This is a genomic window from Rhizobium sp. NXC14 (assembly GCF_002117485.1).
Classification (GTDB): domain Bacteria; phylum Pseudomonadota; class Alphaproteobacteria; order Rhizobiales; family Rhizobiaceae; genus Rhizobium.
This window is the reverse complement of record NZ_CP021030.1, coordinates 65,001-521,284: the sequence shown is the minus strand read 5'-3', so window position 1 is coordinate 521,284 and position 456,284 is coordinate 65,001. Positions and strand designations below refer to the sequence as shown.

The window sequence follows — 456,284 nt, the reverse complement described above, 5'->3', positions numbered from 1 at the left end:
TAACGATCGAAAACCATACGATGATCACCATTTGACCGCTGATCAACGTTCCGTTTCTTGACGGACGGGGCCTCTTTATAAGATACGGGTAACATATCTTGACTATGGTGCAAGGCATGTATCGCGCCCTCACAAGAGATATCGAAGTCGTGGTCGAACCGTTCTATCTGGAGGAGCAATCCGATCCGGAAGACGATCGCTATGTCTGGGGTTACCGGATCGTCATCAGCAACAATTCCGGCGTCGCCGTTCGCCTCATCAATCGCTACTGGAACATCACCGACCAGAACGGGGTGGTGGACGAGGTGACCGGACCCGGCGTCGTCGGCGAACAGCCGCGGCTCAGCCCGGGCGACACCTACGAATATTCCTCCGGCTGCCCGCTTGACACGCCCTCAGGCCTGATGTTCGGCCATTACCAGATGGAAACGGATGAAGGCGAGCTATTCGACGTCGACATCCCCGCCTTCTCGCTGGATTCACCGGGGCTACTGCGCGTGCTGAACTGAGCGCAGGCCCCAAAGTGGATATGCCCGATTCACCCCCAGATGACATGCATCAGAGATCAAAAGGATCCGAGGCCGTCCGGGTGTCCGGCTTTGCTTCGAACGGATCCTTTGATTGGGGCGTGGCTGGCCGCTGAGCGACTGCAGCGTTTACCGCCTTCTGGCAGGTGAGCATCTCATCCGTTGCCCTGACGGAATTTTTTAAACTCAGCGCAACAATCTGCTTTCCGTTGAAGGTGGCGCGAAAACCCAGTTTACGAGCGAACTCGGCAATCAGACTGGAATCCTTAAAATCGATCCATAATCCCTTGAAGCCATCAAGATCGAGAGCGCTCGCATTCGCCGTCCATTGAGAACGATCTAACGACAGTTCGATGGGATATTGCTTTCCCACTTCCAAGGATTTCCAGTTCGGATTTGCGATCACAATGTAAAAAGGGCTCTCCTTTTTTGTAAAATTAAAGCCCAGACGAAAAACGGTGCCGTCATCAAATGAAGTGAGAACAAAACAGCCGTTGCCCAAGGTCGGGTCGACAGCCACGGTCCAGCCGCCAACCTCTTTCCATTTGATTGTTTCGTCATCAGCCAGGACAATCCGTGGCATCGCAGCAATGAATGCGAATACAAAATACAAAAGCCGCATTGACGTCCCGCCCCCAGAACCAGTTGGGATAATAGGTGCACAGTGACTACTAAAAGTCGAGTCACTGTGCCGCTGCAATGCGTATCTTTTTCGCGCCAAGCGCGACTAATGTTATTCCGCCGGCTGAAGCTCGGCTGCTTCGAAGCGGTATGTGGTCGAGCAGAATTCACAGGTGACGGATATCTCGCCGTTTTCCTGGCTGGCCTCGATCTCCTCGGCGGTGAAGCCCTTCAGCACGTTGCCTATTTTTTCCCGCGAGCAGCTGCAGCGGTCGAAGACGGCGCGGGGCTCGAAGACGCGCACGCCGCGCTCGTGGAACAGGCGGAACAAGAGACGTTCGGTGCCGACCTGCGGATCGGTCAGCTCGTCGGCATCGATGGTCTCGACCAGCGAGCGCGCTTCGGTCCAGGCGTCATCCTCGCCATGCGGACGGTCGCCGTTATCGCCGTCGCCGCCGTGGAGATCAGGCTGGCGCATGCGCTCCGGTGCCTCCGGCAGGAACTGGGCGACGAGGCCGCCTGCCCGCCAACGATGGCGCGGCTTGCCGGCATCGTCACGGTCGAAAAGTTCGGCCGCAGCCAGGCGCACCCGCGTCGGGATCTGCTCCGACTGGCGGAAATAGACGCCGGCGATCTCCTCGAGCGACGTGCCGTCGAGGGCGACAATGCCCTGGTAAGGCTGCGCGAACTTGCCCTGATCGATGGTGAAGGCGAGCACGCCCTTGCCGAGCAGTTGCTCCGGCTCGGTCTCGCCTGAGGCAATCGCCTGGTCGAGCAGCGCCCGGTCGAAACGGGCATAGGCACGCACGTTCTCCGGCGTCGAGAAATCGGCGACGAGCAGATCGACCGGGCCGTCGCCCTTGGTCTGCACGGTGAACTTGCCGTCGAACTTCAGCGAGGTGCCGAGCAGCACCGTCAGTACGACGACTTCGGCGAGCAGCCGGGCGACGGGCGCGGGATAATGATGGCGCTCGAGGATCGCATCGAGCATGGGGCCGAGCTGGACGGCGCGGCCGCGCACATCCAGACCCTCCACCTGAAAGGGGACGACATGATCATCGCCGGCGAAATCGAACTGGCCGAGGGCGGCTGCAGCTTCTGCCATGGCTTTACTCCTAGTTTCTGGAGCGGCGGCCAAAGTGTCCGGCGCTCGCGCAGTCGGGCCGCAAGCTTATGACTCGCAACATCCGATTATGGTTCAGATCGCGCCCAGGCACCAAGCAAGAATCGACTTCTGCGCATGAAGACGGTTTTCCGCTTCATCGAAGACCACGGATTGCGGGCCGTCGATCACCTCGTCCGTCACTTCCTCACCGCGATGAGCAGGCAAGCAATGCATGAACAATGCATCGCTGCCGGCCTTGGCCATCAAGGCCGCATTGACCTGATAAGGCTGGAAGACGTTGTGACCCCGGGCCCGATGTTCCTGATTCATGGAGACCCAGGTATCGGTCACCACGCAATCGGCGCCTTCGACCGCACGGTCGGCATCATGGCAGAGCATGACTTCGGCGCCCTCATTGCGGGCCCAGTTCAGATAGTGATCCTTAGGCTCCGAGCCAAGAGGCACGGCCATGTTCATGCGGTAGCCGAAGCGCGCAGCCCCTTCCACCAGCGAATGCAGCACATTGTTGCCGTCGCCGGTCCATGCGATCGTCTTGCCCTTGATCGGGCCGCGATGCTCCTCGAAGGTCATGATATCGGCCATGATCTGGCAGGGGTGGGTGTCGTCCGTCAGCGCATTGATCACAGGCACGGTCGCGTGCTCGGCGAGCTCCAAAAGCCTGGAATGCTCGGTGGTGCGGATCATGATCGCATCGACATAGCGCGACAGCACCTTGGCGGTGTCGCCGATCGTCTCGGCGCGGCCGAGCTGCATTTCAGTACCGGAGAGAAACAGCGTTTCGCCGCCGAGCTGGCGCATGCCGACGTCGAAGGAAACGCGGGTGCGCGTCGACGGCTTTTCGAAGATCATCGCCAGCATCTTGCCGGCGAGCGGCTTGTCGCCCTTGCCGGATTTGAAGGCCTGCTTGCGGGCGAGCGCGTCGTTCATGATAGTTCTGAGGTCGGCCGAGGTGACGGCCGAAAGATCGAGGAAATGTTTAGGAGCCATGTTCTTACCTGTCGTGCGCCCGAAGGCGGCGATCCCTTCAAGCCGTCTTCTTGATCTTGGCGGCGCGGATGCTCTCGGCGGCGCGCTCGAGGCGCACGAGCCCCTCGCGGGCTTCTTCGGCAGTGACCACCAGCGGCGGAAGAAGGCGGATGACGTTGTCGCCGGCCGGCACGCCGAGCAGATGCGCGGCGCGGATCGCCTGCAGCAATTCGGCCGAGGGAACCGCAGCCTTGACGCCGAGCAGAAGCCCCTCGCCTCGGATATCCTCGATAACATCGGGATACCGATCCTTGAGCGAGGCCAGCCCCTGGCGGAAGACGAGCGCGACGTCGCGCACATGCTCAAGGAAGCCATCGGCGAGGATGACGTCGAGTACGGCACTGCCGACCGCCATGGCCAGCGGATTGCCGCCATAGGTCGAACCATGCGTGCCGGCCTTCATGCCGGAGGCAGCCTCGGCCGTGGCAAGGCAGGCGCCGAGCGGGAAACCGCCGCCGATGCCCTTGGCAACGGCCATGATATCGGGCGTGATGCCGGACCATTCATGGGCGAAGAGCTTGCCGGTGCGGCCGACGCCGGTCTGGACCTCGTCGAGGATCAGCAGCAGGCCGTTTTCGTCGCAGATCCGGCGAAGCGCCTTCATGAATTCGCCGGTGGCGGGACGCACGCCGCCCTCGCCTTGCACCGGCTCGATCAGGATTGCGGCCGTCGCATCGGTAATGGCGGCGCGGACGGCCTCGATGTCGCCGAACGGCACCTGATCGAAACCCGGAGCCTTGGGGCCGAAACCTTCGAGATATTTCTCCTGACCGCCGGCGGCAATCGTCGCGAGCGTGCGCCCATGGAAGGCACCCTCGAAGGTGATGATATGGAACCGCTCGGGATGCCCCTTGGAAAACTGGTAGCGGCGCGCGGTCTTGATGGCGCATTCGAGCGCCTCGGCGCCAGAATTGGTGAAGAACACCTTATCGGCGAAGGTAGCGTCCGTCAGGCGCTTGGCGAGGCGCTCCTGGCCGGGGATCTCATAGATGTTGGAGAGGTGCCAGACCTTGTCGGCCTGCTCCTTCAGCGCCGCGACCACATGCGGGTTGCCATGGCCGACGGAGGTGACGGCGACACCGGCGCCGAAATCGAGATAGCGCTCGCCGCTCTCGGTGATCAGCCATACGCCCTCGCCTCGCTCGAACCGCAGCGGGGCGCGAGAATAGGTGTCATAAAGCGGCGCGGCTTCAGCCATGGCGCGGGTCTCCCGTTCAATGTTGTCTTGCACGGACTCCGGCTAACAAAACCAGGTCCAAAAAATCAAAAATGCCGCCTTTCGGCGGCGAGCGGTACTATTTCCTTTTCGCGCTGCAATGTCAACAAAACTGGCGCCTTAGCCTATGCAGCAAGCTTGTGCAGCGGCACTTTCGGCCTTCAACAGGCATTATTGCAGAAATGCCACGCAGAGGCAGCAAGTTGGGGAAAACTTGAAATTCGATTCATCCGGATTCCCGCGACTCTTGTCACGGAGTCAGCCTCACACTAGGTTAAAGTTCAATTACTAGACTGCATGCGGCGGAACTAGTCACCAAAATTGATCAAGCGTTTCTTGTTTCGGAGGCTTCCGGGACAACGGTGAGGGATTCTGCCATCACCAACGCAAAAGGTGGAGACAGGGCATGAACTGGACAGACGAGCGGGTCGAGAAACTCAAGAAGCTTTGGGCCGAAGGACTGAGCGCCAGCCAGATTGCTGCGCAGCTTGGCGGCGTCAGCCGAAATGCCGTTATCGGCAAGGTGCACAGGCTCAGCCTTCCCGGCCGCGCCAAGGCCGGCGGCACGGCCACCGCGGCGCGCACGCCGAAGCGCCAGACAGCCGCGCCGCGCGCGCCGAACTACGCCTCCCGGATCACCACCCGCACCGTGACCCGTCAACAGGGCGCAACGATGCTGAAGGAAGAGATCGAGGTCGATGCCGTCGAGGAAATGGAATATGTGCCGGCCGGCAATGTGGTCGTGCCGATTTCTCGCCGCCTCGGCCTGACGGAGCTCACCGAACGCACCTGCAAATGGCCGGTCGGCGACCCGCTCAAGGAAGATTTCCATTTCTGCGGCTGCGAGTCCCCCGACAATTCGCCCTATTGCAGCTATCATCAGAAGCTTGCCTATCAGCCGATCAACGAAAGGCGCCGGGCCGCGGCACGGGTCAGCTGAGCGGACAGGTATTGCCGAGAACGAGAAACGGGCCGAGTGGCCCGTTTTTTTATTCGATTGGGGAAGTGACCTTTGCGTTTAGCAACCAAGCCAACCCCACACTCCGTCATCCCGGGGCTTGGAGGAGAAGTGGTGCCTGGACAGATAAGCCACGCCAGTGCGATGAAGCTGGTTCTGCAGCGGCGATGGATCGGCGGCAAAAACGGGTGCTACAGGTTGCACCACCGGCGCGTTTGGCGAGAGCGCCAACCACACGCTCCGTCATCCCGGGGCTTGACCCGGCTTGACCCTGGGATCGACAACCAAGCACTCGGCTTCGATAATTTCCCTGCAGTTGGATGCATCCCTGTTCCCGCAGCGCCGGCCCGATGGATCCCAGGGTCAAGCCCTGGGATGACGGAGGAGAGGTGATGCCGGGACAAGTCGGCTCTGCAGGCGCGATGGAAAGGTGGTGCCGAGACGCATAAGCCTCGCCGGCGCAATGACGCTGGCGAAGAAGCGGCTGCGATCGACGACGGCAAGGGGGGCCTCACAAGCCGTACTGCCGTGCGTTTGGCGGGAACGCCCATCTCACACACTCCCTCAGCCTCAGGCTTCCATAGAATAGCCGGCGCCGCGGACGGTGCGGATGACGTCCTGCATGTTGGAGAAGTTCAGCGCCTTGCGCAGGCGTCCGACATGGACGTCGACGGTTCGTTCGTCGACATAGATGTCGTGACCCCAGACGCCGTCGAGCAGCTGCGAGCGGGAAAAGACCCGGCCCGGCGACGACATCAGGAATTCCAGCAGGCGAAATTCGGTCGGGCCGAGGCGGACTTCGCGGCTCTTGCGGTGGACGCGATGGGTTTCGCGGTCGAGCTCGATATCGCCGCATTTCAGCACCGAGGACAGCACCTCGGGGCGGGCACGGCGCAGCATCGCCTTGACGCGGGCGACGAGTTCGGGGGTCGAGAAGGGCTTGACGACATAATCGTCGGCGCCGGTGGACAGTCCGCGCACACGCTCGCTCTCCTCGCCGCGCGCCGTCAGCATGATGATCGGCAGTCGCTCGGTTTCCGGCCGCATGCGCAGGCGCCGGCAGAGTTCGATGCCGGAGACGCCGGGCAGCATCCAGTCGAGGATGAGCAGGTCGGGCGTGCGCTCCTGAAGCCTGATTTCGGCCTCGTCGCCGCGCAGGATGGTATCGACCTCGAAGCCTTCGGCTTCGAGATTATAGCGAAGGAGCACGCTGAGCGCTTCCTCGTCTTCAACAACTGCGACTCTCGGGATCATGCGTGTCCGTCTCCTCGCGCACAAGCCTTAAACTCGGGGTCTAAGCAGGCGTCCTGCGCAAATTCAGAAATTGGCTGCGACCTCTTTGCGCGCCCCGAACGGGCGCGCACGCAATCTTGGAAGGATTATTCCGTCGCGGCGCCGACGGTGTTGGCGCTGTCATCCTTCGGGCGATCACCTTCCGGCTGGGCGCCTGTTGCCATGTAGTAGATCGTCTCGGCGATGTTGGTGGCATGGTCGCCGATGCGTTCGATGTTCTTGGCGCAGAAGAGCAGATGCGTGCAGCTCGTGATGTTGCGCGGATCTTCCATCATGTAGGTCAAGAGCTCGCGGAACAGCGAGGTGTACATGGCGTCGATCTCGTTGTCGCGTTCGCGGATGGCGGTCGCCTTGTCGGCAGCGCGTGTCGTATAGACGTCGAGCACTTCCTTGAGCTGGACAAGCGCCAGCTCGGAGAGATGCTCGAGACCGCGGGCGAGCTTGCGGGGCACGCCGGTGCTCTGCACGGCGATGACGCGCTTGGCGGTGTTCTTGCCGAGGTCGCCGACGCGTTCGAGATCGGCGGCGATGCGGATCGAACCCATGATTTCGCGCAGGTCCGCCGCCATCGGCTGACGGCGGGCGATGGTGACGATCGCCTTGTCGCCGATTTCGCGCTCGGTATGATCGAGGATCACGTCGTCGGAGATGACCTTCTGCGCCAGCGCGGTATCGCCGTTGACCAGCGCCCGGACCGATTCGGCGACCATCTGTTCGGCCAGGCCGCCCATTTCGGAAATCCGCCTGGAAAGGAACTTCAGATCATCATCATAGGCAGAATAAATATGTGTCGATGCCATGGGGCTTTGTCCTCGAATAAGGGGAAGGCTTCGGATGGCCGTGATCAGCCGAAGCGACCCATGATGTAGTCCTGGGTACGGGGATCGTCCGGATTGGTGAACATCTTGTCGGTGTCGTTCTCCTCGACAAGATTGCCGAGGTGGAACATGGCGGTGCGCTGCGAGACGCGCGCGGCCTGCTGCATGGAGTGGGTGACGATGACGATCGTATAGTTTTCGCGGAGCTCGTGGATCAGCTCCTCGACCTTGGCGGTGGCGATCGGGTCAAGGGCCGAGCAGGGCTCGTCCATCAGGATGACTTCCGGGCTGACGGCAACGGCGCGGGCAATGCACAGGCGCTGCTGCTGACCGCCGGAGAGGCCCGTGCCGGATTCGTGCACGCGGTCCTTGACCTCGTTCCAGAGGCCGGCGCGCTGCAGGCTGCTCTCGACGATCTGGTCGAGATCGGCCTTCGACTTGGCGAGACCGTGGATGCGGGGGCCGTAGGAGACGTTTTCATAGATCGACTTGGGGAATGGGTTCGGCTTCTGGAAAACCATGCCGACGCGGGCGCGAAGTTCGACGACGTCGATATCCGGATCATAGATATCGTCGCTGTCGAGCGTGATCTTGCCGGTAACGCGGCACCCCTCGATCGTGTCGTTCATGCGGTTCAGGCTTCGCAGGAAGGTCGACTTGCCGCAGCCCGAGGGGCCGATCAGGGCGGTTACGGTGTTTTCGCGGATGTTCAGGTTCACGTCGAAAAGCGCGCGCTTCTCGCCGTAGTATACGGAGACATCCTGTCCGATCATTTTATACGGGACGTTGCTCATCTTCTGATCCAGCGCCTTTTCAACTGCAGCTTCCGTCAGCATGTTCATGATGTTTAACTCCGTTTACCAGCGGCGCTCGAAGCGACGACGCAAGAGGATGGCGCCCATGTTCATGACGACCAGGAACAGGAGCAGGACGATGATGGCACCCGAAGTACGCTCCACGAAGGCACGTTCGGCCTCGTTCGCCCACATATAGACCTGCACGGGCAAGGCCGTCGAGGGCTCGAGCGGTGTCGCGGGCGCATTGGCGACGAAGGCGACCATGCCGATCAAGAGCAGCGGCGCGGTTTCGCCGAGCGCGTGCGCCAGGCCGATGATCGTGCCGGTGAGGATGCCGGGCATGGCAAGCGGCAGGACGTGGTGGAACACCATCTGCATCTTCGAGGCGCCGAGGCCGAGAGCTGCGGCGCGGATCGAAGGCGGCACGGCGCGCAGGGCCGCGCGGGTGGCGATGATGATCGTCGGCAGGGTCATCAGCGTCAGCACCAGGCCGCCTACCAGAGAAGCCGAGCGCGGCAGGCCGATGAAGTTGATGAAGACGGAAAGGCCGAGCAGACCGTAGACGATCGACGGGACGGCTGCGAGGTTGTTGATGTTGACCTCGATCAGGTCCGTCAGCCTGTTCTTCGGCGCAAACTCCTCGAGATAGATCGAAGCGGCGACGCCGATCGGCAGCGACAGAACCAGCACGATCAGCATCAGGTAGAGCGAGCCGATGAGGGCGACGCCGAGACCGGCGGCCTCCGGACGGCTGGAATTGCCGTTGACGAAGAGGCCGGTGTTGAACTGCTTCTGAAGAGCGCCGCTCGCCTTCAGCTGGTTCATCCAGTTGACCTGCTTGTCGTTGACCTTGCGGTTCTTCTCATCGACGGAAAGATCGATCTGGCCCTTGTTGGCGCTATCGATATTGGCATCGGCGAGCAGGGTGACGTTGACGGTCTTGCCGATGATCGAGGGATCGGCGACGACCAGATCGCGCAGCTGGATCGGCGCGCTCTTGGAGAGCATGGCGGTTGCATCGCGCACATCCGGACGGCTCGATGCATTGATGTTCAGCTGCTTGACGATCGCGTCGCGCAGCAGAACCGGATAGTTGGCGGCAATCAGCACCGAAGGATCGGTCGCCCGCTTGCTGTTCGGATCGATCGTCTTTTCGGCGAATTCGACCGGCAGGGTGATCGTCGTCTGTTGGAAGGCGGTGTAGCCTTTGCCGATCACCGTCCACAGCAGGACGAAGAGGAAGATAAGGCCGAAGGCGATGGCGGCGATACCGTAGGCCTGGAACCGGCGCTCGGCGGCATAGCGGCGCTTGATGCCGATATCACGGCGGGCCGGCACTTTGGAAACGGTGGCACCGATGGCGGGAGAAACAATATTCGTCATTCGTACTGCTCCCGGTATTTGCGCACGATGTAGAGCGCATAGATGTTGAGGCAAAGCGTGATGCAGAACAGCGTGATGCCAAGCGCGAAGGCAACCAGCGTCTGCGGCGAGGTGAACTCAAGGTCGCCCGTCAGCTGGTTGACGATCTTGACGGTCACCGTGGTCATCGGCTCGAAAGGGTTGATCTGAATGCGGGCGGCGACACCCGCGGCCAACACGACGATCATGGTCTCGCCGATGGCGCGCGAGGCGGTCATCAGCAGCGCGCCGACGATGCCGGGAAGCGCGGCCGGCAGGACCACCTTCTTGATGGTTTCGGAGCGTGTGGCGCCGAGACCGAGCGAACCATCACGCAGTGCCCGCGGCACGGCGGTGATGATGTCGTCCGACAGCGAGGAGACGTAGGGGATCAACATGATGCCCATGACGATACCAGCCGTCAGAACGCTCTGCGCCTGGATGAAATTGGTGTAGCTGCCGGAGAGCAGGCCACTGATCTGGGCGGAGAAATCGCGCAGGAACGGACCGACGGTGACGAGCGCGAAGAAGCCGTAGACGATCGTCGGGATGCCGGCCAGCACTTCGAGAAGAGGCTTGGAGACGGAACGCAGCTTCGGCGAGGCGTATTCGGCCATATAGATGGCGGCGAAGAGGCCGACCGGAACGGCGACGAGCATGGCGACGAGGCCGATATATAGCGTGCCGAGCAGGAGCGGGATCAGGCCGAACTGGCCGAAGGAGGAGCTGCCGGCGCCGGCAAAGCGCGGATCCCAGACGGTGCCGAAGAAGAATTCGCCGGCGGGAACGACGGCAAAGAAGCGGGCGGCTTCCGACAGCATGGACAACACGATGCCGACCGTCGTCAGGATGGCGATCGAGGAGGCGAGCAGCAGGCCCCAGAGCATGACGCGCTCGACGCGGTTGCGGGCGCGGAAGCGCGGCGCGATGGCGCGCAGCGCATAAAGGGCGCCGGCAACGGCCAGAATGAAGACGATCGCCGTCATGGCGAGGCGGCTCGTCATGCTCATGGAATTCAGCGTCTTGGCGGCCGCGACCATGTAAGGCTGCGGCTGGCCGGCGAGCGGCACGCCCTTTTCGCTGAGCTTGGCCTGCAGGGCGGCCGGATCGTTTGCCACCGCGGCGGCTTCGTCCGATGTCAGCATCGTCAACCCGCGCGCGACCGTCGCCACCATCGAATAGCTCAGATCCTGTTCGACTGCGGCCTGAGCCTTGACGTCAGCAGGGAAAGCTCCCCGAACCGAGGACTGGATGATGCCGGGGCTGACGGAGAGCCAGACGCAGAGGACGATGAGGGCGGGAAGAACCGTCCAGATCGCGGCATAGGCGCCGTAATAGGCCGGCCGGGAATGCAGTGCGGAGGACCTGCCTCCGGCAAGGGCCGTGGCACGGCTGCGCGCGACCAGATAGGCGGCGGCACCGATCACCACAAGGCACAGAAGTATGACGGATGTGCTCATTCGTTACGTCCCCAGGCCCCGTGGCCCCCAAAAAAGCGCGGCGGCTTCATCAGCCTGCCTTCGGCTTCCAATCATGGAGAAGGAATTCAACCCTGCAGCGGAAAGACCGCCACGCAGGGACATTAACGATGCCGGCGCGGGCTTTGAAGCACCGCGCCGGCAAAGTCATTTACATGGACTTACCGGCTTCGACGTCTTTGCGGATCGCATCACGCTCGGCATCCGGAGCGGCAACGAGGCCGTATTCAGCCAGCGGGCCGTCGGGGCCGATCATCTGGTCGGATACGAAGAAGTTGACATATTCCTTCAGGCCCGGAACGGCGCCGAGATGTGCCTTCTTGACATAGAAGAACAGCGGGCGGGAAACCGGATAGGTGCCGTTGGCGATCGTTTCGGTGGACGGAACGATACCGTTCACGCTGGCGACCTTGAGCTTGTCGGCGTTGTTTTCATAGAAGGAAAGGCCAAATACGCCGACGCCGGTCTTGTTGGCGGCGATGCGTGCGAGGGTTTCCGGATAGTCGCCGTCGATGTCGACTGCAGCGCCGTCCTTGCGGACTGCGACGCAGGCCTTGGTCTGAGCAGCCTTGTCGGAGATTTCCTTGGCGATAACGTCGAGAGCGCCCGAAGCCTTGCAGCCGGCGGCAAGAACGTTCTGTTCGAAGACTTCGCGCGTGCCGTGCTTTTCGCCCGGGATATAGGCGGCGATATCAACGGCAGGGAGCTTCGGGTTGACTTCCGACCACTTCTTGTAGGGGTTGGCGACGAGCTTGCCGTCGACGACGACCTGGGCAGCGAGGGCCTTGTAGATGTCGGCCGGAACGTAAGCGACATCCGGGTTGGACGAGTCGGTTGCGAAGACGATCCCGTCATAACCGATCTTGACTTCCTGGATGTCGGTTACGCCGGCGGCCTTGCAAGCTTCGGCTTCATTCTTGTTGATCGGACGCGAAGCGTTGGCGATGTCGATGGTGTCTTCACCAACGCCCTTGCAGAATTCCTTCAAACCAGCGCCCGTGCCGCCGGATTCGACGACCGGCGTCTTGAAGTTGGTGAAGGTCTCGCCGAAGGACTCGGCAACGATCTTGGCGTAAGGCAGGACGGTGGACGAACCAGCGATCTGGATCTGGTCGCGAGCGACGGCTGCGCCAGCGAAAGCGGCAGTTGCAGCGAGCGCGGCAACGGTGAGCTTGAAGGTGTTCATTAGAAATCTCCCGCATTGGGCTTGTGTGAGTGCGGCCTATAGAGAGGCCCTCGCATGCCTTTTTTCATCGGCGGGACTCTCTTAACGCTGTAAGCACCGTCCTTTTATGTCAAATCCGTGAAACATTTGTGACAGGTTAAGCGTCTGTTTTATGACAACAAATTTTATGGATGCCGCCCGAAAGTGTCGACTGTCGGGAAAATTTGGATCGGCGCTCTACCTTGCATTGCAAGTTTATCACACGTGTCCGGTGGTTGTGGAAAGGCACCCTGGCCCTTCCCGCCTGCATTCTTTCATTCAGGTCCGCCCGTGGGATCTGCCCCTCATCCGCCTGCCGGCACCTTCTCCCCGTTTTGACGGGGAGAAGGGGATATGCCGCGACCTGTCCGTCCCACCCAAAAACTCTCGACAGGGCACGTCCCCTCTCCCCGTCAGTACGGGGAGAGGGTTAGGGTGAGGGGCAATCGCACGGCACGCCATCGTTATTCACGCATGGCTGGAAAGAACCGCAAATCCATTGCCTCGACGCGTTCGACCAGCAGCCCGTCGCAGATCGCAACGATCGTCTCCAGCACGGATGGCAGCGCGCTCAGCACATCTACATTCCAAAAACGAACCACCGACCAGCCATTGTTGGTCATGAAGGAATCCCGGATTCCATCCCGTCGGTTGTCCGCATGCTGGCTCCCGTCGATCTCGACGACAAGCCGCAATTCACGACAGGCGAAGTCTGCAAAATAACGACCGATCGGCAATTGCCGGACGAACTTGTGTCCGTTGAAGCGCCGGTCGCGCAACTCCTGCCACAATTTACCTTCTGCGTCGTTATCCGACTGGCGCAGGGAACGTGCTCGGGCGATGGTTTTGGGTTTGGAACCTCTCATTGACGTTTTTCCTTGTGACTTGCCCCTCATCCGGCTGCCGCCACCTTCTCCCCGTAAACGGGGCGAAGGGGATATGCCGCAACCTCTCGGCTCCCCGCGAGCCTCTCGCATGGCACGTCCCCTCGCCCCCGTTTACGGGGAGAGGGTTAGGGTGAGGGGCAGCGTCCGGGTACAGCCCGGGCTGATACCTGACAGAATGAACCGGGTTGATGGTCGACAAGTCATAGTGTGTCGGAGGGAGGGCTTCCGATGCCATTTGTGGAGACTTGTCGCATGGAAGAACGTGTTCGGATGCTGTCGGACTATGCTTTGGGGCACTGGAGTGTGAGAGATCTTTGCCGACGCTACGGTGTGAGCCGGGATACATTTTACGCCTGGCGCAAACGGCAGATGAGCGGAGCGCCGGATTGGTTTGTCGATCGGTCGCATGGCACGGTTTCGTGCCCGCATCGCACGCCGTCAGCCCTTGCCGATGAGGTGATTGCGCTACGCCGGCGGTTTCCGCATATGGGGCCGCGCAAGCTGCTGGCGCTGTTGCAGCGCCAGTCTGCGCAGACCGCTTGGCCGGCGGCCTCGACGATCGGCGACATCCTCAAACGGGCAGGCCTTGTGGACACTGCCAAGCGGCGACGCAGGGCACTGGACCAAAGCCGGCCGTTCACCGAGGCAACAAAAGCCAATGACGAATGGAGCGTGGACTTTAAGGGCTGGTTCCGCACCCGCGACCAACAACGCATCGATCCACTGACGATCAGCGACAGCTATAGCCGTTTTCTGATCGATGTCCAAATTGCTCCACAGACCATCGACGGCGTGCGGCCTGTCTTCGAACGAGCCTTTCGCACCCATGGGCTACCGTTTGCGATCCGCTGCGACAATGGTTCGCCTTTCGGCAGCCATGGGGCCGGCGGCCTGACCCGATTATCGACTTGGTGGATCAAGCTCGGCATCGAGGCGCACTTCATCTCGCCGGCATCGCCCCAGGAGAACGGCAGGCACGAGCGCATGCATCGTACTCTCAAGGCCCAGACATCCAAGCCACCGGCCGATAATGCCGGCCAACAGCAGGCCCGTTTCGATGCCTTTCGCCGGCACTACAATGAGGAGCGCCCGCATGAAGCGCTGGGTCAACGACCACCGGCCGATCTCTATCGACCCTGCCAGCCGCGTGTGATGCCCGAGCGTCTCGACGATCCCTGGTATGATGCCGATCATCAAGTGCGTCGCGTGCGAGACAACGGTGAGATCAAATGGAAGGGAGGCCGACTCTTTGTCAGCGAAGCCCTTGCCGGCGAACTCGTCGGCCTGAGCGAGCTCGAAAACGGTGACCACGTCGTGCGCTTCTGCAACCGCGACATAGGCCTCATCGGCCCGGACGGACGCTTTCGTCGCTTCGCTCCGCCGCGACCGCCCGGGCCGATGAGGCCTAAAGCAGCACATACGACAGAATGAAAACTGTCAGGTATCATCCCGGTCCAAAATGTCGATCATCAACCCGGTCGTTCATCCGTGGTACGCATCGCTTATCGCTCGCGTCGCGTACCACGCTAGAACCGCACCGTAAAATCGGTGCCCTTGCCTACCTCGGACTTGACGATCAGCCGGGCGCGGTGGCGGGTGAGGATATGTTTGACGATGGCAAGGCCGAGGCCGGTGCCTTTCTTCGAGCGGCTGTCCTCGATGCTGACGCGGTAGAAGCGCTCCGTCAGACGCGGCACGTGCTCGGCCGGAATGCCCGGACCCTTGTCGATGATGCTGACCTCCACCGGGGCGCCGGCGCCGTTCTTCAGCCAGACGTCGACGATCTTGCCTTCATGGCCATATTTGCAGGCATTCTCGATCAGGTTCTCGAAGACCTGGACAAGCTCGTCGCGATCCCCCAGCACCTCTACCTTGCCATCGGGCAGATGCAGGTTGATTTCGACGCCGACATCCCTGGCGAGCGGCACCAGCGAGTCGCGGACATGGCCGAGCAGCGGCACCAGATCGACCTTCTCGTCCGGCGCAATGTGCGATTTCAACTCCAGGCGGGAGAGCGACAACAGATCATCGACCAGCCTGCTCATGCGCGTCGCTTGATCGAGCATGATGCCCAGAAACTGTGCCTGCGCCTTCTGATCGTTCTTCGCCGGCCCCTGGATGGTTTCGATGAAGCCGCGCAATGAAGCAAGCGGCGTGCGCAGCTCATGGCTGGCATTGGCGACGAAATCCGACCGCATGCGGTCGATGCGGCGGACCTCCGATATATCGCGGAAGGACAGGATGAAAAACCGCTCCCGCTGGCCCTCGGCCTGGAATTCGACAGGCGCGCTGCGGACGATATAGACGCGCTCGGACGGCAGCCGCTCGGCATGCTCGATCTGGTTCGGCGCGTTGGTGGCGATGGTTTCGCGCACCATGTCGAGCACGCCGGGCGAGCGCAGCCGGGCCGATATATGGGCGCCGAGCGCCACCTCACCGAAGGCCTTTTCGGCGGCAGGGTTCTGGAACAGCACCGAGGCGTCGTCCGACAGCACCATGGCGGGAATATCGAGCCCGGCAAGCGTGGCAGAAACGTCAGGCAGGCGGCTTGGCGGTGCTTGCGGCTCCGCTGCCGCCGGCTCGACGGGTTGCGCCTCGACGACAGGCGCCTCCTTGAACAGCGCGGTCAAGATCATGACGAGCAGGAGAACGAGCACCACCCACTTGTTCATCCCGGCGGCAAGGGCGGCAAGCGCGCTGAGGATGGCCGCAAGCAGCACCGGACGTTCGCGCCGGATGCGCGCCAGCAGGCTTTTTCTCCAGGGGGTTTCGTCTTGCAAGTGGGCCTCGAGGCGTCGATTCGTTTTCTCTATATTGAACTCTGCCTGATAGCGGCAATTCATGACAGAAGTTTTCGGCTGGCGCCGGTCAAGCGAAAGACTTCAGCGCACGCTCGGGAAAAATCACCGGCCAAAAGCGAAAGATTTGATTTTCAACGTCAAATATGTTCGCCTACGGCAAGAGGACCACCAGCGCAGGAGGAGCATATGGGCGAGACTGTCGAAAGCAGGGCGGTGGAGCTCGACATCCGCGGCAAGAAACGCATCTTCGACGTCGATGATCCGGTCCTGCCGGACTGGGTGGAGGAAAACGCCCTCGAGTCCGGCGGGTTTCCCTACAAGAAGAAACTCAACGAGGAGGACTATCTGGAGCAGCTGGAAAAACTGCAGGTGGAACTCGTCAAGGTGCAGTTCTGGCTTCAGGCGACCGGCAAGCGGGTGATGGCGCTGTTCGAGGGGCGGGACGCGGCCGGCAAGGGCGGCGCCATTTCGGCCTCGTCGGCGCATATGAACCCGCGCCTTGCGCGCGTCGTCGCGCTCGCCAAGCCGACCGAGCGCGAGCAGGGGCAATGGTATTTCCAGCGTTATGTCGCGCAATTCCCGACCGCGGGCGAATTCGTGCTGTTCGACCGCTCCTGGTACAACCGCGCCGGCGTCGAACCGGTCATGGGTTTCTGCACGCCGCAGCAATATGAAGGCTTCCTCAAGCAGGCGCCGCAGCTCGAAAAGATCATTGCCCATGAGGGTATCTTCTTCTTCAAGTTCTATCTCGATATCGGCCGCGAGATGCAGCTCAAGCGTTTTCACGACCGCAGGCACGATCCGCTGAAAGTCTGGAAGCTGTCATCGATGGATGTCGCGGCGCTGACGAAGTGGGGCGATTACAGCGAAAAGCGCGATCGCATGCTCAAGGAAACCCATAGCGATTTCGCGCCATGGACCGTCATCCGCGCCAATGATAAGCGGCGTGCGCGTCTGCAGCTCATCCGTCACATGCTCGACAGGATCGACTATGACGGCAAGGACAAAGCGGCACTCGGCGAGATCGACGAGGAGATCATCGGCTCCGGTCCCGGATTCCTGAAATAGGTCACCGGCCGCTGGAAAAGAGGCGTCACCGCCCCGGCAGGATGCGGATCGCGAAAAGGTTGATGCCACGCGCCTTGCCATCGAGATCGCTGTTGACGACAAGCGTGCCGGGCGAATTCGGGGCGAGGGAGCGGTCGAAGCTCACTTGCAGCAGCGCATCCGACTTTTCGCGGGTGACGCTGAAGCGATGGCGGGCGCAATTGCCGAGTGATTGAAAATTGCATTCGACCGTCACCTGGGTCGGCTCGTCGGTGGTCGATTGCAGCGTCAGCGCGATGGTTGAGGATTTGCCGGCGAGCTGCTGCAGTACAGAGGCGGGAACACTGACCGAAATATTGCCGTCAGCCGCACCGCTTTCGGAAATCAGGCGCACGGCCGGCCCGTCATTCTCAGTGATCTTTTCGGTGCGCGCCCGCGGGCCGCTTTTGATCTTGTCGGCCTCGTCCGGCTTGAACACCGGGATCCAATCGGCCGAAAAACTATTCTGCGGATCGATGGTCACCGGCTGATCGGTGTGGGCGGCCGCATTATCGTCGCTGTCGTCATTGCCGGTGAAATCCTCCGGCTGGGTGCTGGCCGGCGGATTGGCGACGCTGGTGTCGCGCTCGGCCGCCGTCAAGAGCAGGCCCGACGTATAGGCCCACCAGGCGCCGATGCCGATGAAGGCGAGCAGGACGCACCAGACGAGAAGCCTCGAGAAGAACTTGCGCGGCTTGCGGCGGCCGGCCGCCCGCTCCGGACGGAAATCCATGTTGGCGGCGCGCTGACCGCGCGCGAGCCGCTCGTCGCCGACCGGGGCGGCTGCGAGATGATCGGCATTGCTCGCATGCACGTCGTCGAGGCGCGACTCGTCGCTGCTGCGGTGCATCATGACTTCGGGCGCGCGGGTCTCGCCTGCCGCCACCGGGCTGTCGATCAGGCTGTCGATATCGGCCACATCGCCACGGCGAGCCGGCGGCATTTCGACGACGGGCGGCACCGGCACTTCAGGCGGTCTCTGGCGCGGGTGAAGCCGGTCGCGCTCCTCGCTTTCGATGGCGTGGATGGTGGTTTCCAGGCGATGGCGGTGATGGGCGACGGCATCGGCATCGGTGATATCCTGCTTGCGCAGGCCGGCTTCCAGCGCCTGGCGGGCCGATTGGTAGATCCTCGCTCGAACCTCCGGATTGTCGCGATCGGCATTTTCGAGCGCTGTTCTGATGGCCGTTTCTAATCCGCTCACGTCAAGTCCTTCACTTCGAACCCGGCATCGGACTGTCGTCCCCGCCGTTCTCCATCAAAATTCGGTAGCGGCAAGCGCGGCAAACCGCAAGCCTTGCAGCCCGCCCGCCGCTGATCGGCGGCGATAATCGCCAGCTTTCGCGGCTCGCGGGGCTTACCTTGCCCGCCATCTCCGCCTGATATATCGGCGTGAAATCGACGAAGACGTGGCGGCCGCTCTTTTATCGGCATTTCTTCTCTGTTATCAGTTTGACGTTTTCGTAAACGTCAATGCGAGCGGTAAACCATGGCCCTGCCCCCGATCCTCAAGGATAAACTCAGATTGCCGGTGATCGGCTCGCCCCTCTTCATCATCTCGCATCCGGCACTGACCCTGGCGCAATGCAAGGCGGGCGTCGTCGGCGCCTTTCCGGCACTGAACGCCCGGCCGGAAAGCCAGCTCGACGAATGGCTGGCCGAGATCACCGAGGAGCTCGCCCGCCACGATGCCGCCCATCCGCAACGGCCGGCCGCACCCTTTGCCGTCAACCAGATCGTCCACATGTCGAACAAGCGGCTGGAGCACGACCTCTCGCTCTGCGTCAAATACAAGGTGCCGATCGTCATCTCCTCGCTCGGCGCCGTGCCCGAGGTCAACGCCGCCGTGCATTCCTATGGCGGCATCGTGCTGCACGACATTATCAACAACCGCCACGCCCATTCGGCGATCCGCAAGGGCGCGGACGGGCTGATCGCGGTGGCTTCAGGCGCCGGCGGCCATGCCGGCACGCTGTCGCCCTTCGCGCTCGTCCAGGAAATCCGCGAATGGTTCGACGGGCCACTGCTGCTTGCCGGCGCAATCGCGACCGGCGGCGCCATTCTGGCCGCAGAAGCGATGGGGGCCGACATGGCCTATATCGGCTCGCCCTTCATCGCAACGCAAGAGGCACGCGCCGAGCCCGCCTACAAGCAGGCGATCGTCGACGGGGCAGCCGCCGACATCGTCTATTCCAACTATTTCACCGGCGTGCACGGCAACTATCTCAAACCCTCGATCATCGCCGCCGGCATGGACCCGGACAACCTGCCCCTCGCCGACCCCTCCAAGATGGATTTCGAGCAGGCGACCGGCGGCGCCAAGGCCTGGAAGGACATATGGGGCAGCGGCCAGGGCATCGGCGCGGTCAAGGCCGTGGAGCCGGTGGCCAAGCTCGTCGACCGGCTGGAGGCCGAATACAGGGCCGCCCGCGCCCGCCTCTCGCTCTGAGGGTCTTCCACACCCCGCCCTCTTTTTTGCCAAAGGCGTGACAGGGTGCTTGAAATTTTCAGACAATGCTTGTATCAGCGCCATGCAAATCGCAGGCCGCACTCTTCGGCCGCCAAATGCCGCTTTAGCTCAGTCGGTAGAGCACATCATTCGTAATGATGGGGTCACGTGTTCGAGTCACGTAAGCGGCACCATTTTTCCTTAAAATCACAGACTTGAATGCCGGGTTTCGCAGGTTGGACATACCGGTCAGACATTTCTTTATGCAGCCCGTCCTAGATTCCCAAGTCCGGCACCAAATATTCTAGTTCCGCTGGCTTGCCGAGGAAGGATATTCCGGAGCTTCTGGATAAGAGTTAAAGTTACGCTTGTCGATCCACCGACGGACAGGCACAAAAAGCAGGCGACCTTCGGCCATTATATTCATACGCCCGTTCTACTTACCAATAACTCCGCTGTAAAAGATAAATACTTCACGGCTCCACTTTTCTATGCTTAGATCGCACGATGAGGGGAGCTAGCAAGGCGGTCGCTTTACTACAAACAGAACTCGGGGACTGGTGGCAGGACGATCGTCGCCACTGGTGTGCCTATTGCGGGATCCCCATGCGGCAGAAGTTCGGGTTAGGTCGCCCGATTCCCGACACCAAGGCGACGCGCGATCATCTCGTGCCGAAGGCGCACGGAGGCAGCGGGCTCACGAATCCGGCCTGCCAAGGATGCAACCACTCGAAAGGTGTTTTGTCACTCGCGGAGTTTCTTTGCAGCCCGCACTTCGCCGAAGTGCGTCGGCGAAAACACCGCAACAAATGGTCTGTCCGCGATCTGTGGTTGGCATCTGCGCTGGCATCTCTCCAGCAGGCTGAAAAATTGCTGAAGCCGCGTGTGCCGGACGACTTAGCAAACTGCGATGGGTCACCGATCAAGGGTGACGCGGCCGTGCGCCAAGGCGACTCGCGAAGAAACTGACCAACCGAAGGCGAATATGGTAGGTAGCAACCACGCAGCAAGCCGCCTTAGGAAACGGTTTGAGCAGTCCCGCCTTTCGGTAAAAGCCTGACAGCACATCTCAGCCTTTCCGTCATGCTGCTCGCGCTGTCTGATTGGCACTTCGCCGTCTGCAGGTGGATATCCGGTTTGAGCACCGACGCGTTGTTTACGCCCGCCTAGTGCCCCGCATCAGTCGTTGATATTGAAAGCTGGTTCATAAACGAGAGACATCGCGCATTATACGAAAAATATCTCTTTATTTTTGCGCAATTTCCGGATGCACAACCGTTCCACACTTTGCTCCAGGAGGACCTATGCGGACAGCAGTTGCCAGTGCCATGCTTTTCACCTTTACGTTGCCCATTGCGCAGGCAGCAGACTTCCCTCTCGCCTCATGTGCTGGATGGAACGGAACGCTTGTCAGCATGACCGGCACTGACTCAAGCACTGCAGTCATGGAAGGAAAAGTCAAGCAGGCCGATTTCCGGGAATACTGCGAGCGCGACCCCGGCGGTGAAACAATAGCGCATGGCGGCAAACTTACCGTAAAGCAGTGCGTGGCGGCTTACACAAAAACGAATGGGAAAGACACTTACCGTTCCACCGCCAATTGCCGCAAGGGCACCCTGTCCTTCTTTCCTCCTGGCGGAGAACCGCTGCGCGTCACTTTTCCATTACCGGAGGATGCGTCGTGCGCCTCAGGCATGCCGCCGCTGATTGAGCAGTTCTCGATGCTCTGCCCTCAGGCGGCACGAAAGTTTAAAATGATCGATGGCGAGTGACCGGATGGCCGCTTCGGCACTGCCGACGGATTCGCATTTGCTCCTCGACCCGTTGGCCGGTATAGCGGCGCAGCCGCTGGAGGCGCGGTGGAGCAACCCATCCGTTGATGATCGCGCCGGCGGCTCTAGACCGCCACCCGCCTCTGTTGCGTCAGGCGCCGGCCAACCGACTGGCCGGGCAGCTCAATGAACTTGTAGCCTATGAAGGACAAGACATAGACGGCGGGGATGGTGACGACCAGCGTTACCAGCCAGCGAGCGGGATTGCTGAGGTCGGTATTGCCGATCAGCCAGGCGATGACCGGTTGCATGATGAGCAGGTGAATCAGATAGGCCCCGAAGGAAAGTTCTCCGAGGTTTCGGAAGAAACTGTTGCCGAGCACCGAATTGACCGAGCGGGAATAATGACCGGCGGAACCCGGAAAACGATCGGCGTGCACCAGGACAAAGAACAGCACCACGATGCCCACGCGCACAGTTTCGTGCAGCACAGTCACATCGCCGCCCAGAGGGATAAGGACCAGCAAAGCCGAAATCGCAAAGGCGAGGTAAGCTCTTCCCTGCGACATCCACAATGCGCCCGCGAGAAGCATGCCGGCGGCGAAGATGTGCATCTTCAGCGGCAGGAATGACGGCATTGGAAAGCGAAAACCAAGACGATGCACGGCCAGGGCGGCAATGACCGCCAGGCCCACGGTGACGAGCATGCCCTTCAGCCAGCCCAGCCGCCCGAGAACGATCATGATGAAGGGCAAAGCCGCATAAAACTGCATTTCCAGGCCGATGCTCCAATCCGGCAGCGCCGTGCGGAAGGCATGGGCCGGCGACAAGCCGAACAGGAAGGAGAGATGCATCAGGTAGTTGGTCAGGCTGTCGTCCAGATAGCGCGATGCGGCTTGCGGCGGATTGCCGTTGAACGCATCGATGACCATCCTCGCCTGATAGATCTCGGACCCGGCGATGAGAGCAATTACCAGCATGAAGTAATAGAGCGGTGCGATGCGGAAGAAGCGACGGGCCCAGAAGACCGCCCATGTTTGCGGGCTCTCCCATGGCTCTCTGGCTTTCCGTCTCTGATAGTGAAACACCATCAGGAAGCCCGAGAGCATGATGAACAGGTCGACCCCCAGCTCGGGATCTCCGATAACAGGCACCTTGAAGCCCGTCAGGATGTGGGCATGGCCGATCAGCACCCATAGCGCTGCCAAACCACGCAAGCCATCCAGACATTCAATGCGTCTGCCGCCCTTCATCGCGTCCATGAGATACCTCTATCCATTCGTATCCGCGGGCAGGGTTAGCATCTTCGACGGCAACCGGATAGTGTTGAGTAAATTTTTATGGGCTTCAGCACAACTTGTGCGGGTTGACAGTCGATGAAGGGCTGGCGGCATCAGGCTGCCGTTGCGTCCATTCGACTGCGAAATTTCGGAAGGAACATGCCGCTGCCGAACAGGTTTCCCCCTTGAGACAACAAGGATGGAGAACATCATGTCCTGCAAGTTCATCGCAATATCCCTCCTTTGGATCGGCCTTGCCGGCTCGGCCCTGGCGCAGACGAGCGGTGGCGCGAGTTCCAGCGGGCGGCTTTCGGTGGCGCCTGTCATCGGCGGATCGGGCAGTTCGGGCACGGGATCGGCCGGCACCGGTTCCGTCGGCACAGGGTCGGCGGGCACGGGGTCCGTCGGCACCGATCCGGGCACAACGGGCAGCACGACCGGCAATGGCGGCCTCGATCTCAACAGCGGCCGCAGCACGATCAATCCGGGCGGCGTCAATCCGGATCTGCAGCAGGTGCCGGGCTGCACCGCAGGGGCCGGTTCGCTCAGCGAAGCCTGCCAGCAGTGAGGACGGGCGACCGTTTGCCTCCCGACGGAGTGAAGGAACGGCGCCGGGCCTTCGGCTGCCGCCCTGATGGCACGCAAAAACGATGGCTGCGGCGAGAACTGCTTTACCGGCCCCGCGTGAGGTCGTAAAAGAACAGCATCCCTCCGCAAACGGCGCGTCGTCCCACATCCAGCCAGCCTGCCGATTTTTCCGGCCCTGCGGAGCACCCGAAGAGGATCGTCATGTCGAATGCAGCGCATCGCTCGAACCGCGTGCTTGTCGTCGCGACCATCATGGTGGCGACATTCATGGTTGCCATCGAGGCGACGATCGTGGCGACGGCAATGCCGCGCATCGTCGGCCAGCTCGGCGGCTTTTCCTATACAGCTGGGTATTTTCGGCCTTCCTGCTGGCGCAGTCGACGACGACGGTCATCTACGGCAAGCTTTCCGATATTTTCGGACGCAAGCCGGTGCTGATCGGCGGCATCCTGATCTTCCTCGCCGGTTCTCTGCTCTGCGGCTTTGCCTGGTCGATGATGTCGCTGGTGCTGTTCCGGCTGCTGCAGGGGCTCGGCGCCGGAGCGATCCAGCCGGTGACGATGACCATCATCGGCGACCTCTTCAAGCTTGAGGAACGCGGCCGCGTGCAGGGCGCGATGGCGACGGTCTGGGCGACGTCGGCCGTCGTCGGGCCGCTTGCCGGCGGCATCATCGTCGATACCTTCTCCTGGGCCTGGATCTTCTGGATCAACCTGCCGATCGGCATCGTCTCGATCATCGCCTTCATGATCTTCCTGAAGGAGGACGTCGCGCACAAGAAGGCGAGGATCGATTATCTCGGATCGGTGCTGTTCTCGATTTCGATCGTCGCCCTGCTCGTCATGCTGACGGAAACCGAAGCGAGCGCCTGGATCCTGCTGTCGCTCTTCGCCGTCTTCGTCGTCGCGGGGCTCTTCTTCCTCGCCCAGGAGAGGCGGGCGCCGGAGCCGATCATTTCGATCGCGCTCTGGAGCCGCCGGCTGATCGCGACCAGCAATGCCGCCACGCTGCTTGCCGGCATGGCGCTGATCGGCCTTTCCACCATCCTGCCGATCTATGTGCAGGGCGTGCTCGGCCGTTCGCCTGTTGTCGCCGGCTTCACGCTTACCATGCTCATCGTCGGCTGGCCGCTGGCGGTAATGCTCTCCAGCCGCTTCTACAGGGCCTTCGGCATTCGCCGCACACTGCGCGTCGGCAGCCTGCTGTTTCCGTTCGGCGCCTGCTTCCTGTTGTTCCTGACGCCCGAAAGCTCGCCGGTTCTTGCCGGCGCCGGCTCCTTCTTCATGGGCTTCGGCATGGGCCTGATCAGCCTGACGAGCATCGTGCTGGTGCAGGACAGCGTCGAATGGTCGATGCGCGGCAGCGCCACGGCTTCGATCATCTTCGCCCGCAGCCTCGGTAATACGCTCGGAGCCACGGTACTCGGCGCCATTCTCAATGCCGGCATCAGCCATTATGCGAGCGGCGAAACGGCGGCCGCCCTTCATAAGGCGCTGAACCAGCCGACCGGACTTTCGGCGCTCGCCGCCGATCCGGCGATCCGCAGCATCTTCGACGCGGCCTTGCACTGGAGCTTCTGGGGCGTGGTCGTCGTCGCGGTGCTGACCTTCTTCACCACCTGGCTGATCCCCGTCGGCCACCGCAAGACGCGTGAAGAGCCGGCAGTGGCAGGCGAGGCAGCCTCGCATTGACACGGTTGCTCCTGACGGGGAGCGCCTGGTAATTTGCTGACAACGTTTCCTCCGTCATGCCCGGCCTTGTGCAGCACAAGGCCGGGCATGAAGTCGCGGGTATCCCCGCAAGTGCGGAACACCGCTTCGCAGTCTTCCTGGAATTACCTTATCGGCGGTTGTCCAAAACGCGCAGGATCAAGTTTCGTCTTCCCTTGCGCTGGGCGAGATCGATATCGCTGACGAGCTTGGCGCCGCCCTCGCGCCGCTCCAAGGTGATCTTGCGGCTGTGGAAGGTTTCAAGTTCGGCCCGATGTGCCACGCTGATGATCGTCGCCGCCGGCAGTTCGTCGATCACCATCTCCATCATCCTGTCCTGGCTCTTCTCGTCGAGTGCCGAGGTCGCTTCGTCGAGAACGATGATATCGGGGGTGTGCAGCAGCAGCCGCGCGAAGGCGAGCCGTTGCTTTTCGCCGCCCGACAGGGTCTGATCCCATGGCGCGTCTTCCTCGAGCTTTTCGCTCAGATAATCCAGGCCCACTTTGGCAAGGGCGGTCTTGATTTCCTCCGGTGTCCAGCTGTCGGCGGCGCGGGGATAGGCCACCGCGCGGCGAAGCGTTCCGGACGGGATATAGGGCCGCTGCGGCAACATGAACAAGCGTCGGTCGCCGTGGAAATCGACGCTGCCGTGACCCCAGGGCCAAAGACCGGAGATGGCGCGCACCAGCGTGCTTTTGCCGGAGCCCGATTCGCCGGCCACGAGCACCCGCTCGCCTGGTGCGATCTCCACCTGGGTTTCCTTGACCACCGCGGTACCGTCGTCGAGAGTCACCGAGAGATCGTTTAAATTCAGGATTGCATTGCCCTCTGTTTCACCGTGCTTGATGCGTCCCAAGGCATCGCTTTGTTCGGCCCGCTCAAGGCCGTCGAGCGACATCATCAGCGAGGCGACGCGTCGCGCACAGGCGTTCCAGTCGGCGAGACGCGGGTAGTTGTCGACCAGCCAACCGAAGGCCGTCTGAACGATGGCGAAGGCGGAGGCAGCCTGCATGACCTCGCCAAGCGTCATGCCGCCTGCGAGAAATTTCGGCGCGCAGAGCAGGAGCGGGACAACAGGCGCAATCAGCATCGATCCGTGCGAGACGAAGGTCGTGCGCATGTGCTGGCGCGCAAGCAGCGCCCATTGCCTGAGCACATTGGAAAATGTCTTGTCTAGGTCGCTACGCTCCTCTTCCTCGCCACCGAGCAGGGCGATGCTCTCGCCGTTTTCGCGCACACGGGTCAAGGTGTATCGAAGCTCGGCCTCCACCTGGTTCTTGACCTCCGAGACCTGGACGAAATGGCGGCCGATGACCGCAATCACGGTTGAGGTGATCACGGCATAGAGAACCGCAGTGACGACGAGAAAACCGGGGATGGTGATGGTCGACCCGGCGAGGGGCAGCGTGAGCGCTCCACCGATCGTCCACAGCACGACGATGAAGGTCGAGGCCGATAGAAAGGCTGATATGACGCCGGCGATGAAATCGACCGGCGCTTCGGTGGCAATCCGCAAATCCTCCGAGATGCGCGCCTCAGGATTCTTGTGGTCGCCGCCGATGAGGTTCAGCTGATAATAACGACCGTTGGCCAGCCAGCGCGTGATCACCGTCTTCGTCAGCCAGGAGCGCCAGCGGCGCTGGATCATCATGCGAACATAGACTTGTGCGGTCACGAGAGCGACGCTTCCGAGCACGAGCGGCACGAAGACGGCGCTGAGATGATAGACGGTGCCGGCGTCGTGCCGCTCTATCGCGTCGAAGATCCCGCGGTTCCAGCGGTTGATCCCATATTGGAAGCCGACATTCATGCAGATCATCGTCAACAGACCGATCGAGCATGGCCAGGCGAGCCTGTCGCCACCGCGGCCCCAGTAACGGCGGGCGCTGATCCAGAAACGCCTGAGCAAATATCGCTTGCGCGCCTGCTCTGCCTCCTCGGGCGTGAGCTGCGGACTGGGTTCGATGACATCCGGCGGCGCGATCTCGACAGTCGGTGCCTTCTGCTGGTGCGACTTCTCGGCACCGTCCTGCTCGGTGCCGTCGACCGATTTCGGGTTGAGTGTAACGTCGGTCATAAGCACGATAACGGCTTACAAATCAGAAGGTTTCATGGCGCCGCGCCGACGTGGCGCTCGCATCAAGCTGACGTCTGCCGAGAGAGGCCCCTCAGGCGTTGTCGCTCATGGTCTGCGGCAGAGATTGCAGCAGGGTCTGACGGGCGGAGCGCAGGTGGACGCGGCAGGCTTTTCCGATCGCTGCCTGATCGCCGGATTCCAATGCGGCGATATAGTCCAGATGTTCGTGGATGGCGCGCTCGTTGCGCTCGCGGGCGGCGGTCTTGTTCCACTGGTAGTGATAGTGGAAGATGATGGCGATCGCATCGTAGAAATCGGCGATGAAGCGGTTCTTCGAGGCGCGGTGGATCAACAAGTGGAAGCGCTCGTCGAGGACGGAGAAATCCTTGAAACGCTGGTTGATGTCGGCAAGCATGGCGAGATGCTCCTCGCGCATGGCGGCAAGATCGATCCACGCTTGATTGTCTTTGGGAAGCCGGCCGAACTCGGCAGCCGAATGCAGCTCGAACATTTCGCGGACATCGGCAAGTTCGAGCGCGAATTCGCGGGTAAAACCCTTCAGCGTCCAATGACTGTTCGGCCGCTTTTCGATCAGGCCGAAGCGGGAGAAGCGGATCAGGAATTCGCGCACGCTGGTCGTGCCGGTGCCGATCTCGCGGGCAAGCTCCAATTCGTTGATCTGCATTCCGGGCGCGGCATCGTCGGCAAGGATGCGCCGCATGAAACTACGCTCGATGATGTCATGCAGCGAATCCGTTTCTTCGGAGGGAAAAAGATCGCGGTCGGTGGGCTCGCGCAGCACGATCTTCTGACGCTTGTTCCAGCGGATGATGCCTTCATCGCTGAGGCGGGTGAGGATGGCCCGCGCGGTGGAACGGCTGACGCCGAGCTGGGCGGCGATCTCCGGCTCCGACGGCAGCGCCGTATCCGTGCGCAGGGCCGCGGCATACCTGTTGTATGCTTCCTTGAAGACCGTGTTCTGCCTTGCCATCAGATCCCCCGCTTTCCGCCCGCGTGCCGGGATTTCCTTCCCGCCTCAAAAAGCGAAAAGGCGACCGACCGGAGCTTGTTCAAAATCCATTAGCGTATTTCCGATCGTCTGCGGCGCATTGCCTCCCTCGTCCACAGGATCAATATTCCCGTTGACTTGAAAATGTTTATTGTAGATAAAAAACAAAATCAATCGCATTCGCCGATGCAGCGAGCGTTTCCTTCAGGGAGAAGAGATTGGACAAACAGCCTTGGATCATCCTGTCGGCCGGCGACAATGTCGCGGTCGCAACGTCCGCCATCGCTGAGGGCTCGACGGTTGCCGGCGTCGAGGCCCGCCAGAAGATCGAGCCGGGCCACAAGGTGGCGATTGCCGATATTCCGCTCGGTTCGGCCGTGGTGAAATACGGACAGGCGATCGGCCGCACCACCGCCGAGGTCAAGGCCGGCGACCATGTGCACAGCCATAATCTGCATTTCGAAAACGACCGGCTCGCCGTCACCGCCAATTCGGCACCGGAAGAAGCAACCGCCGAGGACAAGGCGCGCACCTTCATGGGCTACCGCCGCGCCGATGGACGGGCGGCGACACGCAATTATATCGGCATCATCGCCAGCGTGAACTGTTCCACCACCGTCTGCCGGGCGATCGCCGACGAGGCGAACCGGACGATCCTGCCGCATTATGACGGCATCGACGGTTTCGTGCCGATCGTGCATGACCAGGGCTGCGGCATGAGCTCGACCGGCGACGGCATGAATGTGCTGCACCGGACGCTTGCCGGCTATACCAGGCATGTCAATTTCGGCGGCGTGCTGATGATCGGCCTCGGCTGCGAGGTCAACCAGCTGACGCTTTACGGCCAGAGCGGCGCTGGCGCCTCCAAGCGCCATTTCAACATTCAGGATGCCGGCGGTTCTCGCCGTGCGGTCGAACGCGCCATGGGCGTGCTCCGCGAGATCGCCGCCGATGTCGGCAAGGAGAAGCGGGTTCCGATCTCGATCGGCGAGATCATCATTGGCCTGCAATGCGGCGGCTCGGACGGCTTTTCCGGCATCACCGCCAATCCGGCGCTCGGCGTCGCCGCCGATCTGCTGGCGGCGGCCGGCGGCACGGCGATCCTGTCGGAGACCTCGGAGATTTACGGCGCTGAACATCTGCTGCGCAGCCGCGCCGTCAGCGACGAGGTGGCGAGAAAGCTCGACGAGAAAATCGCCTGGTGGGAAGACTATGTCGCCCTGCATGGCGCCTCGCTCGACAACAACCCGTCGCCCGGCAACAAGCGCGGCGGTCTCACAACCATCCTGGAAAAGTCGCTCGGTGCGGTAGCCAAGGGTGGCCGCTCGCCGCTGACGGCGGTCTATGGTTATGCCGAGCGGGTGACAGCCCCCGGCCTCGTCTTCATGGACACGCCCGGCTACGATCCCGTCTCGGCAACCGGCCAGGTGGCCGGCGGGGCGAACATGATCGCGTTCACCACAGGCCGCGGCAGCTGCTTCGGCTGTCGGCCCGCGCCGTCCTTGAAGCTGTCGAGCAATTCGGCGCTCTATGCCTCCATGGAAGAGGACATGGACATCGATTGCGGCACCATCGCAACCGGTGACGCGACGATCAGCGGCAAGGGCCGCGAGATCTTCGACCTGATCGTCGATACGGCCTCCGGCAAGAAGACAAAGAGCGAGATCTTCGGTTACGGCGATAACGAATTCGTGCCTTGGCATCTCGGCGCAACGCTCTAGATGCGATGCTAAGCGTTTGTTTTTATACAATTCCCAGGGGGCATGATGAAGACGAGACGGATCGGCAAGACCGGCCTTGAGGTGACGGAGATCAGCTACGGCGCAGCGCCCCTCGGCGGTCTCTACCGCGCCTGCCCGCGTGAGCAGGCGATGGAAACTCTACAAGCGGCCTGGGAGAGCGGCATCCGCTATTTCGACGTCGCCCCCTGGTATGGCCTCGGCCTTGCCGAACGGCGCGTCGGTGATTTCCTGCGTGACCAGGCGGACGGTGCCTACGTGCTTTCCACCAAGGTCGGCCGGCTGCTTCGGCCGGTGCCGACCGGAACGGTGCCGGATTACAGCTATGTCGATCCGCTGTCCTTCGATGCCGATTACGACTATTCCTATGACGGCATCATGCGCTCGGTCGAGTTCAGCTATGCGCGTCTCGGCCTCAACCGCATCGACATCCTCTATGTGCACGATATCGGCGTCTACACGCATGGCGCGGCGAAGAACGCGATCTACCAGAAGCAGCTGCTCGATTCCGGCGTGAAGGCGCTGGAAGAGCTGAAATCATCCGGCGCGATTTCCGCCTTCGGCCTCGGCGTCAACGAAGTGCCCGTCTGCCTCGACGTCATGCGCCATGCCGATCTCGACTGCATCCTGCTTGCCGGCCGCTATACGCTGCTCGACCGTTCGGCGGTCGACGAACTCCTGCCGCTCTGCCGGCAGAAGGGCACGTCGCTCGTCGTCGGCGGCGTCTTCAACTCCGGCATCCTCGCCACCGGCCCGGTGCCGGGCTCGCATTTCGATTATATGCCGGCAGACGAGGCCGTGCTCGCCAAGGTCGGCGCGATGGAGGCGATTTCCAAGCGCCACGGCGTGCCGCTCGCGGCCGCCGCCATGCAGTTTCCGCTGCGCGATCCGATCGTCGCCTCGGTGCTGATCGGCACGGCCAAGCCCTCGAGCCTGACGCGCAACATGGAAACGGTCGCGACGCCGCTTGCCGACGGCATCTTTGCCGAATTCGAACCCTATACGCTCACCGCGCCGCCGCTCGGCACCGAAGCCGTCCGAGTCTGAGGAGATATTATGCTTAGAGGTATTCATCCGCTGCTCGGGCCCGACCTGCTCCATGCGCTGAAGACGATGGGACATGGCGACGACATCGTCATCGCAGACGCCAATTTTCCCGCCGGCTCGATGGGCCCGCCGGTCATCCGCGCCGATGGCGTCAGCGCCACCGACATGGCCGCAGCAATCCTGGCGCATATGCCGCTCGACACTTTCGTGCCGGAAACCGCATGGAGGATGGAGGTCGTCGGCGACCCCGGCGCCGTGCCCGAAGTGTGCGCGGAGTTCCAGCAGATCGTCTGGAAGCGCGCCGGCGATTTTGCCATCGTGCCGGTGGAGCGCTTCGCCTTCTACGCGATGGCCCGCAAGGCCGCCTATATCGTCGCGACAACGGAGTTCCGGCTATACGGCAACCTGATTTTGAAAAAGGGCGTCGTGCACCCGCACGAGGTCGATCTGACCTGATAGCTATTTTAGGCTATCGTAGTAATGAAATAAAATCAGGTGCTTGGAGGGAGTCTTCCGGAGTAAAAAAGCGCATTCGACGCCCTTGCAATTTGAATGCGCCTCGGCTAGCTTCTCACTGCAAATGTTTTTTATCGATAAAAACCTTCCGCCAGCGTTCAGCGGTCCGGTTTATTTGGAGGAGAACGCATCCTGAGAGGAGAACCTTTATGAGCATCGTGAAATCCCTTCTGTCCCGCCGCGCCTTTACCGCGCTGGCAGGTGCAGCCGTCATCGCCACGGCAATGCCGGTCACGTCCTTTGCCGCAGACGTGACGATCCCGATCATCGTCAAGGACACGACGTCCTTCTACTGGCAGATCGTTCTGGCCGGCGCCCGCAAGGCCGGCAAGGATCTCGGCGTCAACGTGCCGGAACTCGGTGCCCAGGCCGAATCCGACATCAACGGCCAGATCAGCATTCTGGAAAACGCCGTCGCCGGCAAACCCGCCGCCATCGTCATCTCGCCGACCGAGTTCAAGGCGCTCGGTAAGCCGATCGACGAAGCCGCCAAGTCGGTTCCGATTATCGGCATCGACTCCGGTGCCGACTCCAAGGCATTCAAGTCGTTCCTGACGACCGACAACGTCCAGGGCGGCCGCATCGCCGCCGACGGTCTTGCCGCCGCGATCAAGGAAATGACAGGCAAGGAAGAAGGCGACATCGTCATCCTCACCAATCTTCCCGGCGTCGGCTCGCTCGAACAGCGCCGCGAAGGCTTCCTCGATCAGATCAAGACCAAGCATCCCGGTCTCAAAGTCATTGCCGACAAGTACGGCGATGGCCAGGCAACCACCGGCCTCAACATGATGACCGACCTGATCACGGCAAACCCGAAGCTCGTCGGCGTCTTCGCCTCGAACCTGATCCTGGCGCAGGGCGTCGGCCAGGCGATCGCCGAAAACAAGCTCGGCGACAAAATCAAGGTCATCGGCTTCGACAGCGACGACAAGACGGTCGGCTTCCTCAAGGACGGCGCCATTGCCGGCCTCGTCGTTCAGGACCCCTATCGCATGGGTTATGACGGCATCAAGACCGCGCTTGCCGTCTCCAAGGGCGAGAAGGTTCCGGAAAATGTCGACACCGGCGCCAATCTCGTCACCAAGGCGAACATGTCCGACCCGAAGATCGACGCGCTCTTGAACCCGAAGATCAAGTAAGACGACAGACGGCCGCGCCGGCTTCCAAAAACCGGCGCGGCCTTTTCCATCCATGGTATGGTTCACCAGGGTTGGAGCAGACGCGACAAGAGGAGGAAAGGTCCATGATCGGACTGGAAGAGGTCAGTCATCGCCATGATGATAGCGCCACGCTGAAAGAAGCCAATCGCATCGCCGCCGGATCGCCCATCCTCGAACTCAAAGGCCTGCAGAAGAATTACGGTCACGTGCAGGCGCTGAAGCCGGCGACGCTGACCTTCCTGGCCGGCGAAATCCACGCCATCGTCGGCGAAAACGGCGCCGGCAAATCAACCCTGATCAAATTGCTCACCGGCGTCATCACCCGCACGGCCGGCGAGGTACTGTGGTGCGGCCATCCGGTGGGGCTGTCGACGCCGAACGAGGCGATCGCCCGCGGCATCAACGCCGTCCACCAGGAAGTGGTGCTCTGCCGGCACCTGACGGTCGCCGCCAACCTCTTCCTCGGCGACGAGGTCAACCGCTACGGCCTGATGCGCAAGAAGCAGATGGAGAAGATGGCGCAGGCCGTGCTCGACGATCTCGGCTTCGGCCTGCCGGCCGGCGCGCTTCTAAGCTCGCTGACGATCGGCCAGCAGCAGCTGGTGGCAACGGCACGCGCGGCGATGCGCGGCACGCAGTTCCTGATCTTCGACGAACCGACCGCCTATCTCACCCGGCAGGAATCGGCGCAGCTGTTCAAGCTGATCCGCCGCCTGCAGGGCGAAGGCGTCACCATCGTCTATATCAGCCACCGCATGGAGGAAGTCTTTGAGCTCGCCGACCGTGTCTCGGTGCTGCGCGACGGCACGCATGTCGGCACCCGCCTGATCGGCGAGACCAACGATGCCGAGCTGATCGCGTTGATGATCAATCGTTCGATCGAACAGATCTATCACAAGGAAGAGATTGCCATCGGCGAGACGATCGTCGAGGTCCGCGGCCTCTCCGGCCCGGGCTTCGAAGACGTGTCGCTCAGCGTCAAAGCCGGGCAGATCGTCGGACTCTACGGTCTGATCGGTGCCGGACGCAGCGAATTTGCGCTCGGCCTCTACGGGCGCCAGCCGATCAGCGCCGGTGATATCCAGTGGATGGGCAAGCCTGTCGATATCCGCAATGAACGCACGGCGATGGAGCTCGGCATTGCTCTGGCGCCCGAAAGCCGGCGTGACCAGGGGCTCTGCCTCAACCTGCCGATCGGCCTCAACATCAACCTGCCGGTGTTCGGGCGGTTGAGCCACGGGCCTGTGATCAATCACGCACGCGAATCGGCCAATGCCGACAAGCAGATCCGCGATCTCAGCATCAAGACGCCGAGCCGGCGGGTTCCCGCCTCCAGCATGTCGGGCGGCAACCAGCAGAAGATCGTCATCGGCAAATGGCTGAGCCATGGCGCGCGGCTGTTCATCTTTGACGAGCCGACCGTCGGCGTCGACGTCGGCACCAAGGCTGAGATCTACCGGCTGTTCGCCAAGCTTCTGAAGGAAGGAGCGGGCATCATCCTGATCTCCTCCTATCTGCCGGAGGTCTACGAGCTGGCCGACCGGCTGCACGTCTTCCGCGGCGGCAGGCTGGTCGCGAGCCATGATTTTCACGCGGCGACGCATGAACAAGTGCTCAGCGAAGCGATCGGCGTCTGAGCCAGAAGACTGGAGCAATTCCAACAAAAAGTGTGAAGCGGTTTTGCGTCCGGAATTGCGTAAAAACACATTGATAGAGCATTTCTGCGGTTCGGAGAAAACGGAAGTGCTCTAAGAGGGAGAAAATTCATGACTGTCACCCCCACCGAAATCGTCGCGCCGCCGCCGCGCCGGAAAATGAACATCCTGTTCGGCCTCACACTGATCGGCCTGCTGGTCTTCCTCTGGATCGTGCTCGGCTTCGTCACCGCCAGCTTCTGGACGCCGCTCAATATCTCCAACCTGCTGCGCCAAGGCGCAATGACGGCGATCCTGGCGCTCGGCCAGACCTTCGTCATCATCACCGCCGGCATCGACCTGTCGGTTGGCGCAATCGTCGGCTTCTGCACCGTCATCATCGCCTGGCTGCTGCAGGCGGGCGTGCCGCTCTGGGGAGCGATCGCGCTGACGCTCGCCATCGGTGTTGCGATCGGCGCCTTCCATGGCTTCGGCATCGTGCATATGGGCCTACCGCCCTTCATCATCACGCTGGCGACGCTGACCTCGCTGCGCGGCATCGGCCTCCTGATCACCAACGGTTCGACGATCAGCATCACCGACGAGAGCTTCAGCAATTTCGCCCGCGCCGATTTTCTCGGCATTCCCAGTCTGTTCTGGATGGTCATCCTGGTGGCGGTGCCCTCCTTCGTCTTCCTGCATCTGAGCCGCTGGGGCCGCTATCTCTTCGCGGTCGGTTCGAATGCGGAAGCCGCGCGGCTTTCCGGCGTCAACGTCAAGGGCATGATCTATCTCGCCTATATCCTCTCGGCCGGCTTTGCGGCCTTCGTCGGCGTGCTGCTCGCCTCGCGCATCGCGATCGGCAATGCGACACAGGCCGACGGCTGGGAACTGCAGGCAATCGCCTCGTCGGTCATCGGCGGCACCAGCCTGTTCGGCGCCGTCGGTTCCGTGCACGGCCCGCTGATCGGCGCCTTCATTCTCGCCACCATCAACAACGGCGCGAACCTTCTGAACGTCAACTCCTTCTGGCAGCGCATCATCACCGGTCTGCTGATCATCGTGATCGTCTTCTTTGACCAGCTGCGCCGCCGCAAGAGCAGCTGAGCGGCGGGCAGGAAATCGTCCGCCTGCCGCCCCTCATCCGCCTGCCAGCACCTTCTCCCCGTAAACGGGGCGAAGGGGGATAGCCGAAACCTCTCGGTCCCGCCAACGCCTCGTTTGGCACGTCCCCTCGCCCCGTTTACGGGGGTCCGCAGGACGGGTCGAGACGAGTGGCTCGACCCCGATAAGGTGGGGGTGAGGGGCAAGTTTTCCGCACGAACCGAACAGCAGTGGCCGACACAGAGTAAAGAACGAAGAATGCGAGACCTGTCATGAAAGCAGTTGTTTGCCGGGAACCCGGCGTGCTCGACATCATCGACCGCCCATCACCCGCCGCGCCGGCGCCCGGTTGGGTGCGGCTGGCCGTCAGCCATGTCGGCATCTGCGGCACCGATTATCATATCTTCGAGGGCAAGCACCCTTTCCTCGAATATCCCCGGGTCATGGGGCACGAGATCTCGGCAACGGTGATCGAGGCGGGCGACGGTGTCGCGCTTGCGGCCGGCACATCGGTCATCGTCAACCCCTATCTCTCCTGCGGCCAATGTGTCGCCTGCATCAAGGGCAAGCCGAATTGCTGCACCAACATCAAGGTGCTCGGCGTTCATACCGACGGCGCCTTCTGCGAGGAGATCTCCGTTCCCGCCGATAATCTCTATCCCGCCAAGGGCCTGAGCCTCGAGGCGGCGGCGACGACAGAGTTTCTGGCGATCGGCGCTCATGCGGTGCGCCGCTCGCTGGCCGGCGACGGCGCGCGCTCGCTCGTCATCGGCGCCGGGCCGATCGGGCTCGGCGCGGCGATCTTCTCGCGCATCGCCGGCCATGAGGTAACGCTGCTCGATACCAGCGCCGAGCGGCTGCAGATGGCCGCCGAGCGCTTCGGCTTCACCTCCGGCATCGTCGCCGATGAAGGAACCGCGAATGCCGTGCGGGAAAAAACCAATGGCGACGGTTTCGATGTGGTCTTCGATGCCACAGGTTACGGCCCGTCGATGGAAAAAGCCTTCTCCTTCGTCGCCCATGGCGGCGCGCTGGTGCTGGTCAGCGTCGTCAAGGACGATATCCGCTTCTCCGACCCCGAATTTCACAAGCGCGAAATGATGCTGATCGGCAGCCGCAATGCCACGCGTGCCGACTTCGAGCATGTGGCGGATTCGATCGCCAAGGGGCTTGTGCCGGTGGACAAGCTCATCACCCATCGCACGACGCTCGATAATGCGCCGCGCGATCTCGCCCGCTGGGCGCATGAGAAGAGCGGGCTGATCAAGGCGGTGGTTCGGGTTGGGGGGTAGGTAATTCCCGCCGGGGCGTGACCGTTTTTACAAGGGGACTTGGGGAACGGAGACGGTGCGGCATATCCTCTTCTCCCCAGCGGGGAGAAGGTGACCCGAAGGGTCGGATGAGGGGGCCACACGGAACACCCCCACGTTCAAAACTATCCCGCACGCAGGGCACACGATCGAAGGACGCCGTCGCCGTCGGAGGCCGGTAACCTTATCGGAAAAACCGGCGTTGGCGGCCCCCTCATCCGCCCTACGGGCACCTTCTCCCCGCTGGGGAGAAGAGGGAATCGAGAGGATGCGGCTTGTCCTTCGCGCGTTTACGGGATCAAGGGCGAACTTAGCCCGCTCCCTCGATCGCCCTACACATCTGCCTGACCGCAGCGACATCCGTCCGGTTCGTACTCTTCGCCTCGAAACCAAACGTCACCGCGCGCGGATCGGCGCTTTCGACCGGCGAGCTGCAGGATCCATGCACCTCTCGGGCGCCGGTCGCACGGAGAATTTCTCCGACATTGGCGGGGCGGATGCCGCTGCCGGGCATGATCGAGATGCGGCCGGCCGCTTTCTCTGAAAGACGCTTCAGCGTGTCGATCCCATCGGCGGCCTTGACCGCGCAGCCGGAGGTGAGGATGCGTTCGCAGCCGAGTTCGATTGCCTGTTCCAGCGCCTGATCGGCGTCCGGCACCAGGTCGAAAGCGCGGTGCAGCGTCGAACCGAGGCCGACGGCATGCGCTTTCAGCCGGCGGATCAGCGGCAGGTCGAGCGTGCCGTCCGGGCGGTTGGCGCCGATGACGACGCCGGCGAGGCCGGCGGCGCGCACCGCCTCGATGTCGAGCATCATCGCCTCCTCATCGACGCTGTCGAAAAAGAAGGGGCCGGCATGCGGGCGGATCATGGCATAGATCGGAACGGGCGCCCGGGCAGCGATCCGCATCAGGCTCGGCAGTGGCGTCAGGCCGCCGAGCTCCAGCGCCGAGCAGAGCTCGATGCGGCCGGCGCCGCCTTCGATCGCGGCAGCGAGACCCGCGGCGCTGTCGACGCATACTTCGAGCAAAATCGTCATGCAGTCTCCCTGGCTCCGTCGACCTGTCTTGTGATGTGCGCGGCCGTTTCCGACGTCATTCTGGCAGCCGCAGCGATGATCATCTCGCAGGCATCGGCAGCGGCTTTTCGATGGTTGAAGGCGACGTGATAGGACATCGGCAGACGCTCGTCGAGATCGACGATGCGCACCTTGTCGGCGATCGGCATGGCGCTGACGCGGCCGAGGAAGGAGACGTAGCCGTGATTGGCGACGAGGTCGACGATGACAGGCAGCGAATCCGCCGCGGTGATATCCCGGCTGCGCAAGCGCCGGTCGGGTGCGCGCTCGTCGCTGAAGGCCATGGCCGCGTGGCCGAGGCCGGTGCGCGGGCTCGGCGTGCAGATCGCATGCGCGGCGACGAGTTCGGCGACCGAGGTTTGCGTGCTTTGCGGCGGCGCGATCACCACCATGTCGGTCTGCAGCAGTTCGCGATGCCGGAAGTGCTCGAGGCCGAAGACCGAATCCAGGATGGCGACATCGATGCGGCCGCTTTTCAGCGCCTCGCGCAGGTCGTCGGCGGTCATCGAGACCAGCGAGATCGCATTGTTGCTGCGGTGCGCATTCCACTCGGAAACGAGCAAGCCCAAGCAGCGCGCCACCCAGCTTTCCGATCCGGTCGGGATGATCGAGCCGATGCGCAGCGATCGGGCGGTGCGCCGGTAGCGCTCGTCTGCAGCCTGTTTCAGATCGTTCCACGCCTGGCTGATCGCCATGAAGATCTGGTAGGCGTGCCGGCCCTCCTCCGTCAGCACCGAACCCTGTGCCTGCCGCTCGAACAGGCGGCGACCAAGGAACTTCTCGAGATTGGCAAGCTGCAGCGAAAGCTGCGGTTGCCCCAAGCGAAGGCGGCGGGCGGCGCGGTTGATGCTGCCCTGGTCAGCCACCTCGAGAAAACGCTCGATCGCGACGACCTTGACGGGAATACGCGACGCCCAGGATTCGTAAGCCCCGGCGCTCGCGCACTCATGGCCCACGAGTTGATGAAGCTGTCCGATCGCAGCAGTGATCGGCTCCAGCCCTTCCTGCACCCTGTCGCTTGCGAGCAGCGTCGCCAGCTCGCCCGACGAACGTTCCGTCAACTTCATCGCCAATTCGGTTTCAAGCTGGCGGATCGCAGTCGAGGCGGTGGAGGGCGACAGCTGGAAGCGGCGCGCGGTCTCGCGGACCGAGCCGGAACTCAGGACATGGCCGGCAATGAAAAGGGCACCCAGATGCAAAGATCTCGCTCCGAAAGCGCTGGAAAAACCGGACGATATGATGTGTTCGGCAAAAAAGATATCCCCGCCTGAGGATCGGCGTTCTATCGTCTGCGCATAAAAATCCGGGCGGCGATGTTTTCGCAAGAAGAGCACCGGAACACCGTGGAAACACGCAAGGGGACAAAAACAAATCGCGCCGGCCCTGGAAAAGGGAATGCGTTTCCGCGCAGGGAGATGCGTTCGCCGCCATAATCGTCAGCGCGACCGCAAATACTGGAGGGGGCTTGCATCGATTTTTCGGGTGGGCACGCTATTTCCATGACGCACGCAATTCGGATGATGGCGGCCTCGCCGCCCTCGCCGACGGATTTCCTGCGCGCAAGCTCCCGGGCTTGAGCCTTATCAACGGTGTTTAAAAGGGGATATTCCATGCTGAAGAAACTCGCACTTGCCGTTTCACTCTCCGCCTTCGCGGCGGGTGCGGTTCAGGCCGCAGACGTCGTCGTCTCGTCGAAGATCGATACCGAGGGCACGCTGCTCGGCAATGTCATCGCGCTGGCACTCGAAGCGAACGGCATCAAGACGCAGGACCGTATCGCGCTTGGCGCCACACCCGTGGTGCGCAAGGCGATCACCGCAGGTGAAATCGATATCTATCCCGAATATACCGGCAATGCCGGCTTCTTCTTCAACAAGGCCGACGACGCCGCCTGGAAGAACAACGAGCAGGGTTACGAGCTGGCGAAGAGGCTCGATTACGACGCCAACAAGATCGTCTGGCTGACGCCGTCGCCGGCCAACAACACCTGGGCGCTTGCCGTGCGCAACGACGTCGCCGAGCCGAACAAGCTGAAGACCATGTCGGACTTCGGCAAATGGGTCGCCGGCGGCGGCGCCGTCAAACTTGCGGCTTCGGCCGAGTTCGTCAATTCCGCCGGCGCGCTGCCCGCCTTCCAGACGACCTACGGCTTCCAGCTGAAGCCCGACCAGACGGTCGTGCTCTCGGGCGGCGATACCGCGGCGACGATCAAGGCGGCCGCCGACCAGACGAACGGCGTCAACACCGCCATGGTCTATGGCACCGACGGCGCGATCGAGGCGGCCGAGCTCACCGTTCTCGAAGACGACAAGGGCGTGCAGCAGGTCTATGCGCCGACTCCGATCATCCGCGAGGAGGTGCTGAAGGCCAATCCGAAGATCGAGGAAATCCTCTCGCCGATCTTCAAGAGCCTGAGCGCCGACGAATTGCGCAAGCTGAACGCCAAGATCCAGGTCGACGGCGAGCCGGCAAAGTCCGTCGCCGAAGCCTATCTGAAGGAAAAAGGCTTCCTGAAGTAATCATCGCCCGCTCCGCCCCTCGCGGGCGGAGCCTCCCTTTGCCGACAGGCCAGACAGGGTTGGATTGATGGAAGAAACCTCAGCGGTCCGCAGGCTGGACCGGCTTGGCGTGGTTCTGGTGGCCGGCGGCATTGCGGCGACGGCGCTGATGCCCTTCATCTATGTCAAGGCGAACCGCATCGCCGCCGGCAAGCCGATGCTGCTGACGCAGCTTCTTCCCCAGACCTCCGTCATTGTCCTTGTCGCCCTTCTCGTCCTGACCGCCTTCGCCACCTTGTTCCTCGCCAACGCAGTGGCGCGGCTTGTGGTCGCCACGTTTTGCCTGGCGGCGCTGGTCGCGGCGATCGGCCTCGTCTCGACCGCGGCGACGCCGCCCGGCAGCACGGTGGCGCGCATGACGCCCGGCGGCGGTTTCTGGCTGCTGTTTGCGGTGATCGGGCTGATCATCTCGGACGCGCTGGTCAAAATCCGGCTGGCACCCTGGATGCGGGTGGCAGCGCTGGCAGCTTACACGGCGCTGCTCTTCACCTTCCTCGCCTCCGGCCTGCTCGACAGCCTGTCGATCATGAAGGAATTTTCCACGAGGGCGGCGCAGTTCCGGACGGAGGCATTTTCGCATCTGCTGCTGGCGCTGGGCTCGCTCGTTATCGCCATCGTTCTCGGCCTGCCGCTCGGGATCCTCTGCTTCTGGGTGCCGAAGCTGAGGGCCGTCGTGCTGCAGGGCCTGAGCCTCATCCAGACGATCCCCAGCCTGGCGCTCTTCGGCCTGCTGATGCTGCCGCTCGGCTATCTCGCCACCCATGTGCCGCTGGCGGCCGCTGTCGGCATCCGCGGCATCGGTACGGCGCCGGCGTTGATCGCGCTGGTGCTCTATTCGCTGCTGCCGATCGTCGCCAATACCGTCGTCGGCCTGCAGGGCGTCGATCCCTCGGTGCGCGATGCGGCGGCCGGCATGGGGCTGACCCGCCGGCAGATCCTTACCGGCATCGACATGCCGCTCGCCTTTCCGGTCATCCTCACCGGCATCCGCATCGTGCTGGTGCAGGCGATCGGCATGGTGACGATCGCCGCGCTGATCGGCGGCGGCGGTTTCGGCATCTTCATCTTTCAGGGGCTCGGCCAGACCGCGATGGACCTCGTCCTGCTCGGCGCCGTGCCGACCGTCTTCTTCGCCTTCTCATCGGCCGTCATCCTTGATGCGGCCATCGACAGCATCCGGGGGCCTGCCGCATGAGCATGATCGAGATCAGCAACGTCACCAAGCGCTATGGTCCGGCGACCGTCGTCGACAAGGTCTCGATGCGTGTCGAGAAGGGCGAGATCACCGTCATCGTCGGCACGTCCGGCTCCGGCAAATCGACGCTGATGCGGATGATCAACCGGCTGGTGCCGATCACCGAAGGCGAGATCTTCGTCGGTGGTCAGAATGTGATGGACGTCGAGGTCACCGAACTTCGCCGCAAGATCGGTTATGCCATCCAAGGCCACGGCCTGTTTCCGCATCGGACCGTGGCGCAGAATATCGCCACCGTGCCGCAGCTGCTCGAATGGGATTCCAAACGCATCGCCGCCCGCGTCGAGGAGCTGCTCGGGCTTTTCAACCTCGATCCGGCTGAGTTCGCCGACAAATATCCACATCAGCTTTCCGGTGGCCAGCAGCAGCGTGTCGGCGTCGCGCGGGCGCTGGCCGCCGAGCCGGAACTGCTGTTGATGGACGAGCCCTTCGGCGCGCTCGATCCCGTCATCCGCGGCAAGGCGCAGGACGACCTGCTGGCGATCCAGAAGCAGTTCGGCACAACCATCATCCTCGTCACCCACGATATGGACGAGGCCTTCCATCTCGGCAACCAGATCGCGGTGATGAGCAAGGGCCGATTGCTGCAATGCTCGACGCCGGAAAAGATCCTCACCGAACCCGCCGATCCCTTCGTGCAGCAGCTGACCGGAACCTCCGACCGCGCGCTGAAGCTGATGTCTCTGCTGCCGCTGAAGGAGAGCATGGCGCCGGCCAAGAGCGGCCTCGCCTATGCCCTGCCGCAATCCTTGAGCCTGCGCGATGCGCTGGCCGAAATGATCTGGCAGGGGGTCGACGAGGCGGCCGTGCAGGACGGTGAAAAGGCGCCTGTGGGATCAATCTCGATGGCGCGGCTGCTCGAACTGGGCCGCAAGGCATGAAGCTCATCGTCGCCAATCTCTTCCGCTTGGTGGCGCTCGCCCTGCTGCTCATCCTTCTGTTCAGAACGGAGTGGCTTTCCTTCCTGCTCGTCCCGCTGACAAACAATAATGCGCCAGCCGTCTATACGCAGAACAGCCTTGCCTCGCTCGCGCTCGGACATCTGCAGCTCGTCGTCGGCTCGATCGCCTGCAGCGCCGTGCTTGCCGTTCTCGGCGGCATCTTCGTGACGCGGCAAAGCGGCGCCGATTTCCTGCCGCTGTCGCGCGCCATCGCCAATGCCGGGCAGACCTTCCCCCCTGTCGCGGTGCTGGCGCTCGCCGTGCCCGCCACCGGCTTCGGCGCCATGCCGACGCTGATTGCGCTCTTCCTCTACGGCCTGCTGCCGATCTTCGAAAACACCGTCGCCGGCCTGAAACAGGTGTCGCCGCAGGTGCTCGACGCCGCGGACGGCATGGGCATGAACGGCACGCAACGTCTATTCCGCGTCGAGCTGCCGCTTGCCCTGCCGCTGATCCTCGAAGGGCTGAAGGTCGCGACGGTGATCAATATCGGCACGGCAACGATCGGCTCGACGGTTGCGGCCAAGGGCCTCGGCGAGGTGATCATCGCCGGGCTGATATCGGACAATACCGCCTTCATCCTGCAGGGCGGGCTGATCGTCGGCCTGATGGCAGTGTTGATCTATGACGCCATGGGCCTCGTCGAAGCCGCGATCACGCAAAGAATCGGCTTGCGCGCGGCTTAAGATGACCGCTACCAAGGCTGCCGTGATCGACGCAATGGGAGGCAGAATTGGCGAAGATGATCCACTCCATGATCCGTGTTCTCGACGAGGCGCGCTCGGTCGACTTCTACAGCAAGGCGTTCGGTCTTACGGTCGCCGACCGCGTCGACTTCGACACCTTCACGCTGATCTATCTGAGCATTGCCGAGACCGGATTCGAGCTGGAGCTGACCGTCAACAAGGGCCGCACCGAACCCTATGATCTCGGCAAAGGCTATGGCCATCTCGCCGTTTCGGTCGAAGAAGTTGCCATTGAGCGCGAACGCATGGTGAAACTGGGGCTTAAACCCGGCGAGCTGGTGGAGCTCAACCGCGACGGCAAGTTGTTCGGCCTGTTCTTCTTCGTCAGCGATCCCGACGGCTACAAGATCGAGGTGCTGCAGCGCCACGGGCGGTTTCTCTAGGACATAAGATGATTGCGAAAACTGCGCTCGATTCCGGCTGGACGCTTCACTGCAACGATACAGGAAGGCCGGGACTGCCGGATGCGATACCGGCGACGGTGCCGGGCTGCGTCCATACCGACCTTCTCGCCAACCGGCTGATCGCCGATCCCTATATCGACGTCAACGAGATCACCAATGACTGGATCGGCAAGACCGACTGGACCTATCGCTGCCGGTTCGAGGCCGCGCCGGATGAGGGCAGAGTGCATGAGCTCGTCTTCGACGGGCTTGATACGATCGCCGTCATCCGCCTCAACGGCGAAGAGATCGGCCGCACTTTCAACATGCACCGCACCTACCGTTTCGATGTTTCCGGGCTGCTGAAGGCCGGCGTCAACGAACTCTCCGTCACCTTCCGCTCCGCCTATGCTTATGGCGCGGAGATGGAGAAACATTACGGCTACCGCCCCAACAACTATCCGGGGCCGGGCAATCTGATGCGCAAGATGGCCTGCAATTTCGGCTGGGACTGGGGGCCAACGCTGGTGACGGCGGGCGTCTGGAAGCCGGTGCGTCTGGAAAGCTGGGACCGGGCGCGGCTTGCCGAGACGCGGGTGTCTGCAAGCCTTGCCGGCGGCGACGGACTGGTGATGGTGCATGCGAGACTGGCGCGGCATGGCGATCACGGGCCGTGCAGGCTGGCCGCCGAAATCGGCGGCGTGACCAAGACAGTAGCAATTGGCCCCGGCGAAGACGCGGTTTCCTTCGAACTCCGCCTCCCCTCGCCGCAGCTCTGGTGGCCGCACCATCTCGGTGCGCAGCCGCTCTATCCGCTGATGCTCACGCTGATCGACGAGGCCAGCGGCGATCTGCTCGACAGCTTCGAGCGCGAGCTCGGCTTCCGTTCGCTCAGGCTCGATACCTCGGCCGACGAGCACGGCTCGGCCTTCACCTTCGTCATCAACGACGTGCCGCTCTTCATCGCCGGCGCCAACTGGATTCCCGACGATTGTTTCCCCTCGCGGGTGACGGCCGACCGTTACGCCGACCGGATCGAGGAGGCGAAGGCCGCCAATATCCATATGCTGCGCGTCTGGGGCGGCGGCATCTTCGAGCGTGATGAGTTCTACGCTGCCTGCGACCGGGCCGGCATGCTGGTCTGGCAGGATTTCCTCTTTGCCTGCGCCGCCTATCCGGAGGAGGAGCCGCTTCGAAGCGAGGTCGAGGCGGAGGTGCGCGACAATGTCGCGCGGCTGATGCCGCATGCCTCATTGATCCTCTGGAACGGCAACAACGAAAATATCTGGGGCTTCGACGAATGGGGCTGGCGGCCGGTCATCAAGGCCGGCGAGAGCTGGGGGCTCGGCTATTATCTCGACCTGCTGCCGAAGCTCTGCCGCGAGCTCGATCCCGACCGGCCCTATTATCCCGGCAGCCCCTATTCCGGCTCGATGGAGATCGAACCCAATGCCGACGGACATGGCTGCAAACATATCTGGGACGTGTGGAACGATGTCGGCTACGAGATCTACCGCAACTATATCCCGCGCTTCTGCTCCGAATTCGGCTGGCAGGCGCCAGCAAATTGGGCGACGATCGAACAGAGCGTGCACGATCAGCCGCTGACGCCGCAGTCGAACGGCGTTTTCCATCATCAGAAGGCGACGCAGGGCAATGACAAGCTGATCCGCGGTCTTGCCGGCCATCTGCCGGAACCAAAGACGGTGGAGGACTGGCACTTCGCCACCCAGCTCAACCAGGCGCGCGCCATCCGTTTCGGCATCGAGCACATGCGCTCGCATCGGGCCATCTGCAAGGGCGCGGTGGTCTGGCAGTTCAACGACTGCTGGCCGGTGACCTCCTGGGCCGCGCTCGATTCGGCTGGACGCCGCAAGCCGCTCTGGTATGCGCTGAAATCAGCCTATGATCCGCGCCTGCTGACGATCCAGCCACGCGAGGGCGGACTGGCTGCGGTCGCCGTCAACGAGAGAACGCTGTTCTGGCGGGCGAAGATTGCCGGCAAGCGTTTGACGCTCGATGGAACCGTGCTCGCCGAATTCGAATTCTGGCGGCTGCTCTGCGACCGTTTCGAAGCGAAAGAGTTTCCGCTGCCGAGCAATATCGTCACTCCGAACTTACCGAAGGACGAAGTCGTTGTCGTCGAGATGCTGGACCGGCGGGCGTTTCACTATTTCGTCGAGGATATCGACCTCGCCCTGCCAGCGCCGCGGCTGAGCGTCGATGTCACCGGGATCGACGGGGGCTTCGCCATCACGGTGACGGCGGAGAATTTTCTCAAGGACCTCTGCCTGATGGCGGATCGGCTGGATCCGGAGGCGGTTGTGGATTCCATGCTGGTGACGTTGTTGCCGGGCGAGAGCCATGTGTTTGCGGTGAAGACGGTAAAGGCGATCAAGGCAGAAGAGATGACCGTCGGCACCGTGCTGCGATCGGCCAATGATCTTGTTGCCGGTTCGCGCCAGTGACTGCCCCTTACCCTAGCCCTCTCCCCCGCTTGCGGGGAGAGGGGACGTGCCCTGCGAGAGTTTGGTGGGAACGGAGAGCTTGCGGCATGGTCCCTTCGCCCCGTTTACGGGGAGAACGTGGCGGCAGCCGGTTGAGGGACCGCCAAGCTCACGACATCACCAACACCAAAAGGCCCCGCTGCTAACGGGGCCCTTCCAGCTCGGTCCATCGGACGAGATTACATCCAGTAGGGCGGCACGCCGTAATAATCATACACCCGGCGGCCATTATCGTTGTACCAGGTGTCGTCATCGTCCGAATAGCTGGGTGCGCCTTCGATCTGCTCCTTGGTCAGGTCGATTCGATAACCGTCCAGCTGGGTGTCGTAGTTCAGCTTTTCCCAGGGCAGCGGATAGTGGTCGTGACCGATGCCCAGGAAGCCGCCGAAGCTCAGCACGGCATAGGCGACGCGGCCATCACGCTTGCCGATGATCAGGCGTTCGATCGAGCCGATATGCCGGCCATCAGGGCCATAGACTCGGGTGCCTTCGACGCGGTCGCTGGCGATCAGCGAATGCGTTTCCTTGGTGTTCGGGTCACGGCGGCTGGCGTCGGTGTCCTGATTCAACATTTGAACCTCCTTTGGGTGTTTCCTCATGGTTGGTAAGGGTCAACGCCATTGCCGACTCAAAGTTCCCACCCTTTCGACGACGCGATGGGCTATTGTTGACGTTTACGTCAAGGTTAGTATAGCTTCATACGGCTTGAACCATACAGGCAATGGCATAAGCTGCGGGACTGGAAGATGGAGGATGCTTCCGGTCAATTGCGGACCGGTCGACCACGATTCGATCGGCGCGGCGGCCGCAAGGGAGAGAGAGACACGATGAGCAGCATTTCCGTCCATCCGAACGGAGCAAAAGCGGACAAGCCCTGGCTTGCCACCTATCCCGATATGGTTCCGGCCGAACTGCCGCCGCTGGAACATGCCTCGCTCGCCGAACTTCTGGAAAAATCCTGCGCCCGTTACGCCGACCGGACGGTTTTTTCCAGCATGGGCAAGGCGATGAGCTATCGCGAGCTCGAAAGCCAGACGCGCAAGGTCGCCGCCTGGCTGCAGAGCATCGGCCTCGAGAAAGGCGACCGCGTCGCGGTGATGATGCCGAATGTGCTGCAGAACCCCGTCGCCACCTATGCGATCCTGCGGGCCGGCCTGGTGGTCGTCAATGTCAATCCGCTCTATACGCCGCGCGAACTCGAACACCAGTTGCGTGATTCCGGCGCCAAGGCGATCTTCGTGCTGGAGAATTTCGCCCGCACCGTCGAGCAGGTCCTCAACAAGACCGACCTGCGCCATGTCGTCGTCACCTCGCTCGGCGAAATGCTGGGGCCGAAGGGGCTGATGGTCAATTTCGTCGTGCGCAAGGTCAAAAAGCTTGTTCCCTCCTGGTCGATCCCGCAGCATAAGAGCTTCAGTCAGGTGCTCAGCGAAGGCGCAAGGAAAAGTCTCCAGCCGGTCGCGCTGACGGGTGGAGACATCGCCTTCCTGCAATATACCGGCGGCACAACGGGCGTTGCCAAGGGCGCGGTGCTGACACATCAGAACCTGCTTGCCAACAAGCTGCAGCTGTCGCTGTGGCTGCGGTCGGCTTTCCAGCGCAAGAAGCAGCCGGAGGTGCTGAATTTCCTCTGCGCGCTGCCGCTCTACCACATCTTCGCGCTGACGGTGAATTCGTTGATGGGCATGTCGCTCGGCGCCCACAATATCCTGATCGCCAATCCGCGCGACATTCCCGGCCTCGTCAAGGAGTTCGGAAAGTCCAACATTCACATCTTCCCCGGTCTCAACACGCTGTTCAACGCGCTGATGAACAATGCCGAATTCGCCAAGCTCGATTTCTCCTCGCTTGTCATGTCGCTTGGCGGCGGCATGGCCGTCCAGCGCCCGGTCGCCGAGCGCTGGCTTGCTATGACCGGCACTTCGATAACGGAAGGCTACGGTCTTTCCGAGACCTCGCCCGTTGCCACCGCCAACCGCTTCGATTCGGTCGAGTTCACCGGCTCGATCGGCCTGCCGCTGCCCTCCACCGAACTCGACATTCGCGACGAGGACGGCCGTTCGCTGCCAGCAGGCGAAATCGGCGAGATCTGCATCCGCGGGCCGCAGGTGATGGCCGGCTACTGGCAGAAGCCGGAGGAAACGGCGCGGGTGATGACATCAGACGGCTATTTCCGCTCGGGCGACATGGGCTTCATGGACGAGCGCGGTTACGCCAAGATCGTCGACCGCAAGAAGGACATGATCCTCGTCTCCGGCTTCAACGTCTATCCGAACGAGATCGAGGAAGTCGCCGCCATGCATGCCGGCATCCTCGAAGCCGCGGCGATCGGCGTGCCGGACGGGCACTCCGGCGAGGCGGTCAAGCTCTTCGTGGTCAGAAAGGATCCGAACCTGACGGAAGCGGAGGTAAAGGCCCATTGCATCGCCAACCTCACCAATTACAAGCGCCCGCGCTTCATCGAATTCCGCACCGAACTGCCGAAATCGCCTGTCGGCAAGATCCTGCGCAAGGACTTGCGCGGCTGAATTTGACAAGCGGGTGAAATTAGCAGCCATCCGCTTCCCGCGGGTGGCTTTTTTCATATTGGAGCGACGGCTGAACTTGATTTGCGCCTGAGAAAGCGAATAGTTTCCGCAACCTTTCCGCCTCAAAAGGAGCCTCCCATGAACGCCATCGTCGAACAGCTGAAGAGCACTGCTGATGCCACCAAGGCGACCGATCTCCGCGCCGCCTTCGCCGCCGATCCGCAGCGCTTTTCGCGCTTTTCCGTCTCGCTCGACGATCTGCTGATGGACTATTCCAAGACGGCGGTGAATGACGAGATCCTCAAGCTCTTGGTCAAGCTTGCCGAAGAGGGCGGCGTCGAAAAGAAGCGCGAGGAGATGTTCTCCGGCAAGGCCATCAACTTCACCGAAGACCGCGCCGTCCTGCATACCGCGCTGCGCAACCGGTCCAACACGCCTGTCCTCATCGACGGCAAGGACGTCATGCCCGACGTCAACGCCGTGCTTGCCGCCATGGGCAAGTTTGCCGACGAGATCCGCTCCGGCACGCTGAAGGGTGCCACCGGCAAGGCGATCACCGATGTCATCAATATCGGCATCGGCGGCTCGGATCTCGGCCCCGTTATGGCGACTCTGGCGCTTGCCCCCTTCCATGACGGCCCGCGCGCCCATTTCGTCTCCAATATCGACGGCGCTCATATCGCCGATATCCTGAAGCTGGTGCAGCCGGAGACGACGCTCTTCATCGTCGCCTCTAAGACATTCACGACAGTCGAGACGATGACCAATGCGCAGACGGCGCGCAATTTTATTGCCAAGGCGCTCGGCGAAGCAGCCGTGCAGCACCATTTCGCCGCCGTCTCGACGGCGCTCGACAAGGTCGCCGCCTTCGGCATCGACAGCGCCCGCGTCTTCGGTTTCTGGGACTGGGTCGGCGGCCGCTATTCGATCTGGTCGGCGATCGGCTTGCCGCTGATGATCGCCATCGGCCCGGAGAATTTCGGCAAGTTTCTCGACGGCGCGCACGCGGTCGACAATCATTTCCGTAAGGCGCCGGTTACCGAGAACCTGCCGATGCTGCTCGGCCTGATCGGATTCTACCATCGCAATGTGCTCGGCTACCCGACCCGCGCCATCCTGCCCTACGACCAGCGCCTGTCGCGTTTCCCGGCCTATCTGCAACAGCTCGACATGGAATCCAACGGCAAGGGCGTGACCGTCGACGGTACGCCGGTCGAGGGCAATTCCGGCCCGGTCGTCTGGGGCGAACCCGGCACCAATGGCCAGCACGCCTTCTATCAGCTCATTCACCAGGGCACGAGCATCATCCCGGCCGAGTTCATGATCGCCGCCAATGCCTTCGAGCCGGAACTGCGCCACCAGCACCAGCTGTTGATCTCCAACGTGCTTGCCCAGTCCGAGGCGCTGATGAAGGGTCGCACCTTCGCGGAAGCCAAGAAGCAGCTGACCGACAAAGGCATGGACGACAAGAAGGCCGATTTCATCGCGCCGCACCGCGTATTTGCCGGCAACCGGCCGTCGATCACCTTCGTCTACGACAAGCTGACCCCTTACGCCCTCGGCCGCCTGATCGCGCTCTACGAACATCGCGTCTTCGTCGAAGGCGTGCTCTTCCGCATCAACTCCTTCGACCAGTGGGGCGTCGAGCTCGGCAAGGAACTGGCGACGGGCCTGCTGCCCGTCGTCGAGGGCAAGCAGAGCGCGGCGAGCCATGATTCCTCCACCCAGGGCCTGGTCGCGGCGCTGGCGAAGCTTGCGAAGTAAATATGGAGAGGTTTTTGCCCTGAACGACCGGGTTGATGATCGACATTTTGGACCGGGATGATACCTGACAGTTTTCATTCTGTCGTATGTGCTGCTTTAGGCCTCATCGGCCCGGGCGGTCGCGGCGGAGCGAAGCGACGAAAGCGTCCGTCCGGGCCGATGAGGCCTATGTCGCGGTTGCAGAAGCGCACGACGTGGTCACCGTTTTCGAGCTCGCTCAGGCCGACGAGTTCGCCGGCAAGGGCTTCGCTGACAAAGAGTCGGCCTCCCTTCCATTTGATCTCACCGTTGTCTCGCACGCGACGCACTTGATGATCGGCATCATACCAGGGATCGTCGAGACGCTCGGGCATCACACGCGGCTGGCAGGGTCGATAGAGATCGGCCGGTGGTCGTTGACCCAGCGCTTCATGCGGGCGCTCCTCATTGTAGTGCCGGCGAAAGGCATCGAAACGGGCCTGCTGTTGGCCGGCATTATCGGCCGGTGGCTTGGATGTCTGGGCCTTGAGAGTACGATGCATGCGCTCGTGCCTGCCGTTCTCCTGGGGCGATGCCGGCGAGATGAAGTGCGCCTCGATGCCGAGCTTGATCCACCAAGTCGATAATCGGGTCAGGCCGCCGGCCCCATGGCTGCCGAAAGGCGAACCATTGTCGCAGCGGATCGCAAACGGTAGCCCATGGGTGCGAAAGGCTCGTTCGAAGACAGGCCGCACGCCGTCGATGGTCTGTGGAGCAATTTGGACATCGATCAGAAAACGGCTATAGCTGTCGCTGATCGTCAGTGGATCGATGCGTTGTTGGTCGCGGGTGCGGAACCAGCCCTTAAAGTCCACGCTCCATTCGTCATTGGCTTTTGTTGCCTCGGTGAACGGCCGGCTTTGGTCCAGTGCCCTGCGTCGCCGCTTGGCAGTGTCCACAAGGCCTGCCCGTTTGAGGATGTCGCCGATCGTCGAGGCCGCCGGCCAAGCGGTCTGCGCAGACTGGCGCTGCAACAGCGCCAGCAGCTTGCGCGGCCCCATATGCGGAAACCGCCGGCGTAGCGCAATCACCTCATCGGCAAGGGCTGACGGCGTGCGATGCGGGCACGAAACCGTGCCATGCGACCGATCGACAAACCAATCCGGCGCTCCGCTCATCTGCCGTTTGCGCCAGGCGTAAAATGTATCCCGGCTCACACCGTAGCGTCGGCAAAGATCTCTCACACTCCAGTGCCCCAAAGCATAGTCCGACAGCATCCGAACACGTTCTTCCATGCGACAAGTCTCCACAAATGGCATCGGAAGCCCTCCCTCCGACACACTATGACTTGTCGACCATCAACCCGGTTCATTCTGTCAGGTATCAGCCCGGGCTGTACCCAAGCCCGGCCCCTCACCCTAACCCTCTCCCCGCTCGCGGGGCGAGGGGACGTGCCCTTTTGAGAGGTCGGAGAGGACGGAGAGCTCGCGGCATGTTCCCTTCTCCCCGCGGGCGGGCAGAAGGTGCCGGCAGGCGGATAAGGGGCGGCCGCCAGATCGTCATAATGGCCGCAAATGATTAGGTTGATTTCGGCGGGCTTGCGCCGCTGCCCTGCAAAACCGGATTGAACGTTCTACTAATAGAAAATTGTAGAAAGAATTCTTTCAATTCGCCGCCATCGCCCTAGATTCAAGCAAAATCTGTGCGCATGGTACTTCCGACGACATGACCTATCAAACCGGGGACGATACCCCGTTCCACTGTTTCCGCTGGTCTATATACCGGGCAATTCGCATCCGGATCTGCTCTTTTGATGGCGGCGCATGCCCTGCATTACCCTTGCCCCGCCCCGGAGGCTCCCCGGCACCCTGGCACAGAGCGTTTTCCCGATCCATTTTCGCTAAAGGAAGCTCATGAGCCGTCTTATCGTCGTTTCCAATCGTGTTCCCATGCCGGCCAAGGATGGAAGTGCTGCGGCCGGTGGCCTCGCCGTCGCGCTGCAGGCAGCCCTGCAGGCGCGCGGCGGCATCTGGATGGGATGGTCGGGAGAGTCGAGCGGAGACAGGGAGCCCAGCGCGCTGTCGCTGCTGCAGAAGGGCAACATTACCTATGCGCTGACCGATCTCACTGACACCGACGTGGAGGAATATTACCGCGGCTTTGCAAACCGCGTTCTCTGGCCGATCTGTCATTACCGCCTCGACCTCGCCGAATATGGCCGAAAGGAAATGGCCGGCTATTTCCGCGTCAACCGCTTTTTCGCGCGTCGGCTGGCGCCGATGATCCAGCCGGACGACATCATCTGGGTTCATGATTACCACCTCATCCCGCTGGCGGCCGAACTGCGGCAAATGGGGCTGAAGAACCGGATCGGCTTCTTCCTGCACATTCCCTGGCCGCCCGCCGACATTCTCGTCACCATGCCGGTCCATGAAGAAATCATGCGCGGCCTTTCCCATTACGACCTCGTCGGCTTCCAGACCGACTACGACCTGCAGAACTTCGCCGGCTACCTGAGACGGGAGGGCATCGGCGACGACCTCGGAAACGGATTGTTCGATTCTCACGGGCGGATCTTCAAGGCCGGCGCCTATCCGATCGGCATCGAGACCGCAGCCTTCGCCGAATTCGCAGAGCGAGCCGCAGACAATGTCATGGTGCAGAAGACCCGGCGCAGCATCGAAGGCCGCGACATGATCATCGGGGTCGATCGCCTCGATTATTCGAAGGGCATCATTCAGCGTCTGGAAGCGTACGAACGCTTCCTCACCAGCAATCCGGCCTATCAGAACAAGGTCACCTATCTGCAGGTCACGCCGAAATCGCGATCGGAAGTGCCCGAATACGAGCATATGCAGAAGATGGTCGCCGAACAGGCGGGCCGCGTGAACGGCGCCATCGGAACGGTCGACTGGGTGCCGATCCGCTATGTCAACCGATCGATTAGCCGCACCGTGCTCGCCGGTCTCTACCGCCTGGCGACGATCGGGCTCGTCACGCCGTTGCGCGACGGCATGAACCTCGTCGCCAAGGAATATGTCGCCGCCCAGGATCCGGATCGCCCGGGCGTCCTGGTGTTATCGCGCTTTGCCGGCGCGGCACGGGAGCTGAAGGGGGCGCTGCTGGTCAATCCCTACGATGTCGAGGGCACGGCCAATGCGCTTGCCAGGGGCCTTGCCATGTCGCTCGAGGAGCGCCGCGACCGCTGGAGCATGATGATGGAACATCTGCTCTCTCACGACGTCTCGCTCTGGTGCGAAACCTTCCTGCGGGACCTGGTGACTGCTCCAGAGCTCGGCCGTAGCGTGGCTCCCCAGGCAGCCTCCTGATCGATCCGCATCCGCATGAAGGCCTCGACGCAAGGGCTGGCTGCGGCGCTGGCGAAGCGTTAAAAATGCCCCTCACCCTAACCCTCTCCCCGTAAACGGGGCGAGGGGACGTGCCACACGCAATGTCGGCGGCGGAACGGAGAGGTCGCGACTATCCCCCTTCGCCCCGCAAGCGGGGGTCCGAAGGACGGGTCGAGACCCGTGGCTCGACCTCGGTCGGTGCCGGCAGGCGGATGAGGGGCTGATGCTCGCTTAAGCCTTAAAGCCCGATCTCATGCGCCCATGGCGGATTGGCGCCGGCGCGGGAGACGGTGACGGCGGCGGCCTTGGCGCCGAGCGTCAGGGCGTTGCGCACCGCCTGTTCATCGAGCGAGGCGACCTGCTCTTTGGTCAGCAGATTATCCATCTTCAGCGAGGCAAGCACGCCGGCGTCGAAGGTATCACCGGCGCCGACCGTGTCCACGACTGCAACGCGCTCGCTCGGCACCGTCACCTTACGCTCCCTGGTGTAACCGGAGGCGCCTTCCGCGCCCTTGGTGATGACGATGAGTTTAGCACCCGCCGCGAGCCAATGGGCGGCGAGCGTATCATGGTCGCCTTCGAGCCCGAACCAGTCGAGGTCCTCGTCTGAGAATTTGACGATGTCGGACTTTGCCGCCATGCGCCGGATGCGGGCCATATGAGCCTGCTTGTCCTTGATGAAGCCCGGGCGGATGTTGGGGTCGAGCGAAATGACGCGGCGGGCCGCTTCGCGGTCGAGCAGTGCTTCGTAGGTTTCGCCGCAAGGGCTCGGGATCAGGCTGATCGCGCCGAAATGCAAGGCTTCGCAATCATCGCCGAGAACAGGCAGGTCGGCCTCGGTGATCATCCGGCCGGCTGTGCCCTCATCGTAGAAGGCATAGGTCGCCTGGCCGCTGACGAGCTTGACGAATGCGATCGTCGAAGGGCGCGGGGTGATGGCGCATGGGCTGTAATCCACATTGCTCGCCTTCAGCGTCGCCAGCAGGATTTCGCCCATCATGTCTTCGGCAATGCCGGTGAAGAAGGCGGTGGGAATGCCGAGGCGGCCGAGCGCGATGGCGGTATTGAAGATCGCGCCGCCGGCATAGGGCGCAAAGCCCTTTTCACCAAGGGTGGTGTCCCTCGGCAGCATGTCGATCAGGGCTTCGCCGCAGCACAAAATCATCGGATTCCTCCCAACAGCATTTCTATCTTCATCAAGCGCTTAAGTGAGCTTTTGTCAACCGATTAGAGCGAAAGCTCACTCACTCCACCATTCCTCGCCGACCACGCCAATGGCGCATCGAGAAAGGCCTCGACCTCTGCAAGCGTCTTGTCGTCGAAAAGCTTCTCTGCCCTGGCAACCGCAAGGACGCTGCGCCAGGTGGCGATGTGATGCAGCCTGACCTTGCCATCGGCAAAACGCTGGTCACCGAAAATGCCGTAGAAGAACAGCGCGATACCGTGATCGACGATGCCGCCGGCGGCGCGGATGGCGTCGATGAACTTGAACATGCTGCCGCCGGCCGTCGTCAGGTCCTCGATAACGAGCACGCGCGAACCTTCGGGCATATTGCCTTCGATCTGGGCGTTGCGGCCGTGGCCCTTCGGCTGCTTGCGGACGTAGATCATCGGCAGGCCGAGGCGATCTGCGAGCAGGGCAGCGAAGGGAATGCCGGCGGTCTCGCCGCCGGCGATGCAATCGAACTGCTCGAAACCGGCATCGCGCAGCAGAGTGCTGGCGGCAAAATCCATCACCGTCGAACGGATGCGCGGATAGGACAGGAGCTTACGGCAATCGATATAGACCGGGCTCGCCATGCCGGAGGAGAGCTTGTAAGGCTGAGCCGCATTGAAATGCACCGCTTTGATCTCCCAGAGCATCTTGGCCACCAGTTCGGCCATCAGGGCGCGGTCGGGAAATGCGGTCTGGATCATCGGGCTCTCCTTCGGTTTTGCGTCTCCGGCAATAGCAGCAAGCGCCCACCGTTTCCAGACGCAGGCGATCTATTCCAGCAAGAGACGGCCGATATCGGGTCCCTGCATCTTCTTGAACAAGGCGATCGTCCGGTCGCCCTCCTCTGCATCCAGCGAGACGGCATACCGCACGGCGGCGGCAAGCAGCTGCATCGTCAGCCGGGCGATCGCCAGAAGTTCGCTGCGGTCCCGATCCGGCCAGAGGCGCACGAGCACGGCGAGAAATGCCTGGGTCTGGAATTCCATGTCTTCGGCATCGACCTGCTGCAGCTGCTTGTCGGTGTAGGTCGCATGCCAGATATCGCGCATCACGGGCTCGCGGCGGAAGAAGGCATAATATTCGTCGACGATGTTGGCGAGCGCCCCCGGCAGGGCGGCGGCGTCAACGACCTTCGCCAGTTCCGCCTCGACACAGCGCCTGCCCTCTTCGTTGAAGCGCTCGGCCAACGTACGGATGATCGCGCTCTTGTCGGGGAAATACTGGTAGAGGGCGCCGAAGGAAAGTCCTGCCTTTTCAACGATCTCGCTCATCTTCAGGCCGTCGCTGCCATGGCTTTCGATCAGTTCGGCGGCGACGGCGAGGATTTTTTCGAAACGCTCGCGGCCGCGCTGCTGGCGCGGGATGCGGCGCGGCTGGCCGCCACGGTCCTGCTGGCGTCTGCGCGTTGCGCGTTTCTGCTCCGACATCGGCTCTCCTTCACGTTGACAATTAAAATAAGAGAGTTTATCTGATTTTACAAATAAGAGAGTTTCTCTTATTTATCCCGAAAGGAGTTTCGACATGCAGATCGTCCTCATCCTTTCCCTCGTCGCCGCGGCCATCGGCAGCGGCCTCGTCGCCGGCATCTTCTTCGCCTTCTCGACCTTCATCATGAGCGCCTTCTCACGCATCCCGGCCGAACAGGGCATTGCGGCGATGAACTCGATCAATGTGACGATCGTCCGCTCGCCCTTCATGGGTCTCTTCGTGCCGACGGCGATCCTCTGCCTCGTCATCGCCGTCCTCGCGGTGATCGACTGGCGCGGCGGCGCGTCCGCGCTGATGCTGGCGGGTGCAGCCATTTATGTGTTTGCCTCCTTCCTCTCGACGATCATCTTCAACGTGCCGATGAACGACGCGCTGGAAAAGGTCAGCGGCAGCGGGGCGGAGGCGGTGGCGCTCTGGACCTCCTATGTCAGGGATTGGACGTGGTGGAATCATGTGCGAACCGTGGCCTCGCTGCTCGCCTCGGCCGCTTTCGTGCGGGCGCTGATGATGGTTTGAGCAGCAGGCGCCCACACTCAAGAGAGCCTCATCCTCGTACGTTGCCGTTGGTGTATAAACGGCAACGTACAAGGATGAGGAGCGTTGGAGGATGCCGCGGCTTGGGATGAGGGCCGCGGGAGAGTGTTGTGGCTCGGGTTCCGTCTCCAGCTTCCGCCTTGATCCGCGTCGTTCGGCGCCTTGAGCGACAAGCGCGCAACGTCCAAGAGAGCCCCTGAGGTGCCCCGCAGGGGCATCGAAGGACGAGGCGGCATGCCGGCGTCTGCCGAGCAGTTGGGAATCAAGACGCGGTGCGCGACACCTCGGCCGGAACTGCAGTGAGATAGCCGGCAAGCTCGACCCGATTGCGGCCGCCGCGCTTGGCGGCGTAGAGCGCCTTGTCGGCGGCGCTCAGCATGGCGTCGAAATCGAGCGGCGTCGACCGGCCGGGCGCAACGCCGACGCTCACTGTGCATCTCAACACCTCACCGTCGATTGGAATCTCTCGCGCCTCGAAGGCCCTGCGGATCCGCTCAGCCGTCAGCTCTGCCCGGCCGGGCATGATCTCCTTCAGCACTAGCGCGAATTCCTCACCGCCGAGCCTCGCGGCGGTATCGCCTGAGCGGCAATGGGCGGTCAGTTCCTCGGCGAAGACGGTGATCACGCGGTCGCCGCTCGCATGGCCATAGCGGTCGTTGACCGATTTGAAATGATCGATATCGAAGACGATGACGGCGGCGGTGGTGCCCATCGGGCGCGTGCCATACTGATCGAAGACAGCGCGGCGGTTGAGTAGGCCTGTCAGCGGATCGGTGATCGCCTCGAGACGATGGCGGGCCGCGAGCCGCCATTGATGCAGCGCCAGCGACAGCGCGCCGATCCCGGTCATGCCGGCGATGCAGACGGCGAGGCTCAGATCCTCCGCCCAGTTGCTCGGCGCCTTGCCGAGCACCAGCTTTCCATCGGCGATCAACACGGCGGCGCAGAGAACGAAGGAGATTGCCGTCAGCGTATAGAGTGCCGCAATGCCGAGGAGCGGCGCCGGCGCTTCGGCGCGGGCGAGCCAATATTGCCGAGCGGTGGTAAACAGCAGCAGGGCGATGGCGAGATTGTCGGCGATGAAGGCGAGGCCGTCATAGCCGGCAACCATCGGGACGATCGAGAAGGCCATCGCCGCCAGCGCCCGGCTGGCAATGGCAAGGATCGAAAGGCGACCTGACAGGAACTGTTTGCCCGCGCCCCAGATGGTGGCAAAGCCGGCATGGAACAGCACGAAACTGCCAAGGGCGAAGCCTATATCAGGCCTGTTCACATAGGCGCTGTAGATAAAAATGCCGCTGACAACGAGGACGAGACCGATGGTGGCGGTGAGCAGCACGGTTTCGGTCCGGCGCACAAGCCAACTGCCCATCAGGGTTACGGCCAGGCAGGCCGCGGAGACGCCGAGCGCCAACAGAAGGGAGTTGTAGTCAAGCATCATGCTTCTCTCCGCAGCGGTGTCGCGCCGGACGATCGGCAGCTATGGGGTCCGCGAAGAGGAATGTCTTATGCATCCGTTAACAAATGATGCACCGCACAATGAAAATGTTACGCGCCTAACGTCACCGTAGCACTTAAAATGAATATTCTATTTAAAATAGAAAACGCAGCAGGCGAGTCCCTAGACCAACACCTGCCAATGAAGAGGAAACATAGGATCGAAAACCGTCACCGGACCGGCGCCGGTTTCTATCTTAGCGGGAAATAGAACCGGCTCTGCCTGCTTGGAAAGCGTGATGCGTTCCTCGTTCGGCGACAGCCCATACCATGCCGGTCCGTTCAGCGAGGCGAAAGCTTCAAGCCTGTCGAGAGCGCCTTCCTCCTCGAAGACATGCGCAAGGCAGCTCATCGTATTGATCGAGGTGTAGATGCCGGCGCAGCCGCAGGCGCATTCCTTCAGCGGATCGACATGCGGGGCAGAATCGGTGCCGAGGAAGAAGCGGGCATCGCCGCTTACGGCGGCTGCGCGCAGCGCCAGTCGGTGGTTCTCGCGCTTGGCGACCGGCAGGCAGTAATAATGCGGGCGGATGCCGCCGACTAGGATGGCGTTGCGGTTGATGATCAGGTGGTGGGTGGTGATCGAGCCGGCGAGATTTGATTTGGCCGCCTTGATGTAATCGATGCCATCCGATGTCGTCACATGCTCCATCGTCACCTTCAGCTCCGGCAGGCGCCGGCGCAGCGGATCGAGCACGGTGTCGATGAAGGCGGCCTCGCGATCGAAAATATCGACGTCGGGCGTCGTCACCTCGCCATGGACGCAGAGCGGCAGACCGATCTCAGCCATGCGCTCGAGTACCGGCATCGCCTTCTCCATGTCGCGCACACCGCCATGCGAATTGGTGGTGGCGCCGGCAGGATAAAGCTTGACGGCGGTGATGAGGCCGTTCTTTGCACCCTCCGCCACATCGTCGGGGCTGGTATGTTCGGTGAGATAAAGCGTCATCAGCGGCTGGAAACGGTGGCCGTCCGGCAGCGCCTTGAGGATGCGCTCGCGATAGGCCTTCGCATCCGCTGGCGTGACGACCGGCGGCACCAGATTGGGCATGATGATGGCGCGGGCGAAGGTGCGGCTCGTATCGGCGATCACGCCTTCCAGCATGGCGCCGTCGCGCAGATGCAGGTGCCAGTCGTCGGGACGGCGGATGGTGATCGATTGCATGGCAGGCCTCCGAAGCGATGCGTCTGCCGCCTCGATAGCACTAAAGCGCGGCGGGTCAAACCGGCTTCATGCGACGCCGTTTCGCCCTTTATGCAAATCCTGATCCCGGAGCCGTTCAATACGTCCGGGCGGCATGCATCATACATCAAATGAACAATCGCGTCGGCGTCACGCCAGCGCAATCTCCAGCGTCACGTCGGCTGGGCGACGGTTTTCGAGGATCAGCCGGCCGTTCGGCAGGTCGTTGCCGTAGACTTTGGCGCTGGCGGCTTCTTCGCTGAGATTGTAACCGCGCCAGCGCGCCCAGAGCCGCTCTTCGAGAACCTCGATCGGCGGCGCCAGCATGATCGAAAAATCGAAGATGCCGTCGAGTTCGGCCCATTTACCCTGTGTGAAGAGCAGATAATTGCCCTCTACGATGATGAAGCGGTCCTCGGGATCGATTGGTCTGGCGGAAGCGATGGCGAGTTCGCGGGAGCGGTCGAAGACCGGCGCCAGAACCTCCTGGTCGGCCAGGCGCACGGCGCGGATGATATCGAGGAAGCCTCTGACATCGAAAGTTTCCGGAATGCCCTTGCGCGCCAAGAGGCCGCGTTCGATCAGGATGGCATTGTCCATGTGGAAGCCGTCCATCGGCAGGACTGCGGCGCTTTCGCCTTTGGCTTTCAGCGCCGCCGCCAGATTGTCGGCCATGGTCGACTTGCCCGCTCCCGGCGGCCCGGCGACGGCAATCAGGAAACGTTTGGCATCGCCGGCGCGGGAAAGCACCTCGCCGGCGATGTCGTCGATGCGCAGGCTCATGCCGCAACGGGCTCCGTCGGCACCGCCTTGGCGCCGGTCATGAAGGCGACGGCGTCGGACATGGTGTATTCCTTCGGATTGATCACCGTCAGCCGACGGCCGAGACGGTGGATATGGATCCGGTCGGCGACCTCGAAGACATGCGGCATGTTGTGCGAGATCAGCACAATCGGCAGGCCGCGGGCGCGCACGTCGAGGATCAGTTCCAGCACGCGCCGGCTTTCCTTGACGCCGAGGGCGGCCGTCGGTTCGTCCATGATGATGACCTTCGAGCCGAAGGCTGCGGCGCGGGCGACGGCGACACCCTGGCGCTGGCCGCCGGACAGCGTTTCCACCGCCTGGTTGATGTTCTGGATGGTCATCAGCCCGAGTTCCGACAGCTTGTTGCGCGCCAGCTTTTCCATGGCCGGACGGTCGAGCATGCGGAAGAGCGAGCCGAGCGGGCCTTTTTTGCGGATCTCGCGGCCGAGGAACATGTTGTCGGCGATCGATAGCGCCGGCGACAGAGCAAGGTTCTGGTAGACGGTTTCGATGCCGGCTTCGCGCGCCTCCATCGGCGAGCGGAAATGCACCTGCCGCCCTTCGAGCGTGATCACGCCCTCGTCGGGGGTGACCGCGCCTGAAATCGCCTTGATCAGCGACGACTTGCCGGCGCCGTTATCGCCGATGACGGCAAGGATTTCACCCGGGTAGAGGTCGAAATCGGCATTGTCGAGCGCGGTCACGCGTCCGTAACGCTTGACGAGGCCGCGGGCGGTGAGAATGGGTTCGACAGCCATGGTCATACCGAAACCTTTCTGATCCACTGATCGATGGCGACGGCGGCAATGATCAGCACGCCGGTCAGGAGGACTTTCCATTGCGGATCGGCGCCGAGCATGTTCAGGCCCATCGACACAACGCCGACGATCATCGCCCCGAACAGCGTGCCGAGAATGGAACCGCGGCCGCCGAAGAGCGAGATGCCGCCGATCACGGTCGCGGTGATCGCCTGCAGGTTATAGTCGGTCACCGCCGAGGACGGGGAGATTGAGCCGTTGCGGCCGATCGACACCCAGGCGGCGAAGGCGGCGATGACGCCCGACAGCGTATAGACGGTGAGCAGCACCCTCTTCGTCTGGATACCGGAGAGCTTCGCCGCTTCCGGATCGTCGCCGACCGCATAGACATGCCGGCCCCAGGCGGTGTGATTGAGGATGTACCAGAACAGGAGGACGAGCAGCACCATGGCGATAACGCCAAGGGTGAGCACGGCGCTGCCGACCTTGAAGCTCGCGGCGAAAAGATGCAGCAGCGGCGCCTGTTCGTCGACATCGGTGTCGCGGATCGTCTCATTGGCGGAATAGATGAAATTCGTCGCCATGACGATATTCCAGGTGCCGAGCGTGACGATAAAGGGCGGCAGCTTCATGAAGGCGACGAGGAAGCCGTTCAGCAGTCCGCACAGGCCGCCGACCAGCAGGCCTCCAATCACCGCGATCGGCGTCGGGATGCCGTAGGTGATGGCCACATTGCCCATGATGACGGCCGAGATCACCATGATGACGCCGATCGACAGATCGATGCCGGCGGTCAGGATGACCAGCGTCTGGGCGGCGCCGAGAATGCCGACGATGGCGATCTGCTGCAGGATCAGCGTCAATGTGTATGACGAGAAGAAACGCCCGCCGAGCGCTATTCCGAAGATGATGATCGCCAGTACGAGTACGATCAGCGGCACGGCGGCCGGTGTCGAGTGCAGAAAGTGCTGGGCGCGCTTGATCAGCGGGACGCCCTGGTGCTCGAAGGAGGCGACGTTCTTGTCGCTGCCGTCGAGGACGCGTTCGAATTCCTGTGCTCCGGTCATGGTTCCTCCTCCGCATCCGCGCGCCGAACCCGCGCGGAGGCCGTCACCCCTGTTGATCCGTTCGTTGCTTAGCCGGTGGGCGACGGCACATCGTCCGTCTAAAACGGCCGGGGATCAAGCCCCGGCCGGTGCGCTTTCAATCAAGCGGGGCTCAGCCCCAGCACTTGTCCGTGCCTTCTTTGGTGTCGATCGACTTGAGGCCGGGAACCGGCTTGTCGGTGACGAGCGAGACGCCGGTATCGAAGAAGGACTTGCCTTCGGTCGGCTTCGGCTTTTCACCCGAGTCGGCGAACTTCTTGATCGCCTCGATGCCGAGCGACGCCATCAGCAGCGGATATTGCTGCGAGGTGGCGCCGATGACGCCTTCCTTGACCGACTTGACGCCCGGGCAGCCGCCGTCGACCGAGACGATCAGCACGTTCTTTTCCATGCCGACGGCCTTCAGCGCCTGATAGGCGCCGACAGCGGCCGGCTCGTTGATCGTGTGGATGACGTTGATGCTCGGATCCTTCTGCAGAAGGTTTTCCATGGCCTTGCGGCCGCCTTCTTCATTGCCGTTCGTCACGTCATGGCCGACAATGCGCTTGTCGTCTTCGTCGCCGATCTTGTCCGGGTTCTTCGGGTCGATGCCGAAGCCCATCATGAAGCCCTGGTCGCGCAGAACGTCGACCGTCGGCTGCGACGGCGTCAGGTCGAGGAAACCGACCTTGGCGTCCTTGGCCTTGTCGCCGAGCGTTTCCTTGGCCCACTGACCGATCAGTTTGCCGGCGAGCAGGTTGTCGGTGGCGAAGGTGGCGTCGGCTGCATCGGCTGGCTCGAGCGGCGTGTCGAGCGCGATCACCAGCAGGCCGGCGTCGCGGGCCTTCTTGACAGCCGGCACGATGCCCTTGGTATCGGAGGCCGTCAGCAGAATACCCTTTGCGCCGTCGGCGATGCAGCTTTCGATCGCTGCGACCTGGCTTTCGCTGTCACCGTCGATCTTGCCGGCATAGGACTTCAGCGAGACGCCGAGTTCCTTGGCCTTGGCCGTCGCACCTTCCTTCATCTTGACGAAGAAGGGGTTGGTGTCGGTCTTGGTGATGAGGCAGGCGGAAACGTCAGCCGCCATCGCCGGAGCAGAAAAAGCGACACCGAGCGCGAGCGCGCCAAAAGCGAGAACTGATTTCTTCATGAACTCCTCCCAGAGTTTGCCGGCGCCGCCCCTGCGGGCCGGAATTTTCAAAATATGACACTTCGCTCAGTTGCTGTCGCTCCAAAGCCGTCGGTGTCCTTGACGATGGCAATTAAGAGCGAAAGAAATCCCCTTGTCAATAAATAAATCCAATTGAATTATTAATTCGATGTGGCATGCTCGATGGAATTAGGGTGTCCAGCGCCGTGTCTCCGGCGCGCAGGGGAACGCCCTACCGCTTTGAGCCGCTGCAGGTTTCTGAAATCGTCTCTGATGGGGAAAATGCAGGAGGCGAACGCTCGGGAGGAGCGGCCATGTCGTCTTTGGAAGGACCGGAACACACGCCGGTCCCGCCGCCAATTCTAAATCCGGCCGGCGGTGCGAACCAGGTCAGGGTGCGAGCCTATAACGAGCGGCTCGTGCTGTCGCTGGTGCGCCTCTACGGTGCGTTGTCGAAGGCCGATATCGCGCGCCGCAGCGGGCTTTCGGCCCAGACCGTCTCGGTCATCATGCGGGTGCTGGAAAAGGAAGGGCTGCTGTCGCGCGGCGCGCCTGTGCGCGGCCGGGTCGGCCAGCCATCGATCCCGATGCATCTCAATCCCGACGCCGTCTATTCCTTCGGCCTGAAGATCGGCCGGCGCAGCGCCGATCTGGTGCTGATGGATTTCGTCGGCCGCATCCGGATGCAGCTGCACCGGACCTATGCCTATCCGCTGCCGCATGAAATCCTTGCCTTCGTCACCTCGGGCATCCGCGAGATCGAAGACAAGCTCGACGAAAGGCAGCGCGGCCGCGTCGCCGGCCTCGGCATCGCCGCGCCTTTCGAACTCTGGAACTGGGCCGATGAGGTGGGAGCGCCGCCGGGCGCCATGGAGGTCTGGCGGGATGTCGACCTGCAGTCCGACATCGCCGCGCGCGTCTCCCATCCCGTTTTCCTGCAGAACGATGCGACCAGCGCCTGCGGCGCCGAACTCGTCTTCGGCGTCGGCCCCTCCTATCCTGATTTCGTCTATTTCTTCATCGGTTCCTTCATCGGCGGCGGCATCGTCCTGAATTCGTCGATCTTTTCCGGCCGTACCGGCACGGCGGGCGCCATCGGGCCGCTGCCCGTGCGCGACCGGAACGGCGAGACCAAGCAGCTGCTCGAAATCGCCTCGATCTTCGTCTTGGAAAATATGCTGCGCGAGCGCGGCATCGATCCCGAACCGCTGTGGTATTCCGCCGACGACTGGGTGGATTTCGGCGAGCCGATGGAGGCGTGGATCCAGGACAGCGCCAAGGCGCTCGCCCAGGCGATCGTCGCCGCCGCCTCGATCGTCGATTTCAGCGCGGCCGTCATCGACGGCGGCTTTCCCCATTGGGTGCGCAGCCGCATCGTGCAGGCGACGATCGACGAAGCCGCCAAGCTCGACCTGCAGGGCGTTGTCATGCCCGAAATCATCGAGGGCGCGGTCGGCGCGCAGGCACGCGCCATCGGCGGCGCCAGCCTACCGATCTTTGCGCGCTATCTCACCGACCAGAACGTACTCTTCAAGGAGGTAGACCATGCTGAAGGGACTTGATCCGCTCTTGAGCCCGGAATTGCTCGCAACACTCCGGGCCATGGGCCATGGCGACGAAATCGCCATCGTCGACGGCAATTATCCCGGCGTCGAAGATGCGCGCCGGCTGATCAGGCTCGACGGCCACCATCTCATCCCGGTGCTCAACGCCGTGCTCAGCGTGATGCCGATCGACGATTTCGTGCCGGAAGCAATCTTCCGCTCGACCGTCAAGGCCGAGCGCGACAAGCTCGATCCGGTGCATGAGGAGATGATCGACTGCTGCGCCCGCCACGAGCCGCATCGCCAGGTGGTGCCGCTGGTCGGGCAGGATTTCTACGGCCGGGTGCGGGCCGCCCATGCGCTGATTCAGACCAGCGAGCCCAGGCTCTATGCCAATATCATCCTGCGCAAGGGCGTGATCTATCCGAAGGAGGCGGGTGCGCAGCCGGGCGACGTCGATCCGTTCGTCTACTAAAGGGTCGGTGCGTTCCGGTTACCCGTCGATTTCGACTTCGGCTTCGCAGTTCACCGGCGCATTCAAGGGGATGGCCATACCGATGGACGAGCGGGCATGGGCGCCGACATCAGGCCCGTACAGCGCCAGGATCAGATCGGAATAACCGTTGGTGACCAGCGGCGTCTCATTGAAGCCCGGCGCAACGTTCACCATGGCGAAGACCCGCAGCCATGCCGTGACCCGATCGAGGTCTCCGACGGCCCGCTTGAGGCTGGCGAGATGGGCAAGCGCAACGAGCCGCGCCGACGCGTAACCCTCCTCCGGCGAAACCTCGCCACCCACCTTGCCAAGGGGATTTGCCAGTGTTCCATCGCGGTTGCAGGCGACGTGACCGGAAATATAAGCACGGTTGCCGCGCAGGCGAACCCAGGCGAAGGGCAAGCGCAGCCCCTCGCGAACCCTCAAAGGCTCGGGCAATTCCAGACCCATTTCGGCCAGACGTTGTTCGATGATAGCCATAATGCACCTCCCGGTGTGGTTGGAGCATGCCGCGCAAAAAGCCTGCGCTGGTGTTGCGCCCCGGAGTCGTTGCACGGTTCCGGGCGACATGCATCAGGGTACGATCGCGTCGAGCTCCGGCATGAGAACGACGCTCTCATTGGCTGCGGGGTCGTTGCGAGCGCCGAGGAATTCGGCATCCTCGCTGCTGCGGTTGACGGCGACATGCGGAACGCCGGCCGGGATGAACAGGTAATCGCCGGGGCGAACCGTTTCGCACCGTTCTAGCGCTGCTCCCGACCAGATCTCGATCTCCCGACCGGCGATCATCAAAAGCGCCGTCTCGTGTCCCTCATGGCGGTGGGCGCCGGTTCGCCGCCCCGCGGGCAGCGAAATCGTCCCGAGCCACAGCATGGTTGATCCGGCGCTTTCGGCCGAGACACCGGAGCGATAGACCGATCCCTGCCTGGCGACATGGCTGCCGCCGGCGCGGACGACGCTCGCAAGGAATGGTTCGAATTTCTTCGGTTGCGTTGCCTGGTTCGTCATCGCTCTCACCATTTTTACCGCTGCAATGGAACCACTCTGCGCGCCGAGCCGGCGCAAGTCCTGAAGCGGGGCCGAAAAATTCCGAAAAACTGCGAAATCGGCGTATTATTGCGGCCATGAAGACGCAGCCCCTTGCATTCGGCCACCTCAGGTTCATTGCCGAGAACGGATGTCTGCTCCGCGACAACAGGCCTGTCGCCATCGGCGCCCGCGGCGCTTCGCTGCTCGCGGCACTGCTTTCGGCACAGGGAGGTGTGGTCTCGAAATCCGCCCTGATGGACGCCGTTTGGCCGGGATTGGCCGTCGAGGAAAGCAATCTTTCCGTTCAGATTGCCGCCCTTCGCAAGCTGCTCGGACCCGCATCGGACGGCAGCGAATGGATCGTCACGGTCCCACGGGTCGGCTACAGATTTTCCGGTGAGGTGGAGAGCCGCACCGACGAAGCCGATAGCGGCCGGCATGCCGAGAGCAGCCCGATCCCGGGGATTGCCGTGCTGCCGTTCGAAAATCTCGGCGGCGATGCCGAAAGACAATATCTCGCCGACGGGGTCGCCGACGACCTGATCATGGCGCTTGCCCGGTTCAGATGGTTCCGCGTCGCTTCACGGGGGGCGAGTTTCAGCAGGAGGAATGACTCGAAGGATCCGCAGGCTATCGCGCGCGACCTCGGCGTCGATTTCCTGGTCGATGGGGCCATCCGCCAGAGCGGCAATCGGATCCGGATATCGGTGCACCTCGCCGAGACCGCGAAAGGCGCCACGATCTGGTCCGAACATTACGATCTTCAGCTGGCCGAACTCTTTGCGGTGCAGGACGCCATCGCCGAGCGGATTGCAGCGGCGATCGAACCCGAGCTGCTGCTGCGCCATGGGCTTCCGGTTGCGCCCCACACCGGCAACATCACGGCCTGGGATCTGGTGCGGCAAGGCACGTTTTATTTTCACAAGGTTACGCAGCCCACCCACCTTCTCGCACGCCGTTTCTTCCGCGACGCGGCGGGGCTCGACCCGATGCTTCCAGAAGCGCAGATCTGGCGGGCGCGGGTGAATGCCGGCCTGATCGCCTACGGCTGGACTGATAACCCCGCGGAAGATGCCAAAGAAGGATTGGATGCGGCGCTAAGGGCCATCTATCTCGACGCGCGAAATCCATACTCGCACTATGCGCTGGCGATCGTCTCTGCTTACACGGCTCGCCCCGAGCAGGCGATCCTGGCGGCGGAACGGGCGATCGAACTCGGTTCGAGCTTCGCCCTGGGGCATCTCGTCCTCGGCATGGCCCGACTGTTTTGCGGCGATGCGGCCGGCGCACTGAAGCCCCTGGCGCACGGCCTCGAACTCAACCCGCACGATCCGCAGAACGGCGTCTGGTTCAGCCTGCTGATGCTCGCACGGTTCCGGCGACGTCGAAGGCGCGCTCGAGACCGGGCGCACGGCGCTGAAGGCACGGCCCGACTGGCCGGCGCTGCTGCGCATTCAGGCGTGCTGCCACCGGGCTGCGGGCGATCACCAGCGGGCGCACCGCTTTGCCGCCGCGGCAAGCGATCTTCCCGAACCAGCCGGCGATGCACTCGGTCCGTTCAGAGATGGCAACAGGGAATGGGCAGTCCGCCTGAACGAGCTGCTGCGCGAGGCGGAGCTTTGAAACCGGTTGACCCGCCCAAAGCAAAATGACGGAGATGGTTTGTCGAGCGAGGCTCGAAACTCAACCCTGCACGTCGGCAAGGAGAGAGCAATGGACGATGTGAAAATTCTCCAACACATCTACGAGCGCTTCAACGAACGCGACATAGACGCAGTGCTGGCAGCGCTTGCTGAAGATGTCGTCTGGGCCAACGGCATGGATGGCGGCCACGTCCATGGGCGCGAGGCAGTGCGGGAATATTGGACGCGTCAGTGGTCGATGATCGATCCCCACGTCCAGCCGGTCGGTTTTCACCGGACAGCGGACGGCGCAATCATTGCCGAGGTCCGGCAGTCGGTCCGTGACCTGCAAGGCCAACCGCTCGAAGGAGAGAAGACGATCGGGCACGTGTTCCGTTTTCGGGACGGCAAGGTGGTCCGCTTCGACATTCGGGATGCCGCCTGAATTCGGCGAGCCGGGTCACCTCCACTTCCCGGCGGCCTTTGAGAGTCAAGATGTAGCACGTCGATCTCGGCGTCGAGCGCACTGAGCTGAATCCAATTTGCGACGAAGATATCCGTTGCGCGCAGCGAAACGCCCAAACCTTCGCCGCGGAAACGCACCATTAATCTTCGAAGATCAAATTGAAATTCGGATTTACGAATGCTCGCAGTCTGGCCAGTGATCGAATTGCCGATGCCCTTGGCTCCACCCTATGAGTCGTGGCAGTCTTCGGCGCCGTCGATGCCGGCATTCGGCGACAGGTCGTCGATCGGAATAAGGTCGGGGACGATGCGGTCTTCCGAGCTGGCCATGATGGCTCTTCACACACCAGGAGCCTGTTCTTATGCCTCGCGTCCGACCCACCAGACCGCAGATGGAGATCCTGGCCTGGCTCTCGTGCTTCCTGCTTCTCTTCTGCCTGTCCTGGCGCTTCCAATGGCATGAGGGGCTGGATGAGTTCATCGAAAAGCATCATGACTTTCCACTGGACCACGCGCTGCTTGCCCTCAATATGTCCGGCTTTCTCGGGCTGATCTACTCGGTGCTGAGAATCCGGGATCTCTCGATAGAGGTTGACCGCAGGCTGCAGGCCGAAAACAACGTGGACTGGATTGCCTGTCACGACACGCTAACCGAACTGCCTAACCGCAGATTTCTGGAATCCGTCTGCGCGAAGTCGATGATCGATCAACGGGCGCAGGAAAGCTATGCCGTGTTCAGCATCGATCTCGACGGCTTCAAGAAGATCAACGACCTCCTCGGGCACGATCACGGCGATGCGGTGTTGAAGGCCGTCGCTCAGCGGCTTTCTTCCCTCTTTCCGCGTGATCACATTTTCCGCCTTGGCGGCGACGAGTTCGTCGTTCTGGCGCGGCGCACCGGAAATGCCGATCTCGTCGCTTTGGGAAACCGCATCGTGAGCGCGATCAGCAAGCCCTTCACATTCAATGGCGTCGCCGTCGATCTTGGCGCCAGTGTCGGCCTCGCGCTCCACCCTGAAAACGGCGACGATCTAAGCCAGGTCATTCGCCATTCGGACTGTGCGATGTATGTGGCGAAAAAGCAGGGGCGCAATCTGGTGAAGTCCTTTGTCCCTTCGATGCAGGAGGAGCTGGCGAAGCGGATCCGGGTGGAAGCGGATCTGCGAGCCGCCATCAAGAATGCTGAGATCGTCCCGTATTACCAACCTCTCGTCGACCTGAAGACGAAGGAGATTATCGGTTTCGAAGCACTGGCGCGCTGGAAGACGGCATCCGGCGAATTCATCCCGCCGAACGAGTTCATCCCCGTGGCGGAAGAGGCCGGTCTGATCGTCGACCTGACGGACCAACTGCTGCGCCACGCCTGTGGCGATGCGCTTTCCTGGCCAAATCATCTGGTCCTGTCGTTCAACCTGTCTCCGATCCAGCTGAGCGACCGATTGCTGGGCCTCAGGATTCTGAAGATATTGGGCGATGTCGGTCTGCCCGCGCATAGGATCGAGCTGGAGGTGACGGAGAGCGCCATTATCCAGGATGCCGCCACCGCCCGGATCGTCCTAGACGATCTGGTGAACGCCGGCGTCCGGATTGCTCTCGACGACTTCGGTACGGGCTATTCCAGCCTCTCACAGCTCTCCAACTACCGGTTCGACAAGATCAAGATCGACCGGAGTTTCGTCGCTTCGTTCGAAACCAACGACAAGCAGGACAAGGTGATCAAGGCTATTATCGCGCTCGGCGCGGGCCTCGGCGTGACGATAACGGCAGAAGGCATCGAAGAGGAAAGCCAACTTCAACGGCTCCAGGATCTCGGCTGCGACATCGGCCAAGGCTACCTGCTTGGCAGGCCGGCACCGGCCGAGAGCCTTGCCGCAGACCAGATCAGCGCCAGGATAGCCCAACGTCGCTGATGGGCGGCAAAGAGGGTTCTCTTCCGGTGGCAAGTTGAGACAAGAAGTTCTCGCTTGCCAACGGCTCCTTCGGGACATCGGTGATGGAGGGTGGCATGCGGCTCCGCCAGACCCGCTCCGTATCGCTGGTACGGGCTAGACCCTGGCGCAAACCGTTTGGAGCCACCGCACATTCGGCACCGCTCGAACGGTCAAATCTCCCCTGCCGACGGCCCCCAGACGTCCGTCAGGGCGAAGCCGCCGGGATGGGGGTCGAAGGGATCGAGCGCGACCTGGGTGAGGCCGAAGGTGAAGCCGCGGCCGGTGATGGTGGGGATGACCGCCGGGCGGCCGGCGACTTCGGTAACTGCCTGCAGGCCGACTTCGAATTCCGAGCCGATGATCGACTTCGAGGTGAAGGTGTCACCGACCTTGGCCTTGCCGCGGGCATGAAGGGTGGCGAGATTGGCGGAATTGCCGGTGCCGCAGGGCGAGCGGTCGGCGCGGCCCGGCCACATGGTGGTGCAGGTGCGAACCGTGCCATCGGCCTCGGTGTGGCGGAACATCACATAGGCGACGCCCGAGATTGCCGGAATTTCGGGGTGGACGACCTTGATGTCGCGATTGATCAGCTCTTTCAGGATCATGCCGGCCTGAACGAGGCCGGCGGCATTGGCCTTCTCGATCGTAAGATTGATCTGGCCGACATCGACGAGGGCATAGAAGATGCCGCCATAGCAAAGATCGGCTTTGATCTTTCCCCAATGCGGCGTGTCAATTTCGACGTCGAGCTCATGCACGAAGGAGGGCACCATGGTGAGCTTCACCTTCTCGCAGCGCCCGTCATGGCAGGTCGCCGTCGCCTTGACGAGGCCGGCGGCGGTCTCCAGCGTCACGATCGTCTCAGGCTCCTTCATCTCGACGATGCCGGATTCGAGAAGCGCCGTCGTCACGCAGATCGAATTCGAACCGGAGCTAGCATGTGCCTGATCGGGCTGCAGGATGATGAAGGCGGCGGCGGCGTCGGGGTGCCTTGCCGGCAGCAGCAGGTTGACCGAGCCGATCGGGGCACCGCGCGGCTCCAGGCAGAGAAAGCGGCGGAGCTCGTCGCCTTTCGGATCGGTGTTCAGCCAGTGCAGCTGCGCAGCGATGGTTTCGCCGGGAATCTTCGGAACGCCGCCGATCGCGACGCGGCCGATCTCGCCCTCGGCATGAACGTCCAGCAGCTGTATCGTGCGCTTCCATCTCATCTCGAAACTCCAGTTCGGACGTCACGGCTGACGCCGCCGACGCGGTTTCAACTTTTGTTTTAACGCAATTCCCGGCAAAATCGCGTCGCGCTTTGCCTGGGGAAACCGCTTCACACTTTTCCTGGAATTGCTCTCAATCAGTATCGGTCTATGCGGAACGGGGTTATATCGACCGACGGTTTTGCTCGGCTCACCATATCGCCGATCAACCGCGCTGTCGTTGCGGCATATGTCAAGCCGAGATGGCCATGACCGGTCGCATAGAAAACCCCCGGCATTTTCGAGGACGGCGAAATGATGGGGATCGTATCGGGCAAGGCCGGGCGATGGCCCATCCACTCCGTCGCCTCCTCGACCTTCAGACCCGGCAGCGCCCGCTGGGCGTGCCGCACCAGCACGCGCGGACGGCGGAAATCGGGCGCGGCGTCGAGGCCGGCGAGTTCGACATTGCCGCCGACGCGGATGCCGCCGGCCGTCGGGGTCACCATGAAGGCGCGATGAGGCCAGATCACTGAATAGCGCATTGAAATGCCCGGTTTCATGATCTGCGTGTGATAGCCGCGCTCGGTCTCGAGCGGAATCGGTTCGCCGAGTTTTGCGGCGAGGAAACGGGTGTGGACGCCGGCGGCGAGCACCACGAAAGCGGCCTCGATCCGACGTCCGTCATCGAGGACGACGACGACCGTGCCATCGCCCTTGCGCTCGATGTTGCTCACAGCGCCGGGGGCGAAGGCTGCGCCCGCGGCGATGGCTGCGTCAGTCAGCCTGACGACCAGCCTATAGGGATCGCGGACCGACTTGTTGTCGGGGAGCAGCACGGCCTTGGCGATGACAGGCGAAAGGGCCGGCTCATGATATTGGATGGCGCCATTGCTCAAGACCTCGAATTCGAGGCCGTAGCGCTGCATCATGGCAAGATGGCCACGGTCAGCGGCAAATTCCGCCTCGGTCTCGTAAATGGCGAGACAGCCCTCCTCCGTCATCAGCTCGGACGCGCCGATCGCCTGCAGCATCTCCCTGAAATCGCCGAGCGCCCGCAGCGACAGGCTCATGCCGGCATCCTCGATTTCCCGGAGCCGCGAAGGCCGGCCGGCCGCGAGGAAGCGCAGGAACCAGGGCAGCATCCGCGCGGCATAGGACGGCCGCAGCCAGACCGGGCCTTCGGGATCGAGCAGCCAGCCGGGAATCTTCTTCCAGGTCGACGGGCCGGAGCCGGCGGCGAAATCGAGCGCGATGCTCGCCATATTGCCGAAAGAGGTGCCGCGCCCGGGCTCACCCTTATCGATCAGCGTGACCTGAAATCCGCGCCGCTGCAAATCGAAAGCGATCGAGGCGCCGATCACGCCCGCGCCCGCGACGACCACCTTCTTCTTCGTCTCATCCGTCATGCGATCAACCCACCTGCACGGCAGACAGCATTGCCGTTCGCCAACCTGATATATCAGATCGGCGGTGCTGCCTAGAGCGGTTCAGCTTTTCACGGAAAACGCGGAACCGCTCTAAGCTTTTGGATTTACGCAATTCCGAAACGCAAAACCGCCGTGCACTTTTTGCTGGAATTGCTCCGCGGAATTTTTACGGGCTTTCGGGCAGGCCGGCGCCGACGCTGTCGCCGACCGAACCGACGGTGTTGTCCATCGACTGGCCGAGCCGCTTCAGTTGCGCATCGTAGTTGCGCCGGGTGCGCGGATCGAAGATCGCGATCGGCGTGCTGACGGCGACGCTGACCGCACTTCCGGCGGTCTGGGCCGCCCCCATCGCCACTGCGCCGACCGCCTCGCCGAGGCCGACATTGGAATCGGTGATCGTCTGGCCGGCAATCAGGCGGTCGCCGATCAGCTTCACCACCTCGGGGCTTTCGGCGAATTTGCCGTGGTTCAGCCTGTCGCCGCCCTTGAGCTTGGTGAGGTCGAGCACGGTGATGCCGGCCGCCTCCAGCTTGCTGCGATAGGGCTCGGCGGAAGGATCGATCTGGCCGAGGCGATCGACATTGCCGGAGATGCGCCGCGACAGCGCCAGCGCACGATCATCCCTGGAGACGAAGATGGTGAAATGCGGCTTGTCCTTGCCGAGGCTCATGAACTGACGGCCGAAGACGTCGACATCGAGATCCGGCGAGGCAAGGATGACATTGTTGATCTTCGACGCGACCTTACCGTTGCGGATCGCCATCTGCCGGAGCGCTTCGACCGTCAGCCAGGTGCCCATCGAGTGAGCCATGACGGTGACGTCGCCAACGGCCGGATTGGCGGCGGTACGGGTCAGCAACTCCTCCAGCGCATCGCGGGAATAGTTGGTGCTTTCCTTGTCGTAATTGTAATCGAAGATGCTGGCGCGCGACGGCCAGGTGAAGACGACGGGGGCGACGTCGGCACGCGAATCGTGGACAATCTGCGCGAAACGATAGACCGCGTCTTCGTAACGGTTGTTGAAGCCGTGCACGAAGACGAGCACGCGGCGGCTCTTCGGCATATGGCTCTTCAACCAGCTCTCGCCTGCCCGCTCGCCCTCGAGCGGATCGACGGAAACGGTGACGAAGTCACGGAGCGGATCGGCCGGCAGCCGCTTCGGCCATTGCACCTGGCCGACCTTGCGATTGGCTTCCGGCGGGATCGAGACATCGACAGCGTTGACGGCAAGCCCGGTGCCGCGTTCGCCGGAGAAAAGCACGGCCGGATTGTCGTCGGCAGCGCGCGTCGTCGCCACCAGGAGATCGACTTTCGACGTGCCCGGCGGCACGGTGCCGGCCGCCTGCATCACCCCGACCGGCCTGCCACCGCAGCCGGCGAGCACCATCGTTGCAATCAGAAGCCCTGCCAGAGCCGCACGCGAGCCGCGCCATTTGCCGATCATGACCAAACTCCAACCGGTTCACGCGCCGGACGGACGGCACATGTTCAAATAGTCCGGCGAAGCCTGTCGAGTCAAACCGCACGCGGAAAGCAGGCCCGTCCGAAATGGTATTGGGGAAAAAGAAAAGAGCCTGGCGCGGGAGGAGGTGCGCCAGGCTCTTGATCCTGACCGACAACTGGGAGGAGGAGTGCTGTCGGTCCGATGTAAGAGCGCTTGGGAGGAGGAGTGCGCTGCTTACGAAGATAGTGATACCCCATTCATTTGATCGGGAATAGCGAAATTACCGCAATGCAGCAATGCATTGGGCGCAATGCTTGCCCAGAAAATGACAGGCGGACGCCTCATTTTGCAGCATGTTTGACCGGCTGGTCAAACTTTTGACTAAAGATCCGTCAGCGGCGGCAGCCCCTCATCCGGCTGCCGCCACATTCTCCCCGCAGGCAAAGGGAATAGGCCGCAACCTCTCCGTCCGTCGCCAACCTCTTGCAGGGCACGTCCCCTCGCCCCGTTTACGGGGTCCGCAGGACGGGCCGAGACCAGTGGCTCGACCCAGGTAAGGGTTAGGGTGAGGGGCGGCCATGCGGCGCAAACGCACCCGCCGCCGCAAGCTTGCATTGCCCCTCAAGCGGCCTTGAAGACCTTCCGGCCCTCGGCGTCCAGCGCCGCGAACTCCTCATCCGACAGCGTGATCTCCACCGCCGCGACGTTTTCTTCCAGGTGCTTGACCTTTGACGTGCCGGGGATCGGCAGCATCACCGGGCTGCGCTTCAGCACCCAGGCGAGTGCGATCTGGCTGGGGGCGGCATTGTGCTTCCTGGCGATCGTATCAAGCAGCGAGCCTGATTGGGCGAGATCGCCGGCGGCGAGCGGATACCAAGGGATGAAGCCCATATTGTGCTTGGTGCAATAATCGAGCACGTCTTCGCTGGTGCGATCGACAAGGTTGTAGCGGTTCTGGACGGTGGCGACCTTGAAGTGCTTCGAGGCCGCCTCGATCTCGGCGACGGAGACTTCGCTCAGACCCGCATGGCGGATCAGGCCGGCATCGAGTAGCGATCTGATCGCGTCGAACTGCTCCTTGGCCGGCACCTTCGGATCGATGCGATGAAGCTGCCACAGGTCGATCTGCTCGACGCCGAGATTGCGCAGGCTCTTATGCGCCTGCTGGATGAGATATTCCGGGCGGCCGACGGGCAGCCAGATGTCGGGACCGTGGCGGGTCAGGCCGCCCTTGGTGGCGATGACGGATCCGGCGCCATAGGGATGCAGCGCCTCCTTGATCAGCCATTCGGAGACATCAGGGCCGTAGGAATCGGCCGTATCGATGAAATTGACGCCAAGCTCCGGCAGGCGCTTCAGCGTCCGGATGGACTCGGCGTGGTCGTCGGGCTCACCCCAGATTCCTTTGCCGGTAACGCGCATGGCGCCGAAACCGAGACGATTGACCTCGATCTCGCCGCCGATCCTGAAGGTGCCTGACTTGGCTGCGTTGTGACTGGACATGATCTTTCCTCTCTTGGTCAATAAAATCGTTCAATGTCGTTGAGTTGGCCGAAGCCGCTCGTTTCACCGGCGCGGGGATGCCGGGTTGGCGAGGATGGATTCGGTTCTGAATGCCTGCGGTGTCTGGTGATGCCCGGCATGGTGATGACCCGGCCGCCGCGGCGATATCGGACATGCGGCCGCTGCGACGCTTGCAGATATAGGACGGGTCCGCGGGGATAAGAGGGAGAGGCCGAAACATCGTCCCTCGACCGGCTGCAGCATGCGGGGATATATCGGCCGGGCTGCGTCGAAGCCTGTCGCTTCCGCTCAGCCGGTGCCGCGTTCAGCCGGCCGATTCGCCGGAAAACGCGGCGACTTCGATGTCCGCCTCACGGTATCTCAGGCGCTCGCGCGAGAGTTCCAATGGCTTGCGGCGTGAGATCCGGTAGACGGACGCAGGCGGCAGGTTGCGAACCGTGCCGCCGATGCGCACCGCCTTCAGGCCGAGGCGGTCGAGGATCGGCCGCGGCACCGGACAGCGCGGACCATAGGTAAATTGATAGACCGCCCCGCCCGGGCGCATATAGGTGAAGACGCCGGCAAGGATCGAGGCGATCTTGCGCGGCGACATGGACAGAAGCGGCAGGCCGCTAATGACGGCGCCGACCGGTTCGCCCTCGAAAATATCGGCCTGGGCAAGGTGGGCTGCGTCCATTTGCAATATCCGCGCCGCCGGGAACCGCGTCTGCAGCGCATCGATGAATTCCGGGCCGTATTCGATCAGCGTCAGATCCGCCTCGCTGATGCCGCGGGCGAGCAACGCCCGGGTGAAGACGCCCGTGCCCGGGCCGAGCTCGATGATCGGACCGTCGAGCTCCGCAATTTCGCTGGTCATGATCCTGGCCAATGAATCCCCCGATGGCGCGATGGCGGCCACCCGAAGCGGATTACTGATCCAGGAGCGGAAAAAATGCAGGAAATCCGAGCATGCAGCCTTTGCGGTCATGACTGTCCCACCTGTCTGAAATTCAATTGATTATGAATGTGACCATCGCGGCCAGCATGGCAATTCCAAGGCAGTGACGTCAATCGCCCTTGTGAGCCGGCATTTCCCACCTCTTTTCCTACCGGCGTCCGGCATTTTTGCATCTGCGGCGGCTTTGACATAGCGAGCGCCGTCGTCTGTGGTGAAAAAGGGCGGCCGGGAAGCCGCCCCTCACCGCGGCGGCCTGGTCGCCACCGCCCAAAGCGCCCGGTTAATAGTTGCAGCCGGAGCTGCTCGTCGGGTTGAAGCCGAGCTTGCAATCCATGTTCAGCGGCTTCTTCGGGTTCATCATGTAGGGCGAGGCCATGCCCTTCGGGCTGCCTTCACCAATCGAACCAGTCGTGCTCCTGTCGTGCTGCACGCGGGTCTCATCCTGGACAACCTGCTGCTTGGCCGGGCCCTGCTGCGTCGCGCTCGACTGGAGAGGAGCCGCTTGCGCCGCCACGCAGGAAAGGCCGAGCATCGCACCGAGGGCTGCGGCCGCCAGGCCGCTCTTGAACGTCGTGATCATTGTCATCTCCTTGGGAGGATCAGCTGAATTTGCGCCGAGGAGGTAGGAAGCGGATCTGTCACAATCTACCGCAACGCAATAGAGGTCACGAACATGTGAGCGGCGCCCGAAACAGGAAAAAGGCGGCTCGCGCTGCCGCTTTCATTTGCCGGCTCAATAGCCGTTATCGCAGGGCATGCTGCCGGGACCGATCGATCCTGAGAACGTAGGGTTGCACATCGTCGGAGCCGCCGGTCTGTTCACCGGCTGGCGGATGATGGAGCCGGTAGCGCCGGCCTCGACACCGAAAGCGGCAAGCGGATACCAGTAGCCATCGGAGTGACGGCGGGTGCCGGGGCGCTCCGTTCGGAAGCCGCGATAGCCATGCCAAAGACCGGGATGCGACTTATGTTGCACGGTTTTTACGTACGAAATATCGGGCGGCCGCACCGTTTGAACGGGAGCGGCTTCAGCTTGGCCGATCGGCGCGAGGACGAGAGGCACGCTGAGCGCGACGGCGGAACGGACAAGATTGCACATCTTCATGATAAACCCTCCTTCGTGGATTTATCCCCGGAAAATGCCTGTCCGAAGTGCGCAGTTCCGCGCGCACGCACAGTTTCCAAAACTCGTGATTGCAGGCGATCCCGCGTGAGTTTTTCGCGAGAAAACGTGAAAGTCGCGACAGCAAGAATGGCGCGAGGGGCGCTGGCTAAGAATGCGAATTCTCTGTTCTCAATTCGCGTACAAAGCCCTGTAACCCTGGGCGGACAGGCAGGCGACATATTGGCGATGGGCAGCGGCGCGCGCCGTCGTTTCCTCTTCCAGCGCATCGGCCTCAGCATAGCCGGTCAGTTGGGCGCGCAGATGATACTGCTTCTTCGCCTCGTGATACATCGCATTGCCGTCGGTCACGCAGATGCCTTGGGCGACGGCAGGCGGATTGACCGGCACGCCGATGGGCAAAAGCACCGGCGCGTTCGCATGATCGACGCAGCCGGCAAGGGCGGCCATCGTCGCGAGAACCGCCAGAGCCCGAAAAATTCCCACCGTCATGCGTTCCTCCGAGATCATCAGGCATGCGGATACATCAGGAAGGTTGCGCGAAGCTAGGCATGCGGGAAAACCAATGCCGCTTCCGACCGAGGACGGTCATCACGCGCCATGCCGGGAACCCCCACCAAAATCTATATAGCACTTCGGAATCCCGAAATAGGCTGCGGCATTGAAATCATTGCGTTTCCACTCAGCCGAAAAGCTCACGAAGCGCGGCGAATTTCGGAATCCCGAAGCGGGCGGATTTCGGGATCCCGAAGCGAGGTTTTTTTCTTCCGGCCGAGGCGACCGCGTTTTTCGGCAGCGATCTTGCGGTCGGTCTCGGACCATTTCCGACCTCTTTCCGCCGTGCACCGCTTCCACTCGTCGGTCGGCGGCGCGCCCTCATGGTCGCCGACAAAGGTGAGCGTGAACAGGTTGGGATGCGCGACCCCGCTTCCCGCCCGACCGCGGCGGACCTTAACCAGCCCCTTATATTCCAGTTCGTCGAGCGCATCGGCCACATATTCACCGGTAACGCCGTAGGAGACGAACTGGGGATGCGTCACGACAAGCCTGCCATTTTGCAACCCGGCATGCGAGACGTGCTCGATGACGATGCGGAAGAAGGCGCGGCAGGCATTCGCACTCAAGGTGGTAAAGGCCGCCGATTCCAGGAGCTGGATCGTCAACCATTGCCACCGCAGGCTGCCGTCATCGCTGGCGCTCGGCGGCGCGGTGTGCTTGCGCACCAGCGCTCGCGTCTTGCCGGAACTGGTGCGGCTCTTGTCACGAGAGTTGAATTCCGCCATCAGCCCCTCGCCTCAGCTCCGAGCACGTCCTTCAGGCGACCAACAGAAGAACTCGTTTTTTCCCGCATGCAGAGGGAAACACTGGGCCAAGCGCCCACAGCGCCAATCACTACAAAATTCTTTGACATTCAACATTCCATGGTTGCAACGGCGAGCAATCTAGCGTAAGAACGTTTCGGGAACTAGGAAAATAATCTTAGGAATTTGGTGTTAGACCTGATCCCCGTCATGGAGACAGGCAGTTGCTGGGCGTGGAGGACAGGATGCGAATGATCTGCATGAGGGAAAAGAGCATGGTGGGTTACAGCAAGCGATTGCTGGCATTGATTTCGCTCTCGCTGGGAAGCGCCGTCCAAGCTTTCCCCTGTGATCAACCGATCACCATATCGAATTGGTCGTTCTGTGCGACCGGCAATGTGAGCGCTGAGGGCGGCGCCGCTGATTGGAAAGTCGTTCCTGCATGGACTCGCGAGAAAGCCATAAGCGCGTATTTCGGAAACGATCCGCGGCTTCTGGCAAACCACGGGCTTTGCAATGCCAAATTCCATCGCGTCGTCCTCTGCCAGCCGGGATGGCAAACGGGCAACCCGGATGAGTGCTCATATCTGGTTTGCAGCGGCTTTTACTCCGCCGTGTTCGGGAAGAAAGAAAGGGAAGACTATGAGAGAGAGCATCCGAACGCTCAATAGCTTTTGCCTTGCTGCTTTGCGGCAAAGACGGCAGCGGCCGACGAGAAGCGGCGGCCGGAAATAAATATGCCGGCCTTTCAGTAAAGCAGCTCACCGCTTCAGAAAACGTCTCGTTCAGACGGCATCTCGACACGCCGGAACAATTGCCCTAGGCGAGCAGGTGACTGAGAAGACGCAGCGGAGATCCTGCATTATGCAAACCCTATGGAAGAAGCCGGTGACGCTTGCGCTTGAGGGGCCGGATCAATGGGTCGTCATCCAGACGACCCAAGCAGCCACATGGGCGCTGATTGAAGACTGGCCGACCGAAGAGGGGCCTGCGCTCGACAGAGCGTGTGCGGTTTGCGCCGATGTCATATCCGGGAAACGGAGCCGGGAAGAGGCGCGGCAGGCGTTCGTCGAGGCGGCGATCGAAGCCGGGATCGCCATCAAGGAATGAGGCGACGTGCCCCGTTCCAGCGCACCGTCGTCAAATATTCCGGCGGCCAACCGTCCCGCCGCTTCGAGTGCATTCCCGGAAAAACCGCCGAAGCGCCCGCGCGACAAATGGCCAATGTCCACTAGCTGCAGCGCGCCAATGAACTGTGACGGGATCAGGCCAGCAGAGCAATTCCTCGGCTTGGCCGGGTCGTGAAAAGCTCGCAGGTGCGATAGGCTGGAAATGATTTAGGCCTGCCTGAGGCGGGAAACGCCTTTGATATTCGGAACCGATTTTCCAAAACAGGAGGTATCAAATGAAGTGAAAGAATGGCGCACCCGAAGAGATTCGAACTCCTGACCCCCAGATTCGTAGTCTGGTGCTCTATCCAGCTGAGCTACGGGTGCGTGGCAGAAGCGGCGGCGCCGCTTGCGTGGGCGATCCTCTAAAGGGTCCTTTCGGACATTGCAAGAGCATTTCTGAAAAAATCGCGCGTTTGTCTGCAACGGCCGCGCTCCGGCGAAATGCCGTCACTTCTCACCCTGGGTCCGATTGCGGTAATCGTCCAGCGAAACCGGGCGATCGGGAATCTCGATGCGGAACTGAGTGCCGACCGTCGGCTTTTCCACCAGCGCGATCGTGCCGCCATGGGCGAGCACCAGTTCGCGGGCGATGGTCAGGCCGAGGCCGGTGCCGCCGGAGCGGGCCGAGCCGCGGAAGGCGGCAAACAGGTTCTGGCGCGCCTTCAGCGGCATGCCGGGTCCGGTATCGTCCACCGTGATGCTGACGACGCTGCCGACGCGCTGGGCGGAGACGGTGATGCGCCGGACGGTCCCAGGGCCACCCTCGCCCGGCGAAGTCAGCGCCTGCAGGGCGTTGCGGCAGAGATTGTGAATGACCCGGAACAGTTGCTCGCCGTCGGCATCGACCTCGAGATCGGCAGCGAACTGTTCGACAAACTCGATGCCGCTTTGCGGATCGATCGCCAGCATATCCTTGACGTCCTGTGTCAGTCCCAGCAGCCGAACATGGCGGCGGCGCGGCGCCGATTCGCTCGCCTTGCCGTAGGACAGCACCTCCGTCGTATAACCGACCGCACGGTCGATGGTGCGCAGCAGCTTCGGCGCGAAGCTCTTGACCATCGGATCATCGACATCGACGAGCCGGTCCGACATCAGCTGCGCGGAAGCCAGGATATTGCGCATATCGTGATTGATCTTTGAAACGGCGAGGCCAAGAGCGGCAAGGTTCTTCTGCTGCTTCAGCGTCTTCTGCAGCTCCATCTGCATCGAAGTGAGATTGCGGCCGGCCACCGCCAGCTCGTCCCGGCCGCCGTCGCCGATATAGATATGGGCCGGATTCTCGGGATCGGAGGAGAATTGCTGCATGCTGCCGGTCAGCCGGCGAATCGGGCCGATCAGAATGCGGTTGATCGCAAAGAAGATCAGCGTCGCGGTGAAAAGCGAGATCAGCACCGACAGCAGCAGCACGTTGCGGGAATAGGCGAACATCGCCGTGCGCAGCGGCCGATCCTTCATGACAACCTCGACGCCGATCTTGTTTTCACCAACCGGGCCATAGACGCGGATCATCCTGCTGCCGCCGAAAACCAGGGTATCGAGCGCGTCGCGGATCGCCGTCAGCGGCGGCACGTCGGTGAGGTCGTAGGATTCGTCGACGGAGGTCGGCATGTCAGTCGTTGCCAGCAGCCGCGAAGTGCCTTCCTTGCGCAGTACGATCGCCTTGGTGCCGGTCGCCTCCAGCGTTTCCTTCTGCAGAGCGCGCGGCAGCTCGATCGGCTGCAGCCCGTCGATGACGATGGCGGCGGCGGCGGCCGTGTTCAGCCTGTCCTGCAGCCAGCGCATCCGCATGCTGGCGACAGAGGGAAAGAAAATCAGGATCTCGGCGAGCATGATGAAGACGACGGTGAGCCAGAGCAGCTTGCCCGAAAGCCCGCCGAAGAAGCCGGACGGGCACCGCCCCTTGGCAGCCTCGGTGGCTGCTGGGGGTTCTGCCGAAGGATTGTCGCCCTGGTTTCGCACCGGCATTCTTGTCTCGCCCGATCGGCAGCGCTTTGGCCACCCTTACCGTTGGAGCTTTATATTAGACCAATAGGTTCCGCTTTCAAATCTTTGCGAGCAGCGTCACGTCGCCACAAAGAAATGCTGCCGGAGGCGGCGTCGTGATTCGTTAGGTTGGCGCAATTGCTCTCTGGTTGGCGTGACGGGGCGGCCCCTCATCCGCCTGCCGGCACCTTTTCCCCGTAAACGGGGCGAAGGGACATGCCGCACCGGCCTCCTCCATCTCAACGTCGCGCCTGGCACGTCCCCTCGCCCCGATTTACGGGGCGAGGGTTAGGATGAGGGGCAGCTACTGGGCGTTGGAAGAGTCTCAGAACTCTTCCCAGCTCTGCTCGGCTGCAGCCGCACTGCCGCCGAAGGCGCGGGCGACTTTGGCGATCGCGCGGCGGGCGGGTGAGGCGACCGGCTGCCTGTGCGGCTCGTTGCGCACAAGCGCCACGGGCTCCACCGCATCCGAAAGCTTGAAGCGGGCAATGAGGTGCACCAGCCCGTTGGCTTCGGCTGAAAGCCGGTGCGTGGCGGCAGAGGTTTCTTCCACCATTGCAGCATTCTGCTGGGTCACCTGATCCATCTGGTTGACGGCGGTGTTGACCTCCTTGAGGCCGGTCGACTGTTCGACCGCGGCTGTCGCGATCGAATGGATATGGTCGTTGATCGCTATGATGCGGGTGCCGATCTCGGACAGCGCCTCGCCGGTCGCCTGGACGAGTTTGACGCCGACCTGCACCTCATCGCCCGATTTGGTGATCAGTGCCTTGATGTCCTTGGCGGCGGTCGCCGAACGCTGGGCGAGTTCACGCACTTCCTGCGCGACCACCGCGAAGCCCTTGCCGGCCTCGCCGGCGCGGGCCGCCTCGACCCCGGCGTTCAGCGCCAGGAGGTTGGTCTGGAAGGCGATCTCATCGATAACGTTGATAATCTGGCTGATTTCGCGCGAGGCCTGCTCGATGCGGCCCATGGCCTCGACGGCGTTGCGGACGACGACGCCGGAGCGGCCGGCATTTTCTTTGGCTTCTGAGACCATGACGGTCGCTTCATGCGCCCGCTCGGTGGAGTTCTGGACGACGGCTGTGATCTCGTCGAGCGCCGCGGAGGTCTGTTCGAGGGCCGCCGCCTGCTGCTCAGTGCGCTTCGACAGGTCGTCGCTGGCATTGCGCAGCTCGGATGTGTTGCCGTTCATCGCTTCGGTCGTCTCGCGCACTTCGCGCATCGTCGCCTGCAGCGTTACGAAGCTGTTGTTGACGTTCTGCTGCAGCTCGGCGAAGGCGCCCTGGAAATTGCCGTTCATCGTCTGGGTCAGATCGCCTTCGGCAAGGCTTGCGATGACGCGGCGGGTCTCGCCGATCCCGGCATCGACGCTCGACAGCAGCATGTTGATATTGCCGGCGAACCGGTTGAGGTTCTCGTCCTGATAGTCCTTGTCGATGCGATGGCTGAAATCGCCGGCCGCAGCCGCGGCCACGACGACCGACATGCTCGACTGCAGATCGTCGCTCTTGGCGCGCATCGCCGCCTCCTGAGCGTTCAGGCGCTTGACGGCAAGGCCGTTCTCCTTGAAGACCGCGACAGCGGCGGCCATCTCGCCGATTTCGTCCTTGCGGCCGGCAAAGGGAACCTCGGCGTCGAAATTGCCGTTGGCGACCTCCTTGATCGCGTGGGTGACACGCTTGATCGGGCGGCTCAGATGGCTGGTGCCGATATAAAAGCCCATGCCGATGCCGACCGCGATGCCGATGCCGGTAATGCTGAGCACGAGCATCAGGACCCAGGAGCGGAAACTTTCGATATCGGCGTTGACGGCGTCGAGAGCTGCCTTGTCGGTAGCGACGACCGCGTCGATTTCAGCCTGGAAGGCCTTGCGATTGGCGCGATTGGCCTCGTTGTTGCCCTGCTGGCTGGCGGCCTCGGGCCCGACTTCGGTGCCGAGGCGGGCCGTTTCCGTGCGGAAGGTGCGGAATTCGGCGGCGCGAGAGACGAGCTTGGCGAAGTTGGCCTTCTCGCTTTCGGGAACGAGCGGCGCCCAGCCGGCGATGACCTTGTCGATCTCATCGAGAGCGGCCGTGATGCCCTTGGCGAAGTTCGGCGTATCCTGGATCGTCTTCGCCGCATAGATGCCGCGCGACTCCATGACGACAGCGGTGACGAAACGGTTGAGGCGCTCGCCGGCATAGGCGCGGGCGGCGGCCTGCTCGTAAGCAGTGAGGTTGCGGCTGTATTCGCGCATGGCGGACAATGCCGTTGCGCCGATCAGAAGGGCGACGGCGCCCATTACGCAAACCAGCAGATTAATCTTGCCGCGGATCTTCAATGCAATGCCTCCTAGCTCCCATCACTGCCTGGAAAGCTAGTTCCCGGCTGATGGTGCGAATATCCGCGAAATTCCTTAAAGTTACATTTCTAATGTTTACGATTATGGCCCCTGAATATTAGCCATACTGGCGTCCGCCCCAGGCGCAAGTCGCTGAAAAGCATGACTTTCCGTCGCGGCGGCGACCAAGCACAACCTTCTGGAGTAAAACAAACTTATTAACACTTACATGCGAAAACCACGCGCAGGCCAGCATTAGCGGTGAAATGATCAGTTATAATTGACTTTGGCAGGCTTCATCCGTATAAGCCGCCGCACGTCCGGTCACCTAAGGCCTTCATGGCTCGCCCGTTCGAAAAACAACGCTCCTTGCATCATGCAAATTCAAGAAGGGCCGCACTCCGCGGTGTTTAAATAAATGAAGCGTACTTACCAACCATCCAAGCTTGTTCGCAAGCGTCGCCACGGCTTCCGTGCGCGCATGTCCACGAAGGGTGGCCGCAAGGTCATCGCTGCCCGCCGCGCGCAGGGCCGCAAGCGTCTCTCGGCTTAAGGCCGGGTTGCCCGATAAGAGATGGCGGGCGAATTGACGACCAGTGAGAAAAAACACGCTGTCGGGCGGCTGAAGAGCCGCCCGCAGTTTCTTGCCGTGCGCGAGGGCGAAAAACGCCGGGGAGGACTCTTCCTTCTCGAAGTGCTCGACCGGAAGGAACCCGACAGCCAGGCGCGTGTCGGTTTTACAGTCACCAAAAAACATGGCAATGCCGTAGAGCGAAACCGCATGCGCCGCCGCCTGAAAGAGGCGGTGCGGCTTCATGCGGGGTTTGCAATGAAGCCCGGACACGACTATGTGGTTGTCGCGCGCAGGGACGTGCTCGACGCGTCCTTCCAGGAATTGGCCGCGGAATTGAAATCCCGCGTGGAAACCAGGCCGAAACACCGGCGCCCCGGAGACGGACGCCCCAGGAACCTATGATGGAAAACAACCGCAATTATTTCATTGCGATCGCTCTCTCGGTGCTGATCGTCCTCGGCTGGCAGTTTCTCTATATGAATCCGCGCATCGAGGCCCAGCGCAAGACGCAGGAAGCCCAGAAGGCGCAACAGCAGACCGAGCAGACGCAGCAGCCGGCTGCTGCCGGCGGAGGACCGGCACAAACGACCGGCGCGGCCCCGACCGGCCAGGCAGCCGCGACGGCGACGCGCGAGCAGGCGCTCGAAAAGACCCCGCGCATCGTCATCGACACCCCTGCCCTTTCCGGCTCGATCAACCTTGCCGGCGCCCGGCTAGACGACCTGAAGCTCAAGGGCTATCACGAGACCGTCGACGACTCGAGCCCGACCATCACGCTGTTCAGCCCGGCCGAAACCAAGGATGGTTACTTCACCGAGCTCGGCTATATCGGCAGCGACGCAACGGGTGCGGTCCCCGGTCCCTCGACGCTGTGGACGGCGCCTGAAGGCGCCAAGCTCACCGAGAAGACACCGGTGACGCTCTCCTATACCAATGACAAGGGCCTGACCTTCACTCGCACGATTTCCGTCGACGAGCGCTACATGTTCACCGTCGCCGACAAGGTTCAGAATTCGAGCCAGGCTCCTGCCTCGCTTTCCTCCTACGGCCGCGTGACGCGTTACAACAAGCCGACGACCCCCTCCGTCTACGTGCTGCACGAAGGGTTTATCGGCGTCATCGGCGACGACGGCCTGATCGAAAGCAAATATAGCGCGGTGGAGAAGGAAGCCGTGGCCCCGGCGAAATCCACCGGCGGCTGGCTCGGCATTACCGACAAATACTGGGCGGCGACGATCGTACCGCCGCAGACGTCAGCCTATGAGGCACACTTCTCGTATTTTTCCGACGGTCAGCCGCGCTATCAGGCCGACTATAAGGACGATGCCTTCACCGTTGCGCCGGGCCAGTCGGTCGAGCTCAAGAACCTCGTCTTTGCCGGCGCCAAGGAAGTGCCCGTCATCGACGGCTACGAGGCCTCCTATTCGATCCCGAAGTTCGACCGGCTCATCGACTGGGGCTGGTTCTATTTCATCACCAAGCCGATGTTCAAGCTGATGGACTTCTTCTATCGCTTCTTCGGCAATTTCGGCGTGGCGATCCTCTGCACCACGATCGTCGTCAAGGCGCTGTTCTTTCCGCTCGCCAGCAAGCAGTACGCCTCCATGGCGAACATGAAGCGCATGCAGCCGAAGATGGAGGAGCTGAAGGCGAAATTCGGCGATGACCGCATGGCGCTGCAGCAGGCGACGATGCAGCTCTACAAGGACGAGAAGATCAACCCGATCGCCGGCTGCTGGCCAGTGGCGCTGCAGATCCCGATCTTCTTCTCGCTCTACAAGGTGATCTACATCACCATCGAGATGCGGCACGCGCCGTTCTTCGGCTGGATCAAGGACCTTTCGGCGCCCGATCCGACGACGATCGTCAACCTGTTCGGCCTGCTGCCCTTCGAGGCGCCGACCTTCCTGCATCTCGGCGTCTGGCCGCTGATCATGGGCGTCACCATGTTCCTGCAGATGCGCATGAACCCGACGCCGCCCGACCCGACGCAGGCGATGATCTTCAACTGGATGCCGCTGGTGTTCATGTTCATGCTGGCGAGCTTCCCGGCAGGCCTCGTCATCTACTGGGCCTGGAACAACACGCTCTCGGTGATCCAGCAGTCGGTGATCATGAAGCGCCACGGCGTCAAGGTCGAACTCTTCGACAATCTGAAGGGCCTGTTCCGACGAAAGACGGCACCGTCGAAATGATGCTTTCAAGCCCCGCTTCGGCGGGGCTTTTCATTTCCGGCCAGCTTGTGAAGCAAGACGCTGCCCGTCTGAAAGCTTGACATCCGCCGCCAAAACCACGAAGCCGACAGAAGACTGAACCCGGAGATTGCCGAGCCCGCATGCCCGAACACGAAAAGCCACTCTTCGGCCACCCATGGATTTTTATCCGCGGCGTCCCGTCGCTCAACTTCCTGCCGCCGGAAGGACCGCCGGAAGTGGCCTTCGCCGGGCGTTCGAACGTCGGAAAATCGTCCCTCATCAATGCGCTGGTCGGTCAGAAAGGTCTGGCGCGCACCTCGAACACACCGGGGCGCACGCAGGAACTCAACTACTTCGTACCGGACGGATATTCCGGCGAAGCGGGCGACCTGCCGCCGACGGCGATCGTCGACATGCCGGGTTATGGCTATGCGCAGGCGCCGAAGGAACAGGTCGACAAGTGGACGAAGCTCGTCTTCGATTACCTGCGCGGCCGCGCGACGCTGAAGCGCGTCTACGTGCTGATCGACAGCCGCCATGGCATCAAGAAGAACGACGAGGAGGTTCTGACCCTGCTCGACAAGGCGGCCGTCTCGTACCAGGTGGTGCTGACCAAGACCGACAAGATCAAGGCGCCGGCCGTGCCGAAGCTTCTGGCCGACACGGCGGAAAAGATCCGCAAGCGCCCGGCCGCCTATCCCTACGTGCTGTCCACCTCGTCCGAAAAAGGCGACGGGCTCGATGACCTGCGCCAGGCGATCGCCGAAACCGTCGGCATTGCAGGTTGGAAATAAAAGCGGCGCTGCGCAGAGCCCCCGATGCCTCTGCCGGTACGGATAGTTTTACATCGTCGGCAACAGCACCTTATCGACGTGGACGACGCCCTCGTCTTTGTCCTTGTCCTTCCTTGTCCCTGATTATCTTGGCGACCGTCCTGGCCACCGCATCGCGCGAGGCATCGTTATGGCCGGTGCACCTTGCCGCTCGCAATGACCGGACCGGTCACCTGTCCGCTGGGGGAGCCGCCGAAAGGCTCTAGGCTGACGGCAAGGGTTGCGCCATCGGCGACATTATTGCGCAGATCGGCGGGAATGACGAGTTCGCCGCTTTCGCCGGGCTGGAAGATGCCGAGCGATTTCGACGCGCCGCTGCCCGGCACCAGCCAGAGTTCGAGCGATTTCTCCTCCGGCTTGCCGCCGGCGACAGGCACGATCTTCAGCCGGCCGCTGTGGATCTCATAGGAGGCGCGGAGATTGATCGCGTTGTTTTGGCCCGAAAGTTCGGCTGCCAGCGGTGCCGGCCCCTGCGGCTGCGGCACAAGGCCGGAGGCGAAGATGACGGCACTGACGGCGACGACGATGCAGGCGAACGCCAATGAGCGCCAGAAGATCGCCGAATTCCACAGCCCCTGCGAAAAGGATGCGGGTTTTCCGGCCTCGCCGAACAGCCGGGACTCGATCTGCTTGAAGGTTTCCCGGCTCGGCGCGACGCCGTCATATTCGTCGTTGAAGGCGGAAAGGTTGGTTTCCCAACGGCTGACGATCGCCGCAAATATCCGATCGCGGCGCATGCGCTCTTCCACCACCCGGCGATCCTGCTGCGATAGGACGCCCAAGACATATTCACCGGCGAGGACCTCGTCGCGGGAGCGGTTTCCCTTGCTTTTGTCGGGCGATGTCATCGTTCCATGCACTCTCTCAGTTTCAAGAGGCTGCGCCTGAGCCAGGTCCGCATCGTGTTCAGCGGAACGCCGAACTGATCCGCCAGTTCCTGATAGCTCCAGCCCTTCGACATAAGCCCGTTTCATGGCGACCGCACGATCAGCTTCCAACTCTTCCATGCAGGTGTCAATCCGCCTTCCTTCATCCTTCGTCACCATCTGTCTTTCCGGGTCGGGCTCGGAAGCGGCAAGATCGTAAACGCTCTCGAGTTCGTCGGTGACGGGCTTGCGCGCACGCCGCAGATCGATCGACCGGTTGCGGGCAATTGCGGCCAGCCACGCCGAGGGCGATCCCGCGGCTGCCTGGAAGCTTCGAACGCGTTGCCAGATGCTGATATAGGCTTCCTGCAGGCATCCTCGGCCTCCGTGCGGTCCTTCAAGATGCGCAGGCAGATTGCGAAAAGTTTCGGTGCAGTCTGGTTGTGGAGGGCAGCGAATGCCAGGCGATCGAGCGCGATGCGGCCGATCAGGTCCTTGATCTCATCGCCTTGCATGAGTTCCCCATATCGTGCCTCGCTCAGCCGGCGGGTCCAACTCCTTTGGCTCCGTGCCACATACGAAAAACTATTGCGGTCTGGATTATTCCCTCTGTCAGAAACTTGCGATAAAAGGCCCGCGATCAACTCCTGCGGGGTCCCCATGAACGAGTCCGAAAGCGAAATCCAGGCACGTCTTCTCGCCCAGGCGCTGCCTTTCATGCAGCGTTATGAAAACAAGACGATCGTGGTGAAGTACGGCGGCCATGCGATGGGCAATCCCGAGCTCGGCAAGGCCTTTGCCAGCGATATCGCGCTTCTGAAGCAGTCGGGCGTCAACCCGATCGTCGTCCACGGCGGCGGCCCGCAGATCGGCGCGATGCTGACCAAGATGGGCATCGAATCGAAATTCGAAGGCGGGCTTCGCGTCACCGACCAGAAGACGGTCGAGATCGTCGAGATGGTGCTCGCCGGCTCGATCAACAAGGAGATCGTCGCTCTGATCAATCAGACCGGCGAATGGGCGATCGGCCTTTGCGGCAAGGACGGCAACATGGTGTTCGCCGAAAAGGCGCGCAAGACCATCAAGGACCCGGATTCCAACATCGAGCGGGTGCTCGATCTCGGCTTCGTCGGCGAAGTGGTCGAAGTCGATCGCACGCTGCTCGATCTGCTCGCCCGCTCCGAGATGATCCCGGTCATCGCGCCGGTGGCGCCGGGCCGTGACGGCGCGACCTACAATATCAACGCCGACACTTTCGCCGGCGCCATAGCCGGCGCGCTCAACGCCACCCGCCTGCTGTTTTTGACCGACGTCCCCGGCGTGCTCGACAAGAAGGGTCAGCTCATCAAGGAACTTTCCGTCGCCGAAGCGCATGCGCTGATCGCCGACGGCACGATCTCGGGCGGCATGATCCCCAAGGTCGAGACCTGCATCGATGCGATCAAGGCCGGCGTGCAGGGCGTCGTCATCCTGAACGGCAAGACCGCCCATTCCGTCCTGCTCGAGATCTTCACCGAGCACGGCATCGGAACGCTGATCGTGCCCTAATCGAACAGGGCGCCTGCAGGCGCCCCTTTCTCATGCTTCGGCAAAATCCGTCGAAAGCGTGAGGTTTTCCCAGGCGTCGATTTCCGCGCTCAAGCTTTTCAGCTTGTCGCGGATGAGCGAAAGGGCATCGGCTCCAAGCACCAAATGGACAGGTGGTTTTTCTGCCTCGACCAGCGCCATCACGGCTGCGGCTGCCTTACGAGGATCGCCCGGCTGTTTGCCGTTCTTTTCCTCACGTGCCCTGCGGATCGGATCGAATAGCGCATCGTAATCGGCAATGTTCCTGCCGCTGCGCACCATGGAGCGGCCCGCCCAATCGGTTCGGAACGAGCCAGGAGCCACCGCTGTGACCGAGATGCCGAAGTCTTTCACTTCTTTTGCAAGAACCTCGCTCACGCCTTCCAGCGCAAATTTGCTGCCGCAATAATATGCGATGCCCGGCATGGTGATGAAACCGCCCATGGAGGTGATGTTGATGATATGGCCTGCCCGTCGCCGGCGCATAAACGGCAGGACGGCCTTCATCATTCCGACAGCCCCGAAGACATTAACTTCGAATTGCCGGCGCATCTCCTCGATGGGCGATTCCTCCAATGTTCCCTCATGTCCGTAGCCGGCATTGTTGATGAGAACGTCCACGGGACCGAGTGATTTCTCGATATGCATAACAACCGGTTCAATCGCCTCGACATCGGCGACGTCGAGCTGAACGGCGATGGCACGACCGGGCGCCAGATTTTCGAACCGTCTCGCGGCTTCGATGTTGCGCACCGTGCCAACGACTCTGTACCCCTTTGCGATTGCGGCTTCCGCGAAGGCTCGGCCAAGGCCCGAGCTAACACCGGTAATCAGCCACTGCTTTCCAATTGCACGCATGTTGAACTCCTGAATCGCTATAATCGCGCACCGGCAAGGCGAGTGCGCTGCGGTTATGTGGACAGGCGAAAGGAGTATTTCCAATATATTGCACAGGCGATGTTGATATCTTAAAGGTATGACATGGAGCTGCGTCACCTTCGTTATTTCATTGCCGTCGCTGAAGAACTGAACTTTACGCGGGCGGCGCGCAGGGTTGGCATCGGACAGCCCCCACTGAGCAACCAGATTCGCGATCTTGAAAATGAGGTTGGCACGTCGCTTTTCCGGCGCCTTCCGAGCGGCGCCGAACTGACTGAGGCGGGTAAGGCTTTTCTGCCTGAAGTTCGCGCCATCCTGTTGCAGGCGGAACAAGCAAAGCAAAGCGCTCTGCGGGCAGCGCACGGCCAGCAGGGTCGGCTGCGGGTGGGGTTTACCAGTTCAGCGGTTTTCAATCCGATCGTGCCTGCCGCGATCAACGTCTTTCGCGCGAAATATGCAGCGGTCGGGTTCAGCCTGGAGGAAGCGCCCACTGCGCGATTGCTGGAACGGCTGAATGCGGCCGAACTCGACGCCGTCTTCATCCGTCCGGGCAGTGGCGACCCGGCGCAAGCCCGGTCTCAGCTTCTGGCCGAAGAGCCGATGGTCATCGCCCTGCCGTCCGGACATGCCAAGTCAAAAGCGCAGGCATTGCGGCTCGACGAACTTGCGGAAGAAAGCTTCGTCCTCTTTCCGCGCGAGGCAGGCGCCGGTTTTTTCGACGACATTCTCGCCGCCTGCCGACGAGCGGGATTTGAACCGGTTCTTGGCCAGCCGGCACCACAAATCACGGCGATTCCCAGCTTGATCGCCGTCGGCCTCGGCATCTCGATCGTACCGGCGGAGATGACCAAGATCAATGTCCCCGGCGTTCGTTACATTGCGATCGCCGGCGACGCGCCAAAGGCACGATTGGCCCTCTCGACCCGGCGTGACGAGCGCTCGCCCGTCGTTCGAAATTTCGTCGCACAAGCCATCAGCATGCAGCGGAGCTTCGCCTAGCAAAAGCCAGCTGCGGCGCAAGTTCGCCGCCGTCAACGACCTCAGGCCGCACGATCCGAAGGTCAGTCAAGGCCGGCGTGCAGGGCGTCTTCATCCTGAACGGCAAGACCGCCCATTCCGTCCTGCTCGAGATCTTCACCGCGCACGGCATCGGGACGCTGATGGTTCCCTGATCGAGGCTGCGCCCCTTGCCGCACGAGAGGCGCATCTTTCTACACGGGCAAAGCGCCTGCCGAGCTGGTCCCTCCTGTCGCGCTTTTATCCGGCGATCAGACCGGCATGGGATCCCCGCCTATCAAGGCGACTCTTTCGCGCGGGCGAGCGCCTGGCTTTCCCTTTTAATCGGCCGACCGACCGGGCAGACCTCCTGAACGAAGCCGTTGAGCGTATTGACCAGATTGTTCTTGATGAGCACAGGGAGTAGCGCTGCGGCGTGTCCTTCGAGGCTCCGCCCTGTGGGCTGCGCGCCTCAGCAGGATGAGGGACGTCGGTGGATGCCGCGCCGAAGCATAGAGGAGCGCGGTGGCACAGCATGAGCCGCCTCAAAGGATAAGCGCAAAACCCCAAGAGAGCCTCACCCTCAGGTGCCCCGCAGGGGCCTCGAAGGGCGGGGCGGGTGCGCTGCCAATCGATGAATGCAGGAGCAGCGCTGGCGCATGTCCTTCGAGGGCTCCGGCCTTCGGCACTGCGCGCCTCAGAGGACCGTTGAAGGATGCCCGCGCCGAAGCAAAGAGGTGTTGAAGGATCGCATCCCATGCAATAACTGGCATTGAAGCGCGGCAAGGCAGAGCCAATGCGGGTGCGCCCTCAGCAGAGGATATGGATCATGCGCCTCAATCGGGTGACCGTTACGATGCCTGACCTCGATGCGGGCTGGCATTTCTACTGCGTCCTCGGTCTTCGCCCCGTTGTCGATGCGCGTCCCCGGTATGCGCGTTTTGTCTGCCCCGATGGGGACAGCACTTTTTCGCTTCACCAGGGCGAGAAAGGCGGCGGCGGGACGACGGTCTATTTCGAGCGCGAGGATCTGGACGAAACGGTCGCCAAGCTTAGCGCAGCCGGACTTCGCTTGGCAAGCGGGCCGGAGGACAAGAGCTGGCTGTGGCGTGAGGCGGAGCTGTTCGATCCCGGCGGCAACCGCGTCGTTCTCTATTTCGCCGGATCCAACCGCGTCGATCCGCCATGGCGGGTGGGTGAGCGGCCAATCTTCGCGCCGAGAGATCGCAAATCGTACAATGAAGCCTTGGCAAGATTTCGAATCGTGCTTTAGGTTGCGCCCCGAAAATCAAACGGCTCGAGCAAAAAGATGCGCCTTACAGACTGCTATAACTTCCACGATTTCCGGCGCATGGCCAAGCGGCGTCTTCCAGGGCCGATCTTCGACTATATCGACGGCGCCGCCGATGACGAGGTGACGTATCGGCGCAATACCGCAGCCTTCGACAATTGTGATCTGGTGCCCGATGTTCTCAAAGGGGTGGCCGATGTCGATATGTCGGTGACGGTCATGGGGCAGAAGCTCGCCATGCCGGTCTATTGCTCGCCGACGGCGTTGCAGCGGCTGTTTCACCACCAGGGGGAACGGGCGGTCGCGGCGGCAGCGGCGAAATACGGCACGATGTTCGGCGTCTCCTCACTCGGCACGATCAGCCTGGAGGAGGCCAGGCAGATCAGCGACGGACCTCAGGTCTACCAGTTCTATTTCCATAAGGACCGCGGGCTGAACCACGAAATGATGGCGCGGGCGAAAACGGCGGGCGTGCAGGCGATGATGCTGACGGTCGACAGCATCACCGGCGGCAACCGCGAGCGCGACAAGCGCACGGGTTTTTCCATTCCCTTCAAGCTCAATCTCGCCGGCATGATGCAGTTTGCAATCAAGCCCTCCTGGGCGATCGGCTGGCTGACGCATGAGGGTTTCCGGCTGCCGCAGCTCGAAAACCATGTCAAGATGGATGGCGGCGCGCTGTCGATCAGTCGCTATTTCACCGAAATGCTCGATCCCTCCATGTCGTGGAACGACGTGGCCGACATGGTACAGGCCTGGGGTGGGCAATTCTGCCTGAAGGGCATTATGTCGGTGGAGGACGCCAAGCGCGCGGTCGAGATCGGCTGCACCGGCATCGTGCTGTCCAACCATGGCGGCCGCCAGCTCGACGGCTCGCGCAGCGCCTTCGACCAGCTGGCCGAGATCGTCGACGCGGTCGGCGACCGGATCGACGTCATGATGGATGGCGGCGTGCAGCGGGGTACGCATGTTCTGAAGGCGCTGTCGCTGGGGGCCAAGGCCGTCGGGCTCGGCCGTTACTACCTCTTCCCGCTTGCTGCCGCCGGCCAGCCGGGCGTGGAGCGGGCGCTGGAGACGATGCGCACCGAGCTCGAGCGTGACATGAAGCTGATGGGCTGCACCTCGGTCGACCAGCTGACGCGGCGCAATCTGCGCTTCCGTTCCTGAGCGGCGCAGCATGTGATTGCGGGCCGCAGCCTTTCATGCGGATGCGGCCCCCGCAGCAGCCCGCTCAGAGTAGGCTGTAGATCGCCGCGGCCTCCTGCTTCAGCTTTTCCATCATCGACCGGTATGGTCCCGGGCCGTAGCTGATGCGGCCGACGCCGAGCTTTGCCAATGTTTTCACGTCAGGCGCGCCCGTCCGCATCATGATGTTGACCGGCAGCGACGAGGCTGCGCAGATCTTTTCGATCAAGGCGGGATCGATCAGGCCGGGAACGAAGAAGCCACTGCCGCCAGCCGCGGCATAGGCCCTGCCCCGCTCGATCGCCTCGTCGACGAGACCGGCATGTTTCGAAAGGTCCCTCTCGGCCAGGAACAGGTCGGTGCGGGCGTTGATGAAGAAAGGCATGCCTTTGCTGTCGGCCATGGCGCGAATGGCGCGGATGCGGGCCGCCTGGCTTTCGATGGGATAAAGCCCCTCGCCCGCAACCACCCGATCCTCGAAATTGATGCCGATGACGCCGACCTCCATCAGCTTGGCGACATTGGCGGCCGCACCCTGAGGGTCTGCCGAATAAGCCCCTTCGAAATCGACCGAAAGCGGCAGGTCGACGGCATCGGTGATGGATTTCGCCGTCTCCACAAGCACCGACATCGGCAGTTTCTCGCCGTCGGCAAAGCCATGAGCTGCGGCAACCGACCAGCTTCCGGTGGCAAGCGCCTTGGCGCCGGCATCGGCGACGGCCTTCGCCGTCCCCGCATCCCAGATATTGTAGAGGACGATCGGGTCGCCCTTCTTATGAAGCGCGCCGAATGCCTTGGCCTTTTCAGTCCGGTTCATGCTGTCTCCTCCATCCTTGTCTCTATGCTGATCTTCTCTTCGTGGCGCAGCAGCCATTGCTTGCGCCAGAGGCCGCCGCCATAACCGGTCAGAGAACCATCGGCGCCGAGGATGCGATGACAGGGCACGATGATGGCAAGCTGGTTGGCGCCATTGGCGCGGCCGACCGCACGCACGACCTCCGGCCTTTCCATCTCCCTGGCGAGATCGCCATAGGCGCGCGTCTGCCCGACCGGGATCTCCATCAGCTTTGCCCAGACATGCTTTTCGAAGGGCGTGCCACCCAGCGCCAGAGGGGTCCTGAAGACGGTCAGCCGGCCTTCGAAATAATCGCGGATTTCCGCCTCGATCTGATCTATCGCGGGGGTGCGGCCGATTGCGACGGAGGAGCGAACGCGCTTCTGCAGCGCTTCGAGTTCGCTCAGCAGCGCCTTGCGATCGTGAAATTCGAGAAGATGCAGACGCGTCTTGTCGGCGACCGCGATCATCGGCCCGAGCGGCGTATCGAACCAGTCGGCAAAAAGCAGTTCGCGATTCTGCGAGAGTGCCGGCGCCTTGCCGACGAGCCGCTGGAACGCCGCCCGGAAACCGCTCGGAGATTCGTACCCGGCGTCGAGCTGGGCATCGATGACGCGCGCCCCGTCGGCGAGCTGCCGGGCCGCTTCTCCGAGCCTGATATGACGGACGATGTCATGGAAGGTCATGCCGAGCGCCCGCTTGAAGGCGCGCCGCACGGTCGAGGGATCATGGCCGCGGCGCACGAGCTCATCCTCGCTCCAGCGAACCTCCGGCTCGTCGTCGAGCGCGGCAAGCAACAGATCGACGACCGGCTCCCTGCCCGGCTGCTCCAGCGGCCTGCAGCGCCGGCAGGGGCGGAAGCCGGAATGCACGCAGGCGGCGATCGTCTCGAAGAACAGCGTATTTTCCCGCTTCGGCTTGCGCGCCGGACAGGTCAGACGGCAGAAGATGCCTGTCGTCTTGACGCAGACATAGGCCTGGCCCTCATACTCGGCGCTGCGCGCGATCAGGGCATCATAGAGCGTGTCGTCGTCGGGGCGTTCGAAAAGCATGACCTCTTTCTAACATCCCAGGCCTGCCGCGTCCGCCGAAAATCGGGCGTCTATTTTTTCTCTGTCGATTTCCTTGGGCGACCAGCCGTGCCATAAGGGCGGCCATGACCAAGATCGACCGTACGCCTGAAAAAGCCGATTTCGAACACGTGACAGACTGGGTGTTCGATCTCGACAACACGCTCTATCCCCATCACATCAATCTCTTCGCGCAGATCGACAAGAACATGACCGCCTATGTCGCGGCGCTGTTGCAGATGGAGCGGGAAGAAGCGCGCAAGCTGCAGAAGCAGTATTATCTCGACCACGGCACGACGCTGCAGGGCCTGATGATCCATCACGGCATCGATCCGAACGACTTCCTCGAAAAGGCGCATGCGATCGATTATTCGGCGCTGACGCCGCAGCCGGAACTCGGCGAAGCGATCAAGGCGCTGCCGGGGCGCAAGTTCATCTTTACCAACGGCAGCGTCAAACATGCAGAGATGACCGCCGGAGCGCTCGGTATCCTCGAGCATTTCGACGATATTTTCGACATCGTCGCCGCCGAGTACGTGCCGAAGCCGGCGCAGGCGACCTATGACAAGTTTGCGGCGCTGAAGCGGGTCGAAACGAACAAGGCGGCGATGTTCGAGGATCTGCCGCGCAATCTGACGGTACCGAAGGCGCTCGGCATGCAAACCGTGTTGCTTGTGCCGCGCAACCTGGAAGAGACCGTCGTCGAATGGTGGGAAAAGACCAGCGGCGACGAGGATCACATCGATTTCGTCACCGACGACCTCGTCGCGTTTCTCGGCAAGGTGACCAGATCCGGCGGCTGACCGCCAGGTTACGAAAGTTTCACCCAGCTTACCGATGTTTAACTGGGTCTTTCAGGCCCGCTGCCATAGCTTCTTTCGTGAGGGGACACCTTACGAAAGGGAAATACGATGTACCGCAACAAGCTGATACTGGCAGCGCTCTCCTCCGTCCTAATCTTCGGCGCTGCAGCCGGGGCAAGCTTTGCCGCGCCGGGCGACGGGCCGCGCCCGCATCATACCGGCATGGACCGCCCGGGCCGCGACGCCTTCCTCGAAATCACCTATGTCCGCATGCTCAAGCAGTTCGACGCAAACAAGGATGGAAAGGTCTCCAAGGAGGAGGCGACGAGCGGCCTCGACAAGATTTTCGCGGCGATCGACACCAACAATGACGGGTCGCTGACGCCCGGCGAAATCCGGCAGTACCGGCAGACGCAGCTGCAGGCGATGAGAGATCAGCACAAACAGGACGCCGGCGACGAGAAGGACGCGAATGCCGCGCCCGACATGCCGGACAGCGACTCCGGGCAGCCGCCGCGCGACGGCCATGACGGTCATCGCTGGATGCGCCATGGCGGCAACATCATGCGCGCTTCGATGATCATGCATCGGATCGACACCGACGAGAACGGGCAGATTTCCAAACAGGAGGCCGTGGCCGCGTTCGACAAGCTGTTCACGCGCATGGACCGCAACAAGGATGGCGTCATCTCGATCGACGACATGCCGGATCGGCCGCTGCTGTAAGCGCGGACTTACCGTTGCCCCCGCTCTTTCCCCGTCCGACGGGGAAAGAGCATATCTCAGAGACTCTGGCCCGGTTCGCGGTGTTCGTAGAAATCCTGGACGATCTTCCACGCGGCGTCGGCCGTGTCGACGAAGCTGATCAGCTTGACGTCATCGGGTGCGATCGTGCCGAATTCGGCCAGGGCTTCGAAATTGATGATGCGGCGCCAGAAAGCCTCGCCGAACAGGATCAGCGGTAGACGTTCCATGCGGCCGGTCTGGATCAACGTCAGGCATTCGAAGAATTCATCGAGCGTTCCGAAGCCGCCGGGGAAGACCGCGATCGCCTTGGCGCGCACCATGAAATGCATCTTGCGAATGGCGAAATAGTGGAAGTTGAAGCTGAGCTCCGGCGTGACATAGACATTCGGGGCCTGCTCGTGCGGCAGCACGATGTTGAGACCGATTGACGGCGCGCCTTCGTCGGCCGCACCGCGATTGCCGGCCTCCATGACGCCGGGGCCGCCGCCGGTCACGATGACATATTCCTGAAAGTCGAAGCCAGCCGAATATTTCGAGCAGAGACGGGCAAATTTGCGCGCCTCGTCATAATAGACGGAGGCCGCCTCCAGATTGGCGCGCTGGATCTCGTTGCGCGCCGCCCAGGCACTCTGGCCGGGGGCGGGAATGCGGGCGCCGCCGAACATGACGACGGTCGACCGGATGCCGCGCTCAGTCAGCATCATCTCCGTCTTCAGCAGTTCCAATTGCAGGCGGATCGGCCGCAACTCCTCACGGCAGAGGAAATCCTCGTCGACATAGGCTAGGCGATAGGCCGGCGACAGCGTCTGCGGCGTCTTCGGCACGGCCTCGGCGCGCTGCCTGTCGGTCGAGCTGCTCTTCAACGGGTCCCATACGCCGTCCTTGCGCCTAGAACCGCCGTTTCGTCCCTTTGCCATGTCGAAATGCCTTTCAGTATTGCCGGCCGTGAAACCGGATATGTCGCTATAACGCCTTGAATCCAGGTATGATCTTGTTCGAAAAATCATTCCGTTCTACGCGTTCATGCTGTAGAGCAGGACAAACCCACGCCGATCGCATGTCCGGAGACTCCGCCGTCTCCACGATAAAGATCGAAGTTTAAGGAATTCTCATGAGCGCCACCGACCTCGCATCCCTGGAAAAGACCATCGAAGCCGCCTTCGACAATCGCGATAATGTGAACGTGTCGACGAAGGGCGAGGTCCGTGATGCGGTCGAAGCGGCGCTCGATCTGCTCGATTCCGGCAAGGCCCGCGTGGCGACCCGCGGCGCCGACGGCGCCTGGACGGTCAATCAGTGGCTGAAGAAGGCGGTGCTCTTGTCCTTCCGCCTCAACGACATGGAAGTGGTCAAGGGCGGCTCGGGCAATTCCACCTGGTGGGACAAGGTCCCCTCGAAGTTCGAGAACTGGGGCGAAAATCAGTTTCGCGCCGCGGGCTTCCGCGCCGTTCCGAACTGCGTCGTGCGCCGCTCGGCTTATATCGCCCCGAATGCGATCCTGATGCCCTCCTTCGTCAATCTCGGCGCCTATGTCGGCGAAGGCACGATGGTCGACACCTGGGCAACAGTCGGCTCCTGCGCGCAGATCGGCAAACATGTGCATCTCTCCGGCGGCGTCGGCATCGGCGGCGTGCTCGAACCGATGCAGGCCGGCCCGACCATCATCGAAGACAATTGCTTCATCGGCGCCCGTTCCGAAGTGGTCGAAGGCTGCATCATCCGCGAAGGCTCGGTGCTCGGCATGGGCGTCTATATCGGCAAGTCGACCAAAATTGTCGACCGCGCCACCGGCGAGGTGATGTACGGCGAAGTGCCGCCGTATTCCGTCGTCGTCGCCGGCTCGATGGCCTCAGCCAACGCGACGATGGCAAACGGCCAGCCGGCGCCGCATCTTTACTGCGCCGTCATCGTCAAGCGCGTCGACGAACAGACCCGCTCCAAGACTGGTATCAACGAGCTGCTTCGCGATTGATGACATCAGGAGATTGATCCGGTAAACAGACGGCGTCTTTTTGCGCGAGGCGGCCCCGCCTTGCCATGTCTTTGCCATTGCCGCTGGATAATTCGACCGCCATGACCGTTACCGATCCCGTCGCCAATCTGCAGACGCTGATTCGCTGCCCCTCCGTCACACCATCCGAAGGCGGCGCGCTGACGGCCCTCGCGGCGATGCTTGCGCCGCTTGGCTTCAAAGTCGACAAAGTGAGAGCGAGCGAAGAGGGAACGCCCGATATCGAGAACCTTTATGCCCGCCTCGGCAGCGGCGGCCCGCACTTGATGTTTGCCGGCCATACCGATGTCGTGCCCGTTGGCGATGAAGCCGCCTGGACGCACCCGCCTTTTGCCGCGGAGATATCAAAGGGCGAACTCTTCGGCCGCGGCGCCGTCGACATGAAGGGCGGCATCGCCTGTTTCGTCGCCGCCGTTGCCCGCCACATCGAAAAGAACGGGCCGCCTGCCGGCTCACTCTCTTTCCTGATTACCGGCGACGAAGAGGGCCCGGCGATCAACGGCACCATCAAACTGCTGCAATGGGCGGCGGAGCGCGGCGAACGCTGGGACGCCTGCCTTGTGGGAGAACCGACCAATCCTGACCGGCTCGGTGACATGATCAAGATCGGCCGGCGCGGCTCGCTGTCGGGCAGGATCATCGTACACGGCGTTCAGGGCCATGCCGCTTACCCGCACCTCGCCGACAATCCGGTGCGTGGTATACTGCAGCTGACGCAGGCGCTGATGGATCCGCCTTTCGACGGCGGCACCGACGATTTCCAGCCGTCGAACCTCGAGGTGACGACGGTTGATGTCGGCAATCCTGCGACGAACGTCATTCCGGCCAAGGCATCGGCAAGCTTCAACATCCGCTTCAACGACAGCTGGACCGTGGAAACGCTGCGCGCCGAAATCCTGCGCCGGCTCGAAGCCGCCGCCGGCAATGGCCAGCTGCGTCCGGGCGGCGAGCCAGTCAAATACGATATCGTCTGGGCGGACCGGCCGAGCCATGTCTTCCTGACCCGCAACAACGCCCTGATTGCTTCGCTATCGTCTGCCATCGAAAGCGTGGCCGGCCGGTCTCCGGCGCTTTCGACGACCGGCGGCACGTCGGATGCGCGCTTCATCAAGGACTATTGCCCGGTCGTCGAGTTCGGCCTGGTCGGCCAGACGATGCATATGGTCGACGAGCGCGTTACTCTTGCCGATCTGGAGACGCTGACGGCGATCTACGAGACCTTCATCGACCGCTGGTTCGCCCATGCCGGGTCTTAGGGAAGTCCAGTATTACCTGGCCGGCCTCTGGCTGCTGATCCGGATGGATCCGCGCGGCTTCCGCTTCCTCGATCTGTCGGAGCGCGGCGTCAACCGGTCGTTTTGGGCGATGGCCTGGTGCCTGCCGCCGATGGGCATTTCCTGGCTCTGGTGGCGACAGGCCTTCCTGCGGTCGATGCCGCCGGAGGCCGATGTCGATCTTGCCTTCTACATCAGGCTCGGCCTTGTCGAGGTCGCCAACTGGTTCGTGCCGCTGGTCTTTGCCGGGCTGCTGCTGCTTGCCTTCCGCATGGGCGAGCGCTTCGCTCCCGTCGTCGTCAGCGTCAACTGGCTCGGCGTGCCGCTCTCCTATATCAACGGTCTGCTGCTGGCGCTGGTGTTCTTCCTGCCCGGCACGGTCGGCCTCGTCTCGCTGCTACTGCTCGCCTTCATGCTGGCGCAGGTCTTCGCTTTGGCGCGCATTCTCAGAATGATCTGCCACGATCACGCGCTGATGGTCGGGGCGCTGACGCTGGTGCTGCTGGTGCCATCGATGATCCTTTCGGAATATCTGCAGCACTTTCTCGGCATCTACCCCGCCTGACCAGCCACCGCGGCGGCGGCTTTACGACGGATCGTCGTTTTCGTCGCGCGGCCTTCGCCGGTCGGTGATCACCTCGGGATAATCCACCTGCATGAAATAGAGGCCTTCCGGCGGCGCCACCGGGCCGCAAGCCTTGCGATCCTGCGCCTCCAGCGCAGCCTGCACATCTTCAGGCGTCCATTTGCCTTCACCGGCGAGCTTCAGCGTGCCGGCGAAGGAACGGATCTGGTTGTGGAGGAAGCTCTGCGCCGTGGCGCGGATCTCGATCAATTCGCCATTTCGCGTCACGTCAAGCCGGTCGAGCGTGCGCACAGGGCTGTTCGCCTGACAATGGGCGGAGCGAAAAGTGGAGAAATCGTGCCTGCCGACCAGCCGCTGAGCGGCGGCGTGCATGACCTCGTGATCAAGTGCCTTCGGCACCCACCAGGCCTTGCCGGCTTCTAGCGCCAGCGGCGCCCGGCGGCTGACGATGCGGTAGAGGTAATGGCGCCGCAGTGCCGAAAAGCGGGCGTCGAAGAAGTCGGGAGCAGCCTCGACGTCGAGAATGGAGACACGCTCGCCGGCAAGCCGCAGATGCGCGTTCAAGGCATTTTGCAGCTTGTAGGGCGACCAACTCTTGGAAAGATCGGCATGGATCACCTGTCCCATGGCGTGGACGCCGGAATCGGTGCGGCCGGCGCCGCGGATCGACAGGGTCTCGCCGGTCAGCGACAATACCGCCGCCTCGATCGCGCCCTGCACCGAGGGTCCGTTCTCCTGCCGCTGCCAGCCGACATAGGGGCCGCCGTCATATTCGACAGTCATGCGGAAACGCGGCATCAGGAAAGCCTCGTGCCGGCCGCAAGCGGCGTGCCTCGGAGGAAATCCGCCGCGGCCATCGGCTTGCCGCCGGCCTTCTGCAGCCGTGTCAACCGCACGGCGCCGGAAGCGCAGGCGACGACGAGATCGTCGGTCAGCAGCTCTCCGGCAGCGCCCTGCCCGTCGGCCAGTTCGGATCCCAGCACCTTGACCCGCTCCGGCCTGCCGCCGATCTCTAGCTCGAACCAGGCGCCGGGAAACGGCGCCAGGCCGCGGATATGGTTGTGCACATCACGGGCGTTTCTTGCAAAATCGATGCGCGTCTCAGCCTTGTCGATCTTGGCGGCGTACAGCACGCCCTCCTCCCGCTGCGGCGTCAGCGGCAGGTCGTTCATCTCCAGCTTCACCATGGCTTCCGCTATAGCCTTGGCGCCAACGAGCATCAGCCGGTCGTGCAATTCGCCCGCCGTCATGTCCGGACCAATCTCGACTTCGCGGGTCATTGCGACCGCGCCGGTGTCGAGCCCCTTGTCCATCTTCATCACCATCATGCCGGTCTTGTCGTCGCCGGCCATGATCGCCCGCTGGATTGGCGCAGCACCGCGCCAGCGCGGCAGCAGCGAAGCATGACCGTTGTAACAGCCCTCGCGGGTGCCGTTCAAAACGGCCTCCGGCAACAGCAGTCCGTAGGCGACGACGACGCCGACATCGGCCTTGAAGGCGGCAAACCGCTCGCGCTCCTCGGCATCTTTGAAATTGACCGGCGTGAAGACGGGAAGACCGAGCAGTTCGGCCGCCTGATGCACCGGCGATTTCTGCAGATCGAGCCCGCGGCGTCCGCCCGGCCGCGGCGGCTGTGTGTAGACGGCGACGATTTTGTGGCCGGCGTCGACGAGCAAGCGCAAGGTCGGAACCGAGAACTCAGGCGTTCCCATAAAGATGATGCGAAGAGACATTTTATCTCGCCAGTTGAGGATCAGCCGTCTTCAAACGGGTTTATGAGCTTGAGATCAAGCCCCTCGAAATCTCTGGTGTTGCGGGTGGCAAGCGTCGCACCGTTTACAAGGCAAATGGCGGCAATCATGGCATCCTGAACCGAAAGTGGCCGTCCCACGCTTTCGCGTCTTGCGCGCAGACGGCCCGTTGCCATTGCCGCTTCCAAATCCCAACCGACGATACGGTCACGAAATTGGCCCTTCACCAAATTCTCTATGGCACGGAAGAAGCGGTCCGATCCTGTCTTCAACAGAACCCTTTCAGCGCCATAAATCTGCTCCATCAACCCGACGGCGCAAAGCCAGATCCGCGAACCATCCTGCCGCTGCAACCAGGTCTTCACTTTTTCATCTGGCAATAACTTTGCGAATTCTGATACTACATTCGTATCCAGAACGATCATTCGATATCCTCGAACGGCCGACCGAAATCCTTTTTCCGCGCGGCCTCGACTTCTTTCATGACCGCGACAAATTCGTCGTCCACCGCGTTTTCGCTTACGAACGCGGCGCGTATCGCTTCATATGCCGACATAGGCTCAGGCTTGGCCTCGGCTTTTCTTTGAAGCGCTTCCCGCAAAAGCTCCTTGGCCTCATCAGAAAGGCTGTTCCCACTCCGTTGGGCCGCTTCCGCGATGTCTCGCTTCATTGCGTCGGAAATATTTCGGATCAGAAGGTCGCCCACTCAAAAGCCTCCATTATGATATCAATGATATCATAATGCCGTTGAAGCCCATTTTCAATCGTCGTCAGAGGGCCTTGGACTTTGCCGCCTTGGTGAACTTCTTGATCACCATCTCCCGCTTCAGCCGTGAGATATGGTCGATGAAGAGCACGCCGTTCAAGTGATCGATCTCGTGCTGCAGGCAGGTGGCAAGCAGCCCGTCGGCTTCCACCATCTGTTCCCTGCCGTCGCGGTCGAGGTATTTGACCGAGACGACAGCCGGGCGCTCGACCTCGGCATAATAGTCCGGAATCGACAAGCAGCCTTCCTCATAGACCGAGCGCTCGTCGGACGATTTGACGATCTCCGGATTGATGAAGACCTGCGGCTGCTTTTCCTCGCCCTCGCGGGAGACGTCAATGACCAGCATGCGGCGTGGCACGCCGATCTGGATTGCGGCGAGGCCGATGCCCGGCGCGTCGTACATGGTTTCCAGCATGTCGTCGGCAAGGCGCTGCAGGTCGGCATCCACACGCTCGATCGGCTTGGAGAGCTGACGGAGAACGGGGTCGGGAAGAATGATAAGTGGCTTGATGGTCATGGCGTTCCCATAACCCATCTTTTCCCGCTATGGAATTATCCGGCGGGCGGGGAAGACGCTTTTTTGCATACCCGCCCGGAATTTCGCCATATTTGAGTCAGGCCGCCCGGCGGGCACCGACGACGGCGTGGCCTTCCGAACGGACGCGGAAGCGGCGCAACAGCTCGATCAGCTGGTCCACCTCGTCCTTGAGGCGGCGGGTTTCCGCCGACGTGCGCTCGACCATGCCGGAATTCTGCTGGGTGATTTCGCCCATGCTGCGGATCGCCACGCTGACCTCGTTGACGCCAATCGCCTGATCGCGGGCGGCGGCGGCGATATCGGCGACGAAGCGGTTGATGATATCGATGCGGCTGATCATATCGTTCAGCGCCTCGCCGGTGCTCGAGACGATGCCGACACCCTCGTTAACCTGACTCGAACTCTGCGAGATCAGGTTCTTGATCTCCTTGGCCGCATCGGCCGTGCGCTGGGCGAGCTGGCGGACTTCCTGCGCGACGACCGCAAAACCCTTGCCGGCATCACCGGCGCGCGCCGCCTCAACGCCGGCGTTCAGCGCCAGAAGATTGGTCTGGAAGGCGATTTCGTCGATGACGCCGATAATTTTGGAAATCTCCGTCGAGGATTTCTCGATACCGGCCATCGCCGACACGGCGCTGGTGACGAGTTCGCCCGAATTCTTCGCCTTCTGCTGCGTCTCGCGTACGGCGTCCGAAGCCTTCTCGGCATTGGCGGCGGTCTGGCCGACGCTGACGGAAAGCTGCTGCAGGGCAGCCGAACTCTCCTCGACGCCGGCCGCCTGCTGGGCAGTGCGCAATGCGAGATCGTTGGTCGCATTGGAGATGACGTCGGCGCCATTCATGATATGGCCCGACGTGTCGCGCACCGATGCGAAGGAATGGCGCAGCGCCTTGACGGCACGGTTGTAATCCTCGGCCATCTGCCGAAAATTACCGGGCAGGTCGGATGGCAGAGTGGCCTCGAGATCGCCGCTCGACAGCGCCTCCAGACCGCGGCGCAGCTGCTCCAGCGCCATCGCCTGATCGGCCTCGGCCTGGGCACGCTGCTGTTCCAGAGCCTGGCGCTTGGCTTCAAGCGTCTCGAGGTAGACCGAGATCGAATAATCCATGTCGAGCATGCCGGCCTTGATGACCGCCGACAGCTTCTCGGCGAGCAATTTGCCCTGCTGGCGCGCAAAGACCGACGGCCACTGCTTCTCCATGATGCCCTTGACGAGCTCGGACAGAACCAGGGCATAGCCGCCCACATACCAGCGCGGCTCCAGCCCGATGCGGGCGGGCGTGCGCCCGACCGCGGTCACGCCGTCGACGTAGGTTTCGTCGAAGGCGCCGCCTGCAAGCTTGCCCCAATGATCCTGCTGCCGCTTCTTGGCATGGGCGACATGGTTCTTGTCGGCGAAAAAGCCTGAGACGGCGGGGGTCTTGGCGATCTTGGCATAGAACTTGTCGAGGGCGCCGCCGATTAGCTCTGATATGACGGGGCTGAGATCCCGTATCGACCGGCGCGCCGCCTCGTCCAGTTCGATGAAATCGAGGCGCTGCCTGAGTGCACTGTCGGTCTGCTGGGATGTCATGGAAATCTCTGTACTTGGCGCAACGGCGCTGGAGGGAATTCTGCGGCACAGATTTTGGCGAATATGGTTGAGCAATGGTTAAATCGGCGGCGATTTTCTGCATCGGTGAGGAAAAAGGCGACAGAGGATTTCGTTCACGTTTTGATCTATGTATTGCCGCAGCTTCTGTTATGGTTGCGGCATGACCGTTCATTCCGAATCGCTTGCCCTCTCCAACGCCTCGCTGAGCCCGGCCATGCTGGCGCTTGCCGGCGGCGTTTTTGTCGCCTTCGTGCTTATGGTGATCATCCTTCTCTTGCGCAGCGCCAGCCTCCGCCGCGAGCAGGCGGAGGAGGCGAGCCTCCGGGCTGGCGAAAGCGAGGCGCGCATGGCCGAGCTTTTGAAGATCCAGGCGGAGATGCAGGGCCGCATCACGGCCATGGCCGAGGTTTTTGGCGCGCGTCAGAGCGAGCTCAACCAGGCAATCAGCCAGCGTCTCGACGGCATGTCGCAGCGCGTCAGCTCGACGATCACCGAGCAGACGAAATCGACGCATGAGAACCTGCAGCGCCTGCAGGAGCGGCTGGCGGTCATCGATGCCGCGCAGAACAATATCCAGACGCTCGCCAAGGACGTGGTCGGACTGCAGGCGATTCTCTCGAACAAGCAGACGCGCGGCGCCTTCGGCCAGTCACGGATGGAGACGATCGTCGCGGACGGCCTGCCGATGGGCGCCTATGCATTCCAGCAGACGCTCTCGAACGGTTCGCGGCCGGACTGCACGATCCGCATGCCAAACGGCGCGCCGCCGCTCGTTATCGATGCGAAGTTCCCGCTCGAAGCCTGGAACGCCATCCGCGACGCAGCCAGCCCCGAGGCCGGCAAGATCGCCAGCCAGCAGTTCCGCCGCGACATGGAGATTCATATCCGGGATATTTCAGAGAAATATCTGATTCAGGGGGAAACCCAGGAGACGGCTTTTCTCTTCGTGCCGTCGGAATCGATCTTCGCGGAGATCCATGAGAACTTCGAGGCCCTGGTGCAGAAGGCACACCGCGCGCGCATCGTTATCGTCTCGCCATCGCTGCTGATGCTGTCGATCCAGGTCATCCAGGCGGTGCTGAAAGACCAGCGCATGCGGGCGCAGGCGCATCTGATCCAGGGCGAGGTGGCGCTCCTGATGGACGATCTCGGCCGCCTCGACGAGCGGGTGCGCAAGCTGCAGGGCCATTTCGCCATGGCGCAGAAAGATATCGACATGGTGGTCACGTCAGCCGACAAGCTCACCAAACGCGGCGCCAAGATCGAGGCGCTGGAATTCGAGGCAGGCGGCGACGCAAAGCCTGCCCGCGACGGCGAGGTCCCGGCCAAATCCGTGGAAAGCCGTACCGGCCTTCTCAAGCTTCGGGTGGTTGACGAGGAGTGATCGCTTCGGCAGTGTCTCGCCCCATGAAATAGCAGGAGCATGATGTCATTGGCATGCTCCAAAAGACGGGACAGCCTGATGATCACAGTTTTCGGATCCATCAACATGGATCTCATCGCCACGACCGAGCGCCTGCCGAAGCCCGGCGAAACAGTGGCCGGCAACGGTTTTGCCACGGCCGCCGGCGGCAAGGGCGCCAACCAGGCGCTGGCAGCCCGCCGCGCCGGTCGCTATGTGCATATGGCCGGCGCCGTCGGCAAGGATGCTTTTGCTGCCGATGCTCTTTCTCTGCTCGATGAGGCAGGAACCGATCTCTCCCTCGTCAAGCATATCGACGGTCCCACAGGAACGGCGCTGATTCTGGTCGGCGGCGACGGCGAGAACATGATTGCCGTGGTGCCGGGCGCCAACGGGCTGGTCGCGCCCGCCGATGCGGAAACCGCGATCGGCCGCATGCACGAAGGCGACATACTGATGTTGCAGCTTGAGGTGCCGGTCGCGGCCGTCGAACGCGCGCTCTCGGCCGCACGCGCCAAGGGCATCACCAGCATCCTCAACCTCGCCCCACTGATTCCCGATGCGCCGCGTCTCGGACGCCTCGCCGATATCGTCATTGCCAATGAGACTGAGTTCGAGCGACTTGCCGGACAGGACGGCATGGACGCAGGAGCGCGCGAGGCAGCGCTTGTCCGCCTGCATCATGAAACCGGCCAGACCCTGATCGTGACGCTCGGCGGCGATGGCGTCATCGCCATTCGTGACGGGGTCCTCTCAAGAGCGCAGGGGCTGGCGATCGATCCTGTCGACACGGTCGGAGCGGGAGACACCTTCTGCGGCTATTTCGCCGCCAGCCTCGATGACGGGCTTGATTTTCCGACAGCGCTGCGCCGCGCGGCGGTCGCCGGTTCGCTCGCATGCCTCAAATCAGGCGCGCAACCGTCGATTCCTTTGAGTGGGGAAGTCGCAGACAGAATATAGCCTGGCCTGCCTGCGAAACGTCGGCAGATGTCCTTCAATTTTAAAGGAGATTTCTGCGGTTTTGCTCATATAACCACTTAAGTTTCATTTAAATTTAACAGGTCTCCGGCGATCTTCCCAGCGATCGCCGGATCGTCGCATATGCGGATCCGCGGCTGATGCGGCTGCTCCATGACGGAGCCATGCCTTCGCTCCTGCGCCGAAGAATGCCCGTTCGGCGCATCCTTGCCTGAGGAACCCATGTTCATTTTTCGCATGAAATCGCTTGCGGCGAAACTTATCGCCATCACCGGCATTGCCATCGCGCTTGTTCTCATCGCTTCGAACTTTTTCCTCATCGGCCAGACCAGGGATCGCGTTCAGATGCTGACGATGGATCAAGCCAATCTCGAGGCAAAGTCGATCGCCAATGAGATCGCCGCCAATGTCGGCGAACTCGCCAGCGCTGCCCGCAGCATGTCAGGCGTCATCGGCCGAGCCCATGATGGAAAGTCGCTCGATCGCAAGGGCATGATCAACGTGCTGAAAGCCAATCTGGAACAGAATGCCTTCGCCTTCGGCAGCTGGTTCTGCGAGCAGCTTGGTGCGCTGGACGGAAAGACGACCGAGATTGCCAACAACAATGACGAAGGCACCAACAAGAACGGCGCCTTCACGCCCTATTGGTCGAAAACCAAGGATGGCGGCATCCAGTATTCGACCTTCGACAATGATTATACCGCTGAGTGGTGGAAGCTTGCTGCCGACAGCGGCAAGGGCGCGATCACCACGCCTTACATGGCCGAGGGAACCGACGTACCGACGCTGCTGACTTCCATTGCCTATCCTGTCATGTCGGGCGGCAAGATGATCGGCGTCGGCGGCGTCGACATCTCGCTGAAGTCGCTGACCGATAAGCTTCAGGCGCTGCACCCCTTCGGCTCCGGCCGCGTGACGCTGCTCTCGCAGGCCGGCAACTGGATCGTCGCGCCGGTCCCCGACCTGATGACCAAGCAATATGACGGCGAAGGCGCCGACGTCGTCAAGGCGGCGCTGTCGAACAAGCAGCCCGGCCTCGTCCGAAACCTCACCTATGACGGCCTCGATCCTTTCGACCGCGTCGTCTATCCATTCGACGTCCCCGGCGTCAACGCCATCTGGGTCGTGCTTGTCGACGTCCCGCACACCGCGATCAACGCGCCGGTGCAGGATCAGACCTACATGATGATCGCCACCGGCCTGATCGTGCTCGGCGCGGTGATGCTGGCGCTCTATTTCGCCGTCCGCTCGCTCGTGCAGAGGCCGCTCGGCAGCCTTGTCGCCAGCGTCAAAACGCTCAGCGACGGCGAATATGCCGAACCCGTCGCGGCCCAGGACCGTACCGACGAAGTCGGTTCGGTCGCAAAGGCACTCGAAGGGTTCCGCTTCAAGCTCGCCGACTCCAGGCGCCTCGAAGACGAGGCCACCCACCAGCGACAGGCCGCAGAGGCCGAGCGCGGCCGTTCGGAATCGGAACGGCAGCAATCGGTGTCGCTGCAGCGTCGCATCGTCTCGGTCGTCGGCGCCGGCCTCTCGGAATTGTCTCAGGGCAATCTGGGTTACCGCATCACCGAAGATTTCCCCGGCGAATACGGCAAACTGAAGCAGGATTTCAATGCCGCGCTTGCAAGCCTCGAAGAGACCATCAACACGATGAATCTCAGCGTCGTCAATATCGGCGCCGGCACCGGCGAGATCAGCAACAGCGCTTCCGATCTCGCCAAACGTACCGAGCAGCAGGCAGCAAGCCTGGAAGAGACAGCGGCAGCGCTCAACGAGCTCACCGCCCAGGTCGATTCCAGTGCCGAGAATGCCCGCACGGCTGCCGACAACGTCAATCTCGCCTGCCAGGATGCCGAGAAATCAGGCGAAGTGGTGCAGAAGGCCATCGCCTCCATGCAAGGGATCGAGCAGTCTTCGACGGAGGTATCGCGGATCATCGGCGTCATCGATGAGATCGCCTTCCAGACGAACCTGCTGGCGCTGAACGCCGGCGTCGAAGCGGCTCGCGCCGGCGAAGCCGGCAAGGGTTTTGCCGTCGTCGCCCAGGAAGTGCGTGAACTCGCGCAGCGTTCGGCCACTGCCGCCAAGGAGATCAAGACTCTGATCAACACCTCGGCCGTCCAGGTCAAGGAAGGCGTCGATCTCGTCGGGCGCGCCGGCGGGACGCTGCACAAGATCGCAGAACAGGTGATGGGCATCAACAGCCTCATCCGGCAGATCTCGGCATCGGCCAGCGAACAGGCGGTGGGGCTGAAGGAAATCAACCAGGCCATGAACCAGATGGATCAGGTGACGCAGCAAAATGCGGCGATGGTGGAGGAAGCGACCGCCGCCAGCGTGGCGCTCAACGACGAGGCGCAGACGCTGAAGACGCTCGCCACGCGCTTCAGGGTGTCCGGCTCCGCCAACGCGACCGCGCTCGCCTCCGTGGCGAGGCAGATGCGTGCGCCGGCTGCGGCCCCCTCGCACTTGGCAACCGCTCCTGTGGTCCGCCACGCGCCGGCGACCCACCGCACCACACCTCAATCGCATGGCTCGGCCGCCGTGGCTCGGGATAACTGGGAAGAGTTCTGACCGTTCAGCCCTGGGTAAATAAAAAATGCGCCTGCGAAATCAGGCGCCTTTTTTCATTTAGGGATTATGCAGCTCAAGCAGCGTTCGACGTCTGCTCTTCGTTGAGGAAGGCGTAGATCGCCGAGGCGGAATCGGTGGCCCGCAGCTTTGCAACCAGGTCTTGATCGCGCAGGACGCGGGCGATGCGCGACAGGGCTTTGAGATGGTCGGCGCCGGCGCCCTCCGGCGCAAGCAGCAGGAAAACGAGGTCGACGGGCTGGTCGTCCAGCGCTTCAAAATCGACAGGCTGCTCCAGCCGGGCAAAGATGCCGACGATGGAATGAATGTTCACCAGCTTGCCGTGGGGAATGGCGATACCGTTGCCGACGCCGGTCGAACCCAGGCGTTCGCGCTGCAGGATGACGTCGAAGATCTCCCGTTCGGAGAGCCCGGTGATCCTCGCGGCTCTTGCCGCCAATTCCTGAAGCAACTGTTTCTTGGAATTTACTCTGAGGGCGGGAATGATCGCATCCTGATGGAGCAAATCTGCCAATGCCATTTCTTTTTCCTTCTGTCGCCGGGATCAGTTGATGCGAGGAGCGGCGGCGATACCGCCGCTCACCACTCTGATCTCAGCCTTTGATATTGGCCGAATCGATCCAGCCAATATTTCCGTCGTGCCGACGATAAACGATGTTCAGATGTTCCTTGCCGGGACTGCGGAACAGGAGAAGCGGCTCGTCGGTCATGTCGAGCGCCATCACGGCGGTGGCGACGGACATGGTCTTCAACTGCTTCGTGCTTTCAGCGACGATTGCCGGGGCGAAATCGTCGGGAATTTCATCCTCGTGATCAGGAACGGAGTCCATGACCGTATAGGAGACTTCTGCAAAGCCATTCAGGTGGTTTCCGGCATGGTGGTCCTTCAGCTTGCGCTTGTAGCGACGCAGGCGTTTCTCGATGCGTTCGGAAGCGGCGTCGAAAGCAAGCTGCGGATCCGTCGCTTCGCCGGCGGCATGAAGCACCACCCCGCTGTCGAGATGAAGCTTGCAGTCTGCCGAGAAACGAGAACTCGCCTTTTCGACGGTCACCTGGCCGGAATACCCCCCATCGAAGTATTTCGTGATGGCCGTTCCAATTTGGTCCTCGATCTTTTGGCGGAAGGATTCACCAATTTCCATATGTTTCCCGGATACACGCACACTCATGGAGTTTCCCTTCTTATGGTCGTTTGCGGGTATCAGTTTACGCCAAGCCTCGGGTTCATCCAAGCACTTCGCGCAATCTCAAGCAAGATCGGCGTAGGCCTGCGGTCCTCGGTGCCCTTGGGATGATGGGGATAACTTCAAACGCCGTTCACGGCGACGATTGCGGCGGGCTTCTAGCCAGAGGTTGCCGGAAAGTCAATAGGGCGCCGAATCAGCTCCGGGCGTGCTCGCAGAAGGTGTAGCAAATCTCCTACGGAAGGAGCCTTCCGGCGACTTTCCCTTCATCAGCTCCCGCGCTTCGTGCCTGCGTTGCGCGCGGCATCGTCATGGCGATGACACCGAGAATGACGCAGACCAGTCCGATCCACGCCGTCGGGCTCAGCCTCTCGCCGAGAAAGACGATACCGATCGCCACACCGATCGGCACACGGAGATAGGCTTGCGACGTGGTTCCGACCGAACCCAGCGTCTGAACGAGGCGGAAATAGATCGTAAAGGCAAGTGCCGTCGAAAAGGCAGAAAGGGCAAGCAGCGCCAGCACCGATGCGGCCGAGGGATCGAGCCCCCAGGGCCGGTCGACGAGCAGGCTTACAGGCATCAGAATGACCGCGCCCGAGATCAGCGAACCGGCCGCCGGCACGGCAGGGTGGAGGCCTCTAAAGTTCTTGCTGAAAATCGCGGCCCCTGCGTAACAGATGGTTGCCAGGATGATGGCGAGTTGCGCCATCAGGCTTTCGCCTAGACCGCCGAGCGCTTCGACGCCGATGACGAGGCAGATGCCGGCAAGCCCGGAGACGACGCCGAAAAGCTTTCGCGCCGTCGCCGGCTCATGGCGGGTTATCGACACTGTCAGCAGGAAGGTGAAAATAGGCGTCGCCGAATTCAGGATCACCGCCAGTCCGGCATCGACGGACTGCTCCGCCCAGGCGATCAGCGTGAAAGGAAAGACGCTGTTCAGGCAGGCCTGAACGACGAACAGGCGCCATGTCGCGCGATCGCGCGGCAGGCGGACATGCCGATGGCGAAGCACGGCCAGCAGAATGGCGCCGGCGATCAGTGTGCGCACCGCGATCAAGGTCACCGGCGGGATCGTTTCGACCCCGATCTTGATAAAGGTGTACGAAGAACCCCAGAGGGTCGCAAGCACCAAAAGCAGGACAAGTTCTCTGGTAAGGTTCGGCTTTTGCGGCGTCATAGGCACATCGATCTTCGTTCAAGACGCGGGAGAAATAGGCCAATTTGGAAGGTGGATGCTTCGATCCAGATCGAAGCGTGCTGCTGCGTCAGAAGCCCGCGACTTTGGCGAGCGCCCGCTTCTCGCGGCGGCGCTGCACCGAGGAAGCGATGTTCATCGCTTCCCGGTATTTCGCGACCGTGCGGCGGGCGAGATCGACACCGCCCTTCTTCAGCATGTCGACGATATCGTCATCGGAGAGCACCGCGTCGGGACTCTCCTGCATGATCAGCGCGCGGATTTTGTGACGCACGGCCTCGGCCGAATGGCTGTCGCCGCCCTCGACCGCGCCGATCGACACGGTGAAGAAATATTTGAGTTCGAAGAGGCCGCGCGGCGTCAGCATATATTTGTTCGAGGTGACGCGGCTGACGGTGGATTCATGCATCTTGATCGCCTCGGCCACCGTCTTCAGGTTCAGCGGCCGCAAGTGGTCGACACCGTGCAGCAGGAAGGCATCCTGCTGGCGAACGATCTCGCTTGCCACCTTCATGATGGTCTTTGCCCGCTGGTCGAGGCTGCGGGTCAGCCAGTTGGCGCTCTGCAGGCACTCGGAAAGGAAGGCATGATCTTCGCCATTCCGGGTCACGCGGGAAAAATAGGACTGATTGACGAGCACGCGCGGCAGCGTATCCGGGTTGAGCTCGACCAGCCATCCACCCTCAGCGGAGGGCCTGACGACGACATCGGGCATGATCGCTTCGGAAACGCCCGTCTCGAAACCGCTGCCGGGTTTCGGATTGAGCTGGCGGATCTCGCCGAGCATGTCGAGAAGATCTTCCTCATCGACGCCGCAGAGCCGCTTCAGCGTGGCGAAGTCGCGCCGCGCCAGGAGTTCGAGATTTTCAACCAGCGCCTGCATGGCAGGGTCGTAACGGTCTTTATGCCGGAGCTGGATCGCCAGGCATTCGGCGAGGCTGCGGGCGAAAACACCCGGAGGATCGAGCGTCTGTAGGGCGGCGAGCACGTGTTCGACCTGCGTGAGGTTCGTGCCGAGCCGCTCGCCGGTTTCGACGAGATCGACCTGAATGTAACCGGCATCGTCGAGTTGATCGATGAAATTCTGCGCGATCAGCCGATCGCTCATATCAGGCAGGACGAAGGGGATCTGCTGCGCGAGATGATCGCGCAGGGACACCTGACCGGCGACAAAATCGTCAAGATCGTAATCGGCGGCGTCGGCGCTGCCCGGCATCGACTTCCACTGACCGACGAGTTCCGGTGCGTCGAGGCGCTGCGGACCACCATCATCGGGAAAGACATTGGTGTAATTGGCGTCGAGCTCGTCGTTCAGCCGGCCGGTGCTTTCGCTGCCGCCGTTGTCGTACCAGTCACTGGAAAGCGCCTCGGCGCGATTGTCGGCGCCGTCGTCCGCGCCGGCGTCCTCCGGCGAATGAGCGAACTGCTCGTCCTCGCCTGCCGCCCGTTCGTCGCCCGCCTCGCCATCATTCGACGGAAATTCGAGCAGCGGGTTCTTCTCCACTTCCTGAGCGATGAACTGGGCGAGCTCAAAATGGGTCATCTGCAGCAACTGGATGGATTGCATCAGTTGCGGCGTCATGACCAGGGACTGGCTCTGGCGCAGAAATAGATTGGCGGACAGTGCCATGACGGACGCGAAACTCCCTCAACTCCTCCGGGAAACCACGGCCGATCCACGCTTCAGGCCACGGAAATCCGAGTTGGCCCAAAAATTGCTTTTTTATCTCATTTGGTCAAGCGGAACTACGCGGCAAGGTGAATCAGCGTGGGATCAAAGGCTGAAATTGTCGCCGAGATAGAGCCGGCGTACTTCCGGATTGTTGACAATGTCATTCGCACGGCCGTGGGTCAGCACTTCGCCGGCATGGATGATATAGGCGCGGTCGATGAGGCCGAGCGTCTCACGCACATTGTGGTCGGTAATGAGAACGCCGATGCCGCGGGCCGTCAGATGGTGGACGAGGTTCTGGATGTCGGCGACCGAAATCGGGTCGACACCGGCGAAGGGCTCGTCGAGCAGCATGAAGGTCGGGTCGGTTGCAAGCGCTCGGGCGATTTCGAGACGGCGGCGTTCGCCGCCGGAAAGGGCGACGGCGGCACTCTTACGCAGCTTCTGGATATGAAATTCCTCCAGCAGCTCGTTCAGCTTCTGCTCGCGCTCGGCCTTGTCCTTCACATGCACTTCGAGGACGGCACGGATATTTTCTTCCACCGTCAGTCCGCGAAAGATCGAGGCTTCCTGCGGCAGGTAACCGACGCCGAGGCGCGAGCGGCGGTACATCGGCATGGTGGTGACATCGTTTCCATCGATCTCGATCGTGCCTTCATCGACCGGCACCAGACCGGTGATCATGTAAAAGCAGGTCGTCTTGCCGGCGCCGTTCGGGCCGAGCAAGCCGACGGCTTCGCCGCGACGCACCACAAGGGAGACGCCGTTGACGACACGCCGCGTCGCATAGGTCTTCGTCAGACCACGGGCGATCAGCGTTCCCTGATAGCGGCTCTTGTCGGCGGCACCTGCAGCTTGCGGCTCAGGCCGGCCGAACATGGTGGATAGCGATGATAATTTCACAGGGGAGGCCGGTTCAGTTCTGCTTCTGCGCGTTCGGCTGCGATTTCGGATCGAGCTGAATCTGGACACGACCGCCGCAGCTTTCAAGCTCCGCCTGGCCGGTTTGCATGTGAACGGTCAGCTTGCAGCCGGTGAAGACGTTCGGTCCGTCCGACAGAATGACCTTGTTTCCCTGATCCGCGGTCAGGATGAATGTCTGCGAGGCCATGTCGAAATTGCCGTCGTCGGCAGTCGCCGTCTGCGTGCCTGAAACCAGGTAGACCTTGTCCGTCACCAGGATCTTGTCGATATCCGCACTTCCCGATGCCAGCGAGGCCGACTGCTCGGGCTTCGCCTCCGGTTGAGCCGGCGCGCCGGCGCCCGGCTTTGCCGCCTTGTCCTTGTAATAGACGGTCATCTTGCCGGACTGCATCGTCGTCGTGCCCTGGACGACCTTGACGTTGCCGGTGAAGAGCGCCGTGTGCTCCTGATCATGGATCTCCAGCTTGTCGCTTTCGATCTGGATCGGCTGATCGTTTGAAAGCTTCATGCCCGACATGGTGGTCGACTGCGCCCCCGCGCCCGAGACCGTCAGAATAAGGGCAAATGCGCCGGCAACGAATGCGATGCCTGTCTTGCAAGCTGAAATGCGACAATCTTTTGTCATGAGTGACCCGGCTGGTTAAGTGCCCTGTTTATGAATGGTGGATGGATCGACATTCATGCGAACATTCCCCTCGAATGTGATCACGCGCCCCTTATCGGTTATCTCCAGCGTCTTCGCAACAATGGAAGCATTGTCCTTTGTGATGGTGACGGGATCGTCGCTGCGCATGTTGCCGCCCTTGATGTCGAGCCGGGCGGACTGGAATTGCGCGTTGAGGCCGCTGCTCAGCACCAGGGTGAAGGGAGCTGTCATATGCAGGTTGTCGGTGGCGCGATTATAATCGGCAGTCGAAGCGATGACGCGGGCAATCAGCCCGTCATTCATCGGCACGGCGGCCTTGATGGTCTCGAGGGTGATGAGATCAGGATTGCGGATATCCTGCAGCGCCCTTTCCGCAAGCATGGAATAATTGACGCCGTCGGAGTTGCGTCCGGCAATTGCCGGCTTTTCCATCACGACCTTGCCGTTCTCGATCTTGGCGCCTTCCATCTTGATATTCTCGGGCAGATATATCTTGACCAGCGCAACCGCCGTGAGGCTGGCCGCGATGACGAGGGCGGCCAACGGCAGCAAGATCTTCAGCCGCCGCACGCGGGCGGAATGGAACAACGCATCGCCATAGGGGCTCCGACCGGAGCCCGCATAAGCGGCATTTCCGTTGTTCTTCAGGGTATCGAGCATAGGTCTCGTTCCATGTGCGATGATTGCCCCGCCTGCGTAACAAAGCGGCCGGCAATCACAGTTCGTTTCGCATTATTACATTGGCTTGCCAATATGGAATTTTTTCTGCAACAAGCAACAAAACGGAAAAACATACAAAAGTGGCATTCGTACGCGCCGCTGCGATCAATTTCACCGGACCCATCGGCGCCGTGCCGACCCCGGGCCAGCGCTGGAGGTTTCTATGGACAGTTCGATCATCGCGGATCGCCGGCGGCTGCGCCGCAAACTCGGCTTCTGGCGCATCGTCGCGGTCGCCCTCATCGTGGCGCTTGGTTTTGCCTTTTACCGCTTCGCCCTCGGCGGAGCCGGCACGGCAAGCCCGCATATCGCCCATGTGACGATATCGGGGCTGATCGTCGATGACGACGAGCTGCTGGAGCGGCTGAAGAAGGTCGAGACCAGCGATCAGGTGAAGGCTGCGGTGATTTCGATCTCCTCGCCCGGCGGCACGACCTATGGCGGCGAAAAAATCTTCAATGCGATCCGGGCGATATCAGCCAAGAAGCCTGTTGTCTCGGACGTGCGCACGCTGGCCGCCTCCGCGGGCTATATGATCGCCACCGCGGGCGACACGATCATTGCCGGCGACAGCTCGATCACCGGCTCGATCGGCGTCATCTTCCAGTATCCGCAGATCCAGCCGCTGCTCGACAAGATCGGCGTATCGCTGCAGGAGATCAAATCCTCGCCCCTGAAGGCCGAGCCCTCGCCCTTCCACGAGGCGAGCGAGGAAGCCAAGGCGATGATCCGCAACATGGTGGTCGACAGCTATAACTGGTTCGTCGACCTGGTCGCCGACCGGCGCAAGCTGCCGCGCGACGAGGTGTTGAAACTCGCCGACGGCACGATCTATACCGGCCGGCAGGCGCTGAAGGCGAAGCTCGTCGATACGATCGGCGGCGAGGCGGAAATCCGCGCCTATCTCAAGTCGCGCGGCGTCGACACCGATCTGCCGATGGTGGATTGGGACAAGAAGAGCAACACGCCTTTTCTGCTCGCAGGAGCTGTTTCGCGGCTGATTACTATCTTGGGTTATGATGATCTGGTCAAAGGCCAGGATATCAATGGAATCCTGCCCCCAAAGTTGCTTCTTGACGGGCTGCTTTCAGTTTGGCAGGTTGGCCGGGACTGATAAGAAATCAATAATTTAAGGGGGCGACTGTGATCAAGTCCGAATTGGTGCAGATTGTTGCGGCACGCAACCCGCATCTCTATCATCGCGACGTCGAAAATATCGTCAACGCGGTTCTCGACGAGATCACCGATGCACTGGCTGCGGGCAACCGCGTCGAATTGCGCGGCTTCGGCGCGTTTTCGGTCAAGAACCGCCCTTCCCGCTCCGGCCGTAACCCGCGCACCGGCGATACCGTCTTCGTCGAGGAGAAGTGGGTTCCCTTCTTCAAGACGGGCAAGGAACTGCGCGAGCGGCTCAATCCCGGCCAGGCCGACGAAGAGGATTGAGCGGCGCGAGCCGCCTGCGGCGAAACCGCACTTGAACTTGAACACCGTTTTCCTATTCTGCTAGAGCATCGGCCCGAAAGTCGGAATCGATTTTCGGGCCGATGCATATAAGACGGATGGAGAGCTCAAATGGCCAAGAAGATCGTCAACCTGTTGATTCTGCTGCCGCTCGGAGTCATCCTCATCGTCTTCTGCGTCGCCAACCGGCAGAGCGTCACGCTGGCCTTCAATCCCTTCAGGCCCGAAGACCAGGTGCTTGCGGTTTCCGCACCTTTCTTCGTCTTCCTGTTCATCGCATTGATAGCAGGCATGCTGATCGGATCGGCCGCCACCTGGTTCAGCCAGGGCAAACACCGCAAGCGCGCCCGCACCGAGGCCAAGGAAGCCATTCGCTGGCAGGGCGAGGCCGATCGTCACAGGTCCCGCGCGGAGGAGATCGCCGGCCAGCTGCCGTCGCGATAAGATCGGCTCTCGCCCCGAGTCAAACCGGAGAAAAGCTCAGCTCCTCGTAGTCGCCTTCCGGCGACGCGCCGTTGCCGGTCACCGCGAAACCGTGGGAAAGGTAGAAGGCCTTCGCCCGCCGGTTGTTCACCAGGCATTTCAGCCGGTACTTATGTCGCGGCCATTCCGGTAGCGCCCTGAGCAGCGCCGTGCCGGCGCCGAGCCCCTGGAACTCGGGCCTTATATAAAGCATGTGAATGAAATCGTCCTCCGGCCAGAGCGACAGGAAGCCGGCGACGCTCCGGTCGGCATGCTCGCAGACGAAGATCGTCTCGCCATTGGTATGGGCGGAGAAATCCTCGCGGTGAAACTTGCCGGGATCGACCCAGACGAATGTCTGGCGGCGCACGGAAAGATAGATGTCCGCAAGTAATTCCTGGTCTTCCGCCCGTGGCGGCCTGATGGTCCATGTCATCATGTCGCAATAGCTCAGGCGCAGGTCCGCGCCAAGCGGCAGCGAAAACTTCGGCGCTCAATCCGCAGTCATTTTTGCAACGATCGCAGCATTGAAATCCGAGAAGAAACCTTCGGCCAGCCGCTGCGAGGTCGAATCGAGCAGGCGTGCGCCGAGCTGGGCGAGCCTGCCGCCGAGTTCGGCTCTCGCCCGGTAGTGCAGGATCGTCTCCTCGCCCGTCGCCTCGAGCACGACATCGGCGCTGCCCCTGGCGAAGCCGGCAAGGCCGCCCTTGCCTTCGGCCGTCAACGTATAGCTTCTCGGCGCATCGACATTGGAAAGCGTCAGCAACCCATGGAAGGTGGCGGAGAACAGGCTGAACTTCACCTTGATCGTCGCCTCGAAAGCGCTTGGCGACAGCCGCTCGATGTTCTGACACCCCGGAATGCAGCCGCGCATGATCTCCGGATCGTTGAGCGCTGCCCAGACCATGTCCCGCGGCGCGGCGATGCGTTCTTCGCCGGTGAAATCCATTCGACAGCCCCATCTGCGATTCGCCCCATCTTATCCCAGCAGCAAAGCCCTTTGCCACGGCGGATGGGAATGTTATCTGGTGGCTTCTATCGGAAAGAATTACGATGAGCGACGAATTGAAACCCTGGAGCGTGACGGCGAGCCGGATCACCTACGAGGATCGCTGGATCCGGCTTCGCAGCGACGATTGCGTTACCGCCGAGGGGATCGTCGTCGCTCCGTTCCATGTGCTCGATTATCCCGATTGGATCAACGTCATCCCGCTGATGCCCGACGGACGCGTGCTGTTGACGCGGGAGTACCGGCATGGCCGGGCCGAAATCGTCCTCGGTCTAGTCGCCGGCGGCGTCGAACCCGCTGACATCGAAGCCGGCGATGCGGCGATGGCGGCAGCGCGGCGCGAACTGCGGGAAGAGACCGGCTATGACGCCTCGACCTTCGTCAAGCTGCTCACCTCCTATCCGAATGCCGCCAACCACAGCAATATAGTCACGAGCTGGCTGGCGTTTGGCTTGAACAGATCGGGCGAACCCTCTTTCGACCCTGGTGAGAAAGTCGACATGTTGTTTGCAGATCTTGGCGATATCCTTGCCGACCTGCGGTCCGGCGCCGTTATCATGCAATCGATGCATGTCGCGGCCCTCTATGCGGCGGAAAGCTGGCTTCGCACGCACGCATCCGAGGGCTTGAAATGAACGCCGCCACAAGAGAACCTGTCCAGGCGTGGTCGGCGCCCAGTTGATCCGCTGCAGTCTTCTAGGCTAGAGGACGAAAAAACCGACAGAGACGCGGAAGAGCACGTGAAACAAAGAGAACGCCGGCCGGGCCAGAAGAAGACATCAGGTCCCGCCGGTGAAAGCCGCAGGGACGATCGGGCCGGCCGAGCACCAAAGCCCGTGGCACGTCCCGCGGCCACACGCGATACGGTTCGCGAGAGTGCGACGCCGGCTGCGGTTTTGCGCCCGCTCATGACGCGCAGCGGCGATCGGCCGGCGGAGCGCGTGCCGGTCATTCTCGAATCGCTCGGCGCCGGCGATTTCCACCTGATCGACAGCGGCGATGGCCAGAAGCTGGAGCAATATGGCCCCTACCGCATCATCCGCCCGGAAGCTCAGGCGCTGTGGCGGCCTTCGCTGGCGCCGCAGATCTGGGAGAAGGTGGATGCCGTGTTCACCGGCGATACCGACGAGGAAGGCACCGGCCGCTGGCGCTTCCCGAGGGAGGCGCTCGGCGAGACCTGGCCGCTCAACCTGCTCGGCGTCGATTTCCTCGGCCGCTTCACCTCGTTCCGTCACGTCGGTGTCTTTCCCGAGCAGATCGTCCATTGGAGCTGGATGAAGGAGGCTGTCGAAAAGGCCGGCCGACCGCTGAAAGTGCTGAACCTCTTCGGTTATACCGGTGTCGCGTCGCTGGTCGCCGCCGCTGCCGGCGCCGAGGTCACCCATGTCGACGCGTCGAAGAAGGCGATCGGCTGGGCGCGCGAGAACCAGGCGCTCGGGCGCATGGAGAAGCTGCCGATCCGCTGGATCTGCGAGGATGCGATGAAATTCATCCTGCGCGAGGAACGCCGCGGCAGCCAATACGACATCATCCTCACCGATCCGCCGAAATTCGGCCGCGGCCCCAACGGCGAAATCTGGCATCTCTTCGAGCATCTGCCGCTGATGCTCGATGTCTGCCGCGAAATCCTCTCCCCGAGGGCAGTCGGCCTGGTGCTGACGGCCTATTCGATCCGCGCCAGCTTCTATTCGATCCACGAGTTGATGCGCGAGACGATGCGCGGCGCCGGCGGTGCGGTCGAATCCGGCGAACTGGTCATTCGCGAGGCCGGCACGGATGGCCGGACTGCGGGCCGGGCGCTTTCCACCTCCCTCTTTTCGCGCTGGGTGCCGCAATGAGCAAGGACTTCCACGATCACGGGCCACGCAGGGTCGGGCAGGTGAAGGAAGTCACCTCGCTCGCCAATCCGATCATCAAGGACATCAAGGCGCTGACCAACAAGAAGTCGCGGGAGGAAAGCGGGACTTTCCTCGCCGAAGGGCTGAAGCTCGTCATCGATGCAATCGAGCTCGGCTGGACGATCCGCACGATGGTCTATGCCAAGGCCGCCAAGGGTAAGCCGCTGGTCGAGCAGATGGCGGCAAGGACCGTCGCCTCGGGCGGGCTGGTGCTCGAAGTCAGCGAAAAGGTGATTGCCGCGATCACCCGGCGCGACAACCCGCAAATGGTCGTCGGCATCTTCGAGCAGCGCTGGACGCCGCTCAAGGGCATCCGGCCGCAGGAGGGTGAGACGTGGGTGGCGCTCGACCGCGTGCGCGATCCGGGCAATCTCGGCACCATCATCCGGACGGCCGATGCGGCCGGCGCGGCCGGCATCATTCTCATCGGCGAGACGACCGATCCCTTCTCGCTGGAGACCGTGCGGGCAACCATGGGCTCGGTCTTCGCCGTTCCAGTCGCGCGGGCGACGCCGGAGGAGTTCCTGGCCTGGCGGAAATCGGCCGGCGTTTCCATCGTCGCCACCCATCTGGCCGGCGCGGTCGACTATCGCACGATCGACTACCGCAAGAAGCCCACGGTCCTCCTGATGGGCAACGAACAATCCGGCCTGCCGGACCAGCTCGCCAGGGAGGCCGATGCGCTCGCGCGGATCCCACAGCAGGGCCGCGCCGACTCCCTGAACCTCGCCGTCGCCACTGCCGTCATGCTTTTCGAGGCGCGCCGCCATCTCCTTTCACTTGCCGAGGGCAAATGACCGAACCGACGCATGCACGCCCCGCGCTGTTTTCGCGCCCGGCGCCGATCCTGATTTTCATCCTTCTCGCCGTTCTCATCGACCAGGTCGTCAAGATCGCCGTCGATCATACCCTGCCGCTGCAGGAAGCCGTTCCCGTCATCCCGATGCTGGCGCTCTACCGCACCTATAATCTCGGCGTCGCCTTTTCGATGCTGGAGGGCATGGACGGCTGGATCATCGTCGGCATGCGGCTCGTCATCGTCGCCTTCGTCATCTGGCTGTGGTACCGCACGGCAAAAGACCGCTGGCTCGCGCATCTCGGCTATGCGCTGATCATTGCCGGTGCGATCGGCAATCTTGTCGATCGCTTCGCCTACGGACATGTGATCGACTACATCCTCTTCTACACCGAAAGCTGGTCTTTCGCCGTGTTCAATCTCGCCGACAGTTTCATCACCATCGGCGCCGGCTGCGTCATCCTCGAGGAGCTGCTGCTGCCGAAAAAGGCCGGCCGCTAAAATCTTATCGAATTCCTGAAGGCATTCGGAATAAGCCTCATGTTATCCAGATACCATGCAGAGTCTGGGACAGTTGCAGGAAAGATTGTCCGCCGCCTTCGGCGGAACCGCCGTCAAGCCGCATCAGGAGCGGACGGAGGAAACCTCTTCGCGTCCCGGAGCATCGACAGCGCGCACGGGGGCTGCTGCCCTATCAGGGCCTGCAGCGACGCGGCGCCTGCTGTTCTACTGGCTGAGCGGCGCCGGCTTTCTGGCCGCGATGGTCCTGACGCTGCTCGCCCATGCCGGCGAGCCGTTGCTCCTTTCGGGCGGTCTCGTCGCTCTCGGCCTTGCCGTCATCGCCTGTTACGCCGTGCTGATGGTACGCCGGCAGAGAAGCAGGCAGCCCGCCGGTCGATCCGCTCCGAACGGCGATGATGGCGCGAAGCTCTTCGCCGAGGTGCATGACGTGCTCGGCGATATCACCCTCACCCGTGCCATGGACCGTCGCATCATCTCGGCCAACGACACCTTTCGCCGTCTGACCGGCCGGCTGCGCCCGGAAGGGCGGACCTGCGAAGAGATCGGGATTGCCTTCCGTCCCGGCCCGATCCCGCACTGCTACGACGTCGAGATATCGACGCCGGAAGGCCAGCGTATTTTCCTGTGGCGCGACGTGGTCACCCGCGATCCGGGCAGCGGCCACCTGCTGCTGCAGAGTGTTGCCCGTGATGTGACGGAGGAGCGGCTCGTCGCGCAGAGCCGCGAGTCGGCCCGCCAGAAAGCCGAGTATAACAGCGCCGCGAAATCCCGACTGCTTGCAACCGTCAGCCACGAGGTGCGCACGCCGCTTTCGGGCATTCTCGGCATGACGCACCTGCTCGCGGAAACGCGGCTGACGCAGGAACAGCAGAATTATCTCGCCAACATCCGCCAATCCGGCCACGCCTTGACGCAGCTTGTCGAGGATCTGCTCGATTTTTCCACCATCGAAGTCGGCCGTTTCGAGCTTCACCCGCGCTCGGAATCGCTGCGGAAGCTTCTGGAAAGCGTCGTCGAAATGCTCGCCCACCGGGCGCATGAAAAGGGGATCGAGATCGGCGCCACCGTGTCGTCAGACGTTCCGGAGAAAATGAGCTTCGATGCGGCGCGGCTGCGCCAGGTTCTGTTCAACGTCATCGGCAATGCTGTCAAATTCACGCAGGCCGGCGGCGTGTTCATCCGCGTATCGCTCGATGCCGGCAACCTGCTGATTACCGTCACCGACACGGGTCCGGGCATGACGGCGGAGGAGCTGGCGCGCGTCTTCGGCGAGTTCGAACAAGGTGGAAACGTTGCCGACAAGAGCGGCGGCACCGGGCTCGGCCTTGCCATCTCCGCCCGCATCATGCGCGAATTCGACGGCGCCTTGACGGTCACCAGCGAAAAGGGCAAAGGCAGCACATTCACCATACGCTTCCCCATTGAACTCGACAGCGAGCGCTCCGAACGGCGAAACACGCTGCTTGCCGGCAACAGCGTCGTGCTGCTGGCGCCGGCAGGGGCGGCCCGCTCCGCCATTGCCGAAACGATCACCGCGCTCGGCGGCACCTGCCATCTTGTCGACAGCGGCGAGGCTGCGCGCGCGAAGCTGCTCGGAATGGCAAGCGGCAGCCGCCGGCCAACCGATATTATCGTCGATCATCGCATGTCGGCGGAATTTTCAGCGCATCTCGCCGATCGCGCCGAAATCGCTGCCCTTGGCCTGCGCAAGGTCCTGCTCGTCAATCCCGAAGAGCGCAGCGCCCATCCGCTCGACCTGTTCGATGCCTGGCTCATCCGGCCTCTGCGCGAACAGTCGCTGATCGATGTGCTGCGCGGGCGCATGCGCGGCATGGAGAAGCGCGACGCGCTGAACGACAACCAGCCGGGTTTCGGCCCGCCGATGGCCGAAACCATGGTGGCCGCACACGGCCTGCGCATCCTGCTCGGCGAGGACGATCCGATCAATGCGATGCTGGTGCGCGTCGTCCTGGAAAAGGGCGGACACAAGGTGCACCATGTCGAGGATTTCGACACACTCCTCGATTGCGCGCTCGGCGAGGCGAGCGCGCGGCCAGACATCATCATCAGCGATCTGTCGATGCCGGGCGGCAACGGCATCGACATGCTGGGGCGGCTGCGCGGCCACGAAAGGCGGCTCGATCTTGACCCGGTGCCGGTGATCGTGCTCACCGCCGACAAGAGCGACGAGTCGCGCCGCCAGGTCTTGCTCAATGGCGCCAACCGCGTCATGGTAAAGCCGGTCGATCCGGTGCGGCTGCTGACGGAAGTTCAGGCGGTCGCCGCCCTTTCCGCCCGACGGGCAGAAGCGCGGTAGGTCGCTGAATTGACTGCGCAGGCTGCTTGCGCCGGGAAATTCAATATGTCACTTTCCTGTCGCACAGAAGTGTTTTATGGCGTCGATAAGCCGGCAACGGGAGAATCGCCATGTCCTCCATCGACATCCTGAATTGTGACGTTACCGCGGAGGCCGCGCGGCCGTCGACGGCTGCGCAGCAAGACGGCGACATCCTCGGCCGGATCGGCAATCTCGAAACCCGCCTTGCCCGCACGGCACGCGAGATCGATGCGGCCCAGGCCGTGCGCTACCGCGTCTTCGTCAAAGAAATGAAGGCGCAGCTGCCGCCGGAAGCCATGCGGCGCGAACGCGATTTCGATGCCTATGACGCTGTCTGCGACCATCTTCTCGTTCTCGACCGCTCGCTCGAAGGTGATCCGGAAGATCAGATCGTCGGCACCTACCGGCTGCTGCGCCAGGATGTCGCGATCGCCAATGGCGGTTTTTATTCGGCTTCCGAATTCGAAATCGAGAGCCTCCTCGCCAGGCACCCGGACAAGCGCTTCATGGAGCTCGGGCGTTCCTGCGTGCTGCCGGAATACCGCACCAAACGCACCGTTGAGCTTCTCTGGCAGGGCAACTGGGCTTATGCATTGAAGCACGGCGTGAGCGCCATGTTCGGCTGCGCCTCGTTCCCCGGCGTCTATCTCGAAAGCCACGCACTGGCGCTGTCCTTCCTCTACCACAATGTGCTGGCGAAAGACGAATGGGCCATCGGCGCACTGCCGCATCTCGCCCGCAACATGGATCTGATGCCGGCCGAGGCCGTCAACCCGAAGCGGGCGCTGATGGCCCTGCCGCCGCTGATCAAGGGCTACCTCAGACTCGGCGCAATGGTCGGCTCCAGCGCCGTCATCGATCATGCCTTCAACACGACCGACGTGCTGATCGTGCTGCCGATCTCCAGCATTTCCGACCGCTACCTGAACTACTACGGCGCCGACGCCGGTCGCTTCGCAAGCTGATTGCAGTCAGGCGAAGCAGAGATTGCCAGTGCTGCCCCTCACCCTAACCCTCTCCCCGTTCTGACGGGGAGAGGGGACTTGCCGCACGAGCCGTGGATGGGGCGGAGAGATCGCGGCATATCCCCTTCGCCCCGCAAACGGGGAGAAGGTGCCGACAGGCGGATGAGGGGCTGATCTCGCCGATCTCCCTGGTCACTGAATATCTCGCTGTGCGGGCAGATGGCCTTATGACCCGCCATAGGCGGCGATCGCCGCCATGTTGACGATATCGCTGTCCTTGGCGCCCATCGAGGTGATCTGCACCGGCTTGTCGAGGCCGACGAGGATCGGGCCGATGACCGTGGAGCCGCCGAGTTCCTGCAGCATCTTGGTCGAGATAGAGGCCGAGTGGAAGGCCGGCATGACGAGGACGTTGGCGGGGCCGGAGAGCCGGCAGAAGGGATATTGCTCCATCACCTTGCGGTTCAGCGCCACATCGGCAGCCATCTCGCCGTCATATTCGAAATCGACGCGGCGCCGGTCGAGGATCTTGACCGCTTCGCGCACCCGCTCGGAGCGTTCGCCGGAGGGATGGCCGAAGGTGGAATAGGCAAGCATGGCGACGCGCGGCTGATACCCCATGCGCCGTGCGAGACCGGCCGCTTCTTCGGCGATATCGGCAAGTTCTTCGGCCGTCGGCATGTCATGCACTGCCGTATCGGCGACGAAGACCGTGCGGCCGCGGCAGAGCGCCAGCGACACGCCGATGACGCGGTGGCCGGGCTTCTCGTCGATGCAGCGGCGCACATCCTCGAGTGCGGTGGAATAGTTGCGTGTGATGCCCGTCACCATGCCGTCGGCGTCGCCGAGCGCCACCATGGTGGCAGCGAAGTGGTTACGGTCATTGTGGATCAGGCGCTGGGCATCGCGGTGGAGGTAACCGCGCCGCTGCAATCTGGCATAGAGGTAATCGATATAGGCTTCGACCCGGGTGGAGATGCGGGCATTGACGATATCGAAGCCGGGCCGGTTGAGGTCGATGCCGGCGCGCTCCGCCGTCGCCCGGATCAGATCCTCGCGGCCGAGCAGGATGGCGGTGCCGAGCTGCTGGTTGGCGTAGGACATGGCGGCGCGCAGCACCTGTTCTTCCTCGGCCTCGGCAAAGACGATCCGCTTCGGGCGGCGGCGGACACGTTCGTAGAGGCTGGCAAGCGTCGAAGCGATGGGATCGCGGCGCGCCGAAAGCTCGCGTGCGTACCCGGCCATGTCGGTAATGACCTTGCGGGCGACGCCGCTTTCGATCGCGGCTTCTGCGACAGCCACCGGGATGGCCGAGATCAGCCGCGGATCGAAGGGAACGGGAATAATATATTGCGGCCCGAAACGCGGCCGGTTGCCCTGGTAGGCGGCGACCACGTCATCCGGCACGTCCTCACGGGCAAGGTTTGCCAGCGCCTTGACGGCGGCGATCTTCATCGCGTCGTTGATCGTGGAGGCGCGCACATCGAGGGCGCCGCGGAAGATATAGGGAAAGCCGAGAACGTTGTTGACCTGGTTGGGGTAGTCCGAGCGGCCCGTTGCCATGATGGCGTCGTCGCGGATGCGGGCGACCTCCTCGGGGGTTATCTCGGGATCGGGATTGGCCATGGCGAAGATGATCGGCCGGTCGGCCATCGAACGGATCATCTCGGCCGAGAAGGCGCCTTTCTGCGACAGGCCGAAAATCACATCGGCGCCGTTCATCGCATCTTCCAGCGTGCGCGCATCGGTCTTTGCCGCATGCGCAGATTTCCACTGATTCATGCCCTCGGTGCGGCCCTGGTAGATGACGCCCTTGGTATCGCAGAGGATGATGTTTTCGGGCGCAAAGCCCATCGCCTTGATGAGTTCGACGCAGGCAATCGCCGCAGCGCCGGCGCCATTGCAGACAAGCTTCGTCGTCTTCAGGTCGCGGCCGGTCAGTTCCAGCGCGTTGATCAGGCCGGCGGCGGCGATGATCGCCGTGCCGTGCTGGTCGTCATGGAAGACGGGAATGTCCATCAGCTCACGTAGCCGGCTCTCGATCACAAAGCAGTCCGGCGCCTTGATATCTTCGAGATTGATGCCGCCGAAGGAGGGGCCGAGGAAGCGGACGCAGTTGATGAACTCGTCGACGTTTTCCGTGTCGATTTCGAGGTCGATGGAATCGACGTCGGCGAAGCGCTTGAAGAGCACCGACTTGCCCTCCATGACCGGCTTGGAGGCAAGCGCACCGAGATTGCCGAGACCGAGGATCGCCGTGCCGTTTGATATGACGGCGACCATGTTGCCGCGCGCCGTATAGTCGTAGGCGGTCTGCGGATCGGCGGCGATCGCCTTGACCGGAACGGCGACACCCGGGGAATAGGCAAGCGAGAGGTCGCGCTGCGTCGCCATCGGCTTGGTCGGGTTGATCTCCAGCTTGCCGGGGCGGCCCATGGCGTGAAAATCGAGCGCCTCCTGATCGGTCACCGAGGTCACCGGCCGGTCCTTCTTATTAATATCGGGCATAAATCCTCCAACGTCCTGTGGGCGACGCTTCGCTCTTCCTCAAATGCAGTTGTCATCTATAGCGGCGCGCGGATAGGGTTGGCACCTGTTTTTTTGGGAAAAACTGCACCTCCGTGAACGCACGAATAGACATTGGGAATGAAGCCTTTTCGGCTGCCGAGCTCGCCACGGCGGAAAGCCGCGCCTCCGCGACGCCGATGATGGAGCAATATATCGAGATCAAGGCGAACAATGCGGGTTCGCTGCTGTTCTATCGCATGGGCGACTTCTACGAGCTCTTCTTCGAGGATGCGCTGGAAGCCTCCCGCGCGCTCGGCATCACGCTGACGAAGCGCGGCCAGCACATGGGCCAGGATATCCCGATGTGCGGCGTGCCCGTGCATGCGGCCGACGACTATCTGCAGAAGCTGATTTCGCTCGGCTTCCGTGTGGCCGTCTGCGAACAGATCGAGGATCCGGCCGAAGCGAAAAAACGCGGTGGCAAATCGGTCGTCAAGCGTGACGTGATCCGCCTCGTCACGCCCGGCACGATCACCGAGGAGAAGCTGCTTTCACCCTCGGAATCCAACTATCTGATGGCGCTTGCCCGCATCCGCGGCGGCGCCGAGCCGCAGCTGGCGCTCGCCTGGATCGATATTTCCACAGGCGTCTTCCGGCTTGCCGAGACGGAAGCCTCGCGGCTGCTTGCCGATATCCTGCGCATCGATCCGCGCGAATTGATCCTGCCCGACACGATCTTCCACGATGCCGAGCTCAAGCCGGTCTTCGATGTGCTTGGCCGCACGGCGGTGCCACAGCCTTCCGTCCTCTTCGACAGCGCCAGCGCCGAAGGCCGGATCGCACGCTATTTCGGCGTCTCGACGCTTGACGGCTTCGGCAGCTTCTCGCGCGCCGAGCTGGCGGCGGCCGCAGCCGCCGTCGCCTATGTCGAGAAGACGCAGATCGCCGAGCGGCCGCCACTTGGCAAGCCGGAACGGGAAAGCGCCGCTTCAACGCTGTTCATCGACCCGGCCACCCGCGCCAATCTGGAGCTTGCCCGCACGCTGTCGGGAGATCGCAACGGTTCGCTCCTGAAGGCGATCGACCGCACCGTCACCGGCGGCGGCGCACGGCTTCTGGCCGAGCGGCTGATGTCGCCGCTCACCGATCCTGCCCGCATCAATGCGCGACTCGATTCGATCGGCTTCCTGATCGAGGAGCCCTCGCTCTGCGGCAGGCTGCGCGACACGCTGAAACATGTGCCCGATATGCCGCGCGCGCTCTCCCGCCTGGCGCTCGACCGCGGCGGGCCACGCGATCTCGCTGCGATCCGCCAGGGGCTGCAATCCGCCAAGGGTGTTGCGGAGATGCTCGCAACCGCCATGCTGCCTGATGAGCTCGGCGAGGCGCTGTCCGGCCTGAAAGCGCTTCCCGCGCCGCTGTACGAACTGCTCGCCGATACGCTCGCCGATGAATTGCCGCTGTTGAAACGAGACGGCGGTTTCCTGCGCGATGGCGCGAGCGCCGAGCTTGACGAGGTTCGGGCGCTGCGCGACCAGTCACGCCGCGTCATCGCCGGACTGCAACTGCAATATGCCGAGGAAACCGGCATCCGGTCGCTGAAGATCAAGCACAACAATATCCTCGGCTATTTCATCGAGGTGACCGCCGGCAATGCCGCCCCGATGACGGAGACGGCGGAGGCGAAGGCCCGCTTCATCCATCGCCAGACGATGGCGAGCGCCATGCGCTTCACCACCACCGAGCTTGCCGATCTCGAAAGCCGTATCGCCAACGCCGCAGACCGAGCGCTGACGATCGAACTCGACGCCTTCGACAGGATGACGACGGCCGTGGTCGCTGAAGCCGAAGCGATCAAATCCGGTGCGCGGGCGCTTGCCGTGATCGACGTCGCCGCAGGCCTGGCGCTGCTTGCCGAAGAGCAGGCCTATTGCCGACCGCAGGTCGACGGCTCGAAAATGTTTGCGATCGAAGGCGGGCGCCATCCGGTCGTCGAACAGGCGCTGCGCCGGCAGGCGGGCGGCCCCTTCGTCGCCAACAATTGCGATCTGTCGCCGAAGACCGGCGACAAGGATGGGGCGATCTGGCTGCTGACCGGCCCGAATATGGGCGGCAAATCGACCTTCCTGCGCCAGAACGCCTTGATCGCGATCCTGGCGCAGATGGGCTCCTTCGTGCCGGCGACATCGGCCCATATCGGCGTCGTCGACCGTCTGTTCTCGCGCGTCGGCGCCTCCGACGATCTGGCGCGCGGACGCTCCACCTTCATGGTCGAGATGGTGGAAACGGCTGCCATTCTCAACCAGGCGAGCGACCGCTCCCTCGTCATCCTCGACGAAATCGGCCGCGGCACCGCCACCTTCGACGGTCTGTCGATTGCCTGGGCCGCCGTCGAGCACCTGCATGAGGCCAATCGCTGCCGCGGCCTCTTCGCTACGCATTTTCATGAGTTGACCGTGTTGTCGGAAAAGCTTGGCCGGTTATCGAACGCCACGATGCGCGTCAAGGAATGGGACGGCGACGTGATCTTCCTGCACGAGGTCGGGCCGGGTGCGGCCGACCGTTCCTACGGCATCCAGGTCGCCCGCCTCGCCGGGCTTCCGGCCTCGGTCGTGGCACGGTCCCGCGACGTGCTCACCCGCCTCGAAGATGCCGACCGCAAGAACCCGGCGAGCCAGTTGATCGACGATCTGCCGCTCTTCCAGGTGGCGGTGAGGCGAGAAGACACTTCTCGCGGCCCATCGAAGGTCGAGGAGGCGCTGAAGGCGATGAGCCTCGACGACATGACGCCGCGCGAGGCGCTGGATGCGCTTTACGATCTCAAGAAAAAGCTGAAATAGGAGCGCAGTCCATGTTCATGGAGAAGCTGGTTCGCGAAACCGAGCGCCTCTCGCTCATCTGCTCCATGCTCGACACGATGCGGCGCGCCGACAAAGATCGCAACGCGCGCGGCTGGACATCGCCGATCGGCCTGCTGAAAATCACCCGCTCCTGCGCTATGATATCCGAACTCGGAACGTCGATTGCCAAGGCGGGCTACCGCGAGTGCGACAGGGCGACGCTCGAGGAGATCCAGCGCGAGACCCGGCAGGTGCTGTATTCGCTGCATGCGCAGGCCGCAGACTGAGACTTTACGGAAGGTTTGCGGCAGAGCGTCCCGCATCGCGGCATTGGCAACACCATTTCGCCAAATTTAAAGGTTCTTGCAGTATGAAGGCCCGTGTCAATCGCCGGGCAAAGAGGTTATAGCGCATGCAGACGAAACGTGAGGCGAGCCCCAATCAGGCAGCCCGGCATGAACAGGAAACCGCCCCTGCGAGCGCGACGCGCAACCTCGATTTCTCGGAGATCCTCGACGCCGAACTCCTGCAGAAGCAGTGTGAAGCCGTTGCCGAAGCCAATCGAAACCGGCCCGACATCATGCGCGCCGATCTTCTCGCGGCGCTGAAAAGGGCGAGCACGGACGGCCGGCAGAAGGCGCGCGCGGCCCTTGCCGCCGACGGAAGCGGTCTCAATTGCGCCTATCGGATTTCCTGGCTGCAGGACCAGATCATCACCGTCCTCTATAATTTCGCCACCACCCATATCTTCCCGCTGCAGAAGGACAAATTCGCGGTCACCGCCGTCGGCGGCTATGGCCGCGACACGCTGGCGCCGGGCTCCGATATCGACCTGCTCTTCCTCTTCCCGCCGCGGCCGGCGGAGGAGACGCACAAGGCAGTCGAATTCATGCTCTACGTGCTCTGGGACATGGGCTTCAAGGTCGGCCACGCCACCCGCACGGTGGAGGAATGCATCGCGCTTTCCAGGTCGGACATGACGATCCGCACCGCGATCCTCGAGATGCGTTATATTTGCGGCCTGCAGCGGCTGGAAACCGAGCTCGAAGCCCGTTTCGACAAGGAGATCGTCACTGGAACCGGGCCTGAATTCATCGCCGCCAAACTAGCAGAACGCGACGAGCGCCACCGCAAGGCGGGCGACACGCGTTACCTCGTCGAGCCGAACGTCAAGGAAGGCAAGGGCGGGCTTCGCGACCTGCACACGCTGTTCTGGATCTCGAAATATTACTACCACGTGCGCGACCAGGCGGAGCTGATCAAGCTCGGCGTTCTGTCGAAACACGAATATCGCCTTCTGCAGAAGGCGGATGATTTTCTCTGGGCCGTGCGCTGCCATATGCACTTCCTGACGGGCAAGGCCGAGGAACGTCTGTCCTTCGACATCCAGCGCGAGATCGCCGAGGCATTCGGCTATCACACCCGCCCCGGCCTTTCGGCGGTCGAGCGCTTCATGAAACACTATTTCCTCGTGGCCAAGGATGTCGGCGATCTCACGCGCATTCTGTGCGCCGCACTCGAAGACCAGCAGGCGAAGTCGATCCCGGGTCTCACCGGCGTCATCAGTCGCTTTACCCATCGCACCCGCAAGATTGCCGGCAGCGTCGAATTCGTCGAAGACCGCGGCCGCATCGCTCTTGCCGACGCCGATGTCTTCAAGCGCGATCCGGTCAGCATCCTCAGGCTCTTCCACGTCGCCGACATCACCGGGCTGGAATTCCATCCGGATGCGCTGAAACGCGTCACCCGCTCACTCGCCCTGATCGACAACAGCTTAAGGGAAAACGACGAGGCGAACCGTCTCTTCATGTCGATCCTGACGTCGAAACGTGACCCTGCGCTGATCCTGCGCCGGATGAACGAGGCCGGCGTGCTTGGCCGTTTCATCCCCGATTTCGGCAAGATCGTCGCGATGATGCAGTTCAATATGTATCATCATTATACGGTCGATGAGCATCTGATCCGCACCGTCGAAGTTCTCTCGGAGATCGACAATTCACGAGCGGAGGACCTGCATCCGCTCGCCAACAAGCTGATCTCGGGAATCGAGGACCGCGAGGCGCTCTATCTCGCCGTTCTCCTCCATGACATCGCTAAGGGCCGCCAGGAGGATCATTCAATTGCCGGCGCCCGCGTCGCCCGCAAGCTCTGCGCCCGCTTCGGCCTCTCGCAGAAGCAGACGGAACTCGTGGTCTGGCTGATCGAGGAACATCTGACGATGTCGATGGTGGCGCAGACCCGCGACCTCACCGATCGCAAGACCATTATCGATTTTGCCGACCGCGTACAGTCGCTCGACCGGCTGAAGATGCTTCTGATCCTGACGATCTGCGACATTCGCGCCGTGGGCCCGGGCGTCTGGAACGGCTGGAAGGGCCAGCTTCTGCGCACGCTCTATTACGAGACCGAGCTGCTGCTGGCCGGCGGCTTTTCGGAGGTGTCCCGCAAGGAGCGGGCCCATGCCGCCGCCGAGGCGTTGCGCGGCGCCCTATCCGACTGGAGCCAGAAGGACCGCAACACCTATACCAAGCTGCATTACCAGCCATATCTGCTCTCGGTGCCGTTGGAAGACCAGCTCCGCCACGCCGATTTCATCCGCCAGGCCGACAAGGCGGGCCAAGCGCTAGCCACGATGGTGCGCACCGACAGTTTCCACGCCATCACTGAGATCACCGTGCTGTCGCCCGACCACCCCCGGCTGCTCGCCGTCATTGCCGGCGCCTGTGCTGCGGCCGGCGCCAACATCGTCGACGCGCAGATCTTCACGACCTCGGACGGACGGGCGCTCGATACGATCCATGTCAGCCGCGAATTTGCCGATGATGCCGACGAACTGCGCCGCGCCGGCACAATCGGGCGGATGATCGAGAACGTGCTGTCCGGCCGCAAGCGCCTGCCCGAGGTTATCGCCACGCGCACGCGTAACCGCAAGAAAAGCAAGGCCTTCGACATTCCGCCTTCGGTCAACATTACCAACAGCCTGTCGAACAAGTTCACGGTCATCGAGGTCGAATGCCTCGACCGGCCGGGCCTGCTGTCGGAGATCACTGCCGTGCTCTCCGATCTGTCGCTCGATATCCAGTCGGCGCGCATCACCACCTTCGGCGAGAAGGTAATCGACACCTTCTACGTCACCGACCTCGTGGGTCAGAAGATATCGGGCGACAGCAAGCGCGCCAATATCACCGCCCGCATGAAGGCCGTGATGGCGGAGGAGCAGGACGAGCTGCGCGAGCGCATGCCCTCCGGCATCATCGCGCCCGCCGCCACCCGAACATCGCCCGCAGCCGAAAAGAAAGCCGATTCCCCCGCATGAGCCCCAAAGCATGAGCCTCGTCAAGAAATTCGCGACCGTCGGCGGCGCCACTCTCGGCAGCCGCATCTTCGGCTTCGCCCGTGAAACGCTGATGGCAGCGGCGCTCGGCACCGGGCCGATGGCCGACGTCTTCTACGCCGCCTTCCGTTTTCCGAACCTCTTCCGCCGGCTGTTTGCCGAAGGCGCCTTCAACGCCGCCTTCGTGCCGCTCTTTGCCAAGGAGATTGAGGCGAACGGCACGGATGGCGCCAAGCGCTTTTCGGAAGAAGTCTTCGGCGTGTTGTTTTCGGTGCTGCTCCTCATCACCATCGTGATGGAGCTTGCCATGCCGCTCTTGGTGCGCTTCATCATCGCGCCGGGCTTTGCCGACGATGCCGAGAAATTCTCGATCACGATCCGCATGGCGGCCGTGATGTTTCCCTATCTGATGTGCATGTCGCTGACGGCGATGATGAGCGGCATGCTGAATTCGCTGCATCATTTCTTCGCCGCCGCCATCGCCCCCGTCTTCCTCAACGTGGTGATGATCGGAGCGCTGTTTTATTCGCTCTATACCGGCGCCGATCCGCTCGCGACGGCCTGGTATCTCTCCTGGGGCGTTCTTGCCGCCGGCGTGCTGCAACTCGCCGTCGTCTATGTCGGCGTGCTGACAGCCGGCATGAGCATCGGCCTGCGCTTCCCGAAGATGACTGCGAATGTCAAGCGGCTGCTGATCCTTGCGGTGCCCGCCGCCGTGACAGGCGGCATCACTCAGATCAACCAGCTGATCGGCCAGGCGATCGCCTCCTCCCGCGACGGCGCGATTGCGGCGCTACAGTATGCCGACCGCATCTATCAGCTGCCGCTCGGCGTCGTCGGCGTCGCCGTCGGCGTGGTGCTGCTGCCGGAGCTTGCCCGGGCGCTGAAGGGCGGGGCGCTGCGCGAAGCGGCAAACCTGCAGAACCGCTCGATCGAATTCGTGCTGTTCCTGACCATCCCCGCCGCTTTCGCGCTCTGGATCCTCTCCGACGAAATCATCCGCGTGCTCTACGAACGCGGCGCCTTTCATCAGGAAAACACCGCCGTCGTCGGCTCGATCCTGGCGATCTACGGCATTGGCCTGCCCGCGTTTGTGCTCATCAAGGCGCTGCAGCCGGGCTTTTACGCCCGCGAGGACACCAAGACGCCGATGCGCTTCTCGGCGATCGCAGTGGGGACCAACTGCGCGACGGCGCTGACCCTGTTCCCCTTTATGGGCGCGCCCGGCATCGCCGTCGCCGAAGCCACCGCCGGCTGGATCAGCACGCTTTTGCTGTTCACCACGCTTTTGCGCCGCGGCCATCTGACCTGGGAATGGGCGCTGGCAAAACGCGCCGCCCTGCTGATCGTCGCCTCGGCCGTCATGGGCGCGGCAATCGTCTTCCTCAAGCAATATTGGGCGCCGTGGCTCGCCTCCGGCGCGCCGCTTCTGACCAAGGTCGGTACGCTGGGGCTGCTGATCGCAATCGCAATGCTCATCTATTTCGCCGCCGCCTTCCTGATCGGCGGAGCCGACCTCGGCATGATTCGGCGCAACCTGAACCGCAAGCCGGTGCCGGCGAAGGATGCACAAAGCTAGTTGATTGCCGAGAAAGCCCCTCATCCGGCTGCCGCCACCTTCTCCCCGTTCTGACGGGAGAAGGGACTTGCCGCGCCGCCGCGCCTCTCTCAGGCCTCTCGTAGGCACGTCCCCTCGCCCCGTTTACGGGGAGGGTTAGGGTGAGGGGCAAAAGTAGCCGGCGCAAACCTGACCGCCGTGGCACAAAACCCCTGCACACTTTTCTCGCTCGCCTAACAATCGACCCATCGTCTCTGCGGGCCGACATCGACATGAATGATGCCGTTGCAATAGCTGCCGATGCCGCCGATGCCTGGAGCTGTCTTGGCGGCAGCAATGATGGTTCGTTCCGAGAGGCCCGGCACCCGGATATCGGCCGCCAGGCATTTTCCATGCAGGGAGCCATGACGGCGGGGATGTGGCCGGAGGCCGGAGGTAACGATCGGGCGACGTCCGGTCTTTGCGGCGATATGCGAGAGGATCGCTCGCAGGCGCTCTGGAAAACAGCCGGCGCGCACGCTGACGGTCTGAACCGCATAGGCGAGTCGCGTCTCATGCTTGGGAAGATGAACGGCCGGTCTCTTGCTGTCTTGACCGACGGCGTCGGTTGCGGATTGTAGGGCGAAAAGGCCTGCCATGACGAGCAAACGGGTGTTCTGCATGGTCCCCTCCGGGCGGTTGGCCTGGCGACTGACGGGCCGCCAGTGTGCGGAGAGGATTTTCAGTTCAATAAAAGCTTTTCTGTGAAATTTTATACTCAATTTGAACTAAGGACGCTGATCAATTCGGCTTAAAAATGAGCATCCTTCGCGTTCTAGATGGAATAAACATCCAAACATGGGAGATCACATGACTGTCCAGTCTCTTTTTCTCGTCACGCTCGTCGTTGACGATTACGACCGCGCCAAAGGCTTCTATTGCGGCACCCTCGGTTTCGATTGCCTTCAGGACGAGCCCCAGCCGGAGGGCAAACGCTGGGTGGTCGTGAAGCCGAAAGGCGGGGATGGCGCAGCCTTTCTGCTGGCGCAGGCGGCAAACCAGACGCAGCGCGCGGCGATCGGCAACCAGACGGGTGGCCGCGTCGGCTTCTTCCTGAAGACCGACGATTTCGCCCGCGATTATGCCGCGATGCTCGGCGCCGGAGTGCGCTTTCTGGAGGAGCCCAGGCATGAGGTCTACGGCACGGTCGCCGTCTTTACGGATCCTTACGGCAACACCTTCGACCTGATCCAGCATGCCGCAGCCCGAACCACTTGATTGGGACGGGTTGCCCGTGCATAAGCCGCGGCGTTAGCAACATGGGCGAACAGCCCTGGGGCCCTCCACCAGCCTATTGAGGACGACATGAGCGAATTCCAAAAACTCGTATTCTCCGGCGTGCAGCCGACCGGCAATCTGCATCTCGGCAACTATCTCGGTGCGATCCGCCGCTTCGTGGCGCTGCAGGAAGGCAATGACTGCATCTACTGCGTCGTCGACATGCATGCACTCACCGCCCAGCTGGTGCACGAGGACATGCCGAGCCAGACGCGCTCGATCGCCGCTGCCTTCATCGCCGCCGGCATCGATCCGGAAAAGCACATCGTCTTCAATCAGTCAGCCGTGCCGCAGCATGCGGAACTTGCCTGGATCTTCAACTGTGTCGCGCGCATCGGCTGGATGAACCGCATGACGCAGTTCAAGGACAAGGCCGGCAAGGACCGCGAGCAGGCTTCGCTCGGCCTCTACGCCTATCCAAGCCTGATGGCCGCCGACATTCTCGTCTACCGCGCCACCCATGTGCCAGTCGGCGAGGACCAGAAGCAGCATCTGGAGCTTGCCCGCGACATCGCGATGAAGTTCAACCTCGATTATGCCGAGCATATACGCAAGAGCGGCTACGGCGTCGACATCACCGTCGGCGACGAGCCAGTGCATGCCTATTTTCCGATGGTCGAACCCTTGATCGGCGGACCGGCGCCGCGCGTCATGTCGCTTCGCGACGGCACCAAGAAAATGTCGAAATCCGATCCTTCCGACCTCTCGCGCATCAATCTGATGGACGACGAAGAGGCGATCTCGAAGAAGATCCGCAAGGCCAAGACCGATCCGGACGGTTTGCCGAGCGAGGTCGACGGGCTCCAGGGCCGTCCGGAAGCCGACAATCTGGTGGCGATCTATGCCGCGCTGGCCGACAAATCGAAGGCCGAGGTGCTTACCGAATTCGGCGGCCAGCAATTCTCGGTCTTCAAGCCGGCGCTGGTCGATCTCGCCATCCATGTGCTGGCGCCGATCACCGGCGAGATGCGCCGGCTGATGGACGATACCAGCCATATCGACGCGATCCTGCGCAAGGGCGGCGAACGCGCCAGGGAGCGTGCCGAAGTGACGATGAAGCAGGTGCGCGACGTTATCGGCTTCCTGTACTGAGACAACGCCCCTGTCCTTCGGGGAACAAGGGAATCCCCAGAGGCAGAGGTGCTAAAAACTGCGCTTGCAATTTTTCCGCTTCGGGTGTCAGAGTCCGCCCCATGGTATCGAAGCGACTCTCACGGCTCGAAGGTCACCGCCGCAAATTCATGGCGGTGATCGACGGGACACCCGAATGCCAGCGCGCCGTTCATTATGCCGGCCGGCGCGCGAAGAATTCCAATGGCGGCCTGGTGCTGCTCTATGTGATCCCCAACGGCGATTTCCAGCAATGGCTCGGCGTCGAGGAGATCATGCGGGCCGAGGCGCGCGAGGAAGCCGAGGCAACGGTTGCCAAGATCGCCCAGATCGTGCGCGAGACGATCGGCATTGAGCCTGAGGTCGTCATCCGGGAAGGCAGTGCCGCCGAGCAGATCAACGCCGTGATCGAAGAAGACCGCGATGTGGCGATCCTCGTTCTTGCCGCCGGTTCGGCAAAGGAAGGTCCCGGACCACTGGTTTCGTCGGTCGCTGGACGCGCGGCGGCGTTTCCGATCCCGGTCACTGTCCTGCCGGATACGCTGACCAATGAGGAAATCGACGCCCTCTGCTGAGCCTATTTCTTGAGTACAAGTCTCTTGATTAGGTCAGGCAATGGGCTTATCTTCTTTGGAAGAATTCTAAAGACGGCCGAGGTCTCGAGCCTGTCACATGGAGAGCCAGATGTTCATTCAGACCGAAGCCACGCCGAACCCCGCCACACAGAAGTTCCTGCCGGGCAAGGTTGTCATGGAAAACGGCACCGCCGAATTCCGCAGCGCCGAAGAGGCTGAAGCCTCGCCGCTCGCCGCCCGCCTGTTCGAAATTCCTGGCGTCACGGGAGTCTATTTCGGCTATGATTTCATTTCCGTCTCCAAGGACAACGCCGAATGGCAGCATCTTAAGCCGGCTATCCTTGGCTCGATCATGGAGCATTTCATGTCCGGCAAGCCGGTCATGAGTGATGCTTCCATCCTTTCCGAAGATGCCGATGCCGGCGACGAGTTCTTTGATGAAGGCGACGAGTCGATCGTGCTGACCATCAAGGAGCTTTTGGAGACCCGCGTGCGTCCGGCCGTCGCCCAGGACGGCGGCGACATCACCTTCCGCGGCTTCAAGGACGGCAAGGTCTATCTGAACATGAAAGGCTCCTGCTCCGGCTGCCCGTCTTCGACGGCGACGCTGAAGCACGGCGTCCAGAACCTGCTGCGCCATTTCGTTCCCGAAGTGCAGGAAGTGATTGCCGCTTAGGAATTTCAAATTCGCTCCGGCCGTTCATCTCAGGTTCGGCCGGAGGGTCTATGGTTAGGCGACAAACGGTTTATTCGGAAATTGATGGCATGATCGTTCTGGCGCTCGACACGGCAGGTGTGGATTGCGCTGCCGCCGTTTATGACAGCGGCAGGAATACGGTGCTGGGGGAGGCATCGGACATGATCGGCAAGGGGCATGCTGAACATCTGATCGGGATCGTCGATCGCGCGCTGGATCAGGCGGGTGTCACGCTTTCTGACGTCGACCGCCTTGCCGTCACCATCGGCCCCGGCTCGTTTACCGGCATCCGCGTCGGCGTTGCCGCAGCCCGGGGTTTTGCGCTTTCCCTCAATGTGCCCGTCGTCGGCGTCACCACGCTCGAGGTGATGGCATCAGCCCAGCGTGCGAGGACGCCGGGCCGTGCCGTGCTGGCGGCGATGGACGCCAAGCGGGACGAAATCTATCTCCAGTCCTTCGCCGCCGATGGTTCCCCGCTGGATCAGCCGCGGGCGGCAAGCGTTGCCGAGGCTCAGGCTTTCGCCGCCGGCTTCGATGGTGAAATCACCGGTTCGGCAACGCCGCTCCTGAAGGCCGGCGCCGGTGGCGACCACCCCAACGTTTTTCCGATTTCGATTGTCGCGCGTCTGGGGGCTGCGGCCCCTGCCGACGCCGGAAAGCCCAAGCCCCTTTATCTGCGCGGACCGGATGCCAAGCCGCAGGCCGGATATGCGATTGCGCGACGAGTGTGACATGCTGGAAGCCTATCTGACGCTGAAGCCGGAATTCGAAATCATCGCCATGGAGCGCGAGGATTGCCGCGACGTCGCCGTCCTGCATGGCGAGCGTTTCGCCCAGCCCTGGGGCGACGGCGAATTCCACAGCCTGCTGTCGCAGGAGACTGTTTTCGGCTTCGTCGCGCGCCAGACCAACGCCATCCTGAAAAAGCCGCTTCCCGGCTTTATCCTTGCCCGCCAAGTCGCCGGCGAAGCCGAGATCCTGACGATTGCCGTGCAGGCGAAAGCCGCCCGTGCCGGACTGGGCTGGCGGCTGATGCAGGCGGCGATGCGCGAGGCGCGGGCGCGTGGCGGCGAGAGCATGTTTCTTGAGGTCGACAGCGGCAATACGGCAGCACTCGGCCTCTACCGCAAGCTCGGTTTTGAAAAGGTCGGCGAGCGCCAGGGCTACTACAAGCAGGAAAATGGCGCCCCTTCCACGGCGCTTGTCATGAAGCGCGTTCTTCGATAGTTCCCTGGCAGAGCAGGACATGCGGACCGGCGCAAACGCCGTGCAGGCATTGTGGAAACGCGATTACTTTTGAAGGCGGGCCATGACCGACGTAGCCAAGACCCTCGAGGAGCTTTGCGCCGAACGCGGCATGCGCATGACCGAGCAGCGCCGCGTGATCGCGCGCATCCTCGAAGAATCCGAAGACCATCCCGACGTCGAAGAGCTTTACCGCCGTTCTGTGAAGGTCGACGCGAAAATCTCGATCTCCACGGTCTATCGCACCGTCAAGCTGTTCGAGGATGCCGGCATCATCGCCCGCCACGATTTCCGCGACGGGCGCTCGCGCTACGAAACGGTGCCGGAAGAGCATCATGACCATCTCATCGACCTGAAGACCGGCACGGTCATCGAATTCCGTTCACCTGAGATCGAGGCGCTGCAGGAGCGCATCGCCCGCGAGCACGGCTTCCAGCTGGTCGACCACCGCCTGGAGCTCTACGGCATTCCGTTGAAGAAGGAAGATCTCTGAAGCGATGGCCGCCCGGGAGTGCCGCATTTGATCGCCTGGCTGCGCATTGCCTTCGCTGCGGTCGTCATCCTTGCCGTCAGCATCGTGCTCATGCCGCTGCAGCTGTTGGCCCTGCGTTTCGACTGGCGGCTGCGCCGCAGACTTCCGCGCGTCTGGCACCGTATCATCTGTTATTGTCTCGGCATCCGCGTCCGGGTGACGGGCAGGCTGGAAGACCGCCGACCGCTGATGCTCTGCTCCAACCATTCGTCCTGGCTTGACATCATGGTGATGTCGTCCGTCGCCGACGTCGCTTTCATCGCCAAGATCGAGGTCAGAGACTGGCCGATCTTCGGCACGCTCGCCAAGCTGCAGAAGAGCGTGTTCGTCGTGCGCGAGGAAAGGCGCAAGACCGGCCATCAGGCAAATGAGATCGCCGGGCGCATGGCCGATGGGGAAATCGTCGTGCTCTTTCCGGAGGGCACGACCTCGGACGGCAACCGGTTGCTTGAGGTCAAGTCGTCGCTGTTCGGCGCTGCCGCGATGGCGGTGCCTTATTCGCCGACGGGAACCGTCGTGGTGCAGCCGGTGGCCGTCGCCTATACCAGGGTGCATGGCATTCCGATGGGGCGCTACCACCGGCCGCTCGCCGCCTGGCCGGGGGATATCGAGCTCCTGCCGCATCTGATCGACATCCTCAGATGCGGCGCCATCGACGCGGAAGTTTCCTTCGGCGAGGCGGTGGAATACCGCGCCGAGAGCAATCGCAAAGAGGTGAGCGCGACGATCGCCTCGCGCATCCGCAGCCTTCTCAACACAAGCCTGCGCGGGCACAATGTCGGGTGAGCCGAGAGTCTCTTTTCTCGGACGTCAAAAACCACTAAATAGCGCGCCATGACACAGGATAACGCCCTTCTTCAGGCCCCGGAGGTTTCTCTCCGTGACGGCAGCAACAGCCGCAAGGTCTTCATCAAGACCTATGGCTGCCAGATGAACGTCTATGATTCCATGCGCATGAGCGATGCGCTTGCCCGCGACGGCTACGAACCGACCGAAGACATGGAACAGGCGGATCTCGTTCTGCTCAACACCTGTCATATCAGGGAGAAGGCGGCCGAGAAGGTCTATTCGGCGCTCGGACGGCTGCGCGAGATGAAAAAGAAGAAGGCAGCCGACGGCCGCGATATGATGATCGGCGTAACCGGCTGCGTCGCCCAGGCCGAAGGTGAGGAGATCCTGCGCCGGGCGCCGGCTGTCGACGTCGTCATTGGGCCGCAGACTTATCACCGCCTGCCGGAGGCGCTGCGCCGGGCCAAAGAGGGCCAGCGCGTCGTCGATACGGAATATGCGATCGAGGACAAGTTCGAGCATCTGCCGATTGCCGAGAGCCGCAAGATCCGCGCCCGCGGCGTCACCGCCTTCCTGACGGTGCAGGAGGGCTGCGACAAGTTCTGCACATTCTGCGTCGTGCCTTATACGCGCGGCTCGGAAGTGTCGCGGCCGGTCTCGCAGATCGTCGAGGAGGCCGAAAAGCTCGTCGAAGCCGGAGTGCGCGAAATCACCCTGCTCGGCCAGAACGTCAATGCCTGGCATGGCGCCGGACCGCGTGGCGAGGCATGGAGCCTCGGCGACCTGCTCTACCGGCTTGCCGAGATCCCCGGCCTGGCGCGGCTGCGTTATACCACAAGCCATCCCCGCGACATGGACGACCGGCTGATCGAGGCGCATCGCGACCTCCGGGCGCTGATGCCCTACCTGCACCTGCCGGTGCAATCGGGCTCCGACCGAATCCTGAAGGCGATGAACCGCCGTCATACGGCGGCCGAATATCTCAGTCTGATCGAGCGCATCCGCGCCGTGCGTCAGGACATCGCGCTATCGGGCGATTTCATCACCGGTTTTCCGGGGGAGACAGACAAGGATTTTGAGGATACACTCAGACTTGTGGAGGAGGTGCGCTATGCGCAGGCCTTCTCGTTCAAATACTCGACTCGGCCGGGCACGCCCGGCGCGGAACTGAAGGACCAGGTGCCGGAAGAGATCAAGGCAGAACGGCTGGAACGCCTGCAAGTGCTTCTTTTGAAGCAGCAGCAGGAATTTGCCGAATCCTGCATCGGCAAGGAGATCGATCTGCTGCTCGAAAAGCCCGGCCGCATGCCGGGTCAGCTGATCGGACGTTCTCCCTGGCTTCAATCCGTGAATGTTGATGCAAAAGCATCGCAAATCGGTGACATTATCAAAGTGCGAATCACCGGAACCGGAACGAACAGCCTGTTTGCCGAACGCGCAGAGGCTACGGTCTAACCCAAGGAGCCCGACCGCTTGAACGGACAAGAATTGGTTTCTTCTTCACCGCGCCACCCCCGCACGCCGAGCGACACCAATCACTTCGTCCTGACGTTCGAGAACAATCGGTTCGCCAGCGAACTCTTCGGCCAGTTCGACCAGCATCTAAAGCTGCTCGAGGAGCGGCTGAATATCGATGCGCGGGCACGCGGCAATTCCGTCGTCATATCGGGCGATGTCGTGACCACCAATCAGGCGCGGCGCACGCTCGATTATCTCTATGAAAAGCTTCAGAAAGGCGGCAGCGTGGAACGATCCGACGTCGAGGGCGCAATCCGCATGGCGGTCGCCGCCGACGATCAGCTCAGCCTTCCCACCATGGAGCGCAAGGCCAAGCTGACAATGGCGCAGATTTCGACGCGCAAGAAGACGATTATCGCCCGCACGCCGACGCAAGACGCCTATATCAGGGCGCTGGAGCGCGCCGAGCTCGTCTTCGGCGTCGGCCCGGCCGGCACCGGCAAGACCTATCTCGCCGTCGCCCATGCCGCCCAGATGCTGGAGCGCGGCGCAGTCGAAAAAATCATACTGTCGCGCCCGGCCGTCGAGGCCGGCGAGCGCCTCGGCTTCCTGCCCGGTGACATGAAGGAAAAGGTCGACCCTTATCTTCGCCCGCTCTATGACGCGCTCTACGATATGATCCCGGCCGACAAGGTCGATCGGGCCATCACCGCCGGCGTCATTGAAATTGCGCCGCTCGCCTTCATGCGCGGCCGCACGCTCGCCAACGCCGCCATCATCCTCGACGAAGCGCAAAATACGACGTCGATGCAGATGAAGATGTTCCTGACGCGTCTCGGCGAAAATGCCCGCATGATCGTCACCGGCGACCCGAGCCAGATCGACCTGCCGCGGGGCGTCAAATCCGGCCTCGTCGAGGCCCTGGAGCTGCTGAACGGCGTTGAGGGCATCTCGATCGTGCGTTTCAAGGACACCGACGTCGTACGCCATCCGCTGGTCGGGCGCATCGTCAGAGCCTATGACGCCACCTATCTTGTCGAAGCCGAAGACGTCGGTCGGCAGGACTGATGGCTGAACTCGACATCCAGATCAGCATCGAGAACATCGGCTGGCCCGGCGAGGAAACGCTACTGGTTTTTTGCGAGCGTGTGCTTGGGGCCGCCGCGGTCTATCTTCGCGACAATGAGAAGCAGCCCTTCCCGAAGATGCCGCCGGAGGTTTCGCTGGTCTTTACCGACGATGCCTCGATCCAGGACATCAATGCCGAATGGCGCGGCAAGGACAAGCCGACCAATGTCCTCTCCTTCCCGGCCTTTCCGGTTCAGCGCGGCAAGCTGCCCGGGCCGATGCTTGGCGACATCATCATCGCCCGGGAGACGGTGGAGCGGGAAGCCCAGGAACTCGAAAAGAGCTTCGACGACCACCTGACCCATCTTCTGGTGCACGGTTTCTTGCATCTTCTCGGCTACGACCATATGAATAATGCCGAAGCCGAAATTATGGAGGGGCTGGAGACTCGCATTTTGGCGCAGCTCGGCCTATCTGATCCCTACGAGGGTCAAGACCTTAAAATGGAACCATGAGCGACTTTACGACGAAGCCGGCGGCAGACGCCAAGGACTCCGAGCCATCCTCTTCTTCGGATGAGGTCGGCAGTAGTAGTCGGCCATCCGGCCGATCCCAATCCTTCTGGTCGCGCGCCGCCCGCATTCTCCGCCCGCAGCAGGGCTCGCGACTGCGCGAGGATCTTGCCGATGCGCTGATGACCGATGCGGCCGGCGACGACGCTTTTTCGCCCGACGAACGGGCGATGCTGCACAATATCCTGCGCTTTCGCGAGGTGCGCGTCGCCGACGTGATGGTGCCGCGCGCCGATATCGAGGCGGTGGACCAAAATATCACCATCGGCGAGCTGATGATCCTTTTCGAGGAATCCGGCCGCTCGCGCATGCCTGTTTATGCCGATACGCTCGATGACCCACGCGGCATGGTGCATATCCGCGACCTGCTCTCCTACGTCGCCAAGCAGGCGCGCAACAAGCGCCGTGGCCCGGCAAAGCCGGCCGCTGCAGCCCCGGCGATCGAAGTCGCGCCGGAGAACATCCAGAAGCCGCCGCGCTCGAGCAAGCCGAATTTCGATCTTGCCCGGGTCGACCTGCAGAAGACGCTCGCCGAGGCCGGCATCATCCGCAAGATCCTGTTCGTGCCGCCGTCGATGCTGGCCTCCGACCTCTTGCGCAGAATGCAGGTGAACCGTACGCAGATGGCGCTCGTCATCGACGAGTATGGCGGCACCGACGGTCTCGCCTCGCACGAGGACATCGTCGAAATGGTGGTCGGCGACATCGACGACGAACATGACGACGAAGAGGTGATGTTCAAGCGCGTCGCCGAAGACGTCTTCGTCGCCGACGCCCGTGTTGAGCTGGAAGAGATCGCTGAAGCGATCGGACCGGATTTCGACATCAGCGAACAGGTCGACGAGGTTGACACGCTGGGAGGGCTGATCTTCTCCGCGCTCGGCCGCATCCCCGTTCGCGGCGAAGTCGTCCAGGCCCTGCCGAACTTCGAATTCCATATTCTTGACGCAGATCCGCGCCGCATCAAGCGGCTGCGCATCACCCGCAAGCGCCACGCGATCCGCCGCCGCGCCAAGGAGGCTGGCGACATCACGCCCGGATCCGAGACCGGCGACGACCGGCCGGCCGAATCGACCACGAACTAGGCATCAGTACGAAAATCGGGTCGCCTTTCAGGGCCGTTGCGGAAACAGGACAAAGAGCCGCTTTTTTGAAAGACTGCGCATGGGTTGATTCGCGGTTTGATGGGAGTGCGCATGGAGCGGCTTGCGGACAGGGTTATCCTCGTCTGGGGGTTAAAACGGTCGTTGGTGGCCGTCGCCGCTGGAGCATTCGCCGCTCTGGCGCTGCCGCCTTTCGGTTTTTTCGCTGCGATGTTTCTCTCCTTCACGCTGCTCGTCTGGCTGCTCGACGGGGCGGCGGCTTCTCCTGAAAGCGGCATGATCGGCAGGCTATGGCCGGCCTTTGCCGTCGGCTGGCTGTTCGGCTTCGGCTATTTCGTCGCCGGCCTCTGGTGGATCGGCCATGCCTTGCTGGTCGATTCGGAGGAATTTGCCTGGGCACTGCCCCTGGCAGTCCTCGGACTGCCGGCCGGCCTTGCGGTCTTCTATGGGCTGGCGACTGCACTTGCCCGGATCGTCTGGTCGGACGGCATGGGACGGATCGCCGCACTTGCGGCCGGTTTCGGCCTGATGGAATGGCTTCGAAGCGTGATTCTCACCGGCTTTCCCTGGAATGCCATCGGTTACGGCCTGATGCCCGTTCCGCTGATGATGCAGTCGGCGCATGTGATCGGCGTGACGGGGGTGGCGACACTTGCCGTCTTCGTCTTTTCCGCCCCGGCGCTGATCGGGACGCGACAGGGCGCGAAGCCTGGAATTGCGCTCGCCGCCCTGCTGTTTGCCGCCCATCTCGGTTACGGCGCCTATGCCCTCCATCTGGCGCCGCGGCCGCAGCCCTTGCCCGAGGACAAGCGGCCCGTGGTGCGGCTGGTGCAGCCGGCCATCGATCAGGCGGCGAAGATGGACAACGACGCCGACCGCAATGCGATCTTCGAGACCCATCTGAAGCTTTCGGCCGAAGCGCCGAGGAATGGCGGACGCAAACCCAACATCATCGTCTGGCCGGAAACCTCGATCCCCTTCATCCTCACCGACAACCAGGATGCGCTGACGCGGATCGCCGATACGCTCGACGACGACCAGATCCTGATCGCCGGCGCAGTGCGCGCCGAGGAGATAGGGCCCGGCACACCGGTGCGCTACTACAATTCCATCTATGTGATCGACGGCCGCGGCCAGATCATCGCCGCCTCCGACAAGGTGCATCTCGTGCCTTTCGGCGAATATCTGCCCTTTGAGGACATCCTCACCGAACTCGGCATCCAGAACGTCGTCGAGATACCGGGCGGCTTTTCGGCCGCCGCAACCCGGCACCTGTTGGCGCTGCCCGGCGGCCTCAATCTCTACCCGCTGATCTGCTATGAGATCATCTTTCCGGGCGAAATGACTGGCGACATCGTGGATGCCAACGCGCTCCTCAACCTCACCAACGATGCCTGGTTCGGCATCACGCCCGGACCCTACCAGCATTTTCAGCAGGCGCGGGTGCGGGCAATCGAGACCGGCCTGCCGCTGATTCGCGACGCCAACAACGGCATATCGGCACTCGTGAACGCGCATGGGGAAATCATCGCAGGCCTCGGTCTTGGTGAGACCGGCTTTATTGATGCAACTGTTGATGGGTTCGGCAATGGGTTCGGAACCACATACCCCCTTCAGACATACTTCTGGTTGATCGAAGCACTGCTGATTTTGATTGCGCTAATTTCACGCGGAGGTTTTATTTTAGGGTTGAATTGACCAAAAACCCCTAAAATTGCATAGTGGTGTCAATCGGCGTTCTTAACGTATGTTTATCGGCGGGTTCCCGCCGCTTACAACGTGGCGTTTTGGGATGGATCAGGGGCATGCCGGTTGGAAACAGAAATTCGTAGCTAGGGCACGACCATGATTGAAAATAAGAAGAAGCCGAATCCGATCGACATCCATGTTGGCAGCCGCATTCGCCTTCGCCGGACGATGTTGGGCATGAGCCAGGAAAAGCTTGGCGAAAGCCTCGGCATCACCTTCCAGCAGATCCAGAAATATGAGAAGGGCACCAACCGTGTCGGCGCAAGCCGTCTGCAGAACATCTCGAGCATCCTCAATGTTCCGGTCTCCTTCTTCTTCGAAGATGCGCCCGGCGAACATGCCGGCGCCGTCGGCGGCATGGCCGAAGCCTCCAGCTCGAATTACGTCGTCGATTTCCTCTCCTCCTCGGAGGGTCTGCAGCTCAACCGTGCCTTCGTCAAGATTTCCGATCCCAAGGTACGCCGCAAGGTCGTGGAACTGGTCAAGGCGCTCGCTGCCGAAGCCGACGCTGACTGATCCAGCTCTCATCGCAAAATAGGAAAGGCGGTCGAAAGGCCGCTTTTTTGCGTTTTTCGGGCAAAATTTGTCACATCGCCGCAGATATAAAGATATATTTATGTCCTTGTGCGCTTGTCATCAGCGCTCGAACTGAGTACCTACTAGCTTGCTTTTATTCTTTGAGGGGAATCCCGGAATGCGCGCGAATTATCTCTTTACCAGCGAATCTGTTGCCGAAGGTCATCCGGACAAAGTGTGTGACCGCATCTCCGACGAGATCGTCGATCTGGTCTACCGCGAAGCGGCCAAGACCGGCGTCAATCCGTGGGGCGTGCGCATTGCCTGCGAAACGCTGGCAACGACCAATCGCGTCGTCATCGCCGGCGAGGTCCGCCTGCCGCCGAGCCTGATGAAGAAGGACAAGGACGGCAAGGACGTCATCAATCCCTCGAAGTTCAAGGCCGCTGCTCGCCGCGCCATCAAGGATATCGGCTACGAACAGGACGGCTTCCACTGGAAGAAGGCAAAGATCGACGTGCTGCTGCACTCGCAGTCGGCCGATATCGCCCAGGGCGTCGACAGCGCCGCCGACCAGCAGGGCGACGAGGGCGCCGGCGACCAGGGCATCATGTTTGGTTACGCCTGCAAGGAAACGCCGGACCTGATGCCGGCTCCGATCTATTATTCCCACAGGATTCTGCAGCTGCTTGCTGCGGCCCGCAAGAAGGGCGACGGTGAAGTCGCCAAGCTCGGCCCCGACGCCAAGAGCCAGGTGACCGTGCGTTACGTCGACGGCAAGCCGTCGGAAGTGACCTCGATCGTGCTTTCGACCCAGCATCTCGACGAGAGCTGGGATTCCAAGAAGGTCCGGGCCGTCGTCGAGCCCTATATTCGCGAGGCGCTCGGTGAACTGAAGATCGCCGAGGATTGCAAGTGGTACATCAATCCGACCGGCAAGTTCGTCATCGGCGGACCGGACGGCGATGCGGGCCTGACCGGCCGCAAGATCATCGTCGACACCTATGGCGGTGCGGCTCCACATGGCGGCGGCGCATTTTCCGGCAAGGACACGACCAAGGTCGACCGTTCGGCTGCCTATGCCGCCCGCTACCTCGCCAAGAACGTCGTCGCCGCCGGCCTCGCCGACCGCTGCACGATCCAGCTCTCCTACGCTATCGGCGTCGCTCAGCCGCTGTCGATCTATGTCGACCTGCACGGCACCGGCAAGGGTGTGTCGGAAGACCAGGTTGAAGCGGCGATCCGCCAGAATATGGACCTGTCGCCGTCGGGCATCCGCCGTCACCTCGACCTCAACAAGCCGATCTACGCCAAGACCTCGGCCTATGGTCATTTCGGCCGCAAGGCTGGCCGCGACGGCTCGTTCTCCTGGGAGCGCACCGACCTCGTCAAGGCGCTCAAGGAAGCCGTCAAGACCAAGGTCGCTGCATGACGGATATGGAGCGCCGGGGACGGGCGACCGAAGCCTTTTTCGGTCGCCGCAAGGGAAAGGCCCTGCGCGAACAGCAGGCGGAAACGCTGAATAGCCTGCTCCCGGCATTCCTCATCGATCTCTCGGCGGCTCCCCCGGAGCCGCTGACCTCCCTCTTCCCGGTTCCGGTCAAGACATTGCGGCTGGAAATCGGTTTCGGCGGCGGCGAGCATCTGATGCATCGCGCGCTGGAGACCCCGTCCACCGGCTTCATCGGCGTCGAGCCCTTCGTCAATTCGATGCAGAAGCTTTTGTCACGCGTCGGCCAGACGGGCGCGCAGAACATTCGCGTCTATAATGACGATGCGACGCAACTGCTCGACTGGCTGCCGGACGCTTCGCTCGACCACATCGATCTGCTCTATCCCGATCCCTGGCCGAAGCGGAAGCACTGGAAACGCCGCTTCGTCTCCAAGACCAATCTCGACCGCTTCCACCGGGTGCTGAAGCCCGGCGGCCTGTTCTGCTTCGCCTCCGACATCGACACCTATGTGAACTGGACGCTGATCAAATGCCGCGACCATGGCGGCTTCGACTGGCTGGCCGACAATGCGGCGGATTGGCTGACCCCCTATGAGGGCTGGCCGAGCACGCGCTACGAGGCCAAGGCACGCCGCGAGGGCCGCTCTTCGGCCTATCTGACCTTCAGGAAGATCTGAGGCTGTCGGCAATTTCCGGCATCCTGCTCTAAAACCGACGACGAAAACAAACCGAACTGAACGCGCTACGCTCTCACTTGTGGCGCGTAGAGTTCCGCCGTGGAACGGTTGCAATTGCCGCTGACGCGACTATTTCCGTGCTGGCCACCCTCCGCTCAAATGGAAGGGAGAAAATGACCGGGAGCATATCATGTGCCGAAATGATGATCCTATATCTGGCTTCCACTGCGGCGACAGTGTTGATTTTTCAGGTCGGTATTGGCTTCATGAGCGGCGACTGTGTTCAGGAACCGGTCGAGCATCGAGTTGAAGCTCTCCGGCTTTTCCCAGAAGGGCGCGTGTCCAGCCCCTTCTATTACATGCGCTTTGCCTTCGAAGAGCAACTGGATGTTCAGGCCCGAAAAATAGCTGAGTTTGACAAAGGGGTCATAAGATCCATTCACAAAAGCAATGGGTATATCAGCCTGTTCGACGGTGCGGCGCTGATCCACGCCCTGCCCCCGCAACATTGCGCGAGAAAAAACGCTCCTTAGTCTCCCGTCCGCGCGCGCTATGGCATCGCGAAAGGAGGGGTTGCTCGTGTCTCCAAAGCAAAGAGACTGAAACCGCTCCACATCACGCGATGTAAAGTTCTCTTTTGATGCCAGAAGAATATCAAATGATGGATGGAATCCCCGCAACATTCCGAGGAGACCGCTGTGGATCGGTGGTGTGCCGCACAACATCAGGCCCGAAATGCCGTTGCTGCTGCCCGCCATCTCAATCGCGACGTGACCGCCAAGCGACCATCCCAGCACGGGAAAGCGACGGAGCCCCAGGCGGGCTGCCACCTCTCCTATGCAGTCGGCAAGACCGGTGACGGTGTAAGTTGACTGCGGATCTCGAGCGTCGCTCGATTCGCCATGTCCCGGAAGATCGAGCGCAATCAGACGCCAATTCCGGGACAAATGGCTGTGTAATTGCTGTGAAAAGACCGTCCGTGAGCTGCCCGAACCGTGTATCATAACCAGTGCAGCAGCGCCATCAATAGTGTCACTGATGCGCACAGCGCCGTGGCTGGTGTCGATTGTACAGTGAAATATGTCCATAAACTGCGACCCCTAACGCGCAGCCAAAGTCTTGCACGAAAATATCTATGCCAGGTGCATGATCATCGTAAACCAGATCTGAACCAGGTCGTGCAATCACGACACGTTTCGGGGCGGTTACGCATCAATGCACAATCATTTGCCTTGGCGTTGTATACGGGTTAGGTCTGTCGCAGCAGCAATTGCAACCAACCTTTCGCGATGAGCATCACGATGCAATTTCTTCTGGACATTGTTATTTCGATCACCAGCCTGAGTGTCGTCGGGTTCTACGCGTGGTCGTTGCGAGGCCACTTCAACTCGCCGAAGATGGAAGCCGGAGCAAAGCTGATCACCGTCGTCGTCATCGCGACGACGGCGTTTTTCCTGTACCTGGTTTGGTCCGGGACGCAGACGCTATGGGTACAGGTCGTCGGACTGGGATTTGAAATCGGGTCGGCGGGCTTGTTCTGGTGGGCGGTGTCGGCGTCGCGAGAGGCCAGGTTGCGCTTTGTGTTCACCCTCGATCACCCAGATAGTCTTGTCACCGACGGTCCCTATCGCTACCTGCGGCACCCTTTTTACACGTCCTACCTGCTCTTCTGGTCGGGGTGGGCGCTGGCATCTTGGTCGATATGGTCGATCCTGCCGGTCTTATTTTTTACGGTTGTCTACGTGATTGCAGCCCGCAGCGAGGAGAGGAAATTCGCCCTATCACCGCTGGCATCCGAATATGAAGCCTATCGGCGCAAGACGGGCTTGCTGACGCCGTGGTTCGATTGGCGATAATGTCGCGACATCCGTCCCGACGGCAGCGAAATCGAATAGAGCGACCGTGCACCGCAAGCAGTGAAACGTAGCAGACGGTGTTGACGGTCAGTGCAGGCTGACCGTCTTCAATTCGTCCTCGGCCGCTTTGAAAAAGGTGCTGGAACGGTTGTCCGTCAGCAGAATCGGCGTGCCGTCGGCGCCGAAGAGCGCCCAGAGATCGACATTCGGATCGATATCCGGCGCCTCTGGAAAGCACTTGGCGACCTCTTCGGTGCGCATCTTTCTGATGTAGGCGACCTCGCCGTTGCCGATGTGGGCAAGCTCGGATTTGGTCAAGTGAGACGTGGCTTCTTTCATCAACATTCCTGTTCCTCCGGAAGAAGGGACCAACGGTTCGACAAACCGTTGTTCTACTGTGAAACCGAAATGTTAATTTTCTTGACCATGCGGGCGGGTTCGGGTCGAATTAGATCGACGGAGAGCAGACCGTTCTTTAGGCCGGCGCCCAAGACCTGCATGCCGTCGGCCAGCACGAAGGTGCGCTGGAACTGGCGGGCGGCGATGCCGCGATAGAGATAATCCCGCTCGCCCTGCTCCACCTGACGGCCGCGGATGACAAGCTGGTTCTCCTCGGTGGAGACATCAAGCTCCTCCTCGCTGAAACCGGCAACGGCAAGGGTGATGCGCAGACGCTCGGGCGCGCCGCTGTCGGCGGCGATACGTTCGATATTGTAAGGCGGGTATCCGTCGCTCGCCTTGGAAATGCGCTCCAGCGTCTTTTCCATGGCGTCAAAGCCCAGAAGCAGAGGGCTGGCGAAAGGGGTAATGCGGCTCATCTCTTTTCAAGTCCTTGATGCAAGCGACCATCCCGGACCTAAAAGTGCAGCATCCGGATGCCGCTAATATGGGGGCATGATCACGGCGCTGCAAGGCGCGCGCGCCCTCCCCGATTTAAACATCTGTCACTTTTCGAATGGCGGCGTCTGCCTCCTTGCTTGACAAAGGACCTGCTGCCTCGCATCAAAACATGCCCGCGCGGAATGTGCCGATTTGTGACGGGAAATGAAGAAATGGTGCCCGCGGGGATAAGCGGCGTGGCGAGAACGGGACGATTGGAATGGCAAGCGCGAGAAAGATCATCATCGACACCGATCCCGGCCAGGACGACGCGGCCGCCATCATGCTGGCTTTCGGCAGCCCGGATGAGCTCGAGGTGCTGGGGATCACGACGGTCGCCGGCAACGTGCCGCTGTCTCTCACCAGCCGCAACGCGCGCATCGTCTGCGAACTCTGCGGCCGCACGGATGTGAAGGTTTTCGCTGGCGCCGACAAGCCGATCGCCCGCAAGCTGGTGACGGCAGAACATGTGCACGGCAAGACCGGCCTCGACGGCCCTGTTCTGCCCGAACCGACGATGGCGCTGCAACCCGGCCATTCCGTCGATTTCATCATCGAGACGCTGCGCCGCGAGCCTGAAGGCACGGTGACGCTCTGCACGCTCGGGCCGCTCACCAATATCGGTATGGCCTTCCAGAAGGCGCCCGACATCGTTGCCCGCATTCGCGAGCTGGTGATGATGGGCGGCGGCTTCTTCGAGGGCGGCAATATTACGCCGGCCGCCGAATTCAACATCTATGTCGATCCCGAGGCGGCCGATATCGTTTTCCGCTCGGGCGTTCCGATCGTGATGATGCCGCTCGACGTGACGCACCAGCTGCTGACCCGCAAGGACCGGGTCAAACGCATAGACGAGATCGGCACGGCTCCGGCAAAGGCGATGGTCGAAATGCTGGAATTCTTCGAACGCTTCGATATCGAGAAATACGGCTCAGACGGCGGGCCGTTGCACGACCCGACGGTCGTCGCCTATCTGCTGAAGCCGGAACTTTTCCAGGGCCGGGACTGCAATGTCGAGATCGAGGTCCGGTCCGAACTTACCGCCGGCATGACCGTCGTCGACTGGTGGCATGTGACCGACCGCAAGCGCAACGCCAAGGTGATGCGTTACGTCGATGCGGACGGTTTCTTCGATCTCCTGATCGAGCGCTTCGCCCGCATCTGATTATTCTTTGCTTCTCCGAAGAGCGAAACGACCTCAGGCGTCCTTCTCGTCGAAGACGGAATTGGCTTCGGCCTCGACCGGTTTCGGGCCGCCCTTGGCGACGCCGACCATGGCCGGGCGCAGGACGCGCTCGCCGATGGTGAAGCCGGCCTGCACGACCTGGACGACGGTGTTGTTCGGCACTTCGGAGTTCGGCACCTCGAACATTGCCTGATGGAAATTCGGATCGAATTTCTGGCCGACCGGCTCCAGCTTGCGAACGCCGTGTCGCTCCAACGCCGAGAGCATCGAGCGCTCGGTCATTTCCACACCTTCGATCAGCGTGGTGAGGCCGGCGTCGGCCGTGGCTTTGGCCTCGGGAGAGATGGCGTCCAGCGCCCGGCGCAAATTGTCCGAGACGGCGAGCATGTCGCGTGCGAAACCGGCGACGGAATAGGATTTTGCATCCTTCACCTCGCGCTCGGTGCGACGGCGCAGATTATCCATCTCGGCGGCAAGTCGCAGATAGCGGTCACGCAGCTCGGCATTCTCGGCCTTCAGAAGCTCGAGCGGATCCGGCTGCTTGGCCTCCTCCTGCTCGACAGTGGCAGTCTCGACGTTGACGGCAGCGTCGGCTGCGGCATCGGCCGCAGTTGCGTCAGGTCCGTTTTTCGTCGTTTCATCGGTCATGACGGTCTCCGGTTGGTATTTTCAGATGCGCCCGATATCGAGGTTTGGCCGAAAAAAATCAAGTCTGCGTGACGAAGAAGCGAAAATTCCGCGCTTCCTCAGTGATGATGTCAAAGCGGATTGCGCGACAGGCGGGAGACGAGCTGAGCGGTGTAATCCACCATCGGCACGATGCGGGAATAATTGAGCCGCGTCGGGCCGATGACGCCGACAGCGCCGACAATCCGGTCATCATCGTCGCGATAGGGCGCGACGATGAGCGACGAGCCGGACAGCGAGAAGAGCTTGTTTTCCGAACCGATGAAGATGCGCACGCCCGAACCGCTTTCGGCCAGGTTGAGAAGCTCGATCAGGCTGTCCTTTTTTTCGAGATCGTCGAACAGCATGCGAAGCCGGTCGAGATCTTCGGCGCCGGCAAGGCCCTCGAGCAGGTTGGCGCGGCCGCGGATGATCAGCTGGGCGGGCTTTCCCTCCTCCGGGCTGCCGGCCCAGACGGCGATGCCGCGCTCTACAAGATCGCGCGAGAGCGCATCGAGCTCGTGGCGGACATCATCCTTCAAACGGCTTAATTGTTTGCGCAGCTCCGGCAGCGTCTGGCCAGACATGTGCGCGTTGAGGAAATTCGCCGCCTCCGTCAACTGCGAGGAGGTGATGCCTGCAGGCAGTTCGATGATGCGGTTTTCCACCTGGTCGTGATCGCCGACGAGCACGGCGAGCGCCTTTGTCGGTTCAAGCCGGATGAACTCGACATGTTTCAGCACCGGATCGCTTTTCGAGGTGATGACGAGGCCGGCCCCGCGCGAGATGCCGGAAAGCATGCGGCTCGCCTCGTTCATCATCGATTCCACCGGATTGCCGCCGCTTTCGGCCCGCACTTGGCGGTCGATACTGGCGCGGTCCTCGGCGGAGAGATCGCCGATCTGCATGAAGGCATCGACGAAGAAGCGCAGCCCGATCTGGGTCGGCAGCCGGCCGGCGCTGACATGGGGGGAATAGATGAGACCGAGTTCCTCGAGATCGCTCATGACATTTCGCACCGACGCCGGCGAGAGTGACATCGGCAACAGGCGCGACAGATTGCGCGAGCCGAGCGGCTCGCCGCTTTCGAGATAACCCTCGACGATGCGGCGAAAAATTTCTCTGGAGCGCTCGTCCAGCGCAGCAACGGCATCCGAAACCGACGTCGACCTGATGCCCATGAACCTCTCGAACCCACGCTGATGATGCTCCCGAAAATATAGTCAAACTCGCACGCGTGGCAAAAGGGAATTTGCAAATGAGCGCCGCCAATCGTAGAAGCGGTCAGCAACTCCAGGAGATAAGAATGCGGCCTTCAGGCAGAAAAACCGACCAGATGCGCAAGGTCTCGTTCGAGCGCAATTTTTCCAAGCATGCGGAAGGCTCCTGCCTGGTGAAATTCGGCGATACTCATGTGCTTTGCACCGCAAGCCTCGAGGAAAAGACGCCGCCATGGCTGCGCAACACCGGCAAGGGCTGGGTCACGGCCGAATACGGCATGCTGCCGCGGGCGACCGGCGAGCGCATGAAACGCGAGGCCGCCGCCGGCAAGCAGGGCGGCCGCACGCAGGAAATCCAACGGCTGATCGGCCGGTCGCTGCGCGCCGTCGTCGATCTGCAGGCGCTCGGCGAAAAGCAGATCACGCTCGATTGCGACGTCATCCAGGCCGATGGCGGCACACGGACGGCCTCGATCACCGGCGGCTGGATCGCGCTTTACGATTGCCTGAAATGGATGGAAAGCCGCAACATGATCAAGGTCGACCGGGTCCTGAAGGATCATGTCGCCGCCATCTCCTGCGGCGTTTTCGCCAACCAGCCGGTGATCGACCTCGATTATCTCGAGGATTCCTCTGCCGAGACCGATGCGAACTTCGTCATGACCGGCGCCGGCGGCATCGTCGAAATCCAGGGCACGGCCGAAGGCACGCCGTTCAGCGAAGAGGAATTCAGCTCTCTGATGCGGCTTGCCAAGAACGGCATCAGCGAACTCGTCACCCTGCAGAAAGAGGCGATTGCGGGATGAATGCCATGCTGGAAGGCATGTTGGAAACGGCGCTTTATGCGCGCGATCTCGATCAGGCCGAGACGTTCTACGAGGGCGTTCTCGGGCTTGAAAAGATCTCCCGCGCCGGCAACCGGCATGTCTTCTTCCGCTGTGGGCCAGGCGTTCTCCTCATCTTCAACCCCGAAGAAACGATAAAGCCGCCGGCAGCCGACGCGCTGCAGGTGCCGCCGCATGGCGCGACCGGCCAGGGCCATGCCTGTTTTCGTGTGTCCGGCCGCAATATCGATGCCATGGCCGAACGGCTGAAGGCGGCTGATGTCGCGATCGAATCCGAGGTGCACTGGCCAAATGGCGGCCGCTCGATCTATTTCCGCGACCCTGCCGGCAACAGCCTGGAATGCGCGGAGGCAAAAATCTGGGGCCTCGAACAGGATATCTGAATTGCGCAAGCTCGAAACCAAAACAATCGTCGTCGCCAGCCACAATGCCGGCAAGATCCGCGAGATCCAGGAATTGATCGGGCCGCTTGGCTTCACCGCCAAATCCGCGGCCGAACTGAATTTCGTCGAACCTGACGAGACCGGCACGAGCTTCGAGGAGAATGCGACGATCAAGGCGGTGGCCTCGGCCAATGCCGCCGGCATGCCGGCGCTTTCGGATGATTCCGGGCTGGTGGTCGACGCGCTCGGTGGCGATCCCGGCGTCTACACCGCCAACTGGGCGGAGACCGCAGACGGCACGCGCGATTTCGACATGGCGATGGCCAAGGTGGAAAAGGCGCTGCAGGATGCCGGCGCAACGACGCCTGAACAGCGCGGGGCGCGTTTCGTCAGCGTGCTCTGCCTTGCCTGGCCGGACGGGCATACCGAGCTTTTCCGCGGCGAGGTCGAAGGCCATGTCGTCTGGCCGCCGCGCGGCACGCAAGGCTTCGGCTACGATCCGGTCTTTCAGCCCGAGGGTTATGACGTCACCTTCGGCGAAATGAGCGGCGAGGAGAAACACGGCTGGAACCTCGGCAAGCCGCAGGCGCTGTCGCACCGGGCCCGTGCCTTCAAACTTTTCGTCGAAACCTGCCTGGAGGCATAAGGTCTGTTCGTGGGCAATTTCGATACGCCAAGCCTCTCGCGCGACGCCGCGCTGCTGCCCGATACCGGCGAGCCCGGCTTCGGCGTCTATGTGCATTGGCCCTTCTGCGCGGCGAAGTGTCCCTATTGCGACTTCAACAGCCATGTACGCCATCAGCCGGTGGACCAGGAGCGCTTTGCATCGGCCTTTCTGAAGGAGATGGCGGCAGTTCGGGCAATGAGCGGGCCGAAGACGGTGACGAGCATCTTCCTCGGCGGCGGCACGCCATCGCTGATGAAGCCGAAAACGGTCGATGCCATTCTCGACGGCATCGCGCGGCACTGGCATGTGCCCGCCGGCATCGAAATCACCATGGAAGCCAATCCGTCGAGCGTCGAGGCCGAACGGTTCCGCGGCTACCGCGCGGCCGGCGTCAACCGTGTCTCGCTCGGCGTACAGGCGCTGAACGACCGCGATCTGAAATTCCTCGGCCGGCTGCATGACGTCGCCGACGCGCTGAAGGCGATCCGGCTGGCGCGCGAGATCTTCCCGCGCATGTCCTTCGACCTCATCTATGCCCGGCCGGACCAGACGGTCGAGGAATGGGAGAAGGAACTGAAGGAAGCGATCTCCTATGCGGTCGACCATCTGTCGCTCTATCAGCTGACCATCGAGGAAGGCACGCCCTTCTTCGGCCTGCACAAATCAGGCAAGCTGATCGTGCCGGACGGCGAGCAATCGGCCCTGCTCTACGAGGCGACGCAGGAGATCACGGCGCGTGAGGGCATGCCCGCCTACGAGGTTTCCAATCATGCCCGGCCGGGTGCCGAAAGCCGCCATAACCTGACCTATTGGCGTTACGGCGACTATGCCGGCATCGGTCCGGGCGCGCACGGCCGCCTGACGCGTGGGCATGAGAAGCTCGCGACGGCGACCGAGCGCAAGCCGGAAGCCTGGCTCGAGATGGTCGAGCGCGACGGCCACGGCATTCTCGATGAGGAGCGGCTCGGTTTCGAGGAACAGTCGGACGAACTGCTGCTGATGGGACTGCGGCTCAGGGAAGGCGTCGATCTCGCCCGCTGGCAGCAGCTTTCGGGCCGTGAGCTCGACCCGAAACGCGAGGAATTCCTGCTCGAACATAAATTCGTCGAGCGGATCGGCAATTCGCGGCTGCGCTGCACGCCATCGGGCATGCTGATCCTCGATTCCGTCGTCGCCGATCTCGCCTGCTGACACCCATAAGAGTTCCGGCGCGGTAACGATATCGCTGCCCGCGCCGAAAAATCTTCTCAGCCGTGGCTGGTGGCGCCTGCCTTGAAGAGGCTGCCGGTCGGCGTCTTCAGGAACATCTCCAGCGGAATGTGTTCCTGGTGCAGGAAACCGGCCGCCGGCAAGAGACCATCGCGGACCATCTCGATGACGGCGACGACCGAGGCCGACGTCGTCCAGGCGATCGCTGTGCGGCGGGCGCCGGCGATCTCGATCGGGTAATAAGCGCGCACGAATTCCTTGCGACGCAGGCTGCCGTTCTCCGTGCCTTCCGCGGCCACGTGCACGTAGACGACATCGTCTTCGACAGGCGGCTTGGCATTGGTCAGGATCTCGCCGGCGAGCTTGCGCTTGTCGCGCATCAAGAGCTCATGGAAGAAGAAGTTCATCAGCTCCATATGGCCGGGATAACGCATGGTCTTGTAGTCGAGATTGTCAACCGTGCCGAGCATGGTGTCGCACATGGTGCCGAGGCCGCCCGATGTCGTGAAGGCTTCGAGCTTGACACCACCGACATAGATGGTCTCGTGCCACTCCATCGGCGAGACGAGCTTGCGCACGCCGGCTTCGATGACCTCGCAATCATTCAGATATTCGTTGACGACGCCTTCCGGCGACCAGTTGAAGGCATAGCCGAGAAGACCCGTGGGATGCTGCGGCAGGGCGCCGACGCGCATGCGGATCGATCGGCAGCGATCGAAGCCGTCGGCCAGGCTTGCGCCGACGATGCCGACGAAACCGGGCGCCAGGCCGCATTGCGGCGCCATCAGTCCGCGGGCGGTCTTCGACAGTTCGATGATGAAATTGGTGGTTGGGACGTCTTCCGTAAGATCGAAGTAATGAATGCCGGCAAGATGGGCAGCGCGAGCCAGCTCGATGTTCAGGTGATAGGGCAGGCAAGACAGCACCGCCTCAACGTTCGAGAGCAGTTCGCCGATCACCTGCGGATCGGATATGTCGCCTGCGCGGCATGTAAAGGGCAGCTCGCCCAGGGGCAGCTGCGCGTCGACACCAATGACCTTGAAGCCGCCTTCATGCAACAGCGTTGCCGCCAGCCGCCCGACCTTGCCGAGGCCGAGAACGGCGATCTTTTCGAAACTCATTCATTCCCTCCCATGCGCCGTTCGGCGCTCTTCTTGGACGCGGGGAGATATAGAATAAAAAGCTTATAAAGGAAAACGGCTGGAATCGCTTCCAGCCGTCAAATTTCCCGACAGGTCCGCCGACTACTCGTTGATCAGCCGCTTCAGCAGCTCGATTTCATGCGAAAGCTTGGTGTCACCTGATATCAGCTCCTCGATCTTGCGCACAGCATGCAGCACGGTCGTGTGATCGCGCCCGCCGAAGCGGCGGCCGATTTCCGGAAAGGAGCGCGGCGTCAGCGTCTTCGACAGATACATGGCGATCTGGCGCGGCTTGACAATGACGCGGGTGCGCCGATTGGAGACCAGTTCCTGGCGCGAGACGTTGTAATGCCTGGCGACGATGCGCTGGATATCCTCGATGCGTACACGGCGCGGTTCGCCCGAACCGACGAGATGGGCGAGCAATTCGTCGACGCGCTCGATCGACAGGTTCGGCTCGAAGGAGCGGCGGAAGATCAGCTGGTTGAAGGCGCCTTCGAGTTCCCGGCCGCTGGCCGTGATATTGCGGGCGACATGCTGCAGGAGGTCTGCGGGAATTTCGAGAGAGGGGTCCTCGAGCCGGGCCGCGGCCAGGCGCCGCTTGAGGATTTCGAGCCGCATTTCATAATCCGGCGCGTCGAGTTCGATGGCAACGCCGCCCTGCAGGCGCGAGCGGACGCGCGGATCGAGCGACTCCAGCTCCCATGGAGCGCGGTCGGCGGCGACGACGACCTGCTTGGCGCTGTCGAGCAGCATATTCAGAAGATGGCAGAATTCATGCTGGATCATCTTGCCCTGCAGGAACTGCATGTCGTCGATGATCAAGAGGTCGATGTTGCGCAACGAGTCTTTCAGCGTCAGCGCATCATTGTCGCGGATTGCCGTGGCGAAGCGCCACATGAAATATTCGGCCGTCAGATAGACGACACGCAGGGCCCGCGGGTTCTGGACCGCCGCATTGGCGATCGCCTGCAAGAGATGAGTCTTGCCGAGCCCGACCGTCGAATGGACAAAGAGCGGATTGAACCGTACGGCGCCGGAGCCGACTTCCGCGATCGTCTTGGCAGCCGCAAGCGCGACGCGGTTCGAGCTGCCTTCCACGAAGGTATCGAAGGTGAAACGGCTGTCGAGCGGCGAGCCGAACAGCGGGGTACCGAGGCTTGCTGGCCTTGCGGCGGCAACGGCCGAAACTGCCTGCTGGACAGCCTGACCGGCCGGCTGGGCGCTCGGCGGACGACGCATCTGCGCGGGAGCAGCCGGCTCGGGCTGAACCACCTCGTCGACGGCCTTCATGCCGCTGCGCGTTGCGGTGCGCACCAGGATTTCGACTTTCAGGATTTCCGGGTCTTCGGCCTGGAACAGACCGGTGATGAGATCGAGATAACGATTGTTGATCCACGACTTCAGGAAGGTCGTGGGAACCGAAAGGCGAACAACGCTCTTCGAGACCGAATGCAGCTTCAACCTGGCAAACCAGCTGGCATAGACGTCAGGACCGACCTGGGCCTTCAAGCGCGCGCTGACGCGCTCAAACAAAATGCTCTGCTTCATTTCCGCCTTAGCTTCCCCCACTTCCTGGCGCATGGAGCCGAACGCTTGCGGTGCCGCATCTCCATTGTCGAGCCCGCCTGCCATCATCGTATTCATCTGCATAATGCCGCCTTTCAATTCCACCGGGCGGCCTCCGCTAAAACAGCCGCCCGATCATTCCCCGCTTTGACGGGCTGGCGGCATCCTCATGAAGCCACTCGCCTGCCGGTTCACTCAAACACGACACAGAAGCCCGTTGCAGGTACCGCATTCATGCGGCGCCTTCATCGGCTTTCCGTGCCAGGCTGTCGGTCAATCCTCGTTTTCGGCCGACCAGCCCGAACGCAATATTACTATCCCTATCCGGCAGCCTCACGTTAAACGTGTGCTTGCCATAGGCACAAAACATCCCTGCCCCGTAACAGCCACGTTACGGCCCAAATCCGTCAAGTGCTTGAAAAAACGGAAGCGCAAGGCTCCGTAACAGATGGCACAAATTCATCGCCCTGCCGACGTGGCAGTTAAGACCGAACTCTGCAGGTGATGTCCGCGCCCTCTGTTGGACGCCATTTAGGCAGGATCAAATGGCAAGATCAACGATGAATTTTACGCAAAATTAAGATGCGGCCATTGACTCCGGCCGCCCTTTTCGGGCGTCACGCCAGCGTCAAAAAAGAATCGCAGTTGAATCAAAGAGATTCCCCATTCGGGCTATTTTGACACGCAAAGAAAGAAAAAAAATAAAAATCTTCTTGACTCGTCCGTGATCCGCAAAGGTTCGGCCAGAGTCGCGCAACGGGAAAGCATCCTTGCGCAAGTACTTGTTTTTAAAGTATTTTTCATGTCATGGCACTGACACGAAACAGTCGTGAGATTTACCATGCAGAGGTTGTTCGGCGGAATCGAAAAAGCCCGGTAAAATTACCGGGCTAATCATAACGAGGAGGTCGTTAATGGATTATTACGCGGTCGTGGAGACCGACAGAGCCTTCACACGAGCGGCCAAGCGAGAGACCTTGCGCGATGCCGTGTTGGAGTGCAGCACGCCCTTGCTGGCGGCGCGGGCGAGTTCCGGCTGAGCAGCCAGGAAAGCTGCCTTCGCCTTGTCGGCGTCACCGGATGCGATGGCCTCTTCGACCTGGCGAACGAAAGTACGCACGCGCGAGCGACGAGCCTTATTGACGTCGGTACGGCGGGCGATCTTGCGGGTCGCTTTTTTCGCCGAAGTTGTATTGGCCATGGATGCCTCTCTCAAGAATTCGAACAAACTCCGCCATTACCGCGGGCCCTGCGGCCACCAAGTCCAGCAATACGGGAGCAATCGCGGAAAACCAGAGCGGCTTTCCGAACCGTGGGCGGGCATATAACCCTAAAGCCGGCCCACGTCAACGCGGATTTTCAAGCTTTCCGGCAGCAAGCGCCGAAAAGCATTCAACGGTGCTTGAAGGCAGGTTTGCGCTTCTCGATGAAGGCGGCCATGCCTTCTTTCTGATCGTCCGTGGCAAAGAGACTATGAAACAGGCGGCGTTCGAACCGCAACCCTTCCTCCAGCGTCGTCTCGAAGGCGCGGTTGACCGCCTCCTTGGCCATCATGACCGAGGGCTGTGAAAGCGAGGCGATCTTTTCGGCTGCGGCCAAAGCCTCGTCGATGAGACGCTCGGGCGCCACCACACGCGAAACGAGTCCGGATCGTTCCGCCTCGGCCGCATCCATCACGCGGCCGGTCAGGATCAGGTCCATGGCCTTCGCCTTGCCGACGGCGCGCGTCAGCCGCTGCGAGCCGCCCATGCCGGGAATGACGCCAAGGGTGATTTCCGGCTGGCCGAACTTCGCGGTCTCCGAGGCGATAATGAAATCGCACATCATGGCGAGTTCGCAGCCACCGCCGAGGGCAAAACCGCTGACGGCAGCAATCACCGGCTTGCGTGCCTTGGCGACGTCATCCCAGCCGCTGATGAAATCACTCTTATAGATATCGGCGAACTGAAGCGACTGCATCTCCTTGATGTCGGCGCCGGCGGCAAAGGCGCGTTCGGAGCCGGTGAGCACGATCGCACCGACGGCATCGTCTTCATGGAAAGCGGCATAGGCCTGCTTCAGTTCCCTCAGCACGGTGGAGTTCAGCGCGTTCAGCGCCTGCGGGCGGTTCAGCGTGACGAGGCCGACAGTGCCTCGGGTTTCGACGATCAAGGTCTCGTAAGCCATGCTGTTCTCCCGGTTTCTCACTGTTACTTCTGACAGGCGGCGCAATAGAAGGTGGAGCGGCCCGCCTGCACGATCCGGGCGACCGTAGCGCCGCAGCCGGGCGTGCCGCAAGCCTCACCTTCGCGATCATAGACGGAGAAGGAATGCTGGAAATAGCCGAGCGATCCGTCGGCCTGGATATGGTCTCGCAGCGACGATCCGCCGGCGGCGATTGCATCGGCGATGACGTCGCGGATCGAGGCGACCAGCAGGGCGAGCTCATGCTTCGGCCGGCCGCCCGGCGTCACCAGCGTGCCGGCAGCACGCAGCGGCGACAAATGCGCGCGCCACAGCGCCTCGCATACATAAATATTGCCGAGACCGGCAATGTTCTTCTGGTCGAGCAGCGCGCTCTTCAGCGGCTGCGCCTTGTCGCGAAAACGTTCGGCCAGATAAGCGGCGCCGAGTTCGTTTCCCGTCGGCTCCGGGCCGAGATCGCGGAAGAAGGGATGGGCGGCGAGATCGGCGCGTCCGACCATATCCATGAAGCCGAAACGGCGCGGGTCGTTGTAGATGACGCGGCAAGAGCCGCCCGGTCCCTGCAGATGAAAAACGACGTGATCGTGTTTCTCATCCTTCGAGCGGGCGTGGTGGAATTGCCCCGGCATGGCGGAGGCGGAGTTCTCCTCGATGCGAAAGGAACCGGACATGCCGAGATGGGAAATCAGCGTGTTGCCATCATCGAGATCGACCAGCAGATATTTGGCACGGCGACCAAGGCCGATGATGGTGCGGCCGGAAACCCTGTCGGCCAAGGCATCGGGAAAGGGGAAGCGCAGATCCCTGCGCCGCAGTTCCAGCCTGGCAATGAGAGCGCCTTCCATCGCCGGCGCCAGGCCGCGCTTGACCGTTTCGACTTCTGGCAATTCCGGCATCTTAACCCATCTCTATCGAACGTGTTTCAACCGAGGACGATGTGCGCTATAGCGCCATGTGCCGCGGAGAGCGCGGTCCAGTGATAACGTCGCGCGCGGTCTTTCGCTACGGTCGCCGCGCCGATCTTCAAGGAACGGAGCAGCCTGATGTCAGAAAGCCGCACTTCCGCCGATGGCGGCATGGAGACCTCCTACGGCTTCCGCGAGGTGCCGGGCGGCGAGAAGCAGGGTCTGGTCAACCAGGTGTTTCACAAGGTCGCCAAACGCTACGACATCATGAACGATGTGATGTCCTTGGGCATGCACCGGGCCTGGAAAGATGCGATGATCTCGGCGCTCAACCCGCGCAAGGAGCCGGGCTACAAGGTGCTCGACGTTGCCGGCGGCACGGGCGACATCGCCTTTCGCATCATCGAGGCCTCTGGTCGGCAGGCACATGCGACGGTGCTCGATATCAACGGCTCGATGCTCGGCGTCGGCGCCGAACGGGCGGCAAAGAAGAAGCTTTCCGACAATCTCACCTTCATCGAGGCGAATGCCGAGGAACTGCCCTTCGAGGCCGCGAGCTTCGACGCCTATACGATCGCCTTCGGCATTCGCAACGTGCCGAGGATCGACAAGGCGCTGTCGGAGGCCTATCGCGTGTTGAAACGCGGCGGACGGCTGCTGGTCCTGGAGTTTTCGGAAGTCGATATGCCGCTTCTCGACAAGATCTATGATGCCTGGTCGTTCAACGCCATTCCGCAATTCGGCAAGGCGATCACCGGCGATGCCGAACCCTACCAGTATCTGGTCGAATCGATCCGCAAGTTTCCGAACCAGGAGAATTTCGCAGCGATGATCCGCCAGGCCGGCTTTTCGCGCGTCACCTATACCAATTATACCGGCGGCATCGCCGCGCTCCATTCCGGCTGGAAGCTCTGAGGGAATGAAGGAAAAAAAGACGAACCTCCCTCGGCGGGGCACTTCAGCATGAGCACTTTCGGAGCCTATTTTCGCCTTTGGCGCGTCGGCTGGGTGCTCGTGCGTGAGGGTGTCGTGTCGGCCCTGCCGTCCGAAGGACTGCCGCCTTCGGTCGCGCTTGCTAAATCCTTCGTTACGATTTTCGAGCGCGGCAGGGCGCGGTATCAGAAGCGCAGCGATCGGCTGGCACAGGCGGTCGAGCGGCTCGGCCCCTCCTATGTCAAGATCGGTCAGTTCCTGGCGACGCGGCCTGACGTCGTCGGCGTCGAATTCGCCAACGACCTGTCGCAGCTGCAGGACCGGATGGCCTTCTTTCCCTCGGCGGCCGCCAAGGCGAATATCGAAGGATCGCTCGGGCGGCCGGTCGACGAACTCTATGCGAGCTTCGGCGAGCCGATCGCCGCAGCCTCCATCGCGCAGGTGCATCCGGCCGAAGTCGAAACGGCAGAAGGCCGAAGGAAGGTCGCCGTCAAGATCGTGCGGCCCGGCGTTCGCCAGCGTTTTGTCCATGACATCGAGGCAATGTACCTGGTCGCCCATATGCAGGAGCGCTTCATGCCGTCCAGCCGGCGGCTGCGGCCCGTCGAGGTGACGAAGACGCTGGAACAGACGACGAAGGTGGAGATGGATCTTCGCCTTGAGGCGGCAGCGCTTTCGGAGATTGCTGAAAACACCGACAGCGATCCCGGCTTTCGAGTGCCGAAGGTCGACTGGGAGCGCACCGGCCGCGACGTCATCACCATGGAGTGGATCGACGGCACGAGAATGTCCGATGTCGAGGGGCTGCGCGCGGCCGGCCATGATCTCAACCTGCTCGCCGACACGCTGATCCAGTCCTTCCTGCGCCACACGCTGCGCGACGGTTTCTTCCATGCTGACATGCATCCCGGCAATCTCTTCGTCGATGCCGGCGGCATGATCGTCGCCGTCGACATGGGCATTGTCGGGCGGCTCGGCAAAAAGGAGCGACGGTTCCTCGCCGAGATCCTCTATGGCTTCATCACCCGCGATTACATCCGTGTCGCCGAGGTGCATTTCGAGGCCGGCTACGTGCCCGGCCACCACAATGTCGAAAGCTTCGCCCAGGCGATCCGGGCAATCGGCGAGCCGATCCACGGGCAGCCGGCCGAGACGATCTCGATGGGCAAGCTCCTGACGCTGCTGTTCGAAGTGACCGAACTGTTCGACATGGCAACACGGCCGGAACTGGTGATGCTGCAGAAGACCATGGTCGTGGTCGAAGGTGTGTCGCGCATGCTCAACCCGCGCTTCAATATGTGGAAGGCCTCCGAGCCTGTCGTCGGCGACTGGATCCGCACCAATCTCGGCCCGAAACGGATCGTCACCGACCTCAAGGACGGGCTGAAGGCGGCGGTCAAGCTCGCCGAAGCCGCGCCCGAGATCGCGGCGAAAACCGAGAAATTCCACCATCAGCTGCTGCATATGAGCGAACACGGCCTGCGTTTCGACGACCAGACGGCCGAGGCGATCGGCAAGGCCGAGGCGCGGCACAACCGCTCGGCCAGGATCGCGCTCTGGGTGATTGCATTGACGCTCCTCTATATTGCCTGGATGCTGAGCTGACCGCTCCGATAACATGCTGTGTTCGGCATTTAGGATATCCCGTGTGACGGAGGGCTGGCTTAGTCTCGCAGTTTAGGAGATACGGCACATGCAGCACGAACGCCTTGGTATCGAACTTTCCGGACGACCGCTCGGTTTTGCCGAGATGGTAACGATTGGTGCCGGCAAGGCGAGGATTTCGGCTTCACCGACCGGCATGGCCCGCATCGCGATTGCCCGCGAGATCGTCGAGGACGCGATTGCCGCCGGCACGCCCGTTTACGGCTCGACCACGGGCGTCGGCGCCATGAAGGATGTGGAGTGGTCGGCCGATGAACTCGACACTTTTAACCTCGGCCTGGTGCGTGCCCATCACTTCGGCACCGGCACGCCGTTTTCCTGCAATGTCGTGCGCAATGCCATGGCGATCCGCATCAACACGGCGCTGACCGGCCAGGTCGGCTGCACGCCGGAACTGATCGAGGCCTATATCACGATGCTCGAGGCTGATCTCATTCCTGTGGTGCGCCGCACCGGCTCGATCGGCTGCGCTGATATTGGCCTGATGGGGCAGATCGGCGCGGTGCTGACCGGCGTCGGTGAAGCGGTCTACCGCGGCAGCCGGATGCAGGCGGCCGACGCTTTCCGGGCGGCGGGTCTGCAGCCGGTGCGGATGGCGCCGCGCGACAGTCTCGCCTCGCTCAGCATCAATGCGGTGAGTTTTGCGGCAGCGGCGGAAACGACGCGAAATGCCGCGGCCTCGATCCGCATCCTGCTTTCGACCGGGATGATGGCATCAGGTGCGCTCGGCGCCTCCCGCGATCCCTGGAAGGCGGTCCGCCATGTCGGCACGGCGCGTGAGGCGCTGATCGGCGCCTGGCTCTGCAACGCCTCGGACGAATGGGACTGGCCGGTTGCAACGCATGTGCAAGATCCGCTCAGCCTGCGCATGATCGCCCAGGTGTTCGGCGCCGTCATCGAAAATCTGCTTTCGACCGGTCACAAGATTCTTGCCGCCACCGGACGCTCGGACGACAATCCGGTCGTCGTCGAGGGCCGGGTGATGACATCAGGCGGTTCGCTTCCGCTCGATGTGACGATCCTGCTCGAATCGGCCGCACTCTGCATGGCGCATGCGGCGCGCAACGCCTTCAACCGCTGCGTCATTCTCGGCAACGGTCAACGGCGCGACCTGCCGGTTAACCTCGTGCCGCCGGGACGGATTGCCACCGGCTTCGGGCCGATCATCAAGCTTGCCGGCGAAATCTTCTCGCGCGTCCTGTCGATGTCCGGTCCCGTTTCGGCGCAGTCGCTGGTCGTTGCGGCCGGCCTGGAGGACGAGGCCGCCTTCCTGCCGCTGGTCATCGAGCGCTTCGAGCGGCAGATGCAGGCGCTGAAGCGCCTCGCGGCACTCGAGGCACTGCTATCTGCGCAGGCGATCGACATACTCGGCGATGAACCGAAGGGCGTAGCCGGCATGCTCTACGACGTCGTGCGCAAACATGCGGCCTTTTATACCGTCGACCGGCCGCTTTCGGCTGAGGTGGAGGCGATCGAGGAAGAGCTCGGATCGGACGACTTTCTCGCGAAGCTGACCGAGCAGGTTTCGATCGCCTCCTTCGACGATTTCTTCGCACTCGGTTCGCCGGAGCCCATCGAAGGGCGCTTGGCCAGCCGAGCAGGGTGATTGCGGGCGAGCCCAAAATCTCGATCCTGCCCTACATTAACCAGTCGGTGCGTGATGCCGTCCGAAAGACGTTCAAGCTTTGGCATCACGTTTCGGCCGGCAACCGATGTCAGTCTAGGAGGAAGCGGCATGGACTTCGATCTCGTTCTGCAGGGCACGGTGGTGCTGCCGGACCGCATCGTCGAAGCGGGTTATGTCGCCGTGCACGCCGGCAAGATCGCCGAAGTCGGCCTCGGCGTCCCGCCTGCGGCGCGCGAACGGCATCTGCTCGGAAGAGCGTTGATCCTGCCCGGCGCCATCGACGCGCAGGTGCATTCGCTTTCCCAGAAGGATCAGGAGGATTTCGTCTGGTCGACGCGGTCGGCAGCGGCCGGCGGCGTGACGACGATCGTCGACATGCCTTACGACGAGGGCAATCTCGTCTGCTCGGCGGCGGCGGTCAAGCGGAAGATCGACCATGCCGCGCCGCAGGCGCGCGTCGATTTCGCGCTCTACGGCACCATCGATCCGCAAGAAGGCCCGGCGCGAATCCCGGAGATGGTCGAGGCCGGCGTCGCCGCCTTCAAATTTTCGACCTTCGGCACCGATCCCAAACGTTTTCCGCGCATTCCCCCCGCCCTGTTGGACGCCTGCTTTGCGGCGATCGCGCCGACCGGGCTCACGGCAGGTGTGCATAATGAGGATGACGAGGCGGTGCGCAGCTATATGGAGCAGGTAAAGGCAAGCGGCATCACCGACTGGCGGGCGCACGGCCTATCTCGGCCGGCGATTACCGAATTGCTGGCGATGCACACGATCTTCGAGACCGGGGCCAATACCGGCTGCCCCGCACACGTTGTGCACTGCTCGCTCGGGCGCGGCTACGACATCGCCCGCGCCTATCGCCGTGATGGTTTTGCCGCGACAGTCGAATGCTGCATCCATTACCTGACGCTCGACGAGGAAAACGATGTGAGGCGCCTCGGCGGCAAGGCGAAGATCAACCCGCCGGTGCGGCGGCGCGCCGAGGTGGAGAGGCTCTGGCGGAAGGTGGCCAAAGGCGATGTCTGGTTGGTCTCGACCGATCACGTCAGCTGGTCGGAGAACCGCAAGACCGATCCCGACATGCTCGCCAATGCATCCGGTGTTCCCGGTCTCGATGTGATGGTGCCGCTTTTCGTCAAAGGCGCTCTCGAGCGCGGCATTCCCCTTACCTGGGCCGCGCGGCTGATGGCCGAAAATCCGGCGAAGCATTTCCGGCTCGACCATATCAAGGGAGCGCTGACACCAGGCAAGGACGCCGACATCACCTTGCTGGAGCCGCGCGAAAGCATCTACGATGCGTCTGCGAGCGGCAACAACGTCGTCGGCTGGAGCCCCTATAATGGCATTCGCCTGCCCTGGACCGTCTCCGCCACCTATCTGCGCGGCGAAAAGATCGCCGAGGGCGGCAAGGTGCTGGCCTCGCCCGGCACCGGCCGGTTCGTCCGGCCGCCGCCGCGCCAGGTCATTTCGGGAGCCGCCACATGAGCCGTAATCTTCCCGTCAATGCCGGCCGGATCGCTGAAGACATCGAGGCGCTTGCCGATATCACCGAGCCGGGGCGCCCCTGGACACGGCGGGCTTTCACGCCGCTCTTTCTGGAAGGCCGGGCCCATATCGAGGCGCGGATGAAGGCGGCAGGGCTGGAAACGCGGATCGATGCCGCCGGCAATCTGATCGGCCGGCGCACCGGCAGGAAGCCCTGGTCCGGCACGATCATGCTCGGCTCGCATTCCGACACTGTGCCGGAGGGCGGCCGCTTCGACGGCGTTGCCGGCGTGGTCGCGGCGCTCGAGGTGGCGCGGGCGCTGCATGACCACGGCCTGGAACTGGACCACGATCTGGAGATCGTCGATTTCCTTGCCGAGGAGGTCAGTATCTTCGGCGTCTCATGCATCGGCAGCCGCGGCATGACCGGGCAGTTGCCGGAAGCCTGGCTGTCGCGGGCAAGCGGCGGCCTCGATCTTGCCGGCGGCATCGCCCAGGTGGGCGGTGAGCCCGGCGTGCTGGGACAGCAGAAGCGGCCCGATCTGGCAGGCTTCCTGGAGCTCCATATCGAGCAGGGGCCGGTGCTCGAAGCCGAAAGGGAGGATATCGGCATCGTCACGGCAATCTCCGGCATCACCCGTATCGAGATCACCATCGAGGGCCGGGCCGACCATGCCGGCACGACGCCGATGGACAGGCGGGCGGATGCGCTGCTGGCGGCTTCGCAGCTAGTGCTCGACATCCGCAATGCTGCCGCCGAGCTTGCCAAGACGCCGGGGCATTTCGCGGCGACGGTCGGCGAGTTCAGGATCGAGCCGAATGCCGCCAATGTCGTGCCGTCGAAGGTTGTGCTGCTGATCGACGGGCGCGCGGAAATCCGCGCCGACATGGAAGCCTTCTGCCGCTGGCTCGATGGCCATGTCGAAAAGCTGGCGACCGCCTACGGCGTGACGATCGAGACGCCGAACCGGGTTTCCGACAATCTGCCAACGCCCAGCGATGCCGCGCTGCTTTCGACGCTGGAGACCGCCTGCGAACGCGTCGGCGCAAAATACCGGCGCATGGCCTCCGGCGCAGGGCACGATACCGCCTGGATCGCCAAGGTGGCGCCGGCGGCAATGATCTTCGTGCCCTGCCGGGGAGGTCGCAGCCACTGCCCCGACGAATGGGCCGACAATGACGATATCGCGCTCGGCGCAGCCGTGCTTTTCCAAGCGGTGCGCGAGATGGACAAGGATTCGAAGCGGGAGAAGGTCGATGGGACGCATACTGGTTGAGAAGGACGTGGAAGCCGCTGTCAAAGGCGGCTCCGTCTATGCCGCCGGCGGTGGCGGCTGGGCCGATCACGGTCGGATGCTCGGGCTTGCGGCCGTCACCATCGGCAAGCCGGAACTGGTGTCTGTCGACGAATTGAAGGATGACGCCTGGATCGCCACGGCGGCGGCGATCGGCGCGCCGGCTTCCACCACGCCTTGGGAAATGCAGGGCGTCGACTACGTCAAGGCCGTGCAATTGCTGCAGGAGGCGCTCGGCGAAAGGCTTTCCGGGCTGATCATAGGTCAGAACGGCAAATCCTCGACGCTGAACGGCTGGCTGCCATCGGCGATCCTCGGCACCAAGGTGGTCGATGCCGTCGGCGATATCCGCGCACATCCGACCGGCGACATGGGCTCGATCGGCATGGCCGCCTCACCCGAGCCGATGATCCAGACCGCCGTCGGCGGCAACAGGGCCGAGAACCGTTACATTGAGCTGGTGGTGAAGGGCGCGACGGCCAAGATCTCGCCGGTGCTGCGCGCCGCCGCCGATCAGTCCGGCGGCTTCATCGCCAGCTGCCGCAATCCCCTCCGGGCCTCCTATATCAGGGCCCATGCGGCTCTCGGCGGCATCTCGATGGCGCTTGCGCTCGGGGAAGCAATCATCGCGGCGGAAAAGCGCGGCGGATCAGCCGTCATCGACGCGATCTGCAAGACGACGGGCGGATATATCCTCGCCGAAGGCGTCATCGTCCGCAAGGACGTCGTCTATACCAAGGAAGCCTTCGATATCGGCACCATCGCCGTCGGCTCGGGTGATAGATCGGTGACGCTGCATGTGATGAACGAATATATGGCCGTCGACGATGCGGGTGGCGGGCGGCTTGCGACTTTCCCCGCCGTCATCACCACACTATCGCCTGAGGGCGAGCCGCTGAGTGTCGGCCAACTCAGGGAGGGCATGCAAATCTTCATCCTGCATGTGCCGATGGACATCATTCCGCTGTCGGCCAGCGTGCTCGATCCGACCGTTTATCCCGCCGTCGAAAAGGCGATGGGAATCGAGATCGCGCGTTATGCACTGGCGGCGAAGGCCTGAGCCATGGCACGCGATCCCGGCCTTGAAGAACTGCTGCGTGAGGAACTCGGCGATCGTCCTGGCCTCAGCGAAAAATCCATGTTCGGCGGCCGCGCCTTCCTGTTGGACGGCAATCTTCTCTGCGGTGCGCGCAGTGACGGCATGCTGATCCGTCTCGGCAAGGGCAATGATGATTGGGCACTGGCGCTGCCGGGCGTAATCCGGATGCTGATGGGCGAGCGGGTCATGCACGGCTGGCTGCGCGCCTCCGCCGAGGCTTACGGCGACGATGCCCTGAGACGGCGTCTGCTCGATGCGGCGCTTGCCTATGTGGAATCGCTGCCGAGCAAGTGATGCCATTTCCCTTCTCCCCTGTGGGGGTCTGAAGGACGGGGCTAGACCTGCGGCTCGACCCCGGTCAGATGTCCGAAGGACAGATGAGGGGGTGAGCGACGCCAGGAGCGAATGCGCTGAGCGCAAGCGAAGAGCAATAGAGGGCGTGCCGTGCGGCCCCCTCATCCGACCCTTCGGGCCACCTTCTCCCCGCTGGGGAGAAGGGAAAAGCAGAGAACCAAACGAGGAACCCACTATGCCGAAGGTCAATCCACGCCATCCGAAATTTCCGATTCCCGGTGGGCCGGAGTTGCGCGCCAAGGGCTGGCGGCAGGAGGCGCTGCTGCGGCTGCTCGAAAACGTGCTCGCCGTCGGCGAGGATCCCGACAATCTGATCGTCTATGCCGCGCTCGGCAAGGCCGCCCGCAACTGGGCGGCGCACAAGGGCATTGTCAAGGCGCTGACGGAGATGGATGAGGACCAGACGCTGCTCATCCAGTCCGGCAAGCCGATAGGGCTCGTAAAGACCCATGCCAGGGCTCCCCTCGTCATCATGGCGAATTGCAACATCGTCGGGCAATGGGCAAAGGCCGAAGTGTTCTACGAGCTGCAGCGCAAAGGGCTGATCTGCTGGGGTGGGCTGACGGCCGGAGCCTGGCAATATATCGGCAGCCAAGGCGTCATCCAGGGCACCTATGAAATCTTCATGCGCATTGCCGAGCGGCGCTTCGGCGGCGACCTCCACGGCCGCTTCGTGCTGACGGCCGGCCTCGGCGGTATGGGCGGCGCACAGCCGCTCGCCGGCCGCATGGCGGGCGCGGCGATCCTCTGCGTCGACATCGACCCGGAGCGGGCGCGCAAGCGCCAGCAGATCGGCTATCTCCAGGAAATCGCTCCCGATCTCGATACCGCCCTTGAGATGATCGATGCAGCCGTAAAGGCGAAGCGGGCGCTGTCCGTCGGTCTCGTCGGCAATGCGGCGGAGGTCTATCCCGAGATTGCCCGGCGCGGCATCGTGCCAGATATCGTCACCGATCAGACCTCGGCGCATGACCTCGTCTATGGCTACGTGCCGAAGGGCATGAGCCTCGATCAGGTCCAAGGCCTGCGCGACGATGGCCAGGGGCAATTGATGGCGGCAAGCCGCGCCTCAATCGTCGAGCATGTGAGCGCGATGCTCGCCTTCCAGAAGAAGGGCTCGGAAGTCTTCGACAACGGCAACCTCATCCGCACGCAGGCCCGCGAGGGGGGCGTCGCCAACGCCTTCGATATTCCGATCTTCACCGAAGCCTATCTCAGGCCGCTGTTTGCCCGGGCGATCGGGCCGTTCCGCTGGATGGCTCTGTCGGGCGAGGAGAGCGATATCGCGAGGATTGACGACCTGCTCATCCAGATGTTTCCCGACAACAAGATCATCACCAACTGGATCCGGCTGGCGCGCGAGCACGTGCCCTTCGAGGGGCTGCCGGCGCGCATCGCCTGGCTCGGTCACGGCGAACGCACGCTGCTGGCGCGGCGTGTCAATGCGCTGGTTGCAAGCGGCGAGATCAAGGGTCCTGTCGCCTTTTCCCGCGACCATCTCGATGCCGGCGCCATGGCGCATCCGAATATCATGACCGAGCGGATGAAGGACGGCTCCGACGCGATCGCCGACTGGCCGCTGATCGATGCGATGATGCTCTGCTCCTCGATGGCCGATCTCGTCGTCGTCCATTCCGGCGGCGGCGGCTATGCCGGCTACATGACCAGCTGCGGCGTCACCGTGATCGCCGACGGCACCGACGCCGCCGACGAACGGCTCGACCATGCGCTGACCAATGACACCGCGCTCGGCGTGATGCGATATGCCGATGCCGGATATGACGAGGCGCTTGATGAGGTGGCGAAGAAGGACGTTCCCTATATAAAGCTTGGATGAATATCCCTGAACTTTCTATAAATTGTTTGTCATCCCATCAGGAGCCATGACGTGGAAACAGCCAAGATCTTCTGGTCAGGAGGTTACCAGGCGGTCCGGCTGCCGAAGGCCTTCCGCTTCGATGGTAACACCGTCGCCATCAGGCGCGAGGGGCCCGCGATCATACTCGAGCCGATTTCCAATGATTGGGAATGGCTTGCCGACGTGACCGGTGCCGTCGATCCGGACTTCGCGACAGCGACGGAAGAACAGCCTGCGGCGGTTGGAGCGTCAATCGATCAGCTCGGAAACTTCGAGGAGATTGCCGTCGGGATCCGTGAAATAGACTGAGCGCAGGCGGCCGATCGCGCCGGTGCGTTCGACCGGGCCCTCTTCGATCGCAACGCCTGACGCCTGCAGATGGGCGAGGACATCGGCGAGCGGCGTCTCAGCGATGAAGCAGAGATCGCCGGAGCCAGGGATCGGATGTCTGGCCTTGGGTTCAAATTCGCGACCGGCCTGGTGCAGGTTGATCTTCTGCCGGCCGAATTTCAGCGCCTTGCGGCCTTCCGCGAAGGTTTCGACCGACATGCCGAGGATGCGGGAATAGAAATCGCAGGTGGCTGCGATATCGGCGACGGTCAGCACGAGATGGTCGAGACGGTCGATGCGGATCATGCCTTTATCCTTGCGAAGTGGTGCGCGACACTGGCTGACATAAAGGCCAACGCCAGCATGGCAAGGGTGAAGACAACGACGGCCGCCCAGCCTTCGACCGCCCAGAACCAGCCGCCGGCCGAGCCCATGAGGCTGGAGCCGACGTAATAGGCGAGCATGTAAATTGATGAAGCGTGGCCCTTGTTACCAAAGGCAAGTTTGCCGACAAGGCCGCTGGCGATGGAATGGCTCATGAAGAAGCCGGTCGTCAGCACGATGATACCAAGGATGATCAACGGCAGCGAGGCGAAGAGCGTCAATGCGCTGCCGGCAGCCGTGAGTGCGAGGCCGAAGAGAAGCACCGGAAAGTGACCAATCCGGTCTCCCAGCAGCCCGCCGATCGAGGCGGCGCCGATGCCGAAGAGATAGACGGTGAAGATCAAGCCGAGTTCGGTCTGATTGAGGCCGTAAGGCGGCGCCATGAGGCGAAAGCTGGCGTAATTGTAGATCGTCACGAAGGAGCCCATCGCCAGGAAGGCGATGGCGAAGAGGAAGGGCAGCGCCGGATTTCTGAGATGGCCGAGCCAGGCTTTCGCGTGAAAACGGGGATCGAAGCCCGGCCGGCGGACGAAATTCCTTGACGGCGGCAGAAGGGCGATGAAGCCGATCGCCGCGGCAAGTCCCATGGCGCCGACGAGGAAGAGCGCCGGGCGCCAACCGAAATATTCGGCAAAGATGCCGGTGAGCACGCGGCCGGACATGCCGCCGAAGGCCGTGCCGCCGACATAAAGGCCCATGGTGGCGCCGAGGCCGCGCGGATCGATTTCTTCGGCAAGATAGGCCATGGCGACGGCCGGCACGCCTCCGAGGACCAGGCCCTGCAGGGCGCGGATGACGAGCAGCAGATGCCAGCCCGGCGCAAAAGCCGTGGCAATGGTCAACAATGCCGCGCCGACCAGCGATATCTTCATCAGGCTGCGGCGGCCAAGACCCTCGGAGACCGCGGCAGCGCAGACGATGGCGACGGCCAGAAAGCCGGTGGAGAGCGACAGCGACAGCGAGCTTTCGACCGGGCTGACGGAAAATTCCTGCGAGAAGACCGGCAGCAGCGGCTGCACGCAATAGAGCAGCGAGAAGGTGGAAAAACCGGAGAGAAAGAGCGCCAGGCTGGCGCGGCGATAGGCGCCGGTGCCTCGCGCCAGATAATGCTTTTCTGCTGCGATCACGGTTTTTACGGTTTGCGCTGGCGGCGGCATATCTTCATCCCGGTGATCCTTCGAACGCATGCGTTAGCCCGCTGGATCCCAATAGGGCGGGTCCCCGAAGCTCTTTCTCAGGTGATCGGCGATAGCGCGAAGCTTGGCCGAGGGATTTCGGCCCTCGGGATGGGCCATATAGATGAATTCGGCCTCCGGCCTGTGACCGACATCGATTTCGGCAAGCCGCCCCTCGCGAATGGCCGGGCCGGCGATGAAGGCCGGCAGCAGCGCGATGCCAAGGCCGGCAATCGCGGCATCGCGCAGCATGTCGCCATTATTGATGGCGAGCGCCGGTTTGGCGCGGACGACGACCGCCCCCTCCGGCGTCTGGAAGCGCCAGTCGGCAACGCCGCGATTGGTGTAGAAGACGCCGCGATGGCGGTTGAGGTCGGCGAGCGACGACGGCGTTCCCTCGCGGGCCAGATAATCCGGCGAGGCGCAGAGAAGACGGCGGCTATGGGTGAGCTTCCAGGCGACCAGCCGGCTGTCGGCGATCGGGCCGTTGCGGATGATGGCGTCGTAGCCGTCCGAGGCCGCATCGACGCGGCGGTCATCGATATCGAGCGTCAACTCGATATCGGGATGGTCGGCAAGAAAGGGGTAGAGCGCCGGGCCGAGATGCATGCGGCCGAACGTGACCGGGGCGGCGATGCGGATCGGACCGGACAGCGTGCCGCGCCGCTCGGCCATATCGGCGGCGGCCTCGTCAATTTCACGCACGATGCGCGCGGCGCGCTGCAGAAATACAGTTCCGTCCTCCGTCAAGGTGAGCTTGCGTGTCGTTCGGTGCAGCAGGACGCCGCCCAAGGACTTCTCCAATTCCGCCAATCTTTCGCTGACGACGGATTTGGACAGCCGCAGCCGCCTGGCCGCCTCGCTGACCGAGCCTGCCTCCGTCACGGCAACGAAAGCCGCGATGCCTTCTATCCTGATCATCGTTCGGTATTTCCGAATTCCAGTTCCTCAATCTGGAGACTAATCCGAACGAAAAGAAAATGCCATCTTCTGATCAACGAAACGGCAAGGGCCGCCTCGGGTCAACCACAGGAGATGCAACCATGAACCGCTTGAATGACAAGGTCGCAATCGTTACCGGCGCAAGCTCCGGCATCGGCCGCGTCACGGCAAAGCTCTTTGCCGCCGAAGGTGCCAAGGTCGTCGTCGGCGCGCGCCGCGAGCGCGAACTCCACAGCCTCGTCGCAGAGATCGAGGCCGAGGGCGGCAAGGCTATTGCCGTTGCCGGCGACGTCCGCTCGGAAGATCATCATAAAGCGCTGGTGGCCGCCGCGATGACGAATTATGGCAAGCTCGACATCGCCTTCAACAATGCCGGCATCATCGGCGAAGCCGGTCCGAGCACCGGTGTCTCGGAAGCAGGCTTCAGCGACGCGCTGGCCGTCAATCTCACAGCATCCTTTCTCGCTGCCAAACATCAGATCGGCGCGATGGCAGAAAATGGCGGCGGCTCGGTGATCTTCACCTCGACCTTCGTCGGCTACAGCTTCGCCTTTCCCGGCGTTGCCGCCTATGCCGCCAGCAAATCCGGCCTGATCGGCCTGACGCAGGCTCTCGCCGCCGAGTTCGGGCCGCAGGGCGTGCGCGTCAACGCCATCCTGCCGGGGGCCGTCGATACCGACATGTACCGCGATGTGAACGATACAGCAGACAAGCAGGCTGCCATCACCGCTATGCATGCGCTGAAGCGCGTCGCGACACCTGATGAAGTCGCCCGCTCGGTTCTCTACCTCGCCTCCGATGATGCGAGCTTCGTCACCGGTACGGCCTCGCTGGTCGACGGCGGCATTTCGATCACTCGCACCTGAGATGGTGGGGCGGTTATTCGCTGCGGGTTGGGGCGAAATGGATCGGCCAAGATGAGAGGGAACGCCGTGTAGCCTCATCGCCTGCCGGCACCTTCTCCCCCGAGGGGAGAAGAGATTTGCGGCAACCTCTCCGTTTCGCCCCGACTCCCACAGGGCCTGTCACCTCGCTCGCCCGCGCGATTGCATGTTCTGCGCCAAAGGCTTAGGGTCAAGATCAATCAGAAAAAGGCGACGGGTAGAAGGCCATGGCTCTCAGCGGCAAACGCATCCTCCTCATCATCTCGGGCGGCATCGCCGCCTATAAGAGCCTGGATCTGATCCGCCGGTTGCGGGAGCGCGGCGCAAGCGTGCGTCCGGTCATGACCAAAGGCGCGCAGGAGTTCGTTACGCCGCTTGCGGTCGGCGCGCTGGCGGCAGACCATGTCTTCGTCGATCTCTTTTCGCGGCAGGACGAACAGGATGTCGGCCATATCAGGCTGGCGCGCGACTGCGATCTCGTGCTGATCGCCCCGGCGACGGCCGACCTGATGGCGAAAATGGCGAACGGGCTTGCCGATGACCTCGCCTCGACCGTGCTCCTGGCGACGGACAGGCCGGTGCTGGCCGCACCGGCGATGAACCCTCGCATGTGGGCGCATCCGGCGACACGGCGCAATGCGGCGAGGCTCAGGGAAGACGGCGTGCGTTTCGTCGGGCCGACGGCCGGCGAGATGGCCGAAAGCCGGGAGGCGGGGCTCGGCCGGATGGCGGAGCCGCTGGAGATCGTCGCTGCTGCCGAAACCATGCTCGACGAGGGGGAAAGGCCGCTGAAGGGCCGCAAGGCGATCGTCACCTCGGGACCGACCCATGAGCCGATCGATCCGGTGCGCTACATCGCCAACCGCTCCTCCGGCCGGCAGGGGCATGCGATCGCCGCAGCCCTGGCCAAGCTCGGGGCCGAGGTGACGCTCGTCTCCGGGCCGGTGACGATCGCCGATCCGGTCGGCGCCAATGTCGTCCATGTCGAGCGGGCCGAGGAAATGCGCGATGCCGTGCTGGCGGCGCTGCCGGCCGATATCGCCGTGATGGTGGCGGCGGTGGCGGACTGGCGCGTGGCGTCCGCCGCCGACCAGAAACTGAAGAAACATCCCGGCGAATCCATTCCGACGCTGGCGCTGACCGAGAACCCCGACATATTGAAGACTCTCGGACATCATACGATGCGGCCGAGGCTGGTGATCGGCTTTGCCGCCGAGACCCAGGATGTGGAAAGCAATGCCAAGGCGAAACTCGAGCGGAAGGGCGCCGACCTGATTGTCGCCAATGACGTTTCGCCGGCGACCGGCATCATGGGCGGCAGCCGCAACCGCGTCAAACTCATTCGCCACGACGGCGTCGAGCAATGGCCAGACCTGACGAAGGAAGAGGTCGCCGAAAGGCTGGCGGCGCTGATCGCCGAACGCTTCCGCGCATGATCCTCGTCGAAAATCGATCCCGTTTTTCGGAAAGGATCATGCCGAGATAGCCATGCGTTGCGATTTGGCTTTGCTCGGTCTTTCCGGCCGAAATTCCGCGACATCGATACCGTTTTTGCCGACGAGGACGGCGCTGCCATCAGGAATCTCCGTCCAGGCGTCGACATCGTCGTTCAAGGGTTCGGAGACGAGGCAATAGCCGGCACCGACGGGCGAGGCGTAGAGCGTCGGCGCCTTGCGATCGGTGGCATAGCGGATCGCATAGAGCGACTTGCCGTCGGAGAAGGCGGCGGTGAAGCGCAGCAAGATCGAGCCGATGGTGTTTTCGGCGAGATCTTCGACGAAGCCGATCATTTCAGCCATCGCGGCGACCGGCGCCTCGCGCAGGCCGAACTGCAGCGCCAGCAGGAACATCAGTTCGGAATCGGTCGTGCCGCTGCGGGCATTGAACAGCTCGTCTTCAAGCATCGCTTCCATCGGCCGGCGCAAGCGCTCGAAGCCCGATATCTGGCCGTTGTGCATGAAGGACCAGGTCTCATGCGTGAAGGGATGGCAATTGTCCCGGCGCGTGCCACCGCCGGTGGCGGCGCGGACATGGGCGAGGAAGAGCGGCGAGCGGATCTGCCGCGCCAGGCTCCTCAGATTGCAATCCGACCAGGCCGGCAGGATGTCGCGGTAGCGGCCGGGCTCGGGCCTGTCGCCATACCAGGCGATGCCGAAGCCGTCGCCATTGGTCGCGGTCTTGGCGCGGGTGGCGCAATGGGATTGCTCGATCAGCGAATGGGCGGGCGAAGAGACCAGCTCCTCGAGGTAGAGAGGGTCTCCGCGATAGGCTGCCCAGCGACACATGGCTCTTTGCTCCGGAACCCGCAGCATCGGCGGGCATGCTCTAAATTGTCGAACGTCATGACTAATAACAGCTTAACGCGCGACTGATTTGCAGGCCGATCATGACGGTTTGGTGGCCGAGTGGAACTTCAAATTCGGCGAAAGCCTGTGTTCTTTTGTGAACGCGGGCCTGGCCCAGAGGGATGCCTTGAATGCAATTTCTTCTTGCATCTGGCGCGAATCATCCTACCTTTCTCATATCAGCAACAGAACGAAAGGAAGGTGATCCAATGTCTAATGAGATTTCGGACCTCGTATCGGGCATGGAAGAGGTGATGAAAGCGAGGCAGCCCTCGCTCTAAGACCCGCCTTCCTGGGGCTGCTTTGACAGTCCAGGCCAGTTCGAGGCCAAACTCATGGAAAGGGTCGCCGAGGCGGCCCTTTTTTATTGCCTGTATTTCCGACATTGACGGACGATCGGAATTCTTCTACTCATAAAGTCATCTGATGACTTTATGAGTAGAAGATGCAGGCGCTCAGCAAGACCAATCTCGCCGATGAGGCGATCGAGGCAATCCGCAGCGACATTCTCGGCAAGCGCTGGGCGGTCGGCGACAAGCTGCCGAACGAGGCTTCGCTGTCGGCCACGCTCTCAGTCAGCCGCGGCACTGTGCGCGAGGCGGTGCGGGTTCTCGTCTCCCAGGGTTATCTCGAAACCAGGCAGGGATCGGGCACCTATGTGCGTTCGACCAGCGACGCCGGCCGGCCGCTGACCATGGCGCGGCGCGCCAGCCTGCGCGATCAGTTCGAAGCGCGCTGCGCACTCGATGTCGAGGCGGCACGCCTGACGGCGATGCGCAAGACGCCGGAGACGATTGCCGAGCTGCGCCGGCTGCTGAACGAACGCGGCAGTTACGCCAGCGGCGATGAAGGCGCCTTCATCGAGCGGGACCTCGCCTTTCACAGGGCGGTCATCGCTGCTTCCGGCAATCGGGCGATGATCGAGATCTACGCTTTCTTCTCGGCCTCGATCGCCGACACCATTGCGGCCACGCTCGGCAAGGATATTCCCGAACCCGATATGCAGGCGCATGTCGATATCGTCGATGCGATCGACACCGGCGATCCCGACCAGGCGGATGCGGCGGTGCGCCGGTTCATGACCCCCGTTCTTGCCGCACTCGACCGAATGATCCTGTCATGAATACACCTTCCAACGCTGCCGCCGTCACGCTTGACGTGGCCGACGAATTGCTGATCGATGCCGAGGCTGGCACTCTTCCCGCCCAGCAGGCAACGCCGGTGCGGAATGGTGCGGCCAGTTTGCTGCTCGGCGCGAGCCTCGTGCTCATCGCTTTCAACCTGCGCCCGGTCTTTTCGAGCGCCTCGGCGCTCCTGCCGGAGATCCGCTCCGAACTCGGGCTGGGCGCGCTCGGCGCCAGCCTGCTGACGACGCTTCCGGTCGTCTGTCTCGGCATCTTCTCGCCGCTTGCGCCGCGTCTTGCCCAGCGCATCGGAACGGAACGCACACTGCTCGGCGTTCTCCTGCTGCTTGCGCTCGGCACAGCTTTGCGTGGGCTTTCCTCCGTGCCGCTGCTCTTTATCGGCACGGCGCTTGCCGGTGCTTGCATCGCCGTCGGCAACGTGCTGCTGCCGGGACTGGTGAAGCGAGACTTCCCCAGACGCGCCGCGCTGATGACCGGCTTTTATACGATGGCGCTCTGTGCAGGTGCTGCCAGTGCGGCCGGGCTGACCCTGCCGATCGAGCACGCGCTCGGCGGCTCTCTCGGCGGCGCGCTCGCCGCATGGGCGCTGCCGGCGCTCGCCGTCGGGCTCATCTGGCTGCCGCAGGTCCTTCGCGGCGGCGCCGGAGCAAGGCGAAACGGCTTTCGCATCGACGGACTCTGGCGGGACCGGCTGGCCTGGCAGGTCACGCTGTTCATGGGGCTGCAATCGGCGCTTGCCTACTGCGTCTTCGGCTGGCTGGTTCCCATCTTGCGCGAACGCGGGCTCGACGGCGTCACGGCCGGAGCGATCGTTTCGCTCTCGGTGATGGTGCAGGCGGCCTCCTGCCTCGTCGTGCCGCATATCGCCGTGCGCGGCAGAGACCAGCGATTGATCAATGCCGGCCTCTGCGGCGTTGCGGTCACCGCTCTGCTTGGACTGCTCTTTGCGCCGCTTTCGAGCGTCTGGCTGTGGGCGGTGCTGCAAGGCATCGGCCAGGGAGGACTGATCGCGGCCGCCATGACGACGATCGTGCTGCGCTCGCGCGACCCCGATGTCGCCGCCCATCTCTCCAGCATGGCGCAATGCGTCGGCTACCTCCTCGCCGCAATCGGCCCGCTGATCGTCGGCCTCATCCGCGGCTGGACCGGAAGCTTTTCCTGGTGTGCGGTTCTGTTCGTCGCGCTCGGGCTCGGAGCCGCGATCAACGGCTGGAAGGCCGGCCGGGCGCTGGAGGTGAATGTGCACGCGGTCGAGAAAGCCTGAGCCGCGCCTCACCTTTGCCATCCCCGGCCCATCACCATCTCTTGATTCCGGTCGCCGATCGCGGATGCTACGCTATCTCAGCCCGCATCCGCCGGAGGACAAATCGTGCGCATACGAACCCTGTTTCTGCTCACCGCGTTGATGGCATCGCTGGGGCCTGCCTTTTCCCTGGCGCAGGAAAGCGGCGGGCGCCAGGCAAATGTCGAGCGCAGTGCGCGCGACGGCGTGCTGAAGCTGCTGCCAGCCGACTCCGTCACGGAGCACGAGCTGACGATCGACGGCCGAAAGATCGCCTATACCGCGACCGCCGGTACTCTTGATCTCTTCGGCCAAGACGGAGCGCAGACCGGCGCGATCTTCTACACCGCCTATGTCGCCAAGGGTGGCGGGCCGGATCGGCCGCTGACCTTTGTCTTCAACGGCGGGCCGGGCGCGGCCTCCGCCTTTCTGCATCTCGGGCTGGTCGGGCCAAAAGTGCTCGATTTCGGGCCTCAGGCACGCGACGGCGCCCATGCGAAATTCATTGATAACGAGCATAGCTGGCTCGACTTTACCGATCTCGTGCTGATCGATCCGATCGGCACCGGCTGGAGCCGGACAGCGAAGGCCGACGACGCCTCCAACTATTACAACGTCAACTCGGATGCCCAGAGCATCGCCAAGGCGATCGCGCTCTATATCGCGCATAACAACCGTTCCAACTCGCCGAAATATCTGCTCGGCGAAAGCTATGGCGGTTTCCGCGCCGCCAAGGTTGCTTCCACCCTGCAGGAAAGCCAAGGCATTGTCGTCGCCGGCGCCGTGATGCTCTCGCCGCTGCTCGAAGGGCAGCTGATGTTCGATGCCGACCAGTTCGCGCTCGGCGCGGCACTCGAGCTGCCGTCGTTGGCTGCAGCCGAACTCGATCGGCACAATGGCTTTACCGAGGAGAAGCAGAGGCAAGCGGAGCGTTTCGCGCTCGGCGATTATTTGACGACGCTCGCCGGCCCGCCGCCGACGGGCGCCGATGCTGCAGCCTTCTATGGCAGGATCGCCGGGCTCACCGGCATTCCGCAGGATATCGTCGCCCGCAACCGCGGCTTCCCAGGCAACTCTTTCGTCAAGCACTCGAACGGCGGCAGCGGCGAGCTGAGGAGCCCCTACGACGCGTCCTTTGCAGCGCCCGACCCCTATCCGGAGTCGGATTACGACCGCGGCGACGACGCCATCCTCGACGGCTTCGCCCGCGCCTACGGCGGCGCCTTCGCCGACTATGCCCGCAACGAGCTCGGCTTCAAAACCGAAATGACCTATTCGCTGCTAGACAGCGATATCAGCCGGCGCTGGGACTGGGGTGGCGGCCGCGGCGGCGGATCACGCTTCCAGGCGAGCGCCACCGACGACATCCGGCAGCTGCTCGCCTCGAACACGGCCTTCCATCTGCTGATCGCGCATGGCTACAGCGATCTGGTGACGCCTTACAGCGTCAGCCGCTATGTGGTCGACCACCTGCCGCCGTCGCTCGCCAATGGCCGCGTCGGGCTGAAGCTCTATCATGGCGGCCATATGTTCTACACGCAAGCCGATCAACGGGCCGCCTTCACGGCCGACGCCAAGGCCTTCTATGCCGCACGCCCGGCCGCACAGCCGGCGGATTGAGGAGTTGCCGATGCATATAACGGGAGGATGTCATTGCGGCGCAATCCGCTATCAGGCGGAGATCGATCCGGAACGCATCTCGATCTGCCACTGCACCGATTGCCAGCGATTGACGGGCTCGGCCTATCGCGTCACCGCGCCGGTGCAACCGGAAAGCTTCACGCTCATTTCCGGCGAGCCGCACATGTATACGAAACATGGCGACAGCGGCGCCCTCAGCCGGCAATTCTTCTGTCCGAATTGCGGATCGCCACTCTACCGCACGGGCGGCGAAGGCCGCGCGATCGGCATCCGCGTCGGCAGCATCGACCAGCGGCGGGACCTGACGCCAAAGAAACAGATATGGTGCCGGTCGGCTCTGCCGTGGGTGGTGAATATCGAGCCGCTGCCGCGGTTCGATGGCGAGGCTAACTGAGCCAAGGTCCTTAGGACCTGACTAAAGGAGGGGTTAGGCCGCATTCGGTCATCAGCCACTTTGTCAGCGCGTTGAGTTGCCGGACCGCACGGTGATGGGCCGGCTGTGGCGACAGCGCAAGCCAAAGACCACTCCCTTCGATCGCCGGCAATGACTTCCACTGGCATCCCACAACGGGCGGAGTCATTTGCAGTGTTGCGCGAACAGCCAAAGAGAGAACCCGTCAATATTGCTCTGATCTTAGCTCGAACTGGCTAAGTGCATCGAAGATCAATTTATAGTATATGGAAGATGAGGGGATAATCGCGCATACGGCGCGGAAGGCTGTCTCAGTACTCAGTGGATTTCTTCTGAATTTTACATCCTTGTATTGCATTTTTTTGGACGTAGGCTTCAGAGAAGCTATCATAGCAGCCTTAGATGCGGGCTTTGGTCGTAACGCGTATAGGGACTTTAGTCCTAATACCCTCCAACTGTGAATGAGCTAGTTCTCTCGATCGACCACAATCGCAGTCGATCGAGAGCTCTAGGTTCAATACGCAAGAGGGTGGGTCCGGGGATGCAGTTCGGCATCCGGACTCTGTGACCCTCTGCGAGCTAGCCGAGGGAGAAGCTCCATGGCACTCGATATCACAACTCAAGATCTCATCATCGACGAAACCCCCAGTTTCCAGGACGACGACGTCAACCCAGCGATTGCGCCACATAACAATGCGACGGTGCAATATCTGTTGAGCCTCGACGCTGCCGGTGGGCTGACCACGCCGGAAGTCGCCTACCAGAGCAATTTCGTCGTGGCCTCGGCCAACGCCGGGGAAACCATCACCTCGGTGGTTCTCACCCAGAACTCTTCCGGGACCCCATACTCCACCACGGTCGGCGTCAACAGCGGCATTCGCACCGTCGACGGCAAATACGTTTGGCTGTTCCAAGATGCAACGCATGCAAACGTCGTGATCGGGGTGATCGGCACGTCCGACGCGCTCACCGCGCCGGCCGCCGGGGGGCCGCTCGCCTTTTCGCTGGCGCTCCTCAGCACCAGCGCCACCAACGCCGACCTCTATACCGTCCAATACGTGCCGTTGCTCCATCCCGATGTGAACAACGCCGACGACCGCATTGATCTGACCAACAAGGTGTTCGCCTCGGTCACCGGAACCACGGTGGTGAATTTCAGCCAGCTTGGCGATGCCCCTTCAGGACATAACAACTGGTATATTCTCGACGCCGACGCCGCCAGCCCGCAGAAGATCCTGGTGACGGCACACGACAATGGCGTGCAGGCGGAAGTCAATGTCAGCACCCAAGGCCTTGGCGTCGCCTCTCAAGACGTGCGCGAGGGCCGTGAACTTCAGATCGACCTGATCACCGGCGGCATCCAGAGTGCGGGGAAAAGCTTTACCGACACGCCGACTGCACCCGATTATGGCTCGCACATCGAGAACGTCTCGAGCGCCGGTTTTTCGGTCTCGCAGTCGACGCCGACCAGCAGCGTCGCCGACATGGAGATCCATGCCTATAATAATAACGACAATGTGGAGGGCGCTTCGTTCCCCACTGACGACAACGATACCGAGATCAATATCACCGGCGTAACTTTCAAGCTGAACGGTGTGGCAACGACAGCAGCAGCACTCGGCATTACTGTCGATCTCTCAGGAACCGGGCTGATCCTTCGCAATGTCGGCGAGGGCGTGACGGTCGACTTCGCCACCGCCGGCGGGGCTGGCGGAACTTTCGACCGTTTCACCATCAAGAATATCGACGCCGGGCATGACTATTTCGATGTCAAGGAAGTGCATTTCAGCGGTGACGTCAGTAACGCCTATAACGAAGAAGTTGGCTCCTTCATCAACTTCGACGATGACGGGCCGAGCATCACGGCAACCGGCACCCCGCCGCAACTGACAGTCGACGAGACCGTGCTGGCGGATAATGCCAGCGCCGACTTCTCGACCTTCTTCACCTCGAATGCCGGGGCCGATGGCGGCGGCGCCGCCATTACTTATGCGCTTGGCATCAATCAGGGCAACAATGTCAGCGGCCTCACCGACACCGCTACCGGCCAGTCCGTGCTGCTCTTCCTCGAAGGCGGCAATGTGGTCGGACGCGCCGGATCCGCCGCCGGCGCAATCGTCTTCACCGTCAGCGTCAGCGCTGCCGGCGTCGTCACCCTCGATCAGCAGCGGGCAATCGTTCATGCGGACGCCACTAACCCGGATGACAGCCGAACCCTGGCGGCCGCCAACCTCGTCACCCTGACCGCCACCATCACCGATCGTGACGGCGATCACGCCCCGGCCACCCACAATATCGGCCAGAACCTCAACTTCAAAGATGACGGGCCTAGTATTACGGCAAGCGGCACTCCACCGCAGGTGACAGTCGACGAGACCGTCCTGACGACCAACGCCACCGGTGACTTCTCAACCTCCTTCACCTCGAATGCGGGGGCCGATGGCGCCGCGGCCACCACCTATGCGCTCGGCATCAGCCAGGCCGGCAGTGCCAGCGGCCTCACCGACACCGCAACCGGCCAGTCCGTGCTGCTCTACCTCGAAGGCGGCAATGTCGTCGGACGCGCCGGATCCGTCGCCGGCGCGGTCGTCTTCACCGTCAGCGTCAGCACTGCAGGCGTCGTCACCCTGGACCAGCAAAGGGCAATCGTCCATGCCAATGCCAGCGACCCGGATGACAGCCGAACCCTGGCGAACGCCAACCTCGTCACCCTGACCGCCACCATCACCGACCGTGACGGTGATCAGGCCTCGGCCATCCGCAATATCGGCCAGAACCTCAACTTCGAGGATGACGGGCCGACGATCACAAAGCCGTTCGACGGTAACCCGGCTACTCTGGCTATCGAGCATGAGACCCTGGCCAATGTACTCAACGCATCGGCGAGCGGCGCCTTCGGCTATGATATCGGCGCGGACATTCATCCGGCCGCGTTCTATACGAATGGCGGCTCCGACTTCGTCGACCAGGACACCCAGACAGCCGGCGTCCAGATCGGACTGACCGGCACGATCACCGGCGGCGGCGGCGGCAGTCTTCTCAGTTCGAATGTAACGCTCGCCTCGGAGAGCCTGACTTCCGCGACGTTCAACTTCACCTTCACCTATGACAAGGACCCGGCGGCCGGCAACCAGGTCGGAACGGCAGGCGGCACCCTGGTCTTCGACAAGGTCGCCGACACCTACACGATCCAGCTGACGGATCCGCTCGAAGGCTTCAGCTTCGACGTGCTCCACACCAGCGAACTCTTGTCCAAGGAGCCGACGGGCAATACCGGCCATCCTGAGATCGTGGTGGAAAAACTGCAGGCGGATGATCCGAACACAACGGCGGACGAAGACTTCTACGTACAGTTCACCGGCAACCTGATCGACAAATCCCACCCGTTCAGCCTCACGAGCAATGGCGAGGGGTCATCCAATGACTCCACCTTCACCCCCGACGCTCACGAGATGGTCAGCAACACCAACGAAACCTGGGTCTCAGCAACACAGAGCACCAACGGTGTTGCGGGCGACACGATCCAGAAAGACGAACTGCTGACCTTGCGGTTCTTCAACAGCAATGTCGGCATCGCCAACGAAGTCACAACCCCGACGGCGACCGCCGGCGCGATGGCCATCAAGTTCGACGGCATCGGCAGCAGCGAGGATCTGATGCTGATCCTCAACCTGATTGACAAGAACGGCGCCGACAACATCGCCGGCAACGCGGACGACAACTCGACGATCACCCGGGCGATGTATGTGTCGAACGCCGATATCTACAAGACCGGCCAGGTTCCGGCGCCTTATAATACCGAGTTCACGCTCGACAATAATGACGGCCTCGTGATTGTCGAGCAGAACGACTACAACGCCGCCGGCGAAGACTACGTGTTGCAGGGTGCGCAAATCATGCAGTCGGGCAATGGGATCACCGGCACCGCTGCGGCGATCGACCTCAACAGCGTGACCGGCGCCAATGGCGGCAGCAATGCGGCGTCAAGTCTGGTCGACTTCGATGCCACCGATAACGACGTGCTGAAGATCACCGATATCGGCTTCACCTCGACCGTGACGCAGACGCCGAACGCCAATCTCGACTTCGCCTTCAATGTGGTGGACGCCGATGGCGATCAGACAGCGATGCAGCACATCCTTGTCGACGTCGCCTGACAACTGACCAAACGGGGGCAGCCAAGACTGCCCCCTCACTGTCTTTGCATTCGCATGTAATCTCGTACCCAGAGACATGATGATGAAAACAAAGCAACAGCCCCCTGCCCTGCAGGTGGTGATGAAAGAAGCCAGACGCGCCATCCGGCCGCTTCTCTGGTTCAGCGGGGGCATCAACGTGCTGATGCTGACCGGGGCGCTTTACATGCTCCAGGTCTACCACCGCGTGCTGTCCAGCCACAGCCTGGAGACGTTGGCGATGCTTTCGTTGATGGCGGCCGGCGCGCTTGTGGCAATGGCGGGGCTGGAGGTGGTGCGCGGGCGTCTTCTGGCAAAGGTCGGATCCTGGATGAACGCACGCCTGGCGCCGGTGCTGCTGACCGCATCGGTGGAATATGCCGCCTCGGCACCCGGCCAGGCCAATGCCCGTCCGCTGCGGGACCTCGACCAGGTGCGGAATTTTTTTACCAGCCCAAGCATCTTCCCAATCCTCGACGCGCCCTGGGCGCCTTTGTTTTTCGCCGCCATCTTCTTCATGCACCCCTGGCTGGGCTGGCTGGCGCTTTGCGGCGGCGGGGTGCTTTTCGTGTTGGCCCTGCTCAATGAATGGCTGACACGCAAGCCGTTGACCGAGGCTGCCGGCGCGCAGTCGCGCGCCTATGTCCAGGCCGAGGCGGCGATCCGCAATGCCGAGGTTGTCCAGGCGATGGGCATGTTGAAACCCTTGCTGGAAGGCTGGAAGCTGCAGCAGGACGAAGCGAACAAGGGCCAGGTCGTTGCCGCCAACCGCGGCGGCATCATCTCCGCCATCGCCCGTTGTCACCGGCTGGCCCTGCAGATGGGCATATTGGGACTTGGAGCCTATCTCGTTCTTCGCAACGAAGCCTCCCCCGGCATCATGGTCGCAGCCTCGATCCTGATGGGTCGTGCATTGTCGCCGGTCGAACAGGCGATCGGCACGTGGAAGGCGACAGTCGGAGCGCGGGCCGCTTACCGGCGCCTCACCGCCGTTGCAGGCCAGCACCCCGAGGCGACCCCGGTTCTGGCGCTGCCGCGGCCCACCGGGAGGTTCGAGGCCGACAATATCGTGCTTTCCCGGCAGGGCGGCGAACCTATCCTGAAAGGGATCAGCTTCCATCTCGAGCCGGGTGAAGCCATGGCTTTGATCGGCCAGAGTGCGGCCGGCAAGACCAGCCTGGCGCGCATACTGGCCGGCGCCTGGCGCCCCTCCGGCGGTCGTGCGCTGCTCGACGGCATGGATGTCGCCCAGTGGGCGGCGGAGGACCGTGGCCATCATGTCGGTTACTTGCCCCAGGATATCGAACTCTTCGCGGGGACGGTTTCCGAAAATATCTGCCGCTTCGCCAAACTCAGCCCGGTGATCTTCGACAAGGTCGTCAAGGCCGCGCAGCTGGCGGGCGTTCACGAACTGATCAAAGGACTGCCGAAAGGTTATCTCACCGAAATCGGCGAATCCGGCGCGGTGCTGTCCGGAGGACAGCGCCAGCGCATCGGCTTGGCCCGGGCCCTCTACGGCGATCCGGCGCTCGTCATCCTGGACGAACCCAACTCCAATCTCGACCGCGACGGTGAGGAGGCATTGATATCTGCGCTCGGCACGATCAAGGCGGCGGGCACGACCGTCATCCTGATCGCCCATCGACCGAACATCATGGAGACGGTCGACAAGATCCTTGTCCTCAATCGTGGCCAGCAGGATCTCTTCGGCCCACGCGACCATGTTTTCAATGAGCTCGCTGCGCGCGTGCGCAAGGTCGCTCAAATGCCGACGATCGTGGCGAAGTAGCAAGGGAACGAAACCGCCATGAAAAAGGACCTGAAGGTCGTTCCATTACCCGTTTCGCCGCCCGTTGCACCGGTCCCGCTGCGGCTCACGGGCCTAACTTTCACCGGCTTTGCGATCATGTTCCTGTTCTTCGGCATGGCCGGAGGCTGGGCGACGCTTGCACCGCTGGACAGCGCCGCAGTGGCGCCCGGCCTTGTCAAGGTTGCCGGTGACCGCAAGCTCATTCAGCACCTCGAGGGCGGGATCATTGCAGGATTGACCGCCGCCAACGGCGACATCGTCAAGGCCGGCAAGGTCCTCCTCCAACTCGATGACACGCAGGCGAGGGCAAGGCTTGATCTGGTCCAGAACCGGATCGCGACGCGCGAGGCGCTGGCCGCTCGCCTGAGGGCCGAGCGCGACGGCAAAGCCGAGATCGAGTTCGATCCGGCGCTGCTTGCAAACCCCACCAAATCGGCAAAGGACGCGGTGGCCGCTCAACGTGACGTGTTTTCGGCGAAACACCACAATCTGAAGGACGAGCGAGAGATCCTCAGCCAGCGCCGCCGCCAGACCGAGGAAGAGATAACGGGACTGCAGGAACTCATCGTTACCGAGGATAAGCAGATCGAGGTGTTCGAAGGCGAAACCAGGGATCTCGAGAGCCTTGTCAAGCGCGGCCTCGTCACCCGCGAGCGTTGGCTGCTGCTCAGACGGCAACAGCGGGAAGTCGAAGGGGAGCGCGCGACCAATGTCGCAGCCATCGCTCGCGCCAGGAGCGCCATGGCCGAGATCGACATGCAGATCCTCAACCTCAACACCTTGCAGCTGAACCAGGCCGTCGAGGAGCTGAGCAAAGTCGAAGCGGAAATGTTTGACCTCAGGCAGGAAGAACGCTCCGCCAAAGACGTGCTCGCCCGCACCAACGTCGTCGCGCCGGTTGACGGCATCATCATGGACCTGAAGGTCCATACGACCGGGGGCGTGGTGAAACCCGGCGAGACCCTGATGACGATCGTCCCGATGGGACAGCAGCTCGTCATCGAGGCGATGGTCAGACCGGAAGACGTCGAGACGATCGCTCCCGGACAGCCGGCGCGCGTGAGTTTTCCGGCCTTTGCCCGCTACAACCTGCCGCCGCTCGACGGTGTCGTGGAGATCGTATCGGCCGACAGGATGGTGGAGGAGCGCAGCGGCGCGCCTTATTTCGCCGCGACCGTTGTGATCGACCAGAGCGAGCTTGCCAAGCTGGAGGGCCGCAAGCTGTTGCCCGGCATGTCGAGCGAGACGATGATCCGGACGGGTGCCCGCACCGTGCTTTCTTACCTCGCCGAGCCGATCACACAGAACTTCCGCCGGGCGATGCGGGAAAAATAGCCGCAGCGCCCACGCTTCCAAGACTCCCGGTCACGCCGCCTTGGCGGCGTGATATTCCTTGATAGCGACCATCTTGATCGCCGGGTAGCGCTCCGCCTCGTAACGCAGCGAGAAGGCGTCCTGAGCGAGGAAGACCGGATCGCCGTCGAGGTCGCGGGCGATATCGCCGCGCTTGACGGTGAGGAACTTTTCCAGATCGGCCGGCTGGTCGGCCGAGATCCAGCGGCAGACGGAGAAACGCGACATTTCGAAGGAGACCGGCAGGCCGTATTCGGCCATCAGCCGCTCCTTCAGGACGTCGAGCTGCAGGGCGCCGACCACGCCGACGATCGCCGGTGAACCGTCTTCCGGCGAGAACAGCTGCACGACGCCTTCCTCGGCCATCTGCTGCAGCGCTTCCTTGAGCTTCTTCGCCTTCATTGCGTCTTCGAGACGAACGCGGCGCAGAATTTCAGGCGAGAAATTCGGCACGCCCTGGAAGACCAGGGCTTCGCCTTCGGTCAGCGTATCGCCGATGCGCAGCGTCCCGTGGTTGGGAATGCCGACGACGTCGCCGGCATAGGCGGTGTCGGCGAGCTGGCGCTGCGAGGCGAAGAAGAACTGCGGCGCCGTCAGGCCGAGCTGCTTGCCGGTGCGGGCAAGCCTTGCCTTCATGCCGCGCTCGAGCTTGCCCGAGCAGATGCGGGCAAAGGCGATGCGGTCGCGGTGGTTCGGATCCATGTTCGCCTGAATCTTGAAAACGAAGGCCGTCATCTTGTCGTCGGTCGCGTGCACGGTCCTGGTATCGGCGACCTGGTCACGCGGCGGCGGCGCAAATTCGCCGAGCGCATTGATGAGATCGCGAACGCCGTAATTGCGCAGCGCCGAGCCGAAGAAGACAGGCGTCATATGGCCTTCGAGGAAAGAATCGCGGTCGAAGGGGCGGCAGGCCTCGATCGCAAGCTCCGTCTCGTCGATGAAGGCTTTACGTTCGTTTTCCGGCAGCCTGTCGGCAACTGCCTGCGGGCCGTTGACCGGCGTCGTCTCGACTTCGGTGTCGGAACCGCGGGCGGTGCTGTTGGCGAGATGATAGGAGCCGCAGAAGGTCTTCGAACGGCCGATCGGCCAGGTAATCGGCGCCGTATCCAGCGCCAGCTTCTCTTCGACCTCATCGAGGATCTCGAAGGGATCGCGGCTTTCCCTATCCATCTTGTTGATGAAGGTGATGATCGGGATATCGCGCATGCGGCAGACTTCGAAGAGCTTCAGCGTCCGCGGCTCGATGCCCTTGGCGGCATCGATGACCATGACGGCGGCGTCGACGGCCGTCAGCGTGCGATAGGTGTCATCGGCGAAATCCTCGTGGCCGGGCGTGTCGAGGATGTTGAAGACATTGTCGTTATATTCGAATGTCATCACTGAGGTGACGACCGAGATGCCGCGCTCGCGCTCGATCTTCATCCAGTCGGAGCGCGTCTGCATGCGGTCCTTCTTCGCCTTGACTTCGCCGGCAAGCTGGATGGCGCCGCCGAACAGCAGCAGCTTTTCGGTGAGTGTCGTCTTGCCCGCGTCCGGGTGGGCGATAATAGCGAATGTGCGGCGGCGGGAGACCGCCTCGGCGAGACTTTCGGCCATAGTGTGAATCCTGTGGAATTGCGGCTTACCTAGCGATTAAAGCCCGCCAATGCAATTGACCTTACCCGTTGAGGTGCAAAGTAATGGGTCATGACCATTCATCACGATCTCAGGCCGACGCTGAACCTCATCCGCCTGGCCAACGGCGAAGGCCTCGACCTGCCCGCCTATGAAAGCAAGGGGGCGGCCGGCATGGACCTGCGCGCCGCCGTCGCCGACGGCGAACCGCTGACGCTCTCACCCGGCCAGCGGGCGCTGGTGCCGACGGGGTTCATCTTTGAAATCCCGGAAGGTTTCGAGGGACAGGTGCGGCCGCGCTCCGGCCTTGCCTTCAAACACGGCATCACTTGCCTGAACTCGCCCGGCACCGTCGACAGCGACTATCGCGGCGAGGTGAAAGTGCTGCTCGCCAATCTCGGCGAGGAAGCCTTCGTCATCGAACGCGGCATGCGCATCGCCCAGATGGTGATCGCGCCGGTGACCCAGGCGCGGGTGACGGAACTGTCAGTGGCGAGCGAAACGGCGCGCGGCGCAGGCGGCTTCGGCTCCACCGGCGTTTGATGGCAAAGCGCCTCGACAGCACGGGCTTAACCTTCCGACAAGATTATTTCGGCGACCCCGCTGGTTGGGCAGCGCTGGTGCGCCTGCTTCAGGATATTTTCGGCATTGACATCGGCCCGCTGAAGCATCTCGGCGGACCCGACCCTACCAGCATGCCCTTCGGCTGGTTCGATGCCACAGGCGAGCTTGCTGCCAATATCTCCGCCTTTGCGCTGCCCTTCGTCATCAATGGCAGGGTCGTTCATGCCGCCGGCCTTCAATCCGGCGCGGTGCGGCCGCAGTGGCGCGGTCGCGGGCTCTATCGCGACCTGACGGTGAAAGCGCTCGACTGGTGCGAGCAGCAGGGCTTCGAGGCCGTCATCCTCTACACCGACAAGCCCTCGCTCTACGAGCCTTACGGTTTCCGCTCGATACCGCTGCACCGCTATGAAGGGGCCGCCCCCGCTCCGTCGACATCAGCCGCACCGGCCCTGCCGCTTTCGCCGACGAATGCGGACGATCTTGCCCTGCTGCAAGCGCTGCTGAAAACGCGCAGCCCCGTTTCGACGACGCTCTCGGTGACTACAAATGCGGCGATGTTTCTCATCAATACGCAGATCGATCCCGAGATCCGTGTCAGCTTCCTCGAAGACCAGCAAGCAGTCATCGCCTGGAAAATGGATGCGGCGGGTCGCTTCAGCCTTCTCGACGTCGTCGCGAGCGATATCCCATCACTTGCCGCTATCCTCGGCGGACTCGACATCGCCTCCGCCGGCATTGACGTGTTTTTCCGTCCGGAGAAACTGGACTGGGTGGGTACTCCACAGCCTTTGGAAAGCACCACAACACTGATGCAGCGTGGGCTCGGCGATGTCACCCCGCATTTTCCGGCCATGCTCTCGCCACTGGCGGATTTCTGACCGTTTCAGCGATCCTGTTTCCCGCGTGAGAGCGGCGGCAGGCGACGTTTGACAGGCGACGATTTGATCATCGAGGTGTTGGTTTCCGCCCGTTCGGCGACCTTGTCCAGAATGCCGTCGAGCTCCGCCATCGAGCGCACCACGAGGCGGGCGATAAAACAATCCTCGCCCGTCACCTTGTCGCATTCGACGATTTCGGGAATGTCCTGGATGATGCGCTCGACAATGTGCAGCTGTCCCGGCAGCGGCCGCACCCGCACGATCGCCTGCAGGGGATAGCCGACGGCGGCTGGGTCGAGATCGATGGTGAAGGCCTTGATGACGCCGCGCTCCTCCAGCCGGCGCAGACGTTCGGCAGCGCTCGGCGAGGAAAGCCCGACCTGCTGCGCCAGCTCCTTCAGCGAAATCCGGGCATTGCCGGCCAGCGCCTCCAGAATGGACTGATCGATATCATCGAGCTCCAGCACACCATTAGGCACGGTAATTATTTTCCCTTCAATGATTAGGCAAAAGCCGTTTTTATCCTTCTTGTTTCTATATGGAACCAGCTGCTAACGCAATAAAATCGTCCGAGCAAAACGGAGGCTACCATGAGCGGCGATATCAAAAGAGGTTCGGTGGAAATGACGGCAGCGATGCTGATCTCGGGGACGATCGGCTGGTTCGTCGTCATGTCGGGCCAGCCGGTCAGCGGTGTGGTTTTCTGGCGCTGCCTGTTCGGTTCGATGACGCTGCTCGTCATCTGCGGCGCCCTCGGGCTGCTGCGGCCTGGCATCATCACGCTGCGCGCCTTCGGCATCGCCGTCTTCGGCGGCGTCGCCATTGTCGTCAACTGGCTGCTGCTCTTCGCCTCCTATTCGCATGCGACGATCTCGATCGCCACGACCGTCTACAACACCCAGCCCTTCATGCTGCTGGTGCTCGGGGCGCTGTTCCTCGGCGAAAAGATCACCGCCGCCAAGCTGTTCTGGCTGACGCTCGCCTTTGCAGGCATGGCGGCGATCGTCGAGGCAAAACCTCAGGCCGGCGGGGGAATGGATGGCTACGGCCTCGGCATTCTGATGGCGCTGGGTGCGGCCTTCTTCTACGCGCTGGCAGCTCTTGCCGCGAAATGGCTGAAAGGCACGCCGCCGCATCTGATCGCGCTGATCCAGGTCACAACCGGCATGCTGATGCTGGCGCCGATGACGGAGTTTTCGCAACTGCCCGGCGATGCCGGCGGCTGGGCGATCCTGGTGACGATCGGAGTCGTCCATACCGGGCTGATGTATGTGCTGCTCTACGGCGCGATCCAGCGGCTGCCGACGCATCTGACCGGGGCGCTCTCCTTCCTCTATCCGATCGCCGCGATCCTCGTCGACCGGCTGGCCTTCGGCCATGCGCTCCAGCCGATGCAGGTCGCGGGCGCCGTAATCATCCTGCTGGCCGCCGCCGGCATGAATCTCGGCTGGACGCCGCGCTGGCTACGGCCGTGGGCGCTTCAGGGCTGAGATGTCTGCGCAGGCACGCGGCGGCAAGCATTTCTTCTCGTGATGGACCCATCAGCGCCAGCGGATTGATGGCAAGGCCCGGGGGATGTAAAACGCCGGGGAAGAGGAGCCACAGATGAGCCTTGCCGCCTTGCTTGCCTATGCCGGAGCGTTGTTCATCGCCGCGGCCATTCCGGGGCCCGGCATTACCGCGATCGTCGCGCGTGCGCTCGGCTCGAATTTCCGCGAGACCTTCTTCATGGGTCTCGGCCTGGTGCTCGGCGATATGACCTATCTCACCGCGGTCATTCTGGGCCTAGCTTTCGTGGCGCAGACCTTCACGGAAGTTTTCCTCATCATCAAGATCGCCGGCGCCCTCTATCTCGGCTACATCGCCTGGAAACTGTGGACGGCAGGGCTGCTGCCGCAGGATATTGCCGCAAAAAAATCCGGCAATGTCGGCCTGTCCTTCCTTTCGGGCCTGCTGGTGACGCTGGGCAACCCGAAGACGATGCTGTTTTATGTCGCGCTGGCGCCGACGCTGATCGATATCGGCAATATCACCCTGCGCGACTATGCGCTTCTGCTCGCCGTCACCTTCGTGGTGCTGATCACCGTGCTGGTGCCCTATATGCTGCTTGCGGCGCGCGCCCGCACCATGTTGAAACAGCCGCGCGCCCTGCAGGCGCTGAACCGGGTTGCAGCCGGCATCCTTGCCGGCACGGCAGCCTTCATCGCCACGCGGGCTGCGTGAAATAAACATCCGTCAAGGAACGGTTTTCAAAGCTTATTTTCTCTCCGCCACCCCAGCCCGGGACGAACGGGCTCTGGTCTCATTCCGTCTTTGACCCTATTCTCCTCCTCGATTTCAGGGACCGAAGTCCAAAGGGAGAGCACCATGTCGCACAAACCCGGCCGCGGCCGCATTTATTCCTCGATCACCGAGACCATCGGCGACACGCCGCTGGTGCGCTTCGACAAACTGGCGCGGGAAAAGGGCGTGGTGGCAAACCTGATCGGCAAACTCGAATTCTTCAATCCAATCGCCTCCGTCAAGGACCGCATCGGCGTGGCAATGATCGAAAGCCTGGAATCGCAGGGCAGGATCACCCCCGGAAAGACGGTTCTGATCGAGCCGACCTCGGGCAACACAGGCATCGCACTCGCCTTTGCCGCCGCCGCCAAGGGGTATCGGCTGATCCTCACCATGCCGGAAACCATGTCGGTCGAACGCCGCAAGATGCTGGCGCTGCTCGGCGCCGAGCTGGTGCTGACGGAAGGGTCGAAGGGCATGAAGGGCGCGATCGCCAGGGCCGAGGAGCTGGCAGCGTCGCTTCCCGACGCCATCATTCCGCAGCAGTTCGAAAACCCTGCTAACCCCGAGATCCACCGCAAGACGACGGCCGAGGAAATCTGGAACGATACCGAGGGCAAGGTCGATATCGTCGTCTCGGGCATCGGCACCGGCGGCACGATCACCGGCGTCGGCCAGGTGCTGAAAAGCCATAAGCCCGAGATCCAGATCATCGCCGTCGAACCCGCCGATTCGCCGGTGCTCTCAGGCGGCAATCCCGGCCCGCACAAGATCCAGGGCATCGGCGCCGGCTTCGCGCCGAAGATCCTCGATACCGGCATCTATGACGAGGTCGTTACCGTGACCAATGACGAGGCCTTCGAACAGGCCCGCCTGATCGCCCGGCTCGAAGGCGTGCCCGTCGGCATCTCCTCAGGCGCGGCTCTGACCGCCGCGATCAAGGTCGGCAGCCGGCCGGAAAATGCCGGCAAGAACATCGTCATCATCATCCCGTCTTTTGCGGAGCGGTATCTCTCGACGGCGCTGTTTGAGGGGTTGGGGAGCTGAATAGCGAATAGCGAATAGCGAATAGCGAATAGCGAATAGCGAATAGCGAATAGCGAATAGCGAATAGCGAATAGCGAATAGCGAATAGCGAATAGCGAATAGCGAATAGGATGTGGGACGGATTGGCGTGAAGCAAGCAATTAGCTAGCTTTTCGCTATTTGCCATTCCCTATTCACTTCTACCTCACGCCGCCGCCGTCAACCTCTCACCAGCGATGCGGTAAGAAATCGCTTCGGCGAGATGCAGACGCCCGACGGTCGGTTTGTCGTCGAGATCGGCCAACGTGCGGGCAACCTTGAGGACGCGGTGGTAGCCGCGGGCGGAGAATTTCATCTTGTCAGCGGCGTCGCGCAGGAGCTGCAGGCCGCTCGCATCGGGCTCGGCGAGTTTTTCGATCATCGCGGTGGAGCAGCGGGCATTGGTGCCGATATCCCTGGCGCCGGCGCGTTCGAACCGCTCCTGCTGGATCTCGCGGGCCTGGGCGACGCGGCGGGCGACGTCGGCGCTGGCCTCGGCCGCCATCGGCCGGATCAGATCGGCGGCGGAAACGGCGGGCACGTCAATGCGGATATCGATGCGGTCCATCAGCGGGCCGGAGATGCGGGCCTGATAGTCGCTCATGCAGCGCGGGCCGCGCGCGCAGGTGTGGCCGGGCTCACCGGCCATGCCGCAGCGGCAGGGGTTCATCGCCGCGATCAGCTGGAATTTCGCCGGATAGGATACGCGGTGATTGGCGCGCGCGATGACGCATTCGCCGCCTTCGAGCGGCTGGCGCAGCGCATCGAGCGCCTGCGGCGTGAACTCGGGGAATTCGTCGAGGAAGAGCACGCCGTGATGGGCAAGCGAGGCTTCGCCCGGCCGGGCGCGGAGGCCGCCGCCGACAAGCGCTGCCATGGTGGCGGAGTGGTGCGGGGTGCGGAAAGGCCGGCGGTCGGACAGCTTGCCGCCGGTGAGCTGGCCGGCGATCGAATGAACCATCGACACTTCAAGCAGTTCGGTCGGCGAAAGCGGCGGCAGGATCGACGGCAGGCGCGACGCCAGCATCGACTTGCCGGAGCCGGGAGGCCCGACCATCAGGAGATTGTGGCCGCCGGCGGCCGCCACCTCGAGCGCGCGTTTTGCGCTTTCCTGGCCCTTGATCTCGGCAAGGTCCGGCAGGTTGGCGGCATTGGCGCGGATCGACGGCTCCGGCCTAGACAGTACCTGCGTGCCGCGGAAATGATTGGCAAGGGCAATCAGGCTGCGCGGGGCGAGAATATCGACCTCGGCGCCGGCCCAGGCGGCTTCCGCGCCGCTTTCGGCCGGGCAGATCAGCCCCTTGCCGAGCGCATTGGCGCCGATCGCGGCCGGCAGCGCGCCGGCAATGGCGGCGATCGTCCCGTCGAGATTGAGTTCGCCGACGACGACATAATCGGTCAGCGCGTCGCCAGGAATGGCGCCGAGAGCCGCCATCAGCGCGAGTGCGATTGGCAGATCGAAGTGCGAACCTTCCTTCGGCAGATCGGCGGGCGCCAGATTGACGGTCACCCGTTTGCCCGGCAGCGCCAGGCCGGAGGCGTGAAGGGCAGCCTGCACACGCTCACGGCTTTCGGCTACCGCCTTGTCAGGCAGGCCGACGATCTGCATGCCGACCTTGCCGGGCGCGATCATGACCTGAACCTCGACCGGAACGCCTTCGATGCCCTGGAATGCTACCGTACTGACACGCGCGACCATATGCCCACCCTTGTCCCGCAAACTCTTAGAGACCGCCCCCTGTGGCCGTTGAAAGCCAGCGGTTGCAATCTGGCACGGAAGCCGGACTAAAACAAGAACAATAAAAGAACGCAGACAGATAATCAGCGGTGGGCGCGGTTGTACCCGATCGCAGCCTCAGCCGCGCTTGCGCTCGATCGCGTCCCAGAGCAGGCTTGCTATATCGGCGCCGCCGAACTTCCTGACCTCGCGGATGCCTGTCGGCGAGGTTACGTTGATCTCGGTCATGTAATCTCCGATGACGTCAATTCCGACGAGCAGGAAGCCGCGTTCCCTCAGCGCCGGGCCGATGCGGGCGCAGATTTCCTTTTCGCGCGGCGTCAGCTCGGTCGCCTCGGCGCGGCCGCCGACATGCATGTTGGAGCGGCTGTCATGCTCGGCCGGCACGCGGTTGATCGCGCCGGCGAACTCGCCGTCGACGAGGATGATGCGCTTGTCGCCCTTGCGCACGTCGGGCAGATATTGCTGGGCGATGAAGGGTTCGCGGAAAAGCTGGCCGAACATTTCCAAGAGCGATGAGAGATTGCGATCGTCGCGGGTCGAATGGAAAACGCCGGCGCCGCCATTGCCATAGAGCGGCTTCAGGATGATGTCGCCCATCTCATCGCGGAAGCGGCGGATTTCGGCCGGATCCTTGGTGATCAGCGTCTTCGGCATCAGGTCGGAGAATTCGGTGACGAAGATCTTCTCCGGCGAATTGCGAACCCAGGCCGGATCGTTGACAACGAGCGTCTTCGGGTGGATGCGCTCGAGCAGATGCGTCGAGGTGATATAGGCCATGTCGAAGGGCGGATCCTGGCGCAGCAGCACCACATCCATGGTCGAAAGGTCGACGCGTTCGGGCGCGCCAAGCTCGAAGTGATCACCCTTGACGTCGCGCAGGACCATCGGCTCGACGCTCGCAAAGAGCTTGCCGTCGCGGAAGCTCAGGCGCTCGGGGGTGTAATGGAAGAGCCTGTAGCCGCGCGCCTGCGCTTCCAGGCTCATGGCGAAGGTGGAGTCACCTGCGATATTGATGCCGGCGACATGATCCATCTGGACCGCTACATTGGTGATCTTGGCCATTTCCGTCCCTCGCTGAATGCCGGACAGATGTAGGTCGGCCCGGCATTAAACGCAACGGTCATCAAGGGCTTCGGGCGTTCGCAACTTTCAGGCGGCGATGCCCTGGCTGCCGCCGTTGCGCAGCATGTTGCGCAGACGATAGGCGATCGCCAAAGGCTTCGGGAAAGGCTTGCGCAGGAAGGCGACCTTGCGGACGTAGGTGTCGACCCGCCAGCTCGCCCAGGTTCCACCGGCGAAAAAGGCGACGTCGCCGGTGCGCAGGGTCCGTTCCGTGCCATCCTCGGCGGTGATATGGACCTCGCCTTCGAGGATCATCACGGTCTCGTCCCAGCCGAAATACCAGCGGAATTCGCCCGCCGTGCAGTCCCAGATCGCCGTCAGCGACGCCTCGTCATGTCCGCGCGAATGTTCGGCGGTGCGCGCCTGCGGATTGCCGCTGATGATCCAGTCGGGATTGATCGGCGTCGATTTCAGCGGCAGGTGGTCGCTCGCATGCGCGACGAAGGATTTCCCGGCCGGCTTCAGCGCGATATACGGCACCGAGCGCGCCGCCATGGCGACCGCGCTTGCAAGCATCATCTTCAAGGCCACGCAACAACCCCCTAATCTCAACCCCTATTGCGACGGTGGGTAGCAGAAAGTCCTAAGGAGCTCGTTCAACGGGGGACTAAAATTTTAACAATCCGGAAACTCGACCGGGCTGAAAGCGCTCAGAAGGCGTCGGGAAAGTGCCGCGGCAACCGGCCGGGCATGACCGCGACGATATCGTAGCGCTGGGAAAGGCGGGCCTGATCCGCCTGGCGGGCGAGCCACAGATCGCTTGCCGCCCGGATCCGCTTCTGAGCGGCGACAGACACGGCGTCGATCGCCGCAGCCTCGCCATGGCGGGCCTTGACCTCGACGAAGACGGCGAGATCGCCCTTGCGGGCGACGATATCGATCTCGCCGAGCCTGGTGCGGTGGCGCAGCGCCAGGATACGGTATCCCTTCAGCATCAGGAAGGCGGCGGCGACATATTCCGACATGCGGCCGCGGCGCAGCGCCTTCCTTTTTACGGCGGTGAGGTCTTTATCACCCATTGCCGCCCTTCATCTCCAGCAGGCGCTGGTAGAGCGCCTTGCGCGGCAGGCCGGTGAGACGGGCGGCCTCGGTCGCAGCCTTTGCTGTCGGCATCGACATCGACAGATCGGCAAGCACGGCTTCGACATCGGCCTCGGAGGTTTCTACCGGCTGCGGCGGACCGACGACGAGGACGATCTCGCCCCTGACGTTTTCCACCTGCTGGTAATGGGCGGCGAGTTCGGCCAGCGTGCCGCGGCGGAATTCTTCATAGGTCTTGGTCAACTCACGGCAGACGCAGGCCGGCCGGCCCGGGCCGAGCACATCGGCGGCGGCAAGAAGCGTGGCAGCGATGCGATGGGGCGATTCAAAAAAGATCAGCGTCGCCGGAGCTGCGGCAAATTCACCGAGACGATCGCGGCGGGCCTTGTCCTTGGCCGGCAGAAAGCCGGCAAAGAGAAAGGCGTCGTTCGGCAGGCCGGAACCAACAAGGGCGGCGAGCGGCGCCGAGGCGCCTGGAATGGGAATGACGCGGTAACCGGCGGCAATCGCCTGCCGGGCCAGCCGGTAGCCTGGATCGGAGACGAGCGGCGTGCCGGCATCGGACACCAGCGCCACCGAGCGGCCGGCTTCGAGCGCCTGGATGAGCCGCGGGCCGGCTTCGTCGGCATTGTGCTCGTGATAGGCGAAGGGGCGGTTCTGGATGCCGTAGCGGTCGAGCAGAACGCGGGTGACGCGCGTATCCTCGCAGGCCAGCACGTCGGCGCCGGCCAGCGTTTCCAATGCGCGCAGCGTGATGTCGCCGAGATTGCCGATGGGAGTGGCGACAAGATAGAGCGCCGGCTCCAGCGGCCGCGCCGGCACCGCCATGTTGTGGAGGCGGAAGCTTCGCCGGCTGGCGTCCTCCGCTGTGGTTTGCTCGTTCATGCCATTTGCCTTCGTCTCGACGGCCTTCGCCCGTCATCGGGCCTTTATGGGCGAGCGGCGGCGCTTCGGCAAGGGTTGGGATTTCTGTGAGGATTGCTCCGGAAAACCTGAAATGCGAGGGCTCAGCCGTCCATGCCTCTTGCCATCCAATGCTGAAGTCTGCCATTTTGCCCCTCCACTCCCCCGACCTAAATCGGGAAAGCATTCTTCGGGCCTTCGATGCGCCCGGGCAGTCACGGTCGAAAGCGGTAGCATCCCATGCGTATTACTATTGAGCGGTCAAACCTTCTGAAATCGCTGAACCACGTCCACCGTGTGGTCGAACGTCGCAACACGATCCCGATCCTGTCCAACGTACTGCTGAAGGCCGATGGCCAGAACCTCGACATGAAGGCGACCGACCTCGACCTCGAAATCACCGAGGCGACGCCGGCAAACGTCGAACAAGCAGGCGCCACCACCGTTCCCGCTCACCTTCTCTATGATATCGTGCGCAAGCTTCCCGATGGCGCCGAAGTGCTGCTGGCGACCAGCACCGACGGCGGCTCGATGACCGTCCAGTCCGGCCGCTCGAAATTCTCGCTGCAGTGCCTGCCGCAATCCGATTTCCCGGATCTGACCGCCGGCACCTTCACGCATTCCTTCAAGTTGAAGGCGACCGATCTGAAGATGCTGATCGACCGCACCCAGTTCGCGATCTCGACGGAAGAGACACGTTATTATCTGAACGGCATCTTCTTCCACACGATCGAGAGCAATGGTGAGCTGAAGCTCAGGGCGGTGGCGACCGACGGCCACCGGCTGGCCCGCGCCGATGTCGACGCGCCGTCGGGCTCCGAGGGCATGCCCGGCATCATCATTCCGCGCAAGACGGTCGGCGAACTGCAGAAGCTGGTCGACAATCCGGAAGCGATCGTCACCGTCGAGGTTTCCGACGCCAAGATCCGCATGACGATCGGCTCGATCGTTCTGACCTCGAAACTGATCGACGGCACATTCCCGGATTACCAGCGCGTGATCCCGACCGGCAACGACAAGGAAATGCGTGTCGATTGCACGACCTTCGCCCAGGCCGTCGACCGCGTCTCGACGATCTCCTCCGAGCGCGGGCGCGCCGTGAAGCTGGCTCTGTCCGAAGGGCAACTGATGCTGACCGTCAACAACCCCGATTCCGGCAGCGCAACGGAAGAAGTCGCCGTCGGCTACGACACGGATTCGATGGAAATCGGCTTTAACGCCAAATATCTGCTCGACATCACCGCGCAGCTTTCCGGCGAGGAAGCGATCTTCCTGCTGGCTGATGCCGGCTCGCCGACACTGATCCGCGACACGGCCGGTGACGACGCGCTCTACGTCTTGATGCCGATGCGCGTCTGACGGAACGAAGGCAGCCGCTTTCGGTTTTCCTCCTGTCAAACAGGAGGATTCCAGAATGAAAAAGACGGGAGCGGTGCGCATCGGCATTTCAGGCTGGACCTATGCGCCCTGGCGCGGGCAATTCTATCCGGAGGGACTGCCGCAGAAGCAGGAGCTTTCCTATGCCGCCCGTCACTTCCGTTCGATCGAGATCAACGGCACCTTCTATGGGCTGCAGAGGCCAGAAAGCTTCGGCCGCTGGCGAGAGGAAACGCCCGATGATTTCGTCTTTGCGGTCAAGGGACCGCGCTTCCTCACCCATGTGCGGCGGTTGAGGGAGATCGAAGCGCCGCTCGCCAATTTCTTCGCCTCGGGTCTGCTGAGGCTTGGCCCCAAGCTCGGGCCGATCCTCTGGCAATTCCCGGCCAACATGGCCTTCGATCCCGATCGTTTCGAAAATTTCCTGTCGCTGCTGCCGCATGATCACGATGCGGCGATAACGCTTGCCAAGCGGCATGACGAGCGCCTCAAACAGGCTTGGCTCACAAGCGACGGACACCAGCCGATCCGCCATGCGTTCGAAATCCGTAACGACAGCTTCCGCTCAGTTGAGTTCATCGAGATGCTCCGGCGACACAAGGCAGCGCTGGTCTGCGCCGATACGGTGAAATGGCCGTTGCTGATGGATATCACCGCCGACTTCATCTATTGCCGTCTGCATGGGTCCGAACAGCTCTATGTCAGCGGCTATGAAGACGAAGCGCTCGATCTATGGGCGGAACGCATCCGCGCCTGGACAAGCGGCCGAGAGCCTGACGATGCGACGCGCGTTCTGGACCCTTTGCCGGCACGCGCCAGGGGCCGCGACGTCTATCTTTATTTCGACAATACCGACAAGAAGCTGCGCGCGCCCATCGACGCCCAACACCTGGCCGAGCGGCTTGCCGATCTGATGCCTGATTCCCACCGAAAGGCCGCATGAGCTGTTGATGCCGATGTTCTTGTTGCGAAAATCCTTGTCCAAGCAGCGACAAGCGGCATATTAAGACAGTCGATCAACATGCGGATGGGTGGAGAATGCGCTTACGGGTCAAGGTGAAGGAACACCTCGGGAAGAGATTTGACGAGGAAATCCGTTTCTTCCGGGGCATGATGCAGGGGCCGAAGACGGTGGGCTCGATCGTGCCGACCTCTTCGATTACCGCCAAGCGCATGGCCAGCGTCATCGATATGCATTCGGGGCTGCCAGTGCTGGAACTCGGCCCGGGCACTGGTGCCATCACCAAGGCCATCCTCGGCCGGGGCGTGAAACCGGAAAATCTGGTCGCAATCGAATATTCGACGGACTTCCACCAGCATCTGCTGCGGACTTATCCCGGCGTGCATTTCATCAACGGCGATGCTTTCGATCTCCAAACCACGCTCGGCGCATTCGGCGAGCAGACGTTCGATTGCGTCATCTCCTGCATTCCGCTCTTGAATTTTCCGATGGCGATGCGCGTCTCTCTGCTGGAAAGCCTGCTCGACCGCCTGCCGGCCGGCCGGCCTGTGGTGCAAATCTCCTATGGCGCGATTTCGCCGATCGCCGCCAATCCCGATCGTTATCACATTCAGCACTTCGACTTCGTCATGCGCAACATCCCTCCGGCGCAGCTCTGGATCTACCGCCGCGGCTGAGATGTTCGGACTTTATATCACCCACCCGCAAGTCAAGATCGATGCGAATGTTCCCGTGCCCAAATGGGGCCTTTCCGATGTCGGGGCTGTGCGCGCCCGCAAAGCTGCCGAGAGCGGCTGGGCCAAACGGCTAACCCGCATCGTCTCCAGCGACGAGACGAAGGCGATCGAGACCGCCGAAATTCTGGCGGCCGCCTCCGGTATCAGCATCGAGATCGTGCATGGCATGCACGAGAACGACCGGTCGGCGACCGGCTTCCTGCCGCCGCCGCAATTCGAAGAGGCGGCCAACTGGTTCTTTGCCCATCCGGAAAAAAGCTTCCAAGGCTGGGAGCGCGCCGCCGACGCGCAGGCCCGCATCGTCGCGGCGGTCAAGGCCGTTCTCGCCACGCATGATCCGGCCGCACCGATCGCCTTCGTCGGTCATGGCGGCGTCGGCACGCTGCTCAAATGCCATCTGGCGGGGCGGCCGATTGCCCGCGACCGCGACCAGCCGGTGGGCGGCGGCAATCTCTATGCTTTCGGCCTTGCGGATCTCGGCCTAACATGCGACTGGACGCCCATCGAAGACTGGCGGGGGTGACTTCACATGGACGCACGCGAGCGGTTGATCGTCGGCTTGGATGTTCCAACGATCGGCGAGGCGGAAAGACTGGTTTCCGGGCTCGGCGACGACATTCTCTTTTATAAGATCGGCTACCAGCTGGTCTTTGCCGGCGGCCTCGAATTCGCCCGCGACCTTGCCGCAAGCGGCAAGAAGATCTTTCTCGACATGAAGCTGCTCGACATCGACAACACCGTCGCGTCAGGTGTCGAGAATATCGCCAAGATGGGCATGTCGATGCTGACGCTGCATGCCTATCCGAAGGCGATGAGGGCGGCGGTGGAGGCCGCTGCCGGCTCCGGCCTCTGCCTGCTCGGCGTCACCGTGCTGACCTCGATGGATTCCGAGGACCTTGCCGAGGCCGGTTATAGCCAGGACCCGCACAGCCTGGTACTCAGCCGCGCCGGACAGGCCCGCGCCGCCGGCATGGGCGGCATCGTCTGCTCGGCGGCGGAGGCGGCCGAGGTGCGGGAGGTCGTCGGTCCCGACATGGCGATCGTCACCCCCGGCATTCGCCCGACCGGTAGCGACAAGGGCGACCAGAAGCGGGTGATGACACCTTTCGACGCGCTGAAAGCGGGATCAACCCATCTCGTCGTCGGCCGGCCGATCGTCAAAGCGCCCGATCCGAAAGAGGCGGCCCGCGGCCTCCTAAACGAGATGGTGAGCGCGCTCTGGCCGGCAAACCGCTGAACTCAAAAAGGCACAAGGGAGAAGATCATGGCCAAGGCATATTGGATCGCCCGCGTCGACGTTCGTAACGCCGAGCGCTACAAGGATTACGTGGCGGCGGCCAAACCGGCTTTCGAAAAATATGGCGCAAACTTCCTTGCGCGTGGCGGCGCCATCACCGAGCTCGAAGGCAAGGCGCGCGCCCGCAACGTCGTGATCGAATTCCCGTCGATGCAGCATGCGGTGGATTGCTATAACTCACCGGAATACCAGATCGCCGCGAAAATCCGCCACGAAGTGGCGGATGCGGAAATGGTCGTCGTCGAAGGCGTCTAAGCTGCGCGCTTCGCCAAAAACTGACGGCGCGATAGGCCTTCCCGTCGCCCCGGGATTGGGCTAATACGGGTGCCGACAAAGCATCCCCAAGCCTTTCGAGGAACCTGCCATGACCCTTGCCAACCTGCCGCCGCTCGTCACCGTGTTCGGAGGCTCCGGCTTCGTGGGCAGACACGTGGTGCGGGCGCTCGCCAAGCGCGGCTATCGCATCCGCGTCGCTGTGCGCCGGCCCGATCTCGCCGGCTTCCTGCAGCCGCTCGGCAATGTCGGCCAGATTTCCTTCGTGCAGGCGAACCTGCGCTATCGCAACTCGATCGACCGTGCCGTCGAGGGAGCAAGCCACGTCGTCAATTGCGTCGGAATTCTGCACCAGACCGGCCGCAACACCTTCGACGCGGTGCAGGAATTCGGCGGACGCGCGGTTGCCGAAGCGGCGCGCAATGCCGGCGCGACCCTCACCCATATTTCGGCCATCGGCGCCAACGCCAATTCCGATTCGGATTATGGCCGCACCAAAGGCCGCGCGGAAGCGGCTATTCTCTCCATCAAGCCCGATGCGGTGATCTTCCGTCCGTCGATCGTCTTCGGACCGGAGGATAGCTTTTTCAACAAGTTTGCCAACATGGCCCGCATGTCGCCTGTCCTGCCGCTGGTCGGCGGCGGCAAGACAAAATTCCAGCCTGTTTATGTCGAGGACGTCGCCGAGGCGGTCGCCCGCGCCGTCGATGGCAAGGTTGCCGGCGGCAAGATCTATGAGCTCGGCGGGCCCGAGGTGCTGAGCTTCCGCGAATGTCTCGAGACGATGCTGAAGGTGACGAACCGCAAGAACCCGCTGGTGTCCCTGCCCTTCGGCCTGGCTTCGCTGATCGGCAGCATCGCCTCGCTGATCCCCTTCGTGACGCCGCCGATCACGCCCGACCAGGTGCGCCTGCTCAAGCGCGACAACGTCGTATCCGCAGAAGCCGAGGCGGAAGGCCGCACATTGAAGGGACTTGGCATCACGCCGACCATGCCGGCATCGGTGCTCGGCTCCTATCTCGTGCAGTACCGTCCGCACGGCCAGTATACCGGCTCCGGCAAGGCTGCCTGACGATCTTTCCCGAGGAACGATAGCGCCGTCCGCCGGTCCCGCGGGCGGCGTTTGCTTTGCCGCAGCATGGCGTTCTTTGCGCGTCCTGAACGGCGTGCGGCTCTGCCATGCCGGCGCAAACTCGGCATGTTTTCCTGCCTGATATATCGAGCAGCGTTGCATAAAAGGCGCAGCGGAAATTTTGTGGAATTAACGTCAAATTTAGCAGGAACGTTTATTGCTATTTGTCATTCCACTGACTACCAAACCCCGCGCCTTCCAACGGACTCAACGTCTGGGAAGGCGTGCGGCAATCACTGTGAAAGGCATTTCTCGATGGGCAAGTCAATCGCGCTCCTTTTTGCGTGTGCGGCGCTGATTATCATGGCAGGTTCCTTCGTTGCGCCCGGTTCGGTCGCGGCGGTCAAGGGCGACTGCTCGCCGGCTTACGGCGTCGATCCTTGCTCGACGGCTTCGATCAGCCATTGACGAAAAGGCCGGCGCTTTGCGCCGGCATCCAAAAGACAAGCAATCGGGAACGCCGAACAAGGCGTTCCGCAATGACGGCTCGATATTGCCTGCTTCAAAGCGGCGACGAGCGTCCTTCCTCTCAAGATGTTCTGAAAACTCGACGCTTGCCGGCGAGCGGGTATCGTGCGCCAAATTCCGACAGGGCAATGCATTCGCGCCGGGAGCTGCGCGAATGCAGTTGCAGGTTGCTCAGGCGATCAAGCCGGTCGCGGCCATGCCGAGCAGCAAGACACCGAGAATGATGCGGTAGATGGCAAACAGCGTGAAGCGGTTGCTCCTTATATAGGCGAGCAGCCATTTGACGGCGATGAAGGCGACGATCGTGGAGACCACGAAGGCGATGGCGAGCGCCGTCCAGTCTTCACCTGCCGCGCCGCCGTCCTTGAAGGTCTTCAGCAGTTCATAGCCGCTTGCGGCATACATTGTGGGAATACCGACGAGAAAGGCAAATTCGGTTGCCGCGGCGCGATTGCCGGTGCCGGCCAGCAGGGCGACGAAAATGGTGGCGCCGGAGCGTGACGTGCCCGGAAAGACGCCGGCAACGATCTGGGCGATGCCGACCAGGATGGCGACGAGCCAGGTGATCTTTTTATGCGGCGGCCGGCGCGCGGCGGCCCATTCGGCAAAGATCATCCAGATGCCGCCGATGATGAGCGCCCAGGCGATCGGCGTCGCCGTCTCCGGCAGTTCGAAGCCGAGCTTCTTGACGACGAGGCCGAGAATTGCGGTGATGAGAAATGCGACGATCAGCTTGGCGGCATAGTCCCGATTCTCAGGCTCGCGCCAGCCGAGCACCAGATCCAGCAGACGGCGCCAGTAGATAATGGTGACGGCGAGGATGGCGCCCGCCTGAATGACGATATTGAACATGTCCGACCGATGGCCGAGCCATTGCTCTGCAATGATGAGATGGCCGGTGCTCGAGATCGGCAGAAACTCGGTGATCCCCTCTACGACACCGAGAATGGCGGCATTGATATAGTCCATAAATTATCTCCGGTTTAAAGGTCGTTCGGATCGAGCATTTCCTGCTGGAAATGTTCAGAGCTGCGTCTGAGCCGATCAGGCAGCCGTTATCCTCGTAGGCAAGACGTGTGTTTTGTCCCTTGTCAGATGGCATGAAAGCCGATTCGCTTGTATTGGCCGGGCCAAGCTCCTATAGCTTCAACCAATGAGTCATGACTAAGGCGCTATAAACAAGCTGCCACACAGTCCTGTAACAGCAATCATAAAGCCCGAGTATCGATGCCCACGCTTTATCATCATCCCATGTCCTCCGCATCTCGCTTCGTCCGGCTGATCCTGGCGGAATACGGCTATCAGGCGGATCTGATCGAGGAGCAGACATGGGAGAAGCGCCGTGATTTCCTGGCGCTCAACCCGGCCGGCACACTGCCGGTCTATGTCGACGACAGCATGCGGGCGCTCTGTGGCGCGAGCGTCATTTCCGAATACCTCGACGAGACACACGGGGTCTTGAAGCGCGACCGGCGGCTGCTCGCCGAGGATCCATTCCAGCGGGCGGAAATCCGCCGGCTGACCGAATGGTTCATGCAGAAGATGGAAAACGACGTGACGAAGCCGCTCGCACGTGAGCGTGTCTACAAGTTGCAGATGACCGCCGATCAGGGCGGCGGAGCGCCGGATTCGAAGATTTTGCGCACGGCCCGCGCGAATATCCGCCAGCATATGCGTTATCTCACCTGGCTTGCCGGCTCGCGCCAATGGCTGGCGGGAGAGCGGATGAGCTATGCCGATCTCGCCGCCGCCGCCTCGATCTCGATCCTCGATTATCTCGGCGAGATCGAGTGGGCCGAAGCCCCACTCGTCAAGGAGTGGTATCAGCGGCTGAAATCGCGCCCCTCCTTCCGGCCGATGCTCACCGAGCGCGTGCGCGGCCTGACCCCCGTTTCACACTATGCCGATCTGGATTTCTGACGAGGGCTCTTCATGCCCGAAGCTTATAGAGACGACAAAGAGCGGCGGCGCCGCGACAATTTGACCGACTTCGTTCGGGCGGAATCGGTCGCCAAAGGCTTCGATCTCTGCCGCATCACGCGCCCTGACGCGATCCCCGAAGCCAAACGGCGTCTCGGTGAGTTCATCGATGCCGGGCGGCACGGGACGATGGAGTGGATGGCGGAGACGCGCGAGCGGCGCGGCGATCCGCTGACCCTCTGGAGCGAGGTACGATCGGTCGTCGTCTTCGGCCTCAACTACGCCCCGGAAGAAGATCCGCGCGGCATCCTCGACAAGCCCGACAAAGCGGCGATCTCCGTCTATGCCCGCAACCGCGATTATCACGACCTCATCAAGGGCCGGTTGAAGGAGATCGCCACCCGCTTTGCGGCGCGGGCCGACGCCGATGTGAAGGTGTTCGTCGATACCGCGCCGGTCATGGAAAAGCCGTTGGCGGCGGCGGCCGGTATCGGCTGGCAGGGCAAACACACCAATCTCGTCAGCCGCACGCATGGTTCGTGGCTGTTTCTCGGCACGATGTTCACCACCGCCGATCTTGCCGTCGATGCGCCGGAAATCGATCATTGCGGCTCCTGCCGCGCCTGTCTCGACATCTGTCCGACCGCCGCCTTTCCGGCGCCTTACCAGATCGACGCGCGGCGCTGCATCTCCTATCTCACCATCGAACACAAGGGGCCAATCGACCCCGAGCTGCGGGTGCTGATCGGCAACCGCATCTATGGCTGCGACGACTGTCTCGCCGCCTGCCCCTGGAACAAGTTCGCAAGCTCCGCCTCCGAAATGAAGCTGCAGGCGCGCGAAGAGCTGAAGCAGCCGTCGATCGCCTTTCTGCTGACGCTCGACGACGCCGCCTTCCGCTCCTTTTTCAGCGGCTCGCCGGTCAAGCGGATCGGCCGCGATCGTTTCATCCGCAATGTGCTGATCGCTGCCGGCAATTCCCGCGAGAGGGCGCTCATCCCGCAATGCCGCCTACTCGCCGACGACGCCTCGCCGGTGGTGCGGGGGATGGCGGTCTGGGCGCTTTCAAGGCTGATGAAGGCTGACGAATTCTCGGCCTTTGCCGCGCAAAGAGTTGATGAAAGCGATGACGAGGTACGCAACGAATGGCGCCTGGCGGGAGTGAACTGATGCATGTGATGATCTTTGGCTGCGGTTTTTCCGGTACGGCGATCGCCAAGGCCTTCGCCGGCGACGGCGTGCGCGTGTCCGGAACGACCCGTTCGACAGAGAAGATGGAAGCGCTCCGTCGCGCCGGCATCGAGGCATTCCTGTTCGATGGCGAAACCTTGGAAGAGCAGCTCGTCCGGGCTTTGGCCGATGTCACCCATCTCGTGCAGTCGATCGCGCCGGGAAAGGCCGACCCGCTGCTGTGGCTGCTCGATAATGACGGCGCGAGCCTGCTGCCGAGGCTTGAATGGATCGGCTATCTCTCCACCGTCGGCGTCTATGGCGATCACAAGGGCGCATGGGTCGACGAGGAAACACCGTGCGTGCCCGTCTCCGGACGGTCGAAGGAGCGGCTCGAGGCAGAAGAGGGCTGGCTGGCAATGGGCGCGAGGCGCGGCGTGCCGGCGGCCGTGCTGCGGCTTTCCGGGATTTACGGGCCGGGCCGCAATGCCTTCTGCAACCTAGAAAAAGGCACGGCGCGGCGGCTGATCAAGAAGGACCAGGTCTTCAACCGCATCCGCGTCGAGGATATCGGCGCGGCGGCGCGCTTCCTGTCGGAGCGCGGGCTCGGCGGCATCTATAATGTCACCGACGACCAGCCTGGGCCGCCGCAGGATGTGATCGTCGAGGCGGCACGGCTGATGGGCGTCGAGCCGCCTCCGGAACAGGCTTTCGAAACCGCCGAACTGACGCCGATGGCGCGTTCTTTCTACGGCGAGAACAAGCGGGTTTCCAATGCGAAACTGAAGGCGGCCGGTTTCCGATTTTCCTTCCCGAACTATTCGATGTCGCTTGCTCAATTGTGGCAGGACGGGCGCTGGCGCGGGTAAATCCGAGCCGCTTAAGGTGACCGGGGTTATCACCCAAATTGAGTAGGAAATTCCTACTTTACACAGTTGGCAGAACAATTCTCGCCGCATATCATGGTTAACAGCCTTTGAATTTGCGCAAATGTGGCGGGAAATATGGCGAAGTCAGAAAAAATATTCCGTGATTTTTGTGAGGGCCGCGAAGTTTAGGGCGTCCCCGGAAAAATCATTTGAATTTTAGCTGATTTCATTGCGTTTTTTTCTCATATCGCCATGCGCGGCAAATTCTCATTTTTTATCAAGGGTCTGGCAAATATTACATACTGTAATATTCCGTGATCTAATGCGGCACTTTTTTGCCATTTTTCCACGGATTTAAGCCCCGCCGCCTGCCAGGGCGTCGAGTTCAATAGTTGAGGGATACTCCGTTTTGAAGAAAATCAGCCGTTCTATTATCGCTGCCGCAACTATTGCAGCCTGCTCTTCCATGCTTCCGGCGGAAGGTTTTGCTGCAAATGGCTGTGGCGGTGCTTCGTGGTACGCTCTTCACTCCAAAACTGCTTCCGGAGAACGTATGAACCCCGCCGTCTTGACTGCCGCGCATCGTTCGCTCGCATTCGGCACCAAGGTCAAGGTCACCAACCGCAACAATGGGCGCACCGTCGTCGTCCGCATCAATGATCGCGGCCCGTTCATCCGCGGCCGTGTGCTCGATCTGTCGCGCGCCGCCGCACAGAATATCGGCATGGTGAGCTCCGGCACGGCGAAGGTCTGCTACCAAGTGATCAGCTAAGTCCGGAGCTTGCAACCGGCTGCACCGTCAGCGGCGCTTGCTCTTGCCGCCAATCGCGGTTACCACGCGATCGAAACCTGTAAACAATCCGCCCGACCTCTGGGTGCGGATCGTTCGCACGGTACGGCAACAGGAGATATGTGAATGCGTCTGGGCGGCCGCCTCGAAGGGGCGATTTCTGTGCTCGCGGACATCGATGCCCGCAAGCGACCCGTCGCCGACGCACTCAAGGACTGGGGCCTTGCCCATCGCTTCGCCGGTTCCGGCGATCGTGCCGCGCTCGGCAACATCGTCTACGACGCCTTGCGCATGCGGCTTTCGCATGCCTGGCTGATGGATGACGACAGCGCTGCGGCCATTGCCCACGCCGTCATGTTCCGTCAATGGGGTTTCACGCCCGAAAGCCTTGCCGCCGAGCTGGCCGACGACAAATTCGCGCCGGCGCCACTTTCACCCGAAGCCCTTGCCGCCTTTAGCAGCCGCTCGCTCGAAGACGCGCCACCGCATATCCGCGGCGATATTCCCGAATGGGTTCAATCCTCCTTCGAACAGTCTTTCGGCACGGGCTGGCTCGCCGAAGCACAGGCGCTCGCGGCCCGCCCGACGCTCGATCTGCGCGCCAACATTTTAAAGGCTTCGCGCGACAAGGCGGTCAAGGCGCTCGAAAGAGCCGGCGCGCATGCGGCGAAGATCGCCCGTTACGGCATCCGGATTGCCGCAGGCGAAGGCGCCTCGCGTCTTCCCAACGTGACAGCCGAGCTTTCGTTCCAGAAAGGCTGGTTCGAAGTTCAGGACGAGGGTTCGCAGATCGTCGCCGATCTGGTGCAGGCGCGCGATGGCGAACAGATCCTCGATTATTGCGCCGGCGGCGGCGGCAAGACGCTCGCCATGGCCGCCGCCATGCAAAACAAGGGCCAGGTTCACGCCTATGACGCCGATCGCAAACGGCTGGCGCCGATCATCGAGCGGCTGAAGCGGGCGGGCACGCGCAATGTCCAGGTGCATGACGACGCCAGAGGGCTTTCGGGCCTTGCCGGGCGCTGCGACAAGGTGCTGGTCGACGCGCCCTGCACCGGCACCGGCACATGGCGCCGCCGCCCCGATACTAAATGGCGGCTGACGGCGAAGAACCTCGACGAACGCACCGCCCAGCAGCAGGACGCGCTGGCGCAGGCAAGCGGCTTCGTCAAACCGGGCGGTGAGCTGATCTACGTCACGTGCTCGGTGCTGCCTCAGGAAAATGAGGAGCAGGTGCGCCGCTTTACGGCCAGGAATGCTCATTTTGAGATCGTCAGCGCCCTGCCCGCCTGGGACGCTCTCTTCGGCAAAGACGCGCCGCGTCCGCACTCCTCCGATGGTCTGACGGTGACGCTGACACCGGCTTCCACCGATACGGACGGCTTCTTCTTCTGCCGCATGCAGCGCAAGGGCTGAGACCCCCGCGAGAGCCGCAGATTGGGACCGCCATTTCGGGAAAGTGACGGTGGTGTTTTCAGGCCGATGCAGCTGAAAGAGTGGCTGTTCCGGCTCGCCCCCAGTTAAAATCATTCCAAACTAGAGCGTTTGACACCAGTTTACTTTTGCGCGAAGAGACGGAGCCCGACGGAATATCCGTCACAGGAGAGGATTATGAAGCTCAACAGCAAATTCCGCGCAGCCGTGCTGGCGATTGCTCCCGCCGCTCTGCTCGCCCTTCCCGCGCAGGCCGAGACCGAAGCTAGCGCCGTGGTGAAACATTATGCCGAAGTGGCGCATGCCAAATACGAGGACTCGCTGACGACGGCCAAGGCGCTCGACGCCGCCATCGACGCCTTCCTGAAGGCGCCGACCGATGAGACGATGAAGGCCGCCAGGGATGCCTGGGTCAAGGCGCGCGTGCCCTACCAGCAGACCGAAGTCTATCGTTTCGGCAATCCGATCGTCGACGACTGGGAAGGCAAGGTCAATGCGTGGCCTCTCGACGAGGGCCTGATCGATTATGTCGATGCCGCCTACGGGACAGAGAGCGACGAAAACTCGCTCTATGTGGCCAATGTCATCGCCAACAAGACGATCAAGATCGACGGCAAGGATGTCGACGCCTCGAAGCTGACGCCTGATTTCCTCTCCGGCACGCTCGCCGAAGCCGGCGGCATCGAAGCCAATGTGGCGACCGGCTATCACGCCATCGAATTCCTTCTCTGGGGCCAGGATCTGAACGGCACCGGTCCGGGCGCCGGCAACCGCCCGGCAACGGATTACGACCTCAAGAACTGCACGCACGGCAATTGCGACCGGCGCGCCGAATATCTGAAGTCCGCCTCGACCCTGCTCGTTTCCGACCTGCAGGAAATGACCGACAACTGGAAGCCGGACGGGGTGGCGACGAAGAACGTCGAAGCCGATCCGAAGGCCGGTCTCGTCGCCATCCTGACCGGCATGGGCTCGCTCTCCTACGGCGAACTTGCCGGCGAGCGCATGAAACTCGGCCTGCTGCTGCACGACCCGGAAGAAGAGCATGATTGCTTCTCGGACAATACCTACAATTCGCATCTCAACGACGCGATCGGCATCGCCGCCGCCTATACCGGCAACTATACCCGCGTCGACGGCACCAAGCTCAGTGGCCCGTCGCTGCACGACCTCGTCGCCGCCAAGGACAAGGCGCTCGATGCCGAGCTGGAAGGCAAGCTCGACAAGACGCTCGATGCGATGAACGCCATGGCCAAGCGTGGCGAGACGGTCGAGAAGTATGACCAGATGATCGCCGAGGGCAACAAGGAAGGCAATGCCGTCGTCCAGGCCGCCATCGACGGGCTGATCGACCAGACGAAGTCGATTCAGCGCGTTATTGCCGCACTCGATCTCGGCACGGTTCAGCTTGAAGGTTCCGACAGCTTGGATAATCCTAACGCCGTCTTCAAATAAGCAAAAAGGCGGGCCGCCTCGACAGCCGGAGCGGCCCGGACTCTTGAAATGCCGTCTATTACCTCCCTCATTCCTGTGTCCTCAGGTCTCCGCCAGAGGGTTAAACCCGAGGAAGGGAATGTGGGAGTAGAGCGGGCAACGCGCGCCAGCACCGTTGAGTTTGCCGGGCGGCACGCTCGTCTCTCCTCAAAATCCCACCTGTCTCTCCGCATCGCCACCTTCGCCGCCCTTGCAGGAGCGCCCCTCGCTCTCGCCTACGGCTTCGACTTGCCGACCAGACGAACGGACCTTTCCGAGGCCGATCTCAAACGCGTTGCCGACGTCACGCGGCCAACCGAGAATTTTTCCAAGGCCGAACAATACGAAGCGATGCAGGCGGGTGCTACGACCTCGATCGACCCTGTCAATGAAGACAGCTTCTCGCATATTTCCGCCAACATCCCCCTCGAGGAAGAGCAGAATTTCAAGCTCGGCAATGCTCTCTTCCGCAAGCTCTGGGTGTCCGCTCCGTCCTCGACGCAGGCCTCCGACGGCCTCGGGCCGCTCTTCAACGCCCGCTCCTGCATGAGTTGCCATGTCAACGACGGCCGGGGCAGACCGCCGGAGGGGGCCACAAGCGCCACCTCGATGTTCCTGCGTCTGGCACGCGCGGCGATCACGCCGGAGGAAGAAAAGGCGATCGCCAATGCCGACGTGGTGAACTTTCCCGATCCGGTCTATGGCCATCAACTGCAGGACCTTGCCGTCCCCGGCCTTGCCGCAGAAGGCCGGATGGCGATCACTTATGATGTGGAGACGGTGACGCTCGGCGACGGTGAAAAAGTATCGCTTCGCCGGCCGCATTATGCGGCGACGAACCTCGCTTACGGGCCGCTCGACAAGGCGACGACCATTTCGGCGCGCGTGGCCCCGGCGATGATCGGCCTTGGGCTGATCGAAGCCATTCCGGAAGCGGACATTCTTGCCCATGCCGATCCTGATGATGCAGATGGCGACGGCATTTCGGGCAAGGCGGCGATCGTGCGCGACCATCGCAGCGGCAAGATCGCACTCGGTCGTTTCGGCTGGAAGGCGCAAAACGCCACCGTGCGCGATCAGAGCGCCGATGCCTTCGCCAACGATATCGGCATCTCGACGCCGGACCAGCCGGATGCACATGGCGATTGCACCAAGCCGGAAGAAAAATGCCTTGAGATGCCGACAGGGGTGCAGAAACGGCTGGGTGCAGAAGAAGCCCCAGGCCCCGTTCTCGACCTCGTGACCTTCTATTCCGAAAATCTCGCCGTGCCGGCGCGGCGCAAGGCGAGCTTTCCCGAGACACTGCGGGGCAAGCGGATTTTTTACGAAACCGGCTGCATTTCCTGCCATGTGCCGAAATTTGTCACCCGCCGGGATGCAGCCGAAAAGGCGCAATCCTTCCAGCTGATCTGGCCCTATTCCGACTTTCTCCTGCACGACATGGGCGAGGGTCTGGCCGATGGGCAACAGGTCGGGCTTGCAAGCGGACGTGAATGGCGCACGCCGCCGCTATGGGGTATAGGACTGACCCGGACTATCAGCGGACACAGCTTTTTCCTGCATGACGGCCGCGCGCGAAATGTCACCGAGGCGATTCTCTGGCATGGCGGCGAAGCTGAAAAGGCCCGCAACGCTTTCTCCTTCCTGTCGAAAGACGACCGGGCGGCCCTGATCACATTCCTGGAGTCACTTTGATGCGCCTTTGGCACCCCCTGCTCTGCCTCACTCTGATCGGCCTCGCCACATCGGCGGCCGCTGAGACCGCCGCTCCTCCGGCAGGGCTGAATGAGGATGCCGTTCCCGCCGTCATGCAGCGCGCCGTCGATGAGGTGATCCGCCCCGGCTATCGCAATATGCAGCAATCGGCCGCCCGGCTGACGACCGCGATGAAGGATCTCTGTGACGGCGGCACGCAACAGACGCTCGACAAGGCGAAATCCGCCTTCGACGACACGATCCGCTACTGGTCGATCATCGAGATCGTCCAGACGGGGCCGGTCATCCAGGACAATCTCTTCGAGCACATCCTGTTCTATCCCGACCGCAAGGGTGTCGGCCTGAAGCAGGTGCAAGCGCTGATCGCCAAGGCGGATCCTAAGGACGCGACCGTCGATGCGATCGCCGGCAAGAGCGTCGCGCTGCAGGGCCTGACGGCGCTGGAATATGTGCTCTATGGCAACGGCTCCGACGATCTCCTCAAGCAGAAGGGCGGATTCCGCTGCCTTTACGGTGCTGCGGTCGCCGGCAATATCCAGCGTGAGGCAGGCGAAGTCGTCGCGGCCTGGGAAAAACCCGATGGCGTGCAGGCGAGCTGGAAACATCCGGGCCCGCAGAGCAATGATTTCATGGACAACAAGGAAGCCGTGACTGCGCTGCTCGGCATTCTCGTCCACGGCGCAGAGAATGTCCGCGACCAGCGGCTGGAGCAGTTCTACAAGGGCAAGGACACCGTGCCGCGCCCGCGCATGGCCATCTACTGGCGTTCAAAGAACACCTGGAAATCGATGGCCGCCAATCTGGAAGGCCTGCGCACGCTCTGGCAGAAGGCCGGCATGGCCGAGCTTCTGCCGACGGACAAGCGGTCGGTCGCCGCCTCGATCGACGCGGATTTCAAATCGCTGCTCGACAGCGTGCCGAAGCTCAATCCCGACATTGACGTCGCCGTGAGCGATGCCGAGAAGGCCAAACTCGAAGCGTTGCTCGCCGACAGCCGCCAGCTGATTACCAGAATCAGCGACGAATATGGCTCGGCCATCGGCCTTTCGGCCGGCTTTTCCTTTTCGGACGGAGACTGAAGCGATGATACGAAGCACCACGATCGATCGACGCAGCTTCGTCAAGGCGGCAGGGATTGGCTTCCTTGCGGCCTTGACGCCAAGATCGCTGATGGCGTTGGAGCGGTCGGACGCCGTCTATGCCTCGGGCATTCGCGCCGCCGATGGCTCCTTTGCCATCGCGACGGTGACGGAGCGCGGCGAGATCGTCGATCAGATGGCGCTTCCCGCCCGAGCTCACGGCATGGCCTTCAGCGCCGCCACCGGCAAGACCGCCGCCTTTGCGCGCCGGCCCGGCACCTATGCGATGATCTTCGATCCTCGAAACAAGGGTCAGCCGATCGTCATCAGCTCCCGGGAAGACCGGCATTTCTACGGCCACGGCGTCTTCTCGCCCGATGGCCGCATTCTCTACGCCAGCGAGAACGATTTCGACGGCAATCGCGGCATGATCGGCATCTACGATGCGACCGACCGCTTCACCCGCATCGGCGAATTCGAGACCTATGGCATCGGCCCACACGACATGACCGTGTCCGATGACGGACGCCTTCTCATTGTCGCCAATGGCGGCATCGAGACCCATCCCGACTTCGGCCGCACCAAGCTCAATCTCCGGGCGATGCAGCCGTCGCTGGTCCTGATCGATGCGGCGACGGGCGCGTTGATCGAAAAACATGTGCTGCCGGCCGAATGGTCGCAGCTGTCGACCCGCCACGTCGACCTTGACGGCGAGGGCCGCATCTGGTTCGCCTGCCAGTACGAGGGCCACCGCAAGGATCTGCCGCCGCTCGTCGGCCATTTCGCCAAGGGCGAGGATCTTTCCTTCGTCGAGCTGCCGGAGGAGACGACGCGGAGGCTTGCCAATTACATCGGGGCGATCGCCGTCAATCGCAGCGAAGGCCTCGTCGGCATCACCTCCCCGAAAGGCGGCGCCTCGGTGACGATCGACGCGAGGACGGGCAAGGTGCTGGCCGAGACGGCAATTGCGGATGCCGCGGGCATCGCGCCGGCAAAAGAGGGCTTCGCCGTCTCCTCCTATGATGGCGGCTTCCTGTCGACCCGCAGCGACGTCGCCTGGGATCAGCACATCGTTCGGATCTCTCAGCCGACGCGCGCATAGGCCTTCTGCTCGGCACTGATCGCCGACGCCGCAGCCCTTGCCGCTTGATGCAGCCATTCGCTCCCGCGCACCCGTAGGTCCTCGAGGATCGCCGCGGCCGCTGCCGGATCGTCGGAATGGCAGTTGGCGATCTCGAAGCCCATCAACTCGAGCATTGTCGGCGCAAGCAGGATTTCCGGGTGCTTGTCGATCTCGATCTTGCGGCTGTTCGGCGAGAGCCGGCGCACGAGGATACGCCCGGAGACTTGAAAGTGGGGATCGGCCGAGCGCATCCGCCCTCCGGCAATCTTGCCTGCATCGATCGTCCCATGCTGCAGCCCGTGGCAAAGCGACCAGGCCGAGGGCACCAGCGCCTTCGCCTCGCGCAGAACCGGCCCGCCTTGCCATTCGCTACAGGCGACAAAACGCGGCCGACCGAGACTGCCGGTGCCGGCGCGATGCGGCTTGGCCACGAAGCGACCTGTGCCGGATGGCAATGCACCGGTAAGCGCCTCGATATAGGCGGGAGGCGCCGGTTTCTTGCCGGGACGCAGCGTCTCGTATTTCTCCCAAAATTCCTGGCGGTCGGCATTCGGCAGCACCAATGCCTTGCGAAGCCATTTGTAGTCGCGTTCGAGGATGACGGGCAGCGGATTTTCAAGGCCCCGGCGATAGCCGGTGAGGATCAGTTCGCCGATCCTGCGGACGGACGGACCATTGTCGCCACGCGCCAAGATGGCGCTTGCCGCCAGACGAACGAGGTCGAGCGCATAAGGCATGAGCGCCGCGTCGTCGAAATCATTGACGCCCCAGACGAGCCGGCCCTCGACATCGCGCCAGGTGCCGAAATTTTCCAGATGCGTGTCGCCGATCGCCAGCACTTCAGGTGCGCCTGCAAGTTCCTGGCAGATGCCGAGGATGGTTTCGCACCAGCGCCAATAGGTGGCGCGCAGGAAGACGAACGCATTGCTGCGCATCTTCTTATGTTTCTCCCTGAGATCCTTCTTGACGAGATCGTCGCCGAGTTCGCCGCTCAGCCAGTTCTCGAAATTCCGGACAGATTGCGATATCGTCGTCATGCCGCTGATGCATCCATCCTTTCGAGTGTGGATGCGAGAATACGCGCTCCGCGCGAAGCTGCAATCGCCATTGCACGAGGCTGGCGGCGCTGAAGAAGCGGGTTGGTACAACGACGCATGGCGAAAGGTTGCCCCGGCGACACGGTTTGCGGTTTCCGGCGTCGGCCGGGCGGATTTCGGCAAGGTCCAGCTTGTCGAATCCGGCCCGCCATGCCACTTTCCCGGCTTCGAGAGGGGTAGCCATGAGCGAGACTGACAGGGGCGATTTCCGCGCGCGAATCCGCCGCAATTTTGCGCGCCAGGCGGCGATGCAGACGATCGGCGCGGAGCTGACGCGCGTCGAGCACGGCGTCGTCGAGATCGAGCTTCCCTTCGACGTCAAACTGACACAGCAGCACGGCATCCTGCATGCGGGCATCATTTCGGCGGCGCTGGATTCGGCCTGCGGCTTTGCCGCCTACAGCGTCATCGACCCTGAAGCCTCGATCCTGACAATCGAGTTCAAGGTCAATCTCATGTCGCCGGGGCGTGGCGAGCGCTTCCTGTTTCGCGGCGAAATCACCAAACCCGGCTCCACCATTATCGTCGCAGACGGGCGAGGCTACGCGATCAGCGACGGGCCGGCGAAACTCATCGCCTCCATGACCGGAACGATGATGGTCATCCGCGGGAGAGAAGGAATTACAGGATGAAGTTCGAGCTGAAGTCGGTCGCAGGAAAATCCATGCTTTTCGTCATGGCGGCGGAGGCCGAATACGGCTCATTCCTGCGTTCGCGTATTGAACCCCTGATGACCGGCGTTGGCCCGGTCGAGGCAGCGGTCGCGCTGACCAAGACCCTGGCACGGCTGGATGCGGCCGACGACCTGCCGGATCTCGTGGTTTCGCTCGGCTCGGCCGGTTCGGCGAAACTGGAGCAGACCGAAGTCTATCAGGTGAGCTCGGTCTCCTATCGCGACATGGACGCCTCGCCGCTCGGTTTCGAAAAGGGTAGGACGCCGTTTCTCGACCTGCCCGCTGCGCTCGAACTGCCGCTGCGCATCCCCGGCATTCCCGAGGCAAGCCTTTCCACCGGCGGCAACGTCATCTCGGGTACCGCCTATAGCGACATCGAAGCCGACATGGTCGACATGGAAACCTATGCGGTGCTGCGCGCCTGCCAGGGCTACAAGCTGCCGCTGATCGGCCTGCGCGGCATTTCCGACGGTGCGGTCGAACTGCAGCATATCTCCGGCTGGACGGAATATCTGCATATCGTCGATCGCAAGCTTTCCTACGGCGTCGACAGTCTGTTCACGGCGCTGGAGGACGGGGTTTTCTGGTTTTAGAGTTCAGCGCCGCGCGTCTTCTCCGGCGCGGGGACAATCGGAACAATAAAAACCCGACACCGTCGATTTCCCCGATTGCCAGGCGAAGCGCTTTTCTTTAAAGCCTCGCCATGACCCAGACAGCACATCCCGACTCCGTTCTCATCGTCGATTTCGGCAGCCAGGTGACCCAGCTCATCGCACGGCGCGTGCGCGAGGCCGGCGTCTATTGCGAGATCGTCCCCTTTCAATCCGCCGAAGAAGGCTTCAAGCGCCTGCAGCCGAAGGCCGTGATCCTCTCCGGCAGCCCGGCTTCCACCGTGGACGAGGGATCGCCGCGAGCGCCCCAGATCATCTTCGATAGCGGCCTGCCGGTCTTTGGCATCTGCTACGGTCAGCAGACGATGTGCATGCAGCTCGGCGGCAAGGTCGAAAGCGGCCATCACCGTGAATTCGGCCGCGCCTTTCTGGATGTCGACAAGGATTGCCAGCTGTTCGAAGGCCTCTGGTCCTCCGGCTCGCGCCATCAGGTCTGGATGAGCCATGGCGACCGCGTCACGGCGCTGCCGGATGGTTTCGAGGTGGTCGCCACCTCTTCCAACGCGCCCTTCGCCTTCATAGCCGACGAGAAGCGCAAATATTACGGCGTACAGTTCCACCCCGAGGTCGTGCATACGCCCGACGGCGCCAAGCTGATCGGCAACTTCATCCACAATGTCGCCGGCATCAAGGGCGACTGGTCGATGTCGGCCTATCGCCAAAAAGCGGTCGACGAGATCCGCAAGCAGGTCGGTGACAAGCGCGTCATCTGCGCGCTTTCAGGTGGCGTCGACAGCTCCGTCGCGGCACTCCTGATCCACGAGGCGGTCGGGGACCAGCTGACCTGCATCCTCGTCGACCACGGGCTGATGCGCAAGGACGAGGCGGCCAATGTCGTCGCCATGTTCCGCGAGCACTACAATCTGCATCTGCTGCACGTCGATGCCTCAGACCGTTTCATCGGCGAGCTCGAGGGCGTTAGCGACCCTGAGACCAAGCGCAAGATTATTGGCCGGCTCTTCATCGAAACCTTCGAGGAAGAGGCGAAGAAACTCGGCGGCGCCGATTTCCTCGGCCAGGGCACGCTCTATCCCGACGTTATCGAGAGCGTTTCCTTCACCGGCGGCCCGTCGGTGACGATCAAGTCGCACCACAATGTCGGCGGCCTGCCGGAGCGGATGAACATGCAGCTCGTCGAGCCGCTGCGCGAACTGTTCAAGGACGAGGTGCGCGCGCTCGGCCGCGAGCTCGGCCTGCCTGACAGCTTCATCGGCCGCCACCCCTTCCCCGGCCCTGGCCTTGCCATCCGCTGCCCCGGCGGCATCACACGCGAGAAGCTTGAGATCCTGCGCGAGGCCGATGCGATCTATCTCGACGAAATCCGCAAGGCCGGCCTCTACGACGCGATCTGGCAGGCCTTCGCCGTGCTGCTTCCCGTCCAGACTGTCGGTGTGATGGGCGACGGGCGCACGTATGAATTCGTCTGTGCGCTGCGAGCCGTCACCTCGGTCGACGGCATGACGGCGGATTTCTACCACTACGACATGGAATTCCTCGGCCGCGCCGCCACCCGTATCATCAACGAGGTGCGCGGCATCAACCGGGTGGTCTACGACGTCACGTCGAAGCCGCCCGGCACGATCGAGTGGGAGTGAGGGCAGAAGCCGCCCTCCGAGGTAGCTATTTGAGCGGCAGAAGCACCTCCGCCCGCGCCTCATGCTGCGGCACTTCAAGAAGCCAAGCCGCTGGCATTGGGAAGTCGCGTCACGCGGAGCGTCCGCCAGGGATCTCGCCGGCCTTAATCGCTTCTCCATTTGCCTCGATCGGTCGGTCGACCAACACAAGCTCGCCGAAGGCGAGACGAAGTGGGGCTGAGACTGCCGGTGCATCGCTGATGTAAGCGGATCGATGCTCGATGAAGCGCCTGCCCCGATCATTTCGGACGGGCGTTCGAGTTCAGCCAAAACCAATTGCAAAATAAAATCAGTTTGCCTAACTTACTCCCGCTACGCAGCCGAACTCACGCACATACTTTGTTCAAGAAGGAAGTTGGCATGGCTAAGCTCGTCTTCGGGATGAACCAGTCGCTGGACGGTTACGTCGACCACACAGCCTTCGGGCCAAGTCCCACCCTCTTCCGCCACTTCGTCGAGCAGGCTCAGAGGCAGGCGGGCAGCGTCTACGGCCGCCGGATGTACGAGGTCATGCGTTATTGGGATGAGGATCATCCCGAATGGGATACCGAGCAGCGAGCCTTCGCAGCGGCGTGGCGGAAGCAGCCGAAATGGGTGGTCTCGCGCTCGTTGACGTCGGTCGGCCCCAACGCCGGGATTGTTGGGAATGATCTCGAGGGCGCGATGCGCGCGCTAAAGGCCGAGCGTGACGGGGAGATCGAAGTTGCCGGGCCGGACTTGGCGCAAAGCCTTACCGGACTCGGGCTGATCGATGAATATCACATCTACCTGCATCCCGTCGTGCTTGGCCACGGCAAACCCTATTTCGCCGGGCCCCGGCCGCCGCTTCGTCGTGTGAGCCATGATCTGATCGACGAGAATGTGATCAAGCTGACCTATGTTCCTGCCTAGTCCAAGGAGCCGCAAGTAAACTTGTCCGATCGTGGGCGGCGCGCACCTCTCACGCCTGCAGTTATGAGCGCGGCCTTCTCCAACCTCCCTCATGCTGAGGTGCGAAGCCCATAGGCGTAGCGTCGAAGCACGCCGCAACATTGCTTGCATCCCTCTGATGCCGCCTGCGCTTGCCTCAGCGCACAGACCGGCCGAGGTTTAGTCACCAGGGCCGGTCTTTGGTATGCAAGGATGTTGCGGCTCCAGAGCCGGCTTCAGCGGCCGTAAGTGACCTCGATCGAGGCCTTGTCGAGCGTGTTGGCCCTGACATAGAAGCCGACCATGGCGCCCGGCGCCGTCTCGGGAAGCGGAAGCTTGTCCACCTTGAGCGCGTAGACGGTGAACTGGTAGCGGTGCGGCTTATCGCCGGCCGGTGGGCATGCGCCGCCATATCCGGAGGTGCCGAAATCTGTATGGCCTTCCACGGCGCCTGCGGGAAGCTTCTTGTCACCGCTCGCGCCAGCGGCAATCTCCGAAGTCTTTGCCGGGATGTTGAACACCGTCCAATGCCACCAGCCGGAACCCGTGGGCGCATCCGGATCGTACGCCATGACGGCGAAGCTCTTGGTTCCCTCGGGTGCGCCCGACCAGGCCAGTTCCGGCGAGATGTTCTTGCCCGAGCAACCGAAGCCGTTGAAGACCTGCGCATCGGCCATGGCCTTGCCGACGGTCAGATCCTTCGAGGTGAGCTTCATTTCGGCATGGGCGGCCGTGGCGCCGAAGACGGAGGCGGCCATAAGTGCTGCTGTGATCAATCGCATTGCTATTCTCCTGTGGTTGACGATGCCGGGAAACTATCGTCACCGCGCCAGCGCATCTGCCCCGCTCTGCTCAATTTCTGCCCCGATCCGCTCAAATTGTTCGGGTCCGCTGCGTACATGGCGTGGGCTGACGCCAAACCGCTCCTTGAAGCGCGCGGAAAATTGCGAAGGCGAATCGTAACCGACCTCCAGCGCAACCTGCGCCATCGGCAATGTCGTGGTCTGAATGAGCGCCAGAGCACGGTTCATCCGGGTATCGCTCAAGATCTCGCTGAAGGCTGTATTCTCGGCGGAGAGCCTGCGCCGCAGCGTCGCCTCGCTCATGTTGAACAAGCCCGCAGCATGCGCCAGCGTCCAGGCGCCGGCCGGATCAGCTTCGATCATCTGCCTCAGCCGGTCCTCAAGCCGGGGGCTTTCGCATCGGCCGAGAACCGCCCCGCAGAGCGCGAACCAGGTGACGAGTTCCATCAGACGGGCCTTGGCGATGGCGCCCGGAAGCCGCGCCAGATTGCCCGGCTGACTGCAATATTCGAACAATGCAGCAGCTTCCTCCGGCAGCCTCGAGGTGCTGGCCGGAAGAGGCCGTGATGGCACGGCGACCGATCCCATCCTATCATAAGCGTCCTCGAAAAGCTTTCGCGGAATTGCAAGCGCCAGGGTCTGATACTTCTGAGGCGCCTTGGGAATGTTCTCCATCGTCAACGGCCGGTAGTCGGGCAACAGACCGTAATCGCCCGCCTCGAGGCGCAAAGGCTTGTCATCCGACATGACGATCTTCGTTCCAGACTGGACCTGGATCAGCAGCGGGCTGGTAGTGACGAGGCGATGGAAGCAGGCTCGACCACCCTGGCGGATCACTGCCCTGGTCGGAATGGGAAAGACGTCGTCGAGCATATGTTCTCCGCCAGCGGGATGGTCAGAACGGCGACCGGAGCAGCCAGCACGACGTCGCCCGCTTCGCCATGAAGGCTCGAAATACCAAAACCACATGCTCGCAGCAACCATGCCGGCGGCACGGCACTCGAGTAGGTCTAGCGATCGGCCGACCGGCGCACATAGTCGACCAGCGCGCGCAGTTTTACTGGCTGCCTCTGGCGCCTGGGATAGTAGAGGTAGAAACCAGGAAAGGGCGGGCAGAAATCCTCCAGCAGCGGGATGAGCTCGCCGCGATCGACATAGGGCGCGAAGGTTTCCACCATGCCGAAGGTGATCCCGGCCCCGGCGCAGGCCATGCGGATCATCATTCCCATGTCATTGGTCGTGACCACGGGATCGACGGCGACATCGAAGTCGCGGTCATTTTCGGTGAATTCCCAGCGATAGGGCGCGGTATCCGGGCGCGGCCGCCATCCGATGCAGGCGTGGTTCTGCAGGTCGCGGGGATGGCGAGGCGAACCGTGACGCTCTAGATAGCTTGGCGATGCGGCGGCGCATTGTCTCTGTTGAGACGAGACCGGTACCGCGATCATGTCCTGCTCGATCACCTCGCCCAATCTCACACCAGCATCGAAGCCGGCTTCGACGATGTCGAATTCGTCATCGGTGATGGTGATATCGAGCTTGATGCCGGGGCAGGCCTGCATGAAGCCGGTGAGCAAAGTGCCGGATAGGAAGCGCTCGGCGATGGAGGAAACAGTGACCCGCAACAGGCCGCTCGGGCGCGCTTGCATGTCGCGTACCGTCTGCATCGCATCGCTGACTTGGCGCATCGAGGGACGAACCGCCGCAAGGAAGACTTCGCCGGCCTCGGTCAGGCTGACACTGCGCGTCGTGCGCTGAACCAGGGGCGCACCAAGCCGGTCCTCAAGGCGCTGCAAGGCCTGGCTGACGGCGGAGCGGGTCACGCCGAGACGCTCGCCGGCAAGCCGGAAATTCCGCGCCTCCGCTACGGCGAGAAAGACTGAAATGCCTTCGAGATCATCGGCCATTGGTTAGCAATGCTAACCAAGCCATTCGGCATTGGCAACTTAATCGCGCGGCTCGCCAAGATTATCTTCTGTCGATGGCAAGGCATGAGCTAGCCCCGAGTGCTGCCCGCGTCGAAAGGAAGAGCGATGCCAAAGTTTTACAGCAGCCCAGTTCTGCATCTCTTCACCGCAATCATTCTGACCGGCACGGCGCTCCCCACGTGGTCCGCTGACGCCTCGAACGAGCGAAAATCCAAGTTTCAACAGCCAAGCGAGAACACCATGCAGCAGCATCCCTATGTCGGAATGTGGGTCACCGACGACGGCCGAGTCCGACACGAACTCCTGCCCGACAATCGGTACGACGAGGCCCGCGGACACCGGGAGAGCGCCTATCGCGGACGCTACGAAGTCACCGGAACACATATCGAGTATTGGGACGATACGGGCTTCACCGCCGATGGCGATTTCGTCGACGACAATACGCTCCATCATGGCGGCATGGTGCTTCGCCGTAAATGACCCCCGCACACCGAAAAGGCCGCATAGGACGGCTGGAAAGGATGAAAACCATGTCCTCCACCACACCCATCTGGTTCATTACCGGCGCATCATCCGGCCTCGGCCGGGCACTCGCCGAAGTGGTTCTGGCGCGCGGCTGGCGCGCTGCCATTACGGCGCGCAAACCCGAAACACTCGGCGACCTCACGGCAGCACATGGCGAGCGGGCGTTGGCCCTCGCCCTCGACGTAACCGACGGCCGCTCTATCGCTGCGGCGGTCCGTGAAGCCGAGGCGCAGTTCGGCGCCATCGATGTCCTCGTCAACAATGCCGGCTATGGCTATCTCTCGGCAATCGAAGAGGGCGAGGATGCCGAGATCCGCGCCCAATTCGAGACCAATGTCTTCGGCTTGATCGCCGTGACCAAACAAGTTCTGCCTGGCATGCGCTCACGCCGGCGGGGGCATATCTTCAACGTCTCCTCGCTCGGCGGGCTCGTCGCCTTCGCTGCAACCGGCTACTACCATGCCACCAAGTTTGCGGTGGAAGGCCTGTCGGAGTCGCTGGCTCATGAGGTCGGTCCGCTTGGCATCCGTGTGACGATCCTGGAGCCCGGCGGCTTCCGCACCGATTGGGCCGGCCGCTCGATGGTCGAATCCAGCACGATCCTCGAAGACTATGCGGAGACCGCGGGCAAGCGGCGCCAGGCCACCCGCGCGGTCTCCGGCAAGCAGCCGGGCGATCCCGCACGCGCGGCAAGCGCAATCATATCGGCCTTCGAGGCGGGCGAGCCGCCGCTGCGGCTGCTGCTCGGGGCAGCTTCCCTGAAGATCGCCCGCGAACGGCTCGACACGCTACGCGCCAATTTCGATGCCTGGGCTGACACGACGCTCAGCGCCGATTTCCCGAACTGATCGCCACAACAACCCTCAACCTGCACATGGAGTGTGAAATGTCTGACATCGAAGGAAAGGTCATCGCCATCACCGGAGCCAGCAGCGGCATTGGAGAGGCCACGGCAAAAGTGCTGGCCGCGGCGGGCGCCCGGATCGTGTTCGGCGCGCGCCGCAGCGACCGACTGGAGGCGCTCGCCGGCGAAATCGAAGCTGGAGGTGGAACGGTGCGTCTGCGCAAGCTCGACGTCACCGACCGTGCCCAGGTGGAAGCCTTTGCCGGCTTCGCCAAGTCCGAATTCGGCCGCCTCGATGTCATCGTCAACAATGCCGGCATCATGCCGCTCTCGCCGCTCGACGCACTCAAGGTCGACGAGTGGGACCGAATGGTCGACGTCAATATTAAGGGCGTTCTCTACGGCATAGCGGCCGCTCTTCCGATCATGAAGGCACAGGGATCGGGGCAGATCATCAACCTGTCCTCGATCGGCGGCCACAGCGTCTCGCCGACTGCCGCCGTCTATTGCGCGACGAAATTCGCGGTGCGGGCAATCTCGGATGGATTGCGTCAGGAGACAGATCGTATCCGCGTCACCGTCGTCTCTCCCGGAACCACGACATCGGAACTCGCCGACACGATCACCGACCCGACGGCTCGTGACGCCATGCGGGCCTTCAGGGCCGTCACGATTAGTCCCGAGGCGGTCGCCAATTCAATCCTCTATGCCATCAGCCAGCCCGATGACGTCGATGTCAGCGAGATCGTCATCAGGCCGACGGCCAGCCCGCATTGAACGGCCACTTCCCGTGGAAATCGCGCCGCCGCTCAAAAGCCCAGCGACTGTTGGGCGGGCGGCGGCGGGGCGAGGCTGACGCCTTCAAGCTCCAGCATGCGGGCCTTCGATGACGAACCGCCGGGAGCGGAAAAGCCGCCGATCTTGCCGCCGGCGGCCAGCACCCGATGGCAGGGAATGATCAGGGCGACTGGGTTTTTCGCCATCGCCTGACCAACATCGCGGGCCGCTTCCGGCCCGACGCCAAGCTCCTTCGCCAGCGCGCCATAGGTGGTCGTGCGGCCCCAGCCGACACGCCGTGCCGCCGCATAAATATCCCGGAAGAAGTCGTTCTGGCCGGCAAGATCGAGTTGGACGCAGGAGAAATCGGTTTCCTCCCCTTGGAAATAGCGTTTCACCGCTGCGACGGTCTCGAGCACCTGAGGCGTCGGCGCGCCGGGCGTACCATCGGGCAGTCGGCGCAGAAGCAGCCGCTCGGTAGCCTCCGCGGTTTTCGCCGGCAGCTGGAAACGGACGATGCCGGCCTCGCTCCAGGCGATGCCGCAGAAGCCGCCCGCGGTTTCGAAGATGAGATAGTGGTGCCTTGTCTCAGCCATGACACAGCCTCCGCGTTTTCGATGTCCCAAAGGATCGTATGGAGATGTCGCTGTTTCAACCCGTTTCTTGCCTAGGTCGTTCTTTTTTTGTTCCTAAAAGCTTGGAAGCCGATTAAGCAGGCACTCTTGATGTTTCGTGCATCACCTCGACGGCGAGGCAAGATCAATCATAGCGGCAACCTGCTTTTCTTCGTGCCTCGGTGAGGCAAGGGTGGCGGTGAGGCTTGCGCTCGCCGGTTTTCAGCGCATAAAGCTGGTCGGGCTGGTGAATGCGGAGCAAGGACAGCATGGACGTTTCGGAGGTCATCATCCCAGGCGATACGCCGGGAACGGCGTGGCGGCTGCCGGTGCTGCGTTTTGCTGGCCGTGATCCGAAGGCGCCGAAGGCCTACATTCAGGCGGCGCTTCACGCCGGTGAGCTGCCGGGAACGGCGCTCCTGCATTTCCTCTCGGAGCGGCTGCGTCGGGCGGAAAGCGAAGGCGCGGTCGCAGGCGACATCACCATCGTACCGCAGGCCAACCCCATCGGCGCGGCGCAATCGCATTTCGGCGAATTGCAGGGTCGCTTCGATCTCGGTTCCCGCACCAATTTCAACCGGGATTTTCCGCTGATAAGCGTCACCGATCGGGCAATGCTGACGGAAGATTTCAATGATTATCCGGCTACCGACCAGCTGAAGCGGCGGCTTTTGCACATGGCGCTCGGGGCCGACCTCGTCCTCGATCTGCACTGCGACGACGAATCACTGCAATATGCCTATATCGATGAGGCCTTCTGGCCGGAGGCGGCCGACCTTGCCGCCGCCCTCGACATGGAGGCCGTGCTGCTTTCGGATGGCGAAAGCTCGGCCTTCGAGGAGGCCGTCGGTTTTGCATGGAAATATGCGGTTCCCGGCGAACGACAATCCCGGCTGCCGGGCAAGCTTTCGGTCACCGTCGAGCTACGCGGCAAGCGCGACGTCGATCCGCTGCTGGCGAAGCGGGATGCGGACGGGCTCTGGCGTTTTCTCGCGGCACGGGGGATCGTGAGCGACGACAGAATGGCGCCGGCCATGTTTGTCGGCCCCGCCGTGCCGCTCAACAATGTGGAGATCATCCGCGCTCCCGTGGGCGGCGCCGTGCTCTTCCATCGCACGATCGGTGACAGAATTGCAGAGGGCGAACTTCTGGCGACGATCGTCACCCGGCCGGGTCAGCCTGACGGCAGCATCGACCTGCATGCGCCGCAGGATGGGCTGGTCCTGACCCGAACCTCGGATCGGCTGGTGCGCCGGCGCGGCGACCTGATGAAGATCGTCTGCGCCAGGCCGAGCAAGGCCACACGCAAGGCCGGAACGCTGGAGAGTTGAGCAGGCGCTGCCCGGGACAAATGCCCGGGCGGCATTTGCGCCGGCTGTCGCGCATGCTATCCCCGTTGCCATCACAGGGAGATCGATCGGGCATGGCCGTCACCATCTATGGCATCAAGAATTGCGACACGATGAAGAAAGCCCGTAGTTGGCTGGAAGAACACGGCGTCGATTATGAGTTTCACGATTACAAGGCACTCGGCATCGACCGCGCCCATCTCGAAGCCTGGATCGATGAAGCCGGCCTCGATACGGTGCTCAACCGCGCCGGCACCACCTTTCGAAAACTGCCCGATGCCGAGCGCGAGAACCTGAGCCGGGAGAAGGCGATCGCGCTGATGCTCGACCAGCCGTCGATGATCAAGCGGCCGGTGCTGGAGGCGGAAGGCAAGCTCTTGATCGGCTTCAGGCCGGAGAATTATTCGGATCTGTTCGGGCGCTGAGCAATGTCCAAGACCACGCGCGCGACACAGGTTCTCTCCCAGGCGGGTGTCACCTTTACCATTCACAGCTATGATTATGATCCGGGCGCGGAGCGTGTCGGGCTGCAGGCGGCGGAAGCCTTAGGCGAGGCGCCGCAGCGCGTGCTGAAAACGCTGATGGCGGAGGTGGACGGCAAGCCCGTCTGCGTTGTCGTGCCGTCGGATCGCGAAGTCAGCATGAAGAAACTCGCCAGCGCCTTTCGCGGCAAATCCGCCAATATGATGAAGCCTGCCGATGCCGAACGGCTGACGGGCTACCATGTCGGCGGCATCAGCCCCTTCGGCCAGAGGAAGACCGTGCCGACGGCAATCGAGGAGATCGCTCTCGCCGAGCCGCTCGTCTATATCAATGGCGGACAGCGCGGACTGCAGGTGCGGCTTGATCCGAAGGATGCACTGAAGGTGGTAAAAGCCGTCGGCGCGCCATTGGTCGCCTGATCAGAGGAAACGAGCGAGCAGACCGGAAATCGCCTTCGCCTCGTCTTCGGCAAGCTTGCTGCCGACATGGGTCTCGATCGCGGCGGCGTAGACAGTCCACATCCGCGCGCGAAGCGTTCGGCCGGCGTCGGTAATCAGAACCCAGCGCCCGCGGCCATCCTCGGCGAAGACCTCACGCCGGACCAAGCCCTCTCTTTCCAGCCGGTCGATCAGCCGGGAAAGATTATACTGGGCCAGCAATGTCCGCTCCTCTATCTCGTAGGGCCGCAGCTTGCCGTCGTTCGCGCGCGCCAGTTCCCACAGCACGTCATACCAGGCAAGCGGCGGCATGCCGGCCGCTTTCAGATCGGCTTCGATCGCGGCGAGCAGCCGTTCGCGAGCGCGCATGATGCTGGTCCAGGCAGAGGTGGCGGTTTCGCTCGGCTTCGGCGTCTTTTCCATGATAGATGCAGATACATTTATCTTGCGCAAAGCCGCAAGCACTATTATATGCAAATGCATCCATTGGAACTGCGAGGAGACGTTCATGAGCAGGCTTACCCTCATCAGCCACCATCTCTGCCCCTATGTGCAACGCGCCGCCATCGCGCTTTACGAAAAGGATGTTCCCTTCGAGCGCGTCAACATCGACCTTGCCAACAAGCCGGACTGGTTCCTGCAGATCTCGCCGCTCGGCAAGGTGCCGCTGCTGAGGATCGAGGAAGAGGATGGCAGCGAGGCCGTCCTCTTCGAAAGCAGCGTCATCTGCGAATATCTGGAGGAGACGCAGGCGGGACCTGCCCTGCATCCTGCCGATCCACTTGCCCGCGCCCGCCATCGCGGCTGGATGGAGTTCGGCTCGTCCGTGCTTTCCGATCTCTGGGGCTATGAAACGGCCACGGAGGTGGAACAGCTGGAGGCCAAGCGCAAGGCGCTGATCGCCAAGTTCACGACGCTCGAAGGAGCGCTCGCGGATGGACCTTATTTTTCCGGCAGCAGCTTCAGCCTCGTCGACGCCGTCTTCGCGCCGATCTTTCGGTATTTCGATGTTTTCGACAGGCTGGGGGATAGCGGCATCTTCGAGGGGCTCGAGCGGGTGACGCGCTGGCGGAGCGCGCTCGGCGAACGGCGGAGCGTGAAAGACGCCGTCGGCGAGGATTATCCGCAGCGGCTGTTGGAATTCCTGGAAAAGCACAAGTCGATCCTGCTCAGGCTGCCCATCGCGGCCTGAGGCGTGATGCTGAAACCGGTCGGGCATGGCGCCGGCCGGTTTCAAATCGGCGGCGGCGCGCTTCATTTTCGCCGCAAACGGGTCTAAGTCTTTCAGCCTCCTGGAGCGGTTCAGCTTTTCACGGAAGCGCAGAACCGCTCCAATCTTTTGGATCTACGCAATTCCGGACGGAAAACCGCTTCGCACTTTTCCTGGAATTGCTCTAGCGTCGATGACAGAAGGCAGGTTGAACCATGACTTTCATGCCCCAGAGCCAGAACACCGTTGATCCCGTCAAGCTGGAGAAACTCGCGGAAGTCGCGGTCAAGGTCGGGCTGCAGCTGCAGAAGGGCCAGGATCTGGTGATCACCGCGCCTGTTGTGGCGCTCCCGCTCGTTCGCCTCATCACCAAACACGCGTATCAGGCCGGCGCCGGTCTGGTAAGCGCCTTCTACTCCGACGAGGAAACGACGCTGGCGCGTTATCAGTACGGCAGCGACGAGAGCTTCGACCGCGCCTCCGACTGGCTCTACGAGGGCATGGCCAAGGCCTATGCCAACGGGGCGGCCCGTCTGGCGGTCGCCGGCGACAATCCAATGCTGCTTTCCGAGCAGGATGCCGGCAAGGTCGGCCGCGCCAATCGCGCCACATCAACCGCCTATAAGCCGGCCTTGGAAAAGATCTCGAATTTCGACATCAACTGGAACATCGTCTCCTATCCCAACCCCTCCTGGGCCAAGGTGGTCTTCCCCGACGACCCGGAACCGATCGCAATCGCCAAGCTCGCCAAGGCGATCTTTGCCGCCTCGCGCGTCGATGTCAGCGACCCTGTCGCCGCCTGGGCGGAGCACAATACCAATCTCGCCAAGCGCTCAGCCTGGCTGAACGGCGAGCGTTTTGCCTCCCTGCATTTCAAGGGGCCGGGCACCGATCTGACGGTCGGTCTTGCCGACGGGCATGAGTGGCATGGCGGCGCCTCCACCGCCAAGAACGGCATTACCTGCAATCCGAATATTCCGACTGAAGAGGTGTTCACGACGCCGCATGCGTTGCGGGTCGAAGGTCATGTCTCGAGCACCAAACCGCTCTCGCATCAGGGCACGCTCATCGACAATATCCAGGTGCGCTTCGAGGGTGGGCGGATCGTCGAAGCCAAGGCGTCACGCGGCGAAGAAGTCTTGAATAAGGTGCTTGATACCGACGACGGCGCGCGCCGGCTCGGCGAAGTGGCGCTCGTGCCGCATTCCTCGCCGATCTCAGCGAGCGGCATTCTGTTCTACAACACGCTGTTCGACGAAAACGCCTCCTGCCACATCGCGCTCGGCCAGTGCTATTCCAAGTGCTTCCTCGATGGCGCTTCACTGAGCCAGGAGCAGGTCAAGGCGCAGGGCGGCAATTCCAGCCTGATCCACATCGACTGGATGATCGGCTCCGACAAGGTCGATATCGACGGCATCACACCGGACGGTGGGCGGGTTCCGGTGATGCGGCAGGGCGAGTGGGCCTGAGCGGCATCACCGTGCGCTGACTGAGCCAGACGCTGGCAAGGACCATGGCGAAGCCGGCAAGCTGCGCCGGCGTCAGGCTCTCGCCGAGCGCCAGCCAGCCGAGAAGAGTGGCAACGACGGGGCTCAGGAAGCCAAGCGACGCCGCAGCCGAGGGCTCGATGCGGGACAGACCGCGAAACCACAGCAGATAGGTAAAGGCCGCTCCGATCAGGCCAAGCCAGGCGATTCCGAGTATATTGGCGGCCGTCTGCACCGGTAGCGCCGGCTCAAGCAGCAAGGCGACGGGCACGAGCAGGATACCGCCCGCGGTCAATTGCCATGACGTAAAGGTAAGGCTGGAAACAGGCGGCTGCCAGTGACGGGTCAGCACCGTGCCGAAGGCCATGGAGACGGCGCCGGCAAGGCCAGCCGCAACGCCCAGAGCATCGAGCGCCGCATTCGGCGTCAGCACCAGCAGCGCGACGCCTGCCATGCCGATCAGGCCGGCGACGACGGCAAGGAAGCGGATCGGCTTGCCGAGGAAGAGGCGCGACAAGGCGATGACAATCAGCGGCTGAACGGCGCCGACCGTGGCCGCGACGCCGCCCGGCAGGCGATAGGCCGAAACAAAGAGCATTGCCCAGAAGAACGAGAAGTTCAGCGCCCCGAGAATGAAGGCGCGGCCCCACCAGACCCCCGTCGGCAGCTTCCGGACAATGAGCAGGAGAAGCAGGCCGGCCGGCAAAGCACGCAGCATGGCGACAGACAGCGGGTAACCCTGCGGCAGGAAGGACGTCGTGACGAAATAGGTGCTGCCCCAGATGGCGGGGGCGATAGCGGTCGTCAACACGTCGGCGATATGGCGGGAATTTGTCTTCATATCAAGAATCTCTATATCAAGATAAATTGAGCATAGTCCATTTTATCTTGACGTCAAGATATCCACTGCTATCGATGTGACATGGGTGAAGAGAAGCAAGATCACGTCGACCGAATCCTGGCGCAATGGCGGCGCGAGCGGCCCGATCTCGACGTCGAACCGATGGGCATCCTCGGGCGCCTGAAGCGCCTCGGCACCCATCTCGGCCGCGAGGTCGAAGCCGTGCTCATGAAGCACGGGCTTTCAACGCCGGCCTTCGACGTCCTAGCCACACTTCGCCGTTCAGGCGCGCCGCACCGGCTTTCGCCGGGCGAGCTTCTGGAGATGACGATGGTGAGCTCCGGCACGATGACGAACCGGATCGACCAGTTGGAGAAAGCTGGATTCGTCGAGCGCATCGTCAATCCGCAGGACAGGCGCAGCGTGCTGATTGCGCTGACCGACAAGGGACTTGCGACCGTCGAAGAGGCGGTCGGCGCCCATGTCGCCAATCAGCAGCGGCTGACGCGCAATCTGACACCCGAGGAAAGGGCCACGTTCGACCGGCTGCTCAAGAAGTTCCTGTCGGACTTTGAATAGTCAGACTGCGGCGAGCAACTTACGGACGCGCTCCAAATGCGCCTTGCGCCTGGCATCAGTCGCGCGGTCCATGTCGTGCAGGCTCAGCATTCGGAAGACGAGCTTCTTCGCGCAGAATGCGGCAATGCCGCGCTTCAGCAGGCGGCGGACGGGATCGCCCATATAAAGATGCACCAGCCACCAGGGCGAGCCCGTCGTGGTCAACGCATAGAGCAGCCGGATATTGGTAAGCTCGGGCACGATGCGGCCGCCGGCGGCATCGTGGGTGAAGGCCACGCCGGGCGCGAAGATGCGATCGAAGAACCCTTTCAGCACGGCTGGAAAATTGAACCACCATTGCGGAAAGACGAGGACGAGACCGTCAGCCGCCTTCAGGCGGCCAACGATGCCGGCAACGGCCGAAGTGTCGTAGGGCATATCGAAGTAAGCGCGGCGCTCGGCTTCGGAAAGGCGCGGATCAAAATCCTCAGCGTAGAGATCAATGAGATCGACAACATGCCCGGATGCTTCCAGTGCCTCGCGGGCCGTGCGCGCCACCGAGGCAGCGAAACTTTCCGGCAGCGGATGGGCGAGCACCAGCAGGATCCGCATCGTCAGAACAAGCTTCCCTGCTTCGGCGTCTCGGCAGGTTTCGCGCCCCGCTTCTTCGCCCCGGCGGGCGGTACGCCGCCTTCTGTGGTCATGGCGCCGACCCGGCCGTCGGCAAATTCGATGGCGATGCCCATACCGGGGGAGAGTGCCGCCGCCTGCGAAACCGGCCTGTTGTCCTCATCGCGAATGACGGCGTAGCCGCGCTTCAGCACATTCTTGTAGGAGAGCGACTGCAGCACGCGGTCCTGCGCGGAAAGTTCGGCGCGGGCGCGCGTCAGTTGATGGCGGATCGCCGTATCGGCATGGCGCGAAAGGTTGCCGAGCCGCTCACGACTCCGGTCTGTCTGGGTCTTCAGCCGCGCCGGCAGCGAAGCGAGGATGGCCTCGGCGCGGTCAATGCGGGATTTCGAGCGATCGAGCAGACGCTCGACGGTGCGCTCGGCCCGCGCCATGCGCTCGCTCAGAAGCTGGCGTCGCTCGGCGATGCGATTGGAGAGCACATCGGGGCGCAGATGCGAGGCCATACGCTCGAAGCCGCGGCGCTTGTTGATGGTGTTGAGTTCCAGGCCGCGGCCAAGGCCGGCGGCTGCTTCATCAAAACGGCGGCGCGGCAAGGCGAGAAGCTGATCGAGCGAGGGCAACGCCCGCATCAGGCTGCGGACGGACTGGCGGCGCTGATCCATCTGCCGGTTCATGCAGCCCTGCAGGCGGGCGGCAAGCGCCGCAGCCTGCGCCTCGAGCTCCGCCTTGACGGGCACGGCCATTTCCGCCGCCCCCGTCGGGGTCGGAGCGCGGACATCGGCGGCATAGTCGATCAGCGTCCAGTCGGTCTCGTGGCCGACGGCCGAGATCAGCGGTATGCGGCTTTCGGCAACGGCGCGCACGACGATCTCGTCGTTGAAACTCCAGAGATCTTCCAGGCTGCCGCCGCCGCGCGCGACGATCAGCACATCCGGGCGGGTGATGGCGCCCGTGGGCCCCAGCGCGTTGAAGCCGCGGATGGCGTTCGCCACCTCCTCGCCGGATCCCTCCCCCTGGACCTTCACCGGCCAGACGAGGACATGCACGGGAAACCGATCGGAGATGCGGTGAAGGATATCGCGGATGACGGCGCCGGTCGGCGAAGTGACGACGCCGATCACATGCGGCATGAAGGGCAGGCGCTTCTTGCGGGCGGCGTCGAACAAACCCTCGGCGCCGAGCCTGCGCTTGCGCTCCTCGATCAGCGCCATCAGCGCGCCGGCGCCTGCCGGCTCAAGCGTCTCGATGACGATCTGATATTTCGAGGAGCCCGGAAAAGTGGTGACCTTGCCAGTGGCGATCACCTCCATGCCTTCCTCGGGGCGGAACTTCAGCCGCGAGAACGTGCCCTTCCAGATCACGGCGTCGATGCGGGCGCGATCATCCTTCAATGCGAAATAAGCGTGGCCGGAGGAGTGCGGACCGCGATAACCGGATATTTCCCCGCGCACGCGAACCTGATCGAAGGCGGTTTCGACGGTGCGCTTGATCGAGCCGGAAAGCTCCGAAACCGAATATTCGGCAAGGTTGGTCGGCGAATCGCTGTCGAAGAGGTTGCTCATCCCTCCTTTCTATTTCCATTGGCGGGAAACAGGAAGGTCCGCGACCGCCGGAGAGACCCGTTTTCCCGACGGCTGAACCGTTAGCGTGGCAGAGTCGAGGCCGTTCTTTCAAGACTTATGCCCTGGGCTTTGCGTGCATGCGGTCGTTGCAGCAGAAAAAATGACAAGAAAAACGGGAAAATCCGTTTCGCCCGGGAACGCATAGATAAAAAGCGCGTTTTACCCGAAAGGGATTGCTAACCACCGCAATACAAAGGATTTTCAGCCGAGAGAGCCGGTAAATCTTTGTTAGTTGGCGCTTCCTATTCTTCCCCTCGTTCTCTCTGGGAAGGTGCTGAAATGATTATTCTCACAGCAGCAGCATTGGGCATCAGCGCCGGGTTAATGCGCTCGGCCGCCGGGATCGCGTTGGTGGCCGCGTTGATCGGAATGAGCTTCACCCTGGCGGCGATAACCTCGCCGGGGCCAGTGTCACTTTTGGCGCTTGTTTATGCCATTCTCGGCTATAATGGCGGTCTTATCCTCTTTGTGCTCGGGCTTTATGCCAGCGACCGTCTGCGGGCCGTCCGCACGTCTCACTGACGTCAGCGCAACATAAAGGCTGCCGGCGTCAATTCGCCGTCGGCCGGTAGCGGAAGAACTGGACGCCCGTATCCGGCACTTTTGCAAGTGGTTCCAGATAGGACGGAATATTCCCCTTGCCGAGTTCGGCATAGAGCCCATCCGGCTTCAGTTTGGCAAGTTCGCGCGTCTGCAGGTCCTTCGGGCAGAAAGCAAGCGCCGTCACACCGGCTCCCTTCAAAAAGGCTTCCGCCTCCTGCGGCTTTGCCAGGCCGATATGCATTTGCGTCAGCATGCCGCCCTGATCTCGGTGATAGGGGGCGGCGAGAACCCGATTTTGCGTGAATCGGAGGATTGGCACACCCATTTCCGATGGCGCGGAGACCAGGCCGGGCGGTAGTTCGCCAAGCGGTGCCAGCGCCTCTTTCGATGTGCAGGAGAGCGCCCTTGCCGGCTCCGCCGCCTTGTTCTGCGCATCGTTCTCCATCTGCATTGAAACAAGCCCGCCGCCGACGGCCCAGACCGCCGGAACGCTTGCGAGAACACTCGTCACATAGATAAGGGCGGCAGCGACATTCTCGCTGTCGCTGTTGGAGATCCGCCTGACATCGATAATCAGCAGGGCGAGCGGCAGGATCGAAAGCAGGTTCGAGAAGGAAGAGCCGCGCACCTGGACCAGCGCGATCGCCCAGCTCGTGGCAAGCAGGAAGAGCAGGATAAGGTGGATCTGCACGCGATCGCGCTGAATGATGCGAAAGATGCAGACGGCAATGCCGAGCAGACCTGCCGCATAGAAGGCTCCGACCAAGGTGGGATCGGTGCGCGCCAGCGCCAGGAGCGACTGGGCTTCCGAAATATGGCGCAGCCAGAGTTCGACCAACATCGGATCGAGACTGCCCAACGGATCGCTCAGGCATTGCGGTGCGATGACGATCGCCGCACCAAAAACGCCGGCGCCGACAAAGGCGAGCGCGATAAAGCGCAAGGGTCGACGCAAGCCGCTCGCAAAAATGGCCGAAAACAACAGGAGGCCGCTGCCGATCGCCGCCAGACTGTAGTAGCCGAGCGAGAGATTATCGCAGGTAACCATCGAATAGAGCCGGGGCGGAACCGTTGCGAAGAAAAGAATGTTGATCGCAATCGTCAGCGACAGCCCGAAGGCCCGGGCCGCAGCGCAAAAATTCTCGCCTTCCCATGCCCAGAGCAGCGCGACCGTGAGGCAGACGGCAGCGACGAAAGGAGTGGTCTCGGCGCCGATGGCGATGGCGACAGCCGCCGCAACGCCGGCGACCGCGTAGCTCCAACCGCGACGCGCGGGATCCATGAGCATGGCCACCATCGTCGCGACCAGCGCCAGCTGCGCATTGTGATGATCGATGGCGCCAGGGGCGAAGCGGTTTCCGATGTAGATCGCCGGTGCAGTGAGACCGAGGGCGATATGCATACCCGCAATGCCGCCGATCCGCCGGCCGGCAATGCCCATGGCGAGCATGGCAGGAAAGATGAGCGATACGGGCCAGACGGCCAGCGCCAGCGCCTCGGCGGTTTCACGCGGCGCAAACAGGTCGAAGAACCAGATCAGCGAAGCGATCGGCAGATCGATCAGACGCGACCAATGCATCAGCGTACCGCCGGCGAGGCCGAGACGATATTGCATCAGATCGAACCAGCCCTGACCGGCAAGAAAATCGCGAACCTCGACGAGACGCATGCCATCGTCATTGTCGGGACCGACATAATCCGTGGCGCCGGAGAGCTTGGTAACAAGGATGACGGCGGCGAGGATGACACTATAGGCGATGACGGCGGGCCAGAGACGCGTCAGCAGCGCCCCGAGCCGGCTCCTGCGGGCGGCGGTTACGGTCGACGCATTGGCGATCGGCTGCACGGCATTCATCGTGGTTAGCAACTCGTTTCCAGATCGCCGAACCTTAGCGGGCGCCGATCAAGAAAGTGTAAAGCCGTTTGCGCACGCAGCCGACTTTGCCTCGGTCATAGGGTTTATTAACGCTGCATGATTTAAGCTGTTGGCGGCTTTTCAGTGTAACGAGTAGAGTCATGGCCCGAACGCGTTCCCATCACCCGGACATTGCCGTCCTGCTTCCCTGCTATAATGAAGCTGCGACGATCGGCTCCGTGGTGCAGGGCTTCCGGGCGACGCTGCCGGATGCCGCAATCCACGTCTACGACAATAATTCCACCGACGGCACCGCGCTGCAGGCGATGCTGGCCGGAGCGCATGTCGTGCGCGAGCGGCGGCAAGGCAAGGGACATGTCGTGCGCCGCATGTTCGCCGACATCGAGGCCGACATCTACATCATCGCCGACGGCGACGGAACCTATGCACCCGGCGATGCCGAGGAACTGGTGCGGACGCTTCTGACCGAACGCGCCGACATGGTTGTGGGAACCCGGCGCGGCGTGCATGCCGACGCCGGCCGTCAGGGCCATGCGCTTGGCAACCGGCTTTTCAACCTGCTCTACCGGACGATCTTCGGCCCCGACTTCACCGATATTTTTTCGGGCTACCGCGCTTTCTCGCGCCGCTTCGTCAAGAGCTTCCCGGCAGTATCCGGCGGCTTCGAGATCGAAACCGAGATGTCGGTGCATGCCTCCCGGCTGAAACTTCCGGTCAGCGAGCTGGAGCTCGATTATGGCCGCCGCCCGGAAGGTTCGCACTCCAAGCTTTCGACGTTCGGCGACGGCGGAAAAATCCTCTGGATGTTCGCGATGCTGATGAAGGAAACGCGACCCTTCGCCTTCTTCAGCGCGATAAGCGCCGCCTTCATGCTGACGAGCCTCGGCTTCATGACGCCGGTGCTGGCAGAATATTTCGACACGGGCCTCGTCAGCCGCATGCCGACCTGGGTGCTGTCGATGGCGCTGATGATGATCTCCTTCATGCTTTTTACCGCCGGCGTCATCCTGGATTCCGTGGCCCGGGCCCGGGCCGAGCAGCTTCGCATCCATTATATGAGCCTGGAGACCGCCAGCGCGGCCAAGGCGCCGCTCGCCGACGCAAAACCGGCATCGCGTGAACGTCCCGGAAAGGCGGATGCGGCATGAGAAAGCTCGTCCGCTTCGCGATCGGCGGCGGCATCGGCTTCCTTGTCGATGCCGGCATGCTGACGGCGCTGCTCCATCTGACGCCGCTCGGCCCATTTCTGGCGCGGCTCGTCGCCATCGGGGTGGCAATGGCGACCACCTGGGCCTTCAATCGCAGCTTCACCTTCGATCGTTCCGGGCGGTCGCTTGCTGCCGAGGGTTTCCGCTACGGCTCGGTCGGCGTGACGGCGGCGCTTGTCAATTACGGGCTTTACTCTGCGCTGCTGCTTTCGCTGCCCACGCTGCAGCCGCTGGCGGCCATGGTGATCGCCAGCGTCGCCTCGATGGTCTTCAGCTTCTTCGGCTATTCGCGCTTCGTCTTCCGCCCGGAATGAGCGGAATGATCAGACTGGTTCCCAGCCGTCCTTCTCGCTGGCGCGGTAGATCGCATCGATCACCTTCTGGTTCAGCTTCGAGTTTTCGAGCGTGACGATCTCTTCCTTGCCGTTCTTTACCGCCCGAGCGAAGGCCTCGACCTCGCGCCTATATTGGCGGCTGTCCTGATAGCGGAAGATGCGCGATTCATTGTGGCTGCGATCGGCCAGTTCGATCTCTTCCGGTCCCCAGCGATTGGCGTTGAAGGGCGACTTGACCTCGATGTAGCCTTCGGTGCCATGGAAGACCATGACCTGGCGGTTGGCCATCTGCGTCGAGACGTAGAAGCTCAACTCGAAATCGCCAAAATCAGCCTTGACGCTCGAATAGATGTCCGTGCCGAAATCCGCATCGCGCTCGGTGATCGCCTGGATCCGGAGCGGCTCCTTGCCGGTGGAAAAGCGGGTGCTCATGACGGGGTAGACGCCGATATCGGGAAGGCCGCCGCCGCCGAGTTCAGGAATATTGCGCATGTTGGCGGGGTCGCGGTTGAAATAGGTGAAGGCGCCCTGAACATGCCGGAGCGAACCGATCGCACCCTCCGCGATCAGCGAACGCACCTTCTGCCAGACGGGGGCATAGGTGACCATATAGGCTTCGGTCACCACCACCCGATTCCGGTCGCGGGCGGCGATCACCTCGTCGATATCGGCTGCTTTCAATGCCAGCGGCTTCTCACAGAGCACATGCTTGCCGGCATCGGCCGCCTTGATCGCCCATTTGATGTGCTGCGAGGTCGGCAGCGGAATGTAGACAGCGTCGATGACGTCGGAGGCGAGCATCTCCTCGTAGGAGCCGAAGGCATGCGGCACGGAAAAGCGGTCCGCCATCTCTCTCGCGCGCGCGAGATCGCGGCTTGCGATTGCGGTGACGACGCAGTTTTCCGCGTCCTGAATTGCTGGAACGACGTTGTCGCGGCCGATCTTCGCCGTTGATATGATACCGAAACGCAACATGATCCAATCTCCCAAAGCTGATTTTCCGCGAACCATATGCAGGCCTCTGCTGCGGCGCAATGGCACAAGCTGAAATCACGGAAACTTGGCTTCCCTCCCGCCCGGATCGCGCTAGGTTAGGCGAAACAACAAGCATGATGACTCCGAAAATCGTTCGCACTTTTCGGCATCGTGCTCCGGGCCGGCGCCCTGCCGTATCCGCGGTTTCAATCAAATTATTCATTTTGGAGAGCGTCATGAACATGCGCCGGCTTGGGAAAACAGGTCTTTCGGTGTCGCCGATCGTCTTCGGCGGCAATGTCTTCGGCTGGACGGCCGACGAGAAAACATCTTTCGCCATTCTCGACGCCTTCTTCGACGCGGAGCTCAACACCATCGACACGGCCGATGTCTATTCCGCGTGGGTTCCCGACAACAAGGGCGGCGATTCCGAGGAGATCATCGGGCGGTGGCTGAAGCAGGCGCGAATTTCCCGCGACAAGGCCGTGATCATTACCAAAGTCGGCTCGGACATGGGACAGGGAAAGACCCTCAAGGAGGCATACATCCTGAAGGCGGTAGAGGATTCGCTGCGCCGGCTGCAGACGGACTATATCGATCTCTATCTCGCGCACTGGCCGGATGCCGATACGCCGCAGGAGGAAACGCTCGGCGCCTTCGCCAAGCTGAAGCAGCAGGGCAAGGTCCGCGCCATCGGCTGCTCGAACTATGATGCGAATCTGCTGCAGGCGTCGTTCGACGCAGCCGAGAAGGCCGGCCTGCCGCGATACGACGTGCTGCAGCCGGAATATAATCTTTACGAGCGCGCGAGCTTCGAGGGGCCACTGGCCGAACTCTGCATCAAGCAAGACATCGGCGTCATCACCTATTTCAGCCTCGCGGCCGGCTTCCTCACCGGTAAATACCGCACTAAGGCCGATACGGAAGGCCGCGCTCGGGAAGGCCGGGTTTCGCAATATCTCGATGCCAAGGGCCTGCGCATCCTCGCCGCGCTTGATCAGGTTTCGGCCGAGACCGGCGCCAAACCCGCGGAAATCTCGCTCGCCTGGCTGTTGCGCAAGAAGGGCGTGACGGCACCGATCGCGAGCGCAACCAGTCTATCGCAGCTTGAAAGCCTGGTGAAATCAGCGACACTTGCACTTTCTGAAGAAGCAATGGCGCTGCTCGACGAAGCCGGTGCCTGAAACAGGAAAGCCCATGACCGTAACGATACGCGATGCCAGCCCCGAGGACGAAGCCCGTTGGCGTGAACTCTGGGCGGCCTATCTGGCTTTTTACGAAGTGACGGTCGATGCCGACATCACCGATCACACGTGGCGCCGGGTCTTCGATCCCGCCTCGGCGATCGCGATGCGCGTCGCCGAAGTCGATGGCCGGGTGATGGGATTTGCGCTCTATCTCACCCATGAAGGCACGTGGATCCGCGGTAGAGACTGCTACCTCGAAGACCTGTTCGTCGACTCCGACGCACGGGGAAAAGGCGTCGGGCGGGCGCTGATGGACGATCTCGTCGCGCTCGGCAAGGCCAAGGGCTGGTCGCGGCTTTACTGGCATACGAGCGAAGGAAACAGGGCCGCTCGAGCGCTCTACGACAGCTATGTCGAAAGCGACGGTCATATCCGCTACCGTATCAGTTTCTGAGTGCGGGAAATCCCTCATACCATCCGGAATGGTCGCCTTCCCAGTTCGCCATGCCCTGCTTGGTGAGGATGCCGCGCGGCCTGATATAACTCTGGATCACCCGCTTCGGCCGTTCGTGCCACTGGATGTTGAAGGCCCAGAGCTTGGGGAAAAAACAAAGCGAGGCATAAGGGAGGTGATCGTGGATCCACCAGGCAAGTCGCTGCCAATCTCTTTCGTCGCGGTAATGATCAATCATCCACGGCACGACGATGCAGGCGGTCGCGCCCATGCAGCCATCGAAATCGAGCATGTCCCAGATATGATCCGCTGATGTGGCGGCATTGGTCGAACAGTTGAGATTGTTCTCGTTGCCGAACTTGTTCACCTCAGGCGAACGATAGCCGGAGCGGATGTGCAGGCGTCCGAACGTCGTCTGCAGCGGCTCCAGCAAATCGTCGCAAAGTCTTCTGCCGGCCTCGATCGCAAGGTCGGGATTCTCAGGAATATTGGGAATGCGGTAGAAATCGGCGATTTCGGAATGGAGGAAATCGCGGAAGAAGAAGTTTTGCGACAGCCGTACGCGGCCGAGATCCTCCAGACCTTTCATCGAACCCGGCTTTCGCATGAGCTTTTCTTCCTCCACATCGGCGGCAGGATGATTGCCCGGTGCGGTTTTCCAGTCCACCCGAAATCGGTCGGGAACAAATTGCGCGATCTTTGCTTCTTAGTGTGTCGCCGCGTTCGCGGCCTTTCCCAAAACAAGGATCGAGAAAATGGCCAAGGAAAAGACGTTGGAAGATCTCTTCTACGACACGCTCAAGGACATCTATTTTGCCGAGCGGCAGATATTGCGCGCCCTGCCGAAGATGGCGCGCGCCGCCCAGTCCTCCGAACTGAAGGCCGGTTTCCAGAAGCATCTCGAGGAAACCGAAGCCCAGGTCGAGCGCCTGCAGCAGGTTTTTGAAAAGATCGGCAAGCGCGCCCAGGGCAAGACCTGCGAGGCGATCCAGGGCATTATCGCCGAGGGCGAAGAGATCATGGAAGAATTCAAGGGCACACCGGCGCTGGATGCCGGGCTGATCTCCGCCGCCCAGGCGGTCGAGCACTATGAAATCGCCCGTTACGGCACACTGAAGACCTGGGCCGCAACGATCGGCCTGAAGGATGTCGTCGCGCTGCTCGACCAGACGCTGCAGGAGGAAACGGCCACCGACAAGATCCTTACCAAGCTCGCCACGACGGCGGCAAACCAGAAGGCAAAAGCCGCCTGACGAAACGAGGCAAACCGAGCGGCGGCCCTCACCGGCCGCCCGCATCCCTCTCCACATACCTGAAGAAATCGATAAAGGCGCGCAGCGCCGGCCGCATCTGCCGCCGGCTCGGATAATAGACAAACGGCCCGGGATAGGGCGCACACCAATCCTCCAGCACCCGCACCAGCCTGCCGGCCGACAGTTCAGTATGCACCCGCATATCGAAGAGATAGGCAAGACCGGCGCCGTTCAGCGCCGCAAGAAGGGCCAGCCGGTCCTCGCTGACGACAAGCGGCCCGTCGACCGCGACGATCAGTTCCTGCCCGTGCTTTTCGAATTCCCAACGATAGATGGAGCCGTTGGTGAAGCGTCGCTTGATGCAGCGATGATGGACAAGATCGCGCGGGTGCTGCGGCTTCGGATAGCGTTCGAAATATTCGGGCGAGGCCGCAATCACTGTCGTCAGATTGGGCGAGATTCTGACGGCGATCATATCGGCCTCCAGGCTCTCCTCCAGCCGGATGCCCGCGTCGAAACCCTCCTTGACGATATCGGTGAAGCCGTCCTCATTGGCGATCTCCAGCGTGATATCGGGATAGAGATTGAGGAAATCGCCAAGGCGCGGGGCGAGCAGAATATCGGAGGCGAAGCGCGGCGCTGTGATGCGCAGGTTTCCGGCCGGTTTGCCGCGCGTATCGTTGACCGCCTCCAATGCGATACCGATTTCCTCGAGCGCCGGACGCAACCTTTCGAGAAGCAGCCGGCCTTCCTCCGTTGGCGCGACACTGCGGGTCGTGCGCGCCAGGAGCCTGACGCCGAGACTTTCCTCCAGGCTAGATATGGCGTGGCTGACCGCCGACGGCGCGACGAGCAGTTCCTTGGCCGCGGCTCGGAAACTGCGATGTTCCGAGACGGCGGCGAGAACGGCGAGTTGAGAGAGTTGCCTTCTGTTCATTGATCTAAATTATAGAACAGGTTGTTAGAAACTGCATGCATTTTTTGATTGATACGGCGCCGATATAGTCTGGCCGTACCGCAATGATCTCCCAACCGGTTCGACGTCAGCTCAGAAAAGGAGCGCATCATGAAAACCAGAAAACTCGGAAACGATCTCACGGTCTCTGCCGTCGGCCTCGGCTGCATGGGCATGAGCTTTGCCTATGGCGCCAGCGACGAAGCGGAATCGGTCAAGACGCTGCACCGCGCCGTCGATCTCGGCGTCACCTTCTTCGACACGGCCGAAGTCTATGGTCCCTTCACCAACGAGGTTCTTCTCGGAAGAGCGCTGAAGCCCTTCCGCGAGCGCGTGGTGATCGCCACCAAATTCGGCTTCAAGATCGATACCAGCCAGGCCGGCGCTGCCGCCATCGCCGGTGTCGACAGCCGTCCTGAACATGTGCGTGCGGTTGCCGAAGCCTCACTGAAGCGTTTGGACATCGAGACCATCGATCTCTTCTACCAGCACCGGGTCGACCCCAACGTGCCGATCGAGGAGACGGTCGGTGCCATGGCCCAGCTTGTGAAGGAAGGGAAAGTCCGTGCCCTCGGCCTCTCGGAAGCCGGCAGCGCCACGATCCGCCGCGCGCATGCGGTCCATCCGATCGCTGCGCTTCAGAGCGAATATTCGCTGTGGACGCGCGATCCCGAAGAGGATGTGCTTGCCACCTGCCGCGAACTCGGCATCGGCTTCGTGCCCTACAGCCCGCTCGGACGCGGTTTCCTGACAGGAGCGATCCGCAAGGCCGACGACCTTGCCGACGACGATTTCCGCCGGCAGGTACCGCGTTTCCAAGCGGAGAATTTCGACGCCAATGCCGCGCTTGTCGCAACGCTCGAAAAGCTTGCCGCCGCAAAAGGCGTGACCGCGGCGCAGCTGGCACTGGCCTGGGTGCTGAACCAGGGCGACGACATCGTGCCGATCCCCGGCGCGCGCAAGCTTCACCACCTCGAACAAAACGTCGCCGCTGCCGATATCACGCTCAGCGCGGAGGAGCTCGATCAACTCGGCGAGGCGATCCCAGCGGCACAGGTGGCGGGCAAGCGCTATTCGGATGCCTCGCTTGCCATGACGAATATTTGAGAACGGACAAGCCCGGCCGGTCGCACAGGTCGGGCTTGCCTTCGCGGCCGGCGAAACTATCTAACGCCATCTTGGAGAACGGGATGGAAACATGTCGGACAGACAGGCAGTCGAGCAGACGGTTCACCTCTATGTCGAAGGCATGGCTTTCGCCAATGCGGCAGCCTTGAAGAAGGCTTTCCACCCGAAAAGCTCGATCATCGGCTATTACCAGAATGCCGTCGAATGGCTGACGCGGGACGAATTCATCGCCGCAATCCTGGCCGAGGAGCCGGCCCCTCCCGGCACGCAGCCTTTCATGGACATCCAGAACGTTGATGTCGAGGGTGACGCGGCAAGCGTGAAGGTCACCGACGATTTCGCCGGAATGCGCTTCACCGACTATCTATCGCTGCTGAAGATCGAAGGCCGATGGGTGATCGTCAGCAAACTCTATCATTTGCACACATGAAAAGACCGGCCGCTCGCGCGACCGGTCCAATCTATCTTCTGCAGATGAAGCTCAGCTTCTGAGGACGCCGCCGGTGAATTTCGTGACGCTGGCCACGATCTTCTGCGTCAGCGCCTCGAAATCCTCGTCCGTCAGCGTGCGATCGACCGGCTGGATCTGGACCTCGATCGCTACCGACTTCTTGCCCTCGCCGACCGATGCGCCCTCGAAGATGTCGAAGACGGTGACGCCGGTGACGAGCTTACGGTCGGCGCCGGTCGCAGCCTTGACGATCGCGCCCGATTCCACCGTCTTGTCGACGACGAAGGCGAAGTCGCGCTTGACGGCCTGGAAAGGCGACAGATCGAGCGCCGGCTTGGTGCGGGTCGCCTTCTTTTTCGGCTCCGCCATGGCATCGAGATAGACTTCGAAGCCGCAGAGAGCGCCGGAGACATCGAGGGCTTCCAGCGTCAGCGGATGGAATTCACCGAAATAGCCGAGCACGATCTTCGGCCCCATCTTGATCGTGCCGGAGCGGCCGGGATGGTACCATTCGGGGCCGCCCTGCTCGATCTGGATATTGCCCATCGGCAGGCCGCAGGCTTCGATGACGGCGAGCGCATCGGCCTTGGCGTCGAAGACGTCGACCGGCTTGCCACCGCCCTTGGCTGTATTGGACCACATGCGGCCGGCGCCGGCGAGCGATGCCGTGCCGCGGCGGATGCCGCCGGCGACGCGGCGCTGGCCTTCCGGCCGGTCGTTTTCATAGGTGCCGGAGACTTCGAAGATGGCGACGTCGGCGTAACCCTTATCGGCATTGCGCTGAGCCGCCGTCAGCAGACCCGGCAGCAAAGACGGGCGCATGTCCGACATTTCAGCGGCGATCGGATTGGCAAGCTTGAGGGCCAGCGAACCGCCGCCGAACAGCTTTGCCTGATCCTCTGGAATGAAGGACCAGGTCACGGCCTCCAGCATTCCGCGTGCGGCGAGCGCCCGCTTCGCCGTGCGGGTGCGGATCTGCAGCGTCGTCAGGATCTTGCCGTTGACGGCGGCATGGCTTTCGAGGGGCGCCGGCTTGATATTGTCGACGCCGTGGATGCGCATGACCTCCTCGACGAGATCGGCCTTGCCGTCCACATCCGGGCGCCAGGAGGGAACGGCGACGGAGACGCGCTCGCCGGAGCCGGAGACCACAAAACCGAGACGCGCCAGGATCGTGTTGCTTTCCTCATTCGAGACTTCGAGGCCCGTCAGGCGCTTGACCTCCGAATAGGGAAAATCGACAACCTTCGGTTCGTAGCCGCGATAACCGACAATCTCGGCCCTGGCAGCGGTGCCGCCGCAGAGTTCCAGCACCAGTTCGGTCGTGCGTTCGAGACCGGGAACCATATATTCCGGATCGACGCCGCGTTCGAATCGGTAGCGTGCGTCGGTGATGATGCCGAGGCTGCGGCCCGACTTGGCAATGTTCATCGGGTCCCAGAGAGCGGATTCGATCAGCACGTCGACGGTGTTGTCGTCGCAGCCGGAATGTTCGCCGCCCATGATGCCGCCGATCGATTCGATGCCGTCCTCGTCTGATATGACGACGTTGTTCGGGCCGAGCTTGTATTCGCGCTGGTCGAGCGCCAGTACGGTCTCACCTTCCCTCGCGCGGCGGACAGTTAGATTGCCCTTGATCTTGGCGGCATCGAAGACATGGATCGGCCGGCCCTGATCGAAAGTCATGTAATTGGTGACGTCAACCAGCGCATTGATCGGGCGCAGGCCGATGGCTGTGAGCCGCTGCTGCATCCAGCGCGGGCTCGGGCCGTTCTTGACGCCGCGCACAAGTCGTAACGCGAAACCGGGGCAGAGCCTGGGATCATCGAGATCGAGGGTCAGCTTGACCGGCGTCTCGCCTTCGACGGCAAAGGACGGCGCGGGGCGCATCTTCAGCCTGCCGAGACCAGAGGCGGCAAGATCGCGGGCAATGCCGTGGATGGAGGTGCAATCCGGCCGGTTCGGCGTCAGGTTGATCTCGATGACCGGATCGTCGAGATTGATATAGGCGGCGTAACTCTGGCCGACCGGCGCATCCTCGGGCAGTTCGATGATGCCGTCATGACTGTCGGAGATCTGCAGCTCCTTTTCGGAGCACATCATGCCGCGGCTTTCGACGCCGCGAATATTGCCGACGGCAAGCGTGACGTCGATGCCGGGAACGTAGGTGCCGGGTGCGGCGAAGGCACCGACAAGGCCGGCGCGCGCATTCGGGGCGCCGCAGACGACCTGTACCGGCGCGCCGGTTCCGGTATCGACCATCAGCACCTTCAGGCGATCGGCCTGGGGATGTTTTTCCGCCGAGAGGACCTTGGCGATAACGAAGGGCTTGAACGCCGCTTTGTCGTCCACATCTTCAACTTCCAACCCGATCTCGGTGAGGCGGGCGCAGATTTCATCCAGCGTGGCATCCGTTTCGAGATGTTCTTTCAGCCAGGAGAGCGTGAATTTCATCGTCCCAGATCTCCGTTCAAGCGCTCAGACCGCCGAACAGTGTCGGCATGTCGAGCGGGCGGAAGCCGTAATGCGTCATCCAGCGGACGTCGGCATTGAAGAAGTCGCGCAGGTCGGGCATGCCGTATTTCAGCATGGCGATGCGATCGAGACCCATGCCCCAGGCAAAACCCAGATATTCGTCCGGATCTAGCCCGCCATAGCGCAGCACGTTCGGGTGGACCATGCCGCAGCCGAGAATCTCCATCCAATCGGTGCCTTCGCCGAACTTGACGATCGGGCCGGAGCGGTCGCACTGGATATCGACCTCGAAGGAGGGCTCGGTGAAGGGGAAGAAGGACGGGCGGAAACGCATCGTCACGCTTTCGACCTCGAAGAAGGTCTTGCAGAATTCTTCCAGCACCCAGCGGATGTTGGCGACATTGGCCTTCTTGTCGATGACGAGGCCTTCGACCTGATGGAACATCGGCGAATGCGTGGCATCCGAGTCCTGGCGATAGGTCTTGCCGGGAATGATGATGCGGATCGGCGGCTGCTGCGCTTCCATGGTGCGCACCTGCACCGGCGAGGTATGGGTGCGCAGCACCTTGCGCTCGCCGTTCTCATCCGGATTGAAGAAGAAGGTGTCGTGCATCTCGCGGGCCGGATGGCCTTCGGGAAAATTCAGCGCGGTGAAATTGTAGTAGTCGGTCTCGATATCGGGACCTTCGGCGATCGAGAAACCCATATCGGCGAAGATCGCGGTGATCTCGTCGACGATCTGGCTGATTGGATGGATGCGGCCGCGCTCGGCGGGCGAGGAGCGCACCGGAAGGCTGACATCGACCGTCTCGGCCTTAAGACGGGCATTGACCGCCGCCATCTTCAGCACCGATTTGCGCTCGGCAATGGCGTCCGTCACCTCGTTCTTCAAGGCGTTGATCGCCGCGCCGCGGGTCTGGCGTTCCTCCGGCGTCATGGCGCCGAGCGTCTTCAAGAGCTCGGAGACAGAGCCCTTTTTGCCGAGGGCGGACACGCGCACGGCCTCGAGCGCGGGCTCATCACCGGCGGCGGAAATTTCGGCAAGCAAGGAAGATTTAAGCTGGTCGATATCTGACATCGTCTTCTTTCCGTCCAGATCAGGCGGCGTTCGAGAGGCGGGCTGGAGAGGCCGGCGCAAGGAGTATAGAGAAAGAAAAACCCGCGCCAGCCCAAACCAGCGCGGGTTTCCCAAAATTCAAAAAAGCGTCAAGCTTGGGAAGCGCTGGTTACCGAACCGCGCCTTCAAACTCGTTCGCCGTGCCGGTTTCCTTGAGATACTCAAGAGCCTTCTTGGCGGCAGCAACCAGGGCGCCGAATGCTTCCGGCTCATGGATCGCCATGTCGGAGAGAACCTTGCGGTCGACTTCGATGCCTGCCTTGTTCAAGCCGTCGATGAAGCGGCCATAGGTCAGGCCGAATTCGCGGACGGCAGCGTTGATGCGCTGGATCCAGAGTGCGCGGAAATTGCGCTTGTTGACCTTGCGGTCGCGGTAGGCGTACTGCTTGGCGCGATCGACGGCGGCCTTGGCGGTACGGATGGTGTTCTTGCGGCGGCCGTAGAAGCCCTTCGCCTGCTTCAGAACCTTCTTATGCTTGGCGTGGGCTGCGACGCCTCTCTTTACACGTGCCATTTCATGATCTCCTTAATCTAACGCGTTACCGGAATAGTCTCAGAGACCGTTCGGCAGATAGTTCTTCACGACCTTGCGGCCATCGGGTTCTGCGAGAACCATCGTGCCGCGTGCATCGCGAATGAACTTGTTCGTGCGCTTGATCATGCCATGGCGCTTGCCGGCGGCAGCCGCCTTGACCTTGCCGGATGCGGTGATCTTGAACCGCTTCTTGGCAGCGGACTTCGTCTTCATCTTGGGCATTTTGCTACTCCTTCTGTCCTCCCTGCGCGCTTCATCAAAAAGCCCTCCTCGCGAAGTCCGGTTCTCCGGCCGTCGCAACAAGGTGCGGGAGCGTTTGTTGTTGATCTGCGGCATCGGCGACGAACCGTTCCGCAAGCATTCGAAACTGCCACGGCATGCCCTGCCGGTCAGTTCGGACGCGCGCTTATAACCGCAGCGTCACGAAAGTGCAACGGGGCCGCGGAGGAATCTTCGGCTATGCATGTCGCGCGGAAGTGTGCGGCGGTTCCGGGATAACGACATGCATAAAACAAAGGGGCCGAAGATAGGGTGGCCGAACGCACAAAAGCCGCCCTTGCGGACGGCCTTGGGCAAAAAGTGACTGGCGCTTACTTCGGCGCCAGCACCATCATCATCTGGCGGCCTTCGAGCTTGGGCTCGGCTTCCACCTTGGCGATCTCGGTCGTATCCGCCTTGACCTGCTGCAGAAGCTTCATGCCGAGTTCCTGGTGAGCCATTTCGCGGCCGCGGAATTTCAGCGTCACCTTGACCTTGTCGCCCTCGTCGAAGAAGCGGCCCATCGCCTTCATCTTCACCTCATAATCATGGGTGTCGATGTTCGGGCGCATCTTGATTTCTTTGACTTCGACGATCTTCTGCTTCTTGCGCGCCTCGGCAGCCTTCTTCTGGTTGGCATATTTCAGCTTGCCCAGATCGAGGATCTTACACACCGGCGGTTCGGCATTTGGGGAAATTTCGACAAGATCGAGGCCGGCTTCTTCCGCCATTCTCAAGGCCTGGTCGGTGGGCACGACACCCATATTCTGTCCGTCAGCCGCGATCAGCTGAACTTTGGGAATGCGGATTTCACGATTCGAGCGCGGTCCGTCCTTCACGGGCGCATCGGTCTTAAAAGGTCTGCGAATGGTCGTATTCTCCTCGCGTTGTTTCGGAACGTTGCAGCCGCGCGCTCCCGATCATCAGGGGCGCAAACCTATCTCGTTATCGCTGCAACGGAGTCAATACCACCCTATAGCGGAAAAATCACCCGCTGTCAGCCTGCCAAGAATCTGTTTTATAGGCCAAAACAACAGGAGTTTCGCCGATGTCCGATCCGATGGCCAATACCCAACCCCAGTTCATGACGGTCGGTGAAGGCGAGGCGGCGCGTGAAATCGCCATGCTCGTCCGCCCCGCCCAAGCCGGCAATACCGTCCCGTCTCTCGTTTGGCTATCCGGCTACCGTTCGGACATGAGCGGCACCAAAGCCCTGGAGCTCGACGGGCTGGCGGGCGAACTCGGGGCCGCCTGCATCCGCTTCGACTATTCAGGCCACGGTCTTTCCGGCGGCAGCTTCCGCGACGGCACGATCTCGCGCTGGCTGGAGGAAGCGCTTGCCGTCATCCGTCATCTTGCGCCAGACAGGATCATTCTCGTCGGTTCTTCGATGGGAGCCTGGATCGCGCTCCGGCTGGCGCAGGAACTCGCCCGACAGGGTGGTCCGAAGCTCGCCGGTATGGTGCTGATCGCGCCGGCGCCCGATTTCACGTCGGAACTGATCGAGCCGAACCTTAAGGCCAAGGAGCGCAAGTCGCTGGCGGAGCGCGGCTATTTCGAAGAGCGCTCGCAATACAGCCCCGAACCGAACATCTATACGCAGGCACTGATCGAGGACGGGCGCAAGAACCGGGTGCTCGACGGCATGATCGAGACGGGCTGCCCGGTGCATATCCTTCAGGGCATGAAAGATCCCGATGTGCCGCATGCGCACGCAATGAAGCTTCTGGAGCACCTTCCCGCCGACGACGTGGTGCTGACCTTCATCCGCGACGGCGACCACCGTCTTTCCCGCCCGGGCGATATCGCCCTTCTCCTTAGCGCCGTCAAAGGCATCATTCGTTCATCAACAAATATGCAGATGCCCATTTGAACAGCACCGACCGAGAAATTCCCCTAACGCAAGCCGCCAACCCGTTGCATTTTAACCATGTTGGCGCGTCGCAACGCTCTCCCAAGAAGTAACGATTGACTCTTCTCCGCCCTCTCCATTAACAATTTGTTAATAATTTAAGGGGCGATCGAGGAAAGGGCGGGCGTGCGATTCAAGGGTATCTTTGTGGCCATGACGGCCGTGTTTGCGATGGCGACTGCCGCCATCCCAGCTCCAAGCAGAAATGCTTCCATGGTAACAGGCAACGCCACCTCTCAGCCGATCGGCCATTATGATTTCTGTCAGACCCACAGCAGTGAGTGCGGCGCGAACCGCAATGCGGGTCCGGTCGAGATGACGCCTGCGAAGTGGTCGCTCGTCCGCTCGGTCAACGCTACGGTCAACAGCACGATCAAACCGATGACCGACAAGGAAATCTACGGCAAGGACGAGGTCTGGGCCTATCCGACGACCGCGGGCGACTGCGAGGATTTCGCGCTCTTGAAGCGGCGCATGCTGATCCAGCGCGGCTTTTCGGCCGCCGACCTTCTGATGACCGTCGTGCGCAAGCCTGACGGTGAAGGCCATGCCGTCCTGACGCTGCGCGCAGCCGACGGCGACTTCGTGCTCGACAATCTCGCAGCCGACGTGAAGCCCTGGTTTGTGACGCCCTACACCTTCGTCAAGCGCCAGTCGAGCTACAATGCCGGCCGTTGGGTCACCATCGAGAACGGCCGCGACCTTCTGGTCGGCGCTCTTCGTTAAGAATTTTCGAAGGGGATGCGGGGGAAAGGGCCGGCGAAAGCCGGCCTTTTGCTTTTTGGAGATTGGAGAAGCGTCGTCGTTAGCTTTCGCAGTCCTCGTCCTTCGAGGTCCGTGCTGTGCACCTCATTGAGGGCTGATCGTCCTGCGTGCCGCCGGAGATGAGGTGTTGATATGCCGCACCGTCTCCCGGCCCTTCGCTTTGGCTCAGGGCGTTCGTCGCTGCAATCGATTCACTGGATCGATTGCTCGGCTTCGCCGACCGCTCCTCACCCATTCCCGATCAGGATGCCGGCGGCGAGAACCAGGCCGCCGCCGAGCACGACCTGGAAGGCGGCGCGCAGGAAGGGGGTTTCCATGTAGCGGTTCTGGATGAAGGCGATTGCCCAAAGTTCGAAGAAGACGATGATGGCGGCGGTGATCGTTGCCGTCCAGAAATGTGGGATCAGATAGGGCAGCGCATGGCCGAGGCCGCCGAGCGCCGTCATGATGCCGCAGGCAAGGCCACGCTTGACCGGCGAGCCCCGGCCGGAGATTTTCCCGTCGTCATGGGCGGCTTCGGTGAAGCCCATCGAGATGCCGGCGCCGACGGAGGCGGAAAGACCGACCAGGAAGGTCTGCCATGTATCCTTGGTGGCAAAGGCAGCGGCAAAGATCGGCGCCAGCGTCGAGACCGAGCCGTCCATCAAGCCGGCAAGGCCCGGCTGCACATAGGTCAGCACGAATTGCCGGTGCGCCGTCTCGTCCTCGTCGCGCCTGATATCCTCGGGCGTATGTTTGTCGCCAAGCATGCGGGCGATGTCTTCGTGCCCCTGTTCGGCGAGTGCGAGGTCGCCGAGCAGCTCACGCGTCGAGGCGTCGGTGGTGCGCTTTGCCGCCTCGACATAAAATCGATAGGCCTGCTCCTCCATCGCCTCGGTCTCCTGCCGCATCGCATCGAGCGACAGGTTGGCTCGCAGCCAGTCCGGCTTGCGTTCGTAAAAGCCCTGCACATGCTCGCGCCGAATCAGCGGGATGCGCTCGCCGAAACGTTGACGATGGATTTCGAACAGCGATTTTCGGTGCGTATCCTCGACCTCGGCCATATCTTCAAAGACCTTGGCCGAAGCCGGAAATTCAGGGCGCAGCTTGTCGGCATAGGCGAGATAGATGCGGGCGTCATCTTCCTCGGAGGCAATCGCAAGGGCGAGAATCTCCTGCTCGGAGAGCGAATCAAAGGATCGTTTCGGCGACCTGAAAAAACGCGCCAGCATAAACTTCTCCAAAAAATTTAGAATAATTCTAAACCTAGGCAAGGAAGCGATGGTGGTCAAGTGGCCGAGGCGGACCGGCTGACAGATTGCCGCAATCCGCACAAGCGGCTTTGGTTCGCTGAGGTAAAGACCTATATGAGAGACGCCGCATCATGCGGCGCCGGGGTTTATGATGAACAATGACATTCAGGGCCGCCCTGCCCATGTCGCGGCGATCCGCGAAAAGGCAGAGGCCGAGATGCAGACGATAGGGGTCGACGAGGCCTTTATCGGCAGGCTGGTCGAAACGTTTTACGCGCGCGTGCTGGAGCATCCCGATCTCGGCCCGGTATTCGATGCGCGGCTTTCCGGCCGCTGGTCGGAGCATATAGAGAAGATGAAGAGCTTCTGGTCGGCCGTTGCCTTCCGCAGCGGCGCCTATGGCGGCAAGCCGGTGCAGGCGCATACCGGCGTTCAGAACCTGACGCCCGATCTTTTTCCGAAGTGGCTGTCGCTGTTCGCCGCAACGCTTGACGATATCGCCCCCTCGTCGGAAGCCAAGGTCTGGTTCATGGCGACCGCCGAGCGGATTGCCAAAAGCCTGACGCTGTCGCTGTTCTACAATCCCGCTCTCGACGATCCGGCGAAAAAGGCGGGCTGATCACTGCCGAGCGGAAAAGGTCGCGCCGGCACTTGCGGCGACTACCAAGGCAGTTCCGGCCATCTGCAGCAGCGTCATCGGCTGGGCCAGAATGAGGAAACCGGCGAGTGCCGCGATGGCCGGCTCGAGGCTCATGAGAATGCCGAAAGATGCCGTCGGCATGCGCCGCAAGGCGATCAGTTCCAGCGTGTAGGGAAGCAGCGGCACAAGAACGGCAAGGCCGACCATTTCAACAAGGCCGTAAGCATCGAGCTTCGGGATGGCGCCGGCGATGCCGAAGGGTGTCGCGACAAGAGCTGCGGCCATCAGCGATATGGAAAGCCCCTCCAGCCCCTTGAAGCTCGCGCCGATTTTTTTTGTCAGGACGATATAGATCGCCCATCCGGTTCCGGCGCCGAGTGCAAAAAGAATGCCCTCAATATTGCCGACCCAGCCTTCACCGTCATGAGCAAGCGCCAGAACGCCAAATGCTGCAATGAGAGGCCAGAGGAGACGCCGGCTGAGGCCATAGCCGATGGTCGCAACGGAAAGCGGGCCGAGAAAATCGATCGCTACGGCAAGACCGAGGGGAATGCGCTCGATCGCCGCGAAGAAGCTCATGGTCATCAGCGCTGTCGCCGCGCCGAGGACCAGAGCGCTCGTCCATTGCGCCCTTGTGTAGCTGAAGACGCGCGGCCGCACGACAAGGGCGAGAATGATGGCCGCAAAAGCCAGGCGCAGCCAAGAGGCGCCGGCCGGCCCATAGGTTGAGATGGCTGAGGATGAGAGTGCGGCGCCGAACTGGATCGACGACATGGATAGGAGGCACATTAGCCCGCCAGTCGCCACCCCGCCAAATGCTGTTGACGCCTCTGCGGTCAGCGTGCCCGCGCCGGCATTTGCTCTTTCTTCCATACCCGCCCCCTCGCCGATTGTGCGCTGTTCTTACGAAGACGGTCTGCGAGCGACAAATTCAAACTTCTGATCCGGCCAGTAAAAGGCCTTATGCAAGATCAGAGACGGCAGGCCAGGATGACCTCTTCGGCATCCTCCAAACTCATGTCGAACACCTTCCTGCCGATATCGAAGCTGAAGCCGTTGCGGGCGAAGGCCGAAAGCTCTTTGGCCTTTCGCTTTTCGTCAAGCTCGACGCGGCGGAAGGGGCCGAAGGCGCGTTTGCGGGCAAATATCGCAGCAGCATAGAGATCGTCAGCCTCCTCAAGGGCGGCCTCTACCTTATCACCAGCGACGCCCTTGGCCGCAAGTTTCCGGGCGATGGCGCGCTTCGATTTGCCGCCGCGCAGCTGGGAACGCGTGCTGATCTCGGCATAGGCGCCATCATCGAGCGCCTTGTTGTCATAGGCGAACCTGACGGCGAAATCGGCAAGGGCCTTGAGTTGCGCCGCACCGATATCCTCGAACTTCTCTTTCGCCTTGCGGGTGATCGCGTCAAACAGCTGCTTTTCGGTCATCATCCGCCGCTCCAAGCGATAGATGGCGGAGTTGCGGGCCCAGCTCAGCATGCGAGGCGTCGGAATGTCGGATGGAACGATCTCGTCGGTCATATCAAGCAATCAGGCTTCCAGGCCCTTGAGGACATTGGCGACGTTGAGGCCAATTTCCGGCACGCCGTAACCGCCCTCCATGCAAGTGACGACGGGCAGGCCGGCGGCGGAGATCACCTCTCCCATGCGAATGAAGTCTTCCGACTTCAGCTGGAAAAAGGAGATCGGGTCGCGCTCGAAGGTATCGACGCCGAGCGCCACAACGATCGCCTCGGTGCCGAAAGCCTTGATGCGGGCGAGCGCATCGGCAAGGGCCGAAGACCAGACCTGCCAGGGCGTGTGCGGCGGCATCGGATAGTTGCGGTTGCTGCCCGTACCCTGCCCTTCTCCTTCCTCGTCGGCATGGCCGAGGAAATAGGGAAAGGCAAACATCGGATCGCCATGCAGCGAGGCGGTGAAGACATCACCTCTGTGATAGAAGAGGTCCTGCGTGCCATTGCCGTGATGGAAATCGACATCGAGCACGGCGACCTTCTTCGCGCCGTGATCTATGAGCCGCTGGGCCGCGACGCCCGCATTGTTGATGAAACAATAGCCGCCGAAAAGGTCGATGCCGGCATGATGGCCGGGCGGCCGGCAAAGCGCAAAGGCGAACCGGTTGCCGGCATTCAGCCAATCCGCTCCTGTGATGGCGCAACGCATGGAGGCGATCGCCGCTTCATAAGAGCCCTTGGTGATGGAGGTGTCGGCGGCATTGGCATAATGGCCGATCGCGCCGACGATATTGTCGGGCACGCGATGGCTGGTGCGGCGGACCGGGAAGGAATTGGCGATCGCTTCGCCTTCGAAACCAGCCGCCACCCAGCGATCCCAGACGGTAGCGAGAAAATCGAGATAGGCGGGGTCATGCACCTTTCGGGCCGCTTCCAGCCCATGCGCGTCCGGCGCTGCGACATCGGCAAAACCCGCTTCCTTGACCGCCGCCAGGATCCACTCGGCCCGAAACGGCGCCTCGAAGGGCGTCACCAGCTGGCCGGCATAGAGCTCGGTCCTGGCGTCACGCAGCTTATGGTCTTCGGAATAGATGACGCGCATTTCGGATCCGTCCTTGATTGGAATTCCAGATTTACATGGGTCGGCCGCGACAAAAAAGCCGGCGCGGCGCCCTTGATCGCCAAAGTGAATGACTTCACCCTTCGCGATGTTTTGAGTCCGAAGGAAGCTGCCGCATGAAAGTGCTGATGGTCGATGTCGACGGCGTGCTCATCCATGGCCGCCCGGCCGACGGGCTGCCCCACTTCACCTATCTCGAGCGCGATCTCGGCCTGCGACCCGATCTGCTGCAGCAGGAGTTTTTCCAGGTTCACTGGGGCGCCATCATCATCGGCCGCGAAGCACTGGAGCCAACGCTCGCCGGCGTGCTCGCAAAGATCGCGCCCCATCTCAGCGCCGCGGCGCTGATCGACTACTGGTTCGAAAACGATTCCCGGCTCGACCGCAATCTGCTGGCGGATCTCGCCGCTCTCAGGCGAAGCGGTATCACTCTCTTCCTGGCGACCAACCAGGAGCACAGGCGGGCGCATTATCTGATGGAACAGCTGGGCCTTTGCGCCCACTTCGACGACATCATCTATTCGGCAGCACTCGGACACAGCAAGCCTTCGCCCGACTTCTTCCGAATGGCGACCGAACGTGCCGGGGTCATGGCCGCGGAGATCGCCTTCATCGATGATATCGCGGCGAATGTCGAAACGGCGCGGCAGTTTGGCTGGAACGCGGCGCAATGGACGGCGGGGACGACATTGGCCGGGGCGCTTCCCATGTTTGCAAGGTGGGCATGAGCGGCACTGGTGCAATCAGGCGAGCCGCTTGTAGAACAAGGTGGTGTCGCAAAAGCCGCCTTCCGGCCACAGAGCATAATCGGGGATGACGCCGACCCGCTGCCAGCCCAGGCGGGGATAGATCGCCTCGGCATCGCTGCCGGTTGCCGTGTCGAGCACGAGCAGGGTTTTACCGCGGGCGGCCGCTTCGCGTTCGGCAGCTTCCATCAACAGGCGTGCGAGACCCTTGCCGCGAGCGGAGCGATGCACCAGGAGCTTTTTCAGGTCGCCGCGATGCGGCTGGTTCGGCATCTGCGCGGCACCCACCTGCACCGTGCCGACGATCCGGCCATCGAGTTTGGCGACCAGCAGTAGACTGCTGCCGGCAGCGACTGCATCTGCAACGTCCAGCCAATAGGGCTCGGCATCTTCCGGTCCATAGGGCTGCATGAAGCCGACGGAAGCGCCGCCCGTGACGCAATCGGCCAGTACCTCCGAGAGGGCCGGAATTGCAGCGTGGGCCTCCTCAGCAGAAAGGATGCGAATGTCAGGCATGGTCTTCTCCTGAAATGAAGGTCGTCATCGGCCGCCGCGATCGAGCACGACGCAATAGCGCGCCGGGGCATTGCCGGGATTATGGAAGGAATGGCCCTCGCCGACGGGCATGAACAGGCAGTCGCCTGGACGCAGCCGGTAGACCGTCTCACCCGCAGTCATCTCCAGCTCGCCATCGAAGAGCCAGACATGCTGCGTCATGTCATGGGATGCCGCATGCGGTGGGAAGCTGACGCGGGCGCCGGGTGGAAATTCGACTTCGACGATATCGACGGCGGAGCCCGTGCCGGGCGCCGATACCGCGCGCCTGAGATAACCGGTTTCCGGATCGCGCCAGACCTGCTGCTCCTGCCGCCGCGCCAGCGGCGAGGCTTGCTGCCCCTCCTCTGCAAAGAAGGCTGAGAGCGATAGGCCGAGCGCGGCGCAGACCCTTGCCAGCAGCGAGGCGGTCGGGCTCGCCTCCGCCCGCTCTATTCGCGAAATCATCGCGCGGCTGACGCCAGACGCCTCGGAAAGCTCATCCAGCGTCAGGCCCTTTTCCAGCCGCAAGGTGCGAATGCGGCTGCCGATCGCCTGTTCGAGTTCCTGTTCCATCGCCGATCCAAGATTCTACTATAAGAGAAATACCTCATCTCATCATGGAATCAAGCGTCTTTTTGATGCGTGGTCGCGCTTGCCTTCACCGCCGTGCCGCCGATATATGGCAGCGGCGCTTGGAGAGCGGAGGACATCATGGACGGCAGCTTGCAGAACATCGAAATCACAGGATACTTCACGGCCGCCGCCTGGGACCGGATCAAGCCTCTCATGGCCGAGATCGAGCGATTGCCGCTCCTGGAACGGCTTTCGGACGGCACGCTGCCGCCGGAGGTTTTCCGTCACTACATCCTGCAGGACGCAATCTATCTGAAGCATTATGCCCGGTGCCTCGCCATCGTCGCGGCAAAGGCGCCCGACAATGCGCAGGTGCTGCGCTTCCTCGGTTCGGCGCAGAAGGCGATCACCGTCGAGCAGGGCCTGCATGCAGGCTTCCTCTCGAAATTCGGCATTTCGAGCGCAGATGTGACGGCCGCGGAGCCCTCGCCTTCCTGCTTCGCCTATACGAATTTCCTTCTGGCGACCGCTTATCATAGGTCCTATGCTGTTGCGCTTTCGGCCATCCTGCCCTGCTTCTGGATCTACATGCATGTCGGCGAACGCATCAAAGGCAGACCCGCGATCGATGGCAATGTTTATCAGGCCTGGATCAACACCTATGGCGATCCGCAATTCGCCGCCGGCGCCCGCGAAGTGATCGCACTGACCGATATCGCCGCCCGCGCCGCATCGGAGACGGAGCGCGCCGAAATGATGGACGTTTTCGTGCGCGCCTCGCAATATGAATGGATGTTCTGGGATTCGGCCTGGCGGCTGGAGAGCTGGCCGGTCTGACGCACGCCGGGCAGACCCGCAAAATAGCGTAAACTCCCGATTAATTACCGCTTTGCGGCAGGGGGCGGCGCTGCTATATGGCGCGCATGAGCACCAATTCGACCACTCCGCTGTCCCATATCCGCAACTTCTCGATCGTGGCCCATATCGACCACGGCAAATCGACGCTGGCCGACCGCCTGATCCAGACGACGGGCGGACTTGCCGAGCGCGAAATGTCCGAGCAGGTGCTCGACAATATGGAGATCGAGCGCGAACGCGGCATCACTATCAAGGCCCAGACCGTGCGCCTGCACTATCAGGCAAACAATGGCGAGAAATACATTCTCAACCTGATCGACACGCCCGGCCACGTCGATTTCGCCTATGAAGTCTCGCGGTCGCTGTCGGCCTGTGAGGGCTCGCTGCTGGTCGTCGACGCCAGCCAGGGCGTGGAAGCGCAGACGCTCGCCAATGTCTACCAGGCGATCGACAACAACCACGAGCTCGTCACCGTGCTCAACAAGATCGACCTGCCGGCCGCCGAGCCCGACCGTATCAAGGAACAGATCGAGGAAGTGATCGGCATCGACGCTTCCGAGGCTGTGCTGATCTCGGCCAAGACCGGTCTCGGCATTCCCGACGTGCTGGAAGCGATCGTCCACAAGCTGCCGGCGCCGAAGAGCCCGGGCGGCGAGAAGGCGCCGCTGAAGGCGCTGCTGGTCGACAGCTGGTACGACACCTACCTCGGCGTCATGGTTCTCGTGCGCGTCATCGATGGCGTGCTGACCAAGGGCCAGACGATCCGCATGATGGGTACCGATGCGAAATACCAGGTGGAGCGCGTCGGCGTGCTGACGCCGAAGATGGTCAATGTCGACAGCCTCGGCCCCGGCGAGATCGGCTTCATCACCGCCTCGATCAAGGAAGTGGCCGATACGCGCGTCGGCGATACGATTACCGAAGACAAGCGCCCGACGGCGGAAGCCCTGCCGGGCTTCAAGCCGGCGCAGCCGGTCGTGTTCTGCGGCCTCTTCCCGGTCGATGCCGCCGATTTCGAAGACCTGCGCGCCGCCATGGGCAAGCTTCGCCTCAACGACGCGTCCTTCTCCTTCGAAATGGAATCGTCAGCAGCCCTCGGCTTCGGCTTCCGCTGCGGCTTCCTCGGCCTGCTGCATCTCGAAATCATCCAGGAGCGGCTGGAGCGCGAGTTCGACCTCGACCTTATCGCAACAGCGCCTTCCGTCGTCTATCAGCTGACGATGACCGATGGCAGCGAGCGCGAACTGCACAATCCGGCCGACATGCCCGATGTCGTCAAGATTGCCGAAATCCGCGAGCCGTGGATCAAGGCGACTATCATGACGCCGGACGATTATCTCGGCGGCATCCTGAAGCTCTGCCAGGACCGCCGCGGCATCCAGACCGAGCTGACCTATGTCGGCACCCGGGCGATGGTGACCTACGAACTGCCGCTCAACGAAGTGGTCTTCGACTTCTACGACCGGCTGAAATCGATCTCGAAGGGCTATGCATCCTTCGACTATCACCTCGAAGGCTATCGCGCAGGCAACCTCGTGAAGATGTCGATCCTCGTCAATGGCGAGCCGGTCGACGCACTCTCGATGCTCGTGCATCGCATGGCAGCTGAAAAGCGCGGCCGCGACATGTGCGAGCGGCTGAAGGAGCTGATTCCGAAGCACATGTTCAAGATCCCGATCCAGGCGGCGATCGGCGGCAACGTGATTGCCCGCGAAACCATCTCGGCGCTGCGCAAAGACGTGACGGCCAAGTGTTATGGCGGCGACGCCACCCGCAAGCGCAAACTGCTCGACAAGCAAAAGGAAGGCAAGAAGCGCATGCGCCAGTTCGGCAAGGTGGAGATCCCGCAGGAAGCCTTCATCGCCGCACTCAAGATGGGCGACGAATAACGCTTCTCAATGACGCTTATGCGCATATGATTTGCGCATAAGACGAGGAGATCGTTATGGGTCATCGGGCGAGAACAGCAGCGAATCTTTCAGTTGATGAAAGCCTCGTTTCCCAGGCCCGCGAGCTCAAGATCAACATATCGCGGGGGGTGAAAGAAGGTATCGCGAATGCGATAAAGGCGGAACGCGAGCGGCTGTGGCGGATCGAGAACGCCGAGGCGATCCGGCTCGAAAACGAGTATGTCGAAAAACACGGCCTGCCGCTGGCCAAGTACCGTCAGTTTTAGAGCGGTTCAGTTTTTGATTGAAGCGCAGAACCGCTCTGTCCCGACGTCGGAAATTGGAGAAGCCGTCACAGATCTATCGGGCAAAAGCGATGCCATCATCGGCCCATGGACTTTCTCTTCCAAGGCTTCTGAGCCTTATCCCCTGCTCATATACTCCTTCACCAACCCCTCATAGGCGTCCATCTCGGGTAGCGCTTCGTAACTATACACCGCGCCGGTTTCAGCAAACGACAGCTTCTCGCTCGTCCATGTCTCGATGAACGGCGTGAACCAGCTCGGGTCGTCGAGCATGGTGACGCGCAGATTGACGAACCAGTCCATGCCTTCTGGCCGGGTGAACATCCAGCTCATGCAGTGCGGGCAGAAAAAATGCCTGGCGGCGCCGTGCAGGCCGCCGATAACAGGCTCGCCCTTGCTAACCTCGAAGCCTTCGTTGGGGATGGCGGCACTCAGCGAATAGGCGCTCGCCGTCATCTTCTGGCAGCCTGTGCAATGGCAGGCCATGGCCAGCAGCGGCGGAGCGCTGATCTTCAAGCGCACCCGGCCGCAGCGGCAGCCGCCTTGCATGGGCAAATTCGGTGATGTCATGATATCTCTCCCCTTCCGTCCTCTGATCTAGAGGAGGCGGCGTCATTGTCGAGGGAGCGCACCGGTGCAAATCTCAAAAGCGGTTTATCGAACGCGCGGGATTGCCGACCACCGTTGCGCCCGCCGGCACATCCTTGGTGACGACGGCGCCCGCACCCACGATCGCACCATCGCCGATCGTCACGCCGCCGAGGATGATGGCGCCACCACCGACCCAGACATCGCTGCCGATTGCGACCGGTCGGGCGATCTCGATTCCCTTACTCCGAAGCGCCGGATCCTTGTGATGCTCGGCGCAATAGATCTGCACGCCCGGCCCGAACATGGTGCGATCGCCGATCGTCACGCGACCGGAATCGAGGATGGTGCAGCCGGCATTGATATAGACACGCTCGCCGAGAACGATATTGATGCCATAGGAGCAGTGAAACGGCGCTTCGATAAAGATATCGGAGGCGGCCTGTGCAAAAAGCGCCCTGAGGGCGGGGGCTGCGGCGCCGCGCTCGTCCGGCGGCAGCGTATTGTGGGCGTGGACGGCGAGCCGCGCCTGTCGGCGCAGGTGATCGAGCTCGTCATCCAGGCAGCAATACCACTCACCCGCCGCCATCTTCTCGCGTTCGCTTGCCGTCATCGCATCGCCCTTCAAGCCGGGACCTGCGACCGCATCTCGACCTCTTGCCGTTCGATTTGCCCGACCCAGGCACGGGCGATGGCAAGGCCAGCGGCATCGGCAGCACCAGCATGCCGCGCAGCCAGTTCGGCATAGCTTTGCAGCCAACCAGGCGCGATGCGTTCTATCGTGTCAGGGAATTCCGCCTTCCACTGCTCGACCACCGTTCTATCGGCCTCGAAATGAAACTGCGTGCCGTAGACGGCGCGGCCGATGCGGAAGGCCTGATTCTCGGCGACAGCGCTGGTCGCGAGACGAACGGCGCCTGCAGGCAGGGAAAAGGTGTCGGCATGCCACTCGAAGATGGTGAATTCGCCAGCAAGCGCCGAGAGCAGCGGATCGGCCCGGCCTTCATCGGTGACGCCGATCCTGTGCCAGCCGAATTCGCGGGCGGTTCCGAGATGGTTGTGGGCGCCATAGGCGCGGGCAAGAATCTGGCTGCCGAGGCAGATGCCGAGCACGGCCTTGCCGGCATCGCCGAAGCGGCGCGCGAGCCGGGCGAGCTCCGGCAGATAGGGATGCGTCTCGTCATCCAGCGCGCTCTGCTCGCCGCCGAGAACGACCAGCGCGTCATGACCAGATATGTCCGGCGGCAGGATGCCATCCCGCCAGACCCGGAACCACTCGATCTCAGCACCCGCCTCGTCGAGCGCCGTGGCAAGCGCGCCGAGGCCGGTGTTGCGCATATTTTCGACGACTGCGACTCGCATAGGTTCTCCCCGGTGGTCGGCAGTTAGAAACCATGCCGAACAACGGCGCGCAAGATGCTTGCGCGTGCGCGATTGCGTCTGCACGCCGCAAGCGCTTAAATCACGCCAAACGAAAGGAAAACGCCATGACCGAAAAAGCCCGCGTCTCGATCCTCTACTGCACCCAGTGCAACTGGCTGCTGCGCGCCGCCTGGATGGCGCAGGAGCTGCTGAGCACCTTTTCCGACAGTCTCGGCGAGGTGGCGCTGATCCCCGGCACCGGCGGCAATTTCGAAATCCGTGTCAATGGAGATCTCATCTGGGAGCGTAAGCGCGACGGCGGCTTTCCCGGGCCGAAGGAGCTGAAGCAACGCGTCCGCGACATCATCGAGCCCGGCCGCGATCTCGGCCATGTCGACCGCGTCTCGCACGAAAGCTGACCAAGCACGCTCAGCGATAGGGCGAGCGGCAGATCCTGTAGACGCCTTCATAGGTGAGGAAGTGATCCGTCCTCGGATTGTAGGAACGGTATTCATTGGTGCACCAGGCGATGTGCTTGTTCAGATCCCGTGGCGGCTGCACCTGGCGCACCGGCGGCGGGTCATAGGTCAGCTGCGGCCGTCCCGCCGCGCCCGGCAGGTAATAGGTCGGCCCCGCGCCGCGCGGACGGTAATTCGGCTGGACATAAGCCGGGCGATGCCATTGCTGCGGCCCAAAACCGAAGCAGCCGCGAAAATCGCAGAGCGTCGATCCCGTGTTGACCGGCCCGAGACCCGGCTTCGGCGAATCAGCGCCGGCCATGACAGGCGTGAAAACGGCCAAAAGGCCGGCGAGCAGAAGCGTGCGGGCAGCAGGCATGAGGCATTCCTTTCGAGACCCCCTCTATATAGGGCGCCCGGAGCGAAGCGCTATGGCTCCCCTCCGGCCGCTCCCTCGCATGTGATCGGCTGTTTTTTGCAGACTGTCAGGAAAACTTCAAAAACCCAGTTGACAGTCACGAGCCACCCCCTTACATCGCTCTCCGTCGCCCAGATGGCGGAATTGGTAGACGCGCAGGTTTCAGGTACCTGTGCCGCGAGGCGTGGAGGTTCGAGTCCTCTTCTGGGCACCATTTCCTTTTGATCGCTGCCAAGATCAAACTTCAAATCTTTCCAAAATTGCGCACTTGGCCCTGTTGACAGAGGCCATCGACCTGCTTGTCTGGATACCGGTTCCAAGAGTTGGCGCAGGTTGAAGGCCTGTCACGCCGCCATGTGGGATGTCGTCTTGCTGCTACCCGATACGACCGACAAAGCGGTAATGCCGGCTTCCCTGGCGGCGCGAAGAAGCAATTCCCTCAATTCCTCCATCCCGGCCTCTCCCGCGACGGCATCATCGCAAGCCTTCACGGCCGCGACATATTCCTCTCCATCGTCGAATGGCCAATCCATTATCAGCACTTCGGCTGCGTCTCGGAGCGTCTTGACGATCCTTCGCCGACCGCCAAGAAAGAGGACAAGAGGTGCAAAATTCGGTGATGCGTTCCATTGCATGACACTTTCTCCCCAAAAGTTAGAATATCAGTAATAATGCAAGAAGCATGCCGGGGAGCGGAAGGCGCGTTCGTTGCCCGATAGAAGCAGCGCTTCATGAATGATTTCGGCAAGAGATGAAATTTTCCGAGGCTCGGCGCCAAGACGGCCGAACTGCATGTCTTCGAGAAAGGCGATTGGCCTCACCGCACCGGCTGGTAATGGCCCCGGAGCGGAACCTTTTCGCCCATGGTGACGAAGCCGTCGCGGTCGCAGACATACATCAGCGTCGGCATGCCGCCGGAGCGGAAGATTTCGTCATAGCGGCGGCGGATCTGGACGGTCTCGGTGCGGCAATTATAGGATTCCTCTTCCTTCTTGTCCGGCTGCGCCTTGACGCCGGGAAGGCCCTTGTAGGGATAGAGGGGTTGAACAGTAGAATCCATGGATTTCGTCCAGTCGACAGCGAAGGCTGGCGCCGGGGCGAGGCCGGACAGGACGCCGAGTGATATCAGAAGCATCATCAACAGCCGCATGGGAATTCTCCTGCCGGCGACAAACCGCTTCTTCCGCATGTAGGAAAATCGACGGCCCGCATCAAGCCGCCGCGGCGGGCGATTTCCTGAAATAGCCTCTGATGACGGGGTGGCCGAAGAGACCGACTAGGATGGCAAAAGCAGCGCCCAGGAAGAACCCGGCGAGGAAGCCGCCGATGATGCCGGCGACCATCAGGATCTTCTTTCCCGGCCCATCGGCCTTGACCGGCGGTTCGGCCGGCGAGATGACGCGGATGTTGCTCTGGCTGAGGTTCTGCTCCTCACTCGTCTGGCTCGAGCGCTTGAGCACCGTCTCGTAGATATCGCGCGCCGCCGTCGCCTTGCGCTGCAATTCGTTCAATTCCACCTGCTTGTCCGAGGTCGTCGCCTGCAGCGCCTTCTGAACGGCGAGCTCCTTGGCGACGCTGTCCTCGGCAGCCTTGGCCTGCTCGTATTCGCCCTTTGCCGAGGTGGCGAGGCGCTGCAATTCGCCCCTGATTTCGCCTGCTATGCTCTGCAGCGAGGAGCGCGCCGCCTGCAGGCGCGGATGACGCGTTCCCATCTGGCTTTCAAGGCTGCCGACGGCGGCGGCTTGGGCGGCATATTGCTGACGCAAGCTGACGAGCGGCGAGGTGACGCCGCCTTCCGCCTGGTTGCCGGCAACGATGTCTTCGACGCGCAGATTGGCGACGGCATCGGCGCGGGCCTTCGCCTGGATGGTCTTTTCCTGCGCCGTCACCAAGAGCGTGTTCAGCGAGACGAGACGCTGGTCGGAGATCAGATTGCCTTCGGTCGCGGCCATGTCGTTGTCGGCCCGGAAAGTTTCGACCGCCTGCTCGGCCTCCAGCACCTTCTGGCGCAGATCGGCAAGGCGTCCGTCCAGCGTCGAGGAGGTGTTTTCGTAGAGGCCGTTCGAGGCGCTGTTTTCCTCCTCGGTAAAGGAGGTGACCACCTGGTTGGCAAGCTTCGCGGATTTCTCGGGGTCGTTCGTCGTCGCGGCGAGCGAAACGACATAGGTGCCGGTCTGGCGGGTGATGACAAGCGCCTTCTGCAGGGCGCCGATCACGGCCGCGCCATCCGTCCTGCCGCCGTTGAATTCCGGATCCTGGTCGAGCTTCATCGACTCGACGGCGCGGCGCAGCACATTGCCCGAGGTCAGGATCTGCACCTGGCTGTCGATCAGCGCCGAGATCATCTCCGGCGATGGGCCTGAAGATTGCGCGCCGGCCTCGGCAAGGCCGATCTGGCGCGGATCGAAATAAAGGCTGCTGACGGCGGTGAATTTCTGGCCGATCAACGGCGCCACCACGCCGCCCCCGACGGCTCCAAAGAGGGCCAGCACAAACACCAGCAGCCGGCGGCTCCAGATCGCCGCGATGCTGGAGCGGAGGTCGAGAAGCGCGGCGGCGGGCGCGGATGTGTTCTGCAGCGGCACATTGGCCACAGGCGGTTCTAGGGCCGCAGGCGGTTCGGCGGCAGCGGCGGACGGCGGCTTGGATCGACGGATATCTGCAACCCGTGCCGACGGTGGCACGAAAGGCGGTGCGGCTGGCTTGGGCTCGGGACGGGCGAAATCATCCGGACGAATAACGGGACTGCGCAGGCGCACGCCTTCCGACGCAGTCGGAGACGGCTCGTAACTACGCCAGCCGGGCAGCCGGCTTACCCTGTTCCTGTCATATTGACTCATACGCGCACTCGTGTCCCGCCCAGCGTGAAAGACTGAAGCCGAGGTGCTGCGACTTTAGAAATTCTTAGCTAACGGACCGTTAAGATAGGCGCAGCGACGTCGATGTTGCGATTTGCCGTGATTGCGAGGATAGCTATGAGGACGACACGACATCTGGCGGCGCTGCTGCTTGCGGCCGCCCTTATGCCGTCGCCGGCCTTTGCGGCCGGCGCGCCGTGTTACCGCGGCGTCAATCTTTCCGGCGGCGAATATGGCGAGCGCGGCGCCATCTACGGTACGAACTACATCTATCCGAGCAAGCAGACGATCCGCTATTTCGCCGAAAAGGGCATGACGATCATTCGGCTGCCCTTCCGCTGGGAGCGGCTGCAGCCGGCGCTCGGCGGGCGGCTGGACGAGGACGAACTCAAGCGGATCAATGATACGGTCGGCCTGATCCGAAAGCAGGGCATGGCCGTTCTGCTCGACCCGCATAACTTCGGCTATTACGATAAGGCGCAGATCGGCACCGCGCCGGCGACGGACGCCGCATTCGCCGACTTCTGGGCAAGGCTCGCGGTCGAATTCGCCAATGAGGACGGCATTCTCTTCGGCCTGATGAACGAGCCGCACGACATCAAGGCCACCGACTGGCTCGATGCCGCCAACGCGGCGATCCGCGCCATTCGCGCCGTCGGCGCTCGCAACCTTATCCTGGTGCCGGGCACCGCCTGGAGCGGCGCTCACAGCTGGGAAGAGGATGTGATCGGCGGTGCCAACGGTACTGTCATGCTCGGCGTGCGCGACCCGCTCGATTTCTACGCTTATGAGGTCCATCAATATCTCGACGTCGATTCGTCGGGAACCCATCCCACCTGCGAAGGCGCCGCCACCGCGGTCGAGGCCATCACCGGCGTCACCGCCTGGCTGAAGCGGAACCATAAACGCGGTTTTCTTGGCGAATTCGGCGGTTCCGCCGACAAGGACTGCATGAGCGGCCTGACCAAGATCTACGCCACCATGTCCGGCAATAGCGATGTCTGGCTCGGCTGGTCCTATTGGGCGGCGGGCGAATGGTGGCCGGCGGACGAACCTTTCAACGTTCAGCCGGGCAAGAGCCCTGAGCGACCGCAGATGCGGCTTCTCGCCGCGTCGGCGAAAGCGGACGCCGGCGCCTGCACCGCCGTCAAGCCTGCGGGGAATTGAACGTGGCGACAGTCGATCAGAAGGCAGCGACTTTCACGGTGTCGGGCAACCGCCTCGACGCGGCCGGGGGGGCGTCTCGCGTCGATCATGCGGTGCTCTGGCTTGGCCTGCTTTCGATGCTCTATAACGGCATTCTTGCCTTCATCAACCACAACATCATGCCGCTGTCGATGACGCATGTCGCCGCCAGCGAAGGCCTGATTCTGGCAAGCGCCATCATCTACATCCTTCATAAGGGGATCTACGAGACGGATCTGCCGGGCTTCCTGTTCCTGCTGTTCACGCTTGTCGTGACTATCTATGTCAGCGTGCTCAACCGCATGCCGTTCGTCGATCATTTCCGCAACGTGCTGATCATCTTCTGCTTTACCGGCCTCGGCGGCTGGAGCAATGAGAAAACGATGAAGCTGGCCTTCCGCTGGGCAAGCCTTGCGGTGCTGATCTTCCTGATCTTCGAGATCATCAGCGTGCCCTTCTATGTCAGCATCGTGCATCCGTCCGATTATTTCGCCAATACCCGCGGGCTGCTGCCGCTGAGCTACAACACGACAGGCCTGTTCCAGAACGCTCTCGGCTTTCCCGAGCGCTTTTCCTTCGGCATTATCGACCATCGCTCGTCGTCGATTTTTCTCGAACAAGTGTCGCTTGCCAATTTTTGCGGCGTGATCGCGATCTACCTGATTTCCATGTGGGAAAGACTGGGGCGCTGGGACCGGCTGCTCTTCATCAGCACGGCGGTGCTGATCCTGGTGACGAACGATACGCGCACAATGCTGATCTTCTGTTTTGCCTGTATCGTCGGCTATTTCGTCTTTCCGAAGATCCCGAGGAATTTCAATCTGGCGCTAATGCCGCTGATCGTCGCCGCGGGGTTCGTCGTCTATACCCTCAAACCCAATGCGACGGGCGACAATTTCACCGGCCGCATCAACCTGACGATGAAGAAGATCATGGAGCTCGATCCTCTCGCCGTACTCGGGCTTTCGGTCGACAGGGTCGCCGAGTTCGCCGACAGCGGCTACGTCTACCTGATCTACGCGGCGACGATCTTCGGCGTCATCGCGCTCTGGCTGTTCGTCTGCCTCTTCCCCGCCGGCCGTACGGCGGCGCAGCGGCGATGCGCCCATTCACTTTCTCTTTTCATTTTTCTGAATATGATGATCGGGGGTACCGCCGTTTTCTCGATGAAGATTGCCGGCCTCTTGTGGTTCGTCGTCGGATATATGCGCTTCCACGACAGCCCGCGCATCCGGCAGGGTCGTGCGGCAGATGTACTGAGTTGACCGTAGCGGCACGGTGGAAATCGGCGTCCGCGAGCCCGAGGAGCAAGACGCTTCGATGCTTGTCCAGCTTCAATATCTGCGCGCTGTTGCGGCGCTGATGGTCGTTTATTTCCATGCGATATTGCAGCTTGCCAAGGTCAATCCCGCCGTCGACGCCACGGCTTTTCTTTATGGCGAAACCGGCGTCGACATCTTCTTCGTGCTGAGCGGTTTCGTGATGTGGCTGACGACGAGCGGGCGCGCGATGAGCCCCAGCGATTTCGCCCGCCGCCGCATCAGGAGGATCGTCCCGCTCTATTGGCTGGCAACCTTGTTTTCGGCGGCCGTGGCGCTGGTGGCGCCTTCACTGCTGAAATCCACGGTGTTCGACCTTCCGCATCTCATCGCCTCGCTGATGTTTCTGCCATGGGCCAATGCCGCCGATCCAAGCACGATCACCCCTGTCGTCGTGCCGGGCTGGACGCTGAATTACGAAATGTTCTTCTATTTTGTGTTTGCGTTGCTGCTGCCGCTGTCGGAAGCCCGCCGGATTCCAGCGATGTTCGCCGTCTTTGCCGTGATCCTGATTGCCTGCCGGCTGCTGCCGGAAACGACGGCCACCCGGTTCTACGGTCAGCCGATCATGCTGGAGTTCCTCGCCGGCGTCGTGCTCGGCTGGCTTTACGGGCAGAAGGTGCTTCTGCCGAACCGCTGGGCATGGGCGGCACTGGCCACGGGTTTTGTGTTCCTCTTCGTCAACGAAGCGCTGATGCCGCCGGAGAGCCGATTCTACGCCTGGGGAATCCCGGCGATCTTCATCATCTGCGGCGCAGTTTCCATCGACTTTTCCCGGCTGCCGGTTCTGGGATGGCTGAACTATCTCGGCGACTGCTCCTACAGCATCTACATCACCCACGCCTTCACACTCGCTTTCCTGAGGGTGGCTTCGGACCGCCTGCCGATCGGCATCCTGCAGCAGCCGCTGCTCTTCGTGGTCCTGGCGCTGGTGCTTTCGTCGGTCGGCGGAGCAATCGTCCACGAAATCACCACGCCGCGCCGGAAAGTGGCGGCCGTGAGCCGTCCGCCTGCCTAACCCTTCGGAATCACTTCCCGTCCTTCACATCCTTGGTTTCCCGCCTCTCGATGTCGCAAATTGCTCATCAGCTTTCAGCGACATGCTTTAGTTTCATTCACTGAAGGCGAGAATACACATCCGTGCGGCGCTGGCGGCACAGCGTTTTGAGCAACTTCTCCTAAGCTGATGTCGCGATGAGAGAACTTGCAGGAACGTGATGGTTTATCTTGCAATTTGTCGCATAAATGAAAGTGCGCCGGCCTATTCGCGGCACGGGCTTTGATCTAAGCACGGGCTGCGGCCTTCAAGAGGGAAGAGGGAGAGACATGAAAAGCTATGTATTGACGGTATCCTGCAAGTCGACGCGCGGCATCGTTGCGGCGATTTCGAGCTATCTGGCCGACAAGGGCTGCAACATCATCGACAGCTCGCAGTTCGACGATCTCGATACCGGCAGGTTCTTCATGCGCGTCAGCTTCATTTCCGAGGAAGGACTTTCCGGTTCCGCGATCAGCGCCGATTTTGCCGCCGTCGCCGCGCCCTTCGAGATGGAATACGACTTCCACGACAGCGAGAGCCGCATGAAGGTGCTGTTGATGGTGTCACGCTTCGGCCATTGCCTCAACGACCTGCTCTACCGCTGGAAGATCGGCGCCCTGCCGATCGACATCGTCGGCGTCGTCTCCAACCATTTCGATTATCAGAAGGTTGTGGTCAATCATGACATCCCCTTCCACCACATCAAGGTGACGAAGGAGAACAAGCCGCAGGCCGAAGCACAGCTCGTCGACCTCGTCGAGCAGACCGGCACCGAACTGATCGTGCTTGCCCGCTACATGCAGGTCCTCTCCGACCAGCTCTGCAAGCAGATGTCGGGCAAGATCATCAACATCCACCACTCCTTCCTGCCGAGCTTCAAGGGCGCCAACCCTTACAAGCAGGCCTACCAGCGCGGCGTCAAGCTGATCGGCGCGACCGCCCATTACGTCACCGCCGACCTCGACGAAGGCCCGATCATCGAGCAGGACACCGCCCGCATCACCCATGCGCAGTCGCCCGACGACTATGTCTCGATCGGCCGCGACGTCGAAAGCCAGGTGCTGGCGCGCGCCATTCACGCCCATATCCATCACCGCACCTTCATCAACGGCAATCGCACAGTCGTCTTCCCGGCCAGCCCCGGAAGCTACGCCTCAGAACGCATGGGGTGAGTCGGCCGAAGCCGCGCATCTCTTTTGCTGGCGGACAACAATCTCCCGTTGCCTGCCAGCGGCAAGTATTTGATTATCGCGCTTAAGGGGTAATCGAATCATGCTGCGGGAGGGGTGTCATGACCGACGAGGCGCTTGTTGATCGCATGACGCTGCCGCGTCCCGACGTTACCGTTGGTGACGCGGAAGAAATCCTTCTTGCCCATTATAGCCTATCCGGCATTCTCTCCGAACTCGGCAGCCAGCAGGATCGGAACTACCGCCTCGACAGTGATCGCGGTCGATACGTCCTGAAGATCTGCCACGCCGCCTACGAGGCCCGCGAGCTCGAGGCGCAGAATGCCGCGCTCCATCATCTCAAGAGCCGGCAGGACGCGCCACGTGTTCCGAAGGTGATCGCCACGAATGACGGGCGGGAAATTGTCGTCCTTACGGTGCGCGGGCGGGACTATCAGGTCCGGCTGCTGGAATATCTGGAAGGCCAGGGACTGACGGAGATGAGATATGTGGCGCCGGCGTCCGTCGCGGCGCTTGGCGCGCTCTGCGCGAGACTGGCGCAGGCGCTTGCCGATTTCGACCATCCCGGCCTCGACCGTAGCCTGCAGTGGGATTTGCGACGCGCCGGCCCTGTCGCCGTACAGCTGCTGTCCGCCATCACCGACAGCGCTGCCCGCGACCGGATCGCGAAAACCATGGTGATGGCCGTTCGCCGCATCCAGCCCTTGGCGCCGTCGCTTCGGCTTCAGGCCGTCCATCACGACGTCACCGGCGACAATGTCGTCGGCCATCGCGACGCCCGTGGCCACACGATCCCTGATGGCGTGATCGATTTCGGCGACATCATCCGCGGCTGGCTGGTCGGCGATCTTGCCGTCACCTGCGCTTCGCTGCTGCATCAGGCGAATGGCGATCCGTTTCATATCCTGCCCGCCGTCACCGCCTATCAGGCGATCTATCCGCTGACCGACGAAGAACTGAAAGCACTGTGGCCGTTGATCGTCGCACGCGCGGTCATCCTCGTCGCCAGCAGCGAACAGCAGATGTCGATCGATCCCGATAACGATTATGTCCGCAGCAATCTCGACCGCGAGCGGGCGATCTTCGATACGGCAATGTCGGTTCCTTTCGAACTCATGGAAGCTGCGATCCTCAAGGCGGCCGGCGCGGATGTCGCCGCCCCGTCGGCACCAGAATGGCTTCCCCTGCTGCCCGATATCGACCCCACCACGATCGCCTATGTCGACCTTGGCGTAGGAAGTGCCCATTTTTCCGCAGGCAACTGGCTGGACGCCGACATGGATTGGCGGCTGCTTGCCCGGGCTGCAACCGAAAACGGGACGGCGGCGACGCGCTATGGTGAATATCGGCTTTCCCGCGCTGCCCTCGGAAACACGAGGGCACAGGCGACCTTCGCCCTGCATGTCGACATCTGCCTTGCTGCAGGAAGTGCGGTCGCAGCGCCCTTTGCCGGCCGCATCGGCTGGAAGGACCACCATCTGACACTGACGGACGAGAGCATGACCTTGCACCTCGATGGGCTCGCCCCCTTTATCGAGGGTGGGGTCGAGGATGGCACCGTGCTTGCCGCCGGCGATCCGCTCGGTTCGGTTTTCGGAGAGACTTCGTCGCTCGGTGGCCTGCGCCTCCAGCTCTGCAGCGTCGTGGGCCTCGAACCGCCGCTCTTTTCCACGCCGCGCGAGGCAGCGGCCTGGTCGGTGCTCTGCCCTTCGCCTTCATCCCTTCTCAGCCCGAAAGCGGATGCGCCGCAACCGGAGACCGCCGAACTGCTCGTCAGGCGGCAGGCCCATCTTGCCGGCGCCCAGAAGAACTATTATGCCGCGCCGCCGCAGGTCGAGCGCGGCTGGAGGGAACATCTGTTCGATGTCGAGGGCCGCGCCTATCTCGACATGGTCAACAATGTCACGATTGTCGGCCACGGCCATCCCAGATTGGCGGCGGCAATCAACGCCCAATGGCTGCGGCTCAATACGAATTCACGCTTCCACTATGCGGCGATTGCGGAGTTTTCCGAGCGTCTCGCGGCGCTCGCGCCTGATGGCCTCGACGCGGTCTTCCTCGTCAACAGCGGTTCCGAGGCGAACGATCTGGCGATTCAACTGGCACAGGCCCATAGCGGCGCCCGCAACATGCTCTGCCTGCTCGAGGCCTATCATGGCTGGTCGGCGGCGAGCGACGCCGTCTCCACTTCGATCGCCGACAATCCGCTGGCGCTGACCACCCGACCGGATTGGGTGCATGCGGCCGTTTCGCCGAATACCTATCGCGGCGCGTTTCGCGGACCCGACACGGCGGCGAGCTACCTGGCCGCCGTCAAGCCGATACTCGAGACGATCGACGCCGGCGGCGAAGGCCTTGCGGGCTTCATCTGCGAATCGGTCTACGGCAATGCCGGCGGCATTCCGTTGCCGGAAGGGTACCTGAAGGAGATCTACGCCGAGGTGCGCGCCCGCGGCGGGCTCTGCATCGCCGACGAGGTGCAGGTCGGTTACGGCAGGCTCGGCCATTATTTCTGGGGCTTCGAACAGCAAGGGGTCGTGCCCGATATCATCACTATTGCCAAGGGCATGGGCAATGGCCATCCGCTCGGCGCCGTCATCACCAGACGGGAGATTGCGCAGTCGCTGGAGAAGCAAGGGCCTTTCTTCTCCTCCACCGGCGGCAGCCCGGTCAGCTGCGTCGCCGGCATGACGGTGCTCGATATCATGGCTGAGGAGAAGCTGCAGGAAAATGTCCGCACGGTCGGCGATCATCTGAAGGCGCGGCTTGCCGCGCTGATCGATCGGCACGCGATCGCCGGCGCCGTCCACGGAATGGGTCTCTATCTCGGCCTGGAATTCGTCCGCGACAGAACGACGCTTGAGCCGGCGACGGAAGAGACGGCGGCGATCTGCGACCGGCTTCTCGAGCTCGGTATCGTCATGCAGCCGACCGGCGATCACCAAAATGTGCTGAAGATCAAGCCGCCGCTCTGCCTCAGTATCGAAAGCGCGGATTTCTTCGCAGACATGCTGGAAAAGGTGCTCCAGGAAGGCTGGTGATCCATGCTTTCGGACGTTAACCAAATCGGCCATTTCGAGGCATCTCGATTTTTAACGATGAGGCCCATTGCCGGAATCAGACAGACTTCCTATTTCTGCTGCGGCGTCGAAAGAGTTTCGATTCTGTCATGCGAATTTTACGAAGAGCTGATATGTTTCCTTCTGTAAGTTCGGGCCAGGATGGAATGAATTTTTTCGGATCGTCGATATTTTGACACGTTTCGGAATATGTTTCCGACAGCCTGTCGGGTAATCTCTACTAAGTTAGTAGATATTGAAGACAGCAATCACCGGCCCCGGGCTCTTCCGGGACCATCGAGCGCAACGCCAACGAAAGGAACGAGACATGATAGATATCGAAATTCTCGCCACTCTCCTTGGGCGATCTGTGCTTGGCAATGACCGTCCGGGCGCCCTCTCCCGCCCGAACTGTCGAATGTGACGTTCGTCCTCCTTTCAACGGTACCAGACAAGTCAATTCGCCATGGCTGCGCATGCCCGCGCGGCAGGAGTTCTATCTATGAAGAAGCAAGTTATCGAATACGCAGGCGTTCCCGTCGGCATCGTTATCCCCGACGAAGATCGGCTGAAGTTCATCGCCGTGAAATTCCATGTCCACGACCTCGATGAGCAGCGGTTCGGTTCGCCCGACGAGGTGCGGCTGGCCATCCACGACCTGATGACCCGCCGTCATCCGAAGCCGCTTCATGCCTGACGGCATGCGGCCGCTACCGACTTTCGCGGCTTTTCCGATGTGACCGGTCCTGCCAAAAGGGCCGGTCTTGTTTTTTGAGGGCAATTGCAGTCCTATCGGCTGTATCAGCGCCACCAGGATCAGCCCTTGCCCGATCTTCTCAATCTGCTCACCGACATCAAAGGCGTTTCCGTCGGCCATGCGACCGACCTCGTGCTGGGATCCGGCGTCACGGTCATCGTCTTCGACGAGCCGGCGGTTGCCTCCGGCGCGGTGCTCGGCGGCGCGCCGGGCGGACGTGACACCGGCCTGCTCGACCCGTCGATGACCGTCAGTGCCGTCGATGCCTTCGTACTCTCGGGCGGCTCGGCCTTCGGGCTCGATGCGGCCGGCGGCGTGCAGGCGGGCTTGCGCGAAGCCGGCCGCGGCTTTTCAGTCGGGCCAGTCAGGATTCCGATCGTACCGCAAGCGATCCTGATGGACCTGCTGAACGGGGGCGACAAGGATTGGGGCCTTCACTCACCCTATCGTGAGATGGGCTATGCGGCACTGAAGGCCGCGACCAAGGGTGAATTTGCGCTCGGCACCGCCGGCGCCGGCACAGGGGCGACGACGGCCACTTTCAAGGGCGGGCTCGGCTCGGCCAGTGCGGTCAGCAGCGCCGGTCACCGCATCGGTGCGATCGTCGCCGTCAATGCGCTCGGTTCGGCAACGATCGCCGACGGGCCGCATTTCTGGGCGGCACCCTTCGAGAAAGACGGCGAGTTCGGCGGGCTCGGCATGCCTGCGACGACCGATCACCGAATGCGGCTCAAGGGAATGAGCACGCCGGCAACGACGATCGGCGCTGTCGTGACCGACGCGCAGCTGACGAAGGCGGAAGCGCATCGGCTTTCACTTGCCGGTCATGACGGCCTTGCCCGGGCGCTGCTGCCGGCACATCTGCCGCTCGACGGCGATACCGTCTTTGCCGCTTCGACCGCCAGACATTCCAGAAACGACATGGCAAGCCTGGTGGAACTTTGCCACCTCGCCACGATCGTGATGGCGCGGGCAATCGCGCGCGGCGTCTATATGGCAAGCGCCCTTCCAGCCGAAGGCGGACAAATAGCATGGCGAGACCGCTATGCTGAACGCCATTGATTGAATAGGGTCGCAACCTGATAGAATGGCGGAGACACGTGAATGCAGATCCTGGCGCTGATGTATTTTCGACGAGCTGGTGAGAACCGAATCATGTGCCGGGGGATATGATGAACAAGGTTTCGTTTGCGTCTTCGGGGTGCTTCATCAAGCGGCTTTCCCTCGGTGCTGCGTTGTCGGCCGGTCTCGTAGTGACGGCAATGACACCGGCTGAAGCGGCCAAGACCGCCCTCAATCTCGGCATGAGCGTCGAACCAACCGGCCTCGACCCGACGATCGCCGCACCGGTTGCGATCGGCCAGGTCACCTGGCAGAATGTGTTCGAGGGGCTGGTGACGATTGATCAGACCGGCAAGGTCCAGCCGCAGCTGGCGAAAAGCTGGGAAATCTCGGCCGATGGCCTGATCTATACGTTCAAGCTGCGGACCGGCGTCAAATTTCATGACGGCGAAGCATTCGATGCCGCTGCCGCCAAGTTTTCGCTGGACCGCGCCCGCGGGGCGGATTCGGTAAACCCGCAGAAGCGCTTCTTCACCTCGATCGCCTCGATAGAGACGCCAGACGCAGAAACGCTGGTGCTGCATCTCTCGGCGCCGACCGGCAGCCTGATCTACTGGCTCGGCTGGCCGGCATCCGTCATGGTCGCCGCGAAGACGGCCGACAACGACAAAGTGACGCCGATCGGCACCGGTCCCTTCAAATTCGCCAGCTGGACGAAGGGCGACAGGGTCGAACTCGTCAGGAATGGCGACTACTGGAACAAGGATGCGGTTGCCAAGCTCGAGAAGGTGACCTTCCGCTTCATCGCCGATCCGCAGGCGCAGGCGGCCGCGCTGAAATCCGGCGATCTCGACGCCTTTCCGGAATTTGCCGCGCCTGAGCTGATGAGTTCCTTCGACGGCGATACCAGACTCATCACCAAGGTCGGCAATACCGAACTCAAGGTCGTCGCCGGCATGAACAATGCGAAGAAGCCCTTCGACGACAAGCGCGTCCGCCAGGCGCTGATGATGGCGATCGACCGCCAGACGGTGATCGACGGGGCGTGGTCCGGCCTCGGCACGCCGATCGGCAGCCACTACACGCCGAACGATCCGGGCTATAAGGACATGACCGGCGTGCTGCCCTATGATGTCGAAAAGGCAAAGGCGCTGCTTACTGAGGCCGGCTACGCCAACGGCTTCACCTTCACGATCAAATCGCCGCAGATGGCCTATGCGCCGCGCAGCGCCCAAGTGATGCAGGCGATGTTTGCCGAGATCGGCGTGACGATGAACATCGAGCCGACGGAATTTCCGGCGAAATGGGTTCAGGACGTGATGAAGGATCGCAATTTCGACATGACGATCGTCGCCCATGCCGAACCGCTCGACATCGACATCTATGCGCGCGATCCTTATTATTTCAATTACAGGAACCCGGCCTTCGACGCGCTGATGAAGAAGGTCCAGGAGACCGCCGATCCTGCCGCGCAGAATGCAATCTATGGCGAGGCGCAGAAGATTCTGGCCGAAGACGTGCCGGCGCTCTACCTTTTCGTCATGCCGAAACTCGGTGTCTGGGACAGGAAGTTGAAGGGGCTATGGGAGAACGAGCCGATTCCCTCCAATGTGCTTTCCGGTGTTTCCTGGGACGAGTGAGCGGTAGGCTCGGTAGGGGTGCGATGAGGTGATGGCCTTGGAGAGATCCGATATACATTTGGCCGATATGGCACGCAGCCCTCACCCTCCCTCACCAGGCCAGTTCAGTCCGGGCCGGCATTGTTTGGTTTTGTTGACGTATGGTATTCCTGGCATGGGCATCTGCTCGCTGATTGCCTCCTCCCGCCAGCCTCACGCTCCGTCATGCTCGGGCTTGACCCGAGCATCCACACCACATCCATCAACAGCAGTGGCATGGATCCCAGGCTCAAGGTCGGGGACGGAAAGTGAGGTTGGCGTTCTCGCCAAACTCGCCGCCGGCGCGTCTGGTGCTCCGCGTGAGGGCAAAAGGGGCGTGCCGCGTCCCGCCGCAGCCGCTCTCGACCCCATATGATCACCCTCCTCGCCCGCCGCTTCGCCGGCCTGTTCCTAACACTTCTCATCGTCTCGCTGCTGATCTTCGCGGCCATGGATCTTCTGCCGGGCGACCCCGCCTCGATCATGCTCGGCACCTCGGCAAGTCCGGAAACGCTGGCGGCGTTGCGCCACGAGCTCGGCCTCGACCAGCCGCTCATCCTGCGTTACAGCCAATGGCTCGCCGGCGTGCTGTCGGGCAATCTCGGCCAATCCTACACCTACGGCGTCCCGGTCGCCGGATTGATCGTCGAGCGGCTGGCGGTGACGCTGCCGCTGGCGCTGATGGCAATCGTGCTGTCGGTGGCGATTGCCCTACCGCTCGGCGCGCTGGCGGCTTCGCGCCGCGGCGGTGTCTTCGCCATCATCGCAACGCTCTTTTCGCAGATCAGCATCGCCGTGCCCGCCTTCTGGGTGGCGCTGCTCATGATCATCCTGTTTTCGACGCTGCTCGGACTGATGCCGGCGGGCGGCTTTCCTGGCTGGCACGAGGGGTTTCTGCCGGCATTGCAGGCGCTCGTCATGCCGACCGTCGCGCTGGCGATGCCGCAGGCGGGGGTGTTGACGCGCGTCGCACGTTCGGCGGTGCTCGAGGCGATGCATGAGGATTTTGCCCGCACCGCGGTGGCCAAGGGGCTGTCGAGCAGTGCGGTGCTGTGGCGGCATATCGTGCCGAATGCGCTGATCCCGATTCTGACGATGATCGGGCTGCAATTCACCTTTCTGGTCGCGGGCGCGGTGCTGGTGGAAAACGTCTTCAACCTGCCGGGGCTCGGGCGGCTTGCGCTTCAGGCACTCTCCCAGCGCGACGTCATCGTCATGCAGGATGTCGTGCTGTTCTTCGCAGGCTTGGTCATCGTGGTGAATTTCGTCGTCGATCTCTCCTATCTGGCGATCGACCCCAGGATGAGAAAGGCGGTCTGAAAGATGGCCCAGATCGTATCCCCCGCCATCGCCTGCCGCCGAAGAACTGCCAGAGTTAGCCGGCGAATGAACCTCATCGCGGGCACTGTCATCATTGGCTTGCTGGTCGCCGTTGCGCTGCTATCGCTCGTCTGGACGCCGCTGCCGCCGGCGAAGATGCAGATCATCCATAAACTGCAGCCGCCGCTTGCCTTCGGCTTGCTCGGCACGGATCAGTTCGGCCGCGACGTGGCATCGATGCTGATGGCCGGATGCTGGAACTCCCTGTCGATCGCCATCACCGCGGTTGCGATCGGCGGGACGCTCGGCTCGATATCAGGCATTTCCGCAGCGGCGATCCGCGGTCCAGCCGAAGCGCTGCTGATGCGCATCTGCGACGTCATCTTCGCCTTGCCGCCGATCCTGTCGGCCATGGTGCTCGGCGCCTTTCTCGGGCCGGGGCGGTTCACCGCAATCACGGCGATCGCCGTCTTCATGATTCCGGTCTTTGCACGGGTGACGCTGGCAACCTCGCTGCAGGCCTGGAGCCGCGATTATGTGACGGCGGCACGCGCGATCGGCAATACGCGCCTGACCATTTCGCTGCGCCATGTGCTGCCGAACATCATCAGCCAGATCATCGTGCATGGGACAATCCAGCTCGGACTGGCGATCCTGACCGAGGCCGGCCTCAGCTTTCTCGGGCTCGGCATGGCGCCGCCGGCGCCGACATGGGGCCGAATGCTTGCGGATGCGCAAACCTACCTGGCGTTGGCCCCCTGGCTGGCGGTCCTGCCCGGCCTTGCCATCGCGCTCACCGTGCTCGGCTTCAACATGCTCGGCGACGGCTTGCGCGATCTCCTCGATCCACGCGAGGCGAGCCGCTGATGGCCGAAACCGACCTTACCATCCGTGAACTCAGGCGACGCTTCGCCGATAAGAGCCTCTCGCCGCTCGAATACTGGCTCTCCCTCGAAGACCATATCGCCGCCTGGGAGCCGTCGATCTCAGCACTCTACCTCTACGACCCGGAGGCCGCGCGCGTGCAGGCGAAAGCTTCGACGGAGCGCTGGGCGAAGGGACGAGCGCTCGGCACGCTCGACGGCATCCCGGCAACGCTGAAAGAACTGATCGCGACGAAGGGCCAGCCGGTGCCCCTCGGCACGAAGGCGATGGAGCTGAAGCCGGCGGAGGCTGACGCGCCGGCTGCCGCGCGGTTGCGCGAGGATGGCGCGGTGATCTTCGCCAAAACCACCTGCCCGGATTACGGCATGCTCTCCTCCGGCCTGTCGAGCTTCCACCCTCTCAGTCGCAATCCCTGGGACGTGACGCAGAATCCCGGCGGATCGAGCGCCGGCGCCGCGGCCGCGGCGGCGGCCGGTTACGGGCCGCTGCACATCGGCACGGATATCGGCGGTTCGGTGCGGCTTCCTGCCGGTTGGACCGGCATCTTCGGCTTCAAGCCGAGCCACGGGCGCATTCCGGCCGATCCCTATTATGTCGGGCGCTGTCTCGGCCCGATGACGCGCACTGTCGAGGACGCCGCTTTTTCCATGGCGACATTGTCACGGCCCGACTGGCGCGACGGGACCAGCCTGCCGTCCAATGATTTCGACTGGATGGATTTCGTTGTTGACATGTCAGGCATGAAAATCGGCCTGATGCTCGATGCCGGCTGCGGGTTTGCTGTCGATGATGAGATCAGGGTCGCGGTCGAATCGGCAGCGAAACGTTTCGAGAAAGCCGGCGCGACCATCATTTCCGTTCAACCGGTGCTAACGCGCGCGATGCTTGACGGGCTCGACACGTTCTGGCGCGCCCGCCTGTGGAGCGATATCGCAGGGCTCAACGAAGAGCGGCGCGATAGCATCCTGCCCTATATCGGAGATTGGGCGAAGGCCGGCGCCGATATTAGCGGCGTCGATGCAGTCAGAGGCTTCAATCAGACGATCGAAATGCGCAGGAGTTGCGGACGGCTGTTCACCACGGTCGACGCCCTGCTTTCGCCGACCAACCCCATCATCTCCTATCCGGCCGAGTGGGCATCGCCGACCAATGATCCGACGAGACCGTTCGAACATATCGCCTTTACCGTACCGTGGAATATGTCGGAGCAGCCGGCCGCGTCGATCAATTGCGGCTTCTCCCGGTCGGGCATGCCGATCGGGCTGCAGATCGTCGGACCGCGTTTCGACGACATGCGGGTGCTGAGACTATCGAAAGCTTTCGAGGATTGGACCGGCGGCGTGAGCATCTGGCCGCAGCGGCCGATCACTTAGCCAAACGGGCGGCGATAGCCCGTCGGCCGTTGGTACAGCGAGCCGATGCGCTCGACGGCCGCCTCGAAATTCTCACGCGCCACCGTCATGCTATGGCCGTTGGCGTGGAGAATGGTTTGGGGATCTTCGAATATCGCGACATGGCCTTTCCAGAACACCAGGTCGCCGCGGCGGATCTCCGAGCGGTCGATCGGTTCGCCGAGTCCGGCCGCCTGCATGTCGGTGTCACGCGGCGCCAGTCTACCCACCATCAGCATCGCCAGCTGGATGAGGCCGGAGCAATCGATGCCAAGGCCGGATCGGCCGCCCCAGAGATAGGGCGTCTCGAGGAAACGGGCGGCGATCGCAACATAATCGACACCGTCGAGAGCGCCGATCGGTTGCACGTGCCTGGCGAAGATTGCCGTGCCGTCCGGCAGCACGACGTAGCGGTTGCCGCGCACTTCTGCCTCGCCGGTGATGTGAACGCGGCTTCCCATTGACAGAATGGCTTGGTGCGGCTTGCGCAGCTCCGGCTCCGGATAGAGGAAGGTGCGCTGGACGGTGACGATGTGGGTTGGCGCCGGCCCGGTTTGCGAGAGCGCCTCTGCCTTGAGATAGCCGACATAGCCGTCGGAGGCAGCTTTTACCCAGCACCAGCCGTCGGCGCGATCGAAAACGGTCACCTCCTCGCCAAGGAGCAGTTCCGTATCGATGCCGCGGGCAAGTTCCGGCTCTGGGCGCAGGGCAACGACGGGAACGGCAACACGCGCTGCGGCGCCTTCCACGAAGCGCGATGCCTCCACCTTGCCCTTGAGCCCCGCTTCCGCGAGATCCGGCCGATAGGCATGCAGGCGGCGGTCGAGCATCATCATTTATGTCCCTTTCAGATCGCCCTTTTAGATCGGTAGCCGCCGGCCCTGATCCCGGACGAGATCGCCGAGCTTTTCCAGGTAAAGCGCACCGCCGACGGTACGTTTGATGATCACATTACGACGGTCGGCATCGTCGCGCACGCGATCAACCAGGCCCATCTCACCCATCGTATCCAAGGCGCGAGTAATGACCGGCTTGGTGACGTTGAGCGTGGCGGCAAGCCCGCGCACAGTGTGGGGCGGCGGCACGAGGTAAATATGCAGGAGGATCGCCATCTGGCGCAATGTCAAATCGCGGTCGTCATGACGAACCTGGTCGAGCGCCACGCCATGCCAGAGCCCCAGCGCCTGCGAGGCGGTCAGTTCGATCGGCACGGCCCCTCCGGAAATCGTTACGCTAGCGTTTCATTTTCCGGCAGTTGCCGTGGACATTCAAGTGGTGGCGGGAACTGCCGCCCGGCAGGGTGAATAAAATTTTAACGATCGGCCGCCAGGCGCAGTGCGTAACAGAGTCGTGCAAATGCGCCTTAGCATTATCCAGGAGGCGTCAGCGCAGGCTGGTGCGGATATGGTGAAAGAGCGCGCGGATCGCCTGTGCCTCGCCGCCGCCTGGCGAATGTGGCCGTTCGGCCTGAGCCCAACCGTAAATATCGAAATGCGCCCAGCTCTTGGTCTTGCTAACGAAGCGCTTGAGGAAAAGCGCGGCGGTGATCGACCCCGCCATGCCGCCGGCCGGGGCATTCGTCAGGTCGGCGAATTTGGCGCGGACATCTTTTTCGTAGCCGGCATAGAGCGGCAGGCGCCAGATCGGATCATCCGTCTCCAGGCTTGCTTCGGTCAGGTCATGGGCCAGATTGGCATCATCGGTGAAGAAGGGCGGAAGATCCGGACCGAGGGCAACGCGGGCAGCCCCCGTCAGCGTCGCCATGTCGATCAAAAGTTCGGGCTCTTCCTCGTCGGCATAGGCAAGCGCATCGGCCAGGATCAAACGGCCTTCGGCGTCAGTATTGTCGATCTGGACGGTCAGGCCCTTTCGGCTGCGGTAAATGTCACCGGGGCGGAAGGCATTGGAGGAGATGGCGTTTTCGACGACCGGTACGATGACGCGCAGATCGACCTTCAGCTTGGCGTCCATGATCATCAGGGCCAGTCCCATGACATTTGCCGCGCCGCCCATATCCTTCTTCATCAGCAGCATCGAGGCGGCAGGCTTGATGTCGAGACCGCCGGTATCGAAGCAGACGCCCTTGCCGACGAGCGTTACCTTGCGATGACCCTTCTTGCCCCAGCGCAGCTCAAGAAGACGCGGCGCATCGGCGCTGGCGCGGCCGACGGTGTGAACCAGCGGGAAATTTTGGGTGAGCAGTTCATCGCCGGTGATGACCGATAGTTCCGCCTTGTAATGTCCGGCCAGGGCGCGGAAAGCGGCCTCGAGCTGGTCCGGTCCCATGTCGTTTGTCGGCGTATTGATGAGGTCGCGGGCAAGAAAGACGCCGGCGAGCTGGCGCTTGATATCGGCGCCGTCGGCATCGCGGGGGATCATCAAGGTCGCTGCCGACGACTTTTCCGATTTGTAGCGATCGAAACGGTAGCTGCCGAGCCCGAAGCCGAGGGCGAGGCGATTTGCCGTCAGCGGCGCGGTCTCAATGTGCCAGTCGCCGGCGGGCAGCGCACGGGCCAGCCTGCCGGTGATGTAGGGCTGTTCGGACGGGTTGGTCCCCAGGCCGAAAAGCGCACCGCCGAGCTGGCCGTCGGCAGTCGGGATCAGCAAGAGCGAGCCGCTTTCGGCCTTGTAGCCTGCCTTACGCGCCCAATCGAGCGCAATCGGATCGATCGTGCCGGTCTCGATATGGGCAGGGGTGACGGCAAAGATCGGCAGCGTCGAGCCGCCCTTCGTGTTGAAGGGAGTTGGTCTTTCGATGAACTGATAGGGGGCCATGATTGTCCTTCGGCGGTCGTCAGGAATCGCTCCTTAACGGTCTGTTAGGGTTAACAGACTATTGCTGGAGCGAAGATTGCGTCAAACCTTTCCCTGTTCCGCTTCGAGGTCAGGCGCCGATTTCGGAATCAGGAACGCAACATGCCTGCCTCGCGCATCACCATATCCACCAACCGTATCCTGCAGGGCGCAGCAGCTTCGCTGATCATCCTCACTCTTGCCGGCTGCTCGACGACGGCCAAGGACCGGATGACGACAGGCTCGGTGCCGAAGCTTACCAAGCCGGTCGAAGAGATGGATGCGACCGAGCTGCGCTCAGCGACGGACCGGATCGGCCAGGCCTATGAAAAAAACCCGCGCGATCCCGTCAACGGCGTCAACTACGCCAACCTGCTGCGCATGAGCGGCCGCGACGCGCAAGCGCTCGCCGTCATGCAGCAGGTGGCGATCGCCAATCCGGGCGACCGCAATGTGCTGGCCGCTTATGGCAAGGCGCAGGCGGCGGCCGGGCAGTTCCAGCAGGCGCTCGACACGATCGGCCGCGCCCAGACACCGGATCGTCCCGACTGGAGGCTGATCTCGGCCGAAGGCGCAATCCTCGACCAGATGGGCCGGGCGAGCGAGGCCCGGCAACGCTACCGCGACGCGCTCGACATTCAGCCGAACGAACCTTCCATCCTTTCCAACCTCGGCATGTCCTATGTGCTGACCGGCGATCTGCGCACGGCCGAAACCTATCTGCGCTCCGCCGCCGGGCAGCCGACCGCCGACAGCCGCGTCCGGCAGAATCTTGCCCTCGTCGTCGGCTTGCAAGGGCGTTTTGCAGAAGCCGAACAGATCGCGCGGCGAGAGCTTTCGCCGCAGCAGGCCGATGCCAACGTGGCCTATCTCAAGGGTATGCTCTCGCAGCAGAATTCCTGGCAGAAGCTCGCTGCCAAGGACAAGGCGCCGGGCGCCGCCGGTGACAGCAACACCAACTGACCTCGTCATTTTGCCGGAGGACCAGCCCTTCTCCGCCTGAGTTACCTGACGCTGAGGCCCGAAAGAATGAGCCGCAGACCAAGACCGCCCATCACCGCACCGGCGGCCCGGTCGATCCAGCCCTTGGCATGGAGATAGAGCCGCCGCGGGTGGCGGGCCGAAAAGGCGAGCGCCACGATCGAATACCAACCCGCCTCCACCGCGAAGACGCCGACCGGCAATGCGACGAGAAGATCGAGCGGCACCGTCCGCGGCAGAAGCGCCGCAAAAAGGCTGGCGTAGACGATGATGGTCTTCGGGTTGCTGAGCTGCGTCAGCAATGCGGTCATGAAGCTGCGCACGGGTGCACGATGGCCATTGACGGCATGGGAAAGCTCGATCGGCTTTGCGGCGCCTCGCCAGATATTGACGGCGATGTAGAGGAGATAAGCACCGCCCGCCACCTTGAGCAGCACATAGAGCCATTCGAATTGCGACAGCAATGCTGTCAGACCGGCGAGCGCCAGACCGGCGAAAACGACGCCGCCGGCGCCCATGCCGAATGCCGCCGCAAGTCCATCCAGCCGCGAACGCGAGATGGCGATCCTGGAGACGACGACGAAGCTCGGGCCGGGGCTCATCGCGCCGACGACCAAGGCTGCCATGATGCTGATGAAAATGCCTGCGGAAGACATCGGAACCTCTCCTTCGGAATCGGATTGCGCTGGGACGGTCACTTCCGTGCTCCCGACACCATCCCGTTTACCAGCTATGCCAGCGCCGGTCACGCGGGTCGAAGTGGCCCCTTGCGGTTCAGAACCTATCCGCGACCTGTATGCCGGCCGGGCCGAGAATGACCGCGATCAGCACCGGCAGGAAGAACAGGATCATTGGCACAGTCAGTTTCGGCGGCAGGGCGGCCGCCTTCTTTTCCGCTTCGTTCATCCGCTCGTCGCGTCCTTCCTGGGCGAGAACGCGCAGAGCCTGCGCAACCGGCGTGCCATAGCGGTCCGCCTGGATCAGCGCCTGGGTCACCGAACGCACCAGCTCGAGCTGTGTGCGCGCGGCGAGATTATCGAGCGCCACGCGACGATCCGGCAGGAAGGAGAGTTCGGCGGTGGTCAACACCATCTCCTCGGCAAGCGGCGGCGACTGCTCGCCGAGCTCCTCCGACACGCGACGCATCGCCGCCTCCATCGAGATGCCGGATTCGACGCAGATCAGCATCAGGTCCAGCGCATCCGGCCAGGCGCGCTTGATCGAGTGCTGACGCTTGCTCATGCGGTTGGAGATATAGATATTCGGCGCATAAAAGCCGAGATAGGCGATGCCGATGACGGCGAGCATTCGCATCGGCATGCCGCGCTCCGCAAGGCCGCCGAGACCGAAGACCCAGAAGGCGGCGAGCGCGAGGAAGAGAAATGGCAGCAGGAAGCGCGCGACGAGAAAGGTATTCAGCGCATTTTCCGAGCGAAAACCCGCGGCACGCAGCTTGTTGACCGTGTTTTCGTCGACAAGCGCCTTACGCAGATTGAAGCGTTCGACAATCTGGCGGACCGACCGGTTGTTCTGATTTCTGAGCGAAGCCTTGCCGGCGCCCGGTTCGGTGTTCATGCGGGCGCGTTCGCGGGCGCGGATCTGCTCGCGTTCGGTCGAGACAGCTTTCATGCGCTTGCTGAGATCGCCGCGCTCGAAGAAGGGGATGGCGATCGTGTAGAGAGTCGCGAAGACGGCGATCGCGACGAAAACAGCGATCAGCATGCTCGGATTGGTCAGCGTTGCGGCAAGATCCTGCGACATGGTGCTTCTCTCCCGCTAGATGTCGAAATTGACCATGTTGCGCATGACGAGGATGCCGATCGACATCCAGACCGCCGAGGCGCCCATGATGAAATGGCCGCGCGGATCGGTGAAAAGGACGATCATGTAGTTCGGCGAGGTGAGGTAAACCAGGGTCGCGACGATGAACGGCAGAGCACCGATGATGACGGCGGACGCCTTGGCTTCCATCGACAGCGCCGAGACCTTGGCCTTCATCTTCCTGCGCTCGCGCAGCACCTTTGACAGGTTGCCGATCGCCTCGGAGAGATTGCCGCCGGCCTGCGACTGGATAGCGATGACGATCGCGAAGAAGTTGACTTCCTGGAGCGGCATCTGGAGCGTCATGCGGGCGCAGGCGTCGGGAATGCTGAGGCCAACTTGCTGGGCTTCGATCACCCGGCGGAATTCGCTCTTCACCGGCTCAGTGCCTTCGGTCGCGATAAGGCGGATCGCATCGTTGAGCGGCAATCCCGATTTGATCGAGCGGGTGATGACATCGAGCGCATTGGGGAACTCGTTGAGGAACTTGTTCTGGCGGCGCTTGATCAGGAAACCGATGACCCAACGCGGCAGGCCGAGTCCGGCCACGAAAGCGATGCCGATCATGACCATCCACGACGCGCCGATGATGAAGGCCATGAGCAGCAGCACCGAAGCGAAGATGGCGCTGAAGAGATAGAACTGCGTCAGCGTGACCGCCAGACCGGCCTGCACCAGCCGCGATTTCATCGACAAGGTCTTCTTGGTCTTTTCGTTCTGGCGCTTTTCCAGATCCTTCAGGTTATCCTGCACCGATTTGCGCCGCTTCGACATTTCCTGCACCCGGTCGCGGGCAGCCTTGACCTTGGCGCGGTCGACCTCAGCCGATTTGACACGGTTGATGCGGCTTGCCGATTTCTTGTCGGCCTCGATCCGGGAAAACAACAGGACATAGGCGACCGCCGCAGCGGATACAGCGGCGAGGACGACGATTGCCAGGACTAGCGGATCGAATCCGAACATCACCCTATTCCTTCGATTTCGCTTCCATCGCGTCGAGGGCAGCGGCCAGGCGCTTTTCCTCGTTGAAGTAACGAGCCCGATCCCAGAAATGCGGTTTGCCGACGCCGGTCGACATGTGCCGGCCGATCAGTCGGCCGCCCGCATCCTCGCCCTCGATCTCGTAGCGCATCAGATCCTGGGTGATGATGACGTCGCCTTCCATGCCGATCACCTCGGTAATCTGTGTGATGCGACGCGAACCGTCGCGCAGGCGTGCCGCCTGGATGATGACGTCGACGGAGGTGGAGATGATCTCGCGGACCGTCTTTGCCGGCAGCGTGAAGCCGCCCATCGCGATCATCGATTCGATACGGCTCAGGCATTCGCGCGGCGTGTTGGCGTGGATCGTGCCCATCGAGCCGTCATGACCGGTGTTCATCGCCTGCAAGAGGTCGAAGACTTCAGGTCCGCGCACTTCGCCGACGATGATGCGTTCGGGACGCATGCGCAGGCAGTTCTTGACCAGATCGCGCATGGTGATCTCGCCCTCGCCTTCGATATTCGGCGGACGCGTTTCCAAACGCACGACATGCGGCTGCTGCAGCTGCAGTTCGGCCGTGTCCTCGCAGGTGATGACGCGCTCATCCCGGTCGATATAGTTGGTAAGGCAGTTCAGGAGGGTCGTTTTACCGGAGCCCGTGCCGCCCGAGATGATGACGTTGCAGCGCACGCGCCCGATGATCTGCAGCACGGTCGCGCCTTCCGGCGTGATCGCGCCGAAACGGACGAGCTGATCGAGCGTCAGCTTGTCCTTCTTGAACTTGCGGATGGTGAGCGCCGGCCCGTCGATCGACAGCGGCGGCGCGATGACGTTGACGCGCGAGCCATCGGGCAGGCGCGCATCGCAGATCGGGCTCGATTCATCGACGCGACGGCCGACCTGGCTGACAATGCGCTGGCAGATGGACAGAAGCTGCGCATTATCGCGGAAGCGGATTTCCGATTCGATCGTCTTGCCGCCAACTTCGATGAAGGTCTGGCCGGCGCCGTTGACCATGATGTCGGCGATGTCGTCGCGCGCCAGCAAGGGCTCCAGCGGACCGTAGCCCAGAACGTCATTGCAGATATCCTCGAGCAGTTCTTCCTGCTCGGAGATCGACATCGCGAAATTCTTGATGGTGATGATGTCGTTGACGATGTCGCGGATTTCCTCGCGCGCGCTTTCGCCATCGAGCTTGGAAAGCTGCGAGAGATCGATCGTGTCGATCAGCGCGGAAAATACCTGCTGTTTGGTATCATAATATTCGTCGGTGCGAACGGGCCGCTTGCGCTGCGGCGCCTGAGTCGGGGGCGGCGTCATCTGCTGGCGCAAGGGTTCGCGCTGGGGTTCGACGAGGACGGCAGGAGAAGAAGCCACGGGGGCGGCGGCCGGGGCCGGCGGCGGCGGAGGAGCTATTGCGCCTCCGGCCTTTCCGAAACCTTCGTTTCCGCGTTTTCCAAACATGCCGCTTAATCCGATCTCTTCATTCTACATCTACTTCCGCTTCAGGAGGCCGAGCAGGCCGCCCTTCTTCGCCTTCTTGATGGCGACCCGGCCGGTGACGATGTGCGATATCTGCGAAAAGGTTTCGGCCGTCGGCGACTTCGGATCGACTTCCGAGATCATCCGGCCGCTGTTGGCGGCGTTGCCGAAGAGATTGATGTCAAAGGGAATGATCGCGATCGGATCGATCTCCAGCGGCTCACAGAAATCCGACGGCGATATCTCCGGACGTTTCGGCATGCCGACCTGATTGAGGATCAGATGCGGCGGCTTGTCATTCGGCCGCATCTTGCGCAGCGCGTCCAGCATGTTTTTGGTGTTGCGCAGGTTGGCAAGGTCGGGAACCGCGGTGATGACCACCTCGTCGACACTCGCCAAAACCGTGCGCGTCCACTCCGACCACGCGTGCGGAACGTCGAGCACGGTGACGGGCGCGCTGCGCTGCAGGACATCGAGCACCGGCTGGAAAGCCTGGCCATCGAAATCATAGGCGCGGTCGAGCAGCGAGGGTGCGGCAAGCAGGGAAAGGTGTTCTGAGCATTTCGTCAGCAGGCGGTCGAGGAAGACCTCGTCGAGCCGATCGGGCGCAAAGACCGCTTCGGCTATGCCCTGTGCCGGATCCTGATCGAAGTCGATATTGGCCGTGCCATAGGGCAGGTCGAGATCGGCGAGGATCGTCTCGGTGGAGAAAAGATTGGAAATACCAAAGGCGCAATTATGCGCAACGGTCGAGGCGCCGGTGCCGCCTTTCGAGCCGATGAAGGCTATGCTGCGGCCGAGCGGCTCGGCTTCCGGATCGACGAAGATCGAGGCCATTGCCGCCAGAATGTCGGGCATGGCAACCGGCTGAACCATATATTCGGAAATGCCGTTGCGGATGAGTTCGCGATAGAGCCCAATATCATTGTAGTAGCCGACGATCACGACCTTGGTCGTCGGATCGCAGACGGCGGCGAGCGGCGCAAGTTCGCCCAGCAGGCTTCCGGAATTGGCTTTGGTCTCGAGGATGATCAGGTTCGGCGTCGGAGCGCCGGCAAACATGTTGGCGGCAGCGGCTATGCCGCCGCTGGTGATGCGCATGCTCACCTTCGCCATGCGCCGATCATTGGCGCAGCGTTCCATGACATGCTGCAGGGCCTCGCTTTCGCAAAAAGCGTGAACCGAGATGCGCGGCAACGGCCGCATATTTTCCAGATCCGCCATCCGCACGGCCTCTTCGGCGTGGCGAAGTTCGCTGGGGTTCCTGATTTCGTATTCGATTGCGCTCATCGTCCCGTTCCGCCTCAGAATCCGCTATCGCTGGCATCTTCGATCGTCGTCGACGTCGTCCGGTATTCTTGGATGGCGTTGTTGCGCCGCTGTGCATCGATCGGCGTCATGCCGCGGGGCGCCACCAGGTCCTCCGGATTGGCGATCTGGGCGGCAAGGTTGTTCTGAGAGGCGCAGCCGAAGTTATAGTAGTTCTGGTTGGCGAAATCGTTGGAGATATCCTTCGGCCATTGGCCGCATTGCGTCGTGACCGCGGTCGTGCCGGTAAAGCTCAACCGGATCGGCGCCGCATCGCCGGCACCGGCAGCGGCATAGGACGTATTGATGATTTTCGAGCTTGCGATCCCTCTCGCCGCCAGCTCGGCGCGGACCTGGTTGCGCAGTTGATAGGCTGCTGCGGAATTGGGCGAACCTTCCGGCGACAGGACGTAAACCAGGCCCGAGGCGCGTGATATGTAGTTTGCAGCAAAGCCGCGGATGAGGTCGCGCTGCGCGATGGTCAGGCGACGGTCGGTCGAGGCGACGGGTATATCCACCGTCTGCTCGGCCTCCGTAACGATGATCGGATGGCGGGCGCGGTAGTCGTCAGGGATCCCGCCTGTCGTCAGCTGGTCATGCGGACCGGCGCATCCGGACAGGATCGCCACCGACATGACGGCCGCGGCAAAAAGCGCCCTGGAGTAACCGAGGCGGTGTGTCGTCGCATTGATATGGGCCATCGCCTGATCTCTGTTCTGTGCCATTGCTGCCGACCGTGCCCCGCTCATTTGTAGATGAACCCGATCGAGCCGTGGAACTGCGCGTCGGCGACAGGCGCCTCGCGGCGGCCATAGACCTTGTTCACACGGTTGAGGAAGAAAGTTGCACCGTCATTCTCAGGGCTGAAATTGTCATCCGGCCGGTTGAGCTGATTGCGCGCCACCGGACGCACCAGGTAGGGTGTCGCGATGATCACAAGTTCGGTTTCCTGACGTTCGAAACCTTTCTGGCGGAACAGCGTGCCGAGAAGCGGGATCTTGGAGACGCCGGGCGTGCCGCCCATCGTCTGGGAAACATTGTCGCGGATGAGGCCGGCCAGGGCGATCGAGCCGCCCGAGGGCAGTTCCACCGAAGTCTCCGCCGAACGGCGCTGATAGGTGGCGTTGCCGCTGCCGGCCACCGGCTCGGAGACGTTCGTCTTGATCTCCAGGCTGATGCGCCCGGACGACAGCACGACCGGTTTGAAGGCAAGGTTGATACCGTAGTTGAAGGGAACGACAGTGACGTTGCCGTCGTTGTCGGTCGTCGAATACAGCTGCTGGCCGCCGGAATTGAAGGTCGCCGCCTGGCCGGATATCGCCGTCAACGTAGGCTCTGCAAGCGTCCTGACGACCTTGGCCTGCTCCAGGGCGTTAAGATAAGTCGAAATGTCGTATTTGCCGATCGAGCTTTTGAAGAGCGCCGCCAGGCCGCCGCCGACGGTGGCTGTGGCGCTGTCGGCGCTCGGAGCGCCAAGCTGAGCGACAGTCATGCCGGAGGAATTGGAGACGAGGTTGTCGAAACCGAGCTGCTTCAGCACCTCGCGGCGAACCTCGGCGATCGTCACCTTGAGGGTGACCTGGTCCTCACCCTGGATCTGCAGCAGGTTGACGACCTGCGACGTCTGGCGGCCTTCGGCGAAGAGCGCCACCGAGCTGTCGCCGCCGGTGCCGGATGCCGTCTCGGTTCTCGTCGTCGCTTCGCCGCCCTTCAGGAAGACCTGCGCCAGATCGGCCGCTTGCGTCGCGTCCTGCGGCGTGCGAACGGTGCCGGTCAGCACAATATTGTCGGAGACGATTTCGACCTTGATGTTGGAGTCGGGAATGAAACGGCGGAGATTGGTTTCAAGGCCCGAGACATCGCGCTCGATCTCGATATCGAGATTGACGATCTCCTGCCCGCCGGCGCCGAAGACAAAGATATTCGTCTGGCCGACCTTCTTGCCGAACAGGTAGATGCGCCGCGAAGTGCGGGTCACGGCATCGGCCATGGTCGGATCGGAGACGAGGATATCATGGGCATCCTCCGGCAGATCGACGACGACGGCCTTGTTGAGCCCGAGCTTCAGCCGGCGATGGGCGTCGGGGCCGGTCTGCGAGATACGCACAAGGCTTTCCGCGGCACGCGCCTCACTGACAGCAAGAAGGGGCCCGAAAGAGGCCGGCGCCATGCCGGTCGCGCCGATTGCCAGCGACAGGCAGCCTGTCAGGAGAAGCTTGGCGCGCCGCGTTGAATTACCCATTTGCACGTCCTTTACTCCGCCTTCGGCGCCGCGCCGGCATCCGTCACGATGGAGCCCGACTTGATGACCTGAATGATCGCGCTGCCGTTGTCGCCGCTCAGCAGATAGTCCGCCGCACTGGTATCCTGCTCCTGCGCATCGGCGACGGAGCGCAGAGCGAGCGAAAGCCGGTCAGCCATCTGCTGGGCAACGGCGAGAACTTTCGTCTGGTCTGGGGTCAGTTCCAGCGTTGCGGTCGTGCCGACCACGGTCTTGGATCCGTCATCCTTTTCCTGGATCTGCTGGTCGATGGCGAGAACGCGTACATTGCTCAGCACGGTCTCGGTGATGAGCTTGTTGGCCTCGGTGCCCTTGCGGACCATGATGACATCGACGCGATCGTTCGGCAGGATGAAACCACCGGCGCCCGTTGCCACAGATATCTCAGTCGCGACGGCGCGTTTGCCGGCCGGCAACAGCGAGGACAGGATGCGGCTGCTGGAATCGGCGACTTTTTCGGGCCGAATCGGCTCGCCTTCGAAGATCGGCAGACGCACGACGGCGCCCTGCAGGTCCTTGATAGCATCCGGCTTGTCGGCTTCGGTGATGAAGCCTTGAACGACGCCTTCTTTCGGCCAGGCCATCCAATGCACCGTGTCGTCGCCCAGTCTCGCTCCGACCGGCAGATTTTTGCTCGATACGAGGATGTTGACGGTGGGTTCTTTCTCGATGACCGACTGCACCTGCGTGACGACGCCACCGCTGCCGGCCATGCGCATTGCCAGGAGCCCGGCTAGGCCGGCTGCCACCAAGGCGACAGCTAGAATTATAAGGCGGGCCGGTTTCATCGATCATTCCTCAAGGCACGATATGTTCGCCCTGCAGAATGCTCAGGAATTGGTATAATTATGGTTAATGGAATGCTTACATTTTAAGTTAATGGGCATTTAAAATGCCGTTATTTCAAGCTTTCCAGCGCAGCGATGAAGAGCGGCGAGGACGGGAAGGCCATGAAGCCGCCGATCGCGATGGCGATGCCGTAGGGGATCTTCTTGGCGAGCAGCAAAGAGTTGGGCACCGGCAGGCCGATCGCAAGGATGGTATTCGACTGCGCCCTCACCAGCAGGATGAGCAGGGTGATGAGCCCGCCGATAATGGCAACATCGGTCATCAGGAAAAGCAGGGATTCGTTCACGCCGAACCAGAGGGCGGTGGCGCTCAACAGCTTTGCGTCTCCACCGCCCATCACATTGAAGGCAAACAGAGCGAAGCATGCCGTAAAGACGATAGCGCCGGCGGCAAGATGCATGCCGATTGCCTGCAGGCCGAGACCGCAAAGTGGTGCGAGAATGAAGAAAGAGGCGATGAGGATCAGGGAAACACGGTTCGGGATCGTCATGGTGAACAGATCCGAGAAGGCCGCGAAGGCGAGGCAGAGTGGCAATATCACAAAGACTGCGGCTGTGATCATGCTTAAACCCGATCCTGACATGATGCGAAAAGGCTCACGGCCGTTCAGCCTGTGAGCCCGCTCGATGTATCAACCAATCAAAAGGCCGTTATTATGCGGGTGCCGTTGGGCGGCACTCGGTCTCAGCCGCCGCTCGCAGTTTCGGCATTGCCCATCTTGGTGCTCAAGCCGTTGAACGTGTTGCCGATCTTCTGGCCGAGGGTCGTCGCGCCGGCGATGAGTGCTACGGAAATGAGGGCTGCGATCAGACCGTATTCGATTGCGGTCGCGCCGGATTCGTCCTTCAGAAAACGGCTAAAAAGCTTGGTCATGGGTACTCCTAACTCCAGTTGATGTTCAGCACGTCCGCCAACTGTTGCCGTTGATCGGATGAACCGCAATCTAATGAATGGCCGTTTCCATCGGCTTAAGAAAAAGAGTTAACAGCGTGTGAAGGGCGCCGGAGGCTCCCGCAGGGTAAGCTTTACCTTATTCATTTAGTTCAATATTTAATGATATTCAGAGGTTAACAACTGGATTTATCTGGAAATAGTACAGGCACCGCATCCAGCCGCAACCTACACCGCCCGGCGCCAGTGCCAAATCAGGTCATCCTGCTTCACCGCGAAACAGGATGGTGAGCTTAAGGCTTCGTTCACCATTTTTTTCCATTCTATGCGCTATTGCGCTGTGATCGTGAAAGAGGACCCAATGTCATCGAGCGGCAAAACCATTTTCTTTGCCGGCATGATCGCCGTTTCCGGTGTTTCGGGAATTTCCTCGGCCGCAGACGATGACATGCTGCGCGTCTATATGGATCATGCGCGCGTCTTGAAGCTCGACCGCCCCGTCAGCAAGGTCATCGTCGGCAATGCCCAGGTCGCAGACGCGACCGTGGCCGATGCCAAGACCATCGTGCTGACAGGGCGCAGCTTCGGCACCACCAATCTGGTTCTTCTGGATGCCGACGGCAACGCGATCCTGGACGAGCGCATCCTTGTATCGATAGACGAGGGCAACACGGTGCGCGTCTACCGGCAGACCGAGCGCTCCGTGCTGTCCTGCACACCCAATTGCGAGCAGCATGCGCAGCAAGCGGCCGCCGGCGCCACATCACCCTGATCGGTCCGGCTTCGGATCTTCTACCATTCGTTAAAATCGTCGTATCGGCCTGAAACGGAAAATCAACGAACGGACCCTAGTGTGGCAGGCAGAGATGTCGCTCGGGTCCAGGCAATGACGGTAGTTGATCAGAAGACGGATAGGGAGCGCGCCTTCGCGCCGTACCGTTTCTCCATGTTTCGCGCTGTCGCCCGCTCGCGCGATGGCGCAGCGGCGATCGAATTTGCCTTGCTTGCCATCCCATACTTCCTGGTGATCTTCGCGATCCTTGAAACCTTCATCGCCTTCGCCGCCGAAGAACTTGTCTCCAACGCCGTCGATACGATGAGCCGCCGGATGCGGACCGGGCAGATCACTTACAATCTCGGCCGTACGACCGATATGAGCCAGACGCAATTCCGCCAGGCGTTCTGCAACGAGATCTCGATCCTGATCAGCTGCTCGACCAGCGAAGCCGCCACGCCGAGCAAGCTTTACGTGGATGTGCAGACGTTCAGCTCCTTCTCGGCCATTCCGACGACGATCCCCAAAGTTTCCAGTGATCGATATGCCGACATCAACACCGCGGCCTTCAAATATACGCCTGGCGGTGCCGGCACAATCAACATGCTGCGCGCCTACTATCGATGGGAAATCATCACGGATCTGATCCGGCCCTATATCACGACGATCCGTCCGTCCGACGGTTCGATGCCGACGCAATATCTGATTATCGCCACCTCGGTCTTCCAGAACGAGCAGTATCCATAATGGCGTTGCGCAACCCGTTCTCCAGACTGGTACAGCAGGCGCGTCGGCTGGCGCGAGAGCGCAATGGCGCCGGAGCGATCGAATTCGCAATCCTCTTTCCCGTGCTCATCATGCTCTACATCGGCGCTTTCGAGATCACGATCGGCCTCAGCGTCAGCAAGCGTGCGACACGAGCCGCTGGTGCGATCGCCGACCTCGTCACCCAGCAGCAATCCGTCACGAAGAGCGCGCTTGCGCAAATGCCATCGGTGGCAACCGGGATGTTCGTACCTTACAACACGACATCGCTGACACTGAAAATCACCGGAATTTCAATCGACGCCAGTGCCAATGCGAAAGTGCTCTGGTCCTGGGCCCAGGATGGCACGACGCCTTACGCCAAGAATGTGACGGTGAGCGACGTGCCGGCCGACATGAAGACGGCAAATAGCTTCCTCGTTCGGACCGAACTCAGCATCCCCTATAGGATGTTCCTGTTCGCGCCGAACTTCATGCCGGATGGGATGCGCACGATCACCATCAGCCGTAGTTTCTTCTACCGCCAGCGGCAAGGCGACTCGATACCCTGCGGCGACTGCTGACCCCTTCCCCATCTCGAATTTGCCAAGCCAGACGCGGCGCTATATGCGTGGGCTTCAGCCTCCGACGGTTCGGAGGCCGGCGATCGGTCCTTTCGGGGGTAAAATGGCGCGCGCCTTTCTTTTCGTTCTCGATTCCTTCGGCGTCGGCGGGGCGCCTGATGCGGCAGCCTATGGCGACGAGGGCGCCGACACACTCGGCCATATCGCCGAATTCTGCGCGGCCGGTGCCGGAGACCGCGCCGGGCTGCGCAGCGGGCCGCTTTCCCTGCCTAACATGTCGGAACTCGGGCTTCTGCACATCGCCCGGGCGGCCTCCGGCCAATTTCCGGCCGGCATGCCCCTGCCGGAAAAGGTCTACGGCATTTATGGCGCGGCCAGCGAAATCTCCCGCGGCAAGGACACGCCATCGGGCCATTGGGAGATCGCGGGGACACCTGTCAGTTTCGATTGGGGATATTTTCCGACGGAAGGCGATGCCTTTCCCCCGGAGCTGATCGAGACATTATGCCGGGAGGGCGACATTCCCGGCATTCTCGGTAATTGCCACGCCTCGGGAACGGAAATCATCTCCAGGCTCGGCGAAGAACATATCCGCACCGGCAAGCCGATCTGCTATACGTCCTCGGATTCGGTCTTTCAGGTCGCGGCGCACGAAGCGCATTTCGGCCTGGACCGGCTGCTTGCCTTCTGCCGCACGGCTCGCGCCCTTCTCGATTCCTACAATATCGGCCGCGTCATCGCCCGGCCCTTCATCGGCCAATCCGCCTCCACCTTCCAGCGCACCGGAAACCGGCGCGACTTTTCCGTTCTGCCGCCGGAGCCGACGCTGCTCGACCGGCTGGTCGAGCACAACAGGCACGTACATGCCGTGGGAAAGATCGGCGACATCTTCGCCCATCAAGGCATTTCCAAGGTCATCAAGGCCAGCGGCAACGAGGCTCTGATGGATGCGTCGCTCTCGGCAATCGACGCGGCCGAGGACGGCGATCTCGTCTTCACCAATTTTGTCGATTTCGACATGATCTACGGCCATCGTCGCGACGTGCCCGGTTACGCGGCAGCGCTCGAAGCCTTCGATGCCCGTCTGCCTGAGGTCCACAAAAAGTTGAAACCCGGCGACCTCGTCGTGCTGACCGCCGACCATGGCTGCGACCCCACCTGGCGCGGCACGGATCATACGCGCGAGCGCGTGCCGATCATTGCCTACGGCCCCGGCATCCGGTCGCGTTCCATCGGCGTTCGTCGCACATATGCCGATATCGGCGAAAGCATTGCGCGCCACCTCGGCATCCCCGGCGGAGCGCATGGAAGGAGTTTTTTGTGACATCGCATTTGAAGAAGGTCGAGCTGCACTGCCATCTGGAGGGTGCGGCACCGCCTGTGTTGACAGAGGCGCAGGCGCGGAAATACGGCGTCGACATCAGCGGCGAGCTTCGCGACGGCGCCTATGTCTGGCACGATTTCGCAAGTTTTCTCGAGTGTTACGACAAGGTTTCCGAGGTCTACAGGACGGAGGAGGATTATGCGCTTCTGACGGAAACCTATCTCGACGAACTTGCAGGCATCAATACCATCTACAGCGAACTCATCGTGTCGCCCGACCACGGCAAGCGCATCGGGCTCGGCGCAGACGCCTATATATCAGGCGTCTGTGAAGGCATCCGGCGGGCCAAGGCCAAAAGCGGCATCGAGGCTCGGCTGATCGTCACCGGGGAACGGCACTTCGGTCCCGAAAGCGTGATCGGTGCGGCGGAATATGCGGCAAAAGCTGGCAACCCTTTGATATCAGGCTTCAATCTCGCCGGCGAGGAGCGCATGGGCCGTGTGGCCGATTATATCAGAGCTTTCGACATCGCCCGCGATGCCGGCCTGGGATTGACCATCCATGCCGGCGAAGTCTGCGGCGCCTTCAGCGTTGCCGACGCGCTCGATGCCGTGCGGCCCGCGCGCATCGGCCATGGCGTGCGCGCCATAGAGGATACCGATCTGGTGAAGCGGCTTGCCGATCTCGGTACCGTGCTTGAAGTCTGCCCGGGGTCCAACATCGCACTCAGGGTCTTTCCCGACTTCACTTCGCATCCGCTGCGGCGCTTGAAGGAAGCGGGTGTGCGGGTGACGATCAGCTCCGACGACCCGCCGTTTTTCCATACATCGCTGAAGCGGGAATACGAGCTTGCCGCCGATGTTTTCGGATTCGCCGATGCGGAAATCAACGCCATGACGCGCACTGCAATCGAGGCTGCCTTCGTCGACGATGAGACGCGCAAGGCGCTGCTTGCCCGCCTTTAAGGCGAGAGGCTGGGGAAGACCGACGCAAATTCGGCTCCACTCTTGCGGTCGAGCCGATTTCCGTGAAAGAAACATTCGATAGAAAGAATGAAAGGCTTCCCCATGGACGGCGTCACGGTCATCGATCACCCGCTTGTGCAGCACAAGCTCACCATCATGCGGCGCAAGGAGACATCGACGGGAAGTTTCCGGCGCCTGCTGCGCGAAATCTCCACGCTGCTCTGTTACGAGGTCACCCGCGATCTCGAATTGACGATGGCGACGATCGAGACGCCGCTGCAGACGATGGACTCGCCGATCCTCGAGGGCAAGAAGCTGGTCTTCGCCTCGATCCTGCGCGCCGGCAACGGACTGCTCGAAGGCATGCTCGACCTCGTGCCATCCGCGCGCGTCTCGCATATCGGCGTCTACCGCGATCACGAGACGCTGCAGCCGGTCGAATATTATTTCAAGGCGCCGGAAGACGTGGCCGAGCGCCTGATCATCGTCGTCGACCCGATGCTGGCGACCGGCAATTCGTCGATTGCGGCAATTGACAAGCTCAAAGAACGCGGCGCCCACAATATACGCTTCCTCTGCCTGCTTGCCGCTCCGGAAGGCATCCGCAACTTCCGCGCCGCGCATCCCGATGTTCCGGTCTTCACCGCAGCGATCGACAGCCATCTCAACGAGAAGGGTTACATCATGCCCGGCCTCGGCGATGCCGGCGACCGCATGTACGGCACCAAATAATTTCAGCCTTCCTATACCAAATCGAAAGGCTTTATGGCCCGGACGGTTCGCTCCGGGCCTTTTTGTTATCCATATTAGCAACTTATCAGGATTTGAGGCTTAGCAAGCTGGAAGCATGAGGCCCTGCATGAAGCGGGGTTTATACAGGAAGGATTTCTGTTTCATGCTCGTGCGTACCGTCATATTCGCCAGCATCGCCGCGGTGCTGGCCACGCAGGTACCTTCTCTCGTTGGAAGCGTCAGCCAGCAACCTGCCGACGTTCTCTCCGCCAATTACGTATCTGCCGACGCCCGCCAGTCCGCGGCACCGGCGCCCGCTTCCGGCAATAGTACGATCCGCCTGCAGGCGGATGCGCAGGGCCACTATACCGGCAGCTTCAAGATCAACGGCAAGCCTGTGCTAGGGCTGATCGATACCGGCGCCACCTACGTCGCCCTCAACGAGACACTCGCCCGCCGGCTCGGCTATACCGCAAACCAGCTCGACTTTCGCTATGGTGTCAACACGGCAAACGGCCAGACGAAGGCCGCGCATTTGACCCTCGATCGGGTCGAAATCGGCGGCATCCGCGTCCGGAATGTCGAGGCCTTCGTGCTCAGGGACGACGCGCTCACGACCACCCTGGTCGGCATGAGCTTTCTGCAGAAACTCGCCTCCTATTCCGTCGCCGACGGCTCGCTCAGCCTCAAACAGTAAACCGCATCAGACCCGGCCTGCAATGACGGGGGCCAGTTCCGGCCTGTCGTCAGCAATCCGATAATGCACGGCAAGGGCCGCAGCAGCTTTTCCCGCCGCGGCTTCGTCGGCAGCGTGAACGACAGCGATCGGATCGCCCGCATTGACTCGGGTGCCAAGCGGCAGGAGGCCGGAGAAGCCGACGCGGTGATCGATTCGATCTGCCGGGTGCCGGCGGCCGCCGCCGAGATCGATGACGCTGATGCCGATACCGCGCGCGTCGCAGGCGGCAAGCCAGCCCGATCGGGCGGCCGGGACTTCTTTTTCGACCGGCGCCCTCGCCAGGTATCTATCCGAATTCTCGACGAGATCGGCCGGTCCGCCGAGCATGGATACCATACGCCCGAAGCTTTCGGCCGCCTCGCCCGATGACAGCGCTCGGCGCGCCATCCCATTGGCTTCTTCAGAGGAGGCGGAAATGCCCGATTTCAACAGCATCTCGGCGGCGAAGGCAAAAACCACGGTCTCAAGCCGCGTGCCGCTCTTCCTGCCCGCCAGGAACTCCAAACAGTTGCGCATCTCGACCGCATTGCCGGCGCAATCGGCGAGCGGCTCATTCATGTCGGTGATCAGGGCGGAGGTCTTCACGCCGGCGCCGTTGGCCACCTCGACCAGGGAACGCGCCAGCATCTCCGCCTGACGGCGATCAGCCATGAAGGCGCCGTTGCCGAGCTTGACATCGAGCACCAGCGTCTCAAGCCCGGCCGCGAGCTTCTTCGACAGGATGGAGGCAGTGATGAGCGGAATGGAATCGACGGTGGCGGTCACATCGCGCACGGCATAGAGCCTGCCGTCGGCAGGAGCCAAGGTTCCGGTCTGGCCTATGATGGCGCATCCCGCCTCCTTCACCACCCTGCCGAAGAGCTCCGCATCAGGGGTGATCGCATAGCCGGGAATGGATTCGAGCTTATCCAGCGTGCCGCCGGTATGGCCGAGGCCGCGCCCTGAAATCATCGGGACGGCGAGGCCGCAGGCAGCGGCGATCGGCGCCAGCATCAGCGAGACATTATCGCCGACGCCACCGGTCGAATGTTTGTCGGCGATCGGACGGTCGATGCCAGCCCATTGCAGCTTGTCGCCGGAATTGGCCATCGCCAGCGTCAGCGCCACGATTTCCTCGCGTGACATGCCTTTGAACCAGACGGCCATGGAGAAGGCGCCGATCTGGCCTTCGGACAGCTGCCCGGCGGCGAGTGCCGCGATGAAGGAGCTGATATCAGCGGCGTCGAGTTCCTCGCCATCGCGTTTACGCCGGATGATCTCCTGCGGAATCATCTCAATAGCTCGACGCCGCAGCCGCTGCCGGCTGCGCTCCGCTCAGAACGGCCAGTATGTCGTCGAGCAGGCCGGAAGCGCCGAAGCGGAAGGTCGAGGGCATAGCCCAGTCCGGCGCCATGATCGTTTCAGCAAGGCTGAGATAGAGCGCCGCATCCGTCACCGAGCCGATGCCGCCAGCCGGCTTGAAGCCGACCTTGCGTCCGCTCTCACGAATGGCCCGGATCATGATGTCGGCGGCTTCGAGCGTCGCGTTGACGGCGACCTTGCCGGTCGAGGTCTTGATGAAATCAGCGCCGGCTTCAATAGCCAGTTCGGAGGCACGGCGGATCAAGGCCGCATCCTTCAACTCGCCAGTCTCGATGATCACCTTCAGCAGGACGGGGCCGGCGCATTCGGCGCGCACCGCCTTGACCATGTCAGTCACCGCCTTCTCATCGCCTGATATGAGCTTGCGGTAGGGGATGACCAAATCGATCTCATCTGCGCCATCGGCAATCGCCTCACGGGTTTCGGCGGCGACATCGGCCACTTCCATATCGCCTGCTGGGAAATTGACGACCGTTGCGATCCGCACGGCATGGCCGGCGCCGAGGATGTTGCGGGCATGGGCGACGAAACGCGGCCAGATGCAGATCGCGGCGCTGTTACCGTAGGGCGTCTGCGCGCGGGCGCAGAGCGTATCGATCTGCGCCTCGGTGCAATCGTCCTTCAGATTGGTGAGGTCGAGAAGGGAAAGGGCGACCGCCGCCGTTTCCCGGATTGAATGGCTATTCATTTTCGCTTTCTCCCGCAATCATCTCTTTCAATATGGCGGCGAGACGGGCGCCGCCGACGGGCGCCATGTCCTTGGTTTCTTCATGGCTGAGCTCATTGCCGGTCATGCCTGCTCCATAGTTGGTGATAACGGAAGCGGCCGCAACCCGCAGACCCAGCATTCTTGCGATGATCACCTCCGGCACCGTCGACATGCCGACGGCATCGGCGCCGAGGATGCGCGCCATGCGGATTTCGGCCGGCGTTTCGAAGCTCGGACCGGAAAACCACATATAGACGCCCTGCCCCAGCTCGATCTTGAGTTTTGCCGCCGCCTTCCGCATTGCCGCGGCGAGGCCGGCGTCATAGGCATTGGTCATGCCGACGAAGCGATGGTCGCTTTCCTCGCCGATCAGCGGGTTCATGCCGGAATAGTTGATGTGATCGGTAATCTGCATCACCGAACCAGGCGGCATGTTGTCGCGCAGCGATCCGGCCGAATTGGTCAGGATCAGCGCCTCGACGCCGAGCGCCTTCAAGACCTCGATCGGCAGGCGCATGGCGTTGGCATCGCCCTTCTCATAATAATGGACGCGGCCGGAGAGCATGATGACCGGCTTTCCACCGAGGCGGCCGGCGACAACTTCGCCGGCGTGGCCGGAGACGGCGCTGACGGGAAAGCCCGGCAGATCGCGATAGGGAATACGGACGGCGCCTTCCAACTGGCCAACGAGGGAGCCGAGACCAGAGCCGAGCACGATGCCATGGCGCGGCTTGATCGCCCCGAGCAATGCGGCGAGCAGGTCGACCGTCGTCCTCATCCGAGTTCCGTCTCGAAGCTGAAGGGAAGAAGCTCTTCCATTGTCATGGTCTTCTTCACGCCCGCCTCATCGCAGAGATAGATCTTCGTGTCCTTGGCGGCGAATTCGGAGATCTTCTGGCGGCAGCCGCCGCAGGGCGGGCAGAGTGGCAGCTTCTCGGCGATCACGGCCATTTCGACGATCTTCCTGGCGCCACCCATGATCATGGCACTGATCGCGGTCGGCTCGGCGCACCATCCTTGCGGGAAGGAGAGGTTTTCGATGTTTGCGCCGGTATAGACCTTGCCGTCCTCGGCGCGGATCGCCGCACCGACCGGGAATTTCGAATAGGGCGCATGCGCAAAGGCCATAGCGCCGCGAGCGGCCTCGAACAGGTCGTGGGACATGATCAACGCTCCTTCGTATAGGGCACGCCGCCGGCCTTCGGCGGGATTGCGACGCCGATGAAGCCGGCAAGGAGGATGCAGGTCAGGATATAGGGCAGCGCCTGGAAAACCTGGACCGGCACCTCACCGACCAATGGTACCTGCTTGCCCTGCATGAAGTTCGCCAAAGCATCGAGGAAGCCGAAGAGCAGACAGGCAAACATCACCGGTACCGGCTTCCACTTGGCGAAGACCAGCGCCGCCAGCGCGATATAACCCTTGCCGGCCGACATGTCCTTGATGAAGGCGGCGGACTGGGCGATCGCGAGATAGGTGCCGGAAAAGCCGCAGAGGATGCCGGCGCACATGACGGCGCGGTAGCGCAGCCAGGCAACCGAAATGCCTGCCGTATCGACTGCGCCCGGATTTTCGCCGACGGCGCGCAGCCTGAGGCCGAAACGCGTGCGATAAAGGACCCACCAGGAGAAAGGCACGGCGAGGAAGGCAAGATAGGTGAGGATATTGTTGCCCGATATCACGCTTGCATAGAGCGGGCCGATGATCGGTATGTCGTGGACGGCATTGGCGCCCGGCAGGATGATCGGCGCGAAGCGGGATTCAGGCGCCAGCTGCGGCGTGCGTCCGCCCTGGCCGAACCAGGCTTGGCCGAGCACGATGGTAATGCCGGCGATGAAGAAGTTGATCGCCACACCCGAGACGATCTGGTTGCCGCGGTTGGTGATCGAGGCGAAGCCATGCACCAGGCTGAGCGCCACCGAGCAGACGACGCCCGCGCCGAGCCCTAGCCAGGCCGAACCAGTGAGATAGGCCACGCAGGCGGCGGCGAAGGCCGAGCCCAGCATCTTGCCTTCCAGGCCGATATCGAAGATGCCGGCGCGCTCCGAAAACAGTCCTGCGAGCGCAGTAAAGATCAGCGGAATAGACAGCCTGACCGTCGAGCTCAGGACGTTGATGAAGATTTCGTAGTAATCCATCGTCCGTTCCTCAGGCTCGTTTGAATTGCTGGTAAATGTGCACCATTGCCGGCCGGAACATGTATTCCAGCGCGCCGGCAAAGAGGATCACCAGTCCCTGAATGACCAGGATCATTTCGCGGGTGATATTCGGCATCTCGAAAGAGATCCAGTCGCCGCCCTGGTAAAGGGTGCCGAAAAGGATTGCGGAAAAGATGATGCCGAGCGGATGGTTGCGGCCCATCAGCGACACTGCAATACCGACGAAGCCGGCGCCACCCACGAATTCAACCTGCAGACGGGCGGAAGAGCCCATGACCGGATTGAGCGCCATCATGCCGGCGAGCGCGCCTGAAATCAGCATGGCGATGATGACGATGCGTGCATAGGGTATGCCGGCATAGGCAGCGGCTGTCGAGCTCACGCCGAGTGTACGCATCTCAAAGCCGAGCTTAGTGCGCCAGATGAGGATCCAGACAAACCAGGCGGCAAGGAGGGCGATGATGAAGGAGACGTTGAAGGGTGCTGCACCCAATTTGGCTCCGAAAATGCTCATGATCCAGCCAAGCTTCGGAAGCTGCCCACCCTCGAGAAAGGTGCGGGTTTCCGGCGCCATCTTGCCCGGCACGATCAGCACGTGCACCAGCAGATAGACCATGAGAGCGGCTGCGATGTAATTGAACATGATCGTCGTGATAACGATATGGCTGCCGCGTTTGGCCTGCAGGAAAGCGGGAATGAAGGCCCATGCCGCACCGAATATCCCGGCGCCGACAATGGCGATCGGCATCGTCACATACCAGGGCACGTAATTGTCGAGCGCAAGCGCTACCAGCGCACAGCCGAGACCGCCAATATAGGCCTGACCTTCGGAGCCGATGTTAAAGAGACCGGCGTGGATGGCGACTGCTACGGAAAGGCCAGTGAAGATGAAACTCGTTGCATAGTAGAGTGTGAAGCCTATGCCTTCGCCGCTGCCGAAGGCACCCTCGATCAGCAGCGAAAGAGCGGCAAGCGGGCTTTCGCCGATCAGCCAGACGACGAAACCCGAGATCAAGAAGGCAACGACGAGATTTAAAAGCGGGATCAGACCGTAATTGATCCATCTCGGAAGCGGAACGGAAGCAGTGCTCATAAAGGCCTCACGCGGCAATGCCGGCCATCATCAGGCCGAGGGTCTGTTCACCGGCATCGGGCGTCTTCTCACCGACGACATGGCCGGCGAACATGACAAGGATACGGTCGGAAAGGGCGCGGATCTCATCGAGCTCGACGGAGACGAGCAGGATCGCCTTGCCCGCGTCGCGCATCTCGATGATCCGGCGGTGAATGAATTCGATGGCGCCGATATCGACGCCGCGCGTCGGCTGGCCGATGATCAGCATCTTCGGATCGCGTTCGATTTCGCGCGCGACGACGATCTTCTGCTGGTTGCCGCCGGAGAAATTGGCCGTCTTCAGCCGCGGATTCGGCGGGCGGATGTCGTATTTTTCGATCTTCTCCATGGCATCCTGGCGGATCGCGTCGAGATCGAGCAGCGGCCCTTTGCTGTAGCCCGGACGGCGGTGATAGCCGAGGACGGAGTTTTCGTATTCCTCGAATTTCAGCACCAGCCCCATATGGTGCCGGTCCTCGGGAATATGGGCAAGCCCGAGGTCGCGCAGGCGGGCGGGATCGGCCTTGTCGATCGTCTGGCCGTCGAGAAGGATTTCGCCGGAGACGGGCTTGCGGATACCGGCGATCGCCTCCAGCAATTCGGACTGGCCGTTGCCGGCGACACCGGCGATGCCGACGATCTCGCCGGCACGCACCTCGAAGGAGACATTATCGACCATGGTGACGCCGCGATTGTCCCTGACCGTCAGGTTGCGGACAGAGAGCACGGCGGCGCCCGGATTGGCTTCGCCCTTCTGCACGCGCAGCAGCACGCGACGGCCGACCATCAACTCGGCAAGCTCCTCCACCGTCGTTTCCGCAGTCTTGCGGGTGGCGACCATCTCGCCGCGGCGCATGACGGAGACCGTATCGGTGATCGCCATGATCTCGCGCAGCTTATGGGTGATGAGGATGATCGTCTTGCCCTGGTCGCGCAGCACCTTGAGGATGCGGAAGAGGTGGTCGGCTTCAGCCGGCGTCAGCACGCCTGTAGGTTCGTCGAGGATCAGGATCTCGGCGCCGCGATACATGGCTTTCAGGATTTCGACGCGCTGCTGCAGGCCGACCGGGAGCTCTTCGATCAGTGCGTCCGGATCGACCTCGAGGCCGTATTCGGTTTCCAGTCGCTTGAGCTCGGCGCGGGCCAATGCGACGCCTCTGGCCAGCAGCGATCCACCTTCGGCGCCGAGCATGACGTTCTCGAGCACCGTGAAATTATCGACCAGCATGAAATGCTGGTGCACCATGCCGATGCCGGCGGCGATCGCCGCCTGGCTGTCACGGATGGTGACCGGATTGCCGTTGACGCGGATCTCGCCGCTGTCGGCGTGGTAGAAACCATAGATGATCGACATCAACGTCGATTTGCCGGCGCCGTTTTCACCGATGATGCCGTGGATCGTTCCCTTGGCAACGGTGAGATTAATGTCCTTGTTGGCATGGACGGCACCGAATTTCTTATCGATGCCGACAAGCTCGATAGCGGGCTTATCTGTCACTGCAGGCTCCAAATAAGAAAAGGGCGTATGGCGAAAATCCCTCCGCCATACGCCCGATCTCGATATTACATCAGGGCGCTGATCACTTCGGGCAAGCGTTGTCCGAGGTGTAATCGTGAACCTTGACGGTTCCGGCGATGATATCGGCCTTGGCCTTGTCGACCGCAGCCTGCATTTCCGGCGTGATCAGCGACTTGTTGTTGTCGTCGATCGCGGCGCCAACACCATCTTCCTTGACGCCGAGGGCCTGAACGCCCGCGGTGAACTTGTCGTTCTTGGTATCGGTGTAGGCGTTGTAGACGGCGAGGTCGACGCGCTTGACCATCGAGGTCAGGACCGAGCCCGGATGAAGATGGTTCTGGTTGGAGTCGACGCCGATCGACAGCTTCTTGTTGTCGGCGGCGGTCTGCAGAACACCAAGGCCGGTGGCGCCGGCTGCCGCGTAAATAACATCCGCGCCCTGGTCGATCTGGTTCTTGGTGAGCTCACCGCCACGAACCGGATCGTTCCAGGCAGCACCGGTGGTGCCGGTCATGTTCTGGAACACCTCGATATCGGCCTTGGCGGCACGCGCGCCTTGCTCATAGCCGCATTCGAATTTGCGGATCAGCGGAATGTCCATGCCGCCGACGAAGCCGACCTTGCCGGTCTTGGAGGCCATGCCGGCGAGAATGCCGACGAGGTAGGAGCCTTCTTCTTCCTTGTAGACGACCGAGCGGACGTTCGGCTTGTCGACGACGGAGTCGACGATGATGAATTTGGTATCCGGGAATTCGGCTGCGACCTTCTCGATAGCCGAGGTCCAGGCGAAGGACACGGCGACCACCGGGTTGAAACCGCGGCTTGCGAAGTTGCGGATGGCCTGTTCGCCCTGGGTGTCGCCGGTCGGCTCGAAATCGCGATAGGCGATGCCGGTCTCGGCCTTGAACTTCTCGGCGCCGTTATAGGCCGCTTCGTTGAAAGACTTATCGAACTTCCCGCCGGTGCCGTAAACCAGCGCCGGCTTGACATCGGCGGCAAGCGCCGTCGTCGACATGGCAGCCACGGCAAGGAGAGTGAGAAGGGATTTTTTCATTGTGCAGCCCTGTTGTTGCTATTCATTAGGGGTCCTCCCGCAAGCCCTTTTGGGCATGTCTGCGGAACCACCGACCTCCCCCCGGAGGCCTGGCTGCGCGCATCCTTGCATGGCTCACAGAAAAATTCACCAGAAATTTTTCAGGCGGTAAAGATTTGCAGCGATTGCTGAAAATCAGTTCTCTCGGGCTGATTTTTGGACATTTCCGCTGCCGGGATGCAAAATTTCCCGGCAATCCGACAGCCATGTCGGGGTCACGGAAAGACCGGCGGCGACCGAATCTTCGGCCGAGCCGCAGCGGCAAGACCAACTTGCCTATGCCGTAAAACGGCCGGCCACCGGCGGCTTCTTGTAGCCGACCATCCAAAGAAGCAGCGCGATCACAAGAAAAACCGCAAAGGCCGGCTGGAGCATCAGCCACTGAAAGATGAAGGCATAGAAGCGCGGGTGGATATAGTAGGAAAGCGCGGATTGCAGCGACGTCAGTGTGTCCGGGCTCACATCCTGCCAGGCATCCGACATCGGCGTCATGATCACGGCGGAGGCGGCAACCGATTGGATCGAATCGATGGTCCCGGCAATAACGGCTGCCGCAAGTGCGACAAGACTCGCCAGACGCAACAGGAAACGCATCAATCCCTCCGACGCTTCGATATGCCGGACAATTCCGGCGAGCCCGCGCCATTCTCCACCTTGAGAATTACATAGTCATCGCTGAGGTGAAGCACAATGGGATGGGCCGAGCGGAGTTTTATCGGAAGAAGTCAAAAAACTGTTAGATTTGGGTTGATCGGCAAAAATTCATCGGTATATATCGCGCCGTTCCGACGATTTGCTCCTATCCGGGCGCGAACGCCAAAGGACAGGTGGCCGAGTGGTTTAAGGCGCACGCCTGGAACGCGTGTGTACGTGAAAGCGTACCGAGGGTTCGAATCCCTCTCTGTCCGCCATTTTCGTTAAAAACCGTTGCTGCTTTCTCTTTAGCAGGCCGTCAAGTCTCGCGAGAATCCAATTGCATGCGGTGCAGCCGAGACTGCGTGCCCGCCGACATCCACCGCGATGAACTACCCGTAGCTGGGCGTCGGAAGAGACCCATTCCCTCCCAACCACGGCCTGATCGACACCAGACCGGAAGTTGGCAGGCACTTGAGCAGCCGAACCTATGTAGTTGTACGGTCGCCGATGCTGCCGACGAAGGGATCAGCGTGATGATAGCCAGACTCTATTCGAATATCTCCGAGACGTTTGTCGCTGGGACTGTCCCCGCTTGAGGTCCTCCTTCGGACATCTGAAATTTGTGAGCCAGAACCGTGGAGGCATAGCAGATTCCAAATGTCTGCGTGCTTTGCGAAACAATAAGGAGCGCCAATGTAATGAGGCTTATTTTACCACCCTGAAAGACAGCATCCGCTTCGTATGACATCGACGCCGCTATGGCTATCAATAGAAACGAAACAATGGGAGGAAGAATCATCCCCGCAAACAGGCGCAAAAAGGTTGGAAGGAAATTACGCCGCCCCCCGGCAAAGGCCTCTGCAAGCCCGCTAGTTGAGCCCGCTATTCCAGCAGTCGGCCAAGTTCCGACAAGAGCGAGGAGCAACGGATAGAAAATTGCGAACAGCCCCCTCGAGAAAGAAACAGCGCCGAATGCAAGAGGAACGCCGATTCCGATACCTATTACGACAAGCAGGATAAGAATATTTTTCCAGATGTAGCTGCCAAACCCGGCCATGCCCCGGTTGAGTTGCACTCGCCCGGTTCCGCTCAATATCGCATTTTGGACACAAAATCCTGTATATAACGCAATAAAGAACTGAGTAGAACCAACACCACTACTTTCGTTGTACTCTGAAAATAATATTATTCCGCAGCTTATTGTGACAAATAAACAAACGAGAAATAAATTATATCTTATGAAGGAAATCGTTTCACGTAGCATTATCACCCCTGCCATCCGCCGTCGCTGCTGAGTCGAAGATATCGTCATCAAAATATACGGCTGTCAAATGCGGGACGGTCATCAAACGTGCTGGGGAACCAGGAATATGTCGGAGGTTGACAGCACACCGCAAGATTCCTGTTTTTTTACCATGCGAATTCACCGCGTCTTTGCACGTTTGGGTTTAGGGTCTGCCAAACCAAAAAACAGAGGTAAAACAGGTGGAAGAACTTTCGGTACAGTCGAAGATCATCAAATCCGTCTATTTCAGCCAGGAAGACGGGCGGCTGAGGATTTGCTTCAAGAACGGCGAGGAGCGTCTGTTCGAAGGCGTGCCCTCTTCGGAAGCCCATGCGATGACGGCGGCGTCGTCTCCCGGACATTATTATCTCGACCGGATCAGGACGCGGTTTCGCAGACTGGCTGCCTGACACCGTCGGCCCGGCCGGATTGCGTCGGATTGAGACAGTGCCGGTGGATATTAATCCCCGGTTAACTCTCGCCTTCATCACAGTTGGATCAGCCCGAGCAGAAAGCGGCACTCTATCAGTGCTGCCGCTTTCAGAGATTCGGTCAGCCGGGAGGCTTGGTGGCGGACCCCAGCCAGGAAGCCGAGCCTCCCCGTCACCCCATCCGTTTCGCCGGATCGATCCGACGTCGGGCTGTAATCGCCTCGAAATAGCCAATTGGGGCTAATCCTGTGAAAAACCGGAATGCTCACATCCGGACTCGACAATGCTTCATTAGCATGATTGCATAAACCCATGGAACGGGAGGCCGGGGTCATGATGTTCGAGAATCTGCTTGAGATGCAGGAGCGCGGCGTGCGCGACCGTGCTCGTGGCCGCAGCCTGGCCGACAATCCGATGTCGAAGCCGGATGTGCTGCCGATCACCGATTTTCAGGAATGGTATTCGATGTTCGACGCCTGGCGCTTCGGCTGGTCGATCGAGGATGCGATGGCGGGGCACATCGAGGTACCCCGTGATGGCCGCGCTTCACCTCGAGCCTATACCAGGACGGTCTGATCGACCCTATCTTCGGCGCCGAAGAATTTCAGGTAGCGTTCGACTTCGGCCGGCTCGCCCGTCGCCTTCTGCGGGTTGTCGGAGAGTTTCACCGCCGGGCGGCCGTTGGCGTCGCTGACCTTGCAGACGATCGAGATCGGATTGAGGCCTGAGATTTCCGTCGGCGCACAGCCGGCAAAATCATTCGTCAGGTTGGTGCCCCAGCCGAAGCTCATGCGCACGCGGCCTTCGAAATGCCGGTAGGTATCGATGATGGCGTCGACATCGAGGCCGTCGGAAAAGATCAACAACTTCTGGCGCGGATCGCGGCCCATCTTCTTCCACCAGTCGATGATCTTTTCACCGCCTTCGATCGGCGGCGCGCTGTCCGGACGGAAGCCGGTCCAGTCGGCGACCCATTCGGGGGCGTCGCGCAGGAAGGCCGCGGTGCCGAAGGCGTCCGGCAGGACGATCAGCAGGTTGCCGCCATAGAGCTTGTTCCAGTCGCGCAGGATTTTGTAAGGGGCGTTGCGCAGCTGCTCATCGGTTTGCGCCAGGGCGGCTGCCACCATCGGCAGCTCGTGGGCATTGGTGCCGACCGCCTCGAGATCGGAATCCATCGCCAGCAAGACATTGCTGGTGCCGGTGAAGGCCGGACCGATACCTTCCTTCAGCGCCTCGACGCACCAGCGCTGCCAGAGAAAACTGTGACGGCGGCGAGTGCCGAAATCGGAGATGCGCAGGCCCGGCAATTCCTTCAGCCGTTCTACCTTCGACCACATCTTTGCCTTGGCACGCGCATAGAGCACATCGAGGGTAAAGGGACCGAGCGCCCTCATCGCCGAGCGCGAACGCAGCTCGTTGACGATGGCAAGCGCCGGGATCTCCCACATGGTGGTTTCCTTCCAGGACCCATGGAAGTCCAGCACATATTGCCCCTCCTTCTTCGATAGCTCGTATTCGGGAAGTTGGAAGTTGGACAGCCAGGCAAGGAATTCCGGCTCGAAGATCTGCGCGCGGCCGTAGAAACTATTACCCGCCAGCCATATCATCTCCTTCTTGGAGAGCCGCAGCGTGCGGGCGTGGTCGAGCTGTTCGCGTAGTTCGCCTTCATCGATCTCTTCGGCGAGATGCACGCGCTTGGTGCGGTTGATGAGGGTGAAGGAGGCGTTCACATCAGGATAGAGCTTCCAGATCATCTGGAGCATCAGCAGCTTATAGAAGTCGGTATCGATCAGGCTGCGGATGATCGGGTCGAGTTTCCAGGCGTGATTGTAGACGCGTCTCGCGATATCGGTCTTGGCCATGAGATTCCTGCCCTGTCCACTCCGGTCAGGTGCTGCCAAGTTCCGGGCCGGCGCACGAAACCGGCTCGTGCGCCTTCTTATCGAAAAATCGGCAGAGAAAGTCCAGACAAAACATAAACATCCCGCCGCAGCGTGGCGGCGGGATGCGGGAGATCGTCTGCCAAAGGCCTATTGGGCCGGTGCCGCAGGCTGGGTCGGTGCCGCAGGCGCGCTAGGGGCAGGCGCCGTTGCCGGCGTCTCGGTTGGACCCGCATTGCCATTCTGCATCGTCGGCGCGGGTGCTGCGTCGGATTGCTGCTGCTGGAGCTGTTGGCCGGGCTGCTGCGGCGCCACCTCGTTCGCCTCGCGGCGGCCCCAGATCTCGACTGGAATCCAGACCACGAAGGCAAGGATCAGCGCCACGAGCAGCACGGTCAGGATACGGTAACCCATACGCCCCTGCTTTGCCTTGACCGGCGGGATTTGCTGTTCCTTGTGAAGCTTTCCGTCGGATTTTTCCCAGCGTGTTTCGGTCTGATGCGCCATCATCGTCTCCTTCCGCTGCCTTGGCGGCCGATCTGGCCGCAAAGAACTTCGCAAGGAAAACGGGTGGCCGTCTGGAAGGTTCCGGGCTCAAGCGTGCCGCGATCTTGAAATAGCCAAACCGCCGCAGCTTTGGCGCGAGATGCCGCTTAGAGCCTTTCCGGGTTAGATTGAAGCATTCTGTTGGCTCAAACGGAGCCGGATGGTCGACCGGCCGGCGCGTGTCGTAGCCCAGTTCTACGGCCAAGCCGGCCGGTCGACCATCCGGCTCCGTTTGAGCCAACCCTCCCGCAGATTTGCCTGGCAAATCTGCAAGACTTCAGAATCGCCGGACGCACTTATCGCTTCGCCACCGCGAAGCGGTGCGGGCCGGTGGGCCGGGCATCTTTCCGCCAGGATCAAAGGCGATCGGCTCGGACGTACCTGGGGGTATGCCCTTCGCCAATCGCCTTTGCCCTGACGCAAACTTGCGCCAGCAGAATGCTTCAAGCTAATCCGGAAAGGCTCTAATAACCGGCGGCACGATCGATCACGAACTGCAGCGGCTCGCCGCGTTCAAAACGGGCGATCTGCATCTCGACATGGCGGAACAGCGCGTTCTCTTCGGAGACCGCCGCGTCATGCGGGGTGATGAACACATTCTCCAATTCCCACAACGGGCTGTCGGCGGCGAGCGGCTCCACTTCGAAAACGTCGAGAGAAGCGCCGCCGAGGGTCCCTTCCCTGATGGCCGAGACGATGTCGGTCTCGATCTGGCTCTTGCCGCGCCCGGCATTGATGAAGACCGGCTGTCCGAGCGCACCGTCGCGGCGGAGCTTCTTAAATAGTCCGCTATTATAGAAGCCGGTCGTCTCAGGCGTCAGCGGCAGCAGGCCGACCAGAATGTCGGTTTTGGCAACAAACCGGTCCAATTCGCCCGCGTCGAATGTCTCGACGCCCTCAATTGTTTTGCGGGTGCGCGACCAGCCGATGACGTTGAAACCCATCACTTTCAGCTTGGCGACCGCATCCAGGCCCAGAATGCCGAGTCCCATGACGCCGATGGTCACCTCCGCCGCTTCCGGCGCAATCAATTTGGCCCATTCGCGCCGCCGCTGCTTGACGTCATGGGCATATTGACCGCGCAGATGCATCAGGCACTGCATGACGATCCATTCGCTCATGCGGGTGGTCAGGCTGCGGTCGACGAAACGGACAATCGGAACGTCAGGCAAGCCGGCCATACCGATGATGTGATCGACGCCGGCACCACCCGAGAAGATCACCTTGAGGTTCGGCGCGCGTCGAAAGAGATCGGCATCCGGCTTCCAGAGAAGCGCGTATTCCGTTTCGCTGAAATCACGCTCGCGATTGGCGGGATCGGCCAGATTGATGCTGCCGCGGTCGGCAAAGGCCGTTTTCAGGACGCGGGCGACACCTTCGGGGTTGAACTTGATATCGACGAGGACGGGAGGACGAACTGACATGATCTTCTTTACTGCTGCACGGCGGGCGTCGGCACCGCCTCAATGTTGAAGGCGGCCGCCATGAGTGCCTTGGTGTAATCGTCCTTCGGCGCGCGGAAGATTTCCGCGGACGGTCCCTGCTCCACCACCTTGCCGAAACGCATGACGATGACGTCGTTGGCGAGCGCCTTCACCACCTTCAGGTCGTGGCTGATGAAGAGATAGGCGAGGTCGTGCTTCTTCTGCAGATCGCGCAACAGGTCGACCACCTGCGCCTGCACGCTCATGTCGAGCGCGGATGTCGGCTCGTCGAGCATGACGAAACGGGGCTTCAGCACCATGGCGCGAGCTATGGCGATGCGCTGCCGCTGGCCGCCTGAAAATTCATGCGGATAGCGCCAGCGGGTCAGCGGATCGAGGCCTACCTCCTCCAGCGCCCAGCAGACACGCTGGTCGCGCTCCTCGGCGCTCAAGGCGCGCTCATGCACCTTCAGCCCTTCGGCAATGATATCGCCGACCGACATGCGGGGGCTGAGCGAACCGTAGGGATCCTGAAAGACGATCTGCAGCTGGTTACGCAACGGCCGCATTTCGCTGAACGAATAGCCGGCTATATCCTTGCCAACGAAGGCGATCCGTCCCTGCGAAGAGATCAGCCGGGTGAGCGCCAGGCCCAGTGTGGTCTTGCCGGAGCCGGATTCGCCGACGACGCCGAGCGTCTGGCCGGCGCGCAGCGAAAGATCGATGCCGTCGACCGCCTTCACATGATCGACGACGCGGCGCATCAGCCCCGCCTTGATCGGGAACCAGACACGGATATCCGAGCCTTCCATCACCACCGGCTTCGACGGATCGGCGAGCGGCGGCTCGCCGCGCGGTTCCGAGGCAAGAAGATGGCGGGTGTATTCATGCTTCGGACTGGCGAAGACCTCTTCGACAGTCCCGGTCTCGACGATTCGCCCCTTGGTCATGACGCAGACGCGGTCGGCGAATTTGCGCACGATGCCGAGATCATGGGTGATGAACAGCAGCGACATGCCGTGTGCCGCCTTCAATTGCCGGAGAAGCTCGAGGATCTGCGCCTGTACGGTGACGTCGAGGGCCGTGGTCGGCTCGTCGGCGATCAGCAGTTCCGGCCGGTTGGCGAGCGCCATGGCGATCATGACACGCTGGCGCTGACCCCCGGAGAGTTCGTGCGGATAGGCCTTCAACCGCTTCTCGGGCTCGCGGATGCCGACCTGGTTCAACAGTTCCAGCACCCGCGCGCGCGCCGGCTGTCCGATGAGCCCCTGGTGCAGGGCGAGGATCTCGGCGATCTGCTTCTCGATCGTATGAAGCGGATTGAGCGAGGTCATCGGCTCCTGGAAGATCATGGTGATGTCGTTGCCGCGCACCTCGCGCAGCGCCCGCTCCGATGCCTTCAGAAGGTCCTTGCCCTTGAACAGGATTTCCCCGGAGGGGTGGCTTGCCGAGGGATAAGGCAGAAGCCGCAGGATCGAGTTGGCCGAGACCGATTTGCCGGAGCCGGATTCGCCGACGAGCGCCACGACTTCGCCCTTGGCGATATCGAAGGAGATCCGATCGACGGCAATCGACGTTTCGCCGCCCTGATGAAAGGCAACCGAGAGATCGCGGACGGAAAGGAGTGGTTCTGTCATGTCACTCATTGAAACGTCTTCCTCGGATCGAAGGCGTCGCGCACGGCTTCGCCGATGAAGATCAAAAGAGAAAGCATGATCGACATGGTGAAGAAGGCCGTCAGCCCGAGCCAAGGCGCCTGCAGGTTGGTCTTGCCCTGGGCGATCATTTCGCCGAGCGAAGGGGAGCCGGGCGGCATGCCGAAGCCGAGGAAATCGAGCGACGTCAGCGTCGTGATCGAGCCTGAGAGAATGAAGGGCAGAAAGGTGAGCGTCGCCACCATGGCGTTCGGCAGCAGGTGGCGCCACATGATGGTGCGGTTGTTGACGCCGAGCGCACGCGCGGCGCGGACATATTCGAAATTGCGGGCGCGCAGGAACTCTGCGCGCACGACGCCGACAAAGCTGACCCAGGAGAAGAGCAGCATGATTCCGAGCAGCACGAAGAAGCCGGGCGGCAGGATGGCGGCGATAATGAGCAGGATATAAAGCACCGGCATCGACGACCAGATCTCGATGAAGCGCTGCAGCAAGAGATCGGTCAGGCCGCCGAAATAGCCCTGCACCGCCCCTGCCGTGACGCCGATAATCGCCGAGCAGATGGTCAACGCCAGGCCGAACAGCACCGATATGCGGAAGCCGTAGATAACGCGCGCCAGCACGTCACGCGCCTGGTCATCGGTGCCGAGCCAGTTGAGATTGCCGAGCGTGCAGCCGGGATCGTTCGCGCCTTGCGGATAACCTGAGCAACGCTCCTCTTTGGTCATCAGCCAGAAGGGGGGAGTCGGAGCCGAATGCGGAATGTTCGAGTTGACCGAGCGGTAGGAATAATGGATCGGCGGCCAGATCATCCAGCCATTGGCATTGATCTCATCTGCTATCACCGACGAGCGGTAGTCGGTTTCGGCGAGGAAGCCGCCGAATTTCTCCTCGGGATAGTCGATCAACACCGGAAACAGGATCTCGCCCTTATAGGAGGCGATGATCGGCCGGTCGTTGGCGAGGAATTCCGCGAAAAGGCTCAGCACGAACAGCAGCAGGAAAAGCCACAACGACCAATAGCCGCGGCCGTTCGCCCGGAAATTCTTCCACCGACGGATATTGGTCGGCGACAGCAGCCCCTTGCGCGGCGGTTTGACCGGGTTTGCGGTGGCAGGATTTGCGGCGGCGTCCATCAGACATCCCTCCGCTCGAAATCGATGCGCGGATCGATCCAGGTATAGATCAGGTCTGAGATCAGGCTGACGAAAAGACCGAGTAGCGAGAAGATATAGAGTGTCGCGAAGACGATCGGATAATCGCGGTTGACCACCGAGAGATAGCCGAGGCGGCCGAGGCCATCGAGCGAAAAGATGTTCTCGATCAGCAGCGAGCCAGTGAAGAAAGCGGAGATGAAGGCACCGGGAAAACCGGCGATGATGATCAGCATGGCGTTGCGGAAAACATGGCCGTAAAGCACCTGCCGCTCATTCAGACCCTTGGCGCGGGCTGTAACGACATATTGCTTCTTGATCTCCTCGATGAAGGAATTCTTGGTCAGAAGCGTCGTGGTGGCGAAGGCGGCGAGTGAAAGCGAGATCAGCGGCAGGGTGAGGTGCCAGAAATAATCGAGCGGTTTCTGCCACCAGGCGAGCTCACCGAAATTGTCGGAAACGAGGCCGCGCAGTGGGAACCAGTCGTAGAAAGAGCCGCCGGCGAAAAGCACGATCAGCAGGATGCCGAAGAGGAAGCTCGGAACGGCATAACCGACGACGATGACGCCCGAGGTCCAGACGTCGAAGGTCGACCCGTCCCTGACCGCTTTGCGAATGCCGAGCGGGATGGAAATCGCATAAGAGAAGATCAGGATCCAGATGCCGAGCGAGATCGACACCGGCAGTTTCTCCTTGATGAGGTCGAGCACGGAGGTATTGCGGAAGAAGCTCTCGCCGAAATCGAAGCGGATGTAATTCCACATCATCTCGCCAAAGCGCGTCAACGGCGGCTTGTCGAAGCCGAACTGTTTTTCGAGCTTGGCGATCAGCTCCGGATCGAGCCCCTGGGCGCCGCGATATTTCGAGCCTTCGTCGCTGCCGCCGCCACCTAGCAGATCTCCGCCGCCGGACAGGCGCTGATCGGCGCTGTCCGCCTGGCCGGTCAGCTGGGCAATCACCTGCTCGACCGGGCCGCCGGGGGCAAATTGCACGACGATGAAGGAAATCGCCATGATGCCGATAATGGTCGGTATCATCAAAAGCAGGCGGCGAATGACATAGGCGCCCATCAGCCTTCAGCCTCCGGGAAAGTATTTCTTGTCTGCACGCCGTTCAGTCCAATGCCGCTCAATCCGCCAGCCTTCCCTTGCCGGCCCCGCCGGCTTTTCGTGATTCGCTCGTGCCATTTGGAGCCCAGTGCCCCAGTATTGCAAGCCCGCTCATTTTGCCGAGGTCGACCACCAGGCATCGGGGAAGCCAAGGCTGTAGGCCGGGAACTCGGCAGGATGCGTTACTGTGTTCCAATAGGCGATATTAACGGTATCGCGGTAGAACAGGGGGATGACGTAATGGTTTGCGAGCAAGACTCGGTCCATTGCCTTGATCGCAGCGACCTGTTCATCGCGGTTCGGCGCGAAGATAATCATGCGGATGAGCTCATCGACGGCTGGATTGGCGATGCCCGCGTAGTTGCGAGAACCCTGCTGGTTGACAGAGCCGGATCCCCAATAGTCGGCTTGCTCGTTGCCCGGATTCATTGTCTCCGCCCAGACATTCCAGATCATATCGAAGTCAAAGCTGCGTTCGCGGTTGACAGCTTGCGAAGCGTCGACTGTCCGAACTCGCGCATCAATGCCGATTTTCTTGAGATTGCTGGCATAAGGCACTGCCCAGCGCTCCAACATGGGGCTCGACAATAATATCTCGAAACTCATTGGCTGGCCGGTCTTGGTATTGACCATGCGATTGCCCTTCAGCTCCCAGCCGGCTTCTTTCAGAAGAGCAATCGCCTTTCGGAGGTTGTCGCGGCTTTTCTGCGGATCACCGCCAACGGGATTGGCATAGGGTGTCGTGAAAACCTCCGGCGGAACCTTGTCCTTCATGCTCTGCAGTATTTCCAGTTCACGACCCTGGGGCAGGCCGGAGGAGGCGAGCTCGGTGTTCCAGAAATAACTGTCGATGCGCTTGTAGCTGTTGAAGGCAACCGTGCGGTTCAGCTCCTCGAAATCGAAACCGTAATTCAGTGCCTCGCGGACGCGCTCGTCCTTAAAGAGGTCACGCCGCATATTGGGTACCAGAGCCTGCAGAATGCCGGTGGAGCGCAGCGGATTTGCAACCTCTTCCTTCTTGAGGCGACCTTCCTTGACGGCGGGGAAATCATATCCCGTCGCCCAGCGGGCAGCCGTCGTCTCCTGCCAAAAGTCGCTGTTGCCGGCGCGAAAGGCTTCGAATTCGACGTCCCGATCACCGAAATAGGTGTAGATGACGTTGCGGAAATTGTTCTGGCCGACATTCACATTGAGATCCTTGCCCCAATAGTCGTCACGCAGTTCATAACGGATCGTCGCTCCGGGCGAGAAGGACGCGATCTTGTAGGGCCCTGAACCCATCACTGGTTCGAGCGTCGTCTTTGAGATGTCGCGCGGCTTGCCGTCCGGTCCCTGCCCCTCCCACCAATGTTTCGGCACAACGACCAACTGGCCGAGAATATTCGGAAGCTCGCGGTTGTTCTTCTCGTCGAAAGTGAAGGTGACGTCGCGATCGCCGGTCTTTTCGGCCTTTACCACGTGGCGATAGTAGTTTGCGGTGGCGGGATTGTGCTCCTTGGTCTTATCCAGGCTGAAAATGACATCTTCGGGCGTCACCGGCTGCCCGTCCGCCCATTTCGCCTCTTTGCGCAGGCGAAAGGTCGCACGCGAAACGTCTGCGGGAAAGGACAGTCCTTCGGCGAGCAGGCCGTAGGACACAAGCAGCTCGTCATCGGCGGGCTTCATCAACGTGTCGAATACCAGCGTCAGGCCTACCGCCGTCTGACCTTTTGCAAGGAGCGGATTAAAGGTGTCGAAGGCGCCGCTCGCGGAAAGGCGCAGATCTCCGCCCTTTGGGGCATTTGGATTGACGTAGTCGAAATGAGCAAAGCCCGGCTTGTATTTCATTTCGCTGATGACCGAGCTTCCGATCTGAAACGGCTGCTCTTCACCCATTGCCGTCAAAGGCGTCAAAGCACCCGCAAGCGATAGAAACAGACCGATTTTCGACCACAAAGTCGCCATTCACGCATTCCCCTGAATATTGAGCGATTAGACAATACGAGAAATAGGGGCGAAAAACAGGAGAGAGTTTGGTTTTTGGCCGGCTCGCGAAATTTTGAGCCGCCAGTTCCCGTCAGGAACGCCAGTGCTTGGGCGCCGCGGCGATCCGTCACCGGCTCGTGCTGCATCCGTCCGCCAAATCATCGATTCACCAAAATCGCTTTTCACGATAGATTCGAACGCAAATCACTTCAGCAGCGGCTCAAGGGAACAGCATGGCATTCGGCTTCGCTCAAGCTTTCAGGACATTCGGCAAACTGGCAATTGCCGGCGCGATCGGTGCCGGCCTTGCGGCCGGCGACGTCGGCGCCGAGCAGAAGACGCCAAGCCCAGGCAGCGCCAAGGCGCTGTTCGCAGGCGTCAGCCTGCCGACGCAGGGGCCGGCGCAGCCGATCGGCTTTTATGCAAAGGGCTGCATGACCGGCGCGGTGGCGCTGCCGACCGACGGGCCGACCTGGCAGGCGATGCGGCTTTCGCGCAATCGCCGCTGGGGCAACCCGGCGATGATTGCGCTCCTGGAACGGTTTTCGCAGGATGCGGTCAAATATGCCGGCTGGCCGGGCATCCTCGTCGGCGATGTCGCCCAGCCGCGCGGCGGGCCGATGCTCAACGGTCATTCCTCGCACCAGATCGGCCTCGATGCCGATATCTGGTTCACCCCGATGCCGGCGCGCCGCATGACGGCTGAGGAGCGCGAGGACCTGCCCTTCACAAGCATGCTGCAGAAGGACAAGTTCCTCACCGTCAACCCGAAGGTATGGACGGAATCGCGGGCGCGGCTCCTGATGCTGGCGGCGAGCTATCCCGAAGTGGAGCGCATCTTCGTCAATCCGGCGATCAAGAAGAAGATGTGTGACACCTGGACCGGCGACCGTACCAACCTTGGTAAGCTCCGGCCGATATACGGCCATGACTCGCATTTCCACATCCGCATCAAATGCCCGCCCGGTGCTGCCGGATGTACGCCGCAAGCCCCGGTGCCCGCCGGAGACGGCTGCGACAAGTCGCTCGCCTATTGGTTCACACCGGCGCCTTGGGCGCCACCGAAACCGCCCAAACCCGGCGCCAAGCCGCCGAAGCCGCCGCGTGAGATGATGGTGTCCGACCTGCCGAAGGCCTGCGCCGCTGTGCTCGATGCCGCTTCCGTCGCTTCGATGCAAGCCGCCACCTATGGCGGGCCTTCCGCTGCAAGCGCGCTCGCCGCCGTTCCGGCAGCCGCGCCGGCTGATGACGACGAGGGGTTGCCGGATGTCGGCCCGTTGCCAAACGACAAGCCGGCGGTCCAATGAAGGGGCAGAGGCGCTGTCTTTCAAATCGCAAACACTTGGTATAAAGCGATCAAATCGATTGAATTGTTGGGGCGGAGATTCACTTCATGGCCGGCAGCAAATGCCTTGCGCTGATCGCGCATGACCAGAAGAAGGACGACATGGCGGCTTTCGCCCGCGCCAATCAGGACCTTCTTTCACACTGGAAGATCGTCGCGACGGGTACCACCGGCGGTCGGGTGCTCGATGCTGCTCCCGATCTCGACGTCATCAGGCTGAAAAGCGGGCCGCTCGGCGGCGACCAGCAGATCGGCGCGCTGATCTCGACCGGCGAAGTCGACGCGCTGATTTTCTTCGTCGACCCGCTGACGCCGATGCCGCATGATGTCGACGTGAAGGCGCTGATGCGGCTCGCCATCGTCTACGACATTCCGATGGCGCTCAACCTCGCGACCGCTATAAAGCTCCTACCCACCCTCGAAGCCTGATCAGCACGGAACCGGCCATGCCCAAACCCAGCCACAGCACCGCTCCGCTTCCCTTCCCGATCCTGATCGGCGATATCGGCGGCACCAATGCCCGCTTCTCTATCCTCAGCGATGCCTATGCCGAGCCGAAACAGTTTCCGAACGTGCGCACGGCGGATTTCGCCACGATCGACGAAGCGATCCAGAAGGGCGTGCTCGACAAGACGGCGGTGCAGCCGCGCTCGGCGATCCTCGCTGTCGCCGGCCCGATCAACGACGATGAGATCCCCCTGACCAATTGCGACTGGGTGGTGCGGCCGAAGACGATGATCGAGGGCCTCGGCATCGAGGATGTGCTCGTCGTCAACGATTTCGAGGCGCAGGCGCTGGCGATTGCCGCCCTATCGGATGAAAACCGCGAACGCATCGGCAGCGCCAGCGGCGATATGGTCGCCTCGCGCGTTGTGCTCGGTCCCGGTACCGGCCTCGGCGTCGGCGGGCTTGTGCATGCCCAGCATACTTGGATCCCGGTTCCCGGCGAAGGCGGCCATATCGATCTCGGGCCGCGCAGCAAGCGCGATTATGAGATCTTTCCGCATGTCGAGACCATCGAAGGCCGTGTTTCGGCCGAACAGATCCTCTGCGGACGCGGCCTCGTCAATCTCTACAACGCCATCTGCGTGGCAGACGGCATCCAGCCGACGATGAAGGATCCGGCCGAGATCACCTCGCACGCGCTGGCGGTTAGCGACAAGGCGGCCGTTGAGACCGTTTCGCTGTTTGCCACCTATCTCGGCCGCGTGGCAGGCGACATGGCGATGGTGTTCATGGCGCGCGGCGGCGTCTACCTCTCCGGCGGCATCTCGCAAAAGATCCTCCCGGCGCTGAAGAAACCGGAATTCCGCCAGGCTTTCGAGGACAAGGCGCCGCATAGCGCGCTGCTTCGCACGATCCCCACCTATGTCGTGACCCATCCGCTGGCGGCGCTCGCAGGGCTTTCGTCCTATGCGCGCATGCCTGCTAATTTCGGGGTATCGACGGAAGGCCGCCGCTGGCGGCGCTGAGCCTAGCGCGCGTCCCTCGGGATGCGCCGCGCTCTAGCCAAACCAGTCCCAACTCTTTATAGAGCCGGCCACGGTGCGCGCCACGTCCACGACGCGCCCATTCTCGGACAGGAAGCTTGATATTTGGAAGCCGTGGAAAGCAGAAAGCAGAGCGTCAGCAGCGATACCGTAACCGGCATCCTGAAGCGCATCATCGCTGAAAACGGCCGCGACCATCTCTGGGGTTATGTCTTCGCGATCGCCTGCCTCGTGGTCGTGGCGCTTTCGACGGCATTCACCGCCTGGATCATGCGGGCGATCATCGACGAAGCCTTCGCCAACCGCCGCGCCGATGTCGTCTGGATCATCTGTCTTTCGATCTTCGTCGCCTTCGTGCTGCGCGGCTTTGCCAGCTATGGCCAAGCTGTGGCGCTTTCCAAGGTCGGCAACAATATCGTCGCCCGCTATCAGCGCCGCCTCTATGCGCATCTGATGACGCTTTCCGTGGGCTTTTTCAGCGAGGCACGCTCGGCTCACATCGCAGCGCAGGTGAGCCAGAACGTCAGCGGCATCCGTGACGTGCTCAACCTGACGATCACCTCGACGGTGCGCGACCTCCTGACTTTCGTTTCGTTGATCGGCGTGATGGTCCTGCAGGACCCGCTGCTCAGCCTCGCCGTGTTCGTCATGGCGCCGCCGCTGCTCTATGCACTGCGTTATGTTTCCAAACGTCTTCGCTCGGCGACCCGTGAGGCCGTGCATCTGAACAGCCACGTGCTGGGGGCCATGCAGGAGACGATCCAAGGTATTGCCATCGTCAAAGCCTTTACGATGGAAGAGGAACTGGAGAACAAGGTCAACAAGCTCATCACGGCCGCCGAAAACCGGGCGAACCGGATTGCCCGGCTTTCCGAGCGAACCTCGCCGCTGACGGAGAGCTTCGCAGGCTTTGCCGTCGCCAGCGTGCTCGCCTATGCCGCCTATCGCTCGATCTATTACAATGTCGCCCCGGGCGCCTTCTTCTCCTTCGTAACGGCCCTGCTGCTTGCCTATGACCCGGCCCGCCGCCTTGCCCGCCTGCAGGTGCAGATGGAACGCGCCGTCGTCAATGCGCGGATGATCTACGAATTGCTCGACATGGAGCCGCGCCAGCGCGATCTGGCGGATGCCCGGCCGTTGACGGTGACACAGGCGCGCATTGAATTCCGCAATGTTTCCTTTGCCTACGGCAATGAAAGCGTGCTGAACAACGTGAGCTTTGTTGCCGAGGGCGGGGCGACCACGGCGCTCGTCGGCCCTTCGGGTGCGGGCAAATCCACCGTCATCAGCCTCATTCCGCGCTTCTACGATCCGCGCGAAGGCGAAATCCTGATCGACGGACAGGATATTGCCCACGTCACCAAGAAGTCGCTGCGCCACCAGCTCGCCTATGTCTCGCAGCAGCCCTACCTGTTCGAGGGCACGATCCGCGACAATATCCGCTACGGCCGGCCGGAAGCGACCGATGCCGACGTGGAAGGGGCGGCCCGGCTGGCCTATGCGCATGACTTCATCTCAGCGCAGCCGCAGGGCTACGATACCCCTGTCGGCGAAAACGGCGTGACGCTTTCGGGCGGCCAACGCCAGCGGCTTTCGATCGCCCGCGCTTTGGTGCGCAACGCGCCGATCCTGCTGCTCGACGAAGCGACCTCCGCCCTCGACACCGAATCCGAGGCCGCCGTGCAGAAGGCGCTCGAGGAGGCGATGACCGGACGCACCGTCGTTGTCATTGCCCATCGACTTTCGACCGTGGTGCGCGCCGACAAGATCGTCGTCATGCAGCAGGGCCGGGTCGTCGAGGAGGGCAATCATGAGACGCTTGCGAAGGTCAGCGACGGTCTTTACGCTCGCCTCAACAACCTGCAGAGGCCCTCGGCCTCGGATTCATACTAACATGGCGAGACTGACATGAGCGATGCTGCGATGAAACTGGTGGTGGTCGGCGCAGCTGGACGCATGGGGCAGACGCTGATCCGGCTGATTCATTCGATCGAAGGCGTGACGCTGCATGCCGCGATCGAGCGCGCCGGCTCCCCATTCGTCGGCAAGGATGCCGGTGAGATTGCCGGACTCGGGCCGACCGGCGTCATCATCGGCGACGACCCGCTCCAGGCCTTCCTTCATGCCGAAGGCGTAGTCGACTTCACCGCGCCTGCCGCCACGGTGGAGTTTTCCGGTCTCGCCGCTCAGGCCCGCATCGTTCATGTTGTCGGTACGACGGGCTGCTCGAGCGAGGACAACGCGAATATCGCCGCCGCGGCCCGCCATGCCCGCATCGTCAAGTCGGGCAATATGAGCCTCGGCGTCAATCTGCTGAGCGTGCTGACCCGGCAGGCCGCGCGGGCGCTCGAGCCCGCCGACTGGGATATCGAGATCCTGGAAATGCACCACAAGCACAAGGTGGACGCGCCTTCCGGCACCGCCCTCCTCCTCGGCGAGGCCGCGGCCAAGGGGCGCAACATCGACCTCGCTTCGAAATCGGTCAGGGTGCGCGACGGCCATACCGGCGCCCGCGAGGCGGGCACGATCGGTTTTGCGACGCTGCGGGGCGGCTCGGTCATAGGCGAGCATTCCGTGCTTTTCGCCGGAGAAGGCGAAATCGTCACCCTGTCGCACAGCGCGGCCGACCGTTCTATCTTCGCGCGCGGCGCCATCAAAGCCGCGCTCTGGGCGCGCGACAATAAGCCGGGTCTCTATTCCATGCTCGACGTGCTCGGGCTTTCTTCCCAATAAGGATACTACGGAGGCATATTCATGAGCGGTACCCTCGTCCTCGTTCGCCACGGCCAGAGCGACTGGAACCTGAAGAATCTCTTCACCGGCTGGAAGGACCCTGACCTGACGGAACTTGGCGTCCAGGAAGCCAAGGACGGCGGCGCTGCGCTTGCCGAATACGGGATCAAGTTCGACGTCGCCTATACCTCGGCGCTGGTGCGCGCGCAGCACACGCTGAAGCTCATCCTCGACAAGGTCGGCCAGCCCGATCTCGAAACCATCCGCGACCAGGCGCTGAACGAGCGCGACTACGGCGATCTCTCCGGCCTCAACAAGGACGATGCGCGCGCCAAATGGGGCGAGGAACAGGTGCATATCTGGCGCCGTTCCTACGACGTGCCGCCGCCCGGCGGTGAAAGCCTGCGCGATACCGGCGCCCGCGTCTGGCCCTACTATCTCACCGAGATCCTGCCGCGCGTGCTGCGCGGCGAAAAGGTGCTGGTGGCCGCACACGGCAATTCGCTGCGTTCGCTGGTCATGGTGCTCGACAAGCTGACCAAAGAAGGCGTGCTCGCCCTCAACCTCGCGACCGGCGTTCCCATGGTTTACAAGCTGAACGCGGATTCCACCGTCGCCTCCAAAGAAGTGCTGGGCGATATGTCCGGCGCACACTGAATTCTGTGAGGCGTGCCACCGAACGGGTCGGCGCGCCTTGTCTCAATTCCTGGCCTCAGTTCTCGATCGTGAACTGCACTCGGTCGGCTGCGAAGCGGCTTATCGAATATTGCACCGGCACGCCGTCGAGATCGGTGTTCATCGCCTTGGCGATCAGCAGGATCGCGCCGGGAGTGAGTTCCAGATCTGCAAGGTCGGCTGTCGCAGCATGGGCGGCTGTTATCTCGGTCGTCGCCCGGACGTAGTCCCCGAGGCCGAGCTCGGCGAAAGCCTTGGTGATCGATTCGTGCTTGCGGTAGGACTCACCGATCCCGGCGAAACGTTCGGCGGGAAACCAGCTCGTCGCCTTTGAAACCGGCCGCCTGTCGGCATGGCGCAATGTTTCCAGCCGGATCACTTGCTCACCCTGTTTCAGGCCCAGCCAACGGGCAACGTCGGCGCTCGCCTCCTCCTGCGCCTCATCGAGCAGAAGGCCGCGCATCTCGCGCGCCTGATCGCCGATGCCGGCGGTGAAACGCGTGCGCCGGGTGATCGGGAAATTCAGCCGCTCCTTGCGCTCGATCAGCGTGCCGCGACCTTGCACAGCACGCACGATTCCCTCCTGCGCCAGCGCAGCCAGCGCACTGCGAACCGTATGGCGGTTGACGCCGAATTGCAGCGCCAGCACCATTTCCGGCGGCACCATTCCGGTTTCGTCATAGGCTCCGTTGCCGATCGCCTCGCGAATCCGATCGGCGATCTGACGCCACAGCGCCACACCCGTCTGCCTCTGCACCTGCTTCAGTCCTGCCATTCCGCCCTGCCCTGCTCACAATGTCACACGCTTGTCACGACACCGATTTAAGGCTAGGTATAGCTTGTATGGTTGTCTATATCAATGGACATTTCGAGGAAGAGCAGCGATGATATCAGCGGACAAGACAGACGCCGCCTCACAGACGGTCTTGGAGCGCAAACGCGCCGCCGATCTGCTGGCGCGTGCGGAACGGAGCGAACTCCAGGCGGCCTGGGACGCGTTGCCGCAAAAGCCCGTGACTTATCCGGTGCGCGGACCGGAGACGGGACTGGTGATGGTGCGCGGCCGCGTCGGCGGCGGCGGAGCTCCCTTTAATCTCGGCGAGGTGACGGTGACGCGCGCAACGGTGCGGCTCGAGTCCGGCTCCATCGGTCATGCGCAGGCGCTCGGCACCGACCGGGAGAAGGCCCGTCTTGCGGCGATCTTCGACGCGCTCTGGCAGGAAGAGGCGACCAGAGATTTCGTCGAACAGGCGCTGCTTTTGCCGATCGAGGAAAGGATCGCCACCACCGAACGTCGCAAGGCGGATGAGACGGCGGCAACCCGCGTCGACTTCTTCACCGTGGTGCGGGGGGACAACTGATGGGTCTGACGACAGAAGTTTTTACCGGTGGCTTTACCGATCCGGTTTTCCACGCGCAGAGCGTCTTCAAGATGCTGATGGACGGCATGGCCCGCCCCGGCACCGTCCAGACCGTTGAGCCCGAGATCGACCCGCCGGCGCCGCTCGGTGTTGCCGCCGGCACGATCGCGCTCACTCTTTGCGACCATGACACACCAGTCTGGCTGACCTCGGGACTGGCGAAAGCCGCTATGCCGGACTGGCTCGGCTTCCACACCGGCGCCCCGCTGACCGCCGAAAAGGCGGATGCGCGCTTTGCCTTCATCGAGGCGGGCACTGCACTTTGCTCCTTCGGCCTGTTTGCGTCAGGCACGCAGGAATATCCCGACCGCTCGACGACTGTCGTCATCGAGCTTCCCGACCTCGAAGGCGGACGCAGGCTGGCGCTGATCGGCCCCGGCATCCAAAACGTGACCGAGATCGCGCCGGCCGGCCTGCCGGAGACATTCCTACGGCTCTGGACCGAGAACCGCGCGCTTTTTCCGCGCGGCATCGACATCGTGCTGACATCGGGCAAGCGCTTTGTCTGCCTGCCTCGCACCACCAAGATCACAGCAACGGAGATCTGAGCTCATGTATGTTGCCGTCAAGGGTGGCGAGGCCGCCATTGCCAATGCCCACCGTCTGCTCGCCGACCGTCGCCGCGGTGACCGGTCGCTGCCAGCGATCGGCATCGACCAGATCGTCGAACAACTCGCCCTCGCCGTCGACCGCGTCATGGCCGAGGCCTCGCTTTTCGACCGGACTCTCGCAGCGCTGGCCGTCCGTCAATCGCGCGGCGACATGATCGAGGCGATCTTCCTGCTGCGCGCTTACCGCACGACGCTGCCGCGCTTCGGTTATTCCAGACCGCTCGACACGGCTGGCATGGCGATCGAACGCCGTATCTCGGCGACCTACAAGGATCTGCCGGGCGGCCAGCTGCTCGGCCCCACCTTCGACTATACCCACCGGCTGCTCGATCCCTCCCTGCTTGAGGACGAAGCGGTCGAGGCGCCGGCCCAGCGTCCGGCCGAGACCGGCCGCGTCATGCGCGTCTCCGAAATCCTCGGCGAGGAGGGCCTGATCGAGGCCGACGGCGACATGCCCGAGGACAACGAGATCGGCGACCTGACCCGCGAGCCGATGGAATTCCCGATGACCCGCGATCTGCGCCTACAGGCGCTTGCCCGCGGCGACGAGGGCTTCCTGCTGGCGCTCGGTTATTCAACCCAGCGCGGCTACGGCCGCAACCATCCTTTCACCGGGGAGATCCGCATCGGCGAAGTCGAGGTGGAATTCGACGTGCCTGAGCTCGGTTTCGCGGTCTCGCTCGGCACGATCCAGATCACCGAATGCCAGATGGTCAACCAGTTTAAGGGCTCGGCGAAGGCGCCGCCGCAATTCACCCGCGGCTACGGTCTGGTCTTTGGCCAGAGCGAACGCAAGGCGATGGCAATGTCGCTGGTCGATCGGGCCCTTCGCGCCGAAGAGCTCGGCGAGGATATCACCGCGCCGGCACAGGACGAGGAATTCGTCATTTCACACTCCGACAACGTTCAGGCAACGGGTTTCGTCGAGCATCTGAAGCTTCCGCATTATGTGGATTTCCAGGCCGAACTCGATCTCGTCCGCCGCATGCGTCGCGAATTTGAAGCCGCCCGCAACGGCGGCGAAGAGATGAAGGAAGCCGCCGAATGAGCGATCTCGCCAGCTACAACTTCGCCTATCTCGACGAACAGACCAAGCGGATGATCCGCCGCGCCATCCTGAAAGCCATCGCCATTCCCGGCTACCAGGTACCCTTTGCCAGCAGAGAAATGCCGATGCCTTACGGGTGGGGCACCGGCGGCGTGCAGGTGACCGCTTCGATCATCGGGCCGGATGACGTTCTGAAAGTCATCGACCAGGGCGCCGATGACACGACCAACGCTGTCTCCATCCGCGCCTTTTTCCAGAAGGTCGCCAATGTCGCGGTGACGACGCGCACCAGCGATGCGACGATCATCCAGACGCGCCACCGCATCCCGGAAGAGAAGCTCGGGCCCGGCCAGGTGCTCGTCTATCAGGTGCCGATCCCCGAGCCGCTGCGCTTCCTTGAGCCGCGCGAGACCGAGACGCGCAAGATGCATGCGCTCGAGGAATACGGCCTCATGCATGTGAAGCTCTATGAGGATATCGCCCGCAACGGCCGCATCGCCACGACCTATGCCTATCCGGTCAAGGTGCATGGCCGCTACGTGATGGATCCCTCGCCGACGCCGAAATTCGATAATCCGAAGATGCACAAGTCGGAAGCGCTGCAGCTTTTCGGCGCCGGCCGCGAAAAGCGAATCTATGCGGTGCCGCCCTATACCGATGTCGTCAGCCTGGATTTCGAAGACCATCCCTTCGAGATCCAGCGCTTCGACAGGCCCTGCGCGCTCTGCGGCGCAGAGGATGTCTACCTCGACGAGGTCATCCTCGACGATAAGGGCGGGCGCATGTTCGTCTGCTCCGATACCGACCATTGCGAAGACCGCCGAGCCCAGGGGCATGCCGGCGAAATGCTGGCCCGGGAGGCTGCAGAATGACCGATATACCGCTTCTCAAGGTCAACGACCTCTCGAAGTTCTACGGCAAACGCATCGGCTGCCGGAACGTCTCCCTCGAGCTCTGGCCCGGCGAAGTGCTGGCCATCGTCGGCGAATCCGGCTCCGGCAAGACGACGCTGCTCAACTGCATCTCCACCCGGTTGATGCCGACGACCGGCAGCGTCGAATACCACATGCGCGATGGCAACTACCGCGACCTCTACCGCATGAACGAGGCGGAGCGCCGATTCCTGATGCGCACGGACTGGGGTTTCGTGCACCAGAACCCGGCCGATGGATTGCGCATGACCGTATCGGCGGGTGCCAATGTCGGTGAACGGCTGATGGCGATCGGCGACCGGCACTACGGCAAGATCCGCTCTACCGCCATCGACTGGCTCGAACGCGTCGAGATCGACGCTGACCGCATCGACGACCAGCCGCGCGCCTTTTCCGGCGGCATGCGCCAGCGCCTGCAGATCGCCCGCAATCTCGTCACCGGTCCGCGCCTGGTCTTCATGGATGAACCCACAGGCGGCCTCGACGTATCGGTGCAGGCGCGCCTGCTCGATCTCGTGCGCGGCCTCGTCAACGATCTCGGCCTCTCGGCCATCGTCGTCACCCACGATCTCGCCGTCGCTCGCCTGCTCTCGCACCGCATGATGGTGATGAAGGACGGCTACGTCATCGAACAGGGTCTTACCGACCGCGTGCTCGACGATCCCAGAGAGCCTTACACGCAGTTGCTCGTCTCCTCGATCCTGCAGGTCTGAGCTAGAAACCAGGAAACCCAAATCATGCCAACGCCCCTCGTCGTCTCCGAAGTCTCGAAGAGCTTCACCATGCACCTGCGCGACGGCATCAGGCTGCCTGTCGTCTCGGATGTCGCCTTCTCGGTATCTGCGGGTGAATGCGTCGTGCTCGGCGGCCCCTCGGGCATCGGCAAGAGCTCGCTGCTCAAGATGATCTACGGCAATTATGCCGTCGACACCGGTCAGATCCTCATTCGCCACCACGGGCGGATCGTCGATCTCGCCTCCGCCGATCCACGCACCGTGCTCACCGTTCGCCGCAATACGCTCGGCTATGTCAGCCAATTCCTGCGCACTGTGCCGCGCGTGGCGACAATCGACGTGGTGGCCGAGCCGCTCGTGGCGCGCGGCGAAGATGTCGTCGTTGCACGGGAAAAGGCAGGCGCCCTGCTCGCCAGGCTCAACTTGCCGGAAGCGCTGTGGCAGCTGCCGCCCGCCACCTTCTCCGGTGGCGAGCAGCAGCGCGTCAACATCGCCCGAGGCTTCATCACCGAGCATACGATCCTGCTCCTCGATGAACCCACAGCCTCGCTCGATGCGAAAAATCGCGCCGTTGTCGTCGGCATGATCGCGGAGAAGAAGAAGGCGGGCGTCGCCCTTCTCGGCATCTTCCACGACGAGGAAGTGCGCGAGGCCGTCGCCGACCGCATCCTCGACGTCCAGCAGTTCTCTCCTCGGAAGATCGCCGCATGAGCCGCCAGTTGGGTACCGAGCCCTATATCCACGAAACGGCTGATGTCAGCGACTCTATCTTTGGGCGCTACACCGAGGTCTCAGAACGCTGCCGCATTAGCGAAGCCACCTTCGGCGACTATTCCTACATCATGCAGGACGGGGCCGTCTGGTGCGCGACGATCGGCAAGTTCGTCAATATCGCCGCCGCCGTGCGCATCAACGCCACCAACCATCCGACCTGGCGCGCGACCCTGCATCATTTCACCTATCGCGCCGCCGACTACTGGCCCGACGCCGACATGGAGACGGACTTCTTCGCCTGGCGGCGCGCAAACCGGGTGACGATCGGCCACGACGTTTGGATCGGCCATGGTGCGACCATCTTGCCCGGCGTCAAAGTCGGCAACGGCGCCGTTATCGGTGCCGGGGCCGTCGTATCGAAGGACGTTGCGCCATACACGATCGTCGGCGGTGTGCCGGCCAAGCTCATCCGCGAACGTTTCGCGAAAGAGATCGGCGAACGCATGGACAGACTTTCCTGGTGGGATTGGCAACACGACCGGTTGCGCCTGGCTTTGCAAGATTTCCGCAACTTAAGCGTGGAAGATTTTCTAGCCCGCTACGAGGGCTAGACACCGCCTCCGCAGCGCGGAGATTTGTGACACTTCTTACACAAATCTGACATTTGAGGTTCATCAAGCGGGACTAATGCGGTGCTGACCAAGGCCTGAAGTGCAAGGGACCAGCATGATGTTCGAGCTGAAGGATGTCACCCGTCGTTTCGGAAAAAAGCTCGCCGTCGATGCCGTGACCCTCACCATTCCCCAGGGTCAGATGGTCGGCATCATCGGCCGCTCCGGCGCCGGCAAGTCGACGCTGCTGCGCATGATCAACCGCCTGCAGGAGCCGAGCTCCGGCTCCATTCATTTCGCCGGCGTCGAGGTCTCCGGGTTTCGAGGCCAGGCATTGCGCAACTGGCAGCGCGACTGTGCGATGATCTTCCAGCAGTTCAACCTAGTGCCGCGCCTCGATGTCCTGACCAATGTCATGCTCGGCCGCCTCAATCACCGCCCGACGCTTCTGAGCCTCCTCAACGTCTTCACCCGCGAGGAGCGCGTGCATGCGATCGCGGCACTCGAACGCCTCGGCATCGAGCAGACGGCGCTGCAGCCGGCCGGCACGCTTTCCGGCGGCCAGCAGCAGCGCGTGGCGATCGCCCGCGCGCTGATGCAGAACCCGAAGATGGTGCTCGCCGACGAACCGATCGCCTCGCTCGATCCGCTGAACGCCAAGATCGTCATGGATGCGCTGCGCGACATCAACGAGCGTGAGGGCATCACCGTCATCACCAATCTGCATACGCTCGACACCGCCCGCAACTATTGTGAGCGCATCGTCGGCATGGCCGGCGGCCGCGTCGTCTTCGACGGCAAGCCCTCGGAGCTGACGGCCGAAGCAGTGAAGGAAATCTACGGCACGGACAAGGACGGCGCCGGCATCGACGAAACGATGACCTCGACCTCCATCAATATCGCTCCCGAGGGCGCCAACAATCAATCCGCCGGCGTCCAGCGGCTGGCGTTGGCTGGTCTCTGACAGAGGCGGCCGCGATCGAACGCCCGCGTTAAGGGCACACTTCTTCGTAACGGGAAGGCCGGAGACACCGGTCGATAGGAGAGAACGCATGTTGAAGAAAGCACTCTTTGCGGCAACGGCGCTGTTTGCGCTCGCCGGCGCCGCCAATGCCGCAGACCTCAAGGAATTCCGCATCGGCATCCTTGGCGGCGAAAATGAAACTGACCGCCTGCGCAACTATGCCTGCCTCGCCGACCACCTAAAGCAGGAATTCGGCTTCGAGAAGGTCTCGCTCTTCCCGGCCGCCGATTATGACGGCGTTATCCAGGGCCTGCTCGGCGGCACGCTCGACTTCGCCGAACTCGGCGCTTCCGGTTACGCCTCCGTCTACCTGAAGGATCCGAAGGCTGTTACGCCGATCCTGACGACGCAGCAGAAAGACGGTTCGACGGGTTATTACTCGATCGGCCTCGCACTGAAGTCCTCCGGCATCAAGACCATCAAGGACGCCAAGGGCAAGAAGCTCGGCTACGCCGATCCGGACTCCACCTCCGGTTACCTCGTGCCGCTGACTCAGATCCCGAAGGACACCGGCATGCCGAACGACAAGTTCTTTGCCTCGACCCAATTCAACGGCGGTCACGAAAACAACCTGCTTGCCGCCTATGACGGCAAGGTCGATGTCGCCGTCGACGACTCGTCGGGCATCGGCGACTTCAAGGATGGCTACACTTCCGGCACGTTCCGCAAGGAAGTCGACAAGGGCGCCGTCGATCCGAACAAGCTCGTTGAAGTCTGGCGTTCGCCGCTGATCCCGAACGGCCCGTTGGTCGTGCGCAACGCTCTCGGCCAGGAGTGGCAGACGAAGCTCGCAGCCTTCTTCACGGCCCTGCCGGAAAAGGATCACAAGTGTTTCTCGGCTGTCGAAGGCGGCGACTACAAGGGCTACGCTCCCGTCAAGCACGACTTCTACAAGGCCGTCGTCGAAGTTCGCAAGGCGGCCATCGGCGGCTGATCGCCTTTTGAATACGGGGGCGGCTGACAACGGCCGCCCTTTGTTTGTTATCCGCGGAGCGTCCATGACCATTGCCGACACACAGCCGCACATGCAGAGCACGCAGGAGATCGGCACCGCCTGGGACCGGATGGTCGCCAAGCGCCGCTTCTACACCGTGCTCGGCCTGGTTATCCTTATCGCGGCTTTCGTGAGCTCCGTCCGCTTTGCCGATGAGAGCAATGCCGGCCATTTCTTCGAACGCCTGCCGCACCTATTCGACTTCCTGAGCTGGCTCATCCCCAAGGATTGGAACGACGTCTGGCGCGCGATCTTCGACATAGCGAGCGTCAACGACAAGGGCGGCGAGGAATTCAACTTCATCAAAGGCCGCGTCTATATCTGGGGAGACTTCTACATCCCGGAATATTTCGAGCTGATGATCATCACGATCAACGTGGCGCTGATCTCGACTGTCATCGCCTTCGTCTTTGCCGTGCCCTTGAGCTTCTTTGCGGCGCGCAACCTGACGAGTTCGTGGCCGCTGCGCGTCTTCACCAAGCGGCTGATGGAATTCCTGCGCGCCTTCCCGGAAATCGTCATCGCCGGCCTGTTTTCGGCGATCCTGTCGATCGGGCCGGTCGCCGCCATCATCGCCATCACCCTGCACACGATCGGCGCGCTCGGCAAACTCTTCTACGAGGTTGCCGAAAACATCGACATGAAGCCGCATGAGGGGATGAAGGCCGTCGGCGCCAACTGGTGGGAGCGGGTGCGCTTCGCCGTCCTGCCGCAAGTGCTGCCGAATTTCACCTCCTATGCGCTGCTGCGCCTGGAGATCAACGTGCGCGCCTCGACCATCATCGGCGCCGTCGGCGGCGGCGGCATCGGCGAAGAGCTGAAGCTTTCGATCTCGCGCGGCTTCGGCGCAAAGACCGTTGCCCTCGTACTCCTGTTGTTCGTGACGATCATCGCCGCTGACCAGTTCTCCGCCTGGCTGCGCCGCCGTCTCGTCGGCGAACACGCCTTCCTTCTGCAACATTGAGGCCGCCATGACGGTGATCGACGCAAACCGCATGCATGAGATTGAAGCGCGCTATCCAGAATATTTCCACCGGTCGTTCCGCCAGCGTTTCGGCGGGCTGATGATCCTCAGTGCGAGCCTCCTCTACGGCCTCTACGCCGTCTGGTTCTTTGACCTGCCCAAGCTTCTTGCCGAAGCCCACTGGGAGCGCGTTGGCATCTATCTCAGCCAATGGGTGAGTTATGATGTGCAGCCGGACTTCCGCATCCAGGATGACGGCTCGATCGAGGTGCGTTATCCCCGCTTCTCGCCGCTCGGCGACAATCCGCATCCGGACTGGGTGGTCAACAATCCCGATGGCAGCATCACCGTTTCCGTCAGCGGCACCAGCCGCAGCATCACCGTTTCGAAGAGCGAAACGATCGTGACCGCGCACGGCGTCAGCGTCCCGGTCAACGTTTCGAGCGGCGCGCCCGAGGTGGTCGGCCCGGTGCCGAGCTGGATGACGGTCTATGACGACAACGTGCTCGCTGATCTCGGCTTTGCCGGCGACGTCAGCATTTCCGTCGATCGCGTGAAAGTTCGCAAGCGTTTCCTCGGCTGGGCAAATTTCCTCTTCGACACGCAATCGTCATTCTTCGACAAGCCGGTCGGCGACGTCCTTGGCCTCATTGTCTCCGGCCCGCGCATCAAGCCCGACCAGTCCAACCTGTCGCTCGCTTTCGATGACATCTGGAACAACAGCGAATGGCAGCACGGCGACGTCTGGACCAAGCTTTTCCAGACGATCGTCATGGCCTTTCTCGGAACGCTGCTCGGCTCCCTCGCCGCCTTCCCGCTCGCCTTTCTGGCGGCACGCAACATCACGCCGAACCGCATCATGAACCAGATTCTCAAGCGCTTCTTCGATTTCCTGCGCTCTGTCGACATGCTGATCTGGGCGCTTTTCCTGACACGCGCCTTCGGCCCAGGGCCGCTTGCCGGCAGCGGCGCGATCTTCCTCACCGAGACCGGCACGCTCGGCAAGCTTTATTCCGAGGGGCTCGAGAACATCGACAACAAGCCGCGAGAAGGCATCAAATCGACCGGCGCCCAGACGGTGCTCGTCCATCGTTACGGCATCATGCCGCAGATCGTCCCCGTCATCGTCAGCCAGACGCTCTACCAGTGGGAATCGAACGTGCGCGGCGCCACGATCATCGGCGCTGTCGGCGCAGGCGGCATCGGCCTCAAACTCTGGGAGGCAATGCGCACCAACGCCAACTGGGAAAACGTCGCCTATATGGTCATTCTGATCCTGATCGTCGTCTTCCTGTTCGACGCCGCATCGAACGCGCTGCGCCATCGGCTGATGGGCAAGAATTCGCACTGAGCACTCGATGAAGGCGGTGGCGGCGCGGCCGTCATCATCATTCTGTCACGGAAATCTTTTAGCCGGGAGCCTGCTTGCGGTTCGCCGCCAAATCACTGCACATTGCGCTCCCCGTTTCGACGATCCCCAGGACAAAAGCCTTGCGCTACGCTCTCTATTTTTCGCCGCCGAAGGATGATCCCCTGACCGGCGCGGCTTCGCTCTGGCTCGGCCGCGATGCTTTCACCGGCGAAACCTATCCTGCACCCGAACATCAGAGGCTGAGTGCGGCAGAGCAGTTCGAGCTGACCGCCGACCCGCGACGCTACGGCTTTCACGCGACGATCAAGGCGCCGTTTTCGCTTGCCGGTTCAGTCACCGAAAGGGATCTCATGGCCTTTGCCGAGGAGTTTGCCGCCCGGACCCCGGCCTTCGAGATACCCCAGCTCGTCCTCGGTCAGCTCGGTCGATTTTTTGCCCTTGTTCCGGCTTCTCTTCATCAACCTCTTCAAGATTTCGCAGCGAAGGTGGTAAAGTCCTTCGAGCCGTTCCGCGCAACGCTGTCCGAGGCCGATATCGCGCGCCGCAATCCGGAAAGGCTCAGCGACAGCCAGCGCGCCAATCTGCAGCGCTGGGGCTATCCTTACGTCATGGAGGATTTCGGTTTCCACATGACACTGAGCGGGCAGGTGCCTGCAGAGCGCGCCGAGGTCATGAGAGCAATCCTGGCGGAACGTTTTGCCGGTTTCACCGGCCGGCCGCTTTCGATCTCCGGTCTCGCCGTCTTCATCGAGGAGACGCGCGGCGCCCCGTTCAAAGTTCGTTCCTGGCTGCCCCTTGCCGGCGCCAAAAACTGAAAGACCTGACAATATGAGCAAAGAGACCGTCTTTTCCAACGCCCGCATCGTTCTCGAGGACGACATCCTTTCAGGATCGATCCTCATCCGCGACGGCAAGATCGCCGATATCTCTGAAGGCAATTCGGTAGCCGGCGAAGATTTCGAGGGGGATTACGTCATTCCCGGCCTTGTCGAACTGCATACCGACCATCTCGAAGGCCATTATCAGCCGCGTCCGGGCATCCGCTGGCACAAGACGGCTGCCGTCCAGGCGCATGACGCCCAGATCGTCACATCGGGCATCACGACGGTCTTCGACTGCCTGCGCATGGGCGCGGACGAGGACGGCGGGTTCGAACATGGCGAGATGCGAGAGATGGCCGACGCCATCCAATCGGCGGAGAAGGAAGGCAGGCTGCGCGCCGAACACCTCATCCACCTGCGCTGCGAGGTATCGGCCGACAATGTACTTGAACATTTCGCCGATTTCGAAAATGATCCGCATGTGCGGCTCGTCTCGCTGATGGATCATGCGCCCGGCCAGCGGCAGTTCCAGACGATGGATCAATACATCTTCTACTATCAGAAGAAGCGGGGCCTGAGCGACGAGGCCTTCGCCCGTTTCGTCGCCAAGCGCCAGGCGGAATCGGCGCGCAATTCGACGCCACATCGAAACGCCATCGCCAAGGTCTGCGCCGAGCGCGGCATCACGGTCGCAAGCCATGACGACGCCACACTCTCCCATGTCGACGAGGCGATCGACAATGGCGTGCGCCTTGCCGAGTTTCCGACCAGCTTCGATGCCGCCCGGGCATCGCACGAGCACGGCATGAGCGTGCTGATGGGGGCGCCGAACATCGTGCGCGGCAAATCCCATTCCGGCAACATCGCCGCCCGCGATCTCGCCGAAATGGGCGTGCTCGACGTTCTGTCCTCCGACTACGTGCCGCTGAGCCTGCTGCATGCACCCTTCATCCTTGCCGACGAGGTGGAAAGCATCACCCTTCCGAAAGCGATCGCGATGGTGACGTCGACGCCTGCCCGCACTGTCAGCCTCAATGATCGCGGCCGGATCGCGACCGGGCTGCGCGCCGATCTCGTCCGTGTCCACCGCTCGCACGGCGTGCCGGTGACACGCTCCGTCTGGCGCCAGGGACGCCGTGTCGCATGACGCCACACGAACCCCATGCGGCAGCAGGAGCCGAACGCGGCATCATGGTCGTCGTCGTCGGGCCGAGCGGCGCCGGCAAGGACACGCTGATGAACCTCGCTGCGCGGTGTTTTTCCGGCCGCGACAACGTCCATTTCGCCCGCCGCGTCATCACCCGCCACCGCGATGCCGGCGGCGAAGATCATCTTTCCGTCTCCCTCCAAGGCTTTGCCGCCATGGAGCAATCAGGCTCCTTCGCCGTGTGGTGGGAGGCGCATGGCCTGAAATACGGCATTCCGGCCGAAGTATCGGTGGCGCTGTCGAGAGGCCATATCGTCGTGGCCAACGGCTCGCGCTCGGCGCTTCACCGCTTCCAGGCCGCTTTCCCGCGGCTGAAGGTCATCAATGTCACGGCCCGCCCGGAAGTGCTCGCCAGCCGGCTGGAAGCGCGCGGCCGGGAGACACACGAGGACATCATGGCCAGGCTTGCCCGCGGCCCGCTGACCGTGCGCGGCGACTATGACGTGACGGAACTCGACAATAGCGGTTCGCTGGAAGAGGCCGAACAGAAGATGATCGCAATTCTGGACGAATTGCTGGCCGAAGTGCAGCGACCACAGTAGGGAGGCCAGGATGCGCCATCAAAGTCGTCGATTACGACACTTCCTGGCCACTGCTCTTTGCCGCAATCAGCGCCGAGGTCTCCGTCCTGCTCGGTGATCTCGTGCAGTCCATCGACCACATCGGCAGCACATCTGTGCCTGGACTTGCAGCCAAGCCGAAAATCGACCTCGATGACGTCGTGGTATCTGACGACGCCTTACCGGCAGCGATAGAATTGGTACGCGCTGCCGACTTCGCATTTCACGGTGACCCTCACAGAGACGGCCGTTGGGTCTTTACCCGCAACCGCGAGGCTTGCGGGTACAGGCTCTATGTTTGCGCACCCGATAATCCCGCGCATCGGCAACGCATCCTGTTTCGCAACTACCTCAGAGACCATCCCGCAAAGGCCAAGGCCTATGCCGACCTCAAACGCCGCCTGGCCGCTGAGGCGGACGGCGATTGGGATTTCTATACCGGCGGCAAGTCAGCCTTCGTCGAGGAAACGATAAGATTGGCTACGTTGAAAACATGAAACCGGAATGCGCCGCGCACTCCGGCCATCGTCGATCAATCGCCCTCGCCGCGTCCGGATACGATCTCGCGTTTGCCGACGTGGTTTGCCGGGCCGACGAGACCTTCCTTTTCCATGCGCTCCACCAGGGAGGCGGCTCTGTTGTAGCCGATGCCGAGGCGGCGCTGGATATAGGAGGTTGAGCACTTCTTGTCCCGCATGACGACCTTGACGGCCTGCTGATAGAGCTCGTCACCGTCCTCGGCGCCCATAGCACTCTTGTCGAAGACGGCGCCGTCTTCTTCATTCTCGACGTCTTCCTCCTCGTCGGCCGTGACCGTATCCAGATATTCAGGACGGCCCTGCGTCTTCAGATGCGCGACGACTTTTTCGACCTCGGCATCGGAGACGAAGGGGCCATGGACACGGGCGATGCGGCCGCCACCCTGCATATGCAGCATGTCACCCTGTCCGAGCAGTTGCTCTGCGCCCTGCTCGCCGAGGATGGTGCGGCTGTCGATCTTCGAGGTGACCTGGAAGGAAATGCGGGTCGGGAAATTCGCCTTGATCGTGCCGGTGATAACATCGACCGACGGACGCTGGGTCGCCATGATCAGGTGAATACCGGCGGCACGCGCCATCTGCGCCAGACGCTGGATCGCACCTTCAATCTCTTTGCCGGCGACCATCATCAGATCGGCCATCTCGTCGACGATGACGACGATGTAAGGCATCGGCGCAAGATCCAGTTCCTGGCTTTCTTCGATCGGCGCACCGGTTCCCCTGTCGAAGCCGGTCTGAACCATGATATGGATGGTCTCGCCCTTTTCGCGCGCCTGGGAGACGCGGCCGTTATAGCCGTCGATGTTGCGCACGCCGAGGCGCGACATCTTGCGATAACGCTCCTCCATCTCGCGCACCGCCCATTTCAGCGCCATGACAGCCTTTTTCGGATCGGTGACGACGGGCGTCAGCAGATGCGGAATACCGTCATAGACGGAGAGTTCGAGCATCTTCGGGTCGACCATGATCAGCCGGCATTGCTCCGGCGTCATGCGGTAGAGCAGCGACAGGATCATCGTATTGATGGCGACCGATTTGCCCGAACCGGTGGTGCCGGCGACGAGCAGATGCGGCATCTTTGCGAGCTCGGCGATCACAGGCTCACCGCCGATGGTCTTGCCGAGGCCGAGCGCCAGCTTATAGCCGCTCTTGTCGAAATCCTGGCTCTCGATCATCTCCCGGAAATAAACGGTTTCACGGGTGACATTCGGCAGCTCGATGCCGATGACGTTGCGGCCCGGGACCACGGCGACGCGGGCCGAAAGCGCCGACATCGAGCGGGCGATATCATCGGCCAGGCCGATGACGCGCGACGACTTCACGCCGGGCGCCGGCTCGAATTCATAAAGGGTGACGACGGGGCCGGGGCGGACATGAATGATCTCGCCCTTGATGCCGAAATCCTCAAGCACGCTTTCCAGAAGACCGGCATTCTGCTCCAGCGTCTCCTGCGACATGATCTCGCCGAGACGTTCGGGCGGCTCCTGCAAAAGAGCGCGCGGCGGGAATTCATAACCTGATGCATCGATCTTTTCAGGCCTTGCTGCAAGGCGCGGCGACGGCAGGACTGCGGCGACCGGGGGCGTAGGCCGAGGCACAGAGGCGGCCTGAGGGACCGCCGTGACCTGAGGCATCGGCGCAGTCTGGGGCGCGACCTGAGGCGCAGGTGCAATCGCCGCCTCGCGGGTCCGCACGGGCCTTTCCAGGGAAATCGCCGCCGGCGGGCGCAGAGCCGCCGGCGCGGGCGCTGCAGCCTGCGGCTGGACCGGTCGGGATGCGGCCTGAGCGGGCTTCAGCGCGCCCGGACGCCATTCCATGACGCGAAACAGCGAGGTGATCGATTCGGGCGCGGTCTCGATCTTCGGAAGAATGATCGAGGGCGCGCGCACCGGTTCGCCCTCCTCGAACGCCATGACTTCCCAGAAGGCAAAATCGGAAATCGAAGACAGTTCGGAAGCAACGCGCAGGGTAGGAGCCTCCACCGCGGCTGCCGGCGGCTGCAGCGTCTCGATCTCAGCCTGCACTGCGGCAGGTTCAGCGGGCTCCGGCAGGTAGATATCGAAGGGCACGTCGACCGCGACCGGTTCTATCCGTATCGCCTGCTGTTCCGCTTCCGGTTCACTGCGAACGGGCTCGTTCGACGGGCGGCGGCGGCTGATCAGCGTTTCGGGCGTGCGGGTGAAGCGAACATTCGGCGCGAGCGAGAAGTTGCTCTGCCAGATCGGTGCCGGCGGCCTCTCGCCTGGATTTTCCTCCGGAAGCTCCGTTTCAATGCCGCTGGAAAAATCTGAGGCATCCGTCAAATTGGTTCTGGGAAAACGCATGCGTCCGCTACTCACTCATGCCTAACAAATTACGACCCTACCGGGATAGAAAAGGAAGGTTAATAAGTTCCTTCCAACCGTATCGTTCCGATACAGCCGAGGGAGGTACATGGCCGTGATTTCAATGAGTTAGGAGAAGCGGAAAAATCTTTTTCGTTGGGGGAGGCGGTTAATGCGCCTCGTCCCAATTGGTGGCGGCGCGGGCATCGACCTTGAGCGGCACGCGCATTTCGAGCGCCGGCATCGTGGCGTTTTCCATGACCGAGACAATGACCGGCATCGCCTTTTCGACATCCTCGTCCTCGACCTCGAAAATCAACTCGTCATGCACCTGCAGCAACATGCGCACACGCTCGGCAAGACCGGCTTCGGCGAGCGCCGGCTCCATCTTGATCATCGCCCGGCGAATGACGTCGGCCGCAGAGCCCTGGATTGGCGCATTGATTGCCGCCCGTTCGTTGAAGGCGCGCACCGAAGGGTTGGAAGAGCGGATTTCGGGATAGTTGATGCGGCGGCCGAAGATCGTTTCGACATAACCCTTGTCGCGGGCCATTGCCTTGCGGCTTTCCATATAGTCGCGGATGCCGGGGAAGCGCTCGAAATATTTTTTGATGTAGTCGCCGGCCTCCGAGCGTTCGATCGAAAGTTGGTTGGCGAGGCCGAAGGCGGAGATGCCGTAGATGATGCCGAAATTGATCGCCTTGGCACGGCGGCGCACTTCACCCGGCATGCCTTCGACCGGCACGCCGAACATTTCCGAAGCGGTCATGGCGTGAATGTCGACGCCGTCCTCGAAGGCCTTGGTCAGCTGCGGGATCTCGGCCACATGGGCAAGTACGCGCAGTTCGATCTGACTGTAATCGGCGGAAATCAGCTTGTGACCCGGCGTCGAGATAAAGGCGGTGCGGATTTTGCGGCCTTCTGCGGTGCGCACGGGAATGTTCTGCAGATTCGGCTCGGACGAGGACAGGCGCCCCGTGGTCGTCGAAGCCAGCGAATAGGAGGTATGGACCCGCCTGGTCTCCGGATGGACATAGCCCGGAAGCGCGTCGGTATAGGTGGATTTCAGCTTGGTGAGCTGGCGCCAATCGACGATCTTGCGCGGCAGCTCGAAACCGGCGGCGGCGAGATCCTCGAGCACCGAAGCGGAGGTCGACCATTGTCCGGTCTTCGTCTTGCTGCCGCCGGCAAGGCCCATCTTGCCGAACAGGATGTCGCCCAGCTGCTTCGGCGAACCGATATTGAACCGCTCGCCGGCGAGCTGGTAGATCTCGTCTTCCAGGCGCGCCGCACCCTGAGCCAGTTCGCCGGACAGCCGCGACAGGATCTGCCGATCGACCGTAATGCCACGCGCTTCCATGCGCGCCAGCACCGGCAGCAGCGGCCGCTCCAGCCGCTCGTAAACACTGGTCAGCCCCGCCGCCGTCAGCCGCGGCTTCAGCACCAGCCAGAGGCGCAGCGTCACGTCGGCGTCCTCGGCGGCATAATGGGTGGCGCGGTCGATATCGACCAGGTCGAAGGTGACGTTCGCCTTGCCGCTGCCCGCCACATCCTTGTAGGGGATCGGCGTATGGCCGAGGAATTTTTCCGAGAGCGGATCCATGCCGTGAGCGCCGGTGCCGGCGTCGAGCACATAGGAGATCAGCATCGTGTCGTCGAAACTCTTCGTCTCGATGCCATAGCGCTTCATCAAGAGGTAGTCGTATTTCAGGTTCTGGGCGACCTTGAGGACCGATTCGTCCTCCAGCAATGCCTTCAGCCGCGGCAAGGCTTCACCCATGGAAATCTGGTTTTCGGCCAGGCCGCCGCCGAGCAGATCGCCGACGCCATTCTTGTGGGCGAGCGGCACATAGGCGGCGCGAATCTTCGTGCCGGTGGGATCGCTGACATTGTCGGCGATCGCCATCGCAAAGCCGACAAGCTCGGCCTGCATCGCATCCAGCGACGTGGTCTCCGTATCGAAAGCCATGAGGCCGGTGTCGCGCGCATCGGCGATCCATCGGTCGAGCGTCGCGAGATCGCGGATCGTCGCATAGTTTGAATGATCGAAGGGCAGCGCCGCAAAAGCCTCGGCCCGCGCCTTGGCGAGATCGGCCGGCGAAAAAGCGCCTTCGACACCGGCCTTCGCCTTCGCGCGAGGCGGCACGGGCACCGATTCGCCCGAAAAGTCCGGTATGCCGCCGGCAACAGGCTCCGGCTCGGCCGCATCGAGATCAGGACCATGGGCCGCCTTGCCCCACTCGATCGGGACCACCGCCGGTTCAATGGCGCTCGCATCGCAATCGCAGACTTCGGCGACGCGTCGGGTCAGCGACGTGAATTCCATCGTCTTCAGGAAGCCGATCAGTTTCGGGCCGTTTTGCGGTTCCAGTACCAGCGCGTCGAGATCGAGATCGAGCGGCACATCGGTGCGCAGGCGGACGAGTTCGCGCGAAAGCCTCGCCATCTCGATATTGGCAAGGATCATCTCACGCCGCTTGACCTGCTTGATCTCGGTGGCGCGCTCGAGCAGCGTGTCGAGATCGCCATATTCCTCGAGGAGCTGGGCTGCGGTTTTCGGGCCGATTCCCGGAATGCCGGGAACATTGTCCACGGAATCGCCGGTCATCGCCTGCAGGTCGATCATCTTTTCCGGCGGCACGCCCCATTTCTCGATGACGTCGGGAATGCCGATCTGCTTGTCCTTCATGCTGTCATACATGTGGACGTTCGGGGTGACGAGCTGCATCAGATCCTTGTCGGAGGAAACGATGGTGACGTCGGCGCCTGATGCTTCGGCCTGGCGGGCGTAGGTGGCGATGATGTCGTCGGCCTCGAAGCCTTCGGTCTCGATGCAGGGCAGATTGAAGGCGCGAGTCGCCTCTCTTATGAGGCCGAACTGCGGGATAAGCTCTTCCGGTGGGGCCGAACGGTTTGCCTTGTAGGCGTCGTAGAGATCCTTGCGGAATGTCTTAGCGGAATAGTCGAAAATGACGGCAAGATGGGTCGGCGTTACCCCTACATCTGTGTTGCGCGCATCCTTCAAGAGCTTCCACAGCATGTTGCAGAAACCGGAGACGGCGCCGACCGGAAGACCGTCGGTCTTGCGCGTCAGCGGCGGTAGTGCGTGAAAGGCCCGAAAGATGAAGCCGGAACCGTCGACTAGGAAGAGATGATCGCCTTTTTTCATGCGTGCATGGATAGCGCGGGCAGGAAACGAGGTCCATATAAAGTTCGGTGCGCCAAGAGCGGAAAGAATTTCCGCTCACCAAACTGTTACCGATTTGTAACGTACCGTGACCCTTGAAAAACCACATTCGTAGCTACAAATGCATGTCACCGGCGCTTGATCGCGTCGCGGGTCTGATTACCGGCTTGTCCCCCGCCGCATCAGGCTTGGACAAAGGCCTTATCCCCCTCTCCGGGCCTTTGTCCCCATTTTAAAGTCGCCATGGCCAACCTCCAGGTCATGGCGACTTTTGTTTTTCGGGTTCGCGCAGTTCTGATCGCAGCTTGCATTTTTTTGCAGCATCCTCTGCGATTTGCTGCATTGTCTCCGGCACGGTTTTGAGCCTAACTTGCGATCATGGCATTTAACCGCATGGATTCGGGAGCTTACCTTGCCAGCCAGCTGGCGAAGGGTTTTGCCCGCTCGCTGAACCAGCGTGCGATAGGGCTTGGTTTCTCCCCCGGCCAGTTTCCCATCCTGCTGGAACTCTGGGCCGAGGACGGGCTGACCCAGAAACAGCTTCTCGACCGAGTCGCTATCGAGCAGGCGACCATGGCCAATACGCTTTCGCGCATGGTCCGCGACGGGCTGATCGAGCGCCGGCCGCATCCCTCCGACAAGCGGGCGCAGCTGATTTTCCTGACGCCGAAGGCGCGTGCAATGGAGGCTGAGGCGATCGAGACCGCGCGTGAGGCGGACCTCGCGCTGTTCAAAGGCTTTCGCGGATTCGAACGCGAGCTGACGCTCGAATATATCCGCCGGCTGCTGGAAAACGCCAAGACGCTCTGATCGAGATTATTCACCGGCAAGACGCGTAGATCGCCGCCACGGAGGCGGCGACGCGTCAGCGTCGGCCGTCGAGGACAGAAGGCTTTTGGCGGCGAGCTTGATGCTCGGCTCGATATCCGGCTTGCCGAGCAAAAAGCCCTGCACCTGCGAGCAGCCTTCTTCGAGGACGATCTGGCGCTGCGTCTCGGTTTCGACGCCCTCCGTCACGACAGGCATGCCGAGGCTGTGGCCGAGACCGATGATGGCGCGCACGATCGAACGTGACGCCGCGTCATGTTCCAGCATGCCGGTGAAGCTGCGGTCGACCTTGATCTTGTCGAAGGGGAAGGTTCGCAGGTTGGAAAGCGAGGAAAAACCGGTGCCGAAGTCGTCCATGACGATGTGAACACCGAGGCTGCGCAGGCGCAGCAGCGTGGCCATCACCCGATCGCGGTCACGGATGAGAGCGGCCTCGGTGATTTCGATTTCCAACCGGTCGGGCGCGAGCCCCGTTTCCTCGAGGATTGCCTCGATCCGCTCGCAAAGGTTCGGCAGCATGAACTGCACCGGCGAGACATTGACGGCGATCGTCAGCGGATGCGGCCAGCGCGCAGCTTCTGCGCAGGCCTCGCGCAGCACCCATTCGCCGAGCTGGACAATCGATCCGCTTTCCTCGGCGATCGGAATAAAGACATCCGGCTCGCTGATGCCGTGCCCCGGCCGGTTCCAGCGCATCAGGGCCTCATAACCGCTGACCTCGCCGCTCAGTGCGCCGTAAATCGGCTGATAGCTGACATGGATCTGATTGCGGGTGATGGCGTGGCGCAGTTCGCTTTCGATCTGGCGGCGGGCGCGCGTGGCTTCGTCCATTTCCGCGTCGAAGAAACAGGCCTTGCCGCGACCGCCGTGCTTGACCCGATAGAGTGCGATATCGGCATTGTTGCAGATCTCGTCCACATCACGTCCGTCGGCCGGATAAAGGGCGACGCCGAGGCTGACGCCGACGGCTGTTGGGTCGCGTGCCGTATCCATTTCGGCGGCGAATTCGTCGAGGATCGCCGCTGCGAGCTTCTGCGCGGCCGCCGGTTGCTGTCCGGCGGGCTGGATGATGGCAAATTCATCGCCACCGAGACGGGCGATCGTATCGCTTTCATCGGCGACGCGCCGGAGGATCGAGGCAACCTTGCGGAGAATTCGGTCGCCCTCGGCATGGCCGAAAATATCATTGACGCTCTTGAACCGATCGAGATCGATATAGAAGAGGGCCACCTTGCTGCTCTTTCGTTCGGCCATCTGCAGCGCCTGACGGATGCGCGTATCGAACAACGACCGGTTCGGAAGATCGGTGAGAACATCGTGGTGGGCGAGATGTTCGATCATCTCCTCGGCCTGCCTGCGCTCCGTCAGATCGCGCACCGCCAGCACGTCACAATTGTGCCCGCGATAGACGATCCTGCTCGTATTGACTTCGACGGCGATCTCCTTGCCGCTGCTGGTGCTGAGCAAGGTCTCGCCGGGCCTATTCTGCCCCTGTATGGCGGTCAAAGCAGCGGACGGCGCCTTGCCGACAAGATCGGCAAGCTTCCAGCCGGAAAGAGCCTGGAACCGTTCATTGGCATCGATGACTCTGCCTTCGCGCAGGATCAGCAGCCCTTCCTGCGAGGCATTGGCGAGCCCTCTCAGATCCGTCAGATGGCTGTCGATAAAGACCACCGCGATAGCGGTCAGAATGAGAGCCGTCGCCGCTACCACCACGATCGCTGCCAGCAGGCTGGTATCGAGCACCATCGCCGGGACCTCTTTGCCGGGATCCGGCACAAGCGTGATGCTTGCCATCGAAATGAAGTGGAGAGCGCAGATTGCAAGGACAAAGATGACGGACGAGGTGAGGAGCCGCCTCAGGCCGCTCCACTGGAAGAAGGCGTAGAAGGCAGCGCTCGACAGCAGCGCCCCCGCGAGAACCGCACTCAGCGTCATGTAGGGATCGTAGACGATCACCGCCTGTGTCTCGATCGCCTGCATACCGGTCAGGTGCATCGAGGCGATGCCGAGCGCCATCAGGACGCCGCCGCGGATGCGCGAAAACCTGCCGCGGCTCTCCGAAGCGACGACGATCGCCGCCCACGAACCGGCAACCGACAGGAGAAAAGAAAGCGCCGTCAGCCCCAGTTGGTAGCTGATCGGCATGCCGCCGTCATAGGCCAGCATCGCGATGAAGTGCGTTGCCCATACGCCGGTGCCGAAGGCGAAAGCCGAGGCGCCTATCCAGAGCTTGCGGCGCCCGGCATCGCATCCTTGAGCGCGTGAAAGCGGCAGCATCGCTGCCATCGCGCCGATCAGACAAACCGCCGCGGCCGCGAGCACCAGCCGCCAATCATGATCGTCGCGAATACATGTAATGACCGAAAACATCCGCTCCCCCGAACAGCTGAATACGGCCAAGTTATTTGGGTTCTACTAAATAACTGTAAATTGAATTAGAAGGTTCTTCTATATCGCCGAAGTAATCTTCTTGCACCCGATCCGGACGCGGCCGCTTTCGCGCCGCCCATTTGCTTTTCCGCCTCGCCTGCTCTCCTCGTTTGGTCTATCGTCCGGCCAAATTTCAAAAAGGAGTCGAAAATGACGGATCTACAACAAGTGCTTGCGCGCGCGGATCAGAACCTTTCCTCAAGCCTCGAAAAGCTGTTCGAACTTCTGCGCATTCAGTCGATTTCCACCGATCCCGTCTACAAGGCCGAATGCCGGAAGGCAGCCGAATGGCTGGTCGCCTATCTCGAAGGCCTCGGCTTTACCGCCTCGGTGCGGGACACACCCGGCCATCCGATGGTCGTCGCCCACCATGGCGGCGCTTCCGCCGACGCGCCGCATGTGCTTTTCTACGGCCATTACGACGTGCAGCCGGTCGACCCGATCGAGCTCTGGGAAAACGATCCCTTCGAGCCATCGATCAAGGATGTCGGCGATGGCCGCAAGATCCTGACCGGGCGCGGCACCTCCGACGACAAGGGCCAGCTGATGACCTTCGTCGAAGCCTGCCGCGCCTATAAGGAGATCAACGGCGCACTTCCCTGCCGCATCACCATTCTGTTCGAGGGCGAGGAGGAATCGGGCTCACCGTCCCTGAAGCCTTTCCTCGAAGCCAACGCCGCCGAACTCAAGGCCGATTATGCGCTTGTCTGCGATACCGGCATGTGGGACCGCGATACGCCGGCAATCGCCGCGGCACTGCGCGGCCTCGTCGGCGAAGAAGTGGTCGTGACGGCCGCCGACCGCGACCTGCATTCCGGCCTCTTCGGCGGCGCTGCGGCCAATCCGATCCATATTCTCGTCGAGGCGCTTGCCGGCCTGCATGACGAGACCGGCCGCATCACGCTTGATGGCTTTTACGACGGCGTCGAGGAAACGCCCGACAACATCAAGGCGTCATGGGAGACGCTCGGCAAGACGGCCGAGAGCTTTCTCGGTGAAGTCGGCCTTTCCATTCCCTCCGGCGAAAAGGGCCGGTCGGTGCTGGAACTCACCTGGGCCCGGCCGACGGCCGAAATCAACGGCATTTGGGGCGGATATACCGGCGAAGGCTTCAAGACGGTCATCGCCGCCAAGGCCTCGGCCAAGGTTTCATTCCGGCTCGTCGGCACGCAGGATCCGGCTGCCATCCGCGAGGCTTTCCGCAGCTATGTCAGGTCGAAAATTCCGGCCGACTGCTCGGTCGAATTCCATCCGCATGGCGGCTCGCCGGCGATTCATCTCTCCTATGATTCGCCTGTTCTGACCAAGGCGAAGACGGCGCTTTCCGACGAGTGGCCGAAACCTGCCATCGTCATCGGCATGGGCGGCTCGATCCCGATCGTCGGAGATTTCCAGAAGATGCTCGGCATGGAATCGCTGCTCGTCGGCTTCGGCCTCGCCGATGACCGTATCCATTCGCCGAACGAGAAATACGAGCTTGTCTCCTACCACAAGGGCATCCGCTCCTGGGTGCGGATCCTTCAGGCGCTCGCCGGCTGAAGGGCAATTGCGCGCAGTGTCGGCGCGCCAAAATCAAAAATACAAAAAGGCCGGTCGCCCGGCCTTTCGTCATCCGCTCGGCTCGGTGCCAGTTCATCCGTGGTCAAGGAACAAGCGGGTATTGATGTTAGACTGCCGCCGAAAGGTTAACAAAAGGTTAACCTTTCGGTCGGGACCAGACCTCAATTGCCGAACAGCCTGACGTGCCGGAGACGCTCCGCGCTCCTGTCGGTTCATGTGCCCTGTAGCAGCGCATGAGAGCACAAATCTCCCCCCGTTCAAGCTACGTTCATCGTGCTCGGCCTATAAAGTATTGAAAGACAAAGCGAATGGTGACGCCATAACAAATTCCGGCGATCGCTCTATCTTTCGTTCCAAATGGCATATGCCAAGGAAAGGCAGTCGAGCGCTGCCAGAAAACACGCCAACGAGGAGTGAGAAGCGTGAAAAAACTCATCGTCAAAATAGCCGCGGCCACACTGCTTGTGCTGGCTCCGGCAATAGCGCAGGCCGCCGAGGGTTACTCGACGGCAAACGTCAACATGCGCGCAGGGCCAAGCACCCGGTATCCCGCAGTCGCCGTCATACCCGCCGGTTCGTCCGTCGAAATCCGTGGATGCCTTTCCAACGTCAACTGGTGCGACGTCGAATTCTACGGCGGCCGCGGCTGGGTTTCGGGCCAGTACGTGCAGGCAGTCTACGAGCAACGCCGCGTCTATGTTGGCCCGGAATATTACCGTCCGCTGGGCATTCCGCTGGTCACCTTCAGCGTCGGCAATTATTGGGACCGTTACTACCGCCATCGCGATTTCTATCGCGAGCGTGACCGCTGGAGCCGCGGCCCGGACTACTATTACCGCAACCGCGACTATCGCAATCGGGATTACCTGGATCGGGACTACCGGGTCCGCGAGTATCGTCGGGATCGCGACCGGGACCGGGACTGGCGCGATGAGGATCGACGGGACGACCGCAGAGATGAAGCTCGCAGGCGGGAGCGTCGGGACAGGGATACCAGGAGCTCGGATTTCCGTGACCTGCCGCAGTTCAGAGGCGGCAAAGCCGACACCTACAATCATCCGGACCCCAGGGCCTCGCCCTTCGTCTGCCGTCCGGGCGATCCCAAGTGCGACTGAAAGAGCAGGGCGGCAGCGATGCCGCCCTTTCTCAACAGCACTCATCGTGAACGGAGTCGAGAAAAAGCCCGGCGCTCCTTGGGGGGATGCACCGGGCCTGATGTCGATCGGCGCGCGTTGAGGGGAGACGGCCGATCATTCGCGGGACGTGAGGGGCTGTCCCGCTTCTCCATAAACAGCCGTCGAGCCTATTGGTTCCAGTCGGTGCATAATTCTTAAATCAGCAATTCCATTTTATTGTTACACCGCCTCCCCGGTCTGTGGTCATGACCCGCGCGCCTCGACAGCGCGACCACTCACTCTTTGTCCTTTAACACCCCGTTAAATCGCCGCAATTACAGTTCACTCGGATGATCGCGTCGCCCGCTGTATGGTTCCTTAAATCGAAATCAGTTTAAGGACAAAATTATGCAGCACTTCAAAGTGCTACAGCGTCCTTCTCGCGTCTAATAGAGACGCCTGACGCTGTAACTGGGCGCCGTTATGCGAAGTGGGCTTCGCGATCGAACAGGGGATGCGACCGGTCCGCGATGGCAGGCAGAGGCAAATCAGGCGACAGAATCGAACCGTCCTTCAGCGGCCGCCCGGCCCGCGAAGATGATGAATTTTCGCTCGACGCCGATGACCGCGTCATCGGAAGCAGATCCGCGCGTCGCGGCGGCTCCAAGCCCCCGCCGCAGCGTGCCGCCCGCCAGCGGCGGCGCGAGCCGCGGGAGCGTGAAGGCGGCGGCCTTTTCGGTTTCCTGCGCGGCGTGGTCTACTGGTGCGTCGTGCTTTTCATCTGGGCCGGCATCGGCGTTGCCGGGCTCGTTCTCTATTACGGCTCGCGCATGCCGAGCGCCAGCACATGGGCGATCCCCGAGCGTCCGCCGAACGTCAAGATCACCGCCGTCGACGGCAGCGTCATTGCCAATCGCGGCGCCACCGGCGGCGAGGCGCTGTCGCTCGAAAACATGTCGCCCTATATTCCCGAAGCCGTCATCGCCATCGAAGATCGGCGTTTTTATTCGCATTTTGGCGTCGATCCGCTCGGCCTTGGGCGGGCGATCGTCACCAATTTCACGGCCGGCCACATGGTGCAGGGCGGTTCGACCCTGACGCAACAGCTTGCCAAGAATCTCTTCCTCTCTCCCGAGAGAACGCTGGAACGCAAGGTGCAGGAGGTGCTGCTCGCGCTCTGGCTGGAGCAGAAATACACCAAGGACCAGATTCTTGCGATGTATCTCAACCGGGTGTTCTTCGGATCAAACGCCTATGGCGTCGAGGCGGCCTCTCGCCGCTACTTCAACAAATCGGCGCGGGATGTGAACCTCGGCGAGGCAGCGGTGCTGGCGGGCCTGCTCAAGGCGCCGTCGCGGCTTTCGCCGGCCCGCGACGCGGAAGCGGCGAATGCGCGCGCCCAGCTCGTGCTGGCGGCGATGCGCGAGCAGGGGTTCATCACCGATTCCGAGGTCAAGACAGCGATGTCGCAGACCCCGGCTTCGGCCAAGAGCTACTGGTCGGGCGCCGGGCATTATGTCGCCGATATGGTCATGGACGAATTGCCGGGACTGATCGGCGACGTCAAGGAAGACATCATCGTCGATACGACGATCGACAAATCGCTGGAGAAGAAGGCTGAGCAGTCGCTGGTCGACGTGCTCGACAAGGAGGGCGGCAAACTCGATGCCTCGCAGGCGGCCCTAGTCTCGATCGATGGCACCGGGGCGATCCGCGCGCTCGTCGGCGGCAGAGACTATGCGACGAGCCAGTTCAACCGCGCCGTCAAGGCCAAGCGCCAGCCGGGATCTTCGTTCAAGCCCTTCGTCTATACGGCAGCGCTGGAAAAAGGGCTGACGCCATTTTCGGTGTTTAACGACGCGCCGATTCGCATCGGCGACTGGACACCGGAGAATTACGAGAAGAAATACAATGGCGAAGTGACGCTGGCGACCGCGCTCGCGAAGTCGCTGAACACGGTGGCCGCGCAGCTGGTCATGTATGACGGGCCGGATCAGGTGATCAAGCTCGCCCACCGGCTCGGGATCGAAAGCGAGCTGCAGCCGAACGCCTCGATCGCACTCGGGACGTCCGAAGTGTCGCTGATGGAACTGACCGCCTCCTATGCCGCATTCATGAACGGCGGCTACAAGGCGACGCCGCACGTCATCCGCCGAGTGACGACCGCCGAGGGGAAGGTTCTCTACGAAAATACCTATGACAGTCCGCCGCGCGTGCTTTCCGAGCAGATCGCCGCGCAGATGGATGCGATGATGATGGGCGTCATCGAAAACGGCACCGGCAAGAGTGCCAAGATTCCCGGCTGGCAGGCGGCGGGCAAGACCGGCACGACGCAGAATTCGCGCGACGCGCTGTTCGTCGGCTTTACCAGCAACCTCACGACAGGCGTCTGGTTCGGCAATGACGACGGCAAGCCGATGAAGAAGGTGACCGGCGGCGGTCTTCCAGCCAAAGCCTGGAAGGAATTCATGGTCGCCGCCCACAAGGGTCTTTCGCCGGCGCCGCTCTTCGGCAACGGCCAGCTCATCGACGATCCGAACAGCGGCCAGCCGATGGCGCAGGCAGCGCCCGACGGCGGGCAGCCGGTCACGGCCGAAGTGCCGCCACAGACGACGATCGGCGGCATCATTTCCGGCGTCTTCGGCGGCGGCGAGAATGCAGAACGGTATCCACAGGCGCCTGTCCGTCAACAGCGGGCAAGCCCCCGCAACGGCCCGGTTCCTCCTGCAGACGTAGCCGACGGCGGCAGTTCAGGCTACGACGGCATCGTGCCGCCCGGCGATGTCGGTGGGTCGCAGACGACCTCTTCGGTGCAGCCTCGGCGCACGACCCTGCTTGACCTGATCATGGGTCAATGAGATTCCGTGCTGCATTCCCGGCGCAAGCTATCTATCCTAGAAATAGTACGCTTTACGCGGATCGGGCGGCCTCTTTCCCGGCTGCTGCGAAAATTGAAGGCAACACATTCGTTTTGCCGGATTCGGGGCCATTTCCCGCCTTGCAGTCGAGAAAACCGCTCCTTATATACGCCGCATCACCGCAATCACGATTGCGTAATCGCAAGTAGACCCATCCCGTAAGGGGCTGTCAGGGAAATGCCTTCTGGGGGTTCCGACAGCTTGCTTCAAGGAGAGAATGACATGGCAAAAGTAATTGGTATCGACCTTGGAACGACGAATTCCTGCGTCGCAGTCATGGACGGCAAGGACGCAAAGGTCATCGAGAACGCGGAAGGTGCGCGCACGACCCCTTCCATGGTGGCCTTTTCCGATGATGGCGAGCGCCTCGTCGGCCAGCCGGCCAAGCGCCAGGCGGTCACCAACCCGACGAACACGCTTTTTGCGGTGAAGCGTCTGATCGGCCGCCGCTACGAAGACCCGACCGTCGAGAAGGACAAGCATCTCGTTCCCTTCAGCATCGTCAAGGGCGACAATGGCGACGCCTGGGTCGAAGCCAATGGCAAGGGCTACTCGCCCGCACAGATTTCCGCGATGATCCTTCAGAAGATGAAGGAAACCGCCGAATCCTATCTCGGCGAAAAGGTCGAGAAAGCCGTCATTACCGTTCCGGCGTACTTCAACGACGCGCAGCGCCAGGCGACCAAGGATGCCGGCAAGATTGCCGGTCTTGAAGTCCTGCGCATCATCAACGAGCCGACCGCTGCCGCTCTCGCCTACGGTCTCGACAAGAAGGATGGCAAGACGATCGCCGTCTACGACCTTGGCGGCGGCACCTTCGATATTTCGATCCTCGAGATCGGTGACGGCGTCTTCGAGGTGAAGTCCACCAACGGCGACACCTTCCTCGGCGGTGAAGACTTCGACATGCGCCTCGTCGAATATCTCGTTGCCGAATTCAAGAAGGACAACGGCATCGATCTGAAGAACGACAAGCTTGCCCTGCAGCGCCTCAAGGAAGCCGCGGAAAAGGCCAAGATCGAACTGTCGTCGTCGCAGCAGACCGAAATCAACCTGCCGTTCATCACGGCTGACGCCTCCGGCCCGAAGCACCTGACGCTGAAGCTGACCCGCGCCAAGCTCGAGAGCCTGGTCGACGATCTGGTCCAGCGTACGATCGCGCCCTGCAAGGCAGCCCTCAAGGACGCCGGTGTCACCGCTGCCGAAATCGACGAAGTGGTTCTCGTCGGCGGCATGAGCCGCATGCCGAAGGTGCAGGAAGTCGTCAAGCAGCTGTTCGGCAAGGAGCCGCACAAGGGCGTCAACCCGGATGAAGTGGTTGCGCTCGGCGCCGCCATCCAGGCCGGCGTTCTGCAGGGCGACGTCAAGGACGTTCTGCTGCTCGACGTCACCCCGTTGTCGCTCGGCATTGAAACGCTCGGCGGCGTCTTCACCCGTCTGATCGAACGCAACACGACGATCCCAACCAAGAAGAGCCAGACCTTCTCGACCGCGGAAGACAACCAGCAGGCCGTCACCATCCGCGTTTCGCAGGGCGAGCGCGAAATGGCTGCCGACAACAAGCTGCTCGGCCAGTTCGACCTCGTCGGCCTGCCGCCGTCGCCGCGCGGCGTGCCGCAGATCGAAGTCACCTTCGACATCGACGCCAACGGCATCGTGCAAGTTTCGGCCAAGGACAAGGGCACCGGCAAGGAACAGCAGATCCGCATCCAGGCTTCCGGCGGCCTCTCCGACGCCGACATCGAAAAGATGGTCAAGGACGCCGAATCCCACGCTGCCGAAGACAAGAAGCGTCGCGAGACCGTCGAAGCCAAGAACCAGGCCGAAAGCCTGATCCACTCCACGGAAAAGTCGCTGAAGGATTACGGCGACAAGGTCTCCGAAGCCGACCGCACCGCGATCTCGGATGCGATCGCCGCGCTGAAGTCCTCGACGGAGGCAACCGAAGCCGACGCCGAAGACATCAAGGCCAAGACCCAGACGCTCATGGAAGTTTCCATGAAGCTCGGCCAGGCGATCTATGAAGCACAGCAGGCCGAAGGCGGCGCTGCTGCCGATTCCTCCGCGGAAGGCGGCGACAATGTCGTCGACGCCGACTATGAGGAAATCAAGGACGACGACCGCAAGAAGTCCGCGTAATCCGCGGCGGCGTGGTTATGCTTCAACACCTGATCCGGCTGCTCACCATGGCAGCCGGAAATCCATTTCCGGGGTTTAATCCTTAATGGCAAAAGCGGACTTTTACGAAACTCTGGGTGTAGCCAAATCGGCGGACGAGAAAGAGCTGAAGAGCGCCTTCCGAAAGCTGGCAATGAAATATCATCCGGACAAGAACCCGGATGACAAGGAAGCCGAACGGAAGTTCAAGGAAATCAACGAAGCCTACGAGATGCTCAAGGACCCGCAAAAGCGGGCAGCCTATGATCGTTATGGCCATGCGGCCTTCGAACATGGCGGCATGGGCGGCGGTGGCGGTGGCTTTGCCGGTGGCGGCTTCTCCGACATCTTCGAGGATATTTTCGGCGAGATGATGGGCGGCGGCCGGGCGCGTCAGCGCTCTGCCGGAGGCCGCGAGCGCGGCGCCGATCTCCGTTACAACATGGAAATAACGCTGGAAGAGGCTTTCTCGGGAAAGACGGCGCAAATCCGCGTTCCCACCTCCATCACTTGCGACGTCTGTTCAGGTTCGGGCGCCAAGCCCGGCACCCAGCCGAAGAACTGCGGCACCTGCCAGGGCTCGGGGCGCGTGCGCGCAGCCCAGGGCTTCTTCTCGATCGAGAGGACCTGCCCGACCTGCCACGGCCGCGGCCAGATCATTCCCGATCCGTGCCCGAAGTGCCACGGCCAGGGCCGGGTGACGGAAGAACGTTCGCTCTCGGTCAATATTCCCGCCGGCATCGAGGATGGCACGCGCATCCGCCTGCAGGGCGAGGGCGAGGCCGGGGCTCGCGGCGGACCGGCCGGCGATCTCTATATCTTCCTGTCGGTGAAGCCGCACGAATTCTACCAGCGCGATGGAGCCGATCTCTATTGTGCGGTGCCTATCTCCATGACGACGGCGGCTCTTGGCGGAACCTTCGATGTCGCGACGCTCGACGGCACCAAATCGCGCGTCAGCGTGCCTGAGGGCACGCAGGCCGGCAAACAGTTCCGTCTCAAGGGCAAGGGTATGCCGGTGCTGCGTTCGGCGCAGACAGGCGACCTGTATATCCAGATCCAGATCGAGACACCACAAAAGCTCACCAAGCGTCAGCGCGAATTGCTGCAGGAATTCGAGCAGATTTCCTCCAAGGAGAACAATCCCGAGTCGACCGGCTTCTTTGCCCGGATGAAGGAATTCTTCGAAGGCTGAGCGGTCGATCGATACGCAATCGCGAGAGCCGGGGATGAAACGTCTCCGGCTTTTTTTGCTCGCGCAAATCCTGATTTGAGACATGGGTAGTTCATGCCGGGCGATCTGTTCCAGATCGACACGGCGCCGGATCGGAACAGGAACTTGCGTTAACGCAGCCAGATGATGCCGCTTGCAAGTTTTTAAAATGACTCCAATCTCTGCCGTCAGCGCATGACCCAGGATCTCGGCATCGATGTCAGGAGGGTGATGCGCAGTTTCAGAGCGACAGAGCGTTTCCGGCGCGTCCCATTTGGATGCAGACGCTCTAACGGGGACCACGAAGCAAGAGTATCCATCATGGCGCCAGCCTTTTCCTCTCAGTCCGAAGATGTCGACGTTCTCGCCGGCGCAATCTACACATGGTGTGCCGAGCGCAATATCAAGCTTCGCAGCCAGCAGGGCCTTTCCATCGCCAGTATCGCGATCGACCTCTACCACGCCGGCCACCAGACGCAGGACGACCTGCTGACGGCGTTGCATGGGTGCGAGATTCACTGATTCACCAGGCGTCGCGAAATGCGTCTACTGCTACGGACAAGCCCGACATGATTCGATGATCGTCCCTGTCTGAAGAAGTGTTTCTTTTCCGCGATCATCTGACCGCTTCGGCTGAGTCAGGCGGCGCTCTCGACCACGTCGCCGCTCATGAGTGTAAGGATGGTCTTGACCGCTTCCTTGCCCGCAGCCGAGTTCAGCTTGTCGTAGCTCAGCGCAAGGGCATAGGCATCAGGGCTGAGTTCGATACGGCCGCCGAATTCCGATATATCCGTCCCCTCGAAGAGGGCGGAGATCTCGACGCCGAGAAAAACCGCGATCTGATGCAGCTTGCTGGCTGAAACGCGGTTCGTCCCCTTTTCATATTTCTGGATCTGCTGAAAAGTCAGTCCGAGTGCTTCACCAAGCTCGAGCTGGGAAACACGACGAATGGCGCGAAGCTGTCTGATGTTGCGACCAACAATGATATCGACCGGATCTGGCACTTCACCACTCTCTTATACATGAACCTTTTGTTCACCATATCGTTTTCCCGGGATAACGCAACCCGACAGTTGCAAAATTCAACCGACTTTTTCTGGGCATTACGTTACGTCAGCAGCCATCGAGGAAAGTCGCAGAAGCCCTGCTATACAGGCTATCCGAGAACCCCGACGGTGACCGTCGTCGGTGAGGACTCCCAATGTCGGAGGCCTCTGATGCGGTTGTATTTTTCCAGAATTCGGGAAAAACGGTACCGAAAAGTTCCGGAATCGATCGTGTTTGCGATGCTTCTGGTAAAGTGCGCGCGATCCGCGGCGCGAAGCGGCGCGCTTGCCAACTGCGCCGCTTCGGCTTAGCTGTCACGCTTCACGAACCCGGATACGCAATGCCGCATAAGGTTTCTCTTTCCCGTCTGAAGCTGACAGACTTCCGCAATTATGCCGCCGCGAGCCTTAGTCTCGATGGTCGGCATGCCGTGCTGACCGGAGACAATGGCGCCGGCAAGACCAATCTCATGGAGGCGGTCTCGCTGCTTTCGCCCGGCCGCGGTCTGCGCCGAGCCGCCTATCGCGACATTACCCGCGTCGGCGCGGCCGGCGGCTTTTCGATCTTCGCGGCGCTTGACGGCATGGAGGGCGAAGTCGAGATCGGAACCGGCATAGAAACGGGCGAGGACACTACAGCCCGCCGGCTTCGGATCAACGGCACCCCGGCTAAGACCGCCGACGAGCTGACCGATCATCTGCGTCTTCTCTGGCTGACACCGGCGATGGATGGGCTCTTCACCGGCGCCTCCGCCGACCGCCGACGCTTTCTCGACCGCCTAGTGCTGTCGCTCGATCCCGCCCACGGCCGCCGCGCGAGCGATTTCGAGCACGCCATGCGCAGCCGCAACAAGCTGCTGGACGAAGGTCGCTTCGACCCTTCCTGGCTTGCCGGTATCGAAGAACAGATGGCTAGCCTCGGCATCGCCATGGCGCTCGCCCGCCAGGAGATGCTCGGCCTCTTGACCCGACTGACCGAGGAAACACTGGAGAGTTCGCCTTTCCCGTCAGCCTCGCTGCAGCTCTCAGGCTTCATGGACGGCCAGTTCTCGCGGCCATCGGTCGACCTCGAGGACGACTACGCGGCGATGCTCGCCGAGAGCCGTTACCGCGATGCCGGCGCAGGGCGCACGCTGGAGGGCCCGCACCGGACCGACCTCATCGTACACCACCGCGAAAAGGCGATGGAGGCGGAGCGGTGTTCCACCGGCGAACAGAAAGCGCTGCTTGTCGGCTTGGTGCTTGCCCATGCGCGACTCGTCGGCAATCTCACCGGTCATGCGCCGATCCTGCTGCTCGACGAGATCGCTGCGCATCTCGACGAGAACAGGCGCGCCGCGCTGTTCGACCTTATCGACGGACTGGGAGGTCAGGCCTTCATGACCGGAACGGATCGGGGAATGTTCTCGGCCCTCGGCGACAGGGCGCAGTTCTTTACGGTTGCGGACGGAAGGGTGTTGGGATGAGGGAGACAGCTTTTCCCGATGTCGCTTTTGCCGATGTCGGCGGCCATGCTACGATCGCCGCCATGGAACCTCTCAGCCCCGATGAAATCGCCCGGTATCAACGCCATATCCTGCTCCCCGAAATCGGCGGCGCAGGCCAGCAGAAACTCAAAGCCGCCCGTGTGCTGGTGATCGGCGCCGGGGGGCTCGGTGCGCCGATCCTGCAATATCTCGCCGCCGCCGGTATCGGCACGCTCGGCATCGTCGACGACGACCGGGTGTCGCTGTCCAATCTGCAGCGCCAAGTGATTCATGATTCCGGCACGATCGGCGAGCTGAAAACCGAAAGCGCCGCCTTGGCAATTGCCAGGCTCAACCCGCATGTCCGGCTCGTCCGCTTCGAGGAACGCTTTTCTCGCGAGACTGCCCGGCGTCAATTATCCGGCTTCGATTTCCTGATCGACGGCTCCGACAACTTCGATACGCGTTATGCCGCGGCCGATGCGGCGGAGGAAGCACGTATCCCGCTCGTCACCGGCGCCGTCGGTCGTTTCGACGGTTCACTGACCGTGCTAAAACCTTATGAGACGGCCGAGGACGGAGCGCCCAACCCAGGCTATCGCGACCTGTTTCCCGAGGCGCCTCCGGCGGGGCTGATTCCCAGCTGCGCTGAAGCCGGCATTATCGGCGCGCTCACCGGCGTCATCGGCACGATGATGGCAATGGAGGCGATCAAGCTCATCACCGGCGCCGGCGAACCGCTGATCGGGCAGCTGCTGCTTTACGACGCACTCTCGGCCCGGTTCGAAACCGTACGCTATAAGCGCCGCCGCGCCAGGCAGGCCGGATGAGGATTATCCGCCTCGACCAGAACTTCACGCGCTGGGACGAACTGCTCGCCCTCATCCTCACAGCCTTCGCTTCGATGAATGGCAGGATCGATCCGCCATCCTCGGCGCTCGGTCTCACGGCGGAAACGCTGGCAGCAAAGGCTGAGGCCGAGATCGGCCATGTCGTCATCGACGATGGCAAACTGACCGGCTGCCTGTTTCTGCGGCCGGAGGCCGATTGTCTCTATGTCGGCAAGCTCGCCGTTTTGCCGGCAGCGCAAGGCAAGGGCCTCGGCAGGCGTTTGCTGGCAGTTGCCGAGGAGACGGCTGCAGAATTCGGCCTTGCCGCCCTGCGGCTGGAGACACGCATCGAGCTTACCGACAATCACGCCGTCTTTGCCGCATGGGGATTTTCCAGAACCGCCGAGAAGGCGCATCCCGGTTTCACCAGGACGACCTTCGTCGAGATGCGGAAGAGCCTTATACGCTGACGCGCATCAGCGGCCAGGCAGCACCCGATTCGGCGGTCTGTGGCCGTCGATGAAGGTGCGAATATTGATGATGACCTTGTCGCCCATGTCGATCCGGCCTTCGATCGTCGCCGAGCTCATATGCGGCAGCAGCACGACCTTGCCCTCATTGGCGAGCTTGACGAGCTTCGGATTGACGGCAGGCTCGTTCTCGAAGACGTCGAGGCCGGCGCCGGCGATCTTGCCCTCTCTCAGGCATTTGATCAGCTGGGTTTCATCGACGACGTCGCCGCGCGCCGTATTGACGAGATAGGCAGTCGGCTGCAGCAGCGCCAGGCGGCGCGCCGAAATCAGGTGAAAGGTTGCTGGTGTCGAGGGGCAGTTGATCGAGACGATGTCGACGCGGGCCAGCATCTGGTCAAGACTTTCCCAATAGGTTGCCTCCAACTCGTCCTCGACGGCCGGATTGACGCGCTTGCGGTTGTGGTAGTGAATCGAAAGACCAAAAGACTTGGCGCGGCGGGCCACCGCCGTGCCGATTCGCCCCATGCCGACGATGCCGATCCGCTTGCCGTGAATGCGCCGGCCGAGCATCCAGGTGGGAGACCAGCCGGCCCACTCGCCCGGCTTGTCGGACAGGACCCGCGCCCCTTCGCCGAGCCGCCTCGGAACCGCGAGAATCAGTGCCATCGTCATATCGGCAGTGTCCTCGGTCAGGACGTTCGGCGTGTTGGTGACGGTGATGCCCTTGCGCGCCGCCGCCTCGACGTCGATGTGGTCGGTGCCGTTGGAGAAGCTGGCAATCAGCTTCATCTGCGGTCCCGCCTCATCGATCAGCGCCGCATCGATGCGATCGGTGACCGTCGGCACCAGCACGTCGGCATTCCGCACAGCGGCAATGAGCTCGGGAACGGAGCGCGGCGTGTCATCGATGTTCAGCTCGGCATCGAAGAGCTCCCGCATTCGAGTTTCGACGGCATCCGGCAGCTTGCGGGTGATGTAGACCTTCGGTTTTTTCTTCGCTGTCATGGCTGCCTGCGGTGCCTTGTTCAGAGGTCTTTAACCAAGAGGGGTGATAATTTTCCCGTTCCGGGCAATTTCTACCAGACCCGCACGCGAAGACAAACAAAACTCGTGGTGCAGCCGTGGAATGTAAAAGCCCGGACCGCGCGCAGGCCGTGCCTGGCGCGAATTCGAGCAAACGGAAGCCTCCATGCGCAGCAAAGTCCTGAAGTCCTGCCTCGCCCTTGCGATCGCTCTGGCCGCATCCATGGGAACCTTAGAATTTGCTCATGCGCAGGCGGCCAAGGGGCCGAGCGGCCTGCCATTGCCGCGCTTCGTCACATTGAAATCGAAGCGCGTCAACCTGCGCATCGGCCCGGGAACGGACTTCGCCGTATCGTGGATGTATCTGAAATCCGGCCTTCCGGTGGAAATCATCCAGGAATACGACAATTGGCGCCGCATCCGCGATGCCGATGGTACTGAAGGCTGGGTCAATCAGTCGCTGCTATCAGGGCAGCGCGCAGCGATCGCCGCGCCCTGGATGAAGACGAAGGGCAAGGGCGTCTATGTCAATCTGCGCCGTGAGGCGCAGCCCTCCGCCTCGATCGTCGCCAAGCTGGAACCCGGCGTGATGCTGACGATCGGCGAATGCAACGGCGATTGGTGCCACGCAGAAACCGACGGCGCCGCGGGCTGGGTGGCGCAGTCGGAAATCTGGGGCGCCTATCCCGGCGAAGCCTTCAAATAAGCCCCGCCTGTTTGGCGGCCTCGGAAAGCGAGGTCATCGGGCGCGGGCCGATCTGCTGGATGACAATGCCGGCGGCGAGACAACCGAGCTTGCCGCAATCCTCGAGGGACCGTCTCTGCGTGTAGCCATAGAGGAAGCCGGAGGCAAACAGGTCGCCGGCACCCGTCGTATCCACAACCTCCCGGATCATGATCGCATCGACGTAATAACGCTCCCGGCCCTTCAGGATGACGGCGCCGTTCTCGCTCATCGTCACGGCGGCGATCTTGCAGTCAGCGGCGATCCTGTTCAGCGCCTCTTCGAAATCGTCGGTCTCGTAAAGCGACAGCGCCTCCTGGCGATTGGCAAAGACGATATCGACCTTGCCGGAGCGCATCAGATCGAGGAACTCGCCGCGGTACCGATCGACGCAGAAACTATCGGACAGCGTCATCGACATTTCCCGGCCGTTTTCATGGGCGATGCGGGCGCAGTCGAGAATCGCCTCCTTGGCGCGCGGCGGATCCCAGAGATAACCTTCGAAATAGGTGACCTTGGCATCGGCAACGACATCGGCCTCGACATCCTCAGGACCGAGTTCGACGCAGGCGCCGAGATAGGTATTCATCGAACGCTCGCCATCCTCGGTGACGAAGATCATCGAACGCGCGGTCGGCGGGAAGGTGCCCTTCGGCTTCGTCTGGTAGTGAACGCCCTGGGCGCGAATGTCGTGGGTGAAGATGTCGCCTAGCTGATCTGCAGCGACATTGCCGAAATAGGCCGCCCTGCCGCCGAGGTTGGCAACGCCCGCCGCCGTGTTGCCGGCGCTGCCGCCGGAGGCTTCGAGAGCCGGCCCCATGCGTGAATACAAGAGTTCGGCGCGTTCGGCGTCGATGAGGTTCATCGCCGCCTTCGTGATCTGGTTGTCAATGAGGAACTGATCGTTGCAACGGGCGATGATATCCACGATTGCGTTGCCGACCGTCAGAACATCGAATCTTGTCATGAAATGGGGGGTCCCGGATTTGTGATAGCCGGGGTTCGGTCTTAGCGAAATTTCCGCGGTTTGGAAGGACAAATGGTGAATGGCGCATCTATTTCTTCGCAAAAGTGCCGCTCATTCGTCACGCCCCTGTCATCTTCGAAATCTAGAAATACTCGCAGGAACACCGGCATGAGCAGCTTTCAGTTGCAGCCGGGCACCCGAGGGATGACCCCTTCGATCTTACCGGCGCGATGCTGACCACGGATGAACTGGCAGCTTCGCGATTCGGGCATCCGGCAAGGCCGGATGCGGAAAAGCGGGCGGCGCTTGCCTTGCTGCTCGAGCGCCGTGCGTCCGTTCGGGCGCGCAAAGGACGCTCTCACTCTTTAGATCTACGCATCGGACTTACCGAAAATCGATTCCGATTTTCGGGCCAATGCTGTAGAGGTCGGATACTCCCCTTCCCCGCAGAGCATCCCGCCTCATGTCAGCCATCATTCTCGACGTCCTTCCTATCTTCATCCTGATCCTCATCGGCTGGGTGATCGTTCGCAGCGGCCTGATGGCATCGAATGTCGGCGACGCGCTCAGCGAATTCGTCTTCAAGATCGCCGTGCCGCTTCTGCTCTTCCGCACCATCGCCGAAGCGGATTTCCACGGCGCCTCCCCTTTCCGGCTCTGGATCGTCTATTTCTCCGGCGTCGCCATCACCTGGACGGCCGGGCATATCGCCGCCACACGGCTTTTCGGCCGCGACGAACGGATCGGCGTACTTGCCGGGGTGTCCTCAGCCTTTGCCAACAACGTCTTCATCGGGCTGCCGCTCGTTCAGCGGACCATCGGCGACGAAGGGCTGGTGGCGTTGTCGATCCTGCTTGCCGTGCATCTGCCTGTCATGATGGTCGCCGGCACAGTGCTGATGGAGCACGCGGAGCGCAAGATCGCCGGCAAAAGCGACCGCAGCATGGTGTTCGTGCTTCGCCAGATCGTCATCAATCTCATACGCAATCCGCTGGTCATCGGGCTTGCGGCCGGCATGGCCATGCATCTTTCCGGCCTTACCATGACGGCGACGCTGGCGACGGTCGTCAATCAGATCGCCGGCATTGCCGGTCCGGCGGCGCTGATCTCGCTCGGCATGGCGCTGGAGAGATACGGCGTCTCCGGCAATTTCGGCATTGCCAGCGTCACCTCGAGTTTAAAGCTGCTGCTGCTGCCCGGTTGCGTCTGGGCGGCGAGCCATCTCCTCGGCCTCAGCCCTGCATGGACGGCAGCGATCGTGCTGACCTCGTCGGTGCCGACAGGCGTCAACGCCTGGCTGATCGCCAACCGGTTCGGCGTCGGCCACAGCCTCGCCGCCTCGACGATCACGGTGACAACGGCGCTCGGCGCCATCACGGTCTCGCTCTGGGCTTATTTCCTGGGCGCCTGAGCGGGTCTCGGCATAATAAGAAAAGCCCGGCTTGCGAGCCGGGCTTTTCCATGAATGCGATCATCATGCCGTTCACTGCGTGGCCGTTTTCGGATCCGGAAGCGGCACCGGCGAATCAGCGAGCGTGTGCAGGTAGAGGATGACGTTGGCGCGATCCTGATCCTTCGCCAGACCGGCGAAGCCCATCGCGGTGCCTGGAACGTCCTTCTTCGGCGCCAGCAGGAACTTGTTGAGGTTCTCGAAAGTCCACTTCTCGCTGCCGCCCTTGGAGAAATCCTTCATCGCAGCGGAATAGGCAAAGCCCTCATGCGAGGCGATCGGGCGATCTACGACACCAAAGAGGTTCGGACCGACCTTGTTCGGTCCGCCTTTGGTGCCGTCATGACAGGCCTGACACTTCTTGAAGATCGCTTCACCGGCCTTGGCATCTGCAGAAGCGAGCAACTGGGCGATCGGAACGGCAGCAGCCGGCGCAGCTTCACCGCCGGCGGCAGGCGCCTCTTCGGCAACGATCGCGAAACCTTCCTTCTCCGGCGCTTCGGAATGGAAGATCCCCTCGGACGCGATGGAGACCGACATCAGAACGAAAATCGTTCCGAGCAGTGCCCCCACGGCCGTATTGACGTATGAATTCATCTGCAATGCTCCCCTTGCAGCCGGCAGACCAGAACCGGACCATCTTGAAATCGCGCGGAACCTATGTCTTTTGACTGTTCGTTGCAACTGTCTAAATGGTCTTATGCGTGAGACTTTTTGACACTTTTCAGCCCGGAATAGAAGGCCCGAACAATGCGTGATTCAAATTTCGACGACGTGCTCGTATTGATCCCGGCACGGATGGCCTCCACTCGGCTTCCGGGCAAGCCGCTCGCCGATATTTGTGGACTGCCGATGATCGTGCAGGTGGCGATGCGCGCAAAAGAAGCCGAAATCGGCCGGGTCGTCGTCGCCGTCGACGATCCGCAGGTGTTCGATACGGTTGCCGCCGCCGGCTTCGAAGTCGTCATGACCAGCAAGGATCATCAATCCGGCTCGGACCGCATCTTCGAGGCGTTGAAGAAGGTTGATCCGGACGGCAGGGCGAAGTTCATCGTCAACGTCCAGGGCGACCTGCCGACAATCGAGCCGGAAACGGTGCGGGCGGCCTTGCGCCCCCTCGAGAACGAAGCGGTCGATATCGGCACGCTGACCATCGAAATCGATAATGAGGAGGACAAGACCGCGCCCCACATCGTCAAGGTCATCGGCTCTCCGATTTCCGACACCCGCCTGCGCGGCCTCTACTTCACGCGCGCGACGGCGCCCTACGGCAAGGGGCCGCTGTACCATCATATCGGCCTCTACGCCTATCGGCGCGCGGCGCTCGAACGGTTCGTCTCGCTCGGTCCGTCGACACTCGAAAAGCGGGAATCGCTGGAACAATTGCGGGCGCTGGAGGCCGGCATGCGCATAGATGCCGAGATCGTTGACACGGTTCCGCTCGGTGTCGATACTCCGGCCGACCTCGAAAAAGCGCGACGCATCCTCTCTGCACGGCAGAACTAACGGGACTATCATGAACATCAAGACCAACAGGATCGCCTTCCAGGGCGAATTCGGCGCCAATTCCGACATGGCCTGCCGCGACATGTTTCCGACAATGGAGCCGCTGCCCTGCCAGACTTTCGAGGATGCCTTCACGGCGGTCGACAATGGCGACGCCGATATCGCAATGATCCCGATCGAGAATACCATTGCCGGACGCGTCGCCGACATCCATCATCTGCTGCCGGAATCGCGGCTGCATATCATCGGCGAATATTTCATGCCGATCCGCTTTCAGCTGATGGTTCTGCCCGGGGTCACCAAGGATGAGATCCGCACCGTCCACAGCCATATCCACGCCCTCGGACAGTGCCGCAAGATTGTGCGCGCTCACGGCTGGAAGCCTGTCATCGCCGGCGATACGGCCGGGGCGGCAAAATTCGTGAAGGAAACCGGCGATCGCTCGATGGCGGCGCTTGCTCCGCGCCTTGCCGCTGATCTCTACGGGCTGGAGATCGTCGCCGAGAATGTCGAGGACACGGAAAACAACGTCACCCGTTTCGTGATCCTGTCGCGCGATGAGGAATGGGCGCAACGCACTTCGGCTGAGGAAAAGGTCGTCACCACCTTCGTCTTCAACGTTCGCAACATTCCGGCTGCGCTTTACAAGGCGCTCGGCGGGTTTGCGACGAACAACATCAACATGACGAAGCTCGAAAGCTATCAGCTCGGCGGAAAATTCGTGGCGACGCAATTCTACGCCGATATCGAGGGCCATCCGAACGATCCGAACGTTCGCCGAGCATTGGAGGAGCTGCGTTTCTTCTCCGAAAAGGTGCGCATCCTCGGGGTCTACAAGGGGCATGTGATGCGAGGCCTGCTTTAACAGGCCTTGCGCTCTCTCATTATTTATCCGGCTCGCATACGCGGAGCCGATGCCCGTCCGGGTCGAGCACGACGAAGGTCGGGCCGAAATCGAGTTCAGTCAGTTCCTGGGCAATCGGCAGGCCACGCTGACGCCAGTCATCATATTGCCTGGCGACGGCATTTTCTCCCGCCAGCATGAAGGCCACTTCGCCTCGATTGCCGATGGCCGAGGGCTGCGGCTCGACCTTGCTGCGCCGCCAGAGACCAAGGGTGAAGCCGCCATCGAGCGGGAAGGCGACGAAATTCGGCGCTTCGACGGCCGGCTCGCGGTTCAGGAGGTTCCGATAGAAGCTCGCGCTCTCTGCCGGATCCTTGACATAGAGAATTATCAGATTGGGGCTGGTCATTTCGGTTCTCCCGTTGCAGTAAGTTGGGTCGGCGAGATTTCCTGCTGCCAATTTATGGCAGCAGGAAACAAAAGGCGCTGCAAAGGCAACGCCCGTTCTCGGCGAGTGGATGAGTTGGACAATCAGATATTTAGAGCGGGAACCGGTCCTGGAGGCGCGGGTTGCGCCCATCCATGAAACCGAGGTCGCGCTTGCGGGAATCCGGTATGGCTTCGATATCGAGTTTCGAGCGGTTGCTCTCGGAGAACCGGAAAAAGCTCATAGCCAGGCGCAGTCGGCCGGAGCCTGCCGACTGCCGGACGTCAGCAAAGGTTTCGGCCGAAATGATATCGGCAAAGCTGTCGGAGGCGAAGCGATCACCGGCCTGTTGAATGACTGGCGGCGTTACCATGATCAGTACTCCTTCCCAAGCGCATCGGCACGATGCGCTAAACCTGGATGTCACAGCGTCCTTGCGCGTCCGAAGACGCGCGGCGCTGTAGTAAAGTGAGACTGATAATAGCTCTCCCTGCTGACAGTTTATGGCAGCAGCGTTCAGGTCTCCAGCGGCACGTCCTGCGTCTCGCGCCATTCCTTTAGGAGCGCTGTGCGGCGACGGGGATAACGCATCTCATGGACCGCCATATCAATGATGCGATCGGTGCGGAAATGGCGGAAATCCTGGCGCAGTTCGCACCAGGCCATGATGATGCGCACATGCTCGAAATAGCCGAGCGCGAAGGGCCAGACACGGCGACGGGAGATACGGCCCTGCTCGTCGCCGTAATGCAGTTCGAGCACGCGCTCCAGACGGATCGCCTTGCGGATAGCCGAAACATCGGCCCTGTCCTCGTCCTGGCGCTTGCGGCCGACGAAGAGTGTCGCCGAATCGACCATGTCACGCATGTCGGCCGGCAGCACGGCGACGATCTTGGCGAGCGCATCGGCGCCGGCGCCGGCAAGGCGCGGCTCGGCCGCGCGGGCCACCCAACGCGAACCGAGCACCAAGGCTTCCAGCTCTTCTTCGGAAAACATCATCGGCGGCAGCATAAAGCCGGGCTTCAGCACATAGCCGATGCCCGCTTCGCCTTCGATCATCGCGCCCTGGGCCTGCAGGCTGGCAATATCGCGATAGAGCGTGCGAAGACTGACGCCGGTTTCCTGGGCAAGAACAGTTCCAGTCACCGGCCGCCGATAACGCCGAAGCGTCTGCAGCAGCGTCAGCAGCCGTTCCGAGCGGGCGACCGGCATGGTGTTACCGCTTCCACTCCGCCCAGTCGCGCATCAGGCGGTGGGCGATCGCCCCTTTCGGCGGAGAGGCCTTGCCCGTCGCACTCGGGCGTTCCAGCATCTCAATTGTTTCCTCGCGGGTGAACCAGCGGCAATCCTCGAGTTCCGTCTCGTCGCGCGTAATTTCGGTCGATTTGGCCTCAGCGTAACAGCCGATCATCAGCGAATGCGGCATCGGCCAGGGCTGCGAGGCATGATAGCGGATGCGGCCGGTGCGGATGCCCGATTCCTCCAGCGTTTCGCGGCGCACGGCATTCTCGATGGTCTCGCCGGGTTCAACGAAGCCCGCAAGACAGGAATACATTCCGGGCGCAAAATGCGGGCTGCGGCCAAGCAGGCAGAGGCCGCGCTGCTCATCGATCGTCAGCATGATGACGACGGGGTCGGTTCGAGGGAAGATCATGTGTTCGCAGGCGGTGCAGACGCGCTTGTAGCCGCCGATATGAATCTCCATCGCCGCGCCGCAACGGCCGCAAAAGCGGTTGTCGCCATTCCAGCGGATGAGGCTTGCGGCCTGAGCGAATTCGCCGAGCAAGACTTCGTCGATCAGCATCTCGCGAAACAGCGTGCGGCCGTCGGCCGGCTTGTATTGGCTGGCAAGGTCCTCGACGTCGATGCCGACGGGAACGGCAAGGCGCGGCTCGCCTGATTTGCGGTAGCCGAGCAGCACAGTCTCGTCCCAATTCGGCTGCAATTCCTGCAGTTCGTAACGGGCAAACAGCGGATCGAGCACCTGGCCGTCATGTTTCAGCACCAGCTTGTCCTGGGCGAATGCGAAGATATGGGTACCGTCCTTTGCCAGCGCCCTTTCGACGGAATGTTCGTCCCGGTGTTCGGAATCGCGATTGAGGTCGTTGGCGGCAAAGGCAGTGAGATTGCTGGGTTCCGGATGCGGCACATCCGAATCGAAAAGCGAATGGTTCATGATGAAAGGGCTTCCCGCAGCTTTGCTGTGAATTCGTCTCTCCTTGCGTCCTCGTAAGGCTCGGCGCGCTCGAAACCCCAGACGGGACCCGGCCAGTTGGCGTCGCCTTCGAAGCGGGCAACGACATGAACATGAAGCTGGCGGACGATATTGCCAAGAGCCCCGACATTGATTTTTGTCGCGCCGGTGATTTCCTTCAAGGCCTTGGCGACGAGATCGGTCTCGAAGGCGAGCAGCACCTGATCGAGCGGCGTCAACTCGAAGATTTCGGTAATTCCAGCCCGGCGCGGGACCAGAATGAGCCACGGCCAGCGGGCATCCTTGGATAATCTGAGATCACAGAGACCGGTGACCATGATGCTGACGCTGTCGTTTTCCAGCCGGGGGTCGAGCACAAAACCGTCCAAGGGACATTCCTCCTGTCTTTTCCTAGGACTAGCAGTTTTTTTGGATGTTGGCTTGCTTTTGATGACGATATTGCCGATATGTGCATCCGGGAGGTTGGTGGTGGACGAGCCACTCGCCAACCGGGTCAGGTCCGGAAGGAAGCAGCCCTAACGAGCCCGGCACGGGTCATCGTGCCAGCCTCCCACCTTCTCTCCACGAAATGCTCGACAATTCGAGCGACAAGCAGGGCGATGAGCGATACCGAGCGACAATCAAAAGATGCCGCCTCGACGGGCACCGGATACCGGGTGCTGGCTCGCAAATACCGCCCCAAGGATTTCACGGACCTGATGGTCGGCCAGGAGCCGATGGTCCGCACGCTCACCAACGCCTTCGAGACCGGCCGCATTGCCCAGGCCTATATGCTGACCGGCGTGCGCGGCGTCGGCAAGACAACGACGGCGCGCATCCTGGCGCGAGCGCTGAACTTCAAGACAGCCGATATCGACAAGCCGACGATCGACCTGCGCGTGCCGGGCGAACATTGCCAGGCGATTATGGAAGGCCGGCATGTCGATGTGATCGAAATGGATGCCGCTTCGCATACCGGTATCGACGATATAAGAGAGATCATCGAACAGGTGCGCTACCGGCCGGTTGCGGCCCGCTACAAGGTCTATATCATCGACGAAGTGCACATGCTGTCGACCCAGGCCTTCAACGGTCTGTTGAAGACCTTGGAAGAGCCGCCGGAGCATGTGAAGTTCATCTTCGCCACCACTGAGATCCGCAAGGTGCCGATCACCGTGCTGTCGCGCTGCCAGCGCTTCGACCTGCGCCGCATCAGCGCGTCGGACCTCGTCGGGCTGTTCACGACAATAGCGGCCAAGGAAGGAATCGAGGCGGAAGCGGATGCGCTGGCGATGATCGCGCGCGCGGCCGAAGGCTCGGCGCGCGACGGCCTGTCGCTGCTCGACCAGGCGATCGCCCATGGCGCCGGCGCCGTGCAGGCTGAAGCCGTGCGCGGCATGCTCGGCCTTGCCGACCGCGCCCGGATCGTCGATCTCTTTCAGCATGTCATTAAGGGCGACGTGGCGGCTGCCCTCGGCGAATTCCAGAGCCAATACGAGGCCGGCGCCAATCCGGTGGTCGTGCTCACCGATCTCGCCGATTTCACCCATCTGGTGACGCGGCTGAAATATGTGCCGGATGCGGCAAACGACCCTTCTCTGAGCGAGATCGAGCGCACCAAGGCGGCGGAATTCGCCAGGGGTGTTGCGGTGACGACGCTGTCGCGCATCTGGCAGATGCTGCTGAAGGGCATTCCCGAAACCGAAGGTTCGTCGCGCACGGCGGGCGCTGCCGAAATGGTGCTGATCCGGCTTGCGCACGCGGCGCATCTGCCGGCGCCCGAGGATGCGGCGCGGCGGCTTGCCGAGTTTTCCGGCGACAATGCCGGCCAGCGGCCCTCCTCGCCCTCGGGCAACGGCGGCGGCAACGGAACGCGGGTTCCCTATCAGAGCAGCGTTGCCGCACGGGCGACGGAGCCGACACCACGGCCGCAGCCCTCGGGGCCTACCGCGATGCTGCGCGCCGTGCCTAATCCGGAGCCGCAGAATATCGGTCGTACCGAGGCAAAGCCCGCAGAGGCTCCGAAGCCGCTCGTGCGTGTCAATTCCATCGCCGATATCGTCGAGCTTGCGGCCGAGAAGCGCGACGTCAAATTAAAGGCGCTGGTGCGCAACTTCGTGCGGCCGGTCCGTCTTGAGCCCGGCCGGCTTGATGTGAACCTCACCGAAGGCGCGCCGAATACGCTGCTCAACGAGCTCGCCGTCAAGCTCAAGGAATGGACTGGAATCCACTGGATCGTCAGCACCAGCCGCGAGGAAGGCGCGCCGACGATGGTGGAGGCGGAAGCCAGGGCGCAGGAACAGCGCGTCAGCGATGCGCGTCAGGATCCCGATGTCGCGGCAATCCTGGCGCATTTCCCCGGCGCCAAGATCATCGACGTGCGCGTGCGGGCGCCCGAACCGGAGGAGGAAGGCGAGTTGAAGCCGCCGGCCGCCGCCGAATCCGAGGAAGGTGACATTCTGCCCGGCGACGACATAGAATTTTGACGTTTCAACAAGGAGCGAGACGATGCGCGACATCATGGGCATGATGGGCAAAGTCAAGGAAATGCAGGCCAAGATGGAGCAGATGCAGGCGGAGATCGCCGAGCTGACGGCCGAAGGCAAGGCGGGCGGCGGCCTCGTCACCGTCGTCATTTCAGGCAAGGGCGAACTCAAGAGCCTGAAGATCGACCCCTCGCTGTTCAAGGAAGACGACGTCGAGATCCTCGAGGACCTGATCGTTGCCGCTCACAAGGACGCCAAGGACAAGGCCGAGTCGCTCGCCGCCGAAAAGACCAAGGCGCTCACGGCCGGCCTGCCGATCCCGCCCGGCTTCAAGCTGCCGTTTTGATAGCAGGCAATTGGTCTTCCTTTTGACTGCAGTTCCGATAGCCGATGCTGCTATCGGGCCGGCGATCCCCACAGAACGCCGTTCTTAACGCTACGCTTCTAGCGTCGCCCGTAGCTTATAGTGAATGGGAGCCGCGAGATATCGCGACCGGTCTGCCTCCGAAAGCCGTTGGCCGAATGTTTTCATAAGCTCCGGCATCGTCACCCTCTCTCCGGAAAAGGGATGATACTCGACCGTCACTCCGGCCTCGACCACGCCGCCTCTGACGACGCGGCAGTAAATGCCGGGGCGGGCGGCCACCGTATGGCGCTTGACGAATTTCGGATCGGCCATCCTGGCCGCAAAGGTGGCGCAGGGAATGCGGCAGGCGGTGGCCTCAAGAATAAGATCGCCTGCTATGAATCGGTCGCCGACGGCGACGTCGCGGTTGTCGAGCCCTGAGATCACCATGTTTTCGCCGAAGGTGCCGGGTTCATGCGGCCGGCCAAGCTCCCTGCTCCACCAGTCGAGCGTCAGCGATCCCTCGACATAAACCGCCTGATCGACGCCGCCGTGATGTTTGCGGTTGCAGATGGCATCGCCGACCAGACCCTCGGCATCGATCATCACCGCGCCGTTGACGGCATGTTTGAAGATACCGGTCTTGTAGCTCTTGTCGGCCAGCTTTTCCGCATTGCCGATGCACAGCGCCAGGATTTTCATGGGACGGCCGATCCTTCCGCGATTCCGTTTTCGTTCCATATCAGTTAAGAACGGCGCATGGCAAAACGAGTCACCGGACCCGAAATCGAAAAACTCATCCAGCTTCTGGCGAAGGTGCCGGGCCTCGGGCCGCGCTCGGCGCGCCGGGCAGCACTGCATCTGATCAAGAAGAAGGACCAGTTGCTCGGGCCACTGTCGAACGCGATGGGCGAAGCCTATGACAAGGTGAAGATCTGCTCGCGCTGCGGCAATGTCGATACAACAGACCCTTGCACCGTCTGCACCGATACGCAGCGCGATCAATCCGTCATCATCGTCGTCGAGGACGTTTCGGACCTCTGGGCGCTGGAGCGGGCGGGCGCAATGAACGCCGCCTATCACGTGCTTGGCGGCACGCTGTCGCCGCTCGACGGGATCGGGCCCGACGATCTCAATATCCGCGGACTGATCGACCGGATCGGCGAAGGCGGCATCCGCGAGCTGATCATCGCGGTCAATGCGACCGTCGAGGGGCAGACGACGGCGCATTACATTACCGACCAGTTGCAGGGGCTCGACGTGAAGATTACGCGATTGGCGCATGGCGTGCCTGTGGGCGGCGAGCTCGACTATCTCGATGAGGGCACGCTCGCGGCCGCGCTGCGGGCACGGACGGTGATATGAGGGGATTGTTTATGCTGCGAATATTCGCGCTCGGCATAACGGCCGCGCTCCTCCCCCTCACCTCCCACGCAGCCCCTTCCAAAGCCGATGTCGAGGCACAATTCCAAAAATGGGTGCAGAGCGACCTCTGGCCCGAAGCAAAAGCGGGCGGTGTTTCCGAGAAGACCTTCAAGGCCGCTTTCTCAGGCATCACGCTGAACTGGAACCTGCCGGATCTCGCCCCGCCCGGTTTCCCGCCGCCGAAGGAGCAGAAGCAGACGCAGGCTGAATTTTCCTCGCCCGGTCCCTATTTCAACGAAGACCGGCTGAAGAAGCTCGCAGCGACAGGGCGCGGCTTTGCGGCGCAGTATGGCTCGACGCTGAAACGGATCGAAAAGACTTATGGCGTGCCGGGCTCGATCGTGCTTGCCATCTGGGGCCGCGAGACCGGCTTCGGGGCAGCGAAGATCCCGGAATCGGCGATCGAAGTGCTGGCGACCAAGGCCTTCATGTCGACGCGCAAGGAGATGTTCCGGACCGAACTGGTGGCGGCGCTGCATATTCTCGACGGCGGCGACGTCGCGCCTTCCGATTTCAAAGGGTCTTGGGCCGGCGCACTGGGGCAGCCGCAATTCATGCCGACGAGTTATCTGAAATATGCCGTGGATTTCGATGGCGATGGCCATCGCAACATCTGGACCTCGGTGCCGGATACGCTCGCCTCGATCGCCAACTATCTGGTCAAGAAGGGCTGGCAGCGCGATCGGGACTGGGGTTTCGAGGTGTCGATACCCGAAGCGGTCTCCTGCGCGCAGGAGGGGCCTGATCTGGCAAAGCCGCTTTCGCACTGGGCCTCGCTCGGCATCGAGCGCATCTCCGGCAAGGCCTTTCCCTCAGGTGAGATGAAGGCTCAAGGGATGATGCTGGTGCCGGCCGGCAGCGACGGCCCGGAATTCATCGTCACGCCGAATTTCTATATCATCAAGGAGTATAACAACTCCGACCTCTACGCGCTTTATATCGGCAATCTCGCCGACCGGATCGCCTCGAACGGCGGCGCCTTCGAGGGCCAGTGGGGCGATGTCGGCAAGATGCTGCGTTCGGATGTGGCCGCCATGCAGAAGGCGCTGGAGCGGCAAGGTTATGACGTCGGCGGCACCGACGGACTGCCGGGCTACAAGACGCGGCGCTCGATCGGCCAGTGGCAGGCAAAGAACGGCATGAAACCGACATGCTTTCCCGAAGCCAGCATGAAGGGCGAGCTGAAGTAGCCGGATTCACAGGTTGCGCTTCAGTCCTTCGTGGCTGGCGACAAAACCGAGCTTCTCGTAGAAGCGGATCGAGTCTTTCCGTGTCTTGTCCGATGTCAGCTGCACGAGGCCGCAGCCGCGCTCGACGCATTGGGCGACCGCCCATTCGATGAATTGCGCGCCGAGGCCGGCTGCCCGAAACTCTCTTGCGATACGCACGCTTTCGATCTGCCCGCGCCACATACCGGTTCGGGAGAGGCCGGGAAGAAAGCTCAGCTGCAGGCAGCCGACGACCTGGTCGGAGGCGTCGGTTGCGACAGCCAGCAACTGGTTGGCGTCCGCCTCGATCGCCGCGACGGCCGAAAGATAACGCGCATCGACGGGATCGGAGACGATTTCCCTGGCGGCGCCGAGATCGTCATCGGCGAGAAGCCTTACGATGGCTGCGAGATCGGATAGACGGGCGAGCCTGAAACTGTACATGGCTGCTCTCAATGATGCAGATCGATCGGCGCCTTGTGGAAGACATCGTCGCCTGGCGGGATGGCCTGGCGCTCGATCATGCGGTGGACATGGGGCGGGCCTTCACCGCGATGGAGCGCGCGCAGCCGGTCGATGTTTTCGGCATCGGCCTGGGTGCGCCGCTGGTTGTGTCTTATGTACTCGACCCAGGTCGGCGTATGGTAGCTTTCCGTCCAGAGGCCAGGATTTTCGAGATCGCGCATCAGCGCCCAATGCCGGGCGCCGTCGCGGATGCGGATGCGGCGGCGCTCGCCCATCAGCGCCATGAATTCCGCCAGATCGTCGTCGGCGATCTCGTAATCGACCTGAATGACGATCGGGCCGCTGCGCGGGGTGATGTCGAGGCTTAAGGCCGGCGCGGTGAAGCGGTTCAGCGGATCGAGATTGAGCGAGGCGAAGGCCGGCATCGAAAACCGCAGCCCGATCGCAATGCCAAGCAGCAGGACGACCGACGCCATCAGCAGCGCATCGGCGACGCCATAGCGGTCCGCCGCAACACCCCAGAGCCAACTGCCGCCGGCAATGCCGCCGAAGGTGACGGTCTGATAGAGCGACAGCGCGCGCCCGACCACCCAGCGCGGCGTCGACAGTTGGACGATGGTGTTGAAGAGCGAAAGTGCGGAGACCCAACAGGCGCCCGAGATGAGCAGCCCGGCTGATGTGAGGACGGCGCTCGGGCTGATGGCGGCGATGACGGCGCTCAATGCAAAGCCGGCAAAGGCGAGGCGGATGATCGTCTCGCTGGACAGCGCCTGGCGAATTCTTGCACTCAGCACCGCACCACCGATCGCGCCGATACCGAAGGCGCCGAGCATGAAGCCATAGGTCAGCGGACCGCCGGCAACGAGATCGAGCGCGACGACTGGCAGCAGCGCCAGGATGGAGCTGGCGCCGACACCGAATATAAGGCCCCTGACCAGAACCTTTTCGAGATTGGGCGACATCGAGACGTAGCGCAAGCCGGCAAAGATCGCGCTGCCGAGCGCCTCACGCGGCAGGGTCGAGACCGGTGTGCTCGGCCGCCAGCGCAGCAAAGCGTAGATCAATGGGAGGTAACTCAGGGTGTTGACCGCGAACGCAGCAGCAGCACCCGCCGCCGCCACGATGGCGCCGCCGATCGCCGGGCCGACGCTGCGGGTGATATTAAAGCCCATGCTGTTCAGCGTGACGGCGCCCGGCAGATCGGCGCGCGGCACCATGTCGCCGACCGAGGCCTGCCATGAAGGGTTGTTGAGCGCCGTGCCGCAGCCGATCAGGAAAGTGAAGAAGAGCAGCAGCCAGGGCGTTATCCAGCCGAGAAGGGCTGATGCGGTCAGCAGCGCCGACACCACGAGCATCATGCACTGCGCCGTCAGCATGACCCGGCGTCGGTCGAAATTATCGGCGAGCGCGCCCGATACCAGGGAAAACAACATGATCGGCAGCGCCGTCGAGGTCTGAACCAACGCGACCATATCCTCCGAAGCGGTGATGGTCGTCATCATCCAGGCAGCACCCACCGCCTGGATCAGGCCGCCGAAATTCGAGGAAAGGCTGGCAAACCAGATGGCCCGATAGGTATCGTGCCGCAAGGGCGCCAATGTCGCTGAGGTGTAGGCCACGATTTCTCCCGCTTTTGTTTTTGAGACCCACCGGCAATATATGCGCAAGACCTTCGCTGGCCATAGCCTCGTTCGCCTTGCCGGAAGCGATTTGGCGGAATCGGTCGCAGACCTTGCAATTTCGGAAAAACCCGACTATATGGCTCTCAAATTCTTGATCGCTTGATGAAGAGTGGGCCGCAAGGACCCGCTCTTTTTTATTAGCTCGATCGCCTGAACAGCTTGAAATTGCGAGGAGCGCCGCTTGTCGGACATGACAAACGCAGACAACGAACTTGAGCCGCGGCTGATTACCGAAACCGGGCTCGACCAGCGTCTTGCCGACATCATCGAACCCGTTCTCGTCGGCATGGGTTTCCGGCTCATCCGCGTGCGCATGCTGAACCAGAACGGCGCGACGATGCAGGTGATGGCCGAGCGCAATGACGGCACGATGACGGTTCAGGACTGCGAAGCAGTCTCGATGGCGATTTCTCCCGTCCTCGATGTGGAAGATCCGATCGATAAAGAGTATCATCTTGAGGTGTCTTCGCCTGGCATCGACCGTCCGATGGTGCGGAAATCCGATTTCGTCCGCTGGCAAGGCCACCTTGTAAAGTGCGAGACGTCGATCATGATCGGCAGCCGCAAACGCTTCCGCGGCAAGATCGTCGAAGCAGACGCCGATGGATTCACGCTCGAGCGTGACCAGGTCGCCTACGGGGAAGAGCAGAAGGTTATCATTCCCTTCACGGCGCTTAGCGATGCGAAGCTCATTCTGACCGACGATCTGATCCGCGATGCGCTGCGCGCCGACAAGCTGGCGAAAGCGCAGGCCGCCAACCAGAACGAAGCAGACGACCAGGAATAACCGATCAACAGACCGCTCCCAGGGACGGGAACCCTGGAGTAAAGACGGAGAAACAAGACAATGGCAGTCAGTGCGAACCGGCTCGAACTTCTGCAGATCGCAGATGCAGTGGCGCGCGAAAAAGTCATCGACCGGGAGATCGTGCTTGCCGCAATGGCCGATGCCATCCAGAAGGCGGCGCGCTCCCGTTACGGCACCGAATCCAACATCCGGGCCGACATCAATCCGAAGACCGGTGAAATCCGTCTGCAGCGCCTGCTCGAAGTGGTCGACAAGGCCGAGGATTATTCGACGCAGATCCCGCTGGAGCTTGCCCGCGACCGCAATCCGGACGCAGCCCTCGGGGATTTCATCGCCGATCCGCTGCCGCCGATGGATTTCGGCCGCATCGCCGCACAATCCGCCAAGCAGGTGATCGTGCAGAAGGTGCGTGAAGCCGAGCGCGACCGCCAGTTCGACGAATTCAAGGATCGCGTCGGAGAAATCGTCAACGGCACCGTCAAGCGCGTCGAATACGGCAACGTCATCGTTGATCTCGGCCGTGGTGAAGGCATCATCCGCCGCGACGAAATGATCCCGCGCGAGAACGTGCGCTATGGCGATCGCGTCCGTGCATACGTATATGATGTCCGTCGGGAGCAGCGTGGTCCGCAGATTTTCCTGTCGCGCACGCATCCGCAGTTCATGGTGAAGCTCTTCACCATGGAAGTGCCTGAGATCTATGACGGCATCATCCAGGTGAAGTCGGTCGCCCGTGATCCGGGCTCGCGCGCCAAGATCGCGGTGATTTCGAACGACTCGTCGATCGATCCGGTCGGCGCCTGCGTCGGCATGCGCGGCTCGCGCGTCCAGGCCGTCGTCGGCGAACTCCAGGGTGAGAAAATCGACATCATCCCCTGGAGCCAGGACCCGGCGACCTTCGTGGTCAACGCCCTGCAGCCGGCGGAAGTGGCCAAGGTCGTTCTCGACGAGGACGCCGAGCGCATCGAAGTCGTCGTTCCCGACGAGCAGCTGTCGCTTGCGATCGGCCGCCGTGGCCAGAACGTCCGCCTTGCTTCGCAGCTGACTGGCTGGGATATCGACATCATGACGGAGGCCGAGGAATCGGAACGCCGTCAGAAGGAATTCAACGAGCGCACCAACCTGTTCATGGATTCGCTCGACGTCGACGAAATGGTCGGCCAGGTTCTGGCGTCCGAAGGCTTTGCCGCCGTCGAAGAACTGGCCTATGTCGATCTCGACGAGATTTCCTCGATCGACGGTTTCGACGAAGAGACCGCGCAGGAAATTCAGCAGCGCGCCCGCGAATTCCTCGAGCGTCTCGAAGCCGAGATGGACGAGAAGCGCAAGGCGCTCGGCGTTGAGGACGAGCTGCGCCAGATCGACGGCATGACCGCCCAGATGATGGTGGCGCTCGGCGAGGACGGCATCAAGACGATCGAGGATTTCGCCGGTTGTGCGGCCGATGATCTCGTCGGCTGGAGCGAACGCAAGAATGGCGAAACGAAGAAGTTCGAAGGCCTGTTCTCTAAGTTCGACGTCTCGCGTGTCGAGGCCGAGCAAATGATCGTCCAGGCCCGCCTCGCGGCTGGCTGGATCACCGAAGAGGACCTGGCGAAGGGGACCGAAGAAGAGGTCACCGAAGCCGAACAGGAAGCATGATGACCGCGCATGAGCCGAACGTTCTTCCCGAGGACGACGATCTTGCAGGGTATGACGTGAACGGACGCATGTGCATCGTGACGCGCGAGAGCGGATCGCCGGAAGAGCTGATCCGCTTCGTCGCGGCTCCCGACGGAACCGTCGTCGCCGACCTGAAGCGCGAGCTTCCGGGACGCGGCTGCTGGGTGAAAGCCGACCGGTCGCTGGTCGACAAGGCGGTGGCGAAGAAGCTTTTCGCCCGGGCGCTGAAAGCGGAAGTGAAGGCGGCGGACGATCTCGGCGCAAGCGTCGACCGGCTGCTGGCGGCGCAATTGATGCAGATGATGAACATGGCGCGCAAAGCGGGCCAGTTCGTCAGCGGTGCCTCGAAAGTGGATGCCGCGGTCAGAAGTGGAGCAGCCCTTGCGGTGTTCCACGCAACTGACGCAGCGGATGATGGAGTGCGAAAAATCGACCAGGCCCGCAAGGCCTGGCACCTCGGAATGGAGACCGAGGAGGAGATACCTTCCTACCGTTTCTTCTCGGAGAGCGAAATGGAAGGCCTGATGGGCCAGAATGCTTTTATCCATGCCGCAGTGCTTGCAGGGCAGGCGGGTGAGGGTGTAGTGAAGCGCGCAAAGATGCTCGAACAGTACCGTATTGGCGGTCAGTCCCGGGCAGCGGGCGGCGCTGGCCGGCAAAAACAATGAGGCGGTCACCGGCATCGGCCGGTTTCATTCTCATTGATCGACAGTATTTGAACGACAGGGTCTGATCTAGTCATCGCTCCCTGTCCGAAGGAACGGGAACGAATGACCGATAGTAACGACGACAAGACACTCAGCGTAACGGGCAAGAAGACGCTCACCCTGAAACCATCAGGGATGAGCCAGGGTACCGTTCGCCAGGATATGGGTCGGGGTCGCACCAAGGCGGTCGTGGTCGAGACCCGCAAGCGGCGCCCGATGCGCCCGGAAGACGAAAAGCCGATCACGCCTGCGGCCCCCGCAGCCCCGGTTCGCGCAGCCGAAGCGGCGGCGGCACCTGCTCAGGCGCGTCCGCAGCAGTCGACGCCGGCACCCCGGATTCATCAGCCCGGTGGCGGCCAAGCCAACCAGCGTCCGCAGCAGTCCTATCAGCAGCCGCGTCCGAACGATCGCCCGCGCCCTGTCGTGCTGAACCATCTGTCGCCTGAGGAAATGGATGCGCGCCGCCGTGCGCTTGCCGAATCCCAGGCGCGTGACGCCCAGGATGCGATCCGCCGCGCCGAGGAAGAAAAACGCCGCGCCGCCGAAGAGGCTGTCCGCAAGGCAGCCGAAGCGGAGGATGCCGCACGCAGGGCGGCCGAAGAGGCAGCCCGGCAGGCCGAAGCGGCCGCTGCTGCTGCCGCCGAACCGGCAGCCGCTGCAGCCGCGCCGGCTCCGGCAGTGACCGAAGCCCGTCCGAGCACGCCGCGGCCGGCATCATCGGCTCCGGCTGCCCGCCGGCCTGATGGAGCAGCGCCCGCTGGCGCCCGTCCGACCCCCGGCGCCGCCACACCGATCGGCACCCGTGGCCGCCGCGATGATGATGGCGACGACGATCGGGGCGCCGCGCGCGGCGGTCCGGCCCGTGGCCGCATCGTCCGTCCGGAACCCGCAAAGCCGGTAACCACGCGTCCGAAGACGGATGACGAGCGCCGCCGCGGCAAGCTGACGATCACCACTGCCGATGTGGACGGCGAGGACGCCGGCCGCAGCCGTTCGCTTTCGGCGATGCGCCGCCGGCAGGAGAAGTTCCGCCGCAGCCAGATGCAGGAAACTCGAGAGAAGATTTCCCGCGAAGTCGTCCTGCCTGAGACCATCACCATTCAGGAACTGTCGCAGCGCATGTCCGAACGCGCCGTCGACGTCATCAAGTACCTGATGAAGGAAGGCCAGATGATGAAGCCGGGCGACGTCATCGACGCCGACCTTGCCGAACTCATCGCCGGCGAATTCGGCCATACCGTCAAGCGTGTCTCTGAATCCGACGTCGAACTCGGCATCTTTGACATCGCCGACGTTGAAGGCGACCGCGTTTCGCGTCCGCCCGTCGTCACCATCATGGGCCACGTCGACCACGGCAAGACCTCGCTGCTCGACGCCATCCGCCATGCCAACGTGGTTGCCGGCGAAGCCGGCGGCATCACGCAGCATATCGGCGCCTATCAGGTGGAGCAGAACGGCCAGAAGATCACCTTCATCGACACCCCCGGCCACGCCGCCTTCACGGCGATGCGTGCCCGCGGCGCGCAGGCGACCGACATCGCGATCCTCGTCGTGGCAGCTGACGACAGCGTCATGCCGCAGACGATCGAATCGATCAATCACGCCAAGGCAGCCGGTGTTCCGATCATCGTGGCGATCAACAAGATCGACAAGCACGAAGCCGATCCGCAGAAGGTGCGCAACCAGCTTCTGCAGCACGAAGTCTTCGTGGAATCGATGGGCGGCGAAACACTTGACGTCGAAGTGTCGGCCAAAACAGGCAAGAACCTCGACAAGCTGCTCGAAGCCGTTCTGCTGCAGGCGGAAATCCTTGACCTCAAGGCCAATCCGAACCGCACCGCGGAAGGCACCGTCATCGAAGCCCAGCTCGACCGCGGCCGCGGCGCGGTTGCCACGGTTCTCGTTCAGAACGGTACGCTGAAGCCGGGCCAGATCATCGTCGCAGGCGACGTCTGGGGCCGTGTGCGCGCCCTCGTCAACGACAAGGGCGAGCATATGAAGGAAGCACCGCCGGCGATGCCGGTCGAAGTGCTTGGCCTTTCCGGCACGCCGCAGGCGGGCGACAAGTTCGCCGTGGTCGAGAGCGAAAGCCGCGCCCGCGAAATCTCGGAATACCGCCAGCGTCTTGCCCGCGACAAGGCGGCTGCCCGCCAGTCGGGACAGCGCGGTTCGCTGGAACAGATGATGACGCAGATGCAGAGCACCGGCATCAAGGAGTTCCCGCTCGTCATCAAGGGCGACGTGCAGGGTTCGATCGAAGCGATTGCCGGCGCGCTGGAAAAGCTCGGAACCGACGAGGTCCGTGCCCGCATCGTCCATTCGGGCGCAGGCGGCATCACGGAGTCGGATATTTCGCTCGCCGAAGCCTCGAACGCGGCCATCATCGGCTTCAACGTTCGCGCCAATGCGCAGGCGCGCCAGTTCGCCGAACGCCAGGGCATCGAGATCCGCTACTACAACATCATCTACGACCTCGTGGATGACGTGAAGGCAGCGATGTCGGGCCTGCTGTCGCCGGAACGGCGCGAGACCTTCATCGGCAATGCCGAGATCCTGGAGGTGTTCAACATCACCAAGGTCGGCAAGGTCGCAGGCTGCCGTGTCGTCGAAGGCAAGGTCGAGCGCGGGGCGGGCGTCCGCCTTATCCGCAACGACGTCGTCGTTCACGAAGGCAAGCTCAAGACCCTCAAGCGCTTCAAGGACGAAGTCTCCGAAGTGCCGATGGGCCAGGAGTGCGGCATGGCCTTCGAAAACTACGAAGACATGCGCGTCGGCGACGTCATCGAGTGCTTCCGCGTCGAACATATCACGCGCACGCTCTAATCCTCTGCGTTCCAGCAGCTTGACAAAAGCCATCCGCTCTCCGGCGGGTGGCTTTTCTACCTGCCGGCTTGACCTTTTCAGCCAAAAGAGTCATGGACGCTCTCCTTTGACGGGTTCGATTCCCAGCCGCATCGGCAAACAGAGATAACAATGACCAGACCAACATCCTCCGCGCCTTCGCAGCGCATGCTGCGCGTTGGCGAACAGGTCCGCGCCGCGATCACCCAGGTGCTGCAGCGCGGCGAAGTGCGTGACGACATCATCGAGGCGACCGTTATTTCGATCTCCGAAGTGCGCATGTCGCCCGATCTCAAGATCGCCACGGCTTATGTGACACCGCTCGGCGTTTCCGACCACAGCATCGTCATCGAGGCATTAAACCGCCATGCGAAGTTCATCCGCGGCCGGCTCGGGCCGCAGCTTCGGCAGATGAAATACATGCCGGAGGTGCGCTTCCGGGACGACACCAGCTTCGACAACTACAAGAAGATCGACGAGCTCTTGCGTTCGCCCGAGGTGAGCCGAGATCTCGACGGCGACAACGACGAACAATAATAGAAGAGACTGATGTCCAAACCACGCAAACCCAAGGGCCGGCCGATTTCCGGTTGGCTGATTCTCGACAAGCCGGTGGATTTCGGCTCGACGGAAGCCGTTTCCAAGATCAAGTGGCTCTACAAGGCGCAGAAGGCCGGCCATGCCGGCACGCTCGATCCGCTCGCCTCCGGCATGCTGCCGATCGCGCTCGGCGACGCGACCAAGACGGTTCCCTATGTAATGGACGGCCGCAAGATCTATGAATTCACGGTGAGCTGGGGAGAGGAGCGCGCGACCGACGACCTCGAAGGCGAGGTCACGCAGACATCCGACAAGCGTCCGACCGAACAGCAGATCCGCGACATCCTGCCAAAATATATCGGCACGATCAGCCAGGTCCCGCCGCAGTTTTCCGCCATCAAGATAGCGGGTGAACGCGCATACGACCTGGCGCGCGAAGGGGAAGCCGTCGAGATCCCCTCGCGCGAGGTGGAGATCTTCCGGCTGACCCTGCTTGCCTGCCCGGACTCCATTACCGCGCATTTCGAAGTGGAATGCGGCAAGGGCACCTATGTCAGGGCGCTGGCCCGCGATTTCGGCCGCGAGCTCGGCTGCTACGGCCATATATCAGGGCTGCGGCGCACCTTTGTCGCGCCCTTTTCGGAAGACGCCATGGTGCCGCTCGCAAACCTCGTGGCACTCGAAGCGATCGAGGATATGGACGAGCGGCTTGCCGCCCTCGACGCGCTGCTCATCGACACCTGCGAAGCATTGTCGGCCCTGCCTCATCTCGTCATCAACGAAGATCAGGCGCACCGGCTGAAGATGGGCAATCCGATCCTGGTGCGCGGCCGCGATGCGCCGATTGCTGAAAGCGAAGCCTATGCGACGGCACGCGGCAGGCTGATCGCGATCGGCGAAATCGGCCAGGGCGAGTTTCGACCGAAGCGGGTTTTCGCCTGAGTCCGTTACCACTGACGATTGTCAGGCGCTAGCGATGCGATATCTTCCTTTCGGGCAATAGCGCCCGAGGGGCCATGGTGGCCCGACAAGGGGATGAAAATGCGCGCAACCGCTATCGGAGTACTGACGTTCTTTTCGATGTTCCTGACCATCGCCGGCGCTCAATCCGCCGAGCGCTGGGCCGAGCTGCCGGCCTTTCCTTCGATGCCCGCGGCGACGACGAGCGGCGTGGCCGATGTTAACGACATCAAGATGTATTATGCCGAATATGGTGAAGGCGAGCCGATCCTCTTCATCCATGGCGGCCTTGGAAATGCCGACGTCTGGGGTCACCAGATCGCCGATTTCGCCAGGGATCACCTGGTCATCGTCGCCGACAGCCGCGGCCATGGCCGCTCGACGCGCAGCCAGCAGCCTTTCGGCTACGATCTGATGACATCGGATTACGTGGCCCTTCTCGACCATCTGAAGATCGGCAAGGTGACGCTGGTGGGATGGTCGGACGGCGGCATCATCGGCATCGACATGGCAATGAAACATCCGGAAAAGCTGACCCGCGTCATTGCCCAGGCGGCAAACGTCACGACCGACGGCGTCAAGGCCGACGTCATGGAAAACCAGACCTTCAAAGCCTACATCGATGTCGCCGGCGATCAGTACCGAAAGCTTTCGCCGACGCCGGACGAGTACGATGCCTTTGTCACGCAGATCTCCCACATGTGGGAGACCCAGCCGGCATGGACGGCCGCCGATCTTGGAAAGATCACGGTTCCCGTCACGCTCGCGATCGGCGATCACGATGAAGCCGTCAAGCTCGATCATACGGAATTGATGGCCAAGGAGATTCCCGGCGCCAAGCTCGTGATCCTGAAGGATGCCAGCCATTTCGCCATGCTGCAGGATCCCGAAGGTTATGATGCAATGATCCGGGACGCCATGGCGGGCCGTTGAAAGCGGCTGCGGGGGTCCCCTCTTTCCATCGCTGCAGATTTGGTTTATAGGCAGCGCCAGCGTCAGGTTCGCCTGCTCGCATTCACGGCCAAAGCTGGACGGCATCCCGGCTTGTGGCGACTTCTTCTCCTCTCATAGAAAGGAACGTCCGATGTCGATCACTGCTGAGCGCAAGGCTGCGCTGATCAAGGAATATGCAACCGCCGAAGGCGATACCGGTTCTCCGGAAGTCCAGGTTGCGATCCTGACCGAACGCATCAACAACCTGACCGAACACTTCAAGGACCACAAGAAGGATAACCATTCCCGCCGTGGCCTGCTGACGATGGTTTCGAGCCGCCGCTCGCTTCTTGATTATCTCAAGAAGAAGGATGAAGGCCGCTATTCCAAGCTGATCAACAGCCTGGGTATTCGCCGTTAAAATTGTCCGGCGGACGCTTTGAGCGTCCGCCGGATCTGTTTCGGGACGACGCTCCCGATGAAATGTTCCGCCCGCGCCCTATCTCATGCGGTGGAACGACCGGCAGGCCCGGATGGGCCGGTTCTGCCAAACCAACCGTTGACCTGTCATGGGGCAGGATTGCCGGATGCTTTCGGCCAAAGCTCTCCAAGGCTTTGGCCTAAGTTTCTCAGGAACTCTCAAGTTCGGGAAACTGCCGATGAAAAGCCTCCCGTTGTCTTGCCCGTGATACGTCACATTGATTGCGGTCGACTGTGCGCTGCGCCCTGATATCGGCGATGGCGCGTGCTCCCGCATTGAAGGACAAGATATGTTTGATACACACACAGTGGAAATCGAGTGGGCCGGCCGCCCGCTGAAGCTCGAAACCGGCAAGATCGCCCGTCAGGCGGACGGTGCGGTTCTCGCCACTTACGGCGAGACCGTCGTTCTCGCCACCGTCGTCTCGGCCAAGGCGCCGAAGCCCGGCCAGGACTTCTTTCCGCTGACCGTCAACTACCAGGAAAAGACCTACGCGGCCGGCAAGATTCCCGGCGGCTATTTCAAGCGTGAAGGCCGTCCGAGCGAAAACGAAACGCTCGTCTCCCGCCTGATCGACCGCCCGATCCGCCCGCTCTTCCCGGAAGGCTACAAGAACGACACGCAGGTCGTCGTCACCGTCGTCCAACACGACCTTGAAAACAATCCCGACATCCTGTCCATGATCGCCTCTTCGGCGGCGCTGACGCTTTCCGGCGTTCCTTTCATGGGTCCGGTCGGCGGCGCGCGCGTCGGCTACATCAATGGCGAATATGTTCTCAACCCGCATCTCGACGAGATGGATGAGTCGAGCCTCGACCTCGTCGTCGCCGGCACCTACGACGCCGTGCTGATGGTCGAGTCCGAAGCCAAGGAACTGCCCGAAGACGTCATGCTCGGCGCCGTCATGTTCGGCCACAAGGGCTTCCAGCCGGTTCTCGACGCGATCATCAAACTCGCCGAAGTCGCCGCCAAGGAGCCGCGCGACTTCCAGCCGGAAGACTATTCCGAGCTCGAAGGCGAGATGCTGAAGCATTTCGAAGCAGAACTCCGCGAAGCTTACAAGATCACCCAGAAGGCCGATCGCTACGCCGCCGTCGACGCCGTCAAGGCAAAGGTCAAGGCGCATTTCCTCCCCGAGGAAGGCGAAGCCAAGTATACGGCCGAGGAAGTCGGCGCGATCTTCAAGCACCTGCAGGCCAAGATCGTCCGCTGGAACATCTTGGACACCAAGAGCCGCATCGACGGCCGCGATCTTGAAACCGTTCGTCCGATCGTTTCGGAAGTCGGCCTTCTGCCGCGCACGCACGGTTCGGCGCTCTTCACGCGCGGCGAAACGCAGGCGATCGTGGTTGCCACGCTCGGCACCGGCGAAGACGAACAGTATGTCGACAGCCTGACCGGCATGTACAAGGAGCGCTTCCTGCTCCATTACAACTTCCCCCCCTTCTCGGTTGGTGAGACCGGCCGCATGGGCTCCCCGGGTCGCCGCGAGATCGGCCACGGCAAGCTCGCATGGCGTGCGATCCGTCCGATGCTGCCTTCGGCGGAGCAGTTCCCCTACACGCTGCGCGTCGTTTCCGAGATCACCGAATCCAACGGCTCGTCGTCGATGGCAACCGTCTGCGGCACGTCGCTGGCGCTGATGGATGCAGGCGTCCCGCTCGCCAAGCCGGTTGCCGGTATCGCCATGGGCTTGATCCTCGAGGGCGATCGCTTTGCCGTCCTCTCCGACATTCTCGGTGATGAAGACCACCTCGGCGACATGGACTTCAAGGTTGCCGGCACGGCCGATGGCATCACTTCGCTGCAGATGGACATCAAGATCGCCGGCATCACCGAAGAGATCATGAAGGTCGCTCTCGGTCAGGCCAAGGGCGGTCGCGCCCATATCCTCGGTGAAATGTCCAAGGCGATCACCGAAAGCCGCGGCCAGCTCGGCGAATTCGCTCCGCGCATCGAAGTCATGAACATCCCGGTCGACAAGATCCGCGAAGTCATCGGCTCCGGCGGCAAGGTCATCCGCGAAATCGTCGAAAAGACCGGCGCGAAGATCAACATCGAGGACGACGGCACCGTCAAGATCGCCTCCTCTTCTGGCAAGGAGATCGAAGCAGCCCGCAAGTGGATCCACTCGATCGTCGCCGAGCCTGAAATCGGCCAGATCTACGAAGGCACTGTCGTCAAGACCGCCGACTTTGGCGCTTTCGTCAACTTCTTCGGCGCCCGCGACGGCCTCGTCCACATCTCGCAGCTCGCTTCCGAGCGCGTCGCCAAGACGACTGATGTCGTCAAGGAAGGCGACAAGGTCTGGGTCAAGCTGCTCGGCTTCGACGAACGCGGCAAGGTTCGCCTGTCGATGAAGGTCGTCGACCAGGCTACTGGCCAGGAGATTCCGAACGAGAAGAAGAAGGAAGAAGCGGCCGAATAAGCCGCCTCTGCCAGCTTCAATTCCGGGCGCGGAATCTTCCGCGCCCTTTTTCTATTCTAAATGAGACGATATCCATGAGCCGCGAAACGCTGAAGACCCTTTTCCATCCCTTTGCCAGCGGCACAATCGCGGCGCCCGGCGAAGGCGAGCGTGTGCTCTTCCTCGGCGCCGAGGCCGGGTTTGCGCTGCCGGAAGGCTTCGCCGCCTCGCTCAGCGCCGTCCAGGGCTTCCGGCCGCTCTACCGCCAGCTGCTGGCGCAGCGGATCGAAGCGACGCCTGAAATCAACGGCGAGGATTATGACGCAGCACTCGTGCTCTGCACCAAGCACAAGGGCGAGAACGAGGCCAACCTCGCCGCCGCAATCGCTCGCACGCGAGCCGGCGGGCTGATCGTCGTCGCCGGCGCCAAGGAAGACGGCATCCAGCCGTTGCGCAAGCGGATGGAAGGTTTCGGCTTCGCCATCGACCATATGCCGAAATATCACGGCGTCGCCTTCTGGTTCGGCCGGCCGGCCAATGCCGACGACATCATCTCGAAACTGGCAAAGGCGCCGGTGCGCGTCGACAATCGCTTCCATGCGACGGCCGGCATGTTCTCGCACGACCGGATCGATGCCGGATCGGAACTGCTCGCTTCGCGCCTGCCGCAGGATTTTACCGGCGACGTTGCCGATTTCGGCGCCGGATGGGGTTATCTCTCGGTCGAGATGGCGCAGAGATCGCGCGGACTGGCCCGCCTTGACCTCTATGAGGCCAATCACGCGGCCCTGGAGGCCGCGCGGGATAATCTGGCGGTGAACTGCCCGAACGCGCCGGTGCGCTTCTTCTGGCATGATCTGGCGGGCGAGCCGATCAAGGACAAGTACGATCTCGTGATTATGAACCCGCCCTTCCACGAGGGCCATGCGGCCGAGCCATCGCTTGGCCAGGCGATGATCAAGACAGCCGCCTCCGCCCTTCGCGGCGGCGGCCGGCTGATGCTCGTCGCCAATCGCGGCCTGCCCTATGAGCCGGTTCTGGCGGCGAACTTCAGGGAAAGCGGCGAAACCTGCCGCAATGCACGTTTCAAGGTGCTGTGGGCGAAGAAATAAGGCGCAAGCCGCCTTTGAGCCGACTTGCCAGGGAAAAAAGGCCGTGCGCAGGATCTGCGCCCGGCCTTCGAATTTCAACCAGCTGCGTTTATTCCACGTCCGCCGCACGCAGGGCATCCAGTGTCGGCATCGAGGTGATGTTGAAGCCGGCATCCACGAAGTGGATTTCACCGGTGACGCCGGCGGAGAGATCGGAGAGCAGGTAGAGCGCCGAACTGCCGACCTGATCGATGGTCACGGTCTTGCGCAGCGGCGCATTACGCTGGTTCCAGGAGAGGATCGCGCGTGCGTCCGATATGCCGGCTCCGGCAAGCGTGCGGATCGGGCCGGCGGAAATTGCGTTGACGCGGATGCCGCGCGGGCCGTAGTCGGCAGCGAGATAACGCACCGAAGCCTCGAGCGCCGCCTTGGCGACGCCCATGACATTGTAATTCGGAATGACGCGTGTCGAGCCGTTATAGGTCAGCGTCAGCATCGCGCCACTGCCTTCCATCAGCGGGGCGCAGCGCTTGGCGATCTCGGTGAAGGAGAAGCAGGAGATGACCATGGTGCGGCTGAAATTCTCCCGCGTCGTATCGGCGTAGAGGCCCTTCAGCTCGTTCTTGTCGGAGAAGCCGATGGCATGGACGATAAAATCGAGCTTGCCCCAGCGCTCGCCGAGTGCGTCTACCACGGCATCGACGGACGCAATGTCCTCGACGTCGCAAGGCAGCACGAAATCCGAGCCGACTTCGGCGGCCAGCGGCCGGACGCGCTTCCCGAGCGCATCGCCCTGATAGGTGAAGGCGAGGTCCGCACCCTGCGCGGCGAGCGCTTTTGAAATCCCCCAGGCAATCGAATGGTTGTTTGCGACGCCCATGATGAGGCCGCGCTTACCCTGCATGATTCCAGTCATGTTGTTATCCGTTGTAGCGCTGGAAGACGAGCGTGGCGTTCGTCCCGCCGAAGCCGAAGGAATTGGAGAGAGCGATATCGATCTTCGCATCGTCGATACGCTTGCGCACAATCGGCACGCCTTCGAATTCGGGATCGAGCTCGGTGATATGGGCGCTTTCGCCGATGAAGCCTTGCTGCATCATCAGCAGGGAATAGATCGATTCCTGCACGCCGGCCGCACCCAGCGAATGGCCGGTCAGCGATTTGGTCGACTGGATATGCGGGATCTTGGCACCGCCGAATACCTCGCGGATGGCGCCGATTTCCTTGCTGTCGCCGACCGGAGTCGAGGTGCCGTGAGTGTTGATATAGTCGACATCGCCTTTGACGGTGGAAAGCGCCTGGCGCATGCAGCGGATAGCGCCCTCGCCGGAAGGCGCGACCATGTCGTAACCATCGGAGGTCGCGCCGTAGCCGACGATTTCGGCGTAGATTTTGGCGCCGCGGGCCTTGGCGCGCTCCAACTCCTCCAGCACCAGCACACCGGCGCCGCCGGCGATGACGAAACCGTCGCGGTTGACGTCATAGGCGCGCGAGGCAGTCTCGGGCGTATCGTTATATTTGGAGGACATGGCGCCCATGGCATCGAAGAGATTGGACATCGTCCAGTCGAGATCCTCGTGGCCGCCGGCAAACATCACGTCCTGCTTGCCCCACTGGATCATCTCAGTGGCGTTGCCGATGCAATGGGCGGAGGTCGAGCAGGCCGACGAGATCGAATAATTGACGCCGTGGATCTTGAACCAGGTGGCAAGTGTGGCCGAAGCGGTGGAGGACATCGCCTTCGGCACGGCGAAGGGACCAATGCGCTTCGGGCTGTTGTTCTTGGTGGTGATCTCGGCCGCCTCGATCAGCGTGCGGGTGGACGGTCCGCCGGATCCCATGATGATGCCGGTGCGCTCGTTCTGGGCATAGTCCTTCTCTTCCAGGCCGGAATCGGCGATCGCCTGCTTCATGGCGACATGGTTCCAGGCGCCGCCCTGCGACAGGAAGCGCATGGCGCGGCGATCGACCAGTTCGGCAAGTTCCGCCGGGCCGAGCTTCGGGCTGCCCCAGACTTGGCACTTGAAGCCGTGTTCGGCGAAATCGTTGGAAAAGGAAATGCCCGACTTTGCCTGGCGCAAGGATTCGGTGACTTCGGCCGCATCGCTTCCGATCGAGGAAACGATACCCAGACCCGTGACAACTACCCGTCTCATCTGATCAAACCTTTGTTGTTTTCGTCAGCCGCTCGAAATGCCGTCAGGCGGTCTTGTCTTTCGATAGACCGACGCGAAGGTCGGACGCCTGGTATATGGTCTCGCCGTCCGCCTTCAGCCAGCCGTCGGCCGTGCCGAGCACGAGGCGACCGCGCATGACGCGCTTGAAGTCGATGCCGTATTCGATCAGTTTGGTATGCGGCCGGACCATGCCCTTGAACTTCACTTCGCCGGTTGAAAGCGCCATGCCGCGACCTTCCTCGCCGAGCCAGCCCAGGAAGAAACCGGTCAGCTGCCACATGCCGTCGAGGCCGAGGCAGCCCGGCATAATCGGATTGCCTTCGAAATGGCAGGGGAAATACCAGTCGTCGGGGCGTACGTCGTATTCGGCCCTGAGATAACCCTTGTCGAAGGCGCCGCCCGTTTCGGAGATGTCCGTGATGCGGTGAACCATCAGCATGGGCGGCAGCGGCAGCTGCGCATTACCGGGTCCGAACAGCTCGCCATGGGCGCAAGCGATGAGTTCTTCATACGAGAAACTGGACTGTCTGGTGGTCATAAAATTTCTTTTTCCCCCCGCGTGAAGCCGATGGATGTGAACGTGTAGTCCAAGTTCTTCAGAAAATGAAGCACAAGCAAGGCAGCTTCATTCATCGGTTTGGACCAGGCTTACGCCATTATTTGGTGGTCGCATACAGGAAGGCCAGAGCTGCGACCAGACCTATTTGCATCAAAAGCCCGTTTTTGCCGCGTTTATCAGGCTCCTGTCCCCACTGAACTATTGAAAGGCTCCGATGCAAAAGTTATACCGCTTGAAGAAACATGATTGCTTTATGCAGGAATAATCGGAGTTCGTGTTGATGACGGGTACACTCCCGATCGCAATAGAGGTAAGGCTGCGCGGCGCGGGCCTGCGCCCTACACGCCAGCGCGTCGCGCTCGGTGACCTCCTGTTTGCCAAGGGCGACCGGCATTTGACCGTCGAGGAACTGCATGAGGAGGCGGTTGCCGCCGGCGTGCCGGTTTCGCTGGCGACGGTCTACAATACGCTGCACCAGTTCACCGAAGCCGGTCTCATCCGCGTTCTCGCCGTCGAGAGCGCCAAGACCTATTTCGACACCAATGTTTCCGACCACCATCATTTCTTCATCGAAGGTCATAATGAGGTGCTCGACATTCCCGTCAGCAACCTGACGATCGGCAATCTGCCGGAGCCGCCCGAAGGCATGGAGATCGCTCATGTCGACGTGGTGATCCGCCTGCGGGCCAAGCAAGGCTGAGGGCACCTAAAAGATTCACATCACATCGTCTGGATGCCGACCGGGCTTGTGTTTGTAGATCGGGAAGGTCCAACCGAACCAAAGAGCGCCGCCGCGAACAGCAAAGGCCGCCACGACACCGCAGCCCGAGGCCTGATAGAGCGGCATCCCCAGCGCGTTGGCGAATGTAAACACGCCGGCGCCGATCAGCGCCGCCGTCACATAGATTTCCGGCCGCAACAGCACCGAAGGCTCGTTTGCCATCAGATCGCGCAGGATGCCGCCGAAGGTTGCCGTCAATGTACCGGTGACGATCGCGATGGTCGGCGAGCCGGTGGCGGCAAGGCCCTTGGCGGCGCCGAGCACGCAATAGGCGGCAAGACCGATCGCATCCAGCCAGATCAGCAGGCGATAACGCGATTCCAGCAGGTGGGCGGTGAAGAAGACAATCACGCCCATGATGCAGCAGACGAGGATATAGGCGGGGTTCAATACCCAGAAGACCGGCACGCGGCCGAGCACGATGTCGCGCACCGTGCCGCCGCCGGTTCCCGTCACCATGGCGAAAAACAGAAAGCCGATCAGATCGAGCTGCTTGCGCGAAGCGGCGAGCGCGCCTGTCGCGGCAAACAGCGCAATACCGGCATAATCGAGATAGACAAGCAAGGACATGCGGACCCCGGGACCGGCGAACAGTTTCCGGAAAGAACCATGGCGGCAAGGGCGGCGCAAGGCGGCGCGGCCATAAAGCATCGGTCTTTATTCGATGCATGTCACTATCCAGAAACTGCTGCACAGTTTTGGGCCGCATGCATGGACTACGGAGCCTTTGTCCAAAAGAGGAAAGCTTGTGAAAACGCTGGTGCTCGCCGTTCTCAACATCGTCCTGTTGCTTGCCATGCCGGTTGCCGCGCTTGCCCAGCAATCGCTGATCTCCGATCCCGAGATCTACGAAAAGAAGCATTTCCAGGAACAGTGCAAGGCGGCCGAATTCGCCGACGGCTTCATCACCCGGCAGGACATCAACAATGACGGGCTGATCGACGCCGTGGTCAATGAAGGCCAGCTGACCTGCGACGGGCAGAAGGGGCCGCAATGCAACGACGACGGCTGCACCTATAACTTCTATCTGCAGGTCGCAGAAGGCGGTTATTTCATGATCGCGACGGCGCAGATCTACGGCTACGACTTCGTCCAACGCTTCGGCAACATGGTGCTGGCGATGCAGATGCATCCGCGTTTCTGCGACCGCACCGAAGGCGATCCCTGCATCGTGACCGCGCGTGTGCGCGGCACGAAATTCGTCACCATCTCGAAGAAATAAGCTTAGCGCGGATAAAGCTCCGACGTCCGGCCGGCGAGATAGTAGCCGACCAGGCCGTACCATTCGCGGATCGCCGTTGCCATATTCTGGGCATTGAGGTTCGGCTGGGTGAAATCCAGGCTCAGACGAACCTGCCCGTCGGTCCGATAGTCGGTCGGCCAGGGCACGATGTCGATGCCGAGCTTACGAAAGATGCCGACGGAACGCGGCATATGGAAGCCCGAGGTGATCAGCAGGCAATTGGAAAGCCCCTGGCTCGCCAGGAATTCCTTGGTATTGACGGCATTTTCGAAGGTTGTGCGCGATTGCCGCTCCTCGATCAGGCGATCCCTCGCGATGCCGAAGAGCGGGAAGAAGCGCTCGGATGCCGCCGCATCGCCTTCGTAAATGCCTGAGAGTGAGCCGTCGCCGCCCGAGATCAGAATCCGCGACTGCGGAAATTTCTGCGCGAGCCGCAGGGCTTCGACGAAGCGGTCGGCGGCAGGGTTGAATTCAATGCCGTGACGCACCGTATTCACCTCGTTTTCGAAGGCGCCGCCGAGCACGATCATGCATTGCAGGCTATCAGGGTCGGCTGCGGGTTTTGGAAACCGCTCCTCGAGATCCTGCATCAGAAGGTTTCCGGCCGTGGTGTAGAGCGTGACGAAGAGGATGACGACTGAAGCCATCGCGCTGAGAATGCTCAAGCTGCGCCAGCGCAGGAGGCTGGCGGCAAAGGCGAAGAAGACAAGAATGAATGCCAGCGACAGAGGCTGGGCAAGAATCCAGACAAGCTTCGAAATAACGAACAAGACCTACTCCCTTGAAGATCGGCGGCGGTCCTTCCTATCCGATTCGACGGTAACAGGAATGCGACGGGTCCTATCTCTAGCGCAGGGCGCCCGTGTGGTGCGGCGCGAGCTTCTGGTTGAAGCGCCGCTGAAGCGGCCGGGGAATGAACATGGTGGCAAGCGCCAGCGCCATGGCAAAGATGGAGACCAGCCACAAGGCATGGGCGCCGCTCAGCCGCGTCAGGACCGCACCGGCGATCGCGCCGAGCACCATGCCGCCCCAGGGCACGATCTGGATCGTCCATTCGATACGGCGATCGCCGATGATCCAGCGGCCGATGCCGCGGCCGAAACGCGACAGCGCGCCTGTCACATAAGTCAGGCCGATCGGCAGGCCTTCGATATGTTCGACGGCGGCGTTCACCATGCCCATGGATAAAACGATCATGTAGAACCGCGCGAGCATCAGGCCCTCAGCCGTCGTCATCGAAGCAAGCGCCAGAAGGGCGCCGACGCAGCCGAGCACGACGAAGATGCGCCGCTCGGAGACATGGGCGATGACGATGCCGGCCGCATTGCCGAGCACGAAAACGAGAATGGCGGAGATCAGCACCGCCGCATGATAAAGATTGCCCTGGCTCAAGGCGAGTGCGGCGCGCGTCGTATTCCCCGTCATGAAGGAGACGAAATCGCCGGTCAGCAGCAGCCCGGTCGCATCGGTCATGCCGGCCAGAAACGAAATTGAACCGACGAGGGCGAGCCCGGTCAGAGTTCGTCGTGTACGAATGATACGGCGGCGTCTTGCTCTGGTCATTGGTCGAAGGTCCTGAAGCCGAATCACTGAGATTCTTGCACGAAGGATAAGTCCTCTTCTTGAGGAATTGGCAAAGGATTGGCCGAGACGGGCGCTTGCACGGCCGCATTTTTTCGGCGATAAAACGGCGTCGCTTCAGACCGAAGCTCCGTAAGCGTTTACGTCAATCAACGCGCAACCCGCCGGTCGGCGCTGCGCGATTATTCGATCGGCATCTTACGGAGATTAAAATGCCCAAAGGCAAACTCCCCAAGCGTTACAACTCGATCGTCATGCCGCTCATCCTCTCGCTGCTGATGACATCCGTCGTCTCGGCGATCAGCATCGTCAGAGCACAGGGCCTCACGACGGCTGCACTTGCCATGTGGCCATCCGCCTGGGCTCTCTCCTGGGCAATCGCCTTTCCCGTGCTGCTATTGGTGCTGCCGGTGGTGAAGCGGTTGACAGCAGCGATCGTGGAGGCTTGAGACAAAAGACGCCGGCAGGCTGTGGGAGCGGCCTGCCGGAGTTGGCGGGCTGTTAAAGTCTTTTCTTTGCGAATGCTCTGCCGGATGCCGACTTCAAGTACCTCTCAAAGGCAAAGGCCTGAGCTTCGTCGGAGAAAGCGAGATAGGTCTTCAGAGACCAAGGGACGTATTTTGAAGTGTGCGAGTCCTCTCCAGCATTGTGTTTTGCCAGACGCGACTTAAGGTCGCCCGTCACGCCAACGTAATAGCGATCCGGAAAGGTGATGCTATGGAGAATGTAGACATATTTCATGAAGGAATCGCGGCCCGCCTACGTTGCTTCGCAACTTCGTCGCGGCAGCCTCCGCTTCCTTCTCGTCTTCGTCCGCCAAGCCTTCCGGCTTGCCGAGCCGAAGCTCGAAGAGCGTAGGCTGGTGGAGCTAAGCGGGATCGAACCGCTGACCTCTTGCATGCCATGCAAGCGCTCTCCCAGCTGAGCTATAGCCCCATCAAGGCAGTCCGGCGTGGCCGGTCCTGGGATGCTCCGGAGGGCGTTTCCTCTGGAGTGGCGGCTTCTTACTTGCGGTTTTCGCAGATAGCAAGCCTAAAAAATCCGACCCGGAAATTTTTTGTCATCCGGGCCGGCATTTGTCTGATCAGACTTCGTCTTCGTCGCCGGTCACGCCGATGATGTCGCTCATGTCGTCGTCATCGTCGTCTTCGTCAGGCGTGAGGAAGGTGTCGTCATCGTCGTCGCCTTCGATTTCGACATCGTCATCGCCGATATCAGGGATGTCGTCGCCGCCGGCGGCGTCATCGGCATCCTCGAGCGAAACCAGTTCGACTTCGGTGTTTTCGGTATCGACTTCCGCGACCTCGTCTTCTTCGGCAACATCAGCGATCGCCGAGGTTTCCTCGAAGAAGGACAGGGGATAGGACTTGCCGGTATAAGGGGAAACGATCGGATCTCGGTTCAGATCATAAAACTTCTTGCCGGTTTCCGGATCGGTGCGCTTGGTTCCAAGTTCCGCTTTCGCCACTATAAGCCTCGTGAGAATGGCCGAATCCGCGATTCGGCAAAATGCCGTGCAAGCCGGCGTTCCATCGGAATTTATAAGCCGGTCCCCTTAATCGCTGTGGCTTCCCATGTCAAAGCCAAACTTTATCATCTCCGTGCGGCCGTTTTCGCCGGCTGGCGGATGACCGCTGACGGCGTTTGTGGTAACGAGCCGCGGCGGTAGAAGAAGCGGACGAAGGCAGCAGCCGGCCAGGCCGACGCTTCGGAAGAAATGCGCTGCAGTTACAGAGGATTACGCGATGCATGGCTCTGTGCCGCAGCCCGCCGCCAGCTTCCAGCTGTTCCAGTCGCATCCGCGCAGGATGACCCCTTCGGCGCCTCCCGGCGCATCATTGCAGGATTGATCCCCATGGCAACAAAGAGTTTCACCATCGCCATCGACGGTCCGGCGGCGGCCGGCAAGGGGACGCTTTCGCGTCTTATCGCTGAACGATACGGCTTTCACCATCTCGACACGGGCCTGACTTACCGCGCGACCGCCAAGGCGCTGCTCGATGCCGGCCTGCCGCTCGACGACGAGGCGGTGGCGGAAAAGATCGCGCGGGAGGTTGAACTTGCCGGGCTGGATCGCGATATACTTTCCCGACACGAGATCGGCGAAGCCGCCTCGAAAATCGCTGTCATGCCGACGGTGCGCCGGGCCCTGGTTGAGGCGCAGCGTCGGTTTGCGGCAAAGACGCCGGGCACGGTGCTCGACGGACGCGATATCGGCACGGTCGTATGCCCGGATGCGCCGGTCAAGCTCTATGTGACGGCGTCGCCGGAGGTGCGCGCCAGACGGCGTTACGATGAGATCCTCGGCAAGGGGGCGACGGCGGATTTCGATGCGATTTTCGAGGACGTCAAGCGGCGCGACGAACGCGACATGGGACGGGCCGACAGCCCTTTGAAACCAGCCGATGATGCGCACTTGCTTGATACGTCGGAAATGAGTATAGAGGCCGCGTTCCAAGCCGCTCAATCGATCATCGATGCGGTCTTGAGCCGAAATGCCTAAATTCAAGCGATTTTGCATGCTCAGACGCATGGATCGCTTTAATGCAGCCTGAAATTCCGTCCAAGCGCCGGATTGCCTTCGTGAAAGAGGGCGGACTGGGTTCAGGCCCATTCAACTCGAACCAACCGGCGCATACGTGGGCCTTGAAGCTTTCGAAGGCCACGCAGGAGATTTTATGTCAGTAGCAACTCCCTCTCGCGAGGATTTCGCGGCCCTTCTCGAAGAGTCCTTTGCCAAGAACGATCTGGCTGAAGGCTATGTCACCAAGGGTATCGTCACGGGCATCGAAAAGGATGTCGCCGTTGTCGACGTCGGCCTCAAGGTCGAAGGCCGCATCGCGCTCAAGGAATTCGGCGCACGCGCCAAGGACGGTTCGCTGAAGGTCGGCGACGAAGTCGAAGTCTATGTCGAGCGCATCGAAAACGCGCTTGGTGAAGCCGTTCTGTCGCGCGAGAAGGCTCGCCGCGAAGAAAGCTGGATCAAGCTCGAAGCCAAGTTCGAAGCCGGCGAGCGCGTCGAAGGCGTGATCTTCAACCAGGTCAAGGGCGGCTTCACCGTCGACCTCGACGGCGCGATCGCCTTCCTGCCGCGTTCGCAGGTCGACATCCGCCCGATCCGCGACGTCACGCCGCTGATGCACAACCCGCAGCCCTTCGAAATCCTCAAGATGGACAAGCGCCGCGGCAACATCGTGGTTTCGCGCCGTACGGTTCTGGAAGAGTCCCGTGCCGAGCAGCGTTCTGAAATCGTTCAGAACCTCGAAGAAGGCCAGGTTGTTGACGGCGTCGTCAAGAACATCACCGATTACGGTGCGTTCGTCGACCTCGGCGGCATCGACGGCCTGCTGCACGTCACCGACATGGCATGGCGCCGTGTGAACCATCCGTCGGAAATCCTGAACATCGGCCAGCAGGTCAAGGTTCAGATCATCCGTATCAACCAGGAAACCCACCGCATCTCGCTCGGCATGAAGCAGCTCGAGAGCGATCCGTGGGATGGCATCCAGGCGAAATATCCGGAAGGCAAGAAGATTTCCGGTACCGTCACGAACATTACGGATTACGGTGCGTTCGTCGAGCTGGAGCCGGGCATCGAAGGCCTGATCCACATCTCGGAAATGTCCTGGACCAAGAAGAACGTTCACCCCGGCAAGATCCTGTCCACGAGCCAGGAAGTCGAAGTCGTCGTTCTCGAGGTCGATCCGTCCAAGCGCCGTATTTCGCTCGGCCTCAAGCAGACGCTGGAAAACCCGTGGGCAGCATTCGCCCGCAGCCATCCGGCCGGCACTGAAGTCGAAGGCGAAGTCAAGAACAAGACCGAATTCGGCCTGTTCATCGGCCTCGACGGCGATGTCGACGGCATGGTGCACCTCTCCGACCTCGACTGGAATCGTCCGGGCGAGCAGGTCATCGAGGAGTACAACAAGGGTGACGTCGTCAAGGCTGTCGTTCTCGACGTCGATGTCGAGAAGGAACGCATCTCGCTCGGCATCAAGCAGCTCGGCAAGGACTCGGTTGGTGAAGCAGCAGCTTCGGGCGACCTGCGCAAGAACGCAGTTGTTTCCTGCGAAGTCATCGCCATCAACGACGGCGGCATCGAAGTGAAGCTCGTCAATCACGAGGATATCACTTCCTTCATCCGTCGCGCCGATCTCGCCCGTGACCGCGACGAGCAGCGCCCTGAGCGCTTCTCGGTCGGCCAGATCGTCGACGCCCGCGTCACCAACTTCTCCAAGAAGGACCGCAAGATCATGCTGTCCATCAAGGCTCTGGAGATTGCGGAAGAGAAGGAAGCCGTCGCTCAGTTCGGTTCGTCCGACTCGGGCGCTTCGCTCGGCGACATCCTGGGCGCAGCCCTGAAGAACCGCAGCGGCGAATAAGCCTCGCAGTCACGTCTGAAATATGGAACTCGCCGGAGCGATCCGGCGGGTTTTTTATTTTCAGGGAATGAAAACCGCTATTCCCAGCCGACCATGCGCTGATAGAGCGCGTAGACCGGATCGGCTGCCGTGTCGGGCCGATACGCCGTCGGCTCGGCATCGATCATCCTTGGCCTCCTGCGCTCTGGTGCCGCTTCCGCACCGTCAGCATCGGGCTCGGCATCCTCACCGCCGGATTTCGCCTGCTGCTCGTCCTGCGGCGCACCGTCCTGGTGATGGTGATGCTGGTGACTCGTTTCACCGGCCTTTTCGTTCGACGGCGTATCCTTGGCGAACTGATAGGGCAGCTGGGCATAGGCAAAGCCCTCCGGCACCCTGGCCGCGAGCGGCACATAAGAGGCCTCGGCCATCTCGGGAAGCGGCATCGGTTGCGGCTGTGCGGCGATTTCTTTCGACTGTCGGGCGGCGGCAGCCGTGGCTCCGGTTTCCATCTGCGACGGGTGGAGCGCTGCCGATCGTCGAGCGTCGGCGGCGGCCAGATCTGCCGGCTGTCTCGTCAAGGTCTCCTTCGCTTCGCTGATGACGGCTTCGTCGAGAATGACATCGATCTCCACCGCCGCCACGACAGCACCATCCTCCATCACGTTTTTCGAGTCCTGCTCGCGGATGATGGTGACGATCATCTCGGAGACCTCTTCGGTCATCGATGCGACGATTCCCGTCCAGTTCCGGGGAATGACAGGATCGGCTTTTTCCGACGTTGCGCGAGGCTGAATGACCGGCAGTTCCGTCACCTCGGCCGTGTCGTCACCTGGCTCCGCCGGTGCCGGGCGCCGAGCTTCGACCTTCGGGGCAACCTCTGCTTTTGTCGCCGAAGCGGAGCGAATCCGGTTTTCAGACTGCGAAATTTCAGGATCAGCGGCTTCCACGGTTGCGACGGTCACCGCTTCCTCGGTTGCCGCAAGCAGGGGGGTCTCGAACAATTTGCCGGCTGGTTCGGTTCGCTTTTCCGCCGGCTGGCGCATCGTGGCGGGCAGGCTGTCTTCATGCAGCTGGATCTCGGGCCGGGCTTCGGCACGCATCGGCGACGCGTCGTTCTGGCCATAGGAGCGGACAACGGCACGGGCGGCAAGATCACGATCCTTGTAACGCACCATTTCCAGATAGGCGATGATGCGCGCCGCCTCAGGCCCCGCCGGGTTCTTCAGGGCTTCGGCGATCATCCGGAGCGGCAGGTTGTGACCTTGCTCATTCAGCTGGCGTTCGACCTCATCGATTCTGGCGGCCGGCAGCCGCTGAATGGCGTCGGCAAGCCGAGAGGCGAAGGCCAGATTGGTCTCGTCTTCACGGCGATCGAGGGAAATGGAACGGCCGGCCGCATCGATGACATCGAAAAGGGCTTCGACCATGCGCTCGCGTGCCGCAAGGAGCAGGATATTCAGCTTGCCGGCAATGGCGGAATTCAGGTCGGCGGCTTCGACCGCGTTGACGGGCGCGGGGGCAATCACCGAACGGTCAAGACCGCCGGCAACGATCGCCGCAGTCTGGCCCTGAGATGAAAAGCTTGCATTGGACGCTGCACGAACGGGGGTCAACATGGCATTCCCTTTCGTAAAGTGACGATGAAAGCAGGCTCTATGAAAGGACCGCGCTCATCCGGTCCCTTGCATCCCGAGCAGATCCTCCTGTCCGCATGGCGCAAGCGGCGCCATCGAATGCCTAAAAATTAAATCGAATATTAAGAAACAGAGATTAACGAATCGCTAACGCCCGCGGATCAGTTCATCCGCGGCTGCAGACAGTGAAGACTGACGGCAATTCGCTCAGCTGTGAGCGAAGATATCGGCCTCTTCCCAGCCGAGAAGGTCGAGCTTGGCGCGGGTCGGCAGGAATGCGAAGCAGGCCGTAGCGTGGTCGAAGCGGCCGTCGCGGATCAGGCGGGCCGTCAGCTTGTCGCGAAGCGCGTGCAGATAAAGCACGTCGGATGCGGCATATTCGAGCTGGGCCGGCGACAGTGTCTCGGCCGCCCAATCGGAAGATTGCTGCGCCTTGGAGACGTCAACATCGAGCATCTCCTTGAGATTGTCCTTGAGGCCGTGGCGATCGGTGTAGGTGCGGCAGAGGCGCGAGGCGATCTTGGTGCAGAACACCGGGTTCGTCGTGACGCCGAAAGTATGGAAGAGCACGGCGATATCGAAGCGGCCGTAATGAAATATCTTCTGGTGCGTGGGATCTTCGAGCAGAGCGACGAGATTGGGGGCCTCTTTCTGGCCGGCGGCAATGCGGATGATGTCGGCGGTGCCGTCGCCCGGAGAAAGCTGGACGACGCAGAGACGATCCCGCCGCGGCACCAGGCCCAGCGTCTCGGTATCGATCGCGATCGCGCCGGTGTAGCGGGCCGCATCGGTCGCGGAAATATCGCCTTCGTGATAACGGATGGTGGCGGCCATGAGACTGTCTTTCGTTCGGATATTCTCCACTCGCGCTATAGCGCAAAGGCACACATTGCGAAACTGCTTCCTGCTGCGGCTGGTTCAGAATGTCGGCGGCGTGTTTATCCAGAGGAGCACGGTTTCGCCATCGTGGCGGTTGCGCCAGGAATGGTAGCGGCGGCTTTCGAAATACAGTGAATCGCCCGGGCCGAGATCGAAGAACTGGTCGCTGTCGAGCACCAGTTCCAGCCGGCCGGACAGGACATGCATGAATTCCTCGCCTTCGTGGCGATAGGCGCCCTCGCTGGCGGCGCCCGGCGCCAGCACGAAACGGTGGCAATCCATCATCCTTCGGCCTTCGGCAAGCAGCTGCACGGTAACCCCGGGGGTCGTTTCCGGCCAGGTGCGCCACTCGCCGGCGCGTATCACTGCCGGCACCTCCTCGCTTTCCGCGCCGGAGAGGCGGGAGACGGTGGTGGCGTAATATTCGGCGAGGTCGTGAAGCGTCTTGAACCCGACGCCTTGCGAGGTGCGCTCCAGCGTCGAGAGCGTCGAAGCGGTGATGCCGATATCACCGGCGACCTGATCAAGCGTTTTGCCCGCGGCGTGGCGGAGGCTCCGCAATTTACGGCCGAGGCCGGAATCCTGGCCGGGTTCGGCACCGTCGGCGGAAGGTTCCTCGCTCTCCAGCGCCTCGCGAATGGCTGCGGGATTGAGACCGCGCTCGGCCCGATACCAGGAGATGCGCTTCAGCCGCGCCACGTCTTCGGCGCTGTATTGGCGATGGCCGGTTTCGGAGCGGGCGGGAACGACCAGACCCTGGCTTTCCCAGAGGCGCAACGTCGAGGCGGAGACGCCCGCCAGCCGCGCGGCCTCCGCCACCTTGTAGCGCACAGGCCCGTTGTCACTCATCAGCCAATACCCCGATTCTCGTTGCGCGAGCATTCATCAAATCGCGTGATGTTTGAAGCAAAAAATGCCGCTTGTTTTCTTGCAGAAAAAATGTAGGAATTTCCAGGGCATCTTACAGAACTTATGTAAGATAAATCCAAAAACTTCAAACGGGAGCAGATCGATGACCGCGACACACCTTACCGACCGGAAGAATGCCGCGATTTCGCGCGGTGTCGGCATGACCACCCAGATCTATGCGGACCACGCAGAGAATGCCGAAATCTGGGACAAGGAGGGCCGCCGCTATATCGATTTCGCCGCCGGCATCGCCGTGCTCAACACCGGTCACCGCCATCCCAGGGTTATCGCAGCCGTCAAGGAGCAACTCGACCACTTTACCCACACCTGCCATCAGGTCGTGCCCTACGAGAACTACGTCAGCCTTGCCGAACGGTTGAACGCGCTGTTGCCCGGCAATTTCCAGAAGAAGACGATCTTCGTCACCACTGGCGCCGAGGCGGTCGAGAATGCCGTCAAGATCGCACGCGCGGCAACCGGCCGCTCGGCCGTCATCGCCTTCAGCGGCGGTTTCCATGGCCGCACCTTCATGGGCATGGCGCTGACCGGCAAGGTCGTGCCCTACAAGGTCGGCTTCGGCGCGATGCCCGGCGACGTGTTCCATGTTCCTTTCCCGGTCGAACTTCACGGCGTCTCCGTCGACCAATCGCTTGCAGCGCTGAAGAAACTCTTCGCCGCCGATGTCGATCCGCAGCGCGTCGCCGCCATTATCCTCGAGCCGGTGCAGGGCGAAGGCGGCTTCTATCCGGCGCCCGTAGCCTTCATGAAAGCACTGCGCGAACTCTGCGACCAGCACGGCATCCTCTTGATCGCTGACGAGGTGCAGACCGGTTTTGCCCGCACCGGCAGAATGTTCGCGATGGATCATCACGAGGTGGCCGCCGACCTGACGACGATGGCGAAAAGCCTTGCCGGCGGCTTCCCACTTGCTGCCGTCACCGGCCGCGCCGAAGTCATGGACGCGCCGGGACCGGGCGGGCTCGGCGGCACATACGGCGGCAACCCGCTCGGCATCGCAGCTGCCCATGCCGTCCTCGACGTCATCGTGGACGAAGACCTCTGCAGTCGCGCCAACCAGCTCGGCGGACGGCTGAAGCAGCGGCTTGAATCCTTGCGCGAGAAGGTGCCGGAGATTGCCGATATTCGCGGACCCGGCTTCATGAACGCCGTCGAATTCAATGACCGGACGACGGGATTGCCGAGTGCTGACTTCGCCAACAAGGTGCGGCTGACAGCGCTCGACAAGGGGCTGATCCTGCTCACCTGCGGCGTCCATGGCAACGTCATCCGCTTCCTCGCGCCGATCACCATTCAGGACGAGGTCTTCGGCGAGGCGCTCGACATTCTCGAGACGTCAATGCTGGAAGCAAGCACGGGCAAGTGACCGCATCGGAACCGCATTCAATTCCCAATGAGGATATGACATGGCTTTCACCACCGCACTGACAAAGCACGTTCCTTTCTCTTCTCCCTTGCTTCGCGACGCCGGCTACATCAACGGCGTCTGGACATCAGGCAATGCTGCTGGAACTTTCGACGTGCTCAACCCGGCAACCGGCGAGCTGCTCGCCTCCCTGCCCGATATGGGTGCCGCGGAGACGCGAACGGCGATCGATGCGGCCTATGCCGCCCAGCCGGCCTGGGCTGCCCGCCCGGCAAAGGAGCGCAGCGTCGTCCTGCGCAAATGGTTCGACCTGATGGTCGCCAATGCCGACGAACTCGCGGCGATCCTGACGGCCGAAATGGGCAAGCCGTTCGCAGAAGCACGCGGCGAGATCCTTTATGCCGCCGCCTATATCGAATGGTATGCGGAAGAGGCCAAGCGCATTTACGGCGAGACGATCCCGGCGCCTTCCAACGATAAACGCATGATCGTCATCAAGCAGCCGGTCGGCGTCGTCGGCACGATCACGCCGTGGAATTTCCCGGCGGCGATGATTGCCCGCAAGATCGCGCCGGCGCTTGCCGTCGGCTGCACTGTCGTGTCGAAGCCGGCCGAGCAGACGCCGCTGACGGCGATTGCCCTTGCCATGCTCGCCGAACAGGCCGGCATTCCCGCCGGCGTCTTCAATCTCATTGTCGGGCTCGATGGCCCGGCGATCGGCCGCGAGCTCTGCGGCAATGAAAAAGTGCGCAAGATCAGCTTCACCGGCTCGACCGAGGTCGGCCGTATCCTGATGCGGCAATGCGCCGACCAGATCAAGAAGGTGAGCCTGGAGCTCGGCGGCAATGCGCCGTTCATCGTCTTTGACGATGCTGATCTCGACGCTGCCGTCGAGGGCGCGATCGCTTCGAAATATCGTAATGCCGGCCAGACCTGCGTCTGCGCCAACCGCCTCTATATCCAGTCCAGCGTCTATGACGCCTTTGCCGCGAAACTTGCCGCGAAGGTCGCCAAGATGTCGGTCGGCGACGGGTTCAAGCCCGGTGTCGAGATCGGGCCACTGATCGACGAGCAGGGTCTTGCCAAGGTGGAGGACCATGTCGGCGACGCGCTTGCCAAGGGCGCCAAGGTTCTGACCGGCGGCAAGCGCCTCGACGGCGCCGGCACCTTCTTTACGCCGACGGTGCTGACCGGCGTGACCCGCGACATGACGGTGGCGCGCGAGGAAACGTTCGGGCCGGTGGCGCCGCTCTTCCGCTTCGAGACGGTCGAGGACGTCATCGCTCAGGCCAACGACACGGAATTCGGGCTGGCCGCCTATTTCTATGCCGGAGACCTCAAGAAGGTCTGGCGGGTGGCGGAAGCGCTGGAATATGGCATGATCGGCATCAATACTGGCCTGATGTCGTCAGAGACGGCGCCCTTCGGCGGCATCAAACAATCGGGCCTCGGCCGCGAGGGCTCGCGCCACGGCGCCCACGATTATCTGGAGATGAAATATCTCTGCATTGGCGGCGTTTGATCGGTCGTATCACGGGTACGCGGCTTCCGCCGCGTGCCGCTAGTAATGCGGCGGGCGGGTGATCGCGGGCGCGTCCAGCGTCTGCTCCTCCAGCGACAGGAAACGTTCGGTCAACCGATCGAGCTTGGTGCGCATCTGCTCCACGATCTTCCATTGTTCGGCGAGTTGATCGGAAAGCTCTTCGATCGTCTTTGCCTGATAGGCCAGCATTTCCTCCAGCCGGGTGATGCGGTTGGTCTCGTCGGACATTGATCCTCCTTTGCCGGCACCGGCAGAACAGATGATTTTCCAAAGCGGAAATAGGCCACCGCGTCAATGCTTTCGAGGGCGGGCGCGACCATGCGCAAAACCGAACCGTTTGGTTACTAAAAGACCTTGCCGTGCCTGATGTTGTGGGGTAGGCCCTTATCCATCAGGGAGGAATACTGATGGATGCAGGCAACGGCTTTCTTCATCCGGACCGGCTCTTTCCGGCCGACCCGGCGACACGGACCATTGCGCGCGATCTTTACGACACGGTGCGCAATCTTCCGATCGTCAGCCCGCACGGGCACACCGAACCGTCCTGGTTCGCCGACGACAAGCCGTTTGAAGACGCGGCCTCGCTGCTGGTCATTCCCGATCACTATCTCTTTCGCATGCTGCACAGCGTCGGCGTCACCTTGGACGAGCTCGGTGTTCCCAGGCTCGACGGCAAGCCGGTGGCTGAGGGGCGGGCGATCTGGCGGACCTTTGCCAAGCATTACCACCTCTTCCGCGGAACGCCCTCGAGCCTCTGGGTCGACCATGCGATGTCGGCCGTGCTCGGCTGCACCGAGCCGCTGACGGCGGATAATGCCGATGCGCTCTATGATCACATCAATGCCCAGCTCGCCCGTCCCGAATTCCGCCCGCGGGCGCTGCATCAGCGATTCGGCATCGAAACGATCGCCACCACCGAAGGCGCGCTCGACCCGCTTGTCCATCACCAGAAAATGGCGGCGGAGGGCTGGATCGGCAAGGTCCGGACCACCTACCGGCCGGACAGCGTCACCGATCCCGATGCCGTCGGCTTCCGCGACAATCTCGTCAAATTCGGAGAGATCACCGGCGCCGATGTCACGCGCTGGGACGGCCTGATCGAGGCGCATCGGCACCGGCGTGCCTTTTTCCGCCAGTTCGGCGCGACCGCGACCGATCACGGCGTACCCACGGCCTTCACGGCTGATCTGCCGCTTGCAGAAAAGCAGGCGCTGCTCGACAGGGCATTGAAGGGCGCGCTTTCGGCTGTTGATGCCGAGCTCTTCCGCGGCCAGATGATGACCGAGATGGCCGGGCTTTCGGCCGAAGATGGCATGGTGATGCAGATTCACGCCGGCTCACGACGCAACACCGACAGCGGGCTGTTTGCGACGCGCGGCCCCAATATGGGCGCCGATATCCCGACCCGCACGGACTGGGTCGGCGGCCTGAATGCGCTGCTTTCCAAGTATGGCCACGCGCCGGGCCTGCGTATCCTCCTTTTCACCCTCGACGAGACGACCTATGCCCGGGAGCTCGCGCCGATGGCCGGCCACTGGCCCTGCCTGATGATTGGCCCGCCCTGGTGGTTCCATGACAGCCCGCTCGGCATCCGCCGCTATCTCGACCAGGTGGTAGAGACAGCAGGTTTTGCCAATATGGCCGGGTTCAACGACGATACGCGCGCGCTGCTGTCGATCCCTGCCCGCCATGACGTCTGGCGCCGCGAGGTCTGCCGCTTCCTCGCCGGGCTCGTCGCCGAGCACCGGATTTCCGGGAAGGACGCCGAGTTCGTGGCGCGCGAACTCTCCTATGACAATGCGAAGAAGGCCTACAAGCTGTGAGCGACAGACTGCAGAACGTGACCGGCCTTGCGCCGACGGCGAAGCTTCCCGCCTATAACAGGAATGCACTGAAGGCCGGCATCCTGCATCTCGGCCCCGGCGCCTTCTTCCGCGCCCATTTCGCACCCTTCACGGATGCGGCGCTCGCAGCCGCAGGCGGCGACTGGGGTATCGAGGTGGCGAGCCTGCGCACGCCCGATGTCGCGGACAATCTCTCCGCCCAGAACGGCCTCTATACGATGCTGATCCGCGATACGTCGGGCACGACGGCCGAGGTGATCGGTTCGATCCTGAAGGCGCATGTGGCGCCGCGCGATCCGGCCGGGCTGCTGGCGCGGCTCGAGGATCCTGCCATCCGCATCGTCAGCATGACGGTGACGGAAAAGGCCTATGGTTTCGATCCCGCAACGGGCGGCCTAGACCTCAAACACCCCGATATTGTCGCCGATCTTGCCAATCGGCATGCGCCGCGCGGCGTCATCGGCTATCTCGTCGAAGGGCTGGCGCGCCGCAGACAGAAGGGCGTAGCCCCCTTCACCCCGCTCAGCTGCGACAACCTGCCGAGCAACGGCGCGGTACTGAAACGCCTCGTGCTGGAATTCACCTCGCGCATCGATGCCGATCTCCATCGCTGGATCGAGACTAATGTCCCCTTCCCCTCGACGATGGTCGACCGCATCACGCCGGCAAGCACCGAGGCGACCTATGCCGATGCCGAGCGGCTGACGGGCCGCACCGACTTGGCGGCGATCGAGACCGAGCCCTTCACCCAATGGGTCATCGAAGATCATTTCGCCAATGGTCGGCCGGCCTGGGAAAAGGTACGCGGCGCGCTGATGGTCGAGGAAGTCTCGGCCTACGAAAAAATGAAGCTCAGGATGCTGAACGGCGCCCATTCGCTGCTTGCCTATCTCGGTTATATCGGCGGCTATGAATTCATCCGCGACGTGATGGACGACACTGGCCTTGCCGCCCTTGCCTACCGTCACATGCACGCGGCTGCGCGCACCCTCGACGCCGTCCCCGGCATCGATCTCAATGATTATGCCAACGAATTGATAGCACGCTTTGCAAACAAGGCGATCGCACACCGCACCTACCAGATCGCCATGGACGGCACTCAGAAACTGCCGCAGCGGCTGCTGGAGCCGGCATGTGAGGTGCTGGCGAAGGGCGACCGGGCGGAGACCTACGCGGTCGCAGTCGCGGCCTGGATGCGCTATGCGATCGGCGAACACGGCAATGGCGAACGTTATGAGCTGCGCGATCCCCGTGCCGGCGAAATCGCCGCGCTCATTGCCGATGTGCCCCGCACCGGTCCGGCGATTTCGGCGGCGCTCTTCACCCTCCCCGGCCTTTTCCCGGCGGCTTTGACGGGCCATCGGGCGTGGACGCAGGATGTGTCGGATAAGCTGGAGATTCTGATCCAGGATGATCGGCTGCCGCTGTTTTAAGGCTTGGAGCCTTTCGGGAAAGAGAGGGTGTGCCGTGTGACACCCCCCTCTGCCCTGCGGGCATCTCCCCCACAAGGAGGGAGATCGGCCGGGCGCGATGGCTTCCCCAACCACTTCAGGCCCAAACAACTCAAGCATTGTGGTTGTCGGTGCCCGTTTGAGAGGAGCGATGGTCAAGCCTCTTGCCGATCTCCACCCTTGTGGGGGAGATGGCCGGCAGGCCAGAGGGGGGTGCCACACGATACACCTCTCCTTGAGTCAGCTCAGCCCTTCACCCGCGCCATATCGGGATCGTAAAGCGGCGAAAGCGACACCTTGCAGGGAATGCGCTCCCTGGCGACATCGAGCTCATAGGTGCCGGAGAGGACGAAATCCTCGGTAACCCCCTCGGGATTGCGGACGTAGCCGTAGCCGATCGCCTTCCCAAGCGTGTAACCGAAGCCGCCGCTCGAGAGCCAGCCGACACGCTTGCCGTCGCGATAAATGGTTTCGCGGCCGAGCAGCACTGTATTGGGATCGTCGGGAACGAAGCAGCCAAGGCGCTTTTTCACGCCGTCCTTCAGCTGCCGCTCGATCGCCCCGCGACCGCGGAAGGGGATGTTCTTGCGGATCTTCACCGCCCAGCCGAGGCCGGCTTCGACAGGCGTGTGATCGGGCCCGATATCGGATCCCCAGGCGCGATACCCCTTTTCCAGCCGGCAGCTCTCGATGGCGCGATAGCCGGCATTGACAAGGCCGAATTCGCCGCCTGATGCCATCAGCACGTCATAGACCGTGGTGGCATATTCGACTGGGACATGCAGCTCGTAGCCGAGTTCGCCGACATAGGTAATGCGCAGCGCGCGCACCGGACAGCCCGATATGCCGATGGTCCTGACCTGGCCGAAGGGGAAGGCCGCATTGGAGACATCGCCGCCGGTCACGTTTTCGAGCACCGCTCGCGCATTCGGCCCCATCAGCGACAGAACGGAATAGGCTGACGTGACGTCGACAAGTTCGGCATGCATCTCGTCCGGAATATTGCGTGCGATCCAATCGAAGTCGTGGGTGGCAAAACCCGTGCCGGTGACGATGTAATATTCGTTCTCGGCGATACGGGCGACGGTCAGATCGCATTCGATGCCACCCCTGTCGTTCAGCATCTGGGTGTAGACGAGCGATCCCACAGGTTTTGCGACATCGTTGGAAGCGATCCAGGAGAGTGCTGCCTCGGCATCCCTGCCCTTCAGCACGAATTTGGCAAAGGAGGTCTGGTCGAAGATGACCGCCGCTTCGCGCACCGCCTTATGCTCGCGGCCGACGGCCTCGAACCAGTTCTGACGGCCATAGCTGTACATATCCCGTGGCTCTTCATTGGCGAAGAGATCGGCAAACCAGTTCGGCCGCTCCCAGCCGAGCTTCTCGCCGAAACAGGCGCCCTGTGCCTTCAGCCGGTCATAGAGCGGCGATTTGCGACAGGGGCGGCCGCTCGAATGCTCCTCGAACGGCCAGGCCATGGTGTAGTGTTTGCCATAGGCTTCGAGCGTGCGGGTGCGCACCCAGTCGGTATCGAAATGCGGGCGTCCAAAACGGCGGATGTCAACCGGCCAGAGATCATAGGGCGGTTCGCCCTTCGTCACCCATTCGGCCAGTGCCATGCCGGCGCCGCCGGCAGACGCGATGCCGAAGGCGTTGAAGCCGGCGCCGACGTAGAAGTTCTTCAGTTCCGGCGCCTCGCCGAGAATGAAGTTGCCGTCGGGCGTGAAGCTTTCCGGGCCGTTCAAGAGCTGCTTGACGCCGACATTCTCCAGCGCCGGAACACGGCCGAGCGCCTGCTCCATGATCTGCTCGAAATGCTCAAAATTGCTGTCCAGCAGCGTGTAGTGGAAACCCTCGGGGATCCCATCTTTCGCCCAGGCAATCGGGTTCGGCTCATAGCCGCCCATAACGATACCACCGACCTCCTCCTTGTAATAGGTCAGGCGATCGGGATCACGCAGCGTCGGCAGGTTAGAAGGCACACCGAAGGATTCGGTGATGATATATTGGTGCTCAACGGAGACCAGCGGCACGCTGACGCCGAAGCGGGCGGCGAAGGCGCGTGTCCATTGACCGGCACAGACGACGACCCGCTCGCATTCGATGCGCCCCTCAGCGGTGATAACTGCACGGATCTTTCCCTTGTCGATGTCGAGATCGAGAACCTCGGTATCCTCGAAAATCGAGACGCCTGATATACGGGCGCCTTTGGCCAACGCCTGGGTGATGTCGGAGGGGTTGGCCTGACCGTCGGTTGGTAGAAAGGCGGCGCCGACGAGATCGTCAATCGTCATCAGCGGCCAGAGATCGAAGGCTTCTTGCGGCGTCAGCAACTGCATGTCGAGGCCGAAGGACTGCGCCGTGGTCGCCTGGCGCCTAACCTCCGTCCAGCGCTCCTCATTGCAGGCAAGCCGCAGGCCGCCATTCATCTTCCAGCCGGTGCCGAGGCCGGTTTCCGCCTCCAGCCGCTTGTAGAGATCGACGGAGTAACCGAGCAACTGGGTGATGTTGGCGCTCGTGCGCAGCTGGCCGACGAGACCGGCAGCATGAAAGGTGGTGCCGGAGGTGAGCTTCTTGCGTTCGAGCAGGACGGTATCGGTCCAGCCGAGCTTGCCGAGATGATAAGCTGTCGAGCAGCCGATGATGCCGCCGCCGATGACCACGGCCTTTGCCGTCTTCGGTAATTGTCTCATCATTTATTGATCCCGTTCAAAGGCTTGGTAGGCGCGCTCGAAACGAGCGAGATTCTCGGCCGTATAGGCGGCATAGTCGAAATCGATCGTGGAATGGATTTCCGAAATCATGCTCCAGAACGTCTCGCGCAGGAGCGAGGCGCATTTCATCGCGGCGTATCGTCTGATCAGCTCATCGGCTGGCGGCCGGTCGAAATAGATTTCCAGCATCAGCCGCTCGGCCGATTCCGGCAGTTCGTTGTTGGAGGCCAATCCACCAAGATCGAAAAGCGGCGTGTTGAAGCCGGCATAGTCCCAGTCGATCAGCCAAAGCCGCTTGCCGTCATCGAGAAAATTGGCTGCCAGCAGATCATTGTGGCCGAAGGCGATATCGAAAGGCCCTGCCGCTTCTTCCAGTGTCTCGGCGTTGGTGACGAGTTTCGCAAGCAAGGGAAGGTAGGCGCTGCCTGCCGCTTTCAGGTTGGCGGCATAATCGCGGATGACGTGGAAGACCCAGAAGATCATCGCCGGGCCGCGGAAATGCCGGGCGATATCGTGGTGACAGGCACGCACCAGCGGGACCACCCGGGCAAGCATGCCAGGCGCCCTGATATCCTCCGGCAAGAGCGCCCTCGCCTCGATATATTCGAGCACCAGCACGCCAGGCGAATGGTGAATGACGGCAGGCGACAGGCCGGCGGCATGTGCGGCGCGGCTGGCGGCAAGCTCGTTCTGGCGGCTGATGTGATGGATCGGAATGTCGGTGCCCAATCTCACCACGCAACGCGCGACGGCATCGCTGACCAGATAGTTCCTGTTGGTGATGCCGCCTGCTATCGGCGATATTTCGATCGAGCCCTGCCAGATGCCAAGCGCATGAATCCTATCCTCAGGCGTCATGCTCACCCCTCCTTGCGGACCCTCCCGAAATGATGGGACAGAGCAGGATCGGCTGTCAAGCAGCGGCGGCAGCGCCACGCATCCTTCCGGACTCGCGTGAGCGCTCCCGAGAGTCAGATCGTTTTACCGGCGGCGTCGAATACGTGGCAGCGGGCGGGATCGAAGAAGGTCTTCACATTGGCGCCCCGCTCGACCTTCTGCTGGCCGTCAAGGGCGATCGTCAAGAGCTGCCCATCCGGCGTCGTGGTGTAGAGCATGGTGGCGCCGCCAAGATTTTCGACGAGATCGACATTGACGGTCGAGAGCGTGATGGCGCCCTCTGCAAGCGAAAGATGTTCGGGGCGAATGCCGAAGGTGACCTCCTGGCCGGCCTCGCCTTTCAGCCGGCGCGGCAGGCGGACGGAGTTGCCGCAGACGTGAATGCTGGTTTCGGCCTCGCCGACCTTTTCGATGCGGGCCTTGAGGAAATTCATCTTCGGGCTGCCGATGAATCCTGCGACGAAGCGGTTGGCCGGGTTGTTGTAGAGATCGAGCGGCGCGCCGACCTGCTCGATGCGGCCTGAATTCAACACGACGATCTTGTCTGCCATGGTCATGGCTTCGACCTGGTCATGCGTGACGTAGATCATGGTGTTGCCGAGCTGCCGGTGCAGGCGGGAGATCTCGACACGCATCTGCACGCGCAGTTCGGCATCGAGGTTGGACAGCGGTTCGTCGAACAGGAAGATGCGTGGCTCGCGCACGATGGCGCGGCCGATCGCCACGCGCTGGCGCTGGCCGCCGGAGAGCGCTTTCGGCTTCCGCTCAAGGAGCTTCTCGATCTGCAGGATCTCGGCGGCGCGCTTTACTTTCGGCTGGATCTCGGCCTTCTTGTAACCCGCCGTCTCCAGGCCGAAGGCGAGGTTCTTGTAAACCGACATATGCGGATAGAGCGCGTAGGACTGGAAGACCATGGCGATGCCGCGCTTGGCGGGCGCCACCTCGTTCATGCGTTCGCTGTCGAGCAGCAGCGCGCCGCCCGAGATCTCCTCGAGGCCGGCGATCATCCGCAGAAGGGTGGATTTGCCGCAGCCCGAGGGGCCGACGAAAACGACGAATTCGCCGGGATCGATCGTCAGGTCGATGCCATGGATCACATCCATTGCGCCGTAGCGCTTCTCGACCTTCTGAAGAACGACACTGGTTGCCATCTTCTCAAAACCCCTCTCTTTTACAGGTTACTTCGTTCTTGCGCGCCAATCGGCGTATTTCGGACTGTCGGGACCGACCGGCAGCGGCACTTCGGCGCCGCTGTCGGAAGACTGGTAGATGGCGGTGACGAGTTCGAGCGCACGGCGCGCATCCTTCGTAGTCACCGGCAGGGGTCCAGTGCCGCTGAGGAAGGCGTGGAACTGACCCATCTGGGTGGTGAAGCGCGGCGCAACGGGCTGCCAGTCGCCGACCACGCGATCGATCTTTTCCTGAACGTCATCATTGGCGGCGATGATCTTCCAGGGATCCTTGCCCGGCGTATAGGGTTCGTGCGTGCTTTCGAAGGTGACATTCTCGAAATGCAGTCTCAGCCGGCTGATCTGTTCCTGCGAGCCGAGCGTGCAGGACAGCGAGACGAAGGCGCCGTTTTCCATCAGCAGGCTGGCGGAGGCACAATCCTCGACCTCGATATCATTGACGCGGGTGGCGACGCGGCCGAAGACCCTTGCCGCCGGACCCATCAAATGCATCAGCATGTCGTGCAGGTGCAGGGCATGGGTGACGAGTACGCCGCCGAGTTCGGTCGCCCATTTGCCGCGCCAGGGCACGGAGTAATATTCGGGCTTGCGCAGCCAGAAGGTTTCAACGGAAGCCGTATAGGGCTTGCCGGCAATGCCGGCATCGATGATCCGTTTGGCCTTCTGGATGCCGTCGCCGTAGCGGTACTGGAAGATCGGCATCAGCACGCCTTTGGCGGTCTTTTCCGCTTCCATGATGGTATCGACGCCGGCTAGCGAGCCCGTCAGCGGCTTTTCGCAGACAACATGCTTGCCGGCACCGAGAGCGGCGACCACCTGCTCCAGATGAATGCCGGGAGGGGTGCAGATATCGATGATGTCGATCGTTTCGTCGGCCAGCAGCGTCTCGAAAGAGGTGGTGCGGCGTTCGATGCCGAACTCGTCGCCGACGGCGGCCATGCGTTCTTCGTTCAGATCGCAGATCGCCGCCACCTTGAACTTATCGGAATGCGGCAGATAGCCTTCGACGATATGCGAACGGCCAATGCCGCAGCCGACGATCGCGACGGTCTTGATGCTCATGTCACTCTTTTCCATCGCCACCATCAGCGTTTCATGCCGGTCGTGGCGATGCCTTCGATCAGCAGGCGCTGGAAGAACAGGAAGAAGAAGAACACCGGCACCAGCGTCAGGGTCGACATGGCGAAGAGACCGCCCCAATCCGAAGCGCTGGTGGAATCCACGAAGGTGCGCAGACCGAGCTGGATCGTGTAGGTGTTCATGTCGTTCAGATAGATCAGAGGTCCGAAGAAATCGTCCCAGGTCCAGATGAAGGAGAAGATGGCGGCCGTTGCCAACACCGGCAGCGACAGCGGCAGCATGATCTTCCAATAGATCCGCCAGGCGCTGCAGCCGTCCATCATCGCTGCCTCGTCGAGTTCGCGCGGGATGCCGCGGAAGAACTGCACCATCAGGAAGATGAAGAAGGCGTCGCTTGCCAGAAACTTCGGCACGACGAGCGGTAGGATGGTGTTGACCCAGCCAAGGTTGAGGAACAGCACATATTGCGGAATCAGCGTGACGTGATAGGGGATCATCAGCGTGCCGAGCATGATCGCGAACCAGAAGTTCCGGCCGGCAAAACGTAATCTGGCAAAGGCGAAGGCCGTCAGCGAGCAGGCGATGACATTGCCTGTCACGACCAGCAGCGAGATGACGAGCGAATTCCAGAAGAATCGGCCGAAGCTGACATCGAGGCCGACCCACCCGCGCGCATAGGACGAAAAATCGATCGACGACGGAATGAGCGAAGTCGACGAGAAGATCTCGGTTTCCGGCCTGACCGAAGCCGAAACCATCCACAGCAACGGATAAACCATGAGCAGCGAAGCGGCGATCAGCAGGGCGTGGACAATGAGCGACCCGGGCAGGCTGCGTTTGGTGATATCGGATGGCGGCCTGGCCGCAGTCACGGAAGCGGTCATCTCAGTCATCGTAGTGCACCCAATAACGCGAGCTCAGGAAGGAGAAGGCGGTGAAGATCGCGATGATAACTACCAGGATCCAGGCAAGGGCCGAGGCATAGCCCATGCGGAAATTGCCGAAGGCCTCCTGGTAGAGGTAGAGCGTGTAGAACAGTGTCGAGTTGATCGGGCCGCCGGTGCCGCCCGATATGATGAAGGCGGGCGTGAAGGCCTTGAAGGCTTCGATCGTCTGCACGACAGCGTTGAAGAAGATCACCGGCGTCAGAAGCGGCAGCGTGATCTTGTAGAACTGCCGGAATTTCGAAGCGCCGTCGAGGCTGGCCGCCTCATACATGTCTTGCGGGATCTGGCGCAGGCCGGCGAGAAAGATGATCATCGGCGAACCGAACTGCCAGACGGACAACGCGACCAGCGTATAGATCGAATAGTTCGGATGCGAGATCCAGCTCGGCCCTTCGATGCCAATCTGGGCGAGGGCGGCGTTGACGAGGCCGTCACTGGCGAAAAGCTGGCGCCAGAGCACGGCGATCGCGACGCTGCCGCCGAGCAGCGACGGCAGATAGAAGATGGCACGGTAGATAGGCAGACCGCGCAGGCCGCGGTTCAGAGCCATGGCGACCAGCAAGGCAAAGGTGAGCTTGAACGGCACCGAAAAGACGACATAGGTCAGAGTGACGTGCATGGCGGCGGAAAATTTCGGATCCGCCGTGGCGATGCGCACGTAATTCGCCATTCCCACCCACCGCGGCGACTGCAGCATGTCGAAATCGGTGAAGGAGAGGTAGAGCGAAATCAGGGCCGGCCCGAGCGTCAGCCCGAAAAAGCCGATGAGCCACGGAAGGAGGAAGAGATAGCCGGGAGCATTGGCATTCCAAAGACGCCTGAAGCGTCCTTCGGCCACGGCCCCCTGATATCTTTCCACTGTTATGGCCCCTGCGGGCGTGCGCATCGCATTGCTCATACGGGATCAGCCTCGTGCGAGAATCTGCGTAATTTCAGTGACAAGCTGCTTGCCGCCGTCGGAGGGAGAGAGCTGTCCGAAACCGACCTGTTCGGCAATGTTGCGCAGCATCAACTCGCCTTCGCCGGCGCCGGCGGGGGGCGGCGGCGGCAATTTGCCAGCGAGATCGCCAAGGCCGCTGACATAGGCCAAGGCCACCTTGCCGTTGTCATCGAGCTTCGCCGCAACGACCTCGCGCATGGCGGCCGATTCCGGAATGCCGCGCTCGACATCCAGTAGCAGCACAGCCTCGGGGTTCTTGACGAAGAAGTTGATGTAATCAACCGCCTGATCGATCGACTTCGACTGCGCCGAGACCGAGAAGAACATCGAAGGCTTGCGATAATGGCCGCCCTTCGAATCCGGCTTGATGCGCATGTAGTTGGTGAGCGCCAGCTTGTCCTTGTTCATGGCCTGATAGGCGACGAACTGGTTGGAATGGGCAAAACCGGCGGCAGCCTTGCCGAGCGACACCGTGTTGGTTTCGATATCGTTCTTGTCGAGAGCCTGGATATCGGCAGGTACGCAGGCGCCGGCCGCACGGAACTTGGCCCACATGTCGTACCATTCCGATGCGTCGTCCACGTCGAAGGCGATCTTGCCGTCGGCGGTATAGAGCGCCTTGCCGCGCTGGCGCAGCCAGTTTTCGAACAGCGGTTCACCGCCGCTGCCGTCGGCGAGGCCGAACATGCCCTTGCGTTTGCCCGCCTTCGTAATTTCCGCACCCATGCGGGCGAATTCATCCCAGGTGGTCGCCTGCGTCGGCAGATCGACGCCGGCCTCTTTGAAGGCCGTTGTGTTCAGCACCGTTGCAGCCGAATTGGCGCCCAGGCTGACTCCATAGAGATGGCCGTCGACACTGCCCCCTTCGATCTGCGCCTTGTCGAAATCGTCGAGATTGAGCTTGGCCGGCATGTAGGATTCGAGCGGCGCGAGCGCGCCGCGCCGGGCGTATTGAACGATGTAGCGATAGTCCATCTGAATGACGTCGGGCGCATTGCGGCCGGCAACCTGGGTCGCCAGACGCGGCCAGTAATCGCCCCAGCCAAGGAATTCGCCGGTAATCGAGGTGCCCGGATTCTTCGATTGATAGAGTTGCGACACCTTGTTGGTGCGGTCGGCGCGAGGCTGCGAGCCCCACCATAGGAGACGCAAGCGCGTTTCCTGTGCCAAGGCGCTGGTTCCGAGCGCCGAGAGCGACAGAAGCGCTGCGCTTCCTGCAACGAAATTACGTCTGCTAACACGTAGAGTCATTTTTTCCTCCTCCAAACGGAAGCGCCTCCACACGCTTCCAATTTAGTTTTGCTTGCGCAAATAACTAATTGGTTACAAGCTACGAGCAAAGCGGCAAGCCTGTCAAGCGGTGTCGGTCAGAGCATGATGCCGAAAGCGCTAGAGGTCACGGCGACATCATGCTTTCAGCATTCCGCTCCAGCGGGCCGCCCTTCCAAATTCGGTTTTTACAATTTCGAACCGAAGGCTTATGAGCACAACACGTGAAGACAGGGGTGGAGCGATGAACGACAGCGGGGGAAACAGGGACAAGAAACAGACGCGGCGACCGTCCACGGAGCGGACGGCGCAACGCGATCCGGAGCGGACGCGCGCCGCGATCCTTGAAGCGGCAACCCGGGAATTTGCCGAAAACGGCATGGGCGGAGCCCGTGTCGACGCCATCGCCGAACGCGCCGGCACCAACAAACGCATGCTCTACCATTATTTCGGCGACAAGGAGCAGCTCTACCTCAAGGTGCTCGAAGAGGCCTATGTCGGCATCCGCACGGCCGAGCGCGCGCTGCATATCGGCGACCGCAGCCCCGAAGAAGGCATCGGCGAACTCGCGCTCTTCACCTGGCGTTATTTCCTCCAGCACCCGGAATTCCTGAGCCTGCTCGGCACCGAAAACCTGCACCGCGCCCGGTGGCTGCGCCAATCCGTCCGGCTCAAGGAGCTGCATTCGCATCTGATCGGCGAGCTTTCCCAAGTGCTCGAGAAGGGAAAGAAACAAGGCGTCTTCATCGAGACGGCCGATCCCCTGCACGTCTATCTGACGATTGCCTCGCTGGGTTATTTCTACCTTTCCAACCAGTACACGCTTTCGACGATCTTCGGCCGCGACCTAGTCGAGCCGGCCAATCTCAGTGCCTGGGAGAGGCATATCGTCCATGTCACCCTTGCCTCGATCCGGCGCTGATACCGAAAGCAGGATTTGACTATTGACAGGCTCGCCGCTCTTCTGCCATCAAGTAACCGTTTAGTTACCGGCTTGGGAGGGCCGGGCCAGGACGCCCGCTCCCACCGCAAAAGATTGCAGGGAGGAAAACATGGCACGCTTGGGGATCATCTTGCACGGCGTCACCGGCCGCATGGGTTACAACCAGCACTTGGTGCGCTCAATCCTGGCCTTCCGCGACCAGGGCGGCATCACGCTGAAATCGGGCGAGAAACTCGAGATCGACCCGATCATCGTCGGCCGCAACAGCGCCAAGATGGAAGAGCTGGCGAAGAAGCATAACATCAAACGCTGGTCGACCGATCTCGATGCTGCGCTCGCCAATTCCGACGACACGATCTTCTTCGATGCCGGCACGACGCTGATGCGCGCCGAGCTTCTGTCCAAGGCTCTGGACGCCGGCAAGCACGTCTATTGCGAAAAGCCGATTTCCGACGATCTGCAGGTGGCCATCGATCTCGCCCGCAAGGCACGGCGCTCCGGTCTCAAGCACGGCGTCGTGCAGGACAAGCTTTTCCTGCCGGGCCTGCGCAAGCTGGCGCTGCTGAAGGATTCCGGCTTTTTCGGCAAGATCCTTTCGGTGCGCGGCGAATTCGGCTACTGGGTTTTCGAAGGCGATTGGGGCGTACCCGCCCAGCGCCCCTCCTGGAACTACCGCAAGGGCGACGGCGGCGGCATCATCCTCGACATGCTCTGCCACTGGCGCTACGTGCTCGACAACCTGTTCGGCGAAGTAAAGGCTGTCTCCTGCCTCGGCGCCACCCATATTCCCCGGCGCATCGACGAGCAGGGCAGGCCCTATGATTGCGACACGGACGATGCCGCCTATGCGACCTTCGAACTGGAGGGCGGAGCGATCGCGCAGATCAACTCTTCCTGGGCGGTGCGCGTGCGCCGCGACGATCTCGTCACCTTCCAGGTCGACGGCACCCATGGTTCTGCCGTCGCCGGCCTGACGAAATGCTGGAGCCAGCATCGCGTCAACACGCCGAAGCCGGTGTGGAACCCCGATCAGCCGCAGACAATCGACTTCTACAGGACCTGGGACGAGGTTCCCGATACGCAGTCCTTCGACAACGGCTTCAAGGCGCAGTGGGAAATGTTCATCCGCCATGTCGTCGAAGATGCGCCGTGGCCCTATGGGCTGGAAGCCGGCGCCAAGGGTGTGCAGCTCGCCGAGCTCGGTCTGAAATCCTGGGCCGAGCGCCGCTGGCTCGACGTTCCCGTACTGGAGTTCTGAGCCGTGACGACGATCAATCTCCCCCTCGACGGCAAGATCGTTCCCTACACACTGACCGGCACGCCGATCGAACTGAAGAAGCGGGACGCCAAAAGCTTCCCGCGCATCGCATTTGCCGCCGCCCATGTGGTCGCCGATCCGCTTGCCGACAACGATCCCTGGCTGACGCCGGCGATCGACTGGGAGCGGACGCTGGCCTTCCGCCACCGACTCTGGGATCTCGGTCTCGGCGTTGCCGAAGCGATGGATACGGCGCAGCGCGGCATGGGTCTCGGCTGGCCTGAGGCGCGCGACCTCATCCGCCGGGCGCTTGCCGAAGCGGCTGGCCGTAAGGACGCATTGATCGCCTGCGGCGCCGGCACCGATCATCTGTCGCCTAGTCCCGACGTGACCGTCGACACGATCATCAAGGCCTATGAAGAGCAGATCGAAACGGTGGAGGCGGCCGGCGGACGCATCATCCTGATGGCAAGCCGGGCGCTTGCCGTCGCGGCAAAGGGACCGGACGATTACGTCAGGGTCTATGACCGCATCCTTCGCCAGGTCAAGGAACCCGTCATCATCCATTGGCTGGGAGAAATGTTCGACCCGGCGCTCGAGGGATACTGGGGCAACGGCGATCACCTGAAGGCAATGGAAACGTGTCTGCAGGTGATCGAAGCCAATGCCGCCAAGGTCGACGGCATCAAGATCTCGCTGCTTTCCAAGGAGAAGGAAGTGACCATGCGCCGGCAATTGCCGAAAGCGGTGCGCATGTATACCGGCGACGACTTCAATTATGCCGAACTGATCGCCGGCGACGAAGAGGGCCATTCGGACGCGCTGCTCGGCGTCTTCGACGCGATTGCGCCGGCGGCTTCGGCCGCTCTCGACGCGCTCGGCCGCAAGAGCAACCACGAGTTCTTCGATCTGCTGGAGCCGACCGTGCCGCTATCGCGCCACATCTTCAAGGCGCCGACCCGCTTCTACAAGACCGGTGTCGTCTTCCTCGCCTATCTCAACGGGTTGCAGGATCATTTCACGATGGTTGGCGGCCAGCAGAGCACGCGTTCGCTGACGCATTTGGCTGAACTTTTCCGCCTGGCCGACAAGGCCCGTGTTCTTGCCGATCCGGAACTCGCGACTGATCGCATGAAACAGGTGCTTGCCGTCCACGGCGTTCACTGAGTGCCGGTGCGGCAATGGGAGAGAAATGACATGCAGGTCGAAGGACTTTCGATCAATCTGGCGACGATCCGCGAGCAATGCGGCTTTGCCGAAGCCGTCGATATCTGCCTGAAGCACGGCATCACATCGATTGCACCCTGGCGCGACCAGGTCGCCAAGGCGGGTCTCGACGAAGCAGTGCGGATCGTCAAGTCGAACGGCATCAAACTGACCGGCCTTTGCCGCGGCGGCTTCTTTCCGGCGGCAACCGAGGCCGACTGGCAGAAGAACCTCGATAACAACAGACGGGCCATCGACGAGGCGGCGGCCTTTTCCGCCGATTGCCTCGTGCTCGTCGTCGGCGGCCTGCCGGGTGCTTCGAAAGATATCGTCACGGCTCGTCAAATGGTATTCGACGGCATTGCCGCCGTGCTGCCGCATGCGCAGGCTGTCGGCGTGAAACTTGCGATCGAGCCGCTGCACCCGATGTATGCCGCCGACCGGGCCTGCGTGAACACGCTCGGCCAGGCGCTCGACATGTGCGAGCCGCTCGGCGAGGATGTCGGCGTTGCGATCGACGTCTACCATGTCTGGTGGGATCCCGATCTTGCCAACCAGATTGCCCGCGCCGGACGCATGAAACGCATCTTCGCCCATCACATCTGCGACTGGTTGGCGCCGACGAAGGACATGCTACTCGACCGCGGCATGATGGGCGATGGCGTCATCGACCTGAAGGGCATAAGACGGATGATCGAAGCCGCCGGTTTCTTCGGCGAGCAGGAAGTGGAGATCTTTTCGGCCGAAGACTGGTGGAAGCGTCCGGCCGACGAGGTGATCGCCACTTGCGTCGAGCGCTTCCGGAGCTGCTGCCAGATCTGATTCTTGAGCATTTCCGTTTTTCTTCGAAACACGAAAATGCTCTATCTCTTCGTTTTTACGCAATTCCGGACGCAAAAACCGCTGCACACTTTTGCTGGAATTGCTCTGAAATCCCATTGTTTCATCACGTATGAAAGAGGAGTCATTCGATGGAGAAACGCCGTTTTGCCCTGATCGGCACCGGTAACCGCGGCACCACCATGTGGGGCAAGGACCTGCTTGCCGGCTGGCGCGAGCATGTCGATCTCACAGCCATCGTCGAAAAGAACGCGCTTCGCGGCGAGCGCGCCCGCACCATGATCGGCAGCAATGCGCCGCTCTATGACAACATCGATTCCATGCTTGCCGAGCAGAGGCCGGATCTCGCCATCGTCTGCACGCCCGACCATACACATGACGATATCATCGTGCGGGCGCTGGAATCCGGCATCGACGTCATCACCGAGAAGCCGATGACCACCTCGATCGAGAAAATCCGCCGGATTCTCGACGCCGAGAAGCGCACCGGCCGACGAGTCGACGTCTCCTTCAACTATCGCTATGCGCCGACAGCTGCGAAGATCAAGGAGCTTCTGAATGCCGGCGAGATCGGCCGGGTGACCTCGGTCGATTTTCACTGGTATCTCAACACCAAGCACGGCGCCGACTACTTCCGCCGCTGGCATGCCTATACGGAAAATTCCGGCAGCCTGTTCGTTCACAAGGCCACCCATCATTTCGATCTGCTGAACTGGTATCTCGACAGCGATCCCGAGGCAGTCACCTCTTTCGCCGATCTGCAGAACTACGGTCGCAAGGGTCCTTTTCGCGGGCCACGCTGCAAGCTCTGTCCGCATGCGCAGGAATGCGACTACTATCTCGATCTCGAAAAGGATCCGTTCCTCGATCAGCTCTACGAGGATCCTTCGAAGATCGACGGCTATTTCCGGGACGGCTGCGTCTTCCGCGAGGATATTGACATCCCCGACACGATGGTCGTGTCCATCCGCTACCGCAACAACGTCCATGTCTCCTATTCGCTGAATACCTTCCAGCCGATCGAGGGCCATCACCTCGCCTTCAACGGTACCAAGGGACGCATCGAGCTTCGCCAGCATGAGGCTCAGCCTTGGGAAGTGCCGAAGGAAGACACGATCCTTCTCATTCGCAATTTCCCGAATGGGAAGGAGGCGGTGGAGCGCATCGTCGTGCCGCATTTCACAGGCGGCCATTACGGCGGCGACGACCGGATGCGCAACATGATCTTCAAGCCTGACATAGAAGATCGGCTCAGCCAGCGCGCCGGCACACGGGCGGGCGCCATGTCCGTGCTCTGCGGCATTGCCGCGCTGACGAGCTCGCGCACCGGCAAGGTGGTCGATATCGCCGAACTGATGCCCGAGCTCGCCAATGACGGTTCGCCTAATTCGTTGAGAACACCGCGCTGACCGCATGGCCAGCGTGATGGCGCGCGTCAGGCGATGTTTTCGAGATCGTGCCGGCGGATCTGGTAGAGCAACGGCCGGCCTGTTGTAAAACGCTCGACCTCGTCCGCCGCCATCGCGCCGAGACGCGCCCGTTCCAGGCCGATGGCGCCGGCAATATGCGGTGTCAGGAAAACATTCGGAAGATCGTAGAAGATCGAACCCGCCTCCGGAATTTCCGGATCGGTGACGTCGATGACCGCGTCGATGCGGCCGGTTTTCAGCTCCGACAGCAGGGCGGCCTCATCGATGAGAATGCCGCGCGCGGTGTTGATGAGCGTTGCCCCATCCTTCATCAGCGACAGTCTTCGCGCATCGATCATATGCCGCGTCGACGGCAGTGATGGCGCGTGCAGGGAAACGATATCCGCGCGCCGCATCAACTCGTCGAGATCGACCTTTTCCGCTCCCAGTCCGGCTGCTTCGGCCGCTCCGAGCATTGGATCGAACAGCAGCACCCTGTAGTCGAAGGGTCTCAGGAGTTCGATCACCCGCCGGCCGATCCGCGAGGCGCCTATAATGCCGAGGGTGCGGCCATAATTGCCGATTGCCTCCCGCTGCATCGGATAGGTCCGATCACGGTTACGGTCGCCGACGTAAAGGTCGCGGAAACGGAAGGCGCGTTTGCCGGCAAAGAGGATCGCGGCGAGCGTGAATTCGGCAACGGGCACCGCATTGGCCTCGGCCGCGTGGCTCACCGCTATACCGGCTTCGAAGATGGCCTCGTCGATGATGCCCTTCACCGTGCCCGCCGCATGGACGACGAGACGAAGCCGCGGCGCAGCGGCGAGAATTTCAGAGCCGATATAGGGCGCTCCCCAGCCGGTGATCAGGATCTCCGCTTCTGGAAGCAGGCGTCTTGCCCGCGCGTCGTCCAGCCGCTGCAGCGGCTCGAGATCGAGCAGACGGCCGAGCGTGTCGAGCCGGTGCAGGATCTCGTCGGGCAGGACATGTTCCGTGCGCGACGGTTCCATGGCAAGGACGATGGCCGGGCGGCTCATGGCATCTGACCCGGTGCTTCGATGGCGCTGACGGTTACGCCCTTTTCCCGCACCAGCGCCTCCAGCGCCGTAATATCAGGCGCTTTCGGCGGCCGCGCCCAGGCCGAGGAAACGGCAGCGGGATCTTCGAGCGCCAGCACCGCCGTGACCAGGATGGTCTCACCTGCCGGGATCTGACCGCGCAGTTGCGGCACGATGGTCTTGGCGACGATTACATTGGTATTGGGCTGGGCCTTCTGCGCGAGTCCGGCGCGTTTGATCGACGATCCCAAGTCGAGAATGCCGGTGAAATCGGCTTCGCCGATCGCATAGGCAGCGCCATCCGAAGCAGACAGCGTGTCCAGCTCGAAATCCCGGCGGGCGATGGCGAAGCCGCCTTCGGCGACCCTCAGCGGCCGGGCCGCCCTGATCCGGTGGAGGCGGATATGCCAGGGGGCCGCGGGCGCGAGCCAGCTCTCGACGCTGACATCGGGGGAAGGTGACCATTTCGCATAAAGCACGTCGCCCGCGAGTTTTGCCTCTTCATTCGTCTCTCGCACGCGGTAGTGCAGGCCGTCTTCGCTGAAAGCCAGCATCGAATCGAAGGCGGCGAGGGCAAAGCCGCGCTCATCGGATTCGACGCTGAAGCCATAGCGGGTGGAATAGGCGAATTTCGCGTATTTTTCCGTGCCGAAACGCATCTGCAGGTTTTCCTGGCCGGAAGACAATGCGACGACATCGCTGCCCGCCCGCATGATCACCATGCCGGGATGGCGCTGGGGAACGACTGCCGACGTCTGCTCCGGTGCCTTTTCTTCAGCGGTCCAGAAGGGGTGGTCCTCCGAGATCGCAAGCGGCAGAAAAGCCTTCAAGGCCCAATAGGGCGAGCCGGCGGAATTATAGCTCTCCGACATCAAGAGGTTTGGATAGCCGAAACCGATCGACAGCACGCCGTCGCGGTCGGCAATCGGCTTGTCCCTCCACCAGCGCAGATGCTGCAGGCAGAGATGCTTGACCTCACCCCAGGGCAAAGCCTCGACATCGGCAAAGGCGAGCGCTGACCAGAAGCCGGCGCAGGCAAAACGATAAGTCAGGCTGCGGCCGAACGGAATCGTCGCCCCGTCGGCGGCAAACCAGTGGCGGAAATCCCGGGCGAAAAGGACGGCGCGCTCGCGGTAGCGCTTGGCGTAATCGTCATCGACGAGCTTCGAATAGATCAGGCCATAAAAATGCATGGCGAAGGGGATGTAATGGTCGATGCGGCGCACGTTGCCGTCGCGATACCAGCCGTCGCCGATATAGAAGCCTTCGAGTTCCTGCAGATATTGCCGCGTCAGGCTGCGGTCGAATTCGGCGCCGAGACGATCGAGGGCGATATCGACGAAGATACGGAAAAATTTCCAGTTGTTACCAGCATAGTCAAACTGCCTGGCATGTTTGAGATAGGCGACGACATTGCTGCGGGCGCGCGAATCGAGCGGCTCCCAGATCTCTTCCGGCACCAGCGCCAGGGCAAAGCCGAGGGCAGCAAGCTCGACCATCCGCTGATCCCGGCCATTGACTGTTCCCCAATATTCGGGATGCGCAGGGTCGGTGCCGTTTGCTATACCTTCGGCAAAACGATGCCAATGGGCGAAGTCGCCGCCGCCGGCGCCAAAAGGCGCCAAGCCCCAGAGCGGCCGGGCAAAGCCCTCGAGATCGGCGGCTGCCCGGTCGAAATGGGCGGCGGCGCCACTGAGCCTGACGCGGGCATTGCCCTTGGAAAAACAGGGAAGCAGCGGATCGAAGAGAGCAAGTAGCGCGCGGCTCATATCGGCGCGGGTTTCAAGCGGATTGCCGGCAAGCGGATTGGCGCTGGCGGGATCGTAAGTCATCGACACCTCTTACTGGTTCTCGGCATTGGCAACGGTCCCCCCCGGAACGGGAATGACCGCCTGGCAGATCTGGCGCGCAGCCGCTGTCCTGTTGCGGAATCGGGACAGCATCAGGGATACGGCTTCCCGCCCGAGAGCGGCACGATCGACGCGCATGGTGGAAAGCCGCGGATTGGTCATCAATGCGCAGGGCAGATCATCAAAGCCGATGATCGCGAAATCCTCCGGCACCCGCAGGCCGGCCTCAGTGACAGCTTCGAGAACGCCAACGGCAATGAAATCATTCATGCAGAAGGCCGCTGTGAAGCCGGCATTCTCGGCAAGGACCGCCGCCGTGCTTTCATGAGCCTCGCGGCTTGCGCTGCCCTGGAGCGCGAGCGAAACGAATCGCCCTTCGGCGCCGGGGACGGCGGCGACCGCCGCCTCGAAGCCGCGAATGCGTTCCCGAATCGTATGGCGGTGAGAACCGCTCAGATGCAGGATGCGGCGGTGGCCAGCGCTTGTCAGCCGACTGGTGGCTTCGAAGGCACCAAAGAAGTTAGCCGGAGAAACACCGTCGAACTGCATCCTGGGATCAGTGCCGTTGACAAGCACGGTCGGTGTTGTGCTGGCCTGCAGCCAGTCGCGCAAGGCTTCGTTGGGATCGATGCCGACGAGAAAGAGGCCCTCGGCCTCCGCAGCCCGCATATAATCACGTACGGCATCCGGCGTGATACGATCCTCGCGGGCTAGGCGAATTTCAAATGGCATTCCCGCCTCGGCGGCTCCAGTGCGCAAGCCGTCGACAATCGATTCGTAGAAGACGCTGAGCCCGCCCGTGATGCCGTCGCTGGCGATCAGCGCCAGCCCGCCGGCAACGGCCTCGGCGGTAGGCCTAACGGGATAACCGTGGTCAGCCGCAACCTTCAAGATATGACGGCGGACGCTTTCGCTGATGCCCGGCTCATTGGCAAGCACGCGCGACACCGTGGAGACGGAGACGCCGGCCAGAGTGGCTATGTCGGCCTGGCGCGGCCGCTTGGTTTTATGCTCGTTCATACAGCAAACATTATGCAAACAATGCAAATTTGCAAGATATTGATTAATTCTTGCAATAGAAATATTTTTGCGTACTCTATCCGGCGAGTGTCCCGGCACGCCGTTGGAGGATGGCAGAGGACATATTGGGAACAAGGAGGAATATGATGCATCTCAATCGCCGTTCATTCCTAGTGAGTTCGGCCGGCGCCGCCGCCGGCTTCGCCTTTGGCGCGGGAAGCGCTATCCCGGCCTTTGCCGAGGAGGCGCAGCTGCGCGCCATGTGGTGGGGATCCAACGACCGTGCCAAACGCACGCTCGATGTCGCCAAGCTCTATCAGTCGAAGACACCCGGCGTTACGATCGTCGGCGAATCGCTTTCCGGCGAAGGCTACTGGACGAAGCTCGCCACGCAGATGGCCGGCCGGGCCATTCCGGACGTTTTGCAGCTCGAGCCGGGAACAATCTCCGATTATTCCAAGCGCGGCGCCTGCCTGCCGCTCGACGAATTCGTCCCCTCGACGCTCAAGGTCGACAGCTTCGGCCCCGACATGCTGAAACTGACCACCGTCGACGGCAAACTCTATGGTGTCGGCCTCGGCCTCAACTCGTTTTCGATGTTCTTCGACACGGTCGAATTCGAAAAGGCGGGCATTCCGCTGCCGACGACAGATCTTACCTGGGATGAATATGCCAAGCTTGCCGTGGAACTCGCCAAGTCCTCGGGCAAGGGCGGTGGCCCCTATGGGGCGCGTTACAACTATGTGTTCGACGCGTGGCTGCGCCAGCGCGGCAAAAGCGTCTTTGCCAAGGAAAGCGTCGGGCTCGGCTTCGCGGCCGATGATGCCAGGGAGTGGTTCGACTATTGGGAGAAGCTGCGCAAGGCGGGGGGCACCGTTGCCGCCGACGTCCAGACGCTCGATCAGAACACCATTGACACCAATTGCCTCGGTCTCGGCAAATCGGTGATCGGCATGGCCTATTCCAACCAGATGATCGGCTATCAGCTGATCATCAAGAACAAACTCGGCATCACCATGCTGCCGCGCGAAAAGAAGGGCGGCCCTTCCGGACATTATTATCGCCCGGCGCTGATCTGGAGTATCGGCGCGACCACAAAGCATGGCGAAGCGGCCGCGAAATTCATCGACTTCTTCGTCAACGACATCGAAGCCGGCAAGATTCTCGGCGTTGAGCGCGGCGTGCCGATGTCGCCAGCCGTGCGTGAAGCCATTCTGCCGCAGCTGAACCCGACAGAGCAGGAAACGGTCAAATACGTCAACATGCTCAAGGATCAGGTCGGTGAATATCCGCCGCCGGTGCCGATGGGTGCGACCCAATTCGACCAACGCGTGCTGCGCCCGATCTGCGACGAACTCGCCTTCGAGCGGACTTCGCCCGCCGACGCAGCGACCCGGCTCGTCGAAGAGGGTAAGGCAACGCTTAAGGGATGATCGCTTGCCCGATATGAAAGGAGAGGCCCGCAGACGCCGGCGGGCTTCTCTGACGCCCGGCTGAAGCGCGTGTGGACTTTAATTGCGTGCTTCAGCTTGCTTCTTCCAACCTCGCCCTCGCAAACCGCGGCATGCGCGACATGGCGCTTAGTTGGCGGCCAGGCTTTTCACCACGCGCCAGTCAGGCCGGCCGAGATTGAACGGCCAGACATGCACCTCCTGATCATTGAAATAGACCACTTCCTGAAGGTTCGGGAAGGCGCTCTGTTTCAACGTCGCGGTTTCGATCCACGGCCTCATATAGGCGTCGCCGCCTTCGTAGCCGAGCTCTGCGACCCAGATGGGCTTTCCATAGGCGGCGACGAGATCATAGCCCTGCTTCAGCGCTTCTGAGAAGGTCCGGTGCTTGTTGTAGGCAAGCTCGTCGTAGCGCTCCAGCCCGAAAACCGAGAGCCCGATGAGATCGACATAATCGTCGCCGGGATAATAGTCCTGCAAGCCGGGCACACCCTTCGGCGACCACATTGTCTCGGTGCCGGGCGCCTCGTCGCGAACGATGTCCATCATGCGTCTGTAGGCGGCGATGAAGTCTTGCGGGTTCCAGCCGGCCCACGAAAACCGCCCGGATTTGTCTTCCATTTCCTGTCCCCAGCGGATGATCACGGGGCTTTTCAGCTGGGATATCATCTGCGCGATCGCCCGCATGTTGACATCGTAGTCGCCGCGCAGAACCTTTGCGCGAAGCTCGCCAGAAGTCAGCCGCCGTTCAACGTCCCAGGACCAAGGCTCCACCGTTATCAGCAGGTTGCGGCCCCTGGCCAACGCATAGGCATCCGCAACGCGCAGCGTCTCCAGGTCAACGTCTTCCCACGGCAGGAACAGGGCTTCAGTCGAGACATTGGCCTGGGCGCCGAAATCCCCATGTGGGTCGTAGGCACCGAACTTGATGCCGTCGGCGTGAACGACCGGGCGTTTGTCGATGATCGTCCGCGCGCTCGCCGCCGGGTTCGGCGCAATGCCCGCATATTGCACCTCGCTTCGGCCCGGCAACTCCGCAACGCACAACAGCAGCAGCGCGATCGCGGCGGTCGAGAGGTGATTTTTCGTCAGCTTCTTCATGGCTCACCCTCCTTTCGGGCTATTTCCTGATTCAGCAGAAACTGCTTCAGTTCATACGCCTTGGCGCTGACGGTATCTGCGGAGACGAGCTTGCGGAATTCGTCATCCTGGCGCACAGAAGAATGGCGGAAGATGTACCAATTGCCGTCCGGCTGGCGGCGCTGGTAGATCGTGTTGCCGATCTTGCGATGACCGAAACAGGTGCTGGCACGCGCTGCTCCCTCGGCGTTCGTCCAGGTCGCGCGCATGCAGAGCTGACCGAGATCGTCGACCACCCATCTGCCTTCGGCGAAGGACTGCTTGCCCTTGTCGTTGGTCCAGGCCACGAACCGCCGTCCTTCATCGAAGAAACGACCGCCGCCGGTATCCCAGGTCCAGGTCTTGTCACCGTAGATGCGGTAGAGTTCATAGGCGCTGAGCGGCGTCGGCGGATTCTTCTCAGCGGCCTCGGCAGCGTGCGCCGCCAACGGCAGACACAGGCTGAGAGCCAGGGCTGCGCCATATAGTCTCGATTCGATGCTCATTATATGCTCCTCCTCGACACGTCCCGGTTGGCCGGTTCATACACCCTGTTGGTCCCGCCCGGTGTTTCCGTATCCATTCCACCTGAGGCGAAACTTCACGGTCCTGGTCTTGCCGTGACCGGCCCCGGCGACGGCAAATTGCGATTGGCTGAAACTGATGAGCGTCTGGCCATGGGAAAGGGCTTCGAGGCCGCGCAGGCCGTGGGTGCCCGCCTGCATGCCGCCGGTGACACAGATCGCCAAACCCGTAGCCGTCGCAAGCCAGAGGCCGCGCGATTGCGGCAGCAGCGGCAGGCCGTTCTCGATCGCATGGCGAACGACGATCAGCACGGTCAGCGACAGATAGAGCGCGAGGTTCATCGCAGCGAAAAGATAAAAGCCCTGAGCGGCAGCGGCCTCGCCGGCGAACACCATGGCCGCGGCGCAAAGCCCCGCGAGAGCAAGATAGGGCGCAACGACGCGCAGCGGCAAAGACTGCTGCTGCTGCCTTCCCTTCGGGGTGATGCGAAAGTCGACGAAAGAACCGGAGAAATGGTCGCGAATAGCCGCCAGGCTGCCGGCCAGCGACCATGGCCAGCGCAGAAAGACGAAGGCGAGCCCTTCCCAGCCAAACAGTTTCGCGTCCTGCGGCCGGAAGGTTCCCGTGGCCCGCCAGAAGAAAGCAAAGAGCATCAGCACGATCGACATCGGCGCGAAATGCAGCAGAAAATCCGGATAGGTCACGTTGACGAAGACCTGGCCCGTCAGCAAGGCGGCAACCGGCAGCAGGAACATCACTGCCATGACGGCGGAAAAGAGCGGATACCACAGCTGCGAAAAGACGAACTGGAATTTCAGCCGCCAGGGCAGATTGATGACGTAGCGGCGGGAATATTGCAGCAGGATGGTGACGAGGCTGCGCGACCACTGGAATTCCTGCACGGCGAGATCGACGAAATTCGCCGGGCCGTCGCCATGAGCGATCGCATCGATCGCGTGGACGCCGCGCCAGCCGCCGGCGTTCATCATCAGCGTCGTCGAATGATCTTCGGCAAGCTCGGGGCCAAGGCCGCCGATCTGGCGAAGGGCTGTTGTGCGGACCGCATAGTGGGAGCCGATGCAAAGGGGCGCCCAACCATTGTTGTAACCGGTCTGCAGCGAGCCGTGCAGACTTGCCTCTGCGTAGAGCCTGCCGCGCGCGACCCAACTCTCCGCGGCATTCGCATCACAGATGCTGGGTGCGGAAACATAGCCAACGGCAGGATCGGCGAAAGGGCGCAGGACTTCACGGAGATATGTCGGTGTCGGCACATGATCGGCATCGAACTGGGCGACGAAATCGTAACGCGCATAGCCGAAATGGTCGTAGAAATAAGCAAGATTGCCTTCCTTGCACCGCGTCCGGCGCGGCCAGGTCGTGCGGTGATACTCCGCCACGCCCTTCCGCGTCGATATCAGCACGCCGTGCTCGGCGCACCAGCGTCTGGTTTCCGCGGACGGATCCTCGTCGGCTAGCCAGACATCGAACTCGACACCAGTCTGATCTAGCATCGCCTGAAGCGTGGCGCGGACGACGGCAAAGGGTTCGGACGGCGCCTTGGTGACGACCATCGCCACGCGTCCTTCCGGCAGCCGGGCGCGCGAGCTGATCGTTCTTGCATCGAGGAAGATCATGATGAAATAGGCGGGGACAAGCGTAATCCAGGCAAGCACGGCGGTGACGAGCACGAAGGCTGGCCAGGAAATGATATGGGCGGACTGACACCACCAGATCCAGAAATAGCCGAGCGCCGCCAGCCAGCAGAGGATGCCGAAACCATAGGCGACACGATTCCACCCTGTGAACACGGGGTTGAATGGGTCCGCAGCAGCTTTCGCCGTCCTGACCCTGTGATCGATCTCCGAAACCAGGCTCATGCCGTCACCTCCAGCCCGAAGGTCGGGCCGGCCGTGCGGATGATCGTGTCGAGATCGGAAAGAGCCGGCACGAAGCCGAGCTCTGCCTTCGCCCGTGCCGTATTGGCAAAGAGGATCGGCGGGTCTCCGGGGCGGCGGGCGCGATAACGGACGGGGACTTCGCGGCCGCTGGCGCGATAGACCGCGTCGATGATCTCGCGCACTGACGTGCCACGGCCGGAACCAAGATTGACGCTGAGCGAGGCGCCGTCTGCGATCAGGTGGTTGACGGCGGCCAAATGTGCCTGTGCGAGATCGCTGACATGGATATAGTCGCGAACGCAGGTTCCGTCCTCGGTTGCATAATCGGTTCCGAAGACATCGAGCCGGTCCAGTCTGCCGGCGGCAGCAAGAAGGGCGCGGGGGATAAGATGTGTCTCGGGCTCGTGACGCTCGGCAAGCTCACCCTCCGGATCGGCGCCGGCCGCGTTGAAATAACGCAATGCAGCGAAGCGGATGCCATAGGCAGCGGCAAAATCCTCGAGCGCCATCTCGAAGATCAGCTTGGTGCGGCCATAAGGATTGACCGGCTGCTGCAGACTTTCCTCCCGTATCGGCAACGAGGCGGGAACGCCATAGGTGGCGCAACTGCTGGAAAAAACGATCTTGTCGATTTCCTGGTCGAGACAGGCCTCGAGCAGCGTGAGACTGCCGACGACATTGTTGCGGTAATATTTCCGCGGCATGTCGACGGATTCGCCGACATAGGCATTGGCGCTGCAATGGATGACGCAATCGGGCGAAAATTCGGCCATCGTCCGGCGCAGCGCAGCGGCGTCGCCGAGTTCCCCGCGGACGAGCGGGCCCCAGCGGACGCTGTCGGCATGTCCGGTCGAGAGATTGTCGTAGGTAACGGGGATCATCCCGGCGCGCGACAGCGTTTTGCAGATATGACTGCCTATGAAACCGGCGCCGCCGGTGACGAGTATATGGCGGGGCATCTCATACGGCCTCCGCCTGTTCCGTCCCGGCAAGCAGGCCGTCGAAATATTCGACGGTGCGCGCAAGGCCGGCTTCGAGCTCGATATGAGGCTGCCATGCCAGTTCCGTCATCGCCCGTGAGATATCCGGCCGCCGCTGGCGTGGATCGTCGACGACAGCCGGAAGGTGAACGATGCGGGAACGCGAATTTGTGAGGTCCCGGACGATTTCCGCCAGGCGTCGAACGGTGAACTCGCCCGGGTTGCCGAGATTGATCGGACCGTGGCATGCGCTGCCGGCTGCCGAGAAGCGCAGAAAACCTTCGATGAGATCATCGACATAGCAGAAAGAGCGAGTCTGCTGGCCGTCGCCGTAGATGGTCAGGTCGGCGTTGCGCAGGGCCTGCACGATGAAGTTGGAGACCACCCGCCCGTCATCGGCGCGCATGCGGGGCCCGTAGGTGTTGAAGATGCGGCCGACCTTTATGTCGACGCCGTAGGTCCTGTGGTAGTCGAAAAACAGGGTTTCGGCACTGCGTTTTCCCTCATCGTAGCAGGCTCGCGGCCCGATGGAGTTGACATTGCCGCAATAGGATTCGCGTTGCGGGATCTGGGTCGGGTCGCCATAGACTTCCGACGTCGACGACTGAACGACGATCGCGCCGGTCTTGCGCGCACAATCCAAGGTGTTAACGGCGCCGAGTACGCTGGTAAGCAAGGTGCCCACCGGGTCCCGTTGATAGTCGGGCGGAGAGGCAGGAGAGGCGAAGTTGAAGATCAGCGACGCTTCGATATCGAAGGGCTGACGCACATCGTGCTCGATGATGCGAAAGCGGGGGTTCGATGCGAGATGCTCGACATTTGCACGGCGGCCGGTGGAAAAGTTGTCGAGGCATATGACGCTGTGGCCGCTTAGCAGAAGCCTTTCGCAGAGATGCGAGCCAAGAAAGCCGGCTCCGCCATTTACAAGAGCGGTGCCCAGATTCTTGAGCACCGCTATGTTCTTTACTTCAGAATAGCCTTCGTCGGGAACGAAACTACGCATTACAAACTCCTCCCCACGCTTTAGTCTTTTGTATTATTTACGCGGCTTACGTCTCACCTTATTCGGGTGGATATTCATGCAATTGCGTACCAATGCATGAATAAGTTCGAGGTTATTCTTTAGTTAACCCGTTTACTATTGAAATAATAAGGCGATTGTTATCAAGGTCAACTTCAAAAAACATAAAATATCCCAAATAATTACGCAGTTGTTCTTCAGAGTAACAAATGATTAATCATTTTACTTATTTTTTCACGTAAGACGGGAAACACGCGGTTGCTCAAACTTTGCTCAATAAAGATGGGATAGAAGAAGGAGAGGTCGGCTGCGCAGGGCTGCGCCACCGGTCTTGAATCCGGAAGCGTCCTATGCGAGGGATTTGGCATGTTCAAAAATCGCGCCACAGCCCAGCCGAAAGGCTGGCGTCCATTTCATTTTGCGATGCTTGCGGGGGGAGCGACGCTTCTTGCGATCGGAGCGACGGCTTGTGCGGTCGTTGACGACGACATGGCCGCTATCGGGAAAAAGAATGTTATCGTCGTCGAGACGCGACCCGTTTCGAAGGCTTACACCTACCCGGAAAATCGAACCGTTCGGCCTGTTGCGGCACGAGCCCGCATCGTCGCCTATCACGGGTCCGCGCCCTATATCTGCTCTCCAAGCGGCTTCGGACAGAAGTCGCGCTGCTTTGCCCGTCGCTCGACCTGAAGCAAAAGCGCCGCTGCCTATTCATTAAATCGGAATCGATTTAAGAATAGACCCAAGCGCAACTCAAAGTGTGATAGCGTTCTTTGCGGGCCTGAAAAAGCGCGGCGCTATCGATCAGTTGCGCCACCGGCTGGACATGTCGTCATCGCCGACCGGATGGTCGTTGAAAAAGCGAGACGCTGCTTCCGTACGGTTTCGCACGTTCATCTTCTTATAGATGTTGCGGACGTGAACCTTCACCGTGTTTTCGGAAAGATGCAGCTTGTCGGCAATAATCTTGTTCTGCGTCCCCTTGCAGATGAGATCCAGGATCTGAACCTCCCGGGTCGTCAAGGCGGAGATGCTGTCGCGTCTCAGCTTGAGCGCATTGTTGCGGGCGGCATCAACCGACTTGGTCTGATAAAGTGAGGGCTCCAGTTGGGTCCCCTTATTGGTGAGGCGGTTGAGAAGCGCCGAGGGAAAATGCTCCCCGCCCTTCATCAGCAGATCCACCGCGGCCATGAAGACATCAAGCCGAAGATTAAGCGGCAGGACACCGTCGATGATCCGTGCCTCGACCAAACGGCTGACATAGGGCTCCATCATGTCGATGGCTTCGACGACAAGTCCGATCGAGGTTTCCGGATGATTTTCCCTGACCGCCTGCAGCGCTTCTTGCAACTCCGGCGTAGGTATATGGTAAAATAAAACCAGCTTTATATCGCTGCTATCCTTTGCCAGCATCGGAGTTGCGTTCGTTATGCTTGGCACATCGCAATTTGGAAATTTCTTTGCCAGCGCCTCCACCATGCATTCTGAAAACAGATCAGCCTTGGCTACTACAAGGATAGTATCTCCGGATGGGCTAGACTTTCTCGTCTGGTCCGCATTCTCCATTCCTGAACCTGTCATGAACATATACGCCTCCCCTAGCGGTACACTTTACTCAACATGAAGCGATGGCAGGTATAAGATAGTATGAAATGCCGGTCTTATTGTGTCATCGCCTTTTTCTTTAGACATTTCTTAATTATGTTAATACGGATTGAGAAGGAAGGAAATGGCCCAAAGTGATTAGTTTTAGGGAGCGAGAAACAATAAGATACTACGTATCGGTTGTATTTTTGCTCACCCTTATACTCCGAGGTTATATTTGCCCCCACTATAGATAATTCAGTAAATGTAATATTTCAGTACAAATTGTAATATTTTATCGCCCGCCCCTGATGATTACGAGACTCGCAAGTTGTCACTCAACCCGGTCACTCCTGGGCAAAGCCTCGCATTCCCGGCTGCTTATGCCGGGCCGTGATCTCTGCAAGGCCAGCGCTGCGCTCGAACGTGTCCGGTCGGTCGCCAGGGCAGCGCATCGCAGAGGCTGATATCGTCCAGAGACCCTCGTGCGCTGGAACAGCGGGCACCAGCAAGATGAAGAAGGCGCGGCGTCTGCACTGGCGCACCTGCGCGGCTGTTGAAATGCACCCGACCAGGCGCATCATACCATGCTCTTTGATTTTGAGCTGCAATCGCTGCTAAAGAGGCGTGAGCCTATTTTGCACTCCTCAGCGAGACGTCATGCAGATCGATGCGGACAGGGCAGAACGGGAACGGCTTCTGGCCATTCTCGATTTCTGGCATAAGATCGAGTTTTTCATACCTTATGATCTCTCCAGTCGCCTCGTCTCCGGCGAAGGACGGACCATTTTCTGGCTGCATGCAGAGACGCTCTTGCAGGACAGCGCTGCACTCAGCCGTCCTGTCATACCCGAGGAGAAGCAGATCACCGGCTTTACCTTATTCCTCGGCGTTTTCAGCAAATCCGAGATCTCCGACGTCCGCAGGCACTTCGATAACGATGCGGTCGACATCGCCGAGTGTGAGGATGCCGAACGCAGCGATCTCGATGGCGATACCTGCTTTGCCAGCCTGCAGCTTACTCCGCTCGGACAGCCGATGTTCGAAACATTTTCCGTCTCGACGCTTCCGTGGGCCCTCGGACGGGTACGGAAAACCGGTCTCTCCTCGCTCAGCCATGAGGCATTTGCCAACGGCAAGCGGCAGCTGTTGGAATTGCTTCAAAACTTTCAGGCGCAGCGACAGCTGGGGTCTTCATCCTTCGAGGCTGCCACCGATCAGCCGATCGATGCCGGCGAAATCGTGGCGCTGCATGAATTGCTCTGCGATTGGGCAGGTTTTGCCTCACGCCAGGAAAAGCCCATCGCCGCCGTTGAAATACGCTACCGCGACAGGTCGGAAAGACCCGAGCTCATCTCGTTGCCGCCTCAACAGGAGGATCATGCACCCAACGCCGATGAGGAAGACGAAAGTGCCAGCCTTGATGAAGACATTGGCATTCTGAACAGCTTCTTTATCGAGGATATCGAACGGGCGATGATCTGCGTCAAGCAGGGCAATGTCCCGGAGCCGCTCCGGCGGTACCTCAACCCGCCGGCAGATGAAAATCGGGTCGACCTTTATTCGGAAGAAGGACGCCGGGCGATCATTCGGGCGCTGCATCCCCGCAATCTCAACCGTGGACGCTGGCTGAGCGAGCCTCATCTCGCAATGAGCCTCATGCAACAGTTCGCGATCAATGCGGCGATCGGCGGCCTGTCGGAAACGGGATTATTCTCGGTCAACGGCCCGCCGGGCACCGGAAAGACCACGCTGCTGCGTGACATGTTCGCGGACAACATCGTTCGGCGCGCCCGGGTGCTCTCCTCACTGACGACGGCGCGCGACGCCCTTGACGGCTCGCCACGCCGTGTCGGTTTTACGGATCGGAGCACCGCCTCCATATCGGCGCTGATCCCAGCCCTTGCCGGATTCGAAATGGTCGTCGCCTCCTCTAACAATGCCGCCGTGGAGAATATTTCGCGCGACCTTCCCAAGCGGAGCTCGATCGCGAGCACGTCTTCCTTTCAATATTTGCAGACGGTTGCACACAAGATCGCCTGCCAGAAAGACAACGGAGCGGTCGTCAAGCTCCCTGACGGCGACCGCCCATGGGGGTTGATCGCCTGCGCGCTCGGCAATTCCAGGAACCGCCGGGCCTTCAAAGAACGTTTCGCCTTCATGGAGATCGCCGAAAGACCGATGCCCGGCTGGTCGGGCGCAGCAAAGCCGCAGACCATCTGGGAATGGTTGAAGAGCTATGAGGGGCCAAGCTTCGCTGAAGCGGCATCGGCTTTTCATGCCGCCGACGAGATGGTTCGCGAAAAGATCAGCCAATATGCGCGCTATGCCGATCTGCGTGATGAGATAGCGCCCGTTTCGCAGGATGCATTCTGCCGCGAAGCGCTCGAGAGGGTGGCTGTCGCCGCGGACGAAGTTTTGCATGCGCAGAATCGATGCGACATGCTGGCGACCGAAATGCGCCGCATCGCCGACGGTTTGTCTTATCTGAAGGAGGAGGAACAGCTGCTCGACCGCAGCGCCCCTGCGAGATGGAGGAGAGTGCTCTCGACCAACCCGGCCCGGCAGCATCGCCAGGAAGTCATCGCCAATGCGCGGAAGCAGCTGGAACTGCGCAAGGCGCTGGCCGAATGCGAAGATCAGCTTGCGAAAACCGATAAACCCACATTGGAACGGGCTTTGCGAGAGCATGACCGGGCCGAACGGGCACTGCGGTCACGACAGAAAATCTGGTCTGCGAAAAAAGAGGAACTCGAGCGGCTGGGGGAAATTCTCGATCATCCCGCCGCACCGGAGCGTCTCACCGATCTCGATGAGGATCAGGTGCAGATCGACGGCCTCTGGCATCAGGACGAACTGGCGGCTCTGCGTTCGGCATTGCTGGAAGCAGCGTTGACGCTGCATGAAGCTTGGTTGGCCGATGTCGGCAGGAAGGGCGGAGGTTTTGGCGGAAATATCGTTGCCGTCACCAAAGTGCTTTCCAACAACAATCCCGTCGATGACAAGCACATTGCATCGATCTGGCAGAGCCTTTTCATGATCGTTCCGATCGTCTCCACGACATTCGCGTCTTTTGCCAAGCAGTTCCGCGGGCTTGGGCCCGGCTCGATCGGCTGGGTCTTCATCGATGAAGCCGGCCAGGCGGTGCCGCAGGCGGCGGTCGGGGCGTTGATGCGGGCACGTCGCGTCATGGTGATCGGCGATCCCTTGCAGATCGAACCGGTTTTCACGCTCCCCAGCGCGCTGATTTCAGGCGCTTCGGCTCTTTCACCGCACACGGCGGCAGGCCAATATTCGCCGAACAGGGCGTCTGTGCAGATGCTGGCCGATGCGGCCAATCGCTACGGAACGACGCTTCAGGGCGAGGAGGCGGATGGGCTCTGGATCGGCAGCCCGCTCAGAGTGCATCGACGCTGCATCGATCCGATGTTCAGCCTTGCCAATCAGATCGCCTATCGGAACAAGATGATCTTCGGGCTGGAAGAGCGCCGGCCGGCCGGCGACGCATCGCCCTTTTATGGCGACAGCGCCTGGATCGACGTCAAGGGCAAGGTCTCGGGCAAACAGGTCGTTGCCGAGCAGATAGACTTCATCGTCGACCTCCTCGCCGCGACTTATCACCGGGACGGTGCATTGCCGGACATCTACATCATCTCGCCGTTCAAGGAGATCAAGACCGGTTTGAGACGGGCTCTTTCTCATGCGGTCTGGATCGACCAAGACGGATATGCGCGCGGATCTCCAGCGAAACTACAGAAATGGCTTCAGGAACGGGTAGGTACGGTTCACACCTTCCAGGGCAAGGAAGAAGATATCGTTTTCATGGTTCTCGGTGCCGATGCCGAACATCGCGGAGCGGCCGGCTGGGCCGCATCCAAGCCAAACCTGTTGAACGTGGCGCTGACGCGCGCCAAGCGCCGTTTCTACATCGTCGGCGACCGCACGCTCTGGCAAACGCTTCCCTATTTCAGAGAGGCGGCAAATGCGTTGCAGACGATCCGGCCCGCGGAATTCCTGACCCGAAACGAGCTGAACATGAGGATCGGACTCCGGCGCCGTTCGCTGAACGCATGTTGTGACGTTCCCCCAGAAACGCAAACCCCGCCATGAGGCGGGCTTTTTGCGTGTTGTGTTTATGGAAGGATTGGTTGCGGGGGCAGGATTTGAACCTGCGGCCTTCAGGTTATGAGCCTGACGAGCTACCGGGCTGCTCCACCCCGCGTTATTTTATTCCGGACTGTCTGAGCCCGGGAGCGATGTCAGGCGTAGCCTGACGAGGTGAGGCCGTTAAGAGATCGATCCGGTGGATCGATCTTAGGCCGAACGGGCTGCTCCACCCCGCGGAATGATTATAACACGAAAGGCCGCTTGTGAGCGGCCCTTTGTTTCGGCTTTGGGCCGTTGGCTTGTGATTGAGAAGATTTTATCAACTGAGTTGCGTTTGGCAGACCTGGCAGCGACCTACTCTCCCGCGTCTTAAGACGAAGTACCATGGGCGCAGGGGCGTTTCACGGCCGTGTTCGGAAAGGGAACGGGTGCAGCCACCCCGCCATAACCACCAGGTCGGCAAAGCGCAACTTGTTGTTTGAGAAGCTGGCAGGCGTAAGCCTGTTTTGTTTTGAACACGTCTTTGATCTTTCCGGCTGCGGGAGCTTGTGGCACCCATACAGGCCAGAGGCCGTCGCGCTTTGTGGCGCGGGCCGTCCGCAGCGCCCTTGGCGCGTCAGGACAAGGTCAGGCATCATCAGCCTTTGGCTGATGAGCATGAACAATGAGAACGATCAAGCCGATCGAGCTATTAGTACCGGTAAGCTTCATGCGTTGCCGCACTTCCACACCCGGCCTATCAACGTGGTCGTCTTCCACGGCTCTGATAGGGAACACTCGTTTTCAGGTGGGTTTCCCGCTTAGATGCCTTCAGCGGTTATCCCGTCCATATATAGCTACCCTGCTATGCCCTTGGCAGGACAACAGGTCCACCAGAGATATGTCCATCCCGGTCCTCTCGTACTAGGGACAGATCCTGTCAATATTCCTACACCCACGGCAGATAGGGACCGAACTGTCTCACGACGTTCTGAACCCAGCTCACGTACCGCTTTAATTGGCGAACAGCCAAACCCTTGGGACCTGCTCCAGCCCCAGGATGCGATGAGCCGACATCGAGGTGCCAAACAACCCCGTCGATATGGACTCTTGGGGGTCATCAGCCTGTTATCCCCGGCGTACCTTTTATCCGTTGAGCGATGGCCCTTCCACGCGGGACCACCGGATCACTATGACCGACTTTCGTCTCTGCTCGACTTGTCAGTCTCGCAGTCAGGCGGGCTTATGCCATTGCACTCGACGACCGATTTCCGACCGGTCTGAGCCCACCATCGCGCGCCTCCGTTACTCTTTCGGAGGCGACCGCCCCAGTCAAACTACCCACCATACACTGTCCCGGACCCGGATGACGGGCCGCGGTTAGACATCCATGACGATAAGGGTGGTATTTCAAGGATGGCTCCACGGAAACTGGCGTCCCCGCTTCAAAGCCTACCACCTATCCTACACATGCCGACACGAATGCCAGTGTAAAGCTATAGTAAAGGTGCACGGGGTCTTTCCGTCTGACCGCAGGAACCCCGCATCTTCACGGGGAATTCAATTTCACTGAGTCTATGTTGGAGACAGCGGGGAAGTCGTTACGCCATTCGTGCAGGTCGGAACTTACCCGACAAGGAATTTCGCTACCTTAGGACCGTTATAGTTACGGCCGCCGTTTACTGGGGCTTCGATTCAAAGCTTGCACCTCTCCTCTTAACCTTCCAGCACCGGGCAGGCGTCAGACCCTATACGTCGTCTTGCGACTTCGCAGAGCCCTGTGTTTTTGATAAACAGTCGCTACCCCCTGGTCTGTGCCACCCCATCATAGTTGCCTAAAATGGGGTCACGCTTCTTCCGAAGTTACGCGTGCAATTTGCCGAGTTCCTTCAACATAGTTCTCTCAAGCGCCTTGGTATACTCTACCTGACCACCTGTGTCGGTTTCGGGTACGGTCTATACGGTGGAGCTATTTCCTGGAACCGCTCCGCTGCCCTGATAATCCAATAAACCAGAACAACTTGTGCAATCCGTCACTACCACCAGGCCCACGAATATTAACGTGGTTCCCATCGACTACGCGTGTCCGCCTCGTCTTAGGGGCCGGCTAACCCTGCTCAGATTAACTTTAAGCAGGAACCCTTGGTCTTTCGGCGAGAGGGTCTCTCACCCTCTTTATCGTTACTCATGTCAACATTCGCACTTCCGATACCTCCAGGAGCCCTCACGGGTCTCCCTTCATCAGCTTACGGAACGCTCCGCTACCACGTGTATTGCTACACATCCTCAGCTTCGGTGCATGGCTTCAGCCCCGTTACATTTTCGGCGCAAAGACCCTTATTTAGACCAGTGAGCTGTTACGCTTTCTTTAAATGATGGCTGCTTCTAAGCCAACATCCTGGTTGTTTTGGGATCCTCACATCCTTTCCCACTTAGCCATGACTTGGGGACCTTAGCTGGAGGTTAGGGTTGTTGCCCTTTTCACGACGGACGTTAGCACCCGCCGTGTGTCTGCCGAGTAGTACTCCCCGGTATTCGGAGTTTGGTTAGGATCAGTAAGACGGTGAGTCCCCATAGCCCATCCAGTGCTCTACCCCCGGGGGTATTCGCTCGACGCTCTACCTAAATAGATTTCGCGGAGAACCAGCTATTTCCGAGTTTGATTGGCCTTTCACCCCTAGCCACAAGTCATCCCAATCTATTGCAACAGATGCGGGTTCGGTCCTCCAGTTGGTGTTACCCAACCTTCAACCTGCTCATGGCTAGATCACTCGGTTTCGGGTCTAATGCAACAAACTATATCGCCCTGTTCAGACTCGCTTTCGCTGCGCCTACACCTACCGGCTTAAGCTTGCTTGTTACACTAAGTCGTTGACCCATTATACAAAAGGTACGCCGTCACCCTTGCGGGCTCCGACTGTTTGTAGGCATCCGGTTTCAGGTTCTATTTCACTCCCCTTGTCGGGGTGCTTTTCACCTTTCCCTCACGGTACTTGTTCGCTATCGGTCATGCACGAGTACTTAGGCTTGGAGAGTGGTCTCCCCATGTTCAGACAGGATTTCTCGTGTCCCGCCCTACTCTAGGACAATCGTGATATCTACGCGTACGGGGCTGTCACCCACTACGGCCGCACTTTCCAGAGCGTTCCACTTTAATCACAATTGCCACTGGCCTGGTCCGCGTTCGCTCGCCACTACTTGCGGAGTCTCGGTTGATGTCCTTTCCTGCAGGTACTTAGATGTTTCAGTTCCCTGCGTTCGCTTCTTACACCCTATGTATTCAGGTGCAGATACCTTATCACAATGCTT

The 456,284-nt window shown here is 61.9% G+C and carries 429 protein-coding genes, 6 tRNA genes, 2 rRNA genes, 1 other RNA gene and 5 pseudogenes (1 of these 443 only partly in view); 245 read left to right on the top strand and 198 right to left on the bottom strand.

The window, feature by feature from the left end; all coding sequences use genetic code 11:
• The first annotated feature begins 116 nt into the window (after positions 1–116).
• The gene (apaG, locus tag NXC14_RS02555) at positions 117–509 is read left to right on the top strand and encodes a Co2+/Mg2+ efflux protein ApaG (protein WP_010029240.1); all 393 of its coding nucleotides are present in this window, start codon (positions 117–119) and stop codon (positions 507–509) included.
• 49 nt (positions 510–558) lie between these two features.
• Here apaG and NXC14_RS02550 read toward each other — a convergent pair whose 3' ends face one another.
• The 4 genes from NXC14_RS02550 to NXC14_RS02535 all read right to left on the bottom strand — a co-directional run bounded on the left by NXC14_RS02550 (position 559) and on the right by NXC14_RS02535 (position 4,498).
• Complete coding sequence (locus tag NXC14_RS02550; protein ID WP_085776831.1) at positions 559–1,149, bottom strand: hypothetical protein; 591 nt, start codon at positions 1,147–1,149, stop codon at positions 559–561.
• 111 nt (positions 1,150–1,260) lie between these two features.
• On the bottom strand, positions 1,261–2,253 hold the full coding sequence (locus NXC14_RS02545) for an Hsp33 family molecular chaperone (RefSeq protein WP_085776830.1): 993 nt from the start codon (positions 2,251–2,253) through the stop codon (positions 1,261–1,263).
• 93 nt (positions 2,254–2,346) lie between these two features.
• The gene (gene argF / locus NXC14_RS02540) at positions 2,347–3,261 is read right to left on the bottom strand and encodes an ornithine carbamoyltransferase (protein ID WP_085776829.1); all 915 of its coding nucleotides are present in this window, start codon (positions 3,259–3,261) and stop codon (positions 2,347–2,349) included.
• Positions 3,262–3,298: 37 nt separating this feature from the next.
• Positions 3,299–4,498: an aspartate aminotransferase family protein gene (locus NXC14_RS02535; protein ID WP_085776828.1), complete on the bottom strand. Its 1,200-nt coding sequence runs from the start codon at positions 4,496–4,498 to the stop codon at positions 3,299–3,301.
• 424 nt (positions 4,499–4,922) lie between these two features.
• On the opposite strand from NXC14_RS02535, the gene NXC14_RS02530 reads away from it, so the two are divergent.
• Positions 4,923–5,456, top strand: coding sequence for a GcrA family cell cycle regulator (locus NXC14_RS02530; protein ID WP_085776827.1), 534 nt, complete (start codon positions 4,923–4,925; stop codon positions 5,454–5,456).
• A 588-nt stretch (positions 5,457–6,044) separates the two neighbouring features.
• On the opposite strand, the gene phoB is transcribed toward NXC14_RS02530, so the two are convergent.
• From phoB to NXC14_RS02495, 7 genes are all read right to left on the bottom strand, one after another.
• A complete protein-coding gene (gene phoB, locus NXC14_RS02525) occupies positions 6,045–6,728 on the bottom strand; it encodes a phosphate regulon transcriptional regulator PhoB (protein ID WP_004672768.1) in 684 nt (227 codons plus the stop codon).
• Positions 6,729–6,853: 125 nt separating this feature from the next.
• Positions 6,854–7,567: a phosphate signaling complex protein PhoU gene (gene phoU, locus NXC14_RS02520; protein WP_004672769.1), complete on the bottom strand. Its 714-nt coding sequence runs from the start codon at positions 7,565–7,567 to the stop codon at positions 6,854–6,856.
• Positions 7,568–7,611: 44 nt separating this feature from the next.
• Entirely contained in the window at positions 7,612–8,427 is an 816-nt protein-coding gene (gene pstB / locus NXC14_RS02515) for a phosphate ABC transporter ATP-binding protein PstB (RefSeq protein ID WP_085776826.1), read from the bottom strand.
• A gap of 15 nt (positions 8,428–8,442) precedes the next feature.
• A complete protein-coding gene (pstA, locus tag NXC14_RS02510; protein ID WP_085776825.1) occupies positions 8,443–9,765 on the bottom strand; it encodes a phosphate ABC transporter permease PstA in 1,323 nt (440 codons plus the stop codon).
• A complete protein-coding gene (pstC, locus tag NXC14_RS02505; RefSeq protein ID WP_085776824.1) occupies positions 9,762–11,243 on the bottom strand; it encodes a phosphate ABC transporter permease subunit PstC in 1,482 nt (493 codons plus the stop codon). The genes pstA and pstC overlap by 4 nt, the downstream gene beginning before the upstream one ends.
• A 169-nt stretch (positions 11,244–11,412) precedes the next feature.
• Positions 11,413–12,447, bottom strand: a complete 1,035-nt coding sequence (locus NXC14_RS02500) for a substrate-binding domain-containing protein (protein ID WP_085776823.1) — start codon at positions 12,445–12,447, stop codon at positions 11,413–11,415.
• A gap of 482 nt (positions 12,448–12,929) precedes the next feature.
• On the bottom strand, positions 12,930–13,331 hold the full coding sequence (locus NXC14_RS02495) for a DUF559 domain-containing protein (protein ID WP_085776822.1): 402 nt from the start codon (positions 13,329–13,331) through the stop codon (positions 12,930–12,932).
• Between the two features lie 273 nt (positions 13,332–13,604).
• Between NXC14_RS02495 and NXC14_RS02490 the strand changes: the two genes are divergently transcribed.
• Positions 13,605–14,783 carry an integrase core domain-containing protein gene (locus NXC14_RS02490; RefSeq protein WP_245362094.1) on the top strand — a complete coding sequence of 393 codons (1,179 nt, stop codon included), beginning with the start codon at positions 13,605–13,607 and terminating at the stop codon, positions 14,781–14,783.
• A 95-nt stretch (positions 14,784–14,878) separates the two neighbouring features.
• Here the strand turns inward: NXC14_RS02490 and phoR are convergent, their stop codons facing one another.
• Positions 14,879–16,099 (bottom strand): phosphate regulon sensor histidine kinase PhoR, encoded by a 1,221-nt coding sequence (gene phoR / locus NXC14_RS02485; protein ID WP_085779946.1) that lies wholly within the window; start codon positions 16,097–16,099, stop codon positions 14,879–14,881.
• 240 nt (positions 16,100–16,339) lie between these two features.
• Between phoR and ppk2 the strand changes: the two genes are divergently transcribed.
• Positions 16,340–17,221, top strand: a complete 882-nt coding sequence (gene ppk2 / locus NXC14_RS02480) for a polyphosphate kinase 2 (RefSeq protein WP_085776821.1) — start codon at positions 16,340–16,342, stop codon at positions 17,219–17,221.
• A 25-nt stretch (positions 17,222–17,246) separates the two neighbouring features.
• Here the strand turns inward: ppk2 and NXC14_RS02475 are convergent, their stop codons facing one another.
• Positions 17,247–18,443, bottom strand: a complete 1,197-nt coding sequence (locus NXC14_RS02475; protein WP_085776820.1) for a regulator — start codon at positions 18,441–18,443, stop codon at positions 17,247–17,249.
• A 285-nt stretch (positions 18,444–18,728) separates the two neighbouring features.
• Here NXC14_RS02475 and NXC14_RS02470 point away from each other — a divergent pair, with 285 nt between their 5' ends.
• The 4 genes from NXC14_RS02470 (at position 18,729) to NXC14_RS02460 (ending at position 21,460) form a co-directional block, all read left to right on the top strand.
• Positions 18,729–19,688: a nitronate monooxygenase family protein gene (locus NXC14_RS02470; protein WP_085776819.1), complete on the top strand. Its 960-nt coding sequence runs from the start codon at positions 18,729–18,731 to the stop codon at positions 19,686–19,688.
• 118 nt (positions 19,689–19,806) lie between these two features.
• Positions 19,807–19,882 (top strand) — tRNA-Thr (locus NXC14_RS02465).
• Between the two features lie 412 nt (positions 19,883–20,294).
• Positions 20,295–20,657 (top strand): HNH endonuclease, encoded by a 363-nt coding sequence (locus tag NXC14_RS32260; RefSeq protein WP_198175490.1) that lies wholly within the window; start codon positions 20,295–20,297, stop codon positions 20,655–20,657.
• A gap of 335 nt (positions 20,658–20,992) precedes the next feature.
• Positions 20,993–21,460: a hypothetical protein gene (locus NXC14_RS02460; protein WP_085776818.1), complete on the top strand. Its 468-nt coding sequence runs from the start codon at positions 20,993–20,995 to the stop codon at positions 21,458–21,460.
• A gap of 125 nt (positions 21,461–21,585) precedes the next feature.
• Here NXC14_RS02460 and NXC14_RS02455 read toward each other — a convergent pair whose 3' ends face one another.
• On the bottom strand, positions 21,586–22,722 hold the full coding sequence (locus NXC14_RS02455) for an acyltransferase (RefSeq protein ID WP_085776817.1): 1,137 nt from the start codon (positions 22,720–22,722) through the stop codon (positions 21,586–21,588).
• Positions 22,723–22,951: 229 nt separating this feature from the next.
• Here NXC14_RS02455 and NXC14_RS02450 point away from each other — a divergent pair, with 229 nt between their 5' ends.
• Entirely contained in the window at positions 22,952–23,308 is a 357-nt protein-coding gene (locus tag NXC14_RS02450) for a hypothetical protein (protein WP_085779945.1), read from the top strand.
• Positions 23,309–23,529: 221 nt separating this feature from the next.
• Positions 23,530–25,019, top strand: a pseudogene (locus tag NXC14_RS02445) (MDR family MFS transporter).
• Positions 25,020–25,167: 148 nt separating this feature from the next.
• On the opposite strand, the gene NXC14_RS02440 reads toward NXC14_RS02445, so the two are convergent.
• Together NXC14_RS02440 and NXC14_RS02435 are read right to left on the bottom strand one after the other, a co-directional pair.
• Positions 25,168–27,114 carry an ABC transporter ATP-binding protein/permease gene (locus tag NXC14_RS02440; RefSeq protein ID WP_085776816.1) on the bottom strand — a complete coding sequence of 649 codons (1,947 nt, stop codon included), beginning with the start codon at positions 27,112–27,114 and terminating at the stop codon, positions 25,168–25,170.
• Positions 27,115–27,205: 91 nt separating this feature from the next.
• The gene (locus NXC14_RS02435; protein ID WP_085776815.1) at positions 27,206–28,105 is read right to left on the bottom strand and encodes a GntR family transcriptional regulator; all 900 of its coding nucleotides are present in this window, start codon (positions 28,103–28,105) and stop codon (positions 27,206–27,208) included.
• 236 nt (positions 28,106–28,341) lie between these two features.
• On the opposite strand from NXC14_RS02435, the gene NXC14_RS02430 reads away from it, so the two are divergent.
• The 7 genes from NXC14_RS02430 to NXC14_RS02400 all read left to right on the top strand — a co-directional run bounded on the left by NXC14_RS02430 (position 28,342) and on the right by NXC14_RS02400 (position 36,615).
• Entirely contained in the window at positions 28,342–29,844 is a 1,503-nt protein-coding gene (locus NXC14_RS02430) for an altronate dehydratase family protein (protein ID WP_085776814.1), read from the top strand.
• A 45-nt stretch (positions 29,845–29,889) separates the two neighbouring features.
• The gene (locus NXC14_RS02425; RefSeq protein ID WP_085779944.1) at positions 29,890–30,909 is read left to right on the top strand and encodes an aldo/keto reductase; all 1,020 of its coding nucleotides are present in this window, start codon (positions 29,890–29,892) and stop codon (positions 30,907–30,909) included.
• A 9-nt stretch (positions 30,910–30,918) separates the two neighbouring features.
• On the top strand, positions 30,919–31,365 hold the full coding sequence (locus NXC14_RS02420; protein ID WP_085776813.1) for an RbsD/FucU domain-containing protein: 447 nt from the start codon (positions 30,919–30,921) through the stop codon (positions 31,363–31,365).
• 209 nt (positions 31,366–31,574) lie between these two features.
• Complete coding sequence (locus NXC14_RS02415) at positions 31,575–32,564, top strand: ABC transporter substrate-binding protein (RefSeq protein ID WP_085776812.1); 990 nt, start codon at positions 31,575–31,577, stop codon at positions 32,562–32,564.
• Between the two features lie 104 nt (positions 32,565–32,668).
• Complete coding sequence (locus NXC14_RS02410; RefSeq protein WP_085776811.1) at positions 32,669–34,222, top strand: sugar ABC transporter ATP-binding protein; 1,554 nt, start codon at positions 32,669–32,671, stop codon at positions 34,220–34,222.
• Positions 34,223–34,351: 129 nt separating this feature from the next.
• Positions 34,352–35,326 (top strand): ABC transporter permease, encoded by a 975-nt coding sequence (locus NXC14_RS02405; protein WP_085776810.1) that lies wholly within the window; start codon positions 34,352–34,354, stop codon positions 35,324–35,326.
• Positions 35,327–35,595: 269 nt separating this feature from the next.
• A complete protein-coding gene (locus tag NXC14_RS02400; RefSeq protein WP_085776809.1) occupies positions 35,596–36,615 on the top strand; it encodes a zinc-binding alcohol dehydrogenase family protein in 1,020 nt (339 codons plus the stop codon).
• A gap of 328 nt (positions 36,616–36,943) precedes the next feature.
• Here NXC14_RS02400 and NXC14_RS02395 read toward each other — a convergent pair whose 3' ends face one another.
• Together NXC14_RS02395 and NXC14_RS02390 are read right to left on the bottom strand one after the other, a co-directional pair.
• Positions 36,944–37,669: a copper homeostasis protein CutC gene (locus NXC14_RS02395; RefSeq protein WP_085776808.1), complete on the bottom strand. Its 726-nt coding sequence runs from the start codon at positions 37,667–37,669 to the stop codon at positions 36,944–36,946.
• Positions 37,666–38,907: a LysR family transcriptional regulator gene (locus NXC14_RS02390; RefSeq protein WP_085776807.1), complete on the bottom strand. Its 1,242-nt coding sequence runs from the start codon at positions 38,905–38,907 to the stop codon at positions 37,666–37,668. Before NXC14_RS02390 ends, NXC14_RS02395 begins: the two co-directional genes overlap by 4 nt.
• Positions 38,908–39,318: 411 nt before the next feature.
• Between NXC14_RS02390 and NXC14_RS02380 the strand changes: the two genes are divergently transcribed.
• The 6 genes from NXC14_RS02380 to NXC14_RS02355 all read left to right on the top strand — a co-directional run bounded on the left by NXC14_RS02380 (position 39,319) and on the right by NXC14_RS02355 (position 46,059).
• Complete coding sequence (locus NXC14_RS02380) at positions 39,319–40,227, top strand: ABC transporter substrate-binding protein (protein WP_085776806.1); 909 nt, start codon at positions 39,319–39,321, stop codon at positions 40,225–40,227.
• 67 nt (positions 40,228–40,294) lie between these two features.
• On the top strand, positions 40,295–41,461 hold the full coding sequence (locus tag NXC14_RS02375; RefSeq protein ID WP_085776805.1) for an ABC transporter permease: 1,167 nt from the start codon (positions 40,295–40,297) through the stop codon (positions 41,459–41,461).
• Positions 41,458–42,402: an ABC transporter ATP-binding protein gene (locus NXC14_RS02370; protein ID WP_085776804.1), complete on the top strand. Its 945-nt coding sequence runs from the start codon at positions 41,458–41,460 to the stop codon at positions 42,400–42,402. The genes NXC14_RS02375 and NXC14_RS02370 overlap by 4 nt, the downstream gene beginning before the upstream one ends.
• Positions 42,399–43,148, top strand: a complete 750-nt coding sequence (locus NXC14_RS02365) for an ABC transporter permease (protein ID WP_085776803.1) — start codon at positions 42,399–42,401, stop codon at positions 43,146–43,148. Before NXC14_RS02370 ends, NXC14_RS02365 begins: the two co-directional genes overlap by 4 nt.
• A 47-nt stretch (positions 43,149–43,195) precedes the next feature.
• Positions 43,196–43,591, top strand: coding sequence for a VOC family protein (locus tag NXC14_RS02360; RefSeq protein ID WP_085776802.1), 396 nt, complete (start codon positions 43,196–43,198; stop codon positions 43,589–43,591).
• A gap of 8 nt (positions 43,592–43,599) precedes the next feature.
• On the top strand, positions 43,600–46,059 hold the full coding sequence (locus NXC14_RS02355; protein ID WP_085776801.1) for a glycoside hydrolase family 2 protein: 2,460 nt from the start codon (positions 43,600–43,602) through the stop codon (positions 46,057–46,059).
• Positions 46,060–46,277: 218 nt separating this feature from the next.
• On the opposite strand, the gene NXC14_RS02350 is transcribed toward NXC14_RS02355, so the two are convergent.
• Positions 46,278–46,670: a PRC-barrel domain-containing protein gene (locus tag NXC14_RS02350; protein WP_085776800.1), complete on the bottom strand. Its 393-nt coding sequence runs from the start codon at positions 46,668–46,670 to the stop codon at positions 46,278–46,280.
• A 255-nt stretch (positions 46,671–46,925) separates the two neighbouring features.
• Between NXC14_RS02350 and NXC14_RS02345 the strand changes: the two genes are divergently transcribed.
• The gene (locus NXC14_RS02345) at positions 46,926–48,626 is read left to right on the top strand and encodes a long-chain fatty acid--CoA ligase (RefSeq protein ID WP_085776799.1); all 1,701 of its coding nucleotides are present in this window, start codon (positions 46,926–46,928) and stop codon (positions 48,624–48,626) included.
• Positions 48,627–48,764: 138 nt separating this feature from the next.
• Positions 48,765–50,390 carry a glucose-6-phosphate isomerase gene (pgi, locus tag NXC14_RS02340; protein ID WP_085776798.1) on the top strand — a complete coding sequence of 542 codons (1,626 nt, stop codon included), beginning with the start codon at positions 48,765–48,767 and terminating at the stop codon, positions 50,388–50,390.
• A gap of 74 nt (positions 50,391–50,464) precedes the next feature.
• Here pgi and NXC14_RS02335 read toward each other — a convergent pair whose 3' ends face one another.
• Entirely contained in the window at positions 50,465–51,643 is a 1,179-nt protein-coding gene (locus NXC14_RS02335) for an integrase core domain-containing protein (RefSeq protein ID WP_245362094.1), read from the bottom strand.
• A 618-nt stretch (positions 51,644–52,261) separates the two neighbouring features.
• Between NXC14_RS02335 and otsA the strand changes: the two genes are divergently transcribed.
• Positions 52,262–53,677: an alpha,alpha-trehalose-phosphate synthase (UDP-forming) gene (otsA, locus tag NXC14_RS02330; protein WP_085776796.1), complete on the top strand. Its 1,416-nt coding sequence runs from the start codon at positions 52,262–52,264 to the stop codon at positions 53,675–53,677.
• Positions 53,678–53,936: 259 nt separating this feature from the next.
• Here the strand turns inward: otsA and NXC14_RS02325 are convergent, their stop codons facing one another.
• The 3 genes from NXC14_RS02325 to NXC14_RS02315 form a co-directional block, all read right to left on the bottom strand.
• The gene (locus NXC14_RS02325) at positions 53,937–54,863 is read right to left on the bottom strand and encodes a carbohydrate kinase (RefSeq protein WP_085776795.1); all 927 of its coding nucleotides are present in this window, start codon (positions 54,861–54,863) and stop codon (positions 53,937–53,939) included.
• Between the two features lie 62 nt (positions 54,864–54,925).
• The gene (locus tag NXC14_RS02320) at positions 54,926–55,615 is read right to left on the bottom strand and encodes an orotate phosphoribosyltransferase (protein WP_085776794.1); all 690 of its coding nucleotides are present in this window, start codon (positions 55,613–55,615) and stop codon (positions 54,926–54,928) included.
• A gap of 69 nt (positions 55,616–55,684) precedes the next feature.
• The gene (locus tag NXC14_RS02315; protein ID WP_085776793.1) at positions 55,685–56,341 is read right to left on the bottom strand and encodes a TetR/AcrR family transcriptional regulator; all 657 of its coding nucleotides are present in this window, start codon (positions 56,339–56,341) and stop codon (positions 55,685–55,687) included.
• A 94-nt stretch (positions 56,342–56,435) separates the two neighbouring features.
• Between NXC14_RS02315 and NXC14_RS02310 the strand changes: the two genes are divergently transcribed.
• A complete protein-coding gene (locus tag NXC14_RS02310; protein WP_085776792.1) occupies positions 56,436–56,918 on the top strand; it encodes an anthrone oxygenase family protein in 483 nt (160 codons plus the stop codon).
• 280 nt (positions 56,919–57,198) lie between these two features.
• Here the strand turns inward: NXC14_RS02310 and NXC14_RS02305 are convergent, their stop codons facing one another.
• The 6 genes from NXC14_RS02305 to NXC14_RS02280 form a co-directional block, all read right to left on the bottom strand.
• Positions 57,199–58,377 (bottom strand): GGDEF domain-containing protein, encoded by a 1,179-nt coding sequence (locus tag NXC14_RS02305; protein WP_085776791.1) that lies wholly within the window; start codon positions 58,375–58,377, stop codon positions 57,199–57,201.
• 180 nt (positions 58,378–58,557) lie between these two features.
• The gene (gene pyrC, locus NXC14_RS02300; protein ID WP_085776790.1) at positions 58,558–59,598 is read right to left on the bottom strand and encodes a dihydroorotase; all 1,041 of its coding nucleotides are present in this window, start codon (positions 59,596–59,598) and stop codon (positions 58,558–58,560) included.
• Positions 59,599–59,766: 168 nt separating this feature from the next.
• Entirely contained in the window at positions 59,767–60,399 is a 633-nt protein-coding gene (locus NXC14_RS02295) for a nucleoside triphosphate hydrolase (RefSeq protein ID WP_085776789.1), read from the bottom strand.
• On the bottom strand, positions 60,396–61,178 hold the full coding sequence (locus NXC14_RS02290) for an ATP-binding cassette domain-containing protein (RefSeq protein WP_064707825.1): 783 nt from the start codon (positions 61,176–61,178) through the stop codon (positions 60,396–60,398). The genes NXC14_RS02295 and NXC14_RS02290 overlap by 4 nt, the downstream gene beginning before the upstream one ends.
• Positions 61,179–61,180: 2 nt before the next feature.
• Positions 61,181–62,245, bottom strand: coding sequence for an ABC transporter permease (locus NXC14_RS02285; RefSeq protein WP_085776788.1), 1,065 nt, complete (start codon positions 62,243–62,245; stop codon positions 61,181–61,183).
• 151 nt (positions 62,246–62,396) lie between these two features.
• On the bottom strand, positions 62,397–63,416 hold the full coding sequence (locus NXC14_RS02280; protein ID WP_085776787.1) for a sugar ABC transporter substrate-binding protein: 1,020 nt from the start codon (positions 63,414–63,416) through the stop codon (positions 62,397–62,399).
• A 314-nt stretch (positions 63,417–63,730) separates the two neighbouring features.
• On the opposite strand from NXC14_RS02280, the gene NXC14_RS02275 reads away from it, so the two are divergent.
• Together NXC14_RS02275 and NXC14_RS02270 are read left to right on the top strand one after the other, a co-directional pair.
• On the top strand, positions 63,731–64,978 hold the full coding sequence (locus NXC14_RS02275) for an ROK family transcriptional regulator (RefSeq protein WP_085776786.1): 1,248 nt from the start codon (positions 63,731–63,733) through the stop codon (positions 64,976–64,978).
• Positions 64,962–65,435 (top strand): RbsD/FucU domain-containing protein, encoded by a 474-nt coding sequence (locus NXC14_RS02270; RefSeq protein ID WP_085776785.1) that lies wholly within the window; start codon positions 64,962–64,964, stop codon positions 65,433–65,435. The genes NXC14_RS02275 and NXC14_RS02270 overlap by 17 nt, the downstream gene beginning before the upstream one ends.
• 18 nt (positions 65,436–65,453) lie before the next feature.
• Here the strand turns inward: NXC14_RS02270 and NXC14_RS02265 are convergent, their stop codons facing one another.
• Positions 65,454–65,936, bottom strand: coding sequence for a RidA family protein (locus tag NXC14_RS02265; RefSeq protein WP_085776784.1), 483 nt, complete (start codon positions 65,934–65,936; stop codon positions 65,454–65,456).
• A gap of 93 nt (positions 65,937–66,029) precedes the next feature.
• Complete coding sequence (locus tag NXC14_RS02260) at positions 66,030–66,464, bottom strand: cupin domain-containing protein (RefSeq protein ID WP_085776783.1); 435 nt, start codon at positions 66,462–66,464, stop codon at positions 66,030–66,032.
• 116 nt (positions 66,465–66,580) lie between these two features.
• On the opposite strand from NXC14_RS02260, the pseudogene NXC14_RS02255 reads away from it, so the two are divergent.
• From NXC14_RS02255 to NXC14_RS02245, 3 genes and pseudogenes are all read left to right on the top strand, one after another.
• A pseudogene (locus NXC14_RS02255) lies at positions 66,581–68,108 on the top strand (winged helix-turn-helix domain-containing protein).
• Positions 68,109–68,198: 90 nt separating this feature from the next.
• Positions 68,199–68,552, top strand: a complete 354-nt coding sequence (locus NXC14_RS02250; protein WP_085776782.1) for a nuclear transport factor 2 family protein — start codon at positions 68,199–68,201, stop codon at positions 68,550–68,552.
• 382 nt (positions 68,553–68,934) lie between these two features.
• Positions 68,935–70,482, top strand: a complete 1,548-nt coding sequence (locus NXC14_RS02245) for an EAL domain-containing protein (RefSeq protein ID WP_085776781.1) — start codon at positions 68,935–68,937, stop codon at positions 70,480–70,482.
• 191 nt (positions 70,483–70,673) lie between these two features.
• On the opposite strand, the gene NXC14_RS02240 is transcribed toward NXC14_RS02245, so the two are convergent.
• From NXC14_RS02240 to NXC14_RS02200, 9 genes are all read right to left on the bottom strand, one after another.
• On the bottom strand, positions 70,674–71,711 hold the full coding sequence (locus NXC14_RS02240) for a 4-hydroxyproline epimerase (RefSeq protein WP_085776780.1): 1,038 nt from the start codon (positions 71,709–71,711) through the stop codon (positions 70,674–70,676).
• 137 nt (positions 71,712–71,848) lie between these two features.
• Positions 71,849–73,099, bottom strand: coding sequence for an FAD-dependent oxidoreductase (locus tag NXC14_RS02235; RefSeq protein WP_085776779.1), 1,251 nt, complete (start codon positions 73,097–73,099; stop codon positions 71,849–71,851).
• 187 nt (positions 73,100–73,286) lie between these two features.
• On the bottom strand, positions 73,287–74,564 hold the full coding sequence (locus NXC14_RS02230; protein ID WP_085776778.1) for an alpha/beta hydrolase: 1,278 nt from the start codon (positions 74,562–74,564) through the stop codon (positions 73,287–73,289).
• A 621-nt stretch (positions 74,565–75,185) separates the two neighbouring features.
• Complete coding sequence (locus NXC14_RS02225; RefSeq protein ID WP_085776777.1) at positions 75,186–76,067, bottom strand: aldo/keto reductase; 882 nt, start codon at positions 76,065–76,067, stop codon at positions 75,186–75,188.
• A 325-nt stretch (positions 76,068–76,392) separates the two neighbouring features.
• Complete coding sequence (locus tag NXC14_RS02220) at positions 76,393–77,055, bottom strand: methyltransferase domain-containing protein (protein WP_085776776.1); 663 nt, start codon at positions 77,053–77,055, stop codon at positions 76,393–76,395.
• Between the two features lie 250 nt (positions 77,056–77,305).
• Positions 77,306–77,605: a hypothetical protein gene (locus NXC14_RS02215; RefSeq protein ID WP_085776775.1), complete on the bottom strand. Its 300-nt coding sequence runs from the start codon at positions 77,603–77,605 to the stop codon at positions 77,306–77,308.
• Positions 77,606–77,758: 153 nt separating this feature from the next.
• Complete coding sequence (locus tag NXC14_RS02210; protein ID WP_085776774.1) at positions 77,759–78,130, bottom strand: cell surface protein; 372 nt, start codon at positions 78,128–78,130, stop codon at positions 77,759–77,761.
• A gap of 189 nt (positions 78,131–78,319) precedes the next feature.
• The gene (locus NXC14_RS02205; RefSeq protein ID WP_085776773.1) at positions 78,320–78,640 is read right to left on the bottom strand and encodes a hypothetical protein; all 321 of its coding nucleotides are present in this window, start codon (positions 78,638–78,640) and stop codon (positions 78,320–78,322) included.
• A gap of 203 nt (positions 78,641–78,843) precedes the next feature.
• Positions 78,844–79,431: a hypothetical protein gene (locus NXC14_RS02200; protein ID WP_085776772.1), complete on the bottom strand. Its 588-nt coding sequence runs from the start codon at positions 79,429–79,431 to the stop codon at positions 78,844–78,846.
• Positions 79,432–79,694: 263 nt separating this feature from the next.
• Between NXC14_RS02200 and NXC14_RS02195 the strand changes: the two genes are divergently transcribed.
• Together NXC14_RS02195 and NXC14_RS02190 are read left to right on the top strand one after the other, a co-directional pair.
• Positions 79,695–80,120 (top strand): hypothetical protein, encoded by a 426-nt coding sequence (locus NXC14_RS02195; RefSeq protein WP_085779943.1) that lies wholly within the window; start codon positions 79,695–79,697, stop codon positions 80,118–80,120.
• A 193-nt stretch (positions 80,121–80,313) separates the two neighbouring features.
• The gene (locus tag NXC14_RS02190; RefSeq protein WP_085776771.1) at positions 80,314–80,559 is read left to right on the top strand and encodes a DUF982 domain-containing protein; all 246 of its coding nucleotides are present in this window, start codon (positions 80,314–80,316) and stop codon (positions 80,557–80,559) included.
• Positions 80,560–80,868: 309 nt separating this feature from the next.
• On the opposite strand, the gene NXC14_RS02185 is transcribed toward NXC14_RS02190, so the two are convergent.
• The 3 genes from NXC14_RS02185 to NXC14_RS02175 all read right to left on the bottom strand — a co-directional run bounded on the left by NXC14_RS02185 (position 80,869) and on the right by NXC14_RS02175 (position 84,927).
• Positions 80,869–80,945 (bottom strand) — tRNA-Arg (locus NXC14_RS02185).
• 123 nt (positions 80,946–81,068) lie between these two features.
• A complete protein-coding gene (locus tag NXC14_RS02180) occupies positions 81,069–82,586 on the bottom strand; it encodes a HAMP domain-containing sensor histidine kinase (protein ID WP_085776770.1) in 1,518 nt (505 codons plus the stop codon).
• 343 nt (positions 82,587–82,929) lie between these two features.
• Positions 82,930–84,927: a methyl-accepting chemotaxis protein gene (locus tag NXC14_RS02175; RefSeq protein WP_085776769.1), complete on the bottom strand. Its 1,998-nt coding sequence runs from the start codon at positions 84,925–84,927 to the stop codon at positions 82,930–82,932.
• A 418-nt stretch (positions 84,928–85,345) separates the two neighbouring features.
• Between NXC14_RS02175 and rpmH the strand changes: the two genes are divergently transcribed.
• The 4 genes from rpmH to yihA all read left to right on the top strand — a co-directional run bounded on the left by rpmH (position 85,346) and on the right by yihA (position 88,490).
• Positions 85,346–85,480 (top strand): 50S ribosomal protein L34, encoded by a 135-nt coding sequence (rpmH, locus tag NXC14_RS02170; protein WP_008524438.1) that lies wholly within the window; start codon positions 85,346–85,348, stop codon positions 85,478–85,480.
• 21 nt (positions 85,481–85,501) lie between these two features.
• Positions 85,502–85,903 carry a ribonuclease P protein component gene (rnpA, locus tag NXC14_RS02165; RefSeq protein ID WP_085776768.1) on the top strand — a complete coding sequence of 134 codons (402 nt, stop codon included), beginning with the start codon at positions 85,502–85,504 and terminating at the stop codon, positions 85,901–85,903.
• Complete coding sequence (yidC, locus tag NXC14_RS02160; RefSeq protein ID WP_085776767.1) at positions 85,903–87,696, top strand: membrane protein insertase YidC; 1,794 nt, start codon at positions 85,903–85,905, stop codon at positions 87,694–87,696. The genes rnpA and yidC overlap by 1 nt, the downstream gene beginning before the upstream one ends.
• A 140-nt stretch (positions 87,697–87,836) precedes the next feature.
• A complete protein-coding gene (gene yihA / locus NXC14_RS02155) occupies positions 87,837–88,490 on the top strand; it encodes a ribosome biogenesis GTP-binding protein YihA/YsxC (RefSeq protein WP_085776766.1) in 654 nt (217 codons plus the stop codon).
• A 167-nt stretch (positions 88,491–88,657) separates the two neighbouring features.
• Here yihA and NXC14_RS02150 read toward each other — a convergent pair whose 3' ends face one another.
• Positions 88,658–89,377 (bottom strand): anti-sigma factor, encoded by a 720-nt coding sequence (locus tag NXC14_RS02150; RefSeq protein WP_085776765.1) that lies wholly within the window; start codon positions 89,375–89,377, stop codon positions 88,658–88,660.
• Positions 89,374–89,910, bottom strand: a pseudogene (locus NXC14_RS02145) (sigma-70 family RNA polymerase sigma factor). The gene NXC14_RS02150 and the pseudogene NXC14_RS02145 overlap by 4 nt, the downstream one beginning before the upstream one ends.
• Before the next feature lie 145 nt (positions 89,911–90,055).
• On the opposite strand from NXC14_RS02145, the gene argB reads away from it, so the two are divergent.
• Positions 90,056–90,943 (top strand): acetylglutamate kinase, encoded by an 888-nt coding sequence (gene argB / locus NXC14_RS02140; RefSeq protein ID WP_011423809.1) that lies wholly within the window; start codon positions 90,056–90,058, stop codon positions 90,941–90,943.
• 30 nt (positions 90,944–90,973) lie between these two features.
• On the opposite strand, the gene NXC14_RS02135 is transcribed toward argB, so the two are convergent.
• The gene (locus tag NXC14_RS02135) at positions 90,974–91,819 is read right to left on the bottom strand and encodes an oxidoreductase (protein ID WP_085776764.1); all 846 of its coding nucleotides are present in this window, start codon (positions 91,817–91,819) and stop codon (positions 90,974–90,976) included.
• A 123-nt stretch (positions 91,820–91,942) separates the two neighbouring features.
• Between NXC14_RS02135 and NXC14_RS02130 the strand changes: the two genes are divergently transcribed.
• Both NXC14_RS02130 and NXC14_RS32255 read left to right on the top strand, forming a co-directional pair.
• Positions 91,943–92,839, top strand: coding sequence for a LysR family transcriptional regulator (locus NXC14_RS02130; protein ID WP_085776763.1), 897 nt, complete (start codon positions 91,943–91,945; stop codon positions 92,837–92,839).
• Positions 92,840–92,901: 62 nt separating this feature from the next.
• A pseudogene (locus NXC14_RS32255) lies at positions 92,902–93,012 on the top strand (acetylglutamate kinase); the annotation flags it as partial.
• A gap of 122 nt (positions 93,013–93,134) precedes the next feature.
• On the opposite strand, the pseudogene NXC14_RS33245 reads toward NXC14_RS32255, so the two are convergent.
• A pseudogene (locus tag NXC14_RS33245) lies at positions 93,135–93,251 on the bottom strand (ArsR family transcriptional regulator); the annotation flags it as partial.
• A gap of 414 nt (positions 93,252–93,665) precedes the next feature.
• On the opposite strand from NXC14_RS33245, the gene NXC14_RS02120 reads away from it, so the two are divergent.
• Positions 93,666–94,109, top strand: coding sequence for a VOC family protein (locus NXC14_RS02120; protein WP_085776762.1), 444 nt, complete (start codon positions 93,666–93,668; stop codon positions 94,107–94,109).
• Positions 94,110–94,145: 36 nt separating this feature from the next.
• Positions 94,146–95,294, top strand: a complete 1,149-nt coding sequence (locus NXC14_RS02115) for an alpha-hydroxy acid oxidase (protein ID WP_085776761.1) — start codon at positions 94,146–94,148, stop codon at positions 95,292–95,294.
• Between the two features lie 64 nt (positions 95,295–95,358).
• Here the strand turns inward: NXC14_RS02115 and NXC14_RS02110 are convergent, their stop codons facing one another.
• Together NXC14_RS02110 and NXC14_RS02105 are read right to left on the bottom strand one after the other, a co-directional pair.
• Complete coding sequence (locus NXC14_RS02110; protein WP_085776760.1) at positions 95,359–96,129, bottom strand: isocitrate lyase/phosphoenolpyruvate mutase family protein; 771 nt, start codon at positions 96,127–96,129, stop codon at positions 95,359–95,361.
• Complete coding sequence (locus NXC14_RS02105; protein WP_085776759.1) at positions 96,126–97,199, bottom strand: trifunctional transcriptional activator/DNA repair protein Ada/methylated-DNA--[protein]-cysteine S-methyltransferase; 1,074 nt, start codon at positions 97,197–97,199, stop codon at positions 96,126–96,128. The genes NXC14_RS02110 and NXC14_RS02105 overlap by 4 nt, the downstream gene beginning before the upstream one ends.
• A 104-nt stretch (positions 97,200–97,303) precedes the next feature.
• Here NXC14_RS02105 and NXC14_RS02100 point away from each other — a divergent pair, with 104 nt between their 5' ends.
• Positions 97,304–98,020, top strand: a complete 717-nt coding sequence (locus NXC14_RS02100; RefSeq protein ID WP_085776758.1) for a pyrimidine 5'-nucleotidase — start codon at positions 97,304–97,306, stop codon at positions 98,018–98,020.
• Between the two features lie 108 nt (positions 98,021–98,128).
• The gene (locus NXC14_RS02095) at positions 98,129–98,746 is read left to right on the top strand and encodes an EF-hand domain-containing protein (RefSeq protein ID WP_085776757.1); all 618 of its coding nucleotides are present in this window, start codon (positions 98,129–98,131) and stop codon (positions 98,744–98,746) included.
• A gap of 56 nt (positions 98,747–98,802) precedes the next feature.
• On the opposite strand, the gene NXC14_RS02090 is transcribed toward NXC14_RS02095, so the two are convergent.
• On the bottom strand, positions 98,803–99,684 hold the full coding sequence (locus tag NXC14_RS02090) for an LOG family protein (RefSeq protein WP_085776756.1): 882 nt from the start codon (positions 99,682–99,684) through the stop codon (positions 98,803–98,805).
• Between the two features lie 194 nt (positions 99,685–99,878).
• Between NXC14_RS02090 and dapD the strand changes: the two genes are divergently transcribed.
• The 3 genes from dapD to NXC14_RS02075 all read left to right on the top strand — a co-directional run bounded on the left by dapD (position 99,879) and on the right by NXC14_RS02075 (position 102,617).
• Positions 99,879–100,739, top strand: a complete 861-nt coding sequence (dapD, locus tag NXC14_RS02085) for a 2,3,4,5-tetrahydropyridine-2,6-dicarboxylate N-succinyltransferase (RefSeq protein WP_085776755.1) — start codon at positions 99,879–99,881, stop codon at positions 100,737–100,739.
• 101 nt (positions 100,740–100,840) lie between these two features.
• Entirely contained in the window at positions 100,841–102,034 is a 1,194-nt protein-coding gene (dapE, locus tag NXC14_RS02080) for a succinyl-diaminopimelate desuccinylase (RefSeq protein WP_085779942.1), read from the top strand.
• Positions 102,021–102,617 (top strand): hypothetical protein, encoded by a 597-nt coding sequence (locus NXC14_RS02075; RefSeq protein WP_085776754.1) that lies wholly within the window; start codon positions 102,021–102,023, stop codon positions 102,615–102,617. Before dapE ends, NXC14_RS02075 begins: the two co-directional genes overlap by 14 nt.
• 21 nt (positions 102,618–102,638) lie before the next feature.
• On the opposite strand, the gene truA is transcribed toward NXC14_RS02075, so the two are convergent.
• The 6 genes from truA to NXC14_RS02045 all read right to left on the bottom strand — a co-directional run bounded on the left by truA (position 102,639) and on the right by NXC14_RS02045 (position 107,269).
• Complete coding sequence (truA, locus tag NXC14_RS02070) at positions 102,639–103,436, bottom strand: tRNA pseudouridine(38-40) synthase TruA (RefSeq protein WP_085776753.1); 798 nt, start codon at positions 103,434–103,436, stop codon at positions 102,639–102,641.
• Positions 103,436–104,371, bottom strand: coding sequence for a methionyl-tRNA formyltransferase (gene fmt / locus NXC14_RS02065; RefSeq protein WP_085776752.1), 936 nt, complete (start codon positions 104,369–104,371; stop codon positions 103,436–103,438). The genes truA and fmt overlap by 1 nt, the downstream gene beginning before the upstream one ends.
• Before the next feature lie 20 nt (positions 104,372–104,391).
• On the bottom strand, positions 104,392–104,814 hold the full coding sequence (locus NXC14_RS02060) for a type II toxin-antitoxin system VapC family toxin (RefSeq protein WP_085776751.1): 423 nt from the start codon (positions 104,812–104,814) through the stop codon (positions 104,392–104,394).
• Positions 104,811–105,095, bottom strand: coding sequence for a plasmid stabilization protein (locus NXC14_RS02055; RefSeq protein ID WP_085776750.1), 285 nt, complete (start codon positions 105,093–105,095; stop codon positions 104,811–104,813). Before NXC14_RS02055 ends, NXC14_RS02060 begins: the two co-directional genes overlap by 4 nt.
• Before the next feature lie 64 nt (positions 105,096–105,159).
• Positions 105,160–105,675 (bottom strand): peptide deformylase, encoded by a 516-nt coding sequence (def, locus tag NXC14_RS02050; RefSeq protein ID WP_085779941.1) that lies wholly within the window; start codon positions 105,673–105,675, stop codon positions 105,160–105,162.
• Between the two features lie 97 nt (positions 105,676–105,772).
• Positions 105,773–107,269, bottom strand: coding sequence for a globin-coupled sensor protein (locus NXC14_RS02045; RefSeq protein ID WP_085776749.1), 1,497 nt, complete (start codon positions 107,267–107,269; stop codon positions 105,773–105,775).
• A gap of 181 nt (positions 107,270–107,450) precedes the next feature.
• Here NXC14_RS02045 and NXC14_RS02040 point away from each other — a divergent pair, with 181 nt between their 5' ends.
• From NXC14_RS02040 to NXC14_RS02030, 3 genes are all read left to right on the top strand, one after another.
• Complete coding sequence (locus NXC14_RS02040) at positions 107,451–108,674, top strand: DNA recombination protein RmuC (RefSeq protein ID WP_085779940.1); 1,224 nt, start codon at positions 107,451–107,453, stop codon at positions 108,672–108,674.
• A gap of 78 nt (positions 108,675–108,752) precedes the next feature.
• A complete protein-coding gene (locus NXC14_RS02035; protein WP_085779939.1) occupies positions 108,753–109,652 on the top strand; it encodes a ribokinase in 900 nt (299 codons plus the stop codon).
• Positions 109,653–109,892: 240 nt separating this feature from the next.
• A complete protein-coding gene (locus tag NXC14_RS02030; RefSeq protein WP_085776748.1) occupies positions 109,893–112,247 on the top strand; it encodes a methyl-accepting chemotaxis protein in 2,355 nt (784 codons plus the stop codon).
• A 73-nt stretch (positions 112,248–112,320) separates the two neighbouring features.
• On the opposite strand, the gene ptsN is transcribed toward NXC14_RS02030, so the two are convergent.
• The 7 genes from ptsN to lptC form a co-directional block, all read right to left on the bottom strand.
• Positions 112,321–112,785: a PTS IIA-like nitrogen regulatory protein PtsN gene (ptsN, locus tag NXC14_RS02025; RefSeq protein WP_011423788.1), complete on the bottom strand. Its 465-nt coding sequence runs from the start codon at positions 112,783–112,785 to the stop codon at positions 112,321–112,323.
• Between the two features lie 73 nt (positions 112,786–112,858).
• Positions 112,859–113,434 carry a ribosome-associated translation inhibitor RaiA gene (gene raiA, locus NXC14_RS02020; protein WP_085776747.1) on the bottom strand — a complete coding sequence of 192 codons (576 nt, stop codon included), beginning with the start codon at positions 113,432–113,434 and terminating at the stop codon, positions 112,859–112,861.
• Positions 113,435–113,684: 250 nt separating this feature from the next.
• Positions 113,685–114,629 carry an EamA family transporter gene (locus tag NXC14_RS02015; protein WP_085776746.1) on the bottom strand — a complete coding sequence of 315 codons (945 nt, stop codon included), beginning with the start codon at positions 114,627–114,629 and terminating at the stop codon, positions 113,685–113,687.
• A gap of 88 nt (positions 114,630–114,717) precedes the next feature.
• The gene (gene rpoN, locus NXC14_RS02010; protein WP_085776745.1) at positions 114,718–116,277 is read right to left on the bottom strand and encodes an RNA polymerase factor sigma-54; all 1,560 of its coding nucleotides are present in this window, start codon (positions 116,275–116,277) and stop codon (positions 114,718–114,720) included.
• A gap of 144 nt (positions 116,278–116,421) precedes the next feature.
• A complete protein-coding gene (gene lptB / locus NXC14_RS02005; RefSeq protein WP_085776744.1) occupies positions 116,422–117,198 on the bottom strand; it encodes an LPS export ABC transporter ATP-binding protein in 777 nt (258 codons plus the stop codon).
• 37 nt (positions 117,199–117,235) lie between these two features.
• Positions 117,236–117,868, bottom strand: coding sequence for an LptA/OstA family protein (locus NXC14_RS02000; RefSeq protein WP_085776743.1), 633 nt, complete (start codon positions 117,866–117,868; stop codon positions 117,236–117,238).
• Positions 117,869–117,883: 15 nt separating this feature from the next.
• A complete protein-coding gene (lptC, locus tag NXC14_RS01995; RefSeq protein WP_085776742.1) occupies positions 117,884–118,549 on the bottom strand; it encodes an LPS export ABC transporter periplasmic protein LptC in 666 nt (221 codons plus the stop codon).
• A 223-nt stretch (positions 118,550–118,772) separates the two neighbouring features.
• Here lptC and sppA point away from each other — a divergent pair, with 223 nt between their 5' ends.
• The 3 genes from sppA (at position 118,773) to NXC14_RS01980 (ending at position 120,514) form a co-directional block, all read left to right on the top strand.
• Positions 118,773–119,723: a signal peptide peptidase SppA gene (gene sppA, locus NXC14_RS01990; RefSeq protein WP_085776741.1), complete on the top strand. Its 951-nt coding sequence runs from the start codon at positions 118,773–118,775 to the stop codon at positions 119,721–119,723.
• A gap of 29 nt (positions 119,724–119,752) precedes the next feature.
• Positions 119,753–120,052 (top strand): integration host factor subunit beta, encoded by a 300-nt coding sequence (locus NXC14_RS01985; protein WP_003544934.1) that lies wholly within the window; start codon positions 119,753–119,755, stop codon positions 120,050–120,052.
• Positions 120,053–120,181: 129 nt separating this feature from the next.
• Positions 120,182–120,514, top strand: a complete 333-nt coding sequence (locus NXC14_RS01980; RefSeq protein ID WP_085776740.1) for a LapA family protein — start codon at positions 120,182–120,184, stop codon at positions 120,512–120,514.
• A gap of 19 nt (positions 120,515–120,533) precedes the next feature.
• Here the strand turns inward: NXC14_RS01980 and NXC14_RS01975 are convergent, their stop codons facing one another.
• Positions 120,534–120,968, bottom strand: coding sequence for a GNAT family N-acetyltransferase (locus NXC14_RS01975; RefSeq protein WP_085779938.1), 435 nt, complete (start codon positions 120,966–120,968; stop codon positions 120,534–120,536).
• Between the two features lie 57 nt (positions 120,969–121,025).
• Positions 121,026–121,481 carry a carbon monoxide dehydrogenase subunit G gene (locus tag NXC14_RS01970; protein WP_085776739.1) on the bottom strand — a complete coding sequence of 152 codons (456 nt, stop codon included), beginning with the start codon at positions 121,479–121,481 and terminating at the stop codon, positions 121,026–121,028.
• A 104-nt stretch (positions 121,482–121,585) separates the two neighbouring features.
• Here NXC14_RS01970 and NXC14_RS01965 point away from each other — a divergent pair, with 104 nt between their 5' ends.
• The 6 genes from NXC14_RS01965 (at position 121,586) to NXC14_RS01940 (ending at position 128,060) form a co-directional block, all read left to right on the top strand.
• Positions 121,586–122,176 (top strand): NUDIX hydrolase, encoded by a 591-nt coding sequence (locus tag NXC14_RS01965; RefSeq protein WP_085776738.1) that lies wholly within the window; start codon positions 121,586–121,588, stop codon positions 122,174–122,176.
• Positions 122,177–122,281: 105 nt separating this feature from the next.
• Positions 122,282–123,379, top strand: a complete 1,098-nt coding sequence (locus tag NXC14_RS01960; RefSeq protein WP_085776737.1) for a class I SAM-dependent methyltransferase — start codon at positions 122,282–122,284, stop codon at positions 123,377–123,379.
• Complete coding sequence (locus NXC14_RS01955) at positions 123,376–124,236, top strand: RNA methyltransferase (RefSeq protein ID WP_085776736.1); 861 nt, start codon at positions 123,376–123,378, stop codon at positions 124,234–124,236. The genes NXC14_RS01960 and NXC14_RS01955 overlap by 4 nt, the downstream gene beginning before the upstream one ends.
• The gene (gene lspA, locus NXC14_RS01950) at positions 124,233–124,736 is read left to right on the top strand and encodes a signal peptidase II (RefSeq protein ID WP_085776735.1); all 504 of its coding nucleotides are present in this window, start codon (positions 124,233–124,235) and stop codon (positions 124,734–124,736) included. The genes NXC14_RS01955 and lspA overlap by 4 nt, the downstream gene beginning before the upstream one ends.
• Before the next feature lie 55 nt (positions 124,737–124,791).
• Complete coding sequence (locus NXC14_RS01945) at positions 124,792–127,074, top strand: ATP-binding protein (protein ID WP_085776734.1); 2,283 nt, start codon at positions 124,792–124,794, stop codon at positions 127,072–127,074.
• A gap of 110 nt (positions 127,075–127,184) precedes the next feature.
• Positions 127,185–128,060, top strand: a complete 876-nt coding sequence (locus NXC14_RS01940) for a GNAT family N-acetyltransferase (protein ID WP_085776733.1) — start codon at positions 127,185–127,187, stop codon at positions 128,058–128,060.
• 225 nt (positions 128,061–128,285) lie between these two features.
• Here the strand turns inward: NXC14_RS01940 and NXC14_RS01935 are convergent, their stop codons facing one another.
• Entirely contained in the window at positions 128,286–130,568 is a 2,283-nt protein-coding gene (locus tag NXC14_RS01935) for an NADP-dependent malic enzyme (protein WP_085776732.1), read from the bottom strand.
• A 113-nt stretch (positions 130,569–130,681) separates the two neighbouring features.
• On the opposite strand from NXC14_RS01935, the gene mutS reads away from it, so the two are divergent.
• From mutS to murJ, 4 genes are all read left to right on the top strand, one after another.
• On the top strand, positions 130,682–133,408 hold the full coding sequence (mutS, locus tag NXC14_RS01930) for a DNA mismatch repair protein MutS (RefSeq protein WP_085776731.1): 2,727 nt from the start codon (positions 130,682–130,684) through the stop codon (positions 133,406–133,408).
• 11 nt (positions 133,409–133,419) lie between these two features.
• A complete protein-coding gene (locus tag NXC14_RS01925) occupies positions 133,420–133,695 on the top strand; it encodes a hypothetical protein (protein WP_085776730.1) in 276 nt (91 codons plus the stop codon).
• A gap of 125 nt (positions 133,696–133,820) precedes the next feature.
• Positions 133,821–136,724, top strand: coding sequence for a [protein-PII] uridylyltransferase (locus NXC14_RS01920; RefSeq protein WP_085776729.1), 2,904 nt, complete (start codon positions 133,821–133,823; stop codon positions 136,722–136,724).
• Between the two features lie 10 nt (positions 136,725–136,734).
• Positions 136,735–138,321, top strand: a complete 1,587-nt coding sequence (murJ, locus tag NXC14_RS01915) for a murein biosynthesis integral membrane protein MurJ (RefSeq protein WP_085776728.1) — start codon at positions 136,735–136,737, stop codon at positions 138,319–138,321.
• A 212-nt stretch (positions 138,322–138,533) separates the two neighbouring features.
• Here the strand turns inward: murJ and NXC14_RS01910 are convergent, their stop codons facing one another.
• Positions 138,534–138,962 (bottom strand): D-Ala-D-Ala carboxypeptidase family metallohydrolase, encoded by a 429-nt coding sequence (locus tag NXC14_RS01910; protein ID WP_085776727.1) that lies wholly within the window; start codon positions 138,960–138,962, stop codon positions 138,534–138,536.
• Between the two features lie 187 nt (positions 138,963–139,149).
• Here NXC14_RS01910 and NXC14_RS01905 point away from each other — a divergent pair, with 187 nt between their 5' ends.
• The 16 genes from NXC14_RS01905 (at position 139,150) to NXC14_RS01830 (ending at position 153,161) form a co-directional block, all read left to right on the top strand.
• The gene (locus NXC14_RS01905) at positions 139,150–139,557 is read left to right on the top strand and encodes a VOC family protein (protein WP_085776726.1); all 408 of its coding nucleotides are present in this window, start codon (positions 139,150–139,152) and stop codon (positions 139,555–139,557) included.
• An 87-nt stretch (positions 139,558–139,644) separates the two neighbouring features.
• Positions 139,645–140,709 carry a tryptophan--tRNA ligase gene (trpS, locus tag NXC14_RS01900; protein ID WP_085776725.1) on the top strand — a complete coding sequence of 355 codons (1,065 nt, stop codon included), beginning with the start codon at positions 139,645–139,647 and terminating at the stop codon, positions 140,707–140,709.
• A gap of 101 nt (positions 140,710–140,810) precedes the next feature.
• Entirely contained in the window at positions 140,811–141,302 is a 492-nt protein-coding gene (locus NXC14_RS01895) for a universal stress protein (protein ID WP_011423764.1), read from the top strand.
• A gap of 109 nt (positions 141,303–141,411) precedes the next feature.
• Positions 141,412–141,978, top strand: a complete 567-nt coding sequence (locus NXC14_RS01890; protein ID WP_085779937.1) for a NifU family protein — start codon at positions 141,412–141,414, stop codon at positions 141,976–141,978.
• Positions 141,979–142,067: 89 nt separating this feature from the next.
• Positions 142,068–142,730, top strand: coding sequence for a tRNA (adenosine(37)-N6)-threonylcarbamoyltransferase complex dimerization subunit type 1 TsaB (tsaB, locus tag NXC14_RS01885; protein WP_085776724.1), 663 nt, complete (start codon positions 142,068–142,070; stop codon positions 142,728–142,730).
• A 1-nt stretch (position 142,731) separates the two neighbouring features.
• Entirely contained in the window at positions 142,732–143,226 is a 495-nt protein-coding gene (locus NXC14_RS01880; RefSeq protein ID WP_085776723.1) for an N-acetyltransferase, read from the top strand.
• A gap of 82 nt (positions 143,227–143,308) precedes the next feature.
• A complete protein-coding gene (locus tag NXC14_RS01875; protein WP_085776722.1) occupies positions 143,309–143,737 on the top strand; it encodes a Fur family transcriptional regulator in 429 nt (142 codons plus the stop codon).
• A gap of 27 nt (positions 143,738–143,764) precedes the next feature.
• Positions 143,765–144,562, top strand: a complete 798-nt coding sequence (locus NXC14_RS01870; protein WP_085779936.1) for a 1-acyl-sn-glycerol-3-phosphate acyltransferase — start codon at positions 143,765–143,767, stop codon at positions 144,560–144,562.
• A 48-nt stretch (positions 144,563–144,610) separates the two neighbouring features.
• A complete protein-coding gene (gene miaB, locus NXC14_RS01865; protein ID WP_085776721.1) occupies positions 144,611–146,020 on the top strand; it encodes a tRNA (N6-isopentenyl adenosine(37)-C2)-methylthiotransferase MiaB in 1,410 nt (469 codons plus the stop codon).
• Positions 146,021–146,038: 18 nt separating this feature from the next.
• Positions 146,039–147,091, top strand: coding sequence for a PhoH family protein (locus tag NXC14_RS01860; RefSeq protein WP_085776720.1), 1,053 nt, complete (start codon positions 146,039–146,041; stop codon positions 147,089–147,091).
• The gene (gene ybeY / locus NXC14_RS01855; protein WP_085776719.1) at positions 147,091–147,606 is read left to right on the top strand and encodes an rRNA maturation RNase YbeY; all 516 of its coding nucleotides are present in this window, start codon (positions 147,091–147,093) and stop codon (positions 147,604–147,606) included. Before NXC14_RS01860 ends, ybeY begins: the two co-directional genes overlap by 1 nt.
• Positions 147,603–148,748, top strand: a complete 1,146-nt coding sequence (locus tag NXC14_RS01850; RefSeq protein WP_085776718.1) for a hemolysin family protein — start codon at positions 147,603–147,605, stop codon at positions 148,746–148,748. Before ybeY ends, NXC14_RS01850 begins: the two co-directional genes overlap by 4 nt.
• A gap of 111 nt (positions 148,749–148,859) precedes the next feature.
• Complete coding sequence (gene lnt / locus NXC14_RS01845; RefSeq protein WP_085779935.1) at positions 148,860–150,464, top strand: apolipoprotein N-acyltransferase; 1,605 nt, start codon at positions 148,860–148,862, stop codon at positions 150,462–150,464.
• A gap of 147 nt (positions 150,465–150,611) precedes the next feature.
• Positions 150,612–151,031 (top strand): helix-turn-helix domain-containing protein, encoded by a 420-nt coding sequence (locus NXC14_RS01840; RefSeq protein ID WP_064707753.1) that lies wholly within the window; start codon positions 150,612–150,614, stop codon positions 151,029–151,031.
• Between the two features lie 178 nt (positions 151,032–151,209).
• The gene (gene metK / locus NXC14_RS01835; RefSeq protein ID WP_085776717.1) at positions 151,210–152,463 is read left to right on the top strand and encodes a methionine adenosyltransferase; all 1,254 of its coding nucleotides are present in this window, start codon (positions 151,210–151,212) and stop codon (positions 152,461–152,463) included.
• Entirely contained in the window at positions 152,460–153,161 is a 702-nt protein-coding gene (locus NXC14_RS01830) for a tRNA (guanosine(46)-N(7))-methyltransferase TrmB (protein ID WP_085776716.1), read from the top strand. The genes metK and NXC14_RS01830 overlap by 4 nt, the downstream gene beginning before the upstream one ends.
• Positions 153,162–153,370: 209 nt before the next feature.
• Here NXC14_RS01830 and NXC14_RS01825 read toward each other — a convergent pair whose 3' ends face one another.
• A complete protein-coding gene (locus NXC14_RS01825; RefSeq protein WP_085776715.1) occupies positions 153,371–154,249 on the bottom strand; it encodes an alpha/beta hydrolase in 879 nt (292 codons plus the stop codon).
• 213 nt (positions 154,250–154,462) lie between these two features.
• Here NXC14_RS01825 and NXC14_RS01820 point away from each other — a divergent pair, with 213 nt between their 5' ends.
• Positions 154,463–155,017 carry an isoprenylcysteine carboxylmethyltransferase family protein gene (locus NXC14_RS01820; RefSeq protein ID WP_085776714.1) on the top strand — a complete coding sequence of 185 codons (555 nt, stop codon included), beginning with the start codon at positions 154,463–154,465 and terminating at the stop codon, positions 155,015–155,017.
• Positions 155,018–155,104: 87 nt separating this feature from the next.
• On the opposite strand, the gene NXC14_RS01815 is transcribed toward NXC14_RS01820, so the two are convergent.
• Together NXC14_RS01815 and NXC14_RS01810 are read right to left on the bottom strand one after the other, a co-directional pair.
• Positions 155,105–155,362 (bottom strand): DUF1150 family protein, encoded by a 258-nt coding sequence (locus NXC14_RS01815; RefSeq protein WP_008524631.1) that lies wholly within the window; start codon positions 155,360–155,362, stop codon positions 155,105–155,107.
• Between the two features lie 47 nt (positions 155,363–155,409).
• Positions 155,410–155,835, bottom strand: a complete 426-nt coding sequence (locus NXC14_RS01810; protein WP_010032703.1) for an Hsp20 family protein — start codon at positions 155,833–155,835, stop codon at positions 155,410–155,412.
• Positions 155,836–156,116: 281 nt separating this feature from the next.
• On the opposite strand from NXC14_RS01810, the gene NXC14_RS01805 reads away from it, so the two are divergent.
• Positions 156,117–157,061 carry a nucleoside hydrolase gene (locus NXC14_RS01805; protein ID WP_085776713.1) on the top strand — a complete coding sequence of 315 codons (945 nt, stop codon included), beginning with the start codon at positions 156,117–156,119 and terminating at the stop codon, positions 157,059–157,061.
• Positions 157,062–157,094: 33 nt separating this feature from the next.
• On the opposite strand, the gene grpE is transcribed toward NXC14_RS01805, so the two are convergent.
• Together grpE and hrcA are read right to left on the bottom strand one after the other, a co-directional pair.
• Positions 157,095–157,730, bottom strand: coding sequence for a nucleotide exchange factor GrpE (gene grpE, locus NXC14_RS01800; protein ID WP_085776712.1), 636 nt, complete (start codon positions 157,728–157,730; stop codon positions 157,095–157,097).
• Between the two features lie 110 nt (positions 157,731–157,840).
• Positions 157,841–158,929 (bottom strand): heat-inducible transcriptional repressor HrcA, encoded by a 1,089-nt coding sequence (gene hrcA / locus NXC14_RS01795; protein ID WP_085776711.1) that lies wholly within the window; start codon positions 158,927–158,929, stop codon positions 157,841–157,843.
• Positions 158,930–159,054: 125 nt separating this feature from the next.
• Between hrcA and rph the strand changes: the two genes are divergently transcribed.
• From rph to hemW, 4 genes are read left to right on the top strand one after another with little or no spacing between them, the layout of a single operon-like run.
• Positions 159,055–159,774 (top strand): ribonuclease PH, encoded by a 720-nt coding sequence (gene rph / locus NXC14_RS01790; RefSeq protein WP_085776710.1) that lies wholly within the window; start codon positions 159,055–159,057, stop codon positions 159,772–159,774.
• On the top strand, positions 159,771–160,196 hold the full coding sequence (locus NXC14_RS01785; protein WP_085776709.1) for a VOC family protein: 426 nt from the start codon (positions 159,771–159,773) through the stop codon (positions 160,194–160,196). The genes rph and NXC14_RS01785 overlap by 4 nt, the downstream gene beginning before the upstream one ends.
• A gap of 1 nt (position 160,197) precedes the next feature.
• Positions 160,198–160,842 carry an RdgB/HAM1 family non-canonical purine NTP pyrophosphatase gene (rdgB, locus tag NXC14_RS01780; RefSeq protein WP_085776708.1) on the top strand — a complete coding sequence of 215 codons (645 nt, stop codon included), beginning with the start codon at positions 160,198–160,200 and terminating at the stop codon, positions 160,840–160,842.
• A gap of 9 nt (positions 160,843–160,851) precedes the next feature.
• Positions 160,852–162,054, top strand: coding sequence for a radical SAM family heme chaperone HemW (gene hemW / locus NXC14_RS01775; protein WP_085776707.1), 1,203 nt, complete (start codon positions 160,852–160,854; stop codon positions 162,052–162,054).
• 56 nt (positions 162,055–162,110) lie between these two features.
• On the opposite strand, the gene NXC14_RS01770 is transcribed toward hemW, so the two are convergent.
• The 5 genes from NXC14_RS01770 to mutM form a co-directional block, all read right to left on the bottom strand.
• Positions 162,111–163,193: a saccharopine dehydrogenase C-terminal domain-containing protein gene (locus NXC14_RS01770; RefSeq protein ID WP_085776706.1), complete on the bottom strand. Its 1,083-nt coding sequence runs from the start codon at positions 163,191–163,193 to the stop codon at positions 162,111–162,113.
• Positions 163,194–163,316: 123 nt separating this feature from the next.
• Entirely contained in the window at positions 163,317–164,867 is a 1,551-nt protein-coding gene (gene dnaA / locus NXC14_RS01765) for a chromosomal replication initiator protein DnaA (RefSeq protein ID WP_085779934.1), read from the bottom strand.
• 838 nt (positions 164,868–165,705) lie between these two features.
• On the bottom strand, positions 165,706–165,984 hold the full coding sequence (gene rpsT / locus NXC14_RS01760; protein WP_064800423.1) for a 30S ribosomal protein S20: 279 nt from the start codon (positions 165,982–165,984) through the stop codon (positions 165,706–165,708).
• Positions 165,985–166,175: 191 nt separating this feature from the next.
• Positions 166,176–166,949 carry an enoyl-CoA hydratase gene (locus NXC14_RS01755; RefSeq protein WP_085776705.1) on the bottom strand — a complete coding sequence of 258 codons (774 nt, stop codon included), beginning with the start codon at positions 166,947–166,949 and terminating at the stop codon, positions 166,176–166,178.
• A 23-nt stretch (positions 166,950–166,972) separates the two neighbouring features.
• Positions 166,973–167,863 carry a bifunctional DNA-formamidopyrimidine glycosylase/DNA-(apurinic or apyrimidinic site) lyase gene (gene mutM / locus NXC14_RS01750; protein WP_085776704.1) on the bottom strand — a complete coding sequence of 297 codons (891 nt, stop codon included), beginning with the start codon at positions 167,861–167,863 and terminating at the stop codon, positions 166,973–166,975.
• Between the two features lie 147 nt (positions 167,864–168,010).
• On the opposite strand from mutM, the gene ubiE reads away from it, so the two are divergent.
• The 9 genes from ubiE to vapB all read left to right on the top strand — a co-directional run bounded on the left by ubiE (position 168,011) and on the right by vapB (position 178,500).
• The gene (ubiE, locus tag NXC14_RS01745; protein ID WP_085776703.1) at positions 168,011–168,787 is read left to right on the top strand and encodes a bifunctional demethylmenaquinone methyltransferase/2-methoxy-6-polyprenyl-1,4-benzoquinol methylase UbiE; all 777 of its coding nucleotides are present in this window, start codon (positions 168,011–168,013) and stop codon (positions 168,785–168,787) included.
• A gap of 48 nt (positions 168,788–168,835) precedes the next feature.
• On the top strand, positions 168,836–170,410 hold the full coding sequence (gene ubiB, locus NXC14_RS01740; RefSeq protein WP_085776702.1) for a 2-polyprenylphenol 6-hydroxylase: 1,575 nt from the start codon (positions 168,836–168,838) through the stop codon (positions 170,408–170,410).
• A gap of 88 nt (positions 170,411–170,498) precedes the next feature.
• Positions 170,499–172,076, top strand: a complete 1,578-nt coding sequence (locus NXC14_RS01735; protein WP_085776701.1) for an aromatic amino acid lyase — start codon at positions 170,499–170,501, stop codon at positions 172,074–172,076.
• 129 nt (positions 172,077–172,205) lie between these two features.
• Positions 172,206–173,585: an amidohydrolase family protein gene (locus NXC14_RS01730; protein WP_085776700.1), complete on the top strand. Its 1,380-nt coding sequence runs from the start codon at positions 172,206–172,208 to the stop codon at positions 173,583–173,585.
• Complete coding sequence (locus tag NXC14_RS01725) at positions 173,582–174,862, top strand: Zn-dependent hydrolase (protein WP_085776699.1); 1,281 nt, start codon at positions 173,582–173,584, stop codon at positions 174,860–174,862. The genes NXC14_RS01730 and NXC14_RS01725 overlap by 4 nt, the downstream gene beginning before the upstream one ends.
• Positions 174,843–175,940 carry a DUF917 family protein gene (locus NXC14_RS01720; RefSeq protein WP_085776698.1) on the top strand — a complete coding sequence of 366 codons (1,098 nt, stop codon included), beginning with the start codon at positions 174,843–174,845 and terminating at the stop codon, positions 175,938–175,940. The genes NXC14_RS01725 and NXC14_RS01720 overlap by 20 nt, the downstream gene beginning before the upstream one ends.
• A 3-nt stretch (positions 175,941–175,943) precedes the next feature.
• Positions 175,944–176,273, top strand: coding sequence for a TfoX/Sxy family protein (locus NXC14_RS01715; RefSeq protein WP_085776697.1), 330 nt, complete (start codon positions 175,944–175,946; stop codon positions 176,271–176,273).
• A gap of 235 nt (positions 176,274–176,508) precedes the next feature.
• Complete coding sequence (locus NXC14_RS01710) at positions 176,509–178,170, top strand: urocanate hydratase (protein WP_085776696.1); 1,662 nt, start codon at positions 176,509–176,511, stop codon at positions 178,168–178,170.
• 51 nt (positions 178,171–178,221) lie between these two features.
• The gene (gene vapB, locus NXC14_RS01705; RefSeq protein WP_085776695.1) at positions 178,222–178,500 is read left to right on the top strand and encodes a type II toxin-antitoxin system VapB family antitoxin; all 279 of its coding nucleotides are present in this window, start codon (positions 178,222–178,224) and stop codon (positions 178,498–178,500) included.
• On the opposite strand, the gene NXC14_RS01700 is transcribed toward vapB, so the two are convergent.
• From NXC14_RS01700 to NXC14_RS01690, 3 genes are read right to left on the bottom strand one after another with little or no spacing between them, the layout of a single operon-like run.
• A complete protein-coding gene (locus NXC14_RS01700; RefSeq protein ID WP_085776694.1) occupies positions 178,441–178,827 on the bottom strand; it encodes a VOC family protein in 387 nt (128 codons plus the stop codon). The two genes, vapB and NXC14_RS01700, sit on opposite strands and share 60 nt — an antisense overlap.
• Positions 178,824–180,062, bottom strand: a complete 1,239-nt coding sequence (locus NXC14_RS01695) for an MFS transporter (protein ID WP_085776693.1) — start codon at positions 180,060–180,062, stop codon at positions 178,824–178,826. The genes NXC14_RS01700 and NXC14_RS01695 overlap by 4 nt, the downstream gene beginning before the upstream one ends.
• Positions 180,063–180,095: 33 nt before the next feature.
• Positions 180,096–181,001 (bottom strand): LysR family transcriptional regulator, encoded by a 906-nt coding sequence (locus tag NXC14_RS01690; RefSeq protein WP_085776692.1) that lies wholly within the window; start codon positions 180,999–181,001, stop codon positions 180,096–180,098.
• Positions 181,002–181,123: 122 nt separating this feature from the next.
• Between NXC14_RS01690 and NXC14_RS01685 the strand changes: the two genes are divergently transcribed.
• Positions 181,124–181,888, top strand: coding sequence for an SDR family oxidoreductase (locus NXC14_RS01685; RefSeq protein WP_085776691.1), 765 nt, complete (start codon positions 181,124–181,126; stop codon positions 181,886–181,888).
• A gap of 245 nt (positions 181,889–182,133) precedes the next feature.
• The gene (coaBC, locus tag NXC14_RS01680) at positions 182,134–183,342 is read left to right on the top strand and encodes a bifunctional phosphopantothenoylcysteine decarboxylase/phosphopantothenate--cysteine ligase CoaBC (RefSeq protein WP_085776690.1); all 1,209 of its coding nucleotides are present in this window, start codon (positions 182,134–182,136) and stop codon (positions 183,340–183,342) included.
• Between the two features lie 36 nt (positions 183,343–183,378).
• Here coaBC and NXC14_RS01675 read toward each other — a convergent pair whose 3' ends face one another.
• Positions 183,379–184,191 (bottom strand): class II glutamine amidotransferase, encoded by an 813-nt coding sequence (locus tag NXC14_RS01675; RefSeq protein ID WP_085776689.1) that lies wholly within the window; start codon positions 184,189–184,191, stop codon positions 183,379–183,381.
• 505 nt (positions 184,192–184,696) lie between these two features.
• On the opposite strand from NXC14_RS01675, the gene NXC14_RS01670 reads away from it, so the two are divergent.
• The 7 genes from NXC14_RS01670 (at position 184,697) to NXC14_RS01640 (ending at position 196,051) form a co-directional block, all read left to right on the top strand.
• Positions 184,697–185,374, top strand: a complete 678-nt coding sequence (locus NXC14_RS01670) for a FadR/GntR family transcriptional regulator (RefSeq protein ID WP_085776688.1) — start codon at positions 184,697–184,699, stop codon at positions 185,372–185,374.
• Positions 185,371–186,660: an MFS transporter gene (locus tag NXC14_RS01665; protein WP_085776687.1), complete on the top strand. Its 1,290-nt coding sequence runs from the start codon at positions 185,371–185,373 to the stop codon at positions 186,658–186,660. Before NXC14_RS01670 ends, NXC14_RS01665 begins: the two co-directional genes overlap by 4 nt.
• Positions 186,661–186,765: 105 nt before the next feature.
• Entirely contained in the window at positions 186,766–188,298 is a 1,533-nt protein-coding gene (locus tag NXC14_RS01660) for a carboxypeptidase (protein WP_085776686.1), read from the top strand.
• Between the two features lie 10 nt (positions 188,299–188,308).
• Complete coding sequence (locus tag NXC14_RS01655) at positions 188,309–188,713, top strand: GFA family protein (RefSeq protein ID WP_085776685.1); 405 nt, start codon at positions 188,309–188,311, stop codon at positions 188,711–188,713.
• A gap of 617 nt (positions 188,714–189,330) precedes the next feature.
• A complete protein-coding gene (locus NXC14_RS01650) occupies positions 189,331–192,888 on the top strand; it encodes a DUF5801 repeats-in-toxin domain-containing protein (protein ID WP_085776684.1) in 3,558 nt (1,185 codons plus the stop codon).
• Positions 192,889–192,970: 82 nt separating this feature from the next.
• Positions 192,971–194,695, top strand: coding sequence for a type I secretion system permease/ATPase (locus NXC14_RS01645; protein ID WP_085779933.1), 1,725 nt, complete (start codon positions 192,971–192,973; stop codon positions 194,693–194,695).
• Positions 194,696–194,830: 135 nt separating this feature from the next.
• Entirely contained in the window at positions 194,831–196,051 is a 1,221-nt protein-coding gene (locus NXC14_RS01640) for an HlyD family type I secretion periplasmic adaptor subunit (RefSeq protein ID WP_245362146.1), read from the top strand.
• A 30-nt stretch (positions 196,052–196,081) separates the two neighbouring features.
• Here NXC14_RS01640 and NXC14_RS01635 read toward each other — a convergent pair whose 3' ends face one another.
• Positions 196,082–197,665, bottom strand: a complete 1,584-nt coding sequence (locus tag NXC14_RS01635) for a peptide chain release factor 3 (RefSeq protein WP_085776683.1) — start codon at positions 197,663–197,665, stop codon at positions 196,082–196,084.
• Between the two features lie 90 nt (positions 197,666–197,755).
• Between NXC14_RS01635 and dut the strand changes: the two genes are divergently transcribed.
• Together dut and NXC14_RS01625 are read left to right on the top strand one after the other, a co-directional pair.
• Positions 197,756–198,226, top strand: coding sequence for a dUTP diphosphatase (dut, locus tag NXC14_RS01630; RefSeq protein ID WP_085776682.1), 471 nt, complete (start codon positions 197,756–197,758; stop codon positions 198,224–198,226).
• Positions 198,226–199,125 carry a GNAT family N-acetyltransferase gene (locus NXC14_RS01625; protein ID WP_085776681.1) on the top strand — a complete coding sequence of 300 codons (900 nt, stop codon included), beginning with the start codon at positions 198,226–198,228 and terminating at the stop codon, positions 199,123–199,125. The genes dut and NXC14_RS01625 overlap by 1 nt, the downstream gene beginning before the upstream one ends.
• 5 nt (positions 199,126–199,130) lie before the next feature.
• Here NXC14_RS01625 and NXC14_RS01620 read toward each other — a convergent pair whose 3' ends face one another.
• Positions 199,131–199,604 (bottom strand): Lrp/AsnC family transcriptional regulator, encoded by a 474-nt coding sequence (locus NXC14_RS01620; protein ID WP_085776680.1) that lies wholly within the window; start codon positions 199,602–199,604, stop codon positions 199,131–199,133.
• Between the two features lie 111 nt (positions 199,605–199,715).
• Here NXC14_RS01620 and NXC14_RS01615 point away from each other — a divergent pair, with 111 nt between their 5' ends.
• From NXC14_RS01615 to cysK, 3 genes are all read left to right on the top strand, one after another.
• Entirely contained in the window at positions 199,716–200,615 is a 900-nt protein-coding gene (locus tag NXC14_RS01615; protein ID WP_085776679.1) for a DMT family transporter, read from the top strand.
• A gap of 115 nt (positions 200,616–200,730) precedes the next feature.
• Positions 200,731–201,348 carry a LysE family translocator gene (locus NXC14_RS01610; RefSeq protein WP_085776678.1) on the top strand — a complete coding sequence of 206 codons (618 nt, stop codon included), beginning with the start codon at positions 200,731–200,733 and terminating at the stop codon, positions 201,346–201,348.
• 144 nt (positions 201,349–201,492) lie between these two features.
• Positions 201,493–202,455: a cysteine synthase A gene (gene cysK, locus NXC14_RS01605; RefSeq protein ID WP_085776677.1), complete on the top strand. Its 963-nt coding sequence runs from the start codon at positions 201,493–201,495 to the stop codon at positions 202,453–202,455.
• 184 nt (positions 202,456–202,639) lie between these two features.
• Here cysK and NXC14_RS01600 read toward each other — a convergent pair whose 3' ends face one another.
• The 5 genes from NXC14_RS01600 to rsmI all read right to left on the bottom strand — a co-directional run bounded on the left by NXC14_RS01600 (position 202,640) and on the right by rsmI (position 207,262).
• Entirely contained in the window at positions 202,640–204,172 is a 1,533-nt protein-coding gene (locus NXC14_RS01600) for a YifB family Mg chelatase-like AAA ATPase (protein WP_085776676.1), read from the bottom strand.
• Positions 204,173–204,328: 156 nt separating this feature from the next.
• The gene (gene gshB, locus NXC14_RS01595; protein ID WP_085776675.1) at positions 204,329–205,276 is read right to left on the bottom strand and encodes a glutathione synthase; all 948 of its coding nucleotides are present in this window, start codon (positions 205,274–205,276) and stop codon (positions 204,329–204,331) included.
• An 87-nt stretch (positions 205,277–205,363) separates the two neighbouring features.
• Entirely contained in the window at positions 205,364–205,867 is a 504-nt protein-coding gene (locus tag NXC14_RS01590) for a cupin domain-containing protein (protein ID WP_245362118.1), read from the bottom strand.
• A gap of 119 nt (positions 205,868–205,986) precedes the next feature.
• Positions 205,987–206,355: a YraN family protein gene (locus NXC14_RS01585; RefSeq protein ID WP_085776674.1), complete on the bottom strand. Its 369-nt coding sequence runs from the start codon at positions 206,353–206,355 to the stop codon at positions 205,987–205,989.
• A complete protein-coding gene (gene rsmI, locus NXC14_RS01580; RefSeq protein ID WP_085776673.1) occupies positions 206,348–207,262 on the bottom strand; it encodes a 16S rRNA (cytidine(1402)-2'-O)-methyltransferase in 915 nt (304 codons plus the stop codon). The genes NXC14_RS01585 and rsmI overlap by 8 nt, the downstream gene beginning before the upstream one ends.
• 258 nt (positions 207,263–207,520) lie before the next feature.
• On the opposite strand from rsmI, the gene dnaN reads away from it, so the two are divergent.
• The 8 genes from dnaN to NXC14_RS32845 all read left to right on the top strand — a co-directional run bounded on the left by dnaN (position 207,521) and on the right by NXC14_RS32845 (position 213,465).
• A complete protein-coding gene (gene dnaN, locus NXC14_RS01575; protein WP_085776672.1) occupies positions 207,521–208,639 on the top strand; it encodes a DNA polymerase III subunit beta in 1,119 nt (372 codons plus the stop codon).
• A 55-nt stretch (positions 208,640–208,694) separates the two neighbouring features.
• Positions 208,695–209,600 (top strand): DUF72 domain-containing protein, encoded by a 906-nt coding sequence (locus tag NXC14_RS01570; protein WP_085776671.1) that lies wholly within the window; start codon positions 208,695–208,697, stop codon positions 209,598–209,600.
• Between the two features lie 95 nt (positions 209,601–209,695).
• Positions 209,696–210,295: a phospholipid N-methyltransferase PmtA gene (gene pmtA / locus NXC14_RS01565; protein ID WP_085776670.1), complete on the top strand. Its 600-nt coding sequence runs from the start codon at positions 209,696–209,698 to the stop codon at positions 210,293–210,295.
• A gap of 1 nt (position 210,296) precedes the next feature.
• Positions 210,297–210,878 (top strand): histidine phosphatase family protein, encoded by a 582-nt coding sequence (locus NXC14_RS01560; protein ID WP_085776669.1) that lies wholly within the window; start codon positions 210,297–210,299, stop codon positions 210,876–210,878.
• A gap of 6 nt (positions 210,879–210,884) precedes the next feature.
• Positions 210,885–211,592 carry an orotidine-5'-phosphate decarboxylase gene (gene pyrF / locus NXC14_RS01555; protein WP_085776668.1) on the top strand — a complete coding sequence of 236 codons (708 nt, stop codon included), beginning with the start codon at positions 210,885–210,887 and terminating at the stop codon, positions 211,590–211,592.
• 27 nt (positions 211,593–211,619) lie between these two features.
• Positions 211,620–211,907, top strand: a complete 288-nt coding sequence (locus NXC14_RS01550; RefSeq protein WP_085776667.1) for a DUF1330 domain-containing protein — start codon at positions 211,620–211,622, stop codon at positions 211,905–211,907.
• A 109-nt stretch (positions 211,908–212,016) separates the two neighbouring features.
• Positions 212,017–212,997, top strand: a complete 981-nt coding sequence (locus tag NXC14_RS01545; protein ID WP_085776666.1) for a complex I NDUFA9 subunit family protein — start codon at positions 212,017–212,019, stop codon at positions 212,995–212,997.
• Positions 212,998–213,312: 315 nt separating this feature from the next.
• Positions 213,313–213,465, top strand: coding sequence for a hypothetical protein (locus NXC14_RS32845; RefSeq protein ID WP_041678526.1), 153 nt, complete (start codon positions 213,313–213,315; stop codon positions 213,463–213,465).
• Between the two features lie 231 nt (positions 213,466–213,696).
• On the opposite strand, the gene NXC14_RS01540 is transcribed toward NXC14_RS32845, so the two are convergent.
• Positions 213,697–214,494: an undecaprenyl-diphosphate phosphatase gene (locus NXC14_RS01540; protein ID WP_085776665.1), complete on the bottom strand. Its 798-nt coding sequence runs from the start codon at positions 214,492–214,494 to the stop codon at positions 213,697–213,699.
• A 258-nt stretch (positions 214,495–214,752) separates the two neighbouring features.
• Between NXC14_RS01540 and NXC14_RS01535 the strand changes: the two genes are divergently transcribed.
• From NXC14_RS01535 to NXC14_RS01495, 9 genes are all read left to right on the top strand, one after another.
• Positions 214,753–215,445, top strand: a complete 693-nt coding sequence (locus NXC14_RS01535; RefSeq protein ID WP_085776664.1) for a glutathione S-transferase family protein — start codon at positions 214,753–214,755, stop codon at positions 215,443–215,445.
• A gap of 12 nt (positions 215,446–215,457) precedes the next feature.
• Entirely contained in the window at positions 215,458–216,615 is a 1,158-nt protein-coding gene (gene queG, locus NXC14_RS01530; RefSeq protein WP_085776663.1) for a tRNA epoxyqueuosine(34) reductase QueG, read from the top strand.
• The gene (locus NXC14_RS01525; RefSeq protein WP_085776662.1) at positions 216,615–217,484 is read left to right on the top strand and encodes an SDR family oxidoreductase; all 870 of its coding nucleotides are present in this window, start codon (positions 216,615–216,617) and stop codon (positions 217,482–217,484) included. The genes queG and NXC14_RS01525 overlap by 1 nt, the downstream gene beginning before the upstream one ends.
• 409 nt (positions 217,485–217,893) lie before the next feature.
• Positions 217,894–218,256, top strand: a complete 363-nt coding sequence (locus tag NXC14_RS01520; RefSeq protein ID WP_085776661.1) for a septal ring lytic transglycosylase RlpA family protein — start codon at positions 217,894–217,896, stop codon at positions 218,254–218,256.
• Positions 218,257–218,400: 144 nt separating this feature from the next.
• Positions 218,401–219,690, top strand: coding sequence for an RsmB/NOP family class I SAM-dependent RNA methyltransferase (locus tag NXC14_RS01515; protein ID WP_085776660.1), 1,290 nt, complete (start codon positions 218,401–218,403; stop codon positions 219,688–219,690).
• Positions 219,691–219,885: 195 nt separating this feature from the next.
• Complete coding sequence (locus tag NXC14_RS01510; protein ID WP_085776659.1) at positions 219,886–221,163, top strand: imelysin family protein; 1,278 nt, start codon at positions 219,886–219,888, stop codon at positions 221,161–221,163.
• 48 nt (positions 221,164–221,211) lie between these two features.
• Positions 221,212–222,876, top strand: a complete 1,665-nt coding sequence (locus NXC14_RS01505) for a di-heme oxidoredictase family protein (RefSeq protein ID WP_085776658.1) — start codon at positions 221,212–221,214, stop codon at positions 222,874–222,876.
• Positions 222,876–223,976, top strand: a complete 1,101-nt coding sequence (locus tag NXC14_RS01500) for an imelysin family protein (protein WP_085776657.1) — start codon at positions 222,876–222,878, stop codon at positions 223,974–223,976. The genes NXC14_RS01505 and NXC14_RS01500 overlap by 1 nt, the downstream gene beginning before the upstream one ends.
• A gap of 4 nt (positions 223,977–223,980) precedes the next feature.
• Entirely contained in the window at positions 223,981–225,078 is a 1,098-nt protein-coding gene (locus NXC14_RS01495) for a DUF1513 domain-containing protein (protein ID WP_085776656.1), read from the top strand.
• Here NXC14_RS01495 and NXC14_RS01490 read toward each other — a convergent pair.
• Positions 225,060–226,136, bottom strand: coding sequence for a DUF2252 family protein (locus NXC14_RS01490; RefSeq protein ID WP_085776655.1), 1,077 nt, complete (start codon positions 226,134–226,136; stop codon positions 225,060–225,062). The genes NXC14_RS01495 and NXC14_RS01490 overlap by 19 nt on opposite strands.
• A 242-nt stretch (positions 226,137–226,378) precedes the next feature.
• On the opposite strand from NXC14_RS01490, the gene NXC14_RS01480 reads away from it, so the two are divergent.
• The 4 genes from NXC14_RS01480 (at position 226,379) to NXC14_RS01465 (ending at position 230,066) form a co-directional block, all read left to right on the top strand.
• A complete protein-coding gene (locus NXC14_RS01480; protein WP_085776653.1) occupies positions 226,379–226,828 on the top strand; it encodes a PaaI family thioesterase in 450 nt (149 codons plus the stop codon).
• On the top strand, positions 226,825–227,463 hold the full coding sequence (locus NXC14_RS01475) for a 5'-methylthioadenosine/S-adenosylhomocysteine nucleosidase (protein ID WP_085776652.1): 639 nt from the start codon (positions 226,825–226,827) through the stop codon (positions 227,461–227,463). Before NXC14_RS01480 ends, NXC14_RS01475 begins: the two co-directional genes overlap by 4 nt.
• A gap of 110 nt (positions 227,464–227,573) precedes the next feature.
• The gene (gene guaA, locus NXC14_RS01470) at positions 227,574–229,136 is read left to right on the top strand and encodes a glutamine-hydrolyzing GMP synthase (RefSeq protein WP_085776651.1); all 1,563 of its coding nucleotides are present in this window, start codon (positions 227,574–227,576) and stop codon (positions 229,134–229,136) included.
• A 399-nt stretch (positions 229,137–229,535) separates the two neighbouring features.
• Positions 229,536–230,066, top strand: a complete 531-nt coding sequence (locus tag NXC14_RS01465) for a dihydrofolate reductase family protein (RefSeq protein WP_085776650.1) — start codon at positions 229,536–229,538, stop codon at positions 230,064–230,066.
• A 254-nt stretch (positions 230,067–230,320) separates the two neighbouring features.
• Here the strand turns inward: NXC14_RS01465 and NXC14_RS01460 are convergent, their stop codons facing one another.
• The 3 genes from NXC14_RS01460 to NXC14_RS01450 form a co-directional block, all read right to left on the bottom strand.
• A complete protein-coding gene (locus NXC14_RS01460; RefSeq protein ID WP_085776649.1) occupies positions 230,321–230,866 on the bottom strand; it encodes a YbhB/YbcL family Raf kinase inhibitor-like protein in 546 nt (181 codons plus the stop codon).
• A 39-nt stretch (positions 230,867–230,905) separates the two neighbouring features.
• A complete protein-coding gene (locus tag NXC14_RS01455) occupies positions 230,906–231,760 on the bottom strand; it encodes a helix-turn-helix domain-containing protein (RefSeq protein ID WP_085776648.1) in 855 nt (284 codons plus the stop codon).
• Positions 231,761–231,897: 137 nt separating this feature from the next.
• Positions 231,898–232,794 (bottom strand): LysR family transcriptional regulator, encoded by an 897-nt coding sequence (locus NXC14_RS01450; RefSeq protein ID WP_085776647.1) that lies wholly within the window; start codon positions 232,792–232,794, stop codon positions 231,898–231,900.
• A 126-nt stretch (positions 232,795–232,920) separates the two neighbouring features.
• On the opposite strand from NXC14_RS01450, the gene NXC14_RS01445 reads away from it, so the two are divergent.
• From NXC14_RS01445 to NXC14_RS01435, 3 genes are read left to right on the top strand one after another with little or no spacing between them, the layout of a single operon-like run.
• Positions 232,921–233,295 carry an Atu4866 domain-containing protein gene (locus tag NXC14_RS01445; RefSeq protein ID WP_085776646.1) on the top strand — a complete coding sequence of 125 codons (375 nt, stop codon included), beginning with the start codon at positions 232,921–232,923 and terminating at the stop codon, positions 233,293–233,295.
• Between the two features lie 50 nt (positions 233,296–233,345).
• The gene (locus tag NXC14_RS01440) at positions 233,346–234,188 is read left to right on the top strand and encodes an oxidoreductase (RefSeq protein ID WP_085779930.1); all 843 of its coding nucleotides are present in this window, start codon (positions 233,346–233,348) and stop codon (positions 234,186–234,188) included.
• Positions 234,189–234,226: 38 nt separating this feature from the next.
• Positions 234,227–234,961: an SDR family oxidoreductase gene (locus NXC14_RS01435; protein ID WP_085776645.1), complete on the top strand. Its 735-nt coding sequence runs from the start codon at positions 234,227–234,229 to the stop codon at positions 234,959–234,961.
• Between the two features lie 32 nt (positions 234,962–234,993).
• Here NXC14_RS01435 and NXC14_RS01430 read toward each other — a convergent pair whose 3' ends face one another.
• Entirely contained in the window at positions 234,994–235,557 is a 564-nt protein-coding gene (locus tag NXC14_RS01430; RefSeq protein ID WP_085776644.1) for a methylated-DNA--[protein]-cysteine S-methyltransferase, read from the bottom strand.
• 287 nt (positions 235,558–235,844) lie between these two features.
• Here NXC14_RS01430 and NXC14_RS01425 point away from each other — a divergent pair, with 287 nt between their 5' ends.
• The 3 genes from NXC14_RS01425 to ybaK all read left to right on the top strand — a co-directional run bounded on the left by NXC14_RS01425 (position 235,845) and on the right by ybaK (position 237,826).
• Positions 235,845–236,906: a succinylglutamate desuccinylase/aspartoacylase family protein gene (locus tag NXC14_RS01425; RefSeq protein WP_085776643.1), complete on the top strand. Its 1,062-nt coding sequence runs from the start codon at positions 235,845–235,847 to the stop codon at positions 236,904–236,906.
• A gap of 92 nt (positions 236,907–236,998) precedes the next feature.
• Positions 236,999–237,349 carry an ArsC family reductase gene (locus tag NXC14_RS01420; RefSeq protein ID WP_085776642.1) on the top strand — a complete coding sequence of 117 codons (351 nt, stop codon included), beginning with the start codon at positions 236,999–237,001 and terminating at the stop codon, positions 237,347–237,349.
• Positions 237,350–237,352: 3 nt separating this feature from the next.
• Positions 237,353–237,826 (top strand): Cys-tRNA(Pro) deacylase, encoded by a 474-nt coding sequence (gene ybaK / locus NXC14_RS01415; RefSeq protein WP_085776641.1) that lies wholly within the window; start codon positions 237,353–237,355, stop codon positions 237,824–237,826.
• Here the strand turns inward: ybaK and NXC14_RS01410 are convergent, their stop codons facing one another.
• The gene (locus NXC14_RS01410) at positions 237,827–238,270 is read right to left on the bottom strand and encodes a helix-turn-helix domain-containing protein (protein ID WP_085779929.1); all 444 of its coding nucleotides are present in this window, start codon (positions 238,268–238,270) and stop codon (positions 237,827–237,829) included.
• A gap of 82 nt (positions 238,271–238,352) precedes the next feature.
• Here NXC14_RS01410 and NXC14_RS01405 point away from each other — a divergent pair, with 82 nt between their 5' ends.
• Both NXC14_RS01405 and NXC14_RS01400 read left to right on the top strand, forming a co-directional pair.
• Entirely contained in the window at positions 238,353–239,036 is a 684-nt protein-coding gene (locus NXC14_RS01405; protein ID WP_085776640.1) for a glutathione S-transferase family protein, read from the top strand.
• 233 nt (positions 239,037–239,269) lie between these two features.
• Complete coding sequence (locus NXC14_RS01400; RefSeq protein ID WP_085776639.1) at positions 239,270–240,523, top strand: aminopeptidase; 1,254 nt, start codon at positions 239,270–239,272, stop codon at positions 240,521–240,523.
• On the opposite strand, the gene NXC14_RS01395 is transcribed toward NXC14_RS01400, so the two are convergent.
• The gene (locus NXC14_RS01395) at positions 240,471–241,382 is read right to left on the bottom strand and encodes an EamA family transporter (RefSeq protein WP_085776638.1); all 912 of its coding nucleotides are present in this window, start codon (positions 241,380–241,382) and stop codon (positions 240,471–240,473) included. The two genes, NXC14_RS01400 and NXC14_RS01395, sit on opposite strands and share 53 nt — an antisense overlap.
• 81 nt (positions 241,383–241,463) lie before the next feature.
• Between NXC14_RS01395 and NXC14_RS01390 the strand changes: the two genes are divergently transcribed.
• On the top strand, positions 241,464–241,961 hold the full coding sequence (locus tag NXC14_RS01390) for a MarR family transcriptional regulator (RefSeq protein WP_085776637.1): 498 nt from the start codon (positions 241,464–241,466) through the stop codon (positions 241,959–241,961).
• On the opposite strand, the gene NXC14_RS01385 is transcribed toward NXC14_RS01390, so the two are convergent.
• Both NXC14_RS01385 and xseA read right to left on the bottom strand, forming a co-directional pair.
• Complete coding sequence (locus NXC14_RS01385) at positions 241,962–242,552, bottom strand: NAD(P)H-dependent oxidoreductase (RefSeq protein ID WP_085776636.1); 591 nt, start codon at positions 242,550–242,552, stop codon at positions 241,962–241,964.
• Positions 242,553–242,554: 2 nt separating this feature from the next.
• Positions 242,555–244,135 (bottom strand): exodeoxyribonuclease VII large subunit, encoded by a 1,581-nt coding sequence (xseA, locus tag NXC14_RS01380; protein ID WP_085776635.1) that lies wholly within the window; start codon positions 244,133–244,135, stop codon positions 242,555–242,557.
• A gap of 339 nt (positions 244,136–244,474) precedes the next feature.
• Here xseA and NXC14_RS01375 point away from each other — a divergent pair, with 339 nt between their 5' ends.
• Positions 244,475–244,717, top strand: coding sequence for a hypothetical protein (locus tag NXC14_RS01375; protein ID WP_020920162.1), 243 nt, complete (start codon positions 244,475–244,477; stop codon positions 244,715–244,717).
• Positions 244,718–244,745: 28 nt separating this feature from the next.
• Here NXC14_RS01375 and NXC14_RS01370 read toward each other — a convergent pair whose 3' ends face one another.
• Positions 244,746–246,593, bottom strand: a complete 1,848-nt coding sequence (locus NXC14_RS01370) for a hypothetical protein (RefSeq protein ID WP_085776634.1) — start codon at positions 246,591–246,593, stop codon at positions 244,746–244,748.
• A gap of 161 nt (positions 246,594–246,754) precedes the next feature.
• Here NXC14_RS01370 and NXC14_RS01365 point away from each other — a divergent pair, with 161 nt between their 5' ends.
• Together NXC14_RS01365 and NXC14_RS01360 are read left to right on the top strand one after the other, a co-directional pair.
• The gene (locus tag NXC14_RS01365; protein WP_085776633.1) at positions 246,755–247,762 is read left to right on the top strand and encodes a glycosyltransferase; all 1,008 of its coding nucleotides are present in this window, start codon (positions 246,755–246,757) and stop codon (positions 247,760–247,762) included.
• On the top strand, positions 247,759–248,136 hold the full coding sequence (locus NXC14_RS01360; RefSeq protein WP_085776632.1) for a GtrA family protein: 378 nt from the start codon (positions 247,759–247,761) through the stop codon (positions 248,134–248,136). Before NXC14_RS01365 ends, NXC14_RS01360 begins: the two co-directional genes overlap by 4 nt.
• 9 nt (positions 248,137–248,145) lie before the next feature.
• Here NXC14_RS01360 and NXC14_RS01355 read toward each other — a convergent pair whose 3' ends face one another.
• Positions 248,146–249,132, bottom strand: coding sequence for a Gfo/Idh/MocA family oxidoreductase (locus NXC14_RS01355; RefSeq protein ID WP_085776631.1), 987 nt, complete (start codon positions 249,130–249,132; stop codon positions 248,146–248,148).
• Positions 249,133–249,368: 236 nt separating this feature from the next.
• Between NXC14_RS01355 and NXC14_RS01350 the strand changes: the two genes are divergently transcribed.
• Both NXC14_RS01350 and NXC14_RS01345 read left to right on the top strand, forming a co-directional pair.
• Positions 249,369–250,316, top strand: coding sequence for an aldo/keto reductase (locus NXC14_RS01350; RefSeq protein ID WP_085776630.1), 948 nt, complete (start codon positions 249,369–249,371; stop codon positions 250,314–250,316).
• Between the two features lie 13 nt (positions 250,317–250,329).
• A complete protein-coding gene (locus NXC14_RS01345; protein WP_085776629.1) occupies positions 250,330–250,773 on the top strand; it encodes a GNAT family N-acetyltransferase in 444 nt (147 codons plus the stop codon).
• Here NXC14_RS01345 and NXC14_RS01340 read toward each other — a convergent pair.
• The gene (locus NXC14_RS01340; RefSeq protein WP_085779928.1) at positions 250,763–251,380 is read right to left on the bottom strand and encodes a hypothetical protein; all 618 of its coding nucleotides are present in this window, start codon (positions 251,378–251,380) and stop codon (positions 250,763–250,765) included. The genes NXC14_RS01345 and NXC14_RS01340 overlap by 11 nt on opposite strands.
• Positions 251,381–251,528: 148 nt before the next feature.
• On the opposite strand from NXC14_RS01340, the gene NXC14_RS01335 reads away from it, so the two are divergent.
• On the top strand, positions 251,529–252,026 hold the full coding sequence (locus NXC14_RS01335) for a ferritin-like domain-containing protein (protein WP_085776628.1): 498 nt from the start codon (positions 251,529–251,531) through the stop codon (positions 252,024–252,026).
• 28 nt (positions 252,027–252,054) lie between these two features.
• Here NXC14_RS01335 and NXC14_RS01330 read toward each other — a convergent pair whose 3' ends face one another.
• Positions 252,055–252,963: a LysR family transcriptional regulator gene (locus NXC14_RS01330; protein WP_085776627.1), complete on the bottom strand. Its 909-nt coding sequence runs from the start codon at positions 252,961–252,963 to the stop codon at positions 252,055–252,057.
• A gap of 129 nt (positions 252,964–253,092) precedes the next feature.
• Between NXC14_RS01330 and NXC14_RS01325 the strand changes: the two genes are divergently transcribed.
• Positions 253,093–254,088, top strand: coding sequence for an aldo/keto reductase (locus NXC14_RS01325; RefSeq protein ID WP_085776626.1), 996 nt, complete (start codon positions 253,093–253,095; stop codon positions 254,086–254,088).
• 91 nt (positions 254,089–254,179) lie between these two features.
• Positions 254,180–254,539, top strand: coding sequence for a nuclear transport factor 2 family protein (locus tag NXC14_RS01320; RefSeq protein WP_011423650.1), 360 nt, complete (start codon positions 254,180–254,182; stop codon positions 254,537–254,539).
• Positions 254,540–254,590: 51 nt separating this feature from the next.
• Here the strand turns inward: NXC14_RS01320 and pheT are convergent, their stop codons facing one another.
• The 5 genes from pheT to infC all read right to left on the bottom strand — a co-directional run bounded on the left by pheT (position 254,591) and on the right by infC (position 259,814).
• The gene (pheT, locus tag NXC14_RS01315; protein ID WP_085776625.1) at positions 254,591–257,014 is read right to left on the bottom strand and encodes a phenylalanine--tRNA ligase subunit beta; all 2,424 of its coding nucleotides are present in this window, start codon (positions 257,012–257,014) and stop codon (positions 254,591–254,593) included.
• Between the two features lie 16 nt (positions 257,015–257,030).
• Positions 257,031–258,113, bottom strand: coding sequence for a phenylalanine--tRNA ligase subunit alpha (gene pheS, locus NXC14_RS01310; protein WP_085776624.1), 1,083 nt, complete (start codon positions 258,111–258,113; stop codon positions 257,031–257,033).
• Between the two features lie 148 nt (positions 258,114–258,261).
• Positions 258,262–258,666: a 50S ribosomal protein L20 gene (rplT, locus tag NXC14_RS01305; protein WP_064693455.1), complete on the bottom strand. Its 405-nt coding sequence runs from the start codon at positions 258,664–258,666 to the stop codon at positions 258,262–258,264.
• A gap of 39 nt (positions 258,667–258,705) precedes the next feature.
• Positions 258,706–258,909, bottom strand: coding sequence for a 50S ribosomal protein L35 (gene rpmI / locus NXC14_RS01300; protein WP_011423646.1), 204 nt, complete (start codon positions 258,907–258,909; stop codon positions 258,706–258,708).
• A gap of 368 nt (positions 258,910–259,277) precedes the next feature.
• Entirely contained in the window at positions 259,278–259,814 is a 537-nt protein-coding gene (gene infC, locus NXC14_RS01295; protein ID WP_073990355.1) for a translation initiation factor IF-3, read from the bottom strand.
• 179 nt (positions 259,815–259,993) lie between these two features.
• On the opposite strand from infC, the gene NXC14_RS01290 reads away from it, so the two are divergent.
• Positions 259,994–260,818 carry an alpha/beta hydrolase gene (locus NXC14_RS01290; protein ID WP_085776623.1) on the top strand — a complete coding sequence of 275 codons (825 nt, stop codon included), beginning with the start codon at positions 259,994–259,996 and terminating at the stop codon, positions 260,816–260,818.
• Positions 260,819–260,983: 165 nt separating this feature from the next.
• Positions 260,984–261,583 (top strand): transglutaminase-like cysteine peptidase, encoded by a 600-nt coding sequence (locus tag NXC14_RS01285; RefSeq protein WP_085776622.1) that lies wholly within the window; start codon positions 260,984–260,986, stop codon positions 261,581–261,583.
• 266 nt (positions 261,584–261,849) lie between these two features.
• Here NXC14_RS01285 and mbfA read toward each other — a convergent pair whose 3' ends face one another.
• Positions 261,850–262,833 carry an iron exporter MbfA gene (mbfA, locus tag NXC14_RS01280; protein ID WP_085776621.1) on the bottom strand — a complete coding sequence of 328 codons (984 nt, stop codon included), beginning with the start codon at positions 262,831–262,833 and terminating at the stop codon, positions 261,850–261,852.
• Between the two features lie 172 nt (positions 262,834–263,005).
• On the opposite strand from mbfA, the gene NXC14_RS01275 reads away from it, so the two are divergent.
• The gene (locus NXC14_RS01275) at positions 263,006–263,473 is read left to right on the top strand and encodes a truncated hemoglobin (protein ID WP_085779927.1); all 468 of its coding nucleotides are present in this window, start codon (positions 263,006–263,008) and stop codon (positions 263,471–263,473) included.
• Here NXC14_RS01275 and NXC14_RS01270 read toward each other — a convergent pair whose 3' ends face one another.
• From NXC14_RS01270 to NXC14_RS01260, 3 genes are all read right to left on the bottom strand, one after another.
• Complete coding sequence (locus NXC14_RS01270) at positions 263,474–264,367, bottom strand: EamA family transporter (protein ID WP_085776620.1); 894 nt, start codon at positions 264,365–264,367, stop codon at positions 263,474–263,476.
• Positions 264,368–264,465: 98 nt separating this feature from the next.
• Positions 264,466–265,017 carry a recombination regulator RecX gene (recX, locus tag NXC14_RS01265; protein WP_085779926.1) on the bottom strand — a complete coding sequence of 184 codons (552 nt, stop codon included), beginning with the start codon at positions 265,015–265,017 and terminating at the stop codon, positions 264,466–264,468.
• Positions 265,018–265,026: 9 nt separating this feature from the next.
• Complete coding sequence (locus NXC14_RS01260; protein WP_085776619.1) at positions 265,027–266,052, bottom strand: histone deacetylase family protein; 1,026 nt, start codon at positions 266,050–266,052, stop codon at positions 265,027–265,029.
• 134 nt (positions 266,053–266,186) lie between these two features.
• On the opposite strand from NXC14_RS01260, the gene NXC14_RS01255 reads away from it, so the two are divergent.
• The gene (locus tag NXC14_RS01255; protein WP_085776618.1) at positions 266,187–266,798 is read left to right on the top strand and encodes an HAD-IA family hydrolase; all 612 of its coding nucleotides are present in this window, start codon (positions 266,187–266,189) and stop codon (positions 266,796–266,798) included.
• 15 nt (positions 266,799–266,813) lie between these two features.
• On the opposite strand, the gene NXC14_RS01250 is transcribed toward NXC14_RS01255, so the two are convergent.
• Complete coding sequence (locus NXC14_RS01250; protein ID WP_085776617.1) at positions 266,814–267,332, bottom strand: GNAT family N-acetyltransferase; 519 nt, start codon at positions 267,330–267,332, stop codon at positions 266,814–266,816.
• A 24-nt stretch (positions 267,333–267,356) separates the two neighbouring features.
• Entirely contained in the window at positions 267,357–267,926 is a 570-nt protein-coding gene (locus tag NXC14_RS01245) for an XRE family transcriptional regulator (protein WP_085776616.1), read from the bottom strand.
• Positions 267,927–268,064: 138 nt separating this feature from the next.
• On the opposite strand from NXC14_RS01245, the gene tenA reads away from it, so the two are divergent.
• From tenA to NXC14_RS01230, 3 genes are all read left to right on the top strand, one after another.
• Positions 268,065–268,763, top strand: coding sequence for a thiaminase II (gene tenA, locus NXC14_RS01240; protein ID WP_085779925.1), 699 nt, complete (start codon positions 268,065–268,067; stop codon positions 268,761–268,763).
• 77 nt (positions 268,764–268,840) lie between these two features.
• Complete coding sequence (gene lepA / locus NXC14_RS01235; protein ID WP_085776615.1) at positions 268,841–270,673, top strand: translation elongation factor 4; 1,833 nt, start codon at positions 268,841–268,843, stop codon at positions 270,671–270,673.
• 56 nt (positions 270,674–270,729) lie between these two features.
• Positions 270,730–270,960, top strand: a complete 231-nt coding sequence (locus NXC14_RS01230) for a type II toxin-antitoxin system CcdA family antitoxin (RefSeq protein WP_085776614.1) — start codon at positions 270,730–270,732, stop codon at positions 270,958–270,960.
• A gap of 135 nt (positions 270,961–271,095) precedes the next feature.
• Here the strand turns inward: NXC14_RS01230 and NXC14_RS01225 are convergent, their stop codons facing one another.
• The 3 genes from NXC14_RS01225 to NXC14_RS01215 all read right to left on the bottom strand — a co-directional run bounded on the left by NXC14_RS01225 (position 271,096) and on the right by NXC14_RS01215 (position 272,928).
• On the bottom strand, positions 271,096–271,548 hold the full coding sequence (locus NXC14_RS01225; RefSeq protein WP_085776613.1) for a GFA family protein: 453 nt from the start codon (positions 271,546–271,548) through the stop codon (positions 271,096–271,098).
• Between the two features lie 73 nt (positions 271,549–271,621).
• Positions 271,622–272,179, bottom strand: a complete 558-nt coding sequence (locus NXC14_RS01220) for a sugar O-acetyltransferase (RefSeq protein ID WP_085779924.1) — start codon at positions 272,177–272,179, stop codon at positions 271,622–271,624.
• Between the two features lie 11 nt (positions 272,180–272,190).
• Complete coding sequence (locus NXC14_RS01215) at positions 272,191–272,928, bottom strand: type 1 glutamine amidotransferase (protein WP_085776612.1); 738 nt, start codon at positions 272,926–272,928, stop codon at positions 272,191–272,193.
• A 125-nt stretch (positions 272,929–273,053) separates the two neighbouring features.
• On the opposite strand from NXC14_RS01215, the gene NXC14_RS01210 reads away from it, so the two are divergent.
• A complete protein-coding gene (locus NXC14_RS01210) occupies positions 273,054–273,347 on the top strand; it encodes a SelT/SelW/SelH family protein (RefSeq protein WP_011423629.1) in 294 nt (97 codons plus the stop codon).
• A gap of 10 nt (positions 273,348–273,357) precedes the next feature.
• On the opposite strand, the gene NXC14_RS01205 is transcribed toward NXC14_RS01210, so the two are convergent.
• A complete protein-coding gene (locus NXC14_RS01205; RefSeq protein WP_085776611.1) occupies positions 273,358–273,765 on the bottom strand; it encodes a BA14K family protein in 408 nt (135 codons plus the stop codon).
• A 168-nt stretch (positions 273,766–273,933) separates the two neighbouring features.
• Here NXC14_RS01205 and NXC14_RS01200 point away from each other — a divergent pair.
• Positions 273,934–274,018 (top strand) — tRNA-Leu (locus NXC14_RS01200).
• Positions 274,019–274,148: 130 nt separating this feature from the next.
• Here the strand turns inward: NXC14_RS01200 and NXC14_RS01195 are convergent.
• From NXC14_RS01195 to NXC14_RS01185, 3 genes are all read right to left on the bottom strand, one after another.
• Positions 274,149–274,439, bottom strand: a complete 291-nt coding sequence (locus NXC14_RS01195) for a DUF982 domain-containing protein (protein WP_085776610.1) — start codon at positions 274,437–274,439, stop codon at positions 274,149–274,151.
• A 182-nt stretch (positions 274,440–274,621) separates the two neighbouring features.
• Positions 274,622–274,954, bottom strand: coding sequence for a hypothetical protein (locus tag NXC14_RS01190; RefSeq protein WP_085776609.1), 333 nt, complete (start codon positions 274,952–274,954; stop codon positions 274,622–274,624).
• A 61-nt stretch (positions 274,955–275,015) separates the two neighbouring features.
• Positions 275,016–276,644, bottom strand: a complete 1,629-nt coding sequence (locus NXC14_RS01185) for a GNVR domain-containing protein (protein WP_085776608.1) — start codon at positions 276,642–276,644, stop codon at positions 275,016–275,018.
• 135 nt (positions 276,645–276,779) lie between these two features.
• Here NXC14_RS01185 and NXC14_RS01180 point away from each other — a divergent pair, with 135 nt between their 5' ends.
• From NXC14_RS01180 to NXC14_RS01130, 11 genes are all read left to right on the top strand, one after another.
• Positions 276,780–277,829 carry a glycoside hydrolase family 5 protein gene (locus NXC14_RS01180; protein WP_085776607.1) on the top strand — a complete coding sequence of 350 codons (1,050 nt, stop codon included), beginning with the start codon at positions 276,780–276,782 and terminating at the stop codon, positions 277,827–277,829.
• A 2-nt stretch (positions 277,830–277,831) separates the two neighbouring features.
• Positions 277,832–279,112, top strand: a complete 1,281-nt coding sequence (locus tag NXC14_RS01175; protein WP_085776606.1) for a hypothetical protein — start codon at positions 277,832–277,834, stop codon at positions 279,110–279,112.
• 55 nt (positions 279,113–279,167) lie between these two features.
• Positions 279,168–280,184, top strand: coding sequence for an acyltransferase (locus NXC14_RS01170; RefSeq protein ID WP_085779923.1), 1,017 nt, complete (start codon positions 279,168–279,170; stop codon positions 280,182–280,184).
• Positions 280,185–280,492: 308 nt separating this feature from the next.
• Complete coding sequence (purU, locus tag NXC14_RS01165) at positions 280,493–281,377, top strand: formyltetrahydrofolate deformylase (protein WP_085776605.1); 885 nt, start codon at positions 280,493–280,495, stop codon at positions 281,375–281,377.
• Between the two features lie 119 nt (positions 281,378–281,496).
• Positions 281,497–284,436: an aminotransferase gene (locus NXC14_RS01160; RefSeq protein WP_085776604.1), complete on the top strand. Its 2,940-nt coding sequence runs from the start codon at positions 281,497–281,499 to the stop codon at positions 284,434–284,436.
• Between the two features lie 520 nt (positions 284,437–284,956).
• A complete protein-coding gene (locus NXC14_RS01155; protein WP_003544544.1) occupies positions 284,957–285,151 on the top strand; it encodes a hypothetical protein in 195 nt (64 codons plus the stop codon).
• A 126-nt stretch (positions 285,152–285,277) separates the two neighbouring features.
• Complete coding sequence (locus NXC14_RS01150; protein ID WP_085779922.1) at positions 285,278–286,273, top strand: P1 family peptidase; 996 nt, start codon at positions 285,278–285,280, stop codon at positions 286,271–286,273.
• Between the two features lie 107 nt (positions 286,274–286,380).
• Positions 286,381–287,913, top strand: a complete 1,533-nt coding sequence (locus NXC14_RS01145; protein WP_085776603.1) for an ABC transporter substrate-binding protein — start codon at positions 286,381–286,383, stop codon at positions 287,911–287,913.
• A 390-nt stretch (positions 287,914–288,303) separates the two neighbouring features.
• Positions 288,304–289,251 carry an ABC transporter permease gene (locus NXC14_RS01140; protein WP_085776602.1) on the top strand — a complete coding sequence of 316 codons (948 nt, stop codon included), beginning with the start codon at positions 288,304–288,306 and terminating at the stop codon, positions 289,249–289,251.
• 3 nt (positions 289,252–289,254) lie between these two features.
• Positions 289,255–290,118 (top strand): ABC transporter permease, encoded by an 864-nt coding sequence (locus tag NXC14_RS01135; protein ID WP_085776601.1) that lies wholly within the window; start codon positions 289,255–289,257, stop codon positions 290,116–290,118.
• On the top strand, positions 290,118–291,509 hold the full coding sequence (locus NXC14_RS01130) for an amidase (RefSeq protein ID WP_085776600.1): 1,392 nt from the start codon (positions 290,118–290,120) through the stop codon (positions 291,507–291,509). Before NXC14_RS01135 ends, NXC14_RS01130 begins: the two co-directional genes overlap by 1 nt.
• On the opposite strand, the gene NXC14_RS01125 is transcribed toward NXC14_RS01130, so the two are convergent.
• The 3 genes from NXC14_RS01125 to NXC14_RS01115 form a co-directional block, all read right to left on the bottom strand.
• Positions 291,506–292,363 carry an NlpC/P60 family protein gene (locus tag NXC14_RS01125; protein WP_085776599.1) on the bottom strand — a complete coding sequence of 286 codons (858 nt, stop codon included), beginning with the start codon at positions 292,361–292,363 and terminating at the stop codon, positions 291,506–291,508. The two genes, NXC14_RS01130 and NXC14_RS01125, sit on opposite strands and share 4 nt — an antisense overlap.
• A gap of 24 nt (positions 292,364–292,387) precedes the next feature.
• Entirely contained in the window at positions 292,388–292,738 is a 351-nt protein-coding gene (locus tag NXC14_RS01120; RefSeq protein WP_011423607.1) for a MarR family winged helix-turn-helix transcriptional regulator, read from the bottom strand.
• 172 nt (positions 292,739–292,910) lie between these two features.
• A complete protein-coding gene (locus tag NXC14_RS01115) occupies positions 292,911–294,302 on the bottom strand; it encodes a M17 family metallopeptidase (protein ID WP_085776598.1) in 1,392 nt (463 codons plus the stop codon).
• Between the two features lie 141 nt (positions 294,303–294,443).
• Between NXC14_RS01115 and NXC14_RS01110 the strand changes: the two genes are divergently transcribed.
• Entirely contained in the window at positions 294,444–295,283 is an 840-nt protein-coding gene (locus tag NXC14_RS01110; RefSeq protein WP_085776597.1) for a tetratricopeptide repeat protein, read from the top strand.
• 41 nt (positions 295,284–295,324) lie between these two features.
• Here the strand turns inward: NXC14_RS01110 and NXC14_RS01105 are convergent, their stop codons facing one another.
• The 10 genes from NXC14_RS01105 to NXC14_RS01060 all read right to left on the bottom strand — a co-directional run bounded on the left by NXC14_RS01105 (position 295,325) and on the right by NXC14_RS01060 (position 304,897).
• Complete coding sequence (locus tag NXC14_RS01105) at positions 295,325–295,957, bottom strand: LysE family translocator (protein ID WP_085776596.1); 633 nt, start codon at positions 295,955–295,957, stop codon at positions 295,325–295,327.
• A 118-nt stretch (positions 295,958–296,075) separates the two neighbouring features.
• Entirely contained in the window at positions 296,076–297,062 is a 987-nt protein-coding gene (locus tag NXC14_RS01100; RefSeq protein ID WP_085776595.1) for a type II secretion system F family protein, read from the bottom strand.
• 15 nt (positions 297,063–297,077) lie between these two features.
• Positions 297,078–298,085: a type II secretion system F family protein gene (locus tag NXC14_RS01095; protein ID WP_085776594.1), complete on the bottom strand. Its 1,008-nt coding sequence runs from the start codon at positions 298,083–298,085 to the stop codon at positions 297,078–297,080.
• 4 nt (positions 298,086–298,089) lie between these two features.
• Positions 298,090–299,568, bottom strand: coding sequence for a CpaF family protein (locus NXC14_RS01090; RefSeq protein WP_085776593.1), 1,479 nt, complete (start codon positions 299,566–299,568; stop codon positions 298,090–298,092).
• A gap of 30 nt (positions 299,569–299,598) precedes the next feature.
• Positions 299,599–300,876, bottom strand: coding sequence for a CpaE family protein (locus NXC14_RS01085; RefSeq protein ID WP_085776592.1), 1,278 nt, complete (start codon positions 300,874–300,876; stop codon positions 299,599–299,601).
• Positions 300,877–300,890: 14 nt separating this feature from the next.
• On the bottom strand, positions 300,891–301,643 hold the full coding sequence (locus NXC14_RS01080; RefSeq protein ID WP_085776591.1) for a CpaD family pilus assembly lipoprotein: 753 nt from the start codon (positions 301,641–301,643) through the stop codon (positions 300,891–300,893).
• A complete protein-coding gene (locus NXC14_RS01075; protein WP_085776590.1) occupies positions 301,640–303,136 on the bottom strand; it encodes a type II and III secretion system protein family protein in 1,497 nt (498 codons plus the stop codon). The genes NXC14_RS01080 and NXC14_RS01075 overlap by 4 nt, the downstream gene beginning before the upstream one ends.
• 11 nt (positions 303,137–303,147) lie before the next feature.
• The gene (gene cpaB, locus NXC14_RS01070; RefSeq protein ID WP_085776589.1) at positions 303,148–303,963 is read right to left on the bottom strand and encodes a Flp pilus assembly protein CpaB; all 816 of its coding nucleotides are present in this window, start codon (positions 303,961–303,963) and stop codon (positions 303,148–303,150) included.
• Positions 303,964–304,073: 110 nt separating this feature from the next.
• Positions 304,074–304,586, bottom strand: coding sequence for a prepilin peptidase (locus NXC14_RS01065; protein ID WP_085776588.1), 513 nt, complete (start codon positions 304,584–304,586; stop codon positions 304,074–304,076).
• Between the two features lie 122 nt (positions 304,587–304,708).
• Positions 304,709–304,897 (bottom strand): Flp family type IVb pilin, encoded by a 189-nt coding sequence (locus tag NXC14_RS01060; RefSeq protein WP_085776587.1) that lies wholly within the window; start codon positions 304,895–304,897, stop codon positions 304,709–304,711.
• A 379-nt stretch (positions 304,898–305,276) separates the two neighbouring features.
• On the opposite strand from NXC14_RS01060, the gene NXC14_RS01055 reads away from it, so the two are divergent.
• From NXC14_RS01055 to NXC14_RS01025, 7 genes are all read left to right on the top strand, one after another.
• The gene (locus NXC14_RS01055) at positions 305,277–305,687 is read left to right on the top strand and encodes a pilus assembly protein N-terminal domain-containing protein (RefSeq protein WP_085776586.1); all 411 of its coding nucleotides are present in this window, start codon (positions 305,277–305,279) and stop codon (positions 305,685–305,687) included.
• A 114-nt stretch (positions 305,688–305,801) separates the two neighbouring features.
• Positions 305,802–306,437, top strand: a complete 636-nt coding sequence (locus NXC14_RS01050; RefSeq protein WP_085776585.1) for a TadE/TadG family type IV pilus assembly protein — start codon at positions 305,802–305,804, stop codon at positions 306,435–306,437.
• The gene (locus NXC14_RS01045; protein WP_085776584.1) at positions 306,437–307,018 is read left to right on the top strand and encodes a TadE/TadG family type IV pilus assembly protein; all 582 of its coding nucleotides are present in this window, start codon (positions 306,437–306,439) and stop codon (positions 307,016–307,018) included. Before NXC14_RS01050 ends, NXC14_RS01045 begins: the two co-directional genes overlap by 1 nt.
• A gap of 103 nt (positions 307,019–307,121) precedes the next feature.
• Positions 307,122–308,342, top strand: a complete 1,221-nt coding sequence (locus NXC14_RS01040) for a phosphopentomutase (RefSeq protein ID WP_085776583.1) — start codon at positions 307,122–307,124, stop codon at positions 308,340–308,342.
• Entirely contained in the window at positions 308,339–309,307 is a 969-nt protein-coding gene (locus NXC14_RS01035; RefSeq protein WP_085776582.1) for an adenosine deaminase, read from the top strand. Before NXC14_RS01040 ends, NXC14_RS01035 begins: the two co-directional genes overlap by 4 nt.
• 102 nt (positions 309,308–309,409) lie before the next feature.
• Positions 309,410–310,039, top strand: coding sequence for a uracil phosphoribosyltransferase (gene upp / locus NXC14_RS01030; protein WP_020920114.1), 630 nt, complete (start codon positions 309,410–309,412; stop codon positions 310,037–310,039).
• A gap of 127 nt (positions 310,040–310,166) precedes the next feature.
• Entirely contained in the window at positions 310,167–310,736 is a 570-nt protein-coding gene (locus NXC14_RS01025; RefSeq protein WP_085776581.1) for a TIGR02281 family clan AA aspartic protease, read from the top strand.
• A gap of 6 nt (positions 310,737–310,742) precedes the next feature.
• Here NXC14_RS01025 and deoA read toward each other — a convergent pair whose 3' ends face one another.
• The 9 genes from deoA to NXC14_RS00980 all read right to left on the bottom strand — a co-directional run bounded on the left by deoA (position 310,743) and on the right by NXC14_RS00980 (position 319,328).
• Positions 310,743–312,050 carry a thymidine phosphorylase gene (gene deoA, locus NXC14_RS01020; RefSeq protein ID WP_085776580.1) on the bottom strand — a complete coding sequence of 436 codons (1,308 nt, stop codon included), beginning with the start codon at positions 312,048–312,050 and terminating at the stop codon, positions 310,743–310,745.
• Between the two features lies 1 nt (position 312,051).
• Positions 312,052–312,828 carry a deoxyribose-phosphate aldolase gene (gene deoC / locus NXC14_RS01015; RefSeq protein ID WP_085776579.1) on the bottom strand — a complete coding sequence of 259 codons (777 nt, stop codon included), beginning with the start codon at positions 312,826–312,828 and terminating at the stop codon, positions 312,052–312,054.
• Entirely contained in the window at positions 312,821–313,627 is an 807-nt protein-coding gene (locus NXC14_RS01010) for a purine-nucleoside phosphorylase (protein WP_085776578.1), read from the bottom strand. The genes deoC and NXC14_RS01010 overlap by 8 nt, the downstream gene beginning before the upstream one ends.
• Positions 313,624–314,013: a cytidine deaminase gene (locus NXC14_RS01005; protein ID WP_064800281.1), complete on the bottom strand. Its 390-nt coding sequence runs from the start codon at positions 314,011–314,013 to the stop codon at positions 313,624–313,626. The genes NXC14_RS01010 and NXC14_RS01005 overlap by 4 nt, the downstream gene beginning before the upstream one ends.
• 2 nt (positions 314,014–314,015) lie before the next feature.
• A complete protein-coding gene (locus NXC14_RS01000) occupies positions 314,016–314,987 on the bottom strand; it encodes an ABC transporter permease (protein ID WP_085776577.1) in 972 nt (323 codons plus the stop codon).
• 10 nt (positions 314,988–314,997) lie between these two features.
• Positions 314,998–316,101 carry an ABC transporter permease gene (locus NXC14_RS00995; protein WP_085776576.1) on the bottom strand — a complete coding sequence of 368 codons (1,104 nt, stop codon included), beginning with the start codon at positions 316,099–316,101 and terminating at the stop codon, positions 314,998–315,000.
• Positions 316,102–316,108: 7 nt separating this feature from the next.
• Positions 316,109–317,620 carry an ABC transporter ATP-binding protein gene (locus NXC14_RS00990; protein ID WP_085776575.1) on the bottom strand — a complete coding sequence of 504 codons (1,512 nt, stop codon included), beginning with the start codon at positions 317,618–317,620 and terminating at the stop codon, positions 316,109–316,111.
• 82 nt (positions 317,621–317,702) lie between these two features.
• The gene (locus tag NXC14_RS00985; RefSeq protein WP_085776574.1) at positions 317,703–318,695 is read right to left on the bottom strand and encodes a BMP family ABC transporter substrate-binding protein; all 993 of its coding nucleotides are present in this window, start codon (positions 318,693–318,695) and stop codon (positions 317,703–317,705) included.
• A 315-nt stretch (positions 318,696–319,010) separates the two neighbouring features.
• On the bottom strand, positions 319,011–319,328 hold the full coding sequence (locus NXC14_RS00980) for a hypothetical protein (RefSeq protein ID WP_085776573.1): 318 nt from the start codon (positions 319,326–319,328) through the stop codon (positions 319,011–319,013).
• A 227-nt stretch (positions 319,329–319,555) separates the two neighbouring features.
• Between NXC14_RS00980 and NXC14_RS00975 the strand changes: the two genes are divergently transcribed.
• Positions 319,556–319,645 (top strand) — tRNA-Ser (locus NXC14_RS00975).
• Positions 319,646–319,917: 272 nt separating this feature from the next.
• Here NXC14_RS00975 and NXC14_RS00970 read toward each other — a convergent pair.
• A complete protein-coding gene (locus tag NXC14_RS00970) occupies positions 319,918–320,634 on the bottom strand; it encodes a hypothetical protein (RefSeq protein WP_085779921.1) in 717 nt (238 codons plus the stop codon).
• Positions 320,635–320,855: 221 nt separating this feature from the next.
• On the opposite strand from NXC14_RS00970, the gene NXC14_RS00965 reads away from it, so the two are divergent.
• Both NXC14_RS00965 and NXC14_RS00960 read left to right on the top strand, forming a co-directional pair.
• On the top strand, positions 320,856–321,065 hold the full coding sequence (locus tag NXC14_RS00965; protein ID WP_085776572.1) for a KTSC domain-containing protein: 210 nt from the start codon (positions 320,856–320,858) through the stop codon (positions 321,063–321,065).
• Positions 321,066–321,422: 357 nt separating this feature from the next.
• Complete coding sequence (locus NXC14_RS00960; RefSeq protein WP_085779920.1) at positions 321,423–321,662, top strand: CrpP-related protein; 240 nt, start codon at positions 321,423–321,425, stop codon at positions 321,660–321,662.
• Here NXC14_RS00960 and pncB read toward each other — a convergent pair.
• The 7 genes from pncB to NXC14_RS00915 form a co-directional block, all read right to left on the bottom strand.
• The gene (gene pncB / locus NXC14_RS00955; RefSeq protein ID WP_085776571.1) at positions 321,644–322,948 is read right to left on the bottom strand and encodes a nicotinate phosphoribosyltransferase; all 1,305 of its coding nucleotides are present in this window, start codon (positions 322,946–322,948) and stop codon (positions 321,644–321,646) included. The two genes, NXC14_RS00960 and pncB, sit on opposite strands and share 19 nt — an antisense overlap.
• A 168-nt stretch (positions 322,949–323,116) precedes the next feature.
• Positions 323,117–323,476, bottom strand: a complete 360-nt coding sequence (locus tag NXC14_RS00950; RefSeq protein ID WP_085776570.1) for a hypothetical protein — start codon at positions 323,474–323,476, stop codon at positions 323,117–323,119.
• Between the two features lie 500 nt (positions 323,477–323,976).
• Entirely contained in the window at positions 323,977–324,936 is a 960-nt protein-coding gene (locus NXC14_RS00935; protein WP_085776569.1) for a glyoxylate/hydroxypyruvate reductase A, read from the bottom strand.
• A gap of 8 nt (positions 324,937–324,944) precedes the next feature.
• Positions 324,945–326,582, bottom strand: coding sequence for an ABC transporter ATP-binding protein (locus tag NXC14_RS00930; protein ID WP_085776568.1), 1,638 nt, complete (start codon positions 326,580–326,582; stop codon positions 324,945–324,947).
• Complete coding sequence (locus tag NXC14_RS00925; protein ID WP_085776567.1) at positions 326,579–327,727, bottom strand: ABC transporter permease; 1,149 nt, start codon at positions 327,725–327,727, stop codon at positions 326,579–326,581. The genes NXC14_RS00930 and NXC14_RS00925 overlap by 4 nt, the downstream gene beginning before the upstream one ends.
• Positions 327,727–328,815, bottom strand: coding sequence for a microcin C ABC transporter permease YejB (locus NXC14_RS00920; protein ID WP_085776566.1), 1,089 nt, complete (start codon positions 328,813–328,815; stop codon positions 327,727–327,729). The genes NXC14_RS00925 and NXC14_RS00920 overlap by 1 nt, the downstream gene beginning before the upstream one ends.
• A 150-nt stretch (positions 328,816–328,965) precedes the next feature.
• Positions 328,966–330,798, bottom strand: coding sequence for an extracellular solute-binding protein (locus NXC14_RS00915; RefSeq protein ID WP_085776565.1), 1,833 nt, complete (start codon positions 330,796–330,798; stop codon positions 328,966–328,968).
• A gap of 254 nt (positions 330,799–331,052) precedes the next feature.
• On the opposite strand from NXC14_RS00915, the gene mepA reads away from it, so the two are divergent.
• The 6 genes from mepA (at position 331,053) to NXC14_RS00885 (ending at position 337,044) form a co-directional block, all read left to right on the top strand.
• Positions 331,053–332,126, top strand: a complete 1,074-nt coding sequence (gene mepA / locus NXC14_RS00910; protein WP_085776564.1) for a penicillin-insensitive murein endopeptidase — start codon at positions 331,053–331,055, stop codon at positions 332,124–332,126.
• A gap of 86 nt (positions 332,127–332,212) precedes the next feature.
• Positions 332,213–332,593 (top strand): methylglyoxal synthase, encoded by a 381-nt coding sequence (locus NXC14_RS00905; RefSeq protein ID WP_085776563.1) that lies wholly within the window; start codon positions 332,213–332,215, stop codon positions 332,591–332,593.
• A 17-nt stretch (positions 332,594–332,610) separates the two neighbouring features.
• On the top strand, positions 332,611–333,636 hold the full coding sequence (locus tag NXC14_RS00900) for a glucokinase (protein WP_085776562.1): 1,026 nt from the start codon (positions 332,611–332,613) through the stop codon (positions 333,634–333,636).
• Between the two features lie 123 nt (positions 333,637–333,759).
• Positions 333,760–335,547, top strand: coding sequence for an ABC transporter ATP-binding protein (locus NXC14_RS00895; protein ID WP_085776561.1), 1,788 nt, complete (start codon positions 333,760–333,762; stop codon positions 335,545–335,547).
• Between the two features lie 15 nt (positions 335,548–335,562).
• Positions 335,563–336,387 (top strand): 4-hydroxy-tetrahydrodipicolinate reductase, encoded by an 825-nt coding sequence (dapB, locus tag NXC14_RS00890; protein ID WP_085776560.1) that lies wholly within the window; start codon positions 335,563–335,565, stop codon positions 336,385–336,387.
• A gap of 21 nt (positions 336,388–336,408) precedes the next feature.
• Entirely contained in the window at positions 336,409–337,044 is a 636-nt protein-coding gene (locus tag NXC14_RS00885; RefSeq protein ID WP_085776559.1) for a 2,3-bisphosphoglycerate-dependent phosphoglycerate mutase, read from the top strand.
• Positions 337,045–337,099: 55 nt separating this feature from the next.
• Here the strand turns inward: NXC14_RS00885 and phnF are convergent, their stop codons facing one another.
• Complete coding sequence (gene phnF, locus NXC14_RS00880) at positions 337,100–337,837, bottom strand: phosphonate metabolism transcriptional regulator PhnF (RefSeq protein WP_085776558.1); 738 nt, start codon at positions 337,835–337,837, stop codon at positions 337,100–337,102.
• A 109-nt stretch (positions 337,838–337,946) separates the two neighbouring features.
• Here phnF and phnG point away from each other — a divergent pair, with 109 nt between their 5' ends.
• The 15 genes from phnG (at position 337,947) to NXC14_RS00805 (ending at position 350,572) form a co-directional block, all read left to right on the top strand.
• Positions 337,947–338,423, top strand: coding sequence for a phosphonate C-P lyase system protein PhnG (phnG, locus tag NXC14_RS00875; RefSeq protein ID WP_085776557.1), 477 nt, complete (start codon positions 337,947–337,949; stop codon positions 338,421–338,423).
• Positions 338,423–339,031, top strand: coding sequence for a phosphonate C-P lyase system protein PhnH (gene phnH / locus NXC14_RS00870; RefSeq protein ID WP_085776556.1), 609 nt, complete (start codon positions 338,423–338,425; stop codon positions 339,029–339,031). Before phnG ends, phnH begins: the two co-directional genes overlap by 1 nt.
• A 4-nt stretch (positions 339,032–339,035) precedes the next feature.
• On the top strand, positions 339,036–340,142 hold the full coding sequence (locus NXC14_RS00865) for a carbon-phosphorus lyase complex subunit PhnI (protein WP_085776555.1): 1,107 nt from the start codon (positions 339,036–339,038) through the stop codon (positions 340,140–340,142).
• Positions 340,139–341,014: an alpha-D-ribose 1-methylphosphonate 5-phosphate C-P-lyase PhnJ gene (locus NXC14_RS00860; protein WP_085776554.1), complete on the top strand. Its 876-nt coding sequence runs from the start codon at positions 340,139–340,141 to the stop codon at positions 341,012–341,014. The genes NXC14_RS00865 and NXC14_RS00860 overlap by 4 nt, the downstream gene beginning before the upstream one ends.
• Positions 341,011–341,787, top strand: a complete 777-nt coding sequence (phnK, locus tag NXC14_RS00855; RefSeq protein ID WP_085776553.1) for a phosphonate C-P lyase system protein PhnK — start codon at positions 341,011–341,013, stop codon at positions 341,785–341,787. The genes NXC14_RS00860 and phnK overlap by 4 nt, the downstream gene beginning before the upstream one ends.
• Before the next feature lie 24 nt (positions 341,788–341,811).
• Positions 341,812–342,519, top strand: coding sequence for a phosphonate C-P lyase system protein PhnL (phnL, locus tag NXC14_RS00850; protein WP_085776552.1), 708 nt, complete (start codon positions 341,812–341,814; stop codon positions 342,517–342,519).
• Complete coding sequence (locus tag NXC14_RS00845) at positions 342,516–343,133, top strand: DapH/DapD/GlmU-related protein (protein ID WP_085776551.1); 618 nt, start codon at positions 342,516–342,518, stop codon at positions 343,131–343,133. Before phnL ends, NXC14_RS00845 begins: the two co-directional genes overlap by 4 nt.
• Before the next feature lie 118 nt (positions 343,134–343,251).
• Entirely contained in the window at positions 343,252–344,097 is an 846-nt protein-coding gene (gene phnC, locus NXC14_RS00840) for a phosphonate ABC transporter ATP-binding protein (RefSeq protein WP_198175523.1), read from the top strand.
• An 88-nt stretch (positions 344,098–344,185) separates the two neighbouring features.
• Positions 344,186–345,091, top strand: a complete 906-nt coding sequence (gene phnD / locus NXC14_RS00835) for a phosphonate ABC transporter substrate-binding protein (RefSeq protein WP_085776549.1) — start codon at positions 344,186–344,188, stop codon at positions 345,089–345,091.
• A 64-nt stretch (positions 345,092–345,155) separates the two neighbouring features.
• Positions 345,156–346,115 carry a phosphonate ABC transporter, permease protein PhnE gene (gene phnE, locus NXC14_RS00830; RefSeq protein ID WP_085776548.1) on the top strand — a complete coding sequence of 320 codons (960 nt, stop codon included), beginning with the start codon at positions 345,156–345,158 and terminating at the stop codon, positions 346,113–346,115.
• Positions 346,116–346,122: 7 nt separating this feature from the next.
• Entirely contained in the window at positions 346,123–347,466 is a 1,344-nt protein-coding gene (gene phnE, locus NXC14_RS00825) for a phosphonate ABC transporter, permease protein PhnE (protein ID WP_085776547.1), read from the top strand.
• 140 nt (positions 347,467–347,606) lie between these two features.
• Positions 347,607–348,302, top strand: coding sequence for a DUF1045 domain-containing protein (locus tag NXC14_RS00820; protein WP_085779919.1), 696 nt, complete (start codon positions 347,607–347,609; stop codon positions 348,300–348,302).
• Positions 348,303–348,315: 13 nt separating this feature from the next.
• Positions 348,316–349,455, top strand: coding sequence for an alpha-D-ribose 1-methylphosphonate 5-triphosphate diphosphatase (locus NXC14_RS00815; RefSeq protein ID WP_085776546.1), 1,140 nt, complete (start codon positions 348,316–348,318; stop codon positions 349,453–349,455).
• A complete protein-coding gene (gene phnN / locus NXC14_RS00810) occupies positions 349,452–350,057 on the top strand; it encodes a phosphonate metabolism protein/1,5-bisphosphokinase (PRPP-forming) PhnN (protein ID WP_085776545.1) in 606 nt (201 codons plus the stop codon). The genes NXC14_RS00815 and phnN overlap by 4 nt, the downstream gene beginning before the upstream one ends.
• On the top strand, positions 350,027–350,572 hold the full coding sequence (locus tag NXC14_RS00805; RefSeq protein ID WP_085776544.1) for a GrpB family protein: 546 nt from the start codon (positions 350,027–350,029) through the stop codon (positions 350,570–350,572). The genes phnN and NXC14_RS00805 overlap by 31 nt, the downstream gene beginning before the upstream one ends.
• Before the next feature lie 35 nt (positions 350,573–350,607).
• Here NXC14_RS00805 and NXC14_RS00800 read toward each other — a convergent pair whose 3' ends face one another.
• Positions 350,608–352,938: a DNA translocase FtsK gene (locus NXC14_RS00800; RefSeq protein WP_085776543.1), complete on the bottom strand. Its 2,331-nt coding sequence runs from the start codon at positions 352,936–352,938 to the stop codon at positions 350,608–350,610.
• A 169-nt stretch (positions 352,939–353,107) separates the two neighbouring features.
• Positions 353,108–356,107, bottom strand: coding sequence for a DNA polymerase I (gene polA / locus NXC14_RS00795; protein ID WP_085776542.1), 3,000 nt, complete (start codon positions 356,105–356,107; stop codon positions 353,108–353,110).
• A 411-nt stretch (positions 356,108–356,518) separates the two neighbouring features.
• On the opposite strand from polA, the gene NXC14_RS00785 reads away from it, so the two are divergent.
• Entirely contained in the window at positions 356,519–356,935 is a 417-nt protein-coding gene (locus NXC14_RS00785; protein ID WP_085776541.1) for a MarR family transcriptional regulator, read from the top strand.
• 6 nt (positions 356,936–356,941) lie between these two features.
• Here NXC14_RS00785 and NXC14_RS00780 read toward each other — a convergent pair whose 3' ends face one another.
• Positions 356,942–359,326, bottom strand: coding sequence for an EAL domain-containing protein (locus NXC14_RS00780; RefSeq protein WP_085776540.1), 2,385 nt, complete (start codon positions 359,324–359,326; stop codon positions 356,942–356,944).
• A 210-nt stretch (positions 359,327–359,536) separates the two neighbouring features.
• Between NXC14_RS00780 and NXC14_RS00775 the strand changes: the two genes are divergently transcribed.
• The 6 genes from NXC14_RS00775 to NXC14_RS00750 all read left to right on the top strand — a co-directional run bounded on the left by NXC14_RS00775 (position 359,537) and on the right by NXC14_RS00750 (position 368,871).
• Positions 359,537–360,925 carry a dipeptidase gene (locus NXC14_RS00775; protein WP_085776539.1) on the top strand — a complete coding sequence of 463 codons (1,389 nt, stop codon included), beginning with the start codon at positions 359,537–359,539 and terminating at the stop codon, positions 360,923–360,925.
• A gap of 443 nt (positions 360,926–361,368) precedes the next feature.
• Positions 361,369–362,061 carry an SH3 domain-containing protein gene (locus NXC14_RS00770; RefSeq protein ID WP_085776538.1) on the top strand — a complete coding sequence of 231 codons (693 nt, stop codon included), beginning with the start codon at positions 361,369–361,371 and terminating at the stop codon, positions 362,059–362,061.
• 530 nt (positions 362,062–362,591) lie between these two features.
• Positions 362,592–364,919 carry a transglycosylase domain-containing protein gene (locus NXC14_RS00765; RefSeq protein ID WP_085776537.1) on the top strand — a complete coding sequence of 776 codons (2,328 nt, stop codon included), beginning with the start codon at positions 362,592–362,594 and terminating at the stop codon, positions 364,917–364,919.
• Positions 364,920–365,201: 282 nt separating this feature from the next.
• The gene (gene dnaK, locus NXC14_RS00760) at positions 365,202–367,118 is read left to right on the top strand and encodes a molecular chaperone DnaK (protein ID WP_085776536.1); all 1,917 of its coding nucleotides are present in this window, start codon (positions 365,202–365,204) and stop codon (positions 367,116–367,118) included.
• An 85-nt stretch (positions 367,119–367,203) separates the two neighbouring features.
• Entirely contained in the window at positions 367,204–368,331 is a 1,128-nt protein-coding gene (dnaJ, locus tag NXC14_RS00755) for a molecular chaperone DnaJ (protein ID WP_085776535.1), read from the top strand.
• Between the two features lie 339 nt (positions 368,332–368,670).
• Positions 368,671–368,871, top strand: coding sequence for a hypothetical protein (locus NXC14_RS00750; RefSeq protein ID WP_085776534.1), 201 nt, complete (start codon positions 368,671–368,673; stop codon positions 368,869–368,871).
• Positions 368,872–368,987: 116 nt separating this feature from the next.
• Here NXC14_RS00750 and NXC14_RS00745 read toward each other — a convergent pair whose 3' ends face one another.
• Positions 368,988–369,353 (bottom strand): helix-turn-helix transcriptional regulator, encoded by a 366-nt coding sequence (locus tag NXC14_RS00745; protein WP_085776533.1) that lies wholly within the window; start codon positions 369,351–369,353, stop codon positions 368,988–368,990.
• Positions 369,354–369,736: 383 nt separating this feature from the next.
• On the opposite strand from NXC14_RS00745, the gene recF reads away from it, so the two are divergent.
• From recF to NXC14_RS00730, 3 genes are all read left to right on the top strand, one after another.
• Positions 369,737–370,861 (top strand): DNA replication/repair protein RecF, encoded by a 1,125-nt coding sequence (gene recF, locus NXC14_RS00740; RefSeq protein WP_085779918.1) that lies wholly within the window; start codon positions 369,737–369,739, stop codon positions 370,859–370,861.
• 62 nt (positions 370,862–370,923) lie between these two features.
• On the top strand, positions 370,924–371,691 hold the full coding sequence (locus NXC14_RS00735) for a molybdopterin-synthase adenylyltransferase MoeB (protein WP_157131438.1): 768 nt from the start codon (positions 370,924–370,926) through the stop codon (positions 371,689–371,691).
• The gene (locus NXC14_RS00730) at positions 371,688–372,161 is read left to right on the top strand and encodes a GNAT family N-acetyltransferase (RefSeq protein ID WP_085776531.1); all 474 of its coding nucleotides are present in this window, start codon (positions 371,688–371,690) and stop codon (positions 372,159–372,161) included. Before NXC14_RS00735 ends, NXC14_RS00730 begins: the two co-directional genes overlap by 4 nt.
• A gap of 6 nt (positions 372,162–372,167) precedes the next feature.
• Here NXC14_RS00730 and NXC14_RS00725 read toward each other — a convergent pair whose 3' ends face one another.
• A complete protein-coding gene (locus NXC14_RS00725) occupies positions 372,168–373,169 on the bottom strand; it encodes a D-glycerate dehydrogenase (protein WP_085776530.1) in 1,002 nt (333 codons plus the stop codon).
• 184 nt (positions 373,170–373,353) lie between these two features.
• Between NXC14_RS00725 and NXC14_RS00720 the strand changes: the two genes are divergently transcribed.
• Positions 373,354–373,893 (top strand): SH3 domain-containing protein, encoded by a 540-nt coding sequence (locus NXC14_RS00720; RefSeq protein WP_011423530.1) that lies wholly within the window; start codon positions 373,354–373,356, stop codon positions 373,891–373,893.
• Here the strand turns inward: NXC14_RS00720 and NXC14_RS00715 are convergent.
• Complete coding sequence (locus NXC14_RS00715; RefSeq protein WP_085779917.1) at positions 373,886–374,878, bottom strand: adenosine kinase; 993 nt, start codon at positions 374,876–374,878, stop codon at positions 373,886–373,888. The two genes, NXC14_RS00720 and NXC14_RS00715, sit on opposite strands and share 8 nt — an antisense overlap.
• 463 nt (positions 374,879–375,341) lie before the next feature.
• On the opposite strand from NXC14_RS00715, the gene NXC14_RS00710 reads away from it, so the two are divergent.
• Entirely contained in the window at positions 375,342–376,289 is a 948-nt protein-coding gene (locus NXC14_RS00710; protein ID WP_085776529.1) for an AEC family transporter, read from the top strand.
• Positions 376,290–376,361: 72 nt separating this feature from the next.
• On the opposite strand, the gene NXC14_RS00705 is transcribed toward NXC14_RS00710, so the two are convergent.
• Complete coding sequence (locus NXC14_RS00705) at positions 376,362–376,925, bottom strand: cytochrome c family protein (RefSeq protein WP_085776528.1); 564 nt, start codon at positions 376,923–376,925, stop codon at positions 376,362–376,364.
• 153 nt (positions 376,926–377,078) lie between these two features.
• On the opposite strand from NXC14_RS00705, the gene NXC14_RS00700 reads away from it, so the two are divergent.
• Both NXC14_RS00700 and NXC14_RS00695 read left to right on the top strand, forming a co-directional pair.
• Positions 377,079–377,834, top strand: a complete 756-nt coding sequence (locus NXC14_RS00700; protein WP_085776527.1) for a 3-deoxy-manno-octulosonate cytidylyltransferase — start codon at positions 377,079–377,081, stop codon at positions 377,832–377,834.
• A 10-nt stretch (positions 377,835–377,844) separates the two neighbouring features.
• Positions 377,845–378,699 carry a prephenate dehydratase gene (locus tag NXC14_RS00695; RefSeq protein WP_085776526.1) on the top strand — a complete coding sequence of 285 codons (855 nt, stop codon included), beginning with the start codon at positions 377,845–377,847 and terminating at the stop codon, positions 378,697–378,699.
• A 19-nt stretch (positions 378,700–378,718) separates the two neighbouring features.
• On the opposite strand, the gene NXC14_RS00690 is transcribed toward NXC14_RS00695, so the two are convergent.
• The 5 genes from NXC14_RS00690 to NXC14_RS00670 form a co-directional block, all read right to left on the bottom strand.
• Complete coding sequence (locus tag NXC14_RS00690) at positions 378,719–379,087, bottom strand: VOC family protein (RefSeq protein WP_085776525.1); 369 nt, start codon at positions 379,085–379,087, stop codon at positions 378,719–378,721.
• Between the two features lie 130 nt (positions 379,088–379,217).
• Complete coding sequence (locus NXC14_RS00685) at positions 379,218–379,478, bottom strand: hypothetical protein (RefSeq protein WP_085776524.1); 261 nt, start codon at positions 379,476–379,478, stop codon at positions 379,218–379,220.
• 143 nt (positions 379,479–379,621) lie between these two features.
• Complete coding sequence (locus tag NXC14_RS00680; RefSeq protein ID WP_085776523.1) at positions 379,622–380,317, bottom strand: YafY family protein; 696 nt, start codon at positions 380,315–380,317, stop codon at positions 379,622–379,624.
• Between the two features lie 4 nt (positions 380,318–380,321).
• Entirely contained in the window at positions 380,322–381,281 is a 960-nt protein-coding gene (gene nudC, locus NXC14_RS00675; protein WP_085776522.1) for an NAD(+) diphosphatase, read from the bottom strand.
• A complete protein-coding gene (locus NXC14_RS00670) occupies positions 381,278–381,688 on the bottom strand; it encodes an HIT family protein (protein WP_085776521.1) in 411 nt (136 codons plus the stop codon). The genes nudC and NXC14_RS00670 overlap by 4 nt, the downstream gene beginning before the upstream one ends.
• Positions 381,689–381,777: 89 nt before the next feature.
• On the opposite strand from NXC14_RS00670, the gene ffs reads away from it, so the two are divergent.
• From ffs to NXC14_RS00655, 3 genes are all read left to right on the top strand, one after another.
• Positions 381,778–381,874, top strand: an RNA gene (gene ffs, locus NXC14_RS00665) — signal recognition particle sRNA small type.
• 45 nt (positions 381,875–381,919) lie between these two features.
• Complete coding sequence (locus tag NXC14_RS00660; protein ID WP_085776520.1) at positions 381,920–383,785, top strand: DNA polymerase III subunit gamma/tau; 1,866 nt, start codon at positions 381,920–381,922, stop codon at positions 383,783–383,785.
• A 22-nt stretch (positions 383,786–383,807) separates the two neighbouring features.
• Positions 383,808–384,131 (top strand): YbaB/EbfC family nucleoid-associated protein, encoded by a 324-nt coding sequence (locus tag NXC14_RS00655; RefSeq protein WP_085776519.1) that lies wholly within the window; start codon positions 383,808–383,810, stop codon positions 384,129–384,131.
• Positions 384,132–384,221: 90 nt separating this feature from the next.
• Here the strand turns inward: NXC14_RS00655 and NXC14_RS00650 are convergent, their stop codons facing one another.
• Positions 384,222–384,833 carry an MOSC domain-containing protein gene (locus tag NXC14_RS00650; protein WP_198175489.1) on the bottom strand — a complete coding sequence of 204 codons (612 nt, stop codon included), beginning with the start codon at positions 384,831–384,833 and terminating at the stop codon, positions 384,222–384,224.
• Positions 384,834–384,890: 57 nt separating this feature from the next.
• On the opposite strand from NXC14_RS00650, the gene recR reads away from it, so the two are divergent.
• Positions 384,891–385,496 (top strand): recombination mediator RecR, encoded by a 606-nt coding sequence (recR, locus tag NXC14_RS00645; RefSeq protein WP_085776517.1) that lies wholly within the window; start codon positions 384,891–384,893, stop codon positions 385,494–385,496.
• Between the two features lie 11 nt (positions 385,497–385,507).
• Complete coding sequence (locus tag NXC14_RS00640; protein WP_085776516.1) at positions 385,508–386,746, top strand: lytic murein transglycosylase; 1,239 nt, start codon at positions 385,508–385,510, stop codon at positions 386,744–386,746.
• Between the two features lie 6 nt (positions 386,747–386,752).
• On the opposite strand, the gene NXC14_RS00635 is transcribed toward NXC14_RS00640, so the two are convergent.
• Both NXC14_RS00635 and NXC14_RS00630 read right to left on the bottom strand, forming a co-directional pair.
• Entirely contained in the window at positions 386,753–387,208 is a 456-nt protein-coding gene (locus tag NXC14_RS00635) for a GNAT family N-acetyltransferase (RefSeq protein WP_085776515.1), read from the bottom strand.
• Positions 387,209–387,216: 8 nt separating this feature from the next.
• Complete coding sequence (locus tag NXC14_RS00630) at positions 387,217–388,896, bottom strand: MFS transporter (RefSeq protein WP_198175488.1); 1,680 nt, start codon at positions 388,894–388,896, stop codon at positions 387,217–387,219.
• Between the two features lie 196 nt (positions 388,897–389,092).
• Between NXC14_RS00630 and rimP the strand changes: the two genes are divergently transcribed.
• The 10 genes from rimP (at position 389,093) to NXC14_RS00580 (ending at position 401,362) form a co-directional block, all read left to right on the top strand.
• Positions 389,093–389,698 (top strand): ribosome maturation factor RimP, encoded by a 606-nt coding sequence (gene rimP, locus NXC14_RS00625; protein ID WP_085776513.1) that lies wholly within the window; start codon positions 389,093–389,095, stop codon positions 389,696–389,698.
• 60 nt (positions 389,699–389,758) lie between these two features.
• Positions 389,759–391,360, top strand: a complete 1,602-nt coding sequence (nusA, locus tag NXC14_RS00620; protein ID WP_064800221.1) for a transcription termination factor NusA — start codon at positions 389,759–389,761, stop codon at positions 391,358–391,360.
• The gene (locus NXC14_RS00615; protein ID WP_198175487.1) at positions 391,357–392,049 is read left to right on the top strand and encodes an RNA-binding protein; all 693 of its coding nucleotides are present in this window, start codon (positions 391,357–391,359) and stop codon (positions 392,047–392,049) included. Before nusA ends, NXC14_RS00615 begins: the two co-directional genes overlap by 4 nt.
• 102 nt (positions 392,050–392,151) lie before the next feature.
• Complete coding sequence (gene infB / locus NXC14_RS00610) at positions 392,152–394,911, top strand: translation initiation factor IF-2 (protein ID WP_085776511.1); 2,760 nt, start codon at positions 392,152–392,154, stop codon at positions 394,909–394,911.
• Positions 394,912–395,061: 150 nt separating this feature from the next.
• Positions 395,062–395,466 carry a 30S ribosome-binding factor RbfA gene (rbfA, locus tag NXC14_RS00605; protein ID WP_009993666.1) on the top strand — a complete coding sequence of 135 codons (405 nt, stop codon included), beginning with the start codon at positions 395,062–395,064 and terminating at the stop codon, positions 395,464–395,466.
• Positions 395,467–395,478: 12 nt separating this feature from the next.
• Positions 395,479–396,411 carry a tRNA pseudouridine(55) synthase TruB gene (gene truB / locus NXC14_RS00600; protein ID WP_085776510.1) on the top strand — a complete coding sequence of 311 codons (933 nt, stop codon included), beginning with the start codon at positions 395,479–395,481 and terminating at the stop codon, positions 396,409–396,411.
• A 99-nt stretch (positions 396,412–396,510) separates the two neighbouring features.
• Positions 396,511–397,362, top strand: a complete 852-nt coding sequence (locus NXC14_RS00595) for an alpha/beta hydrolase (protein WP_085779916.1) — start codon at positions 396,511–396,513, stop codon at positions 397,360–397,362.
• Between the two features lie 151 nt (positions 397,363–397,513).
• On the top strand, positions 397,514–397,783 hold the full coding sequence (rpsO, locus tag NXC14_RS00590) for a 30S ribosomal protein S15 (protein WP_009997779.1): 270 nt from the start codon (positions 397,514–397,516) through the stop codon (positions 397,781–397,783).
• Positions 397,784–398,132: 349 nt separating this feature from the next.
• Entirely contained in the window at positions 398,133–400,271 is a 2,139-nt protein-coding gene (gene pnp / locus NXC14_RS00585; protein ID WP_085779915.1) for a polyribonucleotide nucleotidyltransferase, read from the top strand.
• Positions 400,272–400,345: 74 nt separating this feature from the next.
• The gene (locus NXC14_RS00580; RefSeq protein WP_085776509.1) at positions 400,346–401,362 is read left to right on the top strand and encodes a class I SAM-dependent methyltransferase; all 1,017 of its coding nucleotides are present in this window, start codon (positions 400,346–400,348) and stop codon (positions 401,360–401,362) included.
• Positions 401,363–401,450: 88 nt separating this feature from the next.
• Here NXC14_RS00580 and fabI read toward each other — a convergent pair whose 3' ends face one another.
• Genes fabI through fabA form a run of 3 tightly spaced genes read right to left on the bottom strand, consistent with a single transcriptional unit; the run spans position 401,451 to position 404,056 of the window.
• Positions 401,451–402,257, bottom strand: coding sequence for an enoyl-ACP reductase FabI (gene fabI / locus NXC14_RS00575; RefSeq protein WP_085776508.1), 807 nt, complete (start codon positions 402,255–402,257; stop codon positions 401,451–401,453).
• A gap of 4 nt (positions 402,258–402,261) precedes the next feature.
• Positions 402,262–403,497, bottom strand: coding sequence for a beta-ketoacyl-ACP synthase I (gene fabB / locus NXC14_RS00570; RefSeq protein ID WP_085776507.1), 1,236 nt, complete (start codon positions 403,495–403,497; stop codon positions 402,262–402,264).
• Positions 403,498–403,540: 43 nt separating this feature from the next.
• Complete coding sequence (gene fabA, locus NXC14_RS00565; protein ID WP_020920068.1) at positions 403,541–404,056, bottom strand: 3-hydroxyacyl-[acyl-carrier-protein] dehydratase FabA; 516 nt, start codon at positions 404,054–404,056, stop codon at positions 403,541–403,543.
• A gap of 301 nt (positions 404,057–404,357) precedes the next feature.
• On the opposite strand from fabA, the gene irrA reads away from it, so the two are divergent.
• Entirely contained in the window at positions 404,358–404,777 is a 420-nt protein-coding gene (gene irrA / locus NXC14_RS00560) for an iron response transcriptional regulator IrrA (protein WP_085776506.1), read from the top strand.
• A 15-nt stretch (positions 404,778–404,792) separates the two neighbouring features.
• Here the strand turns inward: irrA and NXC14_RS00555 are convergent, their stop codons facing one another.
• A complete protein-coding gene (locus NXC14_RS00555) occupies positions 404,793–405,428 on the bottom strand; it encodes a trimeric intracellular cation channel family protein (RefSeq protein ID WP_085779914.1) in 636 nt (211 codons plus the stop codon).
• A gap of 178 nt (positions 405,429–405,606) precedes the next feature.
• Here NXC14_RS00555 and NXC14_RS00550 point away from each other — a divergent pair, with 178 nt between their 5' ends.
• A complete protein-coding gene (locus NXC14_RS00550) occupies positions 405,607–406,080 on the top strand; it encodes a hypothetical protein (protein ID WP_085776505.1) in 474 nt (157 codons plus the stop codon).
• Between the two features lie 2 nt (positions 406,081–406,082).
• Here the strand turns inward: NXC14_RS00550 and NXC14_RS00545 are convergent, their stop codons facing one another.
• Entirely contained in the window at positions 406,083–406,871 is a 789-nt protein-coding gene (locus tag NXC14_RS00545) for a YdcF family protein (protein WP_085776504.1), read from the bottom strand.
• A gap of 76 nt (positions 406,872–406,947) precedes the next feature.
• Entirely contained in the window at positions 406,948–407,664 is a 717-nt protein-coding gene (locus NXC14_RS00540) for a YoaK family protein (RefSeq protein WP_085776503.1), read from the bottom strand.
• 230 nt (positions 407,665–407,894) lie between these two features.
• Between NXC14_RS00540 and NXC14_RS00535 the strand changes: the two genes are divergently transcribed.
• A complete protein-coding gene (locus tag NXC14_RS00535; protein WP_085776502.1) occupies positions 407,895–408,131 on the top strand; it encodes a DUF2798 domain-containing protein in 237 nt (78 codons plus the stop codon).
• Between the two features lie 52 nt (positions 408,132–408,183).
• On the opposite strand, the gene NXC14_RS00530 is transcribed toward NXC14_RS00535, so the two are convergent.
• The 3 genes from NXC14_RS00530 to NXC14_RS00520 all read right to left on the bottom strand — a co-directional run bounded on the left by NXC14_RS00530 (position 408,184) and on the right by NXC14_RS00520 (position 409,150).
• A complete protein-coding gene (locus tag NXC14_RS00530; RefSeq protein WP_085776501.1) occupies positions 408,184–408,423 on the bottom strand; it encodes a GIY-YIG nuclease family protein in 240 nt (79 codons plus the stop codon).
• A gap of 119 nt (positions 408,424–408,542) precedes the next feature.
• Positions 408,543–408,618: transfer RNA gene (locus NXC14_RS00525), tRNA-Ala, on the bottom strand.
• 148 nt (positions 408,619–408,766) lie between these two features.
• Positions 408,767–409,150 carry a TIGR02300 family protein gene (locus NXC14_RS00520; RefSeq protein WP_085776500.1) on the bottom strand — a complete coding sequence of 128 codons (384 nt, stop codon included), beginning with the start codon at positions 409,148–409,150 and terminating at the stop codon, positions 408,767–408,769.
• A 387-nt stretch (positions 409,151–409,537) separates the two neighbouring features.
• On the opposite strand from NXC14_RS00520, the gene cmk reads away from it, so the two are divergent.
• Positions 409,538–410,185 carry a (d)CMP kinase gene (gene cmk, locus NXC14_RS00510; protein WP_085776499.1) on the top strand — a complete coding sequence of 216 codons (648 nt, stop codon included), beginning with the start codon at positions 409,538–409,540 and terminating at the stop codon, positions 410,183–410,185.
• A 175-nt stretch (positions 410,186–410,360) separates the two neighbouring features.
• Entirely contained in the window at positions 410,361–412,064 is a 1,704-nt protein-coding gene (gene rpsA, locus NXC14_RS00505) for a 30S ribosomal protein S1 (protein ID WP_085776498.1), read from the top strand.
• A gap of 77 nt (positions 412,065–412,141) precedes the next feature.
• Here the strand turns inward: rpsA and NXC14_RS00500 are convergent, their stop codons facing one another.
• The 3 genes from NXC14_RS00500 to NXC14_RS00490 all read right to left on the bottom strand — a co-directional run bounded on the left by NXC14_RS00500 (position 412,142) and on the right by NXC14_RS00490 (position 415,408).
• Positions 412,142–413,662, bottom strand: coding sequence for a hypothetical protein (locus NXC14_RS00500; protein WP_085776497.1), 1,521 nt, complete (start codon positions 413,660–413,662; stop codon positions 412,142–412,144).
• A gap of 225 nt (positions 413,663–413,887) precedes the next feature.
• Positions 413,888–414,514 carry a ribonuclease D gene (locus NXC14_RS00495; RefSeq protein WP_085776496.1) on the bottom strand — a complete coding sequence of 209 codons (627 nt, stop codon included), beginning with the start codon at positions 414,512–414,514 and terminating at the stop codon, positions 413,888–413,890.
• An 84-nt stretch (positions 414,515–414,598) separates the two neighbouring features.
• Positions 414,599–415,408 (bottom strand): MerR family transcriptional regulator, encoded by an 810-nt coding sequence (locus NXC14_RS00490; RefSeq protein ID WP_085776495.1) that lies wholly within the window; start codon positions 415,406–415,408, stop codon positions 414,599–414,601.
• A gap of 163 nt (positions 415,409–415,571) precedes the next feature.
• On the opposite strand from NXC14_RS00490, the gene NXC14_RS00485 reads away from it, so the two are divergent.
• Positions 415,572–416,852, top strand: coding sequence for a 4-aminobutyrate--2-oxoglutarate transaminase (locus NXC14_RS00485; protein WP_085776494.1), 1,281 nt, complete (start codon positions 415,572–415,574; stop codon positions 416,850–416,852).
• 40 nt (positions 416,853–416,892) lie between these two features.
• On the top strand, positions 416,893–418,374 hold the full coding sequence (locus tag NXC14_RS00480; RefSeq protein ID WP_085776493.1) for an NAD-dependent succinate-semialdehyde dehydrogenase: 1,482 nt from the start codon (positions 416,893–416,895) through the stop codon (positions 418,372–418,374).
• Positions 418,375–418,413: 39 nt separating this feature from the next.
• Here the strand turns inward: NXC14_RS00480 and NXC14_RS00475 are convergent, their stop codons facing one another.
• Positions 418,414–418,623: a SlyX family protein gene (locus NXC14_RS00475; protein ID WP_085776492.1), complete on the bottom strand. Its 210-nt coding sequence runs from the start codon at positions 418,621–418,623 to the stop codon at positions 418,414–418,416.
• 179 nt (positions 418,624–418,802) lie between these two features.
• Here NXC14_RS00475 and uxaC point away from each other — a divergent pair, with 179 nt between their 5' ends.
• Positions 418,803–420,218 carry a glucuronate isomerase gene (gene uxaC / locus NXC14_RS00470; protein ID WP_085776491.1) on the top strand — a complete coding sequence of 472 codons (1,416 nt, stop codon included), beginning with the start codon at positions 418,803–418,805 and terminating at the stop codon, positions 420,216–420,218.
• Positions 420,215–421,672: a mannitol dehydrogenase family protein gene (locus tag NXC14_RS00465; protein ID WP_085776490.1), complete on the top strand. Its 1,458-nt coding sequence runs from the start codon at positions 420,215–420,217 to the stop codon at positions 421,670–421,672. The genes uxaC and NXC14_RS00465 overlap by 4 nt, the downstream gene beginning before the upstream one ends.
• A gap of 263 nt (positions 421,673–421,935) precedes the next feature.
• Here NXC14_RS00465 and NXC14_RS00460 read toward each other — a convergent pair whose 3' ends face one another.
• From NXC14_RS00460 to NXC14_RS00430, 7 genes are all read right to left on the bottom strand, one after another.
• Entirely contained in the window at positions 421,936–424,386 is a 2,451-nt protein-coding gene (locus NXC14_RS00460; RefSeq protein ID WP_085776489.1) for an FAD-dependent oxidoreductase, read from the bottom strand.
• Positions 424,387–425,262, bottom strand: coding sequence for a phosphotransferase (locus NXC14_RS00455; RefSeq protein ID WP_085776488.1), 876 nt, complete (start codon positions 425,260–425,262; stop codon positions 424,387–424,389).
• A 113-nt stretch (positions 425,263–425,375) separates the two neighbouring features.
• Positions 425,376–426,452 carry a sn-glycerol-3-phosphate ABC transporter ATP-binding protein UgpC gene (gene ugpC, locus NXC14_RS00450; protein WP_085776487.1) on the bottom strand — a complete coding sequence of 359 codons (1,077 nt, stop codon included), beginning with the start codon at positions 426,450–426,452 and terminating at the stop codon, positions 425,376–425,378.
• Positions 426,453–426,479: 27 nt separating this feature from the next.
• Positions 426,480–427,553: a Gfo/Idh/MocA family oxidoreductase gene (locus tag NXC14_RS00445; protein WP_085779913.1), complete on the bottom strand. Its 1,074-nt coding sequence runs from the start codon at positions 427,551–427,553 to the stop codon at positions 426,480–426,482.
• 23 nt (positions 427,554–427,576) lie between these two features.
• Complete coding sequence (locus tag NXC14_RS00440) at positions 427,577–428,464, bottom strand: carbohydrate ABC transporter permease (protein ID WP_088396864.1); 888 nt, start codon at positions 428,462–428,464, stop codon at positions 427,577–427,579.
• Complete coding sequence (locus NXC14_RS00435; RefSeq protein WP_085776486.1) at positions 428,457–429,416, bottom strand: sugar ABC transporter permease; 960 nt, start codon at positions 429,414–429,416, stop codon at positions 428,457–428,459. The genes NXC14_RS00440 and NXC14_RS00435 overlap by 8 nt, the downstream gene beginning before the upstream one ends.
• A 6-nt stretch (positions 429,417–429,422) precedes the next feature.
• Entirely contained in the window at positions 429,423–430,709 is a 1,287-nt protein-coding gene (locus tag NXC14_RS00430) for an extracellular solute-binding protein (RefSeq protein WP_085776485.1), read from the bottom strand.
• Between the two features lie 262 nt (positions 430,710–430,971).
• Between NXC14_RS00430 and NXC14_RS00425 the strand changes: the two genes are divergently transcribed.
• The 5 genes from NXC14_RS00425 (at position 430,972) to NXC14_RS00405 (ending at position 436,383) form a co-directional block, all read left to right on the top strand.
• The gene (locus tag NXC14_RS00425; protein ID WP_085776484.1) at positions 430,972–431,649 is read left to right on the top strand and encodes a TetR/AcrR family transcriptional regulator; all 678 of its coding nucleotides are present in this window, start codon (positions 430,972–430,974) and stop codon (positions 431,647–431,649) included.
• 130 nt (positions 431,650–431,779) lie between these two features.
• Entirely contained in the window at positions 431,780–432,928 is a 1,149-nt protein-coding gene (locus NXC14_RS00420) for a Gfo/Idh/MocA family oxidoreductase (RefSeq protein WP_085776483.1), read from the top strand.
• Between the two features lie 3 nt (positions 432,929–432,931).
• The gene (locus NXC14_RS00415) at positions 432,932–434,095 is read left to right on the top strand and encodes a dihydrodipicolinate synthase family protein (RefSeq protein WP_085776482.1); all 1,164 of its coding nucleotides are present in this window, start codon (positions 432,932–432,934) and stop codon (positions 434,093–434,095) included.
• Between the two features lie 30 nt (positions 434,096–434,125).
• A complete protein-coding gene (locus NXC14_RS00410) occupies positions 434,126–434,956 on the top strand; it encodes a sugar phosphate isomerase/epimerase family protein (RefSeq protein ID WP_085776481.1) in 831 nt (276 codons plus the stop codon).
• Positions 434,957–435,105: 149 nt separating this feature from the next.
• Positions 435,106–436,383 (top strand): Gfo/Idh/MocA family oxidoreductase, encoded by a 1,278-nt coding sequence (locus tag NXC14_RS00405; protein ID WP_085776480.1) that lies wholly within the window; start codon positions 435,106–435,108, stop codon positions 436,381–436,383.
• 26 nt (positions 436,384–436,409) lie between these two features.
• Here NXC14_RS00405 and NXC14_RS00400 read toward each other — a convergent pair whose 3' ends face one another.
• Genes NXC14_RS00400 through NXC14_RS00390 form a run of 3 tightly spaced genes read right to left on the bottom strand, consistent with a single transcriptional unit; the run spans position 436,410 to position 440,311 of the window.
• Positions 436,410–437,420, bottom strand: coding sequence for a hydroxyacid dehydrogenase (locus NXC14_RS00400; protein WP_085776479.1), 1,011 nt, complete (start codon positions 437,418–437,420; stop codon positions 436,410–436,412).
• On the bottom strand, positions 437,417–439,273 hold the full coding sequence (locus tag NXC14_RS00395) for a DUF2264 domain-containing protein (RefSeq protein WP_085776478.1): 1,857 nt from the start codon (positions 439,271–439,273) through the stop codon (positions 437,417–437,419). Before NXC14_RS00395 ends, NXC14_RS00400 begins: the two co-directional genes overlap by 4 nt.
• 9 nt (positions 439,274–439,282) lie before the next feature.
• A complete protein-coding gene (locus NXC14_RS00390) occupies positions 439,283–440,311 on the bottom strand; it encodes a LacI family DNA-binding transcriptional regulator (RefSeq protein WP_085776477.1) in 1,029 nt (342 codons plus the stop codon).
• A 146-nt stretch (positions 440,312–440,457) separates the two neighbouring features.
• Here NXC14_RS00390 and NXC14_RS00385 point away from each other — a divergent pair, with 146 nt between their 5' ends.
• Entirely contained in the window at positions 440,458–441,744 is a 1,287-nt protein-coding gene (locus NXC14_RS00385; RefSeq protein ID WP_085776476.1) for an ABC transporter substrate-binding protein, read from the top strand.
• 147 nt (positions 441,745–441,891) lie between these two features.
• Here NXC14_RS00385 and NXC14_RS00380 read toward each other — a convergent pair whose 3' ends face one another.
• The 5 genes from NXC14_RS00380 to NXC14_RS00360 are packed head-to-tail and all read right to left on the bottom strand — an operon-like array spanning position 441,892 to position 447,287.
• Positions 441,892–442,863, bottom strand: coding sequence for a glycosyl hydrolase (locus NXC14_RS00380; RefSeq protein ID WP_085776475.1), 972 nt, complete (start codon positions 442,861–442,863; stop codon positions 441,892–441,894).
• Positions 442,860–443,387 (bottom strand): DUF995 domain-containing protein, encoded by a 528-nt coding sequence (locus NXC14_RS00375; protein ID WP_085776474.1) that lies wholly within the window; start codon positions 443,385–443,387, stop codon positions 442,860–442,862. Before NXC14_RS00375 ends, NXC14_RS00380 begins: the two co-directional genes overlap by 4 nt.
• A 36-nt stretch (positions 443,388–443,423) precedes the next feature.
• Entirely contained in the window at positions 443,424–445,283 is a 1,860-nt protein-coding gene (locus tag NXC14_RS00370) for a glycosyltransferase family 2 protein (RefSeq protein WP_085776473.1), read from the bottom strand.
• Complete coding sequence (gene galE / locus NXC14_RS00365) at positions 445,280–446,263, bottom strand: UDP-glucose 4-epimerase GalE (protein WP_085776472.1); 984 nt, start codon at positions 446,261–446,263, stop codon at positions 445,280–445,282. The genes NXC14_RS00370 and galE overlap by 4 nt, the downstream gene beginning before the upstream one ends.
• A 1-nt stretch (position 446,264) precedes the next feature.
• Positions 446,265–447,287 carry a UDP-glucuronic acid decarboxylase family protein gene (locus NXC14_RS00360; RefSeq protein ID WP_085776471.1) on the bottom strand — a complete coding sequence of 341 codons (1,023 nt, stop codon included), beginning with the start codon at positions 447,285–447,287 and terminating at the stop codon, positions 446,265–446,267.
• A gap of 384 nt (positions 447,288–447,671) precedes the next feature.
• On the opposite strand from NXC14_RS00360, the gene NXC14_RS00355 reads away from it, so the two are divergent.
• Positions 447,672–447,995, top strand: a complete 324-nt coding sequence (locus NXC14_RS00355; protein ID WP_085776470.1) for a hypothetical protein — start codon at positions 447,672–447,674, stop codon at positions 447,993–447,995.
• Positions 447,996–448,109: 114 nt separating this feature from the next.
• Here NXC14_RS00355 and NXC14_RS00350 read toward each other — a convergent pair whose 3' ends face one another.
• Complete coding sequence (locus NXC14_RS00350) at positions 448,110–448,892, bottom strand: response regulator transcription factor (protein WP_085776469.1); 783 nt, start codon at positions 448,890–448,892, stop codon at positions 448,110–448,112.
• A gap of 657 nt (positions 448,893–449,549) precedes the next feature.
• Here NXC14_RS00350 and NXC14_RS00340 point away from each other — a divergent pair.
• On the top strand, positions 449,550–452,999 hold the full coding sequence (locus NXC14_RS00340; RefSeq protein ID WP_085776467.1) for a DEAD/DEAH box helicase: 3,450 nt from the start codon (positions 449,550–449,552) through the stop codon (positions 452,997–452,999).
• A 35-nt stretch (positions 453,000–453,034) separates the two neighbouring features.
• On the opposite strand, the gene NXC14_RS00335 is transcribed toward NXC14_RS00340, so the two are convergent.
• From NXC14_RS00335 to NXC14_RS00325, 3 genes are all read right to left on the bottom strand, one after another.
• Positions 453,035–453,111, bottom strand: a tRNA-Met gene (locus tag NXC14_RS00335).
• Between the two features lie 226 nt (positions 453,112–453,337).
• Positions 453,338–453,452: ribosomal RNA gene (gene rrf, locus NXC14_RS00330) — 5S ribosomal RNA — on the bottom strand.
• Positions 453,453–453,666: 214 nt separating this feature from the next.
• A 23S ribosomal RNA gene (locus NXC14_RS00325) occupies positions 453,667–456,284 on the bottom strand; it runs 323 nt beyond the window's last position.

Bases quoted from the DNA above. Each gene is read 5' to 3' on its own strand.
- NXC14_RS02435 (WP_085776815.1), bottom strand. From the start codon at position 28,105: ATGGCAAGGCAGAACACGGTCTTCAAGGAAGCATACAACAGGTATGCC.
- lptC (WP_085776742.1), bottom strand. From the start codon at position 118,549: ATGCTCGATACCCTGAAGAACAACGGAAATGCCGCTTATGCGGGCTCC.
- NXC14_RS00500 (WP_085776497.1), bottom strand. From the start codon at position 413,662: ATGTTGACCCCCGTTCGTGCAGCGTCCAATGCAAGCTTTTCATCTCAG.
- NXC14_RS02090 (WP_085776756.1), bottom strand. From the start codon at position 99,684: ATGGCAAAGGGACGAAACGGCGGTTCTAGGCGCAAGGACGGCGTATGG.
- hrcA (WP_085776711.1), bottom strand. From the start codon at position 158,929: ATGGGCATCAGGTCGACGTCGGTTTCGGATGCCGTTGCTGCGCTGGAC.
- NXC14_RS00405 (WP_085776480.1), top strand. From the start codon at position 435,106: ATGGAGAAACGCCGTTTTGCCCTGATCGGCACCGGTAACCGCGGCACC.
- NXC14_RS01720 (WP_085776698.1), top strand. From the start codon at position 174,843: ATGGGACGCATACTGGTTGAGAAGGACGTGGAAGCCGCTGTCAAAGGC.
- NXC14_RS01355 (WP_085776631.1), bottom strand. From the start codon at position 249,132: ATGTTGCGTTTCGGTATCATATCAACGGCGAAGATCGGCCGCGACAAC.
- NXC14_RS00865 (WP_085776555.1), top strand. From the start codon at position 339,036: ATGTATGTTGCCGTCAAGGGTGGCGAGGCCGCCATTGCCAATGCCCAC.
- NXC14_RS01125 (WP_085776599.1), bottom strand. From the start codon at position 292,363: ATGATGATGCTCGACCGCCGCCTGCATGCCTATCGGCCGGATCTCGCG.
- NXC14_RS01050 (WP_085776585.1), top strand. From the start codon at position 305,802: ATGACGGTAGTTGATCAGAAGACGGATAGGGAGCGCGCCTTCGCGCCG.
- NXC14_RS01505 (WP_085776658.1), top strand. From the start codon at position 221,212: ATGCCGTCTATTACCTCCCTCATTCCTGTGTCCTCAGGTCTCCGCCAG.
- NXC14_RS00370 (WP_085776473.1), bottom strand. From the start codon at position 445,283: ATGAGCCTGGTTTCGGAGATCGATCACAGGGTCAGGACGGCGAAAGCT.
- NXC14_RS02150 (WP_085776765.1), bottom strand. From the start codon at position 89,377: ATGACATCGCCCGACAAAAGCAAGGGAAACCGCTCCCGCGACGAGGTC.
- NXC14_RS00905 (WP_085776563.1), top strand. From the start codon at position 332,213: ATGGCCGGCAGCAAATGCCTTGCGCTGATCGCGCATGACCAGAAGAAG.
- dnaJ (WP_085776535.1), top strand. From the start codon at position 367,204: ATGGCAAAAGCGGACTTTTACGAAACTCTGGGTGTAGCCAAATCGGCG.
- NXC14_RS01180 (WP_085776607.1), top strand. From the start codon at position 276,780: ATGAGGACGACACGACATCTGGCGGCGCTGCTGCTTGCGGCCGCCCTT.
- ybeY (WP_085776719.1), top strand. From the start codon at position 147,091: ATGGCTGAACTCGACATCCAGATCAGCATCGAGAACATCGGCTGGCCC.
- NXC14_RS02450 (WP_085779945.1), top strand. From the start codon at position 22,952: ATGTCCTGCAAGTTCATCGCAATATCCCTCCTTTGGATCGGCCTTGCC.
- NXC14_RS00765 (WP_085776537.1), top strand. From the start codon at position 362,592: ATGGCAGGCAGAGGCAAATCAGGCGACAGAATCGAACCGTCCTTCAGC.
- NXC14_RS00985 (WP_085776574.1), bottom strand. From the start codon at position 318,695: ATGAAAAAATCCCTTCTCACTCTCCTTGCCGTGGCTGCCATGTCGACG.
- NXC14_RS01110 (WP_085776597.1), top strand. From the start codon at position 294,444: ATGCCTGCCTCGCGCATCACCATATCCACCAACCGTATCCTGCAGGGC.
- NXC14_RS02270 (WP_085776785.1), top strand. From the start codon at position 64,962: ATGCTGAAGGGACTTGATCCGCTCTTGAGCCCGGAATTGCTCGCAACA.
- NXC14_RS01970 (WP_085776739.1), bottom strand. From the start codon at position 121,481: ATGGATTTCACCGGCGAAGAACGCATCGCCGCGCCGCGGGACATGGTC.
- dnaA (WP_085779934.1), bottom strand. From the start codon at position 164,867: ATGCAGATGAATACGATGATGGCAGGCGGGCTCGACAATGGAGATGCG.
- NXC14_RS00970 (WP_085779921.1), bottom strand. From the start codon at position 320,634: ATGCTACGTGAAACGATTTCCTTCATAAGATATAATTTATTTCTCGTT.
- NXC14_RS00715 (WP_085779917.1), bottom strand. From the start codon at position 374,878: ATGACAAGATTCGATGTTCTGACGGTCGGCAACGCAATCGTGGATATC.
- NXC14_RS01490 (WP_085776655.1), bottom strand. From the start codon at position 226,136: ATGACGACGATATCGCAATCTGTCCGGAATTTCGAGAACTGGCTGAGC.
- NXC14_RS32845 (WP_041678526.1), top strand. From the start codon at position 213,313: ATGGGCAAGTCAATCGCGCTCCTTTTTGCGTGTGCGGCGCTGATTATC.
- NXC14_RS02225 (WP_085776777.1), bottom strand. From the start codon at position 76,067: ATGTCCAGTCACAACGCAGCCAAGTCAGGCACCTTCAGGATCGGCGGC.
- NXC14_RS01435 (WP_085776645.1), top strand. From the start codon at position 234,227: ATGTCTGACATCGAAGGAAAGGTCATCGCCATCACCGGAGCCAGCAGC.
- NXC14_RS00340 (WP_085776467.1), top strand. From the start codon at position 449,550: ATGCAGATCGATGCGGACAGGGCAGAACGGGAACGGCTTCTGGCCATT.
- NXC14_RS02290 (WP_064707825.1), bottom strand. From the start codon at position 61,178: ATGGCTGTCGAACCCATTCTCACCGCCCGCGGCCTCGTCAAGCGTTAC.
- NXC14_RS02230 (WP_085776778.1), bottom strand. From the start codon at position 74,564: ATGATCGGCAAATGGCGCGGCTCGCGTGCGGCTCTGGCAGGGCTTCTG.
- NXC14_RS01480 (WP_085776653.1), top strand. From the start codon at position 226,379: ATGAGCGAGACTGACAGGGGCGATTTCCGCGCGCGAATCCGCCGCAAT.
- NXC14_RS00700 (WP_085776527.1), top strand. From the start codon at position 377,079: ATGCGTGATTCAAATTTCGACGACGTGCTCGTATTGATCCCGGCACGG.
- sppA (WP_085776741.1), top strand. From the start codon at position 118,773: ATGGACAGTTCGATCATCGCGGATCGCCGGCGGCTGCGCCGCAAACTC.
- pncB (WP_085776571.1), bottom strand. From the start codon at position 322,948: ATGGCCAAGACCGATATCGCGAGACGCGTCTACAATCACGCCTGGAAA.
- NXC14_RS01500 (WP_085776657.1), top strand. From the start codon at position 222,876: ATGCGCCTTTGGCACCCCCTGCTCTGCCTCACTCTGATCGGCCTCGCC.
- NXC14_RS01135 (WP_085776601.1), top strand. From the start codon at position 289,255: ATGGCCCAGATCGTATCCCCCGCCATCGCCTGCCGCCGAAGAACTGCC.
- NXC14_RS01560 (WP_085776669.1), top strand. From the start codon at position 210,297: ATGTTCGGACTTTATATCACCCACCCGCAAGTCAAGATCGATGCGAAT.
- NXC14_RS00395 (WP_085776478.1), bottom strand. From the start codon at position 439,273: ATGACTTACGATCCCGCCAGCGCCAATCCGCTTGCCGGCAATCCGCTT.
- NXC14_RS02260 (WP_085776783.1), bottom strand. From the start codon at position 66,464: ATGACGAACCAGGCAACGCAACCGAAGAAATTCGAACCATTCCTTGCG.
- NXC14_RS01820 (WP_085776714.1), top strand. From the start codon at position 154,463: ATGCAATTTCTTCTGGACATTGTTATTTCGATCACCAGCCTGAGTGTC.
- NXC14_RS00920 (WP_085776566.1), bottom strand. From the start codon at position 328,815: ATGGGCGCCTATGTCATTCGCCGCCTGCTTTTGATGATACCGACCATT.
- NXC14_RS00485 (WP_085776494.1), top strand. From the start codon at position 415,572: ATGACCGCGACACACCTTACCGACCGGAAGAATGCCGCGATTTCGCGC.
- def (WP_085779941.1), bottom strand. From the start codon at position 105,675: ATGACCATCAAGCCACTTATCATTCTTCCCGACCCCGTTCTCCGTCAG.
- NXC14_RS00995 (WP_085776576.1), bottom strand. From the start codon at position 316,101: ATGAGCACTGCTTCCGTTCCGCTTCCGAGATGGATCAATTACGGTCTG.
- NXC14_RS01320 (WP_011423650.1), top strand. From the start codon at position 254,180: ATGTCGGACAGACAGGCAGTCGAGCAGACGGTTCACCTCTATGTCGAA.
- NXC14_RS01425 (WP_085776643.1), top strand. From the start codon at position 235,845: ATGGACGTTTCGGAGGTCATCATCCCAGGCGATACGCCGGGAACGGCG.
- NXC14_RS02400 (WP_085776809.1), top strand. From the start codon at position 35,596: ATGAAAGCAGTTGTTTGCCGGGAACCCGGCGTGCTCGACATCATCGAC.
- deoA (WP_085776580.1), bottom strand. From the start codon at position 312,050: ATGATTCCGCAGGAGATCATCCGGCGTAAACGCGATGGCGAGGAACTC.
- NXC14_RS02275 (WP_085776786.1), top strand. From the start codon at position 63,731: ATGTCGTCTTTGGAAGGACCGGAACACACGCCGGTCCCGCCGCCAATT.
- pmtA (WP_085776670.1), top strand. From the start codon at position 209,696: ATGCGCTTACGGGTCAAGGTGAAGGAACACCTCGGGAAGAGATTTGAC.
- NXC14_RS01825 (WP_085776715.1), bottom strand. From the start codon at position 154,249: ATGGACATATTTCACTGTACAATCGACACCAGCCACGGCGCTGTGCGC.
- NXC14_RS01640 (WP_245362146.1), top strand. From the start codon at position 194,831: ATGGCCGGAGGCTGGGCGACGCTTGCACCGCTGGACAGCGCCGCAGTG.
- NXC14_RS00735 (WP_157131438.1), top strand. From the start codon at position 370,924: ATGGAACCTCTCAGCCCCGATGAAATCGCCCGGTATCAACGCCATATC.
- NXC14_RS01685 (WP_085776691.1), top strand. From the start codon at position 181,124: ATGAACCGCTTGAATGACAAGGTCGCAATCGTTACCGGCGCAAGCTCC.
- rph (WP_085776710.1), top strand. From the start codon at position 159,055: ATGCGGCCTTCAGGCAGAAAAACCGACCAGATGCGCAAGGTCTCGTTC.
- pstC (WP_085776824.1), bottom strand. From the start codon at position 11,243: ATGAGCACATCCGTCATACTTCTGTGCCTTGTGGTGATCGGTGCCGCC.
- NXC14_RS01115 (WP_085776598.1), bottom strand. From the start codon at position 294,302: ATGGCCCCCTATCAGTTCATCGAAAGACCAACTCCCTTCAACACGAAG.
- tenA (WP_085779925.1), top strand. From the start codon at position 268,065: ATGGACGGCAGCTTGCAGAACATCGAAATCACAGGATACTTCACGGCC.
- fabB (WP_085776507.1), bottom strand. From the start codon at position 403,497: ATGAGACGGGTAGTTGTCACGGGTCTGGGTATCGTTTCCTCGATCGGA.
- NXC14_RS02095 (WP_085776757.1), top strand. From the start codon at position 98,129: ATGTACCGCAACAAGCTGATACTGGCAGCGCTCTCCTCCGTCCTAATC.
- NXC14_RS01770 (WP_085776706.1), bottom strand. From the start codon at position 163,193: ATGAGTTTCGAAAAGATCGCCGTTCTCGGCCTCGGCAAGGTCGGGCGG.
- metK (WP_085776717.1), top strand. From the start codon at position 151,210: ATGCGCGCGAATTATCTCTTTACCAGCGAATCTGTTGCCGAAGGTCAT.
- NXC14_RS01450 (WP_085776647.1), bottom strand. From the start codon at position 232,794: ATGGCCGATGATCTCGAAGGCATTTCAGTCTTTCTCGCCGTAGCGGAG.
- dapD (WP_085776755.1), top strand. From the start codon at position 99,879: ATGAGCGCCACCGACCTCGCATCCCTGGAAAAGACCATCGAAGCCGCC.
- NXC14_RS02315 (WP_085776793.1), bottom strand. From the start codon at position 56,341: ATGTCGGAGCAGAAACGCGCAACGCGCAGACGCCAGCAGGACCGTGGC.
- NXC14_RS01100 (WP_085776595.1), bottom strand. From the start codon at position 297,062: ATGTCGCAGGATCTTGCCGCAACGCTGACCAATCCGAGCATGCTGATC.
- pheS (WP_085776624.1), bottom strand. From the start codon at position 258,113: ATGTCAGATATCGACCAGCTTAAATCTTCCTTGCTTGCCGAAATTTCC.
- NXC14_RS01430 (WP_085776644.1), bottom strand. From the start codon at position 235,557: ATGGCTGAGACAAGGCACCACTATCTCATCTTCGAAACCGCGGGCGGC.
- NXC14_RS00900 (WP_085776562.1), top strand. From the start codon at position 332,611: ATGCCCAAACCCAGCCACAGCACCGCTCCGCTTCCCTTCCCGATCCTG.
- NXC14_RS01645 (WP_085779933.1), top strand. From the start codon at position 192,971: ATGAAAACAAAGCAACAGCCCCCTGCCCTGCAGGTGGTGATGAAAGAA.
- NXC14_RS02500 (WP_085776823.1), bottom strand. From the start codon at position 12,447: ATGAACACCTTCAAGCTCACCGTTGCCGCGCTCGCTGCAACTGCCGCT.
- irrA (WP_085776506.1), top strand. From the start codon at position 404,358: ATGACGGGTACACTCCCGATCGCAATAGAGGTAAGGCTGCGCGGCGCG.
- NXC14_RS01610 (WP_085776678.1), top strand. From the start codon at position 200,731: ATGAGCCTTGCCGCCTTGCTTGCCTATGCCGGAGCGTTGTTCATCGCC.
- phnE (WP_085776548.1), top strand. From the start codon at position 345,156: ATGACCATTGCCGACACACAGCCGCACATGCAGAGCACGCAGGAGATC.
- NXC14_RS02355 (WP_085776801.1), top strand. From the start codon at position 43,600: ATGATTGCGAAAACTGCGCTCGATTCCGGCTGGACGCTTCACTGCAAC.
- NXC14_RS00495 (WP_085776496.1), bottom strand. From the start codon at position 414,514: ATGGCCGCCACCATCCGTTATCACGAAGGCGATATTTCCGCGACCGAT.
- NXC14_RS01585 (WP_085776674.1), bottom strand. From the start codon at position 206,355: ATGGGTGATAAAGACCTCACCGCCGTAAAAAGGAAGGCGCTGCGCCGC.
- NXC14_RS01270 (WP_085776620.1), bottom strand. From the start codon at position 264,367: ATGGAAGAAAGAGCAAATGCCGGCGCGGGCACGCTGACCGCAGAGGCG.
- NXC14_RS02045 (WP_085776749.1), bottom strand. From the start codon at position 107,269: ATGACATCCCAGCAGACCGACAGTGCACTCAGGCAGCGCCTCGATTTC.
- phnL (WP_085776552.1), top strand. From the start codon at position 341,812: ATGCCAACGCCCCTCGTCGTCTCCGAAGTCTCGAAGAGCTTCACCATG.
- NXC14_RS01625 (WP_085776681.1), top strand. From the start codon at position 198,226: ATGGCAAAGCGCCTCGACAGCACGGGCTTAACCTTCCGACAAGATTAT.
- argB (WP_011423809.1), top strand. From the start codon at position 90,056: ATGAACGAGTCCGAAAGCGAAATCCAGGCACGTCTTCTCGCCCAGGCG.
- NXC14_RS01535 (WP_085776664.1), top strand. From the start codon at position 214,753: ATGCCCACGCTTTATCATCATCCCATGTCCTCCGCATCTCGCTTCGTC.
- NXC14_RS01755 (WP_085776705.1), bottom strand. From the start codon at position 166,949: ATGGCTTACGAGACCTTGATCGTCGAAACCCGAGGCACTGTCGGCCTC.
- truA (WP_085776753.1), bottom strand. From the start codon at position 103,436: ATGCCGCGTTTCCGCATGACTGTCGAATATGACGGCGGCCCCTATGTC.
- NXC14_RS01060 (WP_085776587.1), bottom strand. From the start codon at position 304,897: ATGACCAAGCTTTTTAGCCGTTTTCTGAAGGACGAATCCGGCGCGACC.
- NXC14_RS01350 (WP_085776630.1), top strand. From the start codon at position 249,369: ATGAACATGCGCCGGCTTGGGAAAACAGGTCTTTCGGTGTCGCCGATC.
- NXC14_RS00750 (WP_085776534.1), top strand. From the start codon at position 368,671: ATGGCGCCAGCCTTTTCCTCTCAGTCCGAAGATGTCGACGTTCTCGCC.
- NXC14_RS02410 (WP_085776811.1), top strand. From the start codon at position 32,669: ATGATCGGACTGGAAGAGGTCAGTCATCGCCATGATGATAGCGCCACG.
- NXC14_RS01955 (WP_085776736.1), top strand. From the start codon at position 123,376: ATGAGCAAGGACTTCCACGATCACGGGCCACGCAGGGTCGGGCAGGTG.
- NXC14_RS01910 (WP_085776727.1), bottom strand. From the start codon at position 138,962: ATGCAGAACACCCGTTTGCTCGTCATGGCAGGCCTTTTCGCCCTACAA.
- NXC14_RS02120 (WP_085776762.1), top strand. From the start codon at position 93,666: ATGCGCCTCAATCGGGTGACCGTTACGATGCCTGACCTCGATGCGGGC.
- NXC14_RS01805 (WP_085776713.1), top strand. From the start codon at position 156,117: ATGGCAAGCGCGAGAAAGATCATCATCGACACCGATCCCGGCCAGGAC.
- NXC14_RS02205 (WP_085776773.1), bottom strand. From the start codon at position 78,640: ATGACGGTGGGAATTTTTCGGGCTCTGGCGGTTCTCGCGACGATGGCC.
- ubiB (WP_085776702.1), top strand. From the start codon at position 168,836: ATGAGCACTTTCGGAGCCTATTTTCGCCTTTGGCGCGTCGGCTGGGTG.
- rbfA (WP_009993666.1), top strand. From the start codon at position 395,062: ATGACCAGACCAACATCCTCCGCGCCTTCGCAGCGCATGCTGCGCGTT.
- NXC14_RS02250 (WP_085776782.1), top strand. From the start codon at position 68,199: ATGGACGATGTGAAAATTCTCCAACACATCTACGAGCGCTTCAACGAA.
- phnK (WP_085776553.1), top strand. From the start codon at position 341,011: ATGACCGATATACCGCTTCTCAAGGTCAACGACCTCTCGAAGTTCTAC.
- NXC14_RS01980 (WP_085776740.1), top strand. From the start codon at position 120,182: ATGGCCAAGAAGATCGTCAACCTGTTGATTCTGCTGCCGCTCGGAGTC.
- NXC14_RS01230 (WP_085776614.1), top strand. From the start codon at position 270,730: ATGGGTCATCGGGCGAGAACAGCAGCGAATCTTTCAGTTGATGAAAGC.
- NXC14_RS02440 (WP_085776816.1), bottom strand. From the start codon at position 27,114: ATGACCGACGTTACACTCAACCCGAAATCGGTCGACGGCACCGAGCAG.
- NXC14_RS00655 (WP_085776519.1), top strand. From the start codon at position 383,808: ATGCGCGACATCATGGGCATGATGGGCAAAGTCAAGGAAATGCAGGCC.
- NXC14_RS00400 (WP_085776479.1), bottom strand. From the start codon at position 437,420: ATGAGCCGCCCGGCCATCGTCCTTGCCATGGAACCGTCGCGCACGGAA.
- NXC14_RS00355 (WP_085776470.1), top strand. From the start codon at position 447,672: ATGTTCAAAAATCGCGCCACAGCCCAGCCGAAAGGCTGGCGTCCATTT.
- NXC14_RS01890 (WP_085779937.1), top strand. From the start codon at position 141,412: ATGTTCATTCAGACCGAAGCCACGCCGAACCCCGCCACACAGAAGTTC.
- NXC14_RS01090 (WP_085776593.1), bottom strand. From the start codon at position 299,568: ATGTTTGGAAAACGCGGAAACGAAGGTTTCGGAAAGGCCGGAGGCGCA.
- NXC14_RS00490 (WP_085776495.1), bottom strand. From the start codon at position 415,408: ATGAGTGACAACGGGCCTGTGCGCTACAAGGTGGCGGAGGCCGCGCGG.
- NXC14_RS00635 (WP_085776515.1), bottom strand. From the start codon at position 387,208: ATGTACAGTTTCAGGCTCGCCCGTCTATCCGATCTCGCAGCCATCGTA.
- NXC14_RS01880 (WP_085776723.1), top strand. From the start codon at position 142,732: ATGCTGGAAGCCTATCTGACGCTGAAGCCGGAATTCGAAATCATCGCC.
- NXC14_RS02550 (WP_085776831.1), bottom strand. From the start codon at position 1,149: ATGCGGCTTTTGTATTTTGTATTCGCATTCATTGCTGCGATGCCACGG.
- tsaB (WP_085776724.1), top strand. From the start codon at position 142,068: ATGATCGTTCTGGCGCTCGACACGGCAGGTGTGGATTGCGCTGCCGCC.
- rpsT (WP_064800423.1), bottom strand. From the start codon at position 165,984: ATGGCCAATACAACTTCGGCGAAAAAAGCGACCCGCAAGATCGCCCGC.
- NXC14_RS00460 (WP_085776489.1), bottom strand. From the start codon at position 424,386: ATGATGAGACAATTACCGAAGACGGCAAAGGCCGTGGTCATCGGCGGC.
- NXC14_RS01220 (WP_085779924.1), bottom strand. From the start codon at position 272,179: ATGACGGCAAGCGAACGCGAGAAGATGGCGGCGGGTGAGTGGTATTGC.
- NXC14_RS00660 (WP_085776520.1), top strand. From the start codon at position 381,920: ATGAGCGATACCGAGCGACAATCAAAAGATGCCGCCTCGACGGGCACC.
- NXC14_RS01255 (WP_085776618.1), top strand. From the start codon at position 266,187: ATGAAAGTGCTGATGGTCGATGTCGACGGCGTGCTCATCCATGGCCGC.
- NXC14_RS01085 (WP_085776592.1), bottom strand. From the start codon at position 300,876: ATGAGCGCAATCGAATACGAAATCAGGAACCCCAGCGAACTTCGCCAC.
- NXC14_RS02030 (WP_085776748.1), top strand. From the start codon at position 109,893: ATGTTCATTTTTCGCATGAAATCGCTTGCGGCGAAACTTATCGCCATC.
- NXC14_RS01440 (WP_085779930.1), top strand. From the start codon at position 233,346: ATGTCCTCCACCACACCCATCTGGTTCATTACCGGCGCATCATCCGGC.
- NXC14_RS02420 (WP_085776813.1), top strand. From the start codon at position 30,919: ATGCTTAGAGGTATTCATCCGCTGCTCGGGCCCGACCTGCTCCATGCG.
- NXC14_RS00925 (WP_085776567.1), bottom strand. From the start codon at position 327,727: ATGGACGCCGCCGCAAATCCTGCCACCGCAAACCCGGTCAAACCGCCG.
- NXC14_RS01540 (WP_085776665.1), bottom strand. From the start codon at position 214,494: ATGGACTATATCAATGCCGCCATTCTCGGTGTCGTAGAGGGGATCACC.
- nusA (WP_064800221.1), top strand. From the start codon at position 389,759: ATGGCAGTCAGTGCGAACCGGCTCGAACTTCTGCAGATCGCAGATGCA.
- truB (WP_085776510.1), top strand. From the start codon at position 395,479: ATGTCCAAACCACGCAAACCCAAGGGCCGGCCGATTTCCGGTTGGCTG.
- lptB (WP_085776744.1), bottom strand. From the start codon at position 117,198: ATGTTCGGCCGGCCTGAGCCGCAAGCTGCAGGTGCCGCCGACAAGAGC.
- NXC14_RS01370 (WP_085776634.1), bottom strand. From the start codon at position 246,593: ATGAATGCCGTGCAGCCGATCGCCAATGCGTCGACCGTAACCGCCGCC.
- rpmH (WP_008524438.1), top strand. From the start codon at position 85,346: ATGAAGCGTACTTACCAACCATCCAAGCTTGTTCGCAAGCGTCGCCAC.
- fmt (WP_085776752.1), bottom strand. From the start codon at position 104,371: ATGTCTCTTCGCATCATCTTTATGGGAACGCCTGAGTTCTCGGTTCCG.
- NXC14_RS01905 (WP_085776726.1), top strand. From the start codon at position 139,150: ATGACTGTCCAGTCTCTTTTTCTCGTCACGCTCGTCGTTGACGATTAC.
- NXC14_RS02220 (WP_085776776.1), bottom strand. From the start codon at position 77,055: ATGACCGCAAAGGCTGCATGCTCGGATTTCCTGCATTTTTTCCGCTCC.
- NXC14_RS01340 (WP_085779928.1), bottom strand. From the start codon at position 251,380: ATGCGAAAGCCGGGTTCGATGAAAGGTCTGGAGGATCTCGGCCGCGTA.
- NXC14_RS00540 (WP_085776503.1), bottom strand. From the start codon at position 407,664: ATGACCAGAGCAAGACGCCGCCGTATCATTCGTACACGACGAACTCTG.
- rpsO (WP_009997779.1), top strand. From the start codon at position 397,514: ATGTCGATCACTGCTGAGCGCAAGGCTGCGCTGATCAAGGAATATGCA.
- NXC14_RS01600 (WP_085776676.1), bottom strand. From the start codon at position 204,172: ATGGTCGCGCGTGTCAGTACGGTAGCATTCCAGGGCATCGAAGGCGTT.
- NXC14_RS01010 (WP_085776578.1), bottom strand. From the start codon at position 313,627: ATGAGGACGACGGTCGACCTGCTCGCCGCATTGCTCGGGGCGATCAAG.
- dnaK (WP_085776536.1), top strand. From the start codon at position 365,202: ATGGCAAAAGTAATTGGTATCGACCTTGGAACGACGAATTCCTGCGTC.
- NXC14_RS01375 (WP_020920162.1), top strand. From the start codon at position 244,475: ATGATTATTCTCACAGCAGCAGCATTGGGCATCAGCGCCGGGTTAATG.
- NXC14_RS02060 (WP_085776751.1), bottom strand. From the start codon at position 104,814: ATGATCGTTCTGGATACGAATGTAGTATCAGAATTCGCAAAGTTATTG.
- NXC14_RS01515 (WP_085776660.1), top strand. From the start codon at position 218,401: ATGCGTCTGGGCGGCCGCCTCGAAGGGGCGATTTCTGTGCTCGCGGAC.
- NXC14_RS01130 (WP_085776600.1), top strand. From the start codon at position 290,118: ATGGCCGAAACCGACCTTACCATCCGTGAACTCAGGCGACGCTTCGCC.
- upp (WP_020920114.1), top strand. From the start codon at position 309,410: ATGGACGGCGTCACGGTCATCGATCACCCGCTTGTGCAGCACAAGCTC.
- rplT (WP_064693455.1), bottom strand. From the start codon at position 258,666: ATGGCACGTGTAAAGAGAGGCGTCGCAGCCCACGCCAAGCATAAGAAG.
- NXC14_RS01205 (WP_085776611.1), bottom strand. From the start codon at position 273,765: ATGCCTGCTGCCCGCACGCTTCTGCTCGCCGGCCTTTTGGCCGTTTTC.
- NXC14_RS02460 (WP_085776818.1), top strand. From the start codon at position 20,993: ATGCGGACAGCAGTTGCCAGTGCCATGCTTTTCACCTTTACGTTGCCC.
- pnp (WP_085779915.1), top strand. From the start codon at position 398,133: ATGTTTGATACACACACAGTGGAAATCGAGTGGGCCGGCCGCCCGCTG.
- dapE (WP_085779942.1), top strand. From the start codon at position 100,841: ATGACCGTTACCGATCCCGTCGCCAATCTGCAGACGCTGATTCGCTGC.
- NXC14_RS00950 (WP_085776570.1), bottom strand. From the start codon at position 323,476: ATGATGGCGCATCAGACCGAAACACGCTGGGAAAAATCCGACGGAAAG.
- NXC14_RS02345 (WP_085776799.1), top strand. From the start codon at position 46,926: ATGAGCAGCATTTCCGTCCATCCGAACGGAGCAAAAGCGGACAAGCCC.
- NXC14_RS01140 (WP_085776602.1), top strand. From the start codon at position 288,304: ATGATCACCCTCCTCGCCCGCCGCTTCGCCGGCCTGTTCCTAACACTT.
- rsmI (WP_085776673.1), bottom strand. From the start codon at position 207,262: ATGAACGAGCAAACCACAGCGGAGGACGCCAGCCGGCGAAGCTTCCGC.
- NXC14_RS01730 (WP_085776700.1), top strand. From the start codon at position 172,206: ATGGACTTCGATCTCGTTCTGCAGGGCACGGTGGTGCTGCCGGACCGC.
- dnaN (WP_085776672.1), top strand. From the start codon at position 207,521: ATGCGTATTACTATTGAGCGGTCAAACCTTCTGAAATCGCTGAACCAC.
- uxaC (WP_085776491.1), top strand. From the start codon at position 418,803: ATGGATGCAGGCAACGGCTTTCTTCATCCGGACCGGCTCTTTCCGGCC.
- NXC14_RS01810 (WP_010032703.1), bottom strand. From the start codon at position 155,835: ATGAGCCGCATTACCCCTTTCGCCAGCCCTCTGCTTCTGGGCTTTGAC.
- grpE (WP_085776712.1), bottom strand. From the start codon at position 157,730: ATGACCGATGAAACGACGAAAAACGGACCTGACGCAACTGCGGCCGAT.
- NXC14_RS01250 (WP_085776617.1), bottom strand. From the start codon at position 267,332: ATGCCTGACATTCGCATCCTTTCTGCTGAGGAGGCCCACGCTGCAATT.
- NXC14_RS01815 (WP_008524631.1), bottom strand. From the start codon at position 155,362: ATGTTGATGAAAGAAGCCACGTCTCACTTGACCAAATCCGAGCTTGCC.
- galE (WP_085776472.1), bottom strand. From the start codon at position 446,263: ATGCCCCGCCATATACTCGTCACCGGCGGCGCCGGTTTCATAGGCAGT.
- raiA (WP_085776747.1), bottom strand. From the start codon at position 113,434: ATGAGTGTGCGTGTATCCGGGAAACATATGGAAATTGGTGAATCCTTC.
- NXC14_RS01545 (WP_085776666.1), top strand. From the start codon at position 212,017: ATGACCCTTGCCAACCTGCCGCCGCTCGTCACCGTGTTCGGAGGCTCC.
- NXC14_RS01045 (WP_085776584.1), top strand. From the start codon at position 306,437: ATGGCGTTGCGCAACCCGTTCTCCAGACTGGTACAGCAGGCGCGTCGG.
- NXC14_RS00445 (WP_085779913.1), bottom strand. From the start codon at position 427,553: ATGAGCATCAAGACCGTCGCGATCGTCGGCTGCGGCATTGGCCGTTCG.
- NXC14_RS01145 (WP_085776603.1), top strand. From the start codon at position 286,381: ATGATGAACAAGGTTTCGTTTGCGTCTTCGGGGTGCTTCATCAAGCGG.
- phnF (WP_085776558.1), bottom strand. From the start codon at position 337,837: ATGGCAGGACTGAAGCAGGTGCAGAGGCAGACGGGTGTGGCGCTGTGG.
- NXC14_RS00695 (WP_085776526.1), top strand. From the start codon at position 377,845: ATGAACATCAAGACCAACAGGATCGCCTTCCAGGGCGAATTCGGCGCC.
- NXC14_RS01550 (WP_085776667.1), top strand. From the start codon at position 211,620: ATGGCCAAGGCATATTGGATCGCCCGCGTCGACGTTCGTAACGCCGAG.
- murJ (WP_085776728.1), top strand. From the start codon at position 136,735: ATGAGCCTCGTCAAGAAATTCGCGACCGTCGGCGGCGCCACTCTCGGC.
- purU (WP_085776605.1), top strand. From the start codon at position 280,493: ATGAAAAGCTATGTATTGACGGTATCCTGCAAGTCGACGCGCGGCATC.
- lnt (WP_085779935.1), top strand. From the start codon at position 148,860: ATGGAGCGGCTTGCGGACAGGGTTATCCTCGTCTGGGGGTTAAAACGG.
- NXC14_RS02310 (WP_085776792.1), top strand. From the start codon at position 56,436: ATGCAGATCGTCCTCATCCTTTCCCTCGTCGCCGCGGCCATCGGCAGC.
- recX (WP_085779926.1), bottom strand. From the start codon at position 265,017: ATGACCGACGAGATCGTTCCATCCGACATTCCGACGCCTCGCATGCTG.
- NXC14_RS01065 (WP_085776588.1), bottom strand. From the start codon at position 304,586: ATGATCACAGCCGCAGTCTTTGTGATATTGCCACTCTGCCTCGCCTTC.
- NXC14_RS00725 (WP_085776530.1), bottom strand. From the start codon at position 373,169: ATGACAGCGAAGAAAAAACCGAAGGTCTACATCACCCGCAAGCTGCCG.
- NXC14_RS01420 (WP_085776642.1), top strand. From the start codon at position 236,999: ATGGCCGTCACCATCTATGGCATCAAGAATTGCGACACGATGAAGAAA.
- rnpA (WP_085776768.1), top strand. From the start codon at position 85,502: ATGGCGGGCGAATTGACGACCAGTGAGAAAAAACACGCTGTCGGGCGG.
- NXC14_RS01245 (WP_085776616.1), bottom strand. From the start codon at position 267,926: ATGGAACAGGAACTCGAACAGGCGATCGGCAGCCGCATTCGCACCTTG.
- NXC14_RS00690 (WP_085776525.1), bottom strand. From the start codon at position 379,087: ATGACCAGCCCCAATCTGATAATTCTCTATGTCAAGGATCCGGCAGAG.
- NXC14_RS01365 (WP_085776633.1), top strand. From the start codon at position 246,755: ATGGCCCGAACGCGTTCCCATCACCCGGACATTGCCGTCCTGCTTCCC.
- NXC14_RS01875 (WP_085776722.1), top strand. From the start codon at position 143,309: ATGACCGACGTAGCCAAGACCCTCGAGGAGCTTTGCGCCGAACGCGGC.
- rpoN (WP_085776745.1), bottom strand. From the start codon at position 116,277: ATGGCACTGTCCGCCAATCTATTTCTGCGCCAGAGCCAGTCCCTGGTC.
- NXC14_RS01725 (WP_085776699.1), top strand. From the start codon at position 173,582: ATGAGCCGTAATCTTCCCGTCAATGCCGGCCGGATCGCTGAAGACATC.
- NXC14_RS01700 (WP_085776694.1), bottom strand. From the start codon at position 178,827: ATGATCCGCATCGACCGTCTCGACCATCTCGTGCTGACCGTCGCCGAT.
- NXC14_RS01940 (WP_085776733.1), top strand. From the start codon at position 127,185: ATGTCCTCCATCGACATCCTGAATTGTGACGTTACCGCGGAGGCCGCG.
- NXC14_RS02190 (WP_085776771.1), top strand. From the start codon at position 80,314: ATGCAAACCCTATGGAAGAAGCCGGTGACGCTTGCGCTTGAGGGGCCG.
- NXC14_RS00430 (WP_085776485.1), bottom strand. From the start codon at position 430,709: ATGACTCTACGTGTTAGCAGACGTAATTTCGTTGCAGGAAGCGCAGCG.
- ybaK (WP_085776641.1), top strand. From the start codon at position 237,353: ATGTCCAAGACCACGCGCGCGACACAGGTTCTCTCCCAGGCGGGTGTC.
- NXC14_RS01325 (WP_085776626.1), top strand. From the start codon at position 253,093: ATGAAAACCAGAAAACTCGGAAACGATCTCACGGTCTCTGCCGTCGGC.
- NXC14_RS00775 (WP_085776539.1), top strand. From the start codon at position 359,537: ATGACGGATCTACAACAAGTGCTTGCGCGCGCGGATCAGAACCTTTCC.
- NXC14_RS01665 (WP_085776687.1), top strand. From the start codon at position 185,371: ATGAATACACCTTCCAACGCTGCCGCCGTCACGCTTGACGTGGCCGAC.
- NXC14_RS01445 (WP_085776646.1), top strand. From the start codon at position 232,921: ATGCCAAAGTTTTACAGCAGCCCAGTTCTGCATCTCTTCACCGCAATC.
- ptsN (WP_011423788.1), bottom strand. From the start codon at position 112,785: ATGGCATTGGCAGATTTGCTCCATCAGGATGCGATCATTCCCGCCCTC.
- NXC14_RS00455 (WP_085776488.1), bottom strand. From the start codon at position 425,262: ATGACGCCTGAGGATAGGATTCATGCGCTTGGCATCTGGCAGGGCTCG.
- NXC14_RS02110 (WP_085776760.1), bottom strand. From the start codon at position 96,129: ATGAACCGGACTGAAAAGGCCAAGGCATTCGGCGCGCTTCATAAGAAG.
- NXC14_RS01925 (WP_085776730.1), top strand. From the start codon at position 133,420: ATGTTCATGGAGAAGCTGGTTCGCGAAACCGAGCGCCTCTCGCTCATC.
- lepA (WP_085776615.1), top strand. From the start codon at position 268,841: ATGGCGCGCATGAGCACCAATTCGACCACTCCGCTGTCCCATATCCGC.
- NXC14_RS01075 (WP_085776590.1), bottom strand. From the start codon at position 303,136: ATGGGTAATTCAACGCGGCGCGCCAAGCTTCTCCTGACAGGCTGCCTG.
- NXC14_RS00860 (WP_085776554.1), top strand. From the start codon at position 340,139: ATGAGCGATCTCGCCAGCTACAACTTCGCCTATCTCGACGAACAGACC.
- NXC14_RS00785 (WP_085776541.1), top strand. From the start codon at position 356,519: ATGGATTCGGGAGCTTACCTTGCCAGCCAGCTGGCGAAGGGTTTTGCC.
- NXC14_RS00555 (WP_085779914.1), bottom strand. From the start codon at position 405,428: ATGTCCTTGCTTGTCTATCTCGATTATGCCGGTATTGCGCTGTTTGCC.
- nudC (WP_085776522.1), bottom strand. From the start codon at position 381,281: ATGAACCATTCGCTTTTCGATTCGGATGTGCCGCATCCGGAACCCAGC.
- NXC14_RS02215 (WP_085776775.1), bottom strand. From the start codon at position 77,605: ATGATCACGACGTTCAAGAGCGGCCTGGCGGCCGCAGCCCTCGGTGCG.
- NXC14_RS01405 (WP_085776640.1), top strand. From the start codon at position 238,353: ATGAGCAGGCTTACCCTCATCAGCCACCATCTCTGCCCCTATGTGCAA.
- NXC14_RS02530 (WP_085776827.1), top strand. From the start codon at position 4,923: ATGAACTGGACAGACGAGCGGGTCGAGAAACTCAAGAAGCTTTGGGCC.
- dut (WP_085776682.1), top strand. From the start codon at position 197,756: ATGACCATTCATCACGATCTCAGGCCGACGCTGAACCTCATCCGCCTG.
- NXC14_RS00440 (WP_088396864.1), bottom strand. From the start codon at position 428,464: ATGACTGAGATGACCGCTTCCGTGACTGCGGCCAGGCCGCCATCCGAT.
- NXC14_RS00845 (WP_085776551.1), top strand. From the start codon at position 342,516: ATGAGCCGCCAGTTGGGTACCGAGCCCTATATCCACGAAACGGCTGAT.
- trpS (WP_085776725.1), top strand. From the start codon at position 139,645: ATGAGCGAATTCCAAAAACTCGTATTCTCCGGCGTGCAGCCGACCGGC.
- NXC14_RS00385 (WP_085776476.1), top strand. From the start codon at position 440,458: ATGCATCTCAATCGCCGTTCATTCCTAGTGAGTTCGGCCGGCGCCGCC.
- rpmI (WP_011423646.1), bottom strand. From the start codon at position 258,909: ATGCCCAAGATGAAGACGAAGTCCGCTGCCAAGAAGCGGTTCAAGATC.
- fabI (WP_085776508.1), bottom strand. From the start codon at position 402,257: ATGACTGGAATCATGCAGGGTAAGCGCGGCCTCATCATGGGCGTCGCA.
- miaB (WP_085776721.1), top strand. From the start codon at position 144,611: ATGACACAGGATAACGCCCTTCTTCAGGCCCCGGAGGTTTCTCTCCGT.
- NXC14_RS02365 (WP_085776803.1), top strand. From the start codon at position 42,399: ATGAAGCTCATCGTCGCCAATCTCTTCCGCTTGGTGGCGCTCGCCCTG.
- NXC14_RS00425 (WP_085776484.1), top strand. From the start codon at position 430,972: ATGAACGACAGCGGGGGAAACAGGGACAAGAAACAGACGCGGCGACCG.
- NXC14_RS01290 (WP_085776623.1), top strand. From the start codon at position 259,994: ATGTCCGATCCGATGGCCAATACCCAACCCCAGTTCATGACGGTCGGT.
- NXC14_RS02285 (WP_085776788.1), bottom strand. From the start codon at position 62,245: ATGACCGGAGCACAGGAATTCGAACGCGTCCTCGACGGCAGCGACAAG.
- NXC14_RS00960 (WP_085779920.1), top strand. From the start codon at position 321,423: ATGTTCGAGAATCTGCTTGAGATGCAGGAGCGCGGCGTGCGCGACCGT.
- NXC14_RS01830 (WP_085776716.1), top strand. From the start codon at position 152,460: ATGACGGATATGGAGCGCCGGGGACGGGCGACCGAAGCCTTTTTCGGT.
- NXC14_RS00815 (WP_085776546.1), top strand. From the start codon at position 348,316: ATGAGCAAAGAGACCGTCTTTTCCAACGCCCGCATCGTTCTCGAGGAC.
- NXC14_RS01965 (WP_085776738.1), top strand. From the start codon at position 121,586: ATGAGCGACGAATTGAAACCCTGGAGCGTGACGGCGAGCCGGATCACC.
- NXC14_RS00650 (WP_198175489.1), bottom strand. From the start codon at position 384,833: ATGAAAATCCTGGCGCTGTGCATCGGCAATGCGGAAAAGCTGGCCGAC.
- NXC14_RS00360 (WP_085776471.1), bottom strand. From the start codon at position 447,287: ATGCGTAGTTTCGTTCCCGACGAAGGCTATTCTGAAGTAAAGAACATA.
- deoC (WP_085776579.1), bottom strand. From the start codon at position 312,828: ATGAATAGCCATTCAATCCGGGAAACGGCGGCGGTCGCCCTTTCCCTT.
- NXC14_RS01025 (WP_085776581.1), top strand. From the start codon at position 310,167: ATGAAGCGGGGTTTATACAGGAAGGATTTCTGTTTCATGCTCGTGCGT.
- NXC14_RS02200 (WP_085776772.1), bottom strand. From the start codon at position 79,431: ATGGCGGAATTCAACTCTCGTGACAAGAGCCGCACCAGTTCCGGCAAG.
- NXC14_RS01330 (WP_085776627.1), bottom strand. From the start codon at position 252,963: ATGAACAGAAGGCAACTCTCTCAACTCGCCGTTCTCGCCGCCGTCTCG.
- NXC14_RS00720 (WP_011423530.1), top strand. From the start codon at position 373,354: ATGCGCAGCAAAGTCCTGAAGTCCTGCCTCGCCCTTGCGATCGCTCTG.
- NXC14_RS01040 (WP_085776583.1), top strand. From the start codon at position 307,122: ATGGCGCGCGCCTTTCTTTTCGTTCTCGATTCCTTCGGCGTCGGCGGG.
- cpaB (WP_085776589.1), bottom strand. From the start codon at position 303,963: ATGAAACCGGCCCGCCTTATAATTCTAGCTGTCGCCTTGGTGGCAGCC.
- NXC14_RS00935 (WP_085776569.1), bottom strand. From the start codon at position 324,936: ATGTCAGTTCGTCCTCCCGTCCTCGTCGATATCAAGTTCAACCCCGAA.
- cysK (WP_085776677.1), top strand. From the start codon at position 201,493: ATGTCGCACAAACCCGGCCGCGGCCGCATTTATTCCTCGATCACCGAG.
- NXC14_RS01185 (WP_085776608.1), bottom strand. From the start codon at position 276,644: ATGAGTCAATATGACAGGAACAGGGTAAGCCGGCTGCCCGGCTGGCGT.
- NXC14_RS01170 (WP_085779923.1), top strand. From the start codon at position 279,168: ATGCTTGTCCAGCTTCAATATCTGCGCGCTGTTGCGGCGCTGATGGTC.
- queG (WP_085776663.1), top strand. From the start codon at position 215,458: ATGCCCGAAGCTTATAGAGACGACAAAGAGCGGCGGCGCCGCGACAAT.
- pheT (WP_085776625.1), bottom strand. From the start codon at position 257,014: ATGAAATTCACGCTCTCCTGGCTGAAAGAACATCTCGAAACGGATGCC.
- NXC14_RS01735 (WP_085776701.1), top strand. From the start codon at position 170,499: ATGCAGCACGAACGCCTTGGTATCGAACTTTCCGGACGACCGCTCGGT.
- NXC14_RS00680 (WP_085776523.1), bottom strand. From the start codon at position 380,317: ATGCCGGTCGCCCGCTCGGAACGGCTGCTGACGCTGCTGCAGACGCTT.
- NXC14_RS02370 (WP_085776804.1), top strand. From the start codon at position 41,458: ATGAGCATGATCGAGATCAGCAACGTCACCAAGCGCTATGGTCCGGCG.
- recR (WP_085776517.1), top strand. From the start codon at position 384,891: ATGGCAAAACGAGTCACCGGACCCGAAATCGAAAAACTCATCCAGCTT.
- mepA (WP_085776564.1), top strand. From the start codon at position 331,053: ATGGCATTCGGCTTCGCTCAAGCTTTCAGGACATTCGGCAAACTGGCA.
- NXC14_RS02265 (WP_085776784.1), bottom strand. From the start codon at position 65,936: ATGGCTATCATCGAACAACGTCTGGCCGAAATGGGTCTGGAATTGCCC.
- NXC14_RS02415 (WP_085776812.1), top strand. From the start codon at position 31,575: ATGAGCATCGTGAAATCCCTTCTGTCCCGCCGCGCCTTTACCGCGCTG.
- ugpC (WP_085776487.1), bottom strand. From the start codon at position 426,452: ATGGCAACCAGTGTCGTTCTTCAGAAGGTCGAGAAGCGCTACGGCGCA.
- NXC14_RS02035 (WP_085779939.1), top strand. From the start codon at position 108,753: ATGATCACAGTTTTCGGATCCATCAACATGGATCTCATCGCCACGACC.
- NXC14_RS02405 (WP_085776810.1), top strand. From the start codon at position 34,352: ATGACTGTCACCCCCACCGAAATCGTCGCGCCGCCGCCGCGCCGGAAA.
- NXC14_RS02470 (WP_085776819.1), top strand. From the start codon at position 18,729: ATGGCCCTGCCCCCGATCCTCAAGGATAAACTCAGATTGCCGGTGATC.
- NXC14_RS00800 (WP_085776543.1), bottom strand. From the start codon at position 352,938: ATGCGTTTTCCCAGAACCAATTTGACGGATGCCTCAGATTTTTCCAGC.
- phnN (WP_085776545.1), top strand. From the start codon at position 349,452: ATGACGCCACACGAACCCCATGCGGCAGCAGGAGCCGAACGCGGCATC.
- cmk (WP_085776499.1), top strand. From the start codon at position 409,538: ATGGCAACAAAGAGTTTCACCATCGCCATCGACGGTCCGGCGGCGGCC.
- phnE (WP_085776547.1), top strand. From the start codon at position 346,123: ATGACGGTGATCGACGCAAACCGCATGCATGAGATTGAAGCGCGCTAT.
- phoU (WP_004672769.1), bottom strand. From the start codon at position 7,567: ATGGCATCGACACATATTTATTCTGCCTATGATGATGATCTGAAGTTC.
- NXC14_RS00930 (WP_085776568.1), bottom strand. From the start codon at position 326,582: ATGAGTGACATGACAGAACCACTCCTTTCCGTCCGCGATCTCTCGGTT.
- NXC14_RS00530 (WP_085776501.1), bottom strand. From the start codon at position 408,423: ATGAAATATGTCTACATTCTCCATAGCATCACCTTTCCGGATCGCTAT.
- NXC14_RS32260 (WP_198175490.1), top strand. From the start codon at position 20,295: ATGCGGCAGAAGTTCGGGTTAGGTCGCCCGATTCCCGACACCAAGGCG.
- NXC14_RS01400 (WP_085776639.1), top strand. From the start codon at position 239,270: ATGACTTTCATGCCCCAGAGCCAGAACACCGTTGATCCCGTCAAGCTG.
- NXC14_RS02075 (WP_085776754.1), top strand. From the start codon at position 102,021: ATGCCGGGTCTTAGGGAAGTCCAGTATTACCTGGCCGGCCTCTGGCTG.
- NXC14_RS02235 (WP_085776779.1), bottom strand. From the start codon at position 73,099: ATGACGGATGAGACGAAGAAGAAGGTGGTCGTCGCGGGCGCGGGCGTG.
- NXC14_RS01390 (WP_085776637.1), top strand. From the start codon at position 241,464: ATGGGTGAAGAGAAGCAAGATCACGTCGACCGAATCCTGGCGCAATGG.
- NXC14_RS02100 (WP_085776758.1), top strand. From the start codon at position 97,304: ATGACCAAGATCGACCGTACGCCTGAAAAAGCCGATTTCGAACACGTG.
- NXC14_RS02490 (WP_245362094.1), top strand. From the start codon at position 13,605: ATGGAAGAACGTGTTCGGATGCTGTCGGACTATGCTTTGGGGCACTGG.
- NXC14_RS00705 (WP_085776528.1), bottom strand. From the start codon at position 376,925: ATGAATTCATACGTCAATACGGCCGTGGGGGCACTGCTCGGAACGATT.
- pstB (WP_085776826.1), bottom strand. From the start codon at position 8,427: ATGAACATGCTGACGGAAGCTGCAGTTGAAAAGGCGCTGGATCAGAAG.
- NXC14_RS01850 (WP_085776718.1), top strand. From the start codon at position 147,603: ATGAGCGACTTTACGACGAAGCCGGCGGCAGACGCCAAGGACTCCGAG.
- NXC14_RS00380 (WP_085776475.1), bottom strand. From the start codon at position 442,863: ATGAAGAAGCTGACGAAAAATCACCTCTCGACCGCCGCGATCGCGCTG.
- NXC14_RS01715 (WP_085776697.1), top strand. From the start codon at position 175,944: ATGGCACGCGATCCCGGCCTTGAAGAACTGCTGCGTGAGGAACTCGGC.
- NXC14_RS02295 (WP_085776789.1), bottom strand. From the start codon at position 60,399: ATGAGCCTGCGCATCGACGACATCGCCGGCGAGGTGCTTTCCCGCGCC.
- NXC14_RS02455 (WP_085776817.1), bottom strand. From the start codon at position 22,722: ATGGACGCGATGAAGGGCGGCAGACGCATTGAATGTCTGGATGGCTTG.
- pyrF (WP_085776668.1), top strand. From the start codon at position 210,885: ATGGACGCACGCGAGCGGTTGATCGTCGGCTTGGATGTTCCAACGATC.
- NXC14_RS02040 (WP_085779940.1), top strand. From the start codon at position 107,451: ATGACCGTTCATTCCGAATCGCTTGCCCTCTCCAACGCCTCGCTGAGC.
- NXC14_RS00885 (WP_085776559.1), top strand. From the start codon at position 336,409: ATGAGCGGTACCCTCGTCCTCGTTCGCCACGGCCAGAGCGACTGGAAC.
- NXC14_RS00915 (WP_085776565.1), bottom strand. From the start codon at position 330,798: ATGGCGACTTTGTGGTCGAAAATCGGTCTGTTTCTATCGCTTGCGGGT.
- NXC14_RS01695 (WP_085776693.1), bottom strand. From the start codon at position 180,062: ATGCCGCCGCCAGCGCAAACCGTAAAAACCGTGATCGCAGCAGAAAAG.
- NXC14_RS00435 (WP_085776486.1), bottom strand. From the start codon at position 429,416: ATGAGCAATGCGATGCGCACGCCCGCAGGGGCCATAACAGTGGAAAGA.
- NXC14_RS01225 (WP_085776613.1), bottom strand. From the start codon at position 271,548: ATGACATCACCGAATTTGCCCATGCAAGGCGGCTGCCGCTGCGGCCGG.
- NXC14_RS02130 (WP_085776763.1), top strand. From the start codon at position 91,943: ATGGAGCTGCGTCACCTTCGTTATTTCATTGCCGTCGCTGAAGAACTG.
- phoB (WP_004672768.1), bottom strand. From the start codon at position 6,728: ATGATCCCGAGAGTCGCAGTTGTTGAAGACGAGGAAGCGCTCAGCGTG.
- NXC14_RS02245 (WP_085776781.1), top strand. From the start codon at position 68,935: ATGCCTCGCGTCCGACCCACCAGACCGCAGATGGAGATCCTGGCCTGG.
- NXC14_RS01570 (WP_085776671.1), top strand. From the start codon at position 208,695: ATGAAAAAGACGGGAGCGGTGCGCATCGGCATTTCAGGCTGGACCTAT.
- NXC14_RS02325 (WP_085776795.1), bottom strand. From the start codon at position 54,863: ATGATTTTGTGCTGCGGCGAAGCCCTGATCGACATGCTGCCGAGGGAC.
- NXC14_RS01465 (WP_085776650.1), top strand. From the start codon at position 229,536: ATGGCTAAGCTCGTCTTCGGGATGAACCAGTCGCTGGACGGTTACGTC.
- mutM (WP_085776704.1), bottom strand. From the start codon at position 167,863: ATGCCGGAATTGCCAGAAGTCGAAACGGTCAAGCGCGGCCTGGCGCCG.
- NXC14_RS02180 (WP_085776770.1), bottom strand. From the start codon at position 82,586: ATGCCGGTGCGAAACCAGGGCGACAATCCTTCGGCAGAACCCCCAGCA.
- NXC14_RS00710 (WP_085776529.1), top strand. From the start codon at position 375,342: ATGTCAGCCATCATTCTCGACGTCCTTCCTATCTTCATCCTGATCCTC.
- NXC14_RS01945 (WP_085776734.1), top strand. From the start codon at position 124,792: ATGCAGAGTCTGGGACAGTTGCAGGAAAGATTGTCCGCCGCCTTCGGC.
- NXC14_RS01495 (WP_085776656.1), top strand. From the start codon at position 223,981: ATGATACGAAGCACCACGATCGATCGACGCAGCTTCGTCAAGGCGGCA.
- gshB (WP_085776675.1), bottom strand. From the start codon at position 205,276: ATGGCCAAGATCACCAATGTAGCGGTCCAGATGGATCATGTCGCCGGC.
- NXC14_RS00640 (WP_085776516.1), top strand. From the start codon at position 385,508: ATGCTGCGAATATTCGCGCTCGGCATAACGGCCGCGCTCCTCCCCCTC.
- NXC14_RS00780 (WP_085776540.1), bottom strand. From the start codon at position 359,326: ATGTTTTCGGTCATTACATGTATTCGCGACGATCATGATTGGCGGCTG.
- NXC14_RS00595 (WP_085779916.1), top strand. From the start codon at position 396,511: ATGCGCGCAACCGCTATCGGAGTACTGACGTTCTTTTCGATGTTCCTG.
- yidC (WP_085776767.1), top strand. From the start codon at position 85,903: ATGGAAAACAACCGCAATTATTTCATTGCGATCGCTCTCTCGGTGCTG.
- NXC14_RS01635 (WP_085776683.1), bottom strand. From the start codon at position 197,665: ATGGCCGAAAGTCTCGCCGAGGCGGTCTCCCGCCGCCGCACATTCGCT.
- ppk2 (WP_085776821.1), top strand. From the start codon at position 16,340: ATGGGCGAGACTGTCGAAAGCAGGGCGGTGGAGCTCGACATCCGCGGC.
- NXC14_RS01095 (WP_085776594.1), bottom strand. From the start codon at position 298,085: ATGTTCGGATTCGATCCGCTAGTCCTGGCAATCGTCGTCCTCGCCGCT.
- NXC14_RS01080 (WP_085776591.1), bottom strand. From the start codon at position 301,643: ATGAGCGGGGCACGGTCGGCAGCAATGGCACAGAACAGAGATCAGGCG.
- NXC14_RS02210 (WP_085776774.1), bottom strand. From the start codon at position 78,130: ATGAAGATGTGCAATCTTGTCCGTTCCGCCGTCGCGCTCAGCGTGCCT.
- NXC14_RS01655 (WP_085776685.1), top strand. From the start codon at position 188,309: ATGCATATAACGGGAGGATGTCATTGCGGCGCAATCCGCTATCAGGCG.
- NXC14_RS01215 (WP_085776612.1), bottom strand. From the start codon at position 272,928: ATGCGAGTCGCAGTCGTCGAAAATATGCGCAACACCGGCCTCGGCGCG.
- NXC14_RS01785 (WP_085776709.1), top strand. From the start codon at position 159,771: ATGAATGCCATGCTGGAAGGCATGTTGGAAACGGCGCTTTATGCGCGC.
- pstA (WP_085776825.1), bottom strand. From the start codon at position 9,765: ATGACGAATATTGTTTCTCCCGCCATCGGTGCCACCGTTTCCAAAGTG.
- NXC14_RS01455 (WP_085776648.1), bottom strand. From the start codon at position 231,760: ATGCTCGACGACGTCTTTCCCATTCCGACCAGGGCAGTGATCCGCCAG.
- lspA (WP_085776735.1), top strand. From the start codon at position 124,233: ATGACCGAACCGACGCATGCACGCCCCGCGCTGTTTTCGCGCCCGGCG.
- NXC14_RS02395 (WP_085776808.1), bottom strand. From the start codon at position 37,669: ATGACGATTTTGCTCGAAGTATGCGTCGACAGCGCCGCGGGTCTCGCT.
- NXC14_RS02015 (WP_085776746.1), bottom strand. From the start codon at position 114,629: ATGACGCCGCAAAAGCCGAACCTTACCAGAGAACTTGTCCTGCTTTTG.
- pyrC (WP_085776790.1), bottom strand. From the start codon at position 59,598: ATGCAATCGATCACCATCCGCCGTCCCGACGACTGGCACCTGCATCTG.
- NXC14_RS01275 (WP_085779927.1), top strand. From the start codon at position 263,006: ATGAACAATGACATTCAGGGCCGCCCTGCCCATGTCGCGGCGATCCGC.
- phnD (WP_085776549.1), top strand. From the start codon at position 344,186: ATGTTGAAGAAAGCACTCTTTGCGGCAACGGCGCTGTTTGCGCTCGCC.
- NXC14_RS01260 (WP_085776619.1), bottom strand. From the start codon at position 266,052: ATGCGCGTCATCTATTCCGAAGACCATAAGCTGCGTGACGCCAGGACC.
- NXC14_RS02375 (WP_085776805.1), top strand. From the start codon at position 40,295: ATGGAAGAAACCTCAGCGGTCCGCAGGCTGGACCGGCTTGGCGTGGTT.
- NXC14_RS00390 (WP_085776477.1), bottom strand. From the start codon at position 440,311: ATGAACGAGCATAAAACCAAGCGGCCGCGCCAGGCCGACATAGCCACT.
- NXC14_RS01460 (WP_085776649.1), bottom strand. From the start codon at position 230,866: ATGCGATTGATCACAGCAGCACTTATGGCCGCCTCCGTCTTCGGCGCC.
- NXC14_RS00375 (WP_085776474.1), bottom strand. From the start codon at position 443,387: ATGAGCATCGAATCGAGACTATATGGCGCAGCCCTGGCTCTCAGCCTG.
- fabA (WP_020920068.1), bottom strand. From the start codon at position 404,056: ATGACCACCAGACAGTCCAGTTTCTCGTATGAAGAACTCATCGCTTGC.
- phnG (WP_085776557.1), top strand. From the start codon at position 337,947: ATGATATCAGCGGACAAGACAGACGCCGCCTCACAGACGGTCTTGGAG.
- rpsA (WP_085776498.1), top strand. From the start codon at position 410,361: ATGTCAGTAGCAACTCCCTCTCGCGAGGATTTCGCGGCCCTTCTCGAA.
- NXC14_RS01935 (WP_085776732.1), bottom strand. From the start codon at position 130,568: ATGCCCGATATTAATAAGAAGGACCGGCCGGTGACCTCGGTGACCGAT.
- NXC14_RS00420 (WP_085776483.1), top strand. From the start codon at position 431,780: ATGGCACGCTTGGGGATCATCTTGCACGGCGTCACCGGCCGCATGGGT.
- ubiE (WP_085776703.1), top strand. From the start codon at position 168,011: ATGTCAGAAAGCCGCACTTCCGCCGATGGCGGCATGGAGACCTCCTAC.
- NXC14_RS01000 (WP_085776577.1), bottom strand. From the start codon at position 314,987: ATGGATTACTACGAAATCTTCATCAACGTCCTGAGCTCGACGGTCAGG.
- NXC14_RS00580 (WP_085776509.1), top strand. From the start codon at position 400,346: ATGAGCCGCGAAACGCTGAAGACCCTTTTCCATCCCTTTGCCAGCGGC.
- NXC14_RS02115 (WP_085776761.1), top strand. From the start codon at position 94,146: ATGCGCCTTACAGACTGCTATAACTTCCACGATTTCCGGCGCATGGCC.
- NXC14_RS01195 (WP_085776610.1), bottom strand. From the start codon at position 274,439: ATGCAATGGAACGCATCACCGAATTTTGCACCTCTTGTCCTCTTTCTT.
- guaA (WP_085776651.1), top strand. From the start codon at position 227,574: ATGACCCAGACAGCACATCCCGACTCCGTTCTCATCGTCGATTTCGGC.
- NXC14_RS00980 (WP_085776573.1), bottom strand. From the start codon at position 319,328: ATGCGTTTCCTGTTGCGTCTGGCGAGTCTTGTCGCACTTGCGGCAGCC.
- coaBC (WP_085776690.1), top strand. From the start codon at position 182,134: ATGGCTCTCAGCGGCAAACGCATCCTCCTCATCATCTCGGGCGGCATC.
- NXC14_RS02135 (WP_085776764.1), bottom strand. From the start codon at position 91,819: ATGCGTGCAATTGGAAAGCAGTGGCTGATTACCGGTGTTAGCTCGGGC.
- NXC14_RS02305 (WP_085776791.1), bottom strand. From the start codon at position 58,377: ATGATGCTTGACTACAACTCCCTTCTGTTGGCGCTCGGCGTCTCCGCG.
- NXC14_RS00685 (WP_085776524.1), bottom strand. From the start codon at position 379,478: ATGGTAACGCCGCCAGTCATTCAACAGGCCGGTGATCGCTTCGCCTCC.
- NXC14_RS01360 (WP_085776632.1), top strand. From the start codon at position 247,759: ATGAGAAAGCTCGTCCGCTTCGCGATCGGCGGCGGCATCGGCTTCCTT.
- xseA (WP_085776635.1), bottom strand. From the start codon at position 244,135: ATGAGCAACCTCTTCGACAGCGATTCGCCGACCAACCTTGCCGAATAT.
- phnH (WP_085776556.1), top strand. From the start codon at position 338,423: ATGGGTCTGACGACAGAAGTTTTTACCGGTGGCTTTACCGATCCGGTT.
- mbfA (WP_085776621.1), bottom strand. From the start codon at position 262,833: ATGCTGGCGCGTTTTTTCAGGTCGCCGAAACGATCCTTTGATTCGCTC.
- NXC14_RS01675 (WP_085776689.1), bottom strand. From the start codon at position 184,191: ATGTGTCGCTGGGCAGCCTATCGCGGAGACCCTCTCTACCTCGAGGAG.
- polA (WP_085776542.1), bottom strand. From the start codon at position 356,107: ATGAAAAAAGGCGATCATCTCTTCCTAGTCGACGGTTCCGGCTTCATC.
- NXC14_RS02425 (WP_085779944.1), top strand. From the start codon at position 29,890: ATGAAGACGAGACGGATCGGCAAGACCGGCCTTGAGGTGACGGAGATC.
- NXC14_RS02535 (WP_085776828.1), bottom strand. From the start codon at position 4,498: ATGGCTGAAGCCGCGCCGCTTTATGACACCTATTCTCGCGCCCCGCTG.
- NXC14_RS01105 (WP_085776596.1), bottom strand. From the start codon at position 295,957: ATGTCTTCCGCAGGCATTTTCATCAGCATCATGGCAGCCTTGGTCGTC.
- phnC (WP_198175523.1), top strand. From the start codon at position 343,252: ATGTTCGAGCTGAAGGATGTCACCCGTCGTTTCGGAAAAAAGCTCGCC.
- NXC14_RS01385 (WP_085776636.1), bottom strand. From the start codon at position 242,552: ATGCGGATCCTGCTGGTGCTCGCCCATCCGCTGCCGGAAAGTTTCGCT.
- NXC14_RS02195 (WP_085779943.1), top strand. From the start codon at position 79,695: ATGCGAATGATCTGCATGAGGGAAAAGAGCATGGTGGGTTACAGCAAG.
- NXC14_RS02240 (WP_085776780.1), bottom strand. From the start codon at position 71,711: ATGAGATGGAAGCGCACGATACAGCTGCTGGACGTTCATGCCGAGGGC.
- NXC14_RS01210 (WP_011423629.1), top strand. From the start codon at position 273,054: ATGACCGAAAAAGCCCGCGTCTCGATCCTCTACTGCACCCAGTGCAAC.
- NXC14_RS01670 (WP_085776688.1), top strand. From the start codon at position 184,697: ATGCAGGCGCTCAGCAAGACCAATCTCGCCGATGAGGCGATCGAGGCA.
- NXC14_RS01690 (WP_085776692.1), bottom strand. From the start codon at position 181,001: ATGATCAGGATAGAAGGCATCGCGGCTTTCGTTGCCGTGACGGAGGCA.
- dapB (WP_085776560.1), top strand. From the start codon at position 335,563: ATGAGCGATGCTGCGATGAAACTGGTGGTGGTCGGCGCAGCTGGACGC.
- NXC14_RS01840 (WP_064707753.1), top strand. From the start codon at position 150,612: ATGATTGAAAATAAGAAGAAGCCGAATCCGATCGACATCCATGTTGGC.
- NXC14_RS01920 (WP_085776729.1), top strand. From the start codon at position 133,821: ATGCAGACGAAACGTGAGGCGAGCCCCAATCAGGCAGCCCGGCATGAA.
- NXC14_RS01055 (WP_085776586.1), top strand. From the start codon at position 305,277: ATGTCATCGAGCGGCAAAACCATTTTCTTTGCCGGCATGATCGCCGTT.
- NXC14_RS02495 (WP_085776822.1), bottom strand. From the start codon at position 13,331: ATGAGAGGTTCCAAACCCAAAACCATCGCCCGAGCACGTTCCCTGCGC.
- NXC14_RS02380 (WP_085776806.1), top strand. From the start codon at position 39,319: ATGCTGAAGAAACTCGCACTTGCCGTTTCACTCTCCGCCTTCGCGGCG.
- NXC14_RS02545 (WP_085776830.1), bottom strand. From the start codon at position 2,253: ATGGCAGAAGCTGCAGCCGCCCTCGGCCAGTTCGATTTCGCCGGCGAT.
- NXC14_RS01510 (WP_085776659.1), top strand. From the start codon at position 219,886: ATGAAGCTCAACAGCAAATTCCGCGCAGCCGTGCTGGCGATTGCTCCC.
- NXC14_RS00730 (WP_085776531.1), top strand. From the start codon at position 371,688: ATGAGGATTATCCGCCTCGACCAGAACTTCACGCGCTGGGACGAACTG.
- apaG (WP_010029240.1), top strand. From the start codon at position 117: ATGTATCGCGCCCTCACAAGAGATATCGAAGTCGTGGTCGAACCGTTC.
- NXC14_RS01345 (WP_085776629.1), top strand. From the start codon at position 250,330: ATGACCGTAACGATACGCGATGCCAGCCCCGAGGACGAAGCCCGTTGG.
- NXC14_RS01005 (WP_064800281.1), bottom strand. From the start codon at position 314,013: ATGTCCCACGACCTGTTCGAGGCCGCTCGCGGCGCTATGGCCTTTGCG.
- NXC14_RS01895 (WP_011423764.1), top strand. From the start codon at position 140,811: ATGGTATCGAAGCGACTCTCACGGCTCGAAGGTCACCGCCGCAAATTC.
- NXC14_RS01710 (WP_085776696.1), top strand. From the start codon at position 176,509: ATGCCGAAGGTCAATCCACGCCATCCGAAATTTCCGATTCCCGGTGGG.
- NXC14_RS01475 (WP_085776652.1), top strand. From the start codon at position 226,825: ATGAAGTTCGAGCTGAAGTCGGTCGCAGGAAAATCCATGCTTTTCGTC.
- argF (WP_085776829.1), bottom strand. From the start codon at position 3,261: ATGGCTCCTAAACATTTCCTCGATCTTTCGGCCGTCACCTCGGCCGAC.
- NXC14_RS02320 (WP_085776794.1), bottom strand. From the start codon at position 55,615: ATGATCCAGACCGCATTTCCCGACCGCGCCCTGATGGCCGAACTGGTG.
- otsA (WP_085776796.1), top strand. From the start codon at position 52,262: ATGAGCCGTCTTATCGTCGTTTCCAATCGTGTTCCCATGCCGGCCAAG.
- NXC14_RS01155 (WP_003544544.1), top strand. From the start codon at position 284,957: ATGAAGAAGCAAGTTATCGAATACGCAGGCGTTCCCGTCGGCATCGTT.
- NXC14_RS00535 (WP_085776502.1), top strand. From the start codon at position 407,895: ATGCCCAAAGGCAAACTCCCCAAGCGTTACAACTCGATCGTCATGCCG.
- NXC14_RS00475 (WP_085776492.1), bottom strand. From the start codon at position 418,623: ATGTCCGACGAGACCAACCGCATCACCCGGCTGGAGGAAATGCTGGCC.
- NXC14_RS00410 (WP_085776481.1), top strand. From the start codon at position 434,126: ATGCAGGTCGAAGGACTTTCGATCAATCTGGCGACGATCCGCGAGCAA.
- NXC14_RS01190 (WP_085776609.1), bottom strand. From the start codon at position 274,954: ATGCGGCTGTTGATGATGCTTCTGATATCACTCGGCGTCCTGTCCGGC.
- NXC14_RS02350 (WP_085776800.1), bottom strand. From the start codon at position 46,670: ATGTTGAATCAGGACACCGACGCCAGCCGCCGTGACCCGAACACCAAG.
- NXC14_RS02280 (WP_085776787.1), bottom strand. From the start codon at position 63,416: ATGAAGAAATCAGTTCTCGCTTTTGGCGCGCTCGCGCTCGGTGTCGCT.
- NXC14_RS01650 (WP_085776684.1), top strand. From the start codon at position 189,331: ATGGCACTCGATATCACAACTCAAGATCTCATCATCGACGAAACCCCC.
- NXC14_RS00615 (WP_198175487.1), top strand. From the start codon at position 391,357: ATGATGACCGCGCATGAGCCGAACGTTCTTCCCGAGGACGACGATCTT.
- NXC14_RS00480 (WP_085776493.1), top strand. From the start codon at position 416,893: ATGGCTTTCACCACCGCACTGACAAAGCACGTTCCTTTCTCTTCTCCC.
- NXC14_RS00350 (WP_085776469.1), bottom strand. From the start codon at position 448,892: ATGTTCATGACAGGTTCAGGAATGGAGAATGCGGACCAGACGAGAAAG.
- NXC14_RS01335 (WP_085776628.1), top strand. From the start codon at position 251,529: ATGGCCAAGGAAAAGACGTTGGAAGATCTCTTCTACGACACGCTCAAG.
- NXC14_RS01615 (WP_085776679.1), top strand. From the start codon at position 199,716: ATGAGCGGCGATATCAAAAGAGGTTCGGTGGAAATGACGGCAGCGATG.
- yihA (WP_085776766.1), top strand. From the start codon at position 87,837: ATGCCCGAACACGAAAAGCCACTCTTCGGCCACCCATGGATTTTTATC.
- NXC14_RS02000 (WP_085776743.1), bottom strand. From the start codon at position 117,868: ATGACAAAAGATTGTCGCATTTCAGCTTGCAAGACAGGCATCGCATTC.
- NXC14_RS02335 (WP_245362094.1), bottom strand. From the start codon at position 51,643: ATGGAAGAACGTGTTCGGATGCTGTCGGACTATGCTTTGGGGCACTGG.
- infB (WP_085776511.1), top strand. From the start codon at position 392,152: ATGACCGATAGTAACGACGACAAGACACTCAGCGTAACGGGCAAGAAG.
- NXC14_RS02105 (WP_085776759.1), bottom strand. From the start codon at position 97,199: ATGCTTTTCGAACGCCCCGACGACGACACGCTCTATGATGCCCTGATC.
- NXC14_RS01160 (WP_085776604.1), top strand. From the start codon at position 281,497: ATGACCGACGAGGCGCTTGTTGATCGCATGACGCTGCCGCGTCCCGAC.
- NXC14_RS01975 (WP_085779938.1), bottom strand. From the start codon at position 120,968: ATGACATGGACCATCAGGCCGCCACGGGCGGAAGACCAGGAATTACTT.
- NXC14_RS01395 (WP_085776638.1), bottom strand. From the start codon at position 241,382: ATGAAGACAAATTCCCGCCATATCGCCGACGTGTTGACGACCGCTATC.
- recF (WP_085779918.1), top strand. From the start codon at position 369,737: ATGCCGCATAAGGTTTCTCTTTCCCGTCTGAAGCTGACAGACTTCCGC.
- NXC14_RS01525 (WP_085776662.1), top strand. From the start codon at position 216,615: ATGCATGTGATGATCTTTGGCTGCGGTTTTTCCGGTACGGCGATCGCC.
- pgi (WP_085776798.1), top strand. From the start codon at position 48,765: ATGAACGCCATCGTCGAACAGCTGAAGAGCACTGCTGATGCCACCAAG.